General features: G+C 62.9%; 427 protein-coding genes, 6 tRNA genes, 11 pseudogenes and 1 other annotated feature (2 of these 445 only partly in view). Of the genes and pseudogenes, 180 read left to right on the top strand and 264 right to left on the bottom strand.

The genetic code is table 11. The features are described 5' to 3' along the window. The 3 genes from ACN9MX_RS02685 to ACN9MX_RS02675 form a co-directional block, all read right to left on the bottom strand. Positions 1-231, bottom strand: the start of a protein-coding gene (locus ACN9MX_RS02685; protein ID WP_363735186.1) for a sigma-70 family RNA polymerase sigma factor. 426 nt of this gene lie to the left of the window's left edge; only the first 231 of its 657 coding nucleotides appear in the window; its start codon is at positions 229-231; its stop codon lies off the left edge, out of view. A gap of 116 nt (positions 232-347) precedes the next feature. Beyond that, positions 348-482 (bottom strand): hypothetical protein, encoded by a 135-nt coding sequence (locus tag ACN9MX_RS02680; protein WP_363735187.1) that lies wholly within the window; start codon positions 480-482, stop codon positions 348-350. Between the two features lie 90 nt (positions 483-572). Further along, positions 573-1,367, bottom strand: a complete 795-nt coding sequence (locus tag ACN9MX_RS02675; protein WP_133651773.1) for a response regulator — start codon at positions 1,365-1,367, stop codon at positions 573-575. Positions 1,368-1,522: 155 nt separating this feature from the next. Between ACN9MX_RS02675 and ACN9MX_RS02670 the strand changes: the two genes are divergently transcribed. Together ACN9MX_RS02670 and ACN9MX_RS02665 are read left to right on the top strand one after the other, a co-directional pair. Next, entirely contained in the window at positions 1,523-1,972 is a 450-nt protein-coding gene (locus ACN9MX_RS02670; RefSeq protein ID WP_363735188.1) for a NepR family anti-sigma factor, read from the top strand. Positions 1,973-2,203: 231 nt separating this feature from the next. Then, positions 2,204-3,712 carry a sensor histidine kinase gene (locus ACN9MX_RS02665; protein WP_363735404.1) on the top strand — a complete coding sequence of 503 codons (1,509 nt, stop codon included), beginning with the start codon at positions 2,204-2,206 and terminating at the stop codon, positions 3,710-3,712. A gap of 56 nt (positions 3,713-3,768) precedes the next feature. Here ACN9MX_RS02665 and tgt read toward each other — a convergent pair whose 3' ends face one another. Both tgt and ACN9MX_RS02655 read right to left on the bottom strand, forming a co-directional pair. Continuing rightward, positions 3,769-4,899, bottom strand: coding sequence for a tRNA guanosine(34) transglycosylase Tgt (gene tgt, locus ACN9MX_RS02660; RefSeq protein WP_363826593.1), 1,131 nt, complete (start codon positions 4,897-4,899; stop codon positions 3,769-3,771). Between the two features lie 53 nt (positions 4,900-4,952). Further along, complete coding sequence (locus ACN9MX_RS02655) at positions 4,953-5,132, bottom strand: hypothetical protein (protein WP_133651770.1); 180 nt, start codon at positions 5,130-5,132, stop codon at positions 4,953-4,955. A gap of 237 nt (positions 5,133-5,369) precedes the next feature. Between ACN9MX_RS02655 and ACN9MX_RS02650 the strand changes: the two genes are divergently transcribed. Next, complete coding sequence (locus tag ACN9MX_RS02650) at positions 5,370-6,323, top strand: crotonase/enoyl-CoA hydratase family protein (protein WP_363825324.1); 954 nt, start codon at positions 5,370-5,372, stop codon at positions 6,321-6,323. 6 nt (positions 6,324-6,329) lie between these two features. On the opposite strand, the gene ACN9MX_RS02645 is transcribed toward ACN9MX_RS02650, so the two are convergent. Next, the gene (locus tag ACN9MX_RS02645) at positions 6,330-8,273 is read right to left on the bottom strand and encodes a putative bifunctional diguanylate cyclase/phosphodiesterase (protein ID WP_363826591.1); all 1,944 of its coding nucleotides are present in this window, start codon (positions 8,271-8,273) and stop codon (positions 6,330-6,332) included. 215 nt (positions 8,274-8,488) lie between these two features. Here ACN9MX_RS02645 and ACN9MX_RS02640 point away from each other — a divergent pair, with 215 nt between their 5' ends. Next, positions 8,489-9,169 (top strand): GNAT family N-acetyltransferase, encoded by a 681-nt coding sequence (locus tag ACN9MX_RS02640; RefSeq protein ID WP_363825321.1) that lies wholly within the window; start codon positions 8,489-8,491, stop codon positions 9,167-9,169. A 54-nt stretch (positions 9,170-9,223) separates the two neighbouring features. Here ACN9MX_RS02640 and ACN9MX_RS02635 read toward each other — a convergent pair whose 3' ends face one another. The 27 genes from ACN9MX_RS02635 to tkt form a co-directional block, all read right to left on the bottom strand. Beyond that, complete coding sequence (locus ACN9MX_RS02635; RefSeq protein WP_363825318.1) at positions 9,224-9,484, bottom strand: DUF1467 family protein; 261 nt, start codon at positions 9,482-9,484, stop codon at positions 9,224-9,226. Positions 9,485-9,494: 10 nt separating this feature from the next. Further along, a complete protein-coding gene (locus tag ACN9MX_RS02630) occupies positions 9,495-11,132 on the bottom strand; it encodes a ribonuclease J (protein ID WP_363825315.1) in 1,638 nt (545 codons plus the stop codon). Next, positions 11,129-11,911, bottom strand: a complete 783-nt coding sequence (locus ACN9MX_RS02625) for a type III pantothenate kinase (RefSeq protein ID WP_133651765.1) — start codon at positions 11,909-11,911, stop codon at positions 11,129-11,131. Before ACN9MX_RS02625 ends, ACN9MX_RS02630 begins: the two co-directional genes overlap by 4 nt. A 15-nt stretch (positions 11,912-11,926) precedes the next feature. Continuing rightward, positions 11,927-12,634 (bottom strand): biotin--[acetyl-CoA-carboxylase] ligase, encoded by a 708-nt coding sequence (locus ACN9MX_RS02620; protein ID WP_363826588.1) that lies wholly within the window; start codon positions 12,632-12,634, stop codon positions 11,927-11,929. Continuing rightward, on the bottom strand, positions 12,631-14,067 hold the full coding sequence (nuoN, locus tag ACN9MX_RS02615) for an NADH-quinone oxidoreductase subunit NuoN (protein WP_133651764.1): 1,437 nt from the start codon (positions 14,065-14,067) through the stop codon (positions 12,631-12,633). The genes ACN9MX_RS02620 and nuoN overlap by 4 nt, the downstream gene beginning before the upstream one ends. Beyond that, on the bottom strand, positions 14,067-15,623 hold the full coding sequence (locus tag ACN9MX_RS02610; RefSeq protein WP_363753917.1) for an NADH-quinone oxidoreductase subunit M: 1,557 nt from the start codon (positions 15,621-15,623) through the stop codon (positions 14,067-14,069). The genes nuoN and ACN9MX_RS02610 overlap by 1 nt, the downstream gene beginning before the upstream one ends. Further along, positions 15,623-17,680 carry an NADH-quinone oxidoreductase subunit L gene (gene nuoL, locus ACN9MX_RS02605; RefSeq protein WP_363825312.1) on the bottom strand — a complete coding sequence of 686 codons (2,058 nt, stop codon included), beginning with the start codon at positions 17,678-17,680 and terminating at the stop codon, positions 15,623-15,625. The genes ACN9MX_RS02610 and nuoL overlap by 1 nt, the downstream gene beginning before the upstream one ends. 6 nt (positions 17,681-17,686) lie before the next feature. Further along, positions 17,687-17,992, bottom strand: a complete 306-nt coding sequence (gene nuoK, locus ACN9MX_RS02600) for an NADH-quinone oxidoreductase subunit NuoK (RefSeq protein ID WP_004211745.1) — start codon at positions 17,990-17,992, stop codon at positions 17,687-17,689. Beyond that, positions 17,989-18,600, bottom strand: coding sequence for an NADH-quinone oxidoreductase subunit J (locus ACN9MX_RS02595; protein WP_363735197.1), 612 nt, complete (start codon positions 18,598-18,600; stop codon positions 17,989-17,991). The genes nuoK and ACN9MX_RS02595 overlap by 4 nt, the downstream gene beginning before the upstream one ends. Before the next feature lie 30 nt (positions 18,601-18,630). Then, positions 18,631-19,116 (bottom strand): NADH-quinone oxidoreductase subunit NuoI, encoded by a 486-nt coding sequence (nuoI, locus tag ACN9MX_RS02590; protein WP_022682896.1) that lies wholly within the window; start codon positions 19,114-19,116, stop codon positions 18,631-18,633. After that, positions 19,113-20,162, bottom strand: coding sequence for an NADH-quinone oxidoreductase subunit NuoH (gene nuoH, locus ACN9MX_RS02585; RefSeq protein WP_363825310.1), 1,050 nt, complete (start codon positions 20,160-20,162; stop codon positions 19,113-19,115). Before nuoH ends, nuoI begins: the two co-directional genes overlap by 4 nt. Continuing rightward, a complete protein-coding gene (nuoG, locus tag ACN9MX_RS02580) occupies positions 20,159-22,165 on the bottom strand; it encodes an NADH-quinone oxidoreductase subunit NuoG (RefSeq protein WP_363825308.1) in 2,007 nt (668 codons plus the stop codon). The genes nuoH and nuoG overlap by 4 nt, the downstream gene beginning before the upstream one ends. A 2-nt stretch (positions 22,166-22,167) precedes the next feature. Beyond that, a complete protein-coding gene (gene nuoF, locus ACN9MX_RS02575; protein WP_363735200.1) occupies positions 22,168-23,484 on the bottom strand; it encodes an NADH-quinone oxidoreductase subunit NuoF in 1,317 nt (438 codons plus the stop codon). Continuing rightward, positions 23,481-24,164: an NADH-quinone oxidoreductase subunit NuoE gene (gene nuoE / locus ACN9MX_RS02570; protein WP_363825305.1), complete on the bottom strand. Its 684-nt coding sequence runs from the start codon at positions 24,162-24,164 to the stop codon at positions 23,481-23,483. The genes nuoF and nuoE overlap by 4 nt, the downstream gene beginning before the upstream one ends. Beyond that, positions 24,164-25,399: an NADH-quinone oxidoreductase subunit D gene (locus ACN9MX_RS02565; protein WP_363825303.1), complete on the bottom strand. Its 1,236-nt coding sequence runs from the start codon at positions 25,397-25,399 to the stop codon at positions 24,164-24,166. Before ACN9MX_RS02565 ends, nuoE begins: the two co-directional genes overlap by 1 nt. Further along, positions 25,399-26,160 (bottom strand): NADH-quinone oxidoreductase subunit C, encoded by a 762-nt coding sequence (locus tag ACN9MX_RS02560; RefSeq protein WP_363825300.1) that lies wholly within the window; start codon positions 26,158-26,160, stop codon positions 25,399-25,401. The genes ACN9MX_RS02565 and ACN9MX_RS02560 overlap by 1 nt, the downstream gene beginning before the upstream one ends. A gap of 1 nt (position 26,161) precedes the next feature. Further along, positions 26,162-26,716 carry a NuoB/complex I 20 kDa subunit family protein gene (locus ACN9MX_RS02555; protein ID WP_022682903.1) on the bottom strand — a complete coding sequence of 185 codons (555 nt, stop codon included), beginning with the start codon at positions 26,714-26,716 and terminating at the stop codon, positions 26,162-26,164. Then, positions 26,707-27,081, bottom strand: coding sequence for an NADH-quinone oxidoreductase subunit A (locus ACN9MX_RS02550; RefSeq protein WP_133651754.1), 375 nt, complete (start codon positions 27,079-27,081; stop codon positions 26,707-26,709). The genes ACN9MX_RS02555 and ACN9MX_RS02550 overlap by 10 nt, the downstream gene beginning before the upstream one ends. 130 nt (positions 27,082-27,211) lie before the next feature. Then, complete coding sequence (locus ACN9MX_RS02545; RefSeq protein WP_363735205.1) at positions 27,212-28,024, bottom strand: inositol monophosphatase family protein; 813 nt, start codon at positions 28,022-28,024, stop codon at positions 27,212-27,214. Between the two features lie 148 nt (positions 28,025-28,172). After that, the gene (gene efp, locus ACN9MX_RS02540) at positions 28,173-28,736 is read right to left on the bottom strand and encodes an elongation factor P (protein WP_025549544.1); all 564 of its coding nucleotides are present in this window, start codon (positions 28,734-28,736) and stop codon (positions 28,173-28,175) included. A 99-nt stretch (positions 28,737-28,835) separates the two neighbouring features. After that, the gene (locus tag ACN9MX_RS02535; RefSeq protein ID WP_363825298.1) at positions 28,836-29,396 is read right to left on the bottom strand and encodes a M23 family metallopeptidase; all 561 of its coding nucleotides are present in this window, start codon (positions 29,394-29,396) and stop codon (positions 28,836-28,838) included. Next, positions 29,393-30,481 carry a L,D-transpeptidase family protein gene (locus tag ACN9MX_RS02530; RefSeq protein ID WP_363825295.1) on the bottom strand — a complete coding sequence of 363 codons (1,089 nt, stop codon included), beginning with the start codon at positions 30,479-30,481 and terminating at the stop codon, positions 29,393-29,395. Before ACN9MX_RS02530 ends, ACN9MX_RS02535 begins: the two co-directional genes overlap by 4 nt. 135 nt (positions 30,482-30,616) lie before the next feature. Continuing rightward, positions 30,617-31,312: a thiamine phosphate synthase gene (gene thiE / locus ACN9MX_RS02525; protein ID WP_363825292.1), complete on the bottom strand. Its 696-nt coding sequence runs from the start codon at positions 31,310-31,312 to the stop codon at positions 30,617-30,619. Positions 31,313-31,720: 408 nt separating this feature from the next. Then, positions 31,721-32,617 (bottom strand): fructose bisphosphate aldolase, encoded by an 897-nt coding sequence (locus ACN9MX_RS02520; RefSeq protein ID WP_363826585.1) that lies wholly within the window; start codon positions 32,615-32,617, stop codon positions 31,721-31,723. Positions 32,618-32,744: 127 nt separating this feature from the next. Next, entirely contained in the window at positions 32,745-33,947 is a 1,203-nt protein-coding gene (locus ACN9MX_RS02515; protein WP_363825289.1) for a phosphoglycerate kinase, read from the bottom strand. Positions 33,948-34,021: 74 nt separating this feature from the next. After that, on the bottom strand, positions 34,022-35,032 hold the full coding sequence (gap, locus tag ACN9MX_RS02510) for a type I glyceraldehyde-3-phosphate dehydrogenase (RefSeq protein WP_363735212.1): 1,011 nt from the start codon (positions 35,030-35,032) through the stop codon (positions 34,022-34,024). A 28-nt stretch (positions 35,033-35,060) separates the two neighbouring features. Next, positions 35,061-37,028 (bottom strand): transketolase, encoded by a 1,968-nt coding sequence (gene tkt, locus ACN9MX_RS02505; protein ID WP_363825286.1) that lies wholly within the window; start codon positions 37,026-37,028, stop codon positions 35,061-35,063. A gap of 173 nt (positions 37,029-37,201) precedes the next feature. Between tkt and ACN9MX_RS02500 the strand changes: the two genes are divergently transcribed. From ACN9MX_RS02500 to ACN9MX_RS02485, 4 genes are all read left to right on the top strand, one after another. Further along, on the top strand, positions 37,202-37,408 hold the full coding sequence (locus ACN9MX_RS02500) for a hypothetical protein (RefSeq protein WP_363825283.1): 207 nt from the start codon (positions 37,202-37,204) through the stop codon (positions 37,406-37,408). Further along, on the top strand, positions 37,401-37,736 hold the full coding sequence (locus ACN9MX_RS02495; RefSeq protein ID WP_363735218.1) for a cell division protein ZapA: 336 nt from the start codon (positions 37,401-37,403) through the stop codon (positions 37,734-37,736). Before ACN9MX_RS02500 ends, ACN9MX_RS02495 begins: the two co-directional genes overlap by 8 nt. Positions 37,737-37,935: 199 nt before the next feature. Then, on the top strand, positions 37,936-38,514 hold the full coding sequence (locus ACN9MX_RS02490; protein WP_363825280.1) for a 5-formyltetrahydrofolate cyclo-ligase: 579 nt from the start codon (positions 37,936-37,938) through the stop codon (positions 38,512-38,514). Continuing rightward, positions 38,511-38,753 (top strand): DUF2842 domain-containing protein, encoded by a 243-nt coding sequence (locus tag ACN9MX_RS02485; protein WP_363735221.1) that lies wholly within the window; start codon positions 38,511-38,513, stop codon positions 38,751-38,753. Before ACN9MX_RS02490 ends, ACN9MX_RS02485 begins: the two co-directional genes overlap by 4 nt. A gap of 50 nt (positions 38,754-38,803) precedes the next feature. Here the strand turns inward: ACN9MX_RS02485 and ACN9MX_RS02480 are convergent, their stop codons facing one another. The 5 genes from ACN9MX_RS02480 to ACN9MX_RS02460 form a co-directional block, all read right to left on the bottom strand. Continuing rightward, entirely contained in the window at positions 38,804-39,055 is a 252-nt protein-coding gene (locus ACN9MX_RS02480) for a hypothetical protein (protein WP_363825277.1), read from the bottom strand. A gap of 149 nt (positions 39,056-39,204) precedes the next feature. Beyond that, positions 39,205-39,429, bottom strand: coding sequence for a hypothetical protein (locus tag ACN9MX_RS02475; protein ID WP_363825274.1), 225 nt, complete (start codon positions 39,427-39,429; stop codon positions 39,205-39,207). A 288-nt stretch (positions 39,430-39,717) separates the two neighbouring features. Continuing rightward, a tRNA-Asp gene (locus ACN9MX_RS02470) sits at positions 39,718-39,794 on the bottom strand. A gap of 81 nt (positions 39,795-39,875) precedes the next feature. Beyond that, a tRNA-Asp gene (locus ACN9MX_RS02465) sits at positions 39,876-39,952 on the bottom strand. A gap of 41 nt (positions 39,953-39,993) precedes the next feature. Then, a complete protein-coding gene (locus ACN9MX_RS02460; RefSeq protein ID WP_363735223.1) occupies positions 39,994-41,148 on the bottom strand; it encodes an AI-2E family transporter in 1,155 nt (384 codons plus the stop codon). Between the two features lie 276 nt (positions 41,149-41,424). On the opposite strand from ACN9MX_RS02460, the gene ACN9MX_RS02455 reads away from it, so the two are divergent. After that, positions 41,425-41,892, top strand: coding sequence for a hypothetical protein (locus tag ACN9MX_RS02455; RefSeq protein ID WP_363825271.1), 468 nt, complete (start codon positions 41,425-41,427; stop codon positions 41,890-41,892). Positions 41,893-41,987: 95 nt separating this feature from the next. Here the strand turns inward: ACN9MX_RS02455 and ACN9MX_RS02450 are convergent, their stop codons facing one another. The 4 genes from ACN9MX_RS02450 to thyA form a co-directional block, all read right to left on the bottom strand. Continuing rightward, positions 41,988-43,286, bottom strand: a complete 1,299-nt coding sequence (locus ACN9MX_RS02450; protein ID WP_363825268.1) for a dihydrolipoamide acetyltransferase family protein — start codon at positions 43,284-43,286, stop codon at positions 41,988-41,990. 9 nt (positions 43,287-43,295) lie between these two features. Continuing rightward, positions 43,296-44,300 carry an alpha-ketoacid dehydrogenase subunit beta gene (locus ACN9MX_RS02445; RefSeq protein ID WP_363826582.1) on the bottom strand — a complete coding sequence of 335 codons (1,005 nt, stop codon included), beginning with the start codon at positions 44,298-44,300 and terminating at the stop codon, positions 43,296-43,298. Between the two features lie 50 nt (positions 44,301-44,350). Further along, positions 44,351-45,646 carry a 3-methyl-2-oxobutanoate dehydrogenase (2-methylpropanoyl-transferring) subunit alpha gene (locus tag ACN9MX_RS02440; protein ID WP_363735226.1) on the bottom strand — a complete coding sequence of 432 codons (1,296 nt, stop codon included), beginning with the start codon at positions 45,644-45,646 and terminating at the stop codon, positions 44,351-44,353. A 107-nt stretch (positions 45,647-45,753) separates the two neighbouring features. After that, positions 45,754-46,689 carry a thymidylate synthase gene (gene thyA, locus ACN9MX_RS02435; RefSeq protein ID WP_363735227.1) on the bottom strand — a complete coding sequence of 312 codons (936 nt, stop codon included), beginning with the start codon at positions 46,687-46,689 and terminating at the stop codon, positions 45,754-45,756. A gap of 157 nt (positions 46,690-46,846) precedes the next feature. Here thyA and ACN9MX_RS02430 point away from each other — a divergent pair, with 157 nt between their 5' ends. The 3 genes from ACN9MX_RS02430 to ACN9MX_RS02420 all read left to right on the top strand — a co-directional run bounded on the left by ACN9MX_RS02430 (position 46,847) and on the right by ACN9MX_RS02420 (position 48,581). After that, positions 46,847-47,140, top strand: a complete 294-nt coding sequence (locus ACN9MX_RS02430) for a JAB domain-containing protein (protein ID WP_363735228.1) — start codon at positions 46,847-46,849, stop codon at positions 47,138-47,140. Between the two features lie 104 nt (positions 47,141-47,244). After that, positions 47,245-47,321: transfer RNA gene (locus tag ACN9MX_RS02425), tRNA-Pro, on the top strand. A gap of 213 nt (positions 47,322-47,534) precedes the next feature. Beyond that, complete coding sequence (locus ACN9MX_RS02420; protein ID WP_363825265.1) at positions 47,535-48,581, top strand: LacI family DNA-binding transcriptional regulator; 1,047 nt, start codon at positions 47,535-47,537, stop codon at positions 48,579-48,581. A gap of 49 nt (positions 48,582-48,630) precedes the next feature. Here the strand turns inward: ACN9MX_RS02420 and purB are convergent, their stop codons facing one another. Continuing rightward, positions 48,631-49,944, bottom strand: coding sequence for an adenylosuccinate lyase (purB, locus tag ACN9MX_RS02415; RefSeq protein ID WP_363825263.1), 1,314 nt, complete (start codon positions 49,942-49,944; stop codon positions 48,631-48,633). A gap of 252 nt (positions 49,945-50,196) precedes the next feature. On the opposite strand from purB, the gene ACN9MX_RS02410 reads away from it, so the two are divergent. Beyond that, positions 50,197-50,580 (top strand): EF-hand domain-containing protein, encoded by a 384-nt coding sequence (locus ACN9MX_RS02410; RefSeq protein ID WP_363825260.1) that lies wholly within the window; start codon positions 50,197-50,199, stop codon positions 50,578-50,580. A gap of 205 nt (positions 50,581-50,785) precedes the next feature. Here ACN9MX_RS02410 and ACN9MX_RS02405 read toward each other — a convergent pair whose 3' ends face one another. From ACN9MX_RS02405 to ACN9MX_RS02395, 3 genes are all read right to left on the bottom strand, one after another. After that, entirely contained in the window at positions 50,786-50,974 is a 189-nt protein-coding gene (locus ACN9MX_RS02405; protein WP_133651734.1) for a hypothetical protein, read from the bottom strand. A gap of 109 nt (positions 50,975-51,083) precedes the next feature. Further along, positions 51,084-53,603 (bottom strand): DNA ligase D, encoded by a 2,520-nt coding sequence (gene ligD / locus ACN9MX_RS02400; RefSeq protein WP_363825257.1) that lies wholly within the window; start codon positions 53,601-53,603, stop codon positions 51,084-51,086. Between the two features lie 3 nt (positions 53,604-53,606). Beyond that, complete coding sequence (locus ACN9MX_RS02395) at positions 53,607-54,509, bottom strand: Ku protein (RefSeq protein WP_363735235.1); 903 nt, start codon at positions 54,507-54,509, stop codon at positions 53,607-53,609. 136 nt (positions 54,510-54,645) lie between these two features. Here ACN9MX_RS02395 and ACN9MX_RS02390 point away from each other — a divergent pair, with 136 nt between their 5' ends. From ACN9MX_RS02390 to pyrF, 7 genes are read left to right on the top strand one after another with little or no spacing between them, the layout of a single operon-like run. Continuing rightward, positions 54,646-55,785: a fumarylacetoacetate hydrolase family protein gene (locus ACN9MX_RS02390; protein WP_363735237.1), complete on the top strand. Its 1,140-nt coding sequence runs from the start codon at positions 54,646-54,648 to the stop codon at positions 55,783-55,785. After that, on the top strand, positions 55,782-56,540 hold the full coding sequence (locus ACN9MX_RS02385) for an SDR family NAD(P)-dependent oxidoreductase (RefSeq protein WP_363825254.1): 759 nt from the start codon (positions 55,782-55,784) through the stop codon (positions 56,538-56,540). Before ACN9MX_RS02390 ends, ACN9MX_RS02385 begins: the two co-directional genes overlap by 4 nt. 4 nt (positions 56,541-56,544) lie before the next feature. Next, positions 56,545-57,417 carry an SMP-30/gluconolactonase/LRE family protein gene (locus ACN9MX_RS02380; protein WP_363825252.1) on the top strand — a complete coding sequence of 291 codons (873 nt, stop codon included), beginning with the start codon at positions 56,545-56,547 and terminating at the stop codon, positions 57,415-57,417. Positions 57,418-57,442: 25 nt separating this feature from the next. Next, positions 57,443-58,855, top strand: a complete 1,413-nt coding sequence (locus ACN9MX_RS02375; RefSeq protein WP_363825249.1) for a sugar porter family MFS transporter — start codon at positions 57,443-57,445, stop codon at positions 58,853-58,855. Positions 58,856-58,869: 14 nt separating this feature from the next. Beyond that, the gene (locus tag ACN9MX_RS02370; protein WP_363825248.1) at positions 58,870-59,742 is read left to right on the top strand and encodes an aldose 1-epimerase; all 873 of its coding nucleotides are present in this window, start codon (positions 58,870-58,872) and stop codon (positions 59,740-59,742) included. A 30-nt stretch (positions 59,743-59,772) separates the two neighbouring features. Further along, positions 59,773-60,108, top strand: coding sequence for a lipopolysaccharide assembly protein LapA domain-containing protein (locus ACN9MX_RS02365; protein WP_133651726.1), 336 nt, complete (start codon positions 59,773-59,775; stop codon positions 60,106-60,108). Further along, entirely contained in the window at positions 60,105-60,779 is a 675-nt protein-coding gene (gene pyrF / locus ACN9MX_RS02360; RefSeq protein WP_363735244.1) for an orotidine-5'-phosphate decarboxylase, read from the top strand. The genes ACN9MX_RS02365 and pyrF overlap by 4 nt, the downstream gene beginning before the upstream one ends. A 136-nt stretch (positions 60,780-60,915) precedes the next feature. On the opposite strand, the gene ACN9MX_RS02355 is transcribed toward pyrF, so the two are convergent. The 5 genes from ACN9MX_RS02355 to ACN9MX_RS02335 form a co-directional block, all read right to left on the bottom strand. Continuing rightward, positions 60,916-61,569, bottom strand: a complete 654-nt coding sequence (locus tag ACN9MX_RS02355) for an outer membrane protein (protein ID WP_363825245.1) — start codon at positions 61,567-61,569, stop codon at positions 60,916-60,918. 237 nt (positions 61,570-61,806) lie between these two features. Further along, a complete protein-coding gene (locus ACN9MX_RS02350) occupies positions 61,807-65,985 on the bottom strand; it encodes a translocation/assembly module TamB domain-containing protein (RefSeq protein WP_363825243.1) in 4,179 nt (1,392 codons plus the stop codon). Beyond that, complete coding sequence (locus ACN9MX_RS02345) at positions 65,985-68,036, bottom strand: autotransporter assembly complex protein TamA (RefSeq protein WP_363825240.1); 2,052 nt, start codon at positions 68,034-68,036, stop codon at positions 65,985-65,987. Before ACN9MX_RS02345 ends, ACN9MX_RS02350 begins: the two co-directional genes overlap by 1 nt. 182 nt (positions 68,037-68,218) lie before the next feature. Continuing rightward, positions 68,219-68,689, bottom strand: a complete 471-nt coding sequence (locus ACN9MX_RS02340; protein ID WP_133651721.1) for a DUF1465 family protein — start codon at positions 68,687-68,689, stop codon at positions 68,219-68,221. A gap of 113 nt (positions 68,690-68,802) precedes the next feature. Next, positions 68,803-68,982 carry a YdcH family protein gene (locus ACN9MX_RS02335; RefSeq protein WP_133651978.1) on the bottom strand — a complete coding sequence of 60 codons (180 nt, stop codon included), beginning with the start codon at positions 68,980-68,982 and terminating at the stop codon, positions 68,803-68,805. A 191-nt stretch (positions 68,983-69,173) separates the two neighbouring features. Here ACN9MX_RS02335 and ACN9MX_RS02330 point away from each other — a divergent pair, with 191 nt between their 5' ends. Beyond that, positions 69,174-69,332, top strand: coding sequence for a YdcH family protein (locus ACN9MX_RS02330; protein ID WP_007684009.1), 159 nt, complete (start codon positions 69,174-69,176; stop codon positions 69,330-69,332). Between the two features lie 225 nt (positions 69,333-69,557). Here ACN9MX_RS02330 and ACN9MX_RS02325 read toward each other — a convergent pair whose 3' ends face one another. Together ACN9MX_RS02325 and dksA are read right to left on the bottom strand one after the other, a co-directional pair. Then, positions 69,558-69,923, bottom strand: a complete 366-nt coding sequence (locus tag ACN9MX_RS02325; RefSeq protein WP_363825237.1) for a PilZ domain-containing protein — start codon at positions 69,921-69,923, stop codon at positions 69,558-69,560. A 65-nt stretch (positions 69,924-69,988) separates the two neighbouring features. Further along, entirely contained in the window at positions 69,989-70,453 is a 465-nt protein-coding gene (gene dksA, locus ACN9MX_RS02320) for an RNA polymerase-binding protein DksA (protein WP_133651719.1), read from the bottom strand. A gap of 414 nt (positions 70,454-70,867) precedes the next feature. On the opposite strand from dksA, the gene ACN9MX_RS02315 reads away from it, so the two are divergent. Further along, complete coding sequence (locus tag ACN9MX_RS02315) at positions 70,868-71,698, top strand: PEP-CTERM sorting domain-containing protein (protein WP_363735251.1); 831 nt, start codon at positions 70,868-70,870, stop codon at positions 71,696-71,698. 52 nt (positions 71,699-71,750) lie between these two features. On the opposite strand, the gene ACN9MX_RS02310 is transcribed toward ACN9MX_RS02315, so the two are convergent. Next, positions 71,751-72,191, bottom strand: a complete 441-nt coding sequence (locus tag ACN9MX_RS02310) for a host attachment family protein (protein WP_363735252.1) — start codon at positions 72,189-72,191, stop codon at positions 71,751-71,753. Between the two features lie 97 nt (positions 72,192-72,288). On the opposite strand from ACN9MX_RS02310, the gene serS reads away from it, so the two are divergent. From serS to rimO, 4 genes are all read left to right on the top strand, one after another. Beyond that, positions 72,289-73,566, top strand: a complete 1,278-nt coding sequence (serS, locus tag ACN9MX_RS02305) for a serine--tRNA ligase (protein ID WP_363825234.1) — start codon at positions 72,289-72,291, stop codon at positions 73,564-73,566. A 34-nt stretch (positions 73,567-73,600) separates the two neighbouring features. Continuing rightward, positions 73,601-74,365 carry a 5'/3'-nucleotidase SurE gene (gene surE, locus ACN9MX_RS02300; protein ID WP_363825231.1) on the top strand — a complete coding sequence of 255 codons (765 nt, stop codon included), beginning with the start codon at positions 73,601-73,603 and terminating at the stop codon, positions 74,363-74,365. A 194-nt stretch (positions 74,366-74,559) separates the two neighbouring features. Next, positions 74,560-75,618, top strand: a complete 1,059-nt coding sequence (locus ACN9MX_RS02295) for a potassium channel family protein (protein ID WP_363825228.1) — start codon at positions 74,560-74,562, stop codon at positions 75,616-75,618. A 36-nt stretch (positions 75,619-75,654) separates the two neighbouring features. Next, complete coding sequence (gene rimO, locus ACN9MX_RS02290; RefSeq protein ID WP_363825225.1) at positions 75,655-77,037, top strand: 30S ribosomal protein S12 methylthiotransferase RimO; 1,383 nt, start codon at positions 75,655-75,657, stop codon at positions 77,035-77,037. A gap of 39 nt (positions 77,038-77,076) precedes the next feature. Here the strand turns inward: rimO and ACN9MX_RS02285 are convergent, their stop codons facing one another. Both ACN9MX_RS02285 and ACN9MX_RS02280 read right to left on the bottom strand, forming a co-directional pair. Continuing rightward, positions 77,077-77,931 carry a DUF4163 domain-containing protein gene (locus ACN9MX_RS02285; protein WP_363825222.1) on the bottom strand — a complete coding sequence of 285 codons (855 nt, stop codon included), beginning with the start codon at positions 77,929-77,931 and terminating at the stop codon, positions 77,077-77,079. Further along, positions 77,931-78,134 carry a hypothetical protein gene (locus tag ACN9MX_RS02280; protein ID WP_133651710.1) on the bottom strand — a complete coding sequence of 68 codons (204 nt, stop codon included), beginning with the start codon at positions 78,132-78,134 and terminating at the stop codon, positions 77,931-77,933. The genes ACN9MX_RS02285 and ACN9MX_RS02280 overlap by 1 nt, the downstream gene beginning before the upstream one ends. Positions 78,135-78,273: 139 nt before the next feature. Between ACN9MX_RS02280 and ACN9MX_RS02275 the strand changes: the two genes are divergently transcribed. Genes ACN9MX_RS02275 through argC form a run of 4 tightly spaced genes read left to right on the top strand, consistent with a single transcriptional unit; the run spans position 78,274 to position 81,948 of the window. Next, entirely contained in the window at positions 78,274-79,671 is a 1,398-nt protein-coding gene (locus tag ACN9MX_RS02275) for a leucyl aminopeptidase family protein (RefSeq protein WP_363825219.1), read from the top strand. A gap of 60 nt (positions 79,672-79,731) precedes the next feature. Then, entirely contained in the window at positions 79,732-80,139 is a 408-nt protein-coding gene (locus ACN9MX_RS02270) for a MarR family transcriptional regulator (protein WP_363826580.1), read from the top strand. After that, on the top strand, positions 80,099-81,007 hold the full coding sequence (locus tag ACN9MX_RS02265; protein WP_363735261.1) for a C40 family peptidase: 909 nt from the start codon (positions 80,099-80,101) through the stop codon (positions 81,005-81,007). Before ACN9MX_RS02270 ends, ACN9MX_RS02265 begins: the two co-directional genes overlap by 41 nt. Further along, positions 81,004-81,948 carry an N-acetyl-gamma-glutamyl-phosphate reductase gene (argC, locus tag ACN9MX_RS02260; RefSeq protein WP_363825216.1) on the top strand — a complete coding sequence of 315 codons (945 nt, stop codon included), beginning with the start codon at positions 81,004-81,006 and terminating at the stop codon, positions 81,946-81,948. Before ACN9MX_RS02265 ends, argC begins: the two co-directional genes overlap by 4 nt. Positions 81,949-82,024: 76 nt before the next feature. Here the strand turns inward: argC and ACN9MX_RS02255 are convergent, their stop codons facing one another. Further along, positions 82,025-82,228, bottom strand: a complete 204-nt coding sequence (locus ACN9MX_RS02255) for a hypothetical protein (protein WP_363826577.1) — start codon at positions 82,226-82,228, stop codon at positions 82,025-82,027. A 227-nt stretch (positions 82,229-82,455) separates the two neighbouring features. Here ACN9MX_RS02255 and ACN9MX_RS02250 point away from each other — a divergent pair, with 227 nt between their 5' ends. After that, on the top strand, positions 82,456-82,629 hold the full coding sequence (locus tag ACN9MX_RS02250; protein WP_166666292.1) for a hypothetical protein: 174 nt from the start codon (positions 82,456-82,458) through the stop codon (positions 82,627-82,629). Between the two features lie 60 nt (positions 82,630-82,689). Then, positions 82,690-84,018 carry a PQQ-dependent sugar dehydrogenase gene (locus ACN9MX_RS02245; protein WP_363825213.1) on the top strand — a complete coding sequence of 443 codons (1,329 nt, stop codon included), beginning with the start codon at positions 82,690-82,692 and terminating at the stop codon, positions 84,016-84,018. 127 nt (positions 84,019-84,145) lie between these two features. Here the strand turns inward: ACN9MX_RS02245 and ACN9MX_RS02240 are convergent, their stop codons facing one another. Then, entirely contained in the window at positions 84,146-84,964 is an 819-nt protein-coding gene (locus ACN9MX_RS02240; protein ID WP_363825210.1) for an ATP-binding protein, read from the bottom strand. Positions 84,965-85,075: 111 nt separating this feature from the next. Between ACN9MX_RS02240 and ACN9MX_RS02235 the strand changes: the two genes are divergently transcribed. Next, positions 85,076-86,032, top strand: a complete 957-nt coding sequence (locus tag ACN9MX_RS02235) for an L-threonylcarbamoyladenylate synthase (protein WP_363825207.1) — start codon at positions 85,076-85,078, stop codon at positions 86,030-86,032. 34 nt (positions 86,033-86,066) lie between these two features. Here ACN9MX_RS02235 and ACN9MX_RS02230 read toward each other — a convergent pair whose 3' ends face one another. The 7 genes from ACN9MX_RS02230 to ACN9MX_RS02200 form a co-directional block, all read right to left on the bottom strand. After that, positions 86,067-86,333, bottom strand: a complete 267-nt coding sequence (locus ACN9MX_RS02230) for a hypothetical protein (RefSeq protein ID WP_363825204.1) — start codon at positions 86,331-86,333, stop codon at positions 86,067-86,069. A gap of 75 nt (positions 86,334-86,408) precedes the next feature. Further along, the gene (gene msrA, locus ACN9MX_RS02225) at positions 86,409-86,942 is read right to left on the bottom strand and encodes a peptide-methionine (S)-S-oxide reductase MsrA (RefSeq protein ID WP_363825201.1); all 534 of its coding nucleotides are present in this window, start codon (positions 86,940-86,942) and stop codon (positions 86,409-86,411) included. A gap of 42 nt (positions 86,943-86,984) precedes the next feature. Further along, positions 86,985-88,691 (bottom strand): long-chain-fatty-acid--CoA ligase, encoded by a 1,707-nt coding sequence (locus ACN9MX_RS02220; RefSeq protein WP_363825198.1) that lies wholly within the window; start codon positions 88,689-88,691, stop codon positions 86,985-86,987. Between the two features lie 138 nt (positions 88,692-88,829). Beyond that, on the bottom strand, positions 88,830-89,513 hold the full coding sequence (locus ACN9MX_RS02215) for a DUF1013 domain-containing protein (protein WP_363735419.1): 684 nt from the start codon (positions 89,511-89,513) through the stop codon (positions 88,830-88,832). Between the two features lie 114 nt (positions 89,514-89,627). Further along, complete coding sequence (locus ACN9MX_RS02210) at positions 89,628-90,656, bottom strand: glycosyltransferase family 4 protein (protein ID WP_363826575.1); 1,029 nt, start codon at positions 90,654-90,656, stop codon at positions 89,628-89,630. A gap of 29 nt (positions 90,657-90,685) precedes the next feature. Beyond that, the gene (locus ACN9MX_RS02205) at positions 90,686-91,549 is read right to left on the bottom strand and encodes a UDP-2,3-diacylglucosamine diphosphatase (protein ID WP_133651700.1); all 864 of its coding nucleotides are present in this window, start codon (positions 91,547-91,549) and stop codon (positions 90,686-90,688) included. Between the two features lie 166 nt (positions 91,550-91,715). Then, positions 91,716-92,732, bottom strand: coding sequence for an NAD(P)H-quinone oxidoreductase (locus ACN9MX_RS02200; protein WP_363825195.1), 1,017 nt, complete (start codon positions 92,730-92,732; stop codon positions 91,716-91,718). A 96-nt stretch (positions 92,733-92,828) separates the two neighbouring features. On the opposite strand from ACN9MX_RS02200, the gene ACN9MX_RS02195 reads away from it, so the two are divergent. The 3 genes from ACN9MX_RS02195 (at position 92,829) to ACN9MX_RS02185 (ending at position 96,368) form a co-directional block, all read left to right on the top strand. Then, positions 92,829-93,026: a DUF1192 domain-containing protein gene (locus ACN9MX_RS02195; RefSeq protein ID WP_363753883.1), complete on the top strand. Its 198-nt coding sequence runs from the start codon at positions 92,829-92,831 to the stop codon at positions 93,024-93,026. Positions 93,027-93,183: 157 nt separating this feature from the next. Beyond that, positions 93,184-95,502 carry an ATP-dependent Clp protease ATP-binding subunit ClpA gene (clpA, locus tag ACN9MX_RS02190; RefSeq protein ID WP_133651698.1) on the top strand — a complete coding sequence of 773 codons (2,319 nt, stop codon included), beginning with the start codon at positions 93,184-93,186 and terminating at the stop codon, positions 95,500-95,502. Positions 95,503-95,738: 236 nt separating this feature from the next. After that, positions 95,739-96,368, top strand: a complete 630-nt coding sequence (locus ACN9MX_RS02185) for a glutathione S-transferase family protein (RefSeq protein WP_363825192.1) — start codon at positions 95,739-95,741, stop codon at positions 96,366-96,368. A gap of 56 nt (positions 96,369-96,424) precedes the next feature. Here the strand turns inward: ACN9MX_RS02185 and ACN9MX_RS02180 are convergent, their stop codons facing one another. Beyond that, positions 96,425-97,162 (bottom strand): Bax inhibitor-1/YccA family protein, encoded by a 738-nt coding sequence (locus ACN9MX_RS02180; RefSeq protein WP_363825189.1) that lies wholly within the window; start codon positions 97,160-97,162, stop codon positions 96,425-96,427. A 120-nt stretch (positions 97,163-97,282) separates the two neighbouring features. On the opposite strand from ACN9MX_RS02180, the gene thpR reads away from it, so the two are divergent. Then, positions 97,283-97,828 carry an RNA 2',3'-cyclic phosphodiesterase gene (thpR, locus tag ACN9MX_RS02175; RefSeq protein WP_363825186.1) on the top strand — a complete coding sequence of 182 codons (546 nt, stop codon included), beginning with the start codon at positions 97,283-97,285 and terminating at the stop codon, positions 97,826-97,828. A 39-nt stretch (positions 97,829-97,867) separates the two neighbouring features. Here thpR and ACN9MX_RS02170 read toward each other — a convergent pair whose 3' ends face one another. Beyond that, positions 97,868-98,425 (bottom strand): superoxide dismutase family protein, encoded by a 558-nt coding sequence (locus ACN9MX_RS02170; RefSeq protein ID WP_363825183.1) that lies wholly within the window; start codon positions 98,423-98,425, stop codon positions 97,868-97,870. Between the two features lie 63 nt (positions 98,426-98,488). Between ACN9MX_RS02170 and ACN9MX_RS02165 the strand changes: the two genes are divergently transcribed. Then, complete coding sequence (locus ACN9MX_RS02165; RefSeq protein WP_363825180.1) at positions 98,489-98,653, top strand: hypothetical protein; 165 nt, start codon at positions 98,489-98,491, stop codon at positions 98,651-98,653. An 85-nt stretch (positions 98,654-98,738) separates the two neighbouring features. Here the strand turns inward: ACN9MX_RS02165 and ACN9MX_RS02160 are convergent, their stop codons facing one another. The 10 genes from ACN9MX_RS02160 to ACN9MX_RS02115 form a co-directional block, all read right to left on the bottom strand. Continuing rightward, positions 98,739-99,815: an OmpA family protein gene (locus ACN9MX_RS02160; protein ID WP_426387224.1), complete on the bottom strand. Its 1,077-nt coding sequence runs from the start codon at positions 99,813-99,815 to the stop codon at positions 98,739-98,741. 190 nt (positions 99,816-100,005) lie between these two features. Next, complete coding sequence (locus ACN9MX_RS02155) at positions 100,006-100,509, bottom strand: DUF2793 domain-containing protein (RefSeq protein ID WP_363825174.1); 504 nt, start codon at positions 100,507-100,509, stop codon at positions 100,006-100,008. A gap of 34 nt (positions 100,510-100,543) precedes the next feature. Beyond that, on the bottom strand, positions 100,544-102,742 hold the full coding sequence (locus ACN9MX_RS02150) for a phage tail protein (protein WP_363825171.1): 2,199 nt from the start codon (positions 102,740-102,742) through the stop codon (positions 100,544-100,546). Between the two features lie 12 nt (positions 102,743-102,754). Beyond that, positions 102,755-103,114 carry a peptidoglycan endopeptidase gene (locus ACN9MX_RS02145; protein WP_363826572.1) on the bottom strand — a complete coding sequence of 120 codons (360 nt, stop codon included), beginning with the start codon at positions 103,112-103,114 and terminating at the stop codon, positions 102,755-102,757. 8 nt (positions 103,115-103,122) lie between these two features. Further along, the gene (locus ACN9MX_RS02140; RefSeq protein ID WP_363825168.1) at positions 103,123-103,941 is read right to left on the bottom strand and encodes a DUF2163 domain-containing protein; all 819 of its coding nucleotides are present in this window, start codon (positions 103,939-103,941) and stop codon (positions 103,123-103,125) included. After that, complete coding sequence (locus tag ACN9MX_RS02135) at positions 103,938-106,265, bottom strand: DUF2460 domain-containing protein (RefSeq protein ID WP_363825165.1); 2,328 nt, start codon at positions 106,263-106,265, stop codon at positions 103,938-103,940. Before ACN9MX_RS02135 ends, ACN9MX_RS02140 begins: the two co-directional genes overlap by 4 nt. Beyond that, positions 106,262-106,825, bottom strand: a complete 564-nt coding sequence (locus tag ACN9MX_RS02130) for a tail tape measure protein (RefSeq protein WP_363825162.1) — start codon at positions 106,823-106,825, stop codon at positions 106,262-106,264. The genes ACN9MX_RS02135 and ACN9MX_RS02130 overlap by 4 nt, the downstream gene beginning before the upstream one ends. A 79-nt stretch (positions 106,826-106,904) precedes the next feature. Further along, on the bottom strand, positions 106,905-107,159 hold the full coding sequence (locus tag ACN9MX_RS02125) for a phage tail assembly chaperone (RefSeq protein WP_363825159.1): 255 nt from the start codon (positions 107,157-107,159) through the stop codon (positions 106,905-106,907). Further along, the gene (locus ACN9MX_RS02120; protein WP_363735283.1) at positions 107,156-107,467 is read right to left on the bottom strand and encodes a gene transfer agent family protein; all 312 of its coding nucleotides are present in this window, start codon (positions 107,465-107,467) and stop codon (positions 107,156-107,158) included. Before ACN9MX_RS02120 ends, ACN9MX_RS02125 begins: the two co-directional genes overlap by 4 nt. Further along, positions 107,464-107,871, bottom strand: coding sequence for a phage tail tube protein (locus ACN9MX_RS02115; protein ID WP_133651687.1), 408 nt, complete (start codon positions 107,869-107,871; stop codon positions 107,464-107,466). Before ACN9MX_RS02115 ends, ACN9MX_RS02120 begins: the two co-directional genes overlap by 4 nt. 57 nt (positions 107,872-107,928) lie before the next feature. Here ACN9MX_RS02115 and ACN9MX_RS02110 point away from each other — a divergent pair, with 57 nt between their 5' ends. After that, positions 107,929-108,258 (top strand): hypothetical protein, encoded by a 330-nt coding sequence (locus tag ACN9MX_RS02110; RefSeq protein WP_363735285.1) that lies wholly within the window; start codon positions 107,929-107,931, stop codon positions 108,256-108,258. Between the two features lie 83 nt (positions 108,259-108,341). On the opposite strand, the gene gp17 is transcribed toward ACN9MX_RS02110, so the two are convergent. The 10 genes from gp17 to ACN9MX_RS02060 form a co-directional block, all read right to left on the bottom strand. Next, positions 108,342-108,737, bottom strand: coding sequence for a tail completion protein gp17 (gene gp17 / locus ACN9MX_RS02105; protein WP_363825156.1), 396 nt, complete (start codon positions 108,735-108,737; stop codon positions 108,342-108,344). Next, on the bottom strand, positions 108,734-108,937 hold the full coding sequence (locus tag ACN9MX_RS02100; protein WP_363825154.1) for a hypothetical protein: 204 nt from the start codon (positions 108,935-108,937) through the stop codon (positions 108,734-108,736). Before ACN9MX_RS02100 ends, gp17 begins: the two co-directional genes overlap by 4 nt. Beyond that, positions 108,934-109,419, bottom strand: a complete 486-nt coding sequence (locus ACN9MX_RS02095; RefSeq protein WP_363825151.1) for a head-tail connector protein — start codon at positions 109,417-109,419, stop codon at positions 108,934-108,936. Before ACN9MX_RS02095 ends, ACN9MX_RS02100 begins: the two co-directional genes overlap by 4 nt. Positions 109,420-109,554: 135 nt before the next feature. Beyond that, entirely contained in the window at positions 109,555-110,667 is a 1,113-nt protein-coding gene (locus tag ACN9MX_RS02090) for a phage major capsid protein (RefSeq protein ID WP_363735290.1), read from the bottom strand. Positions 110,668-110,792: 125 nt separating this feature from the next. Then, the gene (locus ACN9MX_RS02085) at positions 110,793-111,302 is read right to left on the bottom strand and encodes a hypothetical protein (RefSeq protein WP_363825016.1); all 510 of its coding nucleotides are present in this window, start codon (positions 111,300-111,302) and stop codon (positions 110,793-110,795) included. A 51-nt stretch (positions 111,303-111,353) separates the two neighbouring features. Then, a complete protein-coding gene (locus ACN9MX_RS02080) occupies positions 111,354-111,746 on the bottom strand; it encodes an HK97 family phage prohead protease (protein ID WP_363825013.1) in 393 nt (130 codons plus the stop codon). Continuing rightward, complete coding sequence (locus ACN9MX_RS02075; protein ID WP_363735292.1) at positions 111,739-112,059, bottom strand: DUF6127 family protein; 321 nt, start codon at positions 112,057-112,059, stop codon at positions 111,739-111,741. Before ACN9MX_RS02075 ends, ACN9MX_RS02080 begins: the two co-directional genes overlap by 8 nt. 23 nt (positions 112,060-112,082) lie before the next feature. Then, complete coding sequence (locus tag ACN9MX_RS02070) at positions 112,083-113,213, bottom strand: phage portal protein (protein WP_363825010.1); 1,131 nt, start codon at positions 113,211-113,213, stop codon at positions 112,083-112,085. Positions 113,214-113,327: 114 nt separating this feature from the next. Further along, positions 113,328-113,666 (bottom strand): hypothetical protein, encoded by a 339-nt coding sequence (locus tag ACN9MX_RS02065; RefSeq protein WP_133651678.1) that lies wholly within the window; start codon positions 113,664-113,666, stop codon positions 113,328-113,330. A 143-nt stretch (positions 113,667-113,809) separates the two neighbouring features. Further along, positions 113,810-115,123 (bottom strand): DNA-packaging protein, encoded by a 1,314-nt coding sequence (locus ACN9MX_RS02060; RefSeq protein ID WP_363825007.1) that lies wholly within the window; start codon positions 115,121-115,123, stop codon positions 113,810-113,812. A gap of 64 nt (positions 115,124-115,187) precedes the next feature. Here ACN9MX_RS02060 and ACN9MX_RS02055 point away from each other — a divergent pair, with 64 nt between their 5' ends. Then, the gene (locus ACN9MX_RS02055) at positions 115,188-115,634 is read left to right on the top strand and encodes an acetyltransferase (RefSeq protein WP_363826567.1); all 447 of its coding nucleotides are present in this window, start codon (positions 115,188-115,190) and stop codon (positions 115,632-115,634) included. Between the two features lie 32 nt (positions 115,635-115,666). Here ACN9MX_RS02055 and ACN9MX_RS02050 read toward each other — a convergent pair whose 3' ends face one another. The 4 genes from ACN9MX_RS02050 to ACN9MX_RS02035 form a co-directional block, all read right to left on the bottom strand. Further along, the gene (locus ACN9MX_RS02050) at positions 115,667-116,200 is read right to left on the bottom strand and encodes a lysozyme inhibitor LprI family protein (protein ID WP_363735154.1); all 534 of its coding nucleotides are present in this window, start codon (positions 116,198-116,200) and stop codon (positions 115,667-115,669) included. A gap of 79 nt (positions 116,201-116,279) precedes the next feature. Further along, positions 116,280-116,843 (bottom strand): hypothetical protein, encoded by a 564-nt coding sequence (locus tag ACN9MX_RS02045; protein WP_363735296.1) that lies wholly within the window; start codon positions 116,841-116,843, stop codon positions 116,280-116,282. A 161-nt stretch (positions 116,844-117,004) separates the two neighbouring features. Continuing rightward, complete coding sequence (locus ACN9MX_RS02040) at positions 117,005-117,745, bottom strand: hypothetical protein (RefSeq protein WP_426387523.1); 741 nt, start codon at positions 117,743-117,745, stop codon at positions 117,005-117,007. 119 nt (positions 117,746-117,864) lie between these two features. After that, complete coding sequence (locus ACN9MX_RS02035) at positions 117,865-118,107, bottom strand: hypothetical protein (RefSeq protein ID WP_133651675.1); 243 nt, start codon at positions 118,105-118,107, stop codon at positions 117,865-117,867. Positions 118,108-118,149: 42 nt separating this feature from the next. Between ACN9MX_RS02035 and ACN9MX_RS02030 the strand changes: the two genes are divergently transcribed. The 6 genes from ACN9MX_RS02030 (at position 118,150) to trmB (ending at position 124,351) form a co-directional block, all read left to right on the top strand. Next, positions 118,150-118,770, top strand: coding sequence for a GNAT family N-acetyltransferase (locus ACN9MX_RS02030; RefSeq protein ID WP_363825002.1), 621 nt, complete (start codon positions 118,150-118,152; stop codon positions 118,768-118,770). 12 nt (positions 118,771-118,782) lie between these two features. Further along, positions 118,783-119,418 (top strand): YqaA family protein, encoded by a 636-nt coding sequence (locus tag ACN9MX_RS02025; RefSeq protein ID WP_133651674.1) that lies wholly within the window; start codon positions 118,783-118,785, stop codon positions 119,416-119,418. 11 nt (positions 119,419-119,429) lie between these two features. Beyond that, on the top strand, positions 119,430-121,004 hold the full coding sequence (gene lnt, locus ACN9MX_RS02020; protein ID WP_363826566.1) for an apolipoprotein N-acyltransferase: 1,575 nt from the start codon (positions 119,430-119,432) through the stop codon (positions 121,002-121,004). A 58-nt stretch (positions 121,005-121,062) separates the two neighbouring features. Next, the gene (metK, locus tag ACN9MX_RS02015) at positions 121,063-122,268 is read left to right on the top strand and encodes a methionine adenosyltransferase (RefSeq protein ID WP_363735299.1); all 1,206 of its coding nucleotides are present in this window, start codon (positions 121,063-121,065) and stop codon (positions 122,266-122,268) included. A 122-nt stretch (positions 122,269-122,390) separates the two neighbouring features. After that, a complete protein-coding gene (locus ACN9MX_RS02010; protein WP_363735300.1) occupies positions 122,391-123,098 on the top strand; it encodes a methyl-accepting chemotaxis protein in 708 nt (235 codons plus the stop codon). Between the two features lie 557 nt (positions 123,099-123,655). Further along, positions 123,656-124,351 (top strand): tRNA (guanosine(46)-N7)-methyltransferase TrmB, encoded by a 696-nt coding sequence (gene trmB / locus ACN9MX_RS02005; RefSeq protein ID WP_363735301.1) that lies wholly within the window; start codon positions 123,656-123,658, stop codon positions 124,349-124,351. Positions 124,352-124,734: 383 nt separating this feature from the next. On the opposite strand, the gene ACN9MX_RS02000 is transcribed toward trmB, so the two are convergent. Genes ACN9MX_RS02000 through ACN9MX_RS01985 form a run of 4 tightly spaced genes read right to left on the bottom strand, consistent with a single transcriptional unit; the run spans position 124,735 to position 127,888 of the window. Then, positions 124,735-125,733 carry a bile acid:sodium symporter family protein gene (locus tag ACN9MX_RS02000; RefSeq protein ID WP_363824999.1) on the bottom strand — a complete coding sequence of 333 codons (999 nt, stop codon included), beginning with the start codon at positions 125,731-125,733 and terminating at the stop codon, positions 124,735-124,737. 37 nt (positions 125,734-125,770) lie between these two features. Next, positions 125,771-127,351 (bottom strand): gamma-glutamyltransferase family protein, encoded by a 1,581-nt coding sequence (locus ACN9MX_RS01995; protein WP_363824996.1) that lies wholly within the window; start codon positions 127,349-127,351, stop codon positions 125,771-125,773. Continuing rightward, positions 127,351-127,734 (bottom strand): oxalurate catabolism protein HpxZ, encoded by a 384-nt coding sequence (gene hpxZ, locus ACN9MX_RS01990; protein ID WP_363735305.1) that lies wholly within the window; start codon positions 127,732-127,734, stop codon positions 127,351-127,353. Before hpxZ ends, ACN9MX_RS01995 begins: the two co-directional genes overlap by 1 nt. Further along, a complete protein-coding gene (locus tag ACN9MX_RS01985; RefSeq protein WP_363824993.1) occupies positions 127,715-127,888 on the bottom strand; it encodes a hypothetical protein in 174 nt (57 codons plus the stop codon). Before ACN9MX_RS01985 ends, hpxZ begins: the two co-directional genes overlap by 20 nt. 209 nt (positions 127,889-128,097) lie before the next feature. On the opposite strand from ACN9MX_RS01985, the gene ACN9MX_RS01980 reads away from it, so the two are divergent. Beyond that, positions 128,098-130,377, top strand: coding sequence for a TonB-dependent receptor (locus ACN9MX_RS01980; RefSeq protein ID WP_363824990.1), 2,280 nt, complete (start codon positions 128,098-128,100; stop codon positions 130,375-130,377). Positions 130,378-130,385: 8 nt separating this feature from the next. Beyond that, positions 130,386-131,351 (top strand): isopenicillin N synthase family dioxygenase, encoded by a 966-nt coding sequence (locus ACN9MX_RS01975; RefSeq protein ID WP_363735307.1) that lies wholly within the window; start codon positions 130,386-130,388, stop codon positions 131,349-131,351. A gap of 80 nt (positions 131,352-131,431) precedes the next feature. On the opposite strand, the gene ACN9MX_RS01970 is transcribed toward ACN9MX_RS01975, so the two are convergent. Then, positions 131,432-132,658, bottom strand: coding sequence for an MFS transporter (locus ACN9MX_RS01970; protein WP_363824988.1), 1,227 nt, complete (start codon positions 132,656-132,658; stop codon positions 131,432-131,434). Between the two features lie 127 nt (positions 132,659-132,785). Next, positions 132,786-133,694, bottom strand: a complete 909-nt coding sequence (locus tag ACN9MX_RS01965) for a LysR family transcriptional regulator (protein WP_363824986.1) — start codon at positions 133,692-133,694, stop codon at positions 132,786-132,788. Between the two features lie 131 nt (positions 133,695-133,825). On the opposite strand from ACN9MX_RS01965, the gene ACN9MX_RS01960 reads away from it, so the two are divergent. Genes ACN9MX_RS01960 through ACN9MX_RS01930 form a run of 7 tightly spaced genes read left to right on the top strand, consistent with a single transcriptional unit; the run spans position 133,826 to position 140,400 of the window. Further along, positions 133,826-134,659 carry a creatininase family protein gene (locus ACN9MX_RS01960; RefSeq protein WP_363824983.1) on the top strand — a complete coding sequence of 278 codons (834 nt, stop codon included), beginning with the start codon at positions 133,826-133,828 and terminating at the stop codon, positions 134,657-134,659. Further along, on the top strand, positions 134,656-135,993 hold the full coding sequence (locus ACN9MX_RS01955; protein WP_363824980.1) for an FAD-binding oxidoreductase: 1,338 nt from the start codon (positions 134,656-134,658) through the stop codon (positions 135,991-135,993). The genes ACN9MX_RS01960 and ACN9MX_RS01955 overlap by 4 nt, the downstream gene beginning before the upstream one ends. A gap of 2 nt (positions 135,994-135,995) precedes the next feature. Next, on the top strand, positions 135,996-137,696 hold the full coding sequence (locus ACN9MX_RS01950) for a CocE/NonD family hydrolase (RefSeq protein ID WP_363824978.1): 1,701 nt from the start codon (positions 135,996-135,998) through the stop codon (positions 137,694-137,696). Beyond that, positions 137,689-138,123, top strand: a complete 435-nt coding sequence (locus ACN9MX_RS01945; RefSeq protein ID WP_363824976.1) for a cupin domain-containing protein — start codon at positions 137,689-137,691, stop codon at positions 138,121-138,123. The genes ACN9MX_RS01950 and ACN9MX_RS01945 overlap by 8 nt, the downstream gene beginning before the upstream one ends. Further along, on the top strand, positions 138,123-138,893 hold the full coding sequence (locus ACN9MX_RS01940; RefSeq protein ID WP_363824974.1) for a cysteine hydrolase family protein: 771 nt from the start codon (positions 138,123-138,125) through the stop codon (positions 138,891-138,893). The genes ACN9MX_RS01945 and ACN9MX_RS01940 overlap by 1 nt, the downstream gene beginning before the upstream one ends. Further along, positions 138,890-139,066, top strand: coding sequence for a hypothetical protein (locus ACN9MX_RS01935; RefSeq protein ID WP_363824971.1), 177 nt, complete (start codon positions 138,890-138,892; stop codon positions 139,064-139,066). The genes ACN9MX_RS01940 and ACN9MX_RS01935 overlap by 4 nt, the downstream gene beginning before the upstream one ends. Then, positions 139,063-140,400: an AtzE family amidohydrolase gene (locus tag ACN9MX_RS01930; protein WP_363824968.1), complete on the top strand. Its 1,338-nt coding sequence runs from the start codon at positions 139,063-139,065 to the stop codon at positions 140,398-140,400. The genes ACN9MX_RS01935 and ACN9MX_RS01930 overlap by 4 nt, the downstream gene beginning before the upstream one ends. A gap of 375 nt (positions 140,401-140,775) precedes the next feature. Here ACN9MX_RS01930 and ACN9MX_RS01925 read toward each other — a convergent pair whose 3' ends face one another. Genes ACN9MX_RS01925 through ACN9MX_RS01905 form a run of 5 tightly spaced genes read right to left on the bottom strand, consistent with a single transcriptional unit; the run spans position 140,776 to position 145,298 of the window. Beyond that, complete coding sequence (locus ACN9MX_RS01925; protein WP_363753818.1) at positions 140,776-141,948, bottom strand: glycosyltransferase; 1,173 nt, start codon at positions 141,946-141,948, stop codon at positions 140,776-140,778. 3 nt (positions 141,949-141,951) lie between these two features. Then, a complete protein-coding gene (locus ACN9MX_RS01920; protein WP_363826563.1) occupies positions 141,952-142,443 on the bottom strand; it encodes a DUF2141 domain-containing protein in 492 nt (163 codons plus the stop codon). A gap of 5 nt (positions 142,444-142,448) precedes the next feature. Next, positions 142,449-143,393 (bottom strand): hypothetical protein, encoded by a 945-nt coding sequence (locus tag ACN9MX_RS01915; protein ID WP_363735317.1) that lies wholly within the window; start codon positions 143,391-143,393, stop codon positions 142,449-142,451. Continuing rightward, a complete protein-coding gene (locus ACN9MX_RS01910; RefSeq protein ID WP_363824966.1) occupies positions 143,390-144,559 on the bottom strand; it encodes a glycosyltransferase in 1,170 nt (389 codons plus the stop codon). The genes ACN9MX_RS01915 and ACN9MX_RS01910 overlap by 4 nt, the downstream gene beginning before the upstream one ends. 1 nt (position 144,560) lies before the next feature. After that, entirely contained in the window at positions 144,561-145,298 is a 738-nt protein-coding gene (locus ACN9MX_RS01905) for a polysaccharide deacetylase family protein (RefSeq protein ID WP_363824963.1), read from the bottom strand. Between the two features lie 221 nt (positions 145,299-145,519). On the opposite strand from ACN9MX_RS01905, the gene ACN9MX_RS01900 reads away from it, so the two are divergent. Further along, positions 145,520-146,563, top strand: coding sequence for an endonuclease/exonuclease/phosphatase family protein (locus ACN9MX_RS01900; protein WP_363824960.1), 1,044 nt, complete (start codon positions 145,520-145,522; stop codon positions 146,561-146,563). On the opposite strand, the gene ACN9MX_RS01895 is transcribed toward ACN9MX_RS01900, so the two are convergent. The 3 genes from ACN9MX_RS01895 to ACN9MX_RS01885 all read right to left on the bottom strand — a co-directional run bounded on the left by ACN9MX_RS01895 (position 146,547) and on the right by ACN9MX_RS01885 (position 150,409). Then, positions 146,547-148,838 (bottom strand): TonB-dependent receptor, encoded by a 2,292-nt coding sequence (locus tag ACN9MX_RS01895; protein WP_363824957.1) that lies wholly within the window; start codon positions 148,836-148,838, stop codon positions 146,547-146,549. The two genes, ACN9MX_RS01900 and ACN9MX_RS01895, sit on opposite strands and share 17 nt — an antisense overlap. Further along, positions 148,810-149,814: a FecR family protein gene (locus ACN9MX_RS01890; protein ID WP_363824954.1), complete on the bottom strand. Its 1,005-nt coding sequence runs from the start codon at positions 149,812-149,814 to the stop codon at positions 148,810-148,812. The genes ACN9MX_RS01895 and ACN9MX_RS01890 overlap by 29 nt, the downstream gene beginning before the upstream one ends. A gap of 76 nt (positions 149,815-149,890) precedes the next feature. Next, positions 149,891-150,409: an RNA polymerase sigma factor gene (locus ACN9MX_RS01885; RefSeq protein WP_363735326.1), complete on the bottom strand. Its 519-nt coding sequence runs from the start codon at positions 150,407-150,409 to the stop codon at positions 149,891-149,893. Between the two features lie 337 nt (positions 150,410-150,746). Between ACN9MX_RS01885 and ACN9MX_RS01880 the strand changes: the two genes are divergently transcribed. Beyond that, entirely contained in the window at positions 150,747-152,300 is a 1,554-nt protein-coding gene (locus tag ACN9MX_RS01880) for a right-handed parallel beta-helix repeat-containing protein (protein WP_363824951.1), read from the top strand. A gap of 298 nt (positions 152,301-152,598) precedes the next feature. Here the strand turns inward: ACN9MX_RS01880 and ACN9MX_RS01875 are convergent, their stop codons facing one another. From ACN9MX_RS01875 to ACN9MX_RS01865, 3 genes are all read right to left on the bottom strand, one after another. Beyond that, entirely contained in the window at positions 152,599-153,147 is a 549-nt protein-coding gene (locus ACN9MX_RS01875; protein WP_133651661.1) for a hypothetical protein, read from the bottom strand. Positions 153,148-153,381: 234 nt separating this feature from the next. Next, positions 153,382-153,633: a hypothetical protein gene (locus ACN9MX_RS01870; RefSeq protein WP_133651660.1), complete on the bottom strand. Its 252-nt coding sequence runs from the start codon at positions 153,631-153,633 to the stop codon at positions 153,382-153,384. Between the two features lie 79 nt (positions 153,634-153,712). Beyond that, the gene (locus ACN9MX_RS01865; RefSeq protein WP_363735329.1) at positions 153,713-153,943 is read right to left on the bottom strand and encodes a hypothetical protein; all 231 of its coding nucleotides are present in this window, start codon (positions 153,941-153,943) and stop codon (positions 153,713-153,715) included. A 185-nt stretch (positions 153,944-154,128) separates the two neighbouring features. Here ACN9MX_RS01865 and ACN9MX_RS01860 point away from each other — a divergent pair, with 185 nt between their 5' ends. Both ACN9MX_RS01860 and ACN9MX_RS01855 read left to right on the top strand, forming a co-directional pair. Beyond that, positions 154,129-155,241 carry a sensor histidine kinase gene (locus ACN9MX_RS01860; RefSeq protein ID WP_363735331.1) on the top strand — a complete coding sequence of 371 codons (1,113 nt, stop codon included), beginning with the start codon at positions 154,129-154,131 and terminating at the stop codon, positions 155,239-155,241. Position 155,242: 1 nt separating this feature from the next. After that, positions 155,243-155,986, top strand: coding sequence for a LytR/AlgR family response regulator transcription factor (locus ACN9MX_RS01855; RefSeq protein WP_363735334.1), 744 nt, complete (start codon positions 155,243-155,245; stop codon positions 155,984-155,986). Here the strand turns inward: ACN9MX_RS01855 and ACN9MX_RS01850 are convergent. From ACN9MX_RS01850 to ACN9MX_RS01835, 4 genes are all read right to left on the bottom strand, one after another. After that, on the bottom strand, positions 155,983-156,957 hold the full coding sequence (locus tag ACN9MX_RS01850) for an NmrA family NAD(P)-binding protein (RefSeq protein ID WP_363824948.1): 975 nt from the start codon (positions 156,955-156,957) through the stop codon (positions 155,983-155,985). The two genes, ACN9MX_RS01855 and ACN9MX_RS01850, sit on opposite strands and share 4 nt — an antisense overlap. A 296-nt stretch (positions 156,958-157,253) precedes the next feature. Beyond that, positions 157,254-157,598, bottom strand: coding sequence for a UrcA family protein (locus ACN9MX_RS01845; protein ID WP_363735335.1), 345 nt, complete (start codon positions 157,596-157,598; stop codon positions 157,254-157,256). Between the two features lie 435 nt (positions 157,599-158,033). Continuing rightward, a complete protein-coding gene (locus tag ACN9MX_RS01840) occupies positions 158,034-158,171 on the bottom strand; it encodes a hypothetical protein (protein WP_363753796.1) in 138 nt (45 codons plus the stop codon). A 16-nt stretch (positions 158,172-158,187) separates the two neighbouring features. Further along, on the bottom strand, positions 158,188-158,760 hold the full coding sequence (locus tag ACN9MX_RS01835) for a septal ring lytic transglycosylase RlpA family protein (protein WP_363735336.1): 573 nt from the start codon (positions 158,758-158,760) through the stop codon (positions 158,188-158,190). A 159-nt stretch (positions 158,761-158,919) separates the two neighbouring features. Here ACN9MX_RS01835 and uvrA point away from each other — a divergent pair, with 159 nt between their 5' ends. The 8 genes from uvrA to ACN9MX_RS01795 all read left to right on the top strand — a co-directional run bounded on the left by uvrA (position 158,920) and on the right by ACN9MX_RS01795 (position 166,189). Further along, positions 158,920-161,832: an excinuclease ABC subunit UvrA gene (gene uvrA / locus ACN9MX_RS01830; protein WP_363735337.1), complete on the top strand. Its 2,913-nt coding sequence runs from the start codon at positions 158,920-158,922 to the stop codon at positions 161,830-161,832. A gap of 75 nt (positions 161,833-161,907) precedes the next feature. After that, on the top strand, positions 161,908-162,729 hold the full coding sequence (locus tag ACN9MX_RS01825; protein ID WP_363824945.1) for a hypothetical protein: 822 nt from the start codon (positions 161,908-161,910) through the stop codon (positions 162,727-162,729). Beyond that, positions 162,722-163,483 carry a pentapeptide repeat-containing protein gene (locus ACN9MX_RS01820; RefSeq protein ID WP_363824943.1) on the top strand — a complete coding sequence of 254 codons (762 nt, stop codon included), beginning with the start codon at positions 162,722-162,724 and terminating at the stop codon, positions 163,481-163,483. Before ACN9MX_RS01825 ends, ACN9MX_RS01820 begins: the two co-directional genes overlap by 8 nt. A 140-nt stretch (positions 163,484-163,623) precedes the next feature. Beyond that, positions 163,624-164,619, top strand: a complete 996-nt coding sequence (locus ACN9MX_RS01815; protein ID WP_363824941.1) for a hypothetical protein — start codon at positions 163,624-163,626, stop codon at positions 164,617-164,619. 192 nt (positions 164,620-164,811) lie between these two features. Then, positions 164,812-165,024 (top strand): cold-shock protein, encoded by a 213-nt coding sequence (locus ACN9MX_RS01810; RefSeq protein ID WP_363735342.1) that lies wholly within the window; start codon positions 164,812-164,814, stop codon positions 165,022-165,024. Between the two features lie 135 nt (positions 165,025-165,159). After that, positions 165,160-165,336 (top strand): hypothetical protein, encoded by a 177-nt coding sequence (locus tag ACN9MX_RS01805; RefSeq protein ID WP_363753788.1) that lies wholly within the window; start codon positions 165,160-165,162, stop codon positions 165,334-165,336. Between the two features lie 117 nt (positions 165,337-165,453). Next, a complete protein-coding gene (locus tag ACN9MX_RS01800; protein ID WP_363753786.1) occupies positions 165,454-165,672 on the top strand; it encodes a hypothetical protein in 219 nt (72 codons plus the stop codon). Positions 165,673-165,844: 172 nt separating this feature from the next. Then, positions 165,845-166,189 (top strand): glycine zipper 2TM domain-containing protein, encoded by a 345-nt coding sequence (locus ACN9MX_RS01795; RefSeq protein WP_363735346.1) that lies wholly within the window; start codon positions 165,845-165,847, stop codon positions 166,187-166,189. Positions 166,190-166,251: 62 nt separating this feature from the next. Here ACN9MX_RS01795 and ACN9MX_RS01790 read toward each other — a convergent pair whose 3' ends face one another. The 4 genes from ACN9MX_RS01790 to ACN9MX_RS01775 form a co-directional block, all read right to left on the bottom strand. Further along, complete coding sequence (locus tag ACN9MX_RS01790) at positions 166,252-167,184, bottom strand: electron transfer flavoprotein subunit alpha/FixB family protein (protein WP_363824939.1); 933 nt, start codon at positions 167,182-167,184, stop codon at positions 166,252-166,254. Continuing rightward, positions 167,181-167,942 carry an electron transfer flavoprotein subunit beta/FixA family protein gene (locus ACN9MX_RS01785; protein ID WP_363736964.1) on the bottom strand — a complete coding sequence of 254 codons (762 nt, stop codon included), beginning with the start codon at positions 167,940-167,942 and terminating at the stop codon, positions 167,181-167,183. Before ACN9MX_RS01785 ends, ACN9MX_RS01790 begins: the two co-directional genes overlap by 4 nt. A gap of 113 nt (positions 167,943-168,055) precedes the next feature. Then, complete coding sequence (gene sucC / locus ACN9MX_RS01780; RefSeq protein ID WP_426387223.1) at positions 168,056-169,255, bottom strand: ADP-forming succinate--CoA ligase subunit beta; 1,200 nt, start codon at positions 169,253-169,255, stop codon at positions 168,056-168,058. Positions 169,256-169,394: 139 nt separating this feature from the next. Next, complete coding sequence (locus ACN9MX_RS01775; protein WP_363735692.1) at positions 169,395-169,727, bottom strand: hypothetical protein; 333 nt, start codon at positions 169,725-169,727, stop codon at positions 169,395-169,397. 70 nt (positions 169,728-169,797) lie between these two features. Here ACN9MX_RS01775 and ACN9MX_RS01770 point away from each other — a divergent pair, with 70 nt between their 5' ends. Beyond that, the gene (locus ACN9MX_RS01770) at positions 169,798-170,196 is read left to right on the top strand and encodes a low affinity iron permease family protein (protein WP_363735691.1); all 399 of its coding nucleotides are present in this window, start codon (positions 169,798-169,800) and stop codon (positions 170,194-170,196) included. Positions 170,197-170,243: 47 nt separating this feature from the next. Here the strand turns inward: ACN9MX_RS01770 and ACN9MX_RS01765 are convergent, their stop codons facing one another. Next, a complete protein-coding gene (locus ACN9MX_RS01765) occupies positions 170,244-170,423 on the bottom strand; it encodes a hypothetical protein (RefSeq protein WP_133651642.1) in 180 nt (59 codons plus the stop codon). A 152-nt stretch (positions 170,424-170,575) separates the two neighbouring features. After that, positions 170,576-170,782 carry a hypothetical protein gene (locus ACN9MX_RS01760; protein WP_363735690.1) on the bottom strand — a complete coding sequence of 69 codons (207 nt, stop codon included), beginning with the start codon at positions 170,780-170,782 and terminating at the stop codon, positions 170,576-170,578. 209 nt (positions 170,783-170,991) lie between these two features. On the opposite strand from ACN9MX_RS01760, the gene ACN9MX_RS01755 reads away from it, so the two are divergent. The 4 genes from ACN9MX_RS01755 to ACN9MX_RS01740 are packed head-to-tail and all read left to right on the top strand — an operon-like array spanning position 170,992 to position 175,178. Beyond that, positions 170,992-172,389, top strand: coding sequence for a glycosyl transferase family protein (locus ACN9MX_RS01755; protein WP_363824934.1), 1,398 nt, complete (start codon positions 170,992-170,994; stop codon positions 172,387-172,389). Continuing rightward, the gene (locus ACN9MX_RS01750) at positions 172,386-173,456 is read left to right on the top strand and encodes a hypothetical protein (RefSeq protein WP_363824931.1); all 1,071 of its coding nucleotides are present in this window, start codon (positions 172,386-172,388) and stop codon (positions 173,454-173,456) included. The genes ACN9MX_RS01755 and ACN9MX_RS01750 overlap by 4 nt, the downstream gene beginning before the upstream one ends. Before the next feature lie 49 nt (positions 173,457-173,505). Then, positions 173,506-174,420 carry a sulfite exporter TauE/SafE family protein gene (locus ACN9MX_RS01745; protein WP_363735626.1) on the top strand — a complete coding sequence of 305 codons (915 nt, stop codon included), beginning with the start codon at positions 173,506-173,508 and terminating at the stop codon, positions 174,418-174,420. After that, positions 174,417-175,178 (top strand): TIGR02186 family protein, encoded by a 762-nt coding sequence (locus ACN9MX_RS01740; protein ID WP_363824929.1) that lies wholly within the window; start codon positions 174,417-174,419, stop codon positions 175,176-175,178. Before ACN9MX_RS01745 ends, ACN9MX_RS01740 begins: the two co-directional genes overlap by 4 nt. A gap of 67 nt (positions 175,179-175,245) precedes the next feature. Here ACN9MX_RS01740 and ACN9MX_RS01735 read toward each other — a convergent pair whose 3' ends face one another. Further along, entirely contained in the window at positions 175,246-175,716 is a 471-nt protein-coding gene (locus tag ACN9MX_RS01735; RefSeq protein WP_363735624.1) for an Lrp/AsnC family transcriptional regulator, read from the bottom strand. A gap of 118 nt (positions 175,717-175,834) precedes the next feature. Here ACN9MX_RS01735 and alr point away from each other — a divergent pair, with 118 nt between their 5' ends. The 4 genes from alr (at position 175,835) to ACN9MX_RS01715 (ending at position 180,159) form a co-directional block, all read left to right on the top strand. Further along, a complete protein-coding gene (alr, locus tag ACN9MX_RS01730; protein ID WP_363824927.1) occupies positions 175,835-176,965 on the top strand; it encodes an alanine racemase in 1,131 nt (376 codons plus the stop codon). After that, positions 176,962-178,215, top strand: coding sequence for a D-amino acid dehydrogenase (locus tag ACN9MX_RS01725; protein WP_363824925.1), 1,254 nt, complete (start codon positions 176,962-176,964; stop codon positions 178,213-178,215). The genes alr and ACN9MX_RS01725 overlap by 4 nt, the downstream gene beginning before the upstream one ends. A 22-nt stretch (positions 178,216-178,237) precedes the next feature. After that, positions 178,238-178,588 (top strand): RidA family protein, encoded by a 351-nt coding sequence (locus ACN9MX_RS01720; RefSeq protein ID WP_363824922.1) that lies wholly within the window; start codon positions 178,238-178,240, stop codon positions 178,586-178,588. A gap of 563 nt (positions 178,589-179,151) precedes the next feature. Next, positions 179,152-180,159: a class 1 fructose-bisphosphatase gene (locus ACN9MX_RS01715; protein WP_363753784.1), complete on the top strand. Its 1,008-nt coding sequence runs from the start codon at positions 179,152-179,154 to the stop codon at positions 180,157-180,159. Positions 180,160-181,223: 1,064 nt separating this feature from the next. Here the strand turns inward: ACN9MX_RS01715 and ACN9MX_RS01710 are convergent. The 5 genes from ACN9MX_RS01710 to ACN9MX_RS01690 all read right to left on the bottom strand — a co-directional run bounded on the left by ACN9MX_RS01710 (position 181,224) and on the right by ACN9MX_RS01690 (position 185,375). Then, a complete protein-coding gene (locus tag ACN9MX_RS01710) occupies positions 181,224-182,264 on the bottom strand; it encodes a rod shape-determining protein (RefSeq protein WP_363753782.1) in 1,041 nt (346 codons plus the stop codon). A gap of 112 nt (positions 182,265-182,376) precedes the next feature. Beyond that, complete coding sequence (locus tag ACN9MX_RS01705; RefSeq protein ID WP_133651630.1) at positions 182,377-182,757, bottom strand: TadE/TadG family type IV pilus assembly protein; 381 nt, start codon at positions 182,755-182,757, stop codon at positions 182,377-182,379. After that, positions 182,754-183,227, bottom strand: a complete 474-nt coding sequence (locus tag ACN9MX_RS01700) for a TadE/TadG family type IV pilus assembly protein (protein WP_133651629.1) — start codon at positions 183,225-183,227, stop codon at positions 182,754-182,756. Before ACN9MX_RS01700 ends, ACN9MX_RS01705 begins: the two co-directional genes overlap by 4 nt. Then, positions 183,224-184,477 carry a pilus assembly protein TadG-related protein gene (locus ACN9MX_RS01695; RefSeq protein WP_363735618.1) on the bottom strand — a complete coding sequence of 418 codons (1,254 nt, stop codon included), beginning with the start codon at positions 184,475-184,477 and terminating at the stop codon, positions 183,224-183,226. The genes ACN9MX_RS01700 and ACN9MX_RS01695 overlap by 4 nt, the downstream gene beginning before the upstream one ends. Before the next feature lie 460 nt (positions 184,478-184,937). After that, positions 184,938-185,375, bottom strand: a complete 438-nt coding sequence (locus ACN9MX_RS01690; protein ID WP_363735697.1) for an Lrp/AsnC family transcriptional regulator — start codon at positions 185,373-185,375, stop codon at positions 184,938-184,940. A 125-nt stretch (positions 185,376-185,500) separates the two neighbouring features. Here ACN9MX_RS01690 and putA point away from each other — a divergent pair, with 125 nt between their 5' ends. The 3 genes from putA to ACN9MX_RS01675 all read left to right on the top strand — a co-directional run bounded on the left by putA (position 185,501) and on the right by ACN9MX_RS01675 (position 193,752). Further along, positions 185,501-189,106 (top strand): trifunctional transcriptional regulator/proline dehydrogenase/L-glutamate gamma-semialdehyde dehydrogenase, encoded by a 3,606-nt coding sequence (gene putA / locus ACN9MX_RS01685; RefSeq protein ID WP_363824919.1) that lies wholly within the window; start codon positions 185,501-185,503, stop codon positions 189,104-189,106. A gap of 490 nt (positions 189,107-189,596) precedes the next feature. Then, the gene (locus ACN9MX_RS01680) at positions 189,597-192,830 is read left to right on the top strand and encodes a molybdopterin-dependent oxidoreductase (RefSeq protein WP_363824917.1); all 3,234 of its coding nucleotides are present in this window, start codon (positions 189,597-189,599) and stop codon (positions 192,828-192,830) included. 121 nt (positions 192,831-192,951) lie between these two features. Further along, a complete protein-coding gene (locus ACN9MX_RS01675; protein ID WP_166666287.1) occupies positions 192,952-193,752 on the top strand; it encodes an AraC family transcriptional regulator in 801 nt (266 codons plus the stop codon). A 92-nt stretch (positions 193,753-193,844) separates the two neighbouring features. Here the strand turns inward: ACN9MX_RS01675 and ACN9MX_RS01670 are convergent, their stop codons facing one another. From ACN9MX_RS01670 to ACN9MX_RS01655, 4 genes are all read right to left on the bottom strand, one after another. Further along, entirely contained in the window at positions 193,845-195,065 is a 1,221-nt protein-coding gene (locus ACN9MX_RS01670; RefSeq protein ID WP_363824915.1) for a cytochrome P450, read from the bottom strand. Between the two features lie 146 nt (positions 195,066-195,211). Then, positions 195,212-195,775, bottom strand: a complete 564-nt coding sequence (locus ACN9MX_RS01665) for a MarR family winged helix-turn-helix transcriptional regulator (protein ID WP_363735614.1) — start codon at positions 195,773-195,775, stop codon at positions 195,212-195,214. Positions 195,776-195,872: 97 nt separating this feature from the next. Next, a complete protein-coding gene (locus ACN9MX_RS01660) occupies positions 195,873-198,290 on the bottom strand; it encodes a TonB-dependent receptor (RefSeq protein WP_363824913.1) in 2,418 nt (805 codons plus the stop codon). A gap of 131 nt (positions 198,291-198,421) precedes the next feature. Beyond that, the gene (locus tag ACN9MX_RS01655; protein ID WP_363826560.1) at positions 198,422-200,191 is read right to left on the bottom strand and encodes a tetratricopeptide repeat-containing sulfotransferase family protein; all 1,770 of its coding nucleotides are present in this window, start codon (positions 200,189-200,191) and stop codon (positions 198,422-198,424) included. A 265-nt stretch (positions 200,192-200,456) separates the two neighbouring features. Between ACN9MX_RS01655 and ACN9MX_RS01650 the strand changes: the two genes are divergently transcribed. From ACN9MX_RS01650 to ACN9MX_RS01615, 8 genes are all read left to right on the top strand, one after another. Beyond that, the gene (locus tag ACN9MX_RS01650) at positions 200,457-201,116 is read left to right on the top strand and encodes an isochorismatase family protein (protein ID WP_363824910.1); all 660 of its coding nucleotides are present in this window, start codon (positions 200,457-200,459) and stop codon (positions 201,114-201,116) included. 87 nt (positions 201,117-201,203) lie between these two features. Then, positions 201,204-202,043 carry an alpha/beta fold hydrolase gene (locus ACN9MX_RS01645; RefSeq protein WP_133651620.1) on the top strand — a complete coding sequence of 280 codons (840 nt, stop codon included), beginning with the start codon at positions 201,204-201,206 and terminating at the stop codon, positions 202,041-202,043. Positions 202,044-202,067: 24 nt separating this feature from the next. Continuing rightward, on the top strand, positions 202,068-202,316 hold the full coding sequence (locus ACN9MX_RS01640; protein WP_363824908.1) for a XapX domain-containing protein: 249 nt from the start codon (positions 202,068-202,070) through the stop codon (positions 202,314-202,316). After that, on the top strand, positions 202,313-204,241 hold the full coding sequence (locus tag ACN9MX_RS01635) for an amidohydrolase (RefSeq protein WP_363824906.1): 1,929 nt from the start codon (positions 202,313-202,315) through the stop codon (positions 204,239-204,241). Before ACN9MX_RS01640 ends, ACN9MX_RS01635 begins: the two co-directional genes overlap by 4 nt. Before the next feature lie 161 nt (positions 204,242-204,402). Then, the gene (locus ACN9MX_RS01630) at positions 204,403-205,311 is read left to right on the top strand and encodes a VOC family protein (RefSeq protein ID WP_363735609.1); all 909 of its coding nucleotides are present in this window, start codon (positions 204,403-204,405) and stop codon (positions 205,309-205,311) included. After that, positions 205,308-205,736: a DoxX family protein gene (locus ACN9MX_RS01625; protein WP_363824904.1), complete on the top strand. Its 429-nt coding sequence runs from the start codon at positions 205,308-205,310 to the stop codon at positions 205,734-205,736. Before ACN9MX_RS01630 ends, ACN9MX_RS01625 begins: the two co-directional genes overlap by 4 nt. Continuing rightward, complete coding sequence (locus ACN9MX_RS01620) at positions 205,729-207,090, top strand: alginate export family protein (protein WP_363824902.1); 1,362 nt, start codon at positions 205,729-205,731, stop codon at positions 207,088-207,090. The genes ACN9MX_RS01625 and ACN9MX_RS01620 overlap by 8 nt, the downstream gene beginning before the upstream one ends. A gap of 99 nt (positions 207,091-207,189) precedes the next feature. After that, positions 207,190-207,885, top strand: coding sequence for a YoaK family protein (locus tag ACN9MX_RS01615; protein WP_363824900.1), 696 nt, complete (start codon positions 207,190-207,192; stop codon positions 207,883-207,885). Positions 207,886-207,932: 47 nt separating this feature from the next. Here the strand turns inward: ACN9MX_RS01615 and ACN9MX_RS01610 are convergent, their stop codons facing one another. Together ACN9MX_RS01610 and ACN9MX_RS01605 are read right to left on the bottom strand one after the other, a co-directional pair. Beyond that, positions 207,933-208,862 carry a LysR family transcriptional regulator gene (locus tag ACN9MX_RS01610; protein ID WP_133651613.1) on the bottom strand — a complete coding sequence of 310 codons (930 nt, stop codon included), beginning with the start codon at positions 208,860-208,862 and terminating at the stop codon, positions 207,933-207,935. 143 nt (positions 208,863-209,005) lie between these two features. Next, positions 209,006-209,917, bottom strand: coding sequence for a LysR family transcriptional regulator (locus ACN9MX_RS01605; RefSeq protein ID WP_363824898.1), 912 nt, complete (start codon positions 209,915-209,917; stop codon positions 209,006-209,008). A gap of 97 nt (positions 209,918-210,014) precedes the next feature. On the opposite strand from ACN9MX_RS01605, the gene bla reads away from it, so the two are divergent. Beyond that, positions 210,015-210,920 carry a subclass B3 metallo-beta-lactamase gene (gene bla, locus ACN9MX_RS01600; RefSeq protein ID WP_414714610.1) on the top strand — a complete coding sequence of 302 codons (906 nt, stop codon included), beginning with the start codon at positions 210,015-210,017 and terminating at the stop codon, positions 210,918-210,920. On the opposite strand, the pseudogene ACN9MX_RS01595 reads toward bla, so the two are convergent. From ACN9MX_RS01595 to ACN9MX_RS01555, 9 genes and pseudogenes are all read right to left on the bottom strand, one after another. Next, positions 210,920-211,045 (bottom strand): annotated as a pseudogene (locus ACN9MX_RS01595) (IS5/IS1182 family transposase); the annotation flags it as partial. The gene bla and the pseudogene ACN9MX_RS01595 sit on opposite strands and share 1 nt — an antisense overlap. Positions 211,046-211,069: 24 nt before the next feature. After that, the gene (locus ACN9MX_RS01590; RefSeq protein WP_363824896.1) at positions 211,070-211,861 is read right to left on the bottom strand and encodes an IclR family transcriptional regulator; all 792 of its coding nucleotides are present in this window, start codon (positions 211,859-211,861) and stop codon (positions 211,070-211,072) included. Between the two features lie 243 nt (positions 211,862-212,104). Continuing rightward, the gene (locus ACN9MX_RS01585; protein WP_363824895.1) at positions 212,105-212,464 is read right to left on the bottom strand and encodes a nuclear transport factor 2 family protein; all 360 of its coding nucleotides are present in this window, start codon (positions 212,462-212,464) and stop codon (positions 212,105-212,107) included. A 93-nt stretch (positions 212,465-212,557) separates the two neighbouring features. Continuing rightward, entirely contained in the window at positions 212,558-213,022 is a 465-nt protein-coding gene (locus ACN9MX_RS01580) for a RidA family protein (RefSeq protein ID WP_133651608.1), read from the bottom strand. Continuing rightward, positions 213,019-213,780 carry a 2-keto-4-pentenoate hydratase gene (locus ACN9MX_RS01575; RefSeq protein ID WP_363824893.1) on the bottom strand — a complete coding sequence of 254 codons (762 nt, stop codon included), beginning with the start codon at positions 213,778-213,780 and terminating at the stop codon, positions 213,019-213,021. The genes ACN9MX_RS01580 and ACN9MX_RS01575 overlap by 4 nt, the downstream gene beginning before the upstream one ends. 87 nt (positions 213,781-213,867) lie before the next feature. Further along, positions 213,868-214,659, bottom strand: a complete 792-nt coding sequence (mhpD, locus tag ACN9MX_RS01570; RefSeq protein WP_363735602.1) for a 2-keto-4-pentenoate hydratase — start codon at positions 214,657-214,659, stop codon at positions 213,868-213,870. Next, positions 214,656-216,113 carry a 2-hydroxymuconic semialdehyde dehydrogenase gene (locus tag ACN9MX_RS01565; protein WP_363735601.1) on the bottom strand — a complete coding sequence of 486 codons (1,458 nt, stop codon included), beginning with the start codon at positions 216,111-216,113 and terminating at the stop codon, positions 214,656-214,658. Before ACN9MX_RS01565 ends, mhpD begins: the two co-directional genes overlap by 4 nt. A 38-nt stretch (positions 216,114-216,151) precedes the next feature. Continuing rightward, on the bottom strand, positions 216,152-217,006 hold the full coding sequence (locus ACN9MX_RS01560) for a tRNA U-34 5-methylaminomethyl-2-thiouridine biosynthesis protein (RefSeq protein WP_363824892.1): 855 nt from the start codon (positions 217,004-217,006) through the stop codon (positions 216,152-216,154). Then, a complete protein-coding gene (locus tag ACN9MX_RS01555) occupies positions 216,988-217,875 on the bottom strand; it encodes a tRNA U-34 5-methylaminomethyl-2-thiouridine biosynthesis protein (protein ID WP_133651605.1) in 888 nt (295 codons plus the stop codon). Before ACN9MX_RS01555 ends, ACN9MX_RS01560 begins: the two co-directional genes overlap by 19 nt. Before the next feature lie 510 nt (positions 217,876-218,385). Between ACN9MX_RS01555 and ACN9MX_RS01550 the strand changes: the two genes are divergently transcribed. From ACN9MX_RS01550 to ACN9MX_RS01540, 3 genes are all read left to right on the top strand, one after another. After that, positions 218,386-219,810 (top strand): purine-cytosine permease family protein, encoded by a 1,425-nt coding sequence (locus ACN9MX_RS01550; protein ID WP_133651604.1) that lies wholly within the window; start codon positions 218,386-218,388, stop codon positions 219,808-219,810. A gap of 42 nt (positions 219,811-219,852) precedes the next feature. Continuing rightward, a complete protein-coding gene (locus tag ACN9MX_RS01545; RefSeq protein ID WP_133651603.1) occupies positions 219,853-220,275 on the top strand; it encodes a GlcG/HbpS family heme-binding protein in 423 nt (140 codons plus the stop codon). 120 nt (positions 220,276-220,395) lie between these two features. Further along, on the top strand, positions 220,396-220,590 hold the full coding sequence (locus ACN9MX_RS01540) for a tautomerase family protein (protein WP_133651602.1): 195 nt from the start codon (positions 220,396-220,398) through the stop codon (positions 220,588-220,590). Positions 220,591-220,744: 154 nt separating this feature from the next. On the opposite strand, the gene ACN9MX_RS01535 is transcribed toward ACN9MX_RS01540, so the two are convergent. Next, a complete protein-coding gene (locus ACN9MX_RS01535; protein WP_426387222.1) occupies positions 220,745-221,512 on the bottom strand; it encodes a cyclase family protein in 768 nt (255 codons plus the stop codon). 400 nt (positions 221,513-221,912) lie between these two features. Between ACN9MX_RS01535 and ACN9MX_RS01530 the strand changes: the two genes are divergently transcribed. The 4 genes from ACN9MX_RS01530 to ACN9MX_RS01515 all read left to right on the top strand — a co-directional run bounded on the left by ACN9MX_RS01530 (position 221,913) and on the right by ACN9MX_RS01515 (position 224,995). Beyond that, complete coding sequence (locus ACN9MX_RS01530) at positions 221,913-223,091, top strand: IclR family transcriptional regulator domain-containing protein (RefSeq protein WP_363735694.1); 1,179 nt, start codon at positions 221,913-221,915, stop codon at positions 223,089-223,091. 128 nt (positions 223,092-223,219) lie between these two features. Beyond that, positions 223,220-223,768, top strand: coding sequence for an ester cyclase (locus ACN9MX_RS01525; RefSeq protein ID WP_363735597.1), 549 nt, complete (start codon positions 223,220-223,222; stop codon positions 223,766-223,768). Between the two features lie 125 nt (positions 223,769-223,893). Then, positions 223,894-224,286 carry a CidA/LrgA family protein gene (locus ACN9MX_RS01520; RefSeq protein ID WP_363824888.1) on the top strand — a complete coding sequence of 131 codons (393 nt, stop codon included), beginning with the start codon at positions 223,894-223,896 and terminating at the stop codon, positions 224,284-224,286. Then, positions 224,243-224,995, top strand: coding sequence for an LrgB family protein (locus tag ACN9MX_RS01515; protein WP_363824885.1), 753 nt, complete (start codon positions 224,243-224,245; stop codon positions 224,993-224,995). The genes ACN9MX_RS01520 and ACN9MX_RS01515 overlap by 44 nt, the downstream gene beginning before the upstream one ends. 560 nt (positions 224,996-225,555) lie before the next feature. Here ACN9MX_RS01515 and ACN9MX_RS01510 read toward each other — a convergent pair. Both ACN9MX_RS01510 and ACN9MX_RS01505 read right to left on the bottom strand, forming a co-directional pair. Beyond that, entirely contained in the window at positions 225,556-227,730 is a 2,175-nt protein-coding gene (locus ACN9MX_RS01510; RefSeq protein WP_426387522.1) for a molybdopterin-containing oxidoreductase family protein, read from the bottom strand. Between the two features lie 119 nt (positions 227,731-227,849). Next, positions 227,850-230,204 (bottom strand): TonB-dependent receptor, encoded by a 2,355-nt coding sequence (locus ACN9MX_RS01505; RefSeq protein ID WP_426387221.1) that lies wholly within the window; start codon positions 230,202-230,204, stop codon positions 227,850-227,852. Positions 230,205-231,217: 1,013 nt separating this feature from the next. Here ACN9MX_RS01505 and ACN9MX_RS01500 point away from each other — a divergent pair. Further along, positions 231,218-233,698 carry a TonB-dependent receptor gene (locus ACN9MX_RS01500; protein WP_363829538.1) on the top strand — a complete coding sequence of 827 codons (2,481 nt, stop codon included), beginning with the start codon at positions 231,218-231,220 and terminating at the stop codon, positions 233,696-233,698. Between the two features lie 23 nt (positions 233,699-233,721). Continuing rightward, positions 233,722-234,651 carry an N-acyl homoserine lactonase family protein gene (locus ACN9MX_RS01495; RefSeq protein WP_426387220.1) on the top strand — a complete coding sequence of 310 codons (930 nt, stop codon included), beginning with the start codon at positions 233,722-233,724 and terminating at the stop codon, positions 234,649-234,651. A 240-nt stretch (positions 234,652-234,891) separates the two neighbouring features. On the opposite strand, the gene ACN9MX_RS01490 is transcribed toward ACN9MX_RS01495, so the two are convergent. The 5 genes from ACN9MX_RS01490 to ACN9MX_RS01470 all read right to left on the bottom strand — a co-directional run bounded on the left by ACN9MX_RS01490 (position 234,892) and on the right by ACN9MX_RS01470 (position 238,417). Further along, positions 234,892-235,428, bottom strand: a complete 537-nt coding sequence (locus ACN9MX_RS01490) for a winged helix DNA-binding protein (RefSeq protein ID WP_133654642.1) — start codon at positions 235,426-235,428, stop codon at positions 234,892-234,894. 237 nt (positions 235,429-235,665) lie between these two features. Next, positions 235,666-236,010, bottom strand: coding sequence for a ketopantoate reductase family protein (locus tag ACN9MX_RS01485; RefSeq protein ID WP_363829536.1), 345 nt, complete (start codon positions 236,008-236,010; stop codon positions 235,666-235,668). Beyond that, positions 235,904-236,404 (bottom strand): ketopantoate reductase family protein, encoded by a 501-nt coding sequence (locus ACN9MX_RS01480; RefSeq protein ID WP_363829534.1) that lies wholly within the window; start codon positions 236,402-236,404, stop codon positions 235,904-235,906. Before ACN9MX_RS01480 ends, ACN9MX_RS01485 begins: the two co-directional genes overlap by 107 nt. Before the next feature lie 4 nt (positions 236,405-236,408). Then, a complete protein-coding gene (gene dmpG / locus ACN9MX_RS01475) occupies positions 236,409-237,464 on the bottom strand; it encodes a 4-hydroxy-2-oxovalerate aldolase (RefSeq protein WP_363829532.1) in 1,056 nt (351 codons plus the stop codon). Continuing rightward, a complete protein-coding gene (locus tag ACN9MX_RS01470) occupies positions 237,461-238,417 on the bottom strand; it encodes an acetaldehyde dehydrogenase (acetylating) (RefSeq protein WP_133654650.1) in 957 nt (318 codons plus the stop codon). Before ACN9MX_RS01470 ends, dmpG begins: the two co-directional genes overlap by 4 nt. Before the next feature lie 272 nt (positions 238,418-238,689). On the opposite strand from ACN9MX_RS01470, the pseudogene ACN9MX_RS01465 reads away from it, so the two are divergent. Further along, positions 238,690-238,983, top strand: a pseudogene (locus ACN9MX_RS01465) (integrase core domain-containing protein); the annotation flags it as partial. A gap of 51 nt (positions 238,984-239,034) precedes the next feature. On the opposite strand, the gene ACN9MX_RS01460 reads toward ACN9MX_RS01465, so the two are convergent. After that, positions 239,035-239,349 (bottom strand): type II toxin-antitoxin system RelE/ParE family toxin, encoded by a 315-nt coding sequence (locus tag ACN9MX_RS01460; protein WP_363831266.1) that lies wholly within the window; start codon positions 239,347-239,349, stop codon positions 239,035-239,037. A 5-nt stretch (positions 239,350-239,354) separates the two neighbouring features. Then, positions 239,355-239,612, bottom strand: coding sequence for a ribbon-helix-helix domain-containing protein (locus tag ACN9MX_RS01455; RefSeq protein WP_133654637.1), 258 nt, complete (start codon positions 239,610-239,612; stop codon positions 239,355-239,357). A 577-nt stretch (positions 239,613-240,189) separates the two neighbouring features. On the opposite strand from ACN9MX_RS01455, the gene ACN9MX_RS01450 reads away from it, so the two are divergent. Continuing rightward, the gene (locus ACN9MX_RS01450) at positions 240,190-241,314 is read left to right on the top strand and encodes a S8 family serine peptidase (RefSeq protein ID WP_363828207.1); all 1,125 of its coding nucleotides are present in this window, start codon (positions 240,190-240,192) and stop codon (positions 241,312-241,314) included. 56 nt (positions 241,315-241,370) lie between these two features. On the opposite strand, the gene ACN9MX_RS01445 is transcribed toward ACN9MX_RS01450, so the two are convergent. The 3 genes from ACN9MX_RS01445 to ACN9MX_RS01435 form a co-directional block, all read right to left on the bottom strand. Next, entirely contained in the window at positions 241,371-242,144 is a 774-nt protein-coding gene (locus tag ACN9MX_RS01445; RefSeq protein ID WP_363735806.1) for a transporter, read from the bottom strand. A 71-nt stretch (positions 242,145-242,215) separates the two neighbouring features. Continuing rightward, the gene (locus tag ACN9MX_RS01440) at positions 242,216-242,824 is read right to left on the bottom strand and encodes a hypothetical protein (RefSeq protein ID WP_133654634.1); all 609 of its coding nucleotides are present in this window, start codon (positions 242,822-242,824) and stop codon (positions 242,216-242,218) included. 124 nt (positions 242,825-242,948) lie between these two features. After that, positions 242,949-244,229 carry a S8 family serine peptidase gene (locus ACN9MX_RS01435; protein ID WP_363828204.1) on the bottom strand — a complete coding sequence of 427 codons (1,281 nt, stop codon included), beginning with the start codon at positions 244,227-244,229 and terminating at the stop codon, positions 242,949-242,951. On the opposite strand from ACN9MX_RS01435, the gene ACN9MX_RS01430 reads away from it, so the two are divergent. From ACN9MX_RS01430 to ACN9MX_RS01420, 3 genes are read left to right on the top strand one after another with little or no spacing between them, the layout of a single operon-like run. Beyond that, on the top strand, positions 244,216-244,806 hold the full coding sequence (locus ACN9MX_RS01430; RefSeq protein WP_166666449.1) for an RNA polymerase sigma factor: 591 nt from the start codon (positions 244,216-244,218) through the stop codon (positions 244,804-244,806). The two genes, ACN9MX_RS01435 and ACN9MX_RS01430, sit on opposite strands and share 14 nt — an antisense overlap. Continuing rightward, positions 244,803-245,528 (top strand): hypothetical protein, encoded by a 726-nt coding sequence (locus ACN9MX_RS01425; RefSeq protein ID WP_363828202.1) that lies wholly within the window; start codon positions 244,803-244,805, stop codon positions 245,526-245,528. Before ACN9MX_RS01430 ends, ACN9MX_RS01425 begins: the two co-directional genes overlap by 4 nt. Next, positions 245,525-245,776, top strand: coding sequence for a hypothetical protein (locus ACN9MX_RS01420; protein ID WP_363828199.1), 252 nt, complete (start codon positions 245,525-245,527; stop codon positions 245,774-245,776). The genes ACN9MX_RS01425 and ACN9MX_RS01420 overlap by 4 nt, the downstream gene beginning before the upstream one ends. A 183-nt stretch (positions 245,777-245,959) precedes the next feature. On the opposite strand, the pseudogene ACN9MX_RS01415 reads toward ACN9MX_RS01420, so the two are convergent. The 3 genes and pseudogenes from ACN9MX_RS01415 to tnpA all read right to left on the bottom strand — a co-directional run. Beyond that, positions 245,960-246,227, bottom strand: a pseudogene (locus ACN9MX_RS01415) (tyrosine-type recombinase/integrase); the annotation flags it as partial. 523 nt (positions 246,228-246,750) lie between these two features. Next, a complete protein-coding gene (locus ACN9MX_RS01410; RefSeq protein ID WP_363828197.1) occupies positions 246,751-250,365 on the bottom strand; it encodes a beta strand repeat-containing protein in 3,615 nt (1,204 codons plus the stop codon). Between the two features lie 210 nt (positions 250,366-250,575). Beyond that, positions 250,576-251,018 (bottom strand): annotated as a pseudogene (tnpA, locus tag ACN9MX_RS01405) (IS200/IS605 family transposase). Positions 251,019-251,078: 60 nt separating this feature from the next. Here tnpA and ACN9MX_RS01400 point away from each other — a divergent pair. The 4 genes from ACN9MX_RS01400 to ACN9MX_RS01385 all read left to right on the top strand — a co-directional run bounded on the left by ACN9MX_RS01400 (position 251,079) and on the right by ACN9MX_RS01385 (position 253,997). Next, on the top strand, positions 251,079-251,870 hold the full coding sequence (locus ACN9MX_RS01400; RefSeq protein WP_426387219.1) for a hypothetical protein: 792 nt from the start codon (positions 251,079-251,081) through the stop codon (positions 251,868-251,870). A 52-nt stretch (positions 251,871-251,922) separates the two neighbouring features. Further along, positions 251,923-252,603: a HupE/UreJ family protein gene (locus ACN9MX_RS01395; protein WP_363827331.1), complete on the top strand. Its 681-nt coding sequence runs from the start codon at positions 251,923-251,925 to the stop codon at positions 252,601-252,603. Continuing rightward, entirely contained in the window at positions 252,600-253,214 is a 615-nt protein-coding gene (locus tag ACN9MX_RS01390) for a hypothetical protein (RefSeq protein WP_363827332.1), read from the top strand. Before ACN9MX_RS01395 ends, ACN9MX_RS01390 begins: the two co-directional genes overlap by 4 nt. Before the next feature lie 141 nt (positions 253,215-253,355). Continuing rightward, entirely contained in the window at positions 253,356-253,997 is a 642-nt protein-coding gene (locus tag ACN9MX_RS01385; RefSeq protein WP_363827333.1) for an IS6 family transposase, read from the top strand. A 343-nt stretch (positions 253,998-254,340) separates the two neighbouring features. Here the strand turns inward: ACN9MX_RS01385 and ACN9MX_RS01380 are convergent, their stop codons facing one another. Genes ACN9MX_RS01380 through ACN9MX_RS01355 form a run of 6 tightly spaced genes read right to left on the bottom strand, consistent with a single transcriptional unit; the run spans position 254,341 to position 273,147 of the window. Beyond that, positions 254,341-254,871 carry a toxin-activating lysine-acyltransferase gene (locus ACN9MX_RS01380; protein WP_363827334.1) on the bottom strand — a complete coding sequence of 177 codons (531 nt, stop codon included), beginning with the start codon at positions 254,869-254,871 and terminating at the stop codon, positions 254,341-254,343. A gap of 15 nt (positions 254,872-254,886) precedes the next feature. Next, a complete protein-coding gene (locus ACN9MX_RS01375; protein ID WP_363827336.1) occupies positions 254,887-271,587 on the bottom strand; it encodes a cadherin domain-containing protein in 16,701 nt (5,566 codons plus the stop codon). A 1-nt stretch (position 271,588) separates the two neighbouring features. Next, positions 271,589-272,308 (bottom strand): hypothetical protein, encoded by a 720-nt coding sequence (locus tag ACN9MX_RS01370; RefSeq protein ID WP_363827337.1) that lies wholly within the window; start codon positions 272,306-272,308, stop codon positions 271,589-271,591. Position 272,309: 1 nt separating this feature from the next. Beyond that, positions 272,310-272,627 (bottom strand): hypothetical protein, encoded by a 318-nt coding sequence (locus ACN9MX_RS01365; RefSeq protein ID WP_426387521.1) that lies wholly within the window; start codon positions 272,625-272,627, stop codon positions 272,310-272,312. A gap of 59 nt (positions 272,628-272,686) precedes the next feature. Further along, complete coding sequence (locus ACN9MX_RS01360; protein WP_363827340.1) at positions 272,687-272,872, bottom strand: hypothetical protein; 186 nt, start codon at positions 272,870-272,872, stop codon at positions 272,687-272,689. Continuing rightward, complete coding sequence (locus ACN9MX_RS01355; protein WP_426387218.1) at positions 272,869-273,147, bottom strand: hypothetical protein; 279 nt, start codon at positions 273,145-273,147, stop codon at positions 272,869-272,871. Before ACN9MX_RS01355 ends, ACN9MX_RS01360 begins: the two co-directional genes overlap by 4 nt. Before the next feature lie 796 nt (positions 273,148-273,943). On the opposite strand from ACN9MX_RS01355, the gene ACN9MX_RS01350 reads away from it, so the two are divergent. The 3 genes and pseudogenes from ACN9MX_RS01350 (at position 273,944) to ACN9MX_RS01340 (ending at position 277,139) form a co-directional block, all read left to right on the top strand. After that, complete coding sequence (locus ACN9MX_RS01350; RefSeq protein ID WP_426387217.1) at positions 273,944-275,101, top strand: ATP-binding protein; 1,158 nt, start codon at positions 273,944-273,946, stop codon at positions 275,099-275,101. Beyond that, positions 275,073-276,118 (top strand): annotated as a pseudogene (locus ACN9MX_RS01345) (IS3 family transposase); the annotation flags it as partial. The gene ACN9MX_RS01350 and the pseudogene ACN9MX_RS01345, both read left to right, overlap by 29 nt. Then, positions 275,171-275,287: a sequence feature (AL1L pseudoknot), on the top strand. It overlaps the preceding pseudogene by 117 nt. A 169-nt stretch (positions 276,119-276,287) precedes the next feature. Beyond that, positions 276,288-277,139, top strand: a complete 852-nt coding sequence (locus tag ACN9MX_RS01340) for a DUF2971 domain-containing protein (RefSeq protein ID WP_363827377.1) — start codon at positions 276,288-276,290, stop codon at positions 277,137-277,139. An 89-nt stretch (positions 277,140-277,228) separates the two neighbouring features. On the opposite strand, the gene ACN9MX_RS01335 is transcribed toward ACN9MX_RS01340, so the two are convergent. The 7 genes from ACN9MX_RS01335 to ACN9MX_RS01305 all read right to left on the bottom strand — a co-directional run bounded on the left by ACN9MX_RS01335 (position 277,229) and on the right by ACN9MX_RS01305 (position 284,694). Further along, positions 277,229-278,257: a hypothetical protein gene (locus ACN9MX_RS01335; protein ID WP_363827379.1), complete on the bottom strand. Its 1,029-nt coding sequence runs from the start codon at positions 278,255-278,257 to the stop codon at positions 277,229-277,231. A gap of 123 nt (positions 278,258-278,380) precedes the next feature. Next, complete coding sequence (locus tag ACN9MX_RS01330) at positions 278,381-279,256, bottom strand: hypothetical protein (protein ID WP_363827382.1); 876 nt, start codon at positions 279,254-279,256, stop codon at positions 278,381-278,383. Positions 279,257-279,638: 382 nt separating this feature from the next. Beyond that, positions 279,639-281,273, bottom strand: a complete 1,635-nt coding sequence (locus ACN9MX_RS01325; protein ID WP_363827384.1) for a precorrin-6A/cobalt-precorrin-6A reductase — start codon at positions 281,271-281,273, stop codon at positions 279,639-279,641. Next, positions 281,270-281,686, bottom strand: coding sequence for a thiol-disulfide oxidoreductase DCC family protein (locus tag ACN9MX_RS01320; RefSeq protein WP_363827386.1), 417 nt, complete (start codon positions 281,684-281,686; stop codon positions 281,270-281,272). The genes ACN9MX_RS01325 and ACN9MX_RS01320 overlap by 4 nt, the downstream gene beginning before the upstream one ends. Further along, positions 281,683-282,915 (bottom strand): FAD-dependent oxidoreductase, encoded by a 1,233-nt coding sequence (locus ACN9MX_RS01315; protein WP_363753382.1) that lies wholly within the window; start codon positions 282,913-282,915, stop codon positions 281,683-281,685. The genes ACN9MX_RS01320 and ACN9MX_RS01315 overlap by 4 nt, the downstream gene beginning before the upstream one ends. Before the next feature lie 198 nt (positions 282,916-283,113). Then, on the bottom strand, positions 283,114-284,400 hold the full coding sequence (locus ACN9MX_RS01310; RefSeq protein WP_363827389.1) for a tyrosine-type recombinase/integrase: 1,287 nt from the start codon (positions 284,398-284,400) through the stop codon (positions 283,114-283,116). A gap of 219 nt (positions 284,401-284,619) precedes the next feature. Further along, positions 284,620-284,694: transfer RNA gene (locus tag ACN9MX_RS01305), tRNA-Gln, on the bottom strand. A gap of 129 nt (positions 284,695-284,823) precedes the next feature. On the opposite strand from ACN9MX_RS01305, the gene ACN9MX_RS01300 reads away from it, so the two are divergent. From ACN9MX_RS01300 to ACN9MX_RS01290, 3 genes are all read left to right on the top strand, one after another. After that, on the top strand, positions 284,824-285,345 hold the full coding sequence (locus ACN9MX_RS01300) for a MarR family winged helix-turn-helix transcriptional regulator (RefSeq protein WP_133654621.1): 522 nt from the start codon (positions 284,824-284,826) through the stop codon (positions 285,343-285,345). A 73-nt stretch (positions 285,346-285,418) separates the two neighbouring features. After that, positions 285,419-285,733: a hypothetical protein gene (locus tag ACN9MX_RS01295; protein ID WP_133654620.1), complete on the top strand. Its 315-nt coding sequence runs from the start codon at positions 285,419-285,421 to the stop codon at positions 285,731-285,733. A gap of 95 nt (positions 285,734-285,828) precedes the next feature. Beyond that, the gene (locus tag ACN9MX_RS01290) at positions 285,829-286,722 is read left to right on the top strand and encodes a DMT family transporter (RefSeq protein ID WP_363827941.1); all 894 of its coding nucleotides are present in this window, start codon (positions 285,829-285,831) and stop codon (positions 286,720-286,722) included. On the opposite strand, the gene ACN9MX_RS01285 is transcribed toward ACN9MX_RS01290, so the two are convergent. Next, on the bottom strand, positions 286,719-287,474 hold the full coding sequence (locus ACN9MX_RS01285; protein WP_363827819.1) for an enoyl-CoA hydratase-related protein: 756 nt from the start codon (positions 287,472-287,474) through the stop codon (positions 286,719-286,721). The two genes, ACN9MX_RS01290 and ACN9MX_RS01285, sit on opposite strands and share 4 nt — an antisense overlap. Positions 287,475-287,594: 120 nt before the next feature. Between ACN9MX_RS01285 and ACN9MX_RS01280 the strand changes: the two genes are divergently transcribed. The 12 genes from ACN9MX_RS01280 to ACN9MX_RS01225 all read left to right on the top strand — a co-directional run bounded on the left by ACN9MX_RS01280 (position 287,595) and on the right by ACN9MX_RS01225 (position 297,839). Further along, positions 287,595-288,584 (top strand): bile acid:sodium symporter family protein, encoded by a 990-nt coding sequence (locus ACN9MX_RS01280; protein ID WP_363827816.1) that lies wholly within the window; start codon positions 287,595-287,597, stop codon positions 288,582-288,584. A 4-nt stretch (positions 288,585-288,588) separates the two neighbouring features. Further along, complete coding sequence (locus tag ACN9MX_RS01275) at positions 288,589-289,104, top strand: phosphoribosyltransferase (RefSeq protein ID WP_363827813.1); 516 nt, start codon at positions 288,589-288,591, stop codon at positions 289,102-289,104. A 92-nt stretch (positions 289,105-289,196) separates the two neighbouring features. Beyond that, positions 289,197-289,406, top strand: coding sequence for a hypothetical protein (locus ACN9MX_RS01270; protein WP_363827810.1), 210 nt, complete (start codon positions 289,197-289,199; stop codon positions 289,404-289,406). A gap of 7 nt (positions 289,407-289,413) precedes the next feature. Continuing rightward, positions 289,414-291,024: a phytoene desaturase family protein gene (locus ACN9MX_RS01265; RefSeq protein WP_363827806.1), complete on the top strand. Its 1,611-nt coding sequence runs from the start codon at positions 289,414-289,416 to the stop codon at positions 291,022-291,024. 67 nt (positions 291,025-291,091) lie between these two features. Continuing rightward, positions 291,092-292,087 (top strand): aspartate carbamoyltransferase catalytic subunit, encoded by a 996-nt coding sequence (locus ACN9MX_RS01260; RefSeq protein WP_363827803.1) that lies wholly within the window; start codon positions 291,092-291,094, stop codon positions 292,085-292,087. A gap of 97 nt (positions 292,088-292,184) precedes the next feature. Next, positions 292,185-293,408: a dihydroorotase gene (locus ACN9MX_RS01255; RefSeq protein ID WP_363827801.1), complete on the top strand. Its 1,224-nt coding sequence runs from the start codon at positions 292,185-292,187 to the stop codon at positions 293,406-293,408. A 98-nt stretch (positions 293,409-293,506) separates the two neighbouring features. Further along, positions 293,507-293,582: transfer RNA gene (locus ACN9MX_RS01250), tRNA-Trp, on the top strand. A gap of 171 nt (positions 293,583-293,753) precedes the next feature. Beyond that, positions 293,754-293,960, top strand: coding sequence for a preprotein translocase subunit SecE (secE, locus tag ACN9MX_RS01245; RefSeq protein WP_133654611.1), 207 nt, complete (start codon positions 293,754-293,756; stop codon positions 293,958-293,960). 29 nt (positions 293,961-293,989) lie between these two features. Next, on the top strand, positions 293,990-294,526 hold the full coding sequence (gene nusG, locus ACN9MX_RS01240) for a transcription termination/antitermination protein NusG (protein ID WP_133654610.1): 537 nt from the start codon (positions 293,990-293,992) through the stop codon (positions 294,524-294,526). A gap of 189 nt (positions 294,527-294,715) precedes the next feature. After that, positions 294,716-295,147 carry a 50S ribosomal protein L11 gene (gene rplK / locus ACN9MX_RS01235; protein ID WP_007709087.1) on the top strand — a complete coding sequence of 144 codons (432 nt, stop codon included), beginning with the start codon at positions 294,716-294,718 and terminating at the stop codon, positions 295,145-295,147. Between the two features lie 4 nt (positions 295,148-295,151). Beyond that, positions 295,152-295,850, top strand: coding sequence for a 50S ribosomal protein L1 (rplA, locus tag ACN9MX_RS01230; RefSeq protein WP_363735459.1), 699 nt, complete (start codon positions 295,152-295,154; stop codon positions 295,848-295,850). 240 nt (positions 295,851-296,090) lie between these two features. Next, positions 296,091-297,839 carry a DEAD/DEAH box helicase gene (locus ACN9MX_RS01225; RefSeq protein ID WP_363735461.1) on the top strand — a complete coding sequence of 583 codons (1,749 nt, stop codon included), beginning with the start codon at positions 296,091-296,093 and terminating at the stop codon, positions 297,837-297,839. Between the two features lie 138 nt (positions 297,840-297,977). Here the strand turns inward: ACN9MX_RS01225 and ybaL are convergent, their stop codons facing one another. Next, positions 297,978-299,630: a YbaL family putative K(+) efflux transporter gene (gene ybaL / locus ACN9MX_RS01220; RefSeq protein ID WP_363735463.1), complete on the bottom strand. Its 1,653-nt coding sequence runs from the start codon at positions 299,628-299,630 to the stop codon at positions 297,978-297,980. A 68-nt stretch (positions 299,631-299,698) separates the two neighbouring features. On the opposite strand from ybaL, the gene ACN9MX_RS01215 reads away from it, so the two are divergent. The 7 genes from ACN9MX_RS01215 (at position 299,699) to ACN9MX_RS01185 (ending at position 305,351) form a co-directional block, all read left to right on the top strand. Next, positions 299,699-300,337 carry a hypothetical protein gene (locus tag ACN9MX_RS01215; RefSeq protein ID WP_363753396.1) on the top strand — a complete coding sequence of 213 codons (639 nt, stop codon included), beginning with the start codon at positions 299,699-299,701 and terminating at the stop codon, positions 300,335-300,337. A 155-nt stretch (positions 300,338-300,492) separates the two neighbouring features. Then, positions 300,493-300,789, top strand: a complete 297-nt coding sequence (gene rplU / locus ACN9MX_RS01210; RefSeq protein ID WP_133654605.1) for a 50S ribosomal protein L21 — start codon at positions 300,493-300,495, stop codon at positions 300,787-300,789. A 30-nt stretch (positions 300,790-300,819) separates the two neighbouring features. Then, a complete protein-coding gene (rpmA, locus tag ACN9MX_RS01205; protein WP_007683600.1) occupies positions 300,820-301,089 on the top strand; it encodes a 50S ribosomal protein L27 in 270 nt (89 codons plus the stop codon). A 273-nt stretch (positions 301,090-301,362) separates the two neighbouring features. Next, a complete protein-coding gene (locus tag ACN9MX_RS01200) occupies positions 301,363-301,953 on the top strand; it encodes a GNAT family N-acetyltransferase (protein ID WP_363827798.1) in 591 nt (196 codons plus the stop codon). A 124-nt stretch (positions 301,954-302,077) separates the two neighbouring features. Continuing rightward, entirely contained in the window at positions 302,078-303,175 is a 1,098-nt protein-coding gene (gene obgE / locus ACN9MX_RS01195) for a GTPase ObgE (RefSeq protein WP_363827795.1), read from the top strand. A 124-nt stretch (positions 303,176-303,299) separates the two neighbouring features. Continuing rightward, positions 303,300-304,430 (top strand): glutamate 5-kinase, encoded by a 1,131-nt coding sequence (gene proB, locus ACN9MX_RS01190; RefSeq protein ID WP_133654602.1) that lies wholly within the window; start codon positions 303,300-303,302, stop codon positions 304,428-304,430. A gap of 3 nt (positions 304,431-304,433) precedes the next feature. After that, complete coding sequence (locus tag ACN9MX_RS01185) at positions 304,434-305,351, top strand: NAD-dependent epimerase/dehydratase family protein (RefSeq protein ID WP_166666446.1); 918 nt, start codon at positions 304,434-304,436, stop codon at positions 305,349-305,351. Between the two features lie 145 nt (positions 305,352-305,496). Here the strand turns inward: ACN9MX_RS01185 and folP are convergent, their stop codons facing one another. Next, the gene (gene folP, locus ACN9MX_RS01180; protein WP_363753406.1) at positions 305,497-306,618 is read right to left on the bottom strand and encodes a dihydropteroate synthase; all 1,122 of its coding nucleotides are present in this window, start codon (positions 306,616-306,618) and stop codon (positions 305,497-305,499) included. A gap of 42 nt (positions 306,619-306,660) precedes the next feature. Then, a complete protein-coding gene (locus ACN9MX_RS01175) occupies positions 306,661-307,785 on the bottom strand; it encodes a site-specific DNA-methyltransferase (RefSeq protein WP_133654600.1) in 1,125 nt (374 codons plus the stop codon). Between the two features lie 289 nt (positions 307,786-308,074). On the opposite strand from ACN9MX_RS01175, the gene ACN9MX_RS01170 reads away from it, so the two are divergent. Further along, positions 308,075-308,416 (top strand): ArsR/SmtB family transcription factor, encoded by a 342-nt coding sequence (locus tag ACN9MX_RS01170; protein ID WP_363735478.1) that lies wholly within the window; start codon positions 308,075-308,077, stop codon positions 308,414-308,416. Positions 308,417-308,468: 52 nt separating this feature from the next. Here the strand turns inward: ACN9MX_RS01170 and ACN9MX_RS01165 are convergent, their stop codons facing one another. Continuing rightward, positions 308,469-309,266 carry a nucleotidyltransferase family protein gene (locus ACN9MX_RS01165; protein WP_363827790.1) on the bottom strand — a complete coding sequence of 266 codons (798 nt, stop codon included), beginning with the start codon at positions 309,264-309,266 and terminating at the stop codon, positions 308,469-308,471. Between the two features lie 36 nt (positions 309,267-309,302). Beyond that, entirely contained in the window at positions 309,303-310,826 is a 1,524-nt protein-coding gene (locus tag ACN9MX_RS01160; protein WP_363827787.1) for a M23 family metallopeptidase, read from the bottom strand. A 196-nt stretch (positions 310,827-311,022) separates the two neighbouring features. Here ACN9MX_RS01160 and ACN9MX_RS01155 point away from each other — a divergent pair, with 196 nt between their 5' ends. The 4 genes from ACN9MX_RS01155 (at position 311,023) to ACN9MX_RS01140 (ending at position 315,214) form a co-directional block, all read left to right on the top strand. After that, positions 311,023-313,686 (top strand): DEAD/DEAH box helicase, encoded by a 2,664-nt coding sequence (locus ACN9MX_RS01155; protein WP_363827784.1) that lies wholly within the window; start codon positions 311,023-311,025, stop codon positions 313,684-313,686. Further along, complete coding sequence (locus tag ACN9MX_RS01150; protein WP_363735485.1) at positions 313,679-313,975, top strand: RNA-binding S4 domain-containing protein; 297 nt, start codon at positions 313,679-313,681, stop codon at positions 313,973-313,975. The genes ACN9MX_RS01155 and ACN9MX_RS01150 overlap by 8 nt, the downstream gene beginning before the upstream one ends. 118 nt (positions 313,976-314,093) lie before the next feature. After that, entirely contained in the window at positions 314,094-314,432 is a 339-nt protein-coding gene (gene fdxA, locus ACN9MX_RS01145; protein ID WP_363735486.1) for a ferredoxin FdxA, read from the top strand. A gap of 254 nt (positions 314,433-314,686) precedes the next feature. Then, the gene (locus ACN9MX_RS01140) at positions 314,687-315,214 is read left to right on the top strand and encodes a CarD family transcriptional regulator (protein ID WP_133654593.1); all 528 of its coding nucleotides are present in this window, start codon (positions 314,687-314,689) and stop codon (positions 315,212-315,214) included. A gap of 116 nt (positions 315,215-315,330) precedes the next feature. On the opposite strand, the gene ACN9MX_RS01135 is transcribed toward ACN9MX_RS01140, so the two are convergent. Both ACN9MX_RS01135 and ACN9MX_RS01130 read right to left on the bottom strand, forming a co-directional pair. Next, positions 315,331-315,570 carry a hypothetical protein gene (locus tag ACN9MX_RS01135; protein ID WP_363735488.1) on the bottom strand — a complete coding sequence of 80 codons (240 nt, stop codon included), beginning with the start codon at positions 315,568-315,570 and terminating at the stop codon, positions 315,331-315,333. Between the two features lie 117 nt (positions 315,571-315,687). After that, positions 315,688-316,149: a hypothetical protein gene (locus tag ACN9MX_RS01130; protein ID WP_363827781.1), complete on the bottom strand. Its 462-nt coding sequence runs from the start codon at positions 316,147-316,149 to the stop codon at positions 315,688-315,690. Positions 316,150-316,278: 129 nt separating this feature from the next. Between ACN9MX_RS01130 and ACN9MX_RS01125 the strand changes: the two genes are divergently transcribed. The 3 genes from ACN9MX_RS01125 (at position 316,279) to ahpF (ending at position 319,542) form a co-directional block, all read left to right on the top strand. Further along, on the top strand, positions 316,279-316,929 hold the full coding sequence (locus ACN9MX_RS01125; RefSeq protein ID WP_133654590.1) for a TetR family transcriptional regulator C-terminal domain-containing protein: 651 nt from the start codon (positions 316,279-316,281) through the stop codon (positions 316,927-316,929). Positions 316,930-317,047: 118 nt separating this feature from the next. Further along, positions 317,048-317,611 carry an alkyl hydroperoxide reductase subunit C gene (gene ahpC / locus ACN9MX_RS01120; RefSeq protein ID WP_133654589.1) on the top strand — a complete coding sequence of 188 codons (564 nt, stop codon included), beginning with the start codon at positions 317,048-317,050 and terminating at the stop codon, positions 317,609-317,611. 350 nt (positions 317,612-317,961) lie between these two features. Next, the gene (gene ahpF / locus ACN9MX_RS01115) at positions 317,962-319,542 is read left to right on the top strand and encodes an alkyl hydroperoxide reductase subunit F (protein WP_363827778.1); all 1,581 of its coding nucleotides are present in this window, start codon (positions 317,962-317,964) and stop codon (positions 319,540-319,542) included. A 72-nt stretch (positions 319,543-319,614) separates the two neighbouring features. On the opposite strand, the gene ACN9MX_RS01110 is transcribed toward ahpF, so the two are convergent. From ACN9MX_RS01110 to glmM, 5 genes are all read right to left on the bottom strand, one after another. Further along, complete coding sequence (locus tag ACN9MX_RS01110; protein WP_363827776.1) at positions 319,615-320,250, bottom strand: L,D-transpeptidase family protein; 636 nt, start codon at positions 320,248-320,250, stop codon at positions 319,615-319,617. Positions 320,251-320,340: 90 nt separating this feature from the next. Continuing rightward, positions 320,341-320,940, bottom strand: a complete 600-nt coding sequence (locus tag ACN9MX_RS01105) for a ribonuclease HII (protein ID WP_363735589.1) — start codon at positions 320,938-320,940, stop codon at positions 320,341-320,343. Continuing rightward, the gene (gene thiD, locus ACN9MX_RS01100; RefSeq protein ID WP_363735493.1) at positions 320,933-321,694 is read right to left on the bottom strand and encodes a bifunctional hydroxymethylpyrimidine kinase/phosphomethylpyrimidine kinase; all 762 of its coding nucleotides are present in this window, start codon (positions 321,692-321,694) and stop codon (positions 320,933-320,935) included. Before thiD ends, ACN9MX_RS01105 begins: the two co-directional genes overlap by 8 nt. After that, positions 321,691-321,915 carry a DUF1272 domain-containing protein gene (locus ACN9MX_RS01095; RefSeq protein WP_363827939.1) on the bottom strand — a complete coding sequence of 75 codons (225 nt, stop codon included), beginning with the start codon at positions 321,913-321,915 and terminating at the stop codon, positions 321,691-321,693. The genes thiD and ACN9MX_RS01095 overlap by 4 nt, the downstream gene beginning before the upstream one ends. A gap of 63 nt (positions 321,916-321,978) precedes the next feature. After that, entirely contained in the window at positions 321,979-323,319 is a 1,341-nt protein-coding gene (gene glmM / locus ACN9MX_RS01090) for a phosphoglucosamine mutase (RefSeq protein WP_363735494.1), read from the bottom strand. Positions 323,320-323,407: 88 nt separating this feature from the next. On the opposite strand from glmM, the gene ACN9MX_RS01085 reads away from it, so the two are divergent. After that, positions 323,408-324,781 carry an alanine/glycine:cation symporter family protein gene (locus ACN9MX_RS01085; protein WP_363827773.1) on the top strand — a complete coding sequence of 458 codons (1,374 nt, stop codon included), beginning with the start codon at positions 323,408-323,410 and terminating at the stop codon, positions 324,779-324,781. 128 nt (positions 324,782-324,909) lie between these two features. On the opposite strand, the gene ACN9MX_RS01080 is transcribed toward ACN9MX_RS01085, so the two are convergent. From ACN9MX_RS01080 to radA, 4 genes are all read right to left on the bottom strand, one after another. Beyond that, positions 324,910-326,232, bottom strand: coding sequence for an aminopeptidase P family protein (locus tag ACN9MX_RS01080; RefSeq protein ID WP_363827770.1), 1,323 nt, complete (start codon positions 326,230-326,232; stop codon positions 324,910-324,912). Positions 326,233-326,350: 118 nt separating this feature from the next. Next, positions 326,351-326,533 carry a CsbD family protein gene (locus tag ACN9MX_RS01075; protein WP_363735498.1) on the bottom strand — a complete coding sequence of 61 codons (183 nt, stop codon included), beginning with the start codon at positions 326,531-326,533 and terminating at the stop codon, positions 326,351-326,353. Positions 326,534-326,658: 125 nt separating this feature from the next. Further along, positions 326,659-327,174, bottom strand: a complete 516-nt coding sequence (locus tag ACN9MX_RS01070) for a CvpA family protein (RefSeq protein ID WP_363735499.1) — start codon at positions 327,172-327,174, stop codon at positions 326,659-326,661. A gap of 11 nt (positions 327,175-327,185) precedes the next feature. Next, on the bottom strand, positions 327,186-328,553 hold the full coding sequence (gene radA, locus ACN9MX_RS01065; RefSeq protein WP_007687127.1) for a DNA repair protein RadA: 1,368 nt from the start codon (positions 328,551-328,553) through the stop codon (positions 327,186-327,188). Positions 328,554-328,642: 89 nt separating this feature from the next. Between radA and ACN9MX_RS01060 the strand changes: the two genes are divergently transcribed. The 3 genes from ACN9MX_RS01060 to ACN9MX_RS01050 all read left to right on the top strand — a co-directional run bounded on the left by ACN9MX_RS01060 (position 328,643) and on the right by ACN9MX_RS01050 (position 332,362). After that, positions 328,643-329,341 carry an endonuclease/exonuclease/phosphatase family protein gene (locus ACN9MX_RS01060; RefSeq protein WP_363827768.1) on the top strand — a complete coding sequence of 233 codons (699 nt, stop codon included), beginning with the start codon at positions 328,643-328,645 and terminating at the stop codon, positions 329,339-329,341. Between the two features lie 76 nt (positions 329,342-329,417). Beyond that, positions 329,418-331,760, top strand: a complete 2,343-nt coding sequence (locus ACN9MX_RS01055) for a patatin-like protein (protein WP_426387216.1) — start codon at positions 329,418-329,420, stop codon at positions 331,758-331,760. After that, positions 331,757-332,362, top strand: a complete 606-nt coding sequence (locus ACN9MX_RS01050) for a hypothetical protein (RefSeq protein WP_363753429.1) — start codon at positions 331,757-331,759, stop codon at positions 332,360-332,362. Before ACN9MX_RS01055 ends, ACN9MX_RS01050 begins: the two co-directional genes overlap by 4 nt. 3 nt (positions 332,363-332,365) lie before the next feature. Here ACN9MX_RS01050 and ACN9MX_RS01045 read toward each other — a convergent pair whose 3' ends face one another. Next, positions 332,366-332,653, bottom strand: coding sequence for a 4a-hydroxytetrahydrobiopterin dehydratase (locus ACN9MX_RS01045; RefSeq protein WP_363735505.1), 288 nt, complete (start codon positions 332,651-332,653; stop codon positions 332,366-332,368). A gap of 86 nt (positions 332,654-332,739) precedes the next feature. Here ACN9MX_RS01045 and ACN9MX_RS01040 point away from each other — a divergent pair, with 86 nt between their 5' ends. From ACN9MX_RS01040 to ACN9MX_RS01030, 3 genes are read left to right on the top strand one after another with little or no spacing between them, the layout of a single operon-like run. Next, complete coding sequence (locus ACN9MX_RS01040) at positions 332,740-333,165, top strand: metallopeptidase family protein (RefSeq protein WP_133654575.1); 426 nt, start codon at positions 332,740-332,742, stop codon at positions 333,163-333,165. Next, on the top strand, positions 333,162-333,770 hold the full coding sequence (gene ccmA / locus ACN9MX_RS01035) for a heme ABC exporter ATP-binding protein CcmA (RefSeq protein ID WP_363827763.1): 609 nt from the start codon (positions 333,162-333,164) through the stop codon (positions 333,768-333,770). The genes ACN9MX_RS01040 and ccmA overlap by 4 nt, the downstream gene beginning before the upstream one ends. Continuing rightward, on the top strand, positions 333,767-334,414 hold the full coding sequence (locus tag ACN9MX_RS01030) for a heme exporter protein CcmB (protein WP_133654573.1): 648 nt from the start codon (positions 333,767-333,769) through the stop codon (positions 334,412-334,414). The genes ccmA and ACN9MX_RS01030 overlap by 4 nt, the downstream gene beginning before the upstream one ends. Before the next feature lie 143 nt (positions 334,415-334,557). Here ACN9MX_RS01030 and ftsH read toward each other — a convergent pair whose 3' ends face one another. From ftsH to ptsP, 6 genes are all read right to left on the bottom strand, one after another. Next, positions 334,558-336,507 (bottom strand): ATP-dependent zinc metalloprotease FtsH, encoded by a 1,950-nt coding sequence (ftsH, locus tag ACN9MX_RS01025; RefSeq protein WP_363735509.1) that lies wholly within the window; start codon positions 336,505-336,507, stop codon positions 334,558-334,560. 67 nt (positions 336,508-336,574) lie between these two features. Further along, positions 336,575-336,766, bottom strand: coding sequence for a hypothetical protein (locus ACN9MX_RS01020; RefSeq protein ID WP_066555398.1), 192 nt, complete (start codon positions 336,764-336,766; stop codon positions 336,575-336,577). A 138-nt stretch (positions 336,767-336,904) separates the two neighbouring features. Further along, on the bottom strand, positions 336,905-337,849 hold the full coding sequence (tilS, locus tag ACN9MX_RS01015) for a tRNA lysidine(34) synthetase TilS (RefSeq protein ID WP_363735511.1): 945 nt from the start codon (positions 337,847-337,849) through the stop codon (positions 336,905-336,907). A 7-nt stretch (positions 337,850-337,856) separates the two neighbouring features. Then, positions 337,857-338,750 (bottom strand): tetratricopeptide repeat protein, encoded by an 894-nt coding sequence (locus tag ACN9MX_RS01010; RefSeq protein ID WP_363827936.1) that lies wholly within the window; start codon positions 338,748-338,750, stop codon positions 337,857-337,859. Between the two features lie 131 nt (positions 338,751-338,881). Continuing rightward, positions 338,882-339,835, bottom strand: coding sequence for a helix-turn-helix domain-containing protein (locus ACN9MX_RS01005; RefSeq protein ID WP_363827760.1), 954 nt, complete (start codon positions 339,833-339,835; stop codon positions 338,882-338,884). A gap of 91 nt (positions 339,836-339,926) precedes the next feature. Beyond that, positions 339,927-342,203: a phosphoenolpyruvate--protein phosphotransferase gene (gene ptsP, locus ACN9MX_RS01000; RefSeq protein WP_363735513.1), complete on the bottom strand. Its 2,277-nt coding sequence runs from the start codon at positions 342,201-342,203 to the stop codon at positions 339,927-339,929. Between the two features lie 151 nt (positions 342,204-342,354). On the opposite strand from ptsP, the gene ACN9MX_RS00995 reads away from it, so the two are divergent. From ACN9MX_RS00995 to ACN9MX_RS00980, 4 genes and pseudogenes are all read left to right on the top strand, one after another. Next, positions 342,355-343,512 (top strand): pyridoxal phosphate-dependent aminotransferase, encoded by a 1,158-nt coding sequence (locus ACN9MX_RS00995; protein ID WP_363735515.1) that lies wholly within the window; start codon positions 342,355-342,357, stop codon positions 343,510-343,512. Between the two features lie 117 nt (positions 343,513-343,629). Beyond that, on the top strand, positions 343,630-344,799 hold the full coding sequence (locus ACN9MX_RS00990) for a pyridoxal phosphate-dependent aminotransferase (RefSeq protein ID WP_363827757.1): 1,170 nt from the start codon (positions 343,630-343,632) through the stop codon (positions 344,797-344,799). A gap of 407 nt (positions 344,800-345,206) precedes the next feature. Continuing rightward, a complete protein-coding gene (locus tag ACN9MX_RS00985) occupies positions 345,207-345,584 on the top strand; it encodes a hypothetical protein (RefSeq protein ID WP_363735517.1) in 378 nt (125 codons plus the stop codon). 479 nt (positions 345,585-346,063) lie between these two features. Next, positions 346,064-346,845, top strand: a pseudogene (locus tag ACN9MX_RS00980) (IS5 family transposase). A 227-nt stretch (positions 346,846-347,072) separates the two neighbouring features. Here the strand turns inward: ACN9MX_RS00980 and ACN9MX_RS00975 are convergent. From ACN9MX_RS00975 to ACN9MX_RS00955, 5 genes are read right to left on the bottom strand one after another with little or no spacing between them, the layout of a single operon-like run. After that, positions 347,073-347,540 carry an SRPBCC domain-containing protein gene (locus ACN9MX_RS00975; protein ID WP_363828079.1) on the bottom strand — a complete coding sequence of 156 codons (468 nt, stop codon included), beginning with the start codon at positions 347,538-347,540 and terminating at the stop codon, positions 347,073-347,075. Further along, positions 347,537-348,028 carry a VOC family protein gene (locus ACN9MX_RS00970; protein ID WP_363735520.1) on the bottom strand — a complete coding sequence of 164 codons (492 nt, stop codon included), beginning with the start codon at positions 348,026-348,028 and terminating at the stop codon, positions 347,537-347,539. Before ACN9MX_RS00970 ends, ACN9MX_RS00975 begins: the two co-directional genes overlap by 4 nt. A gap of 12 nt (positions 348,029-348,040) precedes the next feature. Further along, positions 348,041-348,844, bottom strand: coding sequence for a VOC family protein (locus ACN9MX_RS00965; RefSeq protein ID WP_363828077.1), 804 nt, complete (start codon positions 348,842-348,844; stop codon positions 348,041-348,043). Between the two features lie 11 nt (positions 348,845-348,855). Next, positions 348,856-349,218 carry a DUF1428 domain-containing protein gene (locus tag ACN9MX_RS00960; protein ID WP_133654562.1) on the bottom strand — a complete coding sequence of 121 codons (363 nt, stop codon included), beginning with the start codon at positions 349,216-349,218 and terminating at the stop codon, positions 348,856-348,858. A gap of 28 nt (positions 349,219-349,246) precedes the next feature. Beyond that, entirely contained in the window at positions 349,247-349,687 is a 441-nt protein-coding gene (locus ACN9MX_RS00955; RefSeq protein ID WP_363735523.1) for a VOC family protein, read from the bottom strand. Between the two features lie 123 nt (positions 349,688-349,810). Here ACN9MX_RS00955 and ACN9MX_RS00950 point away from each other — a divergent pair, with 123 nt between their 5' ends. Further along, positions 349,811-350,485 carry a winged helix-turn-helix transcriptional regulator gene (locus ACN9MX_RS00950; RefSeq protein WP_363828075.1) on the top strand — a complete coding sequence of 225 codons (675 nt, stop codon included), beginning with the start codon at positions 349,811-349,813 and terminating at the stop codon, positions 350,483-350,485. Between the two features lie 58 nt (positions 350,486-350,543). On the opposite strand, the gene ACN9MX_RS00945 is transcribed toward ACN9MX_RS00950, so the two are convergent. The 4 genes from ACN9MX_RS00945 to ACN9MX_RS00930 all read right to left on the bottom strand — a co-directional run bounded on the left by ACN9MX_RS00945 (position 350,544) and on the right by ACN9MX_RS00930 (position 354,861). Then, entirely contained in the window at positions 350,544-351,284 is a 741-nt protein-coding gene (locus ACN9MX_RS00945) for an SDR family oxidoreductase (protein ID WP_363828072.1), read from the bottom strand. A gap of 239 nt (positions 351,285-351,523) precedes the next feature. Next, complete coding sequence (locus ACN9MX_RS00940) at positions 351,524-352,357, bottom strand: hypothetical protein (protein ID WP_363828069.1); 834 nt, start codon at positions 352,355-352,357, stop codon at positions 351,524-351,526. 111 nt (positions 352,358-352,468) lie between these two features. Continuing rightward, positions 352,469-353,479, bottom strand: a complete 1,011-nt coding sequence (locus ACN9MX_RS00935; protein WP_363828066.1) for an NAD(P)H-dependent flavin oxidoreductase — start codon at positions 353,477-353,479, stop codon at positions 352,469-352,471. Positions 353,480-353,595: 116 nt separating this feature from the next. Continuing rightward, positions 353,596-354,861 carry an aspartate kinase gene (locus tag ACN9MX_RS00930; protein WP_363735528.1) on the bottom strand — a complete coding sequence of 422 codons (1,266 nt, stop codon included), beginning with the start codon at positions 354,859-354,861 and terminating at the stop codon, positions 353,596-353,598. A 179-nt stretch (positions 354,862-355,040) separates the two neighbouring features. Here ACN9MX_RS00930 and ACN9MX_RS00925 point away from each other — a divergent pair, with 179 nt between their 5' ends. The 3 genes from ACN9MX_RS00925 to ACN9MX_RS00915 are packed head-to-tail and all read left to right on the top strand — an operon-like array spanning position 355,041 to position 356,635. Continuing rightward, positions 355,041-355,268: a hypothetical protein gene (locus ACN9MX_RS00925; protein ID WP_363828063.1), complete on the top strand. Its 228-nt coding sequence runs from the start codon at positions 355,041-355,043 to the stop codon at positions 355,266-355,268. A gap of 32 nt (positions 355,269-355,300) precedes the next feature. Then, positions 355,301-356,038 (top strand): bifunctional 2-polyprenyl-6-hydroxyphenol methylase/3-demethylubiquinol 3-O-methyltransferase UbiG, encoded by a 738-nt coding sequence (ubiG, locus tag ACN9MX_RS00920; protein ID WP_363828061.1) that lies wholly within the window; start codon positions 355,301-355,303, stop codon positions 356,036-356,038. Between the two features lie 3 nt (positions 356,039-356,041). Then, positions 356,042-356,635: a YdeI/OmpD-associated family protein gene (locus ACN9MX_RS00915; protein WP_363828058.1), complete on the top strand. Its 594-nt coding sequence runs from the start codon at positions 356,042-356,044 to the stop codon at positions 356,633-356,635. 114 nt (positions 356,636-356,749) lie between these two features. On the opposite strand, the gene ACN9MX_RS00910 is transcribed toward ACN9MX_RS00915, so the two are convergent. Then, positions 356,750-357,487: a hypothetical protein gene (locus tag ACN9MX_RS00910; protein WP_363828055.1), complete on the bottom strand. Its 738-nt coding sequence runs from the start codon at positions 357,485-357,487 to the stop codon at positions 356,750-356,752. Between the two features lie 189 nt (positions 357,488-357,676). Further along, on the bottom strand, positions 357,677-358,492 hold the full coding sequence (locus ACN9MX_RS00905) for an HpcH/HpaI aldolase/citrate lyase family protein (protein ID WP_363735537.1): 816 nt from the start codon (positions 358,490-358,492) through the stop codon (positions 357,677-357,679). Between the two features lie 79 nt (positions 358,493-358,571). On the opposite strand from ACN9MX_RS00905, the gene ACN9MX_RS00900 reads away from it, so the two are divergent. Together ACN9MX_RS00900 and ACN9MX_RS00895 are read left to right on the top strand one after the other, a co-directional pair. Beyond that, on the top strand, positions 358,572-359,540 hold the full coding sequence (locus ACN9MX_RS00900) for an SPFH domain-containing protein (RefSeq protein WP_363828052.1): 969 nt from the start codon (positions 358,572-358,574) through the stop codon (positions 359,538-359,540). Further along, positions 359,537-359,983, top strand: coding sequence for an NfeD family protein (locus ACN9MX_RS00895; protein WP_363828050.1), 447 nt, complete (start codon positions 359,537-359,539; stop codon positions 359,981-359,983). The genes ACN9MX_RS00900 and ACN9MX_RS00895 overlap by 4 nt, the downstream gene beginning before the upstream one ends. Before the next feature lie 143 nt (positions 359,984-360,126). Here the strand turns inward: ACN9MX_RS00895 and ACN9MX_RS00890 are convergent, their stop codons facing one another. From ACN9MX_RS00890 to ACN9MX_RS00880, 3 genes are all read right to left on the bottom strand, one after another. Further along, complete coding sequence (locus ACN9MX_RS00890; RefSeq protein ID WP_363828047.1) at positions 360,127-360,897, bottom strand: molybdopterin-dependent oxidoreductase; 771 nt, start codon at positions 360,895-360,897, stop codon at positions 360,127-360,129. 1 nt (position 360,898) lies between these two features. Further along, positions 360,899-361,663, bottom strand: coding sequence for a cytochrome b/b6 domain-containing protein (locus ACN9MX_RS00885; RefSeq protein ID WP_363828044.1), 765 nt, complete (start codon positions 361,661-361,663; stop codon positions 360,899-360,901). A 207-nt stretch (positions 361,664-361,870) separates the two neighbouring features. Next, entirely contained in the window at positions 361,871-362,047 is a 177-nt protein-coding gene (locus tag ACN9MX_RS00880; protein WP_363828041.1) for a hypothetical protein, read from the bottom strand. Here ACN9MX_RS00880 and ACN9MX_RS00875 point away from each other — a divergent pair. Then, the gene (locus ACN9MX_RS00875) at positions 362,033-362,353 is read left to right on the top strand and encodes a dienelactone hydrolase family protein (protein WP_363828084.1); all 321 of its coding nucleotides are present in this window, start codon (positions 362,033-362,035) and stop codon (positions 362,351-362,353) included. The two genes, ACN9MX_RS00880 and ACN9MX_RS00875, sit on opposite strands and share 15 nt — an antisense overlap. Before the next feature lie 283 nt (positions 362,354-362,636). Continuing rightward, complete coding sequence (locus ACN9MX_RS00870) at positions 362,637-363,020, top strand: group II truncated hemoglobin (RefSeq protein ID WP_363828038.1); 384 nt, start codon at positions 362,637-362,639, stop codon at positions 363,018-363,020. A 76-nt stretch (positions 363,021-363,096) separates the two neighbouring features. Here the strand turns inward: ACN9MX_RS00870 and ccoS are convergent, their stop codons facing one another. The 9 genes from ccoS to ACN9MX_RS00825 form a co-directional block, all read right to left on the bottom strand. Then, positions 363,097-363,237 (bottom strand): cbb3-type cytochrome oxidase assembly protein CcoS, encoded by a 141-nt coding sequence (ccoS, locus tag ACN9MX_RS00865; protein ID WP_133654545.1) that lies wholly within the window; start codon positions 363,235-363,237, stop codon positions 363,097-363,099. Next, positions 363,234-365,366 (bottom strand): heavy metal translocating P-type ATPase, encoded by a 2,133-nt coding sequence (locus ACN9MX_RS00860; RefSeq protein WP_363828033.1) that lies wholly within the window; start codon positions 365,364-365,366, stop codon positions 363,234-363,236. The genes ccoS and ACN9MX_RS00860 overlap by 4 nt, the downstream gene beginning before the upstream one ends. Continuing rightward, on the bottom strand, positions 365,366-365,812 hold the full coding sequence (locus tag ACN9MX_RS00855) for a FixH family protein (protein WP_363828030.1): 447 nt from the start codon (positions 365,810-365,812) through the stop codon (positions 365,366-365,368). The genes ACN9MX_RS00860 and ACN9MX_RS00855 overlap by 1 nt, the downstream gene beginning before the upstream one ends. 2 nt (positions 365,813-365,814) lie before the next feature. Next, positions 365,815-367,245 carry a cytochrome c oxidase accessory protein CcoG gene (gene ccoG / locus ACN9MX_RS00850; RefSeq protein WP_363828027.1) on the bottom strand — a complete coding sequence of 477 codons (1,431 nt, stop codon included), beginning with the start codon at positions 367,243-367,245 and terminating at the stop codon, positions 365,815-365,817. A gap of 117 nt (positions 367,246-367,362) precedes the next feature. Continuing rightward, a complete protein-coding gene (gene ccoP, locus ACN9MX_RS00845; RefSeq protein ID WP_363828024.1) occupies positions 367,363-368,286 on the bottom strand; it encodes a cytochrome-c oxidase, cbb3-type subunit III in 924 nt (307 codons plus the stop codon). Then, positions 368,279-368,449, bottom strand: coding sequence for a cbb3-type cytochrome c oxidase subunit 3 (locus ACN9MX_RS00840; RefSeq protein WP_363735548.1), 171 nt, complete (start codon positions 368,447-368,449; stop codon positions 368,279-368,281). The genes ccoP and ACN9MX_RS00840 overlap by 8 nt, the downstream gene beginning before the upstream one ends. Next, complete coding sequence (gene ccoO, locus ACN9MX_RS00835) at positions 368,446-369,192, bottom strand: cytochrome-c oxidase, cbb3-type subunit II (RefSeq protein WP_363735549.1); 747 nt, start codon at positions 369,190-369,192, stop codon at positions 368,446-368,448. The genes ACN9MX_RS00840 and ccoO overlap by 4 nt, the downstream gene beginning before the upstream one ends. Positions 369,193-369,204: 12 nt before the next feature. Beyond that, complete coding sequence (gene ccoN, locus ACN9MX_RS00830; protein ID WP_363828022.1) at positions 369,205-370,863, bottom strand: cytochrome-c oxidase, cbb3-type subunit I; 1,659 nt, start codon at positions 370,861-370,863, stop codon at positions 369,205-369,207. Between the two features lie 272 nt (positions 370,864-371,135). Beyond that, positions 371,136-371,903, bottom strand: coding sequence for a Crp/Fnr family transcriptional regulator (locus ACN9MX_RS00825; protein ID WP_363828019.1), 768 nt, complete (start codon positions 371,901-371,903; stop codon positions 371,136-371,138). 145 nt (positions 371,904-372,048) lie between these two features. On the opposite strand from ACN9MX_RS00825, the gene ACN9MX_RS00820 reads away from it, so the two are divergent. After that, entirely contained in the window at positions 372,049-372,411 is a 363-nt protein-coding gene (locus tag ACN9MX_RS00820; RefSeq protein ID WP_363735553.1) for a hypothetical protein, read from the top strand. 3 nt (positions 372,412-372,414) lie between these two features. Here the strand turns inward: ACN9MX_RS00820 and ACN9MX_RS00815 are convergent, their stop codons facing one another. Then, a complete protein-coding gene (locus ACN9MX_RS00815) occupies positions 372,415-373,077 on the bottom strand; it encodes an OmpW/AlkL family protein (RefSeq protein ID WP_363735554.1) in 663 nt (220 codons plus the stop codon). Between the two features lie 132 nt (positions 373,078-373,209). Between ACN9MX_RS00815 and hemN the strand changes: the two genes are divergently transcribed. Then, the gene (gene hemN / locus ACN9MX_RS00810; protein ID WP_363828016.1) at positions 373,210-374,517 is read left to right on the top strand and encodes an oxygen-independent coproporphyrinogen III oxidase; all 1,308 of its coding nucleotides are present in this window, start codon (positions 373,210-373,212) and stop codon (positions 374,515-374,517) included. Next, positions 374,507-374,740 carry a hypothetical protein gene (locus tag ACN9MX_RS00805; protein ID WP_363828013.1) on the top strand — a complete coding sequence of 78 codons (234 nt, stop codon included), beginning with the start codon at positions 374,507-374,509 and terminating at the stop codon, positions 374,738-374,740. Before hemN ends, ACN9MX_RS00805 begins: the two co-directional genes overlap by 11 nt. Before the next feature lie 105 nt (positions 374,741-374,845). Here ACN9MX_RS00805 and ACN9MX_RS00800 read toward each other — a convergent pair whose 3' ends face one another. Continuing rightward, positions 374,846-375,406, bottom strand: coding sequence for an FCD domain-containing protein (locus tag ACN9MX_RS00800; protein WP_363828010.1), 561 nt, complete (start codon positions 375,404-375,406; stop codon positions 374,846-374,848). Between the two features lie 552 nt (positions 375,407-375,958). On the opposite strand from ACN9MX_RS00800, the gene ACN9MX_RS00795 reads away from it, so the two are divergent. Together ACN9MX_RS00795 and ACN9MX_RS00790 are read left to right on the top strand one after the other, a co-directional pair. Then, complete coding sequence (locus ACN9MX_RS00795; protein WP_363828007.1) at positions 375,959-376,498, top strand: hypothetical protein; 540 nt, start codon at positions 375,959-375,961, stop codon at positions 376,496-376,498. Positions 376,499-376,625: 127 nt separating this feature from the next. After that, positions 376,626-377,159: a hypothetical protein gene (locus ACN9MX_RS00790; RefSeq protein ID WP_363828005.1), complete on the top strand. Its 534-nt coding sequence runs from the start codon at positions 376,626-376,628 to the stop codon at positions 377,157-377,159. Positions 377,160-377,546: 387 nt separating this feature from the next. On the opposite strand, the gene ACN9MX_RS00785 is transcribed toward ACN9MX_RS00790, so the two are convergent. Next, complete coding sequence (locus tag ACN9MX_RS00785; protein WP_363828002.1) at positions 377,547-378,728, bottom strand: indoleamine 2,3-dioxygenase; 1,182 nt, start codon at positions 378,726-378,728, stop codon at positions 377,547-377,549. Between the two features lie 200 nt (positions 378,729-378,928). On the opposite strand from ACN9MX_RS00785, the gene ACN9MX_RS00780 reads away from it, so the two are divergent. Both ACN9MX_RS00780 and ACN9MX_RS00775 read left to right on the top strand, forming a co-directional pair. Next, complete coding sequence (locus tag ACN9MX_RS00780) at positions 378,929-380,314, top strand: NfeD family protein (RefSeq protein ID WP_363827999.1); 1,386 nt, start codon at positions 378,929-378,931, stop codon at positions 380,312-380,314. Continuing rightward, positions 380,315-381,106, top strand: a complete 792-nt coding sequence (locus ACN9MX_RS00775) for a slipin family protein (RefSeq protein ID WP_363827996.1) — start codon at positions 380,315-380,317, stop codon at positions 381,104-381,106. A 324-nt stretch (positions 381,107-381,430) separates the two neighbouring features. Here the strand turns inward: ACN9MX_RS00775 and ACN9MX_RS00770 are convergent, their stop codons facing one another. From ACN9MX_RS00770 to ACN9MX_RS00745, 6 genes are all read right to left on the bottom strand, one after another. Then, on the bottom strand, positions 381,431-382,180 hold the full coding sequence (locus tag ACN9MX_RS00770; RefSeq protein ID WP_363827992.1) for an amino acid ABC transporter ATP-binding protein: 750 nt from the start codon (positions 382,178-382,180) through the stop codon (positions 381,431-381,433). Further along, complete coding sequence (locus tag ACN9MX_RS00765; protein ID WP_363827989.1) at positions 382,177-383,208, bottom strand: amino acid ABC transporter permease; 1,032 nt, start codon at positions 383,206-383,208, stop codon at positions 382,177-382,179. The genes ACN9MX_RS00770 and ACN9MX_RS00765 overlap by 4 nt, the downstream gene beginning before the upstream one ends. A gap of 77 nt (positions 383,209-383,285) precedes the next feature. Beyond that, positions 383,286-384,269, bottom strand: a complete 984-nt coding sequence (locus ACN9MX_RS00760; RefSeq protein WP_363827986.1) for an amino acid ABC transporter permease — start codon at positions 384,267-384,269, stop codon at positions 383,286-383,288. An 11-nt stretch (positions 384,270-384,280) separates the two neighbouring features. After that, positions 384,281-385,315 (bottom strand): amino acid ABC transporter substrate-binding protein, encoded by a 1,035-nt coding sequence (locus tag ACN9MX_RS00755; RefSeq protein WP_363827983.1) that lies wholly within the window; start codon positions 385,313-385,315, stop codon positions 384,281-384,283. Between the two features lie 24 nt (positions 385,316-385,339). Next, positions 385,340-386,530, bottom strand: a complete 1,191-nt coding sequence (metC, locus tag ACN9MX_RS00750) for a cystathionine beta-lyase (RefSeq protein WP_363827981.1) — start codon at positions 386,528-386,530, stop codon at positions 385,340-385,342. 93 nt (positions 386,531-386,623) lie between these two features. Next, positions 386,624-387,526, bottom strand: coding sequence for a LysR substrate-binding domain-containing protein (locus tag ACN9MX_RS00745; protein ID WP_363827978.1), 903 nt, complete (start codon positions 387,524-387,526; stop codon positions 386,624-386,626). A 178-nt stretch (positions 387,527-387,704) separates the two neighbouring features. On the opposite strand from ACN9MX_RS00745, the gene ACN9MX_RS00740 reads away from it, so the two are divergent. After that, a complete protein-coding gene (locus ACN9MX_RS00740) occupies positions 387,705-390,323 on the top strand; it encodes a TonB-dependent receptor plug domain-containing protein (protein ID WP_363827975.1) in 2,619 nt (872 codons plus the stop codon). Here the strand turns inward: ACN9MX_RS00740 and ACN9MX_RS00735 are convergent. The 5 genes from ACN9MX_RS00735 to ACN9MX_RS00715 all read right to left on the bottom strand — a co-directional run bounded on the left by ACN9MX_RS00735 (position 390,296) and on the right by ACN9MX_RS00715 (position 393,230). Continuing rightward, the gene (locus ACN9MX_RS00735; protein WP_426387215.1) at positions 390,296-390,496 is read right to left on the bottom strand and encodes a hypothetical protein; all 201 of its coding nucleotides are present in this window, start codon (positions 390,494-390,496) and stop codon (positions 390,296-390,298) included. The two genes, ACN9MX_RS00740 and ACN9MX_RS00735, sit on opposite strands and share 28 nt — an antisense overlap. Before the next feature lie 70 nt (positions 390,497-390,566). Continuing rightward, positions 390,567-391,327, bottom strand: a protein-coding gene (locus ACN9MX_RS00730; protein WP_363827972.1) for an IS5 family transposase whose coding sequence is annotated in 2 segments (ribosomal slippage) — positions 390,567-391,003 and positions 391,003-391,327 — 762 coding nt in all. Because the reading frame shifts where the segments join, the coding sequence is not laid out codon by codon here. Positions 391,328-391,809: 482 nt separating this feature from the next. Continuing rightward, the gene (locus ACN9MX_RS00725) at positions 391,810-392,328 is read right to left on the bottom strand and encodes a GFA family protein (protein WP_363827969.1); all 519 of its coding nucleotides are present in this window, start codon (positions 392,326-392,328) and stop codon (positions 391,810-391,812) included. A gap of 144 nt (positions 392,329-392,472) precedes the next feature. Next, positions 392,473-392,859 carry an SRPBCC family protein gene (locus ACN9MX_RS00720; protein ID WP_133654625.1) on the bottom strand — a complete coding sequence of 129 codons (387 nt, stop codon included), beginning with the start codon at positions 392,857-392,859 and terminating at the stop codon, positions 392,473-392,475. Then, positions 392,859-393,230, bottom strand: a complete 372-nt coding sequence (locus ACN9MX_RS00715; RefSeq protein WP_363827966.1) for a VOC family protein — start codon at positions 393,228-393,230, stop codon at positions 392,859-392,861. Before ACN9MX_RS00715 ends, ACN9MX_RS00720 begins: the two co-directional genes overlap by 1 nt. 171 nt (positions 393,231-393,401) lie before the next feature. On the opposite strand from ACN9MX_RS00715, the gene ACN9MX_RS00710 reads away from it, so the two are divergent. Next, positions 393,402-394,169, top strand: a complete 768-nt coding sequence (locus ACN9MX_RS00710) for an AraC family transcriptional regulator (protein ID WP_363827963.1) — start codon at positions 393,402-393,404, stop codon at positions 394,167-394,169. Positions 394,170-394,844: 675 nt separating this feature from the next. On the opposite strand, the gene ACN9MX_RS00705 is transcribed toward ACN9MX_RS00710, so the two are convergent. From ACN9MX_RS00705 to ACN9MX_RS00695, 3 genes are all read right to left on the bottom strand, one after another. Next, positions 394,845-395,642, bottom strand: a complete 798-nt coding sequence (locus tag ACN9MX_RS00705; protein ID WP_363827960.1) for an SDR family NAD(P)-dependent oxidoreductase — start codon at positions 395,640-395,642, stop codon at positions 394,845-394,847. Between the two features lie 341 nt (positions 395,643-395,983). Beyond that, positions 395,984-396,517, bottom strand: coding sequence for a carboxymuconolactone decarboxylase family protein (locus ACN9MX_RS00700; RefSeq protein ID WP_363827957.1), 534 nt, complete (start codon positions 396,515-396,517; stop codon positions 395,984-395,986). A 772-nt stretch (positions 396,518-397,289) separates the two neighbouring features. Further along, positions 397,290-397,790, bottom strand: coding sequence for a LysR family transcriptional regulator (locus ACN9MX_RS00695; RefSeq protein ID WP_363827955.1), 501 nt, complete (start codon positions 397,788-397,790; stop codon positions 397,290-397,292). Between the two features lie 47 nt (positions 397,791-397,837). Between ACN9MX_RS00695 and ACN9MX_RS00690 the strand changes: the two are divergent. After that, a pseudogene (locus ACN9MX_RS00690) lies at positions 397,838-398,811 on the top strand (aldo/keto reductase). Positions 398,812-398,851: 40 nt separating this feature from the next. After that, positions 398,852-399,979, top strand: a complete 1,128-nt coding sequence (locus ACN9MX_RS00685; RefSeq protein WP_363828082.1) for an MFS transporter — start codon at positions 398,852-398,854, stop codon at positions 399,977-399,979. Between the two features lie 19 nt (positions 399,980-399,998). On the opposite strand, the gene ACN9MX_RS00680 is transcribed toward ACN9MX_RS00685, so the two are convergent. Further along, positions 399,999-400,289, bottom strand: coding sequence for a recombinase family protein (locus tag ACN9MX_RS00680; RefSeq protein ID WP_363827952.1), 291 nt, complete (start codon positions 400,287-400,289; stop codon positions 399,999-400,001). Positions 400,290-400,339: 50 nt separating this feature from the next. On the opposite strand from ACN9MX_RS00680, the gene ACN9MX_RS00675 reads away from it, so the two are divergent. Next, on the top strand, positions 400,340-400,813 hold the full coding sequence (locus ACN9MX_RS00675; RefSeq protein WP_426387214.1) for a methyltransferase family protein: 474 nt from the start codon (positions 400,340-400,342) through the stop codon (positions 400,811-400,813). Between the two features lie 656 nt (positions 400,814-401,469). Here the strand turns inward: ACN9MX_RS00675 and ACN9MX_RS00670 are convergent. Further along, positions 401,470-404,151, bottom strand: coding sequence for a DUF3857 domain-containing protein (locus ACN9MX_RS00670; protein ID WP_363827947.1), 2,682 nt, complete (start codon positions 404,149-404,151; stop codon positions 401,470-401,472). Positions 404,152-404,612: 461 nt separating this feature from the next. On the opposite strand from ACN9MX_RS00670, the pseudogene ACN9MX_RS00665 reads away from it, so the two are divergent. Then, positions 404,613-405,394 (top strand): annotated as a pseudogene (locus tag ACN9MX_RS00665) (IS5 family transposase). A 6-nt stretch (positions 405,395-405,400) separates the two neighbouring features. On the opposite strand, the pseudogene ACN9MX_RS00660 reads toward ACN9MX_RS00665, so the two are convergent. The 10 genes and pseudogenes from ACN9MX_RS00660 to ACN9MX_RS00615 all read right to left on the bottom strand — a co-directional run bounded on the left by ACN9MX_RS00660 (position 405,401) and on the right by ACN9MX_RS00615 (position 414,117). Then, positions 405,401-406,032: pseudogene (locus ACN9MX_RS00660) on the bottom strand (tyrosine-type recombinase/integrase). Positions 406,033-406,188: 156 nt separating this feature from the next. Then, positions 406,189-406,815, bottom strand: coding sequence for a peptide chain release factor H (prfH, locus tag ACN9MX_RS00655; protein ID WP_363828087.1), 627 nt, complete (start codon positions 406,813-406,815; stop codon positions 406,189-406,191). Then, positions 406,812-407,921 carry an RNA ligase RtcB family protein gene (locus tag ACN9MX_RS00650; protein WP_363828090.1) on the bottom strand — a complete coding sequence of 370 codons (1,110 nt, stop codon included), beginning with the start codon at positions 407,919-407,921 and terminating at the stop codon, positions 406,812-406,814. Before ACN9MX_RS00650 ends, prfH begins: the two co-directional genes overlap by 4 nt. Beyond that, complete coding sequence (locus ACN9MX_RS00645; protein ID WP_426387213.1) at positions 407,918-408,409, bottom strand: hypothetical protein; 492 nt, start codon at positions 408,407-408,409, stop codon at positions 407,918-407,920. Before ACN9MX_RS00645 ends, ACN9MX_RS00650 begins: the two co-directional genes overlap by 4 nt. A gap of 1 nt (position 408,410) precedes the next feature. Continuing rightward, complete coding sequence (locus ACN9MX_RS00640) at positions 408,411-408,554, bottom strand: hypothetical protein (protein WP_363828092.1); 144 nt, start codon at positions 408,552-408,554, stop codon at positions 408,411-408,413. Positions 408,555-408,750: 196 nt separating this feature from the next. After that, positions 408,751-409,764, bottom strand: a complete 1,014-nt coding sequence (gene rtcA, locus ACN9MX_RS00635) for an RNA 3'-terminal phosphate cyclase (RefSeq protein ID WP_363828094.1) — start codon at positions 409,762-409,764, stop codon at positions 408,751-408,753. After that, positions 409,761-410,558, bottom strand: a complete 798-nt coding sequence (locus ACN9MX_RS00630; protein ID WP_363828097.1) for a nucleotidyltransferase domain-containing protein — start codon at positions 410,556-410,558, stop codon at positions 409,761-409,763. Before ACN9MX_RS00630 ends, rtcA begins: the two co-directional genes overlap by 4 nt. Positions 410,559-410,594: 36 nt before the next feature. Then, positions 410,595-411,824 (bottom strand): RtcB family protein, encoded by a 1,230-nt coding sequence (locus ACN9MX_RS00625; protein ID WP_363828100.1) that lies wholly within the window; start codon positions 411,822-411,824, stop codon positions 410,595-410,597. A gap of 651 nt (positions 411,825-412,475) precedes the next feature. After that, on the bottom strand, positions 412,476-414,023 hold the full coding sequence (locus ACN9MX_RS00620; RefSeq protein WP_363828103.1) for an RNA-binding protein: 1,548 nt from the start codon (positions 414,021-414,023) through the stop codon (positions 412,476-412,478). Positions 414,024-414,039: 16 nt separating this feature from the next. Beyond that, positions 414,040-414,117: transfer RNA gene (locus ACN9MX_RS00615), tRNA-Pro, on the bottom strand. Between the two features lie 246 nt (positions 414,118-414,363). Between ACN9MX_RS00615 and rtcR the strand changes: the two genes are divergently transcribed. Next, positions 414,364-415,965 carry an RNA repair transcriptional activator RtcR gene (gene rtcR / locus ACN9MX_RS00610; RefSeq protein ID WP_363735769.1) on the top strand — a complete coding sequence of 534 codons (1,602 nt, stop codon included), beginning with the start codon at positions 414,364-414,366 and terminating at the stop codon, positions 415,963-415,965. 150 nt (positions 415,966-416,115) lie between these two features. Here rtcR and ACN9MX_RS00605 read toward each other — a convergent pair whose 3' ends face one another. The 4 genes from ACN9MX_RS00605 to ACN9MX_RS00590 all read right to left on the bottom strand — a co-directional run bounded on the left by ACN9MX_RS00605 (position 416,116) and on the right by ACN9MX_RS00590 (position 423,158). After that, positions 416,116-419,781: an autotransporter domain-containing protein gene (locus ACN9MX_RS00605; protein WP_363828106.1), complete on the bottom strand. Its 3,666-nt coding sequence runs from the start codon at positions 419,779-419,781 to the stop codon at positions 416,116-416,118. Positions 419,782-420,583: 802 nt separating this feature from the next. Then, positions 420,584-421,408 carry a transporter gene (locus ACN9MX_RS00600; protein ID WP_363828108.1) on the bottom strand — a complete coding sequence of 275 codons (825 nt, stop codon included), beginning with the start codon at positions 421,406-421,408 and terminating at the stop codon, positions 420,584-420,586. 110 nt (positions 421,409-421,518) lie between these two features. Then, the gene (locus ACN9MX_RS00595; protein WP_363735772.1) at positions 421,519-421,776 is read right to left on the bottom strand and encodes a hypothetical protein; all 258 of its coding nucleotides are present in this window, start codon (positions 421,774-421,776) and stop codon (positions 421,519-421,521) included. Continuing rightward, positions 421,773-423,158 carry an integrase gene (locus tag ACN9MX_RS00590; RefSeq protein WP_363828110.1) on the bottom strand — a complete coding sequence of 462 codons (1,386 nt, stop codon included), beginning with the start codon at positions 423,156-423,158 and terminating at the stop codon, positions 421,773-421,775. Before ACN9MX_RS00590 ends, ACN9MX_RS00595 begins: the two co-directional genes overlap by 4 nt. Positions 423,159-423,721: 563 nt before the next feature. Here ACN9MX_RS00590 and ACN9MX_RS00585 point away from each other — a divergent pair. Continuing rightward, a complete protein-coding gene (locus ACN9MX_RS00585) occupies positions 423,722-424,405 on the top strand; it encodes a CDP-alcohol phosphatidyltransferase family protein (protein ID WP_363828112.1) in 684 nt (227 codons plus the stop codon). Then, positions 424,392-424,703, top strand: a pseudogene (locus ACN9MX_RS00580) (hypothetical protein); the annotation flags it as partial. The gene ACN9MX_RS00585 and the pseudogene ACN9MX_RS00580, both read left to right, overlap by 14 nt. 26 nt (positions 424,704-424,729) lie before the next feature. Here ACN9MX_RS00580 and ACN9MX_RS00575 read toward each other — a convergent pair. From ACN9MX_RS00575 to ACN9MX_RS00500, 16 genes and pseudogenes are all read right to left on the bottom strand, one after another. Further along, positions 424,730-424,858, bottom strand: coding sequence for a hypothetical protein (locus ACN9MX_RS00575; protein WP_363754402.1), 129 nt, complete (start codon positions 424,856-424,858; stop codon positions 424,730-424,732). Then, positions 424,858-426,030 (bottom strand): acetyl-CoA C-acyltransferase, encoded by a 1,173-nt coding sequence (locus ACN9MX_RS00570; protein ID WP_363735776.1) that lies wholly within the window; start codon positions 426,028-426,030, stop codon positions 424,858-424,860. The genes ACN9MX_RS00575 and ACN9MX_RS00570 overlap by 1 nt, the downstream gene beginning before the upstream one ends. A 25-nt stretch (positions 426,031-426,055) precedes the next feature. Continuing rightward, on the bottom strand, positions 426,056-426,508 hold the full coding sequence (locus ACN9MX_RS00565) for a MaoC family dehydratase (RefSeq protein ID WP_363828115.1): 453 nt from the start codon (positions 426,506-426,508) through the stop codon (positions 426,056-426,058). Next, on the bottom strand, positions 426,505-428,244 hold the full coding sequence (locus ACN9MX_RS00560) for an acyl-CoA dehydrogenase (RefSeq protein WP_363828117.1): 1,740 nt from the start codon (positions 428,242-428,244) through the stop codon (positions 426,505-426,507). Before ACN9MX_RS00560 ends, ACN9MX_RS00565 begins: the two co-directional genes overlap by 4 nt. Then, the gene (locus ACN9MX_RS00555; RefSeq protein WP_363828119.1) at positions 428,241-429,353 is read right to left on the bottom strand and encodes an acyl-CoA dehydrogenase family protein; all 1,113 of its coding nucleotides are present in this window, start codon (positions 429,351-429,353) and stop codon (positions 428,241-428,243) included. The genes ACN9MX_RS00560 and ACN9MX_RS00555 overlap by 4 nt, the downstream gene beginning before the upstream one ends. 1 nt (position 429,354) lies before the next feature. Further along, positions 429,355-430,563, bottom strand: coding sequence for an acyl-CoA dehydrogenase family protein (locus tag ACN9MX_RS00550; RefSeq protein ID WP_426387212.1), 1,209 nt, complete (start codon positions 430,561-430,563; stop codon positions 429,355-429,357). Beyond that, on the bottom strand, positions 430,560-432,209 hold the full coding sequence (locus tag ACN9MX_RS00545) for a long-chain-fatty-acid--CoA ligase (RefSeq protein WP_363828125.1): 1,650 nt from the start codon (positions 432,207-432,209) through the stop codon (positions 430,560-430,562). Before ACN9MX_RS00545 ends, ACN9MX_RS00550 begins: the two co-directional genes overlap by 4 nt. A 48-nt stretch (positions 432,210-432,257) precedes the next feature. Beyond that, entirely contained in the window at positions 432,258-434,282 is a 2,025-nt protein-coding gene (locus ACN9MX_RS00540) for a 3-hydroxyacyl-CoA dehydrogenase NAD-binding domain-containing protein (protein ID WP_363828127.1), read from the bottom strand. 14 nt (positions 434,283-434,296) lie between these two features. Continuing rightward, entirely contained in the window at positions 434,297-435,094 is a 798-nt protein-coding gene (locus ACN9MX_RS00535) for an SDR family NAD(P)-dependent oxidoreductase (protein WP_363828130.1), read from the bottom strand. Further along, on the bottom strand, positions 435,091-435,867 hold the full coding sequence (locus ACN9MX_RS00530) for an SDR family oxidoreductase (protein ID WP_363828133.1): 777 nt from the start codon (positions 435,865-435,867) through the stop codon (positions 435,091-435,093). The genes ACN9MX_RS00535 and ACN9MX_RS00530 overlap by 4 nt, the downstream gene beginning before the upstream one ends. Before the next feature lie 42 nt (positions 435,868-435,909). After that, complete coding sequence (locus ACN9MX_RS00525; protein WP_363828135.1) at positions 435,910-436,932, bottom strand: phosphotransferase family protein; 1,023 nt, start codon at positions 436,930-436,932, stop codon at positions 435,910-435,912. Next, complete coding sequence (locus ACN9MX_RS00520) at positions 436,929-438,173, bottom strand: acyl-CoA dehydrogenase family protein (RefSeq protein ID WP_363828137.1); 1,245 nt, start codon at positions 438,171-438,173, stop codon at positions 436,929-436,931. Before ACN9MX_RS00520 ends, ACN9MX_RS00525 begins: the two co-directional genes overlap by 4 nt. A 34-nt stretch (positions 438,174-438,207) precedes the next feature. Further along, on the bottom strand, positions 438,208-439,629 hold the full coding sequence (locus ACN9MX_RS00515) for an aldehyde dehydrogenase family protein (RefSeq protein ID WP_363828139.1): 1,422 nt from the start codon (positions 439,627-439,629) through the stop codon (positions 438,208-438,210). An 81-nt stretch (positions 439,630-439,710) separates the two neighbouring features. Then, on the bottom strand, positions 439,711-440,895 hold the full coding sequence (locus ACN9MX_RS00510) for a hypothetical protein (protein WP_363828142.1): 1,185 nt from the start codon (positions 440,893-440,895) through the stop codon (positions 439,711-439,713). Then, positions 440,895-442,601, bottom strand: a complete 1,707-nt coding sequence (locus ACN9MX_RS00505; RefSeq protein WP_363828165.1) for a TonB-dependent receptor — start codon at positions 442,599-442,601, stop codon at positions 440,895-440,897. Before ACN9MX_RS00505 ends, ACN9MX_RS00510 begins: the two co-directional genes overlap by 1 nt. A gap of 141 nt (positions 442,602-442,742) precedes the next feature. After that, positions 442,743-443,162, bottom strand: a pseudogene (locus tag ACN9MX_RS00500) (TonB-dependent receptor plug domain-containing protein); the annotation flags it as partial. Positions 443,163-443,559: 397 nt separating this feature from the next. On the opposite strand from ACN9MX_RS00500, the gene ACN9MX_RS00495 reads away from it, so the two are divergent. The 6 genes from ACN9MX_RS00495 to ACN9MX_RS00470 all read left to right on the top strand — a co-directional run. Continuing rightward, positions 443,560-444,171, top strand: a complete 612-nt coding sequence (locus ACN9MX_RS00495) for a TetR/AcrR family transcriptional regulator (protein WP_363828144.1) — start codon at positions 443,560-443,562, stop codon at positions 444,169-444,171. Positions 444,172-444,460: 289 nt separating this feature from the next. Continuing rightward, on the top strand, positions 444,461-445,744 hold the full coding sequence (locus tag ACN9MX_RS00490) for an aminotransferase class III-fold pyridoxal phosphate-dependent enzyme (RefSeq protein ID WP_363828147.1): 1,284 nt from the start codon (positions 444,461-444,463) through the stop codon (positions 445,742-445,744). Between the two features lie 13 nt (positions 445,745-445,757). Beyond that, on the top strand, positions 445,758-446,711 hold the full coding sequence (locus ACN9MX_RS00485; protein ID WP_363735792.1) for a carbohydrate kinase family protein: 954 nt from the start codon (positions 445,758-445,760) through the stop codon (positions 446,709-446,711). Next, positions 446,708-447,349, top strand: a complete 642-nt coding sequence (locus tag ACN9MX_RS00480; RefSeq protein ID WP_363735793.1) for a class II aldolase/adducin family protein — start codon at positions 446,708-446,710, stop codon at positions 447,347-447,349. The genes ACN9MX_RS00485 and ACN9MX_RS00480 overlap by 4 nt, the downstream gene beginning before the upstream one ends. A gap of 51 nt (positions 447,350-447,400) precedes the next feature. Beyond that, complete coding sequence (locus ACN9MX_RS00475) at positions 447,401-448,195, top strand: SDR family NAD(P)-dependent oxidoreductase (protein ID WP_363735794.1); 795 nt, start codon at positions 447,401-447,403, stop codon at positions 448,193-448,195. 242 nt (positions 448,196-448,437) lie between these two features. Next, positions 448,438-448,956 carry the beginning of a bifunctional cytochrome P450/NADPH--P450 reductase gene (locus ACN9MX_RS00470; RefSeq protein ID WP_363828150.1) on the top strand. It continues 2,637 nt past the right edge of the window, so 519 of the gene's 3,156 nt are visible here — the first part of the coding sequence; it begins with the start codon at positions 448,438-448,440; the stop codon falls past the right edge of the window.

Below are 448,956 nucleotides of genomic sequence, written 5' to 3'. Positions count from 1 at the left end.
GCGCAGGATGATGAAGGTCCAGGCACGCATGTTGGTGCCCGCCTGGAAGCGGCTGCGCGCGGCCCATGCCTTCAGCAGCGTTTCCTGCACCAGGTCGTCGGCAACGTCGCGATTGCCCGACAGCGATCGGCCGAAGGCGCGAAGATGGGGAATGACGGCAGCCAGTTCCCGCTTGAAGTCCGTGTCGGACAGCGTCTCCCGCTCAACATCCTGACCTACGCCTTCGCTCATGGAAACAACCCCTTCACCGGCTGTCGCCCTCGCTGCATGAACGGAAGTCGTCAAAGCCATATGTCCGCCCGCATCCCAATCTTTTTCTTCTCAAGGACCAATTGCCGCAGAAGCATTCAATAGCCCCACAATATCACAATCATCACGATGATCGCGAGTGTCAGCGAAACGCCGAGAATATATCGCACCACATGCGGCGTGGAGCCCGCACGGGCCTCTTCCGTCGTAATGTGCCGCTCCTGTTCGGCCATGGAGTCTCTCCCGATCGTTACGCATCAATAACGCGAGTCGCGGACGGGGGTTCCCCTTTTTCCAGCCTATTTCGAACGCCGACCTGAATGTCAGGCCGGGGCGGTGGCTTCGTCGAAGAACAACGCCTGCGAAATCGCGGCCTTGACCGTCGAGCGCTGAAAGGGCTTGGTGATGAGGAAGGTCGGCTCCGGCCGCTCGCCCGTCAACAGGCGTTCGGGGAAAGCGGTGATGAAAATCACCGGCACGGAGAATTCGGCCAGTATGTCCTTTACCGCGTCGATGCCGCTCGAATCATCGGCGAGCTGGATGTCGGCCAGCACCAGGCCCGGCCGTTCGGCCATGGCCTCGCGAACCGCATCTTCCCGCGTCACGGCGATGGCGGTGACTTCGTGGCCCAGGTCGCGGACGATGGTTTCTATGTCCATCGCGATGATCGGCTCATCCTCTATGATCAGCACCTTGGCGCGGGTCTGCGCCTCGATCTCGCCCAGCGCTTCCTTGACAAGCGCCTCGACATCGTCGCTGTCCAGGCTGATCAGGTAACCGACGTCGTCGACGGTAAAGCCCTCCAGCGCGGTGAGCAGCAGCGCCTGGCGCGGCAGCGGCGTGAGGCGGGCAAGCCGCGCCTGCGCGATCGCCTCCTGCCCGTCCGCGCCGTTCAGCACCGGCACGTCTTCCAGATGGGATGACGACCAGATCGCGTGAAAAGTCTTGTAGAGCCCGAGACGTGGGTCGACATTCGACGGAAATTCGTCGGGCGCCGCCACGATCGCTTCCAGCGTGGCGCGGACATAGGCGTCGCCATGCGCCTGGCTGCCCGTCAACGCGCGCGCATAACGCCGCAGGAAAGGAAGGTGGGGGTGCAGTTGCTGACCAAGCGACATCTGTAAAACTTCTCCCAGCCCATCGGGCGCCTTGTCCCATGTTAAAGCGATGCCTTAACCCAATTCCGAAACATTCGCCGGATCGGGAGGATGGATGGACGATGCCGACGTGGCAAGCCCCCTGCCCCCCTTTTCAGAATGGAAAAGCTTCAGGCATGAGCGCCCAAATCCCCTCCATTCTCGCCGCCGACTGCGCGCGGCGGGCAAAAAATGCTTCGCGAAGGGAACCAACAACCCACCGATTTGTTTCACTGCCGTTCGGTTTTTTCGAAAAACTTTGGAATTTTGTGTTTTTATTTCCCGGACGTCGAATTGACGTCAGTCGGGGAAAGCCGCAAACAGAGCAGGCTGGCATGACATTGGCTGCAGAGGGACGTGTTTTGGTTGCTTCAACGACGGAACGGAATGTGACGGGAGGGGACAGGAAAGATGTCGGCACCAACACTCCGGATTCTGGTGTGAAAGGCAATGTCGCCCGAAAGAAGCGCGCCTTGGCCGCGAAGGACGAGGGGCAGGTCGCCAACGCCCTGCGATCTGTCTATCAGCGCGCAGTCGATGAGGATATTCCTTCGGAAATGCTTGACCTTCTGAGCAAGCTCGACTGACTCTCCCTGACGGCCGGACCCGGGGAGCCGGCAAAAAGCGGAGGGGACATGGGGCATCTGGTAAAATCCGGCAGGCGGGCAACGCTTCCTCGAACAGATCGGCGTTTGATGTTCAGCGTCAGATAAATGGACAAAAGCCCCCCTCCGCCGCCAGAAGCAGGCCCGCCGTCAACGGCCGCCGCTTCCTTGCTCAAAAGACTGAACACCCTGTCCCAATCGACCGGCGTCAAGATGTTCCTGATCCTGACGCTGGCGCTGTTGCCGCTGGGCCTGATCGCGCTGGTGGCCTCGCTCCAGGCGATCCGCACCACTGATCTGGAAAAGGAAGCGCTGCTGCGCATCGCGGTGACGCAGAGCGCGCGGAAATTGTCCGCCGACCTTGCGTCGGATCGAACGGCGCTGATGCTGACCGCCAATGCTTTCGAGACGTCGGGGCTTGATCCGGCGATGTGCGCGCGCCTTTCCGACTTCCTATCGTCTCACGATCGTGGCGGGGGCCGCTATTATATCTACGACCGGCTGGGCCGGAAGTTCTGCGGATCGAGCCTGCCCGAGCCGGCGGGGCTTTCGCTGTCGGACCGCTTCGACGATGCCGCGGCGCAACTGCTGCCGGGCTCGCCCTATCTGGTCAGCCGGGCCAGGAGCGCCAATGGCGCGGTGGTCGCCATCGCTTATTATTCTCGCGCCCGTCTGGAGACCATGACCAACCCGGCGGGCACCATGCAGAACCGGCAGATCAGCTTGCACGACGGCGAACGCAGCCTGCTCATCACCCACCCGGCCAGCCTTGAGGGCGGACGGAGCACGACGCTGTCCGCCCGGCTCGACCCGCCCAACATCGTCCTGACGATGACCGTGCGCGATCCGCCGGTCACGATCGCGCGCATGTTGTCGCTGTTCCTGCCGCTGGTGATGTGGTTCGCCGCGGCGGCCATTGGCTGGTTCGTCGTCAATCGCCTGCTGATCCGGCCCCTTGTGCTGCTTCGGCGCACGGTGGCGGCCTATGAGCCGGGCGAAGTTCTGGAGCCGATGCGGCGCATCCGCACGCCGGCGCAGGAGATCGTCGCGCTGGGCAACACATTCCGCGCCATCAGCGAGGATGTCGCCACCCATGAGGCGGAGATGGCAGAGGGCCTGGAAACGCAGCGCAAGCTGACACGGGAAGTCCATCACCGGGTCAAGAACAACCTGCAGATCATTGCCAGCCTGATCAACCTGCATGCGCGATCAGCCCATGACGCCGAAGCGGTCGAGGCCTATGCGACCATCCAGCGCCGCGTCGATGCACTGTCGGTCGTGCACCGCAACCATTATGCGGAGCTGGAGGAGCATCGCGGTGTCGGCGTCCGGTCGCTGATCAGCGAACTGTCGGCGAGCCTGCGCAGCACTGCCCCGGCCGAAGCGCGCCGATTCGGCATTCAGATCGACAGCGACAATCTGCACATCAGCCAGGATGTGGCCGTGCCGGTCGCCTTCCTGCTGACCGAACTGGTGGAACTCGCCATGCTGTCCGATCCACGCACGGCCATGCGCATATCCGTGCAGCTGGAACAGGGCCGGACGGACCGGGCGGTTCTCCATATCCTGTCCCCTGCGCTGCGCGGATCACCGGACATGACCGCGCGGCTGGAGGAACGCTATGGCCGCGTGCTTACCGGCTTGTCGCGCCAGTTGCGCGCGCCACTGGATCATGACCCCGACACCGGCGACTATGCGATCGCCATCACCGTGCTGCAATAGCCGCCGGGAAGGCCATTCATCCAGCACATTGCGCGAATTCCGAAGGCGTCAGGCCATCAGGCCCGCTGATAATCCCGCCGGAAATCAGCCGCGAAGCGCGCAAAGCGCCCAGCGGCGATGCTGTCGCGGATCTCCTGCATCAGCGCCTGGTAGAAGTGGATATTATGCTGCGTCATCAGCATCGCGCCCAGCATCTCTCCGGCCTTGACCAGATGATGTAGATAGGAGCGGCTCCAGGTCGCGCAGACGGGGCAGGCGCAGCGGGGATCGAGCGGCCCCCTGTCCTCTGCGAAGCGGGCGTTGCGGATATTGAGCGGTCCCGCCCATGTGAACGCCTGTCCGTTGCGCCCGCTGCGCGTCGGCAGGACGCAATCGAACATGTCGATCCCGCGCTCCACGGCACCGACAATGTCATCGGGCTTGCCCACGCCCATCAGATAGCGCGGCTTGTCGACGGGCAGCATGCCGGGGGCGAAATCGAGCGTGGCGAACATCGCCTCCTGCCCCTCACCCACCGCAAGGCCGCCCACGGCATAGCCGTCGAACCCGATGTCGATCAGCTTTTCCGCTGAAGTCCGCCGCAGCCCCTCATCCAGCGACCCCTGCTGAATGCCGAACAAGGCAGCGCGTTCGGCATGCTCGCCCCCCGCGTCGAAGCCATCGCGCGACCGCTTCGCCCAGCGCATCGAACGCTCCATGGACTTGGCCGCCTCGTCATGGGTGCAGCCGTTCCGCGTACATTCGTCGAAGGCCATGACGATGTCGCTGTCCAGCAACCGCTGGATCTCCATCGATCGCTCAGGGGTCAACATATGCCTTGACCCGTCGATATGGCTGGAGAAGGCTACGCCATCCTCGCTCATCTTCGTCAGCGCGCTGAGGCTCATCACCTGGTAACCGCCGCTATCGGTCAGGATCGGGCGGTCCCAGCCCATGAAACCGTGCAGCCCACCCAGGCGGGCCACGCGTTCCGCGCCAGGGCGAAGCATCAGGTGATAGGTGTTGCCCAGGATGATGTCGGCACCGGTCGCACGCACCTCGGCCGGGCGCATTGCCTTGACCGTGGCAGCGGTGCCCACGGGCATGAAAGCGGGTGTGCGAATCTCGCCCCGGCGCATCTGGATGGCACCGGTGCGGGCCTTGCCGTCAGTCGCGGCGATCGAAAAGGAAAAGCGGGAATGGGTCACGACCCGCGCTGTACGGTCCAAAGACGCGCCAGACAAGGCCGCAAAGCGGGGGTTCACCCCTTCTTGCGCAAGCCGTCCAGCGCCACGATGGCGTCTATGTTGAAGCCTTCGACGCGGCGATAATTGCCGATGAAGCCCAGGCAGTCGGCAGCCAGGCTGAGCTGCCATGACTCCCCTTGCGCGTCGTGCAGCAGCAGCGTCACAAGCTGCCTGTCGGTTCGGTGCGTGTTCATGACTCGGAGGGGTAATTAATAAAGGTTAACAAAAGGCTGAAGCGATTTCTTGCCGATTCTTCCCAAGGCGCGTTTGTTGCAAAGATGCAACCATAAGCCTTTCGAAACATGTTTTCGCGCGACATTTTCGCAACGATTACCGATTAATTGGTTAATTCGAGAACAATGTGCGCGGGTGCGATTGCATAAGGCCCGCAACCCTGTTTTGCTGGCCGCAGAGGTGATTTGGGGGCTCATATGGTTGATTCCGGGCGATTTAATTCCACGCGTGAACATGTGGACGACCTGACGCCCGCCCATGTTCCAGAGGATGTGGTGTTCGCCTCAACGGCAGATAGCAGCATATCACGACCGGAAATCGGCACCTCCACAATGTTCGATCTGGGGCAGATCGACATAAGCTGGGATGCGGATGCCGCTGCCCTCTGGGCGTTCATGACGCCTTCCGATCGACCCAACTACAGCATGCCGATGCTGCGTGACATCAGAATATGGCAGACAGAGACCCGTCGCCTGTTCGATGATGGCCTGCTTCCGGTGAAATATATGGTGCTGGGATCGCGCTTTCCCGGCGTGTTCAATCTGGGTGGCGACCTGGAGCTCTTTGCAAGCTGCATAGAACGTGGCGATTTGCCTGCCCTTATAAAATATGGCCATGCATGCATCGACGTCGTGCATCGCGCATGGCGCAATGCCGACGTGCCGGTCGTCTCGATCGCGCTGGCGCAGGGCGATGCATTGGGCGGTGGATTCGAAGCGCTGTTGTGCTTCGACATAGTCATCGCGGAACGGAGCGCGCGCTTTGGTCTTCCTGAAATGCTGTTCGGACTTTTCCCCGGGATGGGCGCCTATTCCATCCTCGGCCGAAAACTGGGTCACCGAATGGCAGAACGCATGATCCTTTCGGGCAAGGTCTATTCGGCGGAGGAAATGGCCGATATGGGAATCGTCACCATCCTAGTGGATGACGGCGAAGGTGAACAGGCGGTGCGGGACTATATCGCCGAGAACCAAAGGCGCCATGCCGGCCATGTCGGCGTGTTCGAGGCAGGTCGCCGCGTCAATCCGCTGGAATATGCAGAACTGAAGGATATCGTCGAAAAATGGGCGGCCACGGCCCTCAAGCTCGATATCAAGGACGTCAGGATGATGCGCCGTCTGGCTTCAGCCCAGACCCGGCTTCACAAATAGCCTTTCTCAGGCGCGCAAACGATCCTGGGTTGATGCCAGACTTTGTGTCTCTGCGTGAACACCTTGCATCATCTCAAGTATCTGCGCTGCGGGAATCGGCCGGCTCAGCACGAAGCCCTGGACATTGGTGAAGCCCATCTCACGGGCGCAGCGCAGTTGATCATCGGTCTCGATCCCCTCGGCCACCGTTTCCACGTCCAGAGAATGGGCCAGATAGGCAACCGACTGGACGATCGCCCTATGGCGTGAATTGCCATCCACGCCGCGCATGAAGCTCTGGTCGACCTTGATCGTGTCGAAGGCATAGTCCCGCAGATAGCCGAGGGAGGAATAGCCCGTCCCGAAATCGTCCAGCGCCAGCCGCAGGCCAATGCGCTGGAGGTCGGACAGGATGAGGTTAGTCCGGCCGCTATCCTCCAGGAAGATCGACTCGGTTACTTCCAGCTCGAGCCGGCGAGCCTTCAGCCCCGATAGCATCAACGCCGCGATCACCGCACGGGGCAGGCCGTCACTCTTGATCAGCGCCGGGGATATATTGACCGCGACGCGGACATTCTCATCCCATTCCATCGCGTCCTGGCAGGCTCGTTCCAATGCCCAGGCAGTGATCGGCTCGATCATCGAGCAGCTTTCCGCGATAGGAATGAACTCCGCCGGAGAAATGCGGCCAAGCGTCGGATGGTCCCAGCGCATCAGCGCTTCGCAGATCGCGATCTTCCCGGTCGTCGTGTCGAAGATCGGCTGATAGTGCAGCATAAGTTCATTGTTCGCCAAGGCGCTGCGCAGACCCATTTCCAGCTCATAGGTCCGGTTCTGCCGCTCCTTCATCGACCAGGTGAAATGCGCGTGACGATTTCGCCCGGCATGCTTCGCCTGGTAGAGCGCCATGTCCGCATGCTGAAGCAATTCGTCGCCATCGCTGCCGTCGCCCGGCGCTACGGCTATCCCCATGGAGGCAGTCACGCCCAGCGTGTAGCCGCCCACGTCGAAGTCATGGGTGAATTCCGTCATGACATCGCGGGCGATCAGTTCCGCATCCTGCCGATCCGCGTCCGGACAGATCAGCACAAATTCGTCTCCGCCAAAACGCGCGACATGGCCACGCCCGTCCAGCGCATGAGACAGCCTTTCGGCGACCCTGCACAAGAGCTGGTCGCCGATCATATGCCCTAGGGAATCGTTGATTTCCTTGAAGCGATCGAGATCCATCCAGAACACCGCCATCGGATCGTGACTGGATCGTCGTCCGTCGAACAATTCGCGCAGCCGCATCTGCATCGCCATGCGATTTTCGACACCGGTCAGGCTGTCGAACCGGGCCAGCCGCTCGAACTTGATAGCGAGCTGGGATTTCTCATATTTGCCCTGCAATGCCTCCACAACGATGCGATGCGTCGTCTTGGTGATCTCTGCCATGGCAAAAATCATCAGGAACAGCATTATTGCCAGCACCCTGTAGCCAAGACCCCCGGAAATGACCAAGCCGAGACAGGTGGGCAACAGCGCAAAGCAAGTTTGGCCAATGGCGATATGGACGCGGCCGGCATTCCGCCCTGCAATTCCGCCAGAATAGGCCGCTACCAGGCAGACACTCAGAGTATGCAGCTTCGCATCCGCGCTTAACAGAAGGGTGACGAACGCCATTATCCCCAATAATGCTGCATAGCCCCATGCGCCCAGTTCATAGGCCAATCCCCAGACAGGCTGCGATACATTATGTTGGTGGGCAAGCTGTCGTTGGAAATACACCGCCGAAATCGACCGGCTGAGGCCGACGAGGCAGATCAGGATCGCGATCACGGTGATGGCGGTGAGGTGCGCATGCCAGGCAATCACCAGCCCAAGCGCACCGCCGGCGACCGCGCCGATCATCAGGGAAGCCGGGGAAGCGTAGAGAGATTTGACGAGATTCGCTTGCACTTCAGCACTTTGCTGAGTGTCGGGCGTCATGCGCCCGCGCAAGAATGCGATCAAGTTTCGTCCAGGGCGTGACACGTTGGCACCACCATTGCCCAAACATGATTTCCATTTGGTAAATCGGCGCGCCCGGAAGTGCCGTAAAAAAGGGGATCGTTACGGAATCAATCGGGCATTGAGGATGATCCAGCAGGGTGATGCAGCAAGGGCTTGCTTTCCCGGACTCCAACCAGGAAAATGGCGCCATCATGTCGTTCCATCCTCTTCACCGCCCCATCTGGCACGCCCTCAACAGCGGCTGGGCGTCATTGGCCGAAGGGGATGGGTTCGCGCTGCGGATCGACCCGCGTTATGGCCCATTCGCCGCCGCGGCCGACGGCAGCCCCGCAGCGCAGGCGGCGCTGGCTGCCTTGGTGCCCGAAGGGGGCGAGTTGTGGATCGTGGAACCCGAGCCACAAAGCCCCCCACCGGGTACGCGCCTGATCCGGGAGGCGATGCTGGCGCAGATGGTGGCGGAAGATATTGCCGGCGAGGCCCCTGCCCTGGAACCGGCCGTTCTGACTGACCAGGATGCCGCGGAGATGCGTGCCCTTGCCCTGATGACGAAGCCGGGGCCGTTCCTGCCCCTCACCCATCGTCTTGGCCGTTTCGTCGGTATCAGGGAAGAAGGCAGGCTGATCGCCATGGCCGGCGAGCGGATGCGCGTGCCGGGCTTTGCCGAGGTCAGCGGCGTTTGCACACACCCCGACCATCGCGGACGGGGTCATGCGAAAGGGCTGATGCAGGTCGTTGCTCGCGCCATGCTGCAACGCGGCGAAACGCCGTTCCTCCACGCCTATGCCGCGCATGAGGCGACAGTGGCGCTCTACGAAACGCTTGGCTTCCGCATAAGGGCGCGGATGCACATGATGGTGATCGCCGCCGGCTGAATTTCCTGGCGGCACGGGCTCAGGGCGCTTGATCAGGTGGCGTCAGCCTGACTTTCAGCTGATATGCGTGAAGCGCTCCAGCGTGACCCAGCCTTCGACATAATTGGCGTAATAGAGGCCGAACAGGGCAGCCGAGAGGATCGTCGCGCGAATCACCACACTGCCGGGGCGGAAATTGCTCGGCGCGCTGTCCGCCTGTCCCGGGTGCAGGACCTCACCTGTTTCATCGGGCGTGCGGATGCCGAAGGGCAGCACGATGAAGGCGCTGATCACCCAGAACAATATATATATCGCAAAGCTGGCATACCAGTTCATGGGCGCAGGCTTAGGCCCTAATGAGCAGCACGTCCACCACCGGCTTCTTGCCGGTCCAGCGCGTCGCGGTGCGCCGTACCGCCAGCCTTATCCGCTCGCGAAGCGCCTCTTCTTCCTGCGATCCCTTGGCAATGGCGCCCGCCGCCTCTTCGGCAGCTTCCTCAAGAAAGGCGGCCTTGTCTTCCTCCACAGGCACGCCCTGGGTGCGCAAGGCCGGGGAACCGATGACCCTGCCCTTGCCGTCCAGCGCCACCGCGACGCTGATCTGGCCATGCAGCGCGACCTTGCGCCGCTCGTTCATCGTCGCGCCGTCAGCCGGCAGGATGACGTCGCCATCCAGCACCAGTCGCCCTGTCCCCTGATTGCCGATAATCTCCGGCCCGTTGGGCGCGAGCCGCAGCACATCGCCATTGGATTGGACCACCGCACGGGGCACGCCGCTCGCCAGGCCCAGGCGGGCCTGTTCCGCCATATGCCGCCGCTCGCCATGGACCGGCAGCAATATCTGCGGCCGCACCCAGCGATACATGGCCTCCAGCTCCGGCCGCCCCGGATGGCCCGATACGTGGACCTCCGCCTGGCGGTCGGTGACCATCAGCACGCCCTTGGCCGCCAGCGCGTTCTGGATGCGGCCGATGGCGATTTCATTGCCCGGAATCTGCTTGGAGGAGAAGACGACCAGATCGCCCTCGCCCAGCTTGATCGGATGGCTGTCGAAGGCGATGCGCGACAAGGCCGCCCGCGCCTCCCCCTGCCCGCCCGTGGCGATGATCATCACCTCATCATGCGGCAGGGCCATGGCATCGTCCCAATCGACGGTGGGCGGGAAATCCCGGAGATAGCCAGCCGTCCGCGCCGTCGAGATGATCCGGTCGAGCGAGCGCCCGGCCACGCAGAGCTTGCGCCCGACGGTGTTGGCGACCTCACCCAGGGTCTGCAGGCGGGCGGCATTGGAGGCGAAGGTGGTGACAAGCACGCGCCCCTTCGCGCCCCTGATCGTCTCCATCAGTCCTTCGCGGACATCGCCCTCCGACCCGCTTGCCTCCGGATTGAAGACATTGGTGCTGTCGCACACCAGCGCCAGCACGCCCTCGTCGCCGATCGCCGTCAATTCCTCCGGTGTCGAGGGCTGGCCCAGCAGCGGCGTCTCATCCAGCTTCCAGTCGCCGGTGTGGAAGACCTTTCCAAAAGGCGTGTCGATCAGCACCGCATTGCCCTCGGGAATCGAGTGGGCAAGCGGCACATAGCGGAAACCGAACGGCCCCAGCGCGAAGCTGCCCTCATTGTCGATGACGTTGAGTTCGACCTCCGCCGTCAGCCCTTCCTCATCCAGCTTCAGCCGGATCAGCCCCGCGGTGAACGGCGTCGCGTAGAGCGGCACGCCGAGATCCGCCGCGAGATAGGGTATGGCGCCGATATGGTCCTCATGCCCATGGGTCAGGACGATGCCCAGCAGGTCATCCTTCCGATCCTCGATGAAGCTCAGGTCCGGCAGCACCAGTTCCACGCCGGGATAAGCGGGATCGGCAAAGGTCAGGCCCAGGTCGACCATCACCCATTTGCCCTGGCAACCATATAGATTGACGTTCATGCCAATCTCCCCCGAACCGCCAAGGGCCAGGAAGATCAGCTCATTTCCAGGTGTCATTCTGATTTCAAACTCCGTTCATACAGCAATGCGAGGCCCTGGATCGTGAGATCGGGCGCGATCGCATCGAAAATATCGCTATTGTCGTCGAAGAGGACCGCGAGGCCCCCGGTTGCAATCACCTTCGAAGGACGGCCGATTTCGGCGCGAATACGAGCGACCAGCCCTTCCATCATCGCCACATATCCCCAGAATACGCCGATATGCATCTGCGCTTCCGTGGTGCGGCCGATGACCGATCGGTTTTCCGGCGGGGCGATCGCGATCTTCGGCAACTTCGCGGCCGCAGCAACCAGCGCGTCCAGCGACAGGTTGATGCCCGGCGCGATGATGCCGCCCTTGTAGGCGCCGTGATAGTCGATGACGTCGAAGGTCGTGGCCGTGCCGAAATCGATGACGATCAGGTCTTCGGCATGAAGATGGTGCGCGGCGATGGCATTTACAACCCGGTCCGCGCCGACCGACGCCGGTTCGGCGACGTCCAGCTGAATGCCCCACTCCACTGGCGCCTGGCCCGCAAGAAGCGCCGTCGTCTTGAAATATTTCTCCGCCAGCACCTGGAGATTGTGCAGCGCGCGCGGGACGACGGTCGCTATGATCACCGCCTCGACATCCGCGATCCTGTAGCCTTCCAGCATCAGAAGCTGGTTCAGCCACACCGCATATTCGTCGGCGGTGCGCCGGGGATCTGTCGCGATCCGCCAGCGGGCGCGTATATCCCGCCCTTCGAGCAGCGCAAAAACCACATTGGTGTTACCCGCGTCGATCGCGAGAAGCATGGCCGATCCCCGATGTCAGATGAGAAGGATATCGCCGGCATGAATGGCACGGCTCTCACCGTTCGCCAAGCGCAGGATCAGCATGCCGTCGCGGTCAAGGGTATCGAAGCTGCCTTCGACCGTCGCGCCGTCGGGCGGCACCACCCGCATCGGCGTGCCGGCGGGATGCGCGTTGGCGAGCCAGTGCGCGCGCACCGGATCCAGCCCCTGCACCCGCCAGATCGCCAGCCAATGGGCAAAAAGCTCGGCAAGCCGGACCTGCAGCGCGGCCGCGTCGCCATCCGGCATTCCCTGCGCAAGGAGGCTGGTCACTGGCCGGTCCAGTCCGACCGGATGCCCCGTCACATTGATGCCAATCCCGGCGACAACGGCATCGCCGGTCCGTTCGAGCAGGATACCGGCGATCTTCGCGCCGTCGGCCAGCACGTCATTGGGCCATTTGATCCGCACTTCTCCCGCGCAAAGCGGCGCCAGCAGGGCATGGACAGCATTGGCCGCGACCAGGGCCAGCGTATGCGGCGGGGGATCGCCATCTCGCAGCCGGATCACGGTCGAGCAGTAGAGATTGCCTTCAGGACTTTCCCAATGGCGTCCCATTCGACCGCGTCCGCCGGTCTGCCGCCCCGCGCGCAGCCAACAGCCCTCAGAAGCGCCTTGCCCCACCAATGCAAGCATGTCGGCATTGGTGGAGCCAGTCTCCGCAACGAAGCGAAGCTCGGTCAGAACAGCGACGCCGCTGCCGCCGCGCTCGCCTTGTCGAGGACGGGATTGAGGAAGTAACCAAGGACGATCACCGCGGCGCATGCCGTCAGGATGATATTCTCGACAGCACCGCCGCGCGCTTCATAGGGCGCCGCCGGCTCATCGAAATACATCGTCTTGATGACCTTCAGATAATAGAAGGCGCCGATCACCGACATGGCGATGCCGAAGGCGGCCAGTGCCGTCAGGCCGGCCGCCACTGCCGCGTCGAACACCAGGAACTTCGCCCAGAAGCCGAAGAGCGGCGGAATGCCGGCCATGGAGAACATGAAGATCGCCAGCGCCGCCGCCAGTCCCTTGCGGGAGCGCGACAGGCCGGCAAGGCTTGCAATGGTCTCGACCGGACGGCCATCCGCATCGCGCATCTGCAGGATGCAGGCGAAACCGCCGATGGTCATGACCACGTAGATCGCCATATAGCTCATCGTCGCCGCCGCGCCGGCAGGCGTCCCGGCAGCGAGACCGATCAGCGCGAAGCCGACATTGTTGATCGACGAATAGGCCATCAGGCGCTTGATATTGGTCTGGCCGATAGCCGCGACCGCGCCGAAGAGGATCGAGGCGAGCGCCACGAAGATCACCACCTGCTGCCAGTCAAGTCCGGCCGGACCGAGCGCCTCTATCGCGACGCGGACGGTGAGGCCCATGGCCGCAACCTTCGGCGCGCTGGCGAAGAAGGTCGTGACCGGCGTCGGCGCGCCTTCGTACACGTCCGGCGTCCACATATGGAACGGCACGGCGCTGATCTTGAACGCCAGGCCAGCGAGCACGAACACCAGGCCGAACAGCTCGCCCTTCGACACGCCATCGCCCAGCGCGACCGCAATGCCGTCGAACGCGGTGCTGCCGGTGAAACCGTAGAGCAGCGCAATGCCGTAGAGCAGGATGCCGCTCGCCAGCGAACCGAGAACGAAATATTTGAGGCCCGCTTCGGAGGAGCGTTCATCCTGACGCATGAAGCTCGCCAGCACATAGGAGGCAAGGCTGTTCATTTCGAGGCCGACATAAAGCGTCAGCATGTCGCCTGCCGACACCATCATCCCCATGCCGATGGCGGCGAAGAGGATCAGGATCGGATATTCGGGACGCAGCGCCCCGCCGGTGATGAAATAGCGAGGCGCCAGCAGGATCGCCGCCGCCGCTGCGCCATAGATCAGCGCCTTCGCAAAGACCGAGAAGGCGTCGGCCCGCACCAGCCCGTCAAAGGCCACCGGCCCATGGGCGAGCGAGCAGGACAGCGCCACGCCCGCCACCGCCAGCGTCAGCACCGACAGCCAGTTGATGACGCGGGCCGTCGCATCACCGCCATAGGCCGCGATCAGCATCAGGATCAGGCCACCGGCCGTCAGGATGAGTTCCGGCAGGACTGCCAGAAGGGAAGCGGAATCAATCATCAGTGCGCCTCCCCATGCGCGGCAGCAGCTTCTTCATGATGGGCCTCCGCAGCCGGGATGGCCGGACCCATTTTGATCTTGGAGTCTCCCGCAGGCGCGGCAGAGGCGATGCGCGCTTCAAGCGCACGGATGTCAGACCGCATGGGCGCCAAGAAGCTCTCGGGATAGATGCCCATCCACAGCACGGCGGCGGCAATCGGCGCCAGCAGCCAGACTTCGCGCATCGACAGATCGGGCATGGCGGCCGCGTCCGCATTCTTCTGCTCGCCATAGCAGATGCGGCGATAGAGATAGAGCATATAGGCCGCGCCCAGAATGATGCCGGTGGTGCAGACCAGTGCGACCCAGCTCGACGCCTGATAGATGCCCATCAGCGAGAGGAATTCGCCCACGAAGTTGCTGGTGCCCGGCAAACCGACCGACGCCATGGTGAACAGCATGAACAGAACCGCATATTTCGGCATGTTGATGCTGAGGCCGCCATAACGGCTGATCTCGCGGGTATGCAGCCGGTCGTAGATGACGCCGACGCAGAGGAAGAGCGCGCCCGACACCAGGCCATGGCCCAGCATCACCATCATCGCGCCTTCGATGCCCGCCTGGTTGAACGCGAACAGACCGACGGTGACGATGGCCATATGCGCGACCGACGAATAGGCGATCAGCTTCTTCATGTCGGACTGAACCAGCGCGACGAGGCTGGTATAGACGACCGCGACCATCGAGAGGCCCCAGACCAGCGGCGCGAGTTGCGCGGACGCTTCGGGGAACATCGGCAGCGAGAAGCGGATGAAGCCGTAGCCGCCCATTTTCAGCAGCACACCGGCCAGAATGACCGACCCCGCCGTCGGCGCCTGCACGTGCGCGTCGGGGAGCCAGGTGTGGACCGGCCACATCGGCATCTTCACCGCGAAACTGGCGAAGAAGGCGAGCCACAACCAGACCTGGACATGCGGATCGAAATTATAGGCCATCAATGTCGGGATGTCGGTCGTGCCCGCTTCATGCACCATCCACATCATCGCGATCAGCATCAGCACCGAGCCGAGCAGCGTGTAGAGGAAGAATTTGTACGAAGCGTAGATGCGATCCGCCCCGCCCCAGATGCCGATGATGAGGTACATCGGGATCAGGCCGGCTTCGAACATGATATAGAAAAGGTAGAGATCCTGCGCCGTGAAGACGCCGATCATCAGCACCTCCATGAACAGGAAGGCCGCCATATATTCGCCGACGCGCTTCTCGATCGCGAGCCAGCTCGCCCCGATGCAGATCGGCATCAGGAACACCGTCAGCATGATCAACACCAGCGCGATGCCATCGATGCCCAACGCCCAGGCGAAGCGGCCGAAGATCGGCGCATATTCCTGGAACTGCCACTGGGCCGCCGTGCCCGACTGGTCGAAATTCATCCAGAGCACGACGCCCAGGACGAGATCGACCAGCGTCGCCACCAGCGCGATCAAACGCGCCTGACTGGCTCCTGCATAGAGACAGGCGATGGCCCCCGCCATCGGCACTGCCATCATCAGGGAAAGGATGGGGAAGCCGTCCATTATCGTGTCATCGCCCAGGTTGCGGCCGCGGCGAGGCCAATCAGCATCACCAGCGCGTAAGTGTAGAGGTAGCCGGACTGAAGCCGACGGGTGACTTTATTGCCCTGCACGACCAGCGCAGCCAGACCATTCGGGCCGAAGCGATCGATGAAGCCCACATCACCGAACTTCCAGAAGAAGCGGCCGATGGCGAAGGCAGGCTTGACGAACAGGAAATGATACAGCTCGTCGAAATACCATTTGTTGAGCAGGAACTGGTACAGCGCACCGAAGGTAGCGACGAAACGCCGCGGCCAGTCGGTGTTCTTAATGTAGCTCAGCCAGGCGATCGCGAGGCCGGTGATCATCACCGCGAAGGGACCGAATTTGACCCAGGTCGGAACTTCATGGCTCGCATGCATCAGGTGACTGTCGAACGCGAGCGCGCCCTTCCAGAACTCGATGCCGCCTTCCGGACCGATGAACTGGTCATGGAAGAGGAAGCCGGCAAACACCGCGCCCAGGCTCAACAACACCAGCGGGATCAGCATCACCCACGGACTTTCGTGTGGATGATAGCCCGCCGTGCCGGTCTGCTCATGAGCATGGTGGTCATGATCGTCATGACCGTGGGCATCGTGACCATGGCCGTCCTCTTCGTCCACACCCTCATGATGGCCGTGGACGGCATGCTGGATATGTTCCGAAGCGGCCCAGCGAGGCTTGCCGAAGAAGGTCAGGAACACCAGGCGCCAGCTGTAGAAGCTGGTGAGCAAAGCCGCGAACACGCCGACCAGATAGGCACCAACGCCCGATCCGCCCGAAGCATAGGCCGCTTCGAGAATGCCGTCCTTCGAATAGAAGCCGGCAAAGCCATAACCAGCCAGCGGGATGCCGACGCCCGTGATGGCGAGCGTGCCCAGCGTCATCGTCCAGAAGGTGATCGGGATCTCCTTCCTGAGAGCGCCATAGTAACGCATGTCCTGCTCATGGTGCATCGCGTGGATGACCGAACCGGCGCCAAGGAACAGCAGCGCCTTGAAGAAGGCATGGGTGAAGAGGTGGAACATCGCCGCGCCATAGGCACCGACGCCCGCCGCGAAGAACATATAGCCAAGCTGCGAACAGGTCGAATAGGCGATGACGCGCTTTATGTCGTTCTGCACCGTGCCCACGGTCGCCGCGAACAGGCAGGTCGCCGCGCCTATGAAGGTCACGAAGCCCAACGCCGTCGGCGAGGTTTCGAACATGGGTGACAGGCGGCACACCATGAACACGCCTGCGGTCACCATGGTCGCGGCGTGGATCAGCGCCGACACCGGGGTCGGGCCTTCCATCGCGTCCGGCAGCCAGGTGTGGAGGCCAAGCTGCGCCGACTTGCCCATCGCGCCGATGAACAGCAGCAGGCAAAGCACGGTCATGGTGTCGAAGCGGTGACCGAGGAAACCGATGGTCGAACCCGCCATGGAGGGCGCTGCCGCAAGGATTTCCGGGATCGAGATGGTGTTGAACACCAGATAGGTGCCGAAAATGCCCATCATGAAGCCAAGGTCACCGACGCGGTTGACGACGAAAGCCTTGATCGCGGCCGCATTGGCCGATGGCTTGCGGAACCAGAAGCCGATCAGCAGATAGGAAGCAAGGCCCACGCCTTCCCAGCCGAAGAACATCTGAAGCAGGTTGTTCGCCGTCACGAGCATCAGCATCGCGAAGGTGAAGAGCGACAGATAGGCGAAGAAGCGCGGCTGGTCCGGCTCCTCCTCCATATAGCCCCAGCTGTAGAGGTGGACGAGGCTCGACACGCTGGTGATCACCACCAGCATGACCGCGGTCATCGTGTCGACCCGCAGGGCCCATTGCGCGTCGAAGCTGCCTGACTGGATCCAGGTGAAGGCCGGCGCCACATAGGGTTCGGCATGGCCGGTCAGGAAGCTGATGAAGATCGGCCAGCTCATCGCGCAGGAGGCAAAGAGCGCGCCGGTGGTGACGATCTTCGCCGGCAATTTGCCGAGCGCCTTGTTGCCAAGGCCGGCGATGGCAGCAGCCAGCAAGGGGAGAAGGACGATAAGCTGGATCATCGAGCTTTAGCCCTTCATCCGATTGACATCGTCGACGGCGATGGTGCCGCGACCGCGGAAATAGATGACGAGGATGGCAAGGCCGATGGCCGCCTCACCCGCCGCGACGGTCAGCACGAACATGCTGAAAACCTGTCCGACCAGATCGCCGAGGAAGGCGCTGAAGGCGACAAGGTTGATATTCACGCTGAGCAGGATCAACTCGATCGCCATCAGGATGATGATGACATTCTTGCGGTTGATGAAGATGCCCAGCACCCCCATCACGAAGAGGATCGCGCTGACCACCATATAGTGCTGAAGGCCGATCACAGCTCCACCCCCTGCCCAACTGGCTGATTGACGTTACGCACGGCGTCTTCGGGACGACGGCGATTCTGGCGGGCGATGTTCTGGCCGCGCACGCCGCCACGGGCACGATGGGTCAGCACGATCGCGCCGATCATCGCCACCAGCAGGACTATGCCCGCCGCTTCGAACAGGAAGATGTAGCGCGTATAGAGCAGCGTCCCGATCGCCTGGATATTGCTGAGCTCCGGCTTCATCGGCGCCGCGCGCTGCGCCAGTTCGATGGGCCCGGCACGCCAGAGGCCGATGCCCAGCACGATCTCCGCCAGCAGCACCAGCGCGATCAGCAGCCCGAAGGGAAGATAATCAACGAAACCGGCACGCAGTTCGGCGAAGTCGATGTCAAGCATCATGACCACGAACAGGAACAGCACGGCGACCGCCCCTACATAGACGATGACCAACAGCATCGCGATGAATTCAGCGCCCAGCAGGACCATCAGCCCCGCCGCGTTGAAGAAGGCGAGGATCAGCCACAGCACCGAATGAACCGGATTGCGCGACAGGATCGTAAGCGCGCCGCTGCACACCACGATCGCGGCGAACAGGTAAAAGGCAAGCACGTGAATCACAGGATCATGTTCCCCTTCGGCGGCTGCGGCTTAACGGTAGGGTGCATCGGCGGCAAGGTTCGCGGCGATCGCGCGCTCCCACTTGTCACCATTTTCAAGGAGCTTGGCCTTGTCGTAGATCAGCTCCTCGCGGGTTTCGGTCGAGAATTCGAAGTTCGGACCCTCGACGACCGCGTCCACCGGGCAGGCTTCCTGACAGAAGCCGCAATAGATGCACTTGGTCATGTCGATGTCGTAGCGCGTGGTGCGACGGCTGCCGTCCTCGCGCGGCTGCGCCTCGATGGTGATCGCCTGCGCCGGGCAGATGGCCTCGCACAGCTTGCACGCGATGCAGCGCTCTTCCCCATTGGGGTAGCGGCGCAGCGCATGCTCGCCCCGGAACCGCGGCGAGATCGGGTTCTTCTCATAGGGGTAGTTGATCGTCGCCTTGGGCTTGAAAAAATATTTCAAGGTCAGGGCGTGCGCCTTCACGAACTCCCAGAGGGTGAAGGACTTGACGTAGTAGCCGAGGCTCATTGAGCGCCTCCGTAACGCGTGAACATGAGGAAGCCCGAAACCAGGAAGACGAAGAAGAGCGAGGTCGGCAGGAAGATCTTCCAGCCCAGCCGCATCAGCTGGTCGTAACGGTAGCGGGGCACCGTCGCCTTCACCCAGGAGAAGACGAAGAAGAAGAAGGCGATCTTGGCGAGCAGCCAGATGATGCCCGGCACATAATAAAGCGGCGCCCAGTCGAGCGGCGGCAGATAGCCGCCCCAGAAGAGGATCGCGTTGAGCGCGCACATCAGGATGACGTTCGCATATTCGCCGAGCCAGAAGAGCGCGAAGGCCATGGACGAATATTCGGTCTGGTAACCCGCGACGAGTTCCGATTCCGCTTCTGTGAGGTCGAACGGCGCGCGACCGGTTTCCGCCATGGCGGAGATCAGGAACATGATCGCCATCGGGAAGAGCAGCGGGTTGAAGCCGTTGCCGTTCAGGAAGCCATAATAGCCCTTCTGGCTTTCGACGATCGCGGTCAGGTTGAAGCTGCCGGCCCAGAGCACGACGCAGACCAGGATGAAGCCGATCGAGACTTCATAGGAGATCATCTGCGCGCTGGCGCGGATCGCGGAATAGAAGGGATATTTGGAGTTGGACGCCCAGCCCGACAGCACGATGCCGTACACGCCAAGCGAGCTGACGGCCAGAATGTAGAGCAGTCCGACATTGATGTTGGCGACCACCACGCCGACCTGGAACGGGATCACCGCCCAGGCGATCAGCGCCACCGTGAAGGTGATGATCGGCGCGATCAGGAAGAGTGCGCGGTTCGCGGCCGACGGGATGATGGTTTCCTGAAGGAAGACCTTTGCGCCGTCCGCGAAGGACTGGAGCAGGCCAAAGGGACCGACGACGTTGGGACCACGGCGCAGCGCCATGGCCGCCCAGATCTTGCGGTCGGCATAGATGATCATCGCCACCGCCAGCATCAGCGGCAGGGCAATCACCAGAATGCCGATGATCGTGGAAAGCAGCCAGGCGCCTTCAAAGGGGAGGCCGAGATTTTGGAAGAAAGCGGTCACTCTGCGGCCTCCGCATAGGTCTCGCCATGGATCAGTTCGGCCGAGCATTGCTGCATCGTCGGGCTGGCGCGGCAGATGGCGTTGGTCAGGTAGAAATCCTTGATCGGCGAACCGAATTCACCGGTGGCGCCGGTCGGAAGCTTGGGGCTGGACCAGCCATAATCGGCCAGGCCCTCGACGCCCAGCGCCGGAACCGCCTTGGCCATTTCGGCGCGCAAAGCCTCGAAGCTGTCGAAAGGCAGGGTCGCGCCCAGCACTTCCGACAAGGCCCGCAGGATCGACCAGTCCTCGCGCGCGTCGCCCGGCGCGAACACGGCCTTTTCGCCACGCTGCACGCGGCCTTCCAGGTTGACGTAAGTGCCTGCCTTCTCCGCATAGCTCGCGCCCGGCAGGATCACGTCCGCCGCATGCGCTCCCTTGTCGCCATGGTGGCCGACATAGACCTTGAAGCTGTCCTCGAACGCCGAATAGTCGACTTCGTCCGCACCGAGCGAGAAAAGCAGCTTCGGCTTGGCCGCCGCCACCGCCTTGACGCCGCCCTGCGTCGCATAGCCGAGCATCAGCCCGCCCATGCGCGCCGCCGCGAAGTGCAGGACGTTATAGCCGTTCCAGCCATCCTTGATGAGGCCCAGCGTTTCGACCAGCGCCAGCGTGTCGCCATGTGCGCCGTCCTTGGCCAGCACGCCGCCGCCGACGATCATCGCCGGACGCGCGGCCTTGCCGAAGGCTTCCACCACTGCTTGCGGCAGCTTCGCGAGCAGCGAGGCGTCATTGCCCAGCCATTCGACCTTGTAGGTGAGGTCGACCTGCGGGCCGAGAGCGAAGACCTTGGCGCCCTTCTTGATCGCCTTGCGGATGCGGGTGTTCACCAGCGGCGCTTCCCAGCGCAGATTGGTGCCCACCAGCAGGATGACGTCGGCCGTCTCGATGCCGTTCAGGGTGGTATTGAAGTTGACCGCGCTCAGGCTGGACACGTCATAGGCAAGGCCGGTCTGACGCCCTTCCAGCATGGTGCCGCCGAGCCGTTCGACCAGCAGCTTGCCGGCGAACATCGTCTCGCAATCGAGCAGGTCACCCGCCAGCGCCGCAACGCTGCCGCCATGCTGGACCGCGGCGATGGCGGCAAAGGCCTCTGCCCAGGTCACCGGAACCAGCTTGCCGTCCTTGCGCACGAACGGCTTGTCCAGACGCTTGCGGACCAGCCCGTCGACATTGTGCCGGGTCTTGTCGCTCGCCCACTCCTCGTTCACATCATCGTTGATGCGCGGCACGGCGCGCAGCACCTGGCGGCCGCGGCTGTCGAGGCGGATGTTGGTGCCGACAGCGTCCATAACGTCGATGGCATGGGTCTTCTTCAGTTCCCAGGGACGCGCCTCGAACGCATAGGGCTTCGACGTCAGCGCGCCGACCGGGCAGAGATCGACCACATTGCCCGACAGCTCGCTCTTGGCGGCATGTTCGAGATAGGTGGTGATCTGCATATTCTCGCCGCGATAGATGGCGCCGATTTCCGGCACGCCCGCGACTTCCTCGGCAAAGCGCACGCAGCGGGTGCACTGGATGCAGCGGGTCATGACCGTCTTGACGATCGGACCCATATATTTCTCGGTAACGGCGCGCTTATTCTCTTCGAAGCGGCTGCCGCCACGGCCATAGGCCACCGACTGGTCCTGCAGGTCGCACTCGCCGCCCTGGTCACAGATCGGGCAGTCGAGCGGGTGATTGATGAGCAGGAACTCCATCACCCCCTCACGCGCCTTCTTCACCATCTCGGTCTGGGTGAAGATTTCCTGATTTTCGGCAGCGGGGAGCGCGCAGCTTGCCTGCGGCTTGGGCGGCCCAGGCTTCACCTCGACCAGGCACATGCGGCAATTGCCCGCAATGCTGAGGCGCTCATGATAGCAGAAGCGCGGGATTTCCTTGCCCGCCAGCTCGCAGGCCTGGAGGACCGTCGCGCCCGCCGGAACTTCGAGTTCTACGCCGTCTACTTTGACCTTCGGCATGGTTACTCCGCTGCCTCCATGACCGGGGCGTTACCCTTGTTCTCATTGATCCGGCGCTCGATCTCAGGCCGGAAATGCCGGATCAGGCCCTGGATCGGCCAGGCCGCCGCGTCGCCGAGCGCGCAGATGGTGTGGCCTTCGACCTGCTTGGTGACCTGGAACAGCATGTCGATCTCGCTCTGGTCGGCATCGCCGGTGCGCAGCCGCTCCATCACCCGCCACATCCAGCCGGTGCCTTCGCGGCAGGGCGTGCACTGGCCGCAGCTCTCATGCTTGTAGAAGTAGGAGAGGCGCGAAATGGCGCGGACGATGTCGGTCGACTTGTCCATGACGATGACGGCAGCGGTGCCAAGGCCGGAGCCCAGCGCCCGCAGGCCGTCGAAATCCATCGGCGCGTCCATGATCTCCTTGGCCGGCACCAGCGGCACAGAGGAGCCGCCGGGGATCACCGCCAGCAGATTGTCCCAGCCGCCGCGAATGCCGCCGCAATGCCGGTCGATCAGTTCCTTGAAGCTGATGCCCATCGATTCCTCGACGACGCAGGGCTTGTTCACATGGCCGCTGATCTGGAAGAGCTTGGTGCCCTTGTTGTTCTCCCGCCCGAAGCTGGAGAACCATGCGGCTCCGCGACGCAGGATGGTCGGCGCGACCGCGATCGATTCGACGTTGTTGACCGTGGTCGGGCAGCCATAGAGGCCAGCGCCGGCCGGGAAAGGCGGCTTGAGCCGGGGCTGGCCCTTCTTGCCCTCCAGGCTTTCGATCTGCGCGGTTTCCTCGCCGCAGATATAGGCGCCCGCGCCGCGATGGACGAAGACGTCGAAATCATAGCCCGAACCGCAGGCATTCTTGCCGAGGAAGCCCTTTTCATAGGCCTGCTCGACGGCAGCGAAGAGCACCTTCGCCTCGTAGATGAACTCGCCCCGAATATAGATGTACGCCGCGCGCGCCCGCATCGCGAAACCGGCGACCAGCGCGCCTTCGATCAGTTTGTGCGGATCGTGGCGGATGATCTCCCGATCCTTGCAGCTACCCGGCTCGGACTCGTCGGCGTTGATGACGAGGAAGCTCGGACGACCGTCCCTGCTTTCCTTGGGCATGAAGCTCCACTTCATGCCGGTCGGGAAGCCCGCGCCGCCACGGCCGCGCAGGCCGGACGCCTTGATGCGCTCGATGATCTCGTCCTGGCCGATTTCCAGCAGCTTCTTGGTATTATCCCAATCGCCGCGCTTGATCGCCGCGTCGATGCCCCAGTCCTGGAAGCCATAGACGTTGGTGAAGATGCGATCCTTGTCGCTGAGAGGCGCAATCACGTCGCTCATGCCTCCGCTCCCACATTCCATTGGCCGCGATAATCGTGATTTTCGCTGACCATTTCCCTGAGGGTCGTCGGCCCACCTTCCGGCGCGCTCGTCTGACGCTCGATCTGCGGCCCGATCTTGGGCTGCTTGCCAGCGGCGAGATCGTCGAGGATCGCGCTCATGCTGTCATAGGTCAGGTCTTCGAAATTATCGTCGTTGATCTGGACCATCGGCGCATTGGCGCAGGCGCCCAGACACTCGACCTCCGTCAGCGTGAACAGGCCGTCCGGCGTGGTGCCGCCCTTGACCAGACCCTTGTTCTTGCAGGCCGAAAACACGTCGTCGGAGCCGCGCAGCATGCAGGGCGTCGTGCCGCAGACCTGCACATGATAGCGGCCGACCGGCGCCAGATTATACATGGTGTAGAAGGTCGCGACCTCGTAAACGCGCATGTACGGCATTTCGAGCTGGTCGGCGATATATTCCATCACCGGCACCGGCAGCCAGCCGTTGGTCTGCGTTTCCACGCCGACCTGACGCTGGGCGAGGTCGAGCAGCGGCATCACCGCCGACTGCTGACGGCCGGCGGGATAGCGGGCGATGACCTTCTTCGCCTGTTCGGCATTTTCGGTCGTCCACGCGAACGCGCCCCAGCGCGCGCGCGTTTCGGCCTCGTCCGGGATATGAACTGCGTCAGCCATTAGCGGTCACATTCTCCAAACACGATGTCCATGGCGCCCAGGACAGCGGTTGTGTCGGCCAGCATGTGGCCCTTCATCATGAAATCCATCGCCTGCAGGTGGCTAAAGGCGGTCGGACGGATCTTGCAGCGATAGGGCTTGTTGGAGCCGTCCGCGACCAGATAGACGCCGAACTCGCCCTTGGGGCTTTCGGTGGCGACATAGACTTCGCCCGCCGGGACGTGGAAGCCCTCGGTATAGAGCTTGAAGTGATGGATCAGCGCTTCCATCGAGCGCTTCATTTCGCCACGCTTGGGCGGCGAAACCTTGCGGTCGAAGCTGGCGATCGGCCCTTCCGGCATTTCGTTGAGGCACTGCTTCATGATCCGCGCGGACTGGCGGACTTCCTCGACCCGCACCATGAACCGGTCATAGCAGTCGAAATTGGTACCGACCGGAACGTCGAATTCCATCCGGTCATAAACGTCATAGGGCTGCGCCTTGCGGATATCCCAGGGGATACCGGAGCCACGGATCATCGGCCCGGAGAAGCCCCATTTCAGCGCGTCTTCCTTGCTAACCACGGCGATGTCGACGTTGCGCTGCTTGAAGATGCGGTTGTCGACCACCAGGCTCATCGCGTCTTCGAACAGGCGCGGCAGGCGGGTGTCGAGCCAGTCGGCAATGTCGGTCAGCAGCTTGAGCGGCACATCCTGATGCACGCCGCCCGGCCGGAAATAGGCCGAGTGCATGCGGGCGCCCGAAGCGCGCTCGAAGAAGTTGAGGCAATCCTCGCGAATTTCAAACAGCCACAGGTTCGGCGTCATCGCGCCTACGTCCATGACGTGCGAACCCAGGTTCAGCATGTGATTGCAGATGCGGGTCAGTTCCGCGAAGAACACGCGCAGATATTGCGCGCGCAGCGGCACTTCCAGGTCCAGCAGCTTTTCGATGGCAAGGACATAGCTATGCTCCATGCCCAGCGGCGAACAATAGTCCAACCGGTCGAAATAGGGCAGCGCCTGGAGATAGGTCTTGTATTCGATCAGCTTTTCGGTGCCGCGATGCAGCAGCCCGACATGCGGGTCGCAGCGCTCGACGATCTCCCCGTCCAGCTCCATGACCAGGCGCAGCACGCCGTGCGCAGCGGGATGCTGCGGACCGAAGTTGATCGTATAGTTCTGGATTTCCGTATCGCCGAACGACGGGTCCGCCGCATCGGTAACATGGTCCAGCTTTTCCAGATAATCGGACATCAGGCCTTGTCCTCGGACTTCTTGTTCGCCTCGCTGTCGGCCGGCTCCCCTGCCCCGCTGACGCCTGGCTTATCGGTCGTCTTGGGCGTGCCGCCCTTGGGAGCGGCGGGCGGCGGCGGAGCGGCGGCGGGCGTTGGAGCACCGGGCGCCTGTGGCGCCTTCTCATCGCCCGGCAGCACATATTGCGCGCCTTCCCACGGGCTCATGAAATCGAACTGGCGGAAATCCTGCGCCAGCTTCACCGGCTTGTAGACGACACGCTTGTCCTCTTCGGAATACCACATCTCGACATAGCCGGTCAGCGGGAAGTCCTTGCGCTGCGGATGGCCCTTGAAACCATAGTCGGTCAGGATGCGGCGCAGGTCGGCATTGCCCTCGAAGATGACGCCGTACATGTCGAACACCTCCCGCTCCAGCCAGCCGGCGACCGGCCAGATGTGCGTGACGGTGGGAACAGGCATGTCCTCATCGGTCTGTACCTTGACCCGAACGCGGTGGTTCCGCGTGACGCTCAGCAGATGATAGCAGACCTCGAACCGCTCCGGGCGGTCGGGATAGTCGACGCCGGCGATTTCCATCAGCTGCTGATATTGCGCGCGGTCGCGCAGCAGGACCATCGCGTCCGCCAGCTTTTCCCGAACGACGGTGAAGCTCAGCTCATCGGCATGGTCGACGGTTTCGACCAGCATCGATCCCAGCAGGCCGGCAATTTCCTGCGCGATCCCGTCTATGGTCGCGATTCTAGGAGCAGAATGACCCATATCAGCGCTCAATCGTCCCGATGCGGCGGATTTTCCGCTGCAGCTGCATTACGCCATAGAGCAGGGCTTCCGCGGTCGGCGGGCAACCCGGCACATAGATGTCGACCGGCACGATGCGGTCGCAGCCGCGCACCACCGAATAGCTGTAGTGATAATAGCCGCCCCCGTTCGCGCAGCTGCCCATCGAAATCACATATTTCGGATTGGACATCTGGTCGTAAACCTTGCGCAACGCCGGAGCCATCTTGTTGCACAGGGTGCCTGCCACGATCATCACGTCGGACTGGCGCGGGGAAGCCCGCGGCGCGGCGCCGAAGCGCTCCATGTCGTAACGCGGCATGTTGACGTGGATCATCTCCACCGCGCAACAGGCGAGGCCAAAGGTCATCCACCAGAGCGAGCCGGTGCGAGCCCATTGGAACAGTTCCTCTGTCGAGGTGACCAGGAAGCCCTTGTCGCTCACCTCGCTGTTCAACGCGTTGAAGAAATCCTGGTCGGGCTGGGTTCCGGCGGGCAGCAGGGTGCCAGGCGCGGGCCGCTCAAGTTCTACTCCCAATCGAGTGCTCCCTTCTTCCACGCATAGACGAGGCCGAGCACCAGCTCCGCTATGAAGATCATCATCGTCGCCCAGCCGGCCCAGCCGATCTGCTGCAGGCTGACCGCCCAGGGGTAGAGAAACGCCGCCTCCAGATCGAAGATGATGAACAGGATCGCGACGAGATAGAATCGCACGTCGAACTGGCTGCGCGGTTCCTCGAACGCCGGGAAACCGCATTCATATTCGCTGAGCTTGGCCGGGTCGGGCTGATGCGCGCCGGTAAGGCGCCCCACCAGCATCGGCAGGAACACGAACGCGCTAGAAAGCAGCAAGGCGATCCCGAGAAAGATCAGGATCGGCAGATATTGGGCTAGATCGACCAACGGAATCCCCTGGGCGAAAATGATTTACGGCCGCGCTTTAGGCCCGCTGCATATGCGAAGCAAGGCCCGGAGGCATGAGAATGATTCGCAACAATTGCTGCTATGTCTTCACGCTATCAAAGGCCCTGCCTCAGCGCAGCGCTCCAGCCACCAACTTATGCAATTTGCTGTGGATGGCATCGTTGCCGGCGATCACTTCCTTGCGCTCGATCGGCTGGTCACCGCCGCGGAAGTCGGACACGAAGCCGCCCGCCTCCCGCACCATCAGCAGGCCCGCCGCGACGTCCCAAGGCTGAAGGCCGCTCTCCCAGAAGCCGTCATAGCGACCGGAGGCGACATGGGCGAGGTCCAGCGATGCCGCGCCGAACCGGCGGATGCCGGCCACCGAAGGAGCGACCGCCCCGAAGATGCGCGTCCATTGCGCGAAATCGCCATGTCCCAGGAAGGGGATGCCCGTGGCGATCAGGCAATCACCCAGATCACGCCGCGCCGAAACGCGCAGCCGCTGGTCGTGGCGCCAGGCGCCCCTGCTCTTTTCCGCCCAATAGCTTTCGTCGGTCACCGGCTGATAGACGAGGCCGGTCGTCACCTCCCGCTTGCCGCCATACAGCGGCTCCTCGACTGCGATGGAGATCGCGAAGTGCGGGATGCCGTGGAGGAAATTGCTGGTGCCGTCGAGCGGATCGATGATCCAGCGCGGCTTGTTGGGGTCGCCGGCGATCTCGCCACCTTCCTCCAGCAGGAAGCCCCAGTCGGGCCGGGCCTTCTGCAATTCCTCGACCAGCGTCTTTTCCGCCTGCTGGTCGGCCTTGGACACGAAGTCCGCCGGTCCCTTGCGCGACACCTGCAGATGTTCGACCTCGCCAAAGTCGCGGCGCAGCCTGGAGCCTGCCTTGCGCGCGGCGCGTTCCATGACGGTCAAGAGGCCCGAGTGCGATACCATTTTTTTGTCTCCCCCCTCCCGCAGAGGGAGGGGCCGGGGGTGGGCGGCCGGGTCAGCGGCCTTTTTGAAAACGGAAAGGGCAGGAAGCTCGCTTATGCTCGCCACCCACCCCTTGACCCCTCCCGCCAGCGGGAGGGGGAATCGGATATCAATCCGCGCGCTTCACATATTCGCGCTCATACACGTCGACGACGATGCGCGTGCCGGTGACGATGTGCGGCGGCACCATGACGCGCACGCCATTGTCGAGGATGGCGGGCTTGTAGCTCGCCGAAGCGGTCTGCCCCTTCACCACGGCATCGGCCTCCACGACGGTCGCCTCGACCGTTTCGGGAAGCTGCACGGAGATCGGGCGTTCCTCATACATTTCCAGCATGACCATCATGCCGTCCTGCAGGAAGGCCGATGCGTCGCCCACCAGATCCTGGGGCAGGTTGATCTGCTCATAGGTTTCCGTGTCCATGAAGACGAGCATGTCGCCTTCCGCATAGAGATACTGGAAATCCTTGGTGTCGAGGCGGATGCGCTCCACCGTCTCGGCGGAACGGAAGCGGACATTGTTCTTGCGCCCGTCGATCAGGTTCTTCAGTTCCACCTGCATATAGGCGCCGCCCTTGCCGGGCTGGGTATGCTGGATCTTCACGGCGCGCCAGAGGCTGCCGTCATATTCGATGTTGTTGCCGGGACGAATCTCGACGCCGCTGATCTTCATGGGAAGAGCCTGCCTATATGTCTGAAGGTGAAAAGAGCCGGCCTCTGGAGGCTGGCCGCGCCCTTACATGGATGAGGGCGAAAGGGCAAGAGGCGGCGCCTATCGCCTTGCCGCCAGCAACGGATAGGGATTGATCGCCCGCCCGCCATGCCAGGGTTCTCCCGGACGCATTTCATGCACCGCGAAGTGCAGATGCGGCGCCGCCGGATCTGCATTGCCCGTGCTGCCGACGCTTGCGATGCGCTGTCCGCGCCTTACCGCCTGCCCTTCCGCGAGATCCGGCGCATAGCTGTCCAGATGCGCATAATAATAGATGCGCCGACCGTCCGCCGACCGTTCATAGATCGTGCGCCCGCCCTCCCCGCTCCAGAACAGCTTTTCGATCCGTCCGTCCGCCGCCGCCAGCACCGCCCTGCCCCGCGCCGCCATGATGTCGATCGCATCATGCGGGCGCGCGCCGCTTGCCCGCGCCTGGGTGAAGCTGTCGTTGAGCGCGGAGGGCGGCACGCCTTCGACCGGGATCAGCAATCCCCCTGCCCGCACCGTCGCGGGACGGGACGGCTCGGGCGCTCCCGCCGGGACGATCCGCACGCAACTGCGCAGCACGGCAGCGCCGACCAGCACGGCCAGGCCGATACCGGCCCAACCGCGCGCCCTCATGGCTGGAATACCGCCTTGACGCCGGACTTCACCATCTGCGCCAGCCGGGCGGCATCCCAATTGGTGAGCCGGATGCAGCCATGGCTTTCTGTCCGCCCGATCAACTGCGGCTCGGGCGTGCCGTGGATGCCGTAATGCGGTTTGGAAAGGTCGATCCACACCACGCCCACAGGGCCGTTGGGACCAGGCTTCAACACCGCCTTCTGATCGGTCGAGGCCGCATCCCAGAACAGGTTGGGATTATAATGGAAGTCAGGATTGCGGCTCAATCCCTTGATTTCCCATGTTCCGATTGGCAGGGGATCGTGCTGCGACCCCATGGTGGCGGGGAATTGGGCAATGAGTCGATTGTCGGCGTCATAGGCCCTCAGCACCCCGTCCGACTTGTCGACGACTATATGGTCGGCCTGCGGCTGGTCCCGGGCGACGGCAAGGCTCGCAAGCGTCGCGCCCCATCCCCGCTCGTCCCCCTCGATCCGGGCGACGGGCTGGTTGGCGATGGCGGGCACGCGGACCGTGGCGCCTGGCCCGATCCTGCTGTTCGGCGGGTTGAGCGCGACCAGCGCCTCCGGCCGGGTGTGGAAACGCTCCGCCAGCTTTTCCAGCAGATTGCGATAGCCGAGCGCGGGCAGCTTCGCCTGATCGTTGAGATCCCTGGGGATGGCGTAGAACGGGCCGCGGGCAAACGCGGCGGGTATCTTCACCAGCCAGGTGGCAGGAGGCGGCCTGTCACCCAGAAGGGCCTTTGCCGTCGCGTCATCATATTGCCCCGTGGGCGGCAGGCCCCTGGCCTCCTGAAAACCCTTGAGCGCGGTGGAGAAGGACATGCCCTCCTTTCCATCCAGCACGCCCGGCGAGAAGCCGGCCCTGTCCAGCGCCACCTGCGCCTGCAACACCCGATCCGCACGCGCTGGCGCACCGACCGGCTCTGGCAGGATGACGAAGGCGTAGGGATCGCCGGCTGGCGCGGACGGGCGCGAGGCGGTCTCCTTCGTCTGCTTGGCCGGCGCGGTCTCGTTCGCGTCCGTCACCGTCATATTGCAGGCCGCACAGAGCAGCGTCAGGATCAGCGGACAGGTTTTCAAGGCGATACTCTCCCTATTTTGGCCCTGTTGTGGCCCTATTGCGGGAGAGAAAACGCGTGAAATGCGGGAAAGCTGCCTGCCTGCTTTCCTGGCCGCCTTCCTGACATGCGCCTGCCAGGGCAGGAGCGGGAGAAACTATGGCTGCGCCAGCACCGGCCCGAACGCCGCCACGCCCGCCTGCGGCCCCTGCGGATGGGCCCATACCGCCGAACTCACCGCCAGGAAATCCGCGCCGGCCTTCACCAGCGGCGCGGCATTGTCCGGCGTGATCCCGCCGATCGCCACGCAGGGCAGTTCGAACAATGCGGTCCACCAGCCCAGGATAGACGGGTCAGGCCGGTGGAGCGTTTCCTTGGTGGTCGTGGGAAAGAAGGCACCGAAAGCGACATAGTCTGCGCCCGCCTCCCCCGCCTCCATCGCCAGATGGCGGCTGTCATGGCAGGTGATGCCGATCTGCACCGAAGGACCGAGCAGCTTGCGCGCCTCACGCGCATCGCCGTCGCCCTGCCCCAGATGGACGCCATCGGCGCCCAGGCGCTTTGCCAGCGTCATGCTGTCATTGATGATGAAGGCCACGTCCCGATCCGCGCAGAGCCTTTGCAGCGGCTCTGCGGCGCGGGCGACGGCATCTTCGTCGAGTCCCTTCAACCGCAACTGGAAGGCCGCAACCCCGCCGCCGTCAAAGGCAGCGGCAAGGTTGCCGACAAAGCCCGTGTCGATTGCCGGCGGGGAAATCAGATAGAGCTGACAGGGCGGCCGCCGGTCGTTGCTGTCGAACCGGGCCGCAAAATCGGGATCGAGCGCCAGCTCTTCATCGGTAAAGTCGGTCATGGGCTTCGCCTTAGCCGCTTTTGATGGCGTTGGAAAAGGGTGGAGCCGATCCGCCCTCGCCTGCGTTCCTCCCGCATGATCAGGATGGGATGTTCGGGATGGAATTACCGAGATTGGCGCGGCCACTTCTACCCGGAAAAAATGGCGGCGATCATGACGCGCAGGCGATTATCGATGCCCGCATCTTGAAGGAGTTGACGGAGGGCAGTTAGTCTTTGCCCTGCCGGAGCCGAACCGTGCTCCTGCGAAGGCACTCGAACGAAACAGGCGGCTCGCGAGGGCCCTGTTCAGCCGCTGCGGCCATTAACTGGCGTCGAAACTGGGCTCCTGCCTTCGCAGGAGCACGTTGCGCCTTGGCCGTATGACGGCCACGAACGCTTAACCCGCGCTCGCGGCCGTCATCATGGATCAGGCCGCCTTCTGGGTCGAAGCGCCGTGGATCTCGTCGATCGCTTCGCCCAGCGAGGCGTTGAACTCGGCGTCGCTCATCTGGTGACGCAGGTCATTCAGCAGCGCACGGCTGAAGCTGGCGATGATGCCGCGATTCCTGGCCAGCTCTTTGCAGGCTTCCGAACGCGAAAAACCGCCCGAAAGCGCCACGACGCGCAGCACGCGGGGATGATCGACCAGCGGATCGAACAGGCCGGCCTTGGTCGGCAGCGACAGCTTCAGCATCACCTTGTCGTCGCCCGGCAGCGCGTCGAGATTCTTGAGGATCTCTTCCAGCAGGATCTGGTCCGCCTCGGCACGTTCGGGGCTCTTGATATTCACTTCCGGCTCGATGATCGGGACCAGGCCCGCGGCCAGAACCTGGCGTCCGACCTCGAACTGCTGCTTCACCACGGCGGCGATGCCCTCCCGATTGGCGAGGTTGATCACCGAACGCTCCTTGGTGCCGAACACGCCCAGCGCCTTGGCGCGGTGCAGCAGCGTGTCGAGCCCCGGATTGGGCTTCATCAACTGCACGCCGTTCGCTTCGTCCTCCAGGCCCTTGTCGATCTTGATGAAGGGCACCACGCCGCGCTCGATCAGCGCCTGCGGCACGGATTTGCCGCCCGCTTCGCCGTCCATGGTGCGCTCGAACAGGATCGCGCCCAGCACCTTTTCACCCGAAAAGACCGGCGCGGTGATGATGCGGCTGCGCATGTCGTGGATCAGTGCGAACATCTCCTCTTCGCTGCCCCATGCATCTTCCTCGATGCCATAGCCCTTCAGCGCCTTGGGCGTCGATCCGCCGCTCTGGTCGAGCGCCGCGATGAAGCCGTTGCCGCCCTCGATCTTCGCCTTCATGTCCTCGAACTGCATCTGCACATACCTCTTCGTTGGATGCGCCGCCCTCCCGGCAGCGCGTCTAGGGGAAAGGACGCCCTTGCACGGCGTCCACGGTCGAGCCGGACCGGCCACTCTCCACAGGCCGGTCCCGCAATCCGGTTCAGGCCATCAGCGCCTTCACGCCCGGCAACTCCTTGCCTTCCATCCATTCCAGGAAAGCGCCGCCGGCGGTCGAGACGAAGCTGAAATCGCCAGCCACGCCGGCATGATTGAGCGCCGCGACGGTGTCGCCACCGCCCGCGACGGAGGTCAGGCCGCCTTCCTTGGTGAGCGCGGCGGCCGTCTTCGCCAGTGCCACGGTCGCCTTGTCGAAGGGCGCGATCTCGAACGCGCCGAGCGGACCGTTCCACACGAGCGTCCGGCAATTCTTGATCGCGTCGCCCAGCGCCTCGACAGCGGCGGGGCCGACGTCGAGGATCATCTCGTCCTCCGCCACTTCATGCACGTTGCACGTGCGCAAGGACGGCGGATTGGCGGCGAATTCCTTCGCCACGACGACATCATAGGGCAGATGGATGGTGCAACCCGCCGCTTCCGCCTTGTCGAATATCGCGTCCGCGGTCTGCGCCAGGTCCTTCTCGCACAGCGACTTGCCGACATCCACGCCGCGCGCGAACAGGAAGGTGTTGGCCATGCCGCCGCCGATGATGAGATGATCGACCCTGGCGACCAGGTTGTTGAGCACGTCGAGCTTCGTCGAAACCTTCGCGCCACCGACGACCGCGGCGACCGGCTTCACCGGCTCGCCCAGCGCGGCCTGCAGCGCGTCCAGTTCCTTTTCCATCGAACGGCCGGCGAAGGCAGGCAGCTTGTGCGCCAGCCCCTCGGTCGAGGCATGCGCGCGGTGCGCAGCGGAGAAGGCGTCGTTGACGTACAAGTCGCCAATCGCGGCCATCGCATCCACCAGCGCCGGATCATTCTTTTCCTCGCCGGGATGGAAGCGGGTGTTTTCCAGAATGGCGATGTCGCCGGGACGCATCACAGCGATGCCGTCAACCGCAGCCTCCCCCTGGCAGTCGGGAATGAACTGCACCTCGCGGCCCAGCACGGCGCTGAGCGGGCGAGTGATCTTGGAAAGCGAAAATTCGGGGTTCTTCTGGCCCTTGGGGCGACCGAAATGCGCGAGGATCAGCACCTTGGCACCGCGATCCGCCAGCTCCAGCACAGTGGGCATCGCCGCGCGCAGGCGGGTGTCGTCGGAGACGGAACCATCCTGCATCGGCACGTTCAGATCCTCGCGCACCAGCACCACCTTGCCCGTGATGTCTCCCATGTCGTCGAGTGTCTTGAACGGCTTTGCCATGATCGCTCCCTGCTGCGAAATAAGGATGATGTTGAAAAACCCCGCCGGAGCGGTCCGGCGGGGTTCGTGTCGTTTTAGAGGAACTTCGCCACGACGCCGGTGGTGTCGATCATGCGGTTCGAGAAGCCCCATTCATTGTCGTACCAGCTGAGCACGCGGACCAGCGTGCCGTCGATCACCGCCGTTTCCAGGCTGTCGACGGTGGAGCTGCGCGGGTCGCCATTATAGTCGATCGACACCAGCGGCTCTTCCGAATAGCCCAGAATGCCCTTCAGCGGGCCGGCTTCCGAGGCGGCCTTCAGCAGTTCGTTGACTTCCTGGACGGTGGTGGCGCGCCTGGCGATGAACTTCAGGTCCACGACCGAGACGTTCGGGGTCGGCACGCGCACCGACGAACCATCCAGCTTGCCCTTCAGTTCCGGCATCACCTCTCCCACGGCGCGCGCGGCGCCGGTGGTGGTCGGGATCATCGACAGGGCAGCAGCACGGGCGCGGCGCATGTCCTTGTGAAGCTGGTCCAGCGTGTTCTGGTCGTTGGTGTAGCTGTGGATCGTGGTCATGAAGCCCTTTTCGATGCCGATGGCATCATGCAGGACCTTCGCCAGCGGCGCGAGGCAGTTGGTGGTGCAGCTCGCGTTCGAGATGACGACGTCGGCGGCGCTCAGCGTCTCGTGATTGACGCCGAAGACCACGGTCTTGTCGACACCCGTGGCGGGTGCGGAGATGACGACGCGCTTGGCGCCCGCGGTCAGATGCGCGCTGGCCTTTTCCTTGTCCGCGAAAATGCCGGTGCATTCCAGCGCGATGTCCACGCCCTGCGCGGCATGGGGCAGCTTGGCCGGGTCGCGTTCGGCGGTCACGGCGATACGCTTGCCGTTGATGATCAGGGCATCGCCGTCGACGCTCACCTCGCCGGCCCAGTTGCCGTGCACGGAGTCGCGCTTGAACAGCAGGGCGTTCGACTTGGCGTCGCCCAGGTCGTTGATGCTCACCAGTTCCAGATCATGGTCGGTGCGCGAAAGGATCGCCCGGGCCACCAGACGGCCGATGCGGCCGAAACCGTTGATTGCTACCTTCGTTGCCACTGCACTTGTCTCCCGGTTGGTTTGAATTTCAGTCGAGCGCGGCCACGATCTGCGGCGCGATCTTGGCGGCGGTCAGGCCGAAATGATCGTAGAGTACCTCCGCCGGAGCCGAAGCGCCGAACGTATCAATGCCGAAACGCAGGCCGGCGATGCCGACATAACGCTCCCATCCGAAAGTGGTCCCTGCCTCAATTGAGGCGCGAAGGACATGGTGCGGAAGGAGATCATCCTTATACGCCTGCGGCTGCGCATCGAAATGCGCCCAGCTCGGCATGGAGACGATATCGGCGCCGATGCCCTGCTCTTCCAGCAGCGCGGCGGTGGCGACGGCGATCTCGACCTCCGACCCTGTGGCGACCAGCACGACCTTGCGCTCGGCCGTCGCCGCCTTCAGGCGATAGGCGCCCCTGGCGGAGAGATTTTCGCCCGCCTTTTCGGTGCGAAGCTGCGGCAGGTTCTGGCGGGTCAGCGCCAGAACCGACGGGCCGTCTGCATCCTTCAGCGCCAGTTCCCAGCACTCTGCCGTCTCGACGATGTCCGCCGGGCGATAGACGTCCAGGTTCGGGATCATGCGCAGCGACATGACATGCTCGATCGGCTGGTGGGTGGGACCGTCCTCACCCAGGCCGATGGAGTCATGGGTCAGCACATGGATGGCGCGGATCTGCTGAAGCGCCGCGAGGCGAATGCCTCCGCGCATATAGTCGGAAAAGACCAGGAAGGTGCCGCCATAAGGAATGACGCCGCCATGCAGCGCCATGCCGTTCATCGCGCAGGCCATGCCGAACTCGCGAATGCCGTAATAGACGTAACGGCCGGCATAATCGTCCCTGGTCAGCGGCCCGGTCGATTTGGTCTTGGTATTGTTGGAGCCGGTGAGGTCCGCCGAGCCGCCCAGCGTTTCAGGCAGAAGGTCGTTGATCGCGCCCAGCGTCAGTTCGCTTGCCTTGCGAGTGGCCACCTTCTGCGGATTGGCGATCAACGTGTCGATATAGGCGTCGAGCGAGAAGCCTGCGGGCAGTTCGCCCGCCATGCGGCGCTCGAACTCGGCCTTCTGCGCGCTGGAGCCAAGGCGATCGGCCCAGGCCGCATGGGCGTCGCCGCCCCTGGCGCCGATGGCGTTCCAGGCGGCGGCAATGTCTTCGGGGATCACGAAAGGTTCGGCCGACCAGCCGAGGAACTCGCGGGCGGCAGCCACTTCGGCTTCACCCAGGGCAGAGCCGTGGACGCCCGAAGTGCCCGCCTTGTTGGGAGCGCCATAGCCGATCTTGGTGGCGCAGGCGATCAGCGAGGGACGCGGATCGGCCAGCGCTTCGTCGATGGCGCGGCGCACATCGGCCACGTCATGACCGTCGCAGGACACGACATGCCAGCCGGTCGCGGCATAGCGGGCGCGGACATCCTCGCTGCTCGACAGATCGACCGCCCCGTCGATGGTGATCTTGTTGTCATCCCACAGCACGATCAGCCGGCCGAGGTTCAGGTGCCCCGCAAGACCGATGGCCTCATGGTTGATGCCCTCCATCAGGCAGCCGTCGCCGGCCAGCACCCAGGTGCGGTGGTCGACCAGATCGTCGCCGAACTGGGCATTGAGATGCCGTTCGGCGATCGCCATGCCGACCGCGGTGGCGAGGCCGGAACCCAGCGGCCCGGTGGTCGCTTCCACCCCAGCCAGCTCGAAATTCTCCGGATGGCCGGCGCAGGGGCTGCCCAATTGACGGAAATTCGCGATATCCTCGATGGTCGGACGCGCATAGCCGGTCAGGTGCAGCAGCGAGTAGATCAGCATCGATCCATGGCCCGCCGACAGCACGAAACGGTCGCGGTCGGCCCATTTGGGCGCCTTGGGATCGAACTTCAGATAATCCTTGAACAGCACGGTGGCGACATCGGCCATGCCCATCGGCATGCCCGGATGGCCGCTGTTCGCGGCCTGCACCGCGTCCATGGAAAGCGCCCGGATGGCGTTGGCGAGGGACTTGTCGGAAACAGTCATGGAAGCGGCGTCTTTCCTGGCTTGTCTATGGCCCCCTGTTAAGGCCAGCGAATCGAAATTGCGCCCCCTTTGTCGCCTCCGGGACAAGGCGTCAACCACGGGTGGCCCCCAGGCTGCGCCAAGCCGCCGAATGACGGCTTTTGCGCGGTGAAAACTTTGTCTATGCGTAGGGCATGGCAAGTGACCGAATGATGCAGGCGATCCGGGCCCTGGAAGGCGCGATCGACCGGCTCGAACAGGATGTGGAGGGCCTTGTTTTGGCCGCACCCGACCCCGCCTCCGGCATCGACGCTGCGGCCGCCCGCGCGGCGCTGCGGTCGCTGGATGGCCTCATCACCGAGTTGAAGGGACAGGATGTGAAGGAGCAGGCAAGTGGCTGAAACCACGTTGCACATCGCCGGGCGCGTCTATGACCTGCGCTGCCGTGACGGGGAGGAAGCGCACCTGGCGCATCTCGCCAATCTGATCGAGCGCAAGGCGCGGCTGGCGCAGCAGAACACGCCGGGCCTGACCGAAGTGCGCACGCTGCTGTTCGCCGCACTGTTCCTGGCCGATGAACTCAACGAGTTGAAGCGCGAAGCGATAGGGCGGCAACAGACCCTGGCGCTGGAGCCGGAGGACGAGCCCGCCGTCCGTGCAGTCGAATCCCTCACCACGCGCATAGAAAAGCTGCGCGAGAGGCTTGTCGCCGCCGCGTCCCGAGCCTAAATAGGGAAGCGACGGGTACTGCGCGGTATCGAGCTTTAGCGAACATCCCTGAGGCGATAATCACATCCACGGGGGCTGTCCCTGGGCGGGCTCTGGCCCGATCTACATGGTTCCCACCTGACGTTGAGGCGTCAGAGGATTTTCCAGCACACGGCCGAGGCGGTCCCGTCACCCTTCCTCCCCCGGTTCAAGGCCACCGATGAGCGACGATACCGACAAGGCGACCCTGCGTGCCATCGCCCGGCAGAGGCGGCGCGCCTTTGTGGCTTCGCTCGATCCGCTGGCGCACCGGCTGGCCTTCAAGGTGGTTCCTTCGCCCCTGGCACAGCGGCTGGCGCAGGCCAGGACCGTGGCTCTCTATATGGGACTGGACGATGAGGCGCCCGCGCAGAGGCTGGCCGCGCCCTTGCAGGCCATGGGCAAGACGCTGGCACTGCCGCGCGTGCTGGATCGGCTGGGCAGCATGGATTTCGTGCACTGGAACCCGGAGGATCAGCTTTTCCCGGGCCTGTTCGGCACCAGCCATCCCGAACCCGTGGGCGATCCGGCGACGCCCGACGTCATCATCGCGCCCCTGGTGGGATTTGACCGGGCGATGAACCGGCTGGGCCAGGGCGGCGGCTATTATGACCGGGTGTTCGCCCGCTATCCCGATGCCTTGAGGGTGGGGCTGGGCTGGTCGGTGCAGGAACATGACGCCCTCCCCGCCGATCCATGGGACTTGCCGCTCCACCTGATCCTGACCGAAGTCGAACTGATCGAAGGATATGAGGAATGAACCCGGACCCACGGCCCGCCTACAAGCCAAGCTGGCGCAAGCCGGCGGGCATGTTCATGATCCTGGGCCTGATCGCGCTCTGGGCCGTGCTGGTGGGCAGCCTGTCAGGCCCGATCGGGCGGCTGCCGATGGTGGTGCAGGTGCCGGTTTACGTCTTTCTTGGGCTGGTCTGGATATGGATATTGCCGCTCAAGCGCCTGCTAGCCTGGATGGAGACCGGACGCTGGCGCGGTTTTTAGGCAATTTTGGGTGGAAAGCAGAACGGCGGGTTCCGACACGCTGACAGCAGTTAGCTGTCGTCCGCTTTTAATGCCGCTATGCGATCTCGCATCCAGTCACGCTTGAACGTCGCATAATTCGGGTCTTTTTGCCGAATGTCTGCGTCGTCTGCCCAGTGGCTCAATTGCTCCCAAGCATCCTTTTCCAGCGGGTCGAGGGCCAGCGGATTCGGCACGGCGGCGTCGAGTTCATCTTGCTCAATGTCGCCACCATCGGCGACGCGCTGAAGTGTCTCTAGCAGGTAGGTGCGAATGACCGTCATCGGGCAATCATATGGGTTTGTGGGACGACTGCAAATGGTCGGGATTGCGCTGGTGCCGCCATTAGGGATTATCCGGGTCGTCGTAACGCAGGGCAAGCAGGACCGAGATGCCATAGGCAACCGACAGCCAAAAAATGATCTGCCGATAGTCAGGAGTGATAAGCTCTAAGGCGTCGCCTATCTGCAATGCAATCACCACCCACAATATAGGGGCAAAGATGGTGATGAAGAAATATCTCGACGTGAGCGCCTTTAGAAATCGCCGCATGCAGTGACAGGTAAGCTGAATTTTCAATCAAGCCAACGGCAACTTTCGGCGGACGCTTAGGCTGGATTGAACGATCGCAGTTGGTCGCTTCCAGACCGTCTGTCATCCCCACCGTCCCTGACGGCCGCCGGGAATGATGCGTGACCCATCGGCCACAACATCCTCGAAAAACTTCCTATTTTTCCAACAGCCCGAAATTCAGCCTGTCCTATTTCACCCCGACCGGCCTATCCTCCCAGCCTCTTTGAAATGTCCGATACGCAACGCATACGCGCGCCCAGGCACGCGCGCGCATACACTGTGAACTTCGACGAAAAACGTCGGAAATCAGCCATTGTTGATGAACGAAAGGCGAAGGCCTCGTCCAACAGCATATCATTTTGATCTTGAAGAATGGCGCGAGTGACGGGGCTCGAACCCGCGACCTCCGGCGTGACAGGCCGGCGCTCTAACCAACTGAGCTACACCCGCGCAGGGCGGCATCTTGGCGTGACCCATGCGGGCCACCAGACGATGCTGATCTGGAAAACCTTCCGACCCTCCTGAAGAGAGTGGCGCGAGTGACGGGGCTCGAACCCGCGACCTCCGGCGTGACAGGCCGGCGCTCTAACCAACTGAGCTACACCCGCGTTCGGTGTGGGCGGGCATCTATGCGGCCCCGTTCCCCCTGTCAACTGCCTGCAACATCAGTTTCGCGGCTTTCGTCATTTTCTTTGCGCGGGTCGACCGTCAGCGTCCCGCGCTCGAACAGGAAACCGGCGATATCCGGGGTTCCGGCGGCCGACACGACGGTCTGGATGATGATCAGCAACGGCACGCCCAGCAAGGCGCCCGGCGTTCCCCACACCCATCCCCAAAAGGTCAGCGACACCAGAATCAGCAGGGGATTCATGGTCAGCCGCCGGCCCAATATCGTTGGCGTTATGACATTGGCCTCCACCAGATGGAATCCGACCTGCAAGGCCGCCGGCAGCAGCGCCTTCCACACATCGTCGAACACCATGAGCCCGCCGAGCGCCAGCAGCGCCGCCGCCAGCATCGGCCCGAAATAAGGGACGAAGTTCAGCAGCGCGACGATGCCGCCCCACATCAGCGGCGAAGGCATGCCGATCAGCCATAGCGCCAGCGCGACCGCCAGGCCGAGGCACAGGTTGATCGTCGCGATGGTGAGGACATAGGCGGATGTCGCGTCGACCACATTCTGGATCACCCGCGCGACCGCCATGGCGCCGTCGAAACTGCCCCGGCTGTTGATCGTCCGACGCCGCAGCCGCGTCCAGCCCGCAAGGAAGAAATAGATGATGAGCAGCGCGAACACCATCTGGATGATGGCCGCCGGGGCGGAGGTGGCCGCGAACTGAAGCAGCGATCGGGGCGCGTCCACCGCGGCCGTCTGCGCCGCTGCCACCGGGCCGGTCGCCAGCATCTGCACCGTCTCGTCCACGAAGCGCTGGAGCTGCGAATAGAAATCGATCAGGGGCGCGAGATTGTTCTGAATCTGGGGCAGACGCTCTGGCAGCAACCGGAACCAGTCGGCCGCCGGCACGACGATCAGCACCAGGGCCGTATTCGCCACCACCAGGAAGGCGATCAATGCCGTCAGCGCCGCCAGCGTGGATGGCACGCCTCGCCGCTCCATCCACTCTAGGAACGGCACCAGCGCAATGGCGATCACCAATGCGGCCGTCAGCGGCAGAAAAAATTCCGCCCCTTCCCGCAGGGCAAAGGGCAGCGCGAGGATCAGCCCGATGCCGGTCGTCAACGCTATCGACGCCAGCAATCGGTCCCGCCGCCGGTTGATCTCCTGCTGCTCCTGGGGTGTCACGCCTGAAAATGTCCTTGCCCGCCGCCCCGTTTCTGCACCGGCAGTTCCGATCCGTCAATTTCGAGCATCGTGCGGGAAAGCGGGAACCGGTTTTCGGCTTGAAAAGAGGCGGCAATGAAATCTGGAGCACGCGACCTGCGCCTGATTCAGCGCAGCGCTCCCCCGACCGGGCGATTTACATCAGCGAAACGGACGGATAGCAAGGGAAACAAGGTTTTAACCAAATCTTCGGCACCTGCTGCCACATTCGGCCACGCAACAGCATGGGGGACTGTGATGAAATCGGGGGCTTTGTTCATCGCCCTGGCCTGCGTGGCAGTGCCGGAGGCGGCGTCAGCGCGGCAGGACGTCCGGCTGGACCGGCAGATGTTCGTGGAACGGGTCAGCACCGACATCAACGGTCGCGCCCGCCGGGTGCTGGAAAGCGCCGATCGGGCGGGATCGGGCGACCAGCTTATCTTCGTCGTCAACTGGCGCAATGAGGGCAGCCGTCCGGTGCGCGGCCTGGCCGTCACCAACGCCGTGCCTCGCGGGACGCAGCTCGACCTCAGCGATCCGGCCATGCAGGTGTCTGTGGATGGCGGCGCCCATTGGGGCCGCATTGCCGACCTTTGGCTGCCGACGCCCCTTGGCGGCAACCGCCGGGCCGTGCCCGCCGACATCACCCATGTCCGGTGGACCGTGCCGGACGAAATCTCACCGGGGGAGAGCGGCCGGCTGAGCTATCGCGCTACCGTTCGCTGAGCGATATGGCGACCGGGACAGGATCGGCAGATCCGGCGCGGTCGCCTTTTTCTGAACGGGAGGAGAAACGGCTTGGAACCGCCCCTCCCGACATATCAATCCGCAAACAGCAGGACCGGCGTCTCCAGCAATTTCCGCACTGCCTGGACAAAGCTCGCCGCATCCCAGCCGTCGACCACCCGATGGTCGCAACTGATCGACAGATTCATGAGCTTGGCGGGGACCACTTCCCTGCCGCGGAAGACCGGCCGCTCGATGATGCGGTTTGGACCGATGATCGCCACTTCCGGCCGGTTGATGACCGGCGTGGTGGCCACTCCGCCTAGCGGCCCCAGCGAGGTCAGCGTCAGGGTCGAGCCGGACAGTTCCTCCGGCTTCGCCTTGCCGGCGCGCGCCGTGTCAGCCAGCCGCTTGATCTCCGCCGCGAGCTGCCAGACATTGCGGTCCTGCGCATCGCGGATCACCGGCACCATCAGCCCGGCGTCGGTCTGGGTCGCGATTCCCATGTGCACGGCGCCGTAGCGCGTCACCACCCCCACTTCATCGTCATAGCGGGCATTCAGCATCGGAAATTCGGGCAGCGCGCGGCAGATCGCGACGATCAGGAGCGGCAGCAGGGTGAGCTTCGGCTTGTCGCCGCGATGGGCATTCAGCTGCTCGCGGGTTGCCTCCAGCGCCGTGACGTCGATCTCCTCCACATAGGAGAAATGCGGGATGGCGCGTTTCGAAGCGGCCATGTTCTCCGCGATGCGGCGGCGCAGGCCGATGACCTTCACCTCCTCATCCGCCCGCCTTGCCCCGCGCCCGGCCGGGCGATAGCCCTGCCCCGATCCGTAAAGGAGGAAAGCGTCGAGATCGGAATGGCGGATATGATCGCCGCTCGGCTTCACCTGCGACAGATCGACGCCGAGTTCCCTGGCGCGCGCGCGAACGGCGGGGGAAGCCAGCACATCGGCCTTCGCCGTCACCCGTTCGTCCCGCGAGGGGGCGACCGAAGGAGTGGCCGAGGGAACCGGTGCGGCAGGCTTTCCTTCTGCGACGATCGGAGCAGGCTCGCTCTGCCCGTTACCCTTCCCCGCCGGTTTCGCAAGGGACGTCATGGCGGCTGGGGCCGGAGCCACCTCGGCACGAGGAACAGGCGCGTCGCCCTCTCCTTCCGTCTCGATCTCCACCAGCATCGATCCGATGGCGATCTGCTGCCCCGGCTCGCCGGCCAGCCGGACCACCGTACCGGCAACCGGCGATTCCATTTCCACCGTCGCCTTGTCGGTCATCATGTCGGCGATCGGCTGGTCTTCCTCGATCCGGTCGCCGACCTTCACATGCCAGCCGACAATCTCCGCCTCTGCGATGCCTTCGCCGATGTCCGGCAACCTGAACGTATAAAGCGCCATGACAGCCCCTCAATCCTTCAAAATCTTGTTGATGGCCTCGCGAATGCGCACCGGGCCAGGGAAATAGGCCCATTCCAGACTGTGCGGATAAGGCGTGTCGAATCCGGTCACGCGCTCGATCGGCGCTTCGAGATGGTAGAAGCACCGCTCCTGCACCAGCGCGGAGAGTTCCGCGCCGAAACCGCTCGTCCGGGTCGCCTCATGCACGATCATGCAGCGCCCGGTCTTGCGCACCGACCGCTCGATTGCGCCGATATCCAGCGGCACCAGCGTGCGCAGGTCGAGGATTTCCGCGTCGACGCCCATTTCCGCAACGACGTTCTCGACCACATGGACCATCGTGCCATAGCAAAGCACCGTCAGCGCCTCGCCCGAGCGGGCCACCCGCGCCTCGCCCAGCGGAATACGGTAATAGCCCGTGGGAACCTGCGCCTGCGCATGCCCGGACCAGCTTCTGGCCGGGGTGTCGTAATGTCCGTCGAACGGCCCGTTATAGATGCGCTTGGGTTCGAAGAAAATCGTGGGATCATTATCCTCTATGGACGCGATCAACAGGCCCTTGGCGTCATAGGGGGTCGATGGAATCACAGTCTTCACGCCCGACACATGGGTGAAGATACCTTCAGGCGACTGGCTGTGCGTCTGCCCCCCGAAAATGCCGCCGCCAAAGGGCGAGCGTACCGTCATGGGCGAGATGAACTCCCCGGCAGAGCGGTAGCGCAGCCGAGCCGCTTCGGACACAAGCTGGTCGAGCGCAGGATAGATATAGTCGGCAAACTGGATTTCCGGCACCGGCCTCAGGCCATAGGCGCCCATGCCCACCGCAACGCCGATGATGCCGCATTCGGTGATCGGCGTATCAAAAACCCGGTTCTTGCCATATTTCTGCTGCAGCCCCGCCGTCGCGCGGAAGACGCCGCCGAAATAGCCGACATCCTCGCCCATCACGACCACATCGGGATCGCGCTCCATCATCACGTCCAGCGCGCTGTTGATCGCCTGGATCATGTTCATCTGCACGGTATCGCCACGGGCTTCCGTCACAGCTTCGCTCATCATGTCGCTCACAGGCCGGCTGCCTTCCATTCGTCGAGCATTTTCTGCTGCTGCTCGCGCAGGTGCCAGGGCATCTCCTCGAACACATCCTCGAACATCGATTCCATCGGATGGTGGAGACCATGACCCAGAATGCCGTTCTTCTCCGCCTCCCGCGCAGCGTCGCGGACCATTTCGGCCAGTTCCCTGTCCATCGCAGCGTGCCGATCCTCGTCCCAGATGCCGAGCGCGATGCAATGCTTTTTCAGGCGCGCGATGGGATCGCCCAGCGGCCAATGGCTTGCCTCGTCAGCGGAGCGATAGGCGCTGGGATCGTCCGACGTGCTGTGCCCTTCGACCCGATAGGTGAAATGTTCGATCAGGGTCGGCCCCGCATTGGCCCGCGCCCTGTCGGCGGCCCAGCGCGTCGCGGCATAGACCGCCAGCGCGTCGTTGCCGTCGACCCTGAGGCCCGCAATGCCATAGCCGATGGCCCGCGCCGCGAAGGTCGTCGCCTCTGCCCCTGCAAAACCGGAAAAGCTGCTGATCGCCCACTGGTTGTTCACGACATTCATGATGACCGGCGCCCGATAGACGCTGGCGAAGGTGCAGGCCGAATGGAAGTCGCCCTCCGCCGTCGATCCTTCCCCGCACCAGGTTGCCGCGATCCGCGTATCGCCCCGCGCCGCGCTGGCCATGGCCCAGCCGACCGCCTGCGGATATTGCGTGGTGAGATTGCCGGAGATGGAGAAGAACGCGGCGTCCCGCGCTGAATACATGATCGGAAGCTGGCGGCCCTTCAGCCGGTCGCCCTTGTTCGAATAGATCTGGTTCATCATGTCGATGATCGGCCAGCCCCGCGCGATCAATATCCCCTGCTGGCGATAGCTGGGGAAGCACATGTCGTCGCTCGCCAGAGCCGCCGCCGCGCCGATCGACACTGCCTCCTCGCCGGTCGACTTCATGTAGAAGCTGGTCTTGCCCTGCCGCTGCGCCCGGAACATGCGCGCGTCGAACGCCCGCGTCAGCGCCATGGCCCGCAGCATCCTGAGCAGCGTCTCAGGCGGCAGTTTCGGGTCCCAGGGGCCGACGGCGGCGCCATCTTCATCCAGCACCCTGACCAGCCCATAGGCCAGGTCGCGCATCTCGCCGGGCTGGGTCGTTTCATCCGGTCGCGCCTGCGCGCCAGCGAGCGGGATATCAAAATCGCTGAAATCGGCGGTGTCGCCCGGCCTGAACTTCGGCTCCGGCACATGCAGCCGCAGCGGCGGCAGATTGCGTCCCGCCCCAGCCCTCGCCGCGTCCGAATCGATCCGGTCGCTCATCCTGCCTCCTTTGTGCATTGCAATATTATTGCTGACTGCAATTATTATATTACAACGCCGGTAAAGGCAAGCCTTACTGACCCATTCCGTCGCGTTTCCGCTCTGCGCTAAACAGCGACGGGCGCGGCGATATGCCTTTGCGGCGCGTAATCAAGGACCTCGAAATCCTCGATCCGATAGTCGAAAATGCTTGAAGGCCGCCGGTTGATCCGCAGCCGGGGATGGCCCGACGGATTTCGTCCGATCTGTTCCTCCACCAGATCGGCATGGTTGAGGTAGAGGTGCACGTCGCCACCCTGCCAGACCACCTCGCCCGCCTCCAGATCGCATTGCTGCGCGAGCATCCGGGTGATCATCGACAAGCCGAAGATGTTGAAGGCAAAGCCCAGCCCGAGATCGCAGCTCCGCTGGAACAGCAGCCCGTTCAGGCGCCCGTCGGCAACCTGGAACTGATAGGTCATGTGGCAGGGCGGCAGCGCCATGCGCGAAACCTCCGCCACATTCCAGCCCGTGAACAGCAGGCGCCGCGAACCGGGACTGGTCCGAATCGCCTCGACCAGGTCGGCGATCTGGTTATGCCCCTGCGCAGCCCGGCGGTAGAGCCCGTCCCCGGCCTCTTCATAGCGCGGCCAGTTCACCCATTGCGCGCCATAGACCGGCCCCAGATCGCCCCAGCGGGCCGCGAAGGCATCGTCCTCGATAATACGGGCCTCGAACGCGTCGCGGTCTATCTCCTCCCCCGTCGCCCTGCGGTAGCTGTCCAGCGGCCAGTCCGTCCAGATATGCACGCCCTGCCGCACCAGTTCGCGTATGTTGGTGTCGCCGGTCAGGAACCACAGCATTTCCCGCGCCGCGACCTTCCAATAAACCCGCTTGGTCGTCAGCAGCGGCACGGCCTCGTCAGCCAGCGAGAAGCGCATCGTCGCGCCCAATATGGATCGCGTGCCCACGCCCGTCCGATCGATCCGCTCATCTCCATGCAGCCAGATCTGCCGCATCAGGTCCAGATATTGCTGTTCATAATGGGGTGCGGAGGATGCCATGCGGACACTTTCATGATTCTGGCGGATACTGTCCCCCTGTAACGAAGCGACCAGCCGACGCCAAATGCTGCGAAACGGATGAGATTGCCCGCGCTTCACTCGAAAAGGGACCAGCCTTCCCCTACCGGCCGCGTGGCGCAGGCCCATTCTGCGCGCCATGCGCGAACCTGCTTCCCTCAACCTGCTCGTCCTGGATGACGAATGGCGTGCACTCCATCGGCTGCCCGTAGACCTAGACTGGCAAAGGACAGTGGATGCGCTGCTGCGGTGGGACAGCCATTGGCTGGCGATCGAGCAGCAGCGGCCCGGCAGCCCCCTTCCCTGCTGGACCGACATCCGGCTGACCCGGACCTTGTCGAAGCGCCTGCGACCGATCGAGATCGCATTGGCTGACCATGTCATCCGCACCGGGAAAGGCCGGTTCAGCTTCCGCCAGGCCGGGCTTTTATAGCATGCCCCAAAAAAAACGCGTCGGCCGCTTGCCAGCCGGAAAAGCCGCCTCTATAGGCTGCGGCCTGCCCGGCGGGACCGCCTTTAAACGGACCCGCCATCGGTCGGGGAGTAGCTCAGCCTGGTAGAGCACTGTCTTCGGGAGGCAGGGGCCGGAGGTTCGAATCCTCTCTCCCCGACCAATATTTCTATCAGAAAATCGGCGACTCTCCGCGACCACATGCTGTCACAGCAAAATCCGTCTCTGACCTGCGCCATATCGCCAGCGCGTCCGCCTGTGGCCTTGCTGGGCGCGAGCGACCATAACCGGCGCAGGAACATAATCTGACGCGGTGCGCAGGCATGATGGCGGATTTTGCTTAGTATCGGTCGAGCTTCCCGTTACCATTACGCGCATGGAACCGAGAAGCTCTAGGCGGCAGCGCAACGCCCCTACCATCAATGATGTTGCCAAGCATGCGGGCGTGTCGCCCATGACCGTGTCGCGGGTCATCAACGGTGAACAGATCGTAAGGAGCGCCACCAGGGAAAAGGTGGAAGCGGCCATCGCCGCGCTCAACTATTCGCCGAGCGCCGCCGCACGCAGCCTGGCGGGCGGGGAAGACACCCGCATCAGCCTGCTCTACAGCAACCCGTCGGCTTCCTATCTGAGCGAATTCCTGGTCGGCAGCCTGGATCAGGCCAGCCGCAGCGGCGTGGATCTGGTGGTGGAGAAATGGGACGAGGAAACCGCCGTCGACACGGTCGTCGAGCATTTGCTGCGCGGCCGGATCAACGGCGTCATCCTGCCGCCGCCGCTGTGCGACCACCAGGCGATGAAGGATGCGCTGAAGGCGGCGGACATCGTGGCGGTCGCCGTCGCCACGGGCGAAGCGCCCGCCGACATGTCGGCCGTCAGCATCGACGATCATGCGGCGGCACTGGCGATGATGCGCCATCTGATCGCGCTTGGGCATCGGCGCATCGGCTTCATCAAGGGCCACCCGAACCAGAGCGCCAGCCGGCGCCGCTTCGAAGGCTATGGCGACGCGCTGGTCGAAGCGGGCATCACGCCGGACGAGACGCTGGTCCAGCAGGGCTATTTCACCTACCGCTCCGGGCTGGATGCGGCGGAGCGGATCCTGGCGCTGCCCGAGCCTCCGACCGCGATCTTCGCCAGCAATGACGACATGGCGGCGGCAGCCGTGGCCATTGCCCATCGCAGCGGGCTGGACGTGCCGGGCGACCTGACCGTCTGCGGCTTCGACGACACGTCGCTGGCGACCACGATCTGGCCGGAATTGACCACCATCCGCCAGCCGATCAGCGCCATGTCGCGCGCGGCCGTCGAATTGCTGGTGAAGCGGATCAGGGCGCGCAAGGGCAAGTCGGACGAAACGCCCGCTCATCTGCTGCTCGACTATGAACTGGTCCGGCGGCAATCGGACGCCGTTCCGCATTGAATCCTTCGAGAAGGACGGCCCGGCATGACGTGCCGGGCCCGCGCGATCCCTATTCCCCGAACACCCGGCGGAAGATCGTGTCGACCTGACGGAAATGATAGTCGAGGTTGAATTTCTCCTCGATCTGCTCGGCCGGGAGCGCCGCCGCCACGTCCGCATCCGCCTTCAGCAATTCCATCAAAGATAGCTGGCCGTCCGATTCCCACACCTTCATCGCATTGCGCTGGACATAGCGGTAGCTGTCCTCGCGGCTCACGCCGGCCTGGGTCAACGCCAGCAACACCCGCTGCGAGTGGACGAGGCCGCCCATCTTGTCCAAATTCTTCATCATCCGCTCAGGGTAGACCAACAGCTTGTCGATGACGCCGGTCAGGCGGCCCAGCGCGAAGTCCAGCGTGATGGTGGCATCGGGCCCGATATAGCGCTCCACGGACGAATGGCTGATGTCGCGCTCATGCCAGAGCGCCACATTCTCCATCGCCGGCAGCGCATAGCTGCGGACCATGCGGGCAAGGCCGGTCAGATTCTCCGTCAGCACCGGATTGCGCTTGTGCGGCATGGCGGAGCTGCCCTTCTGGCCGGGCGAGAAATATTCCTCCGCCTCCAGAACCTCGGTGCGCTGAAGGTGGCGGACCTCGGTGGCGAGCCGCTCGATGGAGGAGGCGATCACGCCCAGCGTCGCGAAGAACATCGCGTGACGGTCGCGCGGAATGACCTGCGTCGACACCGGCTCGATGGCTAGGCCCAGCTTCTCGGCCACATGCTCCTCGACGCGCGGGTCGATATTGGCGAATGTGCCGACCGCGCCGGAAATGGCGCAGGTCGCAACCTCGGCCCGAGCCGAGATCAGCCGAGCCTTGCAGCGGCTGAACTCCGCATAGGCCTCGGCCATTTTCAGGCCGAAGGTGACCGGCTCGGCATGGATGCCATGGCTGCGGCCGATGGTGGGCGTCAGCTTATGCTCATAGGCGCGGCGCTTGATGACCTCCAGCAGCTTGTCGAGATCGTCGATCAGGATGTCGGCGGCGCGGCTCAGTTGCACGGCAAGGCAGGTGTCCAGCACGTCGCTGGAGGTCATGCCCTGATGCATGAAGCGGGCTTCCTCTCCCACCTGCTCCGCAACCCAGGTTAGGAAGGCGATGACATCATGCTTGGTCACGGCCTCGATGGCATCGATGGCGGCCACGTCGATCGCGGGATTTGTCGCCCACCAGTCCCACAGCGCCTTGGCGGCGGACGGCGGCACCACGCCCAGTTCGCCCAGTTTTTCTGTCGCGTGCGCCTCGATCTCGAACCAGATCTTGAAGCGGGCCTCCGGCTCCCAGAGGGCGGTCATTTGCGGGCGGGCATAACGGGGAACCATCGGGCGAATCCTGCGTGCATGAGTTGAAAGTCGATGCGCGGCCTAGCAGCAGCGCCTTTCGGGGGCAAATCAGCCGGAAAGGCGGAATGGAACCCACTGAATTCCCGTACTTCATCCCATTAATCGCAGCATCGGCGGCGAACCGATACGAATCGAAAGACCAGTGGTGCAACATGAACAAAAATTCAGGAACCACATGTTTTATTTGGCTATTGTCCAGGATGACATCAGACGGTGGATGTGGAGCAGGTGATGATCCGCGCATTTTTTCTGGCGAGCGCCCTTTTGGTTGCGCCATCGGCATGGGCGCAGGCGGCCGCGCCCCAGCAGACGGCTCCCGCCGCGCCGGAAGGACAACAGGCGCAGCCTGCGACATCGGGCGACGCGGTGGCGTCGATCGTGGACACGGAATTCCCCGCCTATGACCAGAATCATGACGGGCAGCTCGACAAGGCGGAATTTTCACGCTGGATGGTGGCGCTGAAGGATCAGGAACTGAAGGCGACCGGAAAATCCCTTCCCCCCGCAGAAGTCACCGCCTGGGCCGACGGCGCGTTCGTCACCGCCGATACCGACAAGAGCGCGACGATCAGCAAACCGGAGTTGATCGTCTATCTCAGCGGCGGCGCCGCATAGGATAAAATAGCCCGCCCAGGCGGGACAGAGCCCCGTGAGGGTCGCATCATGGGGCGGCATGGAGCGAAGGCCATGCCGCCTCTTTTTTTTGCCATTTGCAGGGCATGCGGGCATGCTGCGTCAGATATGACGCAGGTCGGGCGCTCCTGTTTTTCTGTCGCGCCACTGTAAGCGGAAAACCGTTCCCGCTTTCCCGCGCAATGCGTCAGCCGCGCTTCTTGTTCGCGTAGAGCAGCGCCGCGACGATCGCAGCCGATCCGATTCCGACGGCCGTCCCCATCCAGACGGCCTTGCCGGCTGATTTGCGCGCTGCGGAAGCCATGTCGGGCTTGGCGGTGGTGGAGCTAGGGGTTGCCGCGCCGCTTTCGGGCGCTTCTTCGATCGGCTTCGTCATGGTGATTCCCGATATGCAACAAAGCGTCGGCGCAGAAAAGGCGGATGCGGCGAAAATCCGTCAGAGTATCCAGCGCCGGGCTGGATCGGCCAGAATTTACGCTGCGCGCCTAATGCGACGGCAGCACCTGATGCGCTTCGCCCCAGCCGCGCAGGTTTCGGGAGGATTGGCGATCCAGCAAAAGTGCGACATCCTTCACGGTGAAGTGGGCCGCGCTCTCAATCCCGTCCAGTTCGTCCCAGGTGACCGGAGCCGCGACGGAGGCATGTTCGCGGGCGCGCACCACATAAGGAAGCACCGCCGTCGCGCCGCGCTGATTGCGCAACCAGTCGATGAAGATGCGGCCCTTGCGCTTCGCCTTGCTCATCGTCGCGGTGAAGCGATCCGGTTCCTGGACGGCAAGAGCGCGGGCGAAGCGGTCGGCGAAATCCTTGACCTCCGGCCATTGCGCCTGCGGCTTCAGCGGCACGACGACATGAATGCCCTTGCCCCCCGACAACATGGCAAAGCTGGTGAGGCCCAGATCCTCCAGCGTCCGCCGAATGTCCCGCGCCGCCTTCTTCACATCCTTGAAGTCCAGCCCTTCGTCCGGATCGAGGTCGAATATCATGCGGTCCGGCCGCTCGACATCCGCGATGCTCGAACCCCAGCCGTGAAATTCGATCGCGCCCATCTGGACGCAGGCCAATATGCCGTCGCCATCCTCTATATAGAGATAATCCTCCTCATTCCCTTCCTTCTCGCGGATCGGCACATGTTTGACATGGTCGCCGAAACTGCCGCTGTCATGTTTCTGGAAGAAGCATTTCTTCGCTCGGCCCTGCGGACATCGAACCAGGCTGATGGGCCGATAGGCGATCCAGGGCAGCATCACGCTCCCCATGCGCGCATAATAATCGGCCAGTTCGCCCTTGCTGATCTTCGCCTCCGGAAAGATCAGCCGGTCGGGATTGCTGATCCGGATCGAGCCTTGGGCTTCGGGTATCTCCATCATTTCCTCGCGCTCAACCTCGTTGGCTGCCTTGTCCTCGCGAAGACCCAGAAAACTGGCATGTCGGACGACATTGTCCGCCGTGAATTCTGCGAAGGCGACTTCCGCCACCAGATCGGGTCGGACCCATCGGGCGCCCCTGCTTTCGCTGCGCGGCACAGGGAGCGCGGCGGTCTTGCGCTCCCGCTTGCCCAATAGCGCGATCAGTCCGGCGCTGTTGGCGGCGTTGAACCCCGTGCCAACCTTCCCCGCATAGACCAGCCCAGCTCCTTCCCGCTGACCGAGCAGCAGGTTGCGGATGGACCGGCCGGTCGCGCTGCTGGGGGTCCAGCCGACAATGACGAATTCCTGCCGGCAGGTGCATTTGACCTTCAACCAGTTCTTCGTGCGTGCACCCCGATAGGGAGCGTCGGCACGCTTGGAAATGATGCCCTCCTGCCCTGCGTCACACATCGCCTGATACAGCCTTTCGCCTGCCCCGACCACATGGTCCCCGACATGGACATGCGCGGAACCGTCGCCCAGGAGGGCGGCCAGCTTTTCCTTGCGGCTGACATTGGGCATGCCGGTTAGGTCCTGCCCGTCCAGATGGAGCAGGTCGAAGGCGAACAGGTGCAACGGCGCCTTCCCCTCCCCCTTCAAGGCCTGTTGAAGCGTGGAGAAATCCGGGTTCCCTCCGCTGTCTAGCGCAACGATCTCTCCGTCGATCAGGGCGCCCGGAAGGTTCATCGCTGCTATTTCCGCGGGAAGCGGTGCGAACCGATCCGTCCAGTCGAGACCAGATCGGGTGAACATCCTGACATGCTCGCCGGATGCTGAAACCAGGCACCGATAGCCGTCATATTTGATCTCGTGCATCCAGCCATTGCCCGTCGGCACGGCGTCGACCAGCGTCGCCAGTTGCGGCGGCCGAAAGGCTGGCAGGCCACTCTTTCCCGGCCCTCGTTTTCCCAGCCCAGTCTTTCCCGACAGAGCGCGCCGCTTGACGGGAACGGCGCGATCCGCCTGCGCCATGGCCGCGTCAAATGCCTTCCCCTTCTTCCCCTTCAGCGATGTGGCCGGCGCACCCGCTGCGATCTCCGCCATGGTGCGTCCGCTCTTGATGCTGGTCAGGTTGCGGGCAGTCAGATCGTCCGCGCTGCCGGCATGGCCATCCTCGACCTTGCGCAGCAGCCAGTTTTCGCCCTTCTCCCGGCCCCGCGGCTTCAGCCGGATCAACAGCCATTCGCCGCGCATCCGATGCCCATGCAGGATGAAGTGGAGATGGCCATTTTCAAGGTCGCGGGCGCTCTTTCCGGGAATCGGCTCCCATATACCCTCATCCCAGAGCATGACGGTGCCGCCGCCATATTCCCCCTTGGGAATCGTCCCCTCGAATGTCGCATAGGACAGGGGATGATCCTCCGTACGGACAGCGAGCCGCTTGTCGGCGGGATCGATGCTGGGGCCGCGCGTCACCGCCCAGCTTTTGAGCACGCCGTCCATTTCCAGGCGAAAGTCGTAATGCAGGCGAGTCGCATCATGCTTCTGCACGATGAAGCTGTTGCCCTGGCTGCGCCCCCGCCTGCCCGCGGGCTCCCGGGTGCGAGTGAAATCGCGCTTGCGGTTATAGGCGCTGAGCGGATCAGCATTGGCCATGGCTCAGGCCCGTTTTCGGCTGGCCGGCCTTGCAGGCGCCTTTCGCGCCGCAGCCTTTGCGGGAGCCTTGGCGGCGGGGGCTTTCTTCGCCGCCGGTTTCGGGCCCGCCCCGGAAGCGCCCGTGCTTACCGATTTCTTGAGCGCCGCCATCAGGTCAATCACATTGCTGCCGCGCGCGGCCGTGCCTTCCTCCTGATCCTCGATGATACGGCGACCCTTCGACTTTTTCTTCTTTTCGATCAGGCGCTCCAACGCGTCCACATAGCGATCGTGAAAACTGTCGGGTTTGAAGGGCGCGGTCTTCTTCTCGATCAGCGTCTCGGCCAGATCGAGCAGTTCGCTATCGGGCTTCGCATCCTCTATATCGCGGAAATAGCTTTGGGCGCGGTTCACCTCATCGGCATAGCGCAGCGTTTCCAGCACCATGCCCCGGCCGCAAGGCTTCAAGGAGACGATATATTCCCGTCCCCGCATGGCAAGCTGGCCCAGCCCGACCTTCTTCGTCCGCCGAAGCGCCTCCCGCAGGACTATGAAGGCTTCCTCGGCCAGATCGTCTGCGGGGACGACATAATAGGGTCGTTCATAATAGAGCACGTCGATCTCGCTCGCGTCGACGAACTGGATGAGTTCGAGCGTCTTCTTGCTCTCCAGCTTGACTGCCTCGATCTCGTCGGGCTGCAGCAGCACATAATCGCCTTTCGCCACCTCATAGCCCTTGACGATGTCATCCGGATCGATGGGACCAAGTCCTGGCACCGTCTTTTCGTACCGGACCCGCTTTCCGCTAGGCTGGTGGATCTGGTGGAAGGCGATCTGCGCGCCGGATTTCGTGGCGGCGTAGATCTCCACCGGAATCGACACCAGCGCCAGGCGAATCTGCCCCTGCCAATATGCGCGAGCGGCCATGATCGTGCTGCCTCCTTTTCCAGGGGAAATGCGCGGATCAAGACGCAGTTCCCGGTGTACCACCCCAGCACCCTTGACTTCCGCCGCCAGTCATGTTGGTAGCGCTATCAATAACCTATTGTCTTAGGAGTCGATAATGCCGGGGGTCTCCACTTTGCTCGATTGCCTTCCCGCCGACTGGCGGTCCGGCCTGTTTCTGGGCCGCGTGGAAACGGCAGAAGGCCCGACGCCCCTGCTGGTCGAGGGTGGTATCGCCTATGACATGAGCCGCGCCGCCCCCACGGTATCGCAGTTGATCGACATATTGCCGACCGAAGGGCTTTCCGGCTTCGGCGCGGCAAAGGGCGTGTCGCTGGGCGCGCTCGGCGCGCTGGACCTGCCGCTGCTGAGCCCCGTCGACCTGCAATGCATCAAGGCGTGCGGCGTGACCTTTGCCCTGTCCGCGATCGAGCGCGTGATCGAGGAACGGGCGCGTGGCGACGCAGGCGCGGCGGCCGACATCCGGTCGCGGCTGGAGGGCCGGGTCGGCGGGTCTATCCGCGCGGTCAAGCCGGGCTCTACCGAAGCGGCGGCGCTCAAGCAGGCGCTGATAGAAGACGGGCTCTGGTCGCAATATCTGGAGGTCGCGATCGGTCCCGACGCCGAGGTATTCACCAAGGCGCCCGTGCTCTCCACGATTGGTGCGGGGGAAGAGATCGGGATCCGGTCCGATTCCACCTGGAACAATCCGGAGCCGGAGATCGTGCTGATCGTCGGCGCGAATGGGCAGGCCGTCGGCGCCACGCTGGGCAACGATGTCAATCTGCGCGATTTCGAGGGGCGTTCTGCCCTGCTGCTCGGCAAGGCGAAGGACAATAACGCCTCTTGCTCCATGGGGCCGCTGATCCGGCTGTTCGACGGCGGTTTCACCATCGACGATGTGCGCGACGCAGTGGTGGAACTCACCATCGATGGCCCGGAGGGCTACAGGCTGGAAGGCACCAGCAGCATGAACCAGATCAGCCGTGATCCGCTGGAGCTGGTGCGCCAGACGCTGTCGGAACATCAATATCCTGACGGTTTCGCGCTGTTCCTGGGCACGCTGTTCGCGCCGGTGCAGGATCGGGATGAGCCGGGGCACGGCTTTACCCACAAGGTGGGCGACAGCGTCGCCATTTCCACTCCCCGGCTGGGCAGGCTGGTGAACAGGGTCGTGACATCGAAGGAGGCGGCGCCCTGGAGCTTCGGCCTTGCGGCGCTGATGGCCAATCTTTCCAAGAGGGGCCTCCTCGCATGAGCGGCGCAGTCTATCCCAGCCTGAAGGGCAAGCGCGTCTTCATCAGCGGCGGCGGCAGCGGAATCGGCGAAGGCCTGGTCGAGGCCTTTGCCGCGCAGGGCGCCCGCGTGGCGTTTTGCGATATTGCGCAAGAGGAAAGCCGGGCGCTCGTCGAACGGCTGAAGGATGCGGATTTCGCGCCGGCCTTCCATCCCTGCGACCTCAGGGACATCGAAGCCGTGCAGGCGATGATGGCCGCGGTCGAGGAGCAGCTTGGCGGCATCGACATATTGATCAATAATGCGGCCAATGACGACCGTCACAGCATAGAGGAAGTGACGCCCGCCTATTGGGAGGAGCGGATGGCGGTGAACCTGCGCCACCTCTTCTTCGCAGCGCAGGCCGTGGTGCCCGCGATGAAGCGCGCTGGCAGCGGCGTGATACTGAACTTCGGGTCGATAAGCTGGCATCTCGCCCTGCCCGACCTGGTGCTGTACCAGACAGCCAAGGCGGCGATCGAAGGCCTGACGCGCAGCCTGGCACGCGATCTGGGACGCGACAATATCCGCGTCAACACCATCATTCCCGGCAATGTGAAGACGCCGCGCCAGATGAAATGGTACACACCCGAAGGCGAGGCGGAGATCGTCGCCGCGCAATGCCTGGATGGACGGATCCTGCCCGCTGACGTGGCGGCGCTGACCATGTTCCTGGCGTCCGAAGATGCCCGCATGTGTACCGGGCATGATTATTTCATCGACGCGGGCTGGCGCTGAAGCCATGGGCAGCGTTCCGGAAAGCGTGCTGGCCATCGGCGCAACGCTGGGCGAAGGCCCCGTCTGGGTGGCGCGGGAAGCGGCCCTCTGGTTCGTCGACATCAAGGAGAAGCGCATCTATCGCTTCGATCCCGGTCTGGGCGTGGCGCGCAGTTGGGATGCGCCCGCGCAGGTCGGCTGGATATTGCCGACGCAGGACGGCCTCTTCGCGGCCGGGCTCCAGTCCGGTGTGCATCGTTTCGATCCGGACGACGGCAGCTTCGCCCTGCTCCATGCGCCGGAGGCCGACCGGCCCGGAAACCGACTGAACGATGCCACCGTCGATCCGGCCGGCGGCCTGTGGTTCGGGTCGATGGACGATGGGGAAGAGGCCGATGAGGGGCGCTTCTACCGCCTGTACCAGGGGCGGCTGACCGAAAGTGGACTGCGCCCCGTTTCCATTACCAACGGCCCTGCCGTCTCGCCCGACGGCACTCTGCTCTATCACACCGATACGCTCGGCAAGCGAATCTGGCGGACGCGGATCGCCACCGACGGCACGCTGCATGATACGGCTGCGTTCGTGGATATAGAGGAGGGCGCCGGCTATCCGGACGGCCCGACCATCGATGCGGAAGGCTGCCTTTGGACGGGGCTGTTCGCCGGCTGGGCCGCGCGGCGCTATGATCCGGCCGGAAAGCTGATGTCGGAGGTCCGCTTTCCCGTCGCCAACGTCACGAAGATCGCCTTTGGCGGGCCTGACCTGTCGGTCGCCTACGCCACCACTGCGCGGAAGGGCTTGACGAACGACCAGCTTGTCGCGCAGCCCAGTGCGGGTGATCTTTTCGCTTTCGATCCCGGCGTACGCGGCCACACATCCCATATCGCAACCATTTAGAATATAAATCGGAGGAGGAGCAGGAATGTCGGAAGGGAGTGCCGAGAAGGTCAATATGGCTTTCATCGCCGCCATCGTCGCCGTCGCGACCATCGGCGGTTTCATGTTCGGTTATGACAGCGGCGTCATCAACGGCACGCAGAAGGGGCTGGAAAGCGCCTTCGACCTTGGCAAGCTGGGGATCGGCGTCAATGTCGGCGCCATTTTGGTGGGCTCCTCCGTCGGCGCATTTCTGGCCGGGCGCATGGCCGACCTGATCGGGCGGCGCGGCGTGATGATGCTGGCGGCCGTGCTTTTCCTGTTCAGCGCATTATTGGCGGGTGCGGCGGGATCGTCCGCCATCTTCATCATCGCGCGCATCATCGGCGGCCTTGGCGTGGGCGCGGCGAGCGTGATCTCCCCGGTCTACATTTCCGAAGTCACGCCCGCTGCGGTGCGCGGCCGGCTGTCCAGCGTGCAGCAGGTGATGATCATCTCCGGCCTGACCGGCGCGTTCGTCGCCAATTTCGTTCTGGCGCGCTATGCTGGCGGATCGACGGCGCAGCTGTGGCTGGACTTTCCGGCCTGGCGCTGGATGTTCTGGCTCCAGGCCATTCCGGCCGCGATCTACTTCCTGGCGCTGCTGGTCATCCCGGAAAGCCCCCGCTATCTGGTGGCGCGCGGTCAGGAAGAGCGCGCCCATGCCGTGCTCACGCGCCTGTTCGGTGCGGAGGCCGCATCGCGCAAGGTGGTGGAAATCCGCGACAGCCTGGCCGCCGACCATCACCGGCCCAAGCTCAGCGACCTGGTCGACAAGGCCAGCGGCAAGATCCGCCCCATCGTCTGGACCGGCATAGGCCTGGCCGTTTTCCAGCAGCTCGTCGGCATCAACGTCGTCTTCTATTATGGGGCGACGCTGTGGGAAGCCGTGGGCTTTTCCGAAGATTATGCGCTGCAGACCAACATCCTGTCGGGCGTGCTGTCGATCGGCGCCTGCCTTGCCACCATCGCGCTGGTCGACAGGATCGGGCGCAAGCCGTTGCTGCTGATCGGATCGGCGGGGATGGCGGTGACGCTGGCCACTGTCGCCTATGCCTTTTCCACGGCGGTCACTGCGCCAGGCGGGGCGGTGACGCTGCCCGGCAATAACGGCGTGATCGCACTGGTTGCCGCCAATCTCTACGTGATCTTCTTCAACATGAGCTGGGGTCCGATCATGTGGGTCATGCTGGGCGAGATGTTCCCCAACCAGATCCGGGGATCGGGCCTTGCCGTATCCGGCTTTGCCCAGTGGATCGCCAATGCGCTGATCTCCGTCAGCTTTCCGGCGCTGGCGGTGTCGCCCGGCCTTGCGATCACCTATACCGGCTATGCCTTCTTCGCAGCCATCTCCTTCTTCTTCGTTCGCGCCCTGGTGCATGAAACAAAGGGTCGCGAGCTTGAGGACATGGTCGGCTGACCGGCCTGATCACCTTGAAGGCGGGCGCGGCGGAAGCCGTGCTCGCCCCCGCCGTCGGTGGATCGCTGGCAGCGGTACGCTTCGCGGGTGCGGACATTTTGCGGCCCGCTGCCACGAACAATGTCGATCCATTGCAGATGGCCAACTTTCCGTTGGTGCCCTACACCAACCGCATCGCCCATGGCCGGTTTCGTTTCGGCGGTGGCGACGTGCGGCTGCCGCTCAATTTCGGGGATCATCCGCACAGCATCCACGGCCTGGGCTGGACCAGCGCATGGCATGTCGAGGCGCTTACGCAAAACAGCGCACATCTGACGCACCATCATGGCGGTCAGGACGGCTGGCCCTGGGCCTATGAGGCGCAGCAGCATTTCACCCTGTCGGACAATGCGATCGAGATGCGGCTGATGCTGCGCAACATCAGCGATGCGCCCATGCCAGCGGGCCTTGGCTTTCACCCCTATTTCCAGGCAGATGAAGGCACATCGCTTCAATTCCAGGCGGACCTGCTGTGGCTTGCCACGGCGGACATGCTGCCCGTGCAGGAGGTTGCGGCAGATGCGCTGGGCGACTGGTCCGCCAGCGCGCCGGTGCGGGGAGACAGGTTGATCGACAATGTCTATGGCGGTTGGAACGGAAGCGCCGCCATCCAGCGGGGAGACGGGACGCGAATCCTGCTGAGCGCGGTGGGCGCTGGCTGGTTCCATGTCTATCGGCCGCCTCTCTCAGGCCATTTCTGCCTTGAGCCGGTCACCCACATGCCCGATGCCGTCAACCGCCCCGGCGGCATGGAAAGCATCGAACCAGGCGCGGAAAAGACGCTTTCCCTGCGCATCGCCGTCTCTCAGGCCGACGAGGTGCTTCCGCAGCGCGACAAAATCGCCTAAGCTGCGCGCTCAGCAGCTATAGGAGCGTTGATGCAATTTCTGCGGACTGCCTTCTGGGTCGTCATCGCCGTCGCCCTCGCGCTATTCTGCGTCGCCAATTACACGCGCGTGGAAGTGAACCTCTGGGGCGACCTGGTCATGGAAACCAAGCTGCCGGTCCTGCTGATCGGCGCCTATTTGCTGGGAGCGCTGCCCTTCTGGATCATGGCGCGTGCGACGCGGTGGCGGATGAAGCGCAAGCTGGAAAACACGGAGCGCGCTCTCGTCGCGGCAACCACTGCGCCCTCTCACCCCCTTTCATCGTCCCTCGCCGTTGCGGACGACACGTCCGCCTCTCCTACCCTCTCCAGCACAGGACCAGCATGACCAGCCCGATCTATGTCGCCATCGATACGCCCGACCTGCGCAAGGCCCAGGAACTTGCGCAGCAGGTGCGCCATCATGTCGGCGGGCTGAAGCTGGGCCTCGAATTTTTCTGCGCCCATGGCCATCATGGCGTTCATGAGATGATGAAGTTCGGCCTACCGATCTTTCTTGACCTGAAGCTGCACGATATTCCGAACACCGTCGCCAAGGCGGTGCAGGCGCTGCATGTGCTGGAACCCGCGATCCTGACCGTCCACGCCGCGGGCGGACGCGCCATGCTGGAAAATGCGAAGGCGGCGGCCGGGGTGAATACGAAAGTGGTTGCAGTGACCGTGCTGACCAGCCTGGATGATGGCGATCTGCTGGATATCGGCATTGGCGGCAGGGCAGAGGATCAGGTGGCGCGACTGGCTGACCTGGCGCGCAGCGCGGGGCTGGATGGTATCGTCTGTTCCGGCGAGGAGGTTGCGCTGGCGAAGAAGGCCTGGCCCGATGGGTTCTTCGTCGTGCCGGGCGTACGGCCGGCGGGCGGCGCCATGGGCGACCAGAAGCGCGCAGTGACGCCGCGCGAGGCGCTGGACCGAGGCGCTTCGATCCTGGTGGTCGGGCGGCCCATCAGCCTGGCGGACAATCCCGACATCGCCGCGCGCGAGATAGAGGCGACGCTTTAAGAGCAAGGCGCGATTGACAGGAAACCCTCCCCGCGCAAGGCGTGGGGAGGGTTTTTCATGCCTGCTTCCGATTGCCGGTTCCAGGCTCTCGAAAAAAGGCGGCTTGAAGGGGCTGAGCCCCTCCCGCCCTTCCCAGTCAGAACCGCCAACCCAGGCTGGCGACGACCTGGTGCCTGTCGGTATCGATGCCGAATTCATCGGTCGTCGTACCATTCGCAAAGTCGATATGCGCATCCTCATATTTGGAATAGCGATATTCAAGCTTGGCAAAGCTGTTGGCGCTGAGGGCGCGTTCCACGCCCGCGCCAATGCGCCAGCCGTCCAGTTTGAAATTGGTGTCGGTCTCCACATTGGTGTTGCCGGCCAGCACGTCCAGCTTCGTATTGGTGTAGCCGCCCTTCACATAAACCAGCGTGTTGGGGCTGGCGAGAATACCCGCGCGCGCGCCGATATAGAGGTCGCGGCCCTGCTTGACGCGGCCGAAGCCGAACTGGTCGGTCGGGTCGGTGCGGCTGCTCTTGGCGGTGGAGTCGGTAAATTCACCCTCGACGCCAACCACGGCGCTGCCAAGGTTCACGTCATAGCCGGCACCCACGCCGTAGAGCAGGCCGTCGATCGACTGGTCGTCGCGACTATTGTCATTGTCGACGCTGCTGCCGGCACCCGTATGATCATAGCCCAGAATGGCCTCGACGCGCGGCCCGGTGAAAGTGGGATTGGCGTCCTGCGCCATGGCGGGGTTCGCGACCGCTGCGCCGGTGAGGAGGGTTGCGACCAGGATCTTACGCATATTCAATACTCCACCTTATCTTCTCAATTCCCTGTCAGTCGGGAAGACGATGAAGTCGCGAGCGTCCCGTCAGGTTTCATGAACCCAGGATAAACAATTGAATTTGTGTCATTTATGCCACAGAAACAATGTGGTCTGTCGCGTGATCGAGCCAATGGAGCGATGAGTCGATCAGCATGTGACGGCGTTGCTCCACGCTCATCGCCCTCACCGGATCGACGCGGCAATCGGCCGCGCTCAATAATCCTTCGAAATGCGCACATTGGCGCTTTCGCGGCCCAGGGTGGAGATGGCGGCAAGCAGCGACAGCCAACGAGTGACCTGATATTCGATGCGGGTGGCGGAATAGCCCTGACCGTCGGTAATCAGCTCCACATAGGTCTTGCGGGTCAGATATTTGCCCGCCGCGATCGATGTTCCCTGACCCTGCGTCGGGTCGGCAGGAATGATGCGGAGCCGGTCGAGCCCCGCCGCCTTGCGCACCGCATTGATCGGATCCAGGCCACCTTGTCCCTGGAGCGAACCCACCGCCGACGCGAGTTGCAGCGCTTCGGGCGCGGACAGGCTGGTGATCGATGTGCCGAACAGGATCCGGGACAGCAGCTCGTCCTGCGGCAGCGCGGGCACGCTGGTGAAGCTGATCACGGGTTTGAGGCCCGTGCCGCCGACATGGATGGTGGCGGTCAGGTCGCTGACATTCGCCTCTGCATCGATGTCGAGCGTCGGATTGACCGGGGTGCGGCCATCGAACTGGATCTTTCCTTCCCTGAGGTCGAAGCGGCGGCCGGCAAAATCATAGGTACCCCGGACAAGGTCGGCCGTACCAGCGATGGCCGGGCTGGTGACGGTGCCGCCAATGTCCAGGTCGGCACGCCACTCGCTCTCCAGGCCGAGGCCTGTGACGGTCAGGCGGTTGCGGGCGCGCGCCTTGATGGCGAGGTTCCAGGGAATGCTGGTGCGCGGTCGCTCCAGCTCATCGCCGCGACGATTGGTTTCGATCACGCGCAGTTCCGGAATTTGCGCGACGGCGGCCGCCCGCCCCATGGTGAAGCGGCTGCGGTTGAGGATCAGGTCGCCGCCGATGGTGCCGCCCTTGCCCGTGGAAATGATCGTGATGGGGCCTGTCACGGTAGCGGCAATGTCGTCCCGTTCCAGCAGCGCGGCATTTTCCGCCTGGAGGCGCAGGTCCATCCCGACGCCCGCAATGCCCTTGAAGGTGAAGCTGCCCGTACCCGTAACCGTCCCGCCATTTTGCGCGGCGGCGCTGAAACTTGTCATGACGAGCTGCGCGCCGGAGAAGCGGCCTCGGGCCTTGACGTCGTGCAGCCGCATGCCGGTGACGGGGCTGTTGATCGCCGCGGCGTCGGTTGCCAGCGATCCGGCGATTACGGGATTGCCCAGCGTGCCGCGCGCGTCGGCGGTCATGCTGACCGGGCCGGAAATGTCGACAATCTCCACCCCCGTGAGGCGCCAGAGCGTGTCGGCAGTGCCATTATAGCGAAGCTGCGCGAAGAGGGGCGCGCGATTGAGGCGCTCGACCAAAGAGCCTTCCGAGCCGAGCGGCGTCAGCAGCACCTGCGCGCGGCCGATCGTCTGGCCGTTCGCCACGAAGACCATGCGCGTGGCAAGCCGGTCGTGCGTCAAAATCGCGTTGACGCCCGCATCGACCGGACGGGAACTGAGCGACAGGCCAGATCGGGAAAGACCACGCACGCGCAGTTCGGCCTTGCCCGTCGGCATGTCGCCCCGCCTGTGCACATAGCTGAGCGAGCCCGTCGCCGTGCCGCCCAGGCCCAGATCGTCATAGGCGATATCGAGCAGCGACAGCGGCAGTTTCTGCAACCGCGCCTCTATGCTGGTCGTCCCGCCGCTGAGTTCACCGCCAAGCTGGAGCGAACCGCCCGCGAAGCTGATGGAGGCGGGGTCGAGCCGCCAGCCGTCCTGCGTGCGGCTGACGAGGGCCGGACGATTGAGCTTGATGGGCCGTTCGTCGATGGTGCCGCCGGCCTGGATCTGGATACGGTCGGGCGTGACCTGCGCCTCGCCGCTGAGGTTGAAGAGGCGGCCGCGCTGGCCGGAAAGGCTGGCCGTCACCTTGCCGCTGCCGTCGACCAGATCGGCATTGGCGGCAAGGCGCCCGATCTGGACGGCGCCGATGCGCAGGCCCCTCGCCTGCGTCGTCGCGTTGATCGTCGTACCCGAAGGGTCAAGCAGGATTGTCGCGTCCAGCTTGCCCCGGCGTACGGCAATGCTGGTCGGCCCATCGAAACTGGCGTCGGTCGCGGTCAGGGCTAGCTTCAATTGCTGGACGTCATTTACCGGGGCGAAGGCGATCGAACCGGTCACCGGACCACCGACGTTCAGCACGCCATCGAGCCCGCCTGTCACCGGGCGCAGGTCGCCACTGGCGCTGACGCCCGATGTGTTGACCCGCGCGATGCGGACGATCGCCTGGCCGCCCGGCGGCAGCAGGATCGCGCCATTGCCGGTGAAGGGACCGAGCGTCGATCCGCCCTCCGCCGTGAAGCCGTAACCCGCCGCATCGGGGACCAGATGGGCGTGCATGTCCGTGACGCCGAGCGCCTTCAGCGGGCTTTGCAGGACGACATCAACCGTCGGGCGATCGATCTTGCCGTCCAGGATCAGGCGCAGCGGGCCATAGCTTCTGTGCTGACCGCTGCCTTCGAAATGGAACGTGCCGTCACGACGACGATAGCCCTTGGCCGCCAGCTTCAACAGCGGCGCGTCAAGGCGGAGATTGGTGAACTGAAGCTGGCCGTCCGGACCCAGCGACAGGCCGCTGCGCAGCACGGGCAGGCCGCCCCCCAGCGACCGCAGGAAGCTGTTGTCCAGCCGCCGCATCCGCGCCATCGCGTCGCCGCTCAAAGAGAAGGCGCCTTTGGCGCCGGGGATAGCGCGCAGCTTCGAGGTCAGGTCGACAATGCCCAGGCCGCGAATGGCAAGGCCGCTGACCTGACCGTCCAGGCCAATGTCGTACCGACCGGATTTCAGGTCGGCGAGGAAGAGCAGCTTGCCCCGTAGCTTGTCGGACCGCACCGTCATCGGATTGCTGACGATCTGCTGGTTCCTGAGTTGCAGCACGCCGTTGAGATCGAAATTCCGGATGATGCCTTCCACCAGCGGCCCTTGACCGTCGAGCCGGCGGGCACGCAGATGGAGCGGGATCAGCGCGACGCCGCCTTTGGCCTTGCGACCCTTCCCCTCGGCACGGACGTCGTTGATCACGGTCTTGCCGAAGGCGAGTTGTCTGGCGGTGAGCAGATATTCATAGCCGAAGCCGGATAACGGACCATCCAGCCGGACGCGCGCCGCAACGTCCCGTCCCCCCATCGACCTGAGCAAGGCCTGGGGACGAGCCAGCTTCACGTCGACCAGCAGGTTGTCGAGCGCATTGTTGCGCAGGTCGATGGCGCCGTCCGCGCTGAGATGGATGGCGGCGGAACGGAGCAAGATCTTGCCGTCGATGACACGGTCGGCCATCGACCCGCTTGCCTGGATGGCAAGGCGCGGCGCGGAAAGACGCTGGACGAGGCCCTGCCCTGCCATGGCCGACCCTTCGAGGGTACCGGTGGCCGCATAGGCGCCGCTGCGAGCCGTCAACTGCAGGTCGATCGCCGGATCGCCGTCCAACGTACCGGCCAGCCGGCCATCCCAACGGGTCCAGCTTCCCTGCCCCAGGATGCGAAGATTGGCGTCCTGCCTCAAGCCCGCCATGATCGCCAGCACGCCGCCCCTGGGAGCATTCACCGTGACGTCCAGGTCGAACTTGTCGTCGTCAGGACGGCTGTCGAGCGCGAGGTTGAGCGCATCCTCCCCGTTCAGCACCCGGGCGGCAAGGTCGATAATGGCGCGCCCGCCGCGAATATCGGCATCGCCTGAGAGCGTCGCCTGCTGTAGCTTGCCGGTGACGCCCCGCTCCAGGGTGAGGCGACCGACCGAAAATTGCATCAGGCGAATGTCGAAACCGGGCAGGATCGGCCCTTCCCGTTCGCTGGGATTGAGCTTCGGCAGCTTGTGCAGCGTAGCCTGCGGAATGAAGAGGCGGTCGATGTCGAGCCGGTTGGAAAGCCACGCAAAGGGCCACCAGTCCAACTCCACGCGCGGCGCGTCAAGGAACGCCCCCTTGGGATCCGACAGGGTGACGCCCAGAAGAACGGCCTTTCGGTAAATGCTGCCGTCGATCCGGTCGACATGTATACGCAAGCCCGAAGGCGGACTGATCCTGGCGATGCGGGAAATGAGGAAGCGATGCCCGGGCGCGGTGTCGAGCCAGGCAAGCGCACCCGCGACGATCAGCAGCAGCGCGGCGAGCACGCCAGCGACCCAGCGCTGCCAACGGCCATCCCAGGCGCGGCGGCGACGCGGCGGCTGCGTTTCGGGCGCTTCGTCGGCCATCAGAAGGCCTGTCCCAGCGAAACATAGACCGCGATCTTCGGGTCGCCAGACTGCGGGTTGAGCGGCGTGCCCAGGTCGATGCGGATCGGACCGAAACTGCTGTAATAGCGCAGGCCCATGCCTGCGCCGATGCGCAGGTCCCGAAAGCGCGGCAGGAAACTGGCCGAGATGTTGCCGGCATCGACAAAGGGCACGACGCCGAAATTGCCGAAGCGTATGCGCGATTCCAGCGAAAATTCCGCCAGGCTCTTTCCGCCCACCGGATCGTCATTGGGACCGTAGCGGGGACCAATGGCCTGATAGCCATAACCGCGCACCGACGCACCGCCACCTGCGTAGAAGCGCCGAGAGGGCGCGATCCGGTCAACCGTCGACCCCAGGATCGTGCCGAAGCGGGCGCGGGCAGCAAGTACGATGCGGTCGCTCATCGGCTGATAGACGCTGCCGTCGAGTTGCACGCGGGCATAGCCGAAAGTCCTGTTCTGGAAAGACAGTTCGGGGCTGAGGCGGCCGCCGAGGCGGAAACCCTTGCTGGGGTTCAGCAGATCATCGCTGCCGTCATAGGTAAGGCTCAACGGAATGGCGCTGATCAGGAACGTGCGACGGTTGCCGTTGCTGAACGCGTCGGCTTCATCCGATGCGATCAGTTCGCCGCCAATGCGCCAGACCCATTTCTTCTGGAATAATATGTTGGTCTGCCGCTCCAGCACGCCGGACAGGGTGATGGTGCGCGCATCATAGGCATCGCGCTTGATATTGCTGACGGACAGCAGGCCCGTCAGCACATTGTCGCGTCGGCGGAAATTGTTGCGGCGATAGGTGAAGGACGCTGTCTGCTCCTGCGTGCCGAGCACGCCGCGCACCGTCACCGACCCCTCGGGCGGGAAGAAATTGCGATTGGTCCAGCTCAGTTCGGCACGATAGCCCTCGCCCGTGCCATAACCCAGTTCGCCGGCGACGGTCCGCAGCGGCGCCGGCCGGGCATCGATCGCCAGGTCGACATGCTCCCCGTCTCCGGCATCCCTGGGAGTCATGGTCAGGGATGAAACCAGGCCGGTCGCGATCAACGCCTGCCGCAGATCCTCGACATCGGAGGCCATATAGGTGTCGCCGGGATGGAAACGAGCTATGCGCTGGACGTGACGGGCGCTGAACAGCGCGTCATTGGCCATGACGATCCTGCCGAAGGTGCGATATGCGCCCGGATTGACGACGATATCCAGGTCGCCCTTGCGCTCCTCATGATCGATACGGACTTCCGGCTCCTCCACCTTCCCGAAGGGAAAACCGTTTTCGACCAGTGCGACCGCCAGGGATTGCTGGCCGGCAAGGATGGCGTCGGCATCGACCGGGTCACCGACCTTGGGCGGGAAGGCAGCGCGCAATTTCGCCTCCCGCTCGCCCGTGGTTTCCAGGCCCGTCAGGTTGACGGCCGAAAGCAGGTAGCGCGCGCCCGGCACGATGCGGAACGTGACCGCCAGCCTGTCGCTGCCCGCCGGCGGAGCAGCGGCCGCTCCCCGGACGCGCGCGGCGTAATGGCCCTTGGCGCGAAGCAGGCGATCCAGAAGGTCGCTGTCTTCCTTTATGCGGCGGTTGATCTGGGCAAGGTTGGCGGGCTTCCCCTCCCCCTGGCGCAACGCCGACAATTCGTTGAAGTGGGTCGTGAACTGGTCGTCGGCAATGTCCTCAACGCCGGTCAGTGCAACCGTATAGCGGCGCTCCTCCCCCGTGTCCGCAAAAGTGGCCGCTTTCTCCTCCGGCTTCTCGGCGGTTTCGGGGGCAGTCGCCTGCTGCGGCGCGTCGGCGGACTGCGGCGGCAGTTCGACCATCGGCGTCACGATGTCGGGTTGCCCCATGTCAGGCCAGGCGACGCCGATGTCGGGCATGGGCGCCAGACCGGGATCGAGGTCGGGTTGATCGGGAACGGGTTGGGCGCCAGCCTGCGGCTTCTCCTGCGCATGCGCGACGGGCAGGAGAAGGAGCAGCGGCACGAGCAGAGCAGCTTGCGGCAGGCCTGAAATGCGGCGACAGGTCCGCAAACCGATGTTCATATCGCTGATCTAGACCAGTTATCGGGCGGATGGCCAGCCCCCAACAACATGGCGAGGCAGGCCGTGCGCGATTGTGCCTGGAGCGAGGAAAGCAGACCTTCAACCTCCGTTCGTTCCGAGCCGGTCGAAAGCATCTGCCGACCCCAGGGTCAGACATGGGAATGGTTCAGCAGGACCGCCCGTCAGAAAGCGGCGTTGAGGCGATCCATCAGTGCGCGGGCCGGATTGGGCTCCGCCTGCGCGCGCGGATACACCATGCGATCCTGCAGGCGGGCGACCCGTTCGTAAAGGTCCTGGCTTGCCTCTATCAAAGCGCGAGCGGCGAAGGGAAAGCTGCCGGCGACCGCCGGATCCGTGATCGCGGCATGGCCGAGGCGATATTTCTCGTCTCGCATCTCCGCATCGCTGACCTCCCCGCGCTGCCACGCGCGCTGGCTCAGCAACCAGGCGATGATGTGCATGAGGCGGGTCGTGACCTTGAGCGATTCGCAGGCGAAGGCGACGCGGCGAACAGGATCGTCAACCTCCGGTTCGTCTCCATCGCGAAAGTCGAAATAGGCGCGCGCTTCGTCAGCCATGACCATGGCTTCCACGTACAGACCATCGACCAGACGGCGATGCAGGGCCTGGTCAAGAGAAGCGGCGAGTTTCATGGCGGATATGTGGCATAGAGCAGGCGACTTGTCAGTCCCGATCCGCCGCCGTTAACCGCGAATTGTCTCATTCGGGATCAATGGGACAGGCATTAACTACAATTTCCTGCCGCTCAGGCTATGATATCGGGAACGAGTTGATCTTCCAGCAACGCCATTTCGTCGCGCAGGCGCAATTTGCGCTTCTTCAGGCGCGCAACCTGCATCTGATCGCCCGAACCGGACTCCACAAGGGCACTGATCGCGCCGTCCAGATCGCGATGTTCGATTCGCAGCAATTCCAGCCGACGCATGATGTCTTCGCGGCTCACCATACACCTACTTTCGCACCCATTGCCGTCCCATCGCCTCCTGATAGCCCGGCAGACCCGCACGAACCATCGCAAATTTCAACGCGGCCTGCCGCAAAGCACGAATCGACCGAAGACAAGGCCAGCGAATCATGATCTACTCGTTCATCCATTGCCCTCGTAAGGAGAATGTCATGGAAAATAGCCACATTTCAGCTCTTTCGGCCAAGCATGCCGGGCTTGAGGCGCGAATCAAGGCGGAGACGAGTCGTCCCATGCCTGATGCGATCCTTGTCGCCTCGCTCAAGAAGCAGAAGCTGCGGCTGAAGGAGGAAATGGAGGCGCAACACTGACAGCGGTGACGCCTGCGTGAAAGGCATGGATCGGCGGTCGTTTTGCCGCTGGTCCTGCCCTTTCCAAAGCGGTGAACCGAACAGCTCCGGGGCTGATGAGCCTGCGGAGCTTTTTCTTTGCACGACGGGAAACGGGTGATCCCAGGTAGCTGAGCATTGGCGCTCGTCCGCCGGCTTATTCAGGCCGGATTGGGGGACGCGTTTTCAGAAAGCGCCTGAAAAAGATCAGCGCACGAACCGCCGCTGGCGCAGATAATCAGGCACGGTCAACTGACCGGGCGAAGCGGACGTGGGACGCCGCGCAAGTTGAGGATCGATCGCCACATCGAACGCAATGCCGACCCGGTCTTCCCGCGACCAGACCACCGAACCCGTGACCTGTCCGATGCCGCGCAGATCGAAGCGGACATTCAGGCCGTTGGGTATGACGCGTTCGCAATCAGCCATAAGGCCCGTCGCGGAAAGGTTACGGACACGGGCGCGGCCGAGCGGAGCGCCGTCCGCCGAACTCAGGTTGGTAAGCAGGAAAAGACTGTCGCGCGGGCCGGAACGCGCCGGGCCACGGGCATCACCATCCTGATTGCTATCCATCAATAACGCCCTGCAAGATCACTGGAATTTCCAGGCGACCCTCCCATGGCGGCATGGACAAAAGGTTAATCGTCGCGAGAGACTTTTTCCTGCCGCTCGTGCCGTTCCTGCGCCTCGACCGTCATGGTCGCGATCGGCCGGGCCTCCAGGCGGCCCAGCGAAATCGGTTCGCCGGTCACTTCGCAATATCCATATTCGCCCTCATCGATGCGACGGAGCGCGGCATCGATCTTGGAGATGAGCTTGCGCTGGCGGTCGCGTGTGCGCAGTTCGATCGACCAGTCGGTCTCGCTCGAAGCGCGGTCGTTGAGGTCGGGTTCGCGAAGGGGCTCATTCTGCAGGACCGCCAATGTCCCTTCCGCTTCGGCCAATATCTGCTTCTTCCAGTCCCACAGGCGCTGCCGAAAATATTCCAGCTGGAGCGGGTTCATGAACTCTTCGTCTGCGGAAGGACGATAGTCGGGCGGGAGTATTACAGCCGATTTCGGCGGATTTGGGCCGTCTTTATCGGAATTCAGGACCGATGCCATCTGGCTCTCCGACTCGCGGGACCCCCGGTGCTGAAAGTGCCGGGGTATCCGTGACTTGTGGTTGACGGCGCCTAATAGCCAGCGTCAAGGCCTGAGACAAGCGGGCAATCGTGGTACGGGCTGCCCGCCGCGCGCTTATCCACGAAAAATTGCGATTCCCGGGCATGGGCCAATGATAAAAGAAAATGGACGAGCCGCATCAACCATGCGGCGGGGCTTCGTCTCACTCTGGGACGTTAACCATATATGATCATAATTTATTAGTTTTTTCCTCGACTTGGCATCGATATTCAGAGTTAACGCCGTTGAAGTTAACGCTTTATTTTGCGTTGTTAGCAATAGGGAAGGCCCCGCTTCCGTTACTGCAGCGCAGTGGCAAGATTGCAGGGCCGAAAACAAACAAGAGTGGAACCTATGTCGGTACGGATGGCATTGGCTAAATTATGCGCTTGCGCCGCCGGGGGAGCGATCATCGGCGGTGGCGCGGTCCATGTCGCCGAAAGCGCGCGTCCGGCAGGGGTCCAGAGCACGAAGAGCGTCAAGGCAGCGCCGCGCAAGCATTATGCCGTGCGCAAGGTGCAGCGGGTGGTCAAAACGGTATCCTGCGCGCCGCAGACGGTGAATGTCACGACCCAGGCCGCCCCCATTCCCCTGCCCGCACCGGCAGTGGCAGCGGAAATGCCGGTCATGTCCGGCGGCGGTGGTGGAGCGCCGGTCGTGCTGGCGGGCGGCCCCGGCTTTGGCGGCGGCGGATTTTTCGGCGGCTTCTTCGGCGGCAGCGGCGGCAGTTCGGGCGGATCGGTGGTGATATCCTCCACCAGCAGCTCGACCGGCGGCATCACCAGTTCCACCAGCTCTACCACGGGCGGCGTGTCCACCTCGACCGGAGGCGTATCGACGTCCACGGGCGGGGTTTCGACCTCTTCGGGCAATGTGTCGACTTCCTCCGGCAATGTCTCGACCTCGTCGGGCAACGTCTCCACGTCCAGCGGCAATGTGACGAGCAGTTCGTCGACGTCGAGCTCCACGTCCAGCTCCTCCTCCACCAGTTCCTCGACCAGCAGTTCGACGTCATCGTCGACTTCCTCCTCATCCTCTTCCAGCTCGTCGGGCGGCGACCATCATCATCCGCCGCCGCCGACCGATGTGCCGGCACCGCCAATGGTGCTGCTGTTCGGGGCGGGCGCCGCCGCCCTGCTGGCGCGCAAGCGTTTCGCACGCGCCAAGGCAGGCGCCGAGGGTTAACCGCGGGGCGATCCGGCCGGCACTCCGGGGGGACGGCCGGCCGGATCGGGTTTCAGCTCGTCGCGATGATCCGCTCGATTTCCGGCACGGGGTGGTTCGACAGATCCTTGGCGATCTCGCCCACCAGCCGGCTCTGCACTTCCTTGTGATAATGTTTGCGCATCTCGCCCAGGGCAGTGGGCGGCGCGACGACGATCAGCTTTTCAAAATCATTGGCGAGCGCCCTTCGCTTGAGCAGTTCGGCCGCTTCCGCGGCAAAACGCGCTTCTTCCAGATCATGGAAATTGGTCTGCTCCACCGACCCGCGATGGCTGCCGACCGAATTGGGTCCCCGCCCCGTGCCGTCGGATGCCTGCTCGCGATCGGGCGGATTGTCCTGCTGCTTCACCTCCTCCGTTTCCAGATTTGGGAAGGCGGGACTGCCCTTGTTGCGAAAGAACAGCATCTTGCGCCCGTCCGCCACCAATACCATCGCATCATGGTCTATCTGCATCGTCCCTATCCTTTCTTCCTGACGCCCGATTTCAGGACCAACGGACGACGGTGTGCAGGGTTGCGCGGCTGGTCGCAGAACGGCATAGGGCTGACCCATGCACGACATTCGTTTCCTTCGCGAAAATCCCGCCGCTTTCGACGCTGGCCTGGCCCGGCGCGGACTCGAACCGCTGAGCGCCGAGTTGCTGGCGCTCGACGAACGGAGCCGCGCGATCAAGACGGCGCTGCAACAGGGGCAGGCGCGCCGCAATGAGGCGAGCAAGGCCATCGGCCAGGCCATGGCGCAGAAGGACATGGCGACGGCCGACGCGCTGAAAGCCGAAGTGGCAGCGCTCAAGGAGAGCCTGCCCGCGCTGGAGGCGGAGGACCGGGAAATCGGAGACGCTCTGACTGCGCGATTGGCAGCGATCCCCAACCTGCCTGCGGACGACGTGCCGTTGGGCGAGGACGAGACGCAGAATGTCGAAGTGGCGCGCTGGGGCGAGCCGAGGAGCTTCTCCTTCGCGCCACAGGATCATGCGGATTTCGGCCCAGCTTTGGGTCTGGATTTCGAAGGCGGCGCCGCCTTGTCCGGCGCGCGATTTACGGCACTGCGCGGGCAGATGGCGCGGCTACATCGGGCACTGGCGCAGTTCATGCTCGACTGCCAGTCGGGCGAAAATGGCTATGAAGAGGTCAATCCGCCCCTGCTGGTGAAGGATGAGGCACTGTTCGGTACGGGACAATTGCCGAAATTTGCGGAGGATCTGTTCAGGACCACCGATGGCCGCTGGCTGATCCCGACGGCGGAGGTTTCCCTCACCAATCTGGTGCGCGAACAGATCGTGCCGGTGGAGACCCTGCCACTGCGCCTGACGGCGCTGACACCCTGCTTCCGGTCGGAAGCGGGGTCGGCGGGACGCGATACGCGCGGCTTCATCCGCCAGCATCAGTTCGAAAAGGTCGAGCTGGTCGCGATCTGCAAGCCCGAGGAGTCGGAGGGCGAGCATGAGCGCATGTGCGCAGCGGCAGAGGGCGTGTTGCAGGCGCTGGGCCTGCCCTATCGAAAGGTGCTGCTCTGCACCGGCGACATGGGCTTTGGCGCGCGCAAGACCTGGGACCTGGAGGTATGGCTGCCCAGTCAGCAGACCTATAGGGAGATCAGCTCCGTCTCCAATTGCGGGGATTTCCAGGCGCGGCGGATGAATGCCCGCTACAAGCCGGAGGGCGAGAAACAGACCCGCTTCCTGCACACGTTGAACGGCTCGGGCCTGGCCGTCGGGCGCACGCTGGTCGCCGTGCTGGAAAATTATCAGCAGGAGGACGGCAGCGTGATCGTGCCGGAGGTGCTGGCGCCCTATATGGGCGGCGTGTCGCGGTTGCAGCCCCGGTAATTTTCCTGCGCCCAAAGGATTGGAATTCAGGCATATGCGCATCCTGCTCACCAATGATGACGGAGTCCATGCGCCGGGCCTGACGGTGCTGGAAGAGATCGCCCGGACGCTGTCCGACGACATCTGGATCGTCGCACCCAGTGAGGAGCAATCCGGCGCCGGCCACAGCCTGACGCTGACGCGGCCGTTGCGCATTCGCCAGCATGGGGAGAAGCATTTCAGCGTCACCGGCACGCCCACTGACGCGGTGATGATGGCGGTCGGCCATTTGATGAAGGATGCCAAGCCCGATCTGCTGCTGTCCGGCGTCAATCACGGCGCCAATCTGGCGGAGGACGTGACCTATTCGGGCACCGTCTCCGCTGCGATGGAGGGCGCGATTTCCGGAATCAAGTCGATCGCGCTCAGTCAGGTCCATGCGCGGGAGGGCTTGGGCGAAGCCGTGCCTTTCGCTGCAGCGCGGACCTGGGGCGAGCGGGTGTTGCGCCCGCTGATCGCCATGCCGGCCAGTCCCCGGCTGCTGTTCAATGTCAACTTCCCGGCGATCGACCCCGAAGCGGTGAACGGCATTCGCGTGACGCGGCAGGGCTTTCATGATGTGGACCGGACAAGGATCATCCGCGGCACCGACCCGCGCGGCTACGACTATTACTGGTTCGGCCTTGGAAAAAGCGACGCCGTGCCGGAAGGCAGCGATCTCGCCGCCATCGCCGAGGGCTATGTAACCGTGACGCCGCTGCATTATGATCTGACGCAGGACAGCGCCATGGCGGCGACGGCACAGGCCTTCGGGGCCTAGATTGGCGGACGCGCCGGCACGCAAGCTGTCGAGACGCCGATCGGTCAGGGCACTGGATCCCGCTCACACGGGATGACGTTCCATGTTTGCCGATGTTCGGGGTGGATCATGATCGAGGGAGAAACCGGGAGCGAGGGACGAACTGGCCGAATGAGCCATGCCGACCGGAGGCATGCCGACCGGAGCCGGGACCGATGAGGATCGGACCCGTCCGCCCCCCGTCAAGCACGGTGGGCTTTCTGCGGCGACGGTCTTCGCTGCCGATATGGGCCGATCTCACCTGGCGGGTGGCGCTGGTGTTCGGCCTGATCGGGCTGGTGTTGCTGATCCACTGGATCGGTCGCGACGGGCTGAAGGACAATCTGGACGACAAGATCAGCTTCGTTGACGTGCTTTACTTCACCACGGTCACCGTGACGACGGTCGGCTATGGCGACATCGTGCCGGTCAGCCCGGAAGCACGGCTGTTCGAAGCATTGCTGGTGACGCCGATCCGCCTGTTCGTCTGGCTCATCTTCCTCGGCACCGCCTATAATCTCTTTTTCCGCAACATACTCTACAGGTGGCGCATGGCTCGCATTCAGGCCGATCTGCACAATCATATCGTCGTCACCGGCTTTGGCACCAGCGGGGCCGAGGCCGTGCGCGAATTGCTGGCGCGCGGCGTCGACCCGCGCGAGATCGTGGTGGTCGATCCTGTCGAGAAGGCGCTGGCAGAGGCCGAGGCGCTGGGCTGCAACGTGCTGTGCGGCGATTCAACGAGGGACCGGACACTGAATGATGTCGCGATCCACCGGGCGCGTACGATGATCGTATCGGCCGGGCGTGACGACACCTCGATCCTCATCACCCTGACGGCGCGGCATCTAGCCCCTCGCCTGCCCATCAGCATCGTCGTCCGCAACGAGGATAATGAACTGCCCGCGCGGCAGGCCGGCGCGACCACCGTGATCAATCCCGTGAGTTTCGCCGGGCTGCTGCTGGCGGGCAGCACCAGCGGCCAGCACATCGCCGACTACATGTCGGACCTTGCCGCATCGGGCGGCCGGGTGAAGCTCAACGAACGCGCCGTGCTGCCGGAGGAGATCGGGCGACCACTTTCCGCCATCGCCACAGGATTGGGCGTGCGGATCTATCGCGATGATCGCGCCATCGGCTTCTGGGAGGAAGCCGCGGCGAAGCTTCAAACCGGCGACCTGATCATGGAAATCGTGCAGGGCGATGCTGCGGGAAAAGCCCGTTCCCTGCCCTGACGTCCTGCCCCCGTGACATTGGCCGCAAAAATCCCTATGTGCGCGGCGATCATGGCAACCAAAATTCCCGAAGCGCCGAAGGTCGGCATGGTGTCGCTGGGCTGTCCCAAGGCGCTGGTCGACAGCGAGCGCATCCTGACCAAGCTGCGTTCCGACGGCTATCAGATGTCCGCCGACTATGCCGGCGCAGACGTCGTGCTGGTCAACACCTGCGGATTTCTCGATTCGGCCAAGGAAGAATCACTTGAGGCCATTGGGGAGGCGATTGCGGAGAATGGCCGCGTCATCGTCACCGGCTGCATGGGCAATGAGGCGGAACTGATCCGCCAGAAATTCCCGCAGGTGCTGGCCGTCACCGGCGCGCATCAATATGAGGCGGTGGTCAACGCCGTCCATGAAGCCTCCCCCCCCATCCCCAACGCCTTTGTCGACCTGGTGCCTGAGGGCGGCCTGAAGCTGACGCCGCGCCACTACAGCTATCTGAAGATTTCAGAAGGGTGCAACCACCGCTGCTCCTTCTGCATCATTCCCTCCCTGCGCGGCGATCTGGTCAGCCGGCGCATAGACGCCGTGCTGCGCGAGGCGGAGAAGCTGGTGCATGCCGGCACGAAGGAACTGCTGATCATCAGCCAGGACACCTCGGCCTATGGCGTCGACACGCGGCATGAGGCGCGCCAGTGGAAGGGTCGCGAGGTGCGCGCGCACATGACCGACCTGGCGCGCGAACTGGGCCAGCTTCGCACCGCGGAAGGCGCGCCGCCCTGGGTCCGGTTGCACTATGTCTATCCCTATCCCCATGTGGATCAGGTGATCCCCTTGATGGCCGATGGGTTGCTGACGCCCTATCTCGACATTCCGTTCCAGCATGCCGCCCCTTCGGTGCTCAAGGCCATGAAGCGCCCGGCCAACGAAGCGAAGGTGCTGGACCGCATCCGCAAATGGCGGGAGATCTGCCCCGACATCGCGATCCGTTCCTCCTTCGTCGTCGGTTTTCCCGGCGAGACGGAGGCGGACTTCGATTATCTTCTCGAATGGCTGGACGAGGCGCAGCTCGACCGCGTGGGCGCCTTCCGCTTCGAGCCGGTTGAGGGTGCCGCGGCCAACGACCTGCCAGGAGCGATGCCGGAGGAGGTCAAGGAAGAACGCTATCAGCGGATCATGGAAAAGACCGCCGCCATCTCGGCCGCCCGGTTGCGGGCAAAGGTCGGACGCGTGCTCCCCGTCATCATCGATGAAGTGGGCGAGGCGGACGAAGACGGCTCCGTCGGCGCCACCGCGCGCAGCCAGGCCGATGCGCCGGAAATCGACGGCAACGTCTTCCTGCGCGATGTGGACGCAGGCCTGCAACCCGGCAGCATCCTCAACGTCCTGATCGAGGATGCGGACGATCACGACCTTTACGGCGTCCCGGCGGAGTAAGTCACCAGCCTGCCTGTTCCCGCCGCAATGCCTTGCGCATCAGGGCGCTGCCGCGAAGGCGTCCTGATATTCGGTCTTGATCGTCTGCCGCATGGCCGCGTCGACCGGCAAGCCGATCTCATAGCTGCCCTCCGCATAAGGACCGGCGCTATAGGGGCCGATGACGACGGTCACCGCGTCGATCAGCTTGCCGTCCTTCGATGTCGGCACCAGCACCTGCTGCATCGGGTCGATACATTTGCTGAAATCGTCGTCGTCGCTGCGCTTGACCGGCGCTCCCCGCTTTTCGGCGCGGGCCTTGTCCAATGCATCGCAGAAGCGGCTGCGGATGGCAGCCGCGAAGGCGGCTGGCGACGTCATCAATGCCGTGACCGCCGTCTCCCGCTTGCGCGCCTTGTCCCACAGCAGGGCGTCATAGCCCGTCATCCCGTGCGCGCCGCCGGTATAGACATAACTTTCCGACTGGAGCGCCAGGAAGCGCGGCGTATCGGCGGCCACCTTCCAATGGGTTTCAAGCGAATGCGGCCGGAAGGGATAACCTGACTCCCTGGCGGCCTTCTGGTCTTCGCGCGCCATCTTCATGGCGTCTGCCTTGCCGACCGTCAGCGCCTGGCCGAATTTCTCGACCAATGCGGGTATCTGCGCCGCCTGTGCAGGATAGCTATAGGCGAATTCGAGCAGGTCGGTCTTTTCCTTCCGGTCAAATGGCTGCGCGGCCGGCGGCGGCTCCGGCTGGCCTGACATGCGGTTCGCAAAGTTGCTGGCCGCGACATCATTGCCCGGCAAAGCGGCCTGATCGGCATTTTCCGCGTCTCTGGATGGCGAACAGGCGCACAGCAGCAGGGCTGCCGCGACCGGAAGCCCTGCCCTTGCCCTCCCCTTGTTCCGACGCATCAATGAACCTTGGCTGCCGCCATGCACCGTTCACTGATCGCCTTGCGCGTATAGCTGCTCTGCAGCGCCGCTCCAGCATTGGGCCAGCCTTCCGCGATCAGCGCCTGCTCCACCGCATGCGCGCCGTCGAAGCGCCCGCTTTCCGCCAGCGCATAGGCACGGGCGCGCAGCGCCTGAAGGCGTCCATCGTCACTGTGCATCATCACGTCTCTCCTTGTTTTAACACCGTTCAATCTATGCCTGCGCTCCGCCCGACGCAAATGATAGCGTGATCGACCGAGGCGCCCGGACGACGAAAGATTGCGCTTTTCTTAGCCGCCGGCTTTCTTCAAAACACATGACATGAACGATTTTTCCGACCTGCTGAAAGCCGACAACAATCAACCGGCGCGTTCGATCCGCATCGTGGATGCGCAAGGCCTGGAAAGTTGGCTGGGAAGCCAGCCCGAACGCGTCCGCGCGCTGGCGACTGCCCAGAAATTCAGGGGCAAGCCGCATGAATTCGCCATTCTGCCCGGGGAGGAGACGGCCGATTGGTCGGTGGTTGCCGGCGTCGCGTCCGTCGGGAAGCTGGGCCCATGGTGCCTTGCCAAGCTGGCGGAGGCCTTGCCCGAAGGGGCCTATCGGCTCGCCGAGGGGGCGGCGGGCGCGGCAATGCTGGGATGGCTGACCGCGCAATATCGCTTCGACCGGTATCGCAAGGAGGAAAATGGATCGGGCGCGCGAGTGCTGCTGACGACCGAGGTGGCGCAGATCGACGCGGCCACCCGCCTGGCAGAGGCGGTGGCGCTGGTCCGCGATCTGGTGAACACGCCGGCCGCGGACATGGGCCCGGCTGAACTGGAAGCCGCGACCCGCAAGGTGGCGGAACGCTTTGACGCCCAGTGCAAGGTGACGAAGGGGGACGCGCTGGAGCATGGCTTCCCGATGATCCATGCCGTGGGCAAGGCGGCGGACAAAAGCTGCGCGCCGCGCCTCATCGAATTGCACTGGGGCGACGCCCGGCATCCGAAGGTGGCTGTCGTCGGCAAGGGCATCTGCTTCGACAGCGGCGGCCTGGATATCAAGCCGTCCTCGGCCATGCGGCTGATGAAGAAGGACATGGGTGGCGCGGCCCATGCGCTGGCGCTGGCGCAACTCATCATGGATTCGCGCCTGCCGGTCAGGCTGCACCTGCTGATCCCGGCCGCCGAAAATGCCGTTTCCGGCAATGCCTTTCGGCCCGGCGACATATTGCGATCGCGCAAGGGGTTGACGGTGGAGATCGGCAATACCGATGCGGAGGGACGGCTGGTGCTGGGCGACGCGCTGACGCTGGCGGAAGAAGAAAAGCCCGAACTCGTGATCGACTATGCCACGCTTACCGGCGCCGCGCGCGTGGCGGTGGGGCCCGACCTGCCCGCCCTGTTCGCCAATGACGATGCGCTGGCCGCCGATATGGATGCCGCCGGCAAGGTGGTGGACGACCCGACATGGCGCCTGCCCTTGTGGGACGGCTACGCCGAAATGCTGAAGTCCGATGTGGCGGACATCAACAATGCGGGCGAAGGCGGATTTGCCGGGGCGATCACCGCCGCGCTGTTCCTCAGGCGCTTCGTGCCCGACACCGTGCCGTGGGTACATCTCGACACCTTCGCCTGGCGTCCCGCATCACGGCCGGGCCGGCCCAAGGGCGGCGAAGCTTTGGGGCTGCGCGCGGCATTCCATATGCTGCAGGCGCGCTACGGTCATAAAAAGTAAAAAGAAAGCGATTGGCAAGGCCGTTACGCAACCGGATTGGCCATCGTGCGTTACGGGGTCATGGATGCCCATTCCGCACAGAATGAAGCCGCAGAGCTGAACCGCCCGGGCCTAAAACCGCTTGGTCAGTGGATGCGCACCCTGGTCGATTATGTGCGATCGGGCAAGCCCGACCTCACCAACCGGCAGATGGCGCTGATGCTGACCGTCTATATCGGCGCCGGACCGCATACGGTGCGGGGACTCGCGGAGGCGCTGAACGTCTCCAAGCCGGTCATTACCCGCGCTCTCAACAAATTATCGGCGCTGGGCTATCTGCGGCGCGAACGGGATTCCACCGACCGGCGGAATATTTTCATCACCCGAACGTCCAAAGGGGCGGATTTTCTTGACGCCTTTCACCATTTCATCGCAGGAACCGGCCGCGATGAACGCCTCAACCACTCCTCCGCGGAACGCACCGCCTGAACGTATCCGATTCAAGCTGGACGGCCGGTCGGTCAAACTGGATACGCGTATCCATGCCGCGCGCGGCGACCTTGCCGATCTGGCGCTGGCGGGCGTGCTGTTTTCCGCCCATTATGCCCGCGCCGTAGAGCTGACCTGCGTCGCCGCCGGTACGCCACTGCTGGCGTCCGACACGCCCAAGGCGCAGGCGGTCAGTGAATTGCTGCGCGGCGAAAGCTTCCATGCGCTGGACATGACAGCCGAATGGGCCTGGGGCTTTTGCGGACATGACGGCTATGTCGGCTATGTCCGGCGAGAGGCGCTGGACGCACGGGAAGTGATCAACAGCCGCGTGATCACGGGAACGGCGCCGCTGTTCAGCGCCCCTGACATCAAGTCGGCCATCGCCGATTACTGGCCGCGCGGGGCCCAGTTCGCAGCAGAAGCGCAGGGCGACTTCTTCGCCTGCGCGGAAGGCTTCGTACATCGGCGCCATGCCGCCGCCCTGGACGCGCCGGCAAGCGACTGGGTTGCGGTCGCGGAATATTATCTGGGCCAGCCCTATGTCTGGGGCGGACGCGGGCATCGCGGCGTCGACTGCTCCGGCCTGGTCCAGGTGGCGCTGGGCCAGTGCGGGATCAAGGCGCCCCGCGACACCGACCTGCAGCGCGAGGGGATCGGCTCCCCCCTCGCCCCCGATGCTCCGCTTCGACGAGGGGACTTCATCTTCTTTCCTGGCCATGTCGGCATCATGACCGACGAACATAATATGATACATGCCAACGCCCATTGGATGAGCGTGGTGATCGAACCCCTGGCCGATGTCGTGGAACGGCTGGCGGCGGATCATCCGGAACCCGTGACGGCGCGGCGGAGAATTGGCGCATGACTTATCGGATTTTCGTCGACGGCGGCGTCGGCACAACGGGTCTGGAAATCAATGAACGGCTGGCGGGGCGTCCCGAGCTGTCGATCATCACCCTGGACGATGACAGGCGCAAGGATGCCGCCGCGCGCAGGGACGCGCTGAACGCGGCGGACATCGTCATCCTCTGCCTGCCCGACGACGCCGCGCGCGAAGCGGTGGCGCTGATCGACAATGACCGGACGCGGGTGATCGACGCCTCGACCGCGCACCGGGTAGCGGATGGCTGGACCTATGGCTTTGCCGAACTGGAACCGGGACACCGGGAAAAGCTGGCATCCTCCCGCTTCGTCGCCAATCCGGGGTGCTGGCCGACCGGCTTCCTCGCGCTGGTGAGGCCGCTGGTGCTGGCCGGCCTGCTGCCCGCCGACTGGCCAGTGAGCGTGTCTGGCGCGTCCGGCTATTCCGGCGGCGGCAAGTCGATGATCGCCGAATATGAAGGCGCAGAAGGCTCGCCCAGCGCATTCCGCCCCTATGGGCTGGGCCTGGCACACAAGCATGTGCCGGAAATGCTGCGCTATTCCGGTCTGCAGCACCCGCCCGTCTTCGCGCCGGCTGTCGCCAACGCCTATCGCGGCATGATCGTGGAAGTGCCATTGCAGTTGCGCGCCCTGCCGGGCGCGCCTTCGCTGGTGGACGTGCATCAGGCGCTCTTGGCCGCTTATGCGGACTCGCCGATCGTCAGCGTGGAAGCGCTGGAAGACAGCCTGGCAATGACGCAGGTCAGGCTGGAGCATGTCGGCGCGACCGACCGGCTGGCCCTGTTCGTCTTCGGCAATGCGTCCGCCGGCCAGGCAAGGCTGGTGGCGGTGCTCGACAATCTGGGCAAGGGCGCGGCCGGCGCCGCCGTGCAGAACCTGAACATATTGGCAGGTCTGCCGGAAACGGCCGGACTACGCCTCTAGGCCTGCGGCGCGGCGCCTCGTTCCCGTCTGTCAGGCTTTACCGACATGCCGGGGGCGAGTCTCGCGCCGCCCGGGATCAATGGATCGTGCCCAGCGCCCCTTCATGGGTGAGCAGCACGATCAGTCGCTCGATCTGCCGCCAGTGGCAGAATCGGATATGGTTGCCGAGGTCGCGGCTACGGTCCGCCCGCGCCGCCGCTTCATAGCCCGCATTGTCGCCGAACATCGACATGAGTTCAGCCGCGTCCTCATAGCTCTTTCGATTCGAAAGATATGGCATGTTCATGACAAAGCCCCCCAAAGTCCCCACCCTGACGGTCACGATCCCGTTTCAATCTTCGTGCCAGCCGCAGGCATTGACGGCGCATCGCAGTTGACGAGGGTGAACGCCGGGTTAGCCAAGTCCCACTGTGGCACAGCTATCCCGCGGCGGGACGATCCTGTCCTGAAAAGACGCAAGGGGGAAAGCACTGGCCATGCTCTCGTGCGCGTGGCAAGGACCGGCGCATGACCAAGTCCAGAAAAGAACCGATCGGCGCGGGCGCCATTCTGGCGCTCACCATTTTGGGAGGCACCATCGTCGGCGGCCTGCTGGGCCAGCCGAGCATCGGCCTGCTGGCTGGCACGGCGCTGGGCATCATCATCGCCGTGCTGCTTTGGCTCTGGGACAGGGGAAAATAGCGGCGCGTCCGACATCTGGGCGCCTTGCCACCATCCCTGCGCCAGCATAAACGATAGGCCATGAAGAAGCATCTGATCGCGCTCGCAATCCTTGTTCTGGTGGTTTTCGCCGGCCTTTTCCTCTACTTCGCGCAAGGTGACACGGCACAGCTTCCCGCTGGTGCGGACGTCGGCAAGGAGCCGGTCTTCACCAGCCCGAGGAGCGAATTCATCCCGACCATCAATGTCGCGGATGCAGCCCCGTGGAAAGGTGGGGAGAAGCCGATTCCGGCAAAGGGCCTGAGCGTCGATCGCTTTGCGGACGGGCTGGATCATCCACGCTCCATGCTGCGCCTGTCCAATGGCGACGTGCTGGTGGCGGAAACCAACAGCGCGGCACGACCGACGAGCGGCATCGTCAACCGGGTGATGAATTATCTGATGAACAAGGCGGGCGCAGGCGTACCGTCCGCCAACCGCATCACCCTGCTGCGCGATGCCGACGGCGACGGCCGGGCGGAAACAAAGACGGCCTTTCTCACCGGGCTCAACTCTCCCTATGGTATGGCGCTGGTCGGGGACACGCTCTACGTCGCCAATACCGACGCGCTGATGGCCTTTCCCTATAAGGAAGGCGATACCAGGATCACGGCCAAGGGGCGCAAGATCCTGAACCTGCCAGCGCAGGCGCCCAACATGCACTGGACGCGCAGCCTGGTCGCCAGTCCCCAGGGCCTGCTCTATGTCGGCGTGGGCTCCAACAGCAATATCGGGGAAAATGACCTGGAGACGGAGGCCAATCGCGCCGCCGTGCTGGAGGTCAATCCGAAGACGGGCGCTTATCGGATCTACGCGGCAGGCCTGCGCAATCCGGTGGGCCTGGCCTTCGAGCCGAAGAGCGGCGCGCTTTGGGGCGTGGTGAATGAACGTGACATGCTGGGCAGCGACCTTGTGCCCGACTATCTGACGCGGGTGGAATTCGGCGCCTTCTATGGCTGGCCGTGGAATTATTGGGGTGGTTACGAGGACCGCCGCGTCCAGCCGCAACGGCCGGAAATTCGGGAATATACCAAGCGGCCGGACTATGCGCTGGGCAATCATGTGGCGCCGCTCGGCCTCAGCTTTGCCGACAAGATCACCCTTGGCGCGCCCTATGCGAACGGCGCCTTCGTCGGGCTGCACGGCAGTTGGAACCGCAAGCCCGCGGCGGGTTACAAGGTGGTTTTCGTGCCCTTTGCCGACAATGGCGAGGTCGGCAAGGCCAAGCCCATCGACGTGCTGACGGGCTTTCTGGGCACAAAGGGCGAAGCGCATGGGCGGCCCGTCGATGTTACGGCAGACGCCAAGGGCGCCTTGCTGGTGAGCGACGATGTCGGCGGCGTCATATGGCGGGTGACGCCAGCCAGCTAAGCGGGCGGAGCCATATTGTCGCGTCGTCACAAGCGAAAAGCCGGCTCCCCCCCTTTTCGCGCTCTGGATTCCTTGGTTCGCCGCGATTTCTTGACCAGCGATCGGTTCCGATCGCTTGGAAATCGCTCTAGATGTTCATCCCGTTACGGCCCGCCAGCTCAACCACATATTGCCAGGCGACGCGCCCGGAACGGCTGCCGCGCTGGGTGGCCCATTGGATCGCCTCCTTCGGGTCGAAGCTCAGCCCAAGGCGTCCTGTATAGCCGCTGACGATGGCGACATAGGCATCCTGGTCGATGGCGTGAAAGCCCAGCGACAGGCCGAAGCGATCCGACAGCGCCATCTTGTCGTCGACCACGTCGCGCGGATTGACGGGATCGTCCTGCTCCGAGAGATGGCGCGGCACGATATGGCGACGGTTGGACGTGACATAGAGGCGCACATTGGCCGGACGGGCGGCCGTCCCCCCCTGAAGCAGCGAACGGAGCGCGCGCGCATCGCCAACGCCATTTTCATCGAAGCCAAGGTCATCCAGGAACAGGATGAACGGCCGCTGCGTGTCGCGCAGCAGGACGAAAAGCTGAGGCAGACTGGCAAGTTCGTCTATCGCGCATTGCAGCAGGGCAATGTCCTGCCCTTCCCCCTGGAGCTTACCGACGACGGCAGCAACGACCGCCGACTTGCCGGTTCCTCGCGCACCCCACAGCAGCACGTCATGGGCCCCATGACCGGCTGCATGGCGGCGGCTGTTTTCCAGCAGCGCCTCCTTCTGCGCGTCGATGCCGGTCAGCAGCGCATAATCCACCGGTGCGAACGCCTCCACCGGACGGATCGTCGCCCCATTCCACACATAGGCGGGCGCGGATGCCAGATCGGCGGAAGAAGCGGGCGGCGGCGCGATCCGTTCCAGCGCTTCGGCAATGCGGGTCAGCAGGGCGTCGTTCATGGTGCCTTCGCTTAGCGCCCCTCCCCTTCACGGGCAAGCGCGGCGCCGATGTCATTCTTCTGTAGCAATGGCCTTTTACTGGCTGACATCGGGGCCTATAGCGCTGGGGTCGTGACTATCCCAAATCCTGCCTTTTCCACCCGCATAAGCCGCTATGGCAGCGAAGCGCTGCGCGAGGCGGCTTTGCTGATCCGGGCCGGCGAACCCGTCGCCGTTCCGACGGAGACGGTGTATGGGCTGGCTGCCGACGCGACCGATTCCCATGCGGTGGCTGCGATTTACGCCGCGAAGGGACGGCCCAGCTTCAATCCCCTGATCGTGCACGTCGCGGACCGGGAAATGGCCGGGCGCCTGGCGGAATTTTCGCCCGTTGCGGACGCGCTTGCCGATCGCTTCTGGCCCGGCGCCCTGACCATGGTCCTGCCCGTGCGCCCGGATGCCGGGCTGTCGCCGCTGGTGATGGCGGGGCTGCCCACCGTCGCGCTGCGCCTTCCGGCCCATCCGGCGATGCGCGCACTCATCCGGGAGAGCGGCCGTCCGCTTGCCGCGCCATCCGCCAATCGCAGCGGCTCGATCAGTCCGACGCGGGCCGAACATGTGATGGCCAGCCTCAACGGCAAGATCCGCATGATCCTGGACGAAGGGCCGACAAGCGAAGGACTGGAGTCGACCATCGTCGCGCCGGAAAGCGACTGCCTGCGCCTGCTGCGTCCTGGCCCGATCACGGCGGCGATGCTGGAGCAGGCAAGCCGGTTGCCCATGGTGACAGGTGCGGGCAAGGCGAAGATCGAAGCGCCCGGACAGTTGGAAAGCCATTATGCGCCTTCCAAGCCGGTCCGGCTCGATGCGCTGAAGGCGGAGAGGGATGAATATCTGATCGGCTTCGGCCTGATGCCCTGCCATGTGAATCTCAGTCCCGACGCCGATCTGCGGGAGGCGGCAGCACATCTGTTCGCGGCGCTGCATATGGCTGATGCCAGCACTGCGGAGCGGATCGCGGTGGCGCCCATTCCCGATGAGGGGATCGGCGCCGCGATCAATGACCGGCTGCGACGGGCAGCGGCCTGATCATATGATCTGAGCGCCCGGTTCCTTCACGCCATCACCCGCAATTGTCATAACCCGCGTCGCGGCATTCCCGGCGACGGCGTTCTTCCTCCTTCTTCCGCTCACGGGCTTCGCGCGCTTCCTGCTTGCGCATCTTGCGGCCGTAATTGCGGTCGGCCTCTTCCTGGCTGGTCGTGCTCCAGTCGACAACCTGGCTGCCGGCCCGTACCGGCGCGGTCACGATATTCGCCGCCGTCCGGGCAATGCAGCCCGGCAGGAACAGCAACAACGCCGGCGCCATCCATGATCCGATCTTGTTCATCTTTCTTCCCCGGCTTGCCTTTCCGGCCAGCTTAGAGATGCAGGCCGTCAGAGCAAGCCGGGCGCGACGAACGGTTCAACCCTTGATCCGCTGGGCAAAACCCTTGCGCAGCTTGGCCAGCTTGGGCGGGATCACCGCCATGCAATAGGGGTTCCGGTCGCCCACCCGTTCCCAATATTTCTGATGATAATCCTCCGCCGGATACCAGGGCGCGTCGGCTTCGATCGCGGTGACGACGGGATTGACCTGATCCGCCTGCGCGCGCTCGATACCGGTCTTCGCCGCTGCCGCCTGTTCGGGCGAATGGGGGAAGATCGCCGAGCGATATTGGGTACCGATGTCGTTGCCCTGGCGGTTCAGGGTCGTCGGATCATGGGTCGCGAAGAAAATGTCCAGCAGGTCGCCATAGCCGATCACCGCCGGATCATAGGTGATGCGGATCGCCTCGGCATGGCCGGTCGTACCGGAACAGACCTGTTCATAGGTCGGATTGGGCAGCCCACCACCGATATAGCCGCTTTCCACGGCCTTCACCCCCTCCAGATTCTGATACACCGCCTCCGTGCACCAGAAGCAGCCGCCAGCGAGGGTTGCGATCTCTTCGGCCATATGCGCGTCCTTGTCCTGAATTGGCCGCCAAGATAGGAAGGGTCAGCCTGCTGTTCCAGTCTGCCGCATCGCTGCCTCGGCCTTCGCGCGTTCCTCGGCCACCAGTTCCTTGCGGGACAGCTTGCCCACCAGCGTCTTGGGCAGGTTGAGGCGCACTTCCACCTCGCACACCTTCTCATGCTTTCCCAATTGCGGGTTGAGCCATTCCCTGAGTGCAGCACCGTCGATCTCCGCCCCCTCCTGCAGGGTGACGAACGCCTTCGGGCACTCCCCCCGATAACGGTCGGGAATGCCGATCACCAGCGCCTCCTTGACCGCCGGATGATGGTACAGAACCTTCTCGACCTCACTGGGGAAAACCTTGAAGCCGCCCACGGCAATCATGTCCTTCAGCCGGTCGACGATCTTCACATAGCCATCCTCGTCGATCAGCCCGACATCGCCCGTGCGCAGCCATCCGTCGACGAACACTTCCCTGTCGGCATCGGGTCGTTGCCAATAGCCCTTCATGATCTGCGGTCCGGCAAAGACCAGCTCGCCCGGTTCGCCTTCGGCCGGCGCGCGCGTGGGATCTTCGCGGTCGACCAGCTTGACGCGGGTTCCGGGCACCGGCTGTCCCACGGTCCCTGATTTGTTGAGCCCCTCATAGGGGTTGGAGCAGACGACCGGGCTGCTTTCGGTGAGGCCATAGCCCTCGACCAGCTTCGAGCCTGTCATCGCCTCGAACCGCTGCTTGACCTCCAGCGGCAACGGTGCGCCGCCGGAAATGCACAGGCGCAGGGAGGAAAAGTCGATATTGGGCGTGGCGGGATGATCGAGCAGCGCCTGGTACATGGTCGGCACGCCAGGCAGCGAGGTCGCCTTCGTCCGCTGCAGCGCAGCCAATACCTGCGTGCCGTCGAACCGGGGCAGCATCACCATCTCGCCGCCGTTCAGCACCGTGCGGTTCAGCACGCATGTGTTGGCGAAGACGTGGAAGAAGGGCAGCACAGCCAATATGCGATCGGGCGCTTCAGGATGAGGATCGATCAGGCGGACCTGCCGCGCATTGGCGGTCAGGTTCTGATGAGTCAGCATCGCGCCCTTGGGCCGTCCGGTCGTGCCGCCAGTATATTGCAGCAGGGCGATATCCTGCTCCGGATCGATCGCGACAGGCGCGGGGTCTTCGCCATGGCGCAGCAGGTCGGCATAATGGGTGATGCGCGGATCGTGCGGGACCGTTGCGGTCTCCTTGCGCTTGAACAGGCGAAACAGCACCGATTTGGCGGGCGGCAGGGCCTCCGCCACGCAGCCCACGACCAGCCGTTCCAGACTGCTGTTGTCCAGCACCTCCAACGCCGTAGGCAGCAGTGCGCTGGCCGACAGGGTGAAAAGAATCCTGGTGCCGCTATCCTCGACCTGGTGCTCCAGTTCCGTGGCGGTGTAGAGAGGGGAATAGTTGACGACCGTGGCACCGGCCATCATCGCGCCATAATAGGCCGCGACATAATGGGGGACGTTGGGCAGGAACAGGCCGACGCGATCGCCCTTTCGAATGCCCAAGTCCTGCAATCCGCGGGCCACTCGCCGGATGCTGTGGAGCATTTCGCCATAGCTCGTCTTGCGGCCCATGAAGTCGATCATCACCGCCTGCGGATTGGCCGCGGCGCTGTTCGCCACCATCTCTACCATCGACAAGGGCGGAAAGGTCTGCTCCCAGGCAGAGGGATGATTATAGCGGGTTTCCCAGATTTTTTCGCTGCTCTCCATGTGTACATGGTGTAAGTTACACCTTCCCTTTACGCAAGCGTAAAGCACGGCAAAAGGGCCACGCACTCTGCCAAGGCGTGGCCCTCTTTCCAGCCGCTGCCCTCGTCGCTCCGCACCAGGCGGATTGACGTTACGGCATCAAACGTGGCCCTTGTTGTCGCTGAACGGGTCGAGGATTTTGGCGGCGCCCGAAATCAGGTCGGCCTCACTCTTCAGCGCCTCTTCCGCGCGCCGGGTGGCATCTTCGCGCTCGCGGCGCAGTTCGTTGATCAGCGCCTCGCGATCGCCGTCCAGGCGCGAATCGGTCGGGGCTTCGATGCCGGCCTTCTTCGCGGCCTTGGACACCAGCGCGTCCAGTTCCCGCTGCGAACACAGGCCCAGCGTCACCGGATCCTTGGGCACGATGTTGGAAATGTTCCAGTGCGTGCGGTCGCGGATCGCGGCGATGGTGGTGCGCGTGGTACCGATCAGCTTGCCAATGGCCCCGTCAGAGATTTCGGGATGGTTGCGCAGGATCCAGGCGATGCCGTCCGGCTTGTCCTGACGCTTGCTGACCGGCGTGTAGCGCGGCCCCTTGGTGCGGCGGACGGGCTCCGGACCCTTCAGCATCTTCAGGCGATAGTCCGGATTGGTTTCGCCCTTGTGGATTTCCTCCATCGTGATTTCATGGGCGCGCACCGGATCGCGGCCCGTATATTTGGTGCCGGCGGTATCGTCGGCGATCGCCTGCACTTCCAGGATATGCAGCCCGCAAAACTCCGCAATCTGGTCGAAGCTCAGCGCGGTATTGTCGACCAGCCAGCTGGCTGTCGCATGGGGCATGAGAGGCTGGGACACGGGAATTCTCCGGCACTAAAAACAACAAGGGCCGCCCAAGCAGGGCGGCCACGCCCGACCTGAGATAGTGCATCCAGCCCTGTCGGGCAAGGAAAAGCGTCAGGCCGCGCTGTCGAGCATCTGGGGATCGATATTATGAAGGCCGGTCAGGAATTCCTGCGCGCTGCGTTCCCAGCTGAAGCTTCGGCCATAGGCGGCGCAAGCCTGACGGTCGCAGACAAGCGCTGCGGCAATGGCCTGCTCCAGCCTGTCCGACAAGGCGCCGGTTTCGGGAGTGACGATGTCGACAGGGCCGGTTACGGGATAGGCGGCGACCGGCGTGCCGCAGGCGAGCGCCTCGATCATGACGAGGCCGAAGGTGTCGGTGCGGCTGGGAAAGACGAAGACGTCGGCGCCGGCATAAGCGCCAGCCAGCTCGGCACCGAACATCGGTCCCAGGAAATGCGCCTGAGGATAGGCCCTCTGCAGCGTGGCGCGGGCGGGCCCGTCCCCCACGACCACCTGCGTGCCGGGATGATCGCTGGCGAGGAAGGCCTCCAGATTCTTCTCGACCGCGACACGACCGACATAGAGCTGGATGGGTCGCGGCAGATCGGCAAAGATGGCGGGCGGTGCCGCTTCGGGCGTGAAGGCGGTCAGGTCCACCCCCCTGCCCCAGGCGCGGACCTGCGGCAGCCCATGGGCGCGCAACTGCTGCCGCACCGATCGGGTCGACACGAGCACGGCCTCCGCCGGTCCATGGAACCAGCGGATGTAGCGCCAGAACCACCCCGCGGGCAGGCCAGTGCGCTGCGCCACATAGTCCGGAAAATGCGTGTGATAGGCAGTGGTGAAGCGAATGCCGCTGCGCAGGCACCAGCGCCGCGCCGCCAGGCAAAGCGGCCCTTCGGTCGCCAGATGGATCGCATCCGGACGGAAAGCCGATATCATCTGCCCGACCACGCTTGAGCGCGCAAAGGCCAGCCGGATCTCCGGATAGGTCGGACAGGGGATGGATCCGAAGAGATCGGGCGAGATCATCTTCACCTCATGTCCCATCTTCTCCAGTTCCGCCTGCATGGTATGGAGCGTGCGGACGACGCCATTCACCTGCGGAGCCCAGGCGTCGGTCACGATGATGATCCGCATCGGGGACGGACGCATCGTCCCTTCCCCGGTCACGCCGCGATCCGGGAGGGTTCGTCGGCGGTGCGCCCGGCAATCTCATCCGCCCAGTGCAGCACCTCCATGCGCCCGTCGAAATGCTCCACCAGGGCTGTGCAACCTTCCACCCAATCGCCGTCATTATAATATTGGATGCCGGCGATCTCGCGGATTTCGGCATTGTGGATATGTCCGCAGACGACCCCGTCGACGCCGCGGGAACCCGCTTCATGCGCCACGACCTCCTCGAAGCGGGAGATGAACTCGACGGCGTTCTTGACCTTGTGCTTGGCCATCTTGCTGAGCGACCAATAGGGCAGCCCCATGCGTTGACGCACAGCGTTCACCACCACGTTGACGCGCATCAACATGGTGTAGGCGGCGTCGCCGACAAAGGCGAGCCAGCGATGCGCCAGCATGATGGTATCGAACTCGTCACCGTGCAGCACCAGCAGCTTGCGGCCGTCCGCGGTTTCATGAAGCGCCTTGCGCCGGATCTCCACGCCGCCGAAGCTGAGGCCGGTGAACTGGCGGAACATCTCGTCATGATTGCCGGGAATGTAGATGACGCGCGTGCCCCGCTTGGCCCGCTTCATCACCCGCCAGACCACGTCATTATGCGCAGCCGGCCAGTAGAAGCGCCGCTTCAGCCGCCAGCCGTCGATGATGTCGCCCACCAGGTACATGGTGTCGCTGTCGACGCTGTCCAGGAAGTCGATCAGCATCCTCGCATTGCAGCCCCGAGTGCCCAGGTGAATGTCCGAAATCCAGATCGTGCGATAGCGGCGACGTTTTCCTTCCCGCTCGGGGATGGCGAAATTGTCGTCGGCGCCATCGTCCAACTCCGCCAGAAAAGGCAGGCGCGTGATGGCATTCATGATGCAACCCCTGAGCTGTTTCCCTCAGGAGCGAATCCATAGCCGCCCTATGTTACAACTCCGCACCGAATATGACGGAAATGCTACGATTCCGGCCGATCATGCCCGTCAAGCGATGCGCGCCATGAGCCACTTTCCACCCCCTGGAGTGGACATCTTCGTCACCTCAGACCGTCAGCACGATCTTGCCGAAATGATCGCCCGCATCCATCCGGGCATGCGCAGCGGCGGCCTCCGCCAGCGGAAAACGTATATCCATTGCCGGCCGCAGCCTGCCCTGTTCGACAAAGGCCCACACCACCCGCATCAGTTCATCCGCAACCAGGCTCTTGAAAGCCACCGAGCGCGGACGCAGCGTCGAACCCGTCAGCGTGAGCCGCCTGCTCATGATCGCGGGGATGAAGACCTCCGCGCTGGGCCCGCTCATCGCCGCGATGGACACATGTCGTCCATCTTCCGCCAGGCACTGGATGTTGCGCGGCAGATAATCCCCGCCGACCATGTCCAGAACCGCCTGCACGCCCTGCCCGCCGGTGATCCGCTTCACTTCCTCGACGAAATCCTGGCTGCGATAGTTGATCGCGTGATCCGCGCCCCAGGCCTTCGCCTGCTCGCATTTCGCGTCGCTCCCGCAGGTCACGATGATGCCGATGTCGAACAGCTTGCAGAGCGAGATCGCCATGGTGCCGATTCCGCTCGTGCCGCCATGGACCAGGACCACATCGCCTTCCACCACATAGGCGCGCTCGAACAGGTTGCTCCAGACGGTGAACAGCGTTTCCGGCAGGGCTGCGGCCTCGACCAGATCATAATCCTCCGGCACCGGCAGGCATTGGCCCGCGGGCGCCAAGGCATATTCGGCATAGCCACCACCCGGCAGAAGCGCGCAGACGCGCCGGCCGATCAACAATTCCGCGCTGCCACCCGCGGCGACGATCGTGCCGGCCACTTCCAGTCCCGGAATGTCCGACGCGCCGGGCGGGGGCGGATATTTGCCCTGCCGCTGCATGACATCCGGCCGGTTGACGCCAGCGGCGACCACCTTGATCAACACCTCGTCAGGTCCGGGCACGGGAACCGGCCGCCGCTGCGGCACCAGAGCCTCCGGCCCTCCGGGAGCCGCGATGCCGATCGCCGTCATTTCATTCGGCACGTCACCCGGCATTGCGCCCTCTATCGCCATTGCGCCCCTCGCGGCAGATGTTGCACCGCACCTAAATCGACGGGCGGAATACAGGCCTTATTGACAGACTGGCCCGCAGGGTCAACATTGCGGTTCATGGACATGGAAGGCGATCTGCCCCGAAAGGCCGATGATCCTCTGGCCCAGCTGCTCCGACAGGACCTGGGTCCATTGTCCGTTGCCGAACTCGAAGCGCGCGTCGCCGCGCTGGAGGGCGAAATCGCCCGAACCCGGTCCAAGATTGAAAGCGCCGTTAACCACAAAGCAAGCGCCGAGGCGTTATTCAAGCGATGAACCTCCGCCCCGCCCTGCGCGACTCCATCGGGAGTTTTACCGGGTACGGGCAGTCTGGCAATTCCGGTGGTCAAGATGCCCATCTTGATCCGCCGTCGAGCAATGCCGACATATGGTGCAAGACAGCCCCTCATTGGGGGCCAGGAGTATAAAAGACATGCCATCTTTCGCACCCGCCCTTGAAACCACCCTGCATAATGCGTTGACCCACGCTTCGGAGCGTCGTCACGAATATGCGACGCTGGAGCATCTGCTGCTCGCGCTGATCGACGATGAACATGCGTCGAAGGTGATGCAGGCCTGCGGCGTGGAGCTTGGCGAATTGTCCGATGCGGTGACGCAATATCTGGACACCGAACTCGACAGCCTGAAGGTGGAAGGGGCAAGCGACCCCTCCCCCACCAGCGGCTTCCAGCGGGTCGTCCAGCGCGCGATCCTGCATGTCCAGTCTTCCGGCAAGGATGAAGTCACGGGAGCCAATGTGCTCGTCGCGCTTTTTTCCGAGCGGGAGAGCTATGCCGTCTATTTCCTCCAGCAGCAGGACATGAGCCGCCTGGATGCCGTCAGCTACATCAGCCACGGCGTGGGCAAGGGTACTGCCGCTCCTGAGCAGCGCGAAACCAAGGGCGCTCAGGAAGAGGAAAAGAAGGCGCAGGACAGCAAGGGCAAGAAGGATAGTGCCTTGGAGCAGTTCACGGTCAACCTCAATGAGAAGGCGACGCGGGGCAAGGTTGACCCGCTGATCGGCCGCAGCGCCGAAGTCGACCGGACGATCCAGATCCTGTGCCGCCGGTCGAAGAACAACCCGCTCTATGTGGGCGATCCGGGCGTCGGTAAAACCGCCATCGCGGAGGGCCTGGCGCGCAAGATCGTCGAGGGCGAGGTTCCCGACGTGCTCAAGGAAGCGGTCATCTACTCGCTCGACATGGGCGCGCTGCTGGCGGGCACCCGCTATCGCGGCGATTTCGAGGAGCGGTTGAAGGCGGTCGTCACCGAACTTGAGAAGATGCCGCACGCGGTCCTCTTCATCGATGAGATCCATACCGTCATCGGCGCGGGCGCAACCAGCGGCGGCGCGATGGACGCGTCAAACCTGCTGAAGCCCGCCCTGTCCGGCGGCACAATCCGCTGCATCGGATCGACCACCTACAAGGAGTTCCGCAACCATTTCGAGAAGGACCGCGCCCTGCTGCGCCGGTTCCAGAAGATCGACGTCAACGAACCGACCATCGACGACACGATCAAGATTCTCGCCGGGCTGCGCAGTGCCTTCGAGGAGCATCACAACGTCAAGTACACGCCCGATGCGATCAAGGCGGCGGTGGAACTGTCGGCGCGCTACATCAATGACCGCAAGCTGCCGGACAAGGCGATCGACGTGATCGACGAAGTCGGCGCGATGCAGATGCTGGTGGTGCCGTCGAAGCGCAAGAAGACGATCACGCCCAAGGAGATCGAGCAGGTCATCGCGACCATGGCGCGCATCCCTCCCAAGACCGTGTCCGCCGACGACAAGTCGGTCCTGGAAACGCTCGACACGGATTTGAAGCGCGTCGTCTTCGGTCAGAACCGGGCGATCGAGGTGCTGTCCTCCGCGATCAAGCTGTCGCGGGCGGGCCTGCGCGATCCCGACAAGCCGATCGGCAACTATCTCTTCTCCGGCCCCACCGGCGTCGGCAAGACGGAGGTCGCGCGGCAGCTCGCCAGTCTGCTCGGCATTCCGCTCCAGCGCTTCGACATGTCGGAATATATGGAACGTCACTCGGTCAGCCGCCTGATCGGCGCGCCTCCGGGCTATGTCGGCTATGACCAGGGCGGCCTGCTGACCGATGCGGTCGACCAGAACCCGCACAGCGTCCTGCTGCTGGACGAGATCGAAAAGGCACATCCGGACCTGTTCAACATCCTGTTGCAGGTGATGGACAATGGCCGCCTGACCGACCATCACGGCAAGACGGTGGATTTCCGCAACACCATCCTCATCATGACCACCAATGCCGGTGCGTCGGACATGGCGAAGGAAAGTATCGGCTTTGGCGAACTGACCCGCGAGGATGTTCAGGAGGACGCGGTGAAGAAGCTCTTCACCCCGGAATTCCGCAACCGCCTCGATGCCATCGTGCCCTTCGGCTATCTGCCGCCGGAAATCGTGGCGCGGGTCATCGACAAGTTCGTGCTGCAACTCGAACTGCAACTGGCGGATCGCGACGTCCACATCACGCTGGACGACGATGCCAAGGCATGGCTCACCAAGAAGGGCTATGACAAGCTCTACGGCGCCCGTCCGATGGGCCGCCTGATGCAGGAAAAGATCAAGCAGCCGCTGGCCGAGGAACTGCTGTTCGGCAAGCTGGTGCATGGCGGCGAGGTCCATGTCCGTATGAAGGACGATGCCCTCGCGTTCGAGATCACCCCCGCCGCCCCCAAAAAGGGCAAGAGGGGTGGCAAGTCGAAGCCCGCGGAACAGGCGAAATAAGCGAACGAAAGCATCGATGAAATGATGAGGGCGGCCCATGAGGGTCGCCCTCATCATTTTTGAACGGAAAGCCGATCCCCCTTCCGTACGATGCATTCAGGAAGATCCGCACGGCGTCCAAGCCGATCCGGTCCGGACAATCTCGCCGCACCCGCCCATTCGGCCTGCCGCGGCAGAACTTGCGGATGATGGTCAATCTGGACCAAATATCCCCGCGCCAATGCAGGAGAGTCACAATGCCGAATGCAATCACGCTGTACACCAATCCGATGTCGCGTGGGCAGATCGCCCGCTGGATGCTGGAGGAAGTGGGACAACCCTATGACATGGTCATTCTGGATTTCGAAAGCGGCATGAAATCCGCCGATTATCTGGCGATCAACCCGATGGGCAAGGTTCCGACAGTCGTGCACGCGGGGAAGGTCGTGACCGAATGCGCGGCGATATGCGCCTATCTCGCCGATGCCTTTCCTGACGCCGGCCTTGCGCCTTCCACCGACAGTCGCGCCGACTATTATCGCTGGCTTTTCTTCGCCGCCGGCCCCGTGGAGGCAGCCGTCACCAACAAGGCCCTGGGCTTTGTCGTCCCCGAAGGCCGGGACCGGATGGCGGGCTATGGCAGCTTCGATCATGCGATCGACACCCTGGAAGGCGCCGTCTCGGGACAGACATGGATTTGCGGCGATCGGTTCACTGCGGCAGACGTCTATGTGGGCTCGCAGATCGATTGGGGCCTCAGCTTCGGTTCGATACCCAGTCGCCCCGCCTTTGAGGCTTATGCCGGGCGCCTGCGCGAACGTCCGGCCTACAAGCGGCAGAAGGAACTCGACAATGCGCTGATCGCGAAAATGCAGAAGCCCTCCTGAATAAAAAGGCCCGGCGGATCACTCCACCGGGCCATGATGTTTTCGGCAGGCCTGCCTCAGTTGCGCTGATTGCCCATGAAGCGAAGCAGGAAAAGGAACATGTTGATGAAGTCGAGATAGAGGTTCAACGCCCCCATCACCACCGACTTGCCCATCATGTCCGTCCCGGCGACATAGGCATAGATGCTCTTGATCTTTTGCGTGTCGTAAGCCGTCAACCCGGCGAAAAGGAGCACGCCGATAAAGCTGATCACCAGATTCATCGCGCTCGATTTCAGGAACAGGTTGATGAGGCTGGCGACCAGCAGGCCGACCACACCCATGATAAGGAAGGTGCCGAAGCCCGAAAGATCGCGCTTGGTCGTATAGCCCCAGAGGCTGAGGCCAGCAAAGGCGGCCGCCGTCGCGAAGAAAGTCTGCGCAACCGACGTTCCGGTATAGACGAGCAGGATGTAGGAGAGCGACAGGCCCATCACCGCGGCATAGGCCCAGAACATCGCCTGCATCGCGAAGGTCGACAGGCGATTGATGCCGAAGCTCATCGTCATCACGAACAGCAACGGCGCGAACATGATGATATACTTCAGGATGCCGGGCCCAGCCAGGATCTGATAGGCAAGCCCGCTGGAGGCGAACAGCATGGCGACAACGCCGGTCAACAACACGCCGCTCGCCATATAATTGTAAACCGACAGCATATAGCTGCGCAGGCCAGCGTCATACGCCTCCCCCCGCGCCACGGTCGTGCCGCCAAAACCCGCAATGTCGGAACGGGGATCGGACCAATTGGCCATGAGATATTCTCCTTCACCGGCATCCATGCGGCCGGTTTCCCTATTATCGGCTCATCCCGTTCCCAATTCAAGCCGCGAGCGCAATCTGACTTATGCCCGAAAAGCTACTATAGAAATGCGATGCACCGCTTGTTCGTCGCCCTGCGCCCACCCGCCGGCGTCCGTGCCGCACTCCTCGCCCTGATGAGCGGAATCAGGGGAGCGCGCTGGCAGGATGACGACCAATTGCATATCACCCTGCGTTTCGTGGGAGAGGTCAATCGCCATCAGGCCAATGATCTGGCCGATGCGCTGGACGAAATCCGCTTTTCCCCCTTCCAGCTCGCCTTGTCCGGCGCAGGCTGCTTCGAGCACAAGGGCCATGTCCACACGCTCTGGGCAGGCGTGAAGCCGCACGATTCCCTGGCGCAACTTCACCGGAAGGTCGACCGCGCCTGCGTCACGGCCGGTCTTTCCCCGGACGATCGCAGCTATTTCCCCCATGTCACGCTCGCCCGCTTTGGGCGAACGGCAGGCCCCTTGGACGCCTTCATGGCGCTTCATGCCGGCCTTTCCAGCACCCCATTCACCGTGAGCGAATTTGCCCTCTATGAGAGCCACCTCAGCGAAAGCGGTTCGACCTATCATCTGATCGAACGCTATCGGGCGGAAACGGGCGAGCCCTGAGGGAAGATGCTAGCTCAGGCTACGCCGCGATCGCGCCATTCACGAATTGCCCCCCGACAATATGCCGCACGCAACTCGGCCGCCCGCATTCCCAGCCGGGTCGGTTTTATTGTCGTCGGCCTGCGCATGGATCACTATGGCCGCGCCATCCGCGTCCAGCAGCGGCGTGGCGCCTCCATGGATGGTTGCGCCGGCGATGACATATTCCATTTCCCCTGAACCGTCAGCGCCGGCGATCATGTTCGGCATGTCGCCCATATGCATTCCGGCCGGGTTGTCCTTGCCATGCTTGTGCCCGGTCGGGTTCCAGTGCCCGCCAGCGCTGGCGAAATCCGGTGGCATGCACACGCCAGTGCCATGGATATGCACGGCATGCATGCCCGGCGTCAGACCTTGCGCGCGCACCAGAACATGCAAGCCATCGGTGGCCTGCGTCACCACCGCATCACCCCGTGACGTTCCATCGCCAGCCAGCAGCTTTGCACGCGCCACCGGCGCAGCGGCATCACCGGCGGTCGCCGTTTCCGACGATGCGGCAGCACAGCCCGATGCGATGGCAAGCAAGGGGGATGCCAGAAGAATTGCGGCAATTTTCATGATGAACAACTCCAAGAAGGATGCTGCCAGGCGAACGCAGCATAACGGTCTTTTGTTGCCTGAGTGATCCGAAATGTCACCGTCTTTCCGTCCGATAAGCGTCATCTCGAACTGCTGAACCGGATGTTTCTGCACTGGCAGGAAAGCCGGCGCTCGGCGCAACTCGTCGCCGCCATTGCCGCCGCGCTCGGCTCCAGCAACGCGTTTCATGAGCCGCGCGACAATTGACAGGATTTGCCAGTACCGGAGGCATAAAAAAGGGGCCAGTCTTGCGACCGGCCCCTCTTTTCTTCAGTCCCGAAGGACGGAAATCTTACTGACCCGAACCCGGACCGTAGGTGATTTCCACGCGACGGTTCTGCAGTTCGCGAACGCCGTCGGCCGTTTCCACGCGGGGGTTCGATTCACCGAACGCCTGGGTGGTCATCACGCCGTCAGGGATACCCTTCGAAGCCATGTAGGCCTTGACCGAGTCAGCGCGACGCTGCGACAGGCCGACGTTGTACGAGGCCGAACCCGAACGGTCCGCATAGCCCGCCAGCATGACCTGGGCGCTACCGCAATTGCTGTAGGCCGAAACCGCATTGTCCAGAATGGTGGCGGCATCAGGCGTGATGTCCGACTTGTCCCATTCGAAGAAGACGATGTACGGTCCAGGGCTGCACTCCGCAACCGGCGGCGGCGGGGGCGGCGGGGGCGGGGGGGGCGGCGGCGGGGGCGGCGGCGGAGGCGGCGGAGCAGCCGGTTCACCACCGAAGTTATAGGTCAGACCCAGCAGCACGCTGTGGGTGCGCAGCTTGGTGTCAACCGACGAACCGGCGGGGCCACCGACGGTGGTGTAGGCCGGGATCAGCTTGATATCGTCCTGGTTGAAGAAGCGATACTTCAGCGAGACGTCGACATGATTGGTCAGCGGGTAACGAACGCCAGCAATCGCCTGCCAGGCGAAGCCGGTGTCGGAATCATTGACCAGATCGTTGGCGAGCTTGCCGCGCGAAACGCCGACACCGCCGCCGACGAAGCCCTGAAGGCCATCATCGGGACCGAAGTCCAGCAAACCGTTCAGCATGAACGACAGAGCCGAAGCCGAACCACCGAAGCCGCTCTTGTCGAGGTCGACCAGAGCGCGCTTGTACGCCGCTTCTGCTTCCAGACGGAAACCACCGAAGTCATAACCGATGTTGCCATCGACATCAAAACCCTTGTGGTAATCGACGCCGGCAACCGTGTTGCTGGCGGCACCACCATTACCGGGGGTGAAGGTAATGTCCTGATCTTCGACGAGGACAACACCGGCATCTGCACCAATATACCAGCTGTTGTCACGCGCCAGGGCCGGGGTGGCCAAGGCGCTTGTCGCAAGCACAGCCGCGAGGGCAAGCTTCCGCATCTGAATTCCCCTTTCAAAAGTGTCACGAAGGACTGCTTAAACCCTGTATCGGCTAGAAAGTTTCATGGCAAGTCCACAATTGGCAAAACTGTTGCAAATATAACGCAGTTAGCTCGCTTGACGACCCCTCAAATCTCATCTCGAACAGCAGTTGCGGCATCAGGCAGACACACTGAAAGTCGCCACCCGCTCACGTTGCGATCAGGCCATGTTCCCGCAACGCTCCCAATATTGCGATCAGCGCCGAGCGCGCCTCCGCATCGACCGTCGCGCCCCCTGTGGGACTGGCGATCGCCGCCCCGGCCGCGCCGACCACTTTTGTACCGCCAATATGGATCCCATCCGCCTGCACAGCGCTATCCCGCCAGTTCACGCCGTCATGCAGCATGACGTGCCCCCTATCCGCGACCCACAAGGACAGGCCAGCCCGCGGAGCGGCAAAACGCCAGCCCCCTTCGGTCCAGCCAGCCACGGCGCCGTCCTGGCCTTCCCAGGCGCCGACCGCGCCGACCGCCACGATCCAGCAGGCACCCGCCGTCGGCGCCACAGGCGGTTCGTCCAGGTCCGCGCTTTCCGCCGCCCCATGCAGCAGCATGTCGATCCGGGCCAAGGCCTCGTTGTGAAACAACTCCTTCTGCGCCTGCCCGGCAAAAAGTTGGGGCAAGGCCCAACGGCATGTCGAATCCATCGTCATGATATAATTGTCCTTTTCTTTCGGAAGGCCATGATCAGCCAGCCAGGACGATCCGCGCCGCCCTGCCCGGCGCATAGGTGCCGATCTGCCGGATCTCGCAGGCCAGCTCGCCGGGATGCGCCATATCCTCGGTCACCGCAGCGGCGTCATAGGCCCAGGGCGAGTGGTCGGTGATGATCCTGCGCACTTCCATCGCCCCTGCAAACAGCCGCAGTTCATAGCTTTCGCGATCCTCGCCCAGCGGGACGTCGGCGCCATTCGTCCAGCGCCATCCATTCCTGCTGCGCCTCGTCCAGCCGATGATCCAGCCTCCGGCCCCGTCGGCACGCGCCGTCACATGCACCGGAGAAGGCGGCATCACCGCCTCGCCTCTTATCGTCAACAGCGCCTCGGCCGGTTCGCTGTCGCCCACGCCGATCGCCGCCATGCGCAGGCTGCCGCCAATATCCGCCCCGGCGCCATGGGAGGCAAGGTCGACCAACCGGTCCTCCTCCAGCAACAGGAAAGCCTCACCCTCTTCATGCGATGCCATGGCCCATTCGGTGCCGAACAAGCCGCGCCGCAATCCTTCCAGCCGAAAGCTGGCCTCGCCGGTCTGCACCACATGGCTGAACTGGACCAGCTCCTGCCCGACCAGGCACAGATTGCGGCCCATCCCCAGCGCCACTTCGTCCGCTCCACTCAATTCCATGTCCCCCGACAACAGGGTCACCAAGAGAGCGTTGACCTGGTCGATCATCGTCGCGCTGCCCGCGGGCAAGCCATTGTCCGTCCACCCCATCACGGCACGACCCGCCGTCCGCCCGGCGGGCGAAGCCTCCCCGGTCGCACCCATCAGGAACAGCGCCGCGCCGCGCCAACCCTCTCCACCACTCGCCGCCGCCATGAGGAGGGGGGCCGTCGCCGCCCCTTCCCTGATCATGGGCAGGTCCGCCAGCATCAGCCTGGTCGGTCCATGTGGCCTGTCAGCCTGCCGCACCACCGCGCCCGACGATGCGCCCGCTGGAATTGCCGCCGCCGCGCCCGGCAAGCGTCGCAGCGCCAGACGCACTGCCATGCCTTCCCACTCCCGCTCCTCGATCTGCCAACGGCCCGCCACGCCCTCCACCGCAACGACGTCGCCCGGCGCATGGCACAGCGCGTCCCAGCCGCAGCGCAGCGTCATCGTCGATCGGCCGGCCCAGGCCGCTCCCAGCTTCCGCGCCGCCAGCAACCGCGCCTCCTCGCCGGACAGCACCATGGGCAGGTCCATTCCCTGCTCCAGCCGTCCCGGACCCGGCCTGCCGATGCGCTGGACGCCTGCCTGATAGTCGCGTGCCGGATCATGATAGCGGACCGACAGGGTCGCCGGCACGCTGTCGGCCGCGCCGCCCGAATGTTCGAAGCCGTCCAGCGCCCGTCCATTGACCGACCGGCACAGATCGTCGGACCCGATTGGCGCGGCGCCCTCGGCCGGTGCAGTCCGCAGGCGCAGTCCGGCCTCTTCTGCGAGCAGGGACAGGTCGAACGCCTCCACCAGCGGCGCCAGCGCGTCGCCCACGTCCGCGCCACTCGCCGCCATGCCGGCCACCGTACCCAGCCCCTCGCCCGTCAATATTCGCCCGCTCAGTTCGGCCGCCAGATCGGCAATTGCGACCGGACCCTCGTCCGCCTCCACCTCGAAGGTTAGGGAGGGGATGCGATTGCCATAATCCGCCAGCGCCAGATCCTCGAACACGGCATAGGCAATCCCCCGATGCCCCGGCGTCGCCGCCAATCCCTGCACCGCCGCGATCAGGGGGTCGACCGGCTGATCCTCTCCTCCCTCATGCAGCCGGAAAGCTCCCAGCTCCGTCTTGAAGTCCCCGGCCGCGCCGCGCAGCAGGTTGCCGTCCGCCCATATCCGTCGCACCGACCGGACCGACCGCGCCGACAGAGCCACGGCAAAGCTGGCCGAATAGCTGTAGTTCGTGACGCTGGGCCGCCCCTTGCCCCCGCCGCTCCTGTGCCGCGCCTCCTTGAGGTCGGTGGCCCAGATCACCGTTCCCGCCACCCGCAGCATTCCGAACAGCTTGGGCACCTGCGATCCATAGGTCGACGTCTGCACCTGGATCTCGTTCAGCCGCCGGCCCTCCACGCCCTTGGGCTTGAACAGCACGGCATGGTCGAACGCATTGCCGATCAGCCCGCCAATGGCACCGCCCAGCGGCCCGCCAATGGCCGTGCCAAGGGCGGTCAACACGATCGTCGCCATAGATAGATACTCCTATTCCGCCCGCCAGTAACCGATCACCGGCCAGGGTGAAGGCCCCGGCATCTCCACCACGCGCCCCACGCCCGCATGGGCATGGACATGCCCGCCCGGCACCACGATCATCAGATGCAGTTGCAGGGGCCCCGGCCGCACCAGCGCCAGATCGCCCTCGCGCGCCGCCTCGACCCGCCGCAATCCCGCCGCCCGCAACCATTCCGACGCCCGGCCCTCATCCCCCGATCGCAGCCCATATCCCTCCGGCGCCGCCCGCCGCAGGACCAGCGCCGCCAGCCCCACGCAATCCAGCCCGCGCTCGGGCGACCGCCCATGCAGCCGGAACGGCACGCCCACCAGCGCCCTGGCCTCCGCCACCGCGCCGCTCATGCGGCTCCCGGATAGCGGGTCAGCAAATCCGTCCCCGGCAGATAAGGCTCCCCGCGAAAATTCACCGCATTGCCGAACCGGCCGATGCACGTCGCAAGCTGCCGGTCGCACCCCTCGGTCAGCAAGGCCAGCGCCCCCGCCTCCACCGCAAATGGCGGCGGATCGGCCAGGCTCACATCGCCGGCGCCATTGTCGATCACCCCCTGCACTATCCCGCCATTGGCTCCGGTCAGCCAGCGCAACGTCCCGAAGGCATAGGCCCCCGGCTCCAGCCCGGCGACGCTCGCCACCGCATCCTCGACCGCGCCGACAATGACCACCCGCCGCCGCCCGGCCAGATCGACGCGACATTGCCTGTCTCCCAGCATTGCCCGGCAATCGGGCGATGTGGACGGCGCGACAGAGGCCTTCAGCGCCGCCATCGCGCCCACCAACTCCGCCGTAAAGGCCCCCGCCTTGCGCTTCACCGCGCCGATCTCGCCGCGCGCCAGCAGCAGCCAGACATCGCCCGGCTTCTCCCACTCGGTCAGCCGCAACTCCAGCCCGGCGCCGTCCCAGCGCCCGGCCGCCAGATCCGCCTCGCTGATCGCATCCGCGACCAGCGCGCCTTCGACATCGCTGTCCGCGCCATCGAAGCCAATCCCGCTCCGCACGGCGGACGGCGTCATCCCCGGCGCCGCCCGATAGAGCATATGCCCGATCTCCAGATCGCGATCATGGCTCGTCAATCCGATCGTCACCCCGTCCCGCCGCTCGATCCGCCAGCAAAAGGCCAATGTCGCCAGCGGTTTCTCCAAAGCCTCCGTTCCGCTCATTCCCTGATCTCCACCAACGGCACCGAAGGCGCCTCGCCCGCCGCGAAGGTCGCCCGATTGATGTCCAGCCGGTCCTCGGCAAAGCGCACCGGCACATCGAAGCGGAAACCGGCGGTCAGCACCGCACCCTCCGCAGGCGCAGCGTCAAAGGCGATCATTCCCAACCCGGCATGGCTCCAGCCGCCCACCATCTCGGCGCCATTCACCGCGACCCTGATGGTTCCCGCCACCGGCCGCGTGATCCGCCGCACCTGCGCCTCTTCGCCGGCGCCGTAGAAGCGCTGCAACGGGAACGCCGTCCGCACCCCGTCGCCCAGTCCAAGGCGCTGGTCCAACGGCCCCGGCGCTTCCCCCATGCCGCAACTGCGATCGTCATAGGGATCGGTGAAGCGGAACCCCCGCGCCGCCCCCCGCCGCGCCCGGAAGAAGGCGATCAGCGCCGCCATGTCCGCCTCCGACCGCACGCCCGGCCCGGCATCGAAGGACAATCGCGCATCGGCCCAGTCGCTGCTGCGCCGCTCATGCCCCGAAACGCTCTCCACGACCTGCGTCGAAAAGGCGGGCGCCACGCTCGCCTCCCGCCCGATCGCCAGAGGAAAAGACACATCATCAAAGGCTTGCATTTCTTTCTCCCCAGATAATCTGAAGCAGGTAAAGCCATCCCGCGCCGCCTGCGGCAGCGCCCAGATGAAGGTCGCCGCCGTCCCGCGCCGCACCGCCGCATCCGCCGCCGCCGCGATCTCGCGCCATTGCGCGACGTCCTCGCCGCGCAGCACGAAGCCTGAAAGATAATGCTGCGCCTCGACCGGATAGCCCAGCCGCTCCACCGCCAGTTCGACACCCCGCGCCGTCAGCCGCTCGCGCCCCTGCGTCACCCAGTCATAATCTTCCAGTTGCAACACATCGAAGGCGGGGGACGCCCAGCCCAAGGGCATGTTCGCCCGCTTGGCTTCCGGCGCCAGCGGATCGAGCACGGTCGGCAGATAGGCCAGCAGATGCGTCACCGCCCCCGGCGCCACTCCCTTCACCCAGGCGCAGAGCGCCGCCGTGGAGGCCGCCAGCACTTCGCCCGCCCGGTCAAGCAACGCCTTCTGCCCGCCGCTCAGCGCGCCCCGCACGTCCGGGATCGACACCAATGCCCCGCCAAAGGCCGTCCGCGCCGCATCGTCATACAGGCAGATGCGCCCATCCGCAGGCATCACCCACCACCAGGGCTCACCCACCTGAAAGCCGATCGGAATACCAGCCGCCAAGCCAATGGAAACAAAGGCCCCGGCTACCATCCGCAAATAGCTCATCGCGCCATCATGCGCCGGGGAGAGCAACGTCGAAGGCGGCGACCAGCCCGTCAGTGCGGGCGTGCCATCCTCCGCCCTCTGCTTCCAGTCATTCCAGCAATGCGCGTCGAACAGCTCATAGGAGAGCGACCAGATCATCCCCAGCCCGAATGCCTTCGCCTGCCGCGCGAAATCCGCATGCCAGGCCGCGCAGGGCGCATTCAGCACGCCCCCGGCCAGGCTGATATAAAGTCCGCCGCCCAGGGGTTCGAGCCGGAAATAATGGCTCATCCCGACATAATGGTTGATGTCCCCGCGATAACCCAATGCATGGATCGATGCGACGATCCGCTCCGGCGTCTGGTTGAAGCAGTCGTCATAGCCGGTCGCCATCGACAGCCCATGTTCGGGCAGCACCACGTCGCCCACGCGCAGCACCGATCCGGCGCCCTCGCAGCGCATGTCCGAAAGCTCGCACCATCCCTCGACCCCGGCCGCGAACGGCGTGCTCCCCGCATCATAGGTTGGCGCCGCGAGCGAGAGGAACATCCTGTCCACATCGCCCGCCCACACCTCTTCCCCCTCACTCGGCAGGAATCCGCTCCTGATCGCGGAAAAATCCAGCGTGACGACAGCATCTTCCGGCCCGCCGCTCGCATAGTTCCACAAGCGCACATACCAGGCCCGCGCATGGCCCGCCGCATCCCTCCCCTCGATCGTCAGCGTCGGCCCATGCGTCTGGTCCAGCCGCCGCAGCCCCCCACTGCGCCAGCGAAAGCACAACACGCAGTCGCGAAAATCCCGATCCGTGTCATAGGCGAGCAGAGCATGGCTCCACCTGTCCTCCGCTTCCCAGATCAGCCCGGCCAGATCGCCCGATCCGTAGAAGACCGCATCCACCCGCAGCGCATCGGGCGCGGTCGTCACCACGCTGGCCATCATCGGCCGGGGAAAATTGACGGTCCAGTGCGTCGGTGCAAAACGCTTCATGAACCGCGTTTCCTGCCCCCGCCGCGCATCCGCCAGCCAATAGCCCAAGGCATTCATCCGTTTATCGCTCCCCTCACCGCGCGCGCCACCTGCCGCGCGCTGCGCGCCAGCAATCGGGCGCTGTCGGCACCCTGCCCCTGAACCGCAATGGAAACCCGCACGTCCCGGACGCTTCCGCCGCCCTGCCCGCCATTTGGCCCGCCATTGGCAACGACCTGCCCGCTCATCGTCGGCACGAAGACCTCGGGTCCCCGCTCCCCCACGACATAGGCCCGCCCCGGCGCCACCGGCCCGCCGGTCGCCCGCCCCGGCAGACCCAGCGCCGACGCGGCCAGCCCGATCAGCCCGCCGTCGCCACCAATGCTGTTCACCCCGGCCCGCAGGGCGCCGGCGGCAATATCATCCAGCATGCGCAGCGCGACCGCCTTCAATTCCTGAAACCCGAACGCCCCGGTGCGCAGGGCCCGCAGCAAGCCCTGTTCGATCCGCCGTCCGGCTCGCTCCGCGCCCGTGGCCAAGGGCCCCTCCAGCGCCCCTCGCATGGCCTCCACATCCCGCGCAAAACCCTGCGTATCCGCCCGCACCCGCACGACCAGATTGTCGATTTCCTCGTCCATCCCACCCCCCAAATTCATCCTGAACCGCAATGCGCTCCTGCGCAGGCGGGAGCTCAGCCCGGCCGAGCTTCCCCTCGTTTCAAGCGGAAGGTCGGCTCCCCCTTTCCGGCGCTATGCTCCCGGCGCCCGACATGCCTTCGTCCGGCATCGCGGCCCGCAGCCTTTCCAGCTCCGCCCGGTCCATCCCGCCGCGCGCCTCCTCCTCATCTCCGCGCGCCGCGCGCAACACGCTCTCCAGCTCGGCCGGCGTCGCCCGCCAGAACTCGTCCGGCCGCCAGCCCAGCAACCACCCCGCGACACCTGCCAGTCGCGCCGCCATTTTGAAAAAGCTCATCGTCCCCCCAAAATCTGTGCCAATATTCCCCGCAGGACAGGCGTCAGCTTCGCCAGCCCGACCGCCACGATCGCCTCGCCCAGCGCATCGCGCGTCAGCCCCGCCGGCGGCTCCACCAGACAATGCCAGAACAGCCCCGCCATCTCGGCGAGCGACAGCTTCCCATCGGCGGCCCGCTCCACCAGCGCGAACAGCGGTCCCAATTCCTCCTCGGCCGCCACCAGGGCCGCGAAGCTGGGCCGCAGGACCAGGCGCTCCCCGCCCAGTTCCAGCGCGGCCTCGCCCCTTGCGCCATTGGGCGCGCTCACAGCGACACCACCGGCCCGGAACTCTCCAGGCCCAGCGCATAGTTGCGCTCCCCATTATAATCCCCGGCATAATCGAGCCGCGTCACCAGGAAGCGCCCGCGCATCTTCTCGCCGCTTTCGAAGCTCAGCTCATAATCCTCGATTGTCCCGGCCAGCGCATGGTTGCGCAGCCGCACCTCCGCCGCGGATCCTGTGAATATGCCCGCCGCCGACACGCTGACGGATCGCACGCCCGCGCCGGACAGCAGCTCGCGCCAGCCGCCCGATTCCTTGTGCGTGACATTCACCGCCTCGCCATTGACGGACAGTTGCGTGGTCCGCATCCCCGCCACGGTCGCATAGGCCGCAGGCGCGCCCCCATCCCCTATTTTCAACAGAAACGCGCTTCCTTTTTCCACGCCCATGGCGCATTCTCCTCTAAGATAAACCGTGCAAGATTCGGGATTTGGAGAGAGGCCCCTATGTTCGTCACTGCCCCCCTGATGCTGTTGCTGGCCGCCGCTCCGCAGGGCGGCGTCGATGTCGGCACCGGCCGCAAGGACTATTCCCAGTGCCTGTCGAAACAGATCCAGCCCGCCATCGACAAGAAGCTGTCGCTTGCCGATTTCCAGGCCACGCTGAAGAGCGAATGCGGCGCCAAGGAAACCGCCTTCCGCACCGCCATTGTCGCCGACGACAAATCCAGCGGCATGTCGGAAAAGGACGCCCAATCGGACGCCGACGACCAGATCAGCGAATATCGGGACAAGATCGTCGGAGAATATGAAGACTATTCGAAGCCGGGCGTCTAAGCCCGCGCTTCACCGTCGTCCCCGCGAAAGCGGGGACCCGTCGCCCGCCCGGTCCTCCCCCGCAACGCTGGCGGGCCTATCGGCTACAGCCGCACCACCCGCACCCGATAATCCACCAGGGCCTGCCACCCGTCCCGCCCGGCCGTCCGCCCCATGCGAGAGCGCAGCAGCCGCGCGGCGATGACCTGCCAGCCCTCCACCGGCCCCACTGCCCGCATCACCGCGTCGACCCGCCCCAGCAGGCCGCCCAGCCGCGACGGCGCCTCCCCCGCATCGAACAGGCTGACCGTCATCGTCAGTTCCCGTCCCTCCACATCCTTCGCGCCCCAATCCAGCGCGATGCAGTCCCCCACAACGCCATAGGGCGCGCTCGCCCGCGCCGGCGCGCCGTCGAACAGCCCGTTCAACCCCGCCATCAGCACTGCATCCCCGCGCAGGGCCGCCACCACGGCCGCACGCACCGCCACTTCCGCGCTCATCGCCGTCCCCCTCCCCAATGCCGGCCCGCTTCCCGCAGCGCCAGGTCGCCCATCCACCGATCCTTCAGCCCGCGCCCGGACAGGCGCACGGCCTCGCCCTCGACCCGCGCCTCGATCCCGGAGGCCGCGAGGGCGGCGGCAATCCCCTGACGCCGCGCCTCCAGCCGCACTTCGACCAGCGCCCTCAGCCCCGCCTTCATGCCAGCCGCATCCGTCGCCATGGCCGCCACAGCGCGCTCACCACGGCGGGCGGCGTCGCCACATCGCCGCCGCGCGCCGCGAAATGCTCCGCCGCCAGCCGGACGATCCCCTGGCGGATCGCTTCGGGCAGCGCCGCCTCATCGGCCGCCAGTCCCGCCCGATAGCGTATCGTGACCTTGCCCGGCCCATCGACCAGCCGCGCCCGCACCCATCCATCGCCCGACGCATCAATGTCGAAGGCATAGGCCTCCGGCGCCAAAGCCACGCCCGCCGCCTCCGCCCCCTCGATCGCCACCACCGGCCGCTCCAGCAGCCTCTGCCAACTCCCGTCGGCCGCGATCGTCTCCGCCGCCTCGCGCACCACCAGCCACTGCCCGATAAACTGCTCGCAAAGCCCGCAAGCCCCCGCCAGCAGCCGCTCCAGCACCTCATCCTCATCGTTCGACCCGATCCGCAACCAGGCCTTGAGATCCCCCAGCATCGCCCCTCCAAAGAAAAAGGGGACGCCCCGCAGGACGCCCCCAGTCTGCCCCTCTCCCCTGGCGGAAGAAGGACATGAAGCCTTACCCTCCTTCGACCGGCTCCGAACGGTCAGGCGAAGTCGGATGAGGGATGATCAGGACGCAGAAAACTTCATCAGCTTGATCGCTTCCGAATTGGCCACGGCGCCGCCGATCCGCTTCACCGCATAGAAATGCACGAACGGCTTGTTGCTGAACGGATCACGCAGGATGCTCGTCTCGCTGCGTTCGGAAATCACATAGCCCGCCTGGAAATTGCCGAACGCGATCGACAGCGAACCGGCCGCGATATCCGGCATGTCCTCCGCCTCGACCACCGGATAGCCCAGCAGGGTCGCCGGTTGTCCCACAGCCAGGGAAGGCTGCCAGATGAACGCGCCGTCACTGGTCTTCATCTTGCGAATGACCGACAGCGTCGCCGAATTCATCACGAAACAGGCCCCCTGGCGATAGGGCGCGCGCAACGCCTGCACCAGGTCGATCAGCTTGTCCTGCCCCGACGCGGCAAAGGCGCCCGACGCGCCCGACGCCACATATTGCAGCGACCCGAAGGCCCGCACGCTGTCCACCTCATTGGTGGTCGTATAGGTCAGGAAGCCCTTGGGCTTGTTCGTCCCATTGCCGTTGACGAAGGCCGCGCCCTCCGCCGCCGCGAACTCGCGGGCGATCTCGCCCGCCAGCCAGCTTTCGACATCGAACTGCGCATCGTCCAGCATCGCCTGGCTCGCCGCCGGATTGGCGTAAAGCTCGCCCGAAGGGGGCACGATCTCGTTGAAGCTCGGCGTCGCCGTCTCCGCCCGCGCGCCCGTCTCGCTGGCCCAGCCCGACACGATGCCGCCGGCCGTCACCAGCTTGCGATAGCCCGCCGTCCCGGTCCGCACGACATTGGCGATCGAACGAATGGGCGAAATCGCCTTCAGCGTCGCCCCGATGATCTGGTCGATCTCCCGCGGCACCGCATAGCCGCCCGCCGCGCCCGACGCCCCGGAAAAGCTCTTCAGCTCGACTCCGGCCTCCAGCCCCTGCCGCACATATCTCTCGACAAAGGCGCCGCGCTGCGGATCGACCGCCCCGCCCTTGACGCCATCCAGCGCCGGCCGCTGCTGCATCAGCAGGGCCCCCTTCAGCGCCGCCACCTCGCTCTCCAGTCCCGCAATGCGTTCACCCTGCACCACCGCGTCAAAGCTCGCTTCCAACTGATCCGTCATCCACCACTCCCACGAAAAAGGGCGGCCCAACCGGACCGCCCGAACACTTCCTTCTCCCAGCGGGAAAAGGATACGAAACCTTGGCGACCCAGCCGCCTAGGCGAAGTTGGATGAGGGCGACTGCCTCACCCGAAATTCAAATACCAAATCAACCCCCGCCGGGGCGCGACCAGCACCAGCGCCTCGCCACCATTGATTATTCGGACCCAGTTGCCCTTTTCCCGCATCGCGTCCTCATACCCTTCCACCAGGCGAAAGCGGCGTGCCGTGTCTGACGCGCAAGTCACCGCGCTATCGGCATGCAAGGTGATCTGTCTGCCCAAAGGCGCCAGAGCGGCATGCTGGTCATCAATAAGGGCGAGCGGGCTAGGCCGCCAGCCTCCGGGCAATTTACCGCCGCGCAACAATGCAAAACGGGCGTTGTCGGACAAGCGATAGACGCCGAAGGAGCAGCCTTCCCGCAAGCCGAAGGTGGAGTTGAACGCCAGCACCTCCGACCATTGGACCTCGGCCGGCAGCATGCTTCGCGGCTCGCGCCACTTCACATAACCACAAAAGCCAAGCGGCAATACCAATAGCGAGGCAAAGAAGACGGCCAGCCATCTACCACCGCGTTTTGCCCCACCCTTGTCCATGCCGATCTCCTTTTCTGCCGGAACAAGGCCTAGTCTCAATCTCTTAACGCCTCACTCCACCGCGATCACCCTCGCCCGATCCTGCATCGGATGGGTCACGACACTGACCTCCACCACCTCCAGTTCCAGCAGTTCACGCGGCGCTTTCCCCCGCGCCTCCCGCACCCGATAGCCAAAGGACAAGCCGTCCACCGCCTTCTCCCGCAACGCCCGCGCCGCCTCCCGCCCAGCGGCGGTCCGTGCCGACACCCGACCGATCACGCGCAATCCGTGGCGGTCCTCCTCGACCTTCTCCACCGTCCCGATCACCTCGCCCGGCCGGTGCTGCCACAGCAGCGGCATCCCTGCCGCCACCCCGGCAAAGGCCCCCGCCCTCACCACGTCACCGCCCCGATCCACCCGGTCGAACACCGCCGCATAGCCAGCAAACCGGACGTCACTCATGCCCCAGCCCCAGCAATCCCATCTTCACCGCCATCCCCAGCAGCATCAGCGCCGTCACGATCCGCACGACCCATGCGACCACGGCGCCGCGCGCCGCCTTCTTCGCGTCGCGCCAGGCACCCAGCAGTTCGCGCAATTCCCGCACATCCGCCTCGGCCCCGCGATCCGCCAGCCCCAGCCGCGCCAGCGCCCGCCCGGCGCCCAATTCGCTCGCCTCCTCGATCAGCGCCCGGATCATCAGCATGTCCATCCCCACCGGCTGCACCTCGGCCTGCGCCACCAGCCGCGCCAGCATCTCTCCATCATGTTTCATCCCTTGACTCCACACCCGCCGCCTCAACCCATGCCCAGCATCGCCTTCTTCTCCTCCGCCGACAGGAAGTCCGCCGCCGCCACCCGGTCCCACAGCGCGCCGCGCTCCTCGTACAGCGCGGGCACCGCATCCAGGTCGGCGCTCAGGCACAGCGCCGGCCACCAGCCCTGCAACCCCTGCGCCAGCCCGCCCCAGATCTTCGCCAGCAGCGGCAGGATCGTCTGCCGCCACAGCGCCCGGTTGGCCTCGCGATAATTGGCGTAGCTATTGTCCCCCGGCAGTCCCATCAGCATCGGCGGCACGCCAAAGGCGAGCGCGATCTCCCGCGCCGCCGCCGCCTTCAGCCCGACGAAATCCATCTCGGCGGGCGTCAGGCTCATCGCCTTCCAGTCCAGCCCGCCCTCCAGCAGCATCGGCCGCCCGGCATTGGCCGCGCCGGAAAAGGCCATCTCCATCTCCCGCTTGACCCGCTCGAACTGTTCGGGGCTCATCACCGATCCGTCACCCGGATCATAGACCATCGCTCCCGAAGGCCGCGCCGCATTGTCCAGCAGCGCCTTGTTCCACACCGTCGCCGCATTGTGGATCGCCACCGCCCCGGCCGCCGCGCCGACGCAGCCCAGCCCGTAATGATCGTCCAGCGGATGCAGCGCCTTCAGATGCACGATCCCGGTCCGTCCGGCGCTATCCTCCGGCGACAGGCGCGTCACGCTTTCGCCGACGCGATACAGATAGGCCGCCGGCCAGCCCCGCGCATCCGCCTCCACGCTCACCCGTTCGGGCCGCAGTGCATAGAGTTCGCTCGGCATCCCGTCCGCGCCCAGGATGATCTGGACATAGGCGTTGCCGTGCAGCAGCAGGTGGCTCGCCACCGTCTCGACCAGCGACTGGCCGGAGGAACAGCGCGTCACCAGCGCCTTCACCCGCCCCCGGACATCCTCCGCGACGCCGCCGACGACCGGCACTGTCCCGCCCGCCCCCTCCGCCACCAGCCGCAGGGCGCGCTGCGCCACCGGATTGCCGACCACCCCGGCGCGCACCTGCTGCTCATAGCTGGCCGGCCATTCGCCCAGCGCGACCCCGCCCGAACCCCAGGCACGCGCCAACACCGGCCGCGCCCCGCCGCGCGCCGCCTTCACTCCGAAAAATTTCATTAGATGCACCCACAAAAAATCCTCCCTCCGGAACCCGGGGGGAGGATAGTGAAGGTCGACGACGCCCAGCCGCCTACCGAAAGCTATATGGGGGCTGTCCCGCCCCCGACATCCTCAGGGATTACGCGCCAGGACCCGGTCGCAGGCCGAATTCGTCCCTTCGCTCTTGCCGATCACGCGGCCCGCCACGGCGCCCGCCGCACCGGCCAGCAGGGACTCGCCCAGGCTGCCACCGGCCAGCGCGCCCACGCCCGCGCCACCCGCCGCGCCGATCACCGTGCCCTTGTCCCGCCCCTTCTTGGCCTGGAGCAGGCAATAGCGCACATCATCCCGGTCCCGCGGCGCGGCCCGCGCCACCCGCGCCCGCTCCTTGCTGTTCAGCGAAGCCGCCAGCACCGGCGAGCCCACCAGCGCCAGCCCCGCGGCAGCCATCGTCCATTTGGCCAATCTCATGACCCGATCTCCTTGCAAATCACACGAAAGGACTACGCAGACCCCCGCACTCTTGTTCCCTCATTCCGCCACCGCAACAGAGCCTGTCCCCGCGCCGTTCCGTGCTCCTGCGAAGGCAGGAACAGGAAGGAACCCGGCTTCCCCTAAATCCCCCGCACCCGCGCATCCCCGCGCCGCCCCAGCATCAACTCCGTCAGGCCCCAGACCAGTGCATCCGCGCGATCCGGCGATCGCCCCGGCCCCTCATATCCACCGCCCAGCATCATCCCGCACATCTGGTCCTCCAGCTCCGGAAAGCTCCCGCGATGCGCCACCCGCCCGGCCTCGTACAACGCCGCCACCGGCTCTGCCCGCGCCACCTTGCCCCGACTCGCATGCACCAGCCGCACGGGCAGCCCGGCCTCGGCCGCGCGCAGCACGCTCTCCACCATCGCGCCGCCATTATTGGCCTCGGCCACCACCCGGTCCGCGCCATGCAACAGCGCCGCCGCCGCCGCCGCTCGCGCCCAGCCCTCGGGCGTCGCCCCCTCCACGGTCGCATCGGCAATCACATAGGCCCGCCGGTCCTCGCCCAGCCCGACCACCACGATCCCGCAGGCATCTCCATGGGCGGAGGCGGGCGGATCGACCGCCACCACCACCCGCGCCAGCGCGCCACGCACATGCGCCACCCGGCACCGCTCCAGCAGGTCCCGGCGCCACAATGCGCCCTCGATCTCCTCGATCAGTTCGCCGTCCAGTTCCTGCCGCCCCAGCCGCGTGCCGCCATAGCCGCGCTCCATCGCCGCGAGGAACCCTTCGGCCAGATGCGCGACATTGTCCGCCGTCCGCCCCCGCGTCACGGCCACGTCGACGCCGCTGCGCGCCACCAGTCCCCGCAGCAGGGCGACGGGCCGCGGCGTCGTCGTCGCCAGCACGCGCGGCGCCGCGCCCAACCGCATCCCCATCATCAGATTGTCCCAGACGGCCTCGCCGCCCGCCCATTTGGCGATCTCGTCGGCCCAGCCATGGCTGAACTGCGGCCCGCGCAGGCTCTCCGCCTCCGCCGCGCCATAAAGCGTCGCGACCGCGCCATTGGGCCAGACCAGCTTGCGCAGCGCCGGCGCGAAGGCCGGCCGGTTCCACCAGGGCGCGATGGACAACAGGCCCGACGCCCCCTCCACCATCACCGCGCGCGCCTCGCCCAGCGTCGCCCCGACCAGCGCGATCCGCGCCGACGGGTCGCTCTCCGCAATGCCGCGCACCCATTCCGCCCCGGCCCGCGTCTTGCCGAACCCGCGTCCCGCCATCATCAGCCAGATGCGCCAGTCCCCTTCGGGCGCCAGTTGCTCCGGCCGCGCCAGCCAGCGCCAGTCATGCGCCAGCGCATCGGCCGCCGCCGCGCTCAGCCCCGCCAGCACCCGCTCGCGCGCGCCCTCCGGCAGATGCGCCAGCCGCTCGAAATCCGAAAGAGCCATGCACCGCCTCCATTCATCGATTTTCTCCCGGCCCGGATTTGGCCGACCCGCGCCCCGCCCCTATATGGCCGCCATGAGTTCGATCCGCCCCGCCCGCACCGCCGATGGCGCCCGCCTGCTCGACATCTGGCGCAAGGCCGTCGACGCGACCCATGATTTCCTGACGCCGTCAGACCGCGTCGCGATAGAGGCGGAGGTCGCCGCCTTCCTGCCCCATGCCCCCGCCTGGCTCGCCACCGACCCGGACGATCACGCCATCGGCTTCATGCTGATCGACGGCACACATATGGAGGCGCTGTTCATCGATCCCGCATGGCGCGGCCAGGGCGTCGGCCGCCGCCTGGTCGACCACGCCCTATCGCTCCACCCCACGCTCACCACCGACGTCAACGAACAGAATGCCCAGGCGATCGGCTTCTACGAAGCCATGCGCTTCGCCCGCACCGGCCGCTCCGACCAGGACAGCCAGGGCCGCCCCTACCCCCTGATCCACCTCCGCTACGCCCCCTGAAGGCATGGCTGGAAACGACCATTTGCGGACATTCAGCCTGGCCAGTCATAACCATCAACATTGAAAATCTTTCCCCAGTCTTCGGCCAGCGCCTCAAGTTCGAGGGTGCGGTAGGCCGCGTGGTCCGAAAGGCACATATCGCGAGCGAAGCGGTGGAAAGTGCCGCCCTCGCTTAACGCTGCCTGCATTTCACAGTCAGGGCTATTCCAAGCATCCCAGTGCTTTTCACTCTCGGCCAACAGAGCAACGAGCCGGTCTGGCGAATGAAAGTTCGTGGAAACCTGTTGCGCGGTCATAAGCTGCTTCGCAACCGCCGCGCGCCGAGCTTCCCACGCCAAACGCGAGAATGTCGCACAATCGTTCATCGCTCTCTGATAGGTTCCATGCTCATTTTCACAGGTATCTAAGGCGCGGCGCACGCATACCAAGGGATCAGAGAGTGGGCGGTTGGCCTCTGTAAGACACTCCCCGATCACTGTCTTGGCGCTGGCAGGGCCATGTTCGTCTATCCATCTGTCAGGGTTGGCGGCCAAAGCCGCAACGAGCAATCCAACAGCCACGCTCATGAATGCTCCCCTACTGCAATATTATCTGTTGCATTATCGGCACATAAGCCGCCCGTCGTCAAACCACCCCGAAATCCCCCTATCCCCCACTCCGCTTCCGCACCTCATCCAGCGCCACCCGCAACCGCGCCACCGCATCATCGCCATCCGGCCGCTCCACGCTCTCCAGCCGCTGCATCTCCTCCACCTCCTTCTCATGCGCCCTGAACAGCAGCGCCTGGATCATGTGCGGATGCCCGCGCCTGATCTTCCGGCTCTTGACCGCCCCTTCCGCGTCCAGCACGATCTCCTCATCCTCGATGCCGAACAGCGCCTGCCGCAGCATCAGCGCCCTCAACTCCTCATGTCCGATGCTCAGCGCCTGCTTCCACGCCCGCGCAAAGGCCGGATCGCGCCGCTTGAGATAATAGACCGTCGACAAATTCCGTCCGACGACCCGCGCCGCCTCGCTGACGTTGCAGGTGAGCGCCAGCGTCTCCAGGAACTTCTGCCGCAGTGCGGGCGTCCAGCCATTCTTCCGCACCGCCCGCATCTGCGGCGCGACGCCCAGCGCGCCCTGCGGCCCATTTTCCAGCGCCAGCACCCGCTCGGGCGCATCGGCCCGACCGCCGAACCGGCTTCTCTTCCCTTCTCCGTCCGCCACAGCCAATCCCCCGCATGCAAAGCAAAAGGGCCGGCCCCGCAAGGACCAGCCCTTCAGCGCCTCTCCGGCGACTCACATTTTCCCAATATCGACTTATGTGCCAGAACAGCGTTACGATGTCAAGAAAAATGTTCCATATAGGTTAAATCAGCGCAGCCAACTCACCGCCCCGCATCGTCCGCGCCCGCCACGCTGCGCGTATAGTCGATCCTGATCCGCACCCAGCTTCCCACCATCACCTTGCCGTTGACCCGCGGCGGCAACACCAGAAATTGCCACGCCGCCAGCCGAACCGCCTTGGCAAAGCCCGACCCTTGGGGCGATTCGCCCAGCGCCTGGCAGTTTTCGACATGATAATGATCCACCGTCTTGCACGCGACCAGGCCCCATCCACTGGCCGGCGCATTGACGGGAAGGTAGCCAGCCAGTTCCGCATGATTCGGCCGGCGGTACCATTCGGCGTCGAACAATTGCACGCCGCCCGGCCCTTCGCCCGGCCCGGCCACGGCCGCGCTGTTGCCCGGGCCAGTCGCTCCGTCCGCCGCGCCCTTCTTCGCCATCTTGCCGATGTCGGCGGACGCCAGCTGCTGGCTGTCCATCACCAGGAAGGGCAATGGAGAAGGCGGCTGCTCGACCGGCTTCACCACCGGACGGTTGGGCCTGACCACTGGCTGCACCTGCCGCTGTGCCGGTTTCTCCTGCTTCTTCTTCTCGCTCTTCTTCTTCTCGCTCTTCTTCTTCTCGCTCTTCTTCGCCTTGCTCTGCGCCTTCTCCGCCTTGGGCGCGGGCGCCATCTCGAACGTCACCGGATTGCGCAGGTCGGGCAACCGGATCACCGGATCGGGCGCCAGCGTCAGCAACGCCAGCAGCAGCAGCGCATTGAACAGCAGAGCCAGCAGCAATCCGCCGCCGCGCTCGCGCCATTGGGAAGGAAGGGACAAGGTCAATTTCACTCGGTGCGCCGGGCCGGACTCAGAAGGGGGTCATGCCCAGACGCCGCCGCGCCGTCAACGCCGTGGCGTCAACAGATGTCCTCCTCCCGGACGACAGGACGACTTTCCCGGGTCGCCCGCATCCGGCTCGCCTTGTCTTCCGGGTCGGAGGTCAACACGACATGATCCTCATGCACCTCCAGCAGCACGCCGGCAAAGGGCATGCCCTCCAGGCTGCCCGTCACCCGGTAGCTGACCGAATCGCCGACCTTGAAGGTCGCCGGATCAGTGTTGAAATCAAAGGGGCAGGCGCCCGTTCCCATGCCTAACATATGCGTATCTCCTACAGGCCACATAGCTAGTGCAGTCCTGCCATGGCTTTCAAGCCCCCGTCGCTTTCAAACGCCGCCGCTCTCAAACCTCACCGCCTTCAGACCCCTGTCGCTTCCATCGCCGCCGCGCTACAGCGCGCCATGCCCATCCGCCTCGCCACCCTGTCCGACCTCCCGCGCCTGCACCCGGTGATAGAGCGTGCCTATCGCGGCGACACCGCCAGCGAAAGCTGGGCCGTCCAGTCCGCGCCACCCGCCAGCCCACGCACCAGCCTGCCCGCACTGGCGGACATCCTCGCCGATCCCGCCGAACGGCTGCTCATCGCATCGGGACCGGACGGCGCGCCCGCCGGCTGCGTCCAGATCTCCGACCGGGGCGACGGCCGCGCCTATCTCGGCCTGCTCTGCGTCGATCCGGCACTTCAGTCCGATGGCCTTGGCCATCGCCTCATCACGGCCGCCGAACAGCTCGCCGCCACCGACTTCGGCACCCGGCGGATGGAAATGACCGTGATCTCCACCCATCACAAGCTCATCCAATATTATCAGCGACGCGGCTATGAACCCACCGGGGAACGGCGCCCCTATCCCGTCTTGCTCGATCCGCCGCAGCAGATGATCGTCCTGGCAAAAGCACTGGCGGCCCGAAAGCAGTTCGGCTAGGGCCTCAACCCGATGCTCACAAAGCTCTACCAATGGACGCTGGCGAAAGCCGCCCACGCCCACGCCGAACGCTGGCTCTTCGTCATCAGCTTCATGGAAAGCAGCTTCTTCCCCATCCCCCCGCACCCGCTGCTGGGCCTGATGTGCCTTGCCCGCCCTGAACGCGCGATCCGCTTCGGCCTGATATGCACCATCGCCTCGGTGCTGGGCGGCCTGTTCGGCTATGCCATCGGCCATTTCCTCTATGAAACGGTCGGGCAACAGATATTGCACGCCCTTGGCCTTGCCGCCAAATTCCCCGTCGCCGCCTGCTATCTGCGCGATTACGGGGCAGAGATCATCCTGATCAAGGGCGCGACGCCGATCCCCTTCAAGCTCATCACCATCACGGCGGGCTTCATCGGCCTGTCGCTCTTCACCTTCCTCTGGGCCAGCGTGCTCAGCCGCGCCTTCCAGTTCATGCTGGTGGGCTTCCTCTTCTGGAAGTTCGGCCGCCCGATCAAGGCGTTCATCGAGAAATATCTCGGCCTGCTGTCCGCCGCCTTCCTGGTGCTGCTGGTCGGCGGTTTCATCGCGGCCTCGGCCCTGTCGGGCGGCGGGGAGAAAAGCGACAAGTGCAGCAACGCCACCATGGCCACGCTGCACTGACCGGCGGCGGCATGAGGCAGATTCCGTCCCGCGTGCCGAAACTCGCCGCCCTGCTCGCCGGATGCCTGGCGGCCACGGGCTTCGAACCGCTGAACCTCTGGCCGCTCACCCTGGCCTGCTTCGCGCTGCTCATCGTCCTGATCGAACAGGCCCCCGACCGCCGCAGCGCCTTCATGCGCGGCTGGCTGTTCGGCGTCGGCCATTTCACCCTGGGCCTCAACTGGATCGCCCACGCCTTCACCTTCCAGGACGCGATGCCCCACTGGTTCGGCTATGGCGCGGTTTTCCTCCTGTCCCTCTATCTGGCCGTCTATCCCGGCCTGGCGACGCTCGCCGCCTGGTGGCTCAGGCACCGGGTACGGACCGCCATGCTCTGGCGCAACCAGGAACGGGCCGCACTTCCCCTCATCCTCTTCCTCGCCGCCACCTGGCTCGCCTCCGAATATCTCCGTGCGACCGTCTTCACCGGATTCGCCTGGAACCCGTTGGGCGTCATCCTCCTCCCCACCGGCATGGCGATCGCCGCCACGCTGATCGGCACCTATGGCCTGGGCGCGCTCGCCATCCTCGCATCCGGCGCGCTCCTCCTCGCCCTTCGCCGCCGGACCGGGCCCGCCGCCGCCATCACCGCACCGCTCTGCGCCCTCGCCCTCTGGGGTAATTTCTCGCCCGCGCCGCCCACTCCGGCCGGCGCGCCGCGCATTCGCGTGGTCCAGCCCAATATCGGCCAGGACGAAAAATATTCGCCCGAACTCGAACAGGCCCATTTCCGCACCCTCGCCGCCCTGTCGGGCACGCCGCGCCCCGCACCGCGCCTGATCTTCTGGCCGGAAGCCGCCATTCCCGCCTATCTCGACATGGAACCGGAATGGCGCGCCCGGCTGGCGGCCCTGCTCGGCCCCGGCGACCTCCTGATGACCGGCGCCACCAAGGTCTATTTCAAGCAGGTCGCGAAAGACGGGATCGCGGAAAACGCGCTCGCCGGCGCCAACAACAGCCTGTTCGTCGTGGATAGCGGCGCCCGCCTGCTGGGCCGCTACGACAAGTCCCATCTTGTCCCCTATGGCGAATATCTGCCGATGCGGAACATCCTCCAGCCGCTCGGCCTCTCCCGCCTTGTCCCCGGCGATGTCGATTTCTGGCCCGGCCCCGGCCCGCAAAGCCTGACCCTGCCCGCCACCCTTGGCCGTCCGCAGCTCAGCATGGGCGGCCAGATCTGCTACGAAATCATCTTCTCCGGTCAGGTGGTGGACAAGGCGCACCGTCCCGACTTCCTCTTCAACCCCTCCAACGACGCCTGGTTCGGCAGCTGGGGGCCCGTCCAGCATCTGGCGCAGGCCCGCCTCCGCGCGCTGGAGGAGGGCATTCCCGTCGTCCGCTCCACCCCCACCGGAATCTCCGCGGTGGTCGATGCCCGCGGCCGTATATTGAACAGCATCGGCCATCATCGGGCAGGCTATATCGACACCGCACTGCCCCCCGCGCTGCCGCCGACGCTTTTCTCCCACCTCGGCAACCTGGCGCCTTTCGCCTTCATGGCCGTGCTTATCCTGCTGGCCATTGCCACCCGCAGAACGACCCGCTAATAGCCACATAAACTTTTCTTTATGTCGCCTGCTCAAACAGCGTGCTAACGGGAGTCCCATGCGCAACAACTATCTCTTCACCTCGGAATCCGTCTCCGAAGGCCATCCCGACAAGGTCGCAGACCAGATTTCCGACGCCATTGTCGACCTCTTCCTGTCGAAGGATCCGGAAGCCCGCATCGCGTGCGAAACGCTGACCACGACGCAACTCGTCGTGCTGGCGGGCGAAATCCGCTGCAAGGGCGTCTATGAAGATGGCGAATGGGCGCCCGGCGCGCAGGAAGAGATTGAGAGCGCCGTACGCGAAACGGTGAAGCGCATCGGCTATGAACAGGACGGCTTCCATTGGGAAAGCTTCCGCTTCGAAAACAATCTGCACGCCCAGTCCGCGCATATCGCGCAGGGCGTGGACGCGGCCGGGAACAAGGATGAGGGCGCCGGCGACCAGGGCATCATGTTCGGCTTCGCCTGCGACGAGACGCCCGACCTCATGCCCGCGACGCTGGACTACAGCCACAAGATCCTGGCGAAGATGGCCGCCGACCGCCACAGCGGCCGCGCCCCCTTCCTGGAACCCGACGCCAAGAGCCAGGTGACGCTGCGCTTCGAAAATGGCAAGCCTGCCGCGGCCACCGCCATCGTCGTCTCGACCCAGCACGCCAAGGGCTATGACGAGGGCGCGAAGGAAGCGGAACTCAAAAATTACGTGAAGGGCGTCATCGCCGAAGTCCTGCCCGGCAACCTGCTCTCCGACGAGACCGTCTACCACATCAACCCGACCGGCAGCTTCGAGATCGGCGGCCCGGACGGCGATGCCGGCCTTACCGGCCGCAAGATCATCGTCGACACCTATGGCGGCGCCTCGCCCCATGGTGGCGGCGCCTTCAGCGGCAAGGACCCGACGAAGGTCGACCGTTCGGCCGCCTATATCACCCGCTATCTTGCGAAGAACATCGTCGCCGCCGGCCTCGCCCGCCGCTGCACGATCCAGCTTGCCTACGCCATCGGCGTGTCGGAACCGCTGTCGCTCTATGTCGACACCCACGGCACCGGAACGGTCGGCGACGACCGGATCGAGCAGGCGATCAGGAACATCAAGGAACTGGGCGGCCTCACCCCGCGCGGCATCCGCACCCATCTGGGCCTCAACAAGCCGATCTATCAGCCCACCGCCGCCTATGGCCATTTCGGACGAAAGGCGGAGGGCGACTTCTTCCCCTGGGAACGCACCGACCTGGTGGAAAAGCTCAAGGCCGCGCTTTAACCGCACTGAAAAGGCCATGCCGATAAAGGGGTTGCCGGTCGCCCGGCAGCCCCTTCTTCTTATGCCCTTACCTTTCCTTAACCATGCCAGGCCTAGCGCGCGACGGATCAAGGAGACATGGTTTGGCCTCTTCCCTCTCATATGGCACCAGCGGCGCCGAAGCCGCCTGGACCGCCCTCAACCGCAGCCAGGCGGTGATAGAGTTCGCGCTGGACGGCACGATCCTGACCGCCAATGCAAATTTCCTGTCCCTGATGGGTTATCAGCTCGAAGAGGTCGTCGGCCAGCATCACCGGATCTTCTGCGCGCCGGACCATGCCGCTTCGCAGGATTATGCCGATTTCTGGCGGAAACTCGGCTCCGGCTCATTCGACGCGGGCGCCTATGACCGCCGCGACCGCCACGGTCGCGAAATCTGGTTGCAGGCGACCTATAATCCCGTCTTCCAAGCCGACGGCACGCCGCTCAAGGTGGTCAAGATCGCCACCGACATCACCCGCCAGGTCCGGCAGGAGCAGGAGGCCCGCCACCGCCTCGCCGACAGCCACCGCCTTCAGCATGATCTGGAGCGGCAGAAGAACGCGCTGCAAAGGACCATGGACCAGTTGGCCGACATCGTCTCCACCATCCGGGGAATCGCGGCCCAGACCAACATGCTCGCCCTCAACGCCCGGATCGAGGCTGCCCGCGCCGGCGAGGCCGGGCGCGGCTTCGCGGTCGTCGCGGGCGAGGTCAAGAAACTGGCCGACGACACCCGCGTCGCCACGGAACGCGCCGCGGCCATGATGCAGCAGGAAGGCATCGGAATCGCGTGCTCCGGCGCGCGCTGACGCCCGCCTCGCATTGCGGCAACATGACGAAAAGTTCATTGGCATGCCGCCTGCAAAACGCCCATAAACAGGGCGTCGGACCCGCACCCCTGTCGGGTCCGGCAACCCTCTTACCAAGGGGAATGCGATGACCAGGTCACTGACTTCCGCCCTCCTCGGCCTTGCTCTCGTGGTTGGCAGCGCCGCCCCAGCGCTCGCCGCACCCTGCAAGGACGCGAAGGGAAAGTTCGTCAAATGTCCGCCCAAGCCGGTTGCCAAGAAGGGACCGTGCAAGGACGCCAAAGGCCGCTTCACGAAGTGCAAATGACCTGACGGGTTCCGCGCCGACCCTCATCGAACGCGGCACCCGATCCCTCGCACCCCAAGGAACAAGCCGGCGCCCGCCCACGGCGTCAGGCCTGAGCCTCCTGTCCCCGGCCCAACCTCCTCAACACCGGGGACAGGAGGCGCCCCATTGCGCCTCGATCTTCTTGCCGCTCCCTCCCATTTCGATCGACCCGGCATCTTTATCCGCGGGGTGATTTCGTTCGCCTCGAAAATGCTCTATCGGGCCGCGCATGACTGCGCATAAATCCGGCGATCCCACCACGCTCAACCGCCTCTACGGCCGCCAATCCGGGCACAAGCTCCGCAAGGGGCAGCAGGAACTGGTCGACACCCTGCTGCCGGCCCTTTCCGTGCCGGAGGAGGGGGAAGTCACCGCCGCTGGCCTGTTCGGCTATGATCGCCCGCTGCATTTCGAGATCGGCTTTGGCGGCGGCGAACATCTCGCCTATCGCGCGGACCTGCTGCCCGATCATGGCTTCATCGGCTGCGAACCCTTTCTGAACGGCGTCGTCACGGCGCTCGGCCATGTCCGCGACCAGGCGCTGGGCAATGTCCGCCTCCATATGGGCGACGCGCTATCGGTCCTCAGCCGGATACCGGACGGTGCGCTCAGCTTCGTCTATCTGCTCCATCCCGACCCCTGGCCAAAGGCCCGCCATGCCAAGCGCCGGATGATGAACCCCGGCCCCGTTGCGATGATCGCGCGAAAGCTCAAGCCCGGCGGCGAATTCCGCTTCGGCACGGATCACCCCGTCTATCTGCGCTGGGCGCTGATGGTGATGAACGGCCATCCCGATTTTGAATGGCTGGCCAGCACCCCCCGGGATTTTCAGAACCGCCCCGGCGGCTGGCCCGAAACCCGCTACGAAGCCAAGGCGCGCAGCCTTGGCCATGAAGTCTGGTATATGAAATTTCAACGTCGTTAATATAAGAACCCATCGGATAACTGCGATTTCCGGCTTAACCATGTGCAAATAAGGAAAATTCCTTCGGCATCTCGTGATTGTCCGATGATTACTTTTCGGCGATGGGTCATAAGGTTTTTTGCTTCTGCTATTTCGAAGCCTGCCAGTTTTGGCAAAAAAGCGATCCGGCCTGAGGAGGAACCAAGCAGCCAAGGACGGTTCCCCGCCGGTTTTCCTATAGTGTTAGCGGGAAGATTAAGACAGCGGATACACCTTACGAGAAAAGGCACATGACGAACGCGACTTCTGGTTAGCACGGATGCACAGGCCTAAACTTCTGAGGTCCGATATCCCAGCAGGGCTTGCGTGAAATCCGGATGCTGGCTGATGCATGGACACACACCTCACGCTTCGGCGCGGGCAGGTTCGCCATAAGTAGCCCGACTCTCGTTTGCATAACGGCGCGCCAGAAATGCACATACGATCAACTGGATCTGGTGGAAGACCATCAGGGGCAGGATAACCAGACCCACTTGCGCGGCCGGGAACAGCACGCCCGCCATGGGCACTCCCGATGCGAGGCTCTTCTTCGACCCGCAGAACTGCAGGACGACCAGATCTTCCCGGGCGAGACCAAGGACCTGGCCCATTGCCCGCGTGGCGAGGAGCACCAGCGCCAGCAACAGACAGCAGAGCAGAGCGACGACGAGCAACGCCATTGGGGAAACGCGGTGCCATAACCCCTCCCGCACCGCTGCGCCGAAGGAATTGTAGATGACAAGAAGGATCGAACCGCGATCGACATAGGAGAGGAGCGATTTGTGCCGAGCGACGAAGCTGCCGATCACAGGGCGCAGGAGATGCCCGGCGAAGAAGGGCACCAGCAAGTGCAGCACGATCGATTCGAGCGTCCCCAGGGAAATGCCGCCTTGCCCGGCCGCGCCTGACATCAGCAGCGCAACCAGCAACGGCGTCACGAAAATGCCGAGCAGATTGGAGAAGGATGCGCTGCAGACCGCCGCCGCCACATTGCCTCTCGCCACGGCCGTGAAGGCGATGGAGGACTGGACGGTCGAGGGCAGCAACGTCAGGAACAGCAAGCCGGCGGCCAGCGGCCCCAGGCCGAGCGGTACGGCGGTGAAGGCAAGGCCAAACAGGGGAAACAGCAGGAACGTCGTCGCCAGTGCGGCGATGTGGACTTTCCAGTTGCGCGCGCCTTCGCGGATGGCCTCCCGCGACAGCTTGGCCCCGTGCAGGAAGAACAGCAGCGCAATACCGGCGTCCGCAAACCCGTCCATGACCGGGACGAACGCTCCGTGCGCGGGCAGGAGCGACGCCAGCAGCACCGTACCCACCAGCGCGAGGACGAGCGGTTCAAATAAGCCGATTATACGCACGATCATCGATATGTCCTGTTGCAAAACATGATGGGGAAGCAGGTCACCAGGCCGCCACCGTGCCGTCGGAGCGCGGGTCCCCGGCGCCTTCGATCATCCCGTCGGGATGGCGAACGATTGCGCCGGCATGACCCATGACGGAATTGAGCGGTGCAACCGGTTCGATTTCATGCCCCGCCTTTGTCAGAGCCGCGACGAGGCCGGCATCAAAGCCGGCTTCCAGCTTCAGCGTCGTGCTCTCCTCGCCCCAGGTCCGGCCGAGAAGCCAGCGTGGTGCGCACAAGGCTTCCTGCAACGGCGCACCATAGCGGGCATAGCGAGTGAACAGCGCCGCTTGTGTTTGTGGCTGACCTTCGCCACCCATCGTCCCATAGGCCATGACGCGCCCGTCATCGAAGCGGGCAAGGGCCGGGTTCAATGTGTGAAAAGGCCTGCGGCCAGGTTTCAGCGCATTCCAGCCATCGGCTGCAAGACGGAAGGACGCGCCGCGGTTCTGCCAAGTGATGCCGCTGCCGGGCAGCACGATGCCTGAGCCGAATTCGAAATAGGTGGACTGGATGCAACTGACGACCTGCCCCCGCGCGTCCGCCGCCCCGAACCAGGTCGTGTCGCCCAGCGCCGAGGGGTGCGGCCACGGCAATGCGCGGGCCGGATCGATGCGCGCCGCCATGGTGTCAAGGGCGGCGCCATCGTCGAGCAACGCCTGGGCATCGACCGTCATGTAGGCCGGATCGCTGCAATGCGCATCGCGCCAGATAAAGGCCTGCTTGGTCGCTTCGATCAGCCCGTGAATGTGCGCAAATTCATCTGGGCCGCCAGCCTCGAGCCGGTCGAACAGGCCCAGGATCAGCAGCGAGGCGATGCCCTGCGTCGGCGGTGGCATGTTGTAGAGACGCGCACCGCCGATGGACAGACTAAGCGGAGCGACATGCGAAGCCGTGTGCCGGGCCAGATCGTCCTGCGTGACCGGACTGCCCAGCGCGGCAAGGTCGGCAGCGATGCTACACCCCAGCTCACCGCGGTAAAAGCTGCCGAGCCCGTCGCGCGCCAGTCTTGCCAGGGTTTCGCCGAGCGCAGGCTGTCGCAGCCGATCGCCCTCGCGGAGCGGCCTGCCTTCCGGCTCGAAGATGGCGGCGTAAGCGCCCGGCTGGTAGCGAAGTTCATCGCCCTTGGCTGCCGCAACATTCGCACCGCCTCGCGTTATCGCCACGCCATCGCCGGCGAGCGCAATGGCAGCGCGCAGCAAGCGGTCAAGCGGCAACATCCCGCTGTCCCCGGCCAGCGCTGCTTCCCAGCCCGAGACAGTGCCCGCCACCGTATTCGTGGCGAGCGGTCCGCGCCAAGGGATGACCGTATGCCCTGCGTAAAGCGTGAGGTCGGCCCCGGAAGCGGCTTTCCCGCAGGCATCGATCGCGCGCACCGTTCCGTCCGGCTCGGCGATCAGCCAGAAGCCGTCGCCGCCGATGCCGGTCATGTGCGGATAGACTACCGCCAGCGTCGCCGCGACCGCAACGCACGCTTCGACGGCCGTGCCGCCATCCTTGAGAATGTCGAGGCCAGCCTGACTCGCCAGGTGGTGCGGCGCGGTAACCATCCCGCGATAGGCACGTGGCGTGTGCAGCATCAGGAGGTCTGCCCCATCAGCGAGACATGCGCGGCCACGATGCGCCAACCCTCTGGCAAACGGACCCAACTCTGGCTTTGCCGGCCGATCGTCTCGCCGCCAAGGCGCTGGAACTCGACGTTGGCGACGGCGAAGTCGCGCCCGAACGTGGTGATCGCGATCCTGCGCACCGTGCGCGGCGGCGATCCTCCTTGGCGCTGCCGACGGAACGCCGCGATTTCGGCCTCGCCATAGAGATTCTCGCCCACGCCAAAGCGCACCACTTGCGGGGAGTGCCAGAACATGGCGTCGAGCGCCCCGATGTCGTTGCGGTCAAGCGCATCTTCGTAGCGCTCGACCAGCGCGGCGATCTCGGCATGAGTTTCAGGTTCGTCGATCATCATGGCGGCGCACTGGTCCTTTCCGGTAGCGCATCCGAGCTATCAGCGTCGCCACTGTGCAAAAAGCATCGTTATGCGTCTGTTGCGATGCTTCAAAGGCAGCAATAGAAACCTGGTCCGGCAAAGCGCGGAAATAGGTCGCTTGATCAAGCGACATCCCCTGCGTCCCCTTTTTAGCATCAATATTGAGCAAAAACGGTTCTTTTAAGTGCGCACAGACTGCGATTGTATGAGCAGCAGCAACACCGCGTGATCGGAGCAGGAGCATCGGCCTGGTGCGCCCGACAAACGTCTGGGGAGAGGTCCGGGAGGGGCCGTGCTCAACATCGCTGGCACAACCATGCCGGCTCTTCGGGGGACCATATCATGACGATCTTCAATACCGGACATATCAGAAACCGTTTCCGTACCGGCGCATCCCTGCTGCCGATGCTGTTGCTGCTTCCCGCTGCTGCGCATGCCGCGGATGCATCCGCAAATGCGGATGAAGCTTCCGACGCGGGTGCCGGCGAGATCGTCGTTACCGCTCAGCGGCGTGAGCAATCGACCATGGACGTCGGCATCAACGTGACGGCGATTTCCGAAGAACGCCTCAAGGTGGAGCGCGTCGAGCGCATCGGCGAGCTCAAGCAGCTGACGTCCAACGTCGAGGTCCGTGAAATCCGGCCCGGCGGCGGCCAGCCGGTGATCACCATCCGCGGCGTCGGCATGAACGACTTCACCGTTGCCAGCAACCCGTCGACCTCCGTCTATTTCGATGGCGTCTACAGCCCGAACATCGGCACGATCAGCCAGCAGTTCTTCGACGTTCAGAGCGTCGAGATCCTGAAGGGCCCGCAATCGACGCTTTATGGCCGCAATGCCACGGCGGGAGCCGTCACGGTTAGCTCAGCCCAGCCGACAGATACCTTGTCCGGCTATCTGACCGGCGGCCTCGGCAATTACCGCGCTTTCGAAGGCGAAGGAGCCATCAGTGGGCCGATCGGCAAGAGACTCACCGCGCGCATCTCGGTCAGAACGCGGCAAATGTACGACGGCTGGATCAACAACCTTTACCCCGGTGGCCATGATATTGGCCAGATCCACCAGGTGGCCGTACGCGCGCAGCTAAAGTGGGAAGCGACGGACAGCCTGACGCTGCGGGGCATCTTCGGGTATCAGCACGAGGACGACGAGCCGGGCGCCTTCACCGCCTTTGGCCGTCACGTCCCTGGCGGCGCGCCGGGAGCCACGACGCCTTTCTGTCCAGTATCGCTGGCCAACCAGATCGATTTCGGCAACACTTGCGCTTCGCTCTTCGGCGCGCTGCGCACCTCCACCGATGTCCATACGATCAGCGAGAACGATCCATGGACCGTGAAAGGCAAGGCCTATACCGGTACGCTGATTGCGACTTGGCGCGGCGATGGTTTTGCGGTCACTTCGACCACCGGCTATCTCCACTGGCAGGAAAATTACATCAAGTCCGACGCGCTGCCGATTACCGAGCAGACGGCAATTCTCGACCAGCGTACCTGGCAGTGGTCGCAGGACCTGCAGATCGCCTCGACCGGTACTCGCCCGTTGGAGTGGATGGGCGGTGTCTATCTTTCGACGGCGAACACCAATAACCCGACCTACACCATCGCTCCGATCCAGAACGGCAACTTCATCGGCACCAACAGCGCCGACACGCGTACGGCGCAAGCCTATGCTCAACTTGACTGGAACGTGACCCCTACGCTGCAACTCACCGCCGGGGCACGCTACATCCACGAATTCAACAGCAAGATCGGCGGCACCTGGAAGGACGTCAACAAGAACGGCGTCGTCGACGTCGGGGACGTCAACCAAGCCTTCATGGACGACTCTATAAAACAGGATGCCGTGTCCTGGAAGGTCGGCGTCAACTACAAGCCAAGCCGCGACACACTGATCTATGGTAGCATCACGCACGGCTTCAAGAGCGGCGGCTTCATAGCCCCTGCGGTCGCGACGAACTCCTCGCAGCTCCTGCCGTACAAGGGCGAACACCTCTATGCGTTCGAAATCGGCTGGAAACAGAACCTCTGGGACAATCTGGTCAGCCTCACTACCAGCCTGTTCTATTACAAGTACAACGACATGCAGACCAACCAGCAGCAGCTGGTCGGCAACCTCCTCGTCAACCGCTTCGCCAACCTGTCCGACGCCCATATCAAGGGCGTGGACTTCGAACTGGCGGTGCGACCGGTGCGCGGAATGGAGCTGCGCTTTGACGGTGGGCTTATCGATAGCTGGGTCGGAGCTTTCACCAGCGGCGGCGTGAATTTCCCGGCGGGCAACCGCTTCGCGAATGCGCCGACCTTCACCGGCTCGGCCTCAGCCCGCTATCGCTGGGCTGTCACCGATGATCTCGACATGTCGCTGAGCGGATCTGTCCACCGCCAGAGCAGCGTTTTCACCAATACGGAGAACACGCCGATCTACCGGATCGACAGCGACGCGACGCTCGTCAATGCCCAACTGCAGCTCATCATGCCGGAAACGGGCTGGACCGCGTCGCTCTGGGCGAAGAACCTGACCAACGACGAATATACAAACAGCACGTTCCAGAACGGCTCGGCGGTGAACACGGTCTACAACATGCCGCGCACTTACGGCCTGTCCTTCACCAAGAAGTTCTGAGGAAGATCATGCGCATCTACACGCCACCAAGGCCTGCCGCGGTAATCCCGGTGATCGACATTTCGGGGCCTCCGGCGGCGGTGGGGAAGGCGATAGGCAAGGTCTGCCGCGAGATCGGTTTTTTCTACATCGCCGGTCACGGCGTTCCAGAGGAATTGATCGCGCGGCAGTTCGCCGCGGCCAAGGCGGTGCTGGACACGCCGCTTGCCGAAAAACAAGCACTTCACATGAAGAACTCCCCCGCCGGTGCCGGCTTCGAGCCGATCGGCGCGCAGATACTCGACAGCCAGGAGGATGGCGGCGACTTAGCGCCCGTCGATCTCAAGGAAAGCTTCTACTGCACCACGAACCTTCCCGCCGAGAACGCGCGCACGCAGGCCCGGACATCCGGCCACAATCAATGGCCGGATCTCCCCGGATTCCGCGAGCAGACCCTGGTCTATGGCGATGCCTTGCAGCTTCTGGGCGACCGGGTTCTGCAACAGATCGCGCTCTCGCTCGAGCTACGGGCGGACTGGTTCGCGCCGTACTATGCCGGTGCCGAAGCCAAGCTCAGGATGCTGCGCTATCCGCCGCAAAAGGCCGATGCGGAGTTCAACCAGATCGGCGCTGGCGCGCATACCGACTGGGGCGGCATCACCCTGCTGGCGCAGGATTCGCTTGGTGGACTGGAGGTGTGCGACGTCAACGGGACGTGGGTCAGGGCCGATCCGATTCCCGGTACGTTCGTCGTCAACCTGGGGGACCTGATGATGCGCTGGACGAACGGACGCTATGCCTCGAACTTCCACCGGGTCCGGAACAATCACGGCGCAGCGGATCGCTATTCGCTCGCCTTTTTCTACAGCCCGCGCAGCGACGCCGTGATCGATCCGATCCCGTCCTGCATCAATGCCGACCGGCCTCGCCGCTTCGCCACCTGCACGGCGGGCGAGCATGTCCGCGAGATGTTCCGCCGCTCATACGGCTATTGACCGTCTTCGCAAAAGAAAGGACGCGCTGGTTCGCCATGCGGATCGGCGCGTTACATTTCGTTGGCAGGCAGCGCCGCGCATCAGGCTCGCCGGGCATAGAGGAATAGCGCCGCTGCGCTCAGCAGCAGGAAGGGACCGAAAGCGACCGCAACCGCTATTGTCGGCAGGTTCCAGGCGAGCAGCCAGCCCCCGGCCAGCGGGCCCAGACTGCCACCGATCAGGCGCGCGAGGCCGATCGTGAACCCCAGCGCGGTTGCCCGCATCTCCTGGGGATAGACCTGTACCGGCGCGGCAAGAGCGCCGCCGAAAGCGCCATTGATGCACAAACAGATGCAGCAGCAGCCAAGCACCAGACCCACGAAGCTGCTGGGAAGGCCCACCGCTGCGGTCAACACGATCGCGGTTACGGCAAAGATCGCGGCTAGAGCCCGCAATCCGTTGCGGTCCATAGCCCAACCGGTGAGGAGCGCTCCAGCAAGACTGAATGTTTGCGCGAGCGCGTTGGCAAGCGCGACCTTCTGCATATCGGGATCGTGCCGCAGCAGCAGGGAAGGCAGCCAGAAGTTGAAGAAGAAGGAAGTCGCGTAGATCGTCGTCATGACGAACAGGAGGACGAGGGTCGCACGCCGGTAAACAGGAGCGAACAGCGCTCCAACATTATGCGAAGGTCCCAGAGCTGCGGTCGCTTCATGGACGGGCTCGCGCACGAGTTTCAGGATCGGCAGCGCAAGCACCAGGGCGAACAGCCCGCCGACATACATCAGCGACTGCCAGCCGTGGTCCGGCACAAGTACCGCCGCCGCCAGACCCGAGGCGACTATGCCGATGGCAATGCTGGCGGACAGCAAGGCCGCCGTCGCCGCCCTCCGCGACGGGGTAACCGCGTCGCATGCCAGTGCGATGGCGCTCGGCACCGAGGCACCGAGCGCCAGGCTCGACAAAATGCGCACAGCCGCCAGTTCAGCCATATTGGCGACATGCGCGGTGATCAGCGTAGCAAGGCCAAAGACCACGAGGGCGACGATCAGGCAAGGCTTTCGGCCGAATCGATCGGCGATCACGCCAATGCCCATCGTGCCGATCGCCGAAGCGACGACACTGGCGGCGAACAAGTTGCCGATCATCGTTGGGCTGGAGCCCCATTCGCGTATGATGATCGGGGCCGCATAGCCCACGGAGTAGGTGTCGAAGCCTTCGGCCACCATCGCCAGCGCGCAGAGCGCCACGGCCGGTCTTGCCGAGGGGACACTTTCCCGCGCCTGCGACAAGTGAGGCGTGATCGTTTGAACACCTGCTGGACTCGTCATCACCACGCGCTCCCCTTAACTGGCAGACACACGCAGGATATGAAAACTTCTCTACAAGAAAAGCATCACTTTGCGTCGTGTGCGCTGCCTTTATGGCAGCAGTCTGACCGGGCTGTTTCTTGCAAAACTATCCGATACGCGCATCCGCAACGTCCCCGGCAAGTGCTGTCACGCGCTCGATCAGATGCTGGGCAAAGTGGCTGGCGATCGAGTCGAGCGGATCGTTTGAGCGCGAAATGAGCCTTAGGGTCTGCGGGTGGAGATTTTCATCATCCAGAGGTATGAAGGCGAGGCGCTGCGAAGCCAGTTCCGTCACGACGTCGAGCGGATTGAGAAGCGCGACCGCATCCGAAGCCGCAACGAAATTGCGCATCAGTTCAACAGAATTGGTCTCCAGCACCGGGGCAACCGCCTCGAAGCGGCTGAAAGCCACATCGATCACGGTGCGCAGACTCATGCCCGGCTCCGCGATTACGAGCCGATAGTCCAGAAGTTCGCTGAGGCGAAGCCGGTCGCGGCTCGCCAAAGGATGGCCGGCCGCGACGATCGCGCCCAGCGGCAGGTCCACCGCGAACAGGGTTTTGAGCCCCGGTCTCGGCGGTATGCTGTACGCTAGCCCAAGGGTCGCTTCGCCGTTCATGACCGCGTTGGCTATCCCCTCGGTCACCGCACTCGAAACTCGCACACGCACACGCGGATAGGAATCGACATAATCGCTGATGATCTGCGACATCGGCCCTGCCGACAGCCCGAGCGTGGTTGCGAGCGTGATGGCACCGCGCTTGAGCCCCTTCATGGCCTCGATCTGCTGCATCGTCTGCTCGTGGGCCCTCAGCGTTTCGCGCACATGCTGGATCAGGACTTCGCCGGCGGCAGTCAGGCGCATGCGGCGCGGCATACGCTCGAACAGCGGTTCGCCCAGTTCCTCTTCCAGCGCGATGATCTGGCGGTTGATCGCGGACGACGCGATGTGGAGCTGCGCCGCAGCCTTTCGGATCGTCCCCACGCGGGCAACGACATCCAGGTACCGCAGCATACGTCCGTGCAACAAGGTAGCGACTCCCTCTGTTGGCGAAAAAAGGCATCACCGCGGTCGCAAATCGATGCTTTTTTCAGTGCAAGGAAGCTTTACCGTGAGGCGGGCCCGGCAAGAAAGGATAATTTGCAATGCCGCCCCACTTTTACCCGGCCCGGCTCTGGCGCGACATGCCGTCATCCGCTTTTCAGGCCCTGCCCGCCAATACCATTGCGATCTTGCCGGTGGGCGCCATCGAGCAGCACGGACCCCACCTGCCGGTCTATGTCGATAGCTGCATCAACGAGGGCCTGCTCTCGCAGGCTCTGAGCGAAGCCCCGGCAGAACTGTCCGTCGTGGCCCTGCCGATCCAGTCAGTCGGCAAGAGCGATGAGCATCTCGCCTTCCCCGGCACGCTGAGTCTTCCGGCTTCGGTGCTGACGGATCTGCTCCTGGAACTGGGCCGATCCGTTCGTAGGGCAGGCATCCGACGGCTCGTCCTGCTCAATTCGCACGGCGGCCAGCCTCAGATCATGGACATCGTCGCACGAACGCTACGGGTTGAGTTAGGCATGTTCGTGGTCAATGCCGCGTGGTCGAAGATGGGCATGCCTCCGGGGCTCTTCTCGGCAGAGGAATGTGCCCATGGCATCCATGGCGGCGAGATCGAGACTTCGCTGATGCTGCACTTGCGCCCTGACCTTGTCGACATGGCGAAGGCGCGGAACTTCGTTTCCTTGAGCAAGACGATGCAGGCTGACTTCGACATCCTGACGCCGGAAGGCAAGGTCGGTTTCGGTTGGCAGATTCAGGACCTGAACCCCGAAGGTGCGTGTGGCAACGCCGCCGCCGCAGACGCTGAGCGCGGCAAGCTGGTCGCCGATCATGCTGCTGCGCGCTTCATTGCCCTTCTCCACGAGGTCGCGCGCTATCCGGTCGAGCGCATCGGCGCTCCGGCCGCTATTTCACAGGCCGCAACCGCATGAACCTCGCCGGTTTCCTCGACCAACTAGGCGATGTGCCGTGGAGCCAGGCGCCCGCCGATCTCAAGCGCAAGAGCAAGGACTATTTCTGGTTCAGCCCGGTGCTGTCCGCGCTGCTTCACGACTGCGAAGCTGACGTGATCGTCTCTCCCCGCTCCGTCGATGAGGTCATGACCGTCGCCGCGGCCAGCGCGCGCACTGGCGTTCCGCTGACGCCGCGCGGCGGCGGGACCGGCAATTACGGGCAGGCCGTTCCACTGAGACGCGGAGCGGTGATCGACATGACCGGCCTTGCCCGGTTGATCGAGGTTGCGGACGGTGTCGTCACGGTCGAGGCTGGCATGACGCTTCACGCGCTGGAGCAGGCGCTACGCGCGCGGGGTCATGAACTGCGCATGTTTCCCTCCACCTGGGAAACGGCGACCGTCGGCGGCTTCGTCTCGGGCGGGACCGGCGGCGTTGGTTCGGTCACCTGGGGCGGTCTGCGCGAACCCGGCAACCTGATCGGCGCCAGCCTCGTTACGGTAGAGGACACGCCCCGCCTGATCGATCTGACCGGCAGCCAATGCAACCTCATCAATCGCACCTTCGGGACGACCGGCCTGCTCGTCCGGCTGGCGTTGCCGGTGCAACCGGCCGTCGACTGGCATGACCTGCTCGTGACCTTCGAACAGTTCGAGGATGCAATCGCCTTTGGCCACGCGATGTGCAAGGCCCAAGGCGTGCAGAAGCGTCTGTGCTCGATCTCGGATGACCGCCAGGCGCGCTATTTCCGACCCTATGTTCCCTATATTCCCGAAGGCAACGCCATCGCCGCGCTGATGGTCGCGCCGGCGGGCCTTGTCGCGGGGCGCGAACTGGCGGCGGCGCACAATGGCCGCGTCACGTTGGAACGCGCTTCGGGAGGGGAAGAAGGCCCATCCCTCCCGATCTACGAACTCGGCTTCAATCACGCGACCCAGCACGTCCTACGGCGCGAGCGCGGCCACACCTATCTGCAGACTATCTTCCCCACGCCCGAAATACTCCACGGCCTACGCACGCGGCTGGGCGACGAAGTGATGTGGCATGTCGAGTTCATCGGCTTCGACGGCGGTCATGTGATGAACAGCCTGCCCGTCGTTCGCTACACCGGCGAAGAGAGGCTCGCCGAGCTGATCGCGATTTTCGAGGACGCGGGCGCGCCCGTCGCCAATCCTCATGTCTACACTGTCGAGGACGGTAGCCGTTACAAGCGACTGCCCGGAGACCAGCTCGGGTTCAAGCACGATGTCGATCCCCAAGGGCTTCTCAACCCCGGCAAGATGCGTACGTTCATGCCGTCAGAGACGCTATAGCCGTGCTCGACCGGACCATGCCGCACAAGACCATTGCGTCCTCCGGCGAAGGCGCTCTTCCCGGCCTCGTCCAGGCATCGATGCTGACTTCGGACGGAGTGCGGCTGGACGCCGACATCTGGATGCCGCTTGGCGAGGAAGATGCGCCGGTGCTCCTGATGCGGCAGGCCTACGGCCGGCGGCTCGGCTCGGCGCTATGCTACGCGCACCCCGCCTGGTACGCACGTCAGGGTTTCATCGTAGTTATCCAGGATGTGCGAGGACGCGGCACCTCCGAGGGCGAGTTTACCGCCTTTGTCCATGAGGCACGCGATGGCGCCGAGGCGATCGAATGGGCCGCTGCGCTGCCGCGTTCCAATGGGCGGGTCGGTCTTTATGGGTTTTCCTATCAGGGCACCAACCAGCTTCTCGCGGCTGGACTGCGTCCGCCCGCGCTGAGGGCCATGGCGCCCGCGATGATCGGTTGGGACCTGTTCGCCGACTGGGCGAGCGAGGACGGCGCGCTGCGCCTCGCGTCCAACATCAGCTGGGGTATCCAGATGGCGGCGGGTACCGCCGAGCATCGTGGCGAGATGGCGGCGTGGGAGGAGCTGTTCGCCGCATCGCGCGCGCTCCCGCTCAATGCCCCCGTCAACGCGCGGCCGCCGGTGCTCGAACGCCACCGCGCGCTCGGGCACTATCACGACTGGCTGGAACGCCCCGCCAGCGATCCCTACTGGTCCGCCGTCTCACCGAGCGCCGCGCTCGCGGAACTGCGCGCGGGTGGTGTTCCGGCGCTGTTCGTCGGCGGCTGGTTCGACACCCATCTGCCGGGCACGCTCGCGGGCTTCGATGCACTCGGCGGCGCGCTCATGATCGGCCCCTGGACGCATTTTCCGTGGGACCGCTCCGTGGCCGATCGCGATTTCGGGTCCGCCGCCGTCAGCCCCGTCGACCATGCCCAAGTCCGCTGGTTCCGGCGCTGGCTCATGGACGATGCCAACGTCGAACTCTCGCCGCCGATCTCGCTATTCGACATGGGTACCTGCGAATGGCGGACGGGCGACATCTGGCCGGAGGAGCGGACGACCTTCCATCTGGGTGGGGAAGGCATTGCCTCGGTTGACGGAACAAGCGCAACACTTGGGCCGGCTCCCGGAGAGACTTGCATTGAGTACCTTGTCCACGATCCCTGGCGGCCGGCACCGAGCGTGGGCGGCGCATTCGGCACACCGCCGGGACCTGTCTACCGCGCTAAGGTGGACAATCGTACCGACGTGCTCACCTTCACCACGGCTCCGCTTGAAGATTCGCTGGCGTTGTTCGGCGAAGTCGGCGCCGATCTTGCCGTGGCCTGCGACAGCCCGGCCTTTGATCTTGCCTGCGTTCTCTCGCGCATCGACGCGCGAGGAAGGGTGACCCAGATCGCCGAAGGCCATCGCTCCCTGCTCGCTCACCGGGCGGGGGATCGCATCGCCGTGTCGCTGCGCAAGACCTGCGCCACGCTGCGCCCCGGTGAGCGGCTTCGCCTCTCGATCGCCGCCGCCGCCTATCCGGCCTATCCGGTCAATCCCGGCACCGGACGCCGGCCGGCCGATGCTCCCCGGAGCGAGGCACGGCTCATCACGATCGGGATCATCACCGGCGGCGCGGACGGATCGCTGCTGCACCTTTCGATGGCTCAAGGGCAGACCACCCAACAGGAAAACCAGGACTATGTATGAGATGATGCTAGCCCGCTCGGTCCGCGATGTGGAAGCGCGGCGAATCGCCCCCGGCGATAGCAACTATTTCGCTCTCCTGTTCGATCCGCTGGCCGACGGGATCGAACCGGTCTGCGTCGTGGAGATATTTGCGGTCGGCGGACGGACCCCGCCCAACAGCCACGCGCATGCCCATGAATATTTCTACGTCATTTCGGGCGAGGGTGAGGCGCATTGCGGCGACACCGTCCGGCGCATCACGCCCGGTGACGCGCTGATGCTACGGCCGGGCGCCGAGCATGTCGTCGTCAACACCGGCGCGGCGAAGCTCTACACGCTTACCTTCATGGTGCCGAACGAGGGCTTCGCCGAATTGATCCGCGCCGGGGAGCCGGTAGAACTGGATGCCGAGGACCTCGTTACGCTGACCGGCCTCAAGGCCGCGTGATGGCCGTGATGCACCCGCTCGGCAGCGCCCCGCACAACCAGTGGCGCGTCAATGAAGCCGCCGTGGATTTCGTCCGCACGCCACGCGTCCCGCGACCCGTGGCGATCCCGGCAACGCCGCAGCATATCCGGCTCGACCTTGCCCGCACGGCGCTTGTCATCGTCGATATGCAGAATGACTTCTGTCACGCCGACGGCTGGCTTGCCTCGATCGGCGTTGACGTGTCGCCCGGACAAAGGCTGATCGCGCCGATACATGCGATGCTGGCAGAGGCCCGCAGCGCCAATATTCCCGTCGTCTGGGTCAACTGGGGCAACCGGCCAGACCTTCTGAACCTGGGCCCCTCGACCCTCCATGTCTACAATGCTTCGGGCACCGGCACAGGCCTCGGCAATCCGCTTGCCAATGGCGCACCGGTGTTGCAGGCCGGTAGCTGGGCCGCGGCGATCCTCGAGGAGTTTGGCGATACCGCCGGCGACATTCACGTCGCCAAGTTCAGCATGTCGGGCTTCTGGGAAACGCATCTCGACGCGATCCTGCGGAACCTTGGCGTTACGACGCTACTCTTCGCGGGGGTAAATCTCGACCAGTGCGTGCTATGCACGTTCCAGGACGCGAGTTTCCGGGGCTATGACTGCGTGCTGCTGGAGGATTGCAGCGCGACGACATCACCCGGCTTCTGCGCCGAAGCGACGCTCTACAACATCCGCCAATGCTTCGGCTTCGTCGCCGCGTCGCCCGATGTCATCGATGCGGTGAAGCAGGCATGAGCCTCCAGCCCGAACTCGCCGAACGCATCGCCGCAATGGCGCCGCTGGACGTACCGGACGCCTATGCCGAAAGCGTGGCGCAATGGCTCGATATTCTGGCCGATCATATATTAGCCTTTTCCGGGATTGAATTGCCTGACGCGGTCGATCCTGCGCCGATGTTTCGCGCATGAGCGGCCTCGCACGCCAGGCAGTGCTGCGCAGCCTCGCCGCGATCGCCGATCGGGACGCCGCGTTCAACTGCTTCACTTCCGTCCAGCCCGAACGGGCGCTGGCCGACGCCGACCGGGCCGACCGGACGGGCGCTCCGCTCGCCGGCCTGACCTTCGCCGTAAAGAACCTGTTCGACATTGCGGGTGAGGTGACGCTGGCCGGATCGATCATTCTCAAGGATGAACCGCCCGCAGCGCGTGACGCCTTTCTGGTGGAACGGCTGCGCAGCGCGGGCGCCGCGTTGCTCGGCACACTCAACATGGATGAGTTCGCCTACGGCTTTTCCACCGAGAATCATCATTACGGGCCGACGCGAAATCCGCACGATCCCGCGCGGATCGCCGGCGGATCATCGGGCGGTTCGGCAGCGGCGGTGGCGGCAGGACTGGTGGACGTCGCACTGGGATCGGACACCAACGGCTCGATCCGCATCCCGGCCTCGCTCTGCGGCGTTTATGGCTTGAAGCCTACTTTCGGGCGCCTTTCGCGGCGCGGCGCCTTTCCCTTCGTTGCCAGCCTCGATCACACCGGCCATTTCGCAGCGAGCCTCGACGGCCTTGCCCACGCCTTCGATGCGATGCAAGGCCATGACCCGGAAGATCCAGCCATGCTGGACATGCCGCCCGCCGCCTCGGTCGCGGCGCTGGCCGATAATGGCCGACCGCTGCGCGTGGCACGCCTCGGCGGCTGGTTCGCCTCGGTGATGACCACCGAGGTCGCCGAGGCGATGGACCGGATCGCGGCCGCAGCCGGAGCCGACCGCACTGTCGACCTGCGCGGCGCTGAAGCGGCGCGCTCAGCCGCCTTCACGATCTCCGCCGCCGAGGGTGGGCAATTGCACAGCGAGCGATTACGCACCCGCCCGCAGGATTTCGACCCGGCGACGCGCGACCGCCTTTTCGCAGGCGCGCTACTTCCAGCCGCGGCCGTCCTCCAGGCGCAGCGCGTGCGGACATGGTTCCGCGATCAGGCCGCCAAGCTGTTCGCCGAGCACGATCTTCTCCTCGCGCCCGCCACATTCACCACAGCGCCGGAGATCGGCCAGGCCTCGGTAACGGTCGATGGCAGAACAATCCCGGTGCGCGCCAATCTGGGCCTCTATACCCAGCCCATCAGCTTCATCGGTCTGCCCGTCCTCACCGCACCCGTGGCCGTGGCAGGCCTTCCCATCGGCGTGCAGATCATCGCGCCGCCATGGAAGGAGGAAGCCGCTTTCCACCTTGCCATACGACTGGAACGCATCGGGGAACTGATGGTCCGCCGCGCCGGAAGCGCCGGCAAACCGAGCGGATGAATGGCGCCGCTTCACCGCCAGTCTTGTGTCGTTCTGGGAAAAATCAGTGCTTACCCGGTGATTATTTTTACCATAACACGCTTCACAAATAGACCAGAATATCGACTATTATCAGACTTTTAATGAGTATTCGTACCGATGGTCCGGTATTTTCCGCGACCGGCGTCAGGCACGGCCGGCGCAGCCCGGCCGCGCCGATGTCACCGATCGGAACGCAACAGCCACCAGAGAATGGCGGTCATCAAGGACCAGCTTTCGCAGGTGGAACGATGGCGCAGACCACAGGAATGGGCCTGTCCCGCGTCGGGCGGCCGCCTGCGGAAGACAGGAAGGCTCAGGCGGCGGCGCGGGCGCATGGGGCGAGCTATAGGCCGGTCAAGCAACATGGCGCCGTTCCCTGGTCATGTCGTCATAGACCGCGAACAGCCGGTCGAAATGGTCGTCCATGGTCATGACCGACGAAGCCGACGCCAGCGCCGTCCGGCGCCGCGCCACAGCATCAGCCTGCGCGAAATCGACGATGGCCGCGGCCAGGCTGTCGGCCTGCCCGGCGCGATAGAGCAACCCTCCGCCACTGCGCGCCTGGTCGGACGCACCGCCCTCGTCGGGCACGATGACGGGCAGGCCGCTGGCGCGCGCTTCGGCCGCCACCATGCAGAATGTCTCCGCCTCGCAGCCATGGACCAGCGCGTCGGCGCTGGCGAGCAGTTCGGCAAGCGCCGGTCGCGCATGCATCGGCGCCAGCAACTGGATATGCGGATTATTGGCCGACGCCCGGCGCACCCGCGCCCTTTCCCGGCCGTCGCCGACCAGCACCAGGCCGACCGGCGTCGAAAAGCCCGCCGACGCCACCGCATCGATCACCATGGGCCAGCGCTTTTCCGGCGCATGACGGCCCACCCCCAGCAGCAGCGTCGCCTCCGGCCCAAGGCCGCAACGCTCCAGCAGGCGCGCGCGCAGTCCTTCATTGCGATGCGCCGGGCTGAAATAGCCCGGTTCGACGCCCATGGGCAGGGTCATCACCCGCCGCAGCCGGCCGGCCTCCAGCCGCTGGGACAGGCTGTCGCTGGCGCTGACCACCAGGTCGAACTGCTGGTCCAGCCGGCGCAGATGGCGCCAGAACCAGTCGAACCCGCGATCGATCGCCTCGCGGCTCAGCACCGATCCGAACCAGCGATAGGCATAGGCCGACAACGGATCGGCATGCATGATCAGCGCGCGCGGCGCATCGCCCCGCCAGCGCGCCACCATCGCCGCGCTGGACCAGGGGGAGGACGCCTCGACCAGATCGGGTTGCAACCGGTCCAGCATGGCGTGGAGCGAGGCTTCATCGTCGAAATAGGAATAGCGCCGGTCGAGCGGAAAGCGCCGCGCGGGCAGCATGACGATCCTGCCGCCCCCCGCTTCCACCACCTGGTCGCTGTCCGACGGAGCCAGGATGATGACCTCATGGCCGGCCATCGCCCCTGCGCGCAGCTTGCGTTCGACATAGGTCTTCACGCCGCCGCCGCTGGGCGCGTAGAAAGCGCAGACATCCACGATGCGCATGACCTATTCCTTGATCGGGCCGAAGGAGAAGAGTCCCCGGCGATAATTGACGATGATGACGATGTGGGCCGGGCCGCTGTCCACCGTCGCGCTCGCGGCGGCGGCAGACGGCTTGGACCAGCCCAGCTTGGGATTGCCGGCAAAACCGATGCCGTCGACCGAAATCGAGAAGCGGCGATTGGCGTCGCGATCGTGCAACAGGCTGAGCGCATAGGTGCCGGGGCCCGGCGCGCGGATGCAAAGCTGCACCGGCCCGGCGGCCGGCACCGCCTCCTCGACCCTGCGAAACGGCTTGCCCGCCGCCACCAGCACATTGTCGTCCGCCAGGAAATCCGTGTCGTTGGCGGGGTAGAGTTCCAGCTTCAGCCGACCCTTGCGATCCTTCAGGCCCTTGACCTCGACCAGGAAGGCCGGGCCATTCTCGCTCGCGCGGCACCGGCCCTCCGCCTTGCCCAAATCCGGGCTGGACGGGATGGCCGCGGCGAGCATCAGCATCGCGATCACTGCGCCCGTCCCTCTTTCATGAGGCCGGTCACGCCCAGCGCCATGCCGACCAGCAGGTGCGCCGCCAGGATGAGCGACGCCATCAGCGCCATGGCCGACACGATCTCATTGTCGCGTCCGATCAGGAAGGCGGCCATGCCGGCGAACACCACATCCTTGTTGGGCAGGAAGGGCAGGCGCGACACAAGCTGGCGCAGCGTGCCCAGCAGGATCCACCAGCTCAGCGGAATGTCCGGCAGCAACATGTGCCACATCATCGCCGCCAGCACCGTGGTCGCGATGATGCGCAGCAAATGGATGCCCGCCACCACCCACAATTCAGCGCGCGGCAGGGTGAAGAGCCGCTTGCGCAGCAGCATCGCCACCAGCGACGTCGCCAGCACGAACAGGATCGACCCGCCGACTTCCCAACTGTTGAGCCGCGCATCCACCGCACCCAGCAGCGGCACGGCAAAGGCGACCATGACCAGCGTGACGCCATTGCCGACCAGCGCGGACAGGATGGTCACGTCCTTGATCGCGCCAAAGGGCGCGGTGGTGATCTTCGCGCTGCGCCGCGCCCAGGCGTAGAAATAGACCTCGCCCAGATAACCCAGCAGGATCTCATTGCTCACCAGCTTGCGCAGCAACGCGGCGAAACCTTCGGCCGGGATCGCCCAGAGGCGGCGGAAAATCACCCATTCCGACAGCGGACCGGCCAGGTAATAAAGCGCAAAGGCCGCCCAGAAGGCGATGCTGCCCGGCACCATCGCCCACAGGCTGGCGGGATCCAGCCCGTGAAACTGGTGGAGCGCCACGACCAGGATCAGCACCGACACCAGCGGCCCGGCCCAGCGGGTCCAGTTGCGGCCCGACTGTATCAGCGGCTTGGGGTCCAGCATTGCCTGGTCGATCGGCACGGCGGAGGGAGGAAGAAGGCCGGTAGTGCTGTTGCCGGTCATAGGGGGCTCGTCATTGTGGACGGGATGGAGTGACGTCGCGCGCCGCGGCGAACCTCAGTCGGCCGCGCGGAAATTCCGGCGAAACAGTCGAGATAGGCGGCCGATGCCGCTTCCAGCGTGAACCGCCGCGCCTGCGCCAGGCTGGCGGCGGCGTCCTGCGGCATGGGCGCTTGCGCAAGGGCGGCGGAAAAGGCGGCAAGGTCGCCCGGCGGCACAAGCTGGCCCAGCTCCCCGTCCTCCAGCAGCGATCGCATCGCCGCGCTGCATTCGGTCGCGATCACCGGCAGGCCCACGGCCAGCGCCTCCAGCAGCACGGCAGGCACGCCTTCATAGTCGGACGACAGCAGGAACGCGGCCGCCCCGCCGGTCTGCAGCGCGGGGTCGGCGACATGGCCCATGAACATCACCCTGTCGGCAATGCCCAGCCGCCGGGCGCAGGCGGCAAGCCTGCCCCGCTCCGGCCCTTCGCCAAAGATCTGCAACTGGTCCTCGGCCCCTGCCGCCCGTGCAAAGGTGGCCAGCATCAGCGGGAAATTCTTCTGCCGCGCCAGACGGCCGATGGCGACGAAGCGGCGACCGCTACCCTCGCCTGCCCTGCGGACGGCGCGCAAACGCTCGATCTGGTCGATCGACAGGGCCGGATCGGGAATGACGCTGATCGCACCGGCACCCGGACGGACAAGCGCTGTGATCTCCCGCTCCAGCCCCGGCGCCATGGCAATGAAATGATCGATGAACCGGCCCTGGATGCGCAGCCACAACCGATAGGCGATGCGCGCGGGCCAGATCATGTCGCGCCTTTCCAGGTCGTTGCTGATCTTCGCCAGCACCGGCGGACAGGCGCACCCCAGCAACAGCTTCATCGCCACGGCGACCACGGCATAGCTGTTGCCCGCGCAGAACAGGACATCGGGCTTCGTCCGACGGATGAACCCCGGCAGGGTCATGATCATCCACAGCGTCTCGAAAGCCGCGACGGAAAATCCGGGACCGCGCGGCACATGGGGGTCCAGTCCCTCGCCGGTCTCGCCCCGCATCGCGCCCTCGCCGCGCCCCAGGAACAGCGGCGCATCGACGCCCTGCTCCCGCCAGCGGCGCACCAGCCTCAGCGCGACCCGTTCGACCCCGCCGGGCTCGAAACTGTGGAGGAAAGTCAGGATCCGCATCTCATCCCGCCAGCAGGTCGCCGTAACGGGCGGGCCGGTGCGTGCGTGCCAGCCGCCGCACCACCCGGTCGATGCTCTCCAGCAGGGCCGGCACATGGGCATCGTTCGGATGCACCGCCACCCGCGCGACCGGCGCATGGCGCAGGACCGGCGGCAACAGGCGCGCCGCCAACAGCGACGATGCGATCCGCCCCCGGCTGCGGCTGGCCCAGGTGATGACCGGCCCGCGTGCCAATATCCTGCCCGACGGCGGATGCCACACCCTCATATGGTCCTCCGCCAGCGCAAATCCGCTCTGGCCCAGCGCCTCGCGCGCGGGTGCGCCATATAGCCAGGCCGGCGCCACGAAGCCCGCGACAGCTACGCCTGTGACCTGTTCGATCAGGTCCCGGCCCTCGGCCATGCGCCGCGCCGCCGTCACCCTGTCCAACCCCAGGAACTCGCCCTCACCGGCGGTCATGTGCCTTGCCTTGAATCGCGCGATCGCATCGTCATGGGTCGCCATGTCCTTGTGGAACCAGCCATGGGCGAACATGCTGACCCCCGCCTCCGCCCAGCGGCGCAGCCGCGTCGCAAAGGGCGATCCGGGCAGCAGCGGATGCGCGCCCCAATGATTGGGCACCACCAGCATCGCCAGCGTGTCCGGCGCGGCGTGAAGCGACAGCCGGTCCAGCAACCGGTCGACTTCACCCTCGAATCGCGGGCCGACATCATGAATGGATAGAAGAAGCCGTTTCATGACAGGTTCACGCCCCCCGAACACCTGCGCCGATCGAACGCCCTATGATGCCGGGTGATGACTTCACTGTGACAATTGTCGCCATATCTGCCTTTCGGTCTTGTCTCGATGACGCCACCGCCACGGGACACCGCAGCCCGAACAGGAATATTTTTTAATGTGGCACGACAACTGCGGTGCCGCCGCGCCGACGCCGTCATCGCGCCACAGGAGAACAGGCTGTGCGCATTTTAACATGGACCGTGCCGATGATCGCCGCCGCCGCCCTCGTCGCGGCGGCCCCTTCCGCAAACACGCGCGGCGCGGCGCCCCGGACGGAAGCTGTGCATTTCGACGGCACGCTGTCGGTCATGACCTATAATATCCACGGCCTGCCCTGGCCGCTGGCCTGGGGTCGTCCGGCCGATTTCGACCGCATCGCGGCAACGCTGCGCGACATGCGGTCCGCCGGGCGCAATCCCCATATCGTGCTGCTGCAGGAGGCGTTCACCGACGATGCGAAAGCGATCGGGCGGGCGGCAGGCTATCCCTATGTTGCGGACGGACCGGACGACCGGGCGACCAACGGCGCCACCCCGGTCGGCGCGCAGCAGCGCTTCGCCGCCGACGAAAGCTGGACCCATGGCGAGGGCGTCGGCAAATATGTCGGCAGCGGGCTTCAGATCCTGTCCGATTATCCGATCGTCGCGGTCCACCGCATGGCTTTTCCGCGCTTCGCCTGCGCGGGGTTCGACTGCCTGGCGAACAAGGGCGTGATGCTGGTGCGGGTCAGCCTGCCCGGCCAGGCCGAACCGGTAGATGTCGTCACCACCCATCTCAACAGCCGCCGCGCCTCCGACGTGTCGGACGCCCGCTCCAACGAAGCGCACAGCCTTCAGATCGCCAGCCTCACCGCCTTCATCCGCCAATGGCACGACCCGCGCGACCCGCTGATCGTCGGCGGCGATTTCAATGCCGGCCAGACCAGCGGACGGCGCATCGACCTGACCGACCATGCGGCGCGGGACTGGAGCTTCGGCGCCCCCATGAACAACGCCTATGCCGCGGCGGCGGCGCTGCATCTCCCCTTTTCCGCCGACGCCCGCCTGTCGCAGCAGCGCGCCCGCGACTGGGAGTTTTTCGCGCCGGGCCAGCGGACGACGCTGACGCTGCGCCGGATCGACATCCCCTTCGGCCATGGGCCGGACGGCACCATGCTGTCCGACCATGTCGGCTATACCGCGACCTATGCCCTCGACCGGCGGCCGGTCACCAGTTTTTCGTGAACCCGACCGTCCATTGCCGCGGTCGCAGCGGGGTATATTGCGGCCCCCTGTCCAGCGTAAAGGGATTACCGAAGGCAAAGCTGTCCGCCTTGCAATCGAACAGGTTGCTGCCTGACAGCCGCACGCTCCATCCACCCCGACGCAGCGTCAGATCGGCATCGGCCAGCGCATAGTCGCCCATCCGCCTGTCCAGGCCGGGATCGAAACTGAGGTGCGATGGGCTGAGATAGCTGACATGCGCGCCCATGCTGCCTCTCCACCCCAGCAGGCCAAGATCACGGCTTATCCCCAGCCGCGCCTTCCAGTCGGGAATGACGGGCAGATGCCGGTCGTCCACCCGCAGGCCGGCGCTGGTCCGGGTCAGCAGCGCGCTCTGCCCCACCAGCCCGGCGCTGACGGCCCAGGCCGAAGCCACTTTCCAGTCGATCGATGCCTCGATCCCGTAGATGCGCGCGTCGCCGACATTGCGCGTGCCGATCAGCCCGTCCGTCAGCAGATAGTCGGACTGCATGTGCGACCATGTCGTCAGGAAGGCGTCGGCATTGACCGTCAGCGATGGCGAGGCCGTATGCCGCCACCCCGTTTCGAATGTCTGCAACTCGTCGGATTCGAACCGTTCGGCCGACCTCGCGCTGGTCTGCGTCAGCCCGCCTGGCCGCCGCGCCCCGGCATAGCGCAGATAAAGGAAGTCGCGCCCGCCCGCCTGCCAGGACAGCGCCAGCGACGGGGTGAAGCCGCTGCGCGTCACCGACACCTCCACCCGCGTGCGGCGGCCGCCCTGCTCCGCCTCCAGCCGGGAAAGGAACAGCCGCCCGCCGACGCTGAGCGACAGGGCCGGGGTCAGCGGCACGCGCATGTCGCCAAAGGCGGCGAATTCGGCCACGCCCTGGATGCCGGTGGCTACCGTCCTGTCCCGCGCACCCTCGATCACGCCCGAAAAATGGTTGCGCACATCCATGAAGGACAGGCCCGCCAGCCAGGACAGGCCGTCGTCCCGCTGGCCCGACAGGCGCACTTCCTGATCGAACAGCCGATTGCGCCGTTGCTCCAAATAGAGAGAGGGCGGCGCGACGCCGAAGGCGGCCTGGGAAAGGTCGCTGGCGTTCAGCGTGCTCGACACGTCGTGGTCGACCCAGTTGCCGGCATAGACCAGATCCATGTCGCCCAGCTTTCCCGCCACGCGCAGCGAGGCAAGGGCGAAGTCGTTGTCATGCGGCTCGGCCACCTGGTCCGGCCGCGTCAGCGCATGGCGGGCATAGACATATTGGCTGTCCGCGACATCCTGCAACTGGAACATGCCGTTCAGGTCGACGGTCCAGTCGCCCGCCAGGGCGCGCACCGCCAGCCGGGCGCCGCGCACCTCGCTGCGGTTCGAATCGCCGCGGCCCGCCGTGTCGATCCAGCCCGGCTCGCGCGCCGCATAACCGACAGCACGCACCGCCAGCCGGTCGGTCACCACCGGCAGGTTGATCATCGCCTCCGCGCTGCCGCCCATTTCGCCATGGGTGGCAAGCGATGCCTCCAACCCCGCCTGTCCCGCGAACGTCCCGGCATCGGGCGGGCGGGTGACGATATGATAGACGCCGCCCAGCGTCCCGCTGCCGTAAAGCGACCCCTGCGGCCCTTTCAGCAGTTCCACCCTCTCGACATCGACCAGCCGCAGGTCGGGATCGGGCGCGTTATAGGTGGCGCGGGCATCGTTGATCAGGATGGCGACGGTCGACTGGCTGTTGCCGTTGAACGGGCTGTCCGCCACGCCGCGGATGAACTGGCGGTTGCGCCCCGGCCCCAGATTGGTGAGCGTCAGCCCATCCAGCCGCTGCGCCACTTCCTGCGTGCCGGAAAGCAGCGTGCCGCCCTGATCGCCTGGCGCCTGCACCACCGCGACGGAGATCGGCAGGCGCGCAAGCGGCTCCTCGCGCTTAGCGCCGGTGACGATGATGTCCGCCATTCCCTGCGGCGGCAGTGCGGAGGCCGACCGGACAGGCGGGGGCGGCGCGACGGGCGCGGCGCGCACCAGCCGATAGGCGGTCGGGGACAGTCGCCGCGCCTCCAGCCCCGTTCCCGCCAACAACCGCGCCAGCGCCTGCTCCACCGTCAGCCGCCCGTCGACGCGGTGCGACCGGCGCGCGGGCAGCCGCCCTTCGAAGCCGATCGCTATCCCCGTCTGGCGTGACAGGTCCGCCAGCGCATCGGCCAGCGGCGCGGATTCGATATGGATTGGCCGTTCTTGCTGCGCCCAGGCGCTACCGGGCGCCAGCGCGCAGCAACACAATGCCGCCCTTATGCACGATCCTGAGGTCCATGAACTGCGCGACTTCACCGACAAGACCCGAACCGTCCCCCACGATCAACACACCGGAAAATGGCCGGTCGGCAACATCGGCCCCAGCCTTCACAGGCACCCCTGCATAGCGGCTGAGATCGGACGCGACCAGAGAGAGCGGCACGCCTTCATAGACCAGCCGTCCCTGCTGCCAGCTTCCGACCGTTCCGGGGGACACGGCAGCGGTCGTTCCCCGGCGCGTCACCCGGTCGACCAGCAACTGCCGCCCGGCCGGCAGTTCGACCGTATCGCCGCCGTCACGCGGCGCGACGCTGATCCTTCCTTCGGCAACGGCGACCCGCATCATGCGGGCGTCGGCCAATATGTCGAATCGCGTGCCGATATCGCTGATCCGCTGCCCGCCTGCATCGATCGTCATGGTCCTGTCCGGGCGATGGGGAATGTCGAACAGCGCGCTGCCCTCCAGCGCCAGCCTGTCCTGCGCCGCGCCCGCCACGCGCAAATGGCTGGCGGCGGCCAGCGCGATGCGGGAACCGTCCTTCAGCATGATGGTGCGCGCCTGCCCCGGCCCGGTGCGATAATCGACCGGCGGCGGCATCGAGGGACGAAAGAAAGGAATGCCGACCGCCAGCGCCAGCGCCGCAGCGATCCCGCCGCCGATCCAGCGGCGGCGGCGGGGCGCCCGCATCGCGACCGGCGGGACGGACATGCCCATCGACGGCGCCTCCATCGACGGCGCCTCCATTGACGGCGCCTCCATTGACGGCATCAGCGCGGCCAGGGTGGCGCGATGATCGGCGATCCTCGCGTCGATCAATGCGATCGAATCGAACGCGGTGCGATGTGCGGGATCCGCCTCCAGCCACAGCGTGAAGCCGTCCCAGTCGAAATCCGCGTCATCCTGCGCGCGGTGCCAGGCAATCGCCTGGTCGAGGATCGTCTCATCGTCCAAAGCCGGTCCCATCAAACCTGTCCAGTCGCTGCGCAGCCCCCCGCACATGCGCCGTTCCCCGCTATAACGTCACCGGGTCAGCCTGGCCTCAGTCCTCGGACAATGCGCGGCGCAAATATTTCATCGCCACCGCCATATGCTTTTCGACCCCGCTCTTGCTGATGCCCAGCCGCTGCGCCACCTCGTCATGCGACAACCCCTCCAGCTTGTGCAACTGGAAAGCGCGGCGGGCGCCAGCGGGCAGGTTGGCGATGGCGGAGGCAAGGCGCGCCACCTCCTCCCTTTCGCTTATCTGCGCCAGCGCATCGGCGCGGGGATCGGCGGGATCGGGACCGCGCAGGTCGACGCCCGACGCCACTTCCATCCAGCTCTGCTCGCGGGCGCCCCGCCGTCGCGCCTCCCGCAGGCGGTCGAGCACGAGATTCTGCGCAATCCGATAGAGATAGGCGCGTCCATTGGCGACGGGGCCGCTCCTGCCCTCGCCGATCCGCAGCCACATGTCCTGCAGTATATCCTCCGCCTCGGGCCCGCTGCCGGTGCGCGCGACCAGGAAGCGCAACAATTCGGCGCGGCAGCTATGATAAACTGTCTCTAGCCCGCCTTCCATAAAGGGCGCCTTTCCCAAGCCATGCCCCTCCTTCGACGCCCCCGCCGAATTGTTCAATTTAATTGCCTGTAATCTTTTGCCCACATGCCGGGCGGCGGGCAAAAGAAAACCCCGCCGGAGCAGAGCTGCACGGCGGGGCCAAGGTTCAGGGAGGTGTCACTCAAGGGGGGAGAGTGACCAGCCCAATCTAGGCGCCCCAGCCAGCAGTTCAAGGGGCTTTCCGCCGCTATTTTCCCTGCCTGCGCGACTTTTCCGGGGGCCGCCATCTCTTCATTGACCGTTCAGCGGCCATCCATCAGGCTGGAGCGCGACCGTCATGCCGCGAAAGACAGACCTCTTGCCAAAGCCCTTTCGGCTCCTTGCTCCAGCGCTCCTGTTTCCCGCCGCATCGATGGCCGCCGCCCTTGTCGATGTAGCCCGGGCCGAAACCTATTATGTCGATTCCCGCATGGGCGACGACCGGGCGGACGGCACGGCGGGCGACAGGGCGTGGCGGTCCCTGGCGCGGGTCAATGGCTGGCCGCTCCAGCCCGGCGACCGCGTGCTGCTGACCGCCGGCTCGGTCTGGCAAGAACCGCTGACGATCGCCCGCTCGGGCAAGGCGGGATCACCCATCATCGTCGGTGCGACCGGCGCCGGTCCCCGGCCACGCATCGATGCGGGCGGCGTTGCCGAATATGCCATCGGCGTGATCGACGCCGATCATGTCACGATCAGCGGCCTGGAAGCCACCAACGACGCGCCCTCCCCGGCGCCCCGCATCGGCATATTGGTGCGCGCCGAAAATCGCGGCGTGACGCGGGGCATCCGCATCAGCGACAATTATGTCCACGATGTCCGCGGCACCAACGACCGCAAGGACAATGGCGGCATTCTCTTCCGCGCCACCGGCCGGCAGGTCGCCACCCGCTTCGACGATCTGGCGATCGAACGGAACATCCTGTGGCGCGTCGACCGATCCGGCATCGCGGGGATCAGCGACCGCGTGTCCTCCCTTGACTGGTTCCCCAGCAGGAAGGTGGTGATCCGCGACAATTATCTGGAGGATATTGGCGGCGACGGCATCGTCCCGCGCGGCACCGACGGCGCCCTGATCGAACATAATATCGTCCTCGCCGCCGGCAGCCGCGCCCCCGGCTACAATGCCGGCATCTGGCAATGGAGCACCGACAACAGCCTGATCCAGCTCAACGAGGCCGCGCATACGCGCACCCGCTATGACGGCCAGGGTTTCGATTCCGATTTCAACTCGCGCCGGACGACCTTCCTCTACAATTACAGCCACGACAATGCCGGCGGATTCCTGCTGATCTGTTCGCCCCGGCCCAATGACAAGGACAATCTGGGCAATCGCGGCACGCTGGCGCGCTTCAACGTCAGCCGCAACGACGGCACCCGCATCTTCCAGCTTTCCGGCAATGTGTCGGACGCCCGGATCGAAAGAAACGTCATCCATGTCGGCCCGGCGATGGACGTGCAGATGATCGTCGCCACCCAGTGGGAAGGCTGGGCGCGGAAGGTGCGCTTCGCGCGCAACGTCTTCAGGGTGGCGGGCACCGCCCGCTACGGCAGCGAAAACGGACGCAGCGGCCCCGACTATCTGATCAGGGCCGGCTTCGCCCCGGCCGAATCGATCCGCTTCCGGCGAAACAGCTATTTCGGCAGCCATGTCGACCTGCCGGACGATGGGGCGGGCCAGACCATCCAGCCCTATCAGGAAATCGCGTCGGACTGGGATGTGCCCCGGTTCGATCCCGCGCGGCCCGACACATTCCCCGAATTCATCGAGCGCCACCGCAACTGGATGCTGGCAATGCTGAAACGCGAACTGGGAACGCCCGTCCGACTCCGGCAGCCGCGCACCACTTCCACCTTCGAAACCCGCCGCTGACCCGATTTCCCTTTCCCAGAGGCAAAGGAGCCCCGCTCCTTGCGAAGGAAGGCGGGGCTTCAGTTGGGTCGCACACAGACTGATGCCTGCGGACCGCAATAAGACATGGTTCAGACGCGAAGTCGATTGCGATAATCTAGACCTGGATCAAGCCTCCAGAGCGGGTTCCGATCGCTTGGAAATCGCTCTAGCTGCCTTCACGCGCTCAAAAAGCCAACGGCGCGCCGGACCTCCTCCGCCGCGCCGTCATCGCCGCATCGCCACGGCCCCTCCCCCCGGATGGGCCGGTCAAGCTTGCTCAGTTCGCCTTGCTCAAATCCACCTTCTCGACCCATTCGGGATAGAAGGTCGGCTCCCTGTTCGACCATCCGACCGCCGTCGCCGCCGCCTCGCTGATCGACTGGAGCAGCGCCCGGCGTTTTTCGGGATGCAGATGCGGCAGGCTGGCCGCCGCACAGAAGGCCCCCGGCAGCCATGGCCGCGAACCCGCTCCCAGCAGCCGCTCATAAAGGAAGCGATAGGCAGAGAAGCTGCACAGCCGGTCCTGCCCCAGGTCGAAGGCGGAAACCGTCACCAGCGGCGCCATGAACGGCTCCATCTGGTCCAGGCCGCTGTCGTCGGGCACCCGCGCCTTGATCTCGTCCAGCCGTCCATAGATCCGTGCCTGGGCGCGAATGCTGGCTTCCTCCACCATGTCGCGCGACCACAGCTTCATGGCGTCGCGCCGATGCAGCCCAATGTCCAGCGATCGTCGAATATAGCGCTGCGTGGCGGCCGGGAAACTGGCGAATTCACGCAACTCGGCCAGGGTGATCGCCCCGTCCGCAGGTCTTGCACTCGTGCCCATGTCTTTGCCCTCCGACTTCAAGTCGTAAGCAGAACATGCGCCCCATATGGTTACTGCAAGCTTAAGCGCCGGTTCTGCCGACAGGTACAGGGAATCATTTTTTCTTGTGCGGCGCAACATGTAATTTTTATGAATGCGCTCAATCGAATAACAGCCCCTGGCCAGCAGTGACCCGGCCCCGCGCAGCCAGCGCCTTCCCCCAATGCGCCGCAGGGAGCAGGCCCTGACCGCCCGCTATCCGGCGCGGCGCTCCAGGACCGCGCCGATCATGCTGCGCCACACGGTCACGTCACCCGCCTGCGCCATTTGCGCATCAGGCTCGCGCAGCGTGTGGAGGATCGCATAGGCATCGTCGATATGGTCCTGCCAACTGGCATCGACTGCGCTCGCCGCGTGCGGATCCTTGCCCTCGCCATTCAGGCTGAGCTGGCGCCCGGCCAGCACGCGGGCAATGCGTTCGATCGCGGGAGTGGCGGAAGTCGGCATATGAATTGGCTCCTCTCACCTGCGGGGGCAGCGACGCGGCCGCCCCTCCAACCGATCATATCACGATTTGCCGGGCCGTCTATCGCTCGTCCTTCTTGTCCTTGCCTTCGGGAAAGCCGGAAGAAGGGACCGGATCGCCATGGTCGCCAGGCGCCGTGGCCGATGGCGGATCGGACGCATCCATGCTGTCCATCAATCCCTCGTCCAGCTTCTCCTCGGTCGTCACGGCGTGGTCCTGCGCATCGGTGGACCGCTTGTCATGCGCTTCCTCGCGGCTGTTGGGCCTGATATCGGTCTTGTCGTTCATCATGCTCTCCTCGTGGTCGCGCCGCGCTGAAAAAGGCCAAAGCGGTCGCGAGCGCCTTCCGGAACAGGAAACGGACGGCGGCAAGGGCGGGTTCCGCCGGCCGCCTCCATCGACCAACGCATGGAAGCTTTCGACCAGCTTCGGCGCGAAGGGGCGACAGACGCCGCGCCCTCGCCTAGACTGCGGCCATGAACATAAAAAATGAAGACGGCGAGCCGGGCGTGCCGCCGACGGTCGCGCTTTATTCGATACTGGGTTTCTGGTTCTTCTACGCGATGCTGGTGACGCTGCGCGCCTCCGTCATGGGGTTCGAGGCGCAGGGAGCCATGGCCGCCCGCCGCGCGGTGGTGACGGTGATCGGCATCGTCGTCACCTGGATCCTCTATCTCTGCTTGCGGCGGTTCGACCGCCAGCCGCTGGCGACGCGCATCATCGCCGCCTTCTCGCTCGCCGCGCCCTTCGCGCTGGCCACGGCGGCCGCCAATTTCTACGTCTTCAACATCTACGACCCGGTCTCGCTCATCCCCGATAGCGATTATCAGAAATATGCCAGCGAACAGGGATTTGCCCTGATGCAGATCGTGGAGGACGCGATCAGCCGCTATTTCTTCCTCGCTGCCTGGGCCGGCCTCTATCTCGCCTTGTCCTATGCCAGCGAAGCCCATCGGGTGGAACGCCGCGCCGCCCGGCTGGAACGCGCCGCCCAGCAGGCGGAACTGCGCTCGCTGCGCTATCAGGTGAACCCCCATTTCCTGTTCAACACGCTGAACTCGCTCTCTTCCCTCGTCATGAAGGACCGGCGGGACGAGGCGGAACAGATGATCCTCTCCCTCTCCAATTTCTACCGCACCAGCCTGACGGGCGACCCGCTGGACGATGTCTCGCTGGAGGAGGAGGTGCACCTCCAGAAACTCTATCTCGACATCGAATCCGTGCGCTTTCCCGATCGCCTGTCGACCAGCATCCAGATCCCGCACCGGCTGCTGGGCGCCTGCGTCCCCGGACTGATCCTCCAGCCGCTGGTGGAAAACGCCATAAAATACGGGGTGTCGCGCACGTCCAGCCCAGTCACCATCACCATCGCCGCGCGGGAGGAGGAGGGCATGCTTCACCTCAGCGTCACCGACAATGGCGACAAGCCGCCAAGCGGCGCCGATGCGGGCAGCGGCATCGGCCTTGCCAATGTGCGCGACCGCCTGATTGCCCGCTTCGGTGAAGAGGGCCGCATCGACTATGGTCCGCGCAACGGCGGCGGCTTCACCGTGGACCTGACCCTGCCCATCATCCGACGGAGCATCTGACATGACCATCAGGACTCTCATCGTCGACGACGAACCGCTGGCGGTGGAACGCCTGCAGATGCTCTGCGCCCGTGAACCGCGCATCGCGCTGGTCGGCACCGCCAGCGATGGCGAAGCGGCGCTGCGCCTGATCGAGGGGCTGGAACCGGACCTGGTGATGCTGGACATCGCCATGCCGCTGCTCGACGGCATCGGCGTGGCGCGGGCTACCTCGCGCATGGGCCTCTGCCCGGCGGTGATCTTCGTCACCGCGTTCGAAGGTTTCGCGGTGGAGGCGTTCGACCTCGCCGCCGTGGACTATCTGCTGAAGCCGGTCGCGCATGAACGCCTGTCGCGCGCCATCGATCGCGTCGAACAGGCGCTGGGCAACCGCGCCGCGCCCTCCCCCGCCACCAGCGCGAAGGAGGAACCGGAATGGGCGGAGGAATTCTGGGTGCCGCACCGCTCCGAACTGATCCGCATCGGCGCGGCCCAGATCGACCGGATAGAGGCGGAGCGGGACTATATGCGGCTGCATGTCGGGGCCAACAGCTACCTTCTGCACCAGACGATCAGTTCGCTGGAAAACCGGCTGGACCCGCAGCAATTCGTCCGCCTGCACCGCTCGCACATCGTGCGCCGCGACCATATCTCCCGGCTTCGCCATGACGGCAGCGGCGTCTGGTCGGCCTGCCTCGCCGACGGCGGCGAAATCCGCATCGGCCGCACCTATCTCACCAACGCCCGCGCCATGGCCGGGCGCTAGGATTTCACAAACCGGGAGCTTGCGCGACTTAGCTTATAACGAACTGGGCTTATAACGAACTGGTCACCATAACTCGCGATCCACTTATCGAAAGAAGTGAGGGGCACTCCCCAGGCGTGGGTCGCGGCCAGATCGACCTTATATCCCTCCACATTGTTCCAGGCCTGGCTCGATGCGACGGCGGGATTGATCCCACTGGCTACCGCATCACTTTCCGACAGTGATACGGCAATGACGGGCTTTCCTGTGCCGGCCGCGATCTTGGCCGCCACTTCCTCCATGGTCAGCGCTTCGGCGGCAAGATCGATTGAGCGACCATTGAAACGGTCCGGGTTCCCGAATGCTGCGGCGGCAAACGCGCCCACGTCATCCGCGGCGATCCAATCGAGCCGGGTTTCGGTCGCGATCGCCGTTTCGATGCGTCCCCTTGCGGCCAATGCGGGGAACATGAAAGCTGCTTTTGGCGGCAACAGATTGTCCATCATGAAGGCGGGCTTCAGGATCACGAACCGGTCGAACCCCCGCGCCGCAACCGCTCCATTCACAGCGGATTTGCTGTCCCAGTAAGTGCGCGGCCAGCGCCCGTCATTCATCCCGACAAAGTCGGCCTGGTCCCCTGCGCGCGCGACAGACGTGTGAACAAATGTCTGAACGCCGGCGCGGTAGGCGGCATCCACCAGAGCCTGGCCGGTCCGGACCTCTCTATCAGGATCGTCCGGGCCAGCCGGCATCTGCATGGAAAATATGCCAGCGGCGCCGGCGACGGCCATGTCAAGGCTGGCCACATCGTCGAAGTCACCCTGCACGACCTCAACTCCTTGCTGCGTCAGCGCCCGCGCCGCAGCTGCGCCGGGATTGCGAACGAGCGCCCGCACATGGTACCCCGCTCGCAACAGCGCTCGGGCTGCCGCGCCTCCCTGAGCACCTGTCGCACCGGTCACCAGAATCGGGCTTTCCGTTGCACTCGCCATGTCATAGCTCCATCAAGATTGTGCTCGACGCTGATTGCTCCGGCGCTCAATTGCGTCCTGAAGTCCGGCTAACAGTCGATCAAACCGCCTGCAATCTGAATGGCGTCCGTCAGAACGGCATTGATCGGTGAGCGCCTATGGTCGCCGCCCATCAGGATATCGCGGGAACCGACACTCAAGGACGGCGATCTCATTTCATCGGATCGAAATCCGCGTTGGATCAGCTTTCGATCTGATCCGGAAACGAAAAAAGGCCCGGCATCCACCGGGCCTTCTTCAGGATCGACTGGAAAAACTCAGTTGCCCAGGCCGACCGGCTTTTCCTTGTTCATATCGGCATAGCGCTCGCCGCTCTGGGCCTTGGCGACCGCCAGTTCGACCGAGCTGCGCACATGCGCCGCGGCGACCGACTGGCATTTCTTCATTTCGGCAGAGGTCGCGCCATCCGCGCACACCTTCCAGGCGGCCCGCCAGATGCGGCCCTTCAGCATATTCTGTCCCTTCGCGCTGGACAGGTCCAGATCATGATAGTTGACCTCGACAGTCTTCCCGTTGGACTGGAATTCGGTGGCGGATGCCGCGCCGGCCGCACCCAGGGCGACGATGGCGGCGAAGGCGGGGGCGAACTTGAAGGCGATCATGGCAATTGTCTCCTCGACTCTAATGCTTTTCCCGGCCCCCTCGCGCCACGCGCTCGGCAAGCCTCAGGCGAAGAGAAGAGCGGCCTGAACAACCAGATCCCTGAATGAAGAGATCCCAGAACGAACAGATCATTGTCCCTGTCTTCGCACTTCATCCGTGTAGGCCTTTTGCGAATGCGTCGCTTTTCGCTTTCGACCGGCGGCCAGGCGGGTCGGCCAACGACGCTCTTCTCGACCAAATGCAGTCTGGCGCGGACGAACGACAATTTTACGTCAGGAAAACAGCCATTCCGTAACGTAAAATTACCAGGAGCCAAAGAATGACGCACATAAGAAAGCACCCCCGGCGCAAGGGAACGGCCGGGGGTGCATCCAGGAAGCTGTCGGGCTCTCCGGGATTTCTGTCAAATGCTCGGACGCGGATGGCTTCGATCCTTAGCGGATCGTCGCCTGCCGGATCGTCACCATGTCGGACGCCACCATATCGCGAAGGCGCAACCACCGTTTTTGCCATTCGATGATCCGCGCATCGGCGCCGCCCGGCAACATCCGCCGGGGACAAACCGACGACATTCTTCCACGAACGACATCATTGCCCCGACGCCGCCAGCTGGGCGCGCAGCTTGGCCAGCGTCCGCGCGTCGACGACGGGGCGCTCGGGCGCCTCCTTGCCCTCGCGCAGCTTCCTGCGGTCCTTTTCCGGCGGCTCCACCACGCGCACCCTGACCGGTGCATGGCCGGTGGCCCTGATCCCCAGTTGTTCCGCCGCGCCGCGCGACAGGTCGATGATCCGCCCCCGCCCGGCAAAGGGGCCGCGATCGTTGATCCGCACCAGGATCGTCCGCCCCGTGTCCAGCGCCGTCACCTCGACATAGCTTGGCAGGGGCAGCGTCACATGCGCCGCCGTCACCGCCCTCGGTCGGAAACGCTCGCCGCTCGCGGTCTGGTTCCCGCTCTCGCCGCCATACCAGCTCGCATAGCCCAGATAATCATAGACCGGATCGGCGGCAGGCACATAGGTCACGCCCCTGACGCTATAGGGCTTTCCCACTCGCACCGGCACGTCGCTCACGGGCCGATACCGCACGCCTCCGCCACAGGCCGCCAGCGCCATCGCCACGCCCAGCACGCCATATCGCATCCGAACCGAAATCCCGCTCATCCCCGCCCTTTAACCCGGCGAGGCGCGGGAGCAAAGCCGCTGCCTTTTCCTTTCGCCGCACAGTCCCTATCTTGCGCCCGACCGGCCCTTGCCTCCCAAGAACAAATCTGGAACAACACGCCCCATGAATCCCATCACCCCTCGGCAGAGGTTTCCCGAATGCTGACCACCATAAGCGTCCGCGGCGCGCGCGAGCATAATCTCAAGGGCGTCGACGTCGACCTGCCGCGCGACAGCCTGATCGTCATCACTGGCCTTTCCGGCTCGGGCAAGTCCTCCCTCGCCTTCGACACCATCTATGCCGAGGGTCAGCGCCGCTATGTTGAATCCCTCTCCGCCTATGCGCGCCAGTTCCTGGAGATGATGCAGAAGCCGGACGTCGAACATATTGACGGCCTCTCCCCCGCCATTTCCATCGAGCAGAAGACGACCAGCCGCAACCCGCGCTCGACGGTCGCCACGGTGACGGAGATCTACGACTATATGCGCCTGCTCTGGGCGCGCGTCGGCATTCCCTATTCGCCCGCCACCGGCCTTCCCATCAGCGCCCAGACGGTCAGCCAGATGGTCGATCGCGTGATGCAGTTACCCGATGGCGCGCGCTTCTACCTGCTCGCCCCCGTGGTGCGCGGCCGCAAGGGCGAATATCGCAAGGAACTGGCCGAATGGCAGAAGGCCGGCTTCACCCGCGTGCGCATCGACGGCGAACTCTACGCGATCGAGGACGCCCCCGCCCTCGACAAGAAATACAAGCATGACATCGAAGTGGTGGTCGACCGCCTCGCCGTCAGCGAAGACATGGCCACGCGCCTTGCCGACAGCTTCGAACAGGCGCTGAAACTCGCCGACGGCCTCGCCTATGTCGACCTGGCGGACGGCGTCGTCCCCGGCCGTGAGGAGGAGGCTGAATCCACCGGCAACCTCAAGGGCGCCGGCATCCCCGCCAACCGCATCGTCTTCAGCGAGAAGTTCGCCTGCCCCGTCAGCGGCTTCACCATAGCCGAGATCGAACCGCGCCTCTTCTCCTTCAACGCCCCCCAGGGCGCCTGCCCCGCCTGCGACGGCCTGGGCGAGCGGCAGGAGTTCGACCCCGAACTCGTCGTCCCCAACGAAGCCCTCAGCCTCAAGAAGGGCGCCATCGTCCCCTGGGCCAAGTCCAACCCGCCCAGCCCCTATTACATGCAGGTTCTCGGCTCCCTGGCGAAGGAGTTCGGCTTCTCCCTCGACACCCCCTGGGCCGACCTTCCGGGGGAGGTGAAGCTCATCATCCTCCACGGCACCGGCGGCAAGCCGGTCACCCTGCGCTTCGTCGACGGCCGCAAGAGCTATGAGGTCAAGAAAGCGTTCGAAGGCGTCATCGGCAACCTCAACCGCCGCCTCCTCCAGACCGAATCCGCCTGGATGCGGGAGGAGCTCAGCAAATATCAGACCGCCATGCCGTGCGAGACCTGCCACGGCGCCCGCCTCAAGCCCGAGGCGCTGGCGGTAAAGATCGCGGGAGAGGACATCTCCATGTCCACCCGCCGCTCGGTGGTGGACGCGCTCGGCTTCTTCTCCACCCTCCCCACCCGCCTCAACGACCAGCAGAACCAGATCGCCCGCGCCATCCTCAAGGAAATCGTGGAGCGCCTCGGCTTCCTCAACAATGTCGGCCTCGACTATCTGAACCTCGACCGCACCAGCGGCACCCTGTCCGGCGGCGAGTCCCAGCGCATCCGCCTCGCCTCCCAGATCGGCAGCGGCCTGTCGGGCGTCCTCTACGTCCTCGACGAACCGTCGATCGGCCTGCACCAGCGGGACAATGACCGCCTGCTCATCACGCTGAAGCGCCTGCGCGACCTCGGCAACACCGTCATCGTCGTGGAACATGATGAGGACGCGATCCGCACCGCCGACTATATCGTCGACATGGGGCCGGGCGCCGGCGTCCACGGCGGCACCATCGTCGCCCAGGGCACCCTGAACCAGCTCCTCGCGCACAAGGACAGCCTGACCGCCGACTATCTGAACGGCACCCGCCGCATTGAGGTACCGCCCCGCCGCCGCAAGGGTTCGGGCAAGAAACTCACCGTCCACAACGCCCGCGCCAACAATCTGCAAAACGTCACGGCGTCGATCCCGCTCGGCACCTTCACCTGCATCACCGGCGTGTCGGGATCGGGCAAGTCCAGCTTCACCATCGACACCCTCTACGCCGCCTCCGCCCGCACCCTGAACGGCGCCCGCATCGTCGCCGGCCCGCATGACAAGGTCACCGGCCTCGAAAATTGCGACAAGGTGATCGACATCGACCAGTCGCCCATCGGCCGCACCCCCCGCTCCAACCCGGCCACCTATACCGGCGCCTTCACCAACATCCGCGACTGGTTCGCGCAGCTTCCAGAGGCGCAGGCCCGCGGCTACAAGCCCGGCCGCTTCAGCTTCAACGTCAAGGGCGGCCGCTGCGAAGCCTGCCAGGGCGACGGCGTGCTCAAGATAGAGATGCACTTCCTCCCCGACGTCTACGTGACCTGCGACGTCTGCCACGGCGCCCGCTACAATCGCGAGACTCTGGAGGTGAAGTTCAAGGGCAAGTCCATCGCCGACGTGCTCGACATGACCGTCGAGGACGCGGTGGAATTCTTCAAGGCCGTCCCCCCCATCCGCGACAAGATGGCGATGCTCGCCGAAGTGGGCCTCGGCTATGTCAAGGTCGGCCAGCAGGCCACGACCCTGTCCGGCGGCGAAGCCCAGCGCGTCAAGCTCGCCAAGGAATTGTCGCGTCGCGCCACCGGCAACACCCTCTACATATTGGACGAGCCCACCACCGGCCTCCATTTCGAGGACGTCCGCAAACTGCTCGAAGTCCTCCACGCCCTGGTCGAACAGGGCAACAGCGTGGTCGTGATCGAACATAATCTGGATGTCATCAAGACCGCCGACTGGATCATCGACATGGGGCCAGAGGGCGGCGTCAAGGGCGGCGAAGTTGTCGCCGAAGGCACGCCGGAGAAGGTCGCGAAGAACGCGCGGAGCTTTACCGGGCGCTATTTGGCACCTTTGTTGGGGTTGGAGGCCGTGGCGGCGGAGTGAAACTCTTACCGAGCCACTTGCAACATTCGAGTTTATTTGGAAGAAATGACACCTCAATAGGGGATGAGGTCGAGCTTGGCGGATAATCGAATAAGAGTATTTTCAGAAGTGGTTGCCATCGATGCTTGGCACCAGCCTATCCAGGTTTCTGATTATTCAGCTTCAGTGCACGTCGATGTTACTTTCAAACAAGGAAGAGTTGGCGGAAACGATGATCGGTTCCCGTTCACCTTTCGTCTATCCTTGAAAAAGGCTACGCTGTTGGTAACGGTGGAGAGCCCGCTAGAGGTCGATAGGAAGTCCGTCGCTAGGAACGTCCCCGAAGCCCAGGTGGAGTACTCTCGCATCAAGCTGGCAAGGGAAAGCGCCGTAGCAAGGTTAGCAGCAGGCGCACGCCTCACGCCTTCTCACGTGAGTGCACATTTGAATGCCGCTGCGGAACTCAACGGTGAACATTCCGATCAAGTAGAGAAAAAATTGTCCTTAAGCACTCCGCCGACGATGGTGACATACGAACCGGTGGATCGATCAAACTATAGGTGGACTTTATCGCCAGTGCTTGAAGATGAACTTTCTGGCCAACCTTGGGACCCTGTTTCCAATCCGAGACTACGTATGGGATCATCTAAAACCTTGGGCAGGATTGAACCCATCATTAAAGCAGAAATATTCTGTGCTTTGGAAGACTTGGAAATATCGGATATAAAGCCTAAGGAAAAGCCTACGATATCAGCAAAAATTCATGATTTTGTTTTCGGTGATGAGAATAAGGCGGTCGCTATACAGCACCTGAAGCTTCTTTTGAGAGACGCCGATCTAGACCCCGGAAGCTTAGACAATCGATTTTCTGACGTTCTCTTAGCGAGCGTGATTGCTTTGGAAGATAGAAATGCCTGATTTTTCAGAGGGGTTGTTAAAAGCCTTAAAAATACTTCGTTCAGATAAAAAGTCCTTGAAAGAACTTGCTGGAATTTCTGGTGTAGATGTTTTCCGTTTCTTTAATCATGCTGACTTACGGAATTTAGACTTATCTCATCAAGATTTGACGGGTCTTAATTTTTTTGGAGCGGATTTCGGTAATACAAGGTTAGACGGCATTTCTTACGATGTTGGAGCATTCAATGGATCGAAAGTTTTGGAGAAATACTCTTCTCTGATCGACGATTTTGATTTTTGTCTTTCAGACATCCTTGATGATCTTTTCAAATATCTTTACGTTTTCGTTCAGATTCGACCAGAATCTTTAGAAAGAACTATATCAACTTTGAGAATATCGTATCAAGGGTTAGCAAATCATAGCAACATTAATGTTGGAACTTTGAGGAAGGCCCGTAGAGGCGAAATTATAGCATTGGAAACTGCTCAAAGCGTTGCCTCGTCACTTCTCCAAATTGAAGATGAGAAGTCACGTGATATAGAAAGTCAGCTCAAATTTAAAATAGACCTTCGTCAGAGGCGTAGAAATCTTTTATTGCAGCCGATGATAAAATTGAGTCAATTCAGTAATAGTGATGGATTCAAGATCATCAGAAGCGTTGATTTAAGATTTTTTACCACTAATAGAGAAGTAATAAAGAGAAATATATATGACGGTCTGGAGGATCCGCAGTACCGTTTCATTCCGAGCGTGATAGAAAACTTCCTCACGTAGCTTCTTCGAAGCGTATCGCGCTAAGGCCTACGAAATCACCACTGTTGCAACGGCACTAAGCGTTACCATTTTGTTCTGTCCTACAACCCCTCACCCCTAATACCGTCCCGGCAAACCCTCCCATAAAAAGGAGCTTTGCCATGTCCTACCACTTCTCCTCCCTCCCCACGGCCGCCGATCAAGTCCGCGCCGACGGCTGGAGCCCCGCCCGCCAGCGCGCCTTCCTCGAAACCCTCGCCGCCACCGGCATCATCCGCGCCGCCTGCGAAGCCGCGCAGATCAGCACCCGCGCCGCCTATGCCCTGCGCATCCGCCGCGACGGCGCGGCCTTTCGCCTCGGCTGGGACGCGGCCATCCTCATCGCCCGCGCCCGCCTCGCCGATGATCTGCTCGCCCGTGCGCTGACCGGCCATGAGGAGGTGATCCGCAAGGACATGGAGGCAGGCGAAATCACCCGCCACCGCCACGACAACCGCCTCGCCATGTCGATGCTCTCCCGCCTCGACCGCATGGCCGACAGCCCGCCCGCGGGGTCCGACGCCGCCCTCGCCCGCGTCGTGGCGCAGGATTTCGCCGCCTATCTCGACATGCTCTGCCCACAGGATCAGACAGATGCAGATCAGGCGGAGGCGGATCGCCCCGGAACCCCACCCTCCCCGCACGCTTTGCCCGACCCCGCCACCCTCGATGAAGCGCCCGCGCTCGAACAGGCCGCCGCCGCTTTGTCGCCGGGCGCCTCCGCCGCGCTGTTCGTCGCCGCCCGCATGGCGCTGGGCGAGGGCGGCAAGACCCCCTTCCATCCCTTCGATGAACGGTGTGAACTTCGGCCCATTCCGGCCGTCCCGCCGGTCGAACGCGCCAGCTTCCCGCCGGATGAAGCCGCCGCCCGGCTGCGCGGCATCTGGTGGGATGAGGAAAGGGACGGCTGGCGCACCGACTATCCCGCCCCGCCCGGCTTCGACGGCGACGAAAGCGACCTCCACTACGACATCGACGCCTATGAGCGCGACCTGACCATGGCGGAGGAGGAAGCGCTGGCCATCCGCGTGGAGGCGCAGCGCCGCCCCTATGAACATGCCGCCGCCCGCGCCCGCGACGTCTTTTTCGGCTTCGCCGCGCTGGATCGGGCGGGCTGATCGCACCCGCCGGATCGGGCCGCCGCGCCCGCCGATTTGCTATTTGGCACCCATGGCCCTATATAGGGGGTGCTACAGTCGCAAATCGACGGTCTTTCGGCGCTTTGCGGCACCAAACTTCCTTCTTTCCCTGCCCCTCTAGCGCCAGGCCCGTCCACACGGGACGCGCCCACGTAAAGAAGGAAATACCCAATGAGCATCGTCGGAACCGTCAAATTCTTCAACGCCGACAAGGGCTATGGCTTCATCGCCCCCGATGACGGCACCCCGGACGCCTTCGTCCACATCACCGCCGTCGAGCGTGCCGGCCTCGCCACCCTGCGCGAAAAGGACCGCGTCTCCTATGATCTGGAGCAGGACAAGCGCGGCAAGATGGCGGCCGTGAATCTTCAGCACGCCGAATAAGGACGGGGTTAAGCCCGAGCGGCGTCTGAGCATTGCCAGGATGCTGATGCGTCAGCATCACTGCATCCTGACATAAGACGCCGCTGACAGGCGGGGCGCTGTTCGCGGCGCCCCCCACTTTGAAAGGAGCGTCCCATGGCCAGCCCCGATTTCCGCGCCCTCGCCCGCCAGGCCCGGATCGAAGCCGACGCCGCCACCCTGGACAATGTCCGCCAGCGCTGCCTGCGTTCCGAAGCCGCCTTTCTGGTCATGGCCCGCCGACAGGAATATGTCGACGAAAGCCGCGCCCGCCGCATCGCCGGCACGCACTGAACAGCCGCCCGACTCCTCATATCGACGGCGCTGCCCGCTCTGCCGCACCGCCCCGGAACCGATCCGCGCCGCCACGGTTATCCTTGCAAATTCCCCACGGAACAAGGAGCCAACCCCATGATCCGCACCCTGATCTTTGGCGCGATCGCAGGCTATGTCGGCAAGAAACTCTATGACGAAGGCAAGCTGACGGAGTTCAAGGACGACCTCGTCGCCCGCTACAACCAGGCCAGGTCCGACCTCGACAATCGCCGCGCCAGCGACACCACGCTGACCAGCCCCAATCTCGCCACCCCCACCGCCAGCACCGCCGGCACCGCGCCCCTCACACCCTGAGCGGCCACCCCCTCATTCCCTCCCGGCGGTGAATACCCTCTCGCCGCTGGCACCACTGCCCGCCCGGCTGCCTTCCCCCTTTCGGCGCCGCGGCGGGCAGACTATTTTCGCGCAACTTCCTCCCCTCCCGCGGGTTGTCACTCCAGCAGGGAAAGCACAGGAGAAAATGACAATGCGCACCCCCCTACTCGCCGCCGCGCTGCTTGCAATGCCGCTGACGGCCTGCGTCTCGGACGGCGGCGGCTACGGCTATGACCGCCCCAGCTACGGCCACGGCCCCCATCACGGCGGCCGGCCCATCGGCGACAATGACTATATCTACCGCGACAATGACGGCCGCTATTATTGCAAGCGCGACGACGGCACCACCGGCACCATAGTCGGCGCCATAGCAGGCGGCGTATTGGGCAACATCATCGCCCCCGGCGGCTCCAAGACGCTGGGCACCATCTTGGGCGGCGCAGGCGGCGCACTGGCGGGCCGCGCCATAGACAAGAACGACGTCCGCTGCGAATAAAATGAAAAAAAGGGCGCGGACCCAAGGCCCGCGCCCTCAATCTGAACCCAAAGGCGAGGCGCTTACAGCTTCTCGACCAGTTCCGGCACAACCTTGAACAGGTCGCCGACAAGACCGACATCCGCCACCTGGAAGATCGGCGCATCCTCATCCTTGTTGATGGCGATGATGGTCTTGGAATCCTTCATCCCCGCCAGATGCTGGATCGCCCCGGAAATGCCGACGGCGATATAGACTTCCGGCGCGACGATCTTGCCGGTCTGCCCCACCTGATAGTCGTTGGGCACATAGCCCGCATCGACAGCAGCGCGCGAAGCACCCACCGCCGCGCCCAGCTTGTCCGCCAGCGGGAAGATGGTCGCCTCGAACGTCTCGCTGTCCTTCAGCGCGCGGCCACCCGACACGATCACCTTGGCCGAGGTCAGCTCCGGCCGCTCCAGCTTGGCGATCTCCGCGCCGACGAAGGACGACAGCCCCTTGTCCCCGGTCGAAGCCACGGCTTCCACCACGCCGTTGCCGCCTTCCTTGGCCGCCTTCTCGAAAGCAGTGCCGCGGACGGTGATGACCTTCTTCGCATCCTTCGACTTGACGGTTGCAATCGCGTTGCCGGCATAGATCGGACGAGTGAAGCTGTCTTCGCTCTCGACCGACAGAATGTCGCTGATCTGCATCACGTCGAGCAGAGCCGCCACGCGCGGCGCGATATTCTTGCCGTTGCTGGTGGCAGGCGCGACGAACGCGTCATGACTGCCCATCAATTCGACGACCAGCGGCGCGACATTCTCGGCCAGCGCATGCCCGAAGGCTGCGTCGTCCGCGACATGGACCTTGCCCACGCCGGCGATCTTCGCTGCTTCGGCGGCAACGCCCCCGACGCCCTGGCCCGCGACCAGCAGATGCACTTCACCCAGCTTCGATGCAGCGGTGACGGCGGAAAGCGTCGCGTCCTTGACTGCGCCGCCCTCATGTTCAACCCAAACGAGCGTCTTTGTCATGCTGCAACTCCCAGAGCCTTGAGCTTCGCGACCAGTTCATCGACATCGGCCACCTTCACGCCAGCCGAACGCTTGGCCGGTTCGACCACCTTGATCGTCTCCAGGCGCGGCGAGATATCCACGCCATAGTCTGCGGGCGTCTTGGTCGCGAGCGGCTTCGACTTCGCCTTCATGATGTTGGGCAGCGAAGCATAGCGCGGTTCATTGAGGCGCAGGTCAGTCGTGATGATCGCCGGCGTGTTGAGCTTCACCGTCTCCAGCCCGCCGTCGACTTCGCGCGTGACGCTGACCTTGTCGCCCTCGACCTCGACCTTGCTGGCGAAGGTGCCCTGCGCCAGGCCCAGCAGCGCGGCCAGCATCTGGCCCGTCTGGTTGCTGTCGTCGTCGATCGCCTGCTTGCCCAGGATGATCAGGCCAGCGCCTTCCTCTTCCTGCACCTTGGCGAGCAGCTTGGCCACGCCCAGCGGCTCGACATCAGAGCCGATATCATCTGGGGTCTGGATCAGGATCGCCCGATCGGCGCCCATGGCGAGCGCGGTGCGCAGCGTTTCCTGCGCCTTGGCAACGCCGATCGACACAGCCACAACCTCGGTCGCCACGCCCTTTTCCTTCAGGCGAATGGCTTCCTCAACCGCAATCTCGTCGAACGGGTTCATCGACATCTTGACGTTCGCCAGATCGACGCCCGTCCCATCCGCCTTCACGCGCGGCTTCACATTATAGTCAATCACCCGCTTCACGGGCACAAGGATCTTCATCTCCAACATCCTTCCTTCATTCACGCCAAGCTCGCAAATGCGAACGCGGGCGCGGGCAGCCCGTTACCGGACCACCCGCACCCCTTGGTGTCTTGTTCAGGCGAAAAGCTGCGTCAGGCTGCCTTCCTCACTTCCGCCACGATCTTCTTCGCCGCGTCGCCCAGATCGTCCGCCGGGACGATGGCCAGACCCGAAGCGGCCAGAATGTCCTTGCCCTGCTGGACGTTCGTGCCTTCCAGGCGGACGACCAGCGGAACCGACAGGTTCACTTCCTTGGCGGCGGCGACGATGCCCTCGGCAATGATGTCGCACTTCATGATGCCACCGAAGATGTTGACGAGAATGCCCTTCACCGCCGGGTCCTTCAGGATGATCTTGAAGGCCGCAGTCACCTTTTCCTTGTTGGCGCCGCCACCGACGTCCAGGAAGTTGGCGGGAAATTCGCCGTTCAGCTTGATGATGTCCATGGTCGCCATGGCCAGGCCCGCGCCGTTCACCATGCAGCCGATATTGCCGTCGAGCTTGATGTAGGCGAGGTCATATTCGGACGCTTCGACTTCCGCCGGATCTTCCTCGGTCAGGTCGCGCAGTTCGGCGATGTCCTTGTGACGGAACATCGCGTTGCCGTCGAAACCGACCTTGGCGTCGAGGACCAACAGATTGCCCTGCTCGGTCAGCGCCAGCGGATTGACTTCGATCTGCTCGGCGTCGGTGTCGAGGAACGCTGCATAGAGCGAGGCAGCCACCTTGGCAGCCTGCTTAGCCTGATCGCCGCTCAGGCCCAGGGCGGCGGCGACCGAACGACCGTGATGCGGCTGGAAACCGGCGGCCGGATCGACAGAGAAGCTATGGATCTTTTCCGGGGTCGAGTGGGCGACCTCTTCAATGTCCATGCCGCCTTCGGTCGACACTACGAAAGCGACCCGACTGCTGCCGCGGTCGACCAGCAGGGCGAGATAGAATTCCTTCGCAATGTCGGCGCCGTCGGTGATGTAGAGGCGGTTGACCTGCTTGCCCGCTTCGCCGGTCTGGATGGTGACCAGCGTGTTGCCGAGCATGTCGGTGGCGTGGGCTTTGACCTCATCCAGGTTGAAGGCGAGGCGGACACCGCCCTTCGCTTCAGGAGCGAGTTCCTTGAACTTGCCCTTGCCGCGGCCGCCGGCGTGGATCTGCGACTTCACGACATAGAGCGGCCCGGGCAGCTTCTTCGCCGCTTCGACAGCTTCCTCGACGGAGAAGGCGGCATAACCGGCAGCGATCGGCGCGCCGTATTTGGCCAGCAATTCCTTCGCCTGATATTCGTGGATGTTCATGGGGCTCGCCCGTCCTTTCCGCTGAAACTCTTCTGGACAGCGGCTAAGCACAGGCAGGGAGCCAGCGCCAGAAAATTTCGCAAAATGACTTTGCAAAATTGCAAAACCTTTGCGAAGCGACAGCGCGGTTATTGCGAAATCAGCGGTCGATGGCGCAGACGATCGCCGCCTTGCTCGTCACGGCAAATATCTCTGGATCCTCCAGCGCGCGGACCTTGAAGAGGAACCGGTCCACCGTCATGTCGCCCATGTGAGATTTGCGGAGCGAGGCCAGCGACTGGAGCCTGCGGAGCTGCGCCAAACTCAGCCGATCGACCATCCTTTCCGCCATGCAGCCCGCCATGCGGGGAGACACGCCCGCATCGATCAAACCCGTTCGCAGGCGTGATTCGGGCGAAACCGTCGCACAGGACATCAGGAAGAGAGAAGCGCCAAGCCCGCAGGCCAGCGCACGGAAAGGGATGGCTGTCATCCCGCCTTCATGGCAAGCATGGCCTGAACAGGGGCTAAATATTTGCCATGGCCAGCGGAGAAAAAGAAAGATGGACCGGATTTTCACAGCCTTTGCCCACCGTATCGCAAGTTGGTCTGGCCAGCCTGCCGCTTTCATCCTGGCGGCGCTGATCATCCTGGCCTGGATCGTGACCGGCCCGATCTTTCATTACTCCGACACATGGCAGCTCATCATCAACACCGGCACGACGATCGTCACCTTCCTGATGGTGTTCCTGATCCAGAATGCGCAAAATCGGGATGGCTCAGCCATTCAGGCGAAAATGGACGAACTGATACGCGCCCTTTCGACAGCACGGAACGAGTTCATCGGCATCGAACATCTGACCGAAGCAGAACTGGAGCAGATAAAGTCCATGCTGGAAAAGGAATGCGGTGACGATGCAACGCATCATGAATCGATAGCGCGACTGATCAACCGGCTTTGACAGAGGGGTCGTCACGACCAGAGTATCGTGGGGAAATGCGGGGACGCTTAATGGGTCAGATCGACCAGATTTTCATTCTGACGCCTGTAGGCATCGATCTGATCCGTATAGCCGCGCGCAAGACCCTCATAGGCTTCCCGGCCCTTCGCCGACCGGCTCATCTGCGCACGGATCAAGGCGACCTGCTGCCTGTGCAGCAGATAATTTACATCCATCTCCCTATTCATATTCACCCTCCTACCTGATCGTTGAAAAGATTGGCTGGAGTTCGCATCAAGTGCGATTCGCTCTGCGGCAGCGTCAGGATAACACCGGCCCAGTAGCTATACGATTCCGTCCGACGCATGGGAAAGGCGGCTGGACGAGTAAATCAGGATCTTCAGCGGTATTTGGCACGTCGCAGGACAAGATATCCCGTCACGGCCGAAAGCCGCAAGCCAGCGAGAATGCTGCCGAAGATGCCGATCTGCTTGCCCAGACCGCGCTTCAATTCCGGCCCGGCCTCCGCATGAACAAAGGCATGATGGAGATGCCCCGCAGGCCCCGGCAAATTGGCGAACAGCATGGCCAGGGCGACAGCCCCCATCAGCAGGAGGCGGCCGCCCGCCCCGCTTCGCTTTTCACAAAATCGCGCAGCGCCGAGGAGCGCCGATTGATCATGCTGCTTGCTCCTGTGGGAGTGGGCTGGAAGAGGGCTGAAGATCGATGTTCATTCCGATGTCGCAACCAATAAATGTTTGAGAATCAATTCTTTGCTGCCATAGCGCGTCCGGGGAATACAGGGAGCCGCATTCCGTGGGGGAGTCCATCTTCGTTATTCTGGCGAGGGTTCATCATGAAATTCTGCTGTTCGCGGTTGTGGGACTGGCGATTGGCGGGATCGATGATTTCATTATAGACTCCGTGTTCCTGTGTCGTCGGCTGTGGCGCAAGCTGGTTGTCTATTCGCGCCACGAGCGAATGACGACGGCGACCCTGCCGGCTTCGCGGCAGCCGGGCCGCATCGCCATCTTCATTCCCGCCTGGCAGGAGGCCGATGTGATCGGCCGGATGTTGCGCAATGCGCTGAACCGCTGGGGTAATCAGGACTACCGCATCTTTGTCGGCATTTATCCCAATGATCGAGCCACCCTGGATATACTGACCCCCCTTGCTTCTGGCGAAGAGCGGCTGATCCTGTGCATCAACGAACGCGACGGGCCGACCACGAAGGCCGATTGCCTGAACCGTGTCTGGCGCGCCATGCTTCAGGAAGAAAGACGTACCGGATCGCGCTTCAAGGCGATCGCCCTGCATGACGCGGAAGACGTGGTTCACCGCGATGAAATCCGACTATTCGACGTGATGACGGACCGGTTCCAGCTCGTTCAGCTTCCGGTCCTGCCCCTGCCCGGCAATGGCGGCTGGTGGTCGAAGCTTATCGCCAATCATTATTGCGATGAATTTGCGGAGAGCCACGGCAAGTTCCTGACCGTGCGTGAAGCCATGGGCGCCTCCATGCCCTCGGCTGGCGTAGCGTGCGCATTTGAACGGCAGATGCTGGAGCGGCTGGCGAATGCCGGCACCGGCGGACCATTTGATCCGGAATCGCTAACGGAGGATTATGAGGTCGGCCTGCGCATCAGCAACATGGGCGGACGGGGCATCTTCGTACGTATGCGCGACGGAAATGGCGATCTCGTCGCCACCAGGGAATATTTTCCCGACAATCTGAAGGCAGCCGTCAAGCAGAAGGCGCGCTGGATGGTCGGCATCTCACTTGCTGGCTGGGACCGCATGGGCTGGCAGGGCGGCCCTGCCGAATGGTGGATGCGCATGCGGGACCGCGCCGCCGCCCTTTCCGCCTTCGTCCTGTTTACCGCCTATCTCGCCCTGCTGCTCTGGGGCGTGCTGCTCGTCGCGGGCCTGTTCAGCGACGTCGCCTTCGCCAGGATCTCCCCCGTCATCGAAGTCCTCTTGTGGATCAATTTCGGGTTCATGAGCTGGCGAATGGCGATGCGGGCGATTTTTTCCGGCATGGCTTATGGATGGGTTTTCGGACTGGGCGCCATACCGCGCACGCTGATCGCCAATATCATTGCCATGATGGCCGCCAGACGGGCCATGCTCCTCTATCTTCGGTCGCTCATCGGCAGGCCGCTGACCTGGGACAAGACACAGCATCGTTTTCCGGATCTGGAATCCCAGGCATGAACAAGGCGGCCAGCGGACGCCCGGTCCGCTTCTTCACGCTTGTTATAGCCGGTTGGGTCACCATCCGTCTGGCGGGGACCGGCTTCGACCTTCTCGGCGGCGCAATGGGCGGTACCGGTGAGGGTCCATTCCGTCCTACGACTTATGCGACCAACGTAGGAATCACAGCCGAAGGGCATGGTCCGCCAGTTCGGCAGAGCGGGCCGCCGCAAAGGCTGACATCTGCCGCCGCAGCGCCGGGACTGGCGCTCATGGCATCGTCACCATGGGCCAGAGCAACAAGGATCAAAGCAGCCTTGGCACCCGCCGCACCCGCTACAAAGGAAGCGGCGTCGACCGAGGAGGTTTCGGGCAAGGTCATGGAAGCCGCTCCATCGATCAACCCTTCACCTGCCTTGCCCCTGGCCTACCCGCCAGCCGCTGGCACCAGCCGTTGGCATGGCAGTGCCTGGCTGCTGTGGCGCGACGGCAGTGCCCCCCGCGCCGATGCCGCGACCGGCGGACGGCTGGGCGGATCACAGGCGGGTTTCCGCCTCGATTTCGACCTGACCCCGCGCGCCTCCAGCCGAGCGACCGCTTATGCTCGCGCCAGTGCTGCATTGAACAAGCCGGTCTCTCCCGAAGGCGCGCTGGGCTTGGCATGGCAGCCAGCGCGCACCGTCCCCGTCAGCTTCGCCGCTGAACGACGGTTTGCCCTGGGCCAGGGCGGGCGCAACGCCAATGCCGTGCTGGCGGTCGGCGGTTTCGGCCCGACGCGGGTCGCGCCGTCCCTGGAAGTCGAAGCCTATGCGCAGAGCGGCATGGTCGGTTTCCGGTCACGCGACCTGTTCGTGGACGGCAAGATCTCGCTGCTGTCGCCGCTCGGCAACGCGCCCGTGCGGCTTGGCGCAAGCCTTTCCGGCGGGGCGCAGCCGCAGGTGGAGCGACTGGACATCGGCCCGGAACTTCAGATCCGCCTGCCCATAAAGCCTGTCGGCGCCAGGCTGAGCGTCGAATGGCGGGAACGGATCGCGGGGCGTGCCGCGCCGGCTTCCGGCCCGGCAGTAACGCTTGGGGCTGATTTTTAAGGCGGAGCGCCTTTATCTCTCCGCATATTGGGCTTAACCCAGGGATTGCATGGATCTCTATCTGCCCATCGCCAACCTGTCGGTGAATGCGCTGGTCATCATTGCCCTGGGCGGCGTGGTGGGCCTGCTTTCCGGCATGTTCGGGGTGGGCGGCGGATTCCTGACCACGCCTTTGTTGATCTTCTACGGCATTCCTCCGACCGTCGCCGCGGCTTCGGCGGCCAGCCAGGTGACAGGCGCCAGCGTATCCGGTGTCTTCACCCATATGTCGCGCGGCACGGTCGACTTCCGCATGGGCGGCGTGCTGATCGCCGGCGGCGTGGTGGGCGCGGGCCTGGGCGTGCTGATCTTCCGTCTGCTGCAGGCCATAGGACAGATCGATACGGTAATCGGCATTCTTTACGTGCTGATGCTGGGCGGCATCGGATCGTTGATGGCAAAGGAATCGATACAGGCGCTGATAGCGCTGAAGACCGGCAGGAAGATCCAGGCGCGCAAAAGGCGGCACCATCCGCTGGTCGCGGCCTTGCCGATGCGGTGGCGCTTCTATCGGTCCGGGCTGTATATTTCGCCGCTGGCGCCACTGCTGCTGGGCATGGCGACCGGCATACTCACCATGTTGCTCGGCGTCGGCGGCGGGTTCATCCTGGTTCCGGCGATGCTCTACCTGCTGGGGATGACGACCCAGTCCGTGGTTGGCACGTCGCTGTTCCAGATATTGTTCGTGACCATGGCGACGACGATGATGCACGCCATGACCACGCATGCGGTTGACCTTGTCCTGGCCCTGCTGCTGCTGATCGGCAGCGTGACCGGCGCGCAGGTCGGAACGCGCATCTCGATGACGATCCGGCCGGAATATCTGCGCATCCTGCTTGCCGCCATCGTGCTGCTGGTGGCGGCGCGGATGGCGCTGGGCCTGGGGTTCCGACCGGACGAAATCTATACGGTGGAGCTGCGGTGAGGCGCCGGGCGCTTCTGGCCCTTCTCCCCGCCCTGCTGCTGTTGACGGCGGCGGACGAACCGATGCTCGTGCCCGACGTGTCCCAGCGCGAGGTGGAAATACAATATAGTTTCACGGGTGCGGACCTGCTGCTGTTCGGCGCGATCGTCTATCCCGACGGGCGTCGGCCCAGCAAGCCGCCGGACATCATGGTCGTGCTGAAGGGGCCAGATCAATCGATCACGATGCGCGAAAAGCAGAAGGTCGCCGGCATTTGGATCAACGCCGACAGCGCGCGTTTCCGCTCCGCTCCCAGCTTCTATGCCATCGCATCGTCCCGCCCGATCGACAGGATGGTCGATGAACGGACGGCGGCGATCTATGAAATGGGCGTGGACAAGCTCCAGCTTTCGCCCTCTTCGCTCAATGAAAGCGCGGAGCTGGATCGGTTCCAGAAGGGTTTGATCGACCTCAGGGAAAGGGCCGGTCTCTATGTCGAGCGCCCCGGAACGGTGGAGATCACGGACGGCGTGTTATACCGGGCGCGACTGCCGCTTTCGGCCCGGGTAATCGTCGGCGATTACACGGCGGAAACCTTCCTCGTGCAGGACGGCCGCGTGGTGGCCGCCGCCGTGCGCGACATCACCGTCCGAAAGTCGGGGTTCGAGCGGTTCATGGCCGTCGCGGCCGAACAATGGCCCTTCGCCTATGGGCTGGCGGCGATCATGCTGGCGGTCGGCATGGGATGGGCGGCGGGCGCCATTGCCAGACGGGTCTAGCTCGCACCGTTCGAATGTCGTTCAGCCGCGCTTCCCCCTATGCACGCCAGGCGCGGCGTCGTGCCCGTCATCGCCGTGCCGCTTTCCTGGGCCGCAGCGCATCGCGCATCGCGATGCTGCTGTTGATCCGGGTGACGCCGGGCATGCGGGAGAGGATTTCGCTATGGATCGCCTCATAGGCCGCCACGCTCTCCGTTTCCACTCGAAGCCAATAATCGACGCCACCGGTCATCAGGAAACATTCCCGGATTTCCGGGCATTGCCGCACGGCATGCTCGAAGCGCGCAAGATAATCCTCCGTCTGCCGATCGAGCGTCACCTGCACCAGCACATCGACGGCGCGGCCTTCCTTTTCCATAGGCGTCGTCACGATAGTATAGCCGCGGATCACGCCGGCATCCTCCAACATCCGGATACGCCGGTGACAGGCCGAAGGCGAAAGACCGACCTCCGCCGCGATTTCCGAATTGGGCCGCCGTGCATTCAGCCTGAGCAGGCGGATGATCGATCGGTCGATGGCGTCCAGCGATTCTGACATTTTATTGCATTTCCTACGAATAACCTTCGAAATATTTGCTCTTATTAGACGATCCTTCTGTCATTTGAGAGCATTTTCGCAAGGAGGCACGCTACTTTCCCCTTGAAGGGGGAAGGATATGCCGTCCATCGATACCGCCGCAGCCGTGCTCCGCATCGATCTCGACGCGCTGGTCGAGAATTACCGGATGATCCAACGGCAGGTAGCCCCCGCCGCCGTTGCCGGCGTGGTCAAGGCGAATGGCTACGGCCTGGGTGCGGACATCGTTGCGTGCAGTCTGCAAGAGGTGGGATGCCGTCACTTCTTCGTCGCGCATCTCGGCGAAGCCATGGCGCTCCGGACCATGCTGGACAACGGCACCGCCCTGTTCATCCTCAACGGGCTGCAGCCCGGCATGGAAAGCGATTGCGCGGCCATCGGCGCCATTCCGGTTCTGAACTCGCTCGATCAGATCGCGCGCTGGTCGGAAATGGCCCGGACCCTGAATCGACGCTTGCCCGCAGCGTTGCAGGCCGACAGCGGCATGTCGCGGCTCGGCCTGCCCCCAGAGGAGGTCGCCATCCTGCGCGCGGAGCCGGAACGGCTGGCGGGCATCGACCTCCGCCTGCTGATGAGCCACCTGGCCTGCGCCGACGATCCCGATGCCCCTTCCAACAACAAACAGCGCCAAAGTTTCGAGACATTCAGCAAGGATTTCCCGGATGTGCCCCGCTCGCTGGACAATAGCGGCGGCAGCTTCCTGCATGCGAGGCATTTCGACATGGTGCGTGCCGGCATCGCCCTTTATGGCGGGGCGCCCCAGGGCGATGGCCCGATAATGCAACCGGTCGTCTCGCTGAATGCCGGGATCATCCAGTTGCGGACCGTTCCGGCCGGCGCGGCCGTGGGCTATGGCCTGACCCATGTTTGCGAGCGGGCGACGCGCATCGCCACGATTGCGGTGGGCTATGCCGATGGCTGGCCGCGCCATCTCAGCAACAGGGGCTCGGCCTATATTGGCGGCCATCGCGCGCCGATCGTGGGACGGGTGTCGATGGACAGCATCACGCTGGACGTGACCGACGTGCCCGACGCCCTCCTTTATCCGGGTGCGCCAGCTGAACTGCTGGGGCCCCATCAAACGGTGGATCAGGTGGCGGCCGACGCCGGCACCATCGCCTATGAAATCCTGACACAGCTCGGACATCGCTATCACCGCACCATCCTGGGCGCGGCGACGATCCGGCACCAGCGGAGCATGAAGGCATGAAGATCGCCATTCTGGGGAGCGGCGTCATCGGCGTCACCTCTGCCTGGTATCTGTCGCAGGCAGGGCATGAAGTGACGGTGATCGACCGTCAGGACGGCCCGGCGTTGGAGACCAGCTTCGCCAATGCCGGCGAGATTTCGCCCGGCTATGCCTCACCCTGGGCGGCGCCGGGGATACCGATGAAGGCACTGCGCTGGCTGTTCATGAAGCACGCCCCTTTGATCCTGCGGCCCCAGATGGACATGGCCATGCTGCGCTGGATGGCGGCGATGTTGGGCAATTGCAACGAACGCGCCTATGCGATCAACAAGAGCCGGATGGTGCGGCTGGCCGAATATAGCCGTGACCGGCTGATCGACCTGCGGCGCGAAACCGGCATTTCCTATGACGAACGGTCGCAGGGCACCTTGCAGCTTTTCCGCGAACAAAAACAACTCGACGGCATCGCCAAGGACATCGCTGTTCTGCAGGCGGACGGCGTGCCCTTCGAAGTGCTCGACGCAGCAGGATGCATCGCGGCGGAACCGGGCCTGGCGGGCAGCGGCGTGCCTCTTGCCGGGGGCCTGAGGCTCCCCAATGACGAAACCGGCGACTGCTTCAAATTCACCAATGCGCTGGCGGAGATGGCGAAGGCGAAGGGCGTGACCTTCCTCAACGGACGCACCATCGGCCGGATCGCCGTCACGAACGGTAAGGTCAGCCATGTCGAGACCGATAGCGGCCCCGTCCGGGCCGATGCCTATCTGGTCGCCATGGGCAGCTATTCTCCCCTGTTGCTGGCGCCTTTGGGAATCAGGCTACCGGTCTATCCGGTGAAGGGATATTCGATCACCGTCCCGATCGTCGATGAAGCGCGGGCGCCGGTATCAACGCTGCTGGATGAAAGCTACAAGGTCGCGATCACGCGGCTGGGCGACCGTATCCGGGTGGGCGGCATGGCGGAACTGTCGGGCTATTCCAAAGGACTGCCCAGGGCGCGGCGGGATACGCTGGAATATTCGGTGGGTTCGCTGTTCCCGGGCGCAGGCGATCTGGGCCGCGCCAGCTTCTGGTCCGGACTCCGTCCGATGACGCCGGACAGCACGCCGGTGATCGGCGCCACCAAAATCCCCAACCTCTTCCTCAACACCGGCCATGGCACATTGGGTTGGACCATGGCATGCGGGTCGGGGCATGTGATCGCGGACATCATCGGCGGGCGCGAGCCCCGGATCGAGACCGCAGATCTTGCAATCAGCCGCTATTCATAACCAGAATAAGGAACCTTCCTGCATGACCATCTCCCGCATCGGCCGCGGCCCGCGCATGAGCGAAGCCGTCATTCATGGCGACACCATCTATCTGGCAGGGCAGATCGGCTCGCCCGGCGAGAACGTCACCGCCCAGACCCGCGCCGTGCTGGCAGAGATCGACGCGCTGCTCGAACAGACGGGCAGCAGCAAGAATCATATGCTGATGGCGCAGATCTGGCTTGCCGACATGAATGATTTTGCCGAGATGAACGCGGTGTGGGACGCATGGATCGCCGATGCCGAGGCACCCGCCCGCGCCACGGGCGAGGCAAAGCTCGCCAGCCCCGACTACAAGGTCGAGATCATCGTCACCGCTGCCAGGGCCAGGTGAACCATATGGGGATTGCCGTGCCTAAGGGCATGGCAATCCTCACAAGGCCCCGCAAGATGCAAACGGTAATTTGGAGATTCGGCACGTGGCCGGATGCCGCCATCTGCCCGGCCTCTGATGCAGCACCGGAGGCTGCGGGCCCCGTCTCGCCAACTGTTGCGCCATACCCTCCTTCGACCGCCTGCGCCTCCGACGACCTTTAGCCCGCCTGGGCCTACGCCATGGCCGCGACCGGAGCCTTGCAATCCTCCTGCCTGGTGAGCAATGCCCGGGCGGCAGGAAAGGCGATCATTCCCGGCGGCGAAGTCATCGTGCTGCACGCGATCGAGCAATTCATGCTCTACACCGGCATCCGCCCGACACCGGAACAGCTGCGCGAGGCCGCGCTGTTCGCACATGGACCGGCGTGGCGGCCAGTCTGGAACCGTGAACGGATCGTCCCGCGTCCCGGGAGTACCACGAATTGGCGCTTTGCCGATGCGCGCGGGACCGCTACGGCATCGCTGGTCCCATGCATGGCGAGCGTCCGCGCGCCATATTTTCTTGAGCGAGTAACCCGCCCTATGCAGTCTGTAACCCTCACCCGCTTCCTGATCGAGCAGCAGCGCCAGGCGAACGCCATCCCGCCGCAATTGCGCCTGCTGATCGAAACCGTCGCGCGCACCTGCAAGACGATCAGCCATAGCGTGTCCAAGGGCGCGCTGGGCGAAGTGCTGGGCAGCCTGGGCAGCGAGAATGTGCAGGGCGAGGTGCAGAAGAAGCTGGACGTCATCGCCAATGAACTGCTGCTGGACGCCAATGAATGGGGCGGACATCTGGCCGCAATGGCTTCGGAGGAGATGGAGACGCTCCATCGCATCCCCAACCGCTATCCGAAGGGGGAATATCTGCTGCTGTTCGATCCGATCGACGGGTCCAGCAATATCGACGTCGACCTGAGCGTGGGCACCATCTTCTCCGTGCTCAAGGCGCCGGAGGAATGTTCCGGTCGCGAGGTGATCGAGCAGGATTTCCTCCAGCCCGGCACGCAGCAGGTGGCGGCCGGCTATGCGATCTACGGGCCGCAGACGCTGCTGGTGCTGACCATCGGCACGGGCGTCTTTGAATTCACGCTCGATCGGGAAATCGGGTCCTGGCGGATGACCGACGGCCCGATGCAGATGCCGCAGGGCAATGCCGAATTCGCCATCAACATCGCGCGGCGGCGGCAATGGTCGCCCGGCATCGCGCGCTATGTAGAGGAGCGGATCCAGGGCACGGAAGGGCCGCTGGGCAAGGACTACAACATGCGCTGGACCGCCTCGATGGTGGCCGACGTCCACCGTATCCTGAAGCGCGGCGGCATCTTCCTGTATCCCGCCGATCACCGCCAATCGGGCAAGGCCCGGCTGCGGCTGATGTATGAGGCGAATCCGATGTCCTTCCTGATCGAGCAGGCGGGCGGGGCCGCCAGCGACGGCCATCAGCGGATCATGGAGGTGACGCCCACCGGCCTGCACCAGCGCGTCGGCGTCGTGCTGGGCGACAAGGCCGAGGTGGAGACTGTCACCGCCTATGGAAGGGCCGCGTAGAGCAACGCTCCCGCGACCCGTAGAATTCCGCCATTTTTCGTCGAAGTTCACACCATATGCGCGCGCGTGCCGGGGCGCGCGTATGCGTGTGAGCGCGATATGCCTGACGTTTCAAAGAGGAGCGCGGGATAGAACCGCGAACGCGGAATAGGACAGAGCGATTTCACGCCTGTTCAGGAAATAGGATGTTTTTTGAGGGACCTGTTGCTGCTGGGTCACATGATGCTGATGGAGCCATGCCGTCCGGGCCGGGATGTTAGGGGGACGGTCTGGAAGCGACCATAGCGGGTCACTCATTCGGCAATATCTGATGCTCGGAAGCGGACGCAGACGACAATCGCCTGATTATCGGTACGTGCTGTCATGGCAAAAGTGGTCGTTTGGCGATCTACGATCATTCAGGCGCTTCGGTCTTCGCTAGTAGCTCGCGACTACGGCCGATACAGCCACGAAGCGCCCATGAATTGCCAAAAAAGATATAGGACCATGGGAAAGCATGACAAAAATCCTGCCCACACCATTCCTCTAGATGGAATTTCTGCGCCTAAGGCTCGGTAACAAAACACGAGCCACCCGAGGAAGGCGAACCCTCCAAACAGAGCAATCGACGATAAGGGATCGCTAAAACCTTTAGGTGTTGCCGGGATAAATATCAAAATTCCAGCAAGCACGAAGGCCACTGCCAGTCCCTCTAATATCAATATAGCTTGGAGTGCCTTGGGAAATGCTGACATATGCTTGTCCTAGGAAAATATGCCGGGGACTATATCGTTAAAGTGGTAAACCCCACCCTTACGCCCCAGACAACACAGATTCTCTGGCTTGCAAAAAGCCGTCATCTCAGCCTCGCCGATTAACCGACACCTTCGAATCAAAACATATGACTCGGCGCAACCCGAAAATGCTCTAGCCGTATGCCGTCAGTCCGCTTCCCACCCAAATCAGCCGTTCCCGCGACGGCCGAAATCGCGTGTCAAAAGAAGCACCCTCCCCTGAGATCCAGCCTTCACTGGCGCGGCCAGTTGTGGGGGGATACTCCCTTCCCCATCGTCCAGGCGGCGTCGTCAGGAGCCGGTCAGCACGCCGTCATAGGCGCGGTCTTCCAGAGCGCGACCTGCTCCCATGGCGACGCAGATCAGGGGCTTTTCGGCGACCGTGACGGGCAGGCCGGTCGCGTCGGAAAGCGCCTCGTCCAGACGCTGGAGCAGCGCGCCGCCGCCGGTGAGCGTGATGCCTTCCTCGATGATGTCGGCGGACAGTTCCGGCGCGGTCTGTTCCAGCGCGGTCATCACCGCCATCTTGATCTGGCCCACCGGCTCCGACAGGGCATCGGCGATCTCCGCCTCGCTGATGGACATTTCGGACGGGCGGCCGTTCACCAGGTCGCGGCCCTTCACCACCATGCGGCGGCCCTCGCCCTCCGGCGGGGTGGCGGCGCCGAGCGCGCATTTCACCCGTTCCGACGTGGCTTCGCCGATCATCAGATTGTGGGTGCGGCGGATGTGGGAGGCGATTGCGTCGTCCAGCCGATCGCCGCCGACGCGCGCGCTGTTGCTATAGGCGATGCCGTTGAGGGAGAGGACCGCCACCTCCGTCGTTCCCCCGCCAATATCGACCACCATCGCCCCGCGCGGTTCGGTGACGGGCAGTCCGGCGCCGATCGCAGCGGCCATGGGTTCCTCGATCAGCTGAACGCGATAGGCGCCTGCATTGGAGGCCGCGTCGCGCAGCGCACGCCGCTCCACCATGGTGGAGCCTGTCGGCACGCAGATCACCACTTCATGGCGGCGGCCGAAGCGGCTGTGGCCGTCCAGCGCCTTGTCCATGAAATGCTTGATCATCTGCTCCGCAACGTCGATGTCCGCGATCACGCCATCGCGCAGCGGGCGGATCGCCTGGATGCCATTGGGGGTCTTGCCCATCATCAGCTTGGCTTCGTTGCCGACGACCTTCACCTTGCGGATGCCGTCGCGCGTCTCGATCGCAATGACCGAGGGCTCGTTGAGCACGATGCCCCGGTCACGCACATAGATGACCGTGTTGACGGTGCCCAGGTCGATGGCCATGTCGCAGGCGGACGAGGAAAAGAAGCGCGGCAGTTTCATGCGGATGATGGACATTCTGTGCAGGGGGAGCGGGATGGCTCCCCCTGCACAGCCCCCTTGTCAAGCAGAAGCAGGGTGCGACAACACGTCCGGTATCCGGGTCCAGTTGAGGTTAATAGGACCGGCGGGTATAGCTGATCGACAAGGCCGGCGTCTGATACACAATGAAGTTCAGCGGCCGGGAATAGGTCATGGTGATTTCGGTATAGGGCAGGCCATATTGCGTGCCGTGGGTAATCGTCGGATCGTTGGTATAGGCCGGGTCCAGACCGAATTCGCGCGCATTGACCTTGGCGATGATGGCGGCATCGGAGGGCGTGGGATAGATGCTGGCATAGCGGGCACCTTCATCCACCGCATGTTGCAGGCCAGTGCGCGCGCAGGCGATGATGCCCATTTGCAGCGCACCCATAAGCAGAATGATGAAAGGCGGCACGGCAAGGACGAATTCGATCGCCGCGGCCCCCCGCTCGTCGCGTACCAGCCGGATCATTGCAGCCGCACCGATGCGGAGCCGGTGAGCGCGATTCCCTGCGACGACCATCGGCTGTTGGGCGCGAGTTGGGCGAACATCGGCGTGTAGCTTCCCGAAATGTTGATCGCGACATAGCGCTTGGTCTGCTGACCATCGGGGCATGGCACTTCGGGACTGGCGGTCTGGACGGTGGCGTCGCAGAGCAGCGTAGGCGTGATGGTGACGTTGCTGGTCGAAACGCCCGCCGCCGCCGCCGCGTCGGCGGCCAGATTGTTATAGGCCGCCTGCGTCCTTGTGGTATCGTTGGTGTAGCCGCCCGCCGCCGCCAGTTGCGCCGTGCGCTCCGCCGCGCGCTGAAGCCCGATCTTCGCCTTGAACGCCATGGCGACATCCCCCGCCAGGCAGGTCAGCAGCACCAGGACCGGCATGATGATCGCCAGTTCGATGGTGCTGTTCCCGGCTCGATCCGAAATCAGGCGCATCATCATCCCACCAGCCTCACCAGCGTGGCGGTGATCTTGTCGACGCCCTTGTTGGTGCATTGATTGACGATATTGCTGTTGCCGATGAAGGTCACCCGCTTGCTCACCATCTTCACGCAGTCAGTGGTCATTCCCGACGTGCCGCTGAAGGACAGGGCCTGGCCGGGGAAATAGAAGGCGCCCTGCAGTACCGAACTCGCATTGCCGTTGATGGTGTTGGTTCCAGAATCCACTGCGCGCCGATCCTGGTAGAAGAGGACGCCATGATAGGGGTTGGTGGTGTCCGTCGGCGCCTTCAGGTTGAGCGTCGCGCCGCCGTTGATATTGACCGTCGCGATGGAACTGGGGTTGGTCACCGCGTTGCTGCTGGTCAGGATGATGGTGACATCCGTACCGTTGATGACCGCCTGCGAACCGGCGTTGAAGGTGCCGCCGTCGATATAATATACGCCGGGCGCCAGGTTGAGCGTGCCCTTGACGTCGAAATTCTTGTAGCAGCCAGCCGTGATGGAAGTCGTGTCGCCGGGTTTGTCATTATAATTCTTGCAACCCGTCAGCTCCACCGCAGTGGGTGTGGGTAATCCAGCATAGGGATCCTGTACGGGCAGGCTGTAGGGCAGCAGGGTGGTCGGGGAGACATAGTTGGAACTGGATGAGAGCCCGCCCACCGCCGCCACGGGCGTTGCCGTCACAACGCTGCTGCCGCCTGCATAGACCGCGTTGGATGCCCGCGAGTTGGTGGCGATGCCGCAGCCCAGATTGACCGTGGCACTGCCCTGAAGCGTGATGCCGACCGTGCTCGTCTTTTCCAGCGCAACGACGCAATAGTCGCCGCTGCCCACCACGGCCGCGGTCGCTTCGCCATAGATGACCGGCGCCTTCACCCCCAATATCTTCGAAAAGGGCAGTTCGGCCCATGTTTGCAGCACCACCCGCACAGCCTTGTTGTTGCCGGCATAAGCACCTGTCGTGGGAGCATTTTCGATCGTGGGCGTCTGCGTCAGTGTGACGAGCGACATGCGGTTGATATCCGATGTCGCGCTGTCGGAGGCGCTGAAGCCCTGCGCCACCGCATAAGCGCCAGCGAGCGCGGCGCTGTCCGCCTGACGCTGGATCTGCCGCTTCCACAGGGTCCATTGCACCGTATCGGTGGCCAGTCCCGCCGCCCCGATGAATATAGGCATGGAGGCCGCAGCCATCATCAGGACATTGCCCGTCCTGTCACGCAGCAAACGCCCCACTGCTCCGCCCAACATTCCCATATCCCTTTCGAGAAGCATTGCTCCGGACCGAGGCAGGAATTTAAATAATGTGGGTTAATAAAATATGATCTTGTCACAAAAATTGACTATAATATTAAATATATATCTTTGGATATAAATGTATATTACTCTTAATGATACAATATATGGTGAGTATATATCTCGAATTTTCCATTATAAATTCAATTATAATGCATCCATTAGATCTACATTTATAGATTTTGTTGCACGCAAACATTATAGTTGATCACAATATTGGGGAAATCATCCTTCCGATCACACGGATCGTTTCAAGGCAAATTTCAAAGCGACTGACGCGCCATGGATTTACCGATCGCTCATGTTGTCGGAAAAGGCGACGGGCTGCGATGCATCCGACAGGCTTTCAGCCAGGGATACGGCCCGGCAATGCCATCGACCTGCCAGCGCAATATGTCACTGCGCGAAACAGCGCCTAACGGTCCTTCACCGTTTCCATCGCGACGAAAGTCGAGGTGCTGGCGACATGCGGAAGGCTCGATATCTTTTCGCCAAGCACGAAGCGGTAGCGGCGGATGTCGGCGGTGCGGACTTTCAACAGATAGTCGAAACTGCTCGCGATCATATGGCATTCCTCCACCTCGGGAATGCGGCGCACAGCAGCATTGAATTCGCTCAGAGCATCTTCCCGCGTGTCCGACAGTTTCACTTCGGTGAAGGCGACATGGTCCAGCCCCATCTTTGCCGGATCCAGGGCAGCATGAAAGCCCTTGATCACGCCGGAGTCGATCAATCTGCGCATCCGAACCTGGCAAGGCGTCTTGGAGAGACCGACGCGCTGGGCGAGATCGGTCACGCTGATGCGGCCGTCCTCCATCAGAACGGCGACGATCTTATGATCGAACCCATCCATTTCGACTTCCGATCCGCTGTTTCTTGTCACTATTTCCTCCTGATCTGACCATCATAAGTCAAATCACCAGAAGTTTCACAATATTTCGGTCGGATCGACAAACCGTTGGTTGCTATATTGCCAGCATGACAGAGCAGACTCCATTCGCCGCTTTCGCCCCCGCCATTCGAGAGCAGACCGTGCTCCGCAAGCATATCACCGCTGCTTACCGGCGCGATGAGGCGGAATGCGTGGCGCCCTTGCTCGCTGCAGCGACGCTGGATGACGCGACGAAACTCGCCATCCACGACACCGCCCATAATCTGGTCGCAACGCTTCGCGCCAACCACAAGGGGACCGGCGTCGAGGGGCTGATCCAGGAATATTCCCTGTCGAGCGAGGAAGGCGTGGCGCTCATGTGCCTTGCCGAGGCGCTGTTGCGGATTCCCGACGCGGCAACCCGCGATGCGCTGATCCGCGACAAGATCGCGGAGGGCGATTGGGGTTCGCATCTGGGTGGTGGCAAATCGATGTTCGTCAATGCCGCGACCTGGGGCCTGGTCGTCACCGGCAAGCTGGTCGGCAGCGTGGACGATCGCGGCCTGGGTGCGGCGCTGGCCCGGTTGGTGGCGCGCGCCGGTGAGCCCGTGATCCGCCGCGGCGTCGATCTCGCGATGCGCATGATGGGCGAGCAGTTCGTTACCGGCGAGACGATCGGCGAGGCGTTGAAGCGCGCGCGCGAGCTGGAGGCGAGGGGCTTTCGCTACAGTTACGACATGCTCGGCGAGGCTGCCACCACAATGGCCGACGCAGAGCGTTACCATGGTGATTATGAACGCGCGATCCATGCGATCGGCAGGGCGTCGAACGGGCGCGGCGTCTATGCGGGGCCCGGCATCTCCATCAAGCTGTCGGCCCTCCACCCCCGTTATGTCCGTGCCCAGGCCGATCGCGTGATGGGCGAACTGTTGCCGCGCGTGCGCGCGCTCGCGCTACTCGCCAGGGACTATGATATCGGGTTCAATATCGATGCTGAGGAGGCCGACCGGCTCGAACTGTCGCTCGACCTGCTGGAGGACCTGGCGCTCGACGCCAAGCTTGCCGACTGGGACGGACTAGGCTTCGTGGTTCAAGGCTATGGCAAGCGCTGCCCCTTCGTGATCGACTGGATCGTCGATCTCGCGCGCCGGGCGAAGCGGCGGATAATGGTGCGGCTGGTGAAGGGCGCCTATTGGGACGCCGAGATCAAGCGCGCGCAGGTGGACGGACTGGCCGACTTCCCTGTCTACACGCGGAAGGTCCACACCGACGTCGCCTATATCGCGTGCGCGCGCAAGCTCCTTGCCGCCCCCGACGCGGTGTTCCCGCAGTTCGCGACCCACAATGCGCAGACGCTGGCCACCATCTATCATCTCGCCGGGCCGGATTTCGCGGTGGGGCGATATGAATTCCAGTGTCTGCACGGCATGGGGGAGCCCCTCTACGAGCAGGTGGTCGGCCGGTCGAAGCTCGATCGGCCCTGCCGCATCTATGCGCCGGTGGGTACGCATGAGACCTTGCTCGCCTATCTCGTGCGCCGGCTTCTGGAGAACGGCGCCAATTCCTCCTTCGTCAACCGCATCGCGAACCCGGCGGTGCCGATCGACGAGATGGTGATCGACCCGGCCGACCAGGTGCGCGCAATGCCGCACCCGGGCGCTCGGCACGATCAAATCGCGCTTCCCGCAAATCTCTATCCGGATCGCCGCAATTCGGACGGTATCGATCTCAGCGACGAAACCGCGCTCGCCGCACTCAGCAGGGCGCTGCGCGAGAGCGCCACGCTCGCCTGGAAGGCGGCGCCAGCCAATGGGGTGGGCCAAGAACGGCCGGTGCTCAATCCGGCGGATCATCGCGATCTGGTCGGCCGCGTTGTCGAGGCATCCCCCGACCAGGCGACCGCCGCCGTCGCTGCCGCCGCGCGCTCATCCTGGGGCCGGACGCCGGTTGGCCAACGTGCTGAGATACTCGATCGCGCGGCCAACGCGATGCAGGCGCGCATGCCGACCCTGCTTGGGCTGATCGTGCGGGAAGCCGGGAAGTCGCTGCCCAATGCCATTGCCGAGGTGCGCGAGGCGATCGACTTCCTGCGCTATTATGCCGCTCAGGCCCGCTCGACCTTCGGGAGCGACCAGCAGCCTCTCGGCCCGATCGTCTGCATCAGCCCCTGGAATTTCCCGCTCGCGATCTTCACGGGCCAGATCGCCGCCGCGCTCGTCGCCGGCAATCCGGTCCTGGCCAAGCCGGCCGAGGAAACGCCGCTGATCGCCGCCGAGGGGGTGCGCCTGCTGCACGAGGCCGGCATTCCCGCCGATGCGCTCCAACTGCTGCCGGGTGACGGCGCCATCGGCGCGGCGCTGGTGGCGGCGCCGGAGACGGCCGGGGTGATGTTCACCGGATCCACCGAAGTCGCCCGCCTGATCCAGCGCCAGCTTTCCACGCGCCTCGCCCAGGGCCGACCTGTTCCGCTGATCGCCGAGACAGGCGGCCAGAATGCGATGATCGTGGATTCCTCCGCGCTGGCGGAGCAGGTCGTCGCCGACGTCATCGCCTCCGCCTTCGACAGCGCCGGCCAGCGCTGTTCGGCGTTACGCATCCTCTGCCTGCAGGAGGATGTCGCCGATCGCACCCTGACCATGTTGAAGGGCGCGCTCAAGGAGCTGCGGATCGGCCGCACCGATGCACTCAGGGTCGATACCGGCCCCGTCATCACGGCCGAGGCCAGGGAAACGATAGAGAAGCATATCGCCGCGATGCGGAAGGCGGGCGCACCCGTCGAGCAGCAGGCGCTCCCGGCCGAAGCGGTCCACGGTACCTTCGTCGCGCCGACGATCATCGAGATCAGGGATATTTCCGAACTGAAGCGGGAGGTGTTCGGACCGGTCCTGCATGTCATCCGCTACAGGCGGGAACATCTCGACACGTTGATCGACGCCATCAACGCAACGGGCTACGGCCTGACCTTCGGCCTCCACACCCGGCTCGACGAGACGATCGCGCATGTGACCGGGCGCGTGAAGGCAGGCAATGTCTATGTGAACCGCAACGTGATCGGCGCCATTGTCGGCGTGCAGCCATTCGGCGGCCGCGGCCTGTCCGGAACGGGCCCGAAGGCGGGCGGACCGCTCTATCTCGGCCGCCTGGTCGCGCGACCGCCCGCGTTCAGCGCGCGAGCAGGCCATGTTGATACGCCGCTCCACGCATTCACCGACTGGCTGGAGGCGGAAGGCGAAATGGAGAGCGCCTCCATCGCGCGGCGCTATGGCGAGGCTTCGGCCCTCGGACTTGCCATCACCCTTCCCGGCCCGGTCGGCGAGCGCAATCTCTATGCCCTGCACCCGCGCGGCCTGATCCTGATGGCGCCGGCGACCCGGACCGGGCTTTTCGAGCAGATGGCCGCCGTGCTCGCGACAGGCAATCGCGGCGCGGTGGAGGACATGCCGCTCCCGACGGGCCTGCCGGCCAGCGTCGCGGCCTGCTTCCCGGCAAGGACGAACGAACCGTTCGCCGCGGCACTGGTCGAGGGCGACGCGAGCGCAGTCAACCGGCTGGTGGCGAAGGTGGCGGCCTTGGCTGGTCCAATCGTCTCCGTTCACGCCGCGCAGACGGGCGAGCTGCTCGCCTACCCGCTCGATATGTTGCTGGAAGAGGTATCGACCTCTATCAACACCACGGCGGCGGGCGGCAATGCCAGCCTGATGATGATAAGTTGATATGGGTCAGACGTTCAGTTTCCAAATATGGAGGGATAGCTTGCCATGCGGGAATCTCCACGGAACGGGGACACCGCAATCCGGCGCCGCATCCGCTACGACGAGACGAGTGTCCCCCGACCTTAGTTCGGATTGAGGACCATCGGCTCGCGCTGCGGCATCATATCCGTCCGATCCTCCCCACCTACCTGCGGCACGCATGCGCGAAGGAACCGAAAGAGACCAATAACCGGGGCCAATCTTGGCCAGGTTTCGCGATAGAATGGCCGATTTTTGACATGTCAGCACGACCCGTATCCGGCAGTGTCCGGCCCAACATCATTGCAGGCTCGGCAGGTTTGCGCGCCGGCTGAGCTGAACTCGTCCACTCGGCTTTTCCGATCGCCGCGGCTGAAAAGGCCATCGCGATTATGGTGCCGGTGAGTTGAATTTCGGTTGATCGTTACAATCGAAAACTCGGGACAGTTTTGAATTTGAACGGAGCCAAGCCATGGCCGAAATGCGCCATCGTGGATTTTGTACGCTTTGCCGGTCCCGCTGCGGCGCCATTTTCGTCACCCGGGATGGGCTGCTCAAGGAAGTACTGCCCGATCCGGAGCATCCGACCGGCGGCGCCTTGTGCGCCAAGGGTCGCGCCGCGCCCGAAATCCTGGCCGACCGTGGCAGGCTGACCCGACCCCTGCGCCGCACGCGGCCCAAGGGCGACCCGGATCCCGGATGGGAGCCCGTATCCTGGGACGAGGCGCTGGCGGATATCGCGCGACGATTGTCGGAGATACGCGATACGCATGGGCCGAACGCCATGCTGTTCACCAGCACGACGCCAAGCGGCACGGCAATCGGCGATTCGTTCGAATGGATAGAGGGCTTCGTACGCGCCTACGGATCGGCGAATTTCGTCGCGGCGATGGAGATCTGCAATTTCCAGAAGGACTTCGGTACGACGCTGACGACGGGCGGCTCGCTGGGAACTCCGGACTATCTCCATGCGGACGCGATCGTCCTGTGGGGCCATAATCCCGCGCGGACCTGGCTCGCGGCATCGTCGCAGATCAGTGCGCGCGCCGCCGGCGTGCCGCTGGTCGTCATCGACCCGCAAAAGCAGGGCAGCGGCACCGACGCCGATCTCTGGCTCGGACTAAGGCCCGGAAGCGACGGCGCCCTGGCATTGGGGGGCATCCGTCACCTGCTGGCCAGCGGAACTTTCGACAAGGACTTTGCGAGAGATTGGACCGACGCGGCGCTGCTCGTGAATCGCGCCACTGGCCGGAAAGTCGTTCCCCGGGACATCGGCATCGACGCCGATGGATTTCTGGCGATGACCAAGGCCGGGCCAATCGTCGTGGACACCAACCAGCCGCCGGCGCCGGACCTGGCGCCCGAACTCTTCTTCAGCGGCACGGTTGCAGGCATGGAATGCGACAGCGCGCTGGAGTTGCTGCGGCAGTGCGCCCAGCCGTGGACCTTGCCCGCCACCGCCGAAGCCACGGGATTGTCTGAAGCAGCCATTTCCCGCTTCAATGATCTGCTCTCAAGCGATGCGCGCATAGCGCTGGCGCATTGGTCGGGCCTGTCGCAAAGCGCCGCTTCGAGCCAGACGGTCCGGGCGATCTCCTGCCTGTTCGCCCTGCGCGGCGATGTCGATCGCGCGGGCAGCAACCGCTGGTTCCCTGGGCCGCCGCTCCGCCCCTTCGCCGCGGCGTCGCGCGCCGATCCGCTGGGCACCGAGCGGATTCCGCTGGGGCCTCCACGGTTCGGCTATGTCGTGACGCGCGACGCGATCGAGGCGATCGAGACGGGGATTCCCTATCGCCCGCGCGGGCTGTTCAGTCTGGGAACCAATCCCGCGGCGTCCTATCCCGATTGGGCGCGCGCCGCAGCCGCGCTCGCCAGCCTCAACTTCCGGGTCCATTGCGACGTGCGCATGACCCCGATGGCGGACAGTGCGGACTATCTGCTCCCGGTGACCTTGCCGTGGGAACATGCTTCGCTCCGGCCGGGGTTCGAACTGGACGCCGAAAGCGCGCTGCACGTGCAGTATCGCCCGGCCATGGTGGAGCCGACCGGCGACCAGCGGCCCGACTATGTCATATTGCGGGAGATCGCGCAGCGAATGCAGTTCGCCGATCCGCTCTGGCACGGTTCGATGGATGAAGCCTGGGAGATGCGACTGGCGCCGAGCGGGCTTGATCTCGCGACGCTCAAACAGAATCCGGGTGGCCTGACCCTTCCGGTAGCTCAAATCGACCGGAGCTACGCCGCCGTTGCCGCGGACGGCCGGGTCAAGGGTTTCAACACGCCATCCCGCCGTGTCGAATTCCATTCCAGCCTTCTGGCAAATGTCGGTGAACCAGCAATTCCGCTGTGGACGCAGCCGCCGGCCGATCCCGCCTTCCCGCTCCTGCTGACCACCGCCAAGCGGGGGGTCTATACCCAATCCTCGCTGCGCTATGTTCCCTCGCTGGCCAGGCGCGCGCCCGCGCCCGAACTCGCCATGTCGCCAGCGACGGCAGATGCAGCATCGCTGGTGCCCGGCGACTGGGCAAGGATAGTGATCGCCACCGGCAGCGTCAGCATGAAGGTGCGGGTGGACGACACCCTGGCTGACGGCGTGCTGGTGGGCGAACATGGCTGGTGGCAGCAGGCCGATGCCGGTGACCGGCTGACCAGTGGAACGAACCTCAACAGCATTTTGCGCAACGGCGACGATGATCCCGTCAGCGGCGCGGTCGAATTGCGGCGCATAGCGTGCCGCGTCGAACGCGACGAGGAACGCTCGCGCGGCAACTGGAACGGCAAGCGCGATTTCCGCGTCGTCACGCGGCGCGACCATCCGGGCGACATCGTGGAACTGGTGATGGAGCCAGAGCATGGCGACTGGGTGCCGACCTTCATCCCGGGTCAGCATGTCGCCTTCTCGATTCCGGGCGTCGAACTCGAACGCCATTATTCTCTGGTCTCGCCGGGGCGGCAAAGTGCAACGTCGCTGGCCGTGGCAATCCGGCGTTCCGGGGCGGGCGGCCTTTCCGACCACATATTCGCGAACATGCGCGAAGGCGAAAAAGTGCAGTTGACCGTCCCGTCGGGGCGGTTCCGCCTGCCGCTGGAAGCCACCCGGCCCGTACTGCTCCTGGCGGGTGGAATCGGGATAACGCCGTTTCTCGGCTATTTGCGCGCCCTGGCTGGCGGAGTGGGCCACCCACCCCCTTCCGTCACGCTGGTCTACGCCACCCGCGACAGGGCTTTCGATCCTGAACTTCGATCTCTCGACATCCCGAACTTTGCCTATCGGCAAGTGGATTCGGGACGAAATCTCGCCGCATTGCTCGATGGGGTTGCCCCAGGCACGCGGGCGTTCCTATGCGGCTCGGAACCCTTCATGGGCGCGGCGCGGGAGATCCTGCTCGAACGAGGTGTCGACGCGCAGTCGATCCAGCAGGAGCACTTCACAGCCCATACCCCAGTCACGACTGGCCTCGCGCCGGCCATCGTGACCCTGGCCACGTCCGGCGAGAGCTTCGTCTGGCAACCGGACCAGCCTTCGATCCTGGCGGCCGCGGAATCGGCGGGTTTCCGGCTGGCTGCGGGATGCCGCGCAGGCGAATGCGAAAGCTGCGCTCTTCGTTTGATCGCCGGCACGGTCAGCCATGCGCGCGAGGTCGAGGAGGGCAACTGCCTGACCTGCTGCGCCATTCCGATCGGAGACATCACGCTGGACGCCTGAGCGCGAAGCCATTGGCGTCTCACCGCGCTCGACAATAATGATGTGCAAGCCTAATCTGGGTGAGCAGTCGCTCAACAAGTTGCAGGGAAGGAGCAACGGAGCGGGCACCCGGAGAAATGGCGTGACGTCGAACTCTTTTGATCTGCATTACCCTGACACCATTGCCAGGCCGGTTTTGGGATTTCAGGTCAGGACCGACGAATCCCGCGCCGACCGCTCGCACAGTCATGCGAAAGCGCAACTGCTTTATACGGTGTCAGGCTTTGTGGAGATCGAGTCCGACGCCGGCAATCTGGTCGTCCCGCCCGGATCCGTAACCTGGATACCCAGCGGAGTCGCGCACTGCGTGCGTGCCGGCGTGCTCGCGCGATTCGGGTGCGTGTATCTGGATCCTGACCTGTCATCGGACCTGCCGGACAGGACCGAATTGTTTCAGATCAACCCCCTGGTGCGGGAACTGCTTCTGCGGTTCAGCGGTGGCCCTTCGCAAGATGAAGGAGACGAAGGCAGGCAAGCCCGCATGGCCGGGGTGCTTGTCGATGAGCTTGCATCCTCTCGTTCACCCGCAAACGCCTCGCCCCTTCCGCGAGACCCCCGATTGTTGCGCCTCGTCAATGCATTGCTCGCCGAGCCGGAACGCCGCCTGACGATAGAGCAATGGGGCAAGCAAGTGGGCGCGAGCCACCGAACGCTGAGCCGCCTGTTCCAGAAGGAAGTCGGCAAGTCCTTCTCAGCCTGGCGACAGGAACTGCACGTGGATCTCGCGGTTCGCGCGCTGGAGGCGGGCACGCCAGTCGCCACCATCGCGTTTCAGCTCGGATATGACAGTCCGAGCGCGTTCATCGCCATGTTCAAGAAGAACACGGGGCACACGCCAGGCAATTATGCCGGCGCAAGGCTTGGTGGGGTGCGGCGTCCGTAGACGGATTTCGTCGCGATTTCATGTGAGCAGTTAACCCACCCCGGCGTGGGCGGAGACCCGACTCCCGAGAGGAAGGGCCAATGTACGCGAAATCAGCGCGAGCGACGACCCGATCCCGTCTCCCACCTTAGTGGCAGCATTTCGATGCCGTTCACTTGCGCGGTCTGATGAATGACAGGATATTTGGGATCCACCTCGAAGTCAGGAATGCGCGACAGCCATTCCTGAAGGAGAATACGCATTTCCATCCGAGCCAGATTGGCCCCGGCGCAGCGATGGGGGCCAAAACCGAACGTACCCGTCAGCCCAGGCTTGCGGGCAAAGTCGATCTCCTCCGGATTGGGAAAGAGGTTTTCATCGAGCCCGTGAACACAATTGGGAAGCAGAACATGCTCGCCCTTGTGGACCATGACTCCATCGATCTCGACATCCTGAGTGGCGGTACGGGTGTTGTTGGCCACGCCATGCCTGCGCATCAACTCTTCTGTCGCAACCGACACCTGGCTGGGGTTTTCCATGATCCAGCGCCGAACTGCGGGGTGCCGCGCGAGATAGTGCATCACGAAGGACATCATGGCCGCCACTGTATCCAATCCCGCGGCCATAAGCAGCACGCTGGTGCCAAGTTGCTCCTCCTCGGAAAGTGGACGGCCATCCACCTCCGCCCGTATCACCTGAGATAAGATGTCGTCGCCCGGCTTCGCCCGGCGTTCCGCCAGGCGCTGAGACACATAACCGAACATGCTGATATTGGCTTCTTCGATTGCCTGTCGGGTCTTGCCGCGCGTGGCGGCATGCACCCAGCGCTGGAGCATGGCCCGGTCCTCCATGGGCAAATCCACCATCCACAGGAAGACTGACAGCGGCATGACCAGCGCGAAATCGGCCACGAACTCGCATTCGCCGGTCGGCCAAAACCCCTCTATCAGGTCGATGGCAAGTTTCCGCGCGCGCACGGCGTAGCTTTGCACCGCTGCCGGCCTGAGCGCCGGATCAATGATGGCGCGAAAAACGCGGTGTTCGTGACCATCCAGTTGCAAAGGTCGGAACTTGAACGGAAGCGGTTCCGGCGGCAGGTTCGGCACGCTGCTGGAAAACAGATCGGGCGAACGGTAAATCTGCTCAACCACCGCTCCGTTCGTCGCGATCCAGTGACCCTTTTGCCGCGGCGTCCAGATCAGCCCATATTTGCTGCCAAGCGCCCGCCAGGCCTTTTGCGCGTCCTGGGCGCCACCCGGCACAGCCAGCATGTCCACGTCCACGATCCGGTCGGCTGGCACCTGCTCCTGCGGGAGTGCTACGGTTGAGTTCATACTTGCCTTCCTGCTTGCAACTGGCTCCGGCTCGGCGGCGCGCTTCCCGCAGCAACTCTTCGGCCAAATGACTGGCTGTTCGAAGCGCGGCACATGGGCCTCTACCAGCGTGCGATGGCTTGTAAGAGTAGCATTATGTAAAGGGGTTAAGTAGTTTCAGGCATTCCGGGTGTAATTATCCGGTCGAGTTCATGGTGCAGCCTGCCGATGATACGGGTGAAGGCGCCAAGATCATCCGCAGAAAGCCGCGAAAGCGCGTGTACGAGTTTGGCATCCCGCAAGAAGGTGTCGACGGACATGTCTGCAATGCGCTCTCCCGTCTCGGTCAGGCGGAGCGCGAAGGCCCGCTTGTCGTCTGACAGCCGCGACTTTGTGAGGAGCCCCGCACGGACGAGCCGTTCGATCCGGGCGGACAAGGTGGCCTGCGACACATTGAGGACACGCGCGAGATCGATCGCGCGCAACGGCTGCGCCTGGTCGATGCGGACCGTCCCAAGCAAGTGAATATCTGCGATGCTCAGTTCAAACCGCCGCGCAATACGGTCCAGATCCGTCGCCACGATATGGCCAAGCGTGAAGATGTGCCACATCGGTGCGATCATGCGCGCATCGATGTGAGGAAGCAGATTGCCGTAGAACTCCGTGCCCGCTTCGACGGCCTTGGCAGGTGTATCATTCATCATCGCTGGTCCGGAATAGTTCTGATCCATTCGGGATCATAATCAATCCGATGGGCGGAACGCACGCGCCCATTCATTCACCAGACGGAACTGACGAGATCACTACACCCCTCTGAACCCCGGCGCTCTAATCGAAATCATATCCGAATTTCAGCCCGAAAAATTGTGGCTTGGTGGGATAGGTCCGTGCAGAGAAGCCGCAAATCTCAGTCGCGCAGATGGTGTTCTTGCCAAGCGCGCCATGGCTGGAGAAGGCATTCTGGATAAAGGCCTCGATCCGCATATGGTCCCAATGGGTGCCGATCGAAAAATCCGCCGTGGTGAAGGGCCTGGTCGGACCCACCGCCGCATAATCCGCATCGGTCAGGAAGGTGCGCGTGCCGCCCTGATGGGACACAGATCCCTGCACGAAGGCTGTCATCGACCCCAGCGGCCATTCATAACGCGCGGTTGCCGATCCCTTGAAACGGGGCATGATCGGCAAACGCGTGCCCTTGGCGGCCGCCGGCGGCGTGCCGGGGACGCAAATGATATTCTTGGTGACGGGGTCGACCTGGCAAAAATCGCTGGTCAGTTGCGCATCGACATAGGTGGCGCTGGTCGACAGGGTCAGGCCGCCCCAGCGCGCGGACAGGTCGCCCTCCACGCCATAGATGCGCGCATTACCCGCATTATAGGTGTTGGTGACGCCATTCTGCCCCACCGGCACCAGCCCGAACTGAAGGTCACGCCATTTCTGGTAGAAGGCGGCGCCGTTGAAATAAATCCGCCCGAAATGGGTTTTCCAGCCCAGTTCGAAATTGTCGAGCTTGTCCGACTTGAACGGATTGACCCCCGGTCGCCGGTTGTTGCCGCCGGGCCGGTAGCCGCGCGACACGGTGCCGTAAAGCATGACATCGGGGCTAACCTGCCATTTGATGCCGCCGCGCCAGATGACGCCGTTCTCGACCTGTTTCTTGTGAACGTTGGCGCAGGGCACGTCCGGGATGTTCGTTGGCAGGCAAAAGGCGGGATCGGTGTTGCCGGCGCTGTTGGTCCCGGAAAAACCGTAGATCGTGTTGTCCGCGATATAGCCGCGCACGCCTGCGATCAGCGTGACGTGAGGCAGGATGTCATATTCGCCCTGCGCGAACATCGCATAGTCGCGATCCTTGCGCTTGACGCGGGTCAGGAACACGGTGTCGCTATTGGGAAAGGGGGTCAGCCAGATCGGCGTCGGAATCTGGCTGATGCCCACGGTCTGATAGTCGGCGCGGATCTTGTCCGTCTGGACCTGCATGAACATGCCCGTGGCCAGGCGGAAGGGCATGTCTGTGGGCGAGTTGACCCGCAATTCCTGGGTGAACTTGGTATATTTGTCATTCTGGTGCGCGGTTTGCGTCGGGTCGAGGAAACCGCCATTGCCGTCGGGGAAATAGGTGGCAAAACCCGGCTGCGTCACGCCATTGTCGTCGACATAGGTGTAACTGTCGTACGCCACCGAATAATAGGAATAGTCGGCGATATTATCGACCTTGCGCTCGAAATAGCCGCCCGAATAGGTGACATCCCAATCGCTGAGCTTGCCCTGGATGGTCAGCGCCGCCTGCCACCAGCGATCCTTGTTGCGGCTGGGCAGATAATCGGTGACCTTCAGATAGCCCTTTCTGGGATCATAGAAGAAGCCGCCATGGGCGATCTGGCTCTGATAGAGAAATTGCGGCGTGACCGTCCAGTTGTCGTCAAGGTCGACGCGCAGCGCGGCGCGGCCACCATAGGTTTCGACGTCGTTATAATCGTTTTTGACCAAACCCGGCTTATCAGTGTTACTCACTGTTTTCTCGGTCGCCGGGTCGTTATCGTCCAGCGTGAAGGTGCGCGTGCCGGGAATATTGTCGATATAGCCGCCGGTCCGGTCATAGAAGCCGACGACGCGCAACGCGGCATTGTCGCTGACCGGCAGGTTGATATAGCCTTCCGCCGATCCGCCGAAATCGCCCTTGCCGAACTTGTTGACCTGCAGGTCGATGCTGCCGGTCGTCTTGCCCAGTTCGGGGCGGTTGGTGATGATGCGCAGCGTCCCCGACAGCGAGCTTGCGCCGAACAGCGTGCCCTGCGGCCCGGCCAGCGCCTCGATCCGCGAAATGTCGTAGAGATGGACGTCGACCATGCCACCGATCGTCGTGACGGGGATTTCATCGACATAGGTGCTGCTGGTCGGCAGCGGCCCGATATGCAGCGGCGGCCCGCCAGAGCCCGTCGCCACGCCGCGGAAGAAGACCTGCGCCTGGCTGGGGCCGAAGGACTGGATGGACACGCTGGGCAACAGCTTGGCATAATCGTCCAGCGCCTTGGCATTGGCCTGTTCCAGCTTGGCCTGCCCCAGCGCGTTGATGCTGATCGGCACGTCCTGCAATCGCTCTTCGCGGCGCTGGGCGGTGACGACGATCACATCGCTGTCCGCGCCCGCCCCCTGCGCGCTTTCCTGTGCCCATGCTGGAAATGCGATGGCCGTCGTGGCCAGAAGCGCAGACGAAAATTCGATCAACCGAACATATTTTGACATCGGCTACCTCCCCACAGGTGCACGAGTTTCTGGAGCGAAACTGTCATCATCTGTCGGGCGGGCGCAACGAAAAATCATTGCGCTCCGGCAATCATGCGCTTTTTCAGTCGATTGTTACCCGAAAGCCACGATCAGGGCGCATCGGGATAGCTGTCCAGCACCGGACCAAGCGCCGCGACCAGCGGTTGGAGCCGCGCTTCGACGGCGCGCCACTGGCCCTCTCCATCGCGATTGATCGGCCGGCGCACCTGCTCGCTGCTCGCGGTCCTTACGGCGCGGCGGTTCTCATGGAAGCGCAGGCACGCCTCCTCGAACGGCAGGCCCAGCGCGGCGAGCAGCGCGCGGACTTTCCCTTCCGGATCGTCCAGCAGCTGCTCATGGACGACACGATGGATGCGTCCGGGCAGCACCATGTCGAAATGCGCCATCAGCCGGACATAATCGGCATAATATTGGCCGATATCGCCAAGATCATAGCTGAATGCCTGTCCCCGCGCGAAATGTTGGCGGAAATTGGAATAGCCGCAATCGAGCGGATGGCGCCGCGCATCGATGATCCGCGCATGGGGCAGGATCAACTGGATCAGGCCGACATGCAGCCAGTTATTGGGCAGCTTGTCGATGAAATAGGGAAGCCCTTTGCGTCGCTGGATGCGGGTGCGCTCCATATAGGCCTCCCCCAGCGCGGGCAGGCGGGCGGGGTTGAGGTCGCCCATCATGGTCGGCCAGTCGCCCTCCTGCCGCAGCTCCGCGACAAGGGCCGGCAAATCGGGCAGTTCCATCGTCCCTTCCACCTGACTGTGACTGGAGAGGATCTGTTCGATCAGCGTGGAGCCGGCGCGGGGCAGCCCGATGATGAAGATCGGATCGGGCGCCGGACAGCCCATGTCCTGCCGCTCGGCAAAGAAATCCGGCGTCGACAGGCCGATCACCGCATCGACCATCCGGCTGGTGCGCGCCGCCTCATAAGGCTGGGCGGTACGGCGCAGCCTGTTTGCCTCCGCATAATGAGTGAAGGCGTTTTCGGCTTCGCTTCGGTCGCTCAACGCCTTGCCCAACGCGAAATGCAGGTGGAAGCGATCCTCGACGCTGGCCTGCGCATCATGCAGCGCGCCTTCCATGGCGGCCAGGTCGGCCGCATCAAATGGCTCCGTTTTCAGATTGGCTATGCTCCACCAGGCTTCGCCAAAGGCCGGTCGCAGTGCCGTGGCGCGGCGATAGGCGGCAACGCTGTCCGCCGTGCGCCCCACCGTCTTGAGCGCATGGCCATAGCTCATCCAGATTTTCGGCTGGCCTGGAACCCGGCGCACCATATCCTCGTAGAGCGCGATGGCTTCATCGAAGTCACCCAGCCGTCCCAGCACCGCCGCGCGCAGATTGGCATAAGCGGGATTGACCCGGCCCTGCAGCGCATCCTGCAGCCGGTCCAGTTCCGCCAGCGCCTCCGCCGTCTTGTTCTGGCGGTGCAGGGCCGTCGCCAGATTGACGCGGGCGGCGGTGAAGCCGGGAGCCAGTTCCAGCGCGCGGCGCAGCAGATTTTCCGCATCGGCGTTGCGCCCGATCCGGCCGGCCAGTTCCGCCAGCATGCGGATCGCCGCAACATCGAACGGATTGTCCTTGAGCCGCCCGCGCAGGATCGGTTCGGCCAGATGCAGCCGGTTGTCCCGCAGGGCGATCGCCGCCTGCTGCAACGCATCGTCAGCCGCAGCGGCGTCGATCGCCGCAAGTTCGTGCCGTTCAGCCTCGCCGTCCCGCTTCAGCGCACGCAGGGCGCGAGCGGCCAGGCGGTGCGCCTCGGCATCCTGGGGATCGTCCTTCAGCAAATCCCCGCAGCGCGCCAACGCCTGTCCAGCGTCCTGCGCCAGCAATCGCCGCACAGCATGATAGGTTTCGCCCCGCATCGCATATAGAAATGTCAAGCCGGCCGCGACTTAGCAAGCAGCGAGTAAATTGGCCGACAAGCTGTTCTGGCAAGCAGGGCCACCCCCGTTGCCGATCCACAAGAACCGGAAGATCAACAGAATCGGCCGCTTCCGGAATTGCATCATTCGAATAAATCGAACGATGGGGCATATTTTATCAGGCTGCGCAGCAGAAATCTCTCCCGCTAAACCTCCAATCACACTGGAACGACCCGAGTGTAGGAAATTTCGATTGGAGACCGACATGACCATCAAAGCGACCCCGACCCCCGGAAAATCCCTGATCAACCCCAGCGACCACACCCTTGTCATGATTGATTTTCAGTCGCAGATGGCTTTTGCCACCAAGTCGATCCCGACCGAACTGCTGCGCAACAACGCCGCCCTGGTCGCGAATGCAGCTGCCGGCTTCAACGTCTCGACAATCCTGACCACGGTTGCCGTCGACAGCTTCTCCGGCCCGATGTTCAGCGAGATCACCGACGCTTTCCCCGGTCAGCCGCTGCTCGACCGCACTTCGATGAACAGTTGGGAAGATGCTGCCGTCATCGACGAGGTCAACCGGATCGGCAAGGAACGCATCATCTTTGCAGGGCTGTGGACCTCGGTCTGCATCGTCGGCCCCGTCGCCTCGGCGATCGATCAGGGCTTCGACGTCTACTTCATCTCCGACGCCTGCGGTGACATCTCCGAAGAGGCGCATGAGCGCGCCGTCGAGCGGATGATCCAGCTGGGCGCCAAGCCGATGACCTCCCTCCAATATCTTCTCGAGCTGCAGCGCGACTGGGCCCGGACGGAAACCTACGACATGACGACCGGCTTCGCGAAGAAGTGGGGCGGCGCCTATGGCCTGGGCATCACCTACGCCAAGACCATGTTCAACGCTTCCGAGGGCGCCCACTAAGGCCCCGGCCTCCCGGCGGCCGGGCACATCCCCCTTCCCCGCGTTCGGCCGCCATCCCGCTACCCTTACCGTATAAAGGAACCCGCCATGACCAGCTTCATCACCACCGCCGACGGCACGCAAATCTTCTACAAGGACTGGGGCAGCAAGGACGCTCAGCCCATCATGTTCCATCACGGTTGGCCACTCTCGTCCGATGACTGGGACGCGCAGATGCTGTTCTTCCTGTCGAAGGGCTATCGCGTCGTTGCCCATGACCGCCGCGGCCATGGCCGTTCGGCTCAGGTCGATTTCGGACATGACATGGACCATTATGCCGCAGACGCTGCTGCGGTTGCCGAGCATCTCGACCTGCGCAACGCCATCCACATCGGTCACTCGACCGGCGGCGGCGAAGTCGCGGCCTATGTCGCCCGCTTCGGCATTCCGCAGGGCCGCGTCGCCAAGGCGGTGCTGGTGAGCGCTGTCCCCCCGATCATGCTGAAGACCGATCGCTATCCCGGTGGCCTTCCCATGGATGTATTCGATGGCCTGCGCGCCGGCCTTGCCGCCAACCGCTCGCAATTCTTCCGCGATGTCGCCTCGGGGCCCTTTTACGGCTTCAACCGTGAGGGCGCGGACGTGAAGCCCGCCGTCATCGACAATTGGTGGCGCCAGGGCATGATGGGCAGCGCGCTCGCTCATTATCAGGGCATCAAGGCCTTTTCCGAAACCGACCAGACCGATGACCTGAAGGCGATCAGCGTGCCCACGCTGGTGCTGCATGGCGACGACGACCAGGTCGTGCCCTACAGGAACGCCGGCCTGCTCCAGGCTGAAATCCTGCCGGACGCCACGCTCAAAATCTATGAAGGCTTTTCGCACGGCATGCTGACGGTGAACGCCGACGTGCTGAACGCCGACATCCTCGCCTTCATCCAGGCCTGACCCAGCCAACGCCGGAGAACCGACATGAAAGCCTATATCCTCTCCCTGGGCGCCGGCCTGATCGTCGGGATCGTCTACAGCCTCATGGGCGTCCGTTCTCCGGCGCCGCCGGTCATTGCGCTCGTGGGGCTGGCGGGAATCCTGCTGGGTGAACAGCTGCTCCCGGTCGCCAGGCGCATGGCCAGCCTTCCCGAACTGACCCGCTTCGTGCGACAGGACTGCGTCCATCATGTGCTGGGCGAACTTCCCATGCACGGAAAGCGCGACGCATGATGAACCGCCGCCAGTTGCTCGCCGGCGCCGCAGCCGCGACCGCCCTTCCCCTTGTCACGGAAAGCTTCGCCATGACCCAGACCGACCTCATCCTTACCAACGCCAAGGTCACGACCCTTGACCGCGAGAACCCTCAGGCGGAGGCAGTGGCGATCCGGGGCGGGAAATTTCTCGCTGTCGGTACGGAACAGGAAGTCCGCGCCGCCGCCGCACCCAATGCCCGCGTCATCGACGCCGGCGGCCGGCGCCTGATCCCCGGCCTCATCGACAGCCACATCCACGTCATCCGCGGCGGGCTGAACTATAATATGGAATTGCGCTGGGAAGGCGTGCCCACGCTCGCCGACGCCATGGCCATGCTGAAGAAGCAGGCAGAAAATACGCCGCCGCCGCAGTGGGTGCGCGTGGTGGGGGGCTTTACCGAACATCAGTTCGCGGAAAAGCGCCTGCCCACCATCGCGGAGATCAACGCCGCCGCGCCGGACACGCCCGTCTTCATCCTCCACCTCTACGACCGCGCCCTGCTCAACGCGGCTGCGCTGCGGGCGGTCGGCTATACGAAGGACACGCCCAATCCACCGGGCGGCGAGATCGTCCGCGATGCGCAGGGCAACCCCACGGGGCTGCTGCTCGCCCAGCCCAATGCCACCATCCTCTATTCGACGCTGGCGAAGGGGCCGAAGCTGCCGCAGGACTATCAACTCAATTCGACGAAGCATTTCATGCGCGAGCTGAACTCGCTGGGCGTCACCAGCGTGATCGATGCGGGCGGCGGGTCGCAAAATTATCCCGACGATTATGAAGTGATCGAAAAGCTGCACAAGGATGGCGATCTGACCCTGCGCATCGCCTACAACCTCTTCACGCAAAAGCCGAAGGAGGAGCTCAAGGATTTCGCGACCTGGTCGACGCAGATCAAGCCGGGCGATGGCGACGACAGCTACCGCCACAATGGCGCGGGCGAGATGCTGGTCTATTCGGCCGCCGACTTCGAGGACTTCCGCGTCGCCCGTCCCGACATGCCGCCGGAGATGGAAGGCGATCTCGAACCCGTCATCCGCCTGCTTGCCGAGCGCCGCTGGCCCTGGCGTCTCCACGCCACCTATGACCAGACCATCTCCCGCGCGCTCGACGTTTTCGAGAAGGTGAACCGCGACATTCCCCTGAAGGGCCTCAATTGGTTCTTCGACCATGCCGAAACGATCAGCGATCGCAACATCGACCGGATCGCCGCGCTGGGCGGCGGCATCGCGGTGCAGCACCGCATGGCGTTCCAGGGCGAATATTTCGTCGAGCGCTACGGCGCCAAGGCCGCCGAGGCGACGCCGCCGATCAAACGGATGATGGATGCCGGCCTGCCCGTGGGTGCGGGCACCGATGCCACCCGCGTCGCCAGCTACAATCCCTGGGTGTCGCTGAGCTGGCTGGTGACCTCGAAAACCGTGGGCGGCCTGGCGCTCTATCCGACCCGCAACCGGCTCGACCGCGAGACGGCGCTGCGCCTCTGGACCGAGAAGAACACATGGTTCTCGAACGAGGTCGGCAAGAAGGGGCAGATCAAGGCCGGGCAACTGGCGGACCTTGCCTTGCTTTCCGACGATTATTTCAGCGTGCCGGAAAGCGAGATTGCGCATCTCCGTTCGGTGCTGACCGTGCTGGGCGGCAGGATCGTCTATGGCGAAGGCACCTTCGGCCCGCTCGCGCCGCAAGCGCCAAAGGCCATGCCTGACTGGTCGCCGGTCGCGACATTCGGCGGCCATTGGCGGCGGGATGAAAGCGCCAGGACGATGGCGTCGGCCTGCGGCTGCGCCTCGTCCTGCAACGTTCATGGCCATGATCATGCCGCGGCACTGGGCGCGAACGTACCGGCCTCGGACGTCCAGAGCTTTTGGGGCGTGATGGGCTGCGGCTGCTGGGCCGTCTGATTGCAACAGCGCCCCTCCCCGACCGGAGGGGCGCCATTTTATCTTTCTATATTCTGGAACACGATGTCCGATTTTATTCGGATAGTTCGGATATCAACGAGTGCGTAGACAGTCTTCGCGACCTCATCGCACGCCGAACAACACTCTACGGAGATACTGATATGACCCGCATCGCCCTCATGGTGGCAACCGCCCTGGTCGCCATCAGCCCTGTCGCCGCGCCTGGACAAACCACGGCACCCTCACCGCAATCCACCACCGACTTCGCCGTCGGTCCGCAATATGACACCACCCATGTTTATGTCGCGCCGGAGGATTTCGACCGCTTCGTCACCAGCTTCACCGCCACCTTCGGGGGCACGACGAGCAAACAGGGTGTGTTTCAGGTCACGCCGACCGACAGCAAGACGAAGTCGCAGCTCGCACTGACACCGGCCGGCACCGTCTCGGCCTTCGGCTTCCTCACCCCAATCCCCGCGCCGTTCGGCGCCGAGCGTACCGGCTATCTCGTGACCGACCTGGATGCCGCGGTCGCCTCCGCGATGCGGCATGGCGCGACGCGCCTCATCACCAGCTTTCCCGACCCCATCGGCCGCGACGTCGTGGTGCAGTGGGCGGGCGGCGTGAACATGCAGCTCTACTGGCACACGACCAGGCCAAGCTATCCCGCCCTCGCCACCGTGCCGGAAAACCGCATCTACCTGACCGCCGATGCCGCAGACCAGTTCGTGAAGCAGTGGCGCGGCTTCGCCCATGCGACGGTGACCTCCGACGACAAGGCGGCGCCGGGCGCGGAGATCGGCCAGCCGGGCAAGAGCTATCGCCGCATCCGCATGACGTCGGGCTATGGCAAGATGAGCGTGATCGTATCGGACGGGCAGCTTCCCTGGCCCTATGGCCGCGACATGACAGGTTATGAGGTCGGCGATCTGCCCGCGACCCTTGCCAGGGCGACGGCGGCTGGTGTCGAAACGCTCGTTCCCGCGCATGACGAGGGTGACCGCCAGGCCGCGATCGTCCGCTTCCCCGGCGGCTATATTGCCGAGATCCACGCGCCGGTGAAGCCATGATCGGCGTGAAGGAACCCCGCTTCGTCGATGCCATCCTCGATTGGCGCCCCACATGGTTCCTGGCCCGTCTGGCGCTGGTCGGGGCCTATCTTCTGGGCGGCATCGTCAAAGCGACCGATTGGCCGTCCGCCGTCGCCGAACAGGCGCATTTCGGCATGAGCCCGCCTGTTTTCTGGGCAGCGCTGACCATTGGCGTAGAGATTGCGGGGCCGATCCTGATCCTGACCGGGCGCTTCATCTGGCTGGGCGCAGGCATGCTGGGCGTCTTCACGCTGCTGGCCGCCTTCACCGCCAACGCCTTCTGGGCGATGCCCCCGGGTCAGGAACGCTTCATGGCGACCAATGCGTTCTTCGAACATATCGGCCTGATCGGCGGCTTCGTCCTCGTTGCACTTGTCGCCGAGCGGGACCGACGCCGTGCTTAGGTTGATCATCGCTGCGGGGCTGCTGGCAGGAGCCACCGTGGCGCCCGCCAGCGCCCAGCAACGCGAAGCATGGCAGGCACCCACGCTCAGCATCACGCGCTATGATGAGGACTGGTTCGACCTCGCCGATGCGGAGAAGCGCGCGCATCACTGGACCGGTCCGTTCAAATATATCCCGTTGGGCCAGGACAGCTGGGTCACGACCGGCATCGAATTGCGCGCCCGCAGCGAGGATTATCACGACAATCTCTGGGGCGGGGCGAACTCCCCTGACGACCAGTATCTATGGCTGCGCGCATTGCCCTATGCCGATCTGCATCTGGGCAAGGCGCGCGCCTTCGTTCAGCCGATCCTCGCCTACGCCGTCGGCGTCTCGCCATCCGCCAGCCCGATCGATCAGACGCGGGCTGATCTGCTTCAGGGATTTGGCGAACTCGATCTCGGCCCGGTCACGCTGCGCGCCGGGCGTCAGATGCTGTCGCTCGGCACGGAGCGGTTGGTCGGGACGCGATATGGCCCCAACGTGCCGCTCGCCTTCGATGGTGCACGCGCAGACGTGACGATCGGGCGCGCCAAGATCAGCCTTCTGACCATGCGGCCCGTCCAGCCCGGTCCCGGCAGCTTCGACGACGCGACCTCCCGGAACAAGGCGTTGTGGGGCGCCTATGCGACCCTGCCTGAACTGGACATCTACTATCTCGGCTATCGAAACCGGCTTGCACGCTTTGGTGGGCTGGAGGGCAGCGAAGTCCGCCACAGCATCGGTCTGCGCTCCCATGGGGTGCGGGGCGACTGGCACTGGAATATCGAGGGTGTGGCGCAATTCGGCCATTTCGAGGGGCAGCGGATCGCCGCCTGGACGCTCGGCACTGAGATCGGGCACAGTTTTCCAACGCTCCCCACCGCGCCGGACGCCACCCTGCGCGTCAATGTCGTCAGCGGCGATGGCAAAGCCCATGACGGCAAGATCGGCACCTTCAACGCGCTGTTTCCCAAGGGAAAATATTTCGGCGAGCTTTCGCCAGTCGGACCGACCAATATCATCAACATCAATCCTCGCGTCAGCGGCACATTGGGCGGCGGCGTTTCGTTCAGCCTCGCCGCGACGGCCTATTGGCGGTACAGCATTGCGGATGGCGTCTACGACATTCCCGGCAAGCTGATCCGCCCCGTAAACGGGAGCGCGGCGCGATTTATCGGCAAGGAAGCCGAAGCGACGATCGCATGGCAGGCGACGGCTGAGTGGGAATTGTCGGCATCCTTGTCGGCCTTTGCGCCGGGGGATTTCATCCGCGAAACCGGTCCCGCCAGGACGATCAGGATGCTTGGCCTGGAAAGCAATTTCCGGTTCTGATCTTTTCCATTTTATCGAACGACGGCATCTATCTTATTCGACTGCATCAACAGCGCGGTTGCCGGTAGACGCAGGCATGGACATCCAAGGGAGACAGTCATGACCGCCGACAAAACCGCCACATCGCCCTTGCCCTGGCTGCTGCTGCTCCTCTCCGTGACGACGGGGCTCGTCGACGCCATATCGGTGCTCGGCCTTGGCAAGGTCTTCACGGCGAACATGACAGGCAACATCGCCTTCCTCGGCTTCGCCGCGAGCGACACGCCAGGGTTCAGGGTTGCCCCCTATGTCTTCGCCATTGCAGCGTTCATGGTCGGCGCGCTGATCGCCGGACGCGTGGGCAAACACCATATGGGCTCGCCCCTTCGCCGGTGGCTGTTCATCGCCGCCTCCATCGAGGCCGCGCTGCTCTGGATTGCAGCCGCTGTCGCCATCGGCTTCGACGTGGCGACACAGTCCCCCGGCTCCAGCGTCAACATCATCATCGCGCTGACCGGGCTCGCCATGGGCTTTCGCAATGCGACCATCCGTCAGCTCAAGGTGCCGGACCTCACCACGACCGTCCTCACGCTCACGATCACCGGCCTCGCGGCTGATTCCGGCCTTGCTGGCGGAACCAATCCGAACTGGGCACGGCGCATCGGCAGTGTGGCGGCGATCTTCCTTGGCGCCGCCATCGGTGCCTATCTCGTCACCCATGGCGGACTGGTTGCCCCGCTCATTCTTGCCGGCACGCTGATCTTCGCAGGCACGATCGCCTGCATGCTTCACCCCGCCGCCGCCAGGCCACTCTGATCCTCCAACACGCGCTCGGCCCGGCGTCAGGCCGCCCTTCGGTGTGATCAGATATCGCCCATCCCCTCCAGTTCCATGTCGTCCGCGCCCAGAGCGACGAACTGGTCGAGCAGCCAGGAGGCCGCCGGTCCCGGCGGAGCATCTCGACGCCACACGCCCGCAAAGCGATATGTTCCGCCGACATGATCGGGCATGGCAAGCCGCACCAGCGTGCCGGCGAGAAGGTCCGGTTCGATCATCGACAGTGGCATGTTGCCCCACCCGATCCCTTCACGCAGCAGCGCATGTTTGGCGCCCAGATCCGCGAGGCGCCATGTCTTGGGACTCGTGACTGAATAATCCTGCCCCTCCGTGAAGCGGGAACGGTCCGTCAGCACCAATTGGGTATGCTCCCGCCCAGCGCCTGGGGGTATCCGCTCCATGCGGCCAAGCGGATGGTCGGGCGCCGCAACCGGTACCATCGGAACCGATCCGGCCGCGATGCACTCGACGCCTTCCACGCCCGCCGCCAACGGCCCGGAGATCCCGATTGCGGCGCCGCGATCCAGCACCATGGCCGTGATCGCGCCCAGAGCCTCGACATGCAGGCGCAGTTGCACCGTCGGAAACTCGACCGCGAAATTGCGGAGGATTTTGCCAAGGCGTTCTGACGGCACCATGACATCCACGGCCAGGTCAACCTCCGCCTCCAACCCGTCGAGCAGGCCTTTTACCTTCGCGCGCAGTCCATCGAAACCATGCGATATGCTGCGAGCCTCGGCCAGCAGGGCACGGCCCTCCACCGTCAGTTGCGGCTTGCGCGTGCCCTCCCGGTCGAACAATGTCAGCCCGAGCTGCGCTTCCAGATTGGCGATGCCATAGCTGATCACCGACACGGCACGATTGAGCTTCCGTGCGGCGGCCGCAAAGCTTCCCGTGTCGACGATACTCAGGAAGATGCGGAGTTGGTCGAAGGTCGGCGTGCCGGGCGTATTCATTGCTCCACTTTCTCGAACGAATAGGCCGGCATTTATCCATGCAGGCCGAAGGGTTCGCAAGGCAAAACAGGCCTCCATCGACGGTTCGAGGCCGTCCAACGGAGACATGTCGGCGAACAGGGACCGATCCGCCTGACGGGCTGTCACGCCATGGCTGGCAAAGCGTCTTCGGACCATGATCGCGCTTCCGCCATGGCCTCATCCAGCAGCCAGCGCCGAAATGACCGCATGGCGTCGCTTTCCCTGCGCGATAAAAGGCGCGTCAGCCAATAACGGCCGGCGTCGACCGCAATGTCGAACGGCTGGACCAGGCGTTCCGCCATCAGTTCGCTGGTGAACATCGCGACCGGCGCCAGCGCCACCCCCAGTCCATTTGCTGCCGCCGCGACCATCAACGCGGAACTGTCGAATACCGGGCCGCGCAGCACGGGTTGAGGGGCACCCGCTGCCTCGAACCAGCGGCGCCATTCGTCCGGCCGGTACGAACGCAGCAAGGGTTCCTGGCTCAGGTCGCGGGGGCTGCTCAGGCGGTTGGCGACCGATGGCGCGCAGAGCGGCGTCAACCTCGCTTCGAACAAGGGTTCGGCAAGGACCCCGTGCCAGGCGCCGTCCCCGAACCGTATCGCGAAGTCGAGCGCTTCCGCCGCCATGTCGACGCGATTATTGTTGGTCGAAACGCGCAGGTCGATGTGAGGACAGGCGCGCGCGAACCCATCAAGTCGAGGAAGCAGCCAGCCGGTAGCGAACGTGCCGACAACACCGATGTTCAGTACCTCGCGAAACCGTCCATCGGCATATTGATCGAGCATCGCGCCCAGCCGATCGAACATCTCGGCCAGCACGGGCGCCAGCGCCTGTCCGTCGTCGGTGAGTGCCAGACCACGCGGCAGCCGATGGAACAGGCGCGTGCCGAGCCGCCGTTCGAGCTGCGCAACCTGATGGCTGACCGCCCCTTGGCTGACGCACAGTTCGATCGCCGCGCGCGTGAAGTTGAGATGGCGCGCCGCCGCGTCGAAAGCGCGCAGGGCATTAAGAGGAATCTGGGCACGATCCATCGATCATCCATGAACTCAACTCATGGCTCTGTCGAGAAATGATGCTTTGTTTCCGCGTCACTCCTGCCGCAATCCTGCCCGTGAAGGAGATTTGCGAATGTTGAAGATGCGACTTGCAACGGCCGCCGCCCTGGCCGCGCTATTGAGTTCGATCAACGGTTTGGCGCAAACGGGGGAGGATCCGCTGACAAAGCCCATCATTGGCTCTCGAACCGCAGAATGGCTTTCTCCGGCGCCGCCACAGAAGATCTTCGGTAATAGCTATCTTGTTGGCTTCGGGGGCCTGAGTGTCGCCCTGATCGACACGGGTGCGGGCCTGATCCTGATTGATGGCGCGCTGCCACAGGCTGCACCCGCCATCCTCGACAATGTCAGGCGCCTGGGCTTTCGCCCGCGCGACATCAAATATATTCTCAGCACCGAACCCCATTTCGACCATGCCGGCGGCATTGCGGCGCTGGCGCGCGACACAGGCGCGACTGTCGTCGCCAGTCCGCGGGGCGCGGAAGGGCTGCTGGCCGGTCGCCATGCAGCCGACGATCCGCAACACGGCTATGGCGGTTCCTGGCCAGCGGTCGCAAAGGTGCAGACGATCCGCGGCAACCAGAGCTTGCGGCTGGGCAATATGACAGTCACCGCATTGGCGACGCCAGGTCATACGATGGGCAGCATGAGCTGGCGCTGGCAGTCGTGCGAACGGAAGTTGTGCCGGACGATCATATTTGCCGCCAGCCTGAACCCGGTATCGACCGACGACTTTCGCTACACCGCGCCGACCGCCCGCCCGATCGTCACCGGCTTCCGTAAAAGCTATGCCACGATGAGCCAAACGCGCTGCGACATCCTGATTTCGGCTCACCCCGACAATGCCGGCCCGGGTCGGTACAACGCCCGGCCAGGCGCCTGCCGCGCTTATGCGGAACGCTCGCGCAAGGCGCTGGAGCAGCGCATGAAATCAGAGCGGCGCCAGGGTCAGGACTCACCGATCAGAGTCAGAAGATAACGGTTGCGGCGCCTGTAGCGGCGCTTGTCATATTTGACGCGCGCGTTGTGCGATCTTCGACCGGAGATGCAGGGTTTGACGCCCTTTGCCTGCAAGACATCCCGGAACCTGTCGGCGTCACGGCCCATGCCGCCCGCGCCCAACCTCTGTCAGGGACCTTTGCTACCACCCTCATTGGCCTTCGCCAGCGCGATTGCGACCTCAATCTCGCGAGCGGTTGCCATCAGTTGCGAAAGCTCCTTGAGATTGAAGGGACCGGGCGACGAACTGTTTCTGGATGCGGAAATGGCCGCCAGCACCCGGCCGTCCGGCATGGCCACGGGAACCGCCACGCATGAAAGCCCCTCGGCGGTCTCCTCATGATCGAATGCTACGCGTTCGCTGGCGATGCAAACCAGTTCATCGCGCAGCTGGGCCGGGTCGGTGATCGTGCGATCGGTGAGTGCCGGGAATGGGCCCGTGGCAAGATAGGCTTCACGCTGGGCTTCGGGCAGATAAGCAAGAAGCACCTTGCCAATTCCCGTGCAATAGGCCTCCAGCTGCAGGCCGACTTGCGTAAACAGGTCGTCCGCGCGGGGGCCGGTCTTGAGACGGTACGTCACCATCTCGTTCTCGAGCGTGCCAAGCTGTACAACGCAATCGAGCTTGTTCGCCAGGCGCGAAAGCTTGCCTACGGCCGCGGCGGCGATGATCTGCTTCTCATCGATCAGTTCGAGAAGGCGCAGCAACCGCGCACCCGGACCCAACTGGCGCCCCGAAATACGGGCGAGAAATCCATCGGCAACGAGGGTCGCCACCTGCCGATGCGCCGTTGCGATAGGCATATCAAGCGATGCGGCTATCGCGGCGACGCTCCGCCCTTCCCTGTCCACAAGCACCGCCTCCAGCATCTGGAGGCTGCGCGAGAGCGCGTTGATCGTAGGCGTTCCGGGCGTGCTCATCAGGCGTCCAGCTTTATGTCTCCGATGGATACGGAACAGTGGGTCAGGCAGACGTCGTCGTCAACTTCACGGGCGTGACTGACGACGCCCCCACGAGCCGGAGCGCACAGCTTTCGCATTCGCCTGTCCAAAACTTCGGGTTCTGGCTGCGACACCCGCAAGCGCCATTTCTCTTTTTTAGTCGAGCGATAGCATTCGGCTCTGTCGAGCCGTAAAAATCAAGCAACCTTCAGAAAAAAGGAGTTATTTCATCGCCCCGCGATCAAATATTATCTCCAAATTCTCGATTTTCCCCAAGGTTTCATCGAACGTAAAAAGATCTACAAGACTGGATGCCAGTGACTGGCCGTCCTTCCGCGTCCACTTATAGTCAAAATGTGCGGCCCAAGCATTCTCATTGGCTACTGAACCGTAGATATTGATAATATCCACTTTCGCACTGGTCGTATCACCGTAGAGCCGTTCGTAAAACGGCTCGACCGGCATGCTGCCATAGACCGGTGACTTGACAGTCGCGCCCAAGGCGAAACAGGCAAGCGTCGCTGCCATGTCGCCATTCTCCATCGCCTGGAGATAGGACCTGATGACCTCTTCGCGTCCCATCTGAAACCTCCTCTCGGCTTTGCCGCATGGCTCACCGGAAAATGCAATCTGGCAAAGACCGGACGATCATGTTCCGGTCTTTGCCACCTCAGTTCACTTCGGGTCGAAGGCGATCGCCTTCATCTCGACCAGCAGCAGCGGGTGCGGCAGCTGGTGGACGGCAACGGTCGTCCGGGTCGGCCCATTCTCGCTGAAAAATTCCGCCCAAACTTCGTTGAAACCACCAAAATCGTTCATGTTGACAAGGAACACGCTGACCTCGACGACGTCGCTCAGCGCAAGGCCGGCATGCTTGAGGATCTCGCCGATGTTCCGGATCACGGCACGGCTTTGCTCCTTGATATCCAGCTTCGTGACGCCCATTGCGTCAACTTCGGCTCCTTCGAAGGTACCGTCCTGGCGGCGCGAGCTTGTGCCGGACACGAAGACCAGATCGCCGGCCCGCCGGTAGTGCGGAAAGGCACCGCGAGGTACAGCGAGTTCGCTGATGACAGCTGCCTCAGGCGCTTTTACACCGGCAACAGCGGCTGCCTTGCTCTTGATGGTTTCTACAGTCATTTTGCTACCTGGAATTCGGCAGTACCGAGGTTCTGCACGCCAAGGGAAACGCTTACACCGGGCCGCAGGGCCTCGGCCGAGGTCGCTGCGCCAGCCAGCACGATGTCACCGGGCATCAGGCGCTCTCCGGCCAGGGCCACGAGGCGCGAGGCGTCAGCCAATGCGCGATAGGGCTGGCCAAGGATCGCAGCGCTCGAACCGACCTGCACCGGCTTGCCATCGAAGCGCATCACCATGCCCAGGTTGGTGATGTCGTCGATCCGGCGATGCCACGACCCCACGACAAAGCCTGAGGAAGAGGCGTTGTCGGCCACGACGTCAGTCCATGTAAACTTGAATCCTTCGTAGCGGGAATCGATGATCTCGATTGCGGGCGCGATCGCTTCAACCGCATTCTGGGCTTCCAGAAGTGTGATCGGGCCAGCAATTTCCTTGCCGATCAGGAACGCGATTTCCGGCTCGCAGCGTGGGTGCACGTAGCGCTCCATTTCGATGGTGCCGCCGTCGTCCACGCGCATCGCATCGGTCAGGCGGCCCCAGATGAGGTCGGACACGCCCATCTGAACCATCTTCGCGCGGCTGGTGAAGCCCATCTTCACGCCGACCCGGCGTTCGCCACGAGCGATGCGACGCTCGATCGAGCGGGCCTGGATGCGGTAGGCATCTTCGACGCTCAACGCATCGCCAAGCTGACCGATGGGTCGAGCATGAAGCGCGGCAGCGTCCACTGCCTCGGCCATTGCATCAATATCGACCAAAACTCTGCTCCTCAAAACACTGCAACTTCATTTCCCCGCTCGACACCTTCTCAGGAGCGCTGGCTGGAGGGAAGCACTCAAACATTTTCATCCAGCGGCCGGCAGGAAATTCACCGAAACGCTGCCCAAGCCGTTGATGTCGGCTTCGTAAGTCTCGCCGGCCTTTACCGGCACCATCGGCCCCAGAGCACCGGTAAGCACGACGTCTCCGGGCTGGAGCGGCTGCTCGACCTTCGCCATGGTCCTTGCCAACCACAGAGCGGCGTTCAGTGGATGACCCAAGCATGCGAGCCCTGCTCCGACGGAAACCGGCTCGCCGCGATTGGACAGTGCCATCCCGCACATTCCAAGGTCCACATCTGCCAGCTTCACGGGCCGGTGCCCAAGGACATATGCGCCGCATGAAGCGTTGTCGGCAATGGTGTCGACTATCGAGATATCCCAGTTGGCGATGCGGCTGCCGACGATTTCCAGAGCCGGAAGAACGAATTCCACCGCACCGATCAATTCCGCCAGCGTCGTATCCGCATGACGAAGTTCCTTGCCGATCACCAAAGCGACTTCCGCCTCGACCTTGGGCTGAAGAACCTGCTCGAAAGCAATGCTCGCGCCGCTGGGCGCTTCCATGTCGGCAAAGAGCACGCCATAGTCGGGCTGGTTCACGCCAAGCTGCCTCTGCACCGCAGCCGAAGTCAGACCGATTTTCTTGCCCGAAATCCGGCGCCCGGCGGACACGGCAAGCTGGGCATTGATCTTCTGCACTTCGTAGGCAGCGGCAAGATCGTCCGCAGGAAGGAACGTCCTCACCGGCGCGCACGGGCTCTTTGCCGCCTCGGCATTGCGCAGCAATTCTGCGGCTTTTTCAATCATGTTGGTCATAGCTTCACGCAAATATTCTTGAGTTCGGAGTAGAAGTCGAGCGAATGATGCCCGCCTTCGCGGCCAAGGCCGGACAGCTTCGTGCCGCCGAAAGGCGTCCTCAGGTCACGCAGGAACCAGGCGTTCAGCCAGACGATCCCGACGTCGATCTGCGCCGCAACGCGATGCCCACGCTTGAGGTTCGAAGTCCACACGGCCGAGACGAGGCCATATTTGCTGTCATTGGCGAGCATGACGGCTTCTTCTTCGGTGTCGAAGGGCAGCACGTTGCAGACCGGCCCAAAGACTTCTTCCTGCATGCAGCGCGAATCCTGCGCGAGGCCGGTCCACACGGTCGGCTCGATGAACCACCCACCAAGGCTTTCGCTCGCAGCGTGGATACCGCCCCCGGTCATCACTTCTGCCCCTTCCTCGCGGGCGAGAGCCATGTAACCGAGAATCTTCTCGCGGTGCTTCTGCGAGATCACCGGGCCAAGCTGGGTATCCTTGGCCCACGGATCGCCAATGCGCATCCCCTTGGCATGCGCGGTCAGGGCAGCCACAAACTTCTCGTAGATCGGCCGCTCGACATATACGCGCTCGGTGCACATGCAGACCTGCCCGGTATTCAGGAAGCTCGACCGCGCAACGCCAGCGACCGTCTCTTCGAAATCGCAGTCCGCGAAAACGATGGCCGCATTCTTGCCACCCAGTTCGAACGATACGGGACGCACGCCTTCGGCAGCCTGCCGCATGATCGTTGCACCGGTCCCGGATTCGCCGGTAAAGGTAATGCCATTGACCTTCGACGACCTGACGATCGCTTCGCCCGCGGAGTTCGCACCGAAGCCGTGGACGAGGTTGAACACGCCGTCCGGCACACCCGCTTCGGCAATGACCTCAGCCAGCAACGTTGCCGTGCCCGGCGTTTCTTCGGAAGGCTTGGCAATGATCGCATTGCCGCAGGCGAGCGCCGGAGCGACCTTCCACGAAAACAGCAGCAGCGGCAGGTTCCATGGCGAAATGACGCCGACGGTGCCGAGCGGACGACGCTGGGTGTAGTTCAGCGCAATCGATCCGTCCGGCGTCGGGGTCTCGAAAACCTCACCGCCGGTGGTGCGGATCATCGAGGAAAACGCGCGGAAGTTTGCAGCGCCCCGTGGCACGTCCAGCGTGGATGCCAGCGATGCCGGCTTGCCGGTGTCATGAACCTCGGCTTCAAGGAAGTCCTGGAAGCGGCGCTCGATCCCGTCAGCGATCTTGTCCAGCAAGGCGGCACGCTGCTCGGGAGTGGTCTTGCCCCAATCCCCCTTGAGCGCCTTCCGGGCATGGTCGGCGGCTTCGTCCACGAGGTCGGCTCCGGCCTCGTGAACTTCAGCGTAGACCTTGCCTGTCGCCGGATTGATATCTTCGAAGCTGCGGTTGGTTGCCACGAACTGGCCACCAACGAAGTTTCGATATTGGGTATTAGACATCCGATGCACCGATTCAGCTTATCAAGTTGCAAAAAGGCTTATAGTTCGAATTGAACCACCGCAGCGCCCGCACCATAGGTCGGCCCATAGGCCAGCGTTTTGGCCCCGCGGAAGCCGCCCGTGGCTCCGAGAATCCACGCAAGATGCTTCATGCTCATGTCGGCGCCCGTCACCTTGGCATAGTCGGGCAGCCAGGCTCGCAACGCTGCCACGTCCCCCGCTTCCATGAGCGACAGAAGTTTCCGGTTGTGTACGTCGTCATTCTCGCCGCCGAAATGGTCAGCAGCGATGTCGATCTTTTCGTCGATATATTTGCCTGACAACCCGCCGACGGCAAGCACCGCCACCCGCTTGCCCTGCAATTCGGCTTGCTCGGCGGCCAGCTTTGCCAGTTTTTCGGTCATGGCAAAATCGTGATAGAGATTGTTCGCTGCGGCCACTGCCTTGATCTCGCCGGTCGGGTTGACGAAACCGGTGGCGACGATAGTTCCCGTATCGATCGGGAAACCGTCATAATCTACAGCCTTCGACTTGATACCTGCAGCAACGGCGGCCTCGACGCAGGCGTGGACCAGATCCACATCGGCCCTGAGATTGGCCTGCAGATCGCCAAAGGCGTACCAGTTCTCATCCACATGGATATCGGTGCTGTGTTCGCGTGCCTGCCAAAGCTGGTCCAGCACCGCCATCCATTGGGTTGAATAGATGAGCAGAACATCAGGCCTGGATTCAGCCAGTGCCTTGCCGGCTGCCCGCGCGCCCTCTGCCAGGGCCGCCCACGGCGGATTGTCAGGACGAAGGAACGGCAATGGGTTACCCGGGATGAGAAACGCGGAAACAATGCTCATTTCATAAACCTCCAAGGAACCAGGGGTCAGGCGGCGAGACGCCATTCCATGACCGCGTTGCCTGTCCCGATGACCGAACCATATCCGTGCAGCACGGCCGGGATGGTGGGGTAATCCATCGCTGACATCATCCACGGGAACGCGCCGGATTTCACTTCGGCGAAGGCCTCATCGACCCACTGCGGGAAGAGGTCCATGACTTCGCGGATCTTGCCCTCGCGCATCAGGTTGATCATGCGGACATCCCACTTGTACCCGTCATATCTTTCCGGGTGTTCGCGGCTCATATCTTCCGGCGGAACTGGCTCTTCCTTGAAGTGATAGTGCGAGAAGGTATTCGAGGCGAGCAACACGGCCCGCTTTCCGCTCTTCCGAATAGCCTCACGCGTTGCCACGCCCAGGCGCTCCATCTGCTCCATGCCTTCGCCAAGCTGCAGATAATAAGGCGAATTGTTCGCCGAGATGCCGACGACAGGAATATCCCACTGTGGACGAACCATGTGCAGCGTGGTGATCGTGCCATAGTCGACGCGAAAATTGGGATTGCGCATCATCTGAGACACCAGGCCGGCCGCTTCGGCTTCCGCGCAGCAAGCCTCGGCCAGATCCACATCGATCTGCATGTCGAAATTGTAGCGGAACAGGTTCGGGAAGATCGGATCGACCGATTTCCCCTTCAGATCCTTAACGCCCAGGAAATGATGGCCGACCTGCGTAATCCAGTGCGGTGAATGGACCAGCAGGACATCGGGCTTCAGTTCGTCGATTGCGCGGCGAACGTGGTCATATGCCCAACGAAGCGTTTCCCAGCCACCTTCCGAGCGGGGCTCGTTCTGCGGCGGATTTTCAGCATAGACCAGATGGGGCGGATGAGGTGCAACAAACCCCGCGACAATCTTGCCTTCTCCCGACATAACCACTGGCTCCTTACAAATCTCAAAAAATGAGAGAATGAACTCGTAATCTGTGAGAACAACCTTACACGGCTTTGGCCGGCAGTCAACAGGGCCGGCCCGCGCTTTTGGCGATCCGATGGGTCACGATGCCATTTGGAGAGTGAGGTCAGGCAACAGGGCGCCACCTTCATTTCCTACTGAAATCTCAGCATTTTTGACATTTTCAGGTCCGCTTGACGCCAGATTGCAACATCATTATATCCCATCAAAGAAAATTCATATCTTAATATTGAAGATTTCAAACCGAAGCTGCAAGGGCGCGAGCAAGGCCGGGAAAGTCCGGTTGCAAGGCTCTCAGGCCGATTCTTCCGGGAGTGGAGTCATCGACCCTCGGCCGGGCCTGGTCACGCCAGTCTACCGCGAGATTGCAGCAGTGGCTCGAAACGATTGCTTGCCCCGCACGATGCACCGCAACGTGCGATCCCTGTCCGCCCGTCCCAGAGACGCATCGCGAGAGGCGAATTAGACATGACCCACGAAAGTGTTTCGGAACAGATTGAGGACCACGCCCTGGAACCGGTCCCGGTGGAACTGCGCCAGGGATGGTTGTCGCTCACATGGAACACGACCGGCATGGTGGTCTCCCTGGTCCAGATCTTCTTCGGCGCCCTGGTGACCTTTGTGGCGGGCATCAAGATCGGCCTGATCGCCGGAGCGATCGTGACGATACTCGGCGCGCTGCTTGGCTGGGCCTGCGGTCACATCGCCTATCGCTCGGGCCTGTCCAGCACGGTCCTTTCGCGCTTCTACGGCTTCGGTCGGCAAGGTTCGGTGATCTCATCGCTCATTTACGCGTTCATGATCATCGGCTTTCTCGCCCTCGAAAATGCGCTGCTCTATCACGGCTTCGTGTTCTACTTCCAACTCGAGGACACGGTCACGACCAAGATCCTGATCTATGGCGGCATGACGCTGCTGTGGATCCTGCTTACGGCCTATGGCTTCAAGCTCGTGGCCAAGGTCTCCTCGATCTCGCTGATCCTCTCGCTGCTGGTCCTCGCCTACGTCATGTATGTGGCGGTTGCGGGCAGCCATTACACCGTCGGCGAACTGCTTTCCTTCGGCTCGCAGTTCCCGCCCGAGGCGCTTGAGAAGATGGGCGCGGCCACGGACAAGGCAAAGTTCATCTTCGCCATCAACGTCCTGATCGGCTCGGCCGGAGCGCTCTCCCTGTTCGATGCCGACCTTGGCCGCTATGCGCGTCGCTCGGTCGACATCGGCATTGCCGCCCTGATGGGCAACATCGCGATGGACCTTCTGATGATGGTGACCGGCGGCGTGATCCTTTATGCTGGCGGCCCTGCCCTGATCCAGTTCTACACCCAGGTTCAGGGACTGACGGTCGAAGCTGCGCGGCATGCCGCTCTCCAGAGCCCGGATAGCATCACAGCAGCCTTCGTCGTGCTCGGCGGGACGATGGGCGCGCTCCTGCTCGTTCTCGCCCAGGGCAAGACGCAGGTGCTCAACACCTACAGCGCCTCGCTTTCGCTTTCGAACCTGTTCGACGCCCTCAGCTTCCGCCCCGGCCGCCTCGCCTTCGTGATCCTCGGCAACATCATGGGCCTGCTCATGATCTATGGCAATCTGCTCGAACTGATCAATTCATGGGTGACGATGCTGGGCGTGCTGACCACGGCCTTTGCCGGGATCATCGTCGCAGATTTCTACATCGTCCGCCGCATGTTCGACAACGATCTGGCGACGAAGGTGGCGAACGCGGAAGCCGTCAACTGGTCGGGTGTCGCCACCCTCATCGCAGCCGTATTCATGTCGCATTATGTGCTGTCGGGCATCCTGCCGATCGAGGGTTTCACGACCCTGGCAATGTGCCTGATCATCTATCCGCCGCTGCGCCTGCGACAGCTGAACTCGCTGGTGCCGGCTCACGCCTGAAGGCACTCCTCGTTCAAATCCCGATTTTGCAAAGGTATATCAATGGCAGGACGCAGTATCACTCTCGCTCAGGCACAAGCCCTGGTCGACGCAACGCTGAAGGATGGCCGCGCGCGCAACCTTCAGCCGCTGACGGTCGCCGTGCTCGATCCCGGTGGCCATCTGCTTGCCCTGGCGCGCGAAGACAATTCCTCCAACCTGCGTCCGCAGATCGCGATCGGCAAGGCCAATGGGGCGCTCGCCCTTGGCCTGTCCTCGCGTGCCCTGAACGAAATGGCAGCCGAGCGGCCCACTTTCGTCAATTCGCTGGGCATGATCAGCCCGGGCGGCATCGTCCCTGCTGCGGGTGGCCTGCTGATCCGCAACGCCGACAAGGAAGTCGTCGGCGCGGTCGGGGTTACCGGCGACCTCAGCGACAATGATGAGTTGGCCGCCATGGCTGGCATAGCCGCCATCGGTTTCTGACCATCAAGGCCCGGAAAGCAGAAACGCTTTCCGGGCCTTTTGCTGTCAGGCAGGGCAACAGGGAAATGCAGGCCGGCAAGGCTGCATTCCGACAGAGCCCCCAAAGCGCCAGGACAAGCCATGCCGATCGCCAGCATCCAGATCCTCAAGGGTAGATCGTCCGAAGACCGCAAACTGCTGATCTCGCGCGTGACGGACGCGATCGTGGCCACGCTTGAGGTCCAACCCGTGCAGGTTCGGGTCATCCTCTCCGAGGTCGAACCCGAAAATTGGGGCGTCGCCGGAGTCACGAAGGCGGAGCCCCCTTTGGCCTGAAGCCCTCCTCCGGCAGTTGTTGCCGGAAGCAGAAAGAGCCCAGGCACACCATAGTGCCTGGGCTCTTTTTCGGCTTTGATCCGCCAGCGGCCCGGAGCCGCCGTGAACCGCCAATTCTCCTCCCCGCGGCAAACCCGCGAGGAGGAGACCGATCTTAACGCTCGACCAGTGCCAGCACGCGGCACGGGCTGCCCGAACCCTTGATGATCTTCAGCGGCGGCGTGATCAGCACGGCGCCGGTCGCGGGGAGCTTGTCCATGTTGGCAAGGCTCGACAGGCCGTAGCGGTTGGTGCCGTGCATGTGGTGGTGGCAAGGCCAGCGGGTTTCAAACGAATGGGCCGCACCAGCGTCGGTGCCCACCGGTTCGGTGCCGACGCCGATGACCTTGCGCTCATGCGCGAGGAAGCCCGGAACGTCAGGGTGCTGGCCGGGCCAGCGGCTGTTGTCCAGGAACTTCTCGGTCGGATAGCGAGACTGCCAGCCGGTGCGGACGAGAACCCAGGCACCTTCCGGGATCATGCCGTGTTCGTCTTCCCATGCCTTCACGTCGTCCAGCGTCATCAGATATTCGTCGTCGGCATCGACCTTGGCGGTGACGTCGATGACGATGGCCGGCGCGATCAGCTTCTCGGCGGGGATCTTGTCCACCGAGCCGTCGGGATAGTCGCGGCCGGTGATCCAGTGGATCGGCGCGTCAAAGTGCGTACCGGTATGTTCGCCCAGATGGATGTTGTTCCAGTACCAGTTGGGGCCGCGTTCATCGAAGTTGGAGATTTCCTCGATGCGGAACGGCAGCGTCTGGTTGAACGGTTCCGGCAGTTGGATGACCGGGGTAGCGGGTTGCAGCGTATGGCTCATGTCGATGATCTCGACCTTCCTCGACTTCAACGCCTGGACAAATTCCTGAAGAATTGAACTCATGGTGAACTCCTTTGATTCCAAGTCCGGCATCGGGGGAATTCCCTGGCGATCCTGCAGCACATTTCAGCGTTGCGCCCGATTGGCCGCTTGCGCCGCGGACGGTCACGTCCGGCTCATGCCTCTTGCTCGGAGACACTCCCAACAAACGACTACTGATGTGCTGACCCGAACCTCAGAAACCCCCAGCTCCCTCCGACTCCAAAAGCATATCTTACTAAATGAGATAATTAGATTATGCATTGAGATCGTGCCATCATGCTTCAGTTATGTCAACGCAACTGTTGGCAGCTTTTCGCGGCGATTCCGGCGTTCCCGCCAGGTGCCTCAGCAACTTGCGCGTCACCTAGCCCGCTGATATGCCGCAGCGGCAGTTTTACGTCCGTTCTTTCAAAGGAAGCACATCATTCGCGGCCCCCTTCTAACCCCCAAAAACAGCTCCGTAGGAAAGGCATTCGCCCTCCTCAGGACCATCGCATCGATGGGCCGGGACGTGTCAGCCACGGAGATCGCGCAGGCCACGGGCTCCAATCTTGCAACCGTGCATCGCTTCCTGCTGACGCTGGAGAGCGAAGGCGCGATCGTGCGGACGCGCAACGGACGGTTTCAGCTTGGTCCGACGCTGTCGGATCTGGGTGGCAAGGTCGATGGCGACACCATTCTACTCGACGCGATCCAGCCGCATCTTGAGGAGCTGGCTCTCGAATTCCGCGAAGCGCTGCATTGCGTAGTCCGCGTCGGCAACGAGGCGATGAATTCCACGATTGCGCTGCCCGACAGGTCGCTGCTGATCAATCAGGACGTCGGCCGCCCCTTCCCCCTGCACTGTACTGCCGGGGGCAAAGTGTTCCTTGCGGCAATGGGTGAAACACAGCGCAAGGCCTTTGCCGCCAACCTCGAACTCGTGAAGTTCACCGAAAACACGATCACCTCGCCCGAGGCCATGACCGCCGAGCTGAACCGGATTGCAGATCGCGGCTACGCGGTTGACGATGGTGAATGGGAAGACGGCCTCCGGTCCGTCGCGGTCCCGTTACACAATTCGAGCGGCAGGGTAATTGCCGCGATCGCGCTTTCGGCGCCCGCCTCACGGCTCGATGACGACCGCGTGATCGAAGTGAAGAATCGCCTGCGCGAAACCTCCAAAAGCGTGGAGCGCCACCTGTTCTCGCAAAGCAAGATCTTCGGAGGCCGTGCAAGGCCGCTCGGCAACTATCCGCACCTCAAGCGCGTGGACAATTTCATCTTCATTTCCGGCACCAGCGCCCGCCGCGAGGACAACAGCTTCGAAGGCGTCCGCTTCAACGAAGATGGCACCTTCGACATCGATTTCCGTGAACAGACCCGCTACATCCTCAATTCGCTCGCCGAGATGCTCAACGATGTGGGCTCCAGCATCTCGGATATCGTCGATCTTCACGCCTATCTGACCGACATGTCGGCCTATGGCGTCTACAACGAAGTTTACGCCACCTTCTTTCCGCCAGACGGCCCGACCCGCACCACGGTCGGCGTCAACGAATTCATGCACCCGCATCAGGGGATCATGATCAGGGCAGTGGCTTACAGCCCGCAATCCTGAGTGATCCGGGCGCGGCTACACTGTGTGACGGGGGTTTCTCATCCAATGAGACGGCGCGTCATTTGGCCGTTGACGAGGTCGTCGCTCTTTCGAACTCTTGATGCCGATCTTTTGCAGGATGCAGGTTTATGACCACTGAAGAAATGATTGCGCTCTGGGAGGAACATTGCAGCTACGAGTTCGATACGCGTGATGTCGACGCAACGATGGCGACGATGGTTGCCGAACCCTATGTCAACCACATACCCACTCTTGCAGGGGGTGTGGGGCACGATGCACTGAAGCGCTTTTATCGATATCATTTCATTGGCGGCAATCCTGACGACACGAAATTGACCCTCGTCAGCAGGACGGTGGGCGCAAGCCAGATCGTCGACGAGATGATTTTCAGCTTCACGCACAGCTCACAGATCGACTGGATGTTGCCGGGCATTGCACCGACCGGCAAGCCCGTCGAAATTGCCATGGTCGCTATCGTGAACTTCAGGGATGGCAAAGTCGCGCATGAGCACATCTACTGGGATCAAGCATCCGTACTCGTGCAGATCGGCTTGCTTGACCCGGCAAGCCTGCCGATCGCGGGTGTAGAAACTGCCCGCAAGGTTCTGGATAACAGTCTGCCCAGCAACGAACTTTTGGGCGCAGCCTGGACCAGCAGCAAGCACAAGCCTATCTAGTTCCAGATTCTTTGCGACACCTCCTGCTCGCAAACAAGTCGTTGAGGGGACTCCGGGGGCCTGCAAGTCGGCAGGGCCTGGACTCAACCCGCCGCGGTCAAGTCTGAACAATGGATTCAAGCCCCATGTTGAAGTGGTTTCTGCTGATCCTCGCCTGCCAATTTGCTGGTGAGGTCATCGTGCAAGTCGTCCACATTTCCTTTCCCGGCCCCGTGCTCGGCATGGTCCTGCTGCTCGGACTTCTCGTTGTCTGGGGCGACCTGCCAGAAGACCTCGAAAAGGCTGGAGATGCGTTGCTGTCCAATCTCTCACTACTGTTCGTGCCCGCGGGCGTCGGCATCATGGGCAGCGTCGCCATCCTGAAGGCAAACCTGCTTCCTCTGGGCGCAGCCATCGTCTGTTCGAGCCTGCTGACAATCGCCGTAACCGCTGCGACGATGGCAAGGCTGAACCGCGGCCGTCGAAAGAATTGCCATGCGTCTCCGCAAATCGCCAACGACGCTGGCGCCAATGACTGACGTGCAAACCATCTGGGACCATCTGGTAAAAGGCCCGCTGCCACATATCGTCCTGACGCTGATCGCATATCAAATCGGCAGCTTGGTCTATGAGAAGTCCGGCCGGAACTCTGCTTGTAATCCTGTCCTTCTGGCAATTGCGATCGTGATTGCTGTTCTGACACTGACCAACACCACCTACCCCGTTTATTTCGATGGCGCCAAATTCATCCATTTCCTGCTGGGGCCGGCTACCGTGGCGCTTGCCATTCCGCTTTATCGCCAGATCGACACGCTTAAACGTTCGGCGCGCGCGATCCTCGTCAGCCTGTTCGTCGGATCAGTGACAGCTTCGGCAAGCGCAGTCATCATTGCCTGGGCTCTTGGTGCCGACAGGGCAACGCTTGTCACGATTTCCCCTAAGTCGGTAACAGCACCTGTCGCAATGGCGATCGTGGAGCAACTCGGGGGAATTGAAGCACTAACAGCTGTGTTGGTAATCCTCACCGGTATCTTTGGCGCAATTGCCGGACCGGTCTTGATGAACCGCATGAAGATCGACGATTGGGAAGCCCGCGGCTTTGCACTGGGCATCGCCAGTCATGGCATTGGCACCGCTCGAGCGCTGCAGGTCAACAAGACCGCCGGAGCATTTGCTGCACTCGCCATGGCGCTCAATGCGATCCTGACATCTGTATTCCTGCCCATCGCCTGGTCGTTGATCGTTTGAGGGACGGTATAGAGCGGGACCGGTGCACATCGCCCTTGTCGACCCGTGCCGACAGCGCTCCCTTTGCATGGCATGGGCAGATGTATTTGATCCGACACCTCGTTCCCTCAACACGTGTCAAATAAACGTGGAAAGAGTGCCAGCTTCCAGCACGACGCGTGTTAAAGCGATTTCCAAGCGATCGGAACCGATCGCTGGTTAAGAAATCGCGAAAAACAAGGAATCCAGAGCGGCGATCTGATTCAATCAGATCGAAACCGCTCTAATCCACGACGATGCTTGTGAAGCCATTTGGCGCAAAACTCCGGATCGTTTCCCACGACGTCGCATCGCAACACAAAAGCGTGGTCCTCGACCGCGTCAGCGGATAGCGGCCTAAATTATACCGCACCTCAAGGGCGAGCCCTGCCCTTCCGTCAGGCGACCAGACGTGCGCTGTGCCGACGCGCTTGGGGCACCATGGTCATCGCACTGCTATCCCGGCCACCTGGCGAACCCGGCCCGCATTCAAAATCTGATCTTCACCGATCCCCGTTGCGGGGGCATTTCATGCATATGGCTCACTCCACTTCTGCGGTCTGGTGCCCGACAATCCTGCTGCTCAGGCGCCGGACATTCACGGGGATGGCGGTCATCCGTGGGATGGCGTTGACGCGCTGATAGAATTCATCGGCGACGATGAGGGCACCGATGGAGACCCCGCCATCCTCGTCCATCTCACCGGTGGCCGGACCAAAGCCGTGCGGGATAGAGATCACGCCCGGACGCATCGTCTCGTCCGCCTCGGCGATCGCGGTGATCTTGCCGACATCGGATTCGAGTTCGATGTGATCGCCATTCTCTATGCCCAGATCGGCCATGTCGGCCGGATGGATATAGGCTGGATTGAACTTCGCTCTGGCCCGGACGCTCGGCATGCCGATCGTGCCGACGCTGTTGAACATGTGGCGCATCCGGCGGGAGCTGACGAGGTGGGTGAACTTCCTGCCCTTGCTGACAATATTGTCGGGCGTGATGGCATAGGCCAGCGCCTCTTCGAGCTCGCCCCTCACGTCGGCGGGCATCACGTCGAATTTGGCCGTGCCTTCCGGGCGAGGCGCCGCCACCCGCTCGGACGCGAACGGGAAGGAGTTGCCGCTCGGATATTTTTTCATCTCGTCGAGCTTCACCCGGCCGTCGGCGGCGCGAATGGCGAGCAGGTCGTCGGTGGTCACCGTGTCGAGGTCGATCTTGGTCGTGTGATTGTATTCGATCTCCAGCCCGAGCCGCTTGGCGATGCCGGTATAGACCTGCCAGTCCTCGACCAGCTCGGACCCCGCGGGCGGCGGCACGGCGGCCGGCGTATACTGGATCCAGTTGATGGTGGTGAAGACGATGGTGGGAATGGTCAGCGGCAGGTCCGCGCGCTCGTAGGGCATTTTCGGCGGCAATATGTAATCGCAATATTGCGAGGTCTGGTGCATGAACGGGTCGATCATCACCGAGAGTTCCAGCGACTTCATCGCCTCAACGACTTTCTTCTGGCCCGGAATGGCAACGACGGGGTTGCCGCCCTGGATCAGCAGGCCGCGGATCTGTCCCTTGCCCGGGGTCAGGATCTCATCGGGAAGCGTTCCGCTCATTTCCTCGCGGTTGAGCAGCGTTCCAACGCCGCGGATGCGGCTCGGCGGGACATGCTCCCAGGTGCGCGAGGGCGGGATCACCTCGGGATAGATCGGCGCCTCGGGGCTGAGCATCTCGACGAGCGTGGTGTCCCCTTCGCGCAGGAAGCGTCCGCACACGACGTTCATGGCGTCTGCCAGATGCTGGGCCACGTTCGAGTTCGGCCCGAAATTATTGCCCGTGCCCGTGGAAACCGGCCCGCGCTTCGAATCGCGCGCGAACATCTCGGTGGCGGCGCGCAGCTGGCCCTCGGGCAATCCGGCGCGGTGCGTCACCATCTCCTCGTTGAACGGCTCGACCGCCTCGCGCAGCGCGGCCATGCCCTCGGGGCCGACATAGCGCTCGCAGAACTCCTTGTCCTCCCAGCCTTCGGCGAGGATCATGCGGATCATGCCTGCGGCGATCGTCGCGTCGTGCCCCGGGATCGGCTGGAGGTGGATGTCGGCATAGCGCGCGGTTTCGGTCAGCCGGGGATCGATGACGATGAGCTTCATGCCCCGCGCCCGCGCCGCCTTCATCGTGCGGACCGGATCGGCCATCAGGAAGTTGAGCGATGCGTGCGAGATCAGCGGGTTGCTGCCGAAGACCATCATCACATCGGCGGTATCGAAGCGCTGCGGGCCGGCTGCCCAGAAACCCATGCGCTCATAGGTAATCATCTTGGCGGACTGGTCGAGCGTATTGGTGGTGAAAAAGTGCCGCGATCCCACCGCCTGCATGAACGGCAAGTGGATCGAGAAGGCGGCGGAGTTGAAGTTCGCCCCGTTGCCGATGAACAGGCCCAGCGCCTCGGGACCGTCGCGGTCGATGATCACCTTCATCTTCTCGGCAATCTCATCGAGCGCCTGCTCGATCGAGATGCGCGCGAAGGTGCCGTCCGGCTGGCGCTTCAGGGGATGCAGCAGGCGTTCGGGACTATATTGCGCTTCGTGACTGTGAATTCCCTTGAAGCAGGCATAGCCGCGGCTCATCGCGTTATTCTCGTCGCCGCGAATGCTGACGATCCGGTCCTCATCGTCAATAGTCAGTTTCGTACCGCAGCCAGCAGTGCAAGTTCTGCAAAAGGACGTCACTGTTCGCACGGGTCAATCTCCTCGACGATTTTCTTCGAAGCGCGGCATGACCAAGGCTTGACGGGCATAGCCCATCAAGCCTTGGCACGCACATTCACGATATTCGGTACATCAGGTCATTACAGTTCGTAGCGCAGCGAAATTCTCCAGGTCCTCGGGCGGTTGTACGATTCATGCATGCAGCCGCAGAAGGTCGCCAGATCGAACCCGATCACGTTGACCCGCTTGTCGAAGATGTTGTCGAGCGAAGCAGCCGCGGTGAACTGGGGCGTGAGCTTCCACTCCACATTGGCGGCGGTCAGGATATAGCCCTTCGTGACTTCCCCGGTGAAGTTGCGCAGGTTGTTGAAGAACCGGCCGGTGTAGTTGGCATTTGCCGACAGCGAAATCGCATCGTTCGCAATGGGCGGCGTCCAACTCACGATCGCCGAGAACTGCTCGCGGGGCGCGAAGGCAGGCTCGGTGTCCTTGACAATGGCCGGCGCGGTAGCCGTGGCAGGTGCGGTGACGACATTCTTCACCTTGGGCCGGAAGACGGACGCGCCAAGGTTGACCAGAAGCCGGTCCGTTGGCTTGATCTGGAGACTGCCTTCGATACCGTAGTTGGTCGCCGGGCTGTTCGTGACCAGACCCGACGAGTTTACGAACAGGAACGCCTGGTAGTTCTTGTAGTCATAATAGAAGGCCGCGAGATTGGCGACGACTGCGCCATCCAGCAAGGTCGCCTTCACGCCCGCTTCGTAGGACCACAGCGTTTCGGGTCCGTAGGCCATCTGGGATTCGAGAAGCGGGAGGCTGCCGTCCTGGTACTTGGCGTTGTAGGCCCCGCCCTTCACGCCGCGATTGACGCCGACATAGACAAGGGTGTCGGAGTTCGGCCGATATTCGAGCTGGAGCTTGCCGGCCCACAGGTTGTTGCTCCGCTTGTTGCGATAGGGATCGAAGATCAGCGTGCCATCGGCCTTCTGATAGGCCGGCAGCGGAGCCAGTTCGACGCTGTCGATATAATAGTCGCGATCATTCTGGATCAGGGCCGAACGGTAGGAATAGCTTTGATGTTCAAAGATGATTCGTCCGCCGGCAACCAAAGTCAGCTGCGGAGCGAATTTCCATTCGAGCTGGGAGAACAGCGAGAAGGACTGCGTCTTGAGCTGGTTGAAGTTGATCAGGTCCCCGCCGCCCGGAGGCAAGCCAAGGGGATTGACCAGGATCGAACCCTCGGGAACAAGGAACCCGCTGGCGTCCTTGGCATTGAGGTTCAGATAATAGGCGCCTGCACTCCAGTTCAGGCTGTCACTTTTCCCGGACAACCGGAGTTCCTGCGAAAACTGCTGGGTGTTTGCATCGCTGGCGACGCCCAGGAAGTTTACCGGCACCAGTGCGGTGTCAGTCAGGAACGACTTCTTCAACTGCTTCCAGTCGGTGATCAGGGCCACATCGACCGCACCGATCGACCCGTCGATGTGCAGGGCCGCGTTGTAGGTCTGCATCCGGTTGCGGTCGTCAAGCGCCATCGCCTGGGAGATGTAGTTGTTGTCGCGCGGCTGCTGAGTGGCGCCCAGAACCGGGTCCGTTTCGGGAAGCCTGATCGTATCGATCAACTGGCCGTCGCTGTTGAACACCGGCGCCGCGGGGAAGGACTTGTACGGGCTGGTCGACGCGATGCTGCGCAGGGCCGAACCCTGCACGCGGATCTTCCAGTCACCCGTTTCGTACTGGAGCTGCAACCGCCCGCCGAGGGTGTTGTCGTTCCAGGTGTTCTCGCAGCAGCGGGCAGGCACAGGACCGGGCGCGCTGTTTCCAACCGGATAGATGTTCTTGAAGATCGGATCCTGGCGATTGTACAGGATCGTGGCGCGGCCAGAGAAGCCATTGCCCAGCGGGCCGCCGATACCCGCTTCAAGGCGGGTCTGGTTGAACCGGCCATAGGTCGCGTTCGCGTTGATCGAAAGCTGGTCGGTCGGCTTGCGCGGAATGAAGTGGACCAGGCCGCCGGTGGCATTGCGTCCGAACAGGGTTCCCTGCGGCCCCTTCAGAATTTCCACGCGCTCAAGGTCGAAGGTGCCGAAGATCTGGCCGCTGAGGCTGCCGATATAGCCATCGTCGAAGTAGACCGCGACCGGGCCTTCGAGCACGTCGCTGAAGTCGTTCTGGGTGACGCCGCGGATGGTATATTGTGCGGTCTGGCCACCGAAATTGCCCGAAACGTGGACGCCCGGCGTAATGCGGCCAATGTCGATGCTGCTCGTCACGCCAAGCCGGGCCAGCTGCTCACTCCCCAGGGCGGTGATCGAGATGCCAACATCCTGAAGACGCTGCTCACGATGCTGCGCCGTCACGACAATCTCACCGTTGTCCATACCGCCTTCAGAGGCTTTCGACTGCGGGGCCTGCGCCTGAGCATATCCCGTTGTGGAAACCAGGGCGAAAGTCGTGGCGCCGATACCAAGCAGAATCTTCGTTTTTAAACGCATGCCTTATTCCCCTTTATCAGCCCGGTTCCCTCCGGACTCTCGATATTCGAGATATCGAGTCTACATATCAAGATCAAGAGAAATCATTCCAAGATGCTGCCAGACCTTGGCTAAATTTGAGCCGGTATCTGGCAGTGGCGAGATGGACCATTCCGCGGGGACTGTTGGCCAGGTGATCTTATCGGTGGTGTGGCCCGGTTGATCTTGATCCAGCCGAATACGCCTCAAGCAATCGCGCCCCTTGCAGAGCGTCCGATGATGTTCGTCTCACACGCCGCGTGTGGATGACCGCCTTATGGGCTCGCCTCGCCCGGTACCTTCGATGCCGCTGCGAGCAATTTCGCACGAATGAAACATACAGGCACTAATTTCGTTAGTTTCGGCCTTTGAGCAAAACTTGTCGATTTTTCTTGTGCTGTCAAGCACCCCATATATTAAATTATGCCAGTCCCACCTTTGGACGCCGGAAAGCGAACTGGAGTGGGATCGCAGCAGCATGATCTGGGCGGATAATGGCGGGCCGGCGTGCCCAAAGGCAGTAAAGAAATGCGCCGTGGACAGTGCCTTCGGCATGACGAATGGCCATGCCGTGCCGAGGGTCTTGTGTGGCGCCTTCCTGTCCCCAACTCCGCAAGGGATCCTCTGACTTTCCTCGCTAACGCTTCCATCGGTCGCGGGTCAGGCTTTTTGATTTGGCTTGCGGGCGCCACGGGCCGGTACGCAGTTCGAACGTGGCGGGCCACATCGGTTCAGCGAACTGCTACTGCTCTAGCCCTGGACTGGTAAGCCGCCGCATGGGTCCGCCCTTAAGGCGCGCGCCGGCAGCCCGTTCCTTCAGGCCACATCCTCCGTTCACCCAATTTGCAATCGCAGCTTTGCCACGGCCTGGCAGCGCGGTCGCTGGCTTTTTCCACCTTTGATCGAAACTGCCTGCATCTTAGATTGATTTTCAATTGATCTTACTATTTTGACGTGATATCTCGAATAACGAGAGTCCGGCTGGAGCCGGCCAGATGGGGGAATGGGACATGCGTTTAAGAACGAAGGCTCTACTTGGCATCAGCACCGCAACCTTTGCTCTGATCTCTACAACGGGACATGCTCAGGAAGCACAGTCGACGACAGCTACCGCCGAGGTGCAAAGCGCGGACACGTCCGGATCAACGGGGCAATCGGCCTTGGGCGGTGAAATCATCGTCACGGCACAGCGCCGTTCAGAAAACATCCAGAATGTCGGCATCGCGATCAGCGCCTATTCCGGCGACCAGCTTCGCGCCCTCAACGTCGTCGACTCTCGCGATATCGCAGCCCTCACCCCGGGCGTACACCTCGGCGGCGCCATTGCCGGGCAGAACAGCCAGTACACCATCCGCGGCGTCACCCAGAATGACTTCAATGATGTCGTGGAAGCACCCAACGCGGTCTACCTTGACGATGGCTACATTGCGATCGGCCAGGGACAGACGTTCGCTCTGTTCGACATCGATCGCGTCGAGGTGCTGAAAGGACCGCAGGGCACTCTCTTTGGGCGGAACGCCACCGGCGGCCTGGTGCATTATATCACCGTTAAGCCTGAACTCGGAAAAACCAGCGGCTTCGTCGATCTGAATTACGGCATTTACGACTCACCGGCGAATCCGGGCACGTTCCGCGGCGAGGCGGCCTTAAATCTGCCGATGGGCGAGAAGGTCGCCACCCGCGTCGCGGTTCTCTGGAACAAGAGCGGAGCGCTGCTGCGCAATCTCTATCCGCTGGGTGCGGTCGGCGGCTCGCCGGGCGCAGGCGCAGGAGCGAACATGGGTGACGACGACACCCTCGCCGGCCGTCTGACCACCTTGTTCAAGCCGAGCGACAGTGCGTCCATCACGCTGTCGATCAACGCCGGCCGATCGCGCCTCGCAACCGCAGCCTATCAACAGAAGCCGACTATCGCGCAGTTCGATGCCGCTGGCGAGTTGATCAACGTCATCAATGCAGCCCCCAATGAAACGCGAGCATCCATCGGAGCCAATGGTCAGGACGCGGGTTCGGACCTCAATAACGACGGCGTCTTCGGCGACAGCTTCGGCCGTCCGGTCGCGGGGGGTGACTATTTCGGCTATATCGATCCCGATGGCGCTGACTTCCGCACTTCTTCGGATTTCGCCTTCTCGGGTTTGAACAAGTCTCACACCTATGGCGTAAATCTCAACGGCGAGTTCGAACTGAGCAACGACATCACGCTCACTTCGGTTACGGACTACAAGAAGTTCTACAAGCTTCTCTTTCTCGACGTCGATGCGGGTCCGGGCAACCAGACCGGCAACTATCAAGGCGTCGATGCATGGACATTGAGCCAGGAATTCCGCCTTTCCGGCAAGACCGACATGTTCGATTGGACGACGGGTTTCTACTACCTCCACATCGACACGCACTCGATCAACGGCCTGAAATTCCCCGTCGGCAGCGTCGTGCCGGGCGCACCATTCGATCTCGGGACAGATGCCCACCTGATCACGAATTCCTATTCCGTGTTCGGTCAGATCGACTGGCATCTGACAGACCGCCTCAAACTCACCACGGGCGGCCGCTTCATCCGCGAACTGAAGGACTACAACTTCCTTCAGGGCATCTGGGGAACAACGGATTCCCGGCAGGCCCAGGTCGGCACGCCTTTTGTTATCGGTCCGGTCTTCGGCGCAAACGGGCCGGCTCCCTTTGTGGACAAGAAGGGTTCCTCGCTTTGGGCCGGAAAGGTCCAGCTCGATTTTCAGGTGACGCCTGACCTGCTCGTCTACGCAGGCATCAACCGTGGCGTGAAGGCCGGCAGCTACAACGCCCAGATACCAGGGGGACTGGGTGTTCCGGCAAGTGCGATCCCATACCGCCCGGAAGTCCTGCTCAGCTACGAAGGTGGCTTCAAGTACACGACCCCGGATCGCAAGACGCGCTTCAATGCCAGCGCTTTCTACTATGATTACAGCGACTATCAGGCCTTCCTGTTCAGCGGTGTATCTGGCGTTGTCGTCAACGCCGACGCGAGGAACTACGGTGCGGAAGCGAGCCTGTTCACCGCTCCGGCAGACGGGCTCGATCTCGGGGTCTCGGTTTCCTATTTCGATGCCAAGGTGAAGGACGTGCCGCTGCGCGTGGGCGGGCCGATCACGCGTGACGTCAAGCCTGTCTATGCTCCAGCTTTCCAGGCGAGCGCCATTGCCCGCTACGAATGGGACGCCTTTGGCGGGAAGCTCTCGATCGGCGCAGACGCCCAGTACAGCTCCAGCTTCTACTACAATCTCAGGAACTTCGATGCAGACAAGTTCGGTCGGTACGTGATGGTCAATGCCGGGCTCGGCTGGACCAACGAGGTCTGGACCCTCAACCTGCGCGTCCGCAACCTCACCGATGTCCGCGCCGGCGTGCAGGGCTTCGATCTGGCTTCGCTCTGCGGTTGCAACGAGGTTTCCTACAAGCCGCCGCGCCTCTTCCAACTGGGTGCCAGGTATAACTTCTGATAATAGCTGCCGGGAGAAACAGGGTGTCAACTCCGATACTTAACGCATTCCCCAAAAGGGATACCGACTATTCGATCTGGTCCCTCGCCTACTGCCAGGTCGATATCATGCAGGACTTTTTCGGCGGCTCGGGTCCTTACAGCAACAAGGGCGATGTGCACGCCCCGATGATCTACACCCTGCTCGTGGGCGGTGAAGTCGGCGGCAAGCAGCATGTTGCGCTTGTCGACTGCGGCTTCCGCAATGACTATTGGCTGACGCGCTATGCCTTCTCCAGCTGGGAAGAGCCAAAAGACGTGCTCGGCCGGGTCGGCTTCTCGCCGGAAGACGTCGACACGATCCTCGTCACCCACATGCATTTTGATCATATGGGCAATTTCGAGGCCTTTCCCAACGCCAAGCTCTATATCCAGTTTGACGAGTATATGGGCTGGTCAAACGCCGTCTGCGCCGCCCACCAGCACGAGACCGAAGAGGAACGGGCCTGGATCTTCTCCTCGTTCGATCCACAGGATCTCATCCGCGCTTCACAGGGTGTCGCCGACGGCCGGATCAAGTTCGTGCGCGGTGACGAGGAAGTGCTGCCCGGCGTGATCGCGCGTCTGGCCAAGGACAGCCATACCTTCGGCTCGCAATGGTTCGAGGTCCACACCCGCAATGGACCCTATGCCATGGCGGGAGATGCGGTCTACTGGTACCATAATATCGAGAACATGTGGCCTCCCGGTTACCATCAGGGCAACGCGTTCAACCAGATCAAGGTTTATCGTGAGATCAAGGAACTGCTCAAGCAGAAGACCGATCGCATGATCCCCGGCCACGATCCGGAAGTCTGGCGGCGCCACAGTTCATGGGCCGCGCCGAACGGCAACCAGATCGCCGAAGTCAATCTTCGTGACAACGATCCGAGCCGCAAACCTCACATCACTGGCGGCACGAAAGTCTACACCTGAACTCCCTGGGGTGGCCTCGATCACGGCAAGCAGAAGTCGGTGATAGCGGTCCATTCCAACTGCTACCTGCTTCAGGGCGCATATCGCCCTGAAGCAGGTAGAGCGATTTCCAGACGATCGGAACCGATCGCTGGTTAGGAAATCGCGGAAAACAGGGAAACCAGAGCGGCGATCTGATTCAATCAGATCGAAACCCGCTCCAGTCTGTCTGCAGGCCAAAGCCTGCCTTCTCGCCCGCCCTCAGGAAATCTCTGTGGCCGTGTGCGAAAGCGCTGCCGACGTGCGCGAAACCTCTTCATAGACCCCGGTCAGGAAGGAGAGGAAATGCGTGGCATTTCCGAGCTTCTCGTTCAGGTTCTCGAGACCCTTTACGCTTTCGATCAGCAATTCCCTGCGGATCACCGAGAATTCCTCACAGGCCTTCTTGCCCTTATCGGTCACATCGAATGCGTGAATCTTGCTTCCCGGCTCCTTGATCTTCTGGATCAGTCCATGGCTCTCCAGCTTACGCAAGCTGTACTGGACATTGGCAACGTCATCGCGGTTGAGCATGCGCGCGATGGTCATGCCGTTGCGCGGGCGGTCAAGCATGCGAATGACCTGCAGGATCAGATATTCCGAAACCTTCAGATCACCGTCGGCCACGATGGCGCCGGCCGTCGCGAGCCAGCGACTGAACGCTTCGTAGCAGCGGATGATGGACCACTCGAACTCGGTTACCTTGTATTCCAGCTCGTTCGAGGCAAGATGCCAATGGCTGTAGTACTTGGAATCCATGCTGATTTTCCTGCTTCTTCGGCGGCCTGCAAACGACCGGCTGCTTTTGCAATCGTACCTTGAGCAGGCGAAAGCATTAAGCAGACTCTTTGTCCAGCATGTAACGGGGCTTGCGGCTAAGATTGCCGACCTGCGTAAGACGGTCAGGGATTTTCGTCCCGCAACGCCAAGCCGGATATGTCCGGTGACGGATTAAGATTCAGCAAGGCGCCCGCTGCCGGATCATCTTGTCGAGCATCAGGAAAGTCGGGTGCGGAATGCCATGCTGCGCAGCAAGCCGCAGGACTGCACCGCCCAGGGCCTCGTGCTCCGGACATCCGCCGCCACTTCGGCCAATGCGCGTTGCAGCAGGCTCTCACCGTCCATATGGGAGAGGACAGAGCCCGCCGGCAGATCAAGCGCGGCGGCCACTGTGCCAAGACATGCGGCCAGAAGGAATTTCTCCCACAGACTGCGGCGGATGTCCGGAGCAGCCTCAACCGGAAGGGTCGTGTTTGCGAAAGCGGCCCCCGACAACCTGCTCGACCAGAGTCCGGTCGCCGTTGGTGCATCCGAACAGGATTGAAGGAGGCACCCCCACATGACGGACCGCATCACCGTCCATCTCGAAGAAACCATGTACGCGTCCTGCGGCTATGTATGCATCGGGCACCAGGCGCGCCGCCGTTTCATGCGCTTCGACACCGTTCTGGAGCGTCAGAATGACACCGGCCCTGCCGGCCGGGAGCGCCTGTTCCAGATCCGGCATCTTCACGCAGCAAATCGAGAGGTCGACCTGCGGCAAGCCGTCATCCGCTGCTGCGACACGGAGCGGCACTTCGATTGCCTTGCCGCCGCCATATATGATCTGCGGGGCTGCGCGGAGCGCGCGCAACCTCTGCCCGCGCGCAACCAGCACGACATCGCGGCCAGCCGCCGCCAGGACGGCGGCGACTGCACTTCCTATCGCGCCCGCTCCGACAACCGCAATGCGCATGTCGTCAGCCTTGGTGGGCTTCCTTCTGCTTGACCAGGTCCAGCGCAATGTCGACGATCATGTCCTCCTGGCCGCCAACCATCTTGCGCCGGCCGACTTCGGCGAGGATCGAACGTGTATCGACGCCATAGTCCCCCGCAGCCTTCTCGGCATGGCGCAGGAAGCTCGAATAAACGCCGGCATAGCCGAGTGTAAGCGTTTCGCGATCCACGCGCACCGGACGGTCCTGCAGCGGACGGACGAGATCCTCGGCGGCGTCCATCAACGCATAGAGGTCGCAGCCATGGTTCCAGCCCATACGATCGGCAGCAGCAATGAACACCTCGAGCGGCGCGTTGCCCGCACCAGCGCCCATGCCGGCAAGGCTCGCGTCAACACGGACCGCACCGTTCTGCACGGCCACGATCGAGTTCGCCACGCCGAGCGAGAGATTGTGGTGCGCGTGGACGCCGCGCTGCGTTTCCGGCTTGAGCACGCGGTCATAGGCCTGAACCCGGGCGGCGTAGTCGTCCATGCTCATCGCGCCGCCGCTGTCGGTGACGTAGACGCAATAAGCGCCATAGCTTTCCATCAGCAAAGCCTGCTGCGCCAGCGCTTCGGGGCTGGTCATGTGGCTCATCATCAAGAAGCCCGAAACATCCATGCCCAGATTGCGTGCGGCCTCGATATGCTGCTTCGAAACGTCGGCTTCGGTGCAGTGCGTGGCGATGCGGACCGACTTGACGCCCATTTCCGCAGCGTGCTTGAGGTCATGCACCGTTCCGATGCCCGGCAGCAGCAGCGTGGTGAGCACCGAATGCTCCAGCACTTCGGCAACCGCACCGATCCAGTCCCAGTCGGTATAGGCGCCGAAGCCGTAGTTGAAGCTGGAGCCCTGCAGGCCGTCGCCGTGCGCCACCTCGATTGCGTCAACCTTGGCCTGATCGAGCGCCTTGGCAATCGCCTGCACGTGCTCGAGGCCATATTGGTGACGAATGGCGTGCATGCCATCGCGCAACGTAACGTCCTGGATGTAGAGCTTCTGGCTCGTGGGATCGTTGAAAGTGCAGTTCAGGGTCATGCCGCCATCCTTTCGGCGATCTTTTCGGCGGTCTTCATGGCAGCCGAAGTCATGATGTCGAGATTGCCGGCATAGGCCGGCAGGTAGTGCGCCGCGCCTTCCACTTCGAGGAAGACCGAAACCTTGAGGCCGGTGAACTCGGTTTGTCCCGTGCTGGCCATCTCGGGAATGCGCAAGGGCCGGTTGCCCCCGATGCTTTCGAACTGCACGGCCTGCTTCAGGCGATAGCCCGGCACGTAGCTTTGCACTTGCGCCACCATATCGTCGATCGACTGGCGGATTGCCTCGCGATCGGCGTCCTCGCACAGGCAATAGACGGTATCGCGCATGATCAGGGGCGGCTCGGCCGGGTTCAGGATGATGATCGCCTTCCCACGAGTGGCCCCGCCGACCTCTACGATGGCCTGGCTGGTCGTCTCGGTGAATTCATCGATGTTCGCACGCGTGCCCGGGCCGGCGCTCTTCGAACTGATCGAGGCAACGATCTCGCCATAGTGGACCTTGGCAACGCGATTGACTGCCGCGACCATAGGGATGGTCGCCTGCCCACCACAGGTCACCATGTTGACGTTCGCTGCGTCAAGGTTCGCTTCGCCGTTGACCGGCGGGATCGTGTAGGGGCCGATCGCCGCGGGCGTCAGATCGATCATGCGCTTGCCTGCTGCCAAGACCAATTCGCTGTTGCGCTTGTGCGCGCCGGCGCTGGTGGCATCGAAAACGATCTCCACGTCAGCAAATTCGGGCATGGCCAGCAGGCCGTCAATGCCTTCATGCGTCGTAGCGACGCCCATCCGCGATGCACGCGCCAGGCCATCCGATGCCGGGTCGATGCCCACCATTACGCCCATTTCGAGCACGTTCGACAAGCGTAGCACCTTGATCATCAGGTCGGTGCCGATATTGCCCGAACCGATGATGGCTACCTTGGTCTTCTTTCTAGTCTGGAGATCCATTGCAAATTCCCAACAAGGATGGCTCGATAAAACTAGGCCAAACCTTCCGGTTAAACCAGCGGCCGGAGCGACCGATTTCTCATCTGATGAGATGCGAAGCCCGCACTGCCAAGCATCGCCCCCTCGGGCTGAAAAGAGCCGAGATCGGCTTAGGCAAGCCATGGCTTCCTGAACACGCAGATCGTGCAAATCGGGAGCGCCACGCCGTTGGCACCGTCGCTTCTCCTCTTCGAGATCATAGCGATCATAAGTTGGCTCAACGCTGGTCTTCAGACAACGGCCCGGAATTTATCTCGCGGGCGCTCGACCACTGAGCCTACATCAACCGTGTCACGCTGGACTTCAGCAGGCCGGGAAAGCCTACCGACAATGCCTTCGTGGAAAGCTTCAATGGCCGGCTGCGCGATGAATGCCTGAACACGCACTGGTTCTTGTCTTTGGACGACGCCAGGAGCAAGATCGAGGCGTGGCGGACGGACTTCAACGAGACCCGACCTCACACATCCCTGGGGTTCATGACGCCTGCCGAATTTGCTTCATCGGCCGGGGTTAACCCCGGCCGATGAAGCGCCGGATCTCTCGTTCTGGCCGGTGGCAAAACCGGGACAGGGTCACTCTCAGTGTGGAGAATCCTGTCGAAAACGATCGATCTGATGCATGCGTTCATGCAAAATCGTCACGATACCAACGGCACCATCTGACAAAACACGCCAGTAGATATAATGGCGCTCATACCGGCAATAGAACCCTTGAATGCCCAGTTCCCGTGGCACATCCCGCCAGGCAAGGCGCCGCGCAGCAATATCGTCAAACCGTGCAAAAAGGGCCCGGATATATTGGTTGGCCTGATCCTCCCCCCATGTTTCACGCGTGTGGATGTAGATGTCGTCAATCCGCCGACTGGCGGCCTGCTGGACGCGATATCCGATCATGAGACTCAGTTATGAGCGTTGCGGGCTATGACCGCGTCAGCATCAAGAGACTGATAGTCGCCCTCCGGCGCGGCAAATGCGCTGACCAACTCAGCCTGGAGGAGCGCCAAGCGCTCACTCTCGACCCGTTCCTTATCGCGCCGAATCAAGTCTCGGACATATTCACTCACATTTTCGTAGGCACCAGCGTCTCCGATATTAGCGGAGACAAAGTCACTGAGAGCACCGCTGACGCGCACATTCAAAGTCATAGGCTTGGACATCAGGCCACCTTTCTGTCCACAAAATATGGAATATCGAGGACAAAAGCAAGGGTCGCCGGGGAATATGCGGCAAACAACAGCATCGAGCAGTCACGTTGAAATCGACCCATCTTTGCCGCGCATGGACGAAATTGGCGTTCCAGATTCCTGCCGCTCGTTCATGATGGCGGTCTGGCGCTTCGCCGCAGCGAAGGGCCAGCGCGTCCTCGACGAGCCATTTCCAACAAGCTTGACCTGCACCTGGGCAGTGGCGTGACAGTGTAGGCCAATGGGAAAACCAGCCCCGCTGTCTCGCTGGGGATCAGCAAATTATTCTGATGCAAGGAACTGAGTTACGGCTTTGAAACCAACCCCATAGGCCGTTCGGCATATCGCATTCCCATACGATCCGGGGTATTGCCGCTTTTGCTCTTGCCAACCCTTGAAAGGGTTACAAACCCTGCCCCATCTCCACTCCGGAGGTGGGGCGCTTAGCATTGGGAATGCATTGGTAAATTTCGCTTAAGCCCGAAACGCTGTCGCTATGTTAAATCTTGTTTTGCAGCTTGGCTGCGACTTTTGGGGGAAGGATAGGCTCATGCAAAAGATGCCCGTTGGGATATTGGGCGTTGCATCGCTTCTGGCGATTGCCGGTCACGCACAGGCGGCGCCCAAAACGGCCAAGCAGGTGATTGCCGATCAATATATCTGCGTGTTCAAGCCTTCCATCACGCAACCGAATGTCCAGGCTCAGGCCAACCGCGTCGTCGGGGCACAAAACGGCAATCTACTGCGGACATATCGTCATTCGATCCGGGGCTTTGCCGCCCATATGTCGGCTCAGGCAGTCGCCCGAATAGACAAGGTCAACAGCGGCATCGCCTTTTGCGAGCAGGACCAGGTCGCCAGCGCATCGCAAGTCGCGACGGCAAAGCCCGGCAGCGGTGGCGGCAGCGTACAGCCCGCTCAAACCATCCCCTGGGGGGTGAAACTGGTTGGCGGCGGTATCACGACGTCTCCTGCACTGGCGTGGGTCATCGACTCCGGGATCGACCTCACCCACCCCGATCTCAACGTCAATAAAACCGGCAATATCAGCTTCACGCGAGACTCCTCGCCCAATGATGGCAATGGGCATGGCACGCATGTCGCGGGTATCATCGCGGCCTGCAATAACAGCATCGGCGTGGTCGGCGTGGCGCCGTGCACTGCGGTCGTTTCCGTGCGAGTGCTGGATCGCACCGGACGCGGTTCGGTTTCCGATGTCATCGCTGGCATCGACTATGTCGCCCAATATGGCCGTGCTGGTGACGTCGCCAATCTCAGCCTGGGCGCTGGCGCTTCTGACGCCCTTGATGCAGCAGTCATCAACGCCGCGGCCGCCCATGGGGTCAAGTTCACGATCGCTGCGGGCAATTCGAGCGACAATGCCAATAATTACAGCCCGGCGCGCGCCAATGGGCCTGGAGTTTACACCGTGTCCGCCTTCGACAGCAGCAGGAATTTCGCGTCCTTTTCCAATTTCGGCAATCCGCCGATCGATTTCTCGGAGCCCGGCGTATCGATCTATTCGACGACCAAGGGCGGCTCTTATGTGACCTTGTCGGGAACATCGATGGCAGCGCCGCATCTGGCGGGACTGCTTCTGCTGGGCAACGCCAACAATGGCGGCCCGGTGCAGAATGATCCCGACGGAACGGCCGATATCATAGGCATTCACTAAGCCGTGCAGAACCGCAGAGCGGCTAACGCCTCTCTGCGGTTCCTATCCTTCTTGCGTCAGAATTTGATGCTGACCATCGACCCCACGCCATAGTCCGGCGCGCCCTTGCTCAACCCCGCCGTGCCGTAGAGGGTCAGATTGAGCTTCTGCGCAAAAGGGGTGCTGAACGCGCCGAACAGTTCATGGCTGTCACGCGCAAAATCGCTGGTCGTCTCCCGATAGTCATAGGATGCGATCAGGACCGATTTGCCCAGCGCCGCGCTCACGCCGCCCGACGCGGTCCAGGCGTTGTGCAGGTTGAACCCGGATGGATCGCCCGGCATCCGATATCCGACATTGGCAAAGGGCGTCAGTATGCCGAATGTCTTGGAAAGCTCGGCTGAAACCGTGACGTCCACCTTGCCGGTGCCCAGCGCCTTGGATTTGGACGCGGTGGGCAGCTTCACGCGGGCCGACAGATCGAGGCCAAAGCCCATGCGGTCTTCCGGGATCATATAGGCCGCGCCGACGGTCACATCGCCCAGCCCGCTTCGAGTGGTGCGCGGCGCATTGGGATCGATGACGATCCCGCCGGAACCGCCACCGACAATGGCCGAAGACCCGTCGATCCGCAGCCAGGGCAAAGTCGCGGTCAGGCGCAGATTGCCGGTCTTGTAACGCAGGCTCATCGGCACGACGAGAATATTGGTGTCGACCCCGGTGCCGTAATCGCCGCTGGAATAATCGACCCCGGTCATCGCCGTCAGACTGCTGTCATCCTGGGCCATGGCTGGCGCCGCCGCCGTGATGCACACCATGCCGGCCAGAGCCAGCGTCATGATCCCCTTCATTTCTTCTCCCCTTTTGCGCAAAAGCGGGCGGGTCCATCGAACCCGCCCGCCAAACCTTGAATTTGCTTTATTCAGCCGCCCCGGCCGGGCCGCGCCGCGCGCACGGCATCCTTGATGGCCGTGGCGTTTTCGCGGACCGCCGCCGCATTGTCGCGGGCGTCCTGAGCGCTGCTCCGCACATCGGCCGCCGCCGCCCGGGCCGCCGCTGCGGTCTGACGGGCATCGCTGACCGAACCGCGCGCATCGCTGGCGCTGGACCGGCTGTCACGCAATGTCGCAACCGCGCCGGTACCGTCCTTGATGGAGGCATTGTCGCCCTTCGCGGCGGCCACGGCGGCAGCATCGGCAGCCGCCGACTTGTCGGAGGCGTGATCACGGCCCGTCACATCCGCAGTTGCTTGCGTATCAGCAGTGCTGATGGTGGCTGTCGCGTCATCCGCATCATCGCTATCGTCGCCATGATCCTGTTTGCGCGCATCGTTCCGCGCATGGGCCATGGCTGACACGTCCGCGCCTATGCCCTTAGTCTGCGCATCCTTCTGAGCCTTTGCCATGGCCGATACATCGGTGCCAAGGCCCTGGCCATGCTGTGTCGAACTGTCCGTCGTCTGAGCGATGGCCGTGCCCGCCAAGGCGATGGCGGCCACGCCCGCCAGGGACCAATATCTGCTTTCCAACATCACATTCTCCTCGAGGTTGAGCGCACAAAGCGCCCCCACAGGATAAGAACGTCTGACCAAGGCCGGTTCTTCCCAGCGTCCTGCCATTCATCGGAAAAATCGCACGTCTCTCAACGGGAAAGTCTCAATGGGAGGGCTGGGGCATTCCGATGACGCCATGCCCCGGCAACGACCGACCCTTTTTCGGCTGCCACGCCGACCGCGCCAAGGCCTCGACCGCCGCTCGTGCGGCCCGTGGAGCCGGCGCAGGCAGCAATTCCGCCAGTTGGCGAGCGACCACTGGCGAGGCAAAGGAGGTTCCCCGCATCTGCACCATATTGCCCGCAACGCCCCGGATCGAGAGGATGGCGGGGCTGGCGAAATCCACCTTCCGCACACGGCTCGCCTCCGGCAGCAGGACGCCTCGTGCGTCGACGCCCGTAACCGCGATCACGCCCTCCAGCGACGCGGGATAGAGCGGTCTGGCCGACGACCCATCATTGCCGACCGGCGCCACGATCAGGAAACCGCGCCGGACGAGGATGGAAACCGCGGAGGCCACGACCCCATTATAGGGTCCGACCATGCCGATATTGACGACCGGTACATTTTGCCGCGCCATCCAGCCCAGCGCCCTCACCATCAACTCCGCCGTCCCACCCCGGCGACCATTGCCGAAAATATCCGCGACATAGACGGCTCCAGAGGCCGGGGTTCGCGCCAGAATAGCCGCGACCGCCGTGCCATGATCGTTGGGCACCACGCCTCCGGCTGCGAAACCCTGCTGCACCAGACGCGCCTGACGCGCCACTGGCTCGGCTCCGGTATCGATCATGCCTACGCGCCAATCCCCATGCTGGCCACGCACCGGCATGCCGGGGACGCTACCCGACCCCACTGCCCCGGATGGAAAGAAGAGATGATCGGCCTCAATCGCGACATCTGGCGCAATCCGGCGCAGCGCGTCCACCATGCGCGTGACAGACCAGCCCGGATGCGTCAGCACGGTCATGGTCAGCCCCAGATCCTCGACCTGCTCCCGCCGCACGACAGAGAAACCGGCCCGCTGCGCCGCCGCCAACGCCCGATCCGGCAGATCACTCGCCAACACCTCGCCCCGAATGGCGAGCGCGCCATTGCGATCCAGCTCATAATCCTCAGGATATTGCTTCGCGGTCGTCTCCGCCTTGTCCCGCTGGTTGCGCGAAAGGCGCTCGGCCTGGGCGGCCTCTGCCCGTTCGAGACCGCGTTCCCAGGGATCGATCGGCCGCCCGACCTCGCTGGCCCGGCCATGCTCGATCGCCGCCCGCGGCAGGCTGGGCATCGGCATGTCGCGCGGCGGGCCGCCCCGCATCTGGGCAAGCGCCACCATGGCCGGAAACCCCATACCGCCAGTGATCAGCACGCCCGCCATGACGATCGACAAGATTTTTTTTGCTTTCATACGCCCTCTCGGGATTAAACGTCTCGTCCCGGACGTTTCATCCATAGGGAAGTCTAGTTTGTCCGATCTTCGACGCCAACTGATTGCGGTGCTGCCGCGCCTGCATCGCTTGGCGGGCGTGATCGTGCGCAACCGTCAGGACGGCGACGACCTGTTCCAGAAGACCATCGCGCGCGTGCTGGAACGGGAAGACGGTTGGGAACCGGGCAGCAGACTCGATTTATGGGCGGCACGGATCATGAAGAATATCTGGCTGGATGAGGTCCGCATGCGCAACCGCTGGGCCCGGCTTGTCGAGCCGATGCCCGAGGATGACTTGCTGTCCGACGAAGGCGCAACCGCCAGCGATCTCGAACGGAGCACTGAAAACCGCTGGCTCCGCGAGCAGGTCGAAGCTTTGCCGGAGGAGCAGAGGCTGGCGATCAAGCTGGTCGTGCTCAATGAGCTTTCCTACTCGGAGGCTGCGGAGATCCTTGAAATACCCGAAGGAACCTTGACCAGCCGCCTTGCCCGTGGGCGCGCTGCGCTGTCCCGCCAGATCATGGAGGGCAGGCCATGACCGACCGCATCCATGAAGAGATCGTGGCCTATCTCGACGGCGAAATGACCGGTGCCGCCCGGTTGGCCTTCGAAACGAGAATGGCGGGCGACCCCGGACTAGCGCAGGCGGCGGACGATCATCGCGACGTCCTCACCCAATTGCACATCGCCTATCCCGTTCCGGCCGAAAAGCGTTTCGATACAGCGGAACTGGAGAAGCTGGGCCTGTGGGATCAGGGCGTCGTCACCCAGCTCGCTCCGAAGCGAGAAGCCAGGCAAAGGCGCCGCATTTCCGTATCGCTCTGGTGCGGCGCCATCGCTGCTTCGCTGGTGGGCGGGCTGATCATCGGCCGGATGGACTGGTGGGAACAGGGCTTGGTAGTCCAACAGCACGGGCAGTTAGTGGCGACCAGTCGCCTCGATAAAGCGCTCACCGAATGGGCCGATGGCGTGGGCAGCCCGATCCATATCGGACTCAGTTTTCGCAGTGCAAAGGGCGTCTGCCGCACTTTCCGCATCGACGGCGGCTATGCAGGCATTGGCTGCCGGGACGGCAATGGGTGGACCATCCCCATGCTGGCCAATCCTTCCTCCTTAGTCCCCGCCTCGCCAGACTTCCGTCTGGCCGGAAGTGATTTTCCGGCATCTGTCATGAACGAGGTGGATGCCCGGATCGTCGGCGAACCGTTGACTCAGCGGGAGGTCGAAGATCTCCGCCGTCAGGCCTGGCGATCGCAATGATGCGCAAGGCGGAAAACAGCAGGAGAATGGAGGGATCTGACCGCAAGAGTCTTCTGCTTCAGGAAGAGGGCGTTCAAATGTGGCGATTGGAACCGCCCGATGGATCGCCCTCCTACTTGATCCGATCACTGCGCATTTCTGAAACAGCACCATTCGAGGATCGTGAAATTGCCGAGCAATGGTTCAACCGCGAAGTTGGACTATCCCGTCATTGCCCCTCGGTTCAAAAGAAATTGGGCGGGCGGTAAGGCCTGCTCCACGCGGCGTTCTGAAACCCCAATGCGGCCTGTTCAGATACATAGAATAACGAGTTGCCGGAGAATGTCCGCTTCCAAACGGATGACAAAATCAATCGAACATCATGATTTGGCGCGTGGCAGACGCGAAGTCGGTACCCGCTCCTCGCAGATGCGAGGAGCCAGCCAAGATCGAATTTCTGTGCCCTCCACCAGAGTGAAGGCGTCCTCCACATCCACCCCAAGATATCTGACCGTGCTTTCGATCTTCGTATGCCCCAGCAGAATCTGGATCGCACAGAGGTTTCCGGTCGCCTTGTAGATGATCGACGCCTTTGTCCTCTTCAGGGAGTGCGTGCCATAATCTTCGCTGGGCAGGCCGATCCCTGTGCCCCATTCATACCAGGCGGGCATATTGGCGGGTGCTCATGTGGGCCGAATGATCGGTGCGACTCGGCACAATCCGCCTGCCCGGTGCGCTTCGCCAAGGTGGGAGGCCAATGCGCAAATTTTGCTGCTCTGTCAGGTGTCGAAAGTCACGCAAATTGCTTGGGTGGCGCACTATTGAGGTGTATGCTGCTGTCAGCAACCGAACATGAGTCGATCTGAGTGATCGGTGAAATGGATCGGATGTAGCAACGCCGCCGCTCAATTCCAGGACAAGCTTTCGTAGCAAAATCCTGATGAACTGGGCGGCGACGCCATTTATCGGCTCGATATGCCTTTGCCGCCCAAGGCTGGAGCAGGTTCACTTCCGACCCTTTGCAGACGTTCAGCGGCCAATTTCTGGCGCCCAACTGCGGACCGTCAGGTTTTCGTCCCGACCGCCCGCCCCTTGGCCGATTCCAGAATGGCAGCTTAGAGGCAGATTAATCGGAATACCGCCATCACCTCTTCGGCAAAGCAGTTGGCCGCAGATGACCGCAACGGTCTGCCCTAAAAAGGTGAGGGGTGGCGCGCCACCCCTCCCGTAAGACGATTGTTGCTTAAACGATGAACTCGTCACTAATTCGCACATTGATGTGCTGGACGCCGAGCAGATCCAGGTCGCCGTCCGCTATGTCGAAGGCAAAGTCGAGGTCGGCATTCAATGTGCCACTCGTCTGCTGAACAAAGCCGATATCGACAATCTTCAGAACATCATTGTCCAGCGGATCCCAAGCCGTCAGACCGGTCGTGGTGCTGCTGCCGTTCCCGGCTCCTGTAGCCCCGATCAGGTCGATGGCGTCACCCGACAAGCCATTGGCGCTTTGCATGATCTGGATGCCCTGGATCTGGTAAGTTTCACCAGCGGCCGCGTAGTCATTCTGTTCGATGACGAGCAGGGCATCGTTGTTATCCAGCGTGAACTCGATGTTGTAGGGCGCGGGAATATTTGCGTTGCCCTTGATCAGGTCCGAGTTCTGGACGTTGATGGCTCTCGTTATTTCATCGCCGTTCGCGTCCTTCAGATCGAGTATGACGACCAGATCCTCGGACATGCCGATACCGTCGAACTTGATGACGACGCCACTAGCTTCCGTTGTCGGGTCAGTCCGCTCAGTGCCGCCGCCGGCAGCTTTTGGATTAACATCGCCGAGGATGTTCTGATCGAAGAACCGCAGCGTCAGCAGTTCACCCTTTTGTATCGTATCGCCCGCGACGCCATTGGTGTCTCGGGTCGCACTGACCCAGTCCTCGTTGGTGTTGGTAACCATGTCGTGGGCGGAACCGTTAAACGTGATGTCGCCTGCAACGGCCGCTCCGTCGCCGGACGAGTTGAACCCGAAGCCGATCTGCTGGGTGATCGAATTTCCGGTGAACTGAACGAAGAACGGATCGGGATCGCCGTTCGGGGTCAGTTGCTCGGCGACGATCAGCGGATGTCCCGTGTTCCCGGTGGGAGCCTTGGCGAGCAGTTCGCTGGTGTGGAGCACATCAAAGCTGAACCCGTCGATCACGTCGGTCAGAGTGAGCGTGTAGGTGTCATTGACCTTGTCGAGATAAAGAGTGCCGGCGGCCGTGGAATCCTGCACGCCAGCAGTGATCGGGTCCTTGTCGTAATGGAACGAGAAGTTGAAAGTCGCGGAGTTGATATCTTCGGAGACGAGGGTGGCGACCGCCTGGGTGATAGCCGGGGTCTGCGGATTAGAAATCGAACCCGTCAGGCTGATCTGCACGCCGGCAGTGACAGGATCGGCATCGACGAAGTCGCTGACAGGCGTCACCAGATTATAGTCAGCGGCGGCGATCTGGTCTGTCATGTTATAGCCAATCTTGCCGCTGGCTGATTGCCCTATCGCATTGCCCAAATGTTCCAGCGAATGATCGCCCGTACCGCCAGGATCGGCGTCAAATGGGACCGCCGTCGGATCGGTGTCATTGAAGGTCAGCGACAGCGGCGACGCCGTCGTGCTTTGCTGCGATACTGAGTCATTGTCTCCGTCCGTGACCGTCACTGTCGCCACGACATTGATCAGGCCATTGAGGTCGAGCGTGTTATCCTCGCCGCCGCCCTGCGAGTTGTCGTGTTCGAGCGCAACCAGCGACGTCAGCGTCACCTGCAAGCCGGACAGTGCGACCGTGAAGGCCGTCGCGTCGAGCGAGCCATTATTGTCGCTGTCATACTTGCCCGAAACTTGGAATGCCGAGTCCGCTACCAGCGTGATCGAATGATTGCCGGCCGTCGTGGTAAGACCTGTTGCAGTGCCTCCCAGGCTCAACGCGTAGCTCACATCCGTTGTGGAGCCATCGACGGCGCTCGCCGTGACGCCCGGAGCCGTGATGGGCACCGTGCTCTTGCCGCCGGCCCCGCTTGCCTCGCCGACCGCAGCAGTGCCAACCGTCGGCGGCGATGTGATCAACAGCGTCGGATCGGTATCGTCGAACGTGATCGACAACGCCAGGCTGGAGCTTTGCTGCGACAAAGGATCGTTGTCGCCGTCCGTGACCGAAACCGTCGCCACGACCTTGATAAGGCCGTTAAGGTCGAGCGTGTTGTCTTCGCTTCCACCTTGCGTGTTGTCGTGCTCGAGCGCCACCATCGACCTTAGCGTCACCGTCGTGCCGGACAGCGTCACGGTGAATGCCGTGGCGTCGAGGGAGCCATTATTGTCGCTGTCATATTTGCCAGAGATCAGGCTGGCCGAGTCGGCCACAAGCGTGATCGCCTTGTTGCCCGCCGTCGTCTGCAACCCCGTCGCGGTCGAGCCCACCAGGGCCAAGGCGTAACCTACATTCGTCGTGGCGCCGTCAACCGCGCTCGCGGTGAAGCTGGGCGGCGTGATCGTCGCCTGGCTCTGTCCGGTAATGTTGCTCGCCTCGATCACCTCGAGGGCGCCAACCACCGGCGCGGCCGTGATCGAGAGATCCGGACCGGAATCGTCGAAGTTGATGAAGGAGCCAACCTCCTCGGTACGGGCATTAGGGGTCGTCGTCGAAAAATGGAATTCGGTGATGTCGCAGCCTTCATTGGCATCGACACCCTTGACCTGTAGCCGGTCCATCCCGGTGGCGGTCGTGATATCGACCGTGGTGACGTTATCGAGCCCAGTGATAGTGACAACGTTCCCGGTCCCGCCAAGCCCGGTGATGGTGACGTTGCCGCTTCCCGTCGCATAGGTTCCATCTGCCGTGATGACGGTCGCAAATCCCGACGTTCCCGTCAGTTTAATACTGGTGATGTCTACTGGATTGGTCGCGGTTCCGTCGAAGAAGTCCGTGCCCTGCTCGTTCCCCGTGTTGTTCAAGGCGGTGATGCTGATGTCGACCCGCTTATCCGGCTGGGAAGGCGTGATCTGGTTGATCGTGAATCCGGCCCGCGTGACATCCTCGACATGGCTGCCATACTGGATCTGCGAGGCGGTGCCTGCGGTCAGGTTGGCCCCGGTCACAAAATCGACCTGGAGTGTTTCGTTCGGATTGATGCTCTGGTTGTTGATGCCGAAGCCCTGTGTGCTGACGTTGGCGGTACCGCCGTTGAGACCGATCACCAGAAGCTGCTTGGACGTGTCCGTGGGCGAGTTGATGGCGTAGAAGTCATGATTGCCGGGCGCGGCATTCGCGCCCGAAAAGCTGACCGTGGTGGTCGCAGAGAGCGAGGCGAATACCTTGTTGGTGAGGTCGATGCGCTCGTCGGTGACGGTTGGATCCGGTTGGAACAACGCCACATACTGCACCAGATATAGATCCGGCGTGGTGGTAGTGGTGTTGATAAGCGCGAACGAGAAGGCGAGCGCTCCGGTTGGTTGAGGCATGGTGGTCGGGTCGGACGTCCCGATCACGCCGATGACGACATTGGCATTGTTCGGATCCTGGAACAGCCAGACATAGTTGCCATCGACCGTTCGAATGTCGCTGTTCACGCCCACGGTGGTGGAAAATGGAGTTCCAGTGAGACTCTGGGTGAGAGACACTGAGGAGAAAGTGTCGCCTCCAGTCGCCGTTGCCGTCACGAAGTCGGCCTTGAAGGCGACCTGGGGCGAACTCAGGCCGCCCGAACTGTCGAGCGATAGAAGGTAGTTCACCGTAGCGTTGTTATGAAGGGACGGGTCAACATCATCATCCTGAAAGCCCGTTGTCTCATCGATGATGATGTTTTGGGTCACGATGTCGAGAGCCATGATGATCCTCCTCAGTTAGGATGATCAACGGTGCGCTGACCACCTCGTACCAATGCATAGCATCGCGACCAAAGAGCTCCGGCAGTTGACAGGATTATTATAATATTAGTGCGTCAAAATATAAACAATCTGCGCAATTAACGCGCAATTTTATTTGCCCACTCATCGCAAGTGAAAGGACATGAATAGATCTGTGAAGTGAATATGAAATTAATTATAAACGAGATCGGTCTGAAAATCAAACTTCTTATTGATGTAATGCCAATGAGTTTGATATTGTGGGAATAAAAAGAGAGTTATATCGCAGGATATATATAATCTATATTGAACTATTCGATCCTCATCCAGGTGCGATGAATAGCGCTTGCGGATATGCTCGAACTCCTACTGGATTTTGCGCGATGACCGCCCCTTGGCACGGCGTACGAAGTCACTGACCGAGACGTGCGGTGAATTTCGACGAACATATGAACGTGGTCGCACGAGAGCACCCCGTGAACGATGGTCACGCCCATCTCGGCGCAGACCTGCCGGATGATCTCGCGCACCCGCAGGCGCACTTCGCCGTGAAGCACCTTGAACCGATATTTCGGCGCCCCGACCAGATGGTAGCGATGATGAAATGTCGTGTGGCAACCGCTGCTGTAGCCCATAGCCTGTACCCATCAAATCGAGGGAGCCAGCCGGGGGGCAGGTCACAAGGGTAGTGCATCGTGACTGACATCCAACGCTGCCGGATGTCGGGTCATCCAACCTTTCTTAACCATATCGGCGTACGATCCACCGGCGAGATCGAGGGCGAAATGAGCGTAGAAACCCAATTTTCCACTGATGATGCAGAGGAACTGCAACTACCCGAACAGTCCAAGCGGCCATGGTTCCACCTGCCGCGCCGAATGCTGGTCGGTGGCCTGCTGTTGGTCATGGCCTTCGCGGTGCTGTTACGCAGCTTTATCTTCACAGCCGGTTACAACACGACATTAGTGGCGGATATGGGCGTCGTCAGGGCGCCGATCTCCGGCGAGATTGATCGGCTCGACGCGAATGTCGGTGATCGCGTGGCGCGGGACCAACTGCTGGGACGCTTTGCCGCTCCGGTGGGCCTGTCGGCGGCTGTCCGTGCCGGATCGGAAGATGTGGATCAGCTCCAGGCGAAACTGGCCAGCATCGACGGCCGAATGGCCGCTCTGCGCGCTGACGCCGACCATATCCGCAGCGAATCGGGCATCTATCGTTCTGAAAAGCTGGTGCAGATGGATGCGGTCGCAGACGAAAGCTCCGCAGAACTTTCCGCTGCGCAGGCACGGCTGGGCAATATGCCGCACTTTTGCGAACACCGGCCTATGCCAAAGGCCGCGGCCAGGACTGGCAGGAATTCGCGCAAGGCCTCTCGGACGCCGCCGGACTGGCCGCACAGGCAGCGGCAGCAAAGAACGTCAACGAGGTATTGGAAGTGGGCGGCGCGTTGTATAATGTCTGCAGCGCCTGCCATCAGGCCTATATGAAGTCGCCGGCCAGCCTCGCGCCAACGGGGACCAAAGAGCCTGAAAACGCCTCATGAGGCGGTGGACGCTTCCCCTCGCCGCCATGGCGCTGGCATTCTGGTCAGTGACCGCCCTGGCCCACGACGTGGCCGAAGGCGACAAGGCCTTCGTCCTGGCCACCGACGGTCCGGCGATCCTCCCGTTTCTCTATCTGGGCGCCAAGCATATGGTGACCGGGTACGACCACATCCTCTTCCTGATCGGGGTGGTCTTCTATCTTTATCGCCTGAAGGATGTCGTCCTGTACGTGTCGATGTTCACCATCGGCCATTCGACCACGCTGCTGCTGGGCGTGTTGCTGGGTTTTGGCGCAAATGCTCATTTGGTCGATGCAGTGATCGGGCTATCGGTCGCCTATAAGGGCATCGAGAATATCGGCGGCCTCCGGAAACTCGGTATCTCCATCAATACCAAAGCGACCGTTCTTGCATTCGGCCTGGTTCATGGCCTTGGCCTCGCGACCAAGCTGACCGAACTTTCGTTGCCCAGAAATGGGCTGCTGACCAACCTCATCAGCTTCAACATCGGGGTTGAGGTCGGACAGTGCCTTGTCCTTGCCTTTGTCCTCATGCTGCTCGGCCTCTGGCGTGGCACGTCCAGCTTTCGAAACGGGGCGTTTACCGCCAATCTGGCGCTGATCGCCGCGGGCATATTTCTCGCCGGTTATCAAATTGCGAGGTATCTTGAATCATGACTGAAATTGAACCCGTGCGCCCCTCCCGGCGCGCGCTCGTCATTGGAACCACGGCGACGCTCGCCATTGGCGCAGCAATTGTCGTCCTGTTCGTGCTTCCAGCCGAAACCGGCATCGATCCGACGGGCGTCGGAAACGTAACGGGCCTTTCCAGTATTGCAACCGCTGGAGCCAACCAGTTCTTGGAACGGGGCCTGAAACGCCAAGGTACGTTCACGCCCAGCCAGACGCCCCTGCCGCCCGAGCCAGGCGCCAGCGACCATTGGGAATTCGAACTCAAACCCTTTGAAGGCATTGAGCTTAAATATGTGGTCGATGAGGGGCAGCCGATACACTTCCACTGGTCGGGATCAGGACCGCTCAACTATGACATGCACGCCCATCCCTTCGACGGTGGTGAAGAGCTGACTGAAAGCTATGCAATCACCAAGGGCGACCGGCAGGCAGGCCGCTATGTCGCGCCGTTTACGGGCATCCACGGTTGGCATTGGCAGAATCGCAGCATGAACAACGTGCACCTGACGCTTGATGCTTCTGGCAAAATTAAAGGATCCAAGCTGTTCGATGCCGGCGGGGAACACGACCGGACGCTGACGCCTCCAACGGAGTAAGATAGCACAGGAGCCAGGGCTCTGTCAGAGCAAAACGGCGCGTTGCTCTGGGCGCTGCTAAAGTAGGGGCATGAGCCGCTCCAAGCCTGACAATCCGTTCCGCTACTTCAACTCGTCGCGCGAGGTATCCGGCTGGCGGTGATGATGTACGTGCGCTTCCCGCTCAGCCTCAGGAACGTGGAAGACCTGCTCTTCGAGCGCGGTATCGACATCAGCCACGAGACGGTGCGCTACTGGTGGAACAGGTTCGGCCCGCTGTTCGCAGGCGACATTCGCCGGCAGCGGATCAGCCGCATGCGGGGATTTCGCCACTGGCGCTGGCACCTCGACGAAATGTACGTCAAGGTGAATGGCGAAATGGTTTATCTATGGCGCGCCGTCGATCAGGAAGGCGAGATCCTGGTGAGCTATGTCACCAAAACCCGTGATAAGATGGCTGCGCTAACCTTCATGAAGAAGGCGCTGAAGCGTCATGGATCTCCCGAATCGATCACCACTGATGGCCTCCGCACCTACGGCGCGGCAATGGATGAGCTTGGCAACCGGGCAAAGCAGGAAATCGGTCGGTGGGCGAACAATCGGGTCGAGAACAGCCACCTTCCCTTTCGACGACGAAAGCGAGCCATGCTGCGCTTCCGACAAATCAGGTCGTTACAGAAATTCGCATCCGTACACGCCAACGTCCACAACCACTTCGCACTGGAACGCCACCTCGTCGATCGCCAGACCTATAAGGAAAGACGCTCAGCTGCCTTTGCTGAGTGGCATTCTCTCATGAGCTGATCCCCTACCCTCGCGATCCAAAGTGCATCGCGTGGAGAGCAGTTCGCCTTTGTCTGACAGCACCCCCACCACGGTTCCGGCGTCGTCCGAAAAGCCAGCTTTGACAGTATGTTGGGAAAAACTTGGCTGGGGCGGCAGGATACAAATTCCCGCAACAACTCATTGAAAGTAAGATATTACTAAATAATACTATAATAAAATGACCAACATTTACTACCAAGAATACATGATCCATCTTCGGATTCATTGAAACATATTGATCAATAATGAGATTTTGTCAAGGCGATCCCTATCATCGCCTTACGATATCTCAGGCGTCGCTTTGCTCCAGGCTTCCACTCCTCTATTGCTTGCTTGTCAGAGAGGCTTCAATGGCAATCTTGAGTTTCTCGCCAGCGTCCCCATCGACCGTTTGCACGGTCCGCTTACCCGTCCGGGGATCGGTCTGATGGAATTTGAACGCTTTGCCGCTTAGCGGCCCGGAAATCAGATCGGCGATCATGATCTCCCGATGCTTGTTCTCTCCGTTTGCAAATGGTGCGATAAGGTCGACAAGCCAGATCGCCTCGCCAGACGTCCACTCCTCGAGCGTCAGACGGTTGGCCGGTTCGATCATCCCGCCCTCCAGCTTTTTCTCGGCTTCCGGGCTGCATTTCGCCCACAGCGCGAGACCCACCGGCTTATCGCCGTCGCGGAAGACATAGAATTGCTGGTGGATCAGCGCCGGCATCAACAGCCATTCGATGTCGCCGATCGAAAGCCCCCGATGCAGCGGGGACTGCGTCAGGAGCCAGGTCATCTCTCCCAGCATGTGGCTTACGGTGGGCGGCGCGGAAGCGGCCGCAGCCGCTTCCTTCTGTGTCGTCTCGTTCATGCGACAATCCTATAATCAGGCCGCGAAATAATCATAGAGCGCTTCGGTCTTGGCATAACGGGTGTTCAGTTCACCCTCTCCGCTTTCCGCCCCGAACGCCGCCATCTGTTGCGTCATCCGTGCCAATATGGTCTCCCACCCGCTCGCCGGCTCGTTTGCCGCCTCACCGGGCTTATAGGCGAGCGCTACATCGCCTACGGTCCCCACCGAGCCGTTCGCACGCGTGAAAGTAGAGGTGGCCAGCACGACATTCGATCCGATCTTCACATTCTGCTCGACCGCACGCGATGACAGGCTGATCGAGGTGATACCATGATCGGCCAGGGACTTGAGTTCCCCGCTATCGGTTGCGCCATCACCATCGCCATCCACCCAGACCTTCAGCTCGCCAAAGCGGGTGTCGTTTGCGTCGATCTTGCCGTCCTTATTGGAATCGAGTGCTCCAAGCGCATCAAGATCACTCTTGGCATTGCTCTTCTCGGTGAGGAAGCTGAGTTCCGAAGCGCTGGTAATGCTACCGTCCCCGTCGCGATCAATGACGAGGAAACCATCGCCCTTCCCGACCCAGCCGGTGTTGTCCGCAATCCCGTCTCCATTCATGTCAAAGGCGGCCTTTGCCTTCTTGATCGAGCGCATCTCGACGCCGTCGCCATCCAGATCGAGGATGATCGGCGAAAGCATGCCGATGTCCTTGTTGGAGAAAGACAGGATGGTGGCTGGATCAATCAAGCCCGAGCGCCCGTCCAGAACGGCGGTGTCACTCCGCCGACGAACAAACATCTGACCGCCGGTTGTCGAGATCATATAGCGCTTGGATTTACGCTCATATTCCTGCCGCTCGACGTCAATCGCTGGTACAATCGGAGCATCTGAAGTGGCAGGCGTTTCGGTCCCCGTCCATGCCGAATAAGCCTCACGCGCGCTGCCATCGCCGCGTACATAAGCGAGTCCGGCATCGAGAGCTGTACCAGTGGTGCCATTAGTACGGCTGAAGCTCGCTTTGCCATAAATGATGTTACCACCGTCGTTGGCGTTTTCCGGCGCGACTGACAAAAGGCCGATGGCGCTGATCCCGGCTTCAGCGAGACTCTTAACTTCACCCGCATCCGAGATGCTGTTGCTGTTGGTGTCGAACCATAGCTTGAACTCAGCAAAGCGCGCATCGAGCGCGTCAAGCACGCCATCCCCGTTGCTATCAAAAGCCTTCAGACCCTCGAGATCGGTCTTGGCGCCTTCCAGATCACCGACAAAGGAGATTTCGGCAATGTCGGAGATCTTGCCGTCACCATTGCGATCCAACGCCAGGAAAGCATCACCCGCTTCGATCCAGCCTGTGCGTTCGGTCGCGCCGTCGCCGTCCATATCAAAGCGAACTGTGCTTGAGGTTACCGAGATCAGGCCAGCACCGTCACCGTCATAGTCAAGGATGACCGGGGCGGCGATCCCGATGTCGGAGGGATCGAACGACAGGAAAACGTCACCGACGGCTCCGCTGGTACCATCATCACGCAAAAATTCCGAGGTCGCATAAATCACGTTATCGGCCCCTCCCGGAACCTCGCCTGTCAAGTTGAGCGTCAGGTTCACCTGTGCGATCCCCAGCGCCGAAAGCGAGAACAGCTCCCCAGTCTGGCTGACGCCATCCTGGTTGACGTCCCGCCATATCTGGAATTCGGCGAAACGTTCATCGCCACCATCAAGGAAGCCGTTGGCATTGCTGTCATAGGCTCGCAGCCCTTCAAGGTCCGAGACAGCGCCTTCGGCATCCTCCACAAAGGAGATTTCCTTGATATCGTCGATTGTACCATTGGCGTTACGATCCAGCGCCAGGAAACCATCGTCACCGCTGAGCCAGCCAGTACGATCCGCTATTCCATCCAAGTCCATATCGAAGGTTGTCGTAGAGATATCGGCGGCCACAAGTTCGAGGCCATCGCCATCGAGATCCAGCATGACGGGAGGCGTTGTCTGTCCACGGCGAATGAAAGTAATCTTCATCGGAATATAAGTTGTCCGATCGCCGTTTACGATGTTGAGCGTGAAGGTTGCGTCAACGCTTGAAGTTCGCCTGACGCCTCCGATCTTCAGGCCGCCCTCCCATTCGCCGTCCCAATCCTGTCCGGGAACCCAGAAACTGATGCGTCCAGAAGAATCAATGTTGATATTCGGCATAGCCGTCGCGTTGATCTCACCACTTCCACCCGAAACAACATTATATTCTCTATAGCTCAGGTTTGAGATGGAATAGGTAACCCCCTGACGTTCGGGATCAGTGACGATCGGCGTGATATACCGGGTCACGGCCGAAGAATTCGCCATGATCCAATATTCGGTATCGGTTCTCTTGATCCACGTTCCTTTGGAACTGCCGGTCAGGTAGGACGCATAGGAAACGTCTTCATTCACGTCAGCGACATTGAGCGTCAGGGTTGCTGAGGCTATCTGGCCCGAACTGTTATCAATCGCCTGAACGCCCAGATTGAATGTTGCTCGGGACGTGTCTCGGCCGGTATAGACCTGATATTCGTAATAGCCGCCATATTCGTCCCAATAGCCTTGGGTCTGGTAAACTTCGACGAGAGACTCATAATCTGTTCCTCCCGTCATCCAGATCGCACCGGTCGCTGCATCGATACTCCAAGGACCCCAATTCTGCGAACCATTGGAGAATCGGTAGCTGATATTGGCGCCACCTTCCGCGTCGGACAGCATCAACGATTTGGCATTGAGAAGCTCGCCAGAGGTCGCCGTGACACCTGTCCATGGCCCCAAAGCCGTGTTGGATTCATTGACATTGAAGGAGCGATTGGCCAGCGTGTGCTGCTCATTAACGTCAGAAATGAACACCTGCATGAGTGTTGGGCTAGACCAAGCGCTGCCATCGAAGGCCTTGAGCGACACGTCGGCGACACGGGCATCAAGACGTCCATCGCCATTCCAGTCGTAGATATTATAACCGTTCGCCCGGAACCATTCGAAATCAAAATTAAGGCCTGGTTGGAAGCGAACCGTATTGCCATCGATATAGAACCAGCCCTGCGACGTACTTCCGTCTGCAAAACGCAAGGACGGCGTCCCGCCATCAGGATCGCTTAATCCGAACGAACCGGTCACGACATAAGCGTTTGCTGGATTGGAACCGAGACCTGTTTCGTCGAAGAACGACCATTTTGTCGCTCCATTGTCTGGCGCATTAGGGGTTTCATTCACATTGGCGATTTCGATCCAGAAATTGGCCGCCGCTTCGGTATAGCCCGGATTGCCCTGATTATCGCGTGCCCGAATGACATAGTTCCGTCCAGGATCCGGCGCCTCGCGGTTGAGTGGAGCATTTGTCCTGATGATACCAGTCACATTGTCGATCACATAGCGCCCGTCCCAGGACTGGTTGGAATAGTTGGTGCCGTCCCAGAACCAATAACGCTGCTGGCCAAAGGCCACCCCCGATCCATCCGGATCGCTCGCCGCGACCGTGCCGACAGTGGTCCCCACCCCGACATTCTCACTCACATACATGGTGAAACCAGCGAGGCTGTTGGCTTCGTTCACATTGTTAATGCCGATTGTGACAGTCGTGGAAGTCTGGTTGTAACCGGCATTGCCCTGATTGTCCCGGGCAAGCACGGTATAGTTGACCAGGGCGTTGCCGGCTTCGTAATTCAAGGCGCTATTAGTCTTGATCAAGCCGGTCACGGCATCGATCACATAGCGCCCGTCGAACGAAGTGTTGCTGGCCACAGAGCCATTCCAGAAATAATAGCGCTGCTGACCAAAGGCCACACCAGAACTGTCGACATCAGTTGCAGTCACCGTACCAACGAGCGTACCGACGCCGACATTCTCGTTGACCGCCATGGTATAGCCGGCCGGCAAGCTGTTCGCCTCGTTAAGGTTGTTGATGCCGACCGTCACCGTCGTCGAACTCTGGGTGTAACCGGCAGCTCCCTGGTTGTCGCGCGCGATTACTGTGTAGGCGACGCTGGTGTTGCCCGCCTCATAGTTGAGCGCGGCGTTGGTCTTGATTTGTCCGGTGACCGCATCGATCGTATAGCGACCATCCGAGGACGTTCCGCTCGCCGCCGAACCGTTCCAGAAATAATAACGCTGCTGACCAAAGGCCACACCGGAACCGTCGGGGTCGCTGGCCGCCACCGTGCCCACAAGCGTGCCAATGGCGACATTCTCATTGACCGCCATGCCATAGCTGGCTGGCAGGCTGTTCGCCTCGTTCAGGTCGACGACGCCGATGGTGACGGTGCTGGACGTCTGGTTATATCCCGCCGCACCGGCATTATCTCGCGCGATAACCGTATAGGCTACGTTGGTGTTACCCGCCTCATAGTTGAGCGCAGCGTTGGTGGTGATCTGCCCGGTCGTCGCATTGATGGCATAGCGCCCATCCGACGACGTGCTGCTCGTTGCCGAGCCGTTCCAGAAATAATAACGCTGCTGACCAAAGGCGATGGCAGAGCTATCAGGATCGCTGGCCGTGACCGTGCCGACAAGAGTGCCAACCGCCATATTTTCGTTGACCGCCATGCCATAGCTGCCTGGCAAGCTGTTAGCTTCATTGATGTTATTGACGGCAACGGTAAGGGCCTGATCCTTGGTCTGGCCGAAGCTGTCGGTTACGCGAACGGTAATCGCATGCGACGTCGCAGCCTCGTAATTGAGGAGCGACCCATTGGCTACACTCAGCACGCCCGCCGAGCTTAATGCAAAGCGTCCCCCAGCATTGTCGATGAGCGTGTAGGCGAGGACATCGCCCGCGTCAGGATCGACGCCGGTGATCGTACCCACCATGGTATTGTTTGCCGCATTCTCGTTGATCGAGCCCGACAGGTTCGCGCCGGTTGGCGGCGCATTGATGACGACCGTCGTCGTCTTCACGGCCGAGATCGCGGTCTGCCCAGCCTCGGTCGCACGCGCCGTGACGGAGAGCGAGAGATCCTGACTCCAGCCTGCCGGTGCATTGACCTTGAGGCCGCTTGTCTGGGCGGATGTCAGCTTCCAGATCCCCGCAGCACTGTCATAGGTTCCAGCGCTCAGCGTCACTCCCGACGGTACGCCGGAAATCCAGATTTCCTGGGTTTCGGAGCCGTCCGTGTCTGGGAATGTGACATCGAGCGTCAACGGGATGCCCCCGGCCTGCCCAGACGTACCCGAGCCGCCAGTAAAGGCCGCGACCACCGGCGTATCCGCGATAGCGTTGACGGTGACGGTAAATTCCTGGGTCTCCGTGACGCCGCCCGCATCAGTCGCCTGAACGCGAATGGTTGCCGTCCCGCTGGCGTTGGAAACCGGCGTGATCGTGAAACTGCGCTGATCGCTGGAATCGGGCGCGCCGAACACCAGCCCCGCATTAGCGATCACAGACGAACCCGATATGACTGTGGCCGACATCTGGATATTCGCATTGGGCGTAATATCATCGGTCGCTGTGACGGTGAGATTGATCGTCCCGTCCTCATTGACCGTCCGGTTACCGATGGCAGACATGACCGGCTTGGCGTTCGTTCCCCAATAGGTCGCCCATTGCGCCTTGTAGGTAAGGTCGGCCATCAAGATGTCACGCTGCGCGGTCGTGGTCGGCTTGGTCTTGGTCGCCATCAACTGGACCAGGCCCTCGACGTTGATCTGCGTGCTGTAGCGCTCACCCGCGATGATGAAGTCGATCTTGTAGTTGGACCGGCTGCTGGGATCGGAGATCAGATACCAGTCCTTGATGAGAACGCTGGAGGTCGTGCCGATCACGCTGATCCGCATGTCGTTGCCGACCTGTTCGAACCAGAGATCCTCGTCGTTGATGGAGCCAGCGGTGTCCTGGAAGCCCAACACGTCGACATCGTCGCCCGAAGGGTCGTAATTATAGATGGTGTCGGCCTCGGACGAGCGCGTCACGATATAAGTGTCGTTGTCCACGCCCCCGTTCAGCAGGTCGTTGCCAGCGCCGCCATCGAGATAGTCGTCCCCGCTTTCTGCATAGAGCTGGTCATTGCCAGCCCCGCCGAGCAACGTGTCGTTACCGGTTCCACCATAGATGATGTCGTCACCATCATCGCCCAGCAAGGTATCGGCGCCATCGTCGCCATAGAGCGTGTCGTTGCCGCTCCCACCCTGGAGATTGTCGTCGCCAGAACGACCGCGCAGAATGTCATTGCCGCCGAGACCCTCGATCCGGTTGACGGACCCATCGCCACTCAGCGTATCAGCAATTCCGGTGCCCCGAAGATTTTCGACACTGGAATAGCTGTCACCCGCCGCTGCGCCAGTGTTTGATGCCGGAGTTACCAGATCGGCCGTCACGCCCATCGTGTCGGCAACACCGGATCGAAGCTGACTATAGTCCGCCCAGTCCGAACCGGCGCCGCCAATCAGCTGGTCGGAACCAAGACCACCAAACAGAACATCGTCACCATCGTCACCGTTAAGAATGTCATCTCCGTCCTCGCCAAAGAGCGTGTCGAACGTTCCCACGTCATTGGCACCGCCATAGATGCTGTCATTGCCAGCACCCGCCCTGATTGTGTCAGCGCCATCACCACCATAAACGGTGTCGTGGCCGTTGTTGCCGATCAGCAGGTCATCGCCAGACCCGCCGTCAATGAGATCGTCGCCATCGCCCCCATCGATGGTATCGTTGCCGCCAAAGCCGTAGAGAAGGTCGCGATTCTGCTGACCGATGAGCGAATTGGCATTGGCGTCGCCCTCCAACACATCATCCTGGTTGTCCACGGCCAACGTGATTGTCCGTTGGATTGAGTGCGGAGCCGCACTGAGGTCGGTGGCGGTCATGGTGAACGCGATGCTGCTGCCCGCCTCATAGTCGAGCGCCGCGCCCTGCTTCAGCCGCAGGACATTGCCCACGACCTCGAACCGGCTATCGGACACGGAATAGCTGTAACTGGCGTCGGCAAAGCCCGCGATATCCGGATCGGTAACACTGAGCGTCCCAATGGTAGTAGCAGGAAGCATCGTGCCATTGGCAACCCGGTCGCGTTCGGCCACCGAGGCGAGGCTCGCCGACCAGTTAAGCGCGGTTGGCGCCTCGTTGACGTCCTCGACCCGAATGGCAAAATCAGTGCTGCCTGGCGATGACAGGCTGCCATCCGTGGCATCGACGGTTCCGGTCAGCAGGACCTCCATCTGCCCATCGCCATCGCTGTCTGAGGCGGTGAGGCCGCTATTGTACAGCGTCTCGAAATCAGGCTCGAACCCATCGGCAAAGTGAACCTCGTTCCCGACAACCTTGAAGCGGTTGGAGGGATTACTGACGAGGCGCAATGTGGGGGTCGGTCCGTCCACATCCGACAGGGTGAAGCGTGCGACCCAACTGTTCGCCAAGCCGCCGGACAAAGCTTCCCCGACAATGCCCCGGGCATCCGACAATATGGGCGTATCGGGCACCTCGTTCACATTGTTGACGGCGATGGTGACGGTGCTCGATGCCTGATTATATCCGGCAGCGCCCTGATTATCGCGCGCGATGACCGTGTAGGAGACGCTGGTATTCCCGGCCTCATAATCGAGAGCGGCATGGGTGCTAATGAGACCGCTCACCGCGTCGATCCTGTAGCGGCCATCGCTGGAAATGTCGCTGATCGCGCCTCCGCTCAGGAAAAAATAGCGTTGCTGCCCGAAGACATCGCCCGCGCTGTCGAGGTCGGTAGCCGCAATCGTACCGACCGGCGTGCCAATGGCGACATTCTCATCGATGGCCATGGCCTGGGTTGCAGGCAAGCTGTTGGCTTCGTTGCGGTTGGCGATGCCGATCGTGACCATACTCGCGGTCTGGTTATACCCGGCCTGCCCGGCATTATCGCGTGCAATCACCGTATAGGCGACGCTGGCATTATCCGCCTCGTAATCAAGCGCGGCATTGGTCTTGATCTGCCCGCTTAACGCATCGATCATGTAGCGACCGTCCGAGGATACCGCGCTCGCCGCCGAACCGTTCCAGAAATAATAACGCTGCTGTCCGAAGATATCCCCGGCGCCGTCAGGATCGCTCGCGGTGACCGTGCCGACCAGGGTGCCGATGGCGACATTTTCATCGACCGCCATCGCATGGGCGGCCGGAAGGCTGTTCGCCTCGTTCCAATTGCCGACCGTGACCGTAAAGTCCTTCTCCGTCCATGCGCCATGGACATCGGCAACCCGGACACGGATCGTGTGGGACATGGCAGCCTCATGGTCGAGGAGAGCCGGATTTTGGGCAATGAGTAAGCCATCGTTGGTGAGAGCAAAGCGACCACCGGCGTCATTGACGAGCGAGAAGGTCATGGCCTCGCCCTCTACCTCCGTGGCGGCGAGTTGCTTGACCGGGCTGTCCACACCGGTCGGGGATCCCGTGGCGCCTTCCATCACGGAGATGGAAGTGCCATCCGCTGTTCGGATATCGCGCGGCGCGTCGTTAACCGCCGCAATGCTGACCTTAACGGCAATTTCGGCCGACTGACCGTCCGCGTCGGTGACGATGACGGTAAAGCTGTCTGCGCCGTTGAAATCGGCATTGGGCGTGTAGACGAGGAACCCCGATAGGCCGTCCACGGTCGCAGAACCGTTGGCCGGTCCGGTGCCTAGCAGATAGCCGCTGATATTCTCGTCATGATCAACAGCGCCCGCTGCAACGGGGCCGCTGGCATTATCCTCGTTGATCGCAATCGCAATCGCGTTGCCGGTTGGCTTCGCCTTATGGCCCTCATGCCAGTAGGTCACCAATTGCGTGGCGATGGCTGCAGGCATGCTGGCCGGCGTGGACGCGCTGCTGGCCGACATGCCGCCGATCAGCGGGGTGGCGTATTTGAGGAACAGGCTGTGCGTCGCCGTGCTAATGGTACGGATGCGAGACGGATTCGTGGTGCTGAAATAATTGCTGACGGTGATCGTCGCATCGCCACCAATAACGCCGATCTTCAGGTCATCACCCTGGCGGGTTAGCCAGATATCGTCGATGCCGACGCCCTGGTCGAAGACAATGCTGTTGATCCCCGATCCGTCCGCGATGGTGTCGCTGCCCGAGCGGGCGTCGAACAGATAGACATCATCACCGGCATCGCCCTGCAGCCAGTCAGTTCCTGTTCCTCCTGCGAGCGTATCGTTACCGTCCCCGCCCACCAGGACATCCGCGCCATCGCCGCCCTGCAACTGGTCGTTGCCCCAATTGCCTTCGAGATGGTCGTCGCCGCCATCGCCAAGAATCTGGTCATTGCCGGTCCCGCCATAGACCTGGTCATTGCCTAGGCCAGCCTGGACCAGATCATTGCCATCGAGCGCATAGATGACATCGTTGCCGTCGCCGCCATCGATATTGTCGTCGTCTTTACCGCCGTTGATGAAGTCATCGCCATCACCGCCGTCAAGAACGTTCGCGCCATCGCCGCCATTGATGACATCGTTACCGCCAAGGCCGGATAGACGATTACCCCCCGCATCCCCGGTCAGCGTATCGGCAAATTGTGAGCCCGTGACATTCTCGATGCCAATCAGAAGATCACCTTCCGCATCACCCCCTGAACCGGTGCCGGTTACGAGGTTGACCTGCACGCCTGCTGCTGAACGCGCATAGCGTGCACTGTCACCCCAGCCGATTTCGGTCGCGGCCGAGTTGGTGCCGCCGTCGAGACGGTCCGCGCCCGCGCCGCCTTCGAGAATATCGTCGCCATTCCCGCCATAGAGGAGATCGTTGCCGTCATAGCCGACGAGAACGTCATTCCCGTCTCCGCCGGCGAGATTGTCGGCGAGGCTACCCCACTGTCCCAGGATCAGGTCATCGCCCGACGTCCCCGCGACCTGCGCCGAGCTTGTCGCCCACATTATCGAACTCAGTGATGCGGACAATCCATCGGCGAACTGCAACGTCTCGATGGCGCCATTAGCCGTGAACTGATCGTAGAGGATGAGCTGAGCGGTGGACGATCCATTGTACTGGATCAGAAGATCATTGCCGGTTCGCGTGAATTTGAGATCGCCGAGGCCAATGCCCTGCCCGAACTCGAGCACATCCTCGCCACCCGATACCGAGCTATCATAGGCGAAACGGGTGACCTGCTGCCCGTTCGTCCTCGAGAATCCGCCAAGCCAGCCCGCCTGAATATAGGCGGAAGGGATCGGTGCGGCGGGCGTAACGCCTGGAGCATAGACATAGCTACTGCTGTCATAGACCAACGTACCGTTCGAATCCTGGACCTGCAGCCGCCAATAACGATACCCTGAAACCGGTTCGATCGCGCCCGTGGTCGCCCAGGACTTGACTGAATATCCATCGGCGAGTTGGCCCGCGCTCGTCACGGCCTCTTCTATGGAAAATGCGGCATCCTTGATGTTGTCGGCGCCATCCCCAATGTTCCAGACATAGGTGTCATCGCCCACACCGCCTCTCAGCGTGTCGTTACCCTGGCCACCCGTCAGGACATTGTCATCTTCGTCGCCGCCAAGGATATCGGCGGCAGCGCCGCCGGTGAGGTCCTCGATGCTGTCATAGCTATCGCCCGCGCCTTCCCCGGCGTTCGACCAGCTTGCCGAAAGTACCGCGCGAACCCAGCCACTCGCCGAGACATAGGAAGCCGTATCCTGCCCCGCGCCGCCGATCAGGACGTCATTACCCTTGCCGCCATCAAGGATATCGTTACCGGCACCGCCATACAGAACGTCATCGCCCATCTCGCCTTTCAGCGTGTCGAAGCCGCTATTACCGGCGATGATGTCGTTGCCCGATCCGCCCGCGATGACATCGTCGCCCGCGCCGCCCGTGATCCAGTCCGCTCCTGATGTTCCGGCCAATGGCGTGATGTCGGTTCCATCCGCATAATCAGTGCCCGCGATCAGATTCGTAACACCTGCACGAATGTCGAGGATGCCGGTCTGATAAAAGGCCAGTTTCTCGATCTGGCCAGGCAGCGCATACCAGTCCTTGATCGTGATGCTGTCGCCAATCGAATTGGCCGTCGAAAACTCGCTATTCTCATCAGCGATATTGAAGATCAGATCGTTGGAGCCCGCTGGGCGCGACAGGACGATATCCTGGATCTTGATGCCCGGATCGAACTCGATGGTGTCGGTGCCGCTATTGGCGACAACAGCACTGCCAGCAGGCGGGTTGAAGACGGTCAGGGTTCCCGTCACATCGTCATAATCGAACCGGCCGAGCCATTGCAGGTTGGGCGCTTGAGCCGTGCCCACATTTTTGCGGAGATAGGCGCCGCCGGGGCCGGTCACCTCACCAGTCTGCTCGTCATAATGATAGCCCGCCGCTTCATTCCACTGGCCAGAAGCGCTCCAGACGACATCCCAATGCGCGGAATAATCATCGAACAGTTCATCACGGCCATCACCACGCGAATATTTGAAAATATCATCGCCCGCGCCGCCAACGACCACGTCGCCATCCCCGCGACCACCGGAGAGGATGTCGTTGTCATCGCCGCCATAAAGGTCATCGCCGCCGCCGTCGCCCGAAAGGGCATCCTTGCCCTTGCCGCCGATCAGCTGGTCAACGCCTAGGCCACCGACCAGCAGATCCTGGCCCGAATGACCGGCGACCAGGTCGTTGCCGGTTCCGCCATTGCCGATATCGTCGCCGCCAAGGAGCTGGAGCTGGTCATCGCCGTCGCCGCCATAGACGAAGTCGTTGCCGCTGGTGCCGATCAGCACATCGTTGCCACTACCACCGACGATAAAGCTGGTGATATCACCGATGCGGATTTCGCTACCGTCGGCGAATTTGAGCCATTCGATCCGCTTGAAATAATCGGCGAACCAATCCTTCACGGTCAGTTGCGTGCCGGTGAAGGTCGTGACACCACTTGCGTTGGTCTGCATCACGCGGATGATGAGATCGTCGCTGTCCGTGCTCGACCGGATCATCTGAATGTCGTTGAGGCTGATGCCTGCGCCGAAGACGATCGCATCCTCGCCACCGATTGCGGCCTTCTGGACCACGCCGGGGGCATCACCAATCCAGTTCTTCTTGATCGTTCCGGCAAGCAAGCCCGCCATGCGCTGGCTGACATAATCGCCTCCGCCTGCTTGTGCGGCGGGCGCGCCATTGGGTTCGTCTTCGGCAATATCGGCGCCGTCGCCCAACCGCACCAGATATTGGTCGTTATCCAGGCCACCCTTGAGGATATCTCCATCGCCGGCGCCGCCTGCAAGGATATCGTCGCCCGCACCAGCGGTCAGCGTATCGGCGCCTTCACCGCCCTCGAGCCAGTCGGAGCCCTCCCGGCCGCGCAACAGATCGTTGCCCGCGCCGCCGTTCAGATAATTGCCGTCGCCGCCGAGCGCGTTCTGGTCGGCCGTGCCCGCTTCGAGCACGTCGTCGCCATCGCCGCCCAGGAGCCAGTCGTCCAGGCGACCGCCATAGAGCGTATCGTTGCCAGTGCCGCCGAAGATGTTGTCGCCCAGGTCCGAGGCGTAGATTGTGTCGTTACCCGCACCGCCATCGACAGTGGCGGCGACGTCGATGGCAAGCTCGCGCCGGTCAGCGGTCGAGAAGGTAATGGATGCTACCTCGTTCGTGCTCCTGCTGCGCGAAATCGTGAAGGTCGCGGTGCCGCTGTCCTCATGGACAACCACATTGTCGAGCCATACATAGGGCTTGGAGCCGCTGGTTGCGTCGATGATCGTGCCCTTGCCCGATATCGGGGTCGCGCCATTGGCGAGTGCGCCCGCCCCTGCCGTCACCGTAGCCGTCAGGGTGAAGCTCTCATTGCCTTCGACATTGAGATATTGCGGCTTGCCGTTACCCGGCGTCACTTGTCCAGTGAGCGGGTTTGTGGTGGGGCCGACATATTCGGGGTTGAGGACATTGTCGGCGATCACCGCCGTGCGCACGAAAAGCTGGGTCGTGCCCGCCGCGAAGGTCGCACTGGTCGCATTTGTCCAGTTGATGCCGTCGATGGAAACCTGAAGGTTGCTCGTATCCGTGGCGCCATAATCGATGCCCTGGCCAGTTGCCCGACCACCCGCAAGCGCGAGGCTCACGGTCACATCGGTACCCACCGCCTTCGACAGGCTGAGGCGGAAAACGGCATAGCCATCGGCCTCCGACGCAAAGCTCCTGCCTACCATGAGGTGAGCGGCGGAGGAGGCGTCGCTGATGATCGTCGCCGTCGCGTCGCCGCCAATGGCGCTCACCCCCGTGCCGTTGGAAAGCGCCGCGAGGAAACTCTCGATCGCTGTGTCGGTATCGCCCGCGACCGCAACGGTAACCTGCTTACGCAATTCGCCGGTTGCAAAGCTGACGGTCGCGTTGGTCGCGGTGAAGTCAGCGCCCGATGCAGCAATGTCATCCTGCAATTCGCCGTTGACGGTATAACCGCTCTGATCGGCCAGTTTCTTGCCGCGCAGGTCGATGACGTCGTTCGCAGCGCCAGCTTCGATCGTCGTCTGTCCAGCGATGTCGATCGCATCGCCCAGCACATAGTCGCCGATACCGATCAGGCGGCTGATCTGGCCCGAATAGGGGTCATAGTCGAAGCCAAAATCAACGCTGACCGCGTTGGTTTGCGCCTCTTGAATCAGATAGGAGAAACCACCATACCAGTCGCTCGCATGGCGGCGGGTTAGGCCAAGTTCGACGGCACGCGCAAGGTTGATCATCGTCTCGGCGGCGAACACACTATCGGGTTCGGCCGCCACCAGCGCGTTGATCACGGTCGAGTTGGCGAGATAGCTCTCATATTGCTGCGCCGAGGCAATATTTCCAAGCAGGACGCTACTGTCGAAATCCAGAGCATTAAGCCCGCCCATCTCAAACGTATTGTAGAGTGCGCGTTTGACATAGACATCGCCGCCCGCGATCTTGAAATCTGGATCGGTGAGACCGGTATAAACGCCGTAGCCGATTAGGCGGGTTGCGGCATCCTTACCCGAGAACCTCTGCGTGATCGCGTCGCTGCTCTTGGTCGAATAGGGTTTGTAGACGAACTTCTTGCCCCGCATGCCGTAATTGCCGGACTGAACCGATGTCGGGTCCAACAACGCGCCGCCGGTCGCGGAAAGAATGCTGTTGAAAGTTTCCGAAACCGCAGACGCAACCGAGCGCGCCGCGTCCTTCGATCCGCCCTTCTTCGACCAGACATTAGCGACGACGAACCTACCTTCGTCCTCGCTCCACTGCGCATCCGCGCCTGATCGAGGGATACCACCAAATACGGAGCCAATCAGGCCTCCTACGATGAAGCCCACAAAAGCACCCACGAGTGCACCCACGGGTCCCGCAGCAATTCCTAGAGCCGAAAATGTCGAAGCAAGCGATCCGCCTCCGGTCACAAGCGCAACAGCGCCGATAGCCCCCAAAGAAGCTCCAACGGAAGATCCAATCTGTCCGCCAATCGTATCGAAGGAAACGATTTCCGATGCCAGCTTCGTACCCAAGAATGAGCCGACCGCAGTGAGCACCATTGTTGGGTTAACGTCAGAAAAAACTTTCAACTGCGAGACACCGTCCGCAGCGAACTTTCCTCCGGCAGCCAAAGAAGCCAGATTGCTGGCAATTTGCCCTATCGCCGCCCCAGCAGCCGTGTCGGCCAGTTCACCGGACAATCCGTCAAGATCAAGGACATTTATAAGTTCCGCCGTCAGGAAAGACGAAATCGCTCCGATACCCGCAGACTTCAAATTAGAAAGGAATTCGGCTCCTGTGGTGGCAAATGCGTCATTCGTGGCGTTGGTCGTCGATTGGTGCCCAATAATTCCATCGAGCACATCACCAAGGTTGTCGCCAAGCGTCTTTAACGCAGCTGACGTAACAATTCCGGCAAGCTGGTTGCCACCTGCCAATCGGTAACCCAGTTGCTGGCCTAATACTGAACCAAAATCGGAAAATTCTATACCTATGGGATTGTTATTAAGTTTTATATCTGTGGAAACTGGTTTTCCGTTTTCATAAGTCGTAACTACATTCACACGACCCGTTTTCCCGGGTGTCATTGGCGATCCGCTAATAATTATGTCGCTTTCGGCAAATCCATCCACGATTTCCGTTTTTTGGATTTTCCCATCAGCCCCATAAGTGATTTTTGCCGAGCGGTATTTATCATCCCGGACTTCCCATTTTCCATTTCGACCATAGGCCAAAAACCCTTTAGGCAATGCCAAACCAGTGTTTGGATCAAGCATGCTGATTTCAGACGGCTGCCAATTGGAACGAATGACGATCTGCGATCCATTCTCTTCCAAGCCTCCGGCAAGATCCACCCGAGTGGTCTGATGAATCGCGAGTCCGTCCTTCTCATCAGGATGTGCACTGTTTGCGAGCGGCTGTGAGGCCGCTTCCATCCGATCAATCTGCTCGCGCGCGAGCAGACGCAATTCGTTCTGGTTAGCAAGAGCCGTCGCAACTCGATCCTGCTCGGCCAGCGTCACGTCAATCAATCCAGTGACAGCACCCGACGAATCCACGATAACTTTCTTTATGGCTCCCGCTACGAACTGCCCCTGACCGTTCACAATACCGGACTGCATATAGGTGACAACGGCCTCACCCTCTTTGACACTGATCGGTATGCCAATTGTGCGTGTTCCGTCCTGGTCAATCGCTATCAGCGGAATAGACGACAGCGCGACGCGTCGGCTCGCGTAAAACTGAGCGAAAAGTTGCTTCTCGCTAATGTCCGTTGTTTTGCCTTCGACATAGTAGGACGAGTTCTGCTGATTATAGTAGCGCAGTCCGTCCGGACCGAAATTCGCCCCCAGGCGTTCCTGAATAGCATCCGGCCCCCAAACGCCATCGACCATTTTATACGTATAGCTCGACTGGCCACTTGGCCCTGCCGCGATATCGACAAAATCCAGTAAGAAGACGGGTGCACCACCAAGGGCAGCGCTCTCGAGAATTCCTTTAAAAACGCCGTCCCAACCACCAAGCTGATTATCGTTTTTGACCCAAGCTATGGCACCATTCGGATCATAAACGCCATTTGCGGCTTCACGGATCGTTTCACGGCCATATTGGTCGACAGAATAATAATAACGACCGTCATCGCTGCGCACTGGCGGCCGGCTGTTAGCAGGCAAATCCAAATAGTCATCTATTGCGGCCTGCGAAATCTTAAAAGAGATCGGTTCGCGACCAAGGTATTGAGCAAGCGGACTAAGAAAAGTTGTCGCGACACCGAGGCCTCCGCCGTTCCCCCACGGCGCAACGTAGGTTACTTGGCCATAGCTGCCGAGACGTAATTGTGCCTGTTGCTCGGAGGTGACAGGAAGCGCTTTCCAGACCGAAGATTCGTTGGGGATAGTGCGATAATCGATGCCAAGAGCGGTGCCAGGGAAGGACTCAAGCATACCCTTGGATGCCCAAACGAGACCGTCCACTGCATTAATATTCTGCGCGGTAATCTCGGAGAATCGTTCATTGTTAGCAACGGCCTCAAAAAAATTAATGACCGCCTTGTCGATTTGCCAACTGAAAACATCCAACGGTACATTGTATAATGTAGGGTTATTCACCATAGCGGCGTAATTACCGATCAACGCGGCGCGACCATTAAATCCAGAATAAGTCGTAATCTCAGCCTGCTCTTCGAGTTGATGAGCTGCATTAAGGAGATTTATGTTATTGGTTCGTTGATATTCATCGCGCAGGACGCTCGCGATTTCTAAATAAGCATTGGCGCGCTTGTCAGTTAGGTTAAAACCTGGGCCAAGATAGTCTTGGGCGCGTCCAACAGCTGCCCTAAGTTGTTCTCCAAAGCTCGTGCCATCGGCCATCTCAGTTCCCCCAACCGCTTACAATAATTTTGCCGCCAAGAAAGTGCTCGACCTGCTGTCGGATTATTTCCCAGTCCGCCAACCGCTCATGACGAAAGATGATCTCAGTCATTACCGCAGCATTGGCCTGCGGATTGATGCCCCCGCCACGTTCGCCCACGACGGTTAATGTACACAGCGAAGGATAGGCATTCCCGCTCGGCCGACAGTCAATCATCGTTCGATGAAAAAAATCATTATCGAACAAGAATTCCTTGGGCGGTGCGCCTGGATATTCGATGGTAGTGAAATAATTCAGTCCATATCGGCGCGTTTCGATTTCTTCGCCCCAACGCTCACCTTTGTCCGTACGACGGAGATGGACATAATCTTTTACGCTCCTATCGACGCCTTGATAGGCGACCACCGAGAGCGCCACTACGACAACCGAGGGGCGCTCAATAGGGGTTAGCCCTGTTGCCCTACCATCCTTAAGGTCGACTGCGAACGACACGCCATTGAGCGGAGGCTTCCAGGTCTCACCCTTTTGGTGCAGATACGCTGATGGTAACGTCAGCTTGAAACGAATATCTTGCTTGAAATATTTATTCCGCTCAGTCGGAACGACTAGCGTCTCTGAATCGGCGGGTGCGAGCGCTGGAGGGCGGGCAATTGGGATAATTCCCATGGTTACGGCCGCTCCAGCCGTAAGCGCAGCAATGGCGGACACCAGCGCAAACATCTTAGCGCGCCTCATGGATCATACCTCGCAAGCGGCGCTTTGCCTCGTCAAGCCCATGCACGACGGGTCGATCGACCGGCAAAACCCTGGCGGGAGAACCACCTCCTGGCGAGGGAGAATAGATCCACATAGTTCCGCCGCTATCACTTGCCGCCATGGTATAGAGTTTCCTCGCCCGCTCCAGATCAACTGGCAGTCCTTGCCCTTCTTCATATCGAATTCCCAGTTCAAGCTGCGCCTGCCTGTTACCTCCACTCGCCCGTTGCGCGAGATCCCGAAGCCCAGGTGCCGCCACGCCTGGCTTAAGCGAAATCCCCATATATTCGTGCGACGCGCAGGCGCTCAGCGCCAGGATTGCTAATGCCGCTGGCATGAGACTCAATAGCTGTCGTCGCACAGGTAAACCCCGACTTCATCTGTTGTTCTGGCGACCCGTCGGATGGCGGACTCTGCCGGCATGCTCTGGACGATGTGCTGCAAAAGCTTTTCGACGCGGTCAACAAAATTGTTACGGTAAAATAACGATTTGCCTTTCTCAGAGGGAATTCGTGGAGCCTGCTTCATCTCTCCCTCCCCGCTTCATCCATGGCCTGCACGATAGGTGAGAGGAGATATTGGATGATCCTGCGCTCTCCAGTCTTGATCTCCGCTTGAACGGCAAGTCCGGGCCCGATGGGCTGATCCATACCCGCCACCTTGATGGTGCGTTGGTGCAAGCGAATGCGTGCGGCATAGACGAGTCCTGGCTGGACTGGCCTGTTCTTCTCGTCCCGTAGTGCCGTCTGCTGGTTCTGCTCGATCGCATCGCGGCTGATCGTCTCGACCACACCTTCGATCAAGCCATAGTCTGTAAATGGATAGCGTCTCCGGGACGTCCTCGCCACACAGCCAGTGGTACACCAGACAGGCTTCGAAGAGATTGCGCGTAAGCGATGCGGCGGCGCTGAAATCCCAATGCTCGCCCGGCTTGGGATCAGGTAGCAACTGATCAAGGCTTTTGGCAGTGACCACGATCCGCGTGAACAGCACACAGCCCCAATACATGCGGTTACCGGTGGAAGAAATGCCACCCGAACCGCGCGAGATCCGCCTGGCGCGCTTGAGTAGCTCGCGAAACTCGCGTCGGACCGCCAAATAGAACTTAGTGATTCCTGGATTGTCGAGCGCCTCGATTTCTGCGGCAGCATTCAATTGTGCAGGTGTCGCGGCTGTCATGCCGAACCTCTTGGATCAGGAGTCGGTAAGATGGCAACCCCACCCATCAACGGCACTCTGCCGGACCACGATCGTTCACCCTCAACCTCAGTTCTGCCGGGTCACGCCAAGTGGCCGGAAGGAAGCAGCGGAAGGAGGATAGATCATGGGCAGCACCGCGCCGCACATGCGATTGGCGTCTGCTATGCTCCCCATATCGGTCGTCCACATTGCCGATGAGCTGTCTCAAAAGCTGCCGCGCATTGTATACGCTGATCAGACTAAGACTCACCGCAGATAGGTCCAGAATGATGGCCTTTGACCCCATGGTTCTTGTTAGACGGAGACAACTGTGCAACCTTCGAGGCGCTGCGCCGGTGCCACCCATCGCTGTTAACAGACGATCGGATTGCTGATCGGGGGCGCAGCAGACGGGGGATTATGAAGCTAAGCGCCGTTTCGATACGGAATTTCCGACGCCTGGAAGCCGTCGCAATCGATATCGAGGACAAGGAGACGATCTTTGTTGGACCCAACAACAGCGGAAAGACATCGGCGACCGCGATCTTTCGTTCATTTCTCGGCGAACGAGACTTCAAAATTCACGATTTCGCGATTGCCACGATGGCGGATTTCGACGCCTTCGGGGGTGATGCCGAAGCCACCTCGCTGCCGGAAATATCACTCGACCTCTGGTTCACGATCGATCCAAACACGATCGCCTTTGGGCGGGTTTTCACTCTGCTTCCAAAACTGTCGGACTTCACCCGGGTCGGCATCCGGCTGTCATACGGCGTCGAGGAGCCAAGAAAGCTGCGAGATCAATATTTCGCCGCTTACCCCGCTGATGCCGACGGGAGTCGGACGAAGACGCTTTCGCAATATATGTCGACCGATAACAATCTGAGCCGACATTCCGCCGTGCGTTATGCATCGCTGGAGGAAAAGGCTGTCGAAGGCGGTGGGCTTGAGGTCCATGCCAACCCGCTGGATCCGGAAGAGGGCCGCCGCCTGCTTAAGCATCTCGTGCGGGTCGATTTTGTCGACGCCCAGCGAAACATCAATGACGATGACAGCAGCCGAAGCAATCGGCTCTCCTCCGCCTTCGCCTCTTACTATCGAAAGAATCTGGAGCAGACCGATCATGCTGCGGAAGCGCACCGAGTCATTGACGAGAACAATCGGAAGCTCACCGATCATTACGCGAAACAGTTCGATCCACTGATCAGCCTGATTAAGGATCTTGGCGTGCCGTCGATTAACGATAGGGAGCTGCGCATCATATCTTCGCTCAGTCCGGAGACCGCGCTGCGCGGCAACACCGAGCTGCTCTACGTCGATCCCGGCCGTGCACATGAGCTGCCGGAGCTTTACAATGGGCTAGGGTTCAAGAACCTTATCTACATGGCCATTCAGGCGAGACACTTTCACTCGCAGTGGCTCCTCACCGCCGAGAATCGCCCGCTGTGCCACCTCATCTTCATCGAGGAGCCCGAGGTGCATCTCCACGCGCAGGTCCAGCAAACCTTCATCGCGAACGTATGGAGCGTGATCGATCAGTCCGCGAAGGCGGCGGGCCATGCCTACCGAGATGGCTGATCGCCTGAAGGCGCTGGAGCGTGAGAACCGTGAGTTGCGCCAGGCCAACGAGATATTACGGAAGGCGAGCGCATATTTTGCCCAGGCGGAGCTCGACCGCCCGTTCAAACGATGACGGCCTTCATAGACGAGCATCGCGCGGAATATGGGGTCGAGCCGATTTGCAGGGTTCTGCCAATTGCCCCATCCACCTATCATGAGCGCGTCGCACAGCGACGTGATCCGGAGCGACTGTCAGATCGTGTCCGGCGCGATCAGGATCTGAGGCCAGAGGTGGTCCGGGTCTTTTCCGAGAATTTCGGGGTGTACGGCGTGCGCAAGGTCTGGCGGCAGATGAACCGCGAGGGCTTTGCTGTTGCCCGTTGCACTATCGCGCGTCTGATGCGCGATCTGGGTTTACAGGGGGTGATCCGGGGCAAGCCCGTGCGCACCACGATCAGCAACAAGGCTGCGCCGTGCCCGCTCGATCATGTGAACCGGCAGTTCCATGCACCGGCGCCGAACATGCTCTGGGTGTCGGACTTCACCTACGTCGCGACGTGGGCGGGCTTCGTTTATGTCGCCTTCGTGATCGATGTCTATGCTCGCTACATTGTGGGCTGGCGGGTCAGCAGGACTGCGCATGCCGGCTTCGTGCTGGACGCACTGGAACAGGCTATCCACGAACGACGTCCTGTCCATCGGGGTGGTCTCATCCATCACAGCGACCGCGGATCGCAATACGTGTCGATCCGATACTCGGAGCGGCTTGCCGAAGCCGGGATCGAGCCATCGGTTGGCAGCGTCGGCGACAGCTATGACAATGCTTTGGCTGAGACGATCAACGGCCTTTATAAGGCCGAGGTGATACATCGGCGAGGACCATGGCGGTCTTTTGAAGCCGTGGAATATGCCACGCTCGAATGGGTGGACTGGTTTAACAACCGGCGCCTGCTCGAGCCCATCGGCAATATCCCGCCAGCTGAAGCTGAGGAACTGTACTACGCCATGCTGGACGACGTCCCCATGGCTGCGTAACTTATACCAAATAGCCTCCGGCAAACCCGGCGCGGTTCAGCCCGAGCAAGCCGCCTAGTTCAACAAGACCATGCTCCCACCAATGACGTGCGTGTTGAAGTCAGCGGAATTCGTCCAGAATAGCCGCGCCAGCCTTTCCAAAAAGCTCAGACTGCCCTAGCAATCCAGCATGGACCTGCCGTGGCACTTCAGCTCAAACGACACGCCGATCGTTTATCATTACACCTCGGTCAAAGCAGCAAGGGCGATGGTCGAGACGCGCGCGATCTGGATGAGTGAATTTACCGCAATGAATGACGCATCGGAATTTACGTATGCGCGCGATAAACTCGTCACCCTGCTTACAAATCGCGAGGTGTACATTGAAACGCTCGCGCGCACCTGCGTCATTTTCATGCTCGAAGGCCTGACCGCAAACACCGGATTGATGTTGGGATCGCTTACCGCACGGCGCGACGATCTAGGCCAGTGGCGCAGCTATGCCAATAACGGTGCAGGTTGCGTGCTCGGTATCGATGCGCGCTATCTCGAGCACGACGCAGGTGTTGCGATCCGCACCGTGTTGTATGAGGAAGGCCTAGTCGACAAGATGTTGCGCACCGCTCTCGAGGTTGTGCAGGCGCAGGCAGAGGAAGCGCCCAGTGACCCGAACGAACTGATGGAGTTTGCGCGTCACCTCGTCGCCGATCTGTTCAACGTTAAGCATCCAGGCTTTGCAGACGAACGCGAGGTCCGGATCGCCCGCATGCTGATCCGTCAAGGCGACGCCAGCCTTGAAGATGTCGGCGGCAACCGGACCGGTGGCGGGAAAGTCCCGGCGCTAACGGTCCGCATGCGGAACGGCGCTTATGGCGCGACGCGCTACATCGCCTTACCGTTGAGCCGCAAAGACGGATCGAGCGCGATCGTCAGCGCCGGGCTCGGCCCGACAATAAGCATTTCCGACGCGGCCACGCAGGAAGCCTATTTCGCCAGCCACGGCCTCGACGTCTGGCGATCGACCCTGCCCTACCGCGCCTGACTGCGCAGCGCTCAGACCTCGACCATTTCAGCAACCTTATCGGCCCCGTGAGCGGCCGTCCGAAGTTATGTAGCGCGCTAGGTCTATTCTTAGCCCTCAAGTCCATCCCGCGTATGAAGTGCGTCGGGATATTCATAGAGCGGCACCTCGAGCATGCGGAGATTGATCTCGGATATGTGCCGCACCTTGGCGCGCATCCAGGGGAATGTACCGGCGAGATCGAGGAAGGCGGCGTCGTTTGAGAGGATCGCGTGGACATGGGGCGCATAGATTAGGTGCATGCCGTCATGCAGCGCCCCCCGATTTGTCTTCCCTGATTTGTATTGTAGCGCCGCCATCACGGCCATCGTCACGAGCGGTCCCTGTCGGAAGATATCTGGATAATCGGTGAACATCCGCGTAACTTCGGCGTGTGCGTCCTCGCCATAGAATCCTTTCTCCCGCCAAAATTCTCGTGCGGGCTCTTCATCGAGATCGGCACCGGTCATCAGGAGCAGGAACCCGTAGAGAATGACCATCTTCGCGGTAACCTCGTCGAGCTTCGACAGCTCGATGTCTTCGTGGATGGCGCCAAAGACCATGGACACGAATTTCGCGGTGAGCCCAACCATGTCGCGCTCATGTCCTTCGCTTTCGATCACTGTCTTAAGGTTACGCGACACTTGCCGGATTGGCGCGGTCTTCGCACGCAATTGATCGATATCGTAATCAAAGGTCCGCCGGAGCTCGCGCGTCATTGCTGGCCATGACGATGCCCAGGAGAGAGACGTGACGACGTCATAATTGATGACGTTCTGCGGATAGGCCGAGCGCATATAGCGGACCGTGAGTTCGGTCGGGGTGCCGAGCAGCACTGGATCGAACAAAGCCTGCGCCGCCAGCAACATCTCGTCTGCCCGTTCGCGATCGGACACGAGCATAATTTCCCAGAGAACGGTAGGGGATGTCACGAAGATCACCCCCTTCCTGCGCATGTACGCGCGCGTCAGTTCGATCTCCTGCAACGTGAACGTGTCGAAAAGATGATTGAATGCAGAGGTCTCCAGATAGTAGCGCTCCGATTCCGAAAAGCGCTGCAACTCTTCATCGCTCGCTGTTGTAGGGCTCGCTGCCGACATTTATTCATCCCCCACGGCTTTCTGGCAATGAAGCCGCTAATTCTAGCTGCCGGTCTCTGTACAGTGAGCGGCCGGCAAGGTCAGAAAGATTCCAAAACGATCCGAATGCGGCGACGCCTCCTCTCATGAACGATGCTGAGCGCGGCTACGTCGGCGCTGACTGGCAAGACGTTCGTGTTCGCGTTTAGCGTCGTACGGATCCCACACCTCATCCTCCGGCTGTTCGGCGAATCGAGCTTGCAACTCGCTGGCCGTCCATCCAACCAAACGCGCGAGGCGAAGTCGCTCGGTTTGGTCCGGATGCCAGCGCCAAGTCGATCGCAGGAAGTTCCACTTGATCGTTCCCGCCATCGAGCGGACATGAGGCGGCATAAGGATCATGCAGTCGAGATCGCGACATCTCCGCTCAAACTCGTTGAACGGCTCAAAGAAGAAGTCGAGGTAGTCCGACATATCGCTGTCGATAAACAGCTGCTTCAAGTCATGGGCTTCCTCGTCGCCTAGCTCGCCTCTTGCGAGACCGATTAGACGGTTGTGATAAGTGGTGAACACCGAGCCAACGGCCGACATCGAAGTCGCCACCTCCTCATCGGGAACCCGCCCTCCAACTTCTCCTTCGGTCGAGCCATAGAGGTTGCTATTGATTAGCTCCGCAAAATCACGAAGTGCCGCATCCATCCTTGTCAGATAGGTCGGCGCAAGCGCGCTCAGCGCCTGTCGGTCGGCGATCCGCTGGGATTCAAAGGCGATCTCCGAGGCGCGGGCCTGCTGTCGCCCCTGCTCAAGTAACTGGCGTTGCTGCAATCGAAACGCGAGGCCAACCCATACAAGGGACAACGGCACCAATGCCCCCGACAAGTAGGATCCCCACTTATCGAATTCGGTGAGCGCCGTGCTTGGTAGCAGCCAGCACAGAACGTGCGCCGAGTTGTTGCTGCAAATGCCGAGATTAACGACGAGTGGCGCGCCCAAGACGATCGCGATGTATACAAGGGACACAATCCCTGCCCAACTCGTCAAACTGCGAGAAGGCTCAGGCGCTTCTTGGGCGTCGCTAGTAGGTTGATGCAATTGAAAGACCATTTGTGGGGAGACTAATTCGTTCGTCGCTGATCGCAGCATTGTCTAACTGGGGACTCATCGCAAGCGGAATGAACGGCAGCTATCGGCATCATCAATCTCGCCGCCGACCGGCGATAACTCAAGCGCGTTGCCGATCGTCCGCTTCGATCAGCCTGGGCGGCAGCCTCCATCGATACGGGGAAGTTCGTCCGCGCGAACCGGAACGACCGAATCTGGTCGACAGCCGCCGAATAGCAGACGGTCGGCTTCTGAGGCTCGGGAATCGGGCGCCGAATGGCGGCAAAGGGTCGACGATAGGCTATCCGCTTTCTACTGGTTCCAGCCATCCGCGATAATGAACTAGCCGCCCGATCAAGGGCAATGCGATGGGCACATCGAAATGGAAACGTCCGTTTTCCGACCATTCCCGGGCGGTCGAGCGCGGAGCAAGCCATCCTGGCAAGGGCATGGATCCGATCCACCATCGCTGCATGACCATGCTTAATCCCTGAGTGTCGCTGGGAAGATCGAAGGCGAAGCGGAACGGTCCGAACCGCTCTACAAGCCAGCGACCGCGTTGGCTGAGATGGCTCTGAAAGCGCCGCCCTCCAAAATCGCGCATCCAGCTTTCGCGGCCATCCACTTCACGAAAATGAACATGCAGGCAATGAGTACCGGGTTTGGGAAAGCCCACGATCCGCGCGATCAATGCCGCCACCGGGTTCGCTGCACCGGTCACCATGGCTTCTCCCGCTGCGCCGCCATCGCGGAACACATCATGAATGGCGCGCACCTCCGGTGGGAGTTGTCCGAAACGATCACCCATAATACGTTCATACAAGGTCGGCGGAGCAGACAATTCCGTCGTATCATGATGGATGGCCAGCTGTCCGAAGGCATCGGTATAATCGATAAGCGTCAGCGCCTCTCCGGCATCGCGGGCGCCTGGGGCTTCCTGTCCTGACAGGATGCGCGCTACGATGGGCACCACGGACAAGGTCGGTATTTCCGGACCATCACCCCGGTCGGCGATCAGCGTCCATCGGCGCTCGACCTTTTGGCCAACCACGTCACCGAACAGGCGCACGATCATGGCGGAGCGATCGCTGCCCAGCGAACGGGTCAGGGACTGGAGAGGGTGAAGGAAGCGCGCGAGCGGCGCGAGAGTGAGGACGAGCCGCCAACGCACCAACCAGCTGGCGAGCCAGAGCGCCCAATTCTGGAATCGGAGTTCTGTACCCGCCCGGAAGCTGACGGCCGGGCGTCCCGCCAACCTTTCGGGCAGAAGGGCGAGGTCGGGCACATCGACAAGGGCAACCTCGCGACCTGTGATTGCTTCCGTCCCTGCACACTGGAACATGGCGGAACGCATCTCTTGCCATCCGAAGGCCTTCGCCCAACGCTGACCGCGCCAGATGTGCATGGGCTGGCCGACCTGTCCCACTATGGCAGCAGATACCGCCGGACCTGCCGTCGCCTTGTTGGATGCGCTGATCGCCATCTCGACCGCGCGTACCCTGTCCATGCCCCGCGCCAGATGCCGCACCGCCGCACCCGAGAGCGCCGGCACGCTGGAGGCACCGGAGAGGAGGGTGACGCCTGCGGCTCTGGCATCGTCGTCCAGCATCCGGATTCCGCAAACAAAGTCGCGGCTGTCGGCGATATCGGCATAATGAATCCCCGCCGCGATGCAGGCTTTGGGAATGCTGTGGTCCATCGCCTGAAACGGACCTGAGGCGTCCACCACCATGTCTGGCTCGTGCGCTTCCAGTGCGGCGGCGATTTCGGTGCGATCCAGCGCCAGCGGGATCAAGCCGAACGCGTCCCCGCAAAAGCTGCTGGCCTTATCGATGGACCGGCCAGCGACCAGCACCTCATGCCCTGCGGAGGCGAGACGGCGTGCGATGCGCCCACCAAAACCGCCATAGCCGCCAAGGAGTAATATCCGGCTCACAGGATGCGGCGGGCCTGTTCCGGCGTCGGTAGCCAGCAGGATGATCGCTTGCCGAACAACCGATAACGATGGCGGGCAATCCAGCGGTAGACGGGATCGCGCAGCCAGCGCGGCACGATGCGGAATGCCGCCAGCCAGTTCCAGGGACGGTCCAGCCCCGCCCATATGCGCAGCACAGCGTCGCCGTCCCGCAAGGCCCGACCATCTTCCACCACAATCAACGTTTCCGGATTAGTCGGATCGATCCCGAACCGGCGGTAGAGTGCGGCACCGACATCACCCTGCATGCCCGCCAGCCGAAAGCCGCCAGCGCTTTCGTGCCGCAGCACGAAGGCGGCGTTGGCGGAGCAGAGGACGCACATTGCGTCGAAGACGATGATCGGGCCGTCGCTGTCATTCGGCGTTTCTATCATGCCGCCTCCGCCATGGGCATGCCGACCGCCAGATCGCCATCCAGCCCCAGCCGCGGCAACGGATTCCCAACCAGCCCGCTGACCATCGCCGCCTGTATGGTGGTGGCGGGCCAAAGCTTGGACAGGGGTCCGACCAAGCGGTCGCGGATCAACGGCAGCAGACGGCTGTTCGACTGATAGACTGGTGTAAACAGCGCAGTGAGCCATTGATAGGTCAGCACATGGCGGCGGCGCAGTCTGATGGCATGCCGCACCCCTTCGTCGACACTATCCTCCGCCGCAAGAGCCTTGGCCAACGCCCACGCGTCTAGCAACGCCATGTTGGCGCCCTGTCCCAGCTGGGGGCTGGCGGAATGCCAGGCATCGCCGATATGGATCAGGGCCGGTTCCGCTGGAGCCGCAAGGGTTCGATGGGCGTAGCGGGCGAAGGTCAGTTGGTCTGGATCGTGGATCTGATCGAGCAGCTGCATGCAGTCGGGCCAGAGCGCGGCAACCTGCGCTTTCCACGGCGCCAGCCCGGCCTTGCGCCAGTCGTCCAGCCGATCTGCACGCAGCGACCAGAAGAAGGCAGCCTTGGGCATCGTTGCGCCGGGCGGAGTTCCGATGGGCAGGACTCCCGCCATGATGCTGGCGCGGTCGTAACGCTGCGCGAGCGCATGGGGATCAAATGCAGCGTCCTGCGGCCAGTCGAGGCTCGCCCACAGCGCGCCATACGCCAACTCCCGGCCGGTGGGCGGCGCCAGCGGTGTGCGCGTGCCCAGCGCATCGATTACAAGATCATAGGGATCGCTCGTCTCACCATCAGCAAAGCGCAGGGTACGTTTCGCCCCGACTGAGGCGCTGCCGGTCAGGGTCCGCCCGGTATGGACCATAATGCCTGATTGCAGGACGGCGTCGTGCAGAATCGCAAACAGGCTGGCGCGGTGGATTCCAATGCCGAACATACCCCGGTCGCGCAGGGCGGTATAATGAACGTCGAGCACCACCCGCTTGCCCGCCTTGCCGAACAATCGATCGACGCGCGCGCCCCGCGCCAGCGCCGCATCCAGCAATCCCAATTTGGAAAGAACCGCCATTCCTGTGGGCTGGAGCATCAAGCCGGACCCGATGGGTCGAGGCGTGTCGAAGCGTTCGAACAGCGTGACATGATGTCCGGTACGGTGAAGCAACAGCGCCGCTGCCAGTCCGCATGGCCCGCAGCCCGCGATCGCAATATCCAGCCCCCGCATAGCGGCTGTCTAGCTGAGGATACCGTCCTATCCAATAGGATTGCCGCAACCTTTTAAAATCGGCATCCTAACCCGATGCTGCACTGAAGTGTGTCATGAATGAAGTCTGCTTGTGGAGACGTCGATCGGGGCCGCAAATGGCGACAAAGGGTCGCCCTCATCCTGTCGACTAACAAATAGGACGAATGTCATCTGCTATCACCAAGATGCCCGAAACCAGGCGAGCGCCTTTTCCTGCTTGCGCTGGGCCACTTTGAATCCCTCCAGCGCTATGGGCGCCGCCTCTTCGGCGGCGTCCAGATATTTCGCCCACCACGCCATCATCTTGCGCCGATGCGATAGATAGCGCGCCGCATTATAGACGCCCCTGACGCCGCGCGGCATGTGCGCCAATTGCATCTCGATCCAGTCGGGCATGAAATGCCCCGACTCATTGAGCACAGTACTCGCCAACGACCGAAATCCATGAACCGTCGCCTTGCCGCGCAGGCCCATGCGATACATGACGTCGAGCATCCGGTTCTCGCTGATCGTGTCCGATCGGGAGCCAGCGACCGGGAAGAGATATTTACCCAGCCGCTCATTGCCCGCCTTGCCATAGGGGTTGATGTCCCTGATCCTGCGCAGCAGATCGATGGCCTGCGGCGGCAGCGGCACCAGATGCTCGGAACGCATCTTCATGCGCTCGGGCGGTATCCGCCAGAGCGGTTCGTCACTCCCCAGCCCTTCGAATTCGCTCCACTGGGCAAAGCGCGTCTCTTGGGTGCGCACCATGGTGAGGATCGTCCATCGCAGCGCAAGATGGCTGAGTTCGGAACCCGCGTCCGCATTGAGGCGCGCATAAAATTCAGGGAGATCCTTGATCTCGATCTTAGCCCGGTGCCGGACCGGTGACGGCTTGATCATGGCGGCCGACAGGTCGCGGCACGGATCGGTCTCGCACCGCCCATCGGGAATGCCGTAACGGAAAATCTCGCTGCAATGATTTTTGATGCGATGCGCCATCTCATAGGAACCCCGCGCCTCGATGACCCGCAAGGCTTCGAGCATCGTGCGCGGCAGGATGGAGCGGATCGGCTTGTCACCGATGATGGGGAGAACGTCATTCTCCAGCCTTCCCTCGATCAGCCGGGCATAGCGCGGCGACCAGGCCGGCCGTCGGGCCTCGATCCATTCGCGCGCGAGCATTGCAAAAGTCACCTTGTCGGCGACGGCCTGGAACTTGGCCTCTTTCTTGTGCGCGATGGGATCGGTGCCTGCCGCCAGCAGGGCTTTCATCTCCTCGCGCCACACCCGCGCACGATGCAGACTGACGGCAGGGTATTCGCCGCCGTCGATGGTCTTCTGCTTACCATCGAAGCGATAGGCGAGACGCCAGCGCTTTCTTCCAAAGGGCACGACGAAGATATGAAGCCCGCCGCCGTCGGATTTCTTGATCGGCTTATCCAGGGCGACGAGGGTGTTGAGCAATTGATCGGTCAGCATGAACGGCACTCCGGTTCAGCTGTTCCGGGTTCGATCCTGCGTGACCGCTTTTTCCGTCTTCGATTCCTGTTTTTACCAACAGGCTGACCAACAAATCGCATGAGACTGCCCGATCGGAATGGCTCCTGTGTGGGACAGAATATACGAAACAAGTCTCTGAAAACAGGCCATTTTTTTGGAACCCCTTGAGACCTTGTTGGTCATAATGGGCCAAAATCGTGGCTGGGGCGGCAGGATTCGAACCTGCGCATGGCGGTACCAAAAACCGCTGCCTTACCGCTTGGCTACGCCCCAGCATCGGCCGGACAATGCCGGCGCGGACCGCCATATAGCGCCTGCCGCGCGAAAGGAAAGCCTAGTCATTATTTTCCGGAACCGCCAATATGCACGCCGCCCTGTCCTCTCAGCCTGGAACCGACCGGCATGCCCGCTCCCCCTTCTTCCTCCCCCGCCCCGACGTCCCAGATCGCACCCGCTTCGCCGCTGTTCCTGCGCGAGGACGAGATCCGGCGCGGCATAGAGATGCTCTATTTCGGCTATTCCGCGCTGACCCGCTCGATCGACGAGGGGCTCGCCGCGCAGGGGCTGGGCCGGGCGCATCATCGCGCGCTCTATTTCATCTCGCGCCAGCCTGACCTCACCGTCAAGGACCTGCTGCGCCTGCTGGCGATCACCAAGCAGTCGCTCGGCCGCGTGCTCAACGACCTGATCGAGCAGGGCTATATCGAAACTCGCCAGGGCGCGAATGACCGGCGGCAGAAATTGCTGCGGCTCAGCGCTGCCGGCATGGCGCTGGAGGCAGAGCTGTTCCGCGCTTTGCGGGAAAAGATGGCGGCGGCCTATGCCCAGGCGGGACAAGGCTCCGTCACCGGATTCTGGCGGGTGCTGGAGGGGCTGATCCCGGATCAGGACAGGTCCATGGTGTTCGGTTTGCGCGGCCGGTGAAGGATCGTTACGCAACCTTATCGCCGCCGGGGCGCTTATCAGGTCTTTGTTGAAGGCAAGATAAGGGTGAACCATGCGCACATCATTCCTGGCCGCCATGTCGGCACTGACCGTCCTTGGCCTCTCGGCCTGCTCGGAAAAAGCGGCCGATAATCTGGAAAATGCCGGCTCCGCGATCGGCAATGACGTCAGCAACACGATGGACCAGGCCGGCGCCAGGATCGACCGGGGCCTCGACAGGGCGGACAATGCCATAAACGAAGGGTCCGATCGCGTCGGCGCGGCCATGGACAATGCGTCGCGCGACGCCGAACGCGAAGCGCGCGAAGCAAAGCGCGACGTCGGCGCCGCCATGGAACGCGCGGGCAACGACATGCGCAAGGACTGACGGCCGGGCAAGGCCCCGTGGGCAGAACAGGGCGCCACGGTCCTCCATTTCGCAGGCGGCCCTTGACCTGAGCGCTCATCCGCAGCACCAGCGGCATCATGCATGGCGCCGCGACCGACCCCTCGCCTCCCCACCGGCTGATGATCGGGCGCCCGGAACTGGCGCTGATCGGCATCACGCTGCTGTGGGGCGGCACCTTCCTGATCGTGCATCAGGCCATGCGGCACAGCGGACCGCTGTTCTTCGTCGGGCTGCGCTTCGGCACCGCGGCGCTGATGGCCCTGCCCTTCGCCCTGCCCGTCCTGCGCGGCGTCACGCGGCGCGAATGGCTGGCCGGAACGATGATCGGCTCGGGCATTTTCTGCGGCTACACGCTCCAGACCTGGGGTTTGCAGACAATCCCCAGCAGCACTTCCGCCTTCATCACGGCGGCCTATGTGCCGCTGGTCCCGATATTGCAATGGGCCATCCTGCGCCGGCGGCCGCGCCTGGCAAGCTGGATCGGCGTCGCTCTGGCCTTTGTCGGGCTGCTGCTGATCGCCGCGCCGGCCGAAGGTCTGTCGCTCGGCCGGGGCGAGGCGCTGACGCTGGTCAGCACGATCGCCATTGCGCTGGAGATCATCTTCATCAGCCTGTGGGCCGGCCGCGTCGACGTGGCGCGCGTCACCTTCATCCAATTGGCGGTGACGTCCCTGCTGGCCTTCGCCTGCATGGTGCCAGCGGGAGAGGCTGCTCCGCCCTTTTCCTGGATCGTCACGCTGTCGGCTTGCGGCCTGGGGCTGATGACGGCGCTGATCCAGCTCGTGATGAACTGGGCGCAATGCAGCGTGTCGGCGACGCGGGCGACGCTGATCTATGCCGGGGAGCCGGTCTGGGCCGGCCTCATCGGCTGGATCGCCGGCGAACGCCTGCCCGGCAGCGCCCTGCTGGGCGGCGTGCTGGTGGTCGCGGCCGTGATCATCAGTGAAATACGCTTCGGACGGCGTTAGCGGCGGAAAACTGGCGCGCGCTTTTCGAAGAAGGCCGCGAACGCCTCCTGCGCCTCGGCGGACTGAAGCGTCTCGCGGAAAAGACGCGCCTCTTCCTCGATCCGCTGGTTCAGCGCCGTCAGGTCGCCCTTCATCAGCCGGCGCGTCGCGGCCAGCGCCTGGGGCGGCTTGGCCATCAGCATCGCCGCTTTCCGCCGGGCGTGGTCCAGCAGCGCGTCGCCCGGCACGATCGCGGTGACAAGGCCCGCCTGATCGGCGGCCTGCGCGTCCAGTGGTTCCCCCAGCAGAAGCATGGCGGCCGCCTTGGCATAGCCCAGCGCTGCCGGCGCCAGCAGGCTCGACCCCGCCTCCGGCACGATCCCCAGATTGACGAAGGGCATGACGAAGCGCGCATCGGGCGCCGCATAGACCAGGTCGCAATGGAACAGCATGGTCGTCCCCACGCCCACGGCAAGCCCCTGGACCGCCGCGACGATCGGCTTTTCGAAATTGGCGATGGCGCGGATGAAGGCAAAGGCCGCCTCGCCGCCCTGCGGGCCGGCCATGAAATCCTTCAGGTCATTGCCCGCGCAGAAGGCGTCGCCCTTTCCCGCGAACAGCACGGCGCCGATTTCGGTCCGGGCGGCCGCGTCCGCCAGCGCAGCGGTCATCGCACGGTACATGTCTGCGGTCAGCGCATTCTTCTTGTCGGGCCGGTCGATATGGATCTCGATAATGCCCTGATTTTCCAGGATGCCTATCCCCTCGCTCACGACCGGAATCTCCTTGCTGTTCCTGCGCCCGTTTCCGCGCGCCCTGGTCCGCCGCGACTGTTGGCTGATCGGCGCAGGCGCGTCTATCCTTTTCCGATCATCCTGCCTAAAGGCGACCCAATGCAACGCCTGCGCGAGATTCTGGACCCTTTCCTGCTGCTGCTGATCGGTACGGTGGCGCTTGCATCGCTGCTGCCCGCGCGCGGAAGCGCCGCTGCTGTGGCCGGCGCCGCTGCGGACGCCGGCATCGTCCTGCTCTTCTTCCTGCATGGCGCAAAGCTGTCGCGCGACGCGATCTGGGACGGTACCCGGGCCTGGAAACTGCATCTGGCGACGCTGGGCACGACCTTCGCGGTCTTTCCCCTGATCGGGCTTGCGACCGGACAGGCGACGGCAATCCCACCTTCGATGCGTGCGGGCTTGCTGTTCCTGACGTTGCTGCCCTCGACCGTCCAATCCTCGATCGCCTTCACCGCCATTGCGCGGGGCAATGTCGCGGCGGCGGTGGTCAGCGCATCCTTCTCCAACCTGCTGGGTATCGTGCTGACGCCCGCGCTCGTCGCGCTGACGATGGAAGAAAGCGGGACCGGCAACCTGATCTCGCTCTCCTCGATCGAGGATATCCTGCTGCAACTGCTGCTGCCCTTCATCGTCGGGCACCTTTCGCGACCATGGATCGGCGGCTTCATCAGCCGGCACAGGGCAATGATGGGTCGGGTGGATCGCGGGTCGATCCTGCTGGTGGTCTATGCCGCCTTCAGCGCGGCGGTGGTGGAAGGATTGTGGCAGAAAGTGTCGCGCGGCGAATTGCTGTTGCTGGCGGCGATCTGCATCGCCATGCTGGCCACCGTCCTGCTCTTCACTCATTTGCTGGGGCGGCTGCTCGGCCTGTCGCGGGAGGATGCGATCGTGCTGCAATTCTGCGGATCGAAGAAAAGCCTGGCGACGGGCGTCCCCATTGCCGGCGTGCTGTTCCCCGCCAGCGCGGTGGGACCGATCCTGCTGCCGCTCATGCTCTTCCATCAGATCCAGCTGATGGCCTGTGCGGTGCTGGCGCGCCGCTACGGCGCGGCGGCAGACGCCAGGGCGCATCTGGCTGCGGCGACGTGACGCGATGGACCAGCCGATCCTGACGCCCATCACCATGAATGCCTTTCTCGGTCAGATCGACGCGCTGGTCCGGGCCATGACAGCGTCGCAATGGCGACCCGATCATCTGGTGGGCATGGGCCGTGGCGGCCTCGTTCCCGCCACCTATCTCAGCCATGCCACTGGAATCGCCATGCTGTCCGTCGATCTCTCGGCCAAGCTGCCCGACTTCGGCGATGCGCTGCTCGCCAGACTGGCGGAGCGCGCCGCAGCCGGCGAAAGGCTGCTGTTCGTCGACGACATCAACGACAGCGGACGGACGATCAACGCCGTGCGCCATGCCCTGGCCGCCGCTCCGGCGGGATCGGCGCGCTTTGCCGTCCTGATGGACAATATCCGGTCCGCGGCGAGCGTGGACTATTGCGCGGACAGGATCGACCGCAGCGTCACGAAGGACTGGTTCGTATTCCCGTGGGAAGCCGTGGCCAACCGCGACAGCATATTGGCCGACTGGAGCGACGTGCCGGAAAGGACCGCATAGGACGCGTCCTCCCGCCATTGCCGTGGGCAGGCGATTATTGTACATGTGTAAAACGTGTCAGCTTGGGTGGGGCTAAGATAGTGAAATATGGCATGGAGGCGTGTTCCGACGCGGCATGGGCGCTGCATGCCATCCATTCCCGATGCGCGGAACGGACCCGTCGGCATTTCTTCTCCCGCATACCTTATGCGGGGGATGAGCGGTGGCCGCTTTCGCCCTATGCCGGGCCGTGGCTCACTTTCGACAAATATCCCGCGCAGCCAGGCGTGACGCGGCTGCAGCGCGCAGCGGCCGCGGGATGAAGCCGGCATGACCAGGGCCTATGACGCGGTCATCATCGGCGGCGGCCATAACGGTCTGGTCTGCGCCTTCTATCTGGCGCGCGCCGGGTACCGGGTGCGGATAGTCGAACGGCGCGCCATTGTCGGCGGCGCCGCCGTGACGGAGGAATTCCACCCCGGCTTTCGCAATTCCGTGGCCAGCTACACGGTCAGCCTGCTCCACCCCCGGGTCATCCGCGACATGGCGCTGGCCGAACATGGCTATCGCGTGCTCGAACGGCCGATCAGCAACTTCTTCCCCCAGCCGGACGGCCGCTATCTGAAGCTGGGCGGCGGGCTGGAACGGACGCAGGCGGAGTTCGCGAAGTTCAGCAGCAGGGATGCCGCCACCCTCCCCGCTTATTATGACGCGCTGGAGGTCGTCGCCGACCTGTTGCGCGACATGACGCTGCGCACACCTCCCAATGCAGGCGACGGGCTGGCGATGATCGCCGCCGCGCTCCGGCAGGGCCGGCGGATCGGCGGACTGACGCTGGAACAGCAGCGGGACGTGCTGGAACTGTTCACCCGCTCGGCGCGCGGCTTCCTCGACGGCTGGTTCGAGAGCGAGGCGGTGAAGGCCGCCTTCGGCTTCGACGCTGTGGTGGGCAACTACGCCTCGCCCGATGCGCCGGGCAGCGCCTATGTGCTGCTGCACCATGTCTTCGGGGAGGTGAACGGGAAGAAGGGCGCCTGGGGCCACAGCGTCGGCGGCATGGGCACGATCACCCGCATCATGGCCCAGGTCGTGCGCGACCTGGGGGTGGAGATCAGCCTGGAGGCGCCGGTCGCGTCCGTGCTGGTCGACGGCGCGCGCGCCGTGGGCGTCCGGCTGGAAAGCGGCGAGGAAGTGATGGGCCGGGCGATCATCGCCAATGTCGGCCCCAAACTGCTCTATGAGCGGCTGATGGACCCGGCCGACCTGCCGCAGGATTTCCTGAAGCGTATCCGCGGGTTCAAGGCGGCATCGGGCACCTTCCGCATGAATGTCGCGCTGTCGTCCCTGCCCGACTTCACCTGCCTGCCCGGCGTGGGCGAACATCACCAGTCGGGCATCACCATCGCGCCGACGCTCGACTATATGGACCGCGCTTATATGGACGCGAAGCGCGAGGGCTGGTCGCGCCAGCCGATCGTCGAGATGCTGATCCCCTCGACCGTGGACGAAAGCCTCGCCCCGCCCGGATGCCATGTGGCCAGCCTCTTCTGCCAGCAATTCGCGCCGGTCCTGCCCGACGGCCGCAGCTGGGATGAGGAACGAGAGGCGGCGGCGGATCACATCATCGCGACGGTCGACGCGCATGCGCCCGGCTTCGCCCGATCGGTGATCGCGCGGGACATCCTCTCCCCGCTCGACCTGGAACGGAAATTCGGCCTGGTCGGCGGCGACATCATGCATGGCAACATGACCCTGGACCAGCTCTGGGCGGCTCGCCCGGTCCTGGGCCACGGCGCCTATCGCGGACCATTGAAGGGCCTCTACATGTGCGGCGCGGGCACGCATCCGGGCGGTGGGGTGACCGGCGCGCCGGGGCATAATGCGGCGCGGGAGGTGTTGAAGGACGGCACGCTGCTCGGCCGCTGGCTCGGCCGGGGCTGACCGCGCGGGGGAAGGAAAGGGGGAGCATACTTGCCCTGTCCCCCACCCTCGCCTAAAGGGTGGGCTCATGCCCGACATCACCGTTTCCTCCGCCCCGCCCGACCTGACCGGCCGGGCGTTGTTTCCGCATCGGCACCTGCTGTCCATCGCCGACCTCAAGCCCTGGGAAATCCGTTTCCTGCTAGACGAGGCGGAACATTGGGCAAGGAGCAACCGGGGCGGCGCGCGCAAGCATGACGACCGGCTGGCGGGCATGACCCAGATCAACGCCTTTTTCGAAAACAGCACGCGCACCCTGCTGTCCTTCGAAATCGCGGGCAAGCGGCTGGGCGCGGACGTCGTCAACATGCACGCCGGCCAGTCCAGCGTGAAGAAGGGCGAAACGCTGATCGACACCGCCATGACGCTCAACGCCATGGCCGCCGACGTGATCGTCATCCGCCACGCCAGTTCGGGCGCGGTCGCGCTGATCGCGGACAAGGTCGACTGCCCGGTGCTGAACGCAGGCGACGGCTGGCACCAGCACCCGACCCAGGCGCTGCTCGACGCCCTCACCATCCGGCGGCGCAAGGGCGGGTTCGAGGGGCTGGTCGTCGCGATTTGCGGCGATGTCCTGCACAGCCGGGTGGCGCGCTCGAACATGCTCTGCCTCGCCGCGCTCGGCGCGCAGGTCCGCGCCGTCGCCCCGCCGACGCTGATGCCGCCAGAGGTCGAGATGCTGGGCGCCACGCCCTGCCATCGCATGGACGAAGGGCTGGACGGCGCGGACGTCGTCATGATGCTGCGGCTCCAGAATGAGCGGATGGACGGCACCTTCATTCCCTCCGCCCGCGAATATCACATGCTCTACGGGCTGACGCCGGAACGGCTGGCGATCGCCCGGCCCGACGCGCTGGTCATGCATCCCGGCCCGATGAACCGGGGTGTGGAGATCGCCAGCGTCGTCGCCGACCACCCGGAACGCTCCGCGATCACGGAGCAGGTGGAGATGGGCGTCGCCATCCGCATGGCCTGCCTGGACGTGCTGACCCGTGGCGCGCGCGGCGTGGAGGGCTGGGCATGAAAACCCCTGTCCCGCCATTGGCGCCGACCCTGTCGAAGCCCGGCATTCCCCTTCAGGAACAGCCCCTCGGAAAGCCAAGGGGATGGAGCGCAGCCCGATGACCAGAATCGCCATCATCAACGGCAAGCTGGCAGACCCTGCCGCCACGGAGCTCTCCCCCGGCATCATCCTGATCGAGGATGACCGCATCGCGGCGGCGGGCGATGTCGCCGTCCCGGCCGATGCGGAAACCATCGATGCGGCCGGCCTCGTCGTCGCGCCCGGACTGATCGACCTCGGCGTCTTCGCCACCGACAAGCCCGCCTTCCACTTCGGCGGCATCACCCGCGCAGCGCTGATGCCGGATCAATCCTCGCCCCTGGACGATGCCGGCCTCATCCGCCAGGCGACGCGCGCGGGCAAGCCCGACTTCTGGGTCCACCCCATCGCGGCGGCAACGCGCGGCCTCAAGGGCGCCGAACTGGCCGAGATCGGCATGATGCAGGCGGCAGGGGCAAGGGCGGTCGGCACCGGACGCCAGTGGATCGCCGATTCAGGCGTGATGATGCGCGTGCTCTCCTATGCCTCGGGCCTTGGCCTCACCGTCATCACCCATGCGGAGGACAGCGGCCTGACGGGCAAGGCGGTGGCGACCAGCGGCGAGACGGCGACGCGGCTCGGCCTGCCCCACGCGCCCGCCTGCGCAGAGGCGATGGCCATAGCCCGCGACATCATGCTGGCGCGGGCCACGGGCGGCGCGATCCATTTCCGGCTGGTGACGACCGGCGCCGGTTTCGACCTGATCCGCGCGGCCAAGGCAGAGGGCCTCAAGGTCACCTGCGGCATCAGCCCGGCCTATCTCTTCCTCTCCGACAATGCCGTGACGGACTTCCGCACCTTCGCCCGGCTCTCTCCGCCGCTGCGGTCGGAGGATGACCGAAGGGCCACCATCGCCGCGGTCGCCGACGGCACCGTCGACGTCATCACGTCCAGCCACGACCCCCGCGGGCCGGAGGACAAGCGCCTCCCCTTCGCCGACGCCGCCCCCGGCATGGCGGGGGCGGAAACGCTGCTCGCCCTCTCGCTCAACCTGGTGCGGGACGGGCATGTGACGCTCAACCGGCTGATGATGCTGCTCAGCGCCAATCCGGCGCGGATATTGGGCGTCAATGGCGGCAGCTTCGCGGCGGGCAGCGCAGCGGACCTGATCTTCGTCGATCCGGACGCGCCCTGGATCGTGGATTCGGGGAAGATGGCTGCGCAGGCCGGGAACACGCCGTTCGACCGCATGCCCGTGCAGGGACGCGTGCGGCGCATCATGAAGGGCGGCAATTTCCTCTAGGGCGATTTCCAGGCGATCGGAACATGCGCTCAGTTTCCCGCTTGCTCTCCCCGGCAGGCCACGCTAAAGCGCCCTCCTTCGCTGGCCCCGGCCAGTGCAGGAGTGTAGCTCAGTTGGTAGAGCGTCGGTCTCCAAAACCGAATGCCGGGGGTTCGAGTCCCTCCACTCCTGCCAGGCGAACTGGCCGCGACCCCTTGAAATATCGGGGTTTCGCGGCTAGCTGCGCTTGACGAAGCATGGGTCGCGAAGCGCGGCCGCACCCCCGGACGCCAAACAGGGCGGGATCGGGAGGGCGGACTGTTGCTTCGCGCTTTGGTGTTTGTTCGAAGGGTTTTGAGGCAGGCGATGGCGAAGGTTTCTCCGGGCGAATTCGTCAATCAGGTGAAGACCGAAGCGTCGAAGATCGTGTGGCCCACCGGCCGCGAAACGATCATGACCGGCGTGATGGTGGTCATCATGACCTCGCTGCTGGGCCTGTTCTTCTTCGGCATCGACACCTTCTTCGGCGCGGTCGTCCAGTGGCTGCTGGCGTTCGCCGCCGGCCAGGCATAACGGCCTAAACGGGAGTTTGAGACGGTAACATGGCGCGCTGGTACATCATCCACGCCTATTCGGGCTTCGAGAACAAGGTCAAGGAATCGATCCTGTCCGAAGCCGAGCGCATGGGCCTCTCCCAGCTGGTCGAGCAGGTGGAAGTCCCCACCGAGACCGTGACAGAGGTAAAGCGCGGCAAGAAGGTGCAGGTCGAGCGCAAGTTCATGCCCGGCTATGTCCTCGCCAAGCTGGCGATGAACGACGACATCTATCACCTCGTCAAGAACACGCCGAAGGTGACGGGCTTCCTGGGGTCGAGCGGCAAGCCGCAGGCCATCAGCGAGGCGGACGCCGCCCGCTATTTCGGCGCGCAGAAGGCGGCAGAGGCCGCGCCCAAGCACAAGATCAACGTCGATTACGAGATCGGCGACAGCGTCAAGGTGCTGGACGGCCCCTTCGCCAGCTTCAACGGCACGGTCGAGGAGCTGGATTTCGAAAAGAACCGGGTCAAGGTGTCCGTGTCGATCTTCGGCCGCGCCACCCCGGTCGAACTGGACTTCGAGCAGGTCGAACTGTCCAAATGATTTCACGTCACCCCGGCGCAGGCCGGGGTTTCGTGCCTTCACGCCGTTCCCTTGCGGCCTGAGGTCCCGGCCTTCACCGGGATGATGACAAGGGTAAGTGCGGGAGGCGGATGTTAAGTCCGCTGCTTGACCGCTAAACTTGAACCGGTGGATTTGCTCGCAAGTCCACCAGCAACAGAGTGAGTGAAAATGGCCAAGAAGATTACGGGCTATATCAAGCTCCAGGTGCCCGCTGGAGCCGCCAACCCCTCGCCGCCGATCGGTCCGGCGCTGGGTCAGCGCGGTGTGAACATCATGGAATTCTGCAAGGCGTTCAACGCCTCGACGGAAAAGATGGAAAAGGGCACGCCGCTGCCGACCATCATCACCGTCTATGCGGACCGTTCGTTCAGCTTCGTGACGAAGCAGCCGCCCGCCACCTACCTCATCAAGAAGGCCGTCAATCTGAAGTCCGGCTCCAAGGAACCGGGCAAGGTCGTCGCCGGCAAGATCACCCGCGCCCAGCTCGCCGAAATCGCGCAGGCCAAGATGGTTGACCTGAACGCGAACGATATCGACGCGGCGACGAAGATCATCGAAGGCTCCGCCCGCGCGATGGGCCTCGAAGTGGTGGAGGGCTGAGATCATGGCAAAGCTGACGAAAAAGGCGAAGGTCCTGGCCGCTGCCGTTGACCGCGAAAAGCTGCACGGCGTCGACGAGGCGCTGGGCCTCATCAAGACCCACGCGACCGCCAAGTTCGACGAAAGCGTCGAAATCGCGATCAACCTGGGCGTCGATCCGCGTCACGCCGACCAGATGGTCCGCGGTGTCGTGACCCTGCCCGCCGGCACCGGCAAGGACGTGCGCGTCGCCGTGTTCGCCCGTGGCGACAAGGCTGAAGCCGCGACCGCCGCTGGCGCCGATATCGTGGGTGCAGAAGATCTGCTGGACTCGATCCAGGCCGGCAATATCGACTTCCAGCGCGTGATCGCCACTCCCGACATGATGGGTCTGGTCGGTCGCCTGGGTAAGGTTCTGGGTCCCAAGGGCCTGATGCCGAACCCGAAGCTGGGCACCGTCACCCCGAACGTCGCCGAAGCGGTCAAGGCTGCCAAGGGCGGCCAGATCGAATTCCGCGTCGAAAAGGCCGGCATCATCCACGCCGGCCTCGGCAAGGCCAGCTTCTCGGCCGAGGACCTGCGCAAGAATTTCGACGCCTTCGTCGACGCGATCGTCAAGGCGAAGCCGTCGGGTTCGAAGGGCAAATATGTCCGCAAGATCGCCCTGTCGTCCTCGATGGGCCCGGGCGTGAAGGTCGACGTGGCGGAAGTCGCTTCGGTCTGATCCCTCGCGGATGAGAGAAAAAGGGGCCGCCTTCCCTCTTTGCGGGGGAAGGCGGCCTTCTTATTTGGGCTATTCTCCCCTTGCGGGGAGGGCACCGTGACCTTCGGCGGAATCGCCAAGGGACGGTGTGAACTTCGGGGCGAGTGACCTTCCGCCCCGGCTTCCGCATCGGCTGAAGCGACAAACAGGTCATCATGTATCCGTCGGGAATGGCGGGTCGCTTTACCGATGGAAATAGAAATGTCTTTCGAACACCTCCCTGCCCTCCTGTCCGACGCGCTGACGCGGAAAGGCTATGAAAGCCTGACGCCCGTGCAGGCAGAGGTCACCCAGACCGAAGCCGAAGGCCGCGACCTCATCGTCTCGGCCCAGACCGGATCGGGCAAGACGGTCGCCTTCGGCCTTGCCATGGCAACCGAACTGCTGGGCGACCAGAACCGCCTGCCCGTCGCCGCCCGGCCGCTGGCGCTGGCGATCGCGCCGACCCGCGAACTGGCGCTTCAGGTCGCGCGCGAACTGGAATGGCTCTATGGCGAGGCCCGCGCCCGCATCACCACCTGCGTGGGCGGCATGGACGCCGCCAAGGAACGCCGCGCGCTTTCGCAAGGCGCGCATATCGTCGTCGGCACCCCGGGCCGCCTGCGCGATCATCTGGAACGCGGCGCGCTCGACCTGTCCGCCATCAAGACGGTGGTGCTCGACGAAGCGGACGAAATGCTCGACATGGGCTTCCGCGAGGATCTGGAGGAGATTCTCGACGGCGCGCCCGACAACCGCCGCACGCTCCTTTTCTCCGCCACCATGCCCAAGCCGATCGTGGCGCTGGCCAAGCGCTACCAGAAGGACGCACTGCGCATCTCCACGGTCAGCGATGAACGCGGCCATGGCGACATCAGCTACCAGGCGGTGACGGTCGCGCCCGCCGATATCGAAAATGCGGTGGTCAACCTGCTGCGCTATCATGAGGCGGAAACGGCGATCCTCTTCTGCGCCACCCGCGACAATGTCCGGCACCTGCACGCCAGCCTGACGGAACGCGGCTTCGCGGCGGTGGCGCTGTCGGGCGAGCACAGCCAGAATGAGCGCAACCACGCGCTCCAGGCGCTGCGCGACCGCCGGGCGCGGGTCTGCGTGGCCACCGACGTGGCCGCGCGCGGCATCGACCTCCCCAATCTCAGCCTCGTCGTCCATGTCGAAATCCCGCGCGACGCGGAAACGATGCAGCACCGCTCCGGCCGCACCGGCCGCGCCGGCAAGAAGGGCACGGCCGTGCTGATCGTCCCCTATCCGCGCCGCCGGAGGGTCGAATCCATGCTGCGCGGCGCGAAGATTCCCGTCGAATGGGGCACCCCGCCCGGCAAGGAAGCGATCCAGGAGCAGGACAATGCGCGCCTGCGCGAGAAGCTGATGGAGCGTGCCGAACTCGACGAGCAGGACTGGGCCCTGGGGGCAGAGCTGCTGGCCGAAAAATCGCCCAAGGAAATCGCCGCCATGCTGGTGAGGAGCGCCCGTGCCGCCCTCCCCGCCCCGGAGGAACTGCTGGACGCGAGCGAGGCACCCGCGCGACGCGACGGGCCGCGTCCGGGCTTTGAGGATACGGTCTGGTTCCGCATGGACATCGGCCGCAACCAGAATGCCGATCCGCGCTGGATATTGCCGCTGATCTGCCGCCGCGGCCATGTGTCGCGGCAGGAAATCGGCGCGATCCGCATCGCCGCCAATGAAACGATGTTCGAAATCCCCTCCGCCATCGCGGCGAAGTTCATCGGCGCGGTGAAACGCACCGGGCAGGCAAGCGACGAGGGGGCGGAAGTCGCGATCGAACAGATCGAGGGCAAGCCCCGCGAAATGGCGCGCGAGAACCGGCGCGACGGCGGCCCGCGTGGCAAAGGCCGCCCCAATGAAGGGCGCGGACCTCAGCCCGCTTATGGCGCGCGACCCTTCAAGGGCGGCCCGCGCAAGAGCGGCCCGCGCAAGCCGAGAGGCTGAAGAGATGAAGCTCGTCCGACACCTGCCCCACAGTGTCGACGAGCTTCAGATGCCGGTCCATGGAGCGATTTCCAGGCGATCGGCCTCTGGAGCGTTTCCATCATGAGTGGAAACGCTCTCGTCTTGACCCGCCTCGCTCTAGCCCGCACCGCAGAGCGACAGCATCCGCGCCGCGAGTTCCCTCTCCCCCATCACCACATGGGGTACGCCCAGCCCCTCCAGATGCTTGACCTCCGCATCGGAATGGGCGCGGGCGATGACCTGAAGATCGGGATTGAGATGACGCGCATGTTCGTGGATCGCGCCGCCCTCAAACCCTTCAGGCACGGCGATCAGCAAGCGCCGCGCCTCGATTATGCCCGCCGCCCGCAGGTGCCGGTCCTCCAGCGCGCTGCCGCGCACGACCGTGAGGCCCGCTTCCTCCGCCTCCTCCGCCCGGTCGGCATCTGCCTCGACCACCACGAAATGCGCGCCCTTCTCGGCCAGCCGATCCGCGATCAGCTTCCCCACCCGGCCATAGCCGACCAGGATGACATGGCCGATGCGTGGGCCGATGCTTGCCTTGGCCTTAGCCCTTTCCGCCTGCGCCTCTTCCTCGACCTCCTCCTGCTTGTGCCCGCGCACGATGAGCGAGAAGATCAGCGGATTGAGAAAGATCGACACGATCGCGCCGGCAAGGATCAGGTCGCGCGCCTCGGCCGGCAACACCCCCAGTCCCGTGCCCAATGATGCCAGGATGAAGGAGAATTCCCCGATCTGCGCCAGGCTTGCCGCGATGGTGAGCGCCGTGTCGCCCGGATGACCGAAGGCGCGGACGATAGCGAAGGCGGCGATCGACTTGCCGACGATGATGATCGCCACCGTGACCAACAACGGCAACGGCTGCTCGACCAGCACCGCCGGATTGAAGAGCATGCCGACGGAGACGAAGAAAAGCACGGCAAAGGCATCCCGCAGCGGCAGCGTCTCCTCGGTCGCACGGCGGCTGAGCGGCGTCTCGCCCAGGATCATGCCGGCGAAGAAGGCCCCGAGCGCAAAGGACACGTCGAAGGCGACCGCCGCGCCAAAGGCGACGCCCAGCGCGATCGCCAGGACGGCGAGGCGGAACAGCTCGCGCGATCCGCTATGGACGACCCAGTGCAGCGCCCAGGGAATGACGCGCCGGCCAACCACCAGCATCAGCGCGACGAAGCCCGCGACCTTCAGCAGCGTGCCCAGCAGCGGCGCCAGCAGGGCCGCCGCCCCGCCCGACGCATCGGCATTGTTCATGACGCCGGCAAGCGCAGGGAGCAGCACCAGCGCCAACACCATCACCAGATCCTCGACGATCAGCCATCCCACGGCGATCCGGCCCCTGCGGGTTTCCACCAGGTCCGCCCCCTGCAGGGCGCGCAGCAGGACGACCGTGCTCGCCACCGACAGCGCAAGGCCGAAGACCAGCCCGCCGAGCAGCGGCCAGCCCATGACATGCGCCAGGCCCATGCCCATCAGCGTCGCCACGGCGATCTGGCCAATCGCGCCGGGCACGGCGATGTTCTTCACCGACAGCAGGTCACGCAGGGAGAAATGCAGGCCGACGCCGAACATCAGCAGGATGACGCCGATTTCCGCCAGCTCATTGGCCAGGCTGGCATTGGCGACGAAGCCCGGCGTGAACGGCCCGACGATGATGCCGGCGACCAGATAGCCGACGAGCGGCGACAATTTCAGGCGATGGGCGATGGCGCCCATGACAAAGGCAACGACAAGGCCCGCGACGATCGTTCCGATCAGGGGCGTGTGATGGGGCATGGAGTGTCTTTCCCTGGCCGCCGACGGAGGGGCTTCCTCCATCGGCGGCATATCATATTCATTCAGCGATGGTCAGCATCGCCGCCGACAACAAGGCGCCGGCCGCGCCCAATCCCGCCATGACGGCGGGCATGAACCACCATGGCGGACGGCGGCGGGACGGCCTGGTGCCGCCGCGTCGCGATCTTCTGCGGGTCATGAAGAGGCTCCTTTTTCCTGACGGCGGCCGCAACGGTGGCCTGGAAACGATGCGTCAGGAAAGAACAGGAGGCGCCCGCGCCCGTTGGCGGGACAGCAGGCGCAAGGGCGGGAAGGAGAAGGAGGAACGCGGGAATCGGTTGCCGGCATATGGCAGGACGACAGCCAGCAGCATCGCCACGACCCCCGGCACGCCCACGGCGAACGTCGGCCACGACGCCCTTCCGTCGTCATCCGGCTCCATTGCCTGCATGGCAACGGGGCTGGCATGGGCGCGGGCCTTCAACACCACGCTGGTGGTGGCCGGATTGAAGGCGGAGCCGGTGAACCGGCTGGACGGCGGCCCCAGGGGCGCGAGTGCGCTCAACAGGGCGACGCTCAGCGACAGCCACAATGTCAGGATGAACAACAACCGGCCCGCCAAGGCTTCATTCCTGTATGGCGCTGGCGTCATCCGTGATGCTATCCCTTCGCTGGCCGTCCGCTGGCCCTGCGCCGGGCGAAGATAGGGACGGACCAGGCCAAAAACCAGCCCCGAATGCCGCGCTTGCCGGTTGACATGGGCGAGTCATTCCAGTAGCGGGCCACATTCCCGCGCGGGTCCAACAGGGCATAGTCCCTCGACGATCTGCGTAAAGCAGATTTGAACGAGAAGAGAAGAGCCATGTTCGCAGTCGTGCGCACGGGCGGCAAGCAATATCGCGTCGCCGCCGGAGACAAGATCGTCGTCGAGAAGCTGGCCGGTGAGGCTGGCGACAAGGTGACGCTGGATGACGTCCTGTTCGCCGGCGAAGGCAGCGACGTGAAGGACGCAGCCAAGCTGACCGTCGCCGCCGAAATCATCGCGCAGGCGAAGGGCGAGAAGGTCATCGTTTTCAAGAAGCGCCGTCGGCACAACTACCGTCGTCGCAACGGCCATCGCCAGAATCACACGATCCTCAAGATCGTGTCGATCGCCTGAGCCGCAGCAAAGTCACGAGGAGTTTAAGTCATGGCACATAAGAAAGCTGGCGGTTCGTCGCGCAACGGTCGCGATTCGGAATCGAAGCGCCTTGGCGTGAAGAAGTTCGGCGGTCAGGAAGTGATCGGCGGCAACATCATCATTCGCCAGCGCGGCACCCGCGTCTATCCCGGCCGCAATGTCGGCATGGGCAAGGACCACACGCTGTTCGCGCTGGGTGAAGGCCGCGTGGTATTCCACACCGGCAAGCTCGGCCGCAAATATGTGTCGGTCGACGCCATGGCCGAAGCAGCCGAATAACGGACGATCGATGACGGATCGTCCCTCGCAATCGGGGCGATCCTCCTGACGGAACGGCTTTGGCCAGACCGCCAGTGTTCGAGGGAAACAAGGGGCGCCCCTTCCGGGAGCGTCCCTTTTTCGTATCAAAAGCCGTCTCCCCTGTATTTCCCTCAACTCTCTGGAACCGTGGCCTTTCTCGCGCGTCATGCGGGCGGGGCCCAGCCAGAGAAGACAGTCGTCAAGCCGTAACTTTTCACGGTCATTGGCGCGCCGGAGATTAGGAGACTTTCGATGTTCGCCCGTACCCCCCGCCTGTTGCTGCGGCCTGGCTGGATGGAAGATGCCCGCGCCCTTGCCGACGCAATCGGCGACCCGGCCGTCCTGCGCAACCTGGCCCGCGCGCCAGCCGCCTATGGCCTGGCCGATGCGGAGGCATTCCTGGCCCAGCCGCAGGACCTGCGCCTGCCCAGCCTGCTCGCCTTCACCCGTACCAAGGGCGCGCCGCGCCTGGTGGGCGGCTGCGGCCTCCACAGGGCGCAGGATGGCGCGGTCGAACTGGGCTATTGGATCGCCCGCCCCTATTGGGGGCTCGGCTTCGCGACCGAGGCAGCCAGCGCCGTCATGTGCATGGCCCGCGCCTCGGGCGTCCGCGACGCGCGCGCCGCCCATTTCGTGGACAATCCGGCGTCCGGCAACGTCCTGCGCAAGATCGGCTTCCACTACAGGGGAAAGACGGAAAGGCGCTTCAGCCTCGCTCGCGGCGCGGCGGCCGACTGCCTGATCTTCGAGCAGGGCGTCGCTGAGGAAGGGCGCGCAATCCCCATGATGACGGATTCGTCGATGGATCTTTACGGCGATTCGCTGCCCGCTCTGGCGGCCTGACCCCTTGCGGCCGGGAGGGCGGCTTTGCGCCGCCTTCCCCCCAGCCCGACAGTGTTTTGGAAGAAGCGGCCGCTTTTGCCGCGCCCCTGTTTAATTCCGCCGCATAAACCGCTATGGGCGCGCGATGCATTTTCTTGATCAAGCGAAGATTTACATCAAGTCCGGCTGGGGCGGTCCCGGCGCGGTCAGTTTCCGGCGCGAAAAATATGTCGAATATGGCGGTCCCGACGGCGGCAACGGCGGCAAGGGCGGCGACATCATCTTCGAGGCGGTAGCTGGGCTCAACACCCTGATCGACTTCCGGTACACCCAACATTTCAAGGCGCAGCGCGGCATGCCCGGTATGGGCAAGAACCGTTATGGCGCCGGCGGCGACGACCTCGTCATCAAGGTGCCGGTCGGCACGCAGATCCTGTCCGATCCCACGCCCATCGACGGCACCGAGGATGAGGACGGCACGATGGAATATGAGCAGGAACTGCTGGCCGACTTCACCGAAGTCGGCCAGCGCATCGTGCTGCTGCGCGGCGGCGATGGCGGACGCGGCAACCTGTCCTACAAGACCAGCACCAACCGCGCCCCGCGCCAGCATGGCACGGGCTGGCCGGGGCAGGAAATGTGGGTATGGCTGCGACTGAAGCTGCTGGCCGATGTCGGGCTGGTCGGCATGCCCAATGCGGGCAAGTCCACCTTCATCAACCAGGTCACCAACACCAAGGCGAAGGTCGGCGCCTACGCCTTCACCACTACCAAGCCGCAATTGGGCGTGGTGCTGCATCGCGACAGGGAATTCGTCCTGGCCGACATTCCCGGCCTGATCGAAGGCGCGGCCGAGGGGGCCGGCATCGGCGACCGCTTCCTGGGCCATGTCGAGCGTTGCCGGGTGCTGCTGCACCTGATCGACGCGACCGGCGACGACCCCATCGAACAATTCCGCATCGTCCAGGATGAACTCGCGGCCTATGGCGGCGGCCTGGACGAAAAGCCGCAGATCGTGGCGCTCAACAAGGGCGACCTGCTGGGGCCGGACCTGATGGAGGACATTGCCGGCCAGATCCGGGAAGAGGCAGGCGTGGAGGAGCTGTTCATCATCTCCGGCGCGACCGGCGAAGGCGTGCCGGCACTGCTGGACGCGGTATTGCCCTTGCTGGACCACCCCGGCGAAGAGGATGAGGATGAAGATGGGGTGGAAGAAGACGATAAGCCGTGGTCGCCCCTCTGATTCTCCCCTCCCTCAGGCCGATCGTACCGGGCAACGGCGCTGATCACCTCTCCCCGGACCCAAGGCCCGCTTCGCTCGCGTTCACCCCAACCCTTCCCGCCTGCGGGAGGGGAGGAAGACATAGATGACCCCCTCCCTCTCCGGCTTTCCCCCTCCGCAAATCCGTCGCCTCGTCATCAAGATCGGCTCGGCGCTGCTCGTCGATCCCCAGGGGGAAGTGCGCACCGCATGGCTGCGCACGCTGGTAGCCGACATCGCGGCCCGCAAGGCGGCGGGGCAGCAGATCATCATCGTCTCCTCCGGCGCGATCGCGCTTGGCGCGCGACGGCTGAAGCTGCCCAAAGGCGGGCGCGGCTCGCTGGAGGACGCGCAGGCGGCCGCCGCCACTGGCCAGATCGCACTGTCGCAATGCTGGGCCAGCCTGCTCCACGAAAACGGCATCACCGCGGCGCAGATGCTGGTGACGCTGGACGATCTGGAAAACCGCCGCCGCTATCTCAATGCGTCGGCCACGCTGGAACGGCTGATGGCGCTCGACGTCGTACCGGTCGTGAACGAGAATGACAGCGTCGCCACGGCGGAGATCCGCTTTGGCGACAATGACCGGCTGGCGGCGCGCATCGGACAGGCGGCACGGGCTGACGCAGTTGTGCTGCTGTCGGACGTCGACGGGCTTTACACGGCGAACCCGCATGTCGATGCGGACGCCATGCTGATAGAGACAATCGAGCGCATCGATGCGCGCATCGCCGGGATGGCGGACGGCGGTTCGGCGTCCGGAATGGGATCGGGCGGCATGACCTCCAAGATCGAAGCGGCGCGGATAGCGACCGGGGCCGGCGCGCATCTGGCGATCATCTCAGGCAAGGTGGATTCGCCGCTGTCGCACTGGGCGAATGGCGGCAAGGGGTCGATCTTCCTCGCGGCGCAGGCCAGGGGCGCGCGAAAGGGCTGGCTGGCCGGGCGCCTGACGGTGCGCGGGCGGATCGTGGTCGACGCCGGGGCAGAGGCGGCCCTGGGACGCGGCAACAGCCTGCTCCCAGCCGGCGTGACTCGGTGCGAGGGCGTTTTCGCCCGTGGCGACGTGGTCGACATATTGGCGCAGGATGGACGGGTGATCGCTCGCGGCCTCATCGAATATGACAGCGAGGAAGCCTCCCGCATCGCCGGCAAGCGCAGCGAGGATATCGCCGCGCTGCTGGGGCACCTGCCCCGATCCGTGCTGGTCCATCGCGATCATATGGCGATGGTCTGATCCATGTCCCTGCGCATTGCGATGACGGGCGCGACGGGTTTCGTCGGTGCCGAGACGCTGAATCAGGCGCTGGCGGCGGGGCATCATGTCAGCGCCATCACCCGCCGCGCACAGCCGCCCCGCGCCCATCTCAAATGGGTACCCGGTGCGCTGGAGGACCGGGCGGCGCTCAACACGCTGGTCCGCGACGCCGATGTGGTCATCCACATTGCCGGCGTCGTGAACGCGCCCGACCGCGAAGGCTTCGAAATGGGCAATGCCCGCGGCACCATGGCGGTGGTCGACGCGATGCGACAGCGCGGCGTCAGGCGGCTGATCCACGTGTCCTCGCTCTCGGCGCGGGAGCCTGGGCTCTCGGACTATGGCTGGTCGAAGGAACTGGCGGAGCGGCACGTGAAGGCAAGCGGCCTCGACTGGACCATCGTCCGCCCGCCCGCCATCTACGGTCCGGGCGACCGGGAAATGCTGGAACTGTTCCGCATGGCCCGGCGCGGGATCATGCTGCTGCCGCCTGGCGGACGCCTGTCGGTGATCGAGGTGAGCGACCTTGCACGCCTGTTCCTGACGCTGGCGGTCGAAAAGGACATGAAGAGCCTCACCCATGTCTATGAGGTCGATGACGGCACGCCCGGCGGCTGGGACCATATGGACTTCGCGCAGGCGATCGGCCGCGCGGTGGGACGGCCGGTGCGGGCCTTCGCGACGCCAGCCTGGCTGTTGGGCATGGGCGCGCGGCTTGACCGGCTGGTGCGCGGCAGGAACGCGAAGCTGACGCCCGACCGGGTCCATTATTTCTGCCACCCCGATTGGGTCGTGAAGAAGCGCAAGCAACCTCTCAGGAAGCTGTGGGTGCCCAAGGTGCCGACCGAAGAGGGATTGAAGGCGACGGCCCAGGCCTATCGCGCGAAGGGCTGGCTCTGACGATCGGAACGGCGCCCGCTCAAGGCAGCGCGCGGACGCCGTTCCAGAGCGATTTCCAAGCGATCGGAACCGATCGCTGGTCAAGAAATCGCAGAAAACAGAGAATCCAGAGCGGCGGTCTGGTTCGATCAGATCGAAACCCGTCCTAGACGGCGCTCAACCCCGCGTCCGCCAGGCCGCGCCAAAGGTGCAGCGCCTGCACGCTTTCCGCCACATCGTGCACCCGCACCATCTGCGCGCCCAGTTCGGCGGCGCGGAACGCCAGGGCCACCGAACCGCCCAGCCGCTCGGCCGCCGGCGCCTCGTTCGACAGGGCCCCGATCAGGCGCTTGCGGCTGCCCGCGAACAGCAACGGCACGCCCAGCCCCTGAAGGGTCCCCAGGCCATTCACCAGCGCCAGATTGTCGGCAAGCGACTTGCCAAAGCCCAGTCCGGGATCGACCATGATCTTCCCGCGCGGCACCCCGGCCGCCAGACAGGCCTCCACCCGCTCCTCCAGCATGTCGAACACATCGGCCACGACATCGCCATAGCCGCCCGCATTGTCATGCGGATCATCGCCGGCCGACGGCGCATGCATGAGGATGACCGGGCATCCCCCCGCGACCACCACGTCCATGGCGCGGGGATCATGCCGCAGCGCGCTCACATCGTTGACCACCGCCGCTCCCGCGGCCAGCGCGGCCTCCATCACCGCCGCCTTGCGCGTGTCGATGGACATGGGAATGCCGGCCGCTGCCAGCCTTTCGATCACCGGCACGACGCGGGCGATCTCATCCCCCTCCCACAAGCGCGGCGCCCTGGGCCGGGTGGACTCCCCGCCCACATCGATCAGCGCGGCCCCCGCCGCCGCCATGGCGAAGCCCGCATCGGCCGCTGCCTGCGGATCATCCATATGCTTGCCGCCGTCGGAAAAGCTGTCCGGCGTGATGTTGAGGATCGCCATCACCTGCGGCGCGTCGAAACGGATGGTGCGTTCCCCCAGCATCAGGGGCTGCCGCGGCGCCGAGATATTGGCCGCCAACAGCCGCGCCCGCTCCGCCACGGGCTCGGGCAGGCCCGCCACCACATCGTCGAACGTCGCGACCGGCACCGTCGCCCGCGCCACTTTCTGCCCGCCCTTTCGCGCGGTCAGCTCATAGCCCTGGAACCAGATCAGCCCATTGCCCATCCGCGCCGCCGATCCTTCGGCCAGGCCGACAGGCGACGACACGAACCATGTGGGACGCAGATAAAGCCGCGCATCGGCGGGAATTTGGGAAAGCATGTTCAAACCCCGCTCAGCCCGAACGGAAACATCCGATGATCCTCAGGGCTCGTTCGCCAACAAATAGGTCTGCCGCAGCGCGTCGATCGGCTTCAACACGCCCTCTATCTCGCAATGCCAGAAGGTCCAGCCGTTGCAGCTCGGCGCACCCTGCAACGTCGCACCCATCTTGTGGATCGACCCGGTATCCGCGCCCACGGACAGCGAACCGTCCGCCCGCACCACCGCCTGCCAGCGCCGCCGTGCGTCCACCAGCACCGCGCCGGGTTGCAGATAGCCGGTCTCGACCAGTGTGCCGAACGCCACCTTTGGCTGCTGCCGCGCGGTCTGCATGATGGTCAGCGCGCTTTCATCGAGCGGCAACGCCGCCTCGATCCGCTCCAGCGCGACCTCGATATAATCATCCTCGCGCTCGATGCCGATCCACCTGCGGCCCAGGCGCTTGGCGACCGCCCCCGTCGTCCCGGTGCCGAAAAAGGGATCAAGCACCACGTCGCCCGGTTTGGTGCAGGCCAGCATCACGCGATAGAGCAGCGCCTCGGGCTTCTGCGTCGGATGCGCCTTGGTGCCGTTGCGTTTCAGCCGCTCCTGCCCGCCGCAGATCGGCAGCACCCAGTCGGAACGCATCTGCAACTCGTCGTTCAGCGTCTTCATCGCCTTGTAGTTGAACGTATATTTGGCGTCCTCCCCCTGGCTCGCCCAGATCAGCGTCTCATGCGCGTTGGTGAAGCGGGTGCCCTTGAAATTGGGCATGGGGTTGGATTTACGCCAGATGATGTCGTTGAGGATCCAGAAGCCTTCATCCTGCAACGCGGTGCCGACGCGGAAGATATTGTGGTAGCTGCCGATCACCCAGATGGTGCCGTTGGGCTTCAATATGCGCCGCGCCTCGCGCAGCCATGCCTTGGTGAAACGGTCGTAAGAACCCAGCGTGTCGAACTTGTCCCAGTCATTGTCGACCGCGTCCACCCGGCTGCCCTCGGGCCGGAACAGGTCGCCGCCAAGCTGGAGATTATAGGGCGGATCCGCGAAGATCATGTCGATGCACGCGTCGGGCAGCTTCGCCATTTCAGCGATGCAGTCACCACGCAGCAGCCGGTCGGCCTCGACCTCTACGGGCGCAACCGCCTTTTTCCGCCGCGGCGCGACGCGTTCCATGACACCCATTTCGTGACCCCCGTTTCCTTCTGAGGCCCAGCGATGAGTCCTCCGGAGTCAGCCGTCAAGATCAGCAACTTAGGGTTCACGCCTGACAAAATGGTTAACGCAACGGCGAACGAACCGGGTAGCCACTAGATATTGAGTCGACAGCCGCCTCGCAGACTCAAGATCGGCTAGTGTGACGCAAAAGACTCAGATGGAAAGAGGCTCGAAGTTTTTTTGGTTAACGCCATCTGGAAGGGTAAAAACGACGTTCACCTTGACCAATTCATAACCCGACGAGTATGGATTGGCCATGACGGAACATGTTTTGAGGGGCGATCGGTCGGCCTCCTGCGACGAACTATTCAAGGCCCTGTCGGACGGCACGCGACGCGCCCTGCTCGAATATCTGGTGCGCGAAGGGGAACAGAGCGTTCACGCCCTCACCGCCATCTCCGGCGTATCGCAACCCATGGTGTCCCGCCACCTCGGCAAGCTGAAACGCGCCAGCCTCGTGACGGCCCGTCGGGCCGGGCGCGAAACCTATTATACGGCCAGGGCAAAGGGCCTCGCCCCGGTGGTGCAATGGATGGCGGTCTATGGCGCGCTATGGTCCCAGCGATTCACCGCGCTGGAGGATCTGGACGGCTATTAAGGAACATCCTGCTCCTGCGAAGGCAGGAGCACGGCAATTCCATGTAGCAGATCTATTTAGCCGACTGGGCCAGGATCGCCTCAATCAGCAGCACGTCATCCGGCTTGTCGGCATCGATGCAGGCCTCAGCCTTCTCCATCGCCACCAGCCGCGCGACCAGCCCGAACCGCCGCCCCACCCGCGCGATCCCGCCCCGCAGCGTGGAAATCCTGAACACCGCCCCCAGCAAGGCCAGCGGGCCAAAGGCAGACAATATCTTCCACCCCTTCTTCCGGTCCTGCTCGACCTCCTGCCACAAGGCGACCACTGGCCGCGCCTTGATGCTGCCGAACCAGAAGATGTTCGCCCCCGACCACCAGCCATCGCGGAATTTCAGCCATGTCCGCCGTGACCCGGGATAGCGCGCCAGCAGCGTGGCCCGCTCCACCATCGCCACGGCAATGTCCGCCCCGGACGCCTGCCCTGCCATCTGGTCGAGCATCGCCCCATCCAGCAGCACATGATCCGCCGTCGTCATCAGCAGTGGAAAGGGCAAATCCGCCCGATCCAGCAGGGCCATGATCGATGACGCGATCCCGCCCCCGCTCTTCTCGAACCGCACTTTGGGATGCTCCGCCAGCCAGGCGGTGGCGGGATCGGCGGCGAACAATTCCGGCGCCTGCGTCAGCACGACCAGCCGCCCGATCGCCGGATGCGCCAGCAGGGCACGGGCCGGGCGGTTGATCATCGGCTCCCCCGCCACGGGCACCAGCGGCTTGACCGCAACCCCGGCGGCCACCGCCAAAGGATCAGGGATCGGCCGCGACCCGGCCAGCAATATCGCGGTGATGTCGGAAGCCGCTGCGTTCATTCCCGCCCGTTAGCGGAGGGAGTCCGCCACGAAAAGCTATTTCCCGGTCGCCGCCGGCCCTGCGGTCTTCTGCGCCACCTGCACCGGCAGGCCGATGCGCAGGCTCTTCAACTGCGCCAGCCGCGTCCGGAAGGCCGCCAGTTCCCTGCCCGCCAGTTGCGACGTCGTGGTGAAGCGCACCGACAGCGGATTGATCGTCTGCCCGTTACGGTACAATTCATAATGCAGATGCGGTCCGGTCGACAGGCCCGACGACCCGACATAGCCGATCACCTGCCCCTGCCGCACCCGCTGCCCCGGCGATGCCGCGATGCGGCTCATATGCGCATAGCCGGTGGCAAGGCCGCCGCCATGCTCCAGCCGGACATAATTGCCATGCCCGCCATGCCGCCCGGCATAGGATACGACGCCGTCGGTCGCGGCATAGATGGGCGATCCATAGGCGGCGGCGAAGTCGATCCCCGCATGCATGCGGGTATAGCCCAATATGGGATGCCGCCGCATGCCGTAGCTGGACGACATGCGCCCCGCCACCGGCGCCGACAGCACGCCGCGCCGCTGGCCCACGCCAGATGCCTCGAACCATTGGGTCCGCCCGTCCTGCGTCCATTTCAGCATGTCGATGCCGCGCCCGCTCGCCCGGTGCAGCCCGGCGAACAGCAGGTCGCCCACCTCCACATCGCCGGTGTCGGCCCGCCGATATTCGGTGACGATGTCGTATCGGTCGCCGGCGGAGATCGAACCCAGATCGACCTGCTGCGCCACGACGCGCAGGAAGCTCTGGATCGCCTTGGGCGGCGCCCCCGCCGCCCTGGCCGAGCGATAGAGGCTCTCGCCCACCACGCCCTGGATGCGCAGCGGCGTCTCGTCCACATGGATCGCCGTCCGCTGCACCTGCAACACGCCGCCGACCCGCGCAATCTCGATCCCCAGGTCAAGCCGCGCCCGGAAAGCCAGCTTGTCCAGAGGCCGCGGCACGTCCTGACTCGCCCGCCGGCCCAGCACGATGTCCAGCGGTGTCCCCGGCTTCAATCCCGCGCCGATGTCGCCCGCCATCAGGCTGGTGACCGTCGCCGTGTCGCTGCTGCTCACGCCCGCTCGCGCCAGTGCCCGTGACAGCGAATCGCTGCCGCCGATCTGCGCGCGCAATTCGATCTGCGGCCGCTCCGGCGTCTCGCGCAGCGGTTGCACCGCGTCGGTCGGTCCCATGCGCCGCCCGCTGTCCGCGCCCAGGGCCAGGGGCATGATCATCTGGCTGCGCACTTCATCGAACTGCCTGGCCGCCATCAGCGGCTGCCGTTCGCCGGGCAAGGGATGAAAGCCCGGCGACAGATAGAGCGCCGCCGCGCACAAGCCGAAACAGGTCGCAAGGCCCCGGAACCAGGTGAAACTTCCCACCCGCTGGCCAAGGTCGGGGACCAGTTCGACATCCTCGGCCCAGTCGCGCAGCTTCTCGCGCCAGTCGCGCCGGTCCGGCCCCCCGTTGCGGATCGAGTCAGTCAGCCACAGGGACGCGGAGGCGCCACCCTGCTGGGCATTGATCTGACCATCATGAAACACGGTAAAACAGGCCCCCGGGGCAAATGTCGCCCGACCCCCGCCGCGCGCTCATCCGCAATTTTGTAAAAGGGCAAGGTTAAAGTCAAATAAACGCGCCTTTTTTAACCCTTTTTCCGCGACCGGCCGTGCCGCGCAAGGGGCCGGCAGACCAATCCCCCTTGCCCTTGCCCGATCCATGCCCGACATAGCGGGGACCATGGCCCAGTTCGCCCGATCGCCCCTCACCGCCGTCCTGGGCCCCACCAATACCGGCAAGACGCATCTGGCGGTCGAACGCATGTGCGGCCATTCCTCCGGCATGATGGGCTTTCCGCTGCGCCTGCTGGCGCGGGAAGTCTATGACCGGGTGGTCGGCATGAAGGGGCCGGCGCAGGTCGCCCTTGTCACCGGCGAGGAAAAGATCGTGCCGCCGGGCGCGCGCTACTTCCTCTGCACGGCGGAATCGATGCCGATCGGCACAGGCCGGCAGGCTGGAACGGCGCAGGACGGGCTCGGCGATTATGCCTTCGTCGCCCTGGACGAGGCCCAGCTCGGCGCCGATCCGGAACGGGGCCATGTCTTCACCGACCGCCTCCTCCGGGCAAGGGGGCGGGAGGAAACCATGATCCTGGGTTCAGCCAGCATCGGCCGCGTGGTGAAGGCGCTGGTCCCCGATGCGGAGATCATCGGCCGCCCCCGCTTCTCGACGCTCAGCTATGCCGGCGCGAAAAAGCTCTCCCGCCTGCCCAAACGCTCCGCCATCGTCGCCTTCTCCGCCGAGGAGGTCTATGCCGTGGCGGAAATGCTCCGCCGCTTCCGGGGTGGAGCGGCGGTGGTCATGGGCGCGCTCTCGCCCCGCACCCGCAATGCGCAGGTGCAGATGTTCCTGAACGGAGAAGTCGACTATCTGGTCGCCACCGACGCGATCGGCATGGGCCTCAACCTCGACGTGGCGCATGTCGCCTTCGCTTCGCTGCGCAAATATGACGGCCGCCGCACCCGCCGCCTGACGGTCGCGGAAATGGCGCAGATCGCGGGACGCGCCGGACGCCACCACCGGGACGGCACCTTCGGCAGCCTGGGCCATGAAGACGGCGACGCCGCCTTCACGCCGGAGGAGATAGAGGCGATAGAGGCCCACCGCTTCCCTCCGGTGGAACAGCTTTTCTGGCGCAACGGCACGCCCCGCACCGACAGGCTGGATCACCTCATTTCCGATCTGGAGCAGAAACCCGACCGCCCCGAACTGCGCGCCGCTCCCGAAGCGGTCGACCTTGCCGTGCTCAAGCGGCTCGCCGACGATCCGCTGGTCATCGATCGGGCACGCGGCAGGAAGCAGGTCGAACGCCTCTGGGCCGCGTGCAGCCTGCCCGATTTCCAGAAGCTGGGTGCTGAACATCATGCCCGCGCCGTCGGCCGCATCTGGCGCTTCCTGTCGGACGACGGCCTGGGTGCCGGGGGCCATATTCCCCGCGACTGGTTCGCCCAGCAAATTGCCCGACTCGATTCGGTGCAGGGCGACATCGACACCCTGTCCGGCCGGATCGCCGCCGCCCGAACCTGGTCCTATATCGCCCACCGGGCCGACTGGCTCGCCCATCCGGCGGAAATGGCGGAGCGGACGCGCGCCCTGGAGGAAAAGCTGTCCGACGCCCTCCACGCCGCGCTGACGCAGCGTTTCGTGGACCGGCGCACCACGGTTCTGCTAAGGGATATTGGCCAGAGCGCGGCCAATCTGCCGGTCGAAATCGAACCGGATGGGACAGTCTGCGTCGATGGCGAGACGATCGGGCGACTTGACGGATTTCGTTTCTCGGTCGATCCCGCTACCCGGCATCAGGACAGGAAGATGCTGCTGGCGGCCGCTGAACGGCGCCTTGGAAGGATATTGCGAGTGAAGGCTGACGAATTGCTGGGCGCACCCGATACTGATTTCGCGCTCATGGACGAAGCAGGACAGACCCCCGGCATAGGCTGGAAGGGGGATCCGGTGGCCACGCTGCACGGCGGCGCCACGCTGCTGACACCGGAAATTCGGCTGGATCGCGCGCTTCTGGCGCTGGGCCAGGATGTGCAGAAGCAGGTGGCGGCCCGCCTCGCCGCGTGGATGGACGCGCAAAAGGAAAAGCATCTGCTGCCGCTCACCAAGATGGTGGCCAGCGCCTCCGACCCGGAAGTCCCCGCCGTCGTCCGCGCCGTCTTTGCCCAGCTTGCCGATGCCGGCGGCGTCATCGCGCGCACCGACCTCGATTCGGCGCTCGGCCATCTCGACAAGGACCAGCGCCATCTGCTGCGCCGCGCGGGCATCGATATCGGCGTGCTCGACATCTATCATCCCGGCCTGCTGAAGCCCGGCGCCGCACGCTGGCGCGCTGTCCTGCTGGCGGCGCGCCTGGGCAAGCCGTGCCTGCCCCTGCCCGGCCCCGGCCTCACCCTGATCCCGGCTGGCGAGAAGCCCGAACAGATGGGCGCGCGCATCGCCGGCTTCCGCGGCTTTGGCGAACAGATGCTGCGCATCGACATGGCCGAACGCATGGCCCGCACCGCGCATGAGGCCATTGCAAAGAACGAGGCCTTCACCGCGCAAAGCCCGCAGATCGTCTCGCTCGGCCTGTCGGAGGATGCCTTCCAGCAACTGATGCGCCTGGCGGGCTTCCGCGCCGTGGAGGCGCCGGCCGAGGGCGGGCCCAACTGGGCCTTCCGCGGCCGGCAGAAGGCCCGCGCGCACCAACAGCACGCCAGCCGTGAAAAGCGCGGCGCACCGGCCCAGGGCAAGCCGCGCAACGACCGCGGGCCGCGCCCCGCCGCCTCGTCCGGCCCAGCCCCCACCGGCAACAACGCCTTTGCGGGCCTGGCCGAACTGCTCGGCCGCAATGGCTGACGCGGGCCTGGTTCCGGCCCACGGCCCCAGCCTGCGCATCGACAAGTTCCTCTGGTTCGCGCGCCTCGCAAAGAGCCGTTCCATCGCCCAGAAAATGGCGGAGGACGGTCACATCCGCCTCAATGGCCGCCGCATCGAACGCTCGCACGCGCCGGTGCGGGCGGGCGACCTCATCACCTTTCCCCACCCCAGCGGCGTCCGGGTCGTCCGCATCCTCCAGCTCCCCGGCCGCCGGGGCCCGGCGGCCGAAGCGCAATCCTGTTATGAGGAACTTACCGTGGGCGCCTGAGCCCCGATGATCCTTCCCGCCAAGCCCGGCTAACGCCCACCCAAAAATATCCTCATTGACCTTCGCCCCGGCCGCGCATAGCAGGCGCCGATTGTCTCAATTCCAAGAGTGTTGACCCATGACCTATGTGGTGACCGATAACTGCATCCGCTGCAAATATATGGATTGCGTCGAAGTTTGCCCCGTGGACTGTTTCTACGAGGGTGAGAACATGTTGGTCATCAATCCCAATGAGTGCATCGACTGCGGCGTGTGCGAACCGGAATGCCCGGCCGAAGCGATCTTGCCCGATACCGAGAACGGCCTGGAAAAATGGCTGGAGCTCAACACGAAATTCTCCGCCGAATGGCCGAACATCACGGTCAAGGGCGATGCGCCCGCGGACGCCGATGAAATGAAGGGCATCGAAAACAAGCTGGAGAAATTCTTCTCGGCGGAACCCGGCACCGGCAGCTGAGCGACCGGCCCCGGTCGGCCCAGGACTAGCTCTAGCGGTCAACTTGCGCGCCCACTCCCGGATTTTGTGTCCGGGGGTGGCAATTTTGTTACGAATCTGATAAATGGGAACCAACAGGTGGACATGGTCGCGTCCGCTACGGAGACAAATGCCTGATGTTATGATGGTGGCGCCGCGCTTCCCCTGGCTGGTGCGTCTTTTCGCACCTGCAACGCGAATGCCACCGTTCCCCCGAACACATGGAAAGGTTTCAAATGGCTGCCAAGGCGCTGTCCTTTGACGTAGGTGATTATGTTGTTTACCCCAAGCATGGCGTTGGCCGCGTCATAGAGCTGCAAAAGGAGCAGATCGCAGGCATGGAGCTGGAGCTGTACGTGCTCCGCTTCGAGAAGGAGCGCATGACGCTCCGCGTTCCCACGAACAAGGCCGAAGGCGTCGGCATGCGCAAGCTGTCCTCCAACAAGACGCTGGAGGAGGCGGTCGAAACGCTGAAGGGCAAGCCCAAGGTAAAGCGGACCATGTGGTCGCGCCGCGCCCAGGAATATGAAGCGAAGATCAACTCGGGCGACCTGGTGTCGATCGCTGAAGTGACGCGTGACCTGTTCCGCGCCGACGATCAGCCGGAACAGAGCTATTCCGAACGGCAGATCTTCGAGGCAGCGTCCAGCCGCCTCGCCCGCGAACTCGCGGCGATGGAGGAAACGGACGAACCCAGCGCCCTCAAGAAGATCCTGCGCATCCTCAATGAGGCCGCACCCCGGCACGTGAAGGTCGAAGGCTGAAGAATTCGGGCTGAACCGACAACGGCAGGCCTGGAAAAGGGCGCCCCCGATCGGGGGCGCCCTTTTTGCATGTCAGCCACGCGGATGAAGCCGGACGGCCGGTTCCGCCGAGGGCTTCACTCGCCCTTGGCCGCGCCTGCCGCATCCTTGGCCGCGTCGCCGACGTCGCTCGCCGCCTGACCGACCTGCGAGGCGGCGCTTTCGACCGCGTTGTCCTTCCGGCTCTGGCTGCTGATCAGAAAGAAGGCGGCAATGGCCACAACCACGACCAGCAGGAGAACCGCTATCATGGTGCCGCCGCCGCCACGCTTTTCGATGATCGTGGTCGTTGCTGGACGCTCCTGATAATCCGCCATATTGATCCTCCTCATCTTCACGCCACCCGGCGGCATAAATGCGCAAGCACACAGACGGGTTCCTGGCGGGTTCCTGGGCCGCGACGGCCGCGCCAAGGCGCCTTTCCGGATAATCCCTCAGCGGCAATAGCCCTCCCGTCCCGGCAGGACGATCAGGCAGTCCTGCCGGCCAGCCAGATCCTTGAAGCCGGTCTCCGCCCCCGTTCCCGGACGGATGGTCAGATCCTTGCCGTCGCGCATGAAGCGGATCGTCTTTCCTTCGGCCACGCCGGCATAATCCGCCTGCCGGTCCAGATTGTCCTGGTTCGCGATCGCATAATGGCCGCGCCGGCCGTCCGGCGAAGGCTGAATGTCCAGGAATAGCCCCTCCGGCCCGTTCCACCGTCCGACCCATTCGTCGGTCGGCAGGTTCGCCGACTCGTTGACGGCTGATCCGACGGCGTCCGGCTCCGCGATCGCCTCAACCTCCGGGGCCTCGACATTATTTCCCTCGTTCCGGTCCACATTCTTCGTGCAGCCCGACGATAGCGCTCCCATTGCCATCAGCGGCAGGAGCAGGCCCAGATTGCGGCGTTTCATCCATCTTTCTCCTTGCAATTGACCCGATAAACCGCTGAACGCGAGGCTTCGATCCATTTTTTCCGGAAGGGACGGAGCCGCATGTCAGCGGCTGCGGCGGGAAAATCGGATCATGGGCGGGGAAGAGAGATGGAGAACAAGGTTGAGGTGCGCCCGGAACGGGCACGGTTCGTTCGCGAATCCGCTGATTTCCGGCGGCAGGCGCTGATAGAGGCGACGGCGCGCTGCCTTGCGGAAAAGGGCGTGGGCGGCACTTCCGTTCGTGCGATCTGCGCCTATGCCGGCGTCTCGGCGGGCTTGCTCACCCATTATTTCGATGGCGTCGACGCCTTGATCCTGGCCACCTATCGCGATGTCGGCGAAAAGGTCGCCGCCGCGATGGAACGCGCCGTGGCGGAGGCTGGACCCGATCCGCGTGACCGACTCTGGGCCTATCTGCGGTCGAACTTCCAGCCGCCCGTGCTGGACCCCAATCTGCTCGCGACCTGGATTTCCTTCTGGAGCCTCAACAAGACCAATCCGGCGATCGCCGCCACCCATGCCGAAACCTATGGCGGGGGACGCGAACGCATGGAGGTTCTGCTGCGTGAAGCAGCGCCGCAGATCCCGCGTCCCGACGCGCGCATCGCCGCGATCGGGCTGACCGCCATGATCGACGGCCTGTGGCTGGAACTGTGCCTCGACTCCTCGACCTTCACGATCGCCGAAGCGCTCGGCATGATAGAGGAAGCGATGAATTACGTGCTGGCGAAGCCCAGAAATGGCCAAGTCGATCAATGACGCGGGTAGTGATCGTTTTTATCAATCAAGCTGGCCAATAAAACCAATTTCACGCCACCCCGCGCATTCCCTACATGGGTCGGGCAACAGCAACCCCTGTAAAGGAACTGGAAAGCCCATGGCGCTTATCAATACGACCATCAAGCCGTTCACCGCCACCGCTTACAAGGAAGGCAAGTTCGTCGACGTGACCGACGCCGACGTGAAGGGCAAGTGGGCCGTCTTCTTCTTCTACCCCGCCGACTTCACCTTCGTCTGCCCGACGGAACTGGAGGATCTGGCCGACATCTACCCGACGCTGCAGAAGCTGAATGTCGAGGTGTACTCGGTGTCGACCGACACGCATTTCAGCCACAAGGCCTGGCATGACACCTCGCCGGCCATCGGCAAGATCAATTATTACATGCTGGGCGACCAGTCGGGCCAGATCACCAATAATTTCGACGTGATGCGTCCGGGCGTCGGCCTGGCCGACCGCGCGACCTTCCTGGTCGATCCCGAAGGCGTGATCCAGTTCATGGAAATCACCTCGGAAGGCGTCGGCCGCAACGCGACCGAACTGCTTCGCAAGGTCAAGGCTGCGCAATATGTCGCCGCCAATCCCGGCGAAGTCTGCCCGGCCAAGTGGGAAGAAGGCGAAGCAACCCTCGCTCCGTCGCTCGACCTCGTCGGCAAGATCTAAGAGCCTTGAGTCTCGTCGGGCTGGGTCGAGACACGCTCTCCCCTGCCCGGCGGACCATCCTGGAACCGCGTTTTCCTGCGAAGACAGGAACACGGTCCCCTTTCGTGCCGAATTCCCGCCTTCGCAGGAAAACGGAACGTCAATACCGCCAGATCATTGGCAAGAACGCCGGGCCTTCGGGTCGCACCATCCCGGCGAAGATATAGAGCATCGTGCGCAAAAGTGGGAACCGGTTTTGCGCAAAAACGATGCGACATCAAAAGCATAGCGCGCGCTGCATGACTCGGACTTGACGCAACGCGCTCTAGCCGCGCCCCGGATAGGCGCGCCCAACCCAAGGAGACCAGAAGATGTTGGACGCAAATCTCAAGGGCCAGCTCAAGGCCTATATGGCGAACATCACCCAGCCGATCGAACTGGTCGCGTCGCTGGACGACGGCGCGAAGAGCCGGGAACTGAAGACCCTGCTGGACGAGATCGCCGAACTGTCGGACAAGGTGACCATCGCCGCCGGTCATGACAGGCGCGTGCCCAGCTTCATGATCCGCCGCGCCGGCACGGACATCGGCGTCACCTTCGCCGGCCTGCCCATGGGCCATGAATTCACCTCGCTGGTGCTGGCACTGCTCCAGGTCGGCGGCCACCCTTCCAAGGCGGCGCAGGACCTGATCCAGCAGATCAAGGATCTGGACGGCGACTTCGCCTTCGAAACCTATTTCTCCCTCTCCTGCCAGAATTGCCCCGACGTGGTGCAGGCTCTCAATCTGATGAGCGTGCTCAACCCGCGCATCAGCCACGTCGCGATCGACGGCGGGCTGTTCAAGGAAGAGGTCGACGCCCGCAAGGTCATGGCCGTCCCCACCGTCTTCCTGAACGGCGAACCCTTCGCCAGCGGCCGCATGGAGCTGGAGCAGATCGTCGCCAGGATCGACAGCGGCGCGGCAGCCCGCGCGGCCGAGAAGATCGAGGCCCAGGACCCGTTCGAGGTGCTGGTGGTCGGCGGCGGCCCCGCCGGCGCGGCCGCCGCGATCTATGCGGCGCGCAAGGGCATACGCACCGGCGTCGCGGCGGAGCGTTTCGGCGGCCAGGTGCTCGACACCATGGATATCGAAAATTTCATCTCGGTCAGCCGTACCGAGGGCCCCAAGCTGGCGTCGGCGCTGGAAGCGCACGTCAAGGATTATGAAGTCGAGATCATGAACCTTCAGAAGGCTGCAAAGCTGATCCCCGCCAGGACCGAAGGCGGCTATCATGAGGTCGTGCTGGAAAATGGCGCGTCGCTCAAGGGCCGGACCGTCATCCTCTCCACTGGCGCCCGCTGGCGGCAGATGGGCGTGCCGGGCGAAGAGGAATATCGCAACAAGGGCGTCGCCTATTGCCCGCATTGCGACGGTCCGCTGTTCAAGGGCAAGCGCGTGGCGGTGATCGGCGGCGGCAATAGCGGCGTCGAAGCCGCGATCGACCTTGCCGGCATCGTCGCCCATGTGACGCTGATCGAATTCGACAGCCAGCTTCGTGCCGACGCCGTGCTTCAGCGCAAGCTCGCCAGCCTGCCCAATGTCAGGATCATCACCTCGGCCCTGACGACCAGGGTGGACGGCAATGGGGAGAAAGTGACCGGCCTCAGCTACAAGGACCGCAACAGCGGCACGGAGCATGATGTCGAGCTGGAGGGCATCTTCGTCCAGATCGGCCTTGTCCCGAACACCGAATGGCTGAAGGACGCGATCGCCCTTTCCCCACGCGGCGAGATCGAGATCGACGCGCGCGGCGAAACCAGCCAGCCGGGCATCTTCGCCGCAGGCGATTGCACCACCGTGCCCTACAAGCAGATCGTGATCGCCATGGGTGCCGGATCGACGGCGGCGCTGTCCGCCTTCGACTATCTCATCCGCCTCCCCGCGACGGAGGAAGCCGCCGAAGCGGCCTGATCACAAGGACGGCAATCAGGAAGGCGGCGGGGTTCACAGGAGCCTCGCCGCCTTTCTCACACCCTTTCGGGCCTAACGCCGCATCAACCTCAACCGGAATATTCCCGGATCCACCTCCAGCATCGGCGCGCCCTCCACCGGATCGTCCCGCTGCGCCAGCGCGACCGGCGCCTGCGGGGTGAAGGTGGCGACGGCGCTGCCCGGATCGCCCAGCACCAGCGCGTCCACCATCATCGTCGGGCTCAACCGCTCCGGCGTCACGCTGACCAGCGTTCCGACCTGCGTCATCCCGAACAGCTTGCGGGCGAAGGCATAGGGCAGGCGGATACAGCCATGGCTCGCCGGATAACCCGGATTGTGCCCGGCATGCAGCGCGATCCCGTCCCAGGTCAGCCGCTGCATGAAGGGCATGGGCGCGTTGGAATAGATGTTGGACCGATGCCATTCCCGCTTCTGCAGGACGGGAAACTCGCCGGTCGGCGTGCGATGCCCCTTCATCCCCGTCGACACGCTGGCGATGCCGACCAGCCGGTCACCGTCATAGACATGCACCCGCTGCCGCTCGATGCTGATGACCAGATAGAGCGGCCCGCCAAACGGCCCCTCCTCCAGCCAGCTATACCCCCCCGGGCCCAGCGATTCCTGCGCCCCCGCAGGCCGCGCAACCGCAAGGATCAGCAACAGCAGGAAGGTCGGAAAGGCGCGCATAAACACCTTCTTAACCATAAGACCGGCCGGCACCAGCCCCCGCATGTCGCTTCCCCGTATCGGAACGGGATGGGCCGCTGCAACGATCCCCTAGAGCAGGCTCAACTGCGCGACCGGCGCAAAGCTCCTGCGGTGCAGCGGCGTCGGCCCATGCTCGCGCAGCGCGGCCAGATGCCGGGCGCTGCCATAGCCCTTGTTGCTTTCCCAGCCATAATGCGGGTGCACCGCCGCCGCCTCTATCATCATCCGGTCGCGCGCCTCCTTCGCCAGGATGGAGGCGGCCGCGATCGACAGGCATTTGGCGTCGCCCTCGACCACTGCCGTCGAAGCCCATCGCCACTGCGGACAGCGATTGCCGTCGACCAGCACATGCGCGCAATCATGGGTCAGCGCCTCCACCGCCCGCGTCATCGCCAGCATGGTCGCCCACAGGATATTCAGGCTGTCGATCTCCTCGACCGACGCGACCCCCAGGCCCCAGCACAGCGCCCGCGCCTTGATCTGGCCCTCCAGCACGGCCCGCTTCGCCGCGCTGAGCTGCTTGCTGTCATTGAGCCCGTCGGGGCAATCCTCCTGCCGCAGGATCACCGCCGCCGCCACCACCGGCCCGGCCAGCGGCCCCCGCCCCGCTTCGTCCACCCCGGCGACCAGTCCGGGATGATGGCGCAGTTCATGGGCGAAATCAGGCATGGTCATGGAATCCGAAAGGCGCGCCCATCGGCCCATGTCCGCCGCCCAGCCCAGGCGCCAGCGCCAGCGCCTCCCGCACATATTTGCGCGCCCGTTCGATCGCGTCGATCATGTCCCATCCCTGGCCCAGCCCCGTCGCGATCGCGCTGGCCAGCGTGCAGCCGGTGCCATGGCTATGCCGCGTGTCGATCCGCGCATTGCTCCACGCCTTCACCACGCCGCGCGGCCCGATCAGCCGGTCGGTCAGCATCGGCCCCTCGCCATGGCCGCCCTTGGCGAGCACATGGGTGGCGAAGCGGATCGCGATCTCCTCCCCGCCCAGCGCCGCCAGTTCCGGGATATTGGGCGTCACCACCGTGGCCAGCGCCATCAGCCTCTCGAACGCCGCCACGGTCGCCTCATCGGCCAGCACCGAACCGCTGCTGGCGACCATGACCGGGTCGAAGACGATGGGCACGCCCTCCAGCATCGCCAGCCGCTCCGCCACCGCCGCGGCGGTCTGCGCCGATCCGATCATGCCGATCTTCACCGCGTCGACACCGATATCGCTGATGACGCTCTCCATCTGCCCGATCACCATGTCGGTCGGTACCGGGTGAACGCCCTGCACGCCCAGCGTGTTCTGCGCGGTGATCGCGGTGATCGCCGTCATGGCATGACCGCCCAGCAGCGTCACGGTGCGGATATCGGCCTGGATGCCGGCCCCGCCGCCGCTGTCGGACCCGGCGATGATCAGGACGCGCGCGACGGTCATGCCCTGAAACGCCGCTCCGCCGACGCCGGATGCCGCTTCAGCGCGTCGCCCGTCCGGGTCGGCCGGTCCATCAACTCCCCGCCGCAATTGGGGCAGCGGTCGTCCAGCGCCTCCGCACAGGACGCGCAATAGGTGCATTCGAAGGAACAGATGAACGCGCCCGGCTCATCGGCGGGCAGGTCCACGCCGCAACGCTCGCAATCGGGCCGCATCTCAAGCATGATCCGCACCCGCCGCTCGTCCGTCCTCTCTTCGCCGGCGGGAACGACCGCAACGCGACGCCATCACGCCGCCGCCCTGGCCACCGCGTCGCAGATGCGCTCCACTACATCCCTGACCTGTTCCTCCCGGTCGCCTTCCGCCATCACCCGGATCACCGGCTCCGTACCGGAAGGACGGATGACCAGCCGCCCGCTGCCCTGCAGTTCCGCCTCGGCCTGGGCGATGACGCGCTTCACATCCTCATGCTCCAGCGGCCTGCCGCCCGAAAAGCGGACATTCTTCAGCAATTGCGGCACGGGATCGAACTGGTGCAGCACCTCGCTCGCCGGCTTGCCCGATCGCACCAGCGCCGCCAGCACCTGCAGCGCCGCGACCGTGCCGTCGCCGGTCGTCGCATAGTCCGACAGGATCATATGTCCCGACTGCTCGCCTCCCACATTGAAGCCGCCCTCGCGCATCCGTTCCAGCACATAGCGGTCGCCGACCTTGGTCCGCTCCAGCGCCATGCCCTGCCCCGCCAGGAAACGCTCCAGCCCCAGGTTCGACATCACCGTCGCCACCAGCCCGCCGCCGCGCAGCGTGCCCGCCTTCGCGAAATTGCCCGCGATCAGGGCCATGATCTGGTCGCCGTCGACGATCGTGCCATGCTCGTCCACCACGATCAGCCGGTCGGCGTCGCCGTCCAGCGCAATGCCGATGTCCGCGCCCGCCGACACCACGCTTTCCTGCAACAGCAGCGGCGCGGTCGATCCGCACTGGTCGTTGATGTTGATGCCGTTGGGCGTGACGCCGACCGCCACGACCTCCGCCCCCAGCTCCCACAGGGCGGAAGGCGCGACCTGATAGGCCGCGCCATTGGCGCAATCGACCACGATCTTGAGTCCGTCGAGCCGCAGTTCCGCCGGAAAGCTCGACTTCACCGCATGGATATAGCGGCCGCGCGCATCCTCCACGCGGCGGGCCCGGCCGATGTCCTGCGATGCGGCGAGCGGAATCTGCTGGTCCAGCATCGCCTCGATCTTCAGTTCATCCTCATCGGACAGCTTGTATCCGTCCGGACCGAACAGCTTGATGCCATTGTCGAAATAGGGATTATGACTGGCGGAGATCATCACGCCCAGGTCGGCGCGCATCGAATGGGCCAGCAACGCCACGGCGGGCGTCGGGATCGGCCCGAACTGCACGACGTCCATGCCGACCGCGGTGAACCCGGCGACCAGGGCATTTTCCACCATATAGCCCGACAGCCGCGTGTCCTTGCCGATCACCACGCGGTGGCGATGGGTGCCCCGCTGGAAATGCTTGCCCGCCGCCATGCCGACCTTCATCGCCAGCTCGGCCGTCATCGGCCACTGGTTCGTGCGCCCGCGAATGCCGTCCGTACCGAAATATTTCCTGCTCATCGTCCCTGCCCGCCCAGCGGTGAAGCTCTCACCCTCCCATAGCAATCTTTGTTCGACTTTCCAGCCGGGACCGGCCATCCCCTTGCGAATGGACGGATTCAATGCAGCGGTCGACGCCCTTTCCGGCGCGGTCTTCATGAAGGTGCCGGTGCTGGGCACGCAGATCGAACTGATCGTGCTCTACCTCGCGCTGCCGATGCTGTTCTTCACCATCTGGCTCGGCTTTCCCAACCTGACGGCCGTGGGCCGGGCGCTCCGCATCCTCAAGGTGCAGCCCCATGCGGGCGAGGCGAAGGGCGACGTCAGCCAATGGGGCGCGCTGTCGACGGCGCTGTCGGGCACCATCGGCCTCGGCAATATCGCCGGCGTCGCGGTCGCGCTGACAATGGGCGGGCCGGGCGCGATCCTCTGGATGTTCATCATCGGCTGGTTCGCCATGACGGTGAAGATGGCGGAAGTAACGCTGGGCCTCAAATATCGCGTCTTCGACGCGCAGGGCCATGTGCATGGCGGGCCGATGTATGTGCTGAAGGCGGTCGGCGCCGCGCGCGGCTGGCCCAGGGCCGGGCTGATCCTGGGCGGCCTCTACGCTTTTTTCGCGCTGTTCGGGGCGATCCCCATGGTTCAGGTCAACCAGAGCTTCGCGCAGGTGAAGGTAGTGACGGGCTTCGGCAATGGCTGGGCCTATGGCACGATGCTGGCGGGCGCGGTGGCGCTGGTGACGCTGGGCGGCGCGGCCTGGCTGGGCGAAGTGGCGAAACGTCTGACCCCGCTCAAGGTCGCGGTCTATCTGGTCGGCGTGGCGACCGTGCTGATCCTTCATGCCGCCGCCATTCCGGGCGCGCTGGCGGACATCTGGCACGGCGCATGGAACGGGCAGGCCGCGACCGGCGGCGCGGTCGGCGCCTTCGTCGCCGGCATGCGGCGCGCCGTGTTCGCCAGCGAGGCGGGCGTGGGATCGGCGGTGATGGCGCACAGCCTGGCGCGCGTGCGGCATCCGGTGTCGGAGGGGCTGGTCGCCCTGCTAGAACCGCTGCTCGGCACGATGGTCGTCTGCGCCCTGGGCGGGCTGGCGCTGGTCGTGGCCGGCACATGGAAGGGCGGGCTGGAGGGGATTGCCATCACCTCCGCCGCCTTCGCGCAGGTGTCGCCCTCCTTCCCCTGGCTGCTCGCGGTGGTGGTGGTGCTGTTCGCCTATTCGACGCTGGTCGCCTGGGGCTTTTACGGCCTTCAGGCCTGGGGCTATCTGTTCGGCAACGGCCCCAGGGCGCAATGGACCTACAAGATCCTCTATATCGTCGCCCTGCCCCCCGCCGCCGCGATCGACCTCGGCCGGGTGGTCGGCATCGTCGACAGCAGCTTCTTCCTGATGGCGGTCCCCAATGTCATCGCCCTCTACCTCTGCGCCGGGGAGCTGCGACGCGATGTGCGGGACTATCTGGCAACCCCCGAAGAGGATTAGGCCCCCAGGCTTTCAGCAAGCCGTGCTCCTGCGAAGGCAGGAGCCCAGTCCCGCCGCCTGAACGGCTCGCATCCCCCTGATCACCGAATGACGGCAGGGCAGGAACACCGTGCCCTTGTTGAGGCAGCCTATCGCGCCATCGCCGCCTCGATCTCCGCAATGCTGCGCGGCACGCCTTCGCTCAACCGCTGCGATCCGGTCGGCGTGATCAGGTACAGATCCTCGATCCGGATGCCGTAATTGGCGGACTGGACATACAGCCCCGGCTCCACGGTGATGACCGCGCCGGCGGGCAGCGGCTTCGACATGTCGCCCACATCATGGACGTCGAGCCCGACCAGATGCCCCAGCCCATGGGTGAAATCGTCCACCCGCCCCGCTTTCCGGAACACGTCCTTCGCCGCCTCGACCAGATCCTCATAATAGACCCCGGCCTTCAGCCTGGCGACGGCGGCGGCCTGCGCGGCGAGGACCAGTTCATAGGATGCGCGCTGTTCGTCGGTGAACCTGCCGCTGGCGGGGAAGGTGCGCGTCACGTCGCAGGCATAACCCCCGACGGAGGCGGCCGCGTCGATCAGGATCAGGTCCTTCTCGCCGATCACGCCGCTGCCGCCCGTATAGTGCAGCGACGCCGCGTTGCGCCCGGTCGCGACGATGCTGTCATAGGCCAGCCCCTCGCCGCCTCCGGCGCGGAAGCCCTCCTCCAATATCGCCTTCAACTGCCGTTCGGTCATGCCGGGACGCACCTGCTTCATCGCGGCGATGTGACCCCGCGCCGTCGCTGCCATCGCCTTGCGCATCAACTCCAGTTCGCGCGCTTCCTTGACGATGCGCAGCGAAGGCAGAAGCGCGCTGTCATCCTTCATCGAAACGCCCGGCACGCGCTGCATCACCCTGCCATAGAGCTCCAGCGCCTTGGGCACGGGCGCCGATGCGCTGACGATCGGCCCCAGGAAATGCAGCGTCTTGGACCGCTCGGCCAGGGTGGTGACCAGGCTCCCCAGGCCGCCGGTGCGCGAAACCCTGGCAAAGCCCGTGCGCCGCTCCAGTTCCGTGCCCAGCGGCAAGCGCTCGACCTCCCAGCGCTCCGACTCCACATCGCGCGACGGCAGCAGCAGCCATTCCCTGATTGTGCGTTCGGCGGGCGCCATGACAAGGACGGCATCCGGCTCGTCGACAATGCCAGTCAGCCAGGCAAAATCGCCATCCTGCACGAAGGGCGGCGCCACCGCCGCGCTGCTTTCCACCGGCCCCGCGCCATGGACGACGGCGACCCCGTCCTTCAATGCCTCCATCACCCGGCGACGGCGTTCGCGGAACACCTCGGGCGCGAAGGGGACCGTTCCCGACGGCGTGGCAAAACCCTGCGGCGGCAGGACCTGCGCGCGCAATCCAGTCGCGCACAGGAGCGAAGCCGTCCCGCCCGCGATTATCGACCGTCGATCCAACATGTCCCTGAACTCCCTTGCCCACCAAGTGAAGCAGCAAGAGGTGTATGATGTCAATAATACAGTAAAAGGCCCCGCCAAAAAGGCGAGGCCATTCTATGTAACATTCATGGACTTTGGTTCAGATCTTGTCGCCAAGAGCGCCCTTGACGGAACCCTTGATGTCCTGCGCCGTGCCCTTGACCTTCTGGGCTTGCCCCTCCGCGACCAGGTCAGGATCGCGCTGGTTGCGGCCGACAGCTTCCTTGATCGCACCAGCGGCCTTGTTGCCCGCGGCCTTCACCTTGTCGGTCATCTCGCCCATCGGAAATCTCCTTGCGTTGCTGTTACCCGATGAACGGATGAGCAGAACCGAAAGTTTCCACCAATACGCAGGCGGAACGGACAGCATTGCGAAACGGGCGTCACGGCGGCGCGCGTTCAGACCGCCTAGTCCGAAGCGGATGGCTTGCGCGCCCGATGCTCCACCACGAATTCGCTGATCGCCTGACCGCTGGCATTGAGCAACGGATATGTCCGGGCATCCGACAGCCAGTCGGGGCGTCGCGCGCCGCTGCCGTAAAAAGTGTCATAAACCAGGCTGAACGCCAGAAACACCAGCGTCGCGCCGATCAGGCCTTTGACCGCGCCGAAGCCCGCGCCCAGAACCCGATCGACAGGTCCCAGAATCGACTGCCGCGTGCGCCGGCCAATCGCGTGCGCCAGCATCTTGCCAGCGCCGAACGTGATGCCGAAGACCAGAACGAAGGCCAGCACAGCCGCCCCACTCACACTGCCGACGAAGGGCGCCACCAGTTCCGTGGCCGAGGCATGGAAGAGCCGGATCGCAAAGATCGCCAGCACCCACGCGATCAGCGACAGGGTTTCCTGCACGAAACCACGCATCAGCCCGAAAATGGCACAGCCGCCGATCAGCAGCAGGACGAGTATGTCGATCGCGTTCATCGCGCTGTTGGCTATCCGCGGCCGAGCATCTGGTCAACAAGTTGCGCAAGGGCGCGATAACCGCTCACGGAAATGCCCTTGACGCCGTCAGCCACGGCGGCGGGAACAAAGGCACGATTGAAGCCGAGCTTGGCCGCCTCGCGCAATCGGAGCGGAGCATGGGCCACCGGCCGGATTTCGCCAGACAGAGCAATTTCCCCGAAGAGGACCACATCGGCGGGCACCGGACGCTCCGACAGGGCCGACATCAGCGCCGCCGCAACCGCCAGGTCGGCCGCAGGGTCCGACAGGCGATAGCCGCCCGCGACGTTCAGATAGACTTCGCAGGTAGAGAAGCTGAGGCCGCAGCGCGCCTCCAGCACGGCCAGCACCATGGCGAGCCGCCCGCTGTCCCATCCCACCACGGCGCGACGGGGCGTGGCGCCGCTGGAAAGACGGACGACCAGCGCCTGAATCTCGACCAGCACCGGGCGCGTTCCCTCCAGCGCCGGGAATACGGTCGCGCCGGTCACATTCTCGTCGCGATGGGTGAGGAACAGGGCGGAGGGATTGGCAACCTCCTCCAGCCCCTCCGCCACCATGGCGAAGACGCCGATCTCGTCCGTGCCGCCGAATCGGTTCTTGATCGCGCGCAGGATGCGATATTGATGGCTCCGCTCACCCTCGAAGCTCAACACGGTGTCGACCATATGCTCCAGCACGCGCGGACCGGCGATGCTGCCGTCCTTGGTGACATGGCCGACAAGGATCAGGGCCGTGCCGCGCTGCTTGGCAAAGCGGATCAGCTCCTGCGAGGAGGCGCGAACCTGGCTCACCGTGCCGGGCGCGCCCTCGATAAGGTCGCTGTGCATCGTCTGGATCGAATCGATGATCAGCAGCGCCGGTGGTGCACCTTCGCCCAGGGTCGTCAAAATGTCGCGCACGGAAGTGGCGCTGGCAAGCTGCACGGGCGCGTTGCCCAGCCCCAGCCGCTGCGCGCGCAGGCGCACCTGGTCCGATGCCTCCTCCCCGCTGATATAGGCGACGCTGTGCCCCGCAGATGCAATGCGGGCGGCGGCCTGCAGCAGCAGCGTCGACTTCCCGATGCCGGGATCGCCGCCGATCAGCGTGGCCGAACCGGAGACGATGCCGCCTCCCAGTGCCCGGTCGAACTCCGCTATGCCGGTGGTGGTGCGCGGCGGCAGTTCCACCTTGTCGTCCAGCCCCACCAGCATCAGCGCCCTGCCCCCGCTATGCAGGTCATGACGGGCGGAAAAGACGGTTTCCGCAGCTTCCTCGACAATGCTGTTCCATTCGCCGCAATCGTCGCACTGCCCCTGCCACCGGCCCGAAACGGTGCCGCATTGCTGACAGACGAATTTGCGCTTTGCCTTGGCCATTGCGCACGCATAACAGAACATATGCGGAACACAAATCCTCTTTGCATCTTCCCGTGGAAACCGGGCGCGGAGTGGCGCATTGTTTCGTCATGAAGACCGTCCGCCTCGCAAGCTACAACATCCGCAAGGCCATAGGCACCGACCGCCGCCGGGTTCCCGAACGAGTGATCGACGTTCTGAACGAACTGGATGCGGACATCATAGCCCTGCAAGAGGCCGACCGGCGCTTCGGTGTCCGGTCGGCCGCGCTGCCGCACTGGCTGGTTGAGAGCATCAGCCCCTATAAGCCCGTGCCGCTCAACGTGCAGGTCGATTCGATGGGCTGGCACGGCAACGCCATATTGGTGCGCAAGGAGGCAGAGGTGGGCGCGCACGACGTGCTGCACCTGCCCTGCCTGGAACCGCGCGGCGCCACCATGGCGGAGGTGACGCTGGGCCAGGCGTCCTTGCGCATCTTCGGCATGCATCTCGATCTGTCGGGACTATGGCGGCGCAAGCAGGCCGCCGCCGTGATCCATGCCGCGCATCTGGGCGATCCGATGCCGACGGTCCTGATGGGCGATCTCAACGAATGGAGCGCGGAGCGCGGCTGCCTCGCCGACTTCGCGCGGCATTACAGCTTCGCGCCCTGCGGTCGGTCCTTCCACGCGCGGCGCCCTGTAGCAAGGCTCGACCGGATCATGCATTGCGAGCGGCTGAAGCTGGTCGACTGTGGCGTGCACGAAAGCGCTTCAGCGCGCAAGGCGTCGGACCATCTGCCGATCTGGGCGGAATTCAACCTGGGGTGACGAACCTGTTGGGCAAAGGCGCCTCACCACCTACACCCCCTCGACAAGCCGCCCTTGCTCTGCAACTCTCCGCCCCATGAAAGAGCGGGAACTCAGGCTCGCACTGGTCTGCTATGGCGGGATCAGCCTGGCCGTCTACATGCACGGCATCACCAAGGAAATCTGGCACCTGGCCCGCGCCAGCCGGGCTTTTCATGACGGCGTCCCCTCCGGCAACAGCAGCGAGGCAGTCTATCGTCAGTTGCTGGAGGATCTGGAAAAGACCTGCGGCATCAAATTGCGGGTGATGCCCGATATCATCGCCGGGGCCAGCGCCGGCGGCATCAACGGCATCTTCCTGGCGCAGGCGATTGAGACGGGCCAGTCGCTGGACCCGCTGACCGACATGTGGCTCGACAATGCGGATGTGGAAAAGCTGCTCGATCCCGATGCCCGACCGGCGCGGCGGATCACCAAATTCTGGGCGACGCCGCTCGTCTGGATGGCGGCGCGGCATCCGGGCGACACGGTCGAACGCACCGTCGCGCCTGACACGCGGGAGGAGGTTCGACACAAGCTGTCGCACTTCATCCGCTCCCGGTGGTTCGAGCCTCCCTTCGGCGGGGAAATCTTCACCGCCATGATCCTGGATGCCTTCGACGCGATGGAGGCGACCGGGCGCGGTCCACCCTTGTTGCCCGCCGGCCATCCTTTGGACCTGTTCGTCACTGTCACGGATTTCGAAGGCCATCCCCAGAGCCTGAACCTCAACAGCCCGCCACAGGTGGTGGAGACGGAGCATCGGCTCTCCATCGGCTTTCGCGCCCACGGTCGGGACGGACGCAATCTTGCCGACCCGGCCGAACTGGTCTTCGCCGCCCGAGCCACTGCCAGCTTCCCCGGCGCCTTTCCGCCCTTCACTGTGCGTGAGCTGGATCGGGTGCTGAAACGCCGCCATCGCGCCTGGCCGACGCGCGACGCCTTTCTGGCGCGTGCCCTTCCCCGTCATGCGGCGCGCGGCCGTGCCGAGGACGCGGTGTTGATCGACGGCTCGGTGCTGGCCAACGCTCCCTTCGCGCAGGCCATCGGCGCGCTCAGGAACCGGCCGTCGCGTCGCGAGGTCGATCGGCGCTTCGTCTATATCGATCCCAAGCCCGGTCATCGCTCGATCCAGCTCAACCGACACGGCGAGGCGGAGGAAGCATCGGGCCAGGATGCGCCGCTGCCCGGCTTCTTCCGCACGATCTTCGGCGCCCTGAGCGATATTCCCCGCGAACAGCCGATCCGGGACAATCTGGAGGCGATCGACCGCCACAGTGCCCGTATCCGTCGCATGGTGCGCATTTTGAACGCGCTGCGACCAGGGATCGAGGCGGAGGTGGAAAGCGCCATCGGCGGTATGCTCTTCCTCGACCGGCCGACGCCGGCACGGCTTTCCGCCTGGCGCAACAAGGCGCAGCAGCGGGCGGCCAGTTCCGCCGGTTTCGCCTTTCCCGCTTATGGCCATCTCAAGCTGTCCGGCATCGTCGAGGATCTGGCCGACCTGCTGTTCCGCCTGAGCGGGGAGGAAAGCGCCCTGATGCGCGAAAGCTATCGCCAGGCCCTGTGGAGCCATGTGCGTGCCATGGGCGCTGACCAGTTGACGGAGGATGTCGGCCCCGCCTCTGCGCCGGTCGACTTCTTCCGCCTGCACGACCTGTCCTTCCGCATCCGGCGCCTGCGCTTCCTCGCCCGGCGGCTGGCCGAGACGCTGGAGGTGGAGGTGGAGGTGGAGGCGGCCGCCGCCGACCCCGCCATCCAGAAGATGCACGACGCCATCTATGCCGCCCTGTCGCACTATACCGAATGCGAGGGCACCGACTTCTACAATGGGGAGATCAAGGCGGCGGCCGGCCAGGTGCCCAGCGATGCTGGCGCGGCGCTGGAGGCGGTGGCGAAACTCCGCGGCCTCCGCGAACGGGACGAAGCGGCGGACATGATATTGGCCGAAGCCCTGGCCGCACTGCCCAAGGCAGCGCGGCGGACGATGCTGCTCGCCTATCTTGGCTTCCCCTTTTACGACATTGCCACCCTGCCGCTGCTGCAGGGCCATGGGATGGATGAATATGATCCGGTCAAGGTCGACCGCATTTCGCCGGAGGATTGCAGCGCCATCCGCCCTGGCGGCGCAGAAGCAACGCTCAAGGGCATAGAGTTCAATAATTTCGGCGCTTTTTTCAGCCGCACCTATCGGGAAAACGACTATCTCTGGGGACGTCTGCACGGGGTCGAGCGGCTGCTGGATATCGTGATTTCAGCATGTCCTGCGGCAAACCGTCTTTCCCGGGAAGCAGTGGATCAATATAGGCGAACCGCTTTCATGGCGATTCTCGACGAAGAGGAAGAGCGGCTGGACCATGTCGCCGATCTGATCGCCAGCTTGAGAGAGGAGATCGGGTGAACGCAGGCAAGGTGCTGTTTCCGATGATGATGCTGGCCCTGCTTGCCGGTTGTTCTCCCGACCCTGAGGGACGGGCAAACGCGAAAGCCGGACCACCATCCGCGCCAGGTCTCGCAGCCGGCCCCCTTCTCACCGGGGACAGCCCTCCACAGCGCGAACAGGATCCGGCCGCCCTGCCCGCATCGCCCGAGCTCGACCCCGCGCCTTCGCGCCATGGTGAAATGGACAGTGGACCGCGGAAGGAAATCGCGGCCGCCGGCGCATCAACCCTGCGCCCGCTGCCGATGAAGCCGTCCGTGGTCAACATCCCGCCGCCGCCCTATGTGCCCGACCTGCCGCCATCGGACGGCACGGCGGATCCCACGCCCTTTCCGGACGAGGTAACGCGATTCATGGTCGACCGCGACAGTTGCGACCATTTTCGCGGTGAGGAGGCCTATGACGCGGAACGGCTTGCCTATTTGCAGGACAATATCGCGGCGCTCTGCACCGGCACCGATGCGCGACTGTCGCTCCTGCGTCACCGCTATGCCGATGATCCGGCGGTCATGTCGGCCCTCAGCGGCTATGACGACCGGATCGAGGGCAATGCCTCCCAATAGAGTCTATAAGAGGGCATCGATCCGGGCGGCGAGGTCTATGTCCCGGCGTGACAGACCGCCCGCGTCATGGGTGGTCAGCAGGATCTCGACGCGATTGTAGACGTTCGACCATTCGGGATGGTGATCCGCCATTTCCGCCAGCAACGCCACGCGCGTCATGAAGCCGAACGCCGCGGAGAAGTCCCTGAAGGTGAAAAGGCGGCGAATGCCGTCCGGATCCTGCACCGGCGTCCAATCCGGCAGGTTCCGTAGCGCCAGCGCGCGTTCCTCTCCGTCCAATTTCGCAATCATCCATTCATCCCCTGCCTCGCCGTTCCATTTTCCGGCGGCATTAACCCATTTTCCGGTGCGTCGGCGGTTTGCAGACGATTCGGAACATGCTTTATGTCTCCCTTATGGACGATGCCGGTCAACAGCCCCGATTTGCGCCGACGCGCGAGGATATTGAAAGCCTGGCGCTGGGGGCTCTCTCCCGATTGCCTGAGCCGTTCCGCTCGCACCTTTCCAATGTCCTGCTGTTCGTGGAGGAGTTTGCCGATCCCAAGCTGCTCAAGGAGATGGAGATCGATGATCCCTTCGGCCTGACCGGCCTTTATACCGGGCGCCCGGTCGGAGAAAGGGCACAGACCGGCGACCTGCCGCCGACCATCCACCTGTTCCGTCGCCCATTGTTGGACGAATGGGTCGAAACCGGCGTGCCGCTCGACATGCTGATCACCCATGTCGTCGTACACGAGATCGGCCATCATTTCGGCCTGTCTGACCTCGACATGCACGTGCTGGAGGATATGGTCACGCTATGAGCCCGGCGGGATTGCACCTGTCGGGCGTCGCGTGCGCGCGGGGCGGGCGGCGGCTGTTCCGCGACGTCGACCTCAGCTTGGAGCCGGGCGGCAGTGCGTTGCTGAAGGGGCCGAACGGCATCGGCAAGTCCAGCCTGATGCGCATCTGCGCCGGCCTGCTGGCTGCGACCGCCGGGACAGTCGAACGCCAGGGCCGGGTAGCCCTTACAGACGAAAGGCTGGCCCTGGACACGGAGCAGCCACTTGGAACGGCGCTCCGTTTCTGGGCGCGGCTGGATGCAACAGCGCCGGAGGCCCTGGATGCAGCATTGGCGGCAATGGCGCTGGAACCTCTCAGCCAGGTGCCGGTGCGCCTGCTGTCGACGGGACAAAGGAAACGGGCGGCGCTGGCGCGCGTGATCGCGAGCGGCGCACCCATCTGGCTGCTCGACGAGCCGGGCAACGGACTTGACGAGGCGGCGCTTGACCTGCTGGGAAAAGCGGTGACCCGACATCTGGCCGATGGCGGGATCGTCGTGGCCGCATCGCACCAACCCTTGCCGCTGGCCAGCCCCGCCATGGTGAAGATGCAGGACCATGTCTGGGCGATGGAGGAGGAGGCATGACCATCCTCCTGACCCTGGCGGCGCGGGATTTGCGGCAATCCTGGCAATCCGCCGGACTGTGGCTGCCGGTCGCCTTTCTGCTGCTGGTGGCCAGCCTCTATCCCTTTGCCGTGGGTCCGGACGCGGCATTGTTGCGGCGGAGCGGCGGCGGCATGCTGTGGATTGCGGCGTTGCTCGCCAGTCTGCTGCCAGTGGACCGGCTGGTGGCGCCGGATCGCGACGCCGGCGTGCTTGACCAGTTGGCGCTGCGCGGCATCGGGGAAGAGACGGTCGTGCTTGCCAGGCTGATTGCCCACTGGCTGGGATTTGGACCGGCGCTGATGGTCGCGACCTTGCCCGCGGCTGCGCTGTTGAAGCTCGACGGAACGACCATCGGGTTGCTCGAAGCGGGACTGCTGATCGGCACGCCCGCGCTGGCGGCATTGGGATTGCTGGTCGCGACGCTGACGGCAGGATTGCGCTCCAGCGGCGCGCTGTCGGGGCTGCTGGCCTTGCCGCTTGCCGTGCCGCTTCTGATCTTCGGCGCAGGGACGCTGGGCGATGGCAGCGGTGCGGCGCTCAAATTCCTGGGCGCCACGTCATTGCTGCTGGTAGCGATCACCCCCTTTGCCGGAGGCGCCGCCATTCGCGCGGGGCGGGAGTGAAAAAGGATCCGGCACGGTTCCCGCCCACTCTTCATGCATAGCCGGGCGGACGGCTGAGGACCGCTCTTCCAGCCCAAAGCCGGCTGCATCCGACAAAAAAGGCGCCGCCCTCAGGCAGCGCCTTTCCGAATATAGAGGTGGGATCAAGCGCCAGCAGGCGATGGATCGCCGAAAGGCCCCTTGCGACGGCGCGTTTTCGGGATCGAAGATCCCGCCGCCGGGATCACCGACGGCTTGATCGTCGTGCCGTCGTCGCGGGTGATCTCACCCTTTTCGAGTAACGTCTTGATCTCGTCGCCCGAGAGCGTCTCATATTCCAGCATCGCATTGGCAAGCAGGTGAAGCTGATCCTCGTGTCCGCTCAGCACTTCCTGCGCCCGGGCATAGCCCTGCTCGACCAGCCCCCGAATTTCCTTGTCGATCAGCTTCGCCGTCTCGTCCGACATATGGACGCGCTGACTCTGCGAATAGCCGAGGAAAGTCTCGCCCTGCTGCTCCTCATATTGGAGCGGCCCAAGCTTGTCGGACATGCCCCATTGCGTAACCATGTCGCGCGCCAATTTGGTGGCATATTGGATGTCGCCCGACGCACCCGAAGACACCTTGTCATAGCCGAAGATGATCTCCTCGGCCACGCGGCCACCCATGGCGACGGCCATGTTCGCGTGCATCTTGTCGCGGTGGTAGCTGTAGCTGTCCCGCTCCGGCAGGCGCATCACCATGCCCAGCGCACGGCCGCGCGGGATGATCGTCGCCTTGTGGATCGGGTCGGACGCCGGCTCATGGACCGCGACGATGGCATGGCCCGCCTCATGATAGGCGGTCATCTTCTTTTCATCGTCGGTCATGACCATGGAGCGGCGCTCGCTGCCCATCATGACCTTGTCCTTCGCCGCCTCGAACTCGTCCATGGCGACGAGGCGCTTGCCGCGACGAGCCGCCATCAGCGCGGCTTCATTGACGAGGTTGGCGAGGTCCGCGCCGGAGAAACCCGGCGTGCCCCGCGCGATGGTCCGCGGATTGACGTCCGGCGCCAGCGGCACCTTCTTCATGTGAACAGCCAGGATCTTCTCGCGGCCCTCGATGTCGGGACGGGGCACCACGACCTGCCGGTCGAAGCGGCCCGGACGAAGCAGCGCGGGGTCCAGCACGTCGGGGCGGTTCGTCGCCGCGACGATGATGATGCCCTCATTCGCCTCAAAGCCGTCCATCTCGACCAGAAGCTGGTTCAGCGTCTGCTCGCGTTCGTCATTGCCGTTGCCCAGACCAGCGCCGCGATGGCGGCCGACCGCGTCGATTTCGTCGATGAAGACGATGCAGGGCGCATTCTTCTTTGCCTGCTCGAACATGTCGCGCACGCGGCTGGCGCCGACGCCGACGAACATCTCGACAAAGTCCGAACCCGAAATGGTGAAGAAGGGCACGCCCGCCTCACCCGCGATCGCGCGGGCCAGCAGCGTCTTGCCGGTGCCAGGCGAACCGACCAGCAGCGCGCCCTTGGGAATCTTGCCGCCCAGCCGCGCGAACTTGGTCGGGTCCTTCAGGAACTCGACGATTTCCTGAAGCTCCTCGCGCGCTTCGTCGATACCGGCGACGTCATCGAACGTCACCTTGCCGTGCTTCTCCGTCAGCAGCTTGGCCTTCGATTTGCCGAAGCCCATCGCGCCGCCCGCACCGCCGCCCTTCTGCATCTGGCGCAGCACGAAGAAGGCAATGCCCAGGATCAACAGGAATGGCAGCGACTGGTAGATGAGGATCATCCAGAAGCTCGGCTGTTCCTCCGCCTGTCCGGAATATTTTACATTATAGTCGTCCAGAAGGCCGGTAAGCCCCGGATCGTTGACCGGGACGGTGCTGAATTTCTGGCCGCTGCTCAGTGTGCCGGAAATCCGGTCGGTGGCGATGGCGACGTCCTTGACCTGGCCTTCCTGCACCTTGGCACGGAATTCGGAATAGGCGATGCCCGTGCCGGCGGTCGACGCCGTGCGGCTGTCGAACATGGAGACGAACAGCAGCAGGGCGACAATTACCCCCGCCCAAATCATCGCGCTCTTGATCCAGGGATTACCCTGCGGGTCCTTCTCGTCGTTCATTCACCACTCTCTTTCACCCGGCAAGATAGGATGCCGCAGCAAAATCGCAAGCGCGCGACCTCTCCGGTCAGCCGCCGACAAATTGCGACAAGGCGATATAGGCCAGGATCACCGCGACCCCTGCGGAAAGACCGCAGAGCATATACCCTGTATAGAGCAACATTGGCGGATGGGGCCGTTCCATCCGGTGATTGCGCTGTGCTGCCGAAAGAATGACGCTGGCCAGCAGGCCATAGGTCACCGCTGCAAATTCAAACATGAATCGAAAAATCCCACGCTCAACTGGCCTCATTAACCAGCATAGGCGTTAAGGAAAGGTCATTTTGCGCGGACAAATCGACAGATGGTTCGCCGGACGCGCCAAGCGGTGGAACCTTTCCGTAACGATCCTCTATTGCTATTGCCATCGCCGCTGCGGCGCGACGGTTAGCGTCCATCGGGATCCGCCCTTCAACACCAGGCGCCCAACACTCATTTTTCGTCCTTGGCGCGCTGCTTCGATCAGGCGATCGACGGCGTCCCCTCGGGGCGGCGAGGCGTCAGGCTGCAATCGCTTCACCATCCGCAGAAGCAATCGTCGCAGCAATTCGCGCGGCAGATCGGTGCGATCCAGCGCCAGCCCTTCTCCTTCGGCCGACAGGTGACGCGCAGCGAGATCATCCACCATCCATTCCAATGCTTCCTCGGCCTCCGCCAGAGCCGCAGCACTGCGGCCCGCCGCCTCGGCATCTATCCATTCGACCCCCGCCAGCTCCGCTCGCAAGGCCGCCCGGTCAAAGCGCGGATCGCTGTTCGACGGATCATCGACATAAGGCAGCCCGCGCACACGCGCATAGGCCAACAATGCCGCCTTGCGCATCCCCAGCAGCGGTCGCAGAACCACACCCTGCCGCGCCCGCACGCCCGCCAGCCCGCTGACGCCGGATCCCCGGTTGAGGCGCATCAGCAGTGTTTCGAGTTGGTCATCGGCGTGATGCGCGGTCAGCAGCCAGTCCAGGCCTCGTGCCACCCGCCAGCCCTCCAGCAGCGCATAACGCTGTGCCCGCGCCCAGCCCTGCACATTGCCCCGAACCGCGCCGTCAGGATGCAGCGTGGTATGGACGATCCCCGCCCGCGCGCACCAGTCCGCCACCATCGCGGCCTCGGCGGCGGATGCTTCGCGCAAACCGTGATCGACCGTCGCGGCCTCGACCCGCCCGGCAAAGGCCCTTCCCGCCATGTCGAGCAGCGCCATGCTGTCCGGACCGCCCGACACCGCCACGCCGAAGCGGGCGGCGCCGTCTTCCCCGATCAGCGAAGCAATCGCCCGGATCAGCTCGTCGACGGGATCGCCCTCACTCATCCGCGCTTCAGGCGGTACACTTGGCCCTGGTCCGGCCCTTGTCCATCATGCCGCGCAGACCGGTCGACAGGGTCGCACCATAGACCTGCTCCAGTTCCGCATAGACCTTGCATGCGTCAGCCGGTTTCTTGAGCTGGATCAGCGCTTCGCCCAGATAGGCCAGGCTGTCGGGCGCGCGGTCGCCCTTGGGACGCTTTTGATAATTTTCATAGAAGGCGACCGACGCGAGCGCCGGCTTGCCATCGTCCAGATAAGCGCGGCCCAGCAGGTTCGCCGCCTTGCTGGCGATCGGGCTGCTGCCATATTTGTCGACCGTCGCCTTCAGCTGCGCCTGCGCCTCCGGATAGAATTTCGCGTCCCATAGGCGGAAACCGTAGCTATAGGCATCGTCCGCCTCATTGCCGCTGGAAGGCCGCTCGATCGCGGCAACAGCGGTCTTGCGCTCCTCGCTTGCGCCGCTGGGGGCGGGGCGAGGCGCGGGGTGGCTGGATGCCGCAGCAGGCGCAACAGAAGCCGAGGGTGCGGAGACCGGGGGTACGACAACGGGCGCGGCGCGGCTTTCCTGCTCCGCCTTGTAGCGGTTGAACGCCTCCTCCAACTGCTTCAGCTTGAAACTGTTTTCCTCGACCTGACCGGTGACAGAGGCAAGTTGCGATTCCAGCGCGCTCACCCGCGCCGTCAGGTCGGCCACCGGCGTTGAGGAAGGCGATCCGGGCATGATGGCGGGCGTCGCCGGGCGGGTGATTTCCGCCTCCAGCGGCGCGCCGGCGGGAAACACCTTGCGCTGCACGGCGCGCATTTCCTTCTCCAGCCGGTCAACCCGCACATCGACGCTGACATTCTGGGCCGCGACGGGCGCGGCCAGCACCAGTACAGAGGTCGCGAAAAAGGCGTTACGCATGATGATCCCCGACTTGAACTTCTTCAATGCAATACGGCGCATCCCGGCCGCTCTCCATCCGTAACCATAAGGCGTTATCCCGCCCGGTAAAGCGAGACTTTGCCTAAAGCCGTTGGCGTAAAGTCGACGCCTTAATCCTCAGGAGCGGTCTGGGCGGGAGCAGTCTCGGCTGGAGCCATGCCGGGCGATGCCGATGCGGCTGGCGCCGCCGGAGCCGTGGGCGACACAGCGGGAACCGCATGCCCGGCGCCCGTCCGGGTGGAAGGCGCCGGTGCCAGTGCCGGCGTCGTCGCCCCGCCAGTCGGCGCCGCACGCGCGAGCAGCGCCTCGGCATTGACCGGCACGTCGGCAATGGTCCGGTCCGGCGGCCCCAGCGGCGCGATCTGCTTCCCTCCGACCGTCACGGTGAGCGCCTGCGGCCGGCCGGTCAATATCATCGGATTGCGCGCATTGGCCGGCAGCGTGAAGGTCTCGCCCTTCTTCATAAGGCCGTCCTTCAGCCGCTCGCCAGCCTCGTCATAGATGCGCAGCCACACATCGTCATTGGCAGTGAACAGCACGGTCTGCGACACCGGCGCAGCCTGGGGCGCGCCAGCGGCAGGATGGGCGGCGGTCGGTGCCGGCGCCTGCTGCGCCGCGATTTCCTCGCCCGTCGGCGGGGTCATGACCTGCATGCGCCACACCGCAAAGCCCGCCATCAGAATCACGACGATGGCGGCGGCCGTCCAAGCCAGCGCGCGGGACGGAACACGCGCCGGATCAGCCGGCTCGAACGCTTCGTAACGGACGCTGCCCATATCCGAATTATGCACGGCGCTGCGCACGTCGGCGGCAATCGCGACCTCATCCACGTCGATGGCGCGGGCATAGGCGCGGGCGAAGCCGACCGCATAGGGTATGCCGGGCAAGGCGGCATAATCGTCCCGCTCGATCGCCTCCAGTTGCCGTTGCGCTATGCGGGTGCGGGTGGCGACGTCCTGGATCGACAGCCCTTGCGCCTCTCGCGCCGCACGCAGTCGCGCCCCCGGGGTGCCTAGCCGTTCCGGCGTCGCGACGCCGGCTTCCTGTTCAGCTTCTTCTGACATGCTGCTCCGCGATCCTTGAAGGCCGGCCTTGTCTCATTGCGGGACGGGGATTGTCAACGCCGCACCGGCCCGATGTGTCGCCACAATCCTCTCAATTCAATTCAATAGCATGTTCCCCGGCCCAGTCGACCAGCGCCGAGCGAACATCCGTCACACCCTCGTCGAGCAACTTGCGCATCACCGTCCGCAGCTTCGCCGCGTCGAGGGAGCGGATCATCGCCTTGACGGGACCGACCGAGGCCGGCGTGATCGACAGGCGCCGCACGCCCAGCCCGACCAGCGCCATCGCCTCCAGCGTGCGCCCACCCATTTCACCACAGACGCCTACCGGCACCTCTTGCGCCTCGCAGGCACGAACCACCCTGTCGAGAAACCGCAAGATCGCTATGCTGAGCCAGTCATAGCGTTCCGCCAGGCGCGGATGCGCACGGTCGGCGGCAAAGAGGAACTGGGTGAGGTCGTTCGTGCCGATGGAGAGGAAGTCGACCCGGGGCAGGAGCAGGTCCAGCACCTCTGCCAGCGCGGGCACCTCCAGCATGGCGCCATAGCGCACCGATACCGGCAGCTTCTTCTTCTGGGCCATCAGCCATTCGCGCTGATGCTCGACCAGCGCGCGAGCCTGCTCATATTCCCAGGGTTCCGACACCATCGGGAACATGACGTGCAATGTCTTGCCTGCCGCCGCCTCCAGCAACGCGCGGGCCTGCGCCTTCATCAGCCCGTCCCGGTCCAGCGCCAGCCGCAGCGCGCGCCAGCCCATGGCCGGATTGTCCTCCAGTTCCTCCTCGCCGTCCCGCGCCATGTAGGGCAGCGCCTTGTCGCCGCCGATGTCGACAGTGCGAAAGATAACCGGACGATCCCCCGCCGCGTCCAGCACGTCGCGATAAAGGCGCTGCTGCTTTTCGCGCTGGGGCAAGGTCGCGGAAACCAGGAACTGGAATTCCGTGCGGAAAAGGCCGATGCCGTCCGCGCCGACAATGTCCAGCGCCTGCGCATCCTCCCGCAACCCGGCATTGACCATCAACTCGATCCGCTGTCCGTCCGCCGTGACCGACGGCAGGTCGCGCATCGCGGCAAATTCCGCCCGCCGCTTCTGCGTCACGTGCAACTTGTTCTCGAACGCCTCCTCCATGTCGGGCGTCGGCCGGATCAGCAAGTTGTTGTCCGCGACGTCCATCAGGATCAGGTCACCCTCATTGACCTGATGGCGGATGTCACGCACGCGGCCCAGCACCGGCACGCCCATGGCGCGCGCGACGATGGTGACATGGGCGGTGAGCGATCCTTCCTCCAGGATGACGCCCTTCAGCCGCCGCCGGTCATATTCCAGCAGTTCCGCCGGCCCCAGGTTGCGCGCGATGAGGATGGCATCCTGCCTGAGGCCCAGCTGCGCCGCAGTCCCCAATTGCCCCGAAACGATGCGCAGCAACCGGTTCGCCATGTCCTCCAGATCGTGCATCCGGTCCTGCAACAGCGGATCGTCGATCTGGCGCATGCGCATGCGCGTGCGTTGCTGCACTCTCTCGATCGCGGCTTCGGCGGTCAGGCCGCTGTCGATCGCTTCGTTGATCCGCCTGATCCACCCCTCGTCATAGGCGAACATCTTGTAGGTTTCGAGCACCTCCTGATGCTCGCCCTCCGTACCGAACTCGGCCGTGCCGGTCATCCGGTCGATCTGCTCGCGCATTTTGGTGAAGGCGGAAATGACGCGCTGCCGCTCCGCCTCCGTATCTTCGGCGACGGTATGTTCGATATGCACGCGCGGCTGATGAAACACCGCATGGCCGCGCGCCATGCCCATCACCAGCTGCAACCCGTGCAGCACGGACGGACCCGTGTCCTGAACCCTGCTGTCCAGTGGCCCGTCATCGGCCAGTTCCGCATTGGCGATCAGCTCCGACAGCACCATGGCCACCGTCTGCAGCGCCTCTATCTCGATTTCCTCATAGCGGCGCGGCTCGACATGCTGGACGCAAAGCACGCCGATGGCGCGCTCCCGCCGCACGATCGGCACGCCGGCGAAACTGTGGAACAGTTCCTCCCCCGTTTCCGGCCGATAGCTGTAATCGGGGTGCGAGGCCGCCTCGTCCAGGTTCAGCGTCTCGACATTGGTGGCGATCATGCCGACCAGCCCCTCGCCCATCGCCATGCGGGTGACGTGGACGGCCTCCTGCTTGAGACCCCGGGTCGCGAACAGCTCCAGCAGCCCCTCGCGCACCAGATAGATGGAGCAGACCTCGCTCGACAGCGATTCCCCGATGATCTCCACCACCTTGTTCAGCTTCGCCTGCGCACTGGTGCGCGCGGCCATGACTTCCTGCAGGCGGACGAGGATCTGGCGGGCGGCGGCGGCGGGCGTGCTGAGCATATACCAAGCGCTAACAGATCGTACGTCCGCTTTCCAAGGCGAATATGCGCGGTTCCATCCAATTTCCTTCCCCGCCCATGGCGGAAAGAGGAAGCGAATTCGTTTACGGTCGTAAAATCTTGGTTGGTCAGCGAGTCAGGGAGACGAGCATATGGCAGAAATCGACACGAAGGCGTTCGAACAGGATCTGATCGACCGCGGCTATTCCCGCCGCCAGATGGGCAAGGTCGCCGCCCTGCTGAGTGCAGGCGCGGCAGCCCTGCGCGTCACCGGTGCCATGGCGCAACAGGCCGCAAAGCCGGTCGAGGGTGCCGTGCGCATCGGCGCCAATGAATGCTGGACCGGCCCCTTCCCTGTCGCCGCCGAAGCCGCGTTCAAGCTGGTACGGGAAGGCAATCGATACGAACCGGATGATGAGCATGCCAAGCTGTTCGCTGCGGTCGCCACCGTGGAGGGCATCCCCGCAGAGCATATCACCGCCTGGCCGGGCTCCAGCGATCCGTTGAGCCGCGTCGCCGTCGCCTATGCCTCCCCCACCCGCGGCATCGTCACCGGCAACCCTGCCTATGAAGCCATCTGGCGCACTGGCGACTGGCTGGGCGCAAAGGTGACGAAGGTGCCGCTTACCAAGGACTATGCCCATGACGTGAAGGCGATGCTGGCCGCCGATCCCAATGCGGGCGTCTATTATATCTGTTCGCCCAATAATCCCACGGGCACGATGACACCCTTGGCGGACATCCAGTGGCTGGCCGACAACAAGCCCAAGGACGCGATCCTCGTCGTCGACGAGGCCTATATCCACTGGTTCGACGGTCCCAATGCCGCCAAACTGGCCGCAACCCGCGACGATGTGCTGATCCTGCGGACCTTTTCCAAGCTGTTCGGCATGGCGGGCATGCGCCTGGGACTGACCTTCGCCAGCCCGGCGATCATGCAAAAGATGATGCGCTATGACGGCGGGCAGGTGACAGCGATGCTGCCGATGACGGCCGTCGCCTGCGGCACGGTGTCGGTGGCGCAGGCCGACCTTATCAAGGCCCGCCGCGCCGAAATGGTCGCCAACCGGGAAATGGCCATCGCGCATCTGAAAAAGAAGGGGATCAAGGTCATTCCGGGCAGCCAGGCCAACATGTTCATGGTCGACTGGGGCAAGCCGGCGAAGGAAATGCAGGCCGCGATCCTTGCGCAAAAGGTGCAGATCGGGCGCAACTGGCCGATCTGGCCAAACGTGTCGCGCGTCTCGGTCGGCTCGACCGAGGAGATGAAGGCCTTTTGCGACGCCGTCGACAAGGTCTGGAAAGCCTGATCAAGCACAGCGGCTCATTATTTCCCCGAAAACGGAGGCGGCGCATTGCGGAAATGCGCCGCCTCCTTCGTTTCCCCCGGTTGAATATACGCAGTCGTGCAAAACTAGGGGACAGACATGACCATGATGTTGGAAAAGGACGCCCGCGAAGACCTGCTCGAACGGGGCTATTCCCGTCGCACCATTGGCAAGATTTCCGCTTTGATGGCTGCCGGCGCGGCTGCCGGCAACATGTTGGTCCAGCCCGCCTTCGCGCAGCAGCAGGCCGCGCGCGGAGTGAAGGGCGCGGTGCGCATCGGCGCCAACGAATGCTGGACCGGCCCGTTCGAACCGGGGGTGCAGGCCGCCGCCAGGGCCGCGGCCGTCGGCAACTGGTACGATCCGGATAACTACAAGGGCGACCTGATCGCTACCGTCGCCAAGGTGGAAGGCATTCCGGAATCACACATCATGCTGTGGCCCGGCTCCGGTGGCCCGCTGGTCAGCACGGTAGCGGCTTTCTGCTCTCCCACCAGGGGCCTTGTCACCGCCGATCCGACCTTCGAATCCGCCTGGCGCACGGCCGATTACCTGAAGGCCCCCATTGCCAAGGCGCCCCAGGCCGTCGGCAAGGGCCATGACGTGAAGGCGATGCTGGCCGCCAATCCCAATGCCGGGCTCTATTATATCTGCTCGCCCAACAACCCGACCGGCACCGTGACCCCGCTGGCCGACATCGAATGGCTGCTCGCCAACAAGCCCAAGGATTCGATCCTGCTGGTCGACGAAGCCTATATCCACTTCTCCGAAGCGCCCAGCGCGGTGAAGCTGGTGGCGGGCCGCAAGGACCTGATCGTCATGCGGACCTTTTCCAAGCTGTTCGGCATGGCGGGCGTGCGCCTGGGACTGACCTTCGCGGACCCGGAAATCCAGAAACGCATCAGCCTCTTCGGCCCCACGGCCGGCGGCCTGTCGATCACCGCCATGGCCTGCGGCAATGCAGTCTACCCCGAAGCTGGCCTCATCAAGGCGCGGCGTCAGGAAATGATCGCGAACCGGGAGGAAACCATCGCCTGGCTCACCAGCAACGGCATAGAGGTGCAGCCTGGCAGCCAGGCCAACATGTTCATGGTGGACTGGAAGACCAAGCCGGCCAAGGACATGCAGGCCGCACTGATCGCCACACCGGAAAAGGTCCAGATCGGGCGCAACTGGGCGATCTGGCCCACCGTCTCACGCGTCACCGTCGGTTCGACAGACGACATGGCGAAGTTCCGCGCAGCAGTGGGCAAGGTTTACAAGGCCTGACCCTTAAAAAGCCGAAGAAGGGCGCCCGGTGCGGTCCGGGCGCCCTTTTCTGTGCATCGACAGGTTGGCTGCGCATTTCGACCAAAACTCGCCGCCCGCTCGGCTTGAATTGCAACGCTAAAGCGGACATAAATTGCCCATGCTGAAAGTGCACAGCTTGATAGGCCGTTTTCCAAAAGTGGCCTTTATTGGTGGACTCCTTTTGTTCGTTGGTAGCTGCGTCGCCGCTTTCTATTCTATCTTGGCGGTAGGGGTGAGCGACGGTCCGGGCCTGATCACGGCACGCCTGATGCTCGGAGGCTGCATAGTTTTTCTCAGCAGTGCTCTGTATCTATTGTGGCGATCGACTACGACGCTGCTTCACCGCATTTAGCGCATGGCTGAGATCGACCATTTGTGGACGCTCAATGCCCATCGACGTGATCTCCGTTGCAGACATTGGCGGGATCGCGGATAATTGGAATATGACAGATCCAACCTCCTCGCCGCCGTCGCGGAATTGGTTCAGATTAAGCTGGTTGATTTATCTGGCCCTGCTAATTCCGGCCTCGCTTCTAGCTTATATAGGCTTCCTATGGGTCGATGCTTCTGCGCGAGGTTGGCAGACCCAAATCGCTGCCGCCGCATTGATCGCCGCATGGTTCCCCGTGGCACTGGGAGCATTTCACACACGACCCAGTTCCGTAGAAGTCGGGCCGAGCCGTCTATCAACAGCAGGCTATTTTTTCGCCGCCCTCTTTTTCTATGCCGTTGCTTTTTCATGGGGCGGACGGATGCTGATATAGTCGGCTAACGACCATTGTCGGTCGCTAAACAGGGCAATAAGCCTTCTCAATAGCGGACTATTGGAGACAAGCACGAACATCGCTTGTTCGAGAATATACTACCCCTCCCCCATCAGCGGCAATTTCGATGCGCCCAGCATATTCACCGGGATGCCTTACCCGATCTCTGTTCTTTCCGGGGGTGGGCAGCAACGGCCAAAAATAGCCGTCGCCTCGCGTAGGAGAGAATTCATAGCGCCCGGTCGGTTCACGTGTCAGCAGCAATGCAGGTCGCACATTTAACTGATAGCTCGTCTTGGAAGGTTCGGCGATATAGCTAAATGTGCGACGGGCAGGCTCGATAATGTAAATCGTATCCCTGCGAATATCGAGGGGTGGGGAACCGTCGGCAACATAGCATCCCCACACTAGGCGATGTTGACAAAAGAGGTTTTCATTTGGGCTGAGTTCTGATTCAAGGCTGCTTTTTTGGGGCAGCGATGTTTCGGGGCGATTTGTCGGATGAAGAGTGGGCGGTGATCGGCGGACTTCTGCCGCCCGAACGCGGCCGGTGGGCACGGCCAGCGGGTGACAATCGCCTCTTTCTCAACGGCATGCTGCATGTTTTGCGGATAGGCTGCCCTTGGCGGGACATGCATGAACGCTATGGAAAGTGGAACTCGGTCTATGTTCGGTTCCGGCGCTGGGCCGAACAAGGCGTCTTGGACGCGCTATTGCAAACGCTGGTCGATCTGGGACTGACTGACGACTGGCAGCACATGATCGACAGCACCACGGTTCGCGGCCATGTATCGGCAGCGGGCGCTAAAGGGGGACTCATAAGGAGGCTTTTGGTCGATCACGCGGCGGCTTTACGAGCAAGGTCCACGCCCGCTGTGACAATCGCGGCCGCCCTCTTGGTTTTGTCCTCACGGGTGGGGAAGTCTCGGACTACAAGGCCGTTGACGACCTGATGGCTATGCCTGCGCCCAAGCCAAAAGCGCTGCTGGCCGACAAGGGATATGACGGCGACGATCTGCGGGCAAAACTGCTCATGACCAATATCCTGCCCATCATCCCGCCCAAGGCAAACCGCCGCGATCCTGCCCCATGCGATTTCCGGCGATATCGAGACCGCAACCGCATCGAGCGCATGTTCGGGGTCATGAAAAACCAGCGACGCATCGCCACCCGCTATGACAAGACCGCGCTCTCCTTCGCCAGCTTCCTTAACCTCGCCGCCGTGCGCCTATGGCTGAAATCTTTTGTCAACATCGCCTAGCCGTTGGTCGATGGGTTCAGGACGCAGGAACATTATTCCAAGAAGAACCAATGCGGCAAATGGTATGAAGATAATCCCCCAGCCAATGACTTTGGCCTTGAGCGGAACGTTTTGGAAAAGCGATGTTGCCATAAAATCCGTATGCCAAGGCTTACAGGCATCGTCACGTAGCTACGTCAGCTATCGTCGCTTTGCACCCAAAATCCGACGGTCCGCTTCCCACCCATCTAAGCCATTCCCGCCGAAGTCTCGCACAAGGCCTTGAACTGCTCGGCCATCTGGTCCCAGCCGGGGTGGAAGCCCATCTGCTCGTGCTTCGTCATCGTCTCGGCATCCCAATGACGCGCAGTGGCGGTGAAGCGTGTGCCCTCGCCCTCGTCGGCGAAGCTCCAGATCGCCGTCATGAAGGGCGTCTGCGGTATCCAGCCGGATGCATAGGCGTCGGTCGTCACCACCTTCTCCTGCAGCACCACCTCCAGCACGATGCCCTCCATCGGCCCGGTATCCTCGCCATTGGGACCGAACATGCGCACCGCGCTCCGCCCGCCAGGCCGCAGATCCTCCTCAATCACTTCGGCACGCCAGGGTTTCGGGCAGAACCATTGGTCCTTGAGGTCCGTCCATACCTTCCATGCAATTTCACGCGGGGCGGCGACATGGCAGGTCACGGACAATTCGAACTCCGCCGCGCTCATGCCGATTTCCCTTCGAAAGCCGCCTTCATCCGGCCGGTATCCAGTTTCTGCATGGTCATCATCTCCGCCATCATTCGCTGGATGCCCGGTCCGTCGCCGGTTTTGTAAAGGTCCATGATCTCCTGCGTCACCAACTGCCAGGACAGGCCATATTTGTCCTTCAGCCAGCCGCATGGTCCGGGCGAACCGCCGTCGGCGGTCAAGGCTTCGAAGTAGCGGTCGATCTCCGCCTGGTCCTTGCAGGCGACGGATAGCGACACCGCCTCGGTGAAGCCGAATTCCGGCCCACCGTTCAGCGCCTGGTAGCTGTCGCCGAACAGGGTGAATTCGACCAGCAGGACGTCCCCGCCCTTGAACGGACTGGGGCTGGGATTATCGTCGGGATAGCGGCTGATGAAATCGACCGTTCCCCCGAACAGCGACACATAAAAGCGCGCAGCCTCCTCTGCCTGCCCGTTATACCACAGGCAGGGTGAAATCTTCGACATGGTTCCTCTCCCTTATGCCGCGCCGGAGCGCATGCCCACCAGCGCGAACATCGCGCCCTGGGGATCGGCGGCCTGGATGATCCAGGCGCCGCCCGGCACCTCCATCGGTCCGTTCAGCACGGTCCCGCCGCCAGCCTTCACCTTCTCGAGCGCCATATCGATGTCGGGCACGGCGAAGTAGAACAGCCATAGCGGCACCGGCACTTGCGGGGGACGCGGCATGATGCCGCCGGTCATGCCCTGAAAATCAGCGCTGCCGGACTGAGAGACGAGCTGATAGCTGCCCATCTCCCCCATATCCATGGCATCGCCCTTCGCCCAGCCGAACTGCCCCGTGTAGAAGGCCAGATCGGCAGCGAAATCGCCGCTGTAGAGCTCATGCCAACCGACATGGCCGTTCGCCATCATCGGTGCCGGCTTCATCCCGTCCGGGCTGGAACCCCTGAGCAGCATGAACACCGCGCCGCCCGGATCGCTCATCACCGCAAAGCGCCCCACGCCCGGAATGTCCTCCGGCGGACGCTGCACGCTGCCGCCGGCCTCGGCCAGCCGCCTTGCGTCCGCGTCCACATCGGCCGAACCGATATAACCGCCCCACCAGGGCGACATGCCACAATCCTTCGCCTCCGCCGGAATGGACATGATCCCGCCCATCGGCCCCGCGCTGCCCGACAGGACATGATAGGGATCGTCGGTCCGTTCCCCGCCAAAGGGCTGCGCGGTCCAGCCTACGACATCGCCATAGAAGGCGATCGCCGCCTGCGGATCGCTGGTCATCAATTCATACCAGAAGAATTTGCCGTTCAGATCAGTCATCGCAGCCTCCATCAAGCCTTGGCGTCGATCAGCACTTCGAACCCGCCATAGATCAGCCGCGCGCCGACGAAAGGCATGTCTTCCCCTTCCTTCGGCTGCATTCGCGGATCCTTCATGACCTTCTCCGCACCCGTGTCGCGCGTTTCCTTGTCGGGCCATTCGATCCAGGAAAAGACGACCTCCTCACCCTCCTCGGCGATGACGGCGGTGCGGAAGTCGTTGACCTTGCCGGGCTTGATGTCGCTCGCCCAACATTCCACGACCCTCAGCGCGCCATGTTCGATGAAGATCGGCGCGGCATAAGCCGCAACCTCCCTGTACTTTTCCTTGTTACCCCTCGGTACGGGGATCACGAAACCATCCATGTAGCTCATTGTCTCTCTCCTCAGGACAAGGCAGAGTTCAGGCGGCGGCTTCCTTGTTCATCGCCAGCGCCGCTTCCACATCCATCCAGGTCACTTCCCAGATATGACCGTCCAGGTCGGCAAAGCTGCGGCCATACATGAAGCCATGATCCTGCCGGGGATTGGGCTCCGTCCCGCCTGCGGCCAGCGCCTTGTCGGTTGTCCCGTCGACGTCCGCCCGGCTCGCCTCGCTGAGCGCAAGCAGCACCTGCGCCGTCTCATGGGCATTGGGAATGCTGCGCGGCGTAAAGCCGGAGAAACGCTCATGCGTCAGCAGCATGACGTGGATATTTTCGGAAAAGCTCATCATCTGCGCGCTGTCGTCGGCAAAATCATTGTTCCGGACCGCGCCGACCGCTTCGTAAAATGCGATTGAGGCAGCCAGGTCCTTTACCGGCAGGTTGACGAAAATCATCTTTGGAGCGGGGGTGTTAGGCATCACACTTCTCCTTGGGGATCATTTTGCCTGATGGCCGCGCCGACTCATCGGCTTGAACTTTATGAACTTCTATATTATATTTAACAACTATCAAGTTATAAAAAATAACCAATGGATTGCACTGTGAAGAAACGGGCTTATCAAGACGGGTGTGCGACAGCCCATGCACTGGATCTGATCGGTGATCGCTGGGCCATGCTGATCATGCGGGAATTGATACTTGGCCCCAAGCGCTTCACTGATTTGCGCGGCAGCCTGCCCGGAATCAGCGCCAACGTGCTGACGCAAAGGCTCGAAGAACTGGAAGCCGCCAGCATTCTTGTTCGCCGGCGCCTGCCGCCGCCGGCAGCCAGCCAGATCTATGAGCTGACGGAATGGGGTCGCGAGTCGGAGATATTGTTCCAGGTGCTTGGCCGCTGGGCGTGCCGATCCCCCACGATGCAGCCGGGCATGCCGATGAGCAATGCATCGGTGATCCTGTCGATGCGCACAATGATCGACCGCAGCCGCATTGGGGACATGAACGCCACGATCGGCCTGCGTCTGGGGGACGAAGAGTTCCGCCTGGTCATCAAAGGGGGTGATTTCACCGCCGGCCGGGGCGAAGCAGCCGGCGCCGACGTCATCTTTTCGGGCGACCCGAATGCGTTGGCCGGCCTGATCTATGGTGGCCTGGCGTTTGAGGATGTCGCCGCTGCGCTTCAGGTGGACGGGAACAGGGCCCTGGCAGAACGCTTTGTCCGTCTCTTCCCCCTGCCACCCAAAGCGCCCGCAACGGCAACGCCCTCTTCGGGATGAGCCAAGGCAGGCAGACTTGCCTCCCCCTCGCATGAGGGGGAGGACTTGACCTCTTTCCTCAGTGCGCGCCGTTCAGCATCGCGAACACCTGGCCGAACGCGCCGCGCTGCTCCGCCTCGCGCAGCATCTTCACGCCCTCCACGCAGATCTCCTCCAACGCCGGCTCCTGCCCCAGCAATGCCATGACCTCCGCAATGAATTGGTCGAGCGGCATCATCTGCGGATTTTCGGCATGGCCCGGCATCAGGTCGGTCTGCACGCCCGGCGGTACCAGTTCGATCAGTTCGACACTCGTGCCCTTGAGCTGTTCGCGCATCGACTGCGACCAGCTATGCATCGCCGCCTTGGTCGCGCAATAGGTCGGCGTCGCGGCCAGCGGGACGAAGGCAAGGCCCGACGTCACCGTCATCAGCGTCGCGGCCTTCTGCGCCAGCAGGTGCGGCAGCAGCGCATGGGTCAGCCGGATCGGCCCCAGCAGGTTGGTCGCCACCGTCGCCTCCGCTATGGCAAGGTCGACCTGCTCCTCTGCCACCATGATTCCGGCATTATGGATCACGACGTTGAGTGCCGGAAATTCCGTGACCAGCTTCGCCGCAAAGGTCGCAATTGCTGCGGGATCCTCCATGTCGATGGTCAGTGAGGCCATGCCGGGATGGTTCGACACCACGGCGTCCAGCGCCGCCTGCCGCCGTCCCGCGATGATGACCTGATTGCCCGCGGCATGGAATTCGTGCGCCAGCGCCGCGCCAATGCCCGAACCGCCGCCGGTGATCAGGACAGTGTTTCCGCTTTTCTGCATAGGTCGTTCCCCTTTCGAAGGATGATGTGATGGGCCATCTAGAGCATCGTGCGGAAATGTAGGAACCGCTTTTCCGATTGAAACAATGCAATGGTAATAAGCTGGAGCGTGACCTCCGCCTGGCCTTACGCCGCGCTCCCCAAAGGCAGTTTCGATCGGGATGAAACAGATCGGCGCTCGGCATCCGTGCCTCCCCTGTTTCCTGGCAAGGGATCGGCCCCGGTCACCTGGAAGCCGTTCTATTGCATGGGGATGTAGGTTTCCCGCATCGGCGTCAGCGGAAATGTCGGCACCTCCACCCGCACCGGGGCGCCGGGCACCCTGGCCGATGGCGGGATCGAGGATTGGGCCACGAAGCCGGCCGTGACCTCCTTGGGCGGGGTGGGCGGCGGCGGCAGCGGCGTGGGCGATACGACCACGCTCACCGTCCCGCCAAAGCGCGACTGCCATTCGGCCAGCCGCCGCAGATAATCGGCATAGGCGGCGTAAAATTCCTGGAACGGCTTTTCCAACTGGGTGAGCGCTTCGGGGGCATAGGCGAGAAGCTGGTTGGACGGCATCGCCAGTATCTTCGCACCCACCTCTATCGCGACGGGGCAGAAGCTCTTCGTCACCGGCGGCAGGGCGAAGAAATTGTAGACCACCGTATTGAGCAGCTCGCGCGCCCTAAGGCCGCCCGTGCCGTAAGCGGCAAGATAATTGCGGTCGACCGCGGCATTCGCCTCTCTCAACACCCGCTCATGCACATGCAAAATCTGGTTATACTGGATGCGCGCCGGTTCGTTGACGCCATAGCAGGAAAGCGCCGCGACATTGAGCGCCATGCGCACATGCCAAAGAGCGGTGTTGGCCGTCACACCACGATTGGGCGTGAGATATTTTCCGTCATCCCCGACTTCGGGAATGCTCATTTCCTCTACCGCACCCATTGGCGGCAGCGGCTTTATGGTCGGCACCACCGGCGGTGGCGGCGTGGGCGGCGCTTTCTCGGGCGTGGAACATCCCGCCACCCAGGCAAGGGCGGCAAGAGAGCTTAGCTGGCAGAAACGGCGAAAAGCGGCACGGGGCGGCACCTGTCATCCCTTAGAACATGATCCGGACAGCACAACTCATCGCAAAGCCAAGCGTTCCTGACGACAGGTCAACGCTCAGTCCATCGGGCGATAGATTCGCTTCGTCCGGTTTCAGGCCCGCCGCTCGAGCGCCACCGCCGCTTCGTCCAGCAACTGGGCGATGATCTCGGCCACCGGCTCCTCCTTCGACACCATGCCGACCGACTGGCCCGCCATCAGCGAGCCGCCCTCGACATCGCCGTCGATCACCGCGCGGCGCAAGGCGCCGGCCCAATAATGTTCGATCTGGAGCTGCGCCTCCCCCATATCGACCGCGCCGCTGTCCAGCAGATTGGCGACTTCCCTCTGCTTGGCCGTGAAGGCCTCGGTCCCCGCATTTTTAAGCGCACGCACGGGAATGACCGGCAGGCGCGGGTCGATCTGCACGCTGGTGATCGCATCACGGGCGGATGCGCGAAAGAAGGCCTTCTTGAAGCTCGGATGGGCGATGCTCTCGGTCGCGCAGGCGAAGCGGGTGCCAAGCTGCACACCCGCCGCACCCATTTCCAGATAACCGGCGATCAACTCGCCCCGGCCGATGCCGCCCGCGACGAAGACCGGAAGCTGCGACGCCATTTCCGGCAGGATTTCCTGCGCCAGCACGCTGGTGGACACGGGCCCGATATGGCCACCGGCCTCCATGCCCTCAATCACCAGCGCATCAACGCCGGAACGCGCCAGCTTCTTGGCCAGCGCCAGCGCCGGGGCGAAGCAGATCAGCTTCGCGCCTTTCTCCTTGATCGCCTCAATGCTCCCCTTGGGCGGCAGCCCGCCGGCCAGCACGACATGGCCGACATGGTGCTTCGCGCAGACGTCGATCAGCTCGAAAAGCTGCGGATGCATGGTGATCAGGTTGACGCCGAACGGCCTGGAGGTCAGCGCCTTGGTCGCCGCAATCTCCTTGTCGAGCAATTCGGGTGTCATCGCCCCGCAGGCGATCACGCCGAAGCCCCCCGCATTGGAGATCGCGGCGACCAGATTGCGCTCCGACACCCAGCTCATCGCCCCGCAGAGAATCGCGACCTCGCAGCCGAGAAAATCAGCGCCGCGAGCCATCAGGGAAGCGAGTTTGGCGTTGGTCATAATAACTCCGTCATCCCCTGAAGGCGGGGATTCATCTCCCATCCCATCCCCAGACGAAAGGCCGGGAAATGGAGTCCCGCCTTTGCGGGAATGGCGACTTTAGTAAAGAGCTTAGCTCAGGCGACCGGCGCGTCGAGGCCGTAGGCCGTATGCAGCACGCGCACGGCCAGTTCGGTTTCATCCTCGTCGATCAGCACCGACACCTTGATCTCGCTGGTGGAGATGGCAAGGATGTTGATCCCGCGATCGGCCAGCGACTTGAACATGGTGGACGCCACGCCCGCATGGCTCTTCATGCCGACGCCGACGACCGACACCTTCGCCACCTTCGTATCCGGGATCACCCGATTGAAGCCGATCACGTCCTTCTGGCTCTCCAGCACGTCCAGCGCGCGGGCCAGGTCAGCGCCCGGCACGGTGAAGGTGACGTCCGTCTCGCCCTTGTCGCGGCCGACATTCTGGATGATCATGTCCACATTGATCGCGCTGTCCGCCAGCGGGCCAAAGATGTGCGCCACCGCGCCCGGACGATCCGGCACGCGGGTCAGGGTGATCTTCGCCTCATTCTTGTCATGGGCGATGCCGGTGATGAGCTGACGTTCCATCTTGTCTTCCTTGAGCTTGGCTTCCAGTTCCTCCTCGCTGACGATCAGCGTGCCGGGGAGGTCGTCCTGGTTGGGATCATCGAAGGAGGAAAGCACCTGCACGACCACGCCTTCCTTCATGGCGAGGCCGACCGAGCGGGTCTGGAGCACCTTGGCGCCGACCGAAGCCAGTTCCAGCATCTCCTCATAGGTGACGAGGTCCAGCTTGCGCGCCCGCGCGACGATGCGGGGATCGGTGGTGTAGACGCCATCGACGTCGGTATAGATGTCGCAGCGGTCGGCCTTGAGCGCGGCGGCCACGGCCACCGCCGATGTATCGGACCCGCCGCGACCGAGGGTGGAGATGCGGCCATCCTCCATCATGCCCTGGAAGCCGGGGATGACCGCCACCGTACCCGACCGCATCGACGCCAGCAGGTCGATCGTGTCGATGTCCCCGATGCGCGCCTTGGCATGAGCTTCGTTGGTGCGGATCGGAAGCTGCCAGCCGAGCCAGCTCCGCGCGTCCACGCCCATCGCCTTCAGGGTCATGGCCAGCAGGCCGCTCGTCACCTGTTCGCCCGAAGCAACGACAACGTCATATTCCGCCGGGTCGTAGAGCGGCGAGGCTTCCTTGCAGAAACCCACCAGCCGATCGGTCTCGCCCGCCATGGCGGACACGACGACGGCGACCTCATGCCCCTGTTCGACGACATGTTTGACTCGCGCGGCCACGTTGCGAATTCGCTCCATCCCCGCCATGGAGGTGCCGCCGAATTTCATCACGATGCGCGCCATTTGCCTGTCGAACCCGCCTGCTGAAAAGAAATGAAATATCCCCGAAGGGCGCAAAAACGGCGCTCCTATTAGCAGCAGCGGCGAATATGGCAAGCAAAGCGATACCATTGCCCGGACGCAGCGGGGAACCGGCAACCTGTCGTTCATTGGCTGTTCGGGGCCAGGCAACGGAGGATGCGATGGAAAGCAGCTTATGGGCGATAGTGACGATCGGCGGATCGATCCTGCCCGGCGTCGTGCTGATCTTCGTGATGCTCAGCAACCGCAGGCACCGCACACCGAAAGAAATGCGCCGCACGGAGGAGGCGACGCACGACCCTTACCGCCGCCTCGACAAGGACGACAAGGCGCGGGAATTCGGATCAGCGTCGCCAGCCAATGCGAGACAGTGCGAAAAACAGCCATAGCCTGCAATCCCCGACGCTGGTAGCAGGATGCCATGGAGAACATAGCGTCCAGCACCATCGATCCACGCGAGGCCGCCCATTTCGGCACCATGGCCGCCGACTGGTGGGATCCCAACGGCAGCAGCGCCATGCTGCACAAGCTTAATCCTGTCCGACTGCGTTATATTCGTGATGCGGTCGACCGGCATTGGCCGGAACAGGGTGATGGCTTCCACCCTCTCGCCGGCCGCCGCGCCCTGGACGTGGGTTGTGGAGCCGGGCTGCTGGCCGAACCGCTGGCGCGCCTGGGGGCAAGCCTGACTGCCCTCGATGCAGCGGAAGAGAATATCGCCGTGGCGCGCAACCATGCCGCCGGCCAGGGACTCGCCATCGACTATCGCGCTACCCCTGTGGAACGGCTGGAGGAAGGCGACTTTGACCTCATCACCTGCATGGAGGTGATCGAACATGTCGCGGACCCCGCCGCCTTCGTCGGCGCGCTGACCGACAGGCTGGCGCCCGAGGGCCTGCTGATCCTCTCGACGCCCAACCGCACGCCCCTCTCCCGCCTCGCCATGATCACCATCGGCGAAAGCATCGGCGGCATTCCCAAGGGCACGCATGACTGGCGTAAATTCCTCAATCCGGAAGAACTTGCGAGGCTGCTCGACAATGCGGGCCTGGAAGTGATCGACAGCAGTGGGCTCAGCTTCTCACCTGCCAGAGGCTTCATCCTCTCGCCCAACAAGGCGATCAACTATCTGTTGACCGCGCGCCACCGGCGCAGCTGATCCATGCCGGTCGATCCCCGCATCGACGCCTATATCGCGCGACAGGCCGACTTCGCCCGACCGATCCTCAGCCATTTGCGCGACCTCATCCACGCGGCCTCTCCCGACATTGACGAGGCAGTCAAATGGGGCATGCCTTTCTTTACCTATCGGGACCGCAATCTCTGCCACATCGCAGGGTTCAAGCGGCATGTCGCCTTCGGCTTCTGGCATGACAAGGTTGCGTCTGGCGAAGCGCGGAGCGAAGCCATGGGGCAATTCGGACGGATTGAAAGCCGGGACGATCTGCCCAACGACGCGGAAATCGCGGTTTTGCTGAAGAAGGCCGTGGCGCTGATCGACGCCGGCGACGAAGCGCGCAGGGGCGCGAAGACGCCGCGTGCTCCGCTGCCGCTGCACCCCGCCTTCGCGGCCGCTCTCGACGCCAATCCTGCCGCAGCCGCGAATTGGGCTGATTTCCCGCCTGGCAAGGTTCGCGACTATTGCGAGTGGATCAACGATGCCCGAACCGACGCAACCCGCGACAGGCGCATCGGACAAGCCGTCGAATGGATCGCGGCAGGCAAGGGCCGCAACTGGAAATATGAAAAGCGCTGAAGGGCTACGAGACCGATAGCGAAACAGGCGGAACGCAGCGGGGCTCTGAAAAAAGCGTTCCGGGGCTCGCATTCCCCCAGCCGCGCTCCCCAAGGCGCGGCACCCATGGCACTCTCAACTGACCGGCTTGGCAACGGCCACCAACTGCGGCTGGGCGGCCGGAGCGGCATCCTTGGCTCCGGCATCCTTGACCCCCACATCGGCAGGTGGAGCCTTGAGGCTAGCCGCAGCCGATTGCAGCGCGACAGCGGCTGCCTCCAGCGCAGCCGCCGCGGATTGGGGCGTAACTGCAGGCGGTGCCGCTTCCGCCACGGCGACCGGCGCCGCCGCATCCCCCGCCAGCGCCACGGGCGGAGGCGTGGCCGCGACCGCCGTCACGTCACACATGTCGCCCACCCCGGCCGGCTTTTCCGAAAAATTCCGCGCCAGCGTCGGCAATTCATTCTGACCGGCATTCATCGCCAACGTCAGCAGCGTATCAGCCATCTCGCAGAAACCCGCCGACTGCACGCCATCGGTATGACTGTTCGCCATTTTCGTGATGAAATCATCATAGGCGCGCTGTCCACCGGCAATGCCATTCTCGCGCATGAACCGAAGCTTCAACGCATTGTTGTAATTGTCCGCACTTCCCATTTTTTCACGAAATTTGTCATATTTCGCCATGATTTCACTGTTTGTTGAACGACATTTCAGCGATCCCAGCATCAACATGATCTGCAAATCCCTGACGCGCGCCGCCTCGATTTCATAAGGCTGCCAACATCGCGCCGCCTCGGCGGAGGCAACCCCGCCGAAAAAGAGCGCAACGATACCACTGGCGGCACAGGCCGCCATCCTCAACCTGGACATGATGGACCTCGCAGAATCTCAGACCCCGCATATTAAATCCTACCATTTTGCCGTAAAAATGCCATTAATTTATTTGACAGTGACATTTATGACGCATCCGGAAACATCCCGGATTTACGCGATTTCTTCGTTCACACGGGCCAGGCGGCCAGATTGCCCATGCCAAATAGTGTCAATCTTTGGGCGGAACTATGACACTATGGCATCCGCCCGCGCGATCAGCGCCTTCGCTTCCTCGACATGCATGCTCTCGATCATGCGTCCCTCGAACCGCTCGGCGCCGCCCGTCGCCGCTTCGATCAGCCGCCGCGCATCGGCGACCGACTGCGGATCCGGGCCGAACACCTGGTTGGCGACGGGGACCTGACTGGGATGGATCAGCGTCTTGCCGTCAAAACCCAGCGCATGGCCCGCCGCACACTCGCCCTCAAACCCGGCCTCATCGTCCAGCCGGTTGAACACGCCATCGAACACGGCGATCCGCGCCGCCCGCGCCGCGAGTATGACGGACTGCATGGAGAGGGTCAGACCCTCCCGTCCGGCCAAGGGCGGTATCCCGAGGTCCTGCCTCAGATCGTTATTCCCCATGAACAGCCCCGCGCACCCCTCCGCCGCGGCAATCGCCTGCGCCATGAGCACGCCGGCCGCACTCTCTATCATCGCGATCACGGGCTTCTGGCAAACGCTGAACACATCCTTCACCTGACGAGGATTTTCCACTTTGGGGATAACCACATAATCAGCGGCTGACGTCTTGAGCGTCACCATCTCCCGCCCGTGGGAGGGCGTGCCTTCCACATTGATGCGCACCGCGGAGAGACGGCTGCCAAAACCCTCCGCAACCGCTGCGACCGCATTGGCCAATGCCTCTTCCTTGCGATCGGGCGGTACTGCATCCTCCAGGTCCAGTATGACCATGTCGCAGGACAGCGTCCGCGCCTTGACGATGGCGCGCGTGTTGGACGCGGGCAGGAACAGCAGCGATCGGGCATGACGCAACAACATGGGGAACCTCCTGTCACTTTGTCTTCCCCCATTCATGATTTCGCGCCATAGTCCAAGCAGATTTCAGGGGGGAGCAGGCATGTTGACGACATTCGCGCTGACGGTGACCTTGCTGGTGCTGTTTTACCTGGCGGTCAGCGTCAAGGTCGTGCGCCAGGGCTATCAATATACCATCGAACGCTTCGGCCGTTTTACGGAGGTCGCGCGCCCCGGCCTCAACTTCTACCCTGCCTTCTTCTATGCCGTCGGGCGGAAGATCAACATGATGGAACAGGTGGTCGACATCCCTGGGCAGGAGATCATCACCAAGGACAATGCCATGGTGTCGGTCGACGGCGTGGTCTTCTTCCAGGTGCTGGACGCGGCCAAGGCTGCCTATGAGGTGTCGGAACTCTATGTCGCGATCATGCAGCTTGCGACCACCAACCTGCGCACGGTGATGGGATCGATGGACCTGGACGAAACCCTGTCCAAGCGCGATGAGATCAACGCCCGCCTGCTTTCGGTGGTCGACCATGCGACCAATGCCTGGGGGATCAAGATCACCCGCGTCGAACTGAAGGACATCCGCCCGCCCGCCGACATCGTCAACGCCATGGGCCGCCAGATGAAGGCGGAACGCGAGAAGCGCGCCCTGATCCTGGAATCGGAAGGCCTGCGCGCTTCGGAAATCCTGAAGGCGGAGGGACAGAAGCAGAGCCAGATATTGGAGGCCGAGGGTCGCCGCGAAGCCGCCTTTCGCGATGCCGAAGCGCGCGAACGCGAGGCGGAGGCCGAAGCAAAGGCGACACAGATGGTGTCCGAGGCCATTGCCAGCGGCAATGCGCAGGCGATCAACTATTTCATCGCCCAGAAATATGTGGAAGCGGTGAGCCAGTTCGCCACCTCTCCCAACGCCAAGACCATCCTCTTCCCGGTCGAGGCGACACAATTGATCGGCACTTTGGGCGGCATAGGCGCGCTGGCGAAGGAAGCACTGGGTGAGCCGACAGCGCCGCCACCCCTTGCCCCGCCCCGCCGCGGGCCGTTTGGACAGGGGCCGGCATGACCGGCTGGCTCGCCATGCTGGACGATCATTGGGGCTGGCTCGTCTTCGCCGCGCTGCTCGGCATGGGCGAGGTGGCGATACCGGGGATATTCCTGATCTGGGTCGCACTGGCCGCTGCGGCGACGGGCCTCGTCGCCCTCGTGCTGCCGATCTCGGTGCCTTTGCAATTGCTGCTGTTTGCGGGGCTGTGCCTGCTGTCGGTCTGGGGCGGACGGCGCTGGTACACCGCCAATCCCGTGGACTCGCAGGATCCGCTTCTCAACGACCGAACCGCCCGGCTGGTGGGAGAGGTCGTCACCGTGGTCGAAGCGATCAACAATGGCCACGGCCGGGTCAAGGTGGGGGACAGCGTCTGGTCCTGCAGCGGGCCGGATGCGCCGGCCGGCGCCATCGTCAGGGTGACAGGCGCCAGAGCGTCGGTGCTGACGGTCGAACCGGCGTAACGGGACTGCTCGGTAGATCGGGACGGGGGAGCAGTGCCCCGGCATCTGGCGACCCTGCTCCCACAGGTAATGGATGATCAAGCCGTCAGCGACCTCGGCGACGCCACGAGACGATACGGCATCTGGGCTGTGAGGAACCCCTGTTAAATGCCATTATACCATGACCAGCCGTTCTGGATCGTCCCAGCGCGACCCAGGTCGTCGAACTTGTCGGTGACGACGATCCGTCGCAGGAACTTCAGGCTCTTGAAGCCCATCTGCCGTTCAATCCTCAGGCGCAGCGGTGCGCCATGGCCGATCGGCAGTTCTCGCCCGTTCATCCCATAGGCAAGGATCGTTTGCGGGTGAAGCGCATCGACCATGTCGATCCCGTCCGCCATCAGGTCAAAAGTGTAGAACTGGACGAAGCGCGCAGAGGGGCGGACACCCACCGCCGCGAGCACCGAACGCAGCGGCACGCCGGTCCATTCTGCTATCGCCGTCCAGCCTTGTTCGCATGTATGCCGCGTGATCTGCGTCCGCGATTGCATTTTCTTGAGTTCGGCAAGTGAAAAACTTCTGGGATTGTTCACGCTGCCTTCGACCTTGAGTCGCCAGTCGGCGAAATCGCCGTGTCGAAGCGCAGCATAGGCTTCGCCGCCTTTTGGATCATGCAGACCCACATCCGGGCGCGCAGGGTCGATCGTACCGATCGCCGGCATCGAACTGATCTGCAACCGGTCATATTCGGTCACCAGCGCGCTCCGCGACAGCAGGAGACGCTGGGCGTTATAGGTCAGATTGTCTCCCATCCTCAAAATATTGCCATAGGTCGGCGGCTGCTGGTCACTGCAACCGGAGAGCAGCAGACCGCCGCTGGAGGCGATGCCTCCAATAAGTGCGCGGCGCGAGAGTTGGAGGGGCCTGTCGGTCATGTCACTTTCCCAAAATCATTCCGCGCACTTGCCGCAGCGGTCCGGTCAGGAGGATCATCACGAGGTGGATGAGCAGGAAGATCGCAAGGAATGCGAAGGTGAAGAAATGGATTGTGCGAGCCGATTGCGCACCGCCGAAAATAGCGAGCAAGATCGGATAGTTCGCCGTTATGGCGGGAGACATGGTGATTCCGGTCAGGAACATCAGCGGCAGGGCGACCAGCACCACCGCCGTATAAGCCAACTTCTGCAGGATGGCGTAGGGTGGACCCGGTTCGGCTGCGGGCATCGGCAGACGCAAGTGCGCCCGGACATCCCGCCACAGGTTCTGCCGCCCAAGTTCATCCCGGCGCGGCCACAAGACGCGACGGACATGGCCGGTGATAAAGGCAAAGCAGAGATAGGCGAACAGCCCTGCCAAAAAGCACCATGCGGCCAGGAAATGCAGGCTGCGCGCCCAGGAATTCTGGTTCCACGGCGCCATTAGCAGGTCGGCAGTCACCGGCCCGTCGGGCGAGGCGAAAAAGGGCGTCGCGGCAGAGTAGCGGATATTGTGATAATTGGGGCCGAGCGGCACCTCGAACAGCGGCTGGATGAGATCATTGCCGACATCGCCCCAATAGAAGCGCGGATGCGCCATCAAAATGGTGACCCCGGAATAGATCAGCGTCAGAACCGCAGCAGCGATCAACCAATGTGTCAGCCGCACCCACAATCGGTGGCCACGCGACCCGGCATTCGCCTCGGCTTCGATTCCCCCTGTCATCCAACCTCCCAAGGTGAGAAAGCTATCGAGAATTGTCCATATTGCTGGACTTCCTTCATATCCTGCGCGCTGACATGACGCAGGTCGCTGCTGGCAGCATTCCCCTCCTTGTCGTCCACGGATACCGACGGGCCGGGCTGTCACAGTTGTTATCGGGCTGTACCTGCCACCGCAAGATAAATCGATATATCATCCATATCGCGACGATCAGCGATATTTTTTCATGAATGCCGTTTCGAACGAAATTTTCATCAAGCCTCCGGGGCGCAAATCCGGGACCGGCAATGCCGCGGTCACCGCTGCGGAATTTGTCCACGCCGCCCAGCCACAGCTTTCAATTTTCAAACGAATTGATTTTCGCTCGCCGCGCTGATCGGGTTTCATCCTGGGCTTGCGAAAACACGACCGGCGGAATCAGCAAGAATCAATGCGCCAGTCCTGATGTTTCTCGGGGGTCTCGACGAGATCACACCGGCTGAACAGCGCAGAGCCTTTGAAGACGAAATGAACGCTGCTGGTGTCGATTGGCGTTGCATGATTTTTGGCCGAGCAGGACATAGCTTCACCAATCCGGAAGCGGATGCTCTGAATATCTCTCACGTTAATTATGACGCGACCGCCGATAGTAATTCATGGCAAGTCGCACTGTCCTTTCTGCGTGAGATAGGCGTCCTTCAGGACGGTGAATGAGAACGGGCCAGGGCCCAGTTCCGCCTCCATGTCGAATTGCCCGGACTTCGCGCCTGATGCGCCATGGCATCGCGGACACCTCGTCATCAAGGAATCTGCCTCTGGATTTTGACGGGCGTCAATTTGCCGGCATCGAAGCGAGGCTATCGTCTCTGCAAAGGAGACGCGCAATGGATCATTTAATCAGCCAATATTTCCCGCATATGGTCGCTACCCTGATGCTCATGTTCATGCTGGTGCTGGGCGGGCTCAGCCTCCAGGACGCGCTGCGCGGTCGGGGCAATTGAGTACCGGACAGTCGCCCTTTCTTGCGGTCGGCGGGCGTGACGGCGTTCACGGCATCGTCGACCGCTTCTATGATCTGATGGACAGCAGCCCCGCCTACAGCGATCTGCGCGCGATGCACGCCCAGGATCTTGCGCCCATGCGAACCTCGCTCAGCGGCTTCCTTTGCGGATGGCTGGGCGGAGACACGGATTGGTTCGCGGCCAACCCCGGCAAATGCATGATGTCGCTGCACGCCGGCTTCCCGATCAATGCCGCTGTCGCCGATCAATGGACGTCGGCCATGCGGCAGGCGATGGAAGATTGCGGCGTCGAAATACAAACCGCGTCGCGCATCAACACGGCGCTGGGCGCAATGGCCTCCGCCATGGTTCGCGCATGACATATCCGCCACGCTGGCGAGCCCACCCGATTTGACCTGTCCGGTTGACCCGTCCGATTTCCCATCGGGCGCTTCCCTATTCCTCGTCGATCAATATCCGCGCCGCGGCGCCTTCGCTGTCATCGAACTGCCCATCCCGCAGCGCCCAGAAAAAGGCGGCGAGGCCGAGCAGCCCGAGGAATAATGCGATCGGGATCAACAGCCCAAGACCCGTCATTTCGCGGCTCCCTTCAAACGCAGCGCATTGGCGATCACGATCAGCGAGGATGTCGACATGGCGATCGCGGCGACCAGCGGCGTGACCTTGCCCGCCACGGCCAGCGGCACCGCCAGCACATTATAGCCGATCGCCAGCGCGAAATTCTGCTTCACCACGGCAATCGTCCGGCGCGCCGCCCGAACCGTCACAGCCACGGGCGCCAGCCTGTCGCCCAGGAACACGGCATCGGCCGTCAACTGGCTCGCATCGCTGGCAGAGGCCGGAGCCATGCTGGCATGGCCCGCCGCCAGCGCCGGACCATCATTCAGTCCGTCGCCCACCATCAGCACCTTTTCGCCTCGCGCCTGTAATCGCCCGACCAGCGCCAGCTTGTCCGCCGGGCGCAGATGGCCGACCGCAGTCGTGCCCGTTGCGCGGGCGATCTCTTCGAGCGCTTCGGGACGATCCCCGCTGGCGATCAGCGTCTTGAGGCCGATGGAGCGCAGCTCTCTCAGCGTTTCGACCGCATCCGGGCGCAGGGCGTCGGTGAAGTGCAGCAGCACCGCACGTTCCCCGGACCGATATTCGCTCGCAAGGCCGAACAGGCTGACGACGCTGCGTGGCCGGGCCAGCGACACCGCCACGCCATCATGATCGGCGAAGACGCCCTCACCCGGAATTTCGCGAATCCGGTCGAGGGATGCCGGAGCGACTTGCCGAGCCTCCAACCCCTGCCGCAGGGCGTCGCTCAATGGATGACGAGAGACCCTTGCCAGCGCCAGCAGGATCGATTGATCCTCACGCCCCAGGCGGTCGAGCCCTTGCGGCACCGGGCGGCCAAGCGTCAACGTTCCGGTCTTGTCGAACAGCGCTTCACTCACCTCCGCCAGCCGCTCCAGCGCCGAGCCGTCCTTCACCAGTACGCCGCGCCGCATCAGCGCGCCGCATGCGACGATCTGCGCCGCTGGCACGGCAAGGCCCAGCGCGCAAGGACAGGTGATCAGCAGGACGGCCACCGCGATCAGCAGCGCCTGATGCGCGCCCGCACCCGCAATCATCCACCCCGCAAAGGACAGCGCGGCAAGCAGATGGACGCAGGGCGCATAATAGCGCGCGGCCCGGTCTGCGATCTGGACATGGCGGGACTTCCCCTGCCCCGCTTCCTCCATCAGGCGCGCGATGTCGGCGATCACCGTGTCGGCCCCGGCCGCCGTCACCTCCACCGTGATTGGCCCTTCGACATTCATCGCCCCCGCCTGCACAACGTCGCCGGCGCGCACGCGGACGGGTGCGCTTTCGCCGGTCAGGAAAGCGAGGTCGATGCCGCTTTCTCCCTCGACCACGCGCCCATCCGCGGCCAGCCTCTCACCCGCCGCGACGATCATGCGCATGCCTGGACGCAGCGCACTCGCCGCCGTCCACCCGCTGCGGCCGCCTGCGTCCAGCACCAACGCCCCCGGCGCCGTCTGCTTCAGCAACGCCGCCACGCCAGCGCGTGCGCGCGCCCGCATCATGCTGTCGAGGCAGCGCCCCGCCAACAGGAAGAAGAGCAGCATCACCGCTCCGTCGAACCAGGCATGTTCGCCGCCCCTTAGGGTTTCGAACAGGCTCATGGCGGTCGTCAGCAGAACGCCGATGCTGATTGGCACGTCCATGTTCGTCCGCCCCTGCCGCAATGCCGCCCAAGCCGAACGGAAGAAGGGACGACCCGCATAAGCAACGGCCGGCAATGCGATCAGCGCCGAAAGCCAATGGAACATCGTCCGCGTGGCCCCTTCGGCCCCGGACCAGATGGACACCGACAGCAGCATGATGTTCATCGCCGCGAAGCCCGCCACGGCGAGCGCGCGGACGAGCGCCCTGGCCTCTGCGGCCGCGACGTCCTGGCCCGGATCGGCAAGCGGCTCCGCATCGAAACCCAGCGCGACGATGGCTGCCTTCAGTTCCGGCGGAGTCAGCGCGGGATCGTGGCTGATCGCGACCCGCTTTGCGCTCATGTTCACGCGCGCGGAGCGGATGCCGGGGGTCTGCGGCAAGCCATTCTCGATCTTCGAGATGCACCCGGCGCAGTGAATGCCGGGCACCGCGAACAGGCTTTCCTTCGCTTCAACCGGAGGGGCCTCAACAAGAGCAGGCTGGCTTGCCATCAGTCGATCTCCCGCAGCAGATGTTCTTCCCCGCCGCCGTGGCGAATGTCGAAGCGCAACTGCCACCGCCCGGCGGGCAAGGCGTGGTCGCTCACATAAAGTCCCGGTGCGGCCTCACGCAGGCGCAACATGATATCCGGCGCGCGTCCCAGCGGATGTTGCGCCACCGCCTGCATCTGCGCACCGCGCACGTTCAGCTCCATCCGCACATGGCGCGCGGCGTCCAGCTCCACCCGGTCGCGCCAACCCAGCTTCTCCTGCGCGCGCGCCTGCGCCAGCCAGCCATTGAACTTCTGGCTGGCGACATAGCTGTTCTCCACCACTACCCCGCCGAAGGACCGCACCGCGATCGTCGCCATCAGCATGTTCACGGCGATAACGACGGAAAAGCCGGCGACGAGTATCGCGGTCATGTACCAGCCGGTGAATGGACGGGCGTGCTTCATGTTCATGGCCTTTCGAAACGAGCATCTTCGCTGTCGCCGCCGCCTTCACGGTCGAGAGCGCGTACGGTGAAACGGAAATCCTGCCGCGCCGGACCTGCGGCAGGCAGGATCAGGAAGAGGCGCAGCTTCGTCACGCTGTCGGCAGCGACGGCCGCACGCACGGCGTCGCTCGCCTTTGCCCGCGATCCGGCGTCGGTCCAGATTTTCGCGCCGGGCAGACCAGCTACGCGCACTTCCACGTCGCGCCGGCGCGTTTCCATATTGCGCAGCTTCACCGTATAGGCGTTGCGGATCGCGCCGTCCGACAGGCGCACGAAAATCGGGTTGCGATCCTGCTGCGCGCTGATGTCCAGCCGCGTGCGCGCACCCAGCGCGAACAGCATCGCCGCGCCAATGCTCGCCCAGATCGCGAAATAGGCGATGGTGCGCGGGCGGAACAGGGTCCTCAGCACCGACCGGGGCGGCTCACCCTTCTTCTCCGCCTCCGCATCCTCTTCCGTGCAATAATCGATCAGGCCGCGCGGGCGGCCGACCTGCGTCATCACCTTGTCGCACGCATCGATGCACAGGGCACAGGTGATACAGCCGATCTGCGGCCCTTCGCGAATGTCGATGCCGGTGGGGCAGACCGCGACGCACTGGTTGCAATCGATGCAGTCGCCAAATTCGCCGGGATGCGCCTGCGCCTTCTTCAGGCTGCCGCGCTGCTCGCCGCGCCAGGCCTTGTAGGTGACGACCAGCGATTTTTCATCGAGCATCGCCGTCTGGATACGCGGCCATGGGCACATATAGATGCACACCTGCTCGCGCATGAAGCCGCCCAGGATGAAGGTGGTGGCGGTCAGCACCGCTACTGTCCCGTAGGCGACCGGCGCTGCCGTGCCGCTCCAGAACTGCTGCTGCAAAGTCGGCGCATCGGCGAAGTAGAAAATCCATGCACCCCCGGTAATGAATGCAATCGCCAGCCACACGGACCATTTGACAAGCCGCCGGGCCAGCTTGGCCAGGCTCCACGGCGCCTTTGCCAGCTTCAACTGCGCATTGCGGTCGCCATCGATGAAGCGTTCGACATGCTGGTACAGATCGGTCCACACTGTCTGCGGGCAGGCATAGCCGCACCAGGCGCGGCCCACGGCGGAGGTGACGAGAAACAGGCCGATCCCCGCCATGATGAGCAACCCTGCCACATAATAAAATTCATGAGGCCAGATCTCGATCGAGAACATGTAGAAACGCCGATGGGCGAGGTCGACCAGCACCGCCTGATCGGGTGCATAGGAGCCACGATCCCACCGCAGCCACGGCGTCACCCAGTAAATGCCGAGCGTCACCGCCATGATCGCCCACTTAAGACGGCGGTAAAACCCATCCACGGCCTTGGGATAGACGCCCTGGCGCTTTTCGTAGAGCGACGGCGAGCCGGACGTCAGCATGACCGCGTCCCGGCCGCCGTCCCAGGCTTGGTCCCGGATCCCGCTTCTCCTTCGCACCCATCATCAAAGGCAGCGGAACCCCGCATCAAGTCCGGGGTGACGAAGAGGCGTCGCCTGCTATCGTCCGGCATCGCCCTGCACCTTATCCGCAGCAACCTTCACCGGTGCGGTCTCGCCGCCACCCAGGCTGTGCACATAGACCGCCAGCATCCGGATCGTCGCCTTGTCCAGCTTGTCGTCCCAGCGCGGCATCACGCCATGGCGGCTGTTCCACACGGTTTCATGGATGGTGTCCGCGTCACCGCCATAGAGCCAGATCGCGTCCGTCAGGTTCGGCGCACCGACCTTGCGAGTCCCCTTCCCCGCCGGACCATGGCACACCGCGCAATTGTCGGCGAAGACCTTGGCCCCACGCTGTGACGCAGGGCCGGGGCGGTCCTGCCCGCTGATCACTCGCACATGCGCAACCACGTCATCGACCTGTGCCGCCGTCAGCAACTGGTCCTTGCCGAAGGCTGGCATCAGCGACTGGCGGGTCGTGGCATGGTCGGGATTGCGGACGCCATCCGTGATGGTCTTCTCGATCATGGGAAGATCACCGCCCCACAACCAGTCGTCGTCATTCAGGTTGGGATAGCCCTTCGACCCCGCCGCGCCCGATCCGTGGCATTGCACGCAATGCACGCGAAAGGCCGCGCGCCCGCCTTCCACTGCCGCCTGCATCAGCTGCGGCCGCGTCGGCAGCACCTCTATGGACGTGTCGGCGATCGCCTGCCGCACCGGCGCGATCTGCGCTTCCCGCGCCGCCAGTTCCTTGTCCAGTGCGCCCCGGCTGGACCAGCCCAGAACGCCGGCGGTCGCCCGATGCAGCATTGGCAACGCCGGATAGGCGATCACATAGCCAATCGCGAACAGGATCGTCGCATAGAATGTCCACAGCCACCATCGCGGCAGGGGCGTGTCCAGTTCCTGGATGCCGTCCCATTCATGATGCTTTATTTCCGTGCCGGTGGCGGCGTCGATCCGCTTGTCATCAGCCATGATCGGCCTCCGCATGATCAGTCTCGAAAATGGCGAGCGCGGCTTCCCTGCTATGCTCGCGTCCCTTGGGCCGGAAATGCCAGCCGATCAGCACGGCATAGCTCGCCCCCATGAAGACCAGTCCCCAGCTGTCGGCGAAATGCCGCAAGGCGTCGTAGCTCATCGTTCGACCTCCTGCGGCCTGGCGCTTTCCACATCGACCAGCGTGCCCAGCATCTGGAGATAGGCGACCAGTGCATCCATCTCCGTCACCTTGCCGGGGTCACCATCGAAATCGCGCGCCTGCGCCTTGGGATAGCGCTTGATCATGTCCTTGGCGTCGGCGTCGGGATCGGCCTGCGCCTTCAGGTCGTCATTGGCCTTGACGATGTCATCCTTGCTGTAGGGCACGCCGACGTCGGTCAGCGCGGTCAGGTCCTTGCGCATGTCCGCTGGCTTCAATTCCCGCTCGGCCAGGAATGCATAGCCCGGCATGATCGACTCCGGCACCACCGCGCGCGGGTCCTTCAGATGCTGGACATGCCACTCATCGGAATATTTGCCGCCCACGCGGGCCAGGTCCGGCCCGGTGCGCTTGGAACCCCATTGGAAGGGATGGTCGTACATGCTCTCGGCCGCCAGGCTGTAATGGCCATAGCGTTCCGTCTCATCCCGGAAGGGACGGACCATCTGGCTGTGACAATTATAGCAGCCTTCGCGGATGTAGATGTTCCGCCCTGTCAATTCCAATGGCGTATAAGGGCGCATCCCGTCTACCTTCTCGATCGTGTTGTCGATCCAGAATAGCGGCGCGATCTCTACAATTCCGCCGATGGCGACTACGATCAGAGACGCGATGCCCAGCAAAGAGACGTTGCGCTCCAGTCTGCCATGATCCCAGAACTTGCTCTTGGTCTTGCTCGTCATGTCTTTTGGTCCTTAAGCCGGCTGGGCAACAAGCGGCCGATCCACCGCCGGATCATAAGCCACGTCACTCATCGGCTTCTCCGCGCGCAGTGGGCTGCCCGCGATGGTCTTGCCGATATTCCAGGCCATGATGATCGCCCCGGCGAGGTACATGAGGCCTCCCGCCGCGCGGATCAGATACATCGGGAACATGGCGCTCACGACTTCGGAAAAGGCATAGACGAGGTAGCCGTCGCTGCCATATTCGCGCCACATCAGCCCCTGCATGATGCCCGCCACCCACATTGACGAAGCGTAGAGGACGATGCCCAGCGTCGCGAGCCAGAAGTGCCAGTTGACGAGGCGCAGGCTGTAAAGCCGGTCCCGCTTCCACAGACGCGGCGTCAGATAATAGAGGCAGGCGAAGGTGATGAGGCCGTTCCACCCCAGCGCGCCCGAATGGACATGGCCGATCGTCCAGTCGGTATAGTGCGACAGGCTGTTCACGGCCTTCACCGACATCATAGGCCCTTCGAAGGTGCTCATGCCGTAGAAGGCCAGCGCCATCACCATCATGCGGATGATCGGATCGGTGCGGATGCGGTCCCACGCGCCGTTCAGCGTCATCAGGCCATTGATCATCCCGCCCCAGCTCGGCATCCACAGCATGACCGAAAACACCATGCCCAGGGTCTGCGCCCAATCGGGCAGGGCCGTGTAATGAAGATGGTGCGGACCTGCCCAAATATAGAGGAAGATCAGAGACCAGAAGTGGATAATGGATAGCCGATAGCTGTAGACCGGCCGTTCCGCCTGCTTGGGCACGAAATAATACATCATGGCCAGGAAACCGGCGGTCAGGAAGAAACCGACCGCATTATGCCCGTACCACCATTGCGTCAGCGCATCCTGCACCCCCGCGAAAGCACTGTAGCTCTTGGAACCAAGCAGGCTGATCGGCATCGACAGGTTGTTGACGATGTGCAGCATTGCGATCGTCAGGATGAAACTCAAGTAAAACCAGTTCGCCACATAGATATGCGGCTCGCTGCGGCGCAGGATCGTGCCGCCAAAGACGATCAGGTAAGCGACCCAGACGATCGTCAGCCAGATATCGACATACCATTCCGGCTCGGCATATTCGCGTCCTTCGGTAATACCCATGACATAGCCGGTGGCGGCCAGCACGATGAACAATTGATATCCCCAGAACACGAACCGCGCGAGCGAGGGGAAGGCAAGCCGCGCCCGACAGGTGCGCTGCACCACATAGAAGCTGGTCGCGATCAGCGCGTTGCCGCCAAAGGCAAAGATCACGGCTGAAGTATGCAGCGGCCGCAATCGCCCGAAGCTCGTATATTCGATGCCAAGGTTCAGGGCGGGAAAGGCGAGCTGCAAGGCGATGTAGAGCCCCGCGAGAAACCCCGCCAATCCCCAGAATACGGTCGCGATCACGCCCCAGCGGATCGGATCGTCATCATATTTCCCCTGATCGCTGGGCATCTTCACCAGACCACGCGCGATGCTTGCGTAATCGGCGCCGCCGATCGTCACCACCGCCATCAGCAGCGCCGCCGCGCAGGCAATGCCCATATGGACGGCAAATCCGTTGTCCACGGCCATCAGCGACGCCAGAAAGGCGATGACGGCCAGCGCGAACCAGCCGCCCGATTTCAATAATAGTTGATCCATCGGATCCCCCCGCGAAAACTTGTCTGCGGCGCCCTTCCGCAGGGCCCGTCTTCGTGAACCAACCTCTGTCAAAGGCGGGGCGGCAGGTATGTAGGGGAATGTCCGTAGACGGACTGTCGCCACCCCTTCCCCAGGGCCTGGGTCCACCCGCCCTGGAGAAAGCCGGCACCAGCTTGAGAAACGCTGACAGGGCTAACCGTTTCTCGACCTTGCTCGAAGCGGACGGAAGACGGCAGAACGGCTTGACGTCACAGGCGCTCTAAAACCGGGGTTCACTCCCCCTCGGCCATGCTCTCCAGCCGATCGGCAGCACAGATCCGGACGCCCCGCCGCCCGGCGAGCGCGATCACGCCCAGCCGCTTCATGTCGCTGAACTGGCGCGAGACCGTCTCTATCGTCAGCCCCAAAATATCCGCGATCTGCTGGCGCGACAGAGGCAGGTCGATCGCGCCGCTCGGGTCCGCGCGCAGCCGCCGGCTCATGTCCAGCAAGAAGGATGCAACCTTCTCCCGCGCATTCTTGCGCCCGAGCAACAGCATCCAGCCGCGTGTCCGGTCAAGATCGTCCAAGGTCCGCTGCAGCAGCCGATGCTCCAATTGCGGGTGCCGGCGCGCAAAGCCATCGAAAGCGCCGCGTGGGTAAAGGCACAGCCGCGCATCGGTCAGCGCCGTGACGCTATGCGGCGTCCGCGCGCCAAAGGGTCGCCCGATGAAATCCGACGCATAGACCACGCCGACGATCTGCTCGCGTCCGTCGCCTGTCGATGTCGCGAGCTTCAACGTGCCTTCGATCACATTGGCGACGACCATGCTGTCGTCGCCCTCCCACATCACCGTCTGCCCGGCCTGCACCGTCACGCGCCGGCCGATCCGGTTGAGCGCCGCCCGCTCCTCCGGATCAAGGTCGGCGCAGATCGCCTGATCGCGCACCTCGCACCGATCGCAATAACCAGCCGCGCAGCCTCCGGAGACCGGAGTCATCATCGCCGCCATCTCGGGCCCGCCAGACGCCTTTTGCGCCAGATCAAATTGCATATCCATGCCCGCTGCATGCCGCCGTGCGGGTTCCGGACCTATCCGTAATTGTCCCTAGGGCCCTATCCGTCAGCACATTGAACCGCGCCGGCCACCACGGTCCGGAATAGTCCTTATATTCTTGCGAGCAGAAAGATCCGATCTGGATGGCATGACATGGACAACCATACGCCTCGAACTTGCCCGGACCGCCGATTTCCCCAATGGATCGGCGGCGCGCAGCTATGTGATGCGCCTGCCGCTTGGCGGTGACGGGCTGATCGATGAGCAGGAATATCGCCACCATCCCGAATTGGCGACGGTACGCCGCTTCTGGCCCAATGAACCCGACCGGCATGGATGCCTGCTGCGAACGGCCGACGGTTGGGCGCTGTCCTACCAGCCGGGGGAAGAGGATGACGAAATCCTCTTTCGTCTCGACGCGCACAGCATCAAGCCCGGCAGCTATCTGACCCTGACAGAGCCAGATGGCGAGCGCCTGCCCTTCATCGTGAAGGCACTCGCCGCGGCCTGAAGTTCAGAGCTTCATGCCGATGCCGACGCCGAACACCAGCGGGTCAAGGTGCACGCGCACCGTCTGCACACCCGCCGCCGTGGTGGACAGCCGCGCCGTCGTATCCATGTCGATATATTTGACGTCGAGGTTGAGGAAGATCTTGTCCGTCAGGTCCAGGTCGACCCCGGCCTGCGCCGCCCAGCCGAAGCTATCCGACATATGAACCCTGGTCGGGCCCACCGCGCCTTTCAACGCATCGGATGCCTTTTCATTGTAGAACAGCGTATAGTTGACGCCCGCGCCGACATAGGGCCGGACCTTGCCATCGGGCAGGAAATGATATTGCGCCGTCAGCGTCGGCGGCAGCACCCAGGTCGAAGCGAGACGGCCGATCGCGCCCGTCGTGCCGCTACGCCCGCTGGCGCTATGCTTGGTGGTCGCGGCGATCAGTTCAAACCCGATATGGTCGCTCGCCATATAGGTCAGGTCGACCTCCGGCATCACGCTGTTGTCGACCTTGACCTTCTCGCCAGGGAAGCCGGGCAGCACGCTTCCACTGCGTTCGTTGGGCGCGACCATGATGCCGCGCACCCGCACCAGCACATCGCCCTGCGCGGCCTGAACTGGTGCCGAAATCGCAGCGCCAACGGCGGCCGCGCCCAGCAGGATAGTCTTGATGGTCATCAGATTGTCTCCGTCCCTGTTGTCGGTGGCCCTGCTCTGCCCCGGCGGACGGCATGCGGCATTGATCCTGCGCAACCAGCAATTTGACCTGCCTCAATGTGTCAGGGGGCAGTCCATGCGATCCGCTCTGCCATGTGGACCTATCACCCCGACCTGCTGGCCCAGCCGGTGCCGCGCTACACCAGCTATCCGACTGCCGCTCAGTTCACGACTGAAGTGGGCGCGGCGGATCTTGCCGCCCGGCTCGATGGGGTCGATGCGAACGCTCCCCTCTCCCTCTATGTCCACATCCCCTATTGCCACGACATATGCTGGTATTGCGGCTGCAACACCGGCGCGGCGAACCGCGCGCACCGCCTGACCGCTTATGTCGAGGCCCTGGAGCGGGAGATCGCCCTTGTCGCGGCACATCTGCGCGGACGTGGCCGGGTGGCGCGCATCGCATTTGGCGGCGGCAGTCCCAATTCGCTGCCACTCGTCGATTTCGTCCGCCTGCTCCAACAGCTGCTTCTCTGTTTTGATGCGCATCAGCCGGAGATTTCCGTCGAACTCGACCCGCGGCGCCTCGATATACAATGGATCGCCACCATGGCGGCGATGGGGATCGGCCGCGTCAACCTTGGCGTGCAGACCTTCACCCCGCATGTTCAGTCCGCCATCGGCCGCATCCAGCCGCTGGACATGGTGGAAAGGACCGCAGATCAGCTTCGGTCGGCCGGAATCGCGACTGGCTTCGACCTCATGTACGGCCTGCCGGGCCAGAGCCTCGATGATCTTGCGGCGACGCTGGAGGCCAGCATCACGATGCGGCCCGCCCGCATCGCCCTGTTCGGCTACGCCCATATGCCCCAGCTCTTGCCGCGCCAGCGCCGCATAGACGGCCGTGCCCTGCCCGATCTCGCCACCCGCTTCGAGATGGCGGCGCAGGGTCATCGCCTCCTCACCGAAGCTGGCTATGATGCGATCGGCTTCGATCATTTCGCCTTGCCGGACGACAGCACCGCCCGCGCTGCCCGCGAGGGCCGTCTTCGCCGCAATTTCCAGGGCTTCACCGATGATCCCGCCGAAATCCTCCTGGGTCTTGGCGCCAGCGCGATCAGCCAGTTCCCGGACCTCATCGTCCAGAATGAAAAGCAGGCGGGGCCCTGGCGCGAACGCGTGGAACGTGGCTCGCTGACCGCCACGCGCGGCACGCTGTGCACCGCTGATGATCGCCGTCGCGGCCGGATCATAGAGGCGATCCTCTGCCACGGCGAAGCGCATGTAGACGCAATCACGCCAATGCCAGACCTGAAGCGCTTCGAACGGCTGGGCCTTGTCAGGGTAGATGGAGCCGATGTGCGACTGACGCCCGACGCCCTCCCCTATGCCCGCAGCATTGCCGCCGCCTTCGACAGCTATCTACGGCCGGCGGAAATGCGGTTCAGCCATGCGGTATAGCGCGGCTGCGCTCGCCGCCCTCGCCTTCGCCAATCTCTCGGCCGGGCAAGTGCCCTATTATGCCGTGCGCTCGTCCTATTTCTGCGGCATTGCTCCCCTCGGCTGGACGCCGCCGGGGCAGCACAGGCGACAGGACCAGGATAGAAACATCAGCGCCTGTCACGCGTTGATCGGCGGACGCAGTCGTCCCTTAGGGAAGCGGGCGAAACGGCTGGCCGACTGACAAGGGAGTTGTTCTACCGGCGCAGGCAGAGGAGCCAATATGAGGCCGTGCGCAGATCGGATCAGCGGCGCCGATGCCTCCCGCCATCCGCATCCTTTCAGCCGTTCAGGGCGTGTTCGTAATCGCTTCGAAGGTCTGGGTGTAGTGATGCTGGAGCAGGGTGATCGCGCGATCGGCGTCGCGATTGATGCATGCATCGACCAGATCCCGATGTTCCTGCAGCTCATTGCGTTCCAGGACCTGCTCCAGCGCGAGAAGACGGTAGCGTTCCGCGGCGTCGAACAACTGGCCGCTGATCCGCTTGATCCACCGGCTGCCGCACCCGCCGATGAGAGCAAGGTGGAAGTCCTTGTGCCGGCTTTCCCATTCGGAACTTTCGCCCTGGCCCGTCTCCCCGCGATGGGTTCGCGACAGATGATGGAGCGCGAGTATGAGATTCTCCTCCCATGCCAGGTCGAACCGATCGATCGATTCACGAATGGCCAGGCCATCGATCCAGCAGCGCGTCTTGACGAGTTCCTTCAGCTCCTCGGCGCTCACCGGCGCGACACGAAAGCCCTTCTGCTCCTCGAGCGCGACGAAGCCTTCTGAAAGAAGCCGGTTGAGCGCTTCCCGAACGGGGCTGCTGGCCGTGTTGAACCGCTTGCGCAGGGTCCGGCGGCCCACTGTGGAAAGCCAAATCGGGCGAAAACCTGACAGAACTACTCGGCGAAGGATTTAAAATCCGCTCCGAGGCGCTCAAAGCCGCATATGCAAAGCGACGGGTCATTTATCAGCAGGCTTATGAAGATCACCTCAACTGGGAATTCACGGAAGCCGAACTCGCCGAAATTGTCGGATTTCTGAGCAAGCCGGTAGGTCGGCATTATCTCGATGGGCGGTGGAGGACGGAGGCCTACCCCAATACGAATACAGAAGACTTGGAGGCGGAAATCGTTAGCGAGGCCGCCTCGACGCTGAGTAAATAGGTCAGTCCGCTTTCGCGCGATCCTATCCAAAAGCGGCGGTCCCGCTCTCCACCCATCCCGGCGATTTGGCCGGGTCAAAGGCGTGGCGGGTCGCGCCAGTGCTGCCGGTCCGGTTTGTATCCGCATGCAATCCAACGCCAGAACGACGCTAATGGGTGGTTTTCCGACAGTCGGGTTTCAGGCTCGACTTTGAGGATAGCTGACCTTTCCAGCCATGCTATCTGGTCCAAACAATGGAGTCAGGTCGGGTATGAACATCCGTGAGTTTCGAGCCTTAACAGACGTGGCTTTTCGCGCTCAGGGTTTTGTCGAGCGGAGGCTAGTAGGCCAGAAGGTTTGGTCGTTGCCTGATGCGGAGGTGATCCGGTTCTTCCAACCCCTCGCATATAGGCGACCTTGGGGTTTTCTCCTCTCGGGTATCCTCGGGATTGAAATCCCGGAGCTTCGGACGTGGCTTGAGCAGCACAAGCCCAACCAAGAAAGCGGCATTTTCCAAGGTTGCTTCGTTGGCTACAATATCGCCAACGATAGCGTGCTTGGCGAGTTCAGATCGCTAATCGACACTCCCGTGCCCGCCGATTTGTGGGCCGGGTTAGTAATGGATCAGCTAGACCAGCTTCCTTCGCGGCTGGATGACCTCATTGACCAATATCGCCGCAACCGCGAACCTCTCGGTTGGCTTGCCCATCCTCATGACCGGTTCGCATGGGACTTTCTGCTGCGCTGGCGACAAGACCCCGATCCTACCCTTCACATCCCAAGAATGTCTCCGACCGGACAGATTGTCTGATAACCGCTTAGAGCGAGCGTACAGCCAACCTTGGATGACCGAGAATGGTCGCGTGCCGCCGGCCGCTTCCCCAAAGCGAACCGGACCGGCAGGTTACCGGTGACGCGAGGCGATTCGCAGGGCTGGAATGACGATGCGGGTGGACAGCGGACTGGCCGATTTCCATATGTGGCACCGTAATAGCTGCCTGTTGTCTTGGCTCCTCAATGTTGTCAGCGTGGGATTTATGCGGATTGAAGCTACCGAATATGAATGCATGCGATCTTGGTTGGGCCATATGGTGCCGAAGGTTTTCGCTGCTGAACTGCTAAATCCTGAAATCCACCCAATCGCCGTGCTTGATCTGATGGCGGCAAAGTCCCCTGCCAAGGCAAGAAGTGGCCTCGGCATGGCAATAGGGGATATGGTGGAATACACGGATGATTGGGCTGCTCCCGATGTGGCGAAGTGCAACAGCGAGCTTTCGGAGAAGGGCTTACCAACGCTGACCGAGGTGAGAGCGCGCTTTTCGAAGGTCGTGCAGCGGGTGGTTCGCCGGGGCCGGATAAAGACCGATGACGAATTTTATGCTCTTCGAAATGCGGTCGAACAACAGGGTATAAACGCAGAGATTTTGTGGCCGCTGCTTGAGGCATATGAAATACAAAGCATGAGCAACTGACCGCTTTCGGGGCGCGCGAACAGGACACTAATGACGGAAATTGGTCGGCGGCCGACCGGCAGCTTTTCCGCTGTCAGATCGACTGCTCATCCCTGGAGGAATGACCGCTTCCTGGAAATGAGAATGAGCCTCCGAACGGCGAAAAGTGGCCCATCGCTGCCACCTTCGACCCTTTTTTGCCATTCAGCTGCCCTTTTTTTTATTTCTAGGGCCGGACTGTCCGGTTTTTCCATTCTACGTGCCAGATCTTATCGACTGCGGAAGAGGGTGCTCGCCGCTGCGGCGACCCGCACTATTTTTGGCCATGCACTCGCTCCAACCAAGTTATTCTTTTCTCAGCCATCCGACAGATGCCCAATGAGCAGAACTTCTCCACTATTTTGAGCTTCATACGTTCTTCAAAAAGTGCCGCTGCGTTTCATCTCGATGCTTCCGTAGATATGCCATGAATGGCGTGCCTCCAGTCCCCACCGCGCTACTGTTGCCCAAGGCGTCTTTCGCCTGCCGGTGGATATAGCTTGCTGCATATTCGAGGTGGCGGGTACGGAAACGGCCGAGACCAGCAACGCAGCGGTTATAGGCTTCGCGCAGATCGGGCCGCTCTGACGCGGCGACAAAATCACGCAGCCCACTCGCCTTTCGCACACGATCGATGAAGGCGCGGTGCAGCGGCGGGCGATAGGCGTGCAATTCGTCCAGGAAAGAGCGAAGCGGATCCTGCGCATGCTGAATGCCGAGCAGGGCGTCCATGGCAGGCACGATCGAACTTTGGGCTCCCGTCTGGCCGCGAAACAGCTGCGGCACGCCGCCAGCTTCGGCAACGCCCTCATAGATCAGGCCGCCGCCAAGGGCCGGATTGTCTTGCCAGCCGTGAATATAGGGCCGGACACGATGGAAGTAGATGTATGGATCGCACCGCTCCGGCATGCGATCGAATATCCTGTTGATATCATCCCAGCCCGCACTGATCATTGTCAGGCCGCGCTCAGCCGCTCCTGCATCGCCCTGGGCCACCGCTTCCATGAGAGCGGGGATTTCTGCAAGCATCGCGCCTGCACGCGCCTCGATCGCGACATGAACCATCACGAACCACGCTTCGTCCTGGCCGCCAAGAAAATGCTGGACCATATAAAGATTGCCCAACGCGATGGGGCCTGATCGGTCCAGCCGGTCCCAATTGTCCAACACATAGGCCGAATAAGTGAGCAGTGGCTTCTGTTCGAGCCGCCGGGCGAGCGCCCATATGGGCACCGCCAGCGGCGCGGGAAGCGAGGCGGGGGCCACCTCTTCGCCCCACACATAAGCCTGAACCAGAAAGGCATAGCGCACGAAGGCGGTGCGGATCTGATGTTCCGGCGCGTCCGCGCAGAAGGACGTCAGTTCCAGCAGGGGAAGTTGCTCAAGATGAGACCGGATGCGGCCGGTGGGCAACAGGCGTGGCAGATCATGCGCCGCTTCGGCAATCGGAGCCAGATCGCCTGACAGCGAAACGTCAGCCATATCATAGGCACACAAGAAGCCGCGCTGTCTGCTGATGGCGTGATCGGCGATGTCGAGGCTCGGCGTCATAGACTGCCTCCCTCCGTTCGGCGGCCCACACCCTATCTGGGCACGAAATGGGACAAGACAAGGGCCATGGCGGGCAGCAGCACCGCCTCCGCCTCCGCCTCACCGATCGATCCCGCTGCTTTCGCCGCGGGTTCGTGCTATAAGGAAAACCTGCCGTCTCGCCAGGCATCAAGCCATTGGCGAAGGGATGGTAAGGTGGAATGCCCGTGAGGCATTGGACGATCCTCTTCCGGTGCGGCATCAGCCGCCTTCTTGCCCAATTGGGCAGCGTCATCCTGCTGTGCCTTTGCGTCACGCAATCCGGGCCATCGGGCGCCGCTGCGCCTGCGCCTGCGCCTGTCATCATCCTCAATCTCGACGGCGTGGTGGGCCCGGCGACGGCCGATTATGTCCGCAAGGGTCTCCGGACCGCTGCCGCGCGCAAGGCGCCGCTTGTCATCCTGAGAATGGATACGCCCGGCGGCCTTGACACATCCATGCGCCTCATCATCCGGGCGATTCTCGCCTCGCCCGTTCCCGTCGCTTCCTACGTCTCCCCTAGCGGAGCGAGGGCAGCGAGCGCCGGGACGTTCATCCTCTATGCCAGCCATGTTGCGGCGATGGCGCCCGGCACCAACATGGGTGCCGCCACCCCCGTTCATATCGGCGGCATTGCGCCGGCAGGGGACAACGATCAAAAGAACAACCCTCCCAATCCCATGGAAACAAAGACGGTCAACGACGCCGCTGCCTTCATCAGGTCCCTGGCGGAGCTTCGCGGCCGTAATGCCAGCTGGGCGGAAAAGGCCGTCCGCGAAGCCGCCAGCCTTCCGGCTTCGACCGCCTTGAGCACGCATGTCATCGATATGGAGGCACGAGATGTAGCCGACCTGCTGCGCAAGCTGGATGGCAGGATCGTCAAGGTCAGCGCTGGTGCCGTGAAGATCGACGTCGCCCACCGCACTATCGAGGAGATCGCACCGGACTGGCGAACGCGACTGCTGGCGACGATCACCGATCCCAACGTCGCGCTGATCCTGATGACCCTAGGCGTTTACGGATTGGTCTTCGAATTCATGAATCCGGGGTCCTTCCTGCCCGGAACGCTGGGCGCAATCTGCCTGCTCACCGGACTTTACGCCTTCGCCGCCCTGCCGGTGAATTTTGCGGGTGTTGCCCTGATTGTCCTTGGTATCGGCCTGGTGGTTGCGGAAGGCTATCTCTTTTCCCACGGCGTTCTGGGCATTGGCGGATGCGTGGCCTTTGCGCTCGGCGCGGCGATGCTAATCGACACCGACACACCGGCTTTTCGCATCTCCTGGCCGTTGATCGCGGGACTGTCCCTGGCGACTGCCGCTTTCGTCCTTCTGGTTGTCCGCACGGCGCTGCGCGCGCGAAAACGCAGGATCGTAAGCGGCGCGGAAGAGATGACCGGCGCCATCGGCGTCGTACAGGATTGGAGCGGCGGCAAGGGCCATGTGTTCGTCCATGGCGAGCGTTGGGCAGCGGCCGGCCAGGAGGCGTTCTCTCAGGGCCAACTGGTCCGGATCGTCAGAATTGCGGGGCTCACGGTCGAAGTGACCAGCGACGCGGCCAAGGAGGTTTAAATGCTCACGGATCTCGCCTTCTATCTCCCGCCGATCATTGTGCTGTTGCTGTTCCTGTCGGCAGCGATACGGATACTGCGCGAATATGAGCGCGGCGTCATATTCACGCTGGGCCGCTTTACCGGCATCAAGGGACCGGGGCTGATCCTCCTCATACCATTCATCCAGCAGATGGTCCGCACCGATCTGCGCATGACTGTGCTCGACGTACCCCCGCAGGACGTGATTTCCCGCGACAATGTTTCGGTTCGGGTCAACGCCGTGATCTACTTTCGCATCATCGACCCGGAACGCGCGATCATCCAGGTGGAGGACTTCCTCACCGCCACAAGCCAGCTTGCCCAGACGACCTTGCGATCGGTCCTCGGTAAGCATGAGCTCGACGAGATGCTCGCCGAACGGGACAAGCTCAACAATGACGTTCAGGAAATTCTCGACAGCCAGATCGCGGCCTGGGGCATCAAGGTCGCCAATGTCGAGATCAAGCAGGTCGATATCACCGAAACCATGATCCGCGCCATTGCACGGCAGGCCGAAGCGGAGCGCGAGCGACGAGCCAAGATCATCAATGCCGAAGGCGAACGCCAGGCCGCGCAGCAACTGCTGGAGGCGGCCACCATCCTTGGGCAACGGCCGGAAGCGATGCAGTTACGCTATCTCGGTTCGCTCAACTTCATCGCCGGTGACAAGAACTCGACCATTGTTTTTCCATTTCCCATAGAATTCGTTCAATGGCTTAAGGACGCGCCCAATTCTGAAATTGGCAGATCCAGCCGCCACAATGAGCGCTAGAGAGGCTAATGACCCCGCAGCTACTGCCATATTGTCCTATCGTCGATTATCTCGTCCAGATGCACTAACATTCTGTGTGGCGCCTACAAGCACTCGCGAATTTTGCTCTCAAAATGGGAACCCGATGCAATCGACCCTTGTCGGACTCTCAGCACTCTATTTTTTCGTCCCAGGTGCGGAAGGTCCGCTATCCGGCAGGTGTCGACCAGCTTCGGCCGTTCCGCCCGCCATCTGGGAAGGGCTGGACCTGGGGAAGGCGGACATTGTAGCTGCGTGGGTCTACGCGAACTCTGGAGTAAGAGCCCCCGGCGAAGCCGAGGTAGTTCAGTGCATGATCTGGCTGAGAAAGCCCCGGGTCCGTTCGTGTTGCGGGGCATGAAAAAACGCCCCAGGCGCGTTGATCTCGATGATCTGACCGGCGTCCATGAAGACGATCCGGTCGGCGACCTGCCGGGCGAAGCCCATCTCGTGGGTTACGCAGATCATCGTCATGCCATCCTCGGCGAGGCTGGTCATTATGTCGAGCACTTCCTTTACCATCTCGGCGTCGAGCGCCGAGGTGGGTTCATCGAACAACATCACATCCGGCTGCATACACAGCGCACGCGCAATCGCGACACGTTGCTGTTGTCCGCCGGAAAGCTGGCCCGGATATTTGCCCGCCTGCTCTGGAATGTGGACACGCTCGAGGAAATGACGGGCGCGGCCTTCCGCTTCTGCGCGCGGCAGCCGCAGCGCCTGGATCGGTGCAAGCGTGCAATTTTCCAGGATGGAGAGATGCGGGAACAGGTTGAAGCCCTGGAACACCATCCCGACACGCCGTCGGATCGCCTCGACCGCCCTTGCGTCTGTGCCCAGCGCGGCGCCGTCGATCGCGATTTCCCCGCCATCATGCGTTTCAAGGCCGTTGATGCAGCGGATAAGGGTCGACTTTCCAGAACCGGAAGGGCCACAGATAACGATGCGTTCGCCCTTGAAAACGCTGAGATCGATCGCCCGTAGCGCGTGATATTCGCCATACCATTTGTCGACGCCCGACAGTGTGATGATCGGCTTGCGTGGCGTAACGTTCATCGCCGGTGCCCCATGTTCATCCTTGTCTCCAGGAACAGCGAGTAGCGCGAGATGCCGAAGCAGATCGCGAAATATATCAGTGCCACGAATGCGAACGTTTCGGCGAAAGGCGCTGGCCAGTCGGGATCCGTCAAGGCCGCCCTTGCCGAACTCAACAGATCGAACAGGCCTACAACGAGGACCAGACCCGTGTTCTTGATGATCACGACCACCGTATTGGTCAGCGCGGGCAAGACCTTGCCGATCGCTTGCGGCAGAACGATGAAGCGCAACGTCTGCCAGCGCTGTAATCCGAGCGCAGCGGCCGCCTCCGCCTGGCCTGGCGGAATGGCCTGGAGTCCACCGCGCAGCACTTCGGCCAGATAGGCCGCCGAATAACAGCATAAAGCCGCAAGAGCGCGGGTGAAATTATCGATCGTGAAGCCCTCAGGAAGCATGATCGGCAGTAGCACCGCCGCGATGAACAGCATGCTCAGGAGCGGCAGCCCGCGCACGATCTCGATGAAGCCTATCGACATCCAGCGCAGGATCGGCGCGGGCGACCGCCGGCAGAGCGCCAGCATGATCGCAGCGGGAAAGCCGATGGCGAGCGACAGCACCGTGAGCAGCAGCGTGATCGGCAATCCACCCCACGCGCTCGTTGGGACCGGTTCGAGGCCCAGCCACGCTCCGCCCATGACAAGCAACGACAGCAGGATTCCAACGATCCACGCGATCAATGTCCTTCGTGTCCAGTGCGCGGGTGGCAGCGTCCAGAGCGCCAGCGCGGTCAGCGCCACGACTACCGCGATTGCCCGCCAGCGTTCGCCGGGCGGATAGATGCCGAAGAGGATCTGCGGCCCCTTGGCCGTCAGGAACGCCCAGCAGGCGCCCTCGCCCGCACGGCAGGCCGCCGGCCCGCCATGCCATATTCCGTTGACGACGGCCCACGACAGCAGGTGCGGCGCGGCCATCGTCAGCAGCAGGGCAATGGTCACGGTTGCCGCACTGCTGGCGAGACCGGCAAAGAGCCCTTCATGCCAAGCCATCCTAGGCGCGGCTGGCGCAGGGCGCGGGGGGAGCGGCGCGGATTGCACAAAGGCTTCGACCGGGCCGGTTGCTGCGATCATCGGACCCTCGATGCCAGACGCCGGTTGAAGGCGTTGAGGACTGCCGACGCGGCAAAGTTGATCACAAGAAAGATCAGCACCAGGATCGCCACGCCTTCGATCGCTTGTCCGGTCTGGTTGATCGTCGTCGCCGTGACGAAGCTGATGTCGGGATAACCGACCACGAGTGCCAGCGTCGAGTTCTTGACGATATTGATATACTGACTCGTCATCGGCGGAACGATCACGCGCAGCGCCTGCGGCATGATCACGAGCCGGAACAGCCGCCGTTCCGGCAGGCCCAGCGCGCGCGCCGCCTCCCATTGGCCCAGCGGCACCGCCTCTATCCCGCTGCGGATGATCTCGGCGGCATAAGATGTCGAATATAGCGTGAGCCCGACAACGATCGCGACGAATTCCGGCGACAGGACAAGGCCGCCCTCAAAATTGAAATGTCCGGTGATGGGGCTGCTCAGCAGCCATCTGCCGTGATCGAACATCGGCCACGGCAGATAGAGGCCACGATTGGTAAGGAAGACGCCAGGCGCCGGATTCAAGGCCGCATGCGGTCCAGGCAGGCTGAAGATCAGCGCTGAGTAAAAAAACAGAAGTTGGACAATGAGTGGCGTGTTGCGGACGGATTCGACGAAGATTGCCGTCAATCCGGACGCGAGTGGATTATGCGATCGCCGCGCTTGTGCGAGAAGCAGGCCGAAGGCCGTCGAGAGGATTGCGACCAGCATAGACAGCAAGATCGTATTGCCCAGCCCAACCGCGAGCGCCCAGGCAAAGCTATCGGAGGGCGTATAAGGCAGCAGACTTTCCGAGATCGGAAAACGGGCTGCACGGTCGAGGAAGTCGAAGCCTGTCGCTATCCCCCGACTCGCCAGATTGTGTACGGCGTTCGTCGCCAGCCATATGACGAGAGCGATCACAGCGGCCAGGGCCACGAGTTGCAGCACGAATGATCTGGCAAAGTACCGGCGGCTGGAGCGCGACATTGCGGGAGGCCTCAGTTGAACGGAATGGGCACCATGATGCCCCCGTCGCGTTGCAGTCGGTTCAGGCCGCGAGGGATCTTGAGCTTACTCGCCGAGCCGACGTTACGTTCATAGAGCTCACCGTAATTTCCGACCTGGCGGATGATTTGGTAAGCCCAATCCTCATGCAGGCCCAGGGCGGCGCCCACGCCTGGTTCTTTGCCCACGAAGCTCCGTATATCGGGATTGCCGGAGCTTCGCTGTTCATCGATGTTTTGCCGGGTGAGTCCCAGCTGCTCCCCCATCAGCATGGCATCGATCGAGGCCTTCACAATGTCGAACCATCGATCGTCGCCGTGCCGGACAGCCGGCGTGAGTGCCGTGATGACGTCATCCGCCGGAAAGATCCGATAATCGTCTGGATTCGTGGTCATCGTCACCTTGACCGAGGCCAGCGCCGATGCGTCCGTGATCAAGGCGTCGCAACGGCCGGAAAAGAAAGCCTGTCGGCTTGCCTGCGTCGTATCGAATACCACGGGGTGCAGGTTCAGCGCATAGCGACGCGATACATTCGCGAACGTAACCTCGGTTACCGACCCCGTCTGGATACACACCGACGCCCCCTTCAGATCCTGCGCACGGACGGCGCCAGAAGCCTTCCGAACCATGAAGCCGGTATAGTCGAAGAAATTCGGGACCGTGAAATTGATCCCGTTCGCGTCGCGCGCGAGCGTCCAGGTGGTGGCCCGTGGCAGAACGTCGATCTCGCCGGTCTGGAGTGCGGTCAGGCGCTGCTGGCCGTTGAGCGGCACGAACCGCACCTTTTCCTTGTCACCCAGGACAGCCGCGGCAATCGCACGGCAGGTATCGACATCCAGCCCTCCCCAATATCCTTTGTCATCGGGTGTGCTGAAGCCGACCGTGTTCCCGCTCGCACCGCAGCGCACATACCCCCGCATGCGAACGGCCTCGAGCGTGCCACCGAAGCGGGCCGCCGGCGCGGGTGCCTGGCTGCATCCACCGAGCAGCGCGAGGATGGCTGTGCTGGCAAGAAACAGGCGGGCCATTCGAGCATTCTCCCAAATTGGCTGTCAGGCCAGGCTTGCCACGTTTTTGGGCGTCGGCGCGAGTGCGGCGAACAACCCTTCGAGATCGGCCCACAGATCGTCCGGATCCTCCAGCCCGATGCTGAACCGAAGGATGGTGCCACTTTCGGTCCACGGCGCCACCACGCGGTCGTTCTTGACCGACATCGGTGCGACGAGACTGTGCGTACCGCCCCAGGACGCGCCGATTGCAAAGATCCGCATCGATGAGAGCGCGGCTTCGAGCAAGGCTGCGGTTTCCGGGGCCAGAACGACGCTGAACACACCGCTCGCGCCCGCGAAATCCCGCTGCCAGAATTCACGGCCAGGGCATGTGGACAGTGCAGGATGAAGCACCCGCTCGACCCCCGGCAGCCCGGCGATCCGCTGCGCAAAATCGGCGGCGACCCGACCGATATGCGCCATGCGCACGCCCATCGTCTCGATGCCGCGCAAGGCAAGCTGGCAATCGTCCGGCGAAACCCCGATGCCGATCATCCGCATTGTATCCTTGAGGCGTCGGTGGAGTGCGATATCGGCCACCGATACCGATCCAAGCAACAGGTCCGAATGGCCGCCGACATATTTGGTAAGGGCATCCATCGAGAAATCGACACCGTGAGCAAGCGGCTTGAAGAGCAGCGGCGTGGCCCAGGTATTATCGCATCCGGTCAATACCCCACGCGCCCTGGCAGCCACCGTGATCGCCGGGATATCCTGGAACTCCATCGTCGTCGATCCGGGCGATTCCATCCAGATCAGCCGCGTATGATCGTCGATCAGTCCCGCGATGTCCGCGCCAATCAGCGGGTCATACACGTCATGATCGATTCCGCGTTCTGCGAGATAGTTCGCGCAGAATCCGCGAACCGGTGGGTAGGCCGTGTCGGGGATCAGGACTTTGTCACCGGGGCGGAGGACCGTCATGAAGACGATCGTGATCGCGCATTGGCCGGACGGCGTGATGACCGTGCGCTCCGCCCCCTCGAGGGCCGATAGCTGCGCCTCGAGCGTACGGGTGGTCGGTGTTCCGTGAAGACCGTAGCTATAGCCGTCGGGGCCGCGACACTTGCGCGCGGCGTACGCGCGGGCATCATCGAACACGATCGTGGAGGCACGATATGTCGGCACCGCAAGGCTATGGAAGCCTTCCCGTGAAACCACAGGATGGTGCACGACACGCGAACGATCCTTCATTGAAAACTCCCTTTGAACGACCGGCACCCTGTCGCGGCCGATCTAGAAGTTCAATTGAGTAATTTGTACAACTCGATGCCTGAATGTTATAGCCTAAGGAGCCGCAGCTGCGCCGCCAGATCGGGCCGCCTCGTTGAGCGCCCGTGTGAATTCGCGCACGAGCCGCGCTCGCTGGGCATCCGGCCGATATAATATATGGGCCTTAAAATAGACCGGGGGCTCGAACGGTCGCAGGATCAGCCCGCGTTCCTGAAAGCCATCGGCCGCGGCCGGATTAACAAGTCCGATCCCGGTGCCCGCCAAAGCCAGAGCGCAGATCGTGGCCGAATTGGGGGTTTCGACCACGATCTGCGGACGCACATTCGCGGCTTCAAAGGCCTCGGTCATTCGCGCCCGGGCGCGATCTTCGGGTGCGAGCGCCAGGAACGCCATGCCATCCAGATCCCGCGCATGGATATTTGGCCGATCGGCGAGCGGATGATCCGCCGGGATGACGCAGACCGCGCGAAAGCTGGCGAAAGCACTGTGATCGACGCCCGACAGGTCCACCTCATCGGCCGCCAGGCCGATATCGAATTGGCCGTTGATGACCAGATCACGCACGGCAGCCGAGGACGCGATCTGAAGCGTGATCGCGATCTGCGGATTGTTGATCCGGAATATGCGAATGGCGCGCGGGACCAAGGTTGAACCCAGCGCGGCCAGACTGGCAATGCGAACCGTGCCTGATCCGAAATCCCGGATGCGGGCCGCCGCCGCACGGAGGCTGTCGAGCCCGACAAAGCTGGTCGTCACGTCGCGGAAGAAGAGTTGGCCTTCGGGCGTTGGAATGAGCCGCCCCTTCACCCGGTCGAAAAGATCGAAACCGGTGCGCTGCTCAAGTTCTGCGACGGCGCGACTGACGGCCGGCTGGGTGATGCCCAGTAGCTCCGCAGCACGCGAGGCGGAGCCGCTGACCATCACGGCGCGAAAGATCTCAAGCTGTCGAAAATTCACGGTGCGACGCTGCTCCTGTCGGATAATATATAAGGTTTAGGTATAGAATCGTGCATGATCGTCAATTGAATTTCTATTCTTGCGGTCGATGATCAGCGCCAGGCCAGCAGCCCGGAAGCGGCTGTGGATGAGTTCTCGGGAGATTTGCGAAACCAACGCGCCACAGGGGGGCCAAGCGATGTTTCCTGCCACTACACAGAAAATTCGTCTCTTCACATCTGCATCGGTACTTTCCGTCGCGCTGAGTGCAACGCCGACCTATGCTCAGGCGTTGCCCGCCGACAGTAGCAATGCTTCGGCGACACCAACCTCCGAAATCGTCGTCACCGGTTCGCGCTTCGGGCAAAGAACCGCCACCGATTCCCCGACGCCGATCGATTCAATCGGCGCGGACCAGCTGGCGCGGAGTGGCGCGACCGATCTGCAATCGATGTTGAAGGTTGCTATGCCGACCTTCAGCATTCCCCGGCCCTCCGCGGCGGGCGTGTCGGATTTTCTGCAATCCCCCACGATGCGCGGCCTTTCGACCGGCGATCTGCTGCTGCTGCTCAATGGCAAACGTCGTCACACCAACAGCGATCTCAACACCAACAATCAGATTGGGCGTGGCGATGTCGCCTATGATTTCTCGGCCATCCCGGCGTCAGCGATAAAACGCATCGAAGTGCTTCGTGACGGTGCCGCCGCACAATATGGCTCCGATGCGATCGCGGGCGTAACCAACATCGTGCTCGATGACAGCCTGGGCTATCTTGCCCAGGGTCAGTTCGGGCAGACGACGCACGGGGATGGCGCACATTATCAAATCGATCTGGGGGCGGGCTTTGCGTTGGGCGACAGCGGCCGACTCCGCATCACCGCCCAGTATATCGATCACCACCATACCGACCGTGCGCTGCCCGACACCCGCCAGCAATATTTCGGATCGGGCGGGACGACCTTACCATCGGGCAATTATGGGTCCGGGATCGGCCTGACTCCATCGAACGGAAGCCTCGATCAGCGCGAAGCGACCGTCGATCGCGGCAACTGGATCTTCGGCGAGCCTGACTATAAGAACCGCACGATTTTCGGGAATCTCTCGCTTCCGCTATCGCCTTCGGTGACGCTCTATGCGTTTGGCGGCTACAATAATCTCAAAGGCTATTCCTACAATTTCCTCCGGCGCGCGGGGCAGGACGAAACGGTGCGCGCCCTCCATCCCAACGGCTATCTGCCGATCAACCTGGTCCAGCTCGAAAACGCATCGGGTGCAGCCGGCATCAAAGGAGATGATCTGGCCGGCTTCGGCTGGGACCTTTCCACGGTATACGGTTATAGTTCCTCCCGGCAGTCCGATCTCAATTCGAACAACGTGTCGCTCGGCGCCGCCAGTCCTCTCGACTTCTTTCGAGGTGCGGAACGCTTTGGGCAATGGACGACCAACCTCGATATCACCCGCGAGATTCCGATGGCGGACGGAGAACCGATAAAGATCGCCTTCGGCGCGGAATATCGGCGGGAATGGTTCCACCTCGTCGCTGGTGACCGTGCAAGTTACGTCAATGGGGGCATGCCCATCCTCGACGGGCCCAACGCCGGCAACGTGGCGGCGGTGGGTTCACAGCCTTCCGGGGGTATTTCGCCAGCAAATGCGGCCAGGGGAACGCGCAATTCCAAGGCCGCTTATGCCGAAATCGAGAAGACCTTCTTCGGCCGGCTGCTTCTCGACGCGGCGATACGCCATGAGAATTATTCGGATTTTGGATCGACCACCAACTACAAGATCGCCGGGCGCTTCCAACTTGCCAAGCCCTTTGCGATCCGCGCGTCCTATGGCACCGGGTTTCGCGCACCGGCGCTCGCGCAGATCATCTACAATTCGTCGACGACCAATTTCTTCAATGGTCAGCCGGTCACCATCCGCCTCATCTCGACTAATGATCCCATCGCGCCGCTGGTGGGTGCGCCACCGCTTCGGCCGGAAAAAGCGCGCGATCTGACGGTCGGCGGCGTATTCAACTCAGGCGCCTTCTCGGCATCGGTCGATTGGTATCGGCTGGAATTGAACAATCGGCTCGCTCTATCCTCGGCTTTCTCGAGTGCGGCGCTCACCAATTATCTTGCAGCCAGCGGTTTCGCTGGAATTCGATCCGTCTCGTTCGTCACCAACGGCGTTGACACGACGACGCGCGGCGTCGACGTGACAGCTTCCTACCGGCGGCGATTGAGCCCTGACGATCAATTGAACATGACACTGGCCGCCAATTTCAACACCAGCCGCATCGATCGCATATCCGGCACGCCGGCACCGCTCGCCGCCCTCGGCATCACGACGCCACTCGAGGATCTCACCAATCAGGTGCGCCTGACCCAGAGCGCCCCCGAGAACAAGATCTCGCTCGATCTGAGCTGGACGCATGGCCCGTTCCGGATGAGCCTGATCAATACGCGTTATGGCAAGGTCTCCCAGGTCGCGCTCACCAACAAGACGGCGGCGCAGGTTGCCGTACTGACACCGGGCTATCACGTCAGGCTCGTACCAAACGGTTCGAACTACGACATTATCCAGACTTTCGGGGCGGATATCGTCACCGACCTCGAGGTCTCATACGACCTGCGTGAAGGGATTCGACTGGCCGTGGGAGCAAACAACCTGCTCGATCGGCTTCCCGACCGGCAGATCGCCTCGACAGTCACCTCGGTCGCCGCAGGAACGAACGGTGCCGATAATAACGGCATCTTCCCGTACGCCTATATCGCTCCGTACGGCACGTCGGGCCGGTTCGTTTATGTCAAAGCATCATTCCGTTTCTGAAGAAACCAGCGCAACGAGGGCTTGTCACCATGATCGCTCAACCATGTCCGCGCCGCCGTCCGATCGGCGTTCTGGCGTGCCTGCATATTCTTGGGTGCAACCGAGGGACGATCCTGAGCCTCGACAGGCACGGCCATCGCCAGCGCGGCAGCAGTTGCGGTAGCGATCTTCATCGTTTCTCCGCTCAACAGCGTTGCCCGCTCAACAGCGGCGTTCGTCAACACTAGGCTCAGGACTCACTGATCAAAGCCAGAAGATAACGGTGGCAGCGAGGGCGATGGCTGAGAAGAATGCGTTGGGGCACCGGTCGTAGCGCGTCGCGACCCGTCGCCAGTCCTTGAGGCGGCCGAACATGATCTCGATGCGGTTGCGCCGTTTGTAGCGGCGCTTGTCGTGTTTGACGGCCTTGTTCCGGGATTTGCGACCGGGGATGCAGGGGGTGATGCCCTTTTCCTGCAAAGCATCGCGGAACCAGTCGGCATCATAGCCACGATCAGCGAGCAACCATTGGGCTTTGGGAAGTTCGTCCAACAGGGCGGCGGCACCGATATAATCGCTGACCTGCCCTGCGGTCATGAAGAAACTGATTGGGCGGCCGTTCGCATCGGTAACGGCATGGAGCTTGGTGTTCATGCCGCCTTTCGTGCGTCCGATCAGGCGTCCCGCGCCCCCTTTTTTACCGCAAGGCTCGATGCCGTGCGGTGGGCCTTGAGATATGTCGCGTCGATCATCACCGTCCAGCGTTCGGAAGCCTGAGGCGCTGCCAGACCTTCCATCATCCGAAGGAAAACGCCCTTGCCACCCCACCGCTTCCAGCGGTTGTAAAGCGTCTTGTGTGGGCCATAATCCTTCGGCGCATCCCGCCAGCGCAACCCATTCCGGTTGACGAAAATGATCCCGCTCAACACCCGGCGATCGTCAACACGCGGTTTGCCATGGCTCTTGGGAAAGTAGGGCTCAAGCCGAGCCATCTGCTCGTCCGTCAGCCAATACAGGTCGCTCATCTTCAATCTCCTCGCGGAGCCTGAATCAGATCGAGCCGGGCATATCAATGGGTCCTGACCCTAAGGTTCCGCCGCATACGAGACTGGATGAGCGACAGCTTTATATGGGGTCACGGAAGTTGCCTGTCCGGACACGGCCCCGTTGCAGCCTTTGAATAGGCATGTACGTAGGGCAGATTTCGACGAGCTAACCTGGGCCAACGAGCGACGGCTTTGTTGGCGACTCCGGACGAGATGTAGTGCGACCCCTGAATCGACAGATGTCGACCAGCTTCGGCCGTCCCGGTGAAGCTCCAGCAGTGTCGGCTTACGCCGGAACCGGTCATGGTGGGGCCAAACAGCGGTCGAGCAGATACGCGCCATGTCAGTCGTTCCGTAGCCAGAGGCGACGGTCCGTAACCAGCATTGTCGGAAAACACCTGTTTATCGCACATTCGATGAACCAGCGGCGGATGACAGGAAACCGTAGTTATCCGGCGTGGTTATGCGGAACTCTGTGGTCGTTGATCTTTTCCACGGGCATCGGCCAATGCGATGGCAGCTCCAAACTCCTCTGGTGTCGGAGATTCCGCAAACAGGGGAACGCCATCCGCAAGAAGCACCCATCGCTGCTTCCGCTTCACCCAAATGTGGGCTATCGGTTCAAGTCGTTCACTCTCAAAAAGCGTTCCTGCCCGAAGAAAGATCGTGCCGGGAAGCAAACTGTTGCGGTTGAATAGCCGGGTATAACAATTTCTGCAAACGACCTCCTCAAAATGGATATCGTTTGCTTCACGGCAATATGCTTCGACTTCGCCCTCGCAGACAAAAGCGGATGCATGGACCATTGCATGTTCGGCGAATGTGCAACCGCTCCTGGTCTGACAGTTCAGGCAGTGACAAGCATAAACTTGTAGAGAGCAAACCTTCATTGTGTAGGTGACCGCGCCGCAGTCGCAGCTTCCTGAAAGAGACATCGGAATGTTTGAATCCGCACGAATATGTTCGGAACTATTTGCCATGCATCCGTTCCGTTGTCCAACCGCAGCCGACGGGAAACCCATCGCGCACGGCAGGTATTGCCTGTTGGTCGTCCATCTCTATTGGGACGCACATCAGGCACATCAAATGTCCGACCTGAACCATGCTCAGAAAGCAGATCGCATTTACGAAATGTTTTCTGCGAGTGCTCTGGCACCTTGTTCCACCAATGACAGCACCTCTTTCTTGCGTTCGTCTGGCAGAAAATCGCTGACCCAGAGGAACTTGCAACTCAAATCATCGATCGGCAGAATTTGCATCGATGCCGAATGATGCTCGAACATGTCACCGAGCACGTAATAGACAAGCCGTTGCCGCTGCTCATCAATCGCAACGATCCTTTCTCGAACTACAAGACCGTTGGCGAACGTGACGGTCCGGACGTCGTCCTCCATAACGCCGTCGGTTAGGACAGGAGCAAATAGCTCTTGCGCCTTATCGACGCGTCGAATCGCCGCCCACGCTTTTGCCGCCGGAGCCGCAATCGGTTGCTCCCACCATATCGTAGCCATCAGACATTCTCCCGATTGCAGACCGCTTCGATATTATTGCCGTCCGGGTCGAACAGGAACGCGGCAAAATAGGAAGGGCCATAATCCGGTCGCAAGCCAGGCAGGCCGTTGTCACGGCCGCCGTTCGCAAGACCGGCCATATGGAACGCCGCCACCGCCTCCCGATCAGGCGCCGTAAACGCGATATGTGTGCGGGATGAGGCAGACTCTGCACAGTGTAGCCAGAACATGGCCTGGTCCGCAGGGCCATACCCCACGACCTCCGGGTCATCGTAGCAGCGCGTACATTCCAAGGGTTTGAGCACGGCGTCATAGAACGACGCACTAAACTCGATGTTTTTGACCTTCAGACCGATGTGGTCGATCACCATGCTTCTCCTTTTTGAGGCGGAAAGATCCCACGAAGAGCGCGAGCGGTAACGGAAACACACTGGGACGGACTTGGGGAAAATTGCTAAGTTGCCCCTATGACATTGAACGCACGGACCCTTGCAATTGGCGATGGCTGGCAGGCATCGGATGTACGATGTCAGGCGGGGCCGATGGATGCCGCTTTCGAAGAGCAACACGAGCGAGTCAGTGTGGCAATCGTCCTGGAGGGAACGTTCGGTTACCGGTCATCGCGCGGCAAAGCGGTCCTTGCCCCAGGTGCGATCCTGCTGGGCAATCCGGGCGACTGCTTTGAATGCGGGCATCAACACAGCGTGGGTGATCGATGCCTCTCGTTCCATTTTACCCCGGCATTCTATGAGATGATCGCAGCGGACGTCGCCGGTGTCACACGTCTTCATTTCAATCGCGCGGCCTTGCCGCCGCATGGTGCGGGCGCTGATCTGCTATTGAACGCGGATCTCGTGTGCGAAGAGCCGGGTATCGCCGAGGAGTTTGCCTGCGAACTTGCTGCGCGCGTGGCCACGGCATTGCTGGACGAGCGGCCGACTGTTTCATCGACGGGAAGCAAGACCCGACGTATCCAAGAAGTAGTCCATTGGATTGAGCAGGAAGCACACGAGCCGCAAACCCTTGCCGATTTCGCTCGAATGGCGTGCATGAGTCCCTTTCATTTCCTTCGCGAGTTCAAGCGCGTGGTCGGAATGACCCCGCACCAGTTCGTTATCTCCATCCGTATGCGCCGTGCCGCCGACCACCTGCGGCGTCAGGGCGGCTCGGTTTTGCAGGCGGCGGTAGAGGCCGGCTTTTCCGACCTTTCTGAATTCAACCGCAGATTTCGTCGCGTTCTGGGAGAAACCCCCGGCGAATATCGGGCTCGGATAGGCATAAGAGGTAACAAATCGAACATTTGCCGCTGACGGAAAACACATGTTTCTCGTACACGTGGAGGTAATTCCGCCAGTTGCATGTCGCGCGCGCAACTTCTTGAGCTTCGAACGGGGGGCGATGCACGACAATCGCTGTCGGATTGGCGAAGTGTCGCATGCCCTATCAGATAAGGTTTTACGACATGCCTTTTCGGCAGCAATTTACGTTAATAGACCCGAATCCGATAGGCCGAAATCGGCCAGCCTTTCCCTTGCCTTGACGCTGCGTGCTCTCTTTCGAACGTCCGGTGTTCGCCTAACTGCCGTCCTATCGACGCCGGCCCAGAAACGACAGCAAAGTCCCAGAACGCGTCTGCGAGATGAACAGAGGGCAAAGTATCAGGAGGCGGCGCAGGCGCCGTGAAGGTCGCCTTTGTTGGCGTCAGCGGTCATTCACCGTTTGGACCTCGAATGTCCGCGATCCTCAGTTCGTCACCCGGAACCCGACAGTCGCGAAAGTCCCCTCTCCGGCACTCTTAGCGATCGGGAAACACAGGCTCTTAGCATATATCTGTGCCCCTTTTATGTGACGCCGCCGATCAGATACGACACGTGCCGTAACCGTCGCCGCAGCTGCATGGTAATTATGTTCCGAAGTCTCAATTGCGAAACAGCAAATCTTAGTTGTAGCTCGTCAAGTAGCAGATATATAAAGTCTCCTCTTATTCATTTCATGTCATTGCCAAGAACTTTTCCTGCCCGCTCAGATAGAACACGTATAACGTCCTTGCGTGATTTCGATTTGAGTTCTTCCACGATGTCAACAGTCTCGTTGAGATGAACGACCGGACCATCGCCGATAGCATCAAGGCAGGCCAAGGCAACGTTGCGAGGGTCCGCGCCAGGCGCATTCGGATCATCGACGGGATAACCCTTCCGTCCAAGCTGGGGCGTCTTGGTCACGCCCAGCATCATCACCGAAACATCGACGCCCTGGGGCGCAAGCTCGAACCATAGCGCTTCGGCAAGATTCCGCTGGAAGGCCTTTGATGCTGAATAAACCGCCACGTACCCGGTTCCCACCTCGCCGGAACCAGAACCGACCAGCATTATCGCTCCGCGCTGCCGATCGGCCATGAGCCTGCCGAAGTGATGAATCAGCCGGATCTGACTGGTAATGTTGAGCTGCACTAACCGGAGGTGTGCTTCAACATCCTGCGCGATGAAAGCGCCCAACGCAACACCGGATCCAGCGTTGCAAATCAGCATCCCGACCTCGACGTCGGTGACCGCGGCCGCAACCTGATCGGCCGCTTCCGGTACCGTGATATCAAGCGCCAACTCCCGCACTTCAACGGGTGTCTGGTCAACGATACTCTGTTTCAATGCCTCCAACGGCTCGGTCCTGCGGGCGACCAGCAAGAGATTGACGCCGTCGTGCGCCAGCGCCCGAGCCAATTCAGCGCCCACTCCTTCGGAACCACCAAGGATGACTGCCCAAGGTCCATATTTTTCTTTATACATGGTGTGCCTTTCGTACTCCGGTGTCCTTCCCGACCTCAGCGATGCGAATAGCCGCTAATATCTCAGTTTGAACGAGCAGTTCAGGCCAACCGACATGTCGGACGAAATCGGCATGCGCCTTCAGGGTATAGTCCAGCCCTCCGCGCGGAGGCAGGCAACTGAATTAAATTAGGCCGACCGCAAGCCCGAATTTTCGAGAATGCTTCATGGCAGGGATCATGTCCGTGTCGCCGGACACCAACAAAATGCGATCACCGTCGCCCTCATCTCAGGATTTGTGGCCTCCGGCAATCTCGGGGGAGGGGGTTAACGCCGGCCGCGGGCCAAGCGCGTCCGGGAACTCACGTCGTTTGCAGTTCTGGAATTTGACAGGCTGCATCTATGCCAAGCACATGTGCAGCGCGGCCGAGACCGATCCAGCCCGCACAGCAATAGGTCAGATCGACGATCTCTGAGTCGCTAAGGGCAGCCTTCAGTTCAGCCCAAAACGCTTCGTCGGCGGAGAGTGATCGCGGTTCGGTGCCCATTTTCTGCGCGAAGCGTACGGCGAGGCGCTCACGAGCGTCGAGCATGGACAGATCGCCCGCCAGGACCGCCTGGTAGAAATTCTCGTCGGGCTCATCTCCCGTTTTGTTGATGCTGCCTTCGACACCCAGTAGCCGGACATCGCGCGCCGAGCGCCAGTTCATACAAATGGTGCAGCCGTTAATCACCGCAGTGGCAATGCGCGCCGCCTCAAATAGCCGCAGCGGCAGACGGGAGTGCTGATAAGTGGCATGGGAGAACCCCCCTGCCGCTTTCAACAGTTCGGGCAAATACTGGGAACTGAGATCGCCTAGCGGCTGCCCTGGCTTTTGCTCGAAAGCTACACGCATTGATTTCTCCTCTCTCCAAACCAGGCCCCGCTTCGCCGTCGCGTGGCGCTTCCCAGCCGGGTTCGGCCAAGCAAGCCAGTACTACACTGCTCCATGCATATAATCCACGTAGGAGTTGGCAGGGGCCAAGCGCCCACGAGCAGGCAATGCTCCTGAGGATTATAATGGATGGTTTATTGATGCACTTGAACAGAGCTGTAGCTTCATCGGGTAGATACCGGCGGCAAGGTAGCCACGACTACGCGAAGCGGAGGTTTCGCCAGCGATTTTTCAGGGAGGGTTGGGGCTTCATCTCCACGACGAAGCCCCAACCACAACCTCAAACCTGTACCATTGATGTTGACGGCGAAGAATTACGTTAGCACCCACCCTCGATTCATGGGGGGGGGCATAAGACTAGAACTTCACCTCAAGCTGTCCCGAGATGATGCACGGGGCGCCTGGGATGATGTAATCGCTGGTTCCGCTCGAAGTGCCGTATACGCCCCCTCGTCACAGACCTTTTCATCCCTCCAAATCAGATGACTCGCTCGATGGATGGTAAGAGGGGCAAAACCCCGGGCGCTCAGGCGAGAGCGCAGCGGCGAGCGACGACTTCGGGTAGATACGAGCCGTTACGTTCACCTCGATGAGGCGGTTCAGTCCGCGGTCGAGCGTGTTTCGGCGGCTATCGCTTCCCTACTCCATGGCGCTGTCGATCGGCCGGCACAGCCCAATATCAACGTCTTCTCAATAGGCTCACCGACGCTACTGACGGGAGCCGGATTCGGCTTCACGGGCACGGTGACCGCTCGCCGGAGCGCCAACGCCTAAGAGGCTGGTCTAAGAGCCTGTCTTGAATCTCAAGCGTAACGAGCTCAGGATTCTTCTCGCAGAATGTTCCGAGACTGGGAAGGATAAGCCCGTTTGCTAAATTCTCAGCCGTCGCTAGCCGGACTTTCCCCGACACTTGCGACTGGAGCGCTGCACCCGAGGCAAGTGACAGAGCTGCCGCCTCGACAAGCTCGGCCTTCTCGATGAGATCCGATCCGTCCTCGGTAAGTTGATAACCGCTTTGATGGCGCACAAAAAGCGGAAGCTTGAGCGCGCCCTCAAGTCGGTCGATCCGCCGCGACAATGTGGCAACTCCAATGCCAAGCGCGTCGGCCGCCGCGCTCAACGTCCCGCAACGCGCCACAGCCAAAAGCGCGCGCGCATCATCCCAGACCATCCTAGAGCTTGCAGGTCTTCCAGAAATGGAAATCTGATTGCCGGGAATGTCGAGTTTTTTCATCTTCCGGATATGGCATCAGGGCATCCGAAAAAACAAGGAGATTAGCGATGCGGATGCGGATGCTTGGTAGCCAATTGCAGGTATCGGCCCTGGGCTTGGGTTGCATGGGAATGAGCGAGTTCTATGGCCCACGCGATGATGCGGAATCCCGCAATGTCCTTGCACGGGCAGTCGACCTTGGCATTGATTTCTTCGACACGGCCGACATGTACGGCCCCCATCATAATGAAGAACTGATCGGATCATTTCTTGTGGCGAGCAAGGCCAGGATCAAGATCGCTACCAAATTCGGGATTGTCCGGAGGCCAGGGGAATATAAACGAACTTTGAACAATAGTGCCGCTTATGCCCGGCAATCGTGCATAGCTTCGATGCGGCGTCTCAAAGTCGATCATATCGACCTCTATTATGTGCATAGGATCAGCCCATCGAGGATACTATCGGAGGCCTTGCTCGCCTCGTAGAGGAGGGCAAGATCGGTGCAATTGGCTTGAGTGAGGTTAGTGCGGAAACCCTGCGCCGAGCGCATAAAGTGCATTCCATCGCTGCGGTCCAGACGGAATATTCGCTTTGGTCGCGCCATGTTGAGGCGGAGATATTGCCCACCTGCCGTGAACTGGGCATTGGCTTTGTCCCTTATTCCCCGCTTGGCCGAGGTTTTCTCACGGGACGCTATCAAGCCAGCCAGGATTTCGCGCCCGATGATTTCCGCAGCCAGCTTCCGCGGTTTTCCGACGCGGCTTTCACGACAAATCACCGGATCGTCAACGTCATATCCGCCATGGCGAAGGACAAAGGCTGCACGACCCCACAGCTCGCAATCGCGTGGTTGCTGGCGAAGGGCGACGACATCGTTCCGATACCAGGGACGAAGCGCCTGAAATATCTCGAGGAGAATGTCGCCGCAGGGGACGTCATCCTCACCAACGAAGAGTGTGCCACCCCGGAAGCATCCGTCGATGGACTGCCGGTTGTAGGTGAACGCTACACCGCTGAAGGCATGAAAGGGCTAAACGCATGACCAATGTTGGCGCGCATGGACCGCCGTCGCCACGCTCGGCATCGGCAGTTTCGCTATCGTCACCGGAGAACTCGCACCTATCGGGCTTTTGTCGCAGATCGGTAACGATCTGGGCCAGGCTCCCCAGCAGGTGGGCCTCATTGTGACGCTCTATGCATGGATCGGTGCGGCGGCGGCGCTAGTATCGGCGGTCGCGATGGGACGAATGCCGCGGCGCGCCCTGCTCATCGCACTGATGCTCCTCCTCGCCCTCTCGGGTGTCGGAGCAGCCGTGGCAGATAGCTTCGGCCAATTGATGGCGGCGCGGATCATCGGCGCAGTCGCTCATGGTGCCTTCTGGGCCATGATCGGCACGCTGGGCGCACAGCTCGTGCCCCCACATCAGGTTGGTCTCGCGACTTCCATAATCTTCGGCGGCGTATCCGCAGCCAGCGTACTGGGCGTGCCGCTCGCCAATCTCGTCGGAGCCGCTCAGGGCTGGCGCACAGCCTTCGGTTGTACCGCTGGTCTCGCCTTTCTTGTCGCCGGTTCAGTCTGGCTGACGGTCCCTCCCATCGGTGGAGCGGAAAGTGTCGGTACCCAGGCCATGACGAAGGTGCTCACAAACGGGCGCTTTCAACGCATTTTCATCGCCACGCTTCTTTCGATCACCGCGCATTTCATGGCCTTCACCTATATCGAGCCGTTCTTGGGAGAGACGACGCGCATACCGTCAGGCGTTGTCCCCATATTGCTGTTCGCCTTCGGCGCAGCGGGCCTGCTTGCAAACTCGCTCACCGGCGCACTCATCGATCGACAGTTGAAAGCGATCCTGATGCTATCGTTGGTATCCGCATCCTTGGCTTTGCTCGTCCTGGCTATCGGTGGTGCCTCGCTCACTATCTGGGAAGCGAGCGTTGCACTCGTGGTGTGGGGCGGCGCCATCGCCGCCGTGCTAGTCGGGCTTCAGACGTGGATACTGAAGGAAGCGGGGCCGAACGCCCTTCCTGCCTCGGCCATCTATGTGGCGCTCTTCAATGGTGCGATCGGACTCGGAGCGATGATTGGGGGTGCGGTGCTGAATTCCGCATCGTCGGCCGCTGTGTTCCTAGCAGCAGCTCTTTTTGTCGCCCTGGGGACGCTGGCCATACACCTTCTGCGTGAACCGATGAGCAACGAACCCGCTTAACGGCGAGCCTCCAGCGGATTCATTGTCTCTGATCCAATGTGTCAGCCAATGGTTTTGACAGGCTCCGGACCATCGCCACGATCCGCGACACTGTTGGCTGGCTGACGCCAAATATGCGAGCCATCTCGGCGGCGGATTTACGGCCAGACATCACACTCTCGGCAATTTCGGCACGTTGTTTGGCATTGAGTTTCGGACGTCGGCCACCGACACGGCCTTCGGCGCGCGCCTGATCCAACCCGGCCTTCGTCCGCTCCCGGATCATGGCGCGCTCGAACTCGGCAAAACTGCCGACCATCTGCATCATCATCTTCGCCCAGCAGTCGATGCTGGTTTGAGAGCGCAGATTGGAGGATGAGCATGGCCGACGAACCAGACAGCGCGGGTGTGCGCTTCCCTCCGCCCTTCGTTTATCTGGGAGCGCTGCTGTTGGGGCTGGCGGCGGAGCGGTTCGTCACCCTGCGCTCTTTAGGCATCGACTGGCGGCTGCTGGTCGCGACGGGCGCGCTGTTATTCGTTGCCGGCGCGACGATCATGCTTGCGGCGGCGGGGCTGTTCCGGCGGTTGGGCACCAATATTCCTCCGTCGCAGCCAACAACTCTCATCGCGACGACCGGTCCCTATCGGTGGACCCGCAATCCCATGTATCTCGGCATGGCACTTGTTTATGCCGGCCTTGCGATCAGCTTCGACGGGCCGATCGCCTTGGCCTTGCTCCCGTTGGTGCTGATCGCGATCCAGACGCAGGCGATCGCTCGCGAGGAGCGCTATCTCGAAGCAAAGTTCGGCGACGACTACCGCCGCTACAAGGCCGAGGTTCGCCGCTGGCTCTAACCATTCCGCCGCTGCCGCCTGGGCCTTCTGATAAACCAACACGGGCTTCCTTGCCGCGAGCTATCATATTCTGAAGGTTGCAGGCCGGTGTCACGGAAAACCGGCTGGCCGGCGGACCCCGCAGTATACCCGGCGCCTGAGGAAACGCACATGTCCAAGACCAGAGACACCGAAGACAGCTTCTGTATCTCTCGTCCGTTTGCTCTTGGCGAACCCGTAACCAAGGGCGGACAGGTCGCCACCGACCCAACGTCGGTCAATTGACGCTGGCACCCGTACAGGGTTGGAGCGTCTGCTCTCTTCAAAAGCCGCCGTTCAAGTGGCGCCTCGGGGACGACGGCTTCGTCCCACGATCCGGCGCTCGCTTCCGGCGGCAATCGACCAAGCCCGGTCGTTCTGCCGGTGCGCCTGATGTTGGGGAGCGAGTAGTTGCGGAGATGCCAATCGCGTCGCTAAACGGCCGGTAATTGTGCGAACCAGAGTCAAGTTGAACATACTGGGCGTTATCGCACTTTCGCGCTTCGGGAGCGGCGGGCGAAAAAACGGCGCGATCCGGAGGCATCGATCGCCCCCTGATGATATTCGACCCATCCCAAGCGCACAGAGGCCCATCTTCCTCCCCGGGGGTCAGACTAACCCGAGCAGAACCTGTCGGCCTACGGCTTTATATTGAACTTCCCATATTGCACATCGATGCGCGGTTCGAGCTGCCGGGCAATGGTCAGATCCACGGCTCCTTCCTTCTCCCGTCCCATCCGACTGAGAACGATGCCCCGGAGATATCGGCTTTGCGCAGTGCCGGGGGCATCATTCAACACGGCGTCAAGATCCTGCAGAGCGTCATCATAACGCGCCAGACGGAACCAGACCAGAGCTCGACTGTCCAGTGCCTGATAGGCGGAAGTGCTGAGTTCAATGGCTCTTGTGCAATCCTTCAGCGCGGTATCGATCATGACTGATCGCGTTGCCTTCACCCAGCATCGGGCGTTCAGGAGGGACGGGCTGCCCGGCTTGTCCGAAATGAGACCGTCAAGGAGCTTGAGTGCCTCCTGCGGATCGCCATATTCTCCGATCAGGTCAGCCTTGATCTGACGATAGCCATCCCGCGCGTTGCCTCCGAGCGCTATGCGCTGATCGAGCAATTCTCTGGCGCGATCCAATTTTCCGGTTTCGGCAAGCATGCTCGAAAAGGCGCTGTTGGCCTGGTCCGATGAGGGATCAAGCGACCGCGCCTTCTCGGCATCTGCCAGCGCTTCCTGCATACGCCCCAGGTCCCTCAGCACGTTAGCGCGCTTAAGATAGGTATCCACATCAGGGGCTATGGAAATGGCTTTGGTCAGGTCAGCCAGTGCCCCGGCCTTGTTTCCGATCCCGTTCCGCAGGCTGGACCTCGCAAGATAGCCGCTCGCGTCATCCGCATCTGCCTGGGCAATGGCCTGGGCAAAAATCGTTTCGATAGCCGCGACTTGGGTCGCGCCGACCGGGTCTCGCCCCTTCAGCTCCCAGCGCCGCCGCGTGTCCGCGGGAGCGACCAGCCGCGGAAGTCGTATTTGCGCAGTAGAAAGCCGATCGCGTTCGGCGGGAATGTCCTCCACCGCGATTTCCGCGCCCGTCGTGTCGAGCCGCTCATCTACGGTCACGATGCCCTTGTCGATGCTCATGCTGCGCGTCAATTCGCGCCCTGCAACCCGTTCCACAGCATTCTGCTCGCCCTCGACCGTGCAACCCTCGCCACCGTTCGGCAGGCGAAGCCGCAACCGATAACGGATGGCGTCCGGGTCTGGCGTTGCCACGGCGATGGTTGACCAGCTCGATTTGGCGCGATCGGGATTGAAAACGATGTCAGCGAGCGACCGTATGACCGGCCGCTTCATATGCCTGTCCTGCCAGGACCAGAGAGTCGTCGTCGCTCCCTTGGCGGTAAGCGTGGTCGTTCCCGCAGCCGGATCAACAGCCAGTGATACGTCGGAATATTGCCCGGTCCCTATCAGCCGGCTGAAGAACTGGGCGATGAATTCGTCGCGCTGCTTGCGATCGAGTTGTGTCGTGATCAGGTTCAGGCCCGCAGCGGACGGCCCGCGCAGGATAGCCTTCGCGCTGAAGGCACTGGGCAGATCGACGCTGGCACTCTCGTCCACATCCATTGTCAGGTCGAGGGAGGGCCGCGCCACCTTGCGCTGCACCAGCGGCATCAGGTCAGCGCCCGCTGGCCTGAGCGGCAAGGCATAGCGAAAAGGCGGCGTATCCCGCATATCCTCGATCCGGGCGCCCATGCCCGTGGCGTCCAGCCAAAGGCTTTCGCCGTTGATCACCGCGCGCACGATGACATGATCAAAGGCCCCCACGCTGGGCAGGCGATCAGAGACCAGATCGCCCATCTGGCTGTTCACCAGTACAGCCTCCGCTTCTATGCCGGCCCCGCGCAGCAGCGCCAGCAGCAGCAGAGACTTCGCCTTGCAGTCGCCATAGCGAAACGTCCAGCTGTCCTCAGGCTTCTGCGGTACATAATTGCCGCCATTCATGCCAAGGGCGAGATAGCGAACATTCTCCTGCACAATTTGCAGCGCGCGCTGCGCCCGTTCCATCGGTGAGGGAAGCGCCTTTACCTCCGCAAGCTGCCGGCTGAGTGGGCCACCCTCCCTGATCAGGCCATCAGTGGCATAAAGCGGAGCCATGACTTTGGATACGGCCTGCCAATCAGCAAAGGTCGACAGTTCCAGCAGGGGCGGATGTCGGAAACGAACTGGAGAATCGTCCGGTATGTCGGGCTGTTTGGCGATCGGCAACGGAACGAGAAGTTCAGTATATCCGCCGCTTCGCGTTGGTTTTACTGCAACGTTGCTGGCCAACACTTTCCAGCGTGCATCGGTCTTCGCATCCCACTGGACCCTGACCCTGCCAAATTTCACCCGCACCGGCGCAGGTATGAGCGGGCTCATGCTCTGGATATTTCCGGCAAGCGCAGGGTCCGACATGGTCACGGAATAGCGCAGCCTCAATATATCGCCCACCTGCAGGCCTTCGACCGGCATTGTGGCAGAGAGGAGGCCGTTCAACTGCCGTTGTTCAAGCCCCTGCTCGCGGCGCAACACGGTGAAGCTCTTGCCGCCCCCCAGAAGGTCAATCTCCTGTCCCGCCCGCAGGATTGCAAGATCGTGGATGATGAGATCGCCCTTGTCGGGCATCCATGGCAGGGTGATCGTCGCGAACTGGCCCAGCATTTCGGCCGATGCGATGCGCGTAGCGGTGTCGGAATAGGTCCAGAGCTTTTCAGCTTCGATACGCTGTTGATTGTCGAAGATCAAAAGAGCGGGCGCGTCGGCATCCGTCTTCGTCAAATCAAGTGCCGCCTTGTTTACCCAAGCGGGCGCGGGCTGATGCAACGGGGTCTCGCCAGCATGGACCGCCATTACAGGCCCAAGCAATGCAGCAATAGCCAGAAGTGGCTTTGGCATAAATACGGAATTCCCCCTATTTGGCGTATGTGTGCGCCCGGGGAAATCAAATATCGATAACAACTTGAAGACTCAAGAGGAGGAAGCCAGGTATGGGTGCCAACTGGCTGCACGCAACCCAACGCAGCATAAGTTATGCCGTTTCCGACCCATGCCGGCCATCCAGTGGCCAAATTTTCATCGCCGGCAGCAGACCTTCCGCTTTTGCGATGTTCATAATTGGTGCGTGACCGCCGCAGCCTAAGGTCCTGGCTCCTCGCAGCGACAAGGAGCTAGGCGATGTTGACAAAAGAGGTTTTCATTTGGGCTGAGTTCTGATTCAAGGCTGCTTTTTTGGGGCAGCGATGTTTCGGGGCGATTTGTCGGATGAAGAGTGGGCGGTGATCGGCGGACTTCTGCCGCCCGAACGCGGCCGGTGGGCACGGCCAGCGGGTGACAATCGCCTCTTTCTCAACGGCATGCTGCATGTTTTGCGGATAGGCTGCCCTTGGCGGGACATGCATGAACGCTATGGAAAGTGGAACTCGGTCTATGTTCGGTTCCGGCGCTGGGCCGAACAAGGCGTCTTGGACGCGCTATTGCAAACGCTGGTCGATCTGGGACTGACTGACGACTGGCAGCACATGATCGACAGCACCACGGTTCGCGGCCATGTATCGGCAGCGGGCGCTAAAGGGGGACTCATAAGGAGGCTTTTGGTCGATCACGCGGCGGCTTTACGAGCAAGGTCCACGCCCGCTGTGACAATCGCGGCCGCCCTCTTGGTTTTGTCCTCACGGGTGGGGAAGTCTCGGACTACAAGGCCGTTGACGACCTGATGGCTATGCCTGCGCCCAAGCCAAAAGCGCTGCTGGCCGACAAGGGATATGACGGCGACGATCTGCGGGCAAAACTGCTCATGACCAATATCCTGCCCATCATCCCGCCCAAGGCAAACCGCCGCGATCCTGCCCCATGCGATTTCCGGCGATATCGAGACCGCAACCGCATCGAGCGCATGTTCGGGGTCATGAAAAACCAGCGACGCATCGCCACCCGCTATGACAAGACCGCGCTCTCCTTCGCCAGCTTCCTTAACCTCGCCGCCGTGCGCCTATGGCTGAAATCTTTTGTCAACATCGCCTAGGCGAGCTTAGATTTCTGTGCCCTCTGCGAGAGTTAAAGCATCCTCCACATCAACTCCGAGGTATCGGACGTGCTTTCGATCTTCGTGTGCCCAAGCAGAATCTGGACCGCGCGGAGATATCCAGTCGCCTTGTAGATGATCGATGCCTTGGTCCGCCGTAGAGAGTGGGTACCATAGTCCTCGCTGGGCAAGCCAATTCCCGTGACCCATTCATCGACCAGGCGGGCATATTGCCTTGTGCTGATGAGGGTTACGTGATCAGTGCGGCTGGGGAATGCAAAGTCCTCCAGGGATCCACACCGCAGTTCGAGCCATTTCAGCAGGCTTGCGCGAGCATCGTCCATCAGTTCAAACTGGACTGGTCTTCCGGTCTTTTGCTGAACGACTGTAGCACGCGTTCGAATTTTCCGATCGCAAACGATATCGCTGATCCTGATTTTCGCCAGATCGCAGCCGCGCAATTTGCTATCGATAGCTAGATCGAAGAGGGCTCGATCCCGAATGCGCCCATGCTGGTCGAGAAAGAAGCGGATCGCCCAAATCTGACGGGGCTTCAACGCCCGCTTCGCGCCAACCTTGCGTCCGGCGTTCCAAGATATTCGCCCCCGGGCGGCGGGATCAAATTCTGATAATCCCATGACACGTCTCCTAGGGCCATGATGGCCGCAGGCATAACGATTCAAAATAGGCCAATCCTCCGCGGCCGATATAGACTCAACGCTTTCCCTCGAAATCTGATTTGCGAATCAGAAGAAGACTGATGCCGCTTCTGCGACACCAGCCTCCCCAATCGTCTATGACGTGCGTTTTGAAATAAATTGCGGACCAGAATAGACGCGCACAGGATTGCCGCGCTCCAGTTGTTTGTGAACAGCCCATTCTGCCTGTCGCCCTTTGGCTTGCGAATGGGCCCGCTGATCCTCGATCAACATCACCAGCTTCAGTTTCGCCAGTTTCCGATTGGCGTGCTGGGATCGTTGTTCCTGGGCGGTGGCGACGAGGCCCGTGGGGCGATGCGTTGCACGCACAGCGCTGTCGGTCTTGTTCACATGCTGGCCGCCCGGGCCACTGGCCCGCATCGCTTGATAGTCGATATCCTCCTCTCGCAAATCGGCAATCGCATCGGCTTCTGGCGCGACGCTCACGCCGACGAACCAGTTGCGACGCTTGTGATGAGTGCGGAATCGGCTTTCCCCCTTCCACAAGATCGTGCCTACACGCCTGGATGCGAAGGCGCCTGCGCCTTCGCCCGATATTCGAAGCAGGAGCGAAGACGGCAGGCCATCATGGCTTTCGACCAGTTCGCAGGCAACGCCAGCCTCCTTTGCTTCCCGCGCGAAAGCCATGGCCAACTGGGAGACGACCCAGCGGCACTCCTCCGGCCCACTGCCGGAGGTCAGATGAAGGATGATGTCGCTCATGGGCGCCTCGTTTTATAACTGAGCAAGGGACGCAGAAGCGCGATCACTCGGATCAGGCCCGCATCGTGCAGATCGCCAATCACGCCGCCTATATCCTTGTACGCCTGAGGTGCCTCCTCGAAGATCAGTCGCCGATCTTCGCAGATCACCCGACTGCCAAGGTCCGTCCGCTCCAGTTCAGCCGGTCGATAGCGACGGGACAGGCGGGCATGGGCATCCTTGCGGCTCCATTTGCGCCCCGCACCATGGGCAAGGGAATGGAGCGCAACATCGGCGCGATCAGCCAACGGCTCGACCAAATAACTGAAATCCCCGCGCGAACCGGGGATCGCGACGAGGTCCCGATCGGCCGGTGCGGCACCCTTGCGATGCAGCCATCCGCCCTGATGGGGCGTGACGCTGTTGTGGCAGATATCGAGGACGCAACGCCCCTCGAACCCCAGCTTTTCCGCGAAACGCCCGGCGATGATCCGCCGGTTGAGCATGGCCCAGTTTAGGGCCTGATCATGCCGGACGAGATAGGCGAGACCGTCCGGCTGATTGGCTTTCAATCCGGCACTCCCATTCCTGGCCGCATGCGTGGTCAGGATCGCATCCCCCGGCCCACGAGATCCGCTGTGAACCATCATCCACAACCGGTCGCGACCAAGCCCTAGTTCGTCAAAGCGCGCGGAGTCAGCGACATCCTCGATCCGTTGCAACTCGACGAAATGGTTGCCGCCGCCGATGGTACCCAGCGATGGATCGGCCATGGTCGCTGGCAAATCGGCCGCAATGAGCGCTCCTTCGCTATCCCCCTCCCAAGGCGTGTCGAGATCATGCAGCTTCCGTTCCGCCACTCCCAGCTTGAACTTGCGCAGGGCTAGGTCGGTTTCCCATAAGGCCATGCCGCATCCAATGTCGCTGCCGACCAGATGCGGATAGATATGGGTTTCCGACCAGAAGGCTGCGCCGACCGCAATACCGTTGCCGGCATGGAGGTCAGGCAGGCCAACCACGCGCCGGATGCCGTCCAGCTTCGCCGTGGCATGGAGTTGATCAACGGCGAGAGGATCGAGGCGAGCAGGATCATTCGCAATGAGGGTAATGCAGGACTGTTGCATCATGCACCGCCCTTCAATGGAGCATTGGTTTGGCACGCGCGATTGGCGGGCGGTAGCCTATGCCGAAGCTGGACATAGTCCTTCAAAAGCCCATCTTCAGGGTCCACGAAGAACGCGCGGCGCCGGAACCAGCGCCCTTCCCGTTCGAGCACCTCTCCCTCGAACATCCATTCGCCATGACGACCAATGGAGATGCGGGTGAGGACATAATCCTCCAGATGCTGGCGGACATGCATCTTCACCGTGCTACCGGTATCGAGGCCCGCGCAAATCTCGCTGAAGACCATATCCCAAGGCTTGCCACGCCTGCTGCGCAGGAAACGAACAAGCGGCGCAAGATTCTCGTTGAGGCTCTTGGTGTAAGGTGTCCCGATCTTGGCATGGCGCTTTAAGCCTATCTGCTTGATGCCCCGGGAGGCTTTTCCTTTCAGCTTTGCGGAACGTGCGTGACTCGCCCCCCAGCGCGGTCGCTCCACGATGGTCTTGAACATGTCAGCGCGCATGATCGACCTCCTTCCCGTTGGGAAAGGAAGCGGAAACGCTGACGTCGAAATGATTGAAGTTGATCTGGCCCGCGCGGCGCGGGTCAGCAATATGCGTCAGGTGAGCGAAGTCACCTGCAGGGAAATTGCCCATGCAATATCATCCTGAACATTCTGGATAAGAAGAATTTCTGGCTGGCTTGCAGGTGCTGCTCGCATGTCATTCTCCTTTCTACATTCAGGACCGGCCGGGATCGGCTGCGGGCTCAATAGTCGATTCATCATGACTTGGCAACGCGACAATATGCGCGGCCAGCCATGCTCCGCCTGACACGGAACTTGGCTGCACGTTATCGGACGACCAGCAGATGCGTCCCACCATGTTGCTGGGCGAACCCAAGTCGCCGATCCAGAAAGCGCCCGATCACGTCAATGGCCGTCAGGCTGTGCTGGCTCGGCTTGACCGTGGTAAAGCTGCCCCCGCCCGCAAGGGCAAAGGGAAGGAGTAACTGATCCGCCAGATAGGGGCCGGCAAATGCACTGGATTCCAGGAAGCCAAGCATTCGCCCGACCGCCTTCTTTGCCACGCGTTCGGCCGGCACGCCCAACTGGCCGAATCCGCTAACGATCTCGGTCCCATGCTCGAACTGCGCTTCAAGCAACAGGATATTGCCGGGGCCCTGATCGTCCGGAAGCTCGCGAGCACATGCTTCCCGCTCCGACCAGCCGAGGTCGCGGCGCACGACATTGATTTCGCGCTCTGCAATCTCGAACGGTAGGCCAGCAAACAACGCCTGGCCGCTGACGCCCATCAGGGCTCCGCGCTCTAGGCAGTCGATCGGCCGCAGCGGCGCCGGGCTGATGTCGACCTCGATCCGGCCGCCACCACGCGGGTAGAAGCCGTGACGGACAAGCCGAGCCTCCACCTTCGGCCCCATGCGATTGATGATCGGCAGGAAGCATTTCGCGATGAAGTCGAACGGCGGCGCCAGCATGTTGTGCGTGCCGCCCTCCAGCACCAGCCGCGACGGCGCATCGGCGAGCAGCAACGGCATCAGCACCGTCTGCAGGACAAGTCCCGTCGATCCTGCCGTGCCGACAGCAAAATGATATTCGCCCGGCACGACGCGGCCGGGCGTGAAGCTGAGCGCGGACGAACCGACATGAAGCCCCTCGCATTCGGCATTGCCGATGACGCACGCGGCTTCCACCGCAGTCACATGCTGGCGCATGAGCCCCGGTTTCGACCGTTTGGCGCGGACATTCTCGATGCGGACGGCCTTGCCGATAACGAGCGAAAGCGCGCACGCATTGCGCACGACCTGCCCGCCCCCTTCGCCTTCCGATCCGTCAATCGTGATCATGTGTCTACCAGTTCGAGAAAGAGGTGATCGGCTGCTGTGACGCCGTCGATATCCAGCCCCCTCTCTGGCAACTCGCCCGCACGCGCTAGTTCTTCGCGGATCAAGTCGTCCAGAGCAGGCACACGGGTTACATTGCTCAGTTCATTGCTCTGCCGTTTGGCCTCGACCAGCTTCGCCACTTCATCCCGCATGCAGTCAGGCAGTGCGCTCAATTCGACAAGAGCCTGAAGATTCATTGGCGGACGCACATTCCCATTGAGCCTCATGCAACGGATCGCGAGTGCTGGACGAAGGGCATAGAAATACCGCTTCACCGGCACGTCTCCGTGATCCTCCAGCCAGCGTTCAGCCGCATTGCGGCCAAGGTTGGCATAATGATGGGCAAGACCCGGCGCATCCAACAGTTGGTCCGCCAACGCGGCCAGCGGGGCCACGGCCGAATGAACGGGTCGATAGCGGATCGGGCTTTCAATCCATTCGCTGACCACCGCGTTCGACTTGAGAAGGAGACCCAGCGCCTTGCGTATGTCCCATCCGTTCAGATCGATGTCGTCCTCGATCGGCGTCTCGATCACATCACGTCCCGGTTTCAGCGAAAGATACCATGCGCGCGGCCGCACATAGATGAAGCGCACGTCATAATCGCTGTCGGGCGAGGGGAAGCCCCATGCGCGTGAACCGGACTCGACCGCCAGCAAGATCCGCACATCATGCGCCTCTTCAATGGCGGTCAGCCGCGTCTCGATCTCGCGCCGAACGGCCAGGGCAATGCTCTGATTGGTGACGGTCTGCATGATGATTCTCATTTGGAAGCAGTGCGCGCCAAAGGTTCAGCCTTTGACGCACACCACCTGTTTCAACGTATGGACGATCTCCACCAGATCGGCCTGGGCGGCCATCACGGCTTCGATCGGCTTGTAGGCCTTGGGCGTTTCGTCGATGACGCTCTCATCCTTGCGGCACTCGACGCCCGCGGTATCGGCGATATGATCGTCGAGCGAGACCAACTTTTTGGCCTGGGTCCGGGACATCACGCGTCCCGCGCCATGGCTGCAGCTCTCGAACGATTCCGCATTGCCGAGACCACGCACGATAAACGATTTCGCGCCCATCGAGCCCGGGATGATGCCCATCGTGCCCCTCGCCGCGCGCACCGCACCCTTGCGGGTCACGAGCACATTCTGGCCGAAATGGTTCTCCCGCGTCACATAGTTGTGATGGCAGTTCACCGCTTCGAGCTCGGCGTCGAAAGGCTTGGCGATCTGGCCGCGAAGCGCCCGGATCACATTGGTCATCATCATCCTGCGGTTCAGCGCCGCGAAGTCCTGCGCCCACTCGACCGCCTCGACATAGTCGTCGAAATGGTCGGTCCCTTCCGGGAAGTAGGCCAGATCCTCGTCGGGCAGGTTGATGAACCACTTACGCATGTCCTGCCTGGCCAGTTCGATGAAGAACGTGCCGATCGCATTCCCCACGCCGCGCGAGCCTGAGTGGAGCATAATCCACACGCGCTGCTCGGTATCGAGGCACAACTCGATGAAGTGGTTACCCGTCCCCAGCGTCCCCAAATGGGTAAGCTGGTTGGTATTCTTGAAACGCGGATACTTCTCCGTGATGCGATCGAACCGCTCAACGAGAGTCGCCCAGGCCGACACGATCTCGGCTGGCGGATCGCCCCACGAGCCATGATCGCGCTGTCCACGGCCTACCGAACGGCCATGCGGCACCGCCCGCTCGATCGCCGAACGAATGCCTTCCAGATTGTCCGGAAGATCGCTCGCCATCAGCGATGTGCGCGCTGCCATCATGCCGCAGCCAATGTCTACACCCACGGCGGCCGGGATCACAGCGCCCTTGGTTGGGATCACTGAACCAACGGTCGCGCCGATGCCGACATGCACATCGGGCATGGCCGCCACATGCTTGAAGACGAAGGGCATCTGCGCCGCCTTGCGGAGCTGCTCGTGCGCCTTCTCGTCGACCGGCACGCCGCGCGTCCACAGTTTGATCGGCTTGCCGCCCTCGACGTGCTGAATATCGTAAGTCCTGCTCTCGGTCATTTCGACCTCCCTTATCTATTCATGGTGCCGGCGACGAGTTTTGGCGAGACATCCCGGAGCATCCTGGCCGGATTGCTCCGGAGCAGATTCGAACCGCTCGGCCTTTCGGCCTTACCCGTGTAGTCCCGCCGGCATTCGCCAGCTCAAATTTCGGTGCCATGGCGACGAGGTTTTGACAGACTTCTCTCCGTCCTTGCGGACGGTCCCTGTGCTACCGTTACACTACGGACCGATTGGGCGGTCCGGCGGGATTCGAACCCGCACCTGGGGCGTGATAGGCCATGTAGTCCGTCAGGCATTCGCCATGGTTTTTGTGTTCCCGGTCACGGCGACGAGAAGTGAGAAAGACCGTCCCGAGGGACTGGCGCTCTAACCGGCTGAGCTACGAGCCCGAACGCATCGAAGGCCCGGCGGGACTTGAACCCGCGACAACCACATTACCAATGTAGTCCTTCTCGGCATTCGCCGTGATAATTCAAAGCGGGTCGTGACGACGAGGTTCGGCAAGACGCGGCCCTTAAGCTACGTATCGGCGGCGGGGTTCGAACCCGCATCTCCCTTCGGCACAACTGCCTTCCGGGTGCTTTACTCGTCGGGCCTCGTGGTTTGGAGACATGTAGTCCTGCCAGCATTCGCCACGACCCTGTTCGTTCAGACCTCGACTTGTTCGACGATGCTCACCCAGTCGCGCGTTTCGCCGGAGACAAAGCGCGCAATCGTGTCGAACACCGCGTCGGAGAAGCCCCCGACATTCAGGATTTCCGGTCGCCCGGTTGCCTGCGTGGTGCCGTAGGGCGAGATGTCGATGCAGACGAGCTTGGCCTGCGGATTACGCTTCACCAGTTTCGTCCACTCCTGCATCGTCGCCGTCGAGCCGTTCCGCGTCGCATCGACCCAGGACTCATTGTCCGAGACGATGACGACCAGATCGACCGCCGCCTTCTCCTTGTTGAGGAGAGCGAGCGGCGCCGAGACGTTCGTTCCGCCACCACCGACCGCCGCCAGCTTCGCGGCATTCGCCGCGACCCGGTCGGAGGCCTTCAGCGTCACTGGCACGACCGCCTGCTCGAACGGGATGACCCGCGCTTCACGGTTGGAGCGCAGCATCGCCGCCGCGACCAGGGCGGCGACATCGATGCAGCGCACCTTGGACGACGCACCCTTGCGGTAGCCCGTCACCGGCGATTGCATCGACCCCGACACGTCGGGGCAGACGACCACGCGACCCGGCACCGTTGGCACGCCTCGGAGCGACAGCTCCAGCGCCTCCTCCAGCGCCGCCTGCACCTTGAGCGGCACGCCGTCACCGACCTGGCCCAGCGCCATCATCAGCTGATAGGGCATGGGCCGCACGGCGCGGAGCGCGTCGCGGTCGGTGAGCCGGGCCGCTACCTGATCGGTGAACCCCTCCACACCGAACGCACCATTGCGCGCCAGCGTGTTGAGATTCATCCGCAGCGCCTGCCAGCCCATGCGGCCGGCAAGCGCCGCCCACTGTTCCGCGCTCAGCGGATAAGCGGTCAGCCACTCGAACGGCACCTGCGGCAGCGGCAGCGTGCGATCCTGCTTCCAGGCTTCGAACGCGGCGATCTCGGCGGGTAGAGCGGCAACGTCATAGGGACGGCCGATCAGCCAGCCATAGAAAGCCTTGCGCTCCGCATCCGCGGGGCGCGGGTGGACCATCTTGACGATGTCCGCCAGGCTCGGCGCACTGCCGGTCGCAGCCTGAATCAGGTCGCGGATCAACGCCTGCTCCAGCCACCGCTGGACCAGCCGCTTCGGCCGCGTGCCGAGCGACGTCCGCCCGACCTGCCCCGAGCGCATGATCTGCACGAAGCTGCGCAACATGCGGCCGTTGTTCACGACCTTGCCAAAGACCCGGACCGCGAGGTCAGGATCCGCAACCGTCAGATAGGCCGCCAGCAAGGCCGGTATGTCCTTCATCGCACTGGACGTGCGGGCATAGATCGCGGCCTGCGCCACGAAAGTCGGATCGACCGCGCGGGCCGCATCCAGCACATCGGCAAGCTGCGTCTCCGCCGCACCGTAGAAATTGTCGGCCAGTGTACCGGTCGCTGCCAACTGGGCGAGCTTCGCCTTCGGCCCATAGGCGTAGGCCGGCGCGCCCTCCCGGTTCAGCGCGTCGGTGCGCGGCAACAGCTTCGCCACGGCGCTCGCAAAAAGTCCCTTGTTGGCCATCGTCCAACTCCTCATCTGGTCAGGGCGGCAGGATTTGAACCTGCGGCCTCCTGCTCCCAAGGCAGGCGCTCTGCGCAGACTGAGCTACGCCCTGTGAATTTCCGATCCTTGGGGCGGCCAGCCCATTCCGACCGCCCCAGTTCCGCCTGCCGACCGAGTAATCCGCCTCTGCCGACACAAATCCAGATTGCAGGAGGTGTGCCAATCCGCAGATTGAGACGAAGGAAAATCACATACCATTGATATATAGTAATTTATTTTCCGGCCTGGCGATACGCCTCGCTTGACGGCGATCAAATTTCATATCGCAAAGGATATATTTTTATCCTATAGTATAAGAATGAAACCTCTCACCGTCATCGGATTCCTGGGCTCGACGCTCGATGCAAGCAAATTCGGGCCTTCACGCTGGAACAAGTGGCGACCGACGGTCGCGCTCACGATGCACGAAGATTTGCGGGTCGATCGGTTGGTGCTGCTCCACGGCACCGCTCACCGGCGCCTTGCCGAATATGTTGCGGAGGATGTCGCCTCGGTCTCACCGGAGACCCAGGTTGACATGCGCGTGCTCGACTTCCGCGATCCGTGGGATTTTGAGGAAGTCTATGGAAAGCTGCTCGACTTCGCACGCGCGGAGCCGTTCGACCCGGACGAGCAGGACTATCTCCTCCACATCACCACTGGCACCCATGTCGCACAGATCTGCCTCTTCCTGCTGACCGAGGCCCGCTATTTGCCGGGGCGCCTGCTCCAGACCCAACCGGCCAAGCGCGCCGAGGATGGCGGAGCGCCCGGCCGCTGGAGCATCATCGACCTCGACCTGTCGCGCTATGACAGCATCGCCACCCGTTTTGCCGTTGCGAGCGCGGAGAGTACCTCATTCCTCAAATCCGGCATCGATACGCGCAACGCCGCCTTCAACTGCATGATCGACGAGATCGAGCAGGTCGCGCTGCGGTCCCGCGCGCCCGTACTGCTCATGGGGCCGACGGGCGCGGGCAAGAGCCAGCTTGCGCGGCGGATCTATGAGCTGAAGAAGGCCAAGCACCAGATCGCCGGCTCGTTCGTGGAAGTGAACTGCGCGACGCTGAAGGGCGATAGCGCGATGTCGGCACTGTTTGGCCACCGCAAGGGTGCCTTCACCGGCGCAGTCGCCGACCGGCCGGGCCTGCTTCGCTCTGCCGACAAGGGCATGTTGTTCCTCGACGAGATCGGCGAACTGGGCCTCGACGAGCAGGCGATGATCCTGCGCGCCATCGAGGACAAGCGCTTCCTCCCCGTCGGTGCGGACAAGGAGGTCGCGTCGGACTTCCAGCTGATCGCCGGCACCAACCGTGATCTGGGCGAAGCAGTGGCATCGGGTGCCTTCCGCGACGATCTGTACGCACGTCTCAACCTGTGGACTTTTCGCCTGCCCGGCCTCTCTGAGCGGCGCGAGGATATCGAGCCCAATCTCGACTATGAATTGGATCGGTTCGCCGAGCGCGAAGGCGATCAGGCCAGTTTCAACAAGGAAGCACGCCAGCGCTATCTGGCCTTCGCGACGTCCGGAGAGGCAAGCTGGCCGGGCAATTTCCGTGACCTTGCCGCTAGCGTGACGCGAATGGCGACGCTCAGCCCGAAAGGACGAATTGATGTGAACTGCGTCGACAAAGAAATCGAGCGGCTGCGGCGGCTATGGTCAGGTCAGGCTGATAACGCCGTAGACATTCTGCCCGAGATATTGAGCGACGAGCAGATTGTCGAACTCGACCTGTTCGATCGCGTCCAACTCGCCGAGACAATCCGGGTATGTCGCGCTAGCCGTTCGCTTTCGGAAGCAGGGCGAACCCTCTTCAGCGCCTCGCGCGCGCGCCGCAGCAGCTCGAATGATGCGGATCGCTTGCGAAAATATCTGGCACGGTTCGACTTAGAATGGTCGGTGGTGAACGACTTAAGATGACGACCCTTATAGGACGCTCAAGAGCGAATTTTCTGCTCCGAGGTCCGGTCGGTCCGCTTTCACATTTTTTAGAGCCTAGAATTGGCCGATTTCCGAACGACCGTCAGCGGCAAGCGATTCGGGAAAGCTGCCTTCTATTCTCCTGCAAGATCAAAATTGCCAGTTCAGGCCGGCCTGAAGCTGATGATTTTGCCCACTACGGGCAATCGCGCCCTGATAACCGAGGTTGATCTGCAACTGGTCGCGGATCGCACCATGCAACCGCAATTCGCTGACCAGACTGTCGCGTGCAATCGGCAGGCCGCTGACCGCAAAACGCTGGCCGTCAAGGGCAGCCTGAACCACAGGTAGTTGATCTCCGAAAACATGCTGCCAGCCCGCCGATGCGCGCACCGCGAGCCGAGCGCTTCCTACAGCCAAATCGAGGTCGCCGCGCGTGCCCGCGGTCGCGTAGCTGGTGCGCAGGGAATCCGCTTCCAGTTGCAACGCCGCCGCCGCGCCGCTTTCCTGCCCGCGACCGACATCCAGCCGCACATGTGCGATGCTGACGAAGGGCTCGATTGATCCTGCCGCAGTCTCGATGCGATAAGCGGTCTCCCCAAACATCTGCGCGGTCGTCGCGCGATACTGCGTGACGACACCATCTGCAAAACCGGAAAAGCGCACGGAACGCTGGACCGCCACATTCTGCCAGGCGAAGGCCAACCCGCCGCGCAGCGCCACCCGGCCCAGCGTCCCGCCGCCGTAGAGTCCGGCGTGATAACTGTCCACATCCGCCTGCCCCTCTCCCCTCATGCGATCGCGGTTGTGACCGCCGATCATGCCAAGGCGAAAGCTGCTGCCGGGTGCCTGAGCCTCAATGCCCATCAGACCGCCCGACGAACTTTGGTCCAATCGCGCGGCATTGCCGTCGCTGCGCCAATGGCTCCAGGCGTCCAGCGCCTGTCCCCAATAGGTGAGCCCCGGACGGTCCGAAACCGTCCCGCGCAATCGGTCCAGCGCCGCATCGCGTGACAGGCTGCTGTTCTCGATCAACGCTGCACGCAGGGAGGCATGAAATTCACCGGACAGTTGATCGAAGGCTTTGCGCGCCGTCTCGGCGTCGCTCATCAACACGGCATCCTGTACTTTGTTGCCCGCCGCCATCCTCTCCAGCGCCGCGCCGGTCGCCTGCTGGTTCAAGGATGTGGCGACATCGCTGAACCGGACATCATTGCGATCCAGCCTCAGCCTCACACTGTCATGGCCGTAGCGGAGCCGAGGCGTCAGGAAGGCATAGGTGGACGTGACCGCGTCGAACCGGCCCTGCACTCCGCCCTCTGCGAGAAGAATGACATAGGTAGAACTGGGCCGGTAAATGCCGCTGGCGCCGATATGGGCAACTGTGCCGCCCAGCGTCGCAACGCCGCTCACAATGATCGCATCCGCCGACGTGCCGTAGGGATCGACCTCCACCTCATAGCGGCTTCCCGGCGCGAAGGTCAGATTTCCCTCGACGTGAAGAGTTGCGATCCCTGGGCCGGGTGCGATCTTGCCGCCTGGAGCGACCCGGACGGACCCCAATGTCCCACGGCCGGCCAGCAGTGTGTTCGCTTCCACCGCTATCTGACCGCCCAGCTTTCCGTCGACGATCAGGCGTCCGAACTGAAGCTGGGTGCTGCCGGTGAAGCCGGAGGAATCGCCGCTGAGGGTCAACGCGCCGTCGCCCGCCTTGATCAACCGCCCGCTGCCGCCGATCCGGCCGGAATAGCGGCTGGCGCTGGTCTCCGCGAACTGGAGTTCCGCGCCCGGCCGCAAGTCGGCATTGCCGGTGAAGCGGCTCGCGGCGGCCGCCAGCCGTCCCTCTTCCAATCGCCAGTCGAGCGTGCTGGGGCCAGTGAGCGTCAGCACGCCGCTACCCCTTTTCACCATCGTCCCGGCGTTTCCATCGAGCGCCCCGATCGCGCCGGAGAAACTGCCATTATCCCGCTGATCGAACACCAGCGTCGCCGCATTGCGGACATTGCCGCGAAGCGCGCGGGTGTTGCCGATCAGCGTGCCCGCCTCGACTTCGGTATCGCCCGTGTAGCTGTTGGCGCCGGACAGGATGAGCGTGCCCGCATCGCGCTTGACCACGGTCGTGGTTCCGGACAGGGGCGCGGCGATTTCGGCGCTCAGGCTGGAATCCCACACGCTGCCGGCGCCAACGCGGATGACCGTGCGATCCCCTCCCGCCAATGTCAGGGTGCCTCCCGACAGGACATAGCCGCCGGTCGCGAACTGCAATCCGCCGGTTTTTACCGCCCCGGCGCTATTGTCGATCAGGACCTGCCCGCTATTGCCGGTGAAGATCGCAAAGCCATTGACCTTTCCAGCTTCGTTGACGATTCCGTCCTGCCCAGTCCAACTGAGCGCTCCGTTGCGCCAGACGCCGGGGCCGCCGTCCACCCTGCCGTTTCCATAGCGGGTCGGGTCGCCGCCGTCCCAGAATTGCAAGGGCCGCGCCGCCGTGCCGGAAAGAAGATTCACCTGCCCCATGGTCGCGGTCTGGATCGAAAGACCGTCGGCAGCTTGACCGGGCGGCAGTACACCGATCTCCAGCCCTCCATCGGTGAGCTTGCCGCCATAGCTGATGAGCCGATAAAGCCCTTCACCCAATGGCGCCCCGTTGGAAACATGCAGCGTGCCGTCCAGCGTCACATCGCCCGCCACATCGAACAACGCCGGATCTTGCGTCGTCCCGAAAGTGGCCTGCGTGATCGAACCGGCGCCAAGTACAAGACTTCCCATATGAAGCGTCGCGCCGGCCCTGCCCGTCAGGCGCCCGCCAGTAGAAATCTCCACGGCGCCGACCTGCCCATCGCCGCTCAACATGCCATTCGCGCCGACATGGAGCGTGCCGCCCAGTGCGCCATCGACCCGCAGCGCGCTGTCGGCAACCTCCGTCCGGCCGGAGAATGTGGACTGGCCGGTCAGGACGAGCATGTCAGCTCCCTTGATGTCGAAACGGCCATTACCCGAAAGAGCGTAGGGATAGACGGTTTCCGTCTCCGCCCCCTCGCCCGCGTCGAAGGTCAGCTGTCCCGCCGCACCTATCTCGACATTGCCGCCAAAGCCGGCCGCGCGAGCCACGAGAGCGCCTTCTTCCAAGCGCCAATCCAGATTATTGCTGCTTCCAAGGGTAAGCGTGCCCTCACCCCGTTTGATCATGAAGCCCCAGAAGCTGAACAGGCCGCTCACGCCCCCAGCAAAGATTCCGTCCATATTCTGATCGAAGATGACGGTGCCGCCATTTTCCAGATTGCCGCGGATCGAATCCGTGTTGCCGACCAGCGTGCCGCCATCGACGCGCGTATTGCCTTGATAGCTGTTTGCGCCGGTCAGGATGACCGTGCCGAAATCATTGAAGAACACGCCTCCGTTGCCGGTCAGTTCGGCGTCGATCCGCGTGGTCGCCCCCGCCGTTGAACGAACCGAGGTGTAGGCGCCGCCATCGAGTTTCAGTTGCTCGCCGACGAGGCGATAGCCGTCCGTCAGAAAATGCATGCCAGTGACAGCCGGTGCGCCGCTCCTGTCGTCGATCGTTACCGTGCCGGCCTGCCCCTGAAAAACGGTAAAGGCGGGCACAGGTCGCATCGGACCATTCACCGCGCCGCTGCTGTCGGTCCAGCTCGGGTCGGTGGCGCTCCAGACGCCCGAACCCCCGTCGATGACGCCATTCTCACGCTCTGCCGGATCGCTGCCATCCCAAAAGCGCAGCGCCGGTTGCGCTTCCGCACTATCAGGCAGCACCATCAATCCACTCACGACCAGCGCCGCGATACTGTCGCTCGCCAATCGTCCTACTTTTGATACCGATTGCGCAATCGCTTCGCGCCGCCCTCCACCCCGCATCGGCGTAACCCCTTTATCAAGCAGGCCTTTTTATAGCCTCCTTAAGAGCTGCAGCGACGCAATCGCTTTGCGCCATTGCGTTGTCAATTTGCGGGGAAAGCTGGGTGATCGCCGAACTTGCGCGAAGGCTGTTATCCCGCCTCATCGTGGAGCGGAGAGGCGAAGAATTTGAAGGAGTTGGGACATGATGCAATCGATCTTCTGAGCGCCGGCTTCATAGATGGAATGCTCTTTGGCCGATCCCAGAATGACGGTTGGCGGCAGGCGACCTCGGCAAAGCTGTCGGGTGCACAATTTCCTTGAAAGTCAATATCTTGTTCTCGTCAGCATGCTTCTTCGCGGAGGTCCGCGCCTACTTGGATTCGGTTTCGCGCGGGACATTTTGCGCCATTCCGGGGGCTTTGCGAACCATAACCGAGCAGGGACGCTTGTGCCGAGCCCCGAACCAGCCTTAAGCTTCGCATGCCAGTCAATTCAGGGGTGCTATGAACTACCGTTGGGAGAGTTGCCAATATACCGGCAGATGCTACCGTATATCTGTGTCCCTATAATGCACTGAGGCCATTACGCCGTCACCGAACGACTGCTAACGCCTCGTCCAATAGGCAGGCGCCATGATTGCCTTCATATATGGCGCGCGCCGCGCATTCGAGGGGGCTCAAGCTGACTTCTCCGCAAATGTCCGCCCGGCATTAAACGGCACGGCAGCGACCCGCGCACTCGAGTGATGAAGAAGCAGATGTCTTTAGAATAGCCTCACGCCCAGTTGAAGCCCAGCGCCCAGATCCGGTGCGCCCTGCGATAGTCCGGCGCTGCCGTATAATCCGAGTGATAGCCGGTTCGTCAGACCCGCGTTGATTCCGGTCGAGATTTGCTCCTGATCGGGCGCGAGCCGGCTGAGGCTCTGAGCATAATCGTAGGAAATATGACCCCGCAAACCAGCAGCAATCTGCCCGGCGACGCCGGCCCGAGCCGAGATAGCATTACGCAGGTCAAAACCCTGCGGGTCGCCGGCAACGGTATAGGAGAGATCGGCAAAGGGTGTGATGCGGCCGAAGCTTTTCGCCAACTCGGCTCCCATCATATAATCTGGCTTGCCCGTTCCCAACTTCTTGCGCTGCGACGCCGTCGGCACTTTCACCTGCCCCATCACCGTCAGTCCGACGCCGGAAAGCGGCACGAGATAGGAAGCGCCCAGTCGCAAATCCCCCAGCCCCTCGCGGCGCACGCGGGTCGCCGGCTGGCTTGGATCAACGATGATAGGAAGCCCAAACAGTCCCCCGCCGCCGCCCACGACATTCCCCGGGGCGTCAATGATTAGATAAGGCAGCGTCACGGTGAATTGGAACCGGCCTGTTGCGATGCGCAAACTCGTGGGAATGGACGTGGTTTCAACCTTTTGCGCTGTACCAAAGGTCCCGTCCTGATATTCGATTCCCGTCGAAAGCTCGGCGCCCGCGCCCATGGGTGTCCGCCGGGTTACGGTGGATTGCTCTCCGATTTGGTCCGCCGCATCTGCGGTCGAGACGATCGCCAGAGTTGCGATTGCGGTCGATATGACATGACGCACGACTTGTTCCCCACGCTTGATGCTTCCGGCGGGAAACGGTCGGCGCGGGCAGTTTAATCCATAGCGCCTCTTCTAAAGATCGAAGATTTCCGTTCGAAGCGAACGAAAGCTCAGGCGAGGTGGCTCGCAACCCATTTCATCTTGAAGAGCAGATGTCCCGCCGCGCCATTGTCGCCGGCCAGGTTGCGATTATAGCGAAGCGCCATTCTCGGCGGCTTCCAGTGCAGTGCATCCATGACGCTGGCGATGTCCTCGCCGGCCGCGAACAGGTTGTTGGAGATCCCGACCCGGTGAACGGACAAAGAGACCGCGCCCGGTGCCCCATAGCCATTTTGATTGACGGACTGACTTTGCTGCAACTGCATCATTTTCTGACGCCTTTCAGCATGCGCGCCGCGGCGTTGGCGGAGGGCGCAAGCTTGCGACCATAGCGGAGCGCGGTCGCAGTGGAGGTCCAGCGCAGCGCTTGCGCAATCGGTCCCGCATCCTCACCGCTGGCGAACAGGTCCTGGGTCAGGCCGACCCGCAGTGAATGGGTGCTGAGCGCGTCGATCGCCTCGGCCAGAGCGGTGCCCATGAGATCCACCAATCCCTGATCAGCCGCAGCCAGCGCGGTGCGCTTGATGATCAGCCGCACGGCGGCCGGTGTCAGCGCCTGCTCCCCGATCTTGTAGATTGCGCTCGCCGATCGCGCCGGCTGCGCCGCCATGCGGTCGCGGTCGACCTGGGCATGATAGGCCAGATCGCTGATGGCCAGCGCCCGCCGCGCCGCGCGCGCGTTGGTGCGGACGACCGCAACGCGGCGGAACAATACGCCCTTGCGGATCACGGCAGCCTCGACCCACAAGGCGACACGCCGCATGGTATCAGGCGACAGCCACACCCAGGCCCCCTGCCCTTCCTGGTCGGTTTTCGAGCGCGCCAGCTCAAGCAGGGCAGACCCGTCCTCCTGGGGCTCGATCCGGTCGAGTTCCACGGCCGCCAGCTCCGAGACGCGCAGACCCGCATCATAGCCCAGCGACAGCAGCGCCGCATCGCGCAGCCCCATGACATCGCCACCGCAGGCTTCGAGCAGGACCGACAGCGTGAATCCCTTGACCGCCTCGCGGCCGATGCCCTCGCCGAAGCGCAACGGGCCGGCCTGGCGCTGCCGCACCCCGACCCGTCGCCGATGCCCGCGCAGCGCGTCGCGCACCACCGCCCCGCCCACGGGGCTGGCAACCCCGAGCAGCTGGTGCGCCACCGCCAGCGAGGACAGCCGCCGCGACACGGTCGCGGGTTTGAGCCGCCGCGCCTCGCAATAGTCGACATAGGCCACGAGCCGCGCTTCGCTGGCGGGTAGACCGATCCCGCCCTGTTTCGCCGAGAAGCGCGCATAGCAGTCGCAATCGACCGCGAGCGCCTTGATGCTGGCGGGGGCTCGCGCCTCGAGGCCCTTGCGGAAGGCTAGCGCGTCGAGAGCGGTACCCTCCCCTGTCAATAACTGGAGCAAGGCAACGAGCTGGGCCTCGCGATCCTGCGCGGAACCGGCGGGGCGCCGCGGCAGTTTGGCCTCGCCCGGCGCGAATACCGTCACGATCTCCCCGGAAACCGCAGCTTTGGTCGTCTGCCGCCGGGCAGCATACCCGTTGCGAACCGGACGGTCGCCAATGGACCAGCCCTTGCACGAATCGGGACCGCTTACGGCTGGCGGGGGTGGGTAGCGGACTGGCAGGTTTCCGCGAATGTCATCGAAAAAGCTGCCTGTCATCCTCATCAATGGGCATTGGTGATCGCTTGCGTATCCGTCGTGACAGCCATGGCAACATCACACTGGAGAAATTGGAGACCAGCTTCGCGAGGAATATATCAGCCGCGACTCCCGTATTTCATGCCAACTTCGAAGATTTCTGAATTACCTCCAGACTTCTCCGTTGATTCGGATAACTGAAATCGCGCTATCCCTGTTTTGTCATCACCATTCCACGCGTAATTTTTTATCGTCGGACAACGGATAATTGCGCTCCATCTATCCTCGCCCTTATAGATATAATCTCTGTAGTAGATTTCGAGTTCAGATTGGACGTTCATTGCACTTGGCCGACTTGGTGAACAGCCGCTAAATGCGATGACGACGGGCAGAATATGCAATGGGCGGATGGCCAAAAAGGAGCTCCTGATTTCTGCCTGAACTACGGATTATAGTGTCGAGTAACAGGCCCGCCGGCAAGCCAATCTGCCGACCGCTTCTGGTCGTCAGAAATGCCTTGGAAGCAATTGGAGGCAATACCATTCCCACATTGCCTATCGAGACTGACGGCTTCATAAGGGACTATGACAATTCCTTTACAGAATTCAGCCGCCCTTTTCCGTATTCAAGAAAATTGGCTTGCCGCGAAAGAGCGGAAATTACTGAACTGGCTGTGCGCTCAAATGCCGCCGTACGTCACGCCTGATCGCCTGACGGCCTTGGGCATGTTCGGCGCATGCATGATTTTTCTAGGCTACGTGGGGAGCAATCTACATTCATCCTGGCTGTTGCTCGCCATCGCCGGTTATGTCGTCCAATGGTTTGGGGATTCGATGGATGGGAGCATCGCTCGCTTTCGCCGCATCGAACGTCCGTCCTATGGCTATTTCATCGATCATAGCTGCGATGGGCTTGCGACACTGTTCATCCTTACCGGCATTGGCCTTAGTCCGTTCGTCACCATGGACGTCGCGATGGTGGCGCTTGCTGGATATCTGCTGCTCTCGATCCACGCCTACCTTTCCGCGCGCGTGTTGGGAGAGTTCAAGCTGTCTTATCTCGCAGCGGGCCCGACCGAATTGCGATTGATCCTCATCGCGCTGACGTTGATGATGATGGCTCTGGGTTCTGGTCCAGGATATTTCGGACGTCTGTCAGGCTTCGACCTGTTTGTTGGGACAGTCGGATTTATCCTCATTCTCCTTTTCGTCATTCAGACTTTGACCACCGGCCGGCGACTGGCGCGATCCGAGCGTGGGGCAGAATGAAAAGCGGTGCCTTGGGGGCGATGGCGAGGATAGCTGTTTGGTAACGCAGGCGACACGTGCCCGACTCGACGAATGGCGTTGTTTGGCACTGTCTCAGGCTGCCGAGGCCGTCGCCGCCCGCCCGGCCAAGGCCAGCTTCTCGGTCGGTTTCCTGACCGGACAAGAAGTGGAGTGGCTCCCTCATGTCACGCAAATCCTGCGCGACCAGCTCAAGGAGATCGATTTCCGCGTCTCGAGCGACTTTTCGCCCGCCGTTGCCAAGGCGCTGCAGCGTGGCGAGATCGACCTTGGCTTCTCCCGCGTCGAGCCCCAGCCCGATGTGACCTATGCAGTCATCGCATCCGAGCCGATCGTGGCCACGCGCAGTTCGCCCGCACCGGGCTCGGGCGTGGGCAGTTCGCTAAGCTGCAGCGTCTCGGGGCCGCCCGCCCGGAGGGAAAGCAGCGCCTTCATCACAGCACCTCGAACAGGCCGGCCGCGCCCATGCCTCCGCCGATGCACATCGTCACGACGACATGGCGCGCGCCGCGCTTCTTGCCCTCGATCAGCGCATGGCCAACCATGCGCGCGCCCGACATGCCATAAGGATGGCCGATCGATATCGCGCCGCCGTTGACGTTGAGCCGTTCGTCAGGGATGCCGAGGCGGTCCTGGCAATAGAGCACCTGCACCGCGAAGGCTTCGTTGAGCTCCCACAGGCCGATATCGTCTACCGCAAGCCCGAAGCGTTCGAGCAGGCGAGGTACGGCGAAGACAGGGCCGATGCCCATTTCGTCGGGCTCGGTACCCGCCACTGCCATGCCGACATAGCGGCCCAGAGGCGCAAGACCTCGCTTTGCAGCCAGGGCGCCATCCATCACGACGCAAGCCGAAGCACCGTCGGAGAGTTGCGACGCGTTGCCGGCGGTGATCACGCCACCTGCGACCACAGGCTTCAGCGCCGCCAGCCCGTCGGCCGAACTATCGGGCCGGTTGCTCTCGTCTTTGGTTAGCGTCACCTCTTTCGCGGAGGTTTCGCCGGTCGCCTTGTCGGTGACGGACATTGTCGCGGTGACGGGGATGATTTCCTCGTCGAAGGCGCCGGTGGCCTGCGCCTGGGCAGTAAGTTGCTGGGAACGCAGGGCATAGACGTCTTGCCGTTCCCGCGAGATGCCGTAGCGCCCGGCGACCACTTCGGCGGTCTGCAGCATCGGCATGTAGATGTCCGGCACCATCTTGAGCAATTCGAAATCCGGGCTGACGCGCAGTTCGGGTGTCTGAACCATCGAGACGGACTCGACACCGCCGGCGACGACCACATCCATACGGTCGACGATCACCTGTTTGGCAGCGGTGGCGATCGCCATGAGACCGGACGAGCACTGCCGGTCCATCGTCATGCCCGCCACCGTGACCGGGAGACCGGCGCGTAGCGCGGCGGTACGGCCGATCGTTTGCTGCACGCCCTGTGGAAGTGCCGCGCCAAGGATCACATCGTCGATTTCGGCTGGATCGACACCCGATCGCTCGACCGCCCCGCGAATAGCGTGCGCGGCCAGCGTGGGGGAAGGGGTGGCGTTGAATGCGCCTCTATAGGCCCGGCCGATCGGGGTGCGGGCGGTGGAAACGATAACGGCGTCGCGCATAGGAAACTCCTGTCAGAAGAGGGCGTCAGATCATGAAAAGGATGTGCCAAAGCGCGACCAGAGCAGGCTTGTCCGCCCCTTCGATCTCGACGGTCATCTTCAGTGTCTGCTGAAAAGATCCGGGCGTCTTTTCCACGACTGAAACAAGTGTCGAGGCGGCTCTGATACGGCTGCCCGAACGTACGGGATGGATGAAGCGCACCTGGTCCAGCCCATAGTTCACCTCGATGCTGGCGGCGGGCACGGCCGGGCGCGATATCGAGTTCTGGAGGTGGGGCAACAGCGACAAGGTGAGGAAGCCGTGCGCAATGGTGCCGCCGAAGGGCGTGGTGGCCGCGCGGACGGGATCGACATGGATGAACTGATGATCGCAGGTGGCGTCGGCGAAGCGGTCGATCATCGCCTGATCCACCACGATCCAATCCGAATGACGCACGATGCCGATCTCGGCCCGCAAAGCCTCTGGCAGCGTAGTCACGCGAACGCGTCCTCCGGCATGGCGCGGGCAAGATCGCCATGTCTTTCGACAACTGACAACCAGGCGAGGGCCTGCGGCAGTTCAGTGTCAAAGAAGAAGCGGCAGGCGTAACTGAGCCCCGCCCGAAGCTTGTCGTTGGCGAGCGACACGCCCTTGAGCGCCATATCGAGCCAGAGCCAGCCCAGGATGCCATGCCCGAAGGCACGCAGGAACAGGGTCGCGTCATCCAGCGCTTCGGGCATGACGCGCAGCCGCAGGCCATCGACAACCTCCTCAACCTTGTCCCAATAGGCCAGCAAGGCAGAGCCCAGCGAAGACCATTCCGCTGCCTTGTGCGCCTGATCGGCGGTTGCGGCGATCCGATGCCGCAGGAGGGCGAGCGATCGGCCATCGGACGTCAATATCTTGCGGCGGAGCAGGTCGATGGCCTGAATGCCGGTCGTGCCTTCGTGGATCGGATTGAGCCGGTTGTCGCGCCAAAGCTGTTCCACCTCGAAATCGCGCGTATAACCATAGCCGCCATGAACCTGGATCGCGAGATCATTGGCGATCAGGCCGAATTCGGACGGCCAGCTTTTGGCCACCGGCGTGAGCAGAGATAGCAGGCTTTCCACCTCTTCCCCGCCGGTATCGATCAGCCGCGCGCAATAAAGGCACAGGGCGAACGCTCCCTCGGCATAAATTTTTTGTTGCAGCAGCATGCGCCGTACATCGGGATGGTCGATGATGGGGATGGCAGCGCCGCCCTGCATTCCGGCCACGCGACCTTGCACGCGTTCCCGCGCATAGCGCAGGGCGTGGCGATAGCCGCGATAGGCCAATGCTGCAGCCCCCATGCCAACCGATATCCGGGCCTCGTTCATCATCATGAACATCTGGGCCAGCCCTTCTCCCTCCGCGCCGACACGCCAGCCTATGGCACCATCGGCTTCGCCGAAATTGAGCAGGCAATTCGAAGTGCCGCGATTGCCCATCTTGTGGTTGAGACCGGCGACGCTGACGTCGTTGACCGTATCGTCCGGGAGTATCCGAGGCACAATGAAAAGCGAAATGCCCTTCGATCCTTCCGGCAGACTGCCGTCGGGACCCGCCACCTTGGCCAGCACGAGATGCACGATATTCTCGCTCACATCCTGGTCGCCGCCTGAAATCCACATTTTATTGCCGGTCAGCCGATAGCGGAAGCCGAGTTCATCCTCTCCCTCGCAGACGGCGCGGGTCCTGATGTCGCCCAGGCTGGAACCGGCCTGCGGTTCGGACAGACACATGGTTCCGAACCAGCGGCCCTTGATCTGAGGATGCGCGAACCGCTCGACCTGACGCGATGTGCCGAACGTCGAAATCAGGCGGGCATTGGCTGCTGTCAGCATCGCGTAGCCGATCGTCGAGATATTGGCGGCTGCGAAGATGCTGTGCAGGGCGAGCGAGGCGGTATAGGGCAAACCCAGGCCGCCCAATTTTTCAGGGAAGCTCACGCCCGACAGGCCGAGCTCGGCATAGGCGCGCAGGGCGACATGGATCGCAGGGCACAGGCGTACCCTGCCATCTTCCAGCCGGGGTTCCTCGATATCGGCCTGCCGGTAATGCGGCATGAAGACATCAACGGCGAGTTGCCGGGCGGCATCCATGATCGCGGACAGCACGTCCCGATCCGTCAGGGCACCCACATCCAGCCAGTCGAACAATTGGAATCCGAGCATCTCTCGCGAAGGCAGAAAGTCGTCCGGACTCTTCATGCGGCGCTACCCAGTGCAATGAATCGTTCCAGATGATGATCTTCATCGCCCAATTGGTGATCTATCATGACAAGCCGCTTCGCATAATGGGACAGCGGTAGTTCCCAGGTCATCCCGATGCCGCCGTGCATCTGGATCGCTTCTTCGGCGGCCAGCGCGCCAACCCGGCCGATCGTGTATTTGGCGGCAGAAACGGCGCGTTCCCGTGTTGTACGTGGCCCTTCGAGCGCGGCTGCGGCATTAATGGCAGCGGATCGCGCCTGTTCTATTTCCAGGGCGACGGTTGCCATGCGATGCTGGAGCGCCTGAAATTTGCCGATCGGCATGCCGAATTGCCTGCGCGTCCGAAGATAGTCGAGGGTCGCGGCCTTGAGCATGTCCATGGCCCCCACCGCTTCCCAGCTGAGGGCAACGATGCCGGCGGCAATGGCATCTTCGATCAGGGCATGGCCATTTTCCGAAACCCGCTTGGCCGGCGTGTCCGTTAGCATCAGATCCCCACCACGGCCTCCATCGATCAGCGGATAGCCATGGACCCTGAGACCCGGCGCACCCTTATCGACGAGAAACAGGCCCACGCCCGCTTCGTTGCCCGCTGCGCCGGAAAAGCGCGCACCAACAAGGATGTGGTCGGCCTCCTCGACCTGCGGGACGACCGCCTTGCCGCCGTTGAGCAGCCATCCATCGCCTGCCTGATGCGCCTGCGTTGCGATCCGGGTCAGGTCATCACCGCTATGTGCCTCGCCCTGGGCAAAGGCGAGAAGCTTTGTTCCCGCAATCACTTCGGCCAGCAGGTCCGCCTGTGTGCCAGATCGGGCAAGCGCGCGGCCGGCCATCAGCGTGCCGAGAAAAGGTTCTACGACCAGACTCCTGCCAAGCTGTTCGAAAATCACGGCGATGTCGAAGCCCTTGCCGCCGAAACCACCTGTTTCCTGGGAAAAGAGCGCGCCGATGATGCCGAGTTCGGCCATCGCCCCCCAATGTTCGGCGGACCATCCGCGCTCCGACGCGCTGATCGCGTGGCGCTGGTCTACAGGATATTTCTGCTGCAGGTAGCGGCCGAGCATGTCGGCCAGCATCCGCCGGTCCTCATCATGATGAAAATCCATGTCAAAGCTCCAATATGGCTTTGGTAATGATCTCGCGCTGGACTTCGTTCGAGCCGCCAAAGATCGACAGTTTTCGATTGTTGAAATAATCGGCCGCGACAGGCGCTGCGTAGGAGGGACCGACGGGAGTGCCGTTAAAGTCCTCGTCCAGCGCTTCCGATACGAAAGGATGCGCATAGCGTCCCAGCGCGCGCCGGGTGAGGCTTGTGATCTCCTGCCGGATTTCGGTTCCGCGAATCTTGAGCATCGAACTTTCCGCAACCGGCGCCACCCCGTGCCCGGCTGCGGCCAGAACGCGCAAATTGGTGGTCTTCATATTCTCAAGATCGATTTCGAGCTTCGCCATCCGGGCAGCGAAGAAGGGGTTTTCGGCAAGGGGCCGGCCATTTTTGATCTGCGCCGCGACGATGTGCCGCAAATGATCGAAGGCCGCCATCGAAGCGCCAACGCCCGCTATGTTGGTGCGCTCGTAGGTCAGGAGATATTTGGCGTAGGTCCAGCCCTTATTCTCCTCGCCCACCAGATTTTTGATCGGCACCCGAACATCGGTGAAGAAGACTTCGTTCACCTCCTGCTCGCCGTCGAGCAGGGTGATGGGACGTACTTCCACGCCCGGTGTCGCCATGTCGATCAGCAGGAATGAAATGCCCTCCTGCTTCTTGTCCTCGCTCGACGTGCGGACGAGGCAGAAGATCTTGTCGGCATGTTGGCCAAGGGTGGTCCAGGTTTTCTGACCGTTGACGATATAATGGTCGCCCCCGGCATCCCTGCCGCGCACCGCGCTGGTCTTCAGGCTGGCGAGATCCGATCCCGCGCCCGGTTCCGAATAGCCCTGGCACCACCAGTCCGTGCCGTCCAGAATGCGGGGCAGCCAATAGGCCTTTTGTTCTTCTGACCCGATTTTGATGAGGACGGGCCCCAGCATCGACAGGCCGAAGGGAATGATACGCGGCGCGTGTGCGAGCGCGCATTCCAGGTCGAAAATATAGGACTGGGCAAAGGTCCAGCCCGTGCCGCCATGTTCGACAGGCCAATGGTTCGCCAGCCAGCCGCGGCGGTTCAGTATCGCATGCCACTGCTCCATGTCCTGCTTGGTCAGCCGTTTGCCGGTTCTTACCTTTTCGGAGAGAACCGTTGGCAGATTGTCGCGCAGGAATTCGCGAACGGTGGCGCGGAAGGATTCCTCCTCCGCGGTGAAGTCCAGGTTCATTGGGCAGGTCCTTGTGGGAATTGCGTGCGGAGCAGTTTCTTGTCTATCTTGCCCACGCTGGTCTTCGGCAGGGTGTCGAGGGTCGCGAAATGCCCGATCTTCGCGTAGCGGGTAATTTCGCCGCGCTGTATCGCGGCTAGAATGGGAGCATTGATCGCGTGCAGCGTTGGCGTGAATCCGGGCTGCGGCACGACCACGGCCATCGGACGTTCGCCCCATTGCAGGTCGGGCAGGGCTATGACGGCAGCCTCGGCGATGCCTTCGACGGTGCAGATCAGTTCCTCCAGCATGATGGAATCGATCCATTCCCCGCCGGTCTTGATGACGTCCTTCAGCCTGTCGCGGATCATTATATTGCCCCGTTCGTCCAGGGTCGCGATGTCCTGCGTATGCATCCAGCCACCGCGCCAGAGCGTCGCTGACGCCCGCTCATCGCCTGCATAGCAGGGCGTCAGCCATGGCGCGCGCAGCACCAGCTCTCCGCGCGTGGTGCCGTCGGCGGGCAGGACGTTCATGTCCTCGTCCACGATCCGGGCGGAGACGAGAGGGACGGCAATACCGCTGGTGCAAAACGCCTCGACAATGGCGGCTTCCTGGCCGTCGTCGTCCCGCCGCCGCCGTGCGATCGCAATGATGGGCGCGGTTTCCGACATGCCGTAGCCCGCCACCAGGTTCATGCCGCGCCGCCGACCTTCGGCGCACAGCGCCTGCGTTAGGGCCGCGCCGCCGATCGTCATGGTCCAACCTTTGAGATCGGCCCCCGTCCGGTCTGCCGCATCCAATATCATCTTCAGGATCGTCGGGACGCAATGGGAGTATGTGACGCCATGTTCGGCCCGGAGCCGACAGATCATTTCCGGTTCGTAGGGGCCGGGATAGACCTGTTTCAGTCCCAGCATCGTCGCCACATAGGGCATGCCCCATGCATGGACATGGAACATGGGGGTCAAGGGCATATAGACCGATTCCGCGCCGAAACTGGGGCTGAGCGCGCTGACGCCGAAGGGAGCCCTGGCTACCAAGGCGTGGAGCACGAGCTGGCGGTGGGTAAAGCAGACGCCCTTTGGATTGCCGGTCGTGCCGGTCGTGTAGAATGTCGTCGCCAGTGCATTTTCATCGAAATCGCGGAATGGGAAATCCGCGCTCGCGGCGGCGGACAGCGCCTCATATTCCCCGGTTGCCCAGGTCGGCAGCGGGCCTTCCGCCCCATCCATGATCGCGACCACCGCCTTCACCGCCGGAAGTTGGGGCAGGACGGTCTCCACCAGCGGGAAGAAGTCGCGGTGCACGATCAGGATTTCGGCGCCGCTATGATTGAGAGTGTAGCATAGCTGTTCCGACGGGAGGCGGACATTGGCGGTCATCAGCACAGCACCCATCATCGGAACGGCGAAATAGGCCTCCAGATAGCGATGGCTGTCCCAGTCGAGCATCGCGACGGTCGAGCCTTCCTCGGCGCCCAGTCCGGAGAGCAGCGACGCCAGCCGCCCGATGCGATCATGAAAGCCGCGATAGGTGTAGCGATGCTTGTCGCGATAGATGATTTCCTGATCGGCCGCCGACAGCATGGCGCTGTCGAGCAGATGGCCGATCGTGAGCGGGAAATGATAGGCTTCCGGCGCGGCGGCGGGAAAACGAAGGGGCATGATCCTCTCCTGTTATAGTTTACGGCTGAAGGTCCCTCCTTTGGGGCCTTACAACGTGCCACCGGTCGCAGCGCGGGCCTTCAGCAGCGGCGAAATGGCGAAATTCGGACCGAGTCGGTCGCCATAGCGTTCCAGGCCCGCGACGATCGCGGCAAGTCCGGTCTGCCCGGCCCAGAACATCGGGCCTCCCTTGTGACGCGGCCAGCCATAGCCGTAGATCCAGACCACATCGATGTCAGAGGCCCGCTGGGCGATTCCTTCCTCCAGAATCTTCGCGCCTTCGTTGATCATCGAATAGAGGGTACGAACCTCGATCTCCTCATCGGAAATGGTGCGGGGCGTGACGCCTGCCTTTGCGCGGAAGGCATCGACGATCCGGGTAACGACGGACGACGGCTTCGGCTTGCGGCCTTCGCCATAGTCATAATAGCCCGCGCCGGTCTTCTGGCCCCAACGGCCCTCTGCGCACAGCGCATCCTGGATCGTTTCGATGCGATCGGGATCGCGATGCCAGCCAATGTCCACTCCGGCAAGATCAGCCATCTGGAACGGCCCCATGGGCATGCCGAAGGCGGTATGCACGCGGTCGATCTGTTCGGGCGTCGCGCCTTCCAGCAGCAGCTGCGTCGCATTGTCCTGGCGCGGAATGAGCATGCGGTTACCAATGAAGCCGTAACAGACGCGTGAGACCACCGGCACCTTGCCGATCCGCCGGGCAAGGTCCATGCCGGTCGCCAATGCATCGGGCGCCGTTCGGGCGCCGCGCACCACTTCGACCAGCTTCATGACATTTGCGGGTGAGAAGAAGTGCAGGCCCAGCACGTCCTGGGGCCGCCTCGTCGCGGAGGCGATATCATCAATGCTGAGATAGGAGGTGTTTGACGCGAGCATTGCGCCCGGCTTCGCGACGGCATCCAGCCGCGCGAAGATTTCCTTCTTCACGTCCATATTCTCATAGACCGCTTCGATCACCAGATCGCAGTCGCCCAGAGCCGCGAAATCGAGGCTGGGGGTCAGCAGGCCCATGGCACTTTCAACCTGTTCGCCGGTCAGCCGTCCCTTGGCAGCGGTTGCTTCATAATTGCGGCGTATGATGCCCACGCCGCGATCCAGCGCGTCCTGCGTCATTTCGACGATCGTCACGGGGATGCCAGAGGACAGGAAGTTCATGGATATGCCGCCGCCCATCGTCCCCGCGCCGATCACGCCGACCTTGCGGATGGGGCGCAGGGCGACGTCGGTGGGCAGCCCATCGATCCGGGCTGCCGCGCGCTCGGCAAAGAAGACATGCCGCAGCGCCTTCGACTGATTGCCTTCCATCAGCGCCGCGAACAGCGCGCTTTCCTTGGCCAGGCCTTCGCGGAAAGACATGTTCGCTGCTGCCTTCACCGCACTTACACAGGCCTGGGGGGCAGCCAGCCCCTGAATCCTGGGGGCCTGGTCGGCCACAAAATGTTCGAACAACGATGCGTCGGCCCTGACCGGCAGTTCGCTCGTCCGCCGCACGCTGCCCAGCGAACGGGCATAGGCAATGGCGTCCTGCATCAGCGTTGCCTCATCGGCCAGACGGTCGACAAGGCCGATGTCGACGCCCTGTGAGGCATGGATCGGATCACCCGAGACGATCATCTGGAGCGCGGCCTCGACACCCGTGAGGCGAGGCAGGCGCTGGGTGCCGCCCGCACCGGGCAGCAGGCCCAGCTTGACCTCCGGAAGCCCCAGTTTCGCTGACGGCGTCGCGATACGGTAATGGCAGCCGAGCGCCACTTCCAGACCTCCGCCCAGCGCCATGCCGTGGATCGCCGCGATGACCGGCTTGCCGCTTGCCTCTATGGCGTCGATCACGACGGGCAGGGATGGATCGGCGATCGGCTGGTCGAATTTGGTGACGTCGGCGCCGCCCGAGAACATGCGGCCCGCACCCCGGATCACGATTGCCCTGACGGCATTGTCGGCCTGCGCATTGCTGATGGCGTTCGCCAGCCCTCGCCGCACAGCCGTGCCGAGGGCGTTTACCGGCGCGTTGGCCATCGCGATTTCCAGAATATCGCCGTGGAGCTGAATCTCGATCATGATGCCTCTGTGTTTCAAAATGTGGTTTCGCCCAGTTGCCTGCGGCGAGGGAAGGGATGGGATGAGGACAGCCCGCCATCGACGACCAGAGCCTGGCCGTTGACGTAGCTGGCGTCGTCGGAAGCGAGGAATGCGATGGCCTGCGCGATTTCTTCCGTCTGACCGCCTCTGCGCAGCGGATTGAGTTGGCCAATCTGATGCTCGAGGCCACGGGTGCGGGCATTGTCGTAAAGCGGCTGGGTCATGCCGGTTTCGATCAGGCCGGGGCAGACCGCATTCACGCGGATATTCGATCCGGTGAGCTGTTGCGCTGCAGTCTGCACCAGATTGATGACACCTGCCTTGGATGCGGAATAGGCAGGACCACCCGCTCCTGCGCGCAGGCCCGCCACGGAGGCCGTGCAAATGATGGCGCCCGTCCCGCCAGCGGCCAGCATCGCGCGCGCACCATGCTTGATCGCCAGGAACGGACCGATCAGGTTGACCCTCAGCAACGCGGCCCAATCTTCAGCGCTCTGGTCCAGCAGGCCCGCCATGCCGCCGCTGACACCTGCATTGGCCACGATAATGCCGAGTCCTCCCTGACGACCCGCCGCCGCCGCGACCAACGCCGCCACATCGGCGTCGCTGCCCGCGTCGCCGCGCATGGCAGTGATGGACGGATGGCTTGCCGCGACATCCTCGACCGCATCGGTGATGTCAAAGGCCAGCACATGCGCACCCTCCCGCGCGAAGGCTATTGCCGCTGCCCGGCCGATCCCCGATCCGGCGCCAGTCACCACGACATTGCGGGAGGAGAAGCGCCCGGTCACAGGACGCCCCGGGCCGTAGCGCCGCCGTCCACCACGATCGTTTGTCCAGTCATGTACGTCGCCGCCTTTGCCGCCAGGAACAGGGCGGCGCCGGCAATCTCCTCCGGCTCACCGATGCGGCCGAGCGGCGTCGCCTTTTGCAGGGCGGCCTCAGCCTTGGGATCCTCCCACAGCGCGCGGGCGAAATCGGTGCGCATCACACCGGGCGCGATGGCGTTGATCCGGACATTATGGGGTCCGAGTTCCACCGCTAGATTGCGCACGAGCTGGAAATCAGCCGCCTTGGAGATGTTATAGGCGCCGATCACATCAGATCCGACCAGCCCGCCAATAGAGGAGATCAGGATGATCGCACCGTCCCGGCGCGCGATCATTTCAGGTGCGATCATGGAAATCAGCCAGTGGTTGGCGAGGACATTGTTGTCGAAGATCTTGCGGAACTGCTCATCGCTGATCCCGGCCATCGGGCCGTAGTAGGGATTGGTGGCGGCATTGCAAACCAGCAGGTCGATGCCGCCCAGCCGTTTTCGCGTTTCGGCGACCATCGCCTCCAGTGCCGCCTTGTCGGAGATGCTGGCGGCAATGGCGATCGCGCGTTCTTCACCATGGCAAGCGTTGATCGCGGCGGCGACTTCCTCACAGGCGGCCTGCCTGCGGCTGGAGATCACCACGCGGGCACCCGCCGCCGCATAGGCTTCGGCAATCGCTCGGCCGATCCCGCGCGTGGATCCGGTGATAATCGCGACCTTCCCGGTCAGGTTGAACAGTTCCATGGATTTCCTCTCCAGAGCTCCGGCGGCTTTCTTCCCGCGTGATTAACGACCGGCTCCGGCCCTTTGCGCCTGATCCCACGCGGCGTGGGCCAGTGTGCCTATTTGTTCCACCGCCGTCGCGGCCTGGGTGCTGGAGGCATTGCCGTCGGCCAGCCTCTTCTTGACGCCTTGAAGGATGCCGATGAGGCGGAACAGATTATAGGCGAAGTACCAGTGCAGATCAGGCAAGCTCTCACGCCCTGTCAGCGTACAGTAGCGCTGAACGGCCTCATCCAGCGTGGGTATGCCCTCGCGGTCCAGATCGATGCCCGCCAATCCAGCACGACCGTCCCTGGGCAATGCCCAGTTCATGGCGAGATAGGCAAAGTCGGCTATCGGATCGCCGATGGTCGCCAGTTCCCAGTCGATTACGGCCCTGACCTGGCGATAATCCGGCGCGAAGATCAAATTGTCGATTCGATAGTCGCCATGGATGATGGACGTCGCGGTCTGCAGGGGCACAGTGCGGGGCAGCCAGTCGATCAGCCTTTCGACCTCAGCGATTTCCTCGGTCTGGGCGGCGCGATATTGTGTGGTCCAGCGACCCACCTGCCGGGTGAAATAATTGCCGGGGCGGCCAAAATCCTCAAGGCCCAGCGCGGCATAATCGATTTTGTGCAACGCAGCCAGGGTATCGATCATCGTTTCATAGACGCGCCGCCGTTCCCGCCTCGACACTTCGGGCAGGGCGCCGTCAAAATGGTTGGCCCCTTTCACCATCTCCATCAGGTAGAAGGGCGCGCCGATAACCGCGCTGTCCTGGCACAGGGCGATGGGGCGCGGGATAGGGAAGCCCGTGGGTTGGAGCGCGCTGAGCAGGCGATATTCGCGCTCAATCGCATGGGCGGAGGGCAAAAGCGGGCCAAAGGGTTTGCGCCGCAACACGATATCGCCGTCGGCCGTGCCAACCCGGTAGGTGGGATTGGACTGGCCGCCTGCGAATTTTTCGATGCGCAGGACGGGTGCATGGCGGGCTGCGGCTTGCACCAGCCATCGGGACAGGCTGGCTGCATCGATATCGGTCATGCCCTGACTTCCGGATAGCGAGCAAATTCCGACCGGGCAATGGCGCGGGCGTGAACTTCATCCGGACCGTCGGCAAGACGCAACGTGCGGATGTGTGCCCAGTCCGCCGCCAGGGAAAAATCGTCCGAAACCCCGGCGCCACCATGCGCCTGGACAGCATCATCGATAATCCGCAAGGTCATTTGCGGCGCCTGTAACTTGATCATCGCGATTTCGTCGCGCGCTGCCTTGTTCCCGGCGCGGTCCATCATGTCGGCAGCTTTCAGGCAGAGCAGGCGCGTCATTTCTATTTCGGTGCGGGCACGGGCGATCCGTTCCTCCCAGACCGAATGGTCACCGATGCGCTTGCCGAATGCCGTCCGACTGAGCAGCCGACGGGTCATGGCTTCCAACGCCTCCTCGGCGGCACCAATAGTCCTCATGCAGTGATGAATGCGTCCCGGCCCCAGGCGGCCCTGCGCGATCTCGAACCCACGCCCCTCCCCCAGGATCAGGTTTTCAGCAGGAACGCGAACATTGTCGAGCGCGATCTGGGCATGGCCATGGGGTGCGTGGTCATAGCCGTAAACCGACAGGGTTCGCTCTATCTTCACGCCGGGCGTGTCGAGATCGACCAGGATCATGGCCTGCTGGCGATGTCTGTCGCCATCCGGATTGGTCTTGCCCATGACGATGGCGACCTTGCATCGCGGGTCGCCCGCACCGGACGACCACCACTTGCGGCCGTTAATGACATAGTGATCGCCCGCCCGCTGGATGGAGGTGCGGATATTGGTCGCGTCAGACGAGGCAACTTCCGGTTCGGTCATCAGGAAGGCAGAGCGAATCTCTCCATCCATCAACGGCTTCAGCCAACGATCCTTCTGTGCACGCGTTCCATAGCGGTGCAGCACTTCCATGTTGCCCGTGTCGGGCGCGGAGCAGTTGAACAGTTCCGACGCCCAGGCGATGCGTCCCATTTCCTCGGCGCACAGCGCATATTCGAGGTTCGTGAGGCGTTCGCCGGAAAACAGGAATCTGTCGTCAACCAACGCCTCATGGGCCGGCGGCATGAAAAGGTTCCAGAGCCCGGCCGCCTTGGCTTTCGCTTTCAGCCGCTCGATCACCGGCAATGCCGACCAGCGATCTCCGCTCGCCAGTTCGCGCGCATAGTCACCGGCCGACGGCCTGACCTCGTCCTGCATGAAATCGCGTACCCGTCGCTGAAAGTCCAGCTCGCGATCCGTCTGCGTGAAATCCATGAATCCGCTCCCAATTATTCTGTTGTTTCGACCTTCAGGCGGCGCCCAGGACGGCCTTCACTTCCAGGAAATCGGCCAAGCCATATTTGCCGCCTTCCCGGCCATTGCCTGACTGTTTGTAGCCACCGAAGGGCGTGGTCATGCCACTGGCCCACATGTTGATGGTGACGATCCCCGCCCGAATCCGTGGCGCTACGGCCGCAGCCTTGGCAGGATCTCCCGAAATGACCGCCGACAGCCCGTAAACCGTATCGTTGGCCAGGCGGACAGCTTCATCCAGGTCACGATAGCTGGTGATGGTGGCAACGGGACCGAATGTCTCCTCACGGAAAATCCGCATGCCGGGATGAACTCCGGCAAGAAGCGTGGGGCGCACGAAATAGCCCCTGTCCAGTCCCTCTGGCCGGCCCGGGCCGCCGACGACGAGTGTCGCGCCTTCATCAATGGCGGAATCGATCAGGTGCTGGATCTTCTCGAACTGCGCCTTGTTGACGACCGGACCGATGTGAAGACCCGGCTGGTCCGGAGAACCCACGTCCACAGCCTGCATGATGGCGGCAATGATGGCCGTAGCGGCTTCCAACTCCGCTTCATGAACCAATATCCGGGTGGGCGCGATGCAGCTTTGCCCTGAATTGGCGAGCACTCCCTGCACGGTTAGCGGCAGTATGGACGCCAGATCCGCGCCGGGAAGTACCAGATTGGCTGCCTTCCCACCCAGTTCCTGATGGACGCGCTTGACGGTCGGAGCCGCGGCTTGGGCGACGAGAATGCCCGCCTGCGTCGATCCTGTGAAACTGATCATGTCGACGCCGGCATGGCGGGACATGGCGGAGCCGACCCCCGGCCCATCACCATGGACCAGATTGAAGACTCCGGCTGGTACGCCCGCCTTTTCGAGAATCTCGGCCAGGATCACGGCGCATCCAGGGGTTTCTTCGGACGGCTTGAGGATGATCGTGTTGCCAGCGGCAAGCGCCGGTGCGATCTTTGCGCAAATCTGGTTGAGCGGCCAGTTCCATGGCGTAATCAAGCCCACGACACCGATCGGTTCGTGCAGAATGCGGGCGCCGTCCACCTGTTCCTCAAACGGGAAATCGCGAAGCGCCGCCAGTGTTCCCATGATCTGGCCCAGGCCAGCGGCGACCTGCGCGGCCTGCGCAAAGGATATCGGCGCGCCCATTTCCTCGCTGACCGCCTTGGCCAGATCGCCTGCCCGCGCTTGATATTCCCCGACAATCCGTTCCAGAAGCTGGATGCGATCGGCGACCGGCCTGGCACCATAGCGTTCAAAGGCATCTCGCGCTGCGGTCACCGCGGTATCGACATCCTGCGCATTGCCCAGGGTCAGCCATGCGACCGCTTCCTCCGTGGCCGGATTGATGACCGTCCTGGTTTCGCGGCCCGCGCTTTCGATCCACGAACCGCCGATGAAATGCCTGTCATACACACGCATGGGTATCTCCTTGAAATCTGTTCTGTTGATGGAAGTGGAGGGAAGACCGTTCCGGCCCCGCCAAGGACTGCATTCAGTCCCTCATCTTCCGTTTTCCGGCACGATCGGGTCATCCGGCATTGTTACGCCTTCCGGCGAAGCCTGCCATGTAACGAGCAGTATCAGGACCCCGCCGGACAGGAATGTTCCGACACTGAACCACAAGGCGCCAATAGCCCCGAAATGATCGACAATGATGCTGGCCATGAAAGGCACCAGCGCTGACCCGGCCAGTTGGCTGACCGGCAGATAGAGTACTGCACGCCGCCGGCGATCCACCGAGATCAGCATGCCGGTGTAGAATGGTTGGCCGAACAGCCACAAAAATCCATAACCCGCGACAAAGACCCACGGCACCCACGCCACCGCTCCCGCCAATGCGAGTACCGCCACCAGCACCGGTTGGATCATGGCAGCAGCCAGGATGACGGCACGATCCGCCAGATATTCTCCCCACCGCGCGGCGGCGAAGGCGCCGATGACCTGGCTGCCAAGGCACAATGCGACAAGCGATCCCCGCTGGCCTGAACTATAGCCGAAATGCCCAAGAACGACGCCGAGATAACTCCATGTGGCGATGATGCCGCCAATATAGAGACCCGCCGTTGCCAACAGGACTATGCCGTTCCCGGGTATGCCGCCCCCCGCCGGATCGGGCGGAGGAGGACGAAGGCGGCGGGGCGCCCATGGAACCATCATCAGGCTCGCCACGCCCGACAGGGACAGGATCAGCAAGGCTCCGTCGGTTGCCGAACCCCGCCAGAGGACGGAAGGCATGAACTGGGCGACGACAAGTTGCAGGATTGTCTGCGCCGCAAGGAAGAAGGCCGACAGACGCTCCGGGTTTACGCTTGTCGCTATCGCGGATCCGGCCAACGCCAGCAGAGTGCCTTCCCCTACTCCTGCCATGCCGCGCCCCATGGCCAGCCACGGCAACCCAGATCGGCCGACGAGCAGCAAGTTGGCCAGGACCAACAATATGCTGCCTCCGGCGAGGACAGCCTGCGTTTGCATGAACCGCAACAACCGGAGCCCGCCGAGCGACCCCAGCGCGATCATCGTCAGTTCGCACATCGCCAAAGGACCGACCCCTCCTTCGGACAGGCGACCTTCGACCGTCAGGGCGCCCAACAGAATTGGCTCGACTCCAAGGACAAGCAAGCCGATGGAACCGGCTGCCAGACAGACCGGAATATGGCCGTGTCCCAGTCGGTTCGCATCGTGCATCAGAAATTGATCCTTGCGTATACGCCTGCGACCCGTGGCGGAGCATAGCTCAATTCATCGACGCCCAAACTGTCGATGGGTGAAATATAGAGCAGATAGGTCTTGTTGAAGAGGTTCTTGGCGAACACACCCATCTCAATCTTGCTGTTGGATGAACGCCAGCCGATCTGACCGTTGACGACCGTTGCGGGACCGTCGGACAGTCGGTTCCGCTGCGTGTTGTCGAAAAAGACCCGGCTGCGCCAGTTGGCGTCGATGCTCGACACGATCGCGCTGCCGTCTGCCAGGGGCATGTTATAGCTGATGGAGCCCCCGATCGACCATTTGGGCGAGTTTTGCAGGACATTACCGGAGAAATCCTGTCCGTCCGACACATATTTCAGAATCTTGCTGTCAAGATAGGCGACCGATAAGGAGAAGCTCAGATTGCGGGATATTTCGCCTGCCAGTTCCGCTTCGCCGCCATAGGAGCGGGAACTGGCGGCATTATCGAGTATTTGCATGGTCAGGCCGTTGCGCAAGACCTGCGAGAAAACCTGCTGGTTCTGATAATCATAATAGAAAGCGGACAAGTTTGCGCGGATCTTACGACCGAACAAATTTGTCTTCAGACCGACCTCATAAGCGTTCAGGATTTCGTTGTCATAAGGTTCGATCTGCTCAATACTGCTGGCCAATCCCCCAAAAAAACCGCCGGACTTGTAACCGCGATTGTAAGTGGCGTAGATGCGCGCATCAGTCCCCAGTCGGTAATTGATGCCGGCGCGGCCAGACCAGTCGCTGAAGGTCTTCCGGCCGTTGAAATGCAGCAGGACAGCCAGGCCATTATCAACCTGGCTGGTATAATTCAGGGATTTCCGGTCTGCCGACCAGCGTAGACCGCCCGTTAACGTCAGACGATCTGAAACATCGTAATCAGCCTGGCCGAACACCGCATAGCTGTCGACCTTCTGGATGTTAGGCCACCCAAAGACTCCCACCGAATTTTCGATGCTGAGACCTGTCGGATTGTTGTCCGTAATGAACATCGGGCGCAAATCCCGCAGGGTGTCGAACGAACTGTCGTCATTTAGATGATCGTGCATGTAATAAGCGCCCGCCACCCACCTGAGGCGCGTCTGCCCGTGGGATTGCAGGCGCAATTCTTGGCTGAACTGACGCTGCTTGGTATGGAAATGCCCTTCGATCATCTGCAGCGGGCTGGCGTCGGTATTTTCCCGGTCGTCGCGCCAGGCATTCTGATAGGCAGTAATGGCAATCAGATCGACTGCGCCCATTTCGATGGTGGCGGATAGGTTTGCGGTGGTGACATCCACCTTGTCCTTGCCGTCCACATTATCTTCCAGCGATCGGGGACGCGGATCGGTATCGCTATAGCCCAACAGGTCCGTACAGCCGGATGAATTGTAATATGCGGGCGCGCATAGCCCGTCGGAACCGGCAAATTGCGGTGCAGTGGGGAACAGGGAACGATGCTTGACCTGAATCGCGTCGCCGCGGTTCCGGAAAAAGCTCGCCTGGGCAAGAATTTCCACATTGCTGGCCGGCGTGAACAGCAACTGGCCGCGCACCGCCCAGCGGTCCGCGGCTCCGGCCTCACGGCGCGTCAGACGATTGTCAGCAAAGCCATCGCTGCTCACCCTTTGGCCGGAAACGCGGAAAGCCAGCTTGTCCGCGATTATCGGACCGCCGACGCCCGCATTCAATGTGACGCTGCTATACTCGCCATAGTCGACCGACGCGTCGCCGGTATATTTCCAGGTCGGACGTTTCGTGATGACATTGATCGCCCCGCCAGTGGTATTCCGCCCATATAAAGTGCCTTGCGGACCGCGGAGCACTTCAATCCGATCAATGTCATAGAAGCCGGCGAGCTGCGCGAGGGGCGAACCGACATAGACGCCGTCGACATAAATCCCGACGCCGCTTGCCGAACCTGGATTGAAGTCGGAAAGCCCCACGCCTCGGATGAAGATTTTGGGATTGGCGGCCGCATCCGATGTGGTGAGCCGAAGGCCCGGCACGATATTGTTGAGATCAAGCGCGCTGGTTATATGGCGGTTCTGGACGTCTTTGTCCGCAAGCGCTGAAATGGCGATAGGAACGTCCTGCAACCGTTCGCTGCGTTTGTTGGCGGTCACGACGATATCGGCAGGTTCTCCGGCACCAGGGCCGCGATCGCTGGCAGGGCCTGTCTGCGCTGCGGCCGGAACGGCGAGAAGCAGAAGGGACAGGGCTGAACTGGCCAAGAGGTAATTTCGTATCATGCTTTCCCCCTTTGATGTCTTGATTTGTCGTTGGCGCCTCGATCAACCGAGATCCACTTCCTGATGCCGTGACAAGGTTCCAAAAAGATAGTGAAGATTACCATATAGACAAGACTATTTTTTATATCGTTTTTCGCCAGATGCTGTTAAGCGCGCTTTCTGCCCTGATCTCCGGCGATTACCTGTGCCAGTAACGTGCCGAAAAAGCGCGACCAGGCCGGGGGGAGCCCCCGTCGAGAACGAGGGTGACGACGTCGCAAAGGGGTAACGTAGGTTAGATTAGAAAGGTGATTCGGGGACGTTTATGACCAGAGAGAAGCCGAAAGCGCCAAGAGCGTCGAAAGGAAAATCTCCCGCCGGGAAGAGCGCGGCCGACCAGATATCCCTGAATACGAAAATGGAACCTTCGCAGGATCGCGCGAAGGCGACATTCGAACTGATCCTTGAAGTAACCGGCGAACTGCTGGGAGAAGTCGGGATCGAACGGCTATCGACCAACATGGTGGCGCAAAGGGCCGGGCTGACGCCGCCCGCACTCTATCGCTATTTCCCCAACAAATACGCCATATTGCGGGAAATGGGGCGACGGCTGCTCGCGGCCGAGGATGAAGTCGTGTTCGAATGGCTGGCGGCGGGCAATGCCGAGCGCCCGACCACCCTGGAAGAGGATGTGCAACGCAATGTCGAGTTGCTGCGCCGTGTCAGGAAAATCGCGCAGGATCAACCGGGCGGCGCGTGGATTCTCCGGGTGATGCGCGCCGTTCCGATCCTGCGCGAAGTGCGGGCCGAATCGATCGATGCCGTTGCCGACGCCCTATATCAACGGCTGCGGCCCGTCCGTCCCGACCTGGACGAAGAGAGACTACGGGCTGCGACCGTTTTGAGCACCAGTCTGACGACCGCCGCGAATGAGTTGATGATCGATAATCCGGCACTGGAAGGGCATGTCGCAACAGAGGTCGCACGAATGATGGCCCTTTATTATCGCGACCTTATCGGCGAGAATTAAGGAAGATCATTACTGCCGGAACGCCATGATTGTCGGCGCAACCGGGCCACTATATTCGGCCCGGCCAGCCATGCCTGTCGACTACTCCCTTTGACCCCGAAACCTTCCACGACGTCAGTCTGTGGCGCCGCACGGCCATGCGCCTTGTCGTCTGACGCTGCAACAACTGGCCCCAGCCGCTGGGAAAGCGACACTGGGCGGCACAAAAGATAGTCATCATTATTTTTTTCTTGACAACAGATGGGATGTCGCGCTGTTTACCGGCAACGATGAACAGGAGACTTGGCTCATGAAGCGACAGGCAGATCAGGCGCTGAAAGCGCGCGCGTTGAAAGTGATTCCCAACGGAATGTACGGGCATGAGTCGACCCGGCTTCTGCCGGAAAGCTTCCCGCAATTTTTTGAGCGTGCCGAGGGGGCCTATATCTGGGACGAGGATGGAAACCGTTATCTGGATTTCATGTGTGCCTATGGCCCAAGCCTGTTCGGCTACGGCCTCAAGTGCATCAATGATGTGGCGATCGATCAGATGTCCCGGGGCGATACGCTGACCGGACCGTCGCCCCTAATGGTGGAACTGGCCGAAACGATGGTGTCGATGGTCAGCCATGCTGACTGGGCCATGTTCTGCAAGAACGGCACTGACGCAACCACCATGGCCATGATGTCGGCGCGCGCGCAGACGGGTAAAAGGATCGTGCTGGTCGCGCAGGGTGCCTATCATGGAGCCGCGCCCTGGTGTACGCCGGTCCCCGCTGGGACACTGCCTGAGGATCGCGCGTTCCACCGCAGCTATATCTACAACGATGTCGAAAGCCTGAACGCGGCGGTGGAGGCTGCTGGCGATGATCTGGCTGCGATCTTTGCCTCACCGTTCAAGCATGACGTGTTCGCGGATCAGGAATTGCCGGACCGGGCTTATGCGCACCGCGCCAGGGAACTTTGCGATGCGACGGGCGCCATGCTGATCATCGATGAAGTGCGTGCGGGATTCCGGCTGGCCCGCGATTGCAGCTGGGCACTGGTGGACGTCAAGCCGGACCTCAGTTGCTGGGGAAAATCGCTCGCAAACGGTCTTCCAATCTCCGCGCTTCTTGGGTCCGACCGCTGCCGTGAGGGTGCGGGTTCCATCTACGTTACCGGATCGTTCTGGTTCTCGGCGGTACCCATGGCGGCTGCGCTGGAGACGCTGAAGCTCATCCGGGACAGCGACTATCTCGAACAGGGGATAAAGCTGGGCACGCAGTTGCGCGAAGGGCTGGATGCCGTTGCAGCTCGTCACGGTTTCACCTTGCGGCAGACCGGTCCGGTCCAGATGCCGCTTATCATGTTCGCCAATGATCCGGATTGCCGCATCGGCTATGCCTGGACGGAAGAAATGCTGAAGCGGGGTGTCTACATGCACCCCTGGCATAATATGTTCCTGTGCGCTGCCATGACGGAGGCGGATATCGCCATGACCGTTGCCGTCGCCGACGAAGCATTTGCCGTCATCGCGTCACGCCTGTCCTCGCTTCAGCCACATCCCCTATTGATGGCGATGGCCGAGACCGAAGGCGCAGAGGCGGCGTGAGGGGAGAGAGGACATGACGAACCGCTGTGACCTGATGGCGGTCGGCCTGACGACCCTGGACGTGACGGTCTATCCCGTTGACGCCTTGCCCGAACCGGACGGCGGACAGTTGGTGGAGCGTATCTGCCTTGCACCAGCAGGGACGGCCGCCGGGACAGCCTATGTCGCGGCAAAACTGGGATTGTCCGCCACCATCGTGTCTGCTGTGGGATCTGATCCGCAGGGCCGCATTGTCCGCTCCATGCTGGAAGAAGGCGGCGTCGACACGGCCATGCTGGAAACCAGTGATGCAATGCCGACATCGACGACCGTCCTGCCGGTCCGGTCCGATGGCGCGCGACCCATTTTCCACATGATAGGCGCCAGCGTCATGGCCGACATCCCGGCCGGCGCATGGGCAGCGGCCAATCAGGCAAAGGGCGTTCATTGGGGGGCAGTGGGCTTCCCTGGCGTAAAGGACAGCGGAGCAGATTTTCTACGAGCGGCACGGACGGCAGGGGCGTTCATCACATGTGATCTGATCGTACCGTCCGAAGAGTCGATGCAGGATCTTGCCCGATTACTACCCTTTGTCGATCTGTTCATGCCGAGCCTTTCGGAGATCAGCTATCTTGCCGGCACCGAAGATCCGAACGAGGCAGCAGCCTTTTTCATGAATCTCGGTGCCGGAGGGTGCGTGTTCAAGATGGGGGCGCAAGGCGCCTTGCTGATTACCAGGGAACAGAAGATCGCGGTGCCCGGGTTCAATATCGTTCCTGTCGATACGACCAGTTGCGGAGATTCCTTTTGCGCCGGCTTTCACGCCGCCCGCGGCCGGGACTTGCCGCTTGAGGATTGCCTCCGTTTTGCCAGTGCAACCGCGGCGCAAGTGGCGCAGGCGGTCGGGACCACTGGCGCGTTGCAAGGCTTCGATACGACATGGGATTTCGCCCGGACAGCACCATTGCGGCAGGGGATTGCAGCGTGAGCAAAGAACTGGAACTGCGCAAGACTATCGTCGCGGTGATGCGGAAAATGGACGCGCGAGGCCTCAATCGCGGCACTTCGGGTAATGTGTCGGCGCGCTGGCGGGATGGCATGCTGGTCACACCCTCCGGTGTCGTCCCGGATGAACTGACGCCTGACACCATCACATTTGTCAGGGAAGACGGATGGACTGCACCCGAAGGACCGCGTCCGTCGAGCGAATGGCGCATGCATATGGGCGTCTATGAAAGGCGGCCTGACGCCCAAGCCGTTGTCCATTGTCACGCCCGCCACTCGACCATCCTGGCTTGCGCCGGACGAGAGATACCGCCGTTACACTATATGGTGGCGGTGGGTGGAAAGGCATCCGTGCCGGTTGCTCCCTATGCCACTTTCGGCAGCGACGATCTGGCGAAAAATGTGGTGACCGCTCTGGATGGGCGGCGGGCCTGCCTGATGGCCAATCATGGGCTGATCGCCGTCGGTCCGAACCTGTCTTACGCCTTCGCGATAGCGGAAGAGATTGAGGAACAGGCAGCCATATATTGGGGCACACTGGCCATTGGCGGCCCTGTCCTCCTGGAACAGGATGAAATGGACAGAATATTGGACGCCTTTTCCCGATACGGCCAACGTTGAACGTCCGTGGTCGGAGCATGTTCGCTGCAATACTGTCTTCAGGAGTGACCCATGACTGATCTGCGGCAGTTTTTCGCCGGTAAGGTGGTCCTGATCGTCGGCGCGTCGTCGGGCATGGGTCGAATCTTTGCGAGGCGGATCGCAGCAGAGAAAGCCCTGGTGGCCGCCACCGCGCGCCGCGCTGGAAAACTCGAAACGCTAGTGCAGGAAATCACTGCAGGCGGCGGCACATGCGCCGTCTTCCCGGCCGATGCGCAGGATGAAGAGGCCGCCGCCCAGGTTGTGCGTGACGTCGTGTCCCGTTTTGGCCGGATCGACGTGGTCGTGCTCAATGCTGGGGGCGCCCCCGCGATTGACATGCGGCGGATGAATGCCGCCGAGGTCAAAGCCTACATGCGGTCCAACTATGATGTAGTCGTCAACTACCTCTTTCCCGTTCTGGATCAGATGCGCACGCAAATGGGCGGTCTGGTCGTACACACCAATTCGCTGGCCGGACTGATCGGCGTTCCGTTGCAAGGGCCATATTCAGCAGCGAAAGGCGGCGCAAAGCTTCTGATCGATACTTGCCGCATCGAATTCGCCCAATATGGCATCCGCTTTCTAACCGTCTATCCGGGATTTGTCGCGACCGAAGCGACCGTCGGCGATGGCATGCCCTCCCCCATGGAAATCTCCGAAGAGAAGGCTGTCGATCACATTCTACATGCGATCAGGAAGGGACATATCCATTATCCGTTCCCCTGGCGCACTGCCGCGCTTACCCGGTTGGCCCTGATGCTGCCGGTCCGGGTCCGGGACCGGATTCTGGCGCGCGAGCTTCCGGCACTAGCCGACGGGAAATAGCGTCCAGCATCCGGACCGCACGGTCACGTCAGGCTGCGCATCCCTGAATTCAGTCACCCAGGCATTGCAATTCTTGCCACGGGCGCAGCGATGTTGCGCCCGTGGCGGCTCATGGGACGCGGTTCGGCCCCTGCCGGCCGAGTTCATATGATCCCAAGGGAATTACAAATTCCTTGCAGGCTTGAAAAGCCGATCAATGATCGATATATAAACTCGATCATTGATCGGAAAGGTTCGCTTTCATGGCATCAAATCCCCTACCTTCACCGCCCAGCTTTCCTTTTGTCGGGCATCTTTTCGAACTGGATGGCCAGACGCCATTGCAAAGCCTGACGCAACTTTGCGCCAAGCATGGTCCGATTTTCCGACTATCCGTGCTGGGCCAATCTACTATCGTCGTCAGCGCCCAGAAATATGTGAATGAACTGTGCGACGAGAGCCGCTTCGGCAAGCATGTGCACAGTGCCCTTGTCAGCCTTCGTCCCGCAGTAGGCGACGGCCTGTTCACGGCTTATGGCGATGAACCCAATTGGGCACTCGCGCATCGCATCCTGATGCCAGCCTTCGGTCCGCTGGGGATCAGGGATATGGTGGGCAAGATGCTCGACATCGCGCACCAGATGTTCGATCGTTGGGAGCGTTTTGGACAGGATGCGGAAATCGACGTTGCTGACGCGATGACGCGGCTGACGCTCGATACGCTGGCCTTGTGCGCGTTCGATGTCCGGTTCAACAGCTTCTATCGGGAAGACATGCATCCA

The sequence above is a fragment of the Sphingobium sp. R-21 genome, from assembly GCF_049913335.1.
In the GTDB taxonomy this organism is placed as follows: domain Bacteria; phylum Pseudomonadota; class Alphaproteobacteria; order Sphingomonadales; family Sphingomonadaceae; genus Sphingobium.
Note: the sequence above shows the minus strand (reverse complement) of the source record. Positions and strands in the feature narration are given on the sequence as shown.

What these genes read in the sequence shown, in the direction of transcription:
- ACN9MX_RS02215 (WP_363735419.1), bottom strand. Translation starts at nt 89,513, where the DNA reads ATGCCCCATGCGACAGCCAGCTGGCTGGTCGACAATACCGCGCTGAGC.
- ACN9MX_RS01555 (WP_133651605.1), bottom strand. Translation starts at nt 217,875, where the DNA reads ATGTCGGGAGAAGGCAAGATTGTCGCGGGGTTTGTTGCACCTCATCCG.
- ACN9MX_RS00640 (WP_363828092.1), bottom strand. Translation starts at nt 408,554, where the DNA reads ATGGGCAATTTCCCTGCAGGTGACTTCGCTCACCTGACGCATATTGCT.
- ACN9MX_RS02405 (WP_133651734.1), bottom strand. Translation starts at nt 50,974, where the DNA reads ATGACGAAGCCGATCGAAGAAGCGCCCGAAAGCGGCGCGGCAACCCCT.
- alr (WP_363824927.1), top strand. Translation starts at nt 175,835, where the DNA reads ATGCCGTCCATCGATACCGCCGCAGCCGTGCTCCGCATCGATCTCGAC.
- ACN9MX_RS02060 (WP_363825007.1), bottom strand. Translation starts at nt 115,123, where the DNA reads ATGGCTCTTTCGGATTTCGAGCGGCTGGCGCATCTGCCGGAGGGCGCG.
- ACN9MX_RS01390 (WP_363827332.1), top strand. Translation starts at nt 252,600, where the DNA reads ATGACTGAAATTGAACCCGTGCGCCCCTCCCGGCGCGCGCTCGTCATT.
- lnt (WP_363826566.1), top strand. Translation starts at nt 119,430, where the DNA reads ATGAGGCAGATTCCGTCCCGCGTGCCGAAACTCGCCGCCCTGCTCGCC.
- ACN9MX_RS00925 (WP_363828063.1), top strand. Translation starts at nt 355,041, where the DNA reads ATGGAAAGCAGCTTATGGGCGATAGTGACGATCGGCGGATCGATCCTG.
- ACN9MX_RS02610 (WP_363753917.1), bottom strand. Translation starts at nt 15,623, where the DNA reads ATGGACGGCTTCCCCATCCTTTCCCTGATGATGGCAGTGCCGATGGCG.
- ACN9MX_RS01300 (WP_133654621.1), top strand. Translation starts at nt 284,824, where the DNA reads ATGCCCGCTCCCCCTTCTTCCTCCCCCGCCCCGACGTCCCAGATCGCA.
- ACN9MX_RS02065 (WP_133651678.1), bottom strand. Translation starts at nt 113,666, where the DNA reads ATGAGATTGGCCAAATGGACGATGGCTGCCGCGGGGCTGGCGCTGGTG.
- ACN9MX_RS01365 (WP_426387521.1), bottom strand. Translation starts at nt 272,627, where the DNA reads ATGGGGATTTCGCTTAAGCCAGGCGTGGCGGCACCTGGGCTTCGGGAT.
- ACN9MX_RS02390 (WP_363735237.1), top strand. Translation starts at nt 54,646, where the DNA reads ATGCCGGGGGTCTCCACTTTGCTCGATTGCCTTCCCGCCGACTGGCGG.
- ACN9MX_RS02560 (WP_363825300.1), bottom strand. Translation starts at nt 26,160, where the DNA reads ATGGGTCATTCTGCTCCTAGAATCGCGACCATAGACGGGATCGCGCAG.
- putA (WP_363824919.1), top strand. Translation starts at nt 185,501, where the DNA reads ATGACAGAGCAGACTCCATTCGCCGCTTTCGCCCCCGCCATTCGAGAG.
- ccoP (WP_363828024.1), bottom strand. Translation starts at nt 368,286, where the DNA reads ATGGCTGATGACAAGCGGATCGACGCCGCCACCGGCACGGAAATAAAG.
- ACN9MX_RS00625 (WP_363828100.1), bottom strand. Translation starts at nt 411,824, where the DNA reads ATGACCGAGAGCAGGACTTACGATATTCAGCACGTCGAGGGCGGCAAG.
- ACN9MX_RS00570 (WP_363735776.1), bottom strand. Translation starts at nt 426,030, where the DNA reads ATGCGCGACGCCGTTATCGTTTCCACCGCCCGCACCCCGATCGGCCGG.
- ACN9MX_RS02025 (WP_133651674.1), top strand. Translation starts at nt 118,783, where the DNA reads ATGCTCACAAAGCTCTACCAATGGACGCTGGCGAAAGCCGCCCACGCC.
- dksA (WP_133651719.1), bottom strand. Translation starts at nt 70,453, where the DNA reads ATGGCATCGGTCCTGAATTCCGATAAAGACGGCCCAAATCCGCCGAAA.
- ybaL (WP_363735463.1), bottom strand. Translation starts at nt 299,630, where the DNA reads ATGCCCCATCACACGCCCCTGATCGGAACGATCGTCGCGGGCCTTGTC.
- ACN9MX_RS01155 (WP_363827784.1), top strand. Translation starts at nt 311,023, where the DNA reads ATGGCCCAGTTCGCCCGATCGCCCCTCACCGCCGTCCTGGGCCCCACC.
- ACN9MX_RS01645 (WP_133651620.1), top strand. Translation starts at nt 201,204, where the DNA reads ATGACCAGCTTCATCACCACCGCCGACGGCACGCAAATCTTCTACAAG.
- ACN9MX_RS01750 (WP_363824931.1), top strand. Translation starts at nt 172,386, where the DNA reads ATGAACAAGGCGGCCAGCGGACGCCCGGTCCGCTTCTTCACGCTTGTT.
- ACN9MX_RS01045 (WP_363735505.1), bottom strand. Translation starts at nt 332,653, where the DNA reads ATGATTGCGAAATTGGACGGAGAGGAACGCGCGCTGGCGCTACGGAAC.
- efp (WP_025549544.1), bottom strand. Translation starts at nt 28,736, where the DNA reads ATGAAGATCAGCGGCGTCGAGATTCGTCCCGGCAACAACATCGAATAT.
- ACN9MX_RS02630 (WP_363825315.1), bottom strand. Translation starts at nt 11,132, where the DNA reads ATGACACCTGGAAATGAGCTGATCTTCCTGGCCCTTGGCGGTTCGGGG.
- ACN9MX_RS01700 (WP_133651629.1), bottom strand. Translation starts at nt 183,227, where the DNA reads ATGATGATGCGCCTGATTTCGGATCGAGCCGGGAACAGCACCATCGAA.
- ACN9MX_RS01085 (WP_363827773.1), top strand. Translation starts at nt 323,408, where the DNA reads ATGGACGGATTCAATGCAGCGGTCGACGCCCTTTCCGGCGCGGTCTTC.
- ACN9MX_RS02515 (WP_363825289.1), bottom strand. Translation starts at nt 33,947, where the DNA reads ATGGCAAAGCCGTTCAAGACACTCGACGACATGGGAGACATCACGGGC.
- ACN9MX_RS00650 (WP_363828090.1), bottom strand. Translation starts at nt 407,921, where the DNA reads ATGATGCAACAGTCCTGCATTACCCTCATTGCGAATGATCCTGCTCGC.
- ACN9MX_RS01940 (WP_363824974.1), top strand. Translation starts at nt 138,123, where the DNA reads ATGGCCGTGATGCACCCGCTCGGCAGCGCCCCGCACAACCAGTGGCGC.
- pyrF (WP_363735244.1), top strand. Translation starts at nt 60,105, where the DNA reads ATGACCAGCCCGATCTATGTCGCCATCGATACGCCCGACCTGCGCAAG.
- ACN9MX_RS01480 (WP_363829534.1), bottom strand. Translation starts at nt 236,404, where the DNA reads ATGCGCATTGCGGTTGTCGGAGCGGGCGCGATAGGAAGTGCAGTCGCC.
- ACN9MX_RS01135 (WP_363735488.1), bottom strand. Translation starts at nt 315,570, where the DNA reads ATGGCGGATTATCAGGAGCGTCCAGCAACGACCACGATCATCGAAAAG.
- ACN9MX_RS02255 (WP_363826577.1), bottom strand. Translation starts at nt 82,228, where the DNA reads ATGCCATATCTTTCGAATCGAAAGAGCTATGAGGACGCGGCTGAACTC.
- ACN9MX_RS02375 (WP_363825249.1), top strand. Translation starts at nt 57,443, where the DNA reads ATGTCGGAAGGGAGTGCCGAGAAGGTCAATATGGCTTTCATCGCCGCC.
- ACN9MX_RS01605 (WP_363824898.1), bottom strand. Translation starts at nt 209,917, where the DNA reads ATGGATCGTGCCCAGATTCCTCTTAATGCCCTGCGCGCTTTCGACGCG.
- ACN9MX_RS02410 (WP_363825260.1), top strand. Translation starts at nt 50,197, where the DNA reads ATGATCCGCGCATTTTTTCTGGCGAGCGCCCTTTTGGTTGCGCCATCG.
- obgE (WP_363827795.1), top strand. Translation starts at nt 302,078, where the DNA reads ATGCATTTTCTTGATCAAGCGAAGATTTACATCAAGTCCGGCTGGGGC.
- ACN9MX_RS02565 (WP_363825303.1), bottom strand. Translation starts at nt 25,399, where the DNA reads ATGTCCGATTATCTGGAAAAGCTGGACCATGTTACCGATGCGGCGGAC.
- mhpD (WP_363735602.1), bottom strand. Translation starts at nt 214,659, where the DNA reads ATGACCAACATGATTGAAAAAGCCGCAGAATTGCTGCGCAATGCCGAG.
- ccoS (WP_133654545.1), bottom strand. Translation starts at nt 363,237, where the DNA reads ATGACGGGTCTTGGGCTGTTGATCCCGATCGCATTATTCCTCGGGCTG.
- ACN9MX_RS00795 (WP_363828007.1), top strand. Translation starts at nt 375,959, where the DNA reads ATGAACATCCGTGAGTTTCGAGCCTTAACAGACGTGGCTTTTCGCGCT.
- ACN9MX_RS00740 (WP_363827975.1), top strand. Translation starts at nt 387,705, where the DNA reads ATGTTTCCTGCCACTACACAGAAAATTCGTCTCTTCACATCTGCATCG.
- ACN9MX_RS00515 (WP_363828139.1), bottom strand. Translation starts at nt 439,629, where the DNA reads ATGCGTGTGTATGACAGGCATTTCATCGGCGGTTCGTGGATCGAAAGC.
- ACN9MX_RS01710 (WP_363753782.1), bottom strand. Translation starts at nt 182,264, where the DNA reads ATGAAACTGCCGCGCTTCTTTTCCTCGTCCGCCTGCGACATGGCCATC.
- ACN9MX_RS02440 (WP_363735226.1), bottom strand. Translation starts at nt 45,646, where the DNA reads ATGAGCGACCGGATCGATTCGGACGCGGCGAGGGCTGGGGCGGGACGC.
- hemN (WP_363828016.1), top strand. Translation starts at nt 373,210, where the DNA reads ATGTGGACCTATCACCCCGACCTGCTGGCCCAGCCGGTGCCGCGCTAC.
- ACN9MX_RS00710 (WP_363827963.1), top strand. Translation starts at nt 393,402, where the DNA reads ATGGATGCCGCTTTCGAAGAGCAACACGAGCGAGTCAGTGTGGCAATC.
- ACN9MX_RS01795 (WP_363735346.1), top strand. Translation starts at nt 165,845, where the DNA reads ATGCGCACCCCCCTACTCGCCGCCGCGCTGCTTGCAATGCCGCTGACG.
- ligD (WP_363825257.1), bottom strand. Translation starts at nt 53,603, where the DNA reads ATGGCCAATGCTGATCCGCTCAGCGCCTATAACCGCAAGCGCGATTTC.
- ACN9MX_RS02110 (WP_363735285.1), top strand. Translation starts at nt 107,929, where the DNA reads ATGTTCGTCACTGCCCCCCTGATGCTGTTGCTGGCCGCCGCTCCGCAG.
- ACN9MX_RS02055 (WP_363826567.1), top strand. Translation starts at nt 115,188, where the DNA reads ATGGCCGCCATGAGTTCGATCCGCCCCGCCCGCACCGCCGATGGCGCC.
- ACN9MX_RS00880 (WP_363828041.1), bottom strand. Translation starts at nt 362,047, where the DNA reads ATGAAACCCGATCAGCGCGGCGAGCGAAAATCAATTCGTTTGAAAATT.
- ACN9MX_RS01275 (WP_363827813.1), top strand. Translation starts at nt 288,589, where the DNA reads ATGGACCAGCCGATCCTGACGCCCATCACCATGAATGCCTTTCTCGGT.
- ACN9MX_RS01030 (WP_133654573.1), top strand. Translation starts at nt 333,767, where the DNA reads ATGACCATCCTCCTGACCCTGGCGGCGCGGGATTTGCGGCAATCCTGG.
- ACN9MX_RS01840 (WP_363753796.1), bottom strand. Translation starts at nt 158,171, where the DNA reads ATGTCGTCGGTTTGTCCCCGGCGGATGTTGCCGGGCGGCGCCGATGCG.
- ACN9MX_RS00860 (WP_363828033.1), bottom strand. Translation starts at nt 365,366, where the DNA reads ATGGCAAGCCAGCCTGCTCTTGTTGAGGCCCCTCCGGTTGAAGCGAAG.
- rtcA (WP_363828094.1), bottom strand. Translation starts at nt 409,764, where the DNA reads ATGATCACGATTGACGGATCGGAAGGCGAAGGGGGCGGGCAGGTCGTG.
- ACN9MX_RS02670 (WP_363735188.1), top strand. Translation starts at nt 1,523, where the DNA reads ATGAGCGCCCAAATCCCCTCCATTCTCGCCGCCGACTGCGCGCGGCGG.
- ACN9MX_RS01635 (WP_363824906.1), top strand. Translation starts at nt 202,313, where the DNA reads ATGATGAACCGCCGCCAGTTGCTCGCCGGCGCCGCAGCCGCGACCGCC.
- ACN9MX_RS02050 (WP_363735154.1), bottom strand. Translation starts at nt 116,200, where the DNA reads ATGAGCGTGGCTGTTGGATTGCTCGTTGCGGCTTTGGCCGCCAACCCT.
- ACN9MX_RS01855 (WP_363735334.1), top strand. Translation starts at nt 155,243, where the DNA reads ATGACCATCAGGACTCTCATCGTCGACGACGAACCGCTGGCGGTGGAA.
- secE (WP_133654611.1), top strand. Translation starts at nt 293,754, where the DNA reads ATGGCGAAGGTTTCTCCGGGCGAATTCGTCAATCAGGTGAAGACCGAA.
- ACN9MX_RS00970 (WP_363735520.1), bottom strand. Translation starts at nt 348,028, where the DNA reads ATGTCGAAGATTTCACCCTGCCTGTGGTATAACGGGCAGGCAGAGGAG.
- ACN9MX_RS00475 (WP_363735794.1), top strand. Translation starts at nt 447,401, where the DNA reads ATGACTGATCTGCGGCAGTTTTTCGCCGGTAAGGTGGTCCTGATCGTC.
- ACN9MX_RS00560 (WP_363828117.1), bottom strand. Translation starts at nt 428,244, where the DNA reads ATGAAGAGTCCGGACGACTTTCTGCCTTCGCGAGAGATGCTCGGATTC.
- ACN9MX_RS01590 (WP_363824896.1), bottom strand. Translation starts at nt 211,861, where the DNA reads ATGAGCACGCCCGGAACGCCTACGATCAACGCGCTCTCGCGCAGCCTC.
- ACN9MX_RS02275 (WP_363825219.1), top strand. Translation starts at nt 78,274, where the DNA reads ATGAACGATTTTTCCGACCTGCTGAAAGCCGACAACAATCAACCGGCG.
- ACN9MX_RS01835 (WP_363735336.1), bottom strand. Translation starts at nt 158,760, where the DNA reads ATGAGCGGGATTTCGGTTCGGATGCGATATGGCGTGCTGGGCGTGGCG.
- ACN9MX_RS01820 (WP_363824943.1), top strand. Translation starts at nt 162,722, where the DNA reads ATGCCTGATTTTTCAGAGGGGTTGTTAAAAGCCTTAAAAATACTTCGT.
- ACN9MX_RS00695 (WP_363827955.1), bottom strand. Translation starts at nt 397,790, where the DNA reads ATGAAAAAACTCGACATTCCCGGCAATCAGATTTCCATTTCTGGAAGA.
- ACN9MX_RS01420 (WP_363828199.1), top strand. Translation starts at nt 245,525, where the DNA reads ATGATGCGCAAGGCGGAAAACAGCAGGAGAATGGAGGGATCTGACCGC.
- ccmA (WP_363827763.1), top strand. Translation starts at nt 333,162, where the DNA reads ATGAGCCCGGCGGGATTGCACCTGTCGGGCGTCGCGTGCGCGCGGGGC.
- ACN9MX_RS01170 (WP_363735478.1), top strand. Translation starts at nt 308,075, where the DNA reads ATGACGGAACATGTTTTGAGGGGCGATCGGTCGGCCTCCTGCGACGAA.
- clpA (WP_133651698.1), top strand. Translation starts at nt 93,184, where the DNA reads ATGCCATCTTTCGCACCCGCCCTTGAAACCACCCTGCATAATGCGTTG.
- radA (WP_007687127.1), bottom strand. Translation starts at nt 328,553, where the DNA reads ATGGCCAAGGCAAAGCGCAAATTCGTCTGTCAGCAATGCGGCACCGTT.
- ACN9MX_RS00760 (WP_363827986.1), bottom strand. Translation starts at nt 384,269, where the DNA reads ATGTCGCGCTCCAGCCGCCGGTACTTTGCCAGATCATTCGTGCTGCAA.
- purB (WP_363825263.1), bottom strand. Translation starts at nt 49,944, where the DNA reads ATGGTTCCCCGTTATGCCCGCCCGCAAATGACCGCCCTCTGGGAGCCG.
- ACN9MX_RS02090 (WP_363735290.1), bottom strand. Translation starts at nt 110,667, where the DNA reads ATGACGGATCAGTTGGAAGCGAGCTTTGACGCGGTGGTGCAGGGTGAA.
- ACN9MX_RS01055 (WP_426387216.1), top strand. Translation starts at nt 329,418, where the DNA reads ATGAAAGAGCGGGAACTCAGGCTCGCACTGGTCTGCTATGGCGGGATC.
- ACN9MX_RS01060 (WP_363827768.1), top strand. Translation starts at nt 328,643, where the DNA reads ATGAAGACCGTCCGCCTCGCAAGCTACAACATCCGCAAGGCCATAGGC.
- ACN9MX_RS00960 (WP_133654562.1), bottom strand. Translation starts at nt 349,218, where the DNA reads ATGAGCTACATGGATGGTTTCGTGATCCCCGTACCGAGGGGTAACAAG.
- ACN9MX_RS01215 (WP_363753396.1), top strand. Translation starts at nt 299,699, where the DNA reads ATGGTCAGCATCGCCGCCGACAACAAGGCGCCGGCCGCGCCCAATCCC.
- ACN9MX_RS00905 (WP_363735537.1), bottom strand. Translation starts at nt 358,492, where the DNA reads ATGTTGTTGCGTCATGCCCGATCGCTGCTGTTCCTGCCCGCGTCCAAC.
- ACN9MX_RS02640 (WP_363825321.1), top strand. Translation starts at nt 8,489, where the DNA reads ATGTCGTTCCATCCTCTTCACCGCCCCATCTGGCACGCCCTCAACAGC.
- ACN9MX_RS01075 (WP_363735498.1), bottom strand. Translation starts at nt 326,533, where the DNA reads ATGGGCGAGATGACCGACAAGGTGAAGGCCGCGGGCAACAAGGCCGCT.
- ACN9MX_RS02030 (WP_363825002.1), top strand. Translation starts at nt 118,150, where the DNA reads ATGGCTTTCAAGCCCCCGTCGCTTTCAAACGCCGCCGCTCTCAAACCT.
- ACN9MX_RS00885 (WP_363828044.1), bottom strand. Translation starts at nt 361,663, where the DNA reads ATGACAGGGGGAATCGAAGCCGAGGCGAATGCCGGGTCGCGTGGCCAC.
- rplA (WP_363735459.1), top strand. Translation starts at nt 295,152, where the DNA reads ATGGCAAAGCTGACGAAAAAGGCGAAGGTCCTGGCCGCTGCCGTTGAC.
- ACN9MX_RS01380 (WP_363827334.1), bottom strand. Translation starts at nt 254,871, where the DNA reads ATGAACGAGACGACACAGAAGGAAGCGGCTGCGGCCGCTTCCGCGCCG.
- ACN9MX_RS02310 (WP_363735252.1), bottom strand. Translation starts at nt 72,191, where the DNA reads ATGCAGATAGACCATGATGCGATGGTATTGGTGGCGGACGGGCGCAAG.
- ACN9MX_RS02635 (WP_363825318.1), bottom strand. Translation starts at nt 9,484, where the DNA reads ATGAACTGGTATGCCAGCTTTGCGATATATATATTGTTCTGGGTGATC.
- ACN9MX_RS01310 (WP_363827389.1), bottom strand. Translation starts at nt 284,400, where the DNA reads ATGCTGACCGATCAATTGCTCAACACCCTCGTCGCCCTGGATAAGCCG.
- ACN9MX_RS02085 (WP_363825016.1), bottom strand. Translation starts at nt 111,302, where the DNA reads ATGGACAAGGGTGGGGCAAAACGCGGTGGTAGATGGCTGGCCGTCTTC.
- ACN9MX_RS02475 (WP_363825274.1), bottom strand. Translation starts at nt 39,429, where the DNA reads ATGACAGACGGTCTGGAAGCGACCAACTGCGATCGTTCAATCCAGCCT.
- ACN9MX_RS00590 (WP_363828110.1), bottom strand. Translation starts at nt 423,158, where the DNA reads ATGACAGGCAGCTTTTTCGATGACATTCGCGGAAACCTGCCAGTCCGC.
- ACN9MX_RS00985 (WP_363735517.1), top strand. Translation starts at nt 345,207, where the DNA reads ATGCCCATCGACGTGATCTCCGTTGCAGACATTGGCGGGATCGCGGAT.
- ACN9MX_RS01660 (WP_363824913.1), bottom strand. Translation starts at nt 198,290, where the DNA reads ATGTCAAAATATGTTCGGTTGATCGAATTTTCGTCTGCGCTTCTGGCC.
- rplK (WP_007709087.1), top strand. Translation starts at nt 294,716, where the DNA reads ATGGCCAAGAAGATTACGGGCTATATCAAGCTCCAGGTGCCCGCTGGA.
- ACN9MX_RS02365 (WP_133651726.1), top strand. Translation starts at nt 59,773, where the DNA reads ATGCAATTTCTGCGGACTGCCTTCTGGGTCGTCATCGCCGTCGCCCTC.
- ACN9MX_RS01445 (WP_363735806.1), bottom strand. Translation starts at nt 242,144, where the DNA reads ATGAAGGGGATCATGACGCTGGCTCTGGCCGGCATGGTGTGCATCACG.
- ACN9MX_RS02000 (WP_363824999.1), bottom strand. Translation starts at nt 125,733, where the DNA reads ATGATCGTGCGTATAATCGGCTTATTTGAACCGCTCGTCCTCGCGCTG.
- ACN9MX_RS01975 (WP_363735307.1), top strand. Translation starts at nt 130,386, where the DNA reads ATGCGCATCTACACGCCACCAAGGCCTGCCGCGGTAATCCCGGTGATC.
- ACN9MX_RS01175 (WP_133654600.1), bottom strand. Translation starts at nt 307,785, where the DNA reads ATGGGTGTCATGGAACGCGTCGCGCCGCGGCGGAAAAAGGCGGTTGCG.
- ACN9MX_RS02115 (WP_133651687.1), bottom strand. Translation starts at nt 107,871, where the DNA reads ATGGGCGTGGAAAAAGGAAGCGCGTTTCTGTTGAAAATAGGGGATGGG.
- ACN9MX_RS01010 (WP_363827936.1), bottom strand. Translation starts at nt 338,750, where the DNA reads ATGCGTAACGCCTTTTTCGCGACCTCTGTACTGGTGCTGGCCGCGCCC.
- ACN9MX_RS01665 (WP_363735614.1), bottom strand. Translation starts at nt 195,775, where the DNA reads ATGGATCAGAACTATTCCGGACCAGCGATGATGAATGATACACCTGCC.
- ACN9MX_RS01455 (WP_133654637.1), bottom strand. Translation starts at nt 239,612, where the DNA reads ATGTCCAAGCCTATGACTTTGAATGTGCGCGTCAGCGGTGCTCTCAGT.
- ACN9MX_RS02480 (WP_363825277.1), bottom strand. Translation starts at nt 39,055, where the DNA reads ATGACGGTCATTCGCACCTACCTGCTAGAGACACTTCAGCGCGTCGCC.
- ACN9MX_RS01280 (WP_363827816.1), top strand. Translation starts at nt 287,595, where the DNA reads ATGCAACGCCTGCGCGAGATTCTGGACCCTTTCCTGCTGCTGCTGATC.
- ACN9MX_RS01910 (WP_363824966.1), bottom strand. Translation starts at nt 144,559, where the DNA reads ATGCGGATCCTGACTTTCCTCCACAGTTTCGAGCCCGGCGGGGTCGAA.
- ACN9MX_RS00520 (WP_363828137.1), bottom strand. Translation starts at nt 438,173, where the DNA reads ATGGATTTCACGCAGACGGATCGCGAGCTGGACTTTCAGCGACGGGTA.
- metC (WP_363827981.1), bottom strand. Translation starts at nt 386,530, where the DNA reads ATGAAGGATCGTTCGCGTGTCGTGCACCATCCTGTGGTTTCACGGGAA.
- thyA (WP_363735227.1), bottom strand. Translation starts at nt 46,689, where the DNA reads ATGGCATCCTCCGCACCCCATTATGAACAGCAATATCTGGACCTGATG.
- ACN9MX_RS02265 (WP_363735261.1), top strand. Translation starts at nt 80,099, where the DNA reads ATGAACGCCTCAACCACTCCTCCGCGGAACGCACCGCCTGAACGTATC.
- ACN9MX_RS02355 (WP_363825245.1), bottom strand. Translation starts at nt 61,569, where the DNA reads ATGCGTAAGATCCTGGTCGCAACCCTCCTCACCGGCGCAGCGGTCGCG.
- ACN9MX_RS01080 (WP_363827770.1), bottom strand. Translation starts at nt 326,232, where the DNA reads ATGTTGGATCGACGGTCGATAATCGCGGGCGGGACGGCTTCGCTCCTG.
- ACN9MX_RS01130 (WP_363827781.1), bottom strand. Translation starts at nt 316,149, where the DNA reads ATGAAACGCCGCAATCTGGGCCTGCTCCTGCCGCTGATGGCAATGGGA.
- ACN9MX_RS02455 (WP_363825271.1), top strand. Translation starts at nt 41,425, where the DNA reads ATGAAATCGGGGGCTTTGTTCATCGCCCTGGCCTGCGTGGCAGTGCCG.
- metK (WP_363735299.1), top strand. Translation starts at nt 121,063, where the DNA reads ATGCGCAACAACTATCTCTTCACCTCGGAATCCGTCTCCGAAGGCCAT.
- ACN9MX_RS01490 (WP_133654642.1), bottom strand. Translation starts at nt 235,428, where the DNA reads ATGGATTCCAAGTACTACAGCCATTGGCATCTTGCCTCGAACGAGCTG.
- ACN9MX_RS01705 (WP_133651630.1), bottom strand. Translation starts at nt 182,757, where the DNA reads ATGATCCGGCTGGTACGCGACGAGCGGGGGGCCGCGGCGATCGAATTC.
- tkt (WP_363825286.1), bottom strand. Translation starts at nt 37,028, where the DNA reads ATGACTGTTTCCGACAAGTCCCTCGCCAACGCCATCCGGGCGCTTTCC.
- ACN9MX_RS01335 (WP_363827379.1), bottom strand. Translation starts at nt 278,257, where the DNA reads ATGTCGGCAGCGAGCCCTACAACAGCGAGCGATGAAGAGTTGCAGCGC.
- ACN9MX_RS01225 (WP_363735461.1), top strand. Translation starts at nt 296,091, where the DNA reads ATGTCTTTCGAACACCTCCCTGCCCTCCTGTCCGACGCGCTGACGCGG.
- ACN9MX_RS00775 (WP_363827996.1), top strand. Translation starts at nt 380,315, where the DNA reads ATGCTCACGGATCTCGCCTTCTATCTCCCGCCGATCATTGTGCTGTTG.
- ACN9MX_RS00900 (WP_363828052.1), top strand. Translation starts at nt 358,572, where the DNA reads ATGTTGACGACATTCGCGCTGACGGTGACCTTGCTGGTGCTGTTTTAC.
- ACN9MX_RS01295 (WP_133654620.1), top strand. Translation starts at nt 285,419, where the DNA reads ATGCGCACATCATTCCTGGCCGCCATGTCGGCACTGACCGTCCTTGGC.
- ACN9MX_RS01580 (WP_133651608.1), bottom strand. Translation starts at nt 213,022, where the DNA reads ATGACTGTAGAAACCATCAAGAGCAAGGCAGCCGCTGTTGCCGGTGTA.
- ACN9MX_RS01615 (WP_363824900.1), top strand. Translation starts at nt 207,190, where the DNA reads ATGACCGCCGACAAAACCGCCACATCGCCCTTGCCCTGGCTGCTGCTG.
- ACN9MX_RS02285 (WP_363825222.1), bottom strand. Translation starts at nt 77,931, where the DNA reads ATGCGTCGGAACAAGGGGAGGGCAAGGGCAGGGCTTCCGGTCGCGGCA.
- ACN9MX_RS00630 (WP_363828097.1), bottom strand. Translation starts at nt 410,558, where the DNA reads ATGCAGACCGTCACCAATCAGAGCATTGCCCTGGCCGTTCGGCGCGAG.
- ubiG (WP_363828061.1), top strand. Translation starts at nt 355,301, where the DNA reads ATGGAGAACATAGCGTCCAGCACCATCGATCCACGCGAGGCCGCCCAT.
- ACN9MX_RS01995 (WP_363824996.1), bottom strand. Translation starts at nt 127,351, where the DNA reads ATGCTGCACACGCCACGTGCCTATCGCGGGATGGTTACCGCGCCGCAC.
- ACN9MX_RS02135 (WP_363825165.1), bottom strand. Translation starts at nt 106,265, where the DNA reads ATGAATGCCTTGGGCTATTGGCTGGCGGATGCGCGGCGGGGGCAGGAA.
- ACN9MX_RS01640 (WP_363824908.1), top strand. Translation starts at nt 202,068, where the DNA reads ATGAAAGCCTATATCCTCTCCCTGGGCGCCGGCCTGATCGTCGGGATC.
- ACN9MX_RS00485 (WP_363735792.1), top strand. Translation starts at nt 445,758, where the DNA reads ATGACGAACCGCTGTGACCTGATGGCGGTCGGCCTGACGACCCTGGAC.
- ACN9MX_RS00965 (WP_363828077.1), bottom strand. Translation starts at nt 348,844, where the DNA reads ATGACTGATCTGAACGGCAAATTCTTCTGGTATGAATTGATGACCAGC.
- ACN9MX_RS00530 (WP_363828133.1), bottom strand. Translation starts at nt 435,867, where the DNA reads ATGGAACTGTTCAACCTGACCGGGAAGGTCGCGATTATCACCGGATCC.
- ACN9MX_RS00895 (WP_363828050.1), top strand. Translation starts at nt 359,537, where the DNA reads ATGACCGGCTGGCTCGCCATGCTGGACGATCATTGGGGCTGGCTCGTC.
- nuoG (WP_363825308.1), bottom strand. Translation starts at nt 22,165, where the DNA reads ATGCCGAAGGTCAAAGTAGACGGCGTAGAACTCGAAGTTCCGGCGGGC.
- ACN9MX_RS01965 (WP_363824986.1), bottom strand. Translation starts at nt 133,694, where the DNA reads ATGCTGCGGTACCTGGATGTCGTTGCCCGCGTGGGGACGATCCGAAAG.
- ACN9MX_RS02335 (WP_133651978.1), bottom strand. Translation starts at nt 68,982, where the DNA reads ATGCGTCGGCTGGAATTGCTGCGAATCGAACATCGCGATCTGGACGGC.
- ACN9MX_RS01810 (WP_363735342.1), top strand. Translation starts at nt 164,812, where the DNA reads ATGAGCATCGTCGGAACCGTCAAATTCTTCAACGCCGACAAGGGCTAT.
- ACN9MX_RS01890 (WP_363824954.1), bottom strand. Translation starts at nt 149,814, where the DNA reads ATGGGACCGGCTTTGGACGATGAGACGATCCTCGACCAGGCGATTGCC.
- ACN9MX_RS01360 (WP_363827340.1), bottom strand. Translation starts at nt 272,872, where the DNA reads ATGAAGCAGGCTCCACGAATTCCCTCTGAGAAAGGCAAATCGTTATTT.
- ACN9MX_RS00620 (WP_363828103.1), bottom strand. Translation starts at nt 414,023, where the DNA reads ATGGCCAACAAGGGACTTTTTGCGAGCGCCGTGGCGAAGCTGTTGCCG.
- ACN9MX_RS01375 (WP_363827336.1), bottom strand. Translation starts at nt 271,587, where the DNA reads ATGGCCGATGGCACGAGCTTTGGAGAACAACTTAGGGCAGCTGTTGGA.
- ACN9MX_RS02070 (WP_363825010.1), bottom strand. Translation starts at nt 113,213, where the DNA reads ATGAAATTTTTCGGAGTGAAGGCGGCGCGCGGCGGGGCGCGGCCGGTG.
- ACN9MX_RS00675 (WP_426387214.1), top strand. Translation starts at nt 400,340, where the DNA reads ATGGCCGACGAACCAGACAGCGCGGGTGTGCGCTTCCCTCCGCCCTTC.
- ACN9MX_RS01040 (WP_133654575.1), top strand. Translation starts at nt 332,740, where the DNA reads ATGCTTTATGTCTCCCTTATGGACGATGCCGGTCAACAGCCCCGATTT.
- rimO (WP_363825225.1), top strand. Translation starts at nt 75,655, where the DNA reads ATGTGCGCGGCGATCATGGCAACCAAAATTCCCGAAGCGCCGAAGGTC.
- ACN9MX_RS02645 (WP_363826591.1), bottom strand. Translation starts at nt 8,273, where the DNA reads ATGACGCCCGACACTCAGCAAAGTGCTGAAGTGCAAGCGAATCTCGTC.
- ACN9MX_RS00705 (WP_363827960.1), bottom strand. Translation starts at nt 395,642, where the DNA reads ATGTATAAAGAAAAATATGGACCTTGGGCAGTCATCCTTGGTGGTTCC.
- ACN9MX_RS01585 (WP_363824895.1), bottom strand. Translation starts at nt 212,464, where the DNA reads ATGGGACGCGAAGAGGTCATCAGGTCCTATCTCCAGGCGATGGAGAAT.
- ACN9MX_RS00790 (WP_363828005.1), top strand. Translation starts at nt 376,626, where the DNA reads ATGACGATGCGGGTGGACAGCGGACTGGCCGATTTCCATATGTGGCAC.
- ACN9MX_RS01410 (WP_363828197.1), bottom strand. Translation starts at nt 250,365, where the DNA reads ATGGCTCTCGACATCGTGACCCAAAACATCATCATCGATGAGACAACG.
- ACN9MX_RS02205 (WP_133651700.1), bottom strand. Translation starts at nt 91,549, where the DNA reads ATGAATGCCATCACGCGCCTGCCTTTTCTGGCGGAGTTGGACGATGGC.
- ACN9MX_RS01200 (WP_363827798.1), top strand. Translation starts at nt 301,363, where the DNA reads ATGTTCGCCCGTACCCCCCGCCTGTTGCTGCGGCCTGGCTGGATGGAA.
- ACN9MX_RS01340 (WP_363827377.1), top strand. Translation starts at nt 276,288, where the DNA reads ATGGACCTGCCGTGGCACTTCAGCTCAAACGACACGCCGATCGTTTAT.
- ACN9MX_RS02485 (WP_363735221.1), top strand. Translation starts at nt 38,511, where the DNA reads ATGAACCCGGACCCACGGCCCGCCTACAAGCCAAGCTGGCGCAAGCCG.
- rplU (WP_133654605.1), top strand. Translation starts at nt 300,493, where the DNA reads ATGTTCGCAGTCGTGCGCACGGGCGGCAAGCAATATCGCGTCGCCGCC.
- ACN9MX_RS01875 (WP_133651661.1), bottom strand. Translation starts at nt 153,147, where the DNA reads ATGGGCACGAGTGCAAGACCTGCGGACGGGGCGATCACCCTGGCCGAG.
- ACN9MX_RS01020 (WP_066555398.1), bottom strand. Translation starts at nt 336,766, where the DNA reads ATGTTTGAATTTGCAGCGGTGACCTATGGCCTGCTGGCCAGCGTCATT.
- ACN9MX_RS02420 (WP_363825265.1), top strand. Translation starts at nt 47,535, where the DNA reads ATGGAACCGAGAAGCTCTAGGCGGCAGCGCAACGCCCCTACCATCAAT.
- ptsP (WP_363735513.1), bottom strand. Translation starts at nt 342,203, where the DNA reads ATGCTCAGCACGCCCGCCGCCGCCGCCCGCCAGATCCTCGTCCGCCTG.
- ACN9MX_RS00540 (WP_363828127.1), bottom strand. Translation starts at nt 434,282, where the DNA reads ATGATCGAGATTCAGCTCCACGGCGATATTCTGGAAATCGCGATGGCC.
- trmB (WP_363735301.1), top strand. Translation starts at nt 123,656, where the DNA reads ATGACTGCGCATAAATCCGGCGATCCCACCACGCTCAACCGCCTCTAC.
- ACN9MX_RS01165 (WP_363827790.1), bottom strand. Translation starts at nt 309,266, where the DNA reads ATGAACGCAGCGGCTTCCGACATCACCGCGATATTGCTGGCCGGGTCG.
- thpR (WP_363825186.1), top strand. Translation starts at nt 97,283, where the DNA reads ATGCACCGCTTGTTCGTCGCCCTGCGCCCACCCGCCGGCGTCCGTGCC.
- ACN9MX_RS01905 (WP_363824963.1), bottom strand. Translation starts at nt 145,298, where the DNA reads ATGAAACGGCTTCTTCTATCCATTCATGATGTCGGCCCGCGATTCGAG.
- serS (WP_363825234.1), top strand. Translation starts at nt 72,289, where the DNA reads ATGCACGACATTCGTTTCCTTCGCGAAAATCCCGCCGCTTTCGACGCT.
- ACN9MX_RS02280 (WP_133651710.1), bottom strand. Translation starts at nt 78,134, where the DNA reads ATGATGCACAGTGACGATGGACGCCTTCAGGCGCTGCGCGCCCGTGCC.
- ACN9MX_RS01430 (WP_166666449.1), top strand. Translation starts at nt 244,216, where the DNA reads ATGACGATCGACAAGATTTTTTTTGCTTTCATACGCCCTCTCGGGATT.
- ACN9MX_RS02680 (WP_363735187.1), bottom strand. Translation starts at nt 482, where the DNA reads ATGGCCGAACAGGAGCGGCACATTACGACGGAAGAGGCCCGTGCGGGC.
- ACN9MX_RS01805 (WP_363753788.1), top strand. Translation starts at nt 165,160, where the DNA reads ATGGCCAGCCCCGATTTCCGCGCCCTCGCCCGCCAGGCCCGGATCGAA.
- ACN9MX_RS01915 (WP_363735317.1), bottom strand. Translation starts at nt 143,393, where the DNA reads ATGACCGGCAACAGCACTACCGGCCTTCTTCCTCCCTCCGCCGTGCCG.
- ACN9MX_RS02245 (WP_363825213.1), top strand. Translation starts at nt 82,690, where the DNA reads ATGAAGAAGCATCTGATCGCGCTCGCAATCCTTGTTCTGGTGGTTTTC.
- ACN9MX_RS02445 (WP_363826582.1), bottom strand. Translation starts at nt 44,300, where the DNA reads ATGAACATGATCCAGGCGATCAACAGCGCGCTGGACGTGATGATGGAG.
- ACN9MX_RS02345 (WP_363825240.1), bottom strand. Translation starts at nt 68,036, where the DNA reads ATGAACATCGGTTTGCGGACCTGTCGCCGCATTTCAGGCCTGCCGCAA.
- ACN9MX_RS01315 (WP_363753382.1), bottom strand. Translation starts at nt 282,915, where the DNA reads ATGCGGGGGCTGGATATTGCGATCGCGGGCTGCGGGCCATGCGGACTG.
- ACN9MX_RS00680 (WP_363827952.1), bottom strand. Translation starts at nt 400,289, where the DNA reads ATGATGATGCAGATGGTCGGCAGTTTTGCCGAGTTCGAGCGCGCCATG.
- ACN9MX_RS01790 (WP_363824939.1), bottom strand. Translation starts at nt 167,184, where the DNA reads ATGACAAAGACGCTCGTTTGGGTTGAACATGAGGGCGGCGCAGTCAAG.
- gp17 (WP_363825156.1), bottom strand. Translation starts at nt 108,737, where the DNA reads ATGAGCGCGGAAGTGGCGGTGCGTGCGGCCGTGGTGGCGGCCCTGCGC.
- ACN9MX_RS01935 (WP_363824971.1), top strand. Translation starts at nt 138,890, where the DNA reads ATGAGCCTCCAGCCCGAACTCGCCGAACGCATCGCCGCAATGGCGCCG.
- ACN9MX_RS01260 (WP_363827803.1), top strand. Translation starts at nt 291,092, where the DNA reads ATGCCCGACATCACCGTTTCCTCCGCCCCGCCCGACCTGACCGGCCGG.
- ACN9MX_RS00820 (WP_363735553.1), top strand. Translation starts at nt 372,049, where the DNA reads ATGACATGGACAACCATACGCCTCGAACTTGCCCGGACCGCCGATTTC.
- ACN9MX_RS01800 (WP_363753786.1), top strand. Translation starts at nt 165,454, where the DNA reads ATGATCCGCACCCTGATCTTTGGCGCGATCGCAGGCTATGTCGGCAAG.
- ACN9MX_RS01110 (WP_363827776.1), bottom strand. Translation starts at nt 320,250, where the DNA reads ATGCGCGCCTTTCCGACCTTCCTGCTGTTGCTGATCCTTGCGGTTGCG.
- ACN9MX_RS02100 (WP_363825154.1), bottom strand. Translation starts at nt 108,937, where the DNA reads ATGAAGGCGGGGCTGAGGGCGCTGGTCGAAGTGCGGCTGGAGGCGCGG.
- ccoN (WP_363828022.1), bottom strand. Translation starts at nt 370,863, where the DNA reads ATGGATCAACTATTATTGAAATCGGGCGGCTGGTTCGCGCTGGCCGTC.
- ACN9MX_RS01535 (WP_426387222.1), bottom strand. Translation starts at nt 221,512, where the DNA reads ATGAGTTCAATTCTTCAGGAATTTGTCCAGGCGTTGAAGTCGAGGAAG.
- surE (WP_363825231.1), top strand. Translation starts at nt 73,601, where the DNA reads ATGCGCATCCTGCTCACCAATGATGACGGAGTCCATGCGCCGGGCCTG.
- ACN9MX_RS01690 (WP_363735697.1), bottom strand. Translation starts at nt 185,375, where the DNA reads ATGGATGGGTTCGATCATAAGATCGTCGCCGTTCTGATGGAGGACGGC.
- ACN9MX_RS02665 (WP_363735404.1), top strand. Translation starts at nt 2,204, where the DNA reads ATGTTCCTGATCCTGACGCTGGCGCTGTTGCCGCTGGGCCTGATCGCG.
- ACN9MX_RS02650 (WP_363825324.1), top strand. Translation starts at nt 5,370, where the DNA reads ATGGTTGATTCCGGGCGATTTAATTCCACGCGTGAACATGTGGACGAC.
- bla (WP_414714610.1), top strand. Translation starts at nt 210,015, where the DNA reads ATGTTGAAGATGCGACTTGCAACGGCCGCCGCCCTGGCCGCGCTATTG.
- dmpG (WP_363829532.1), bottom strand. Translation starts at nt 237,464, where the DNA reads ATGACCCTGAACTGCACTTTCAACGATCCCACGAGCCAGAAGCTCTAC.
- ACN9MX_RS02080 (WP_363825013.1), bottom strand. Translation starts at nt 111,746, where the DNA reads ATGAGTGACGTCCGGTTTGCTGGCTATGCGGCGGTGTTCGACCGGGTG.
- ACN9MX_RS02130 (WP_363825162.1), bottom strand. Translation starts at nt 106,825, where the DNA reads ATGGACGAGGAAATCGACAATCTGGTCGTGCGGGTGCGGGCGGATACG.
- thiD (WP_363735493.1), bottom strand. Translation starts at nt 321,694, where the DNA reads ATGACCGTCGCGCGCGTCCTGATCATCGCCGGGTCCGACAGCGGCGGC.
- ACN9MX_RS01745 (WP_363735626.1), top strand. Translation starts at nt 173,506, where the DNA reads ATGGATCTCTATCTGCCCATCGCCAACCTGTCGGTGAATGCGCTGGTC.
- ACN9MX_RS02170 (WP_363825183.1), bottom strand. Translation starts at nt 98,425, where the DNA reads ATGAAAATTGCCGCAATTCTTCTGGCATCCCCCTTGCTTGCCATCGCA.
- ACN9MX_RS00555 (WP_363828119.1), bottom strand. Translation starts at nt 429,353, where the DNA reads ATGGATTTTCATCATGATGAGGACCGGCGGATGCTGGCCGACATGCTC.
- ACN9MX_RS01440 (WP_133654634.1), bottom strand. Translation starts at nt 242,824, where the DNA reads ATGTTGGAAAGCAGATATTGGTCCCTGGCGGGCGTGGCCGCCATCGCC.
- ACN9MX_RS02385 (WP_363825254.1), top strand. Translation starts at nt 55,782, where the DNA reads ATGAGCGGCGCAGTCTATCCCAGCCTGAAGGGCAAGCGCGTCTTCATC.
- ACN9MX_RS01775 (WP_363735692.1), bottom strand. Translation starts at nt 169,727, where the DNA reads ATGACAGCCATCCCTTTCCGTGCGCTGGCCTGCGGGCTTGGCGCTTCT.
- ACN9MX_RS02315 (WP_363735251.1), top strand. Translation starts at nt 70,868, where the DNA reads ATGTCGGTACGGATGGCATTGGCTAAATTATGCGCTTGCGCCGCCGGG.
- ACN9MX_RS02295 (WP_363825228.1), top strand. Translation starts at nt 74,560, where the DNA reads ATGAGGATCGGACCCGTCCGCCCCCCGTCAAGCACGGTGGGCTTTCTG.
- ACN9MX_RS02625 (WP_133651765.1), bottom strand. Translation starts at nt 11,911, where the DNA reads ATGCTTCTCGCGATCGACGCGGGTAACACCAATGTGGTTTTTGCGCTG.
- ACN9MX_RS02490 (WP_363825280.1), top strand. Translation starts at nt 37,936, where the DNA reads ATGAGCGACGATACCGACAAGGCGACCCTGCGTGCCATCGCCCGGCAG.
- ccoO (WP_363735549.1), bottom strand. Translation starts at nt 369,192, where the DNA reads ATGACGAGCAAGACCAAGAGCAAGTTCTGGGATCATGGCAGACTGGAG.
- ACN9MX_RS00645 (WP_426387213.1), bottom strand. Translation starts at nt 408,409, where the DNA reads ATGTTCAAGACCATCGTGGAGCGACCGCGCTGGGGGGCGAGTCACGCA.
- ACN9MX_RS01525 (WP_363735597.1), top strand. Translation starts at nt 223,220, where the DNA reads ATGACCACTGAAGAAATGATTGCGCTCTGGGAGGAACATTGCAGCTAC.
- ACN9MX_RS01970 (WP_363824988.1), bottom strand. Translation starts at nt 132,658, where the DNA reads ATGACGAGTCCAGCAGGTGTTCAAACGATCACGCCTCACTTGTCGCAG.
- ACN9MX_RS00815 (WP_363735554.1), bottom strand. Translation starts at nt 373,077, where the DNA reads ATGACCATCAAGACTATCCTGCTGGGCGCGGCCGCCGTTGGCGCTGCG.
- ACN9MX_RS01550 (WP_133651604.1), top strand. Translation starts at nt 218,386, where the DNA reads ATGACCCACGAAAGTGTTTCGGAACAGATTGAGGACCACGCCCTGGAA.
- ACN9MX_RS01565 (WP_363735601.1), bottom strand. Translation starts at nt 216,113, where the DNA reads ATGTCTAATACCCAATATCGAAACTTCGTTGGTGGCCAGTTCGTGGCA.
- thiE (WP_363825292.1), bottom strand. Translation starts at nt 31,312, where the DNA reads ATGACCGACTTTACCGATGAAGAGCTGGCGCTCGATCCCGATTTTGCG.
- ACN9MX_RS00780 (WP_363827999.1), top strand. Translation starts at nt 378,929, where the DNA reads ATGCCCGTGAGGCATTGGACGATCCTCTTCCGGTGCGGCATCAGCCGC.
- ACN9MX_RS00490 (WP_363828147.1), top strand. Translation starts at nt 444,461, where the DNA reads ATGAAGCGACAGGCAGATCAGGCGCTGAAAGCGCGCGCGTTGAAAGTG.
- ACN9MX_RS00595 (WP_363735772.1), bottom strand. Translation starts at nt 421,776, where the DNA reads ATGATGCAGTTGCAGCAAAGTCAGTCCGTCAATCAAAATGGCTATGGG.
- ACN9MX_RS00495 (WP_363828144.1), top strand. Translation starts at nt 443,560, where the DNA reads ATGGAACCTTCGCAGGATCGCGCGAAGGCGACATTCGAACTGATCCTT.
- ACN9MX_RS01460 (WP_363831266.1), bottom strand. Translation starts at nt 239,349, where the DNA reads ATGATCGGATATCGCGTCCAGCAGGCCGCCAGTCGGCGGATTGACGAC.
- ACN9MX_RS02180 (WP_363825189.1), bottom strand. Translation starts at nt 97,162, where the DNA reads ATGGCCAATTGGTCCGATCCCCGTTCCGACATTGCGGGTTTTGGCGGC.
- ACN9MX_RS01720 (WP_363824922.1), top strand. Translation starts at nt 178,238, where the DNA reads ATGACCATCTCCCGCATCGGCCGCGGCCCGCGCATGAGCGAAGCCGTC.
- ahpF (WP_363827778.1), top strand. Translation starts at nt 317,962, where the DNA reads ATGTTGGACGCAAATCTCAAGGGCCAGCTCAAGGCCTATATGGCGAAC.
- ACN9MX_RS02140 (WP_363825168.1), bottom strand. Translation starts at nt 103,941, where the DNA reads ATGAGCGGAACGGAGGCTTTGGAGAAACCGCTGGCGACATTGGCCTTT.
- nuoF (WP_363735200.1), bottom strand. Translation starts at nt 23,484, where the DNA reads ATGAGCGACGTGATTGCGCCTCTCAGCGACAAGGATCGCATCTTCACC.
- ACN9MX_RS01005 (WP_363827760.1), bottom strand. Translation starts at nt 339,835, where the DNA reads ATGTCAGAAGAAGCTGAACAGGAAGCCGGCGTCGCGACGCCGGAACGG.
- ACN9MX_RS01270 (WP_363827810.1), top strand. Translation starts at nt 289,197, where the DNA reads ATGGAGGCGTGTTCCGACGCGGCATGGGCGCTGCATGCCATCCATTCC.
- ACN9MX_RS00930 (WP_363735528.1), bottom strand. Translation starts at nt 354,861, where the DNA reads ATGGCGCGCATCGTGATGAAATTCGGCGGCACCTCCATGGCGGGGATG.
- ahpC (WP_133654589.1), top strand. Translation starts at nt 317,048, where the DNA reads ATGGCGCTTATCAATACGACCATCAAGCCGTTCACCGCCACCGCTTAC.
- ACN9MX_RS01860 (WP_363735331.1), top strand. Translation starts at nt 154,129, where the DNA reads ATGAACATAAAAAATGAAGACGGCGAGCCGGGCGTGCCGCCGACGGTC.
- nuoI (WP_022682896.1), bottom strand. Translation starts at nt 19,116, where the DNA reads ATGAGCCTCGGCTACTACGTCAAGTCCTTCACCCTCTGGGAGTTCGTG.
- ACN9MX_RS01960 (WP_363824983.1), top strand. Translation starts at nt 133,826, where the DNA reads ATGCCGCCCCACTTTTACCCGGCCCGGCTCTGGCGCGACATGCCGTCA.
- ACN9MX_RS01105 (WP_363735589.1), bottom strand. Translation starts at nt 320,940, where the DNA reads ATGCCTGATTTCGCCCATGAACTGCGCCATCATCCCGGACTGGTCGCC.
- ACN9MX_RS00995 (WP_363735515.1), top strand. Translation starts at nt 342,355, where the DNA reads ATGGCAGAAATCGACACGAAGGCGTTCGAACAGGATCTGATCGACCGC.
- proB (WP_133654602.1), top strand. Translation starts at nt 303,300, where the DNA reads ATGACCCCCTCCCTCTCCGGCTTTCCCCCTCCGCAAATCCGTCGCCTC.
- argC (WP_363825216.1), top strand. Translation starts at nt 81,004, where the DNA reads ATGACTTATCGGATTTTCGTCGACGGCGGCGTCGGCACAACGGGTCTG.
- ACN9MX_RS01470 (WP_133654650.1), bottom strand. Translation starts at nt 238,417, where the DNA reads ATGGATCTCCAGACTAGAAAGAAGACCAAGGTAGCCATCATCGGTTCG.
- ACN9MX_RS00585 (WP_363828112.1), top strand. Translation starts at nt 423,722, where the DNA reads ATGACAATTCCTTTACAGAATTCAGCCGCCCTTTTCCGTATTCAAGAA.
- ACN9MX_RS02125 (WP_363825159.1), bottom strand. Translation starts at nt 107,159, where the DNA reads ATGAGCTTTTTCAAAATGGCGGCGCGACTGGCAGGTGTCGCGGGGTGG.
- ftsH (WP_363735509.1), bottom strand. Translation starts at nt 336,507, where the DNA reads ATGAACGACGAGAAGGACCCGCAGGGTAATCCCTGGATCAAGAGCGCG.
- ACN9MX_RS01140 (WP_133654593.1), top strand. Translation starts at nt 314,687, where the DNA reads ATGGCTGCCAAGGCGCTGTCCTTTGACGTAGGTGATTATGTTGTTTAC.
- tilS (WP_363735511.1), bottom strand. Translation starts at nt 337,849, where the DNA reads ATGAGTGAGGGCGATCCCGTCGACGAGCTGATCCGGGCGATTGCTTCG.
- ACN9MX_RS01870 (WP_133651660.1), bottom strand. Translation starts at nt 153,633, where the DNA reads ATGCCGACTTCCGCCACTCCCGCGATCGAACGCATTGCCCGCGTGCTG.
- ACN9MX_RS01265 (WP_363827806.1), top strand. Translation starts at nt 289,414, where the DNA reads ATGACCAGGGCCTATGACGCGGTCATCATCGGCGGCGGCCATAACGGT.
- rpmA (WP_007683600.1), top strand. Translation starts at nt 300,820, where the DNA reads ATGGCACATAAGAAAGCTGGCGGTTCGTCGCGCAACGGTCGCGATTCG.
- ACN9MX_RS02395 (WP_363735235.1), bottom strand. Translation starts at nt 54,509, where the DNA reads ATGGCCGCTCGCGCATATTGGCAGGGGCAGATTCGCCTGGCGCTGGTG.
- ACN9MX_RS01540 (WP_133651602.1), top strand. Translation starts at nt 220,396, where the DNA reads ATGCCGATCGCCAGCATCCAGATCCTCAAGGGTAGATCGTCCGAAGAC.
- ACN9MX_RS00755 (WP_363827983.1), bottom strand. Translation starts at nt 385,315, where the DNA reads ATGGCCCGCCTGTTTCTTGCCAGCACAGCCATCCTCGCGCTGCTCGGT.
- ACN9MX_RS01505 (WP_426387221.1), bottom strand. Translation starts at nt 230,204, where the DNA reads ATGCGTTTAAAAACGAAGATTCTGCTTGGTATCGGCGCCACGACTTTC.
- ACN9MX_RS02350 (WP_363825243.1), bottom strand. Translation starts at nt 65,985, where the DNA reads ATGGCCGACGAAGCGCCCGAAACGCAGCCGCCGCGTCGCCGCCGCGCC.
- ACN9MX_RS01760 (WP_363735690.1), bottom strand. Translation starts at nt 170,782, where the DNA reads ATGGGGGCTGTCGCCCTGGCCATGCTGTTCGCCAATTTGCCGGGGCCT.
- ACN9MX_RS01125 (WP_133654590.1), top strand. Translation starts at nt 316,279, where the DNA reads ATGGAGAACAAGGTTGAGGTGCGCCCGGAACGGGCACGGTTCGTTCGC.
- ACN9MX_RS00855 (WP_363828030.1), bottom strand. Translation starts at nt 365,812, where the DNA reads ATGAAGCACGCCCGTCCATTCACCGGCTGGTACATGACCGCGATACTC.
- ccoG (WP_363828027.1), bottom strand. Translation starts at nt 367,245, where the DNA reads ATGCTGACGTCCGGCTCGCCGTCGCTCTACGAAAAGCGCCAGGGCGTC.
- ACN9MX_RS00955 (WP_363735523.1), bottom strand. Translation starts at nt 349,687, where the DNA reads ATGCCTAACACCCCCGCTCCAAAGATGATTTTCGTCAACCTGCCGGTA.
- ACN9MX_RS01770 (WP_363735691.1), top strand. Translation starts at nt 169,798, where the DNA reads ATGGACCGGATTTTCACAGCCTTTGCCCACCGTATCGCAAGTTGGTCT.
- ACN9MX_RS01370 (WP_363827337.1), bottom strand. Translation starts at nt 272,308, where the DNA reads ATGTTTGCGCTGGTGTCCGCCATTGCTGCGCTTACGGCTGGAGCGGCC.
- glmM (WP_363735494.1), bottom strand. Translation starts at nt 323,319, where the DNA reads ATGAGCAGGAAATATTTCGGTACGGACGGCATTCGCGGGCGCACGAAC.
- ACN9MX_RS01930 (WP_363824968.1), top strand. Translation starts at nt 139,063, where the DNA reads ATGAGCGGCCTCGCACGCCAGGCAGTGCTGCGCAGCCTCGCCGCGATC.
- ACN9MX_RS01815 (WP_363824941.1), top strand. Translation starts at nt 163,624, where the DNA reads ATGTCCTACCACTTCTCCTCCCTCCCCACGGCCGCCGATCAAGTCCGC.
- ACN9MX_RS02230 (WP_363825204.1), bottom strand. Translation starts at nt 86,333, where the DNA reads ATGAACAAGATCGGATCATGGATGGCGCCGGCGTTGTTGCTGTTCCTG.
- ACN9MX_RS00525 (WP_363828135.1), bottom strand. Translation starts at nt 436,932, where the DNA reads ATGACCGATATCGATGCAGCCAGCCTGTCCCGATGGCTGGTGCAAGCC.
- ACN9MX_RS01845 (WP_363735335.1), bottom strand. Translation starts at nt 157,598, where the DNA reads ATGATCGCCTTCAAGTTCGCCCCCGCCTTCGCCGCCATCGTCGCCCTG.
- prfH (WP_363828087.1), bottom strand. Translation starts at nt 406,815, where the DNA reads ATGAGCGACATCATCCTTCATCTGACCTCCGGCAGTGGGCCGGAGGAG.
- ACN9MX_RS02330 (WP_007684009.1), top strand. Translation starts at nt 69,174, where the DNA reads ATGGAAAATAGCCACATTTCAGCTCTTTCGGCCAAGCATGCCGGGCTT.
- ACN9MX_RS02200 (WP_363825195.1), bottom strand. Translation starts at nt 92,732, where the DNA reads ATGGCGATAGAGGGCGCAATGCCGGGTGACGTGCCGAATGAAATGACG.
- ACN9MX_RS01150 (WP_363735485.1), top strand. Translation starts at nt 313,679, where the DNA reads ATGGCTGACGCGGGCCTGGTTCCGGCCCACGGCCCCAGCCTGCGCATC.
- ACN9MX_RS00840 (WP_363735548.1), bottom strand. Translation starts at nt 368,449, where the DNA reads ATGAGCTACGACGCCTTGCGGCATTTCGCCGACAGCTGGGGACTGGTC.
- ACN9MX_RS02380 (WP_363825252.1), top strand. Translation starts at nt 56,545, where the DNA reads ATGGGCAGCGTTCCGGAAAGCGTGCTGGCCATCGGCGCAACGCTGGGC.
- ACN9MX_RS01545 (WP_133651603.1), top strand. Translation starts at nt 219,853, where the DNA reads ATGGCAGGACGCAGTATCACTCTCGCTCAGGCACAAGCCCTGGTCGAC.
- ACN9MX_RS02430 (WP_363735228.1), top strand. Translation starts at nt 46,847, where the DNA reads ATGCGCGAACCTGCTTCCCTCAACCTGCTCGTCCTGGATGACGAATGG.
- ACN9MX_RS02270 (WP_363826580.1), top strand. Translation starts at nt 79,732, where the DNA reads ATGGATGCCCATTCCGCACAGAATGAAGCCGCAGAGCTGAACCGCCCG.
- ACN9MX_RS02035 (WP_133651675.1), bottom strand. Translation starts at nt 118,107, where the DNA reads ATGTTAGGCATGGGAACGGGCGCCTGCCCCTTTGATTTCAACACTGAT.
- ACN9MX_RS00765 (WP_363827989.1), bottom strand. Translation starts at nt 383,208, where the DNA reads ATGGCTTGGCATGAAGGGCTCTTTGCCGGTCTCGCCAGCAGTGCGGCA.
- ACN9MX_RS00910 (WP_363828055.1), bottom strand. Translation starts at nt 357,487, where the DNA reads ATGTCCAGGTTGAGGATGGCGGCCTGTGCCGCCAGTGGTATCGTTGCG.
- ACN9MX_RS00700 (WP_363827957.1), bottom strand. Translation starts at nt 396,517, where the DNA reads ATGCGTGTAGCTTTCGAGCAAAAGCCAGGGCAGCCGCTAGGCGATCTC.
- ACN9MX_RS02450 (WP_363825268.1), bottom strand. Translation starts at nt 43,286, where the DNA reads ATGGCGCTTTATACGTTCAGGTTGCCGGACATCGGCGAAGGCATCGCA.
- ACN9MX_RS01725 (WP_363824925.1), top strand. Translation starts at nt 176,962, where the DNA reads ATGAAGATCGCCATTCTGGGGAGCGGCGTCATCGGCGTCACCTCTGCC.
- ACN9MX_RS01670 (WP_363824915.1), bottom strand. Translation starts at nt 195,065, where the DNA reads ATGAACTCAACCGTAGCACTCCCGCAGGAGCAGGTGCCAGCCGACCGG.
- ACN9MX_RS01450 (WP_363828207.1), top strand. Translation starts at nt 240,190, where the DNA reads ATGCAAAAGATGCCCGTTGGGATATTGGGCGTTGCATCGCTTCTGGCG.
- ACN9MX_RS01680 (WP_363824917.1), top strand. Translation starts at nt 189,597, where the DNA reads ATGGCCGAAATGCGCCATCGTGGATTTTGTACGCTTTGCCGGTCCCGC.
- ACN9MX_RS02220 (WP_363825198.1), bottom strand. Translation starts at nt 88,691, where the DNA reads ATGGAGAGCAGCGAAAAAATCTGGGAAACCCGCTATAATCATCCCTCT.
- ACN9MX_RS02250 (WP_166666292.1), top strand. Translation starts at nt 82,456, where the DNA reads ATGACCAAGTCCAGAAAAGAACCGATCGGCGCGGGCGCCATTCTGGCG.
- ACN9MX_RS02500 (WP_363825283.1), top strand. Translation starts at nt 37,202, where the DNA reads ATGGCAAGTGACCGAATGATGCAGGCGATCCGGGCCCTGGAAGGCGCG.
- ACN9MX_RS01070 (WP_363735499.1), bottom strand. Translation starts at nt 327,174, where the DNA reads ATGAACGCGATCGACATACTCGTCCTGCTGCTGATCGGCGGCTGTGCC.
- ACN9MX_RS01715 (WP_363753784.1), top strand. Translation starts at nt 179,152, where the DNA reads ATGCAGTCTGTAACCCTCACCCGCTTCCTGATCGAGCAGCAGCGCCAG.
- ACN9MX_RS02095 (WP_363825151.1), bottom strand. Translation starts at nt 109,419, where the DNA reads ATGCTGGGGGATCTCAAGGCCTGGTTGCGGATCGGGTCGAACGATGAG.
- ACN9MX_RS01735 (WP_363735624.1), bottom strand. Translation starts at nt 175,716, where the DNA reads ATGTCAGAATCGCTGGACGCCATCGACCGATCGATCATCCGCCTGCTC.
- ACN9MX_RS01850 (WP_363824948.1), bottom strand. Translation starts at nt 156,957, where the DNA reads ATGGCGAGTGCAACGGAAAGCCCGATTCTGGTGACCGGTGCGACAGGT.
- ACN9MX_RS01630 (WP_363735609.1), top strand. Translation starts at nt 204,403, where the DNA reads ATGACCCGCATCGCCCTCATGGTGGCAACCGCCCTGGTCGCCATCAGC.
- folP (WP_363753406.1), bottom strand. Translation starts at nt 306,618, where the DNA reads ATGCTTTCCCAAATTCCCGCCGATGCGCGGCTTTATCTGCGTCCCACA.
- ACN9MX_RS02325 (WP_363825237.1), bottom strand. Translation starts at nt 69,923, where the DNA reads ATGGATAGCAATCAGGATGGTGATGCCCGTGGCCCGGCGCGTTCCGGC.
- ACN9MX_RS01500 (WP_363829538.1), top strand. Translation starts at nt 231,218, where the DNA reads ATGGGGGAATGGGACATGCGTTTAAGAACGAAGGCTCTACTTGGCATC.
- ACN9MX_RS01425 (WP_363828202.1), top strand. Translation starts at nt 244,803, where the DNA reads ATGACCGACCGCATCCATGAAGAGATCGTGGCCTATCTCGACGGCGAA.
- ACN9MX_RS01695 (WP_363735618.1), bottom strand. Translation starts at nt 184,477, where the DNA reads ATGTTGGGCGGAGCAGTGGGGCGTTTGCTGCGTGACAGGACGGGCAAT.
- ACN9MX_RS00715 (WP_363827966.1), bottom strand. Translation starts at nt 393,230, where the DNA reads ATGGTGATCGACCACATCGGTCTGAAGGTCAAAAACATCGAGTTTAGT.
- ACN9MX_RS02155 (WP_363825174.1), bottom strand. Translation starts at nt 100,509, where the DNA reads ATGACGATGGATTCGACATGCCGTTGGGCCTTGCCCCAACTTTTTGCC.
- ACN9MX_RS00545 (WP_363828125.1), bottom strand. Translation starts at nt 432,209, where the DNA reads ATGCCCCTTCGTTTTCCCGCCGCCGCGCCGGAAGCCTATCATTTCCCG.
- ACN9MX_RS01785 (WP_363736964.1), bottom strand. Translation starts at nt 167,942, where the DNA reads ATGAAGATCCTTGTGCCCGTGAAGCGGGTGATTGACTATAATGTGAAG.
- ACN9MX_RS01765 (WP_133651642.1), bottom strand. Translation starts at nt 170,423, where the DNA reads ATGAATAGGGAGATGGATGTAAATTATCTGCTGCACAGGCAGCAGGTC.
- ACN9MX_RS00975 (WP_363828079.1), bottom strand. Translation starts at nt 347,540, where the DNA reads ATGAGCGCGGCGGAGTTCGAATTGTCCGTGACCTGCCATGTCGCCGCC.
- ACN9MX_RS01955 (WP_363824980.1), top strand. Translation starts at nt 134,656, where the DNA reads ATGAACCTCGCCGGTTTCCTCGACCAACTAGGCGATGTGCCGTGGAGC.
- sucC (WP_426387223.1), bottom strand. Translation starts at nt 169,255, where the DNA reads ATGAACATCCACGAATATCAGGCGAAGGAATTGCTGGCCAAATACGGC.
- ACN9MX_RS01655 (WP_363826560.1), bottom strand. Translation starts at nt 200,191, where the DNA reads ATGCGGGGCGAAACCTATCATGCTGTGCGGCGATTGCTGGCGCAGGAC.
- ACN9MX_RS02210 (WP_363826575.1), bottom strand. Translation starts at nt 90,656, where the DNA reads ATGCGGATCATCATCGTGACCGACGCCTGGGCTCCGCAGGTGAATGGC.
- ACN9MX_RS00720 (WP_133654625.1), bottom strand. Translation starts at nt 392,859, where the DNA reads ATGGCTACGATATGGTGGGAGCAACCGATTGCGGCTCCGGCGGCAAAA.
- ACN9MX_RS00825 (WP_363828019.1), bottom strand. Translation starts at nt 371,903, where the DNA reads ATGGATATGCAATTTGATCTGGCGCAAAAGGCGTCTGGCGGGCCCGAG.
- ACN9MX_RS00945 (WP_363828072.1), bottom strand. Translation starts at nt 351,284, where the DNA reads ATGCAGAAAAGCGGAAACACTGTCCTGATCACCGGCGGCGGTTCGGGC.
- ACN9MX_RS02195 (WP_363753883.1), top strand. Translation starts at nt 92,829, where the DNA reads ATGGACATGGAAGGCGATCTGCCCCGAAAGGCCGATGATCCTCTGGCC.
- ACN9MX_RS01885 (WP_363735326.1), bottom strand. Translation starts at nt 150,409, where the DNA reads ATGGAAGGCGGGCTAGAGACAGTTTATCATAGCTGCCGCGCCGAATTG.
- ACN9MX_RS02675 (WP_133651773.1), bottom strand. Translation starts at nt 1,367, where the DNA reads ATGTCGCTTGGTCAGCAACTGCACCCCCACCTTCCTTTCCTGCGGCGT.
- ACN9MX_RS02535 (WP_363825298.1), bottom strand. Translation starts at nt 29,396, where the DNA reads ATGAGGGCGCGCGGTTGGGCCGGTATCGGCCTGGCCGTGCTGGTCGGC.
- ACN9MX_RS01255 (WP_363827801.1), top strand. Translation starts at nt 292,185, where the DNA reads ATGACCAGAATCGCCATCATCAACGGCAAGCTGGCAGACCCTGCCGCC.
- ACN9MX_RS00550 (WP_426387212.1), bottom strand. Translation starts at nt 430,563, where the DNA reads ATGAACCTGGACTTCACCGCGGAGGAGGAATCCTTCCGCGCCACCGTT.
- nuoL (WP_363825312.1), bottom strand. Translation starts at nt 17,680, where the DNA reads ATGATCCAGCTTATCGTCCTTCTCCCCTTGCTGGCTGCTGCCATCGCC.
- ACN9MX_RS00735 (WP_426387215.1), bottom strand. Translation starts at nt 390,496, where the DNA reads ATGAAGATCGCTACCGCAACTGCTGCCGCGCTGGCGATGGCCGTGCCT.
- ACN9MX_RS01865 (WP_363735329.1), bottom strand. Translation starts at nt 153,943, where the DNA reads ATGATGAACGACAAGACCGATATCAGGCCCAACAGCCGCGAGGAAGCG.
- rtcR (WP_363735769.1), top strand. Translation starts at nt 414,364, where the DNA reads ATGAAACCTCTCACCGTCATCGGATTCCTGGGCTCGACGCTCGATGCA.
- ACN9MX_RS01945 (WP_363824976.1), top strand. Translation starts at nt 137,689, where the DNA reads ATGTATGAGATGATGCTAGCCCGCTCGGTCCGCGATGTGGAAGCGCGG.
- ACN9MX_RS01650 (WP_363824910.1), top strand. Translation starts at nt 200,457, where the DNA reads ATGACCATCAAAGCGACCCCGACCCCCGGAAAATCCCTGATCAACCCC.
- ACN9MX_RS00575 (WP_363754402.1), bottom strand. Translation starts at nt 424,858, where the DNA reads ATGAAGGCGCTGCTTTCCCTCCGGGCGGGCGGCCCCGAGACGCTGCAG.
- ACN9MX_RS01185 (WP_166666446.1), top strand. Translation starts at nt 304,434, where the DNA reads ATGTCCCTGCGCATTGCGATGACGGGCGCGACGGGTTTCGTCGGTGCC.
- ACN9MX_RS02185 (WP_363825192.1), top strand. Translation starts at nt 95,739, where the DNA reads ATGCCGAATGCAATCACGCTGTACACCAATCCGATGTCGCGTGGGCAG.
- hpxZ (WP_363735305.1), bottom strand. Translation starts at nt 127,734, where the DNA reads ATGATGATCGACGAACCTGAAACTCATGCCGAGATCGCCGCGCTGGTC.
- ACN9MX_RS00890 (WP_363828047.1), bottom strand. Translation starts at nt 360,897, where the DNA reads ATGACCGACAGGCCCCTCCAACTCTCGCGCCGCGCACTTATTGGAGGC.
- ACN9MX_RS01920 (WP_363826563.1), bottom strand. Translation starts at nt 142,443, where the DNA reads ATGCTGATGCTCGCCGCGGCCATCCCGTCCAGCCCGGATTTGGGCAAG.
- ACN9MX_RS00785 (WP_363828002.1), bottom strand. Translation starts at nt 378,728, where the DNA reads ATGACGCCGAGCCTCGACATCGCCGATCACGCCATCAGCAGACAGCGC.
- ACN9MX_RS01095 (WP_363827939.1), bottom strand. Translation starts at nt 321,915, where the DNA reads ATGCTTGAGATGCGGCCCGATTGCGAGCGTTGCGGCGTGGACCTGCCC.
- ACN9MX_RS02075 (WP_363735292.1), bottom strand. Translation starts at nt 112,059, where the DNA reads ATGAAACATGATGGAGAGATGCTGGCGCGGCTGGTGGCGCAGGCCGAG.
- ACN9MX_RS01925 (WP_363753818.1), bottom strand. Translation starts at nt 141,948, where the DNA reads ATGCGCATCGTGGATGTCTGCGCTTTCTACGCGCCCAGCGGCGGCGGC.
- uvrA (WP_363735337.1), top strand. Translation starts at nt 158,920, where the DNA reads ATGCTGACCACCATAAGCGTCCGCGGCGCGCGCGAGCATAATCTCAAG.
- ACN9MX_RS02545 (WP_363735205.1), bottom strand. Translation starts at nt 28,024, where the DNA reads ATGGTATCGCACTCGGGCCTCTTGACCGTCATGGAACGCGCCGCGCGC.
- nuoE (WP_363825305.1), bottom strand. Translation starts at nt 24,164, where the DNA reads ATGGCTGACGCAGTTCATATCCCGGACGAGGCCGAAACGCGCGCGCGC.
- ACN9MX_RS02655 (WP_133651770.1), bottom strand. Translation starts at nt 5,132, where the DNA reads ATGAACACGCACCGAACCGACAGGCAGCTTGTGACGCTGCTGCTGCAC.
- ACN9MX_RS01985 (WP_363824993.1), bottom strand. Translation starts at nt 127,888, where the DNA reads ATGTCGCTTGATCAAGCGACCTATTTCCGCGCTTTGCCGGACCAGGTT.
- ACN9MX_RS02340 (WP_133651721.1), bottom strand. Translation starts at nt 68,689, where the DNA reads ATGAAACTCGCCGCTTCTCTTGACCAGGCCCTGCATCGCCGTCTGGTC.
- ACN9MX_RS00805 (WP_363828013.1), top strand. Translation starts at nt 374,507, where the DNA reads ATGCGGTATAGCGCGGCTGCGCTCGCCGCCCTCGCCTTCGCCAATCTC.
- nusG (WP_133654610.1), top strand. Translation starts at nt 293,990, where the DNA reads ATGGCGCGCTGGTACATCATCCACGCCTATTCGGGCTTCGAGAACAAG.
- ACN9MX_RS01385 (WP_363827333.1), top strand. Translation starts at nt 253,356, where the DNA reads ATGATGTACGTGCGCTTCCCGCTCAGCCTCAGGAACGTGGAAGACCTG.
- ACN9MX_RS01625 (WP_363824904.1), top strand. Translation starts at nt 205,308, where the DNA reads ATGATCGGCGTGAAGGAACCCCGCTTCGTCGATGCCATCCTCGATTGG.
- fdxA (WP_363735486.1), top strand. Translation starts at nt 314,094, where the DNA reads ATGACCTATGTGGTGACCGATAACTGCATCCGCTGCAAATATATGGAT.
- ACN9MX_RS00990 (WP_363827757.1), top strand. Translation starts at nt 343,630, where the DNA reads ATGACCATGATGTTGGAAAAGGACGCCCGCGAAGACCTGCTCGAACGG.
- ACN9MX_RS01350 (WP_426387217.1), top strand. Translation starts at nt 273,944, where the DNA reads ATGAAGCTAAGCGCCGTTTCGATACGGAATTTCCGACGCCTGGAAGCC.
- ACN9MX_RS01560 (WP_363824892.1), bottom strand. Translation starts at nt 217,006, where the DNA reads ATGGCGTCTCGCCGCCTGACCCCTGGTTCCTTGGAGGTTTATGAAATG.
- ACN9MX_RS00935 (WP_363828066.1), bottom strand. Translation starts at nt 353,479, where the DNA reads ATGACCAACGCCAAACTCGCTTCCCTGATGGCTCGCGGCGCTGATTTT.
- ACN9MX_RS02150 (WP_363825171.1), bottom strand. Translation starts at nt 102,742, where the DNA reads ATGGCGACGATCGTGTTGACCGCCCTTGGCACGGCCATTGGCGGGCCG.
- ACN9MX_RS01485 (WP_363829536.1), bottom strand. Translation starts at nt 236,010, where the DNA reads ATGTGGGGGTGCCTCCTTCAATCCTGTTCGGATGCACCAACGGCGACC.
- ACN9MX_RS00770 (WP_363827992.1), bottom strand. Translation starts at nt 382,180, where the DNA reads ATGAACGTTACGCCACGCAAGCCGATCATCACACTGTCGGGCGTCGAC.
- ACN9MX_RS01520 (WP_363824888.1), top strand. Translation starts at nt 223,894, where the DNA reads ATGTTGAAGTGGTTTCTGCTGATCCTCGCCTGCCAATTTGCTGGTGAG.
- ACN9MX_RS01980 (WP_363824990.1), top strand. Translation starts at nt 128,098, where the DNA reads ATGACGATCTTCAATACCGGACATATCAGAAACCGTTTCCGTACCGGC.
- ACN9MX_RS02520 (WP_363826585.1), bottom strand. Translation starts at nt 32,617, where the DNA reads ATGCAGTTCGAGGACATGAAGGCGAAGATCGAGGGCGGCAACGGCTTC.
- ACN9MX_RS00510 (WP_363828142.1), bottom strand. Translation starts at nt 440,895, where the DNA reads ATGCACGATGCGAACCGACTGGGACACGGCCATATTCCGGTCTGTCTG.
- msrA (WP_363825201.1), bottom strand. Translation starts at nt 86,942, where the DNA reads ATGGCCGAAGAGATCGCAACCCTCGCTGGCGGCTGCTTCTGGTGCACG.
- ACN9MX_RS02160 (WP_426387224.1), bottom strand. Translation starts at nt 99,815, where the DNA reads ATGCGGAAGCTTGCCCTCGCGGCTGTGCTTGCGACAAGCGCCTTGGCC.
- ACN9MX_RS01320 (WP_363827386.1), bottom strand. Translation starts at nt 281,686, where the DNA reads ATGATAGAAACGCCGAATGACAGCGACGGCCCGATCATCGTCTTCGAC.
- ACN9MX_RS01610 (WP_133651613.1), bottom strand. Translation starts at nt 208,862, where the DNA reads ATGAATACGCCCGGCACGCCGACCTTCGACCAACTCCGCATCTTCCTG.
- ACN9MX_RS00725 (WP_363827969.1), bottom strand. Translation starts at nt 392,328, where the DNA reads ATGGCAAATAGTTCCGAACATATTCGTGCGGATTCAAACATTCCGATG.
- ACN9MX_RS01515 (WP_363824885.1), top strand. Translation starts at nt 224,243, where the DNA reads ATGCGTCTCCGCAAATCGCCAACGACGCTGGCGCCAATGACTGACGTG.
- ACN9MX_RS01395 (WP_363827331.1), top strand. Translation starts at nt 251,923, where the DNA reads ATGAGGCGGTGGACGCTTCCCCTCGCCGCCATGGCGCTGGCATTCTGG.
- ACN9MX_RS02240 (WP_363825210.1), bottom strand. Translation starts at nt 84,964, where the DNA reads ATGAACGACGCCCTGCTGACCCGCATTGCCGAAGCGCTGGAACGGATC.
- ACN9MX_RS00915 (WP_363828058.1), top strand. Translation starts at nt 356,042, where the DNA reads ATGCCGGTCGATCCCCGCATCGACGCCTATATCGCGCGACAGGCCGAC.
- nuoN (WP_133651764.1), bottom strand. Translation starts at nt 14,067, where the DNA reads ATGATTGATTCCGCTTCCCTTCTGGCAGTCCTGCCGGAACTCATCCTG.